This is a genomic window from Corynebacterium sp. LaCa117, assembly GCF_046717765.1.
Lineage (GTDB): Bacteria > Actinomycetota > Actinomycetes > Mycobacteriales > Mycobacteriaceae > Corynebacterium > Corynebacterium kefirresidentii.
In genome coordinates, this window is the sequence record NZ_CP177102.1 from 504787 (window position 1) to 966159 (window position 461373).

The 461373-nt window shown below is 58.3% G+C and carries 444 protein-coding genes, 3 tRNA genes, 1 other RNA gene, 7 pseudogenes and 1 riboswitch (2 of these 456 cut by a window edge); of the genes and pseudogenes, 272 read left to right on the forward strand and 183 right to left on the reverse strand.

Annotated features, from left to right (window positions below; translation table 11 throughout):
• A protein-coding gene (locus ACLI1L_RS02590) for a hypothetical protein (RefSeq protein ID WP_086587816.1) crosses the window boundary here: on the forward strand, positions 1-122 show its final stretch. It extends 634 nt beyond the left edge of the window; only the last 122 of its 756 coding nucleotides appear in the window; its start codon lies off the left edge, out of view; it ends in the stop codon at positions 120-122.
• A gap of 3 nt (positions 123-125) precedes the next feature.
• On the opposite strand, the gene ACLI1L_RS02595 is transcribed toward ACLI1L_RS02590, so the two are convergent.
• Positions 126-497 (reverse strand): DUF5319 domain-containing protein, encoded by a 372-nt coding sequence (locus tag ACLI1L_RS02595; protein WP_005326826.1) that lies wholly within the window; start codon positions 495-497, stop codon positions 126-128.
• A gap of 118 nt (positions 498-615) precedes the next feature.
• Between ACLI1L_RS02595 and guaB the strand changes: the two genes are divergently transcribed.
• Together guaB and ACLI1L_RS02605 are read left to right on the forward strand one after the other, a co-directional pair.
• A complete protein-coding gene (guaB, locus tag ACLI1L_RS02600) occupies positions 616-2136 on the forward strand; it encodes an IMP dehydrogenase (RefSeq protein ID WP_411707972.1) in 1521 nt (506 codons plus the stop codon).
• Between the two features lie 7 nt (positions 2137-2143).
• Positions 2144-3307 carry a GuaB3 family IMP dehydrogenase-related protein gene (locus tag ACLI1L_RS02605; protein ID WP_086587818.1) on the forward strand — a complete coding sequence of 388 codons (1164 nt, stop codon included), beginning with the start codon at positions 2144-2146 and terminating at the stop codon, positions 3305-3307.
• A gap of 103 nt (positions 3308-3410) precedes the next feature.
• Here the strand turns inward: ACLI1L_RS02605 and ACLI1L_RS02610 are convergent, their stop codons facing one another.
• Positions 3411-3782, reverse strand: a complete 372-nt coding sequence (locus ACLI1L_RS02610) for a hypothetical protein (protein ID WP_143339234.1) — start codon at positions 3780-3782, stop codon at positions 3411-3413.
• Between the two features lie 33 nt (positions 3783-3815).
• On the opposite strand from ACLI1L_RS02610, the gene guaA reads away from it, so the two are divergent.
• The gene (gene guaA, locus ACLI1L_RS02615; protein ID WP_208612446.1) at positions 3816-5390 is read left to right on the forward strand and encodes a glutamine-hydrolyzing GMP synthase; all 1575 of its coding nucleotides are present in this window, start codon (positions 3816-3818) and stop codon (positions 5388-5390) included.
• A 65-nt stretch (positions 5391-5455) separates the two neighbouring features.
• On the opposite strand, the gene ACLI1L_RS02620 is transcribed toward guaA, so the two are convergent.
• Together ACLI1L_RS02620 and ACLI1L_RS02625 are read right to left on the reverse strand one after the other, a co-directional pair.
• On the reverse strand, positions 5456-6493 hold the full coding sequence (locus ACLI1L_RS02620) for an HNH endonuclease signature motif containing protein (protein WP_394286081.1): 1038 nt from the start codon (positions 6491-6493) through the stop codon (positions 5456-5458).
• A gap of 137 nt (positions 6494-6630) precedes the next feature.
• On the reverse strand, positions 6631-7050 hold the full coding sequence (locus tag ACLI1L_RS02625; RefSeq protein WP_086587819.1) for a hypothetical protein: 420 nt from the start codon (positions 7048-7050) through the stop codon (positions 6631-6633).
• Positions 7051-7180: 130 nt separating this feature from the next.
• Here ACLI1L_RS02625 and ACLI1L_RS02630 point away from each other — a divergent pair, with 130 nt between their 5' ends.
• Both ACLI1L_RS02630 and ACLI1L_RS02635 read left to right on the forward strand, forming a co-directional pair.
• A complete protein-coding gene (locus tag ACLI1L_RS02630) occupies positions 7181-7777 on the forward strand; it encodes a hypothetical protein (RefSeq protein ID WP_086587820.1) in 597 nt (198 codons plus the stop codon).
• A complete protein-coding gene (locus ACLI1L_RS02635; protein ID WP_086587821.1) occupies positions 7774-9297 on the forward strand; it encodes a Y-family DNA polymerase in 1524 nt (507 codons plus the stop codon). The genes ACLI1L_RS02630 and ACLI1L_RS02635 overlap by 4 nt, the downstream gene beginning before the upstream one ends.
• On the opposite strand, the gene ACLI1L_RS02640 is transcribed toward ACLI1L_RS02635, so the two are convergent.
• A complete protein-coding gene (locus tag ACLI1L_RS02640) occupies positions 9294-9851 on the reverse strand; it encodes a hypothetical protein (protein ID WP_086587822.1) in 558 nt (185 codons plus the stop codon). The genes ACLI1L_RS02635 and ACLI1L_RS02640 overlap by 4 nt on opposite strands.
• A gap of 110 nt (positions 9852-9961) precedes the next feature.
• Between ACLI1L_RS02640 and ACLI1L_RS02645 the strand changes: the two genes are divergently transcribed.
• On the forward strand, positions 9962-10822 hold the full coding sequence (locus ACLI1L_RS02645) for a sucrase ferredoxin (RefSeq protein WP_411707973.1): 861 nt from the start codon (positions 9962-9964) through the stop codon (positions 10820-10822).
• 21 nt (positions 10823-10843) lie between these two features.
• Here the strand turns inward: ACLI1L_RS02645 and ACLI1L_RS02650 are convergent, their stop codons facing one another.
• The 3 genes from ACLI1L_RS02650 to ACLI1L_RS02660 form a co-directional block, all read right to left on the reverse strand.
• On the reverse strand, positions 10844-11524 hold the full coding sequence (locus ACLI1L_RS02650) for a methionine ABC transporter permease (RefSeq protein ID WP_023020640.1): 681 nt from the start codon (positions 11522-11524) through the stop codon (positions 10844-10846).
• Positions 11521-12558: a methionine ABC transporter ATP-binding protein gene (locus tag ACLI1L_RS02655; RefSeq protein ID WP_023020641.1), complete on the reverse strand. Its 1038-nt coding sequence runs from the start codon at positions 12556-12558 to the stop codon at positions 11521-11523. Before ACLI1L_RS02655 ends, ACLI1L_RS02650 begins: the two co-directional genes overlap by 4 nt.
• Before the next feature lie 70 nt (positions 12559-12628).
• Positions 12629-13486: a MetQ/NlpA family ABC transporter substrate-binding protein gene (locus ACLI1L_RS02660; RefSeq protein ID WP_023020642.1), complete on the reverse strand. Its 858-nt coding sequence runs from the start codon at positions 13484-13486 to the stop codon at positions 12629-12631.
• 136 nt (positions 13487-13622) lie between these two features.
• On the opposite strand from ACLI1L_RS02660, the gene ACLI1L_RS02665 reads away from it, so the two are divergent.
• On the forward strand, positions 13623-16742 hold the full coding sequence (locus tag ACLI1L_RS02665; RefSeq protein ID WP_411707974.1) for an error-prone DNA polymerase: 3120 nt from the start codon (positions 13623-13625) through the stop codon (positions 16740-16742).
• On the opposite strand, the gene ACLI1L_RS02670 is transcribed toward ACLI1L_RS02665, so the two are convergent.
• The 4 genes from ACLI1L_RS02670 to ACLI1L_RS02685 are packed head-to-tail and all read right to left on the reverse strand — an operon-like array spanning position 16739 to position 18301.
• Positions 16739-17236, reverse strand: coding sequence for a hypothetical protein (locus ACLI1L_RS02670; protein WP_086587828.1), 498 nt, complete (start codon positions 17234-17236; stop codon positions 16739-16741). The two genes, ACLI1L_RS02665 and ACLI1L_RS02670, sit on opposite strands and share 4 nt — an antisense overlap.
• Positions 17236-17499 (reverse strand): helix-turn-helix transcriptional regulator, encoded by a 264-nt coding sequence (locus ACLI1L_RS02675; RefSeq protein ID WP_005322660.1) that lies wholly within the window; start codon positions 17497-17499, stop codon positions 17236-17238. The genes ACLI1L_RS02670 and ACLI1L_RS02675 overlap by 1 nt, the downstream gene beginning before the upstream one ends.
• Positions 17500-17541: 42 nt before the next feature.
• Positions 17542-17760: a helix-turn-helix domain-containing protein gene (locus ACLI1L_RS02680; protein WP_306726773.1), complete on the reverse strand. Its 219-nt coding sequence runs from the start codon at positions 17758-17760 to the stop codon at positions 17542-17544.
• Entirely contained in the window at positions 17753-18301 is a 549-nt protein-coding gene (locus ACLI1L_RS02685; RefSeq protein WP_411707975.1) for a hypothetical protein, read from the reverse strand. Before ACLI1L_RS02685 ends, ACLI1L_RS02680 begins: the two co-directional genes overlap by 8 nt.
• Positions 18302-18412: 111 nt before the next feature.
• Between ACLI1L_RS02685 and ACLI1L_RS02690 the strand changes: the two genes are divergently transcribed.
• Together ACLI1L_RS02690 and ACLI1L_RS02695 are read left to right on the forward strand one after the other, a co-directional pair.
• On the forward strand, positions 18413-18874 hold the full coding sequence (locus ACLI1L_RS02690) for a PH domain-containing protein (protein ID WP_086587833.1): 462 nt from the start codon (positions 18413-18415) through the stop codon (positions 18872-18874).
• Positions 18871-20196 (forward strand): PH domain-containing protein, encoded by a 1326-nt coding sequence (locus ACLI1L_RS02695; protein WP_086587835.1) that lies wholly within the window; start codon positions 18871-18873, stop codon positions 20194-20196. Before ACLI1L_RS02690 ends, ACLI1L_RS02695 begins: the two co-directional genes overlap by 4 nt.
• On the opposite strand, the gene ACLI1L_RS02700 is transcribed toward ACLI1L_RS02695, so the two are convergent.
• A complete protein-coding gene (locus tag ACLI1L_RS02700) occupies positions 20180-20650 on the reverse strand; it encodes a tRNA (cytidine(34)-2'-O)-methyltransferase (RefSeq protein WP_005322648.1) in 471 nt (156 codons plus the stop codon). The genes ACLI1L_RS02695 and ACLI1L_RS02700 overlap by 17 nt on opposite strands.
• Before the next feature lie 23 nt (positions 20651-20673).
• Here ACLI1L_RS02700 and ACLI1L_RS02705 point away from each other — a divergent pair, with 23 nt between their 5' ends.
• The 3 genes from ACLI1L_RS02705 to ACLI1L_RS02715 all read left to right on the forward strand — a co-directional run bounded on the left by ACLI1L_RS02705 (position 20674) and on the right by ACLI1L_RS02715 (position 22939).
• The gene (locus ACLI1L_RS02705; protein WP_086587837.1) at positions 20674-21522 is read left to right on the forward strand and encodes a bifunctional methylenetetrahydrofolate dehydrogenase/methenyltetrahydrofolate cyclohydrolase; all 849 of its coding nucleotides are present in this window, start codon (positions 20674-20676) and stop codon (positions 21520-21522) included.
• The gene (locus ACLI1L_RS02710; protein ID WP_086587838.1) at positions 21519-21833 is read left to right on the forward strand and encodes a DUF3017 domain-containing protein; all 315 of its coding nucleotides are present in this window, start codon (positions 21519-21521) and stop codon (positions 21831-21833) included. The genes ACLI1L_RS02705 and ACLI1L_RS02710 overlap by 4 nt, the downstream gene beginning before the upstream one ends.
• Before the next feature lie 125 nt (positions 21834-21958).
• Complete coding sequence (locus tag ACLI1L_RS02715; RefSeq protein WP_086587839.1) at positions 21959-22939, forward strand: HNH endonuclease signature motif containing protein; 981 nt, start codon at positions 21959-21961, stop codon at positions 22937-22939.
• A 113-nt stretch (positions 22940-23052) separates the two neighbouring features.
• On the opposite strand, the gene metX is transcribed toward ACLI1L_RS02715, so the two are convergent.
• The 4 genes from metX to ACLI1L_RS02735 all read right to left on the reverse strand — a co-directional run bounded on the left by metX (position 23053) and on the right by ACLI1L_RS02735 (position 27111).
• On the reverse strand, positions 23053-24171 hold the full coding sequence (gene metX / locus ACLI1L_RS02720) for a homoserine O-acetyltransferase MetX (RefSeq protein ID WP_411707976.1): 1119 nt from the start codon (positions 24169-24171) through the stop codon (positions 23053-23055).
• Complete coding sequence (locus ACLI1L_RS02725; protein ID WP_411707977.1) at positions 24168-25484, reverse strand: O-acetylhomoserine/O-acetylserine sulfhydrylase; 1317 nt, start codon at positions 25482-25484, stop codon at positions 24168-24170. The genes metX and ACLI1L_RS02725 overlap by 4 nt, the downstream gene beginning before the upstream one ends.
• Positions 25485-25607: 123 nt before the next feature.
• Entirely contained in the window at positions 25608-25769 is a 162-nt protein-coding gene (locus ACLI1L_RS02730) for a hypothetical protein (protein WP_023020654.1), read from the reverse strand.
• Between the two features lie 37 nt (positions 25770-25806).
• Positions 25807-27111, reverse strand: a complete 1305-nt coding sequence (locus tag ACLI1L_RS02735) for a PLP-dependent aminotransferase family protein (protein WP_411707978.1) — start codon at positions 27109-27111, stop codon at positions 25807-25809.
• An 81-nt stretch (positions 27112-27192) separates the two neighbouring features.
• On the opposite strand from ACLI1L_RS02735, the gene pdxS reads away from it, so the two are divergent.
• Both pdxS and pdxT read left to right on the forward strand, forming a co-directional pair.
• Complete coding sequence (gene pdxS, locus ACLI1L_RS02740; protein ID WP_023020656.1) at positions 27193-28095, forward strand: pyridoxal 5'-phosphate synthase lyase subunit PdxS; 903 nt, start codon at positions 27193-27195, stop codon at positions 28093-28095.
• Positions 28089-28679 carry a pyridoxal 5'-phosphate synthase glutaminase subunit PdxT gene (gene pdxT / locus ACLI1L_RS02745; protein ID WP_086587845.1) on the forward strand — a complete coding sequence of 197 codons (591 nt, stop codon included), beginning with the start codon at positions 28089-28091 and terminating at the stop codon, positions 28677-28679. The genes pdxS and pdxT overlap by 7 nt, the downstream gene beginning before the upstream one ends.
• A gap of 72 nt (positions 28680-28751) precedes the next feature.
• Here pdxT and ACLI1L_RS02750 read toward each other — a convergent pair whose 3' ends face one another.
• Positions 28752-30965, reverse strand: coding sequence for an NADP-dependent isocitrate dehydrogenase (locus ACLI1L_RS02750; protein ID WP_411707979.1), 2214 nt, complete (start codon positions 30963-30965; stop codon positions 28752-28754).
• Between the two features lie 215 nt (positions 30966-31180).
• Here ACLI1L_RS02750 and ACLI1L_RS02755 point away from each other — a divergent pair, with 215 nt between their 5' ends.
• From ACLI1L_RS02755 to ACLI1L_RS02785, 7 genes are all read left to right on the forward strand, one after another.
• Positions 31181-32434 (forward strand): MFS transporter, encoded by a 1254-nt coding sequence (locus ACLI1L_RS02755; protein ID WP_200288216.1) that lies wholly within the window; start codon positions 31181-31183, stop codon positions 32432-32434.
• A 21-nt stretch (positions 32435-32455) separates the two neighbouring features.
• Positions 32456-33373 (forward strand): exodeoxyribonuclease III, encoded by a 918-nt coding sequence (locus ACLI1L_RS02760; RefSeq protein WP_411707980.1) that lies wholly within the window; start codon positions 32456-32458, stop codon positions 33371-33373.
• Positions 33373-34344, forward strand: a complete 972-nt coding sequence (locus ACLI1L_RS02765) for a trimeric intracellular cation channel family protein (protein ID WP_086587851.1) — start codon at positions 33373-33375, stop codon at positions 34342-34344. Before ACLI1L_RS02760 ends, ACLI1L_RS02765 begins: the two co-directional genes overlap by 1 nt.
• Before the next feature lie 51 nt (positions 34345-34395).
• Positions 34396-34587 carry a hypothetical protein gene (locus tag ACLI1L_RS02770; RefSeq protein WP_049383615.1) on the forward strand — a complete coding sequence of 64 codons (192 nt, stop codon included), beginning with the start codon at positions 34396-34398 and terminating at the stop codon, positions 34585-34587.
• A 118-nt stretch (positions 34588-34705) separates the two neighbouring features.
• Positions 34706-35731 (forward strand): tryptophan--tRNA ligase, encoded by a 1026-nt coding sequence (trpS, locus tag ACLI1L_RS02775; RefSeq protein ID WP_411707981.1) that lies wholly within the window; start codon positions 34706-34708, stop codon positions 35729-35731.
• Between the two features lie 102 nt (positions 35732-35833).
• Positions 35834-36913 (forward strand): YhjD/YihY/BrkB family envelope integrity protein, encoded by a 1080-nt coding sequence (locus ACLI1L_RS02780; protein ID WP_411707982.1) that lies wholly within the window; start codon positions 35834-35836, stop codon positions 36911-36913.
• A gap of 55 nt (positions 36914-36968) precedes the next feature.
• A complete protein-coding gene (locus ACLI1L_RS02785; RefSeq protein WP_411707983.1) occupies positions 36969-37901 on the forward strand; it encodes an RDD family protein in 933 nt (310 codons plus the stop codon).
• Here the strand turns inward: ACLI1L_RS02785 and ACLI1L_RS02790 are convergent.
• On the reverse strand, positions 37864-39069 hold the full coding sequence (locus tag ACLI1L_RS02790; protein ID WP_411707984.1) for a D-alanyl-D-alanine carboxypeptidase family protein: 1206 nt from the start codon (positions 39067-39069) through the stop codon (positions 37864-37866). The genes ACLI1L_RS02785 and ACLI1L_RS02790 overlap by 38 nt on opposite strands.
• 39 nt (positions 39070-39108) lie before the next feature.
• Here ACLI1L_RS02790 and ACLI1L_RS02795 point away from each other — a divergent pair, with 39 nt between their 5' ends.
• Genes ACLI1L_RS02795 through ACLI1L_RS02810 form a run of 4 tightly spaced genes read left to right on the forward strand, consistent with a single transcriptional unit; the run spans position 39109 to position 41957 of the window.
• Positions 39109-39999 carry an adenosine deaminase gene (locus ACLI1L_RS02795; RefSeq protein WP_411707985.1) on the forward strand — a complete coding sequence of 297 codons (891 nt, stop codon included), beginning with the start codon at positions 39109-39111 and terminating at the stop codon, positions 39997-39999.
• A 21-nt stretch (positions 40000-40020) separates the two neighbouring features.
• A complete protein-coding gene (locus ACLI1L_RS02800) occupies positions 40021-40698 on the forward strand; it encodes a type 1 glutamine amidotransferase domain-containing protein (protein WP_411707986.1) in 678 nt (225 codons plus the stop codon).
• Entirely contained in the window at positions 40699-41730 is a 1032-nt protein-coding gene (locus tag ACLI1L_RS02805) for an alpha/beta hydrolase (RefSeq protein ID WP_411707987.1), read from the forward strand. It abuts the gene before it with no gap.
• 26 nt (positions 41731-41756) lie between these two features.
• A complete protein-coding gene (locus tag ACLI1L_RS02810) occupies positions 41757-41957 on the forward strand; it encodes a hypothetical protein (protein WP_411707988.1) in 201 nt (66 codons plus the stop codon).
• Between the two features lie 75 nt (positions 41958-42032).
• On the opposite strand, the gene ACLI1L_RS02815 is transcribed toward ACLI1L_RS02810, so the two are convergent.
• The 3 genes from ACLI1L_RS02815 to ACLI1L_RS02825 are packed head-to-tail and all read right to left on the reverse strand — an operon-like array spanning position 42033 to position 44540.
• The gene (locus ACLI1L_RS02815) at positions 42033-43271 is read right to left on the reverse strand and encodes a hypothetical protein (RefSeq protein ID WP_411707989.1); all 1239 of its coding nucleotides are present in this window, start codon (positions 43269-43271) and stop codon (positions 42033-42035) included.
• Positions 43272-43322: 51 nt separating this feature from the next.
• Positions 43323-44261 (reverse strand): C40 family peptidase, encoded by a 939-nt coding sequence (locus ACLI1L_RS02820; RefSeq protein ID WP_411707990.1) that lies wholly within the window; start codon positions 44259-44261, stop codon positions 43323-43325.
• On the reverse strand, positions 44262-44540 hold the full coding sequence (locus tag ACLI1L_RS02825; RefSeq protein WP_411707991.1) for a chemotaxis protein: 279 nt from the start codon (positions 44538-44540) through the stop codon (positions 44262-44264). It lies immediately after the preceding gene.
• A 57-nt stretch (positions 44541-44597) separates the two neighbouring features.
• Here ACLI1L_RS02825 and upp point away from each other — a divergent pair, with 57 nt between their 5' ends.
• The 4 genes from upp to ACLI1L_RS02845 all read left to right on the forward strand — a co-directional run bounded on the left by upp (position 44598) and on the right by ACLI1L_RS02845 (position 48437).
• Positions 44598-45233 (forward strand): uracil phosphoribosyltransferase, encoded by a 636-nt coding sequence (upp, locus tag ACLI1L_RS02830; protein WP_239205855.1) that lies wholly within the window; start codon positions 44598-44600, stop codon positions 45231-45233.
• A 47-nt stretch (positions 45234-45280) separates the two neighbouring features.
• Positions 45281-45655 carry a helix-turn-helix domain-containing protein gene (locus ACLI1L_RS02835; protein WP_411707992.1) on the forward strand — a complete coding sequence of 125 codons (375 nt, stop codon included), beginning with the start codon at positions 45281-45283 and terminating at the stop codon, positions 45653-45655.
• A 93-nt stretch (positions 45656-45748) separates the two neighbouring features.
• Complete coding sequence (locus tag ACLI1L_RS02840) at positions 45749-46939, forward strand: amidohydrolase (protein ID WP_411707993.1); 1191 nt, start codon at positions 45749-45751, stop codon at positions 46937-46939.
• A gap of 70 nt (positions 46940-47009) precedes the next feature.
• Positions 47010-48437: an NAD(P)H-quinone dehydrogenase gene (locus tag ACLI1L_RS02845; RefSeq protein ID WP_086587868.1), complete on the forward strand. Its 1428-nt coding sequence runs from the start codon at positions 47010-47012 to the stop codon at positions 48435-48437.
• A 73-nt stretch (positions 48438-48510) separates the two neighbouring features.
• Here the strand turns inward: ACLI1L_RS02845 and ACLI1L_RS02850 are convergent, their stop codons facing one another.
• On the reverse strand, positions 48511-49824 hold the full coding sequence (locus ACLI1L_RS02850; RefSeq protein ID WP_086587869.1) for a short-chain fatty acyl-CoA regulator family protein: 1314 nt from the start codon (positions 49822-49824) through the stop codon (positions 48511-48513).
• 165 nt (positions 49825-49989) lie between these two features.
• On the opposite strand from ACLI1L_RS02850, the gene prpD reads away from it, so the two are divergent.
• The 3 genes from prpD to ACLI1L_RS02865 are packed head-to-tail and all read left to right on the forward strand — an operon-like array spanning position 49990 to position 53605.
• Complete coding sequence (gene prpD / locus ACLI1L_RS02855; RefSeq protein ID WP_411707994.1) at positions 49990-51501, forward strand: 2-methylcitrate dehydratase PrpD; 1512 nt, start codon at positions 49990-49992, stop codon at positions 51499-51501.
• Positions 51501-52433 (forward strand): methylisocitrate lyase, encoded by a 933-nt coding sequence (gene prpB, locus ACLI1L_RS02860; protein WP_411707995.1) that lies wholly within the window; start codon positions 51501-51503, stop codon positions 52431-52433. The genes prpD and prpB overlap by 1 nt, the downstream gene beginning before the upstream one ends.
• Before the next feature lie 14 nt (positions 52434-52447).
• Positions 52448-53605 carry a bifunctional 2-methylcitrate synthase/citrate synthase gene (locus ACLI1L_RS02865; RefSeq protein WP_411707996.1) on the forward strand — a complete coding sequence of 386 codons (1158 nt, stop codon included), beginning with the start codon at positions 52448-52450 and terminating at the stop codon, positions 53603-53605.
• Between the two features lie 75 nt (positions 53606-53680).
• On the opposite strand, the gene ACLI1L_RS02870 is transcribed toward ACLI1L_RS02865, so the two are convergent.
• From ACLI1L_RS02870 to ACLI1L_RS02880, 3 genes are read right to left on the reverse strand one after another with little or no spacing between them, the layout of a single operon-like run.
• Positions 53681-54364 (reverse strand): transglycosylase, encoded by a 684-nt coding sequence (locus ACLI1L_RS02870; protein WP_411707997.1) that lies wholly within the window; start codon positions 54362-54364, stop codon positions 53681-53683.
• A gap of 1 nt (position 54365) precedes the next feature.
• The gene (locus tag ACLI1L_RS02875; protein WP_411707998.1) at positions 54366-55220 is read right to left on the reverse strand and encodes an ATP-binding cassette domain-containing protein; all 855 of its coding nucleotides are present in this window, start codon (positions 55218-55220) and stop codon (positions 54366-54368) included.
• Positions 55207-55575: a GntR family transcriptional regulator gene (locus ACLI1L_RS02880; protein ID WP_049359605.1), complete on the reverse strand. Its 369-nt coding sequence runs from the start codon at positions 55573-55575 to the stop codon at positions 55207-55209. Before ACLI1L_RS02880 ends, ACLI1L_RS02875 begins: the two co-directional genes overlap by 14 nt.
• 377 nt (positions 55576-55952) lie before the next feature.
• Between ACLI1L_RS02880 and ACLI1L_RS02885 the strand changes: the two genes are divergently transcribed.
• The gene (locus ACLI1L_RS02885; RefSeq protein WP_411707999.1) at positions 55953-59384 is read left to right on the forward strand and encodes a pyruvate carboxylase; all 3432 of its coding nucleotides are present in this window, start codon (positions 55953-55955) and stop codon (positions 59382-59384) included.
• Between the two features lie 175 nt (positions 59385-59559).
• Here the strand turns inward: ACLI1L_RS02885 and ACLI1L_RS02890 are convergent, their stop codons facing one another.
• The 7 genes from ACLI1L_RS02890 to ACLI1L_RS02920 form a co-directional block, all read right to left on the reverse strand.
• Complete coding sequence (locus tag ACLI1L_RS02890; protein ID WP_086587876.1) at positions 59560-60684, reverse strand: DUF1648 domain-containing protein; 1125 nt, start codon at positions 60682-60684, stop codon at positions 59560-59562.
• Entirely contained in the window at positions 60681-61058 is a 378-nt protein-coding gene (locus ACLI1L_RS02895) for a GntR family transcriptional regulator (protein ID WP_411708000.1), read from the reverse strand. The genes ACLI1L_RS02890 and ACLI1L_RS02895 overlap by 4 nt, the downstream gene beginning before the upstream one ends.
• A 142-nt stretch (positions 61059-61200) precedes the next feature.
• On the reverse strand, positions 61201-62223 hold the full coding sequence (locus ACLI1L_RS02900; RefSeq protein WP_411708001.1) for an ABC transporter permease: 1023 nt from the start codon (positions 62221-62223) through the stop codon (positions 61201-61203).
• Positions 62220-62801: an ATP-binding cassette domain-containing protein gene (locus ACLI1L_RS02905; protein WP_411708002.1), complete on the reverse strand. Its 582-nt coding sequence runs from the start codon at positions 62799-62801 to the stop codon at positions 62220-62222. Before ACLI1L_RS02905 ends, ACLI1L_RS02900 begins: the two co-directional genes overlap by 4 nt.
• Before the next feature lie 40 nt (positions 62802-62841).
• A complete protein-coding gene (locus tag ACLI1L_RS02910; protein WP_411708003.1) occupies positions 62842-63285 on the reverse strand; it encodes a hypothetical protein in 444 nt (147 codons plus the stop codon).
• A 22-nt stretch (positions 63286-63307) separates the two neighbouring features.
• A complete protein-coding gene (locus tag ACLI1L_RS02915) occupies positions 63308-65071 on the reverse strand; it encodes an acetyl/propionyl/methylcrotonyl-CoA carboxylase subunit alpha (protein ID WP_411708004.1) in 1764 nt (587 codons plus the stop codon).
• A 154-nt stretch (positions 65072-65225) separates the two neighbouring features.
• Positions 65226-66089, reverse strand: coding sequence for a sulfurtransferase (locus ACLI1L_RS02920; RefSeq protein ID WP_023020692.1), 864 nt, complete (start codon positions 66087-66089; stop codon positions 65226-65228).
• A gap of 246 nt (positions 66090-66335) precedes the next feature.
• Between ACLI1L_RS02920 and ACLI1L_RS02925 the strand changes: the two genes are divergently transcribed.
• Together ACLI1L_RS02925 and ACLI1L_RS02930 are read left to right on the forward strand one after the other, a co-directional pair.
• On the forward strand, positions 66336-67397 hold the full coding sequence (locus tag ACLI1L_RS02925; protein ID WP_023020693.1) for a Cj0069 family protein: 1062 nt from the start codon (positions 66336-66338) through the stop codon (positions 67395-67397).
• An 84-nt stretch (positions 67398-67481) separates the two neighbouring features.
• A complete protein-coding gene (locus tag ACLI1L_RS02930) occupies positions 67482-68405 on the forward strand; it encodes a DUF4282 domain-containing protein (RefSeq protein WP_411708005.1) in 924 nt (307 codons plus the stop codon).
• Positions 68406-68516: 111 nt separating this feature from the next.
• Here the strand turns inward: ACLI1L_RS02930 and ACLI1L_RS02935 are convergent, their stop codons facing one another.
• Genes ACLI1L_RS02935 through ACLI1L_RS02955 form a run of 5 tightly spaced genes read right to left on the reverse strand, consistent with a single transcriptional unit; the run spans position 68517 to position 71986 of the window.
• Complete coding sequence (locus tag ACLI1L_RS02935) at positions 68517-69257, reverse strand: hypothetical protein (protein ID WP_411708006.1); 741 nt, start codon at positions 69255-69257, stop codon at positions 68517-68519.
• Positions 69258-69272: 15 nt separating this feature from the next.
• The gene (locus tag ACLI1L_RS02940) at positions 69273-69689 is read right to left on the reverse strand and encodes a DUF3151 domain-containing protein (protein ID WP_086587889.1); all 417 of its coding nucleotides are present in this window, start codon (positions 69687-69689) and stop codon (positions 69273-69275) included.
• Positions 69690-69720: 31 nt separating this feature from the next.
• Complete coding sequence (locus ACLI1L_RS02945) at positions 69721-70308, reverse strand: Maf family protein (protein WP_086587891.1); 588 nt, start codon at positions 70306-70308, stop codon at positions 69721-69723.
• Complete coding sequence (locus ACLI1L_RS02950) at positions 70308-70517, reverse strand: acyl-CoA carboxylase subunit epsilon (RefSeq protein ID WP_086587893.1); 210 nt, start codon at positions 70515-70517, stop codon at positions 70308-70310. The genes ACLI1L_RS02945 and ACLI1L_RS02950 overlap by 1 nt, the downstream gene beginning before the upstream one ends.
• Positions 70518-70525: 8 nt before the next feature.
• Positions 70526-71986 carry an acyl-CoA carboxylase subunit beta gene (locus ACLI1L_RS02955; RefSeq protein WP_411708007.1) on the reverse strand — a complete coding sequence of 487 codons (1461 nt, stop codon included), beginning with the start codon at positions 71984-71986 and terminating at the stop codon, positions 70526-70528.
• Positions 71987-72336: 350 nt separating this feature from the next.
• On the opposite strand from ACLI1L_RS02955, the gene ACLI1L_RS02960 reads away from it, so the two are divergent.
• The 3 genes from ACLI1L_RS02960 to ACLI1L_RS02970 are packed head-to-tail and all read left to right on the forward strand — an operon-like array spanning position 72337 to position 74791.
• Entirely contained in the window at positions 72337-73605 is a 1269-nt protein-coding gene (locus ACLI1L_RS02960) for a hypothetical protein (RefSeq protein ID WP_086587895.1), read from the forward strand.
• A 32-nt stretch (positions 73606-73637) separates the two neighbouring features.
• Positions 73638-74210, forward strand: coding sequence for a hypothetical protein (locus ACLI1L_RS02965; protein WP_086587897.1), 573 nt, complete (start codon positions 73638-73640; stop codon positions 74208-74210).
• 2 nt (positions 74211-74212) lie between these two features.
• Positions 74213-74791 carry a hypothetical protein gene (locus ACLI1L_RS02970; RefSeq protein ID WP_394286811.1) on the forward strand — a complete coding sequence of 193 codons (579 nt, stop codon included), beginning with the start codon at positions 74213-74215 and terminating at the stop codon, positions 74789-74791.
• Between the two features lie 100 nt (positions 74792-74891).
• Here the strand turns inward: ACLI1L_RS02970 and ACLI1L_RS02975 are convergent, their stop codons facing one another.
• From ACLI1L_RS02975 to ACLI1L_RS02995, 5 genes are all read right to left on the reverse strand, one after another.
• Entirely contained in the window at positions 74892-76382 is a 1491-nt protein-coding gene (locus tag ACLI1L_RS02975; protein WP_411708008.1) for an alpha-amylase family protein, read from the reverse strand.
• 181 nt (positions 76383-76563) lie between these two features.
• Positions 76564-77385 (reverse strand): carbohydrate ABC transporter permease, encoded by an 822-nt coding sequence (locus tag ACLI1L_RS02980; protein WP_023020705.1) that lies wholly within the window; start codon positions 77383-77385, stop codon positions 76564-76566.
• A complete protein-coding gene (locus ACLI1L_RS02985; protein WP_411708009.1) occupies positions 77385-78377 on the reverse strand; it encodes a carbohydrate ABC transporter permease in 993 nt (330 codons plus the stop codon). The genes ACLI1L_RS02980 and ACLI1L_RS02985 overlap by 1 nt, the downstream gene beginning before the upstream one ends.
• A gap of 122 nt (positions 78378-78499) precedes the next feature.
• A complete protein-coding gene (locus tag ACLI1L_RS02990) occupies positions 78500-79750 on the reverse strand; it encodes an ABC transporter substrate-binding protein (RefSeq protein ID WP_411708010.1) in 1251 nt (416 codons plus the stop codon).
• A gap of 161 nt (positions 79751-79911) precedes the next feature.
• Positions 79912-80904 carry an ABC transporter ATP-binding protein gene (locus tag ACLI1L_RS02995; protein WP_411708011.1) on the reverse strand — a complete coding sequence of 331 codons (993 nt, stop codon included), beginning with the start codon at positions 80902-80904 and terminating at the stop codon, positions 79912-79914.
• A 44-nt stretch (positions 80905-80948) separates the two neighbouring features.
• On the opposite strand from ACLI1L_RS02995, the gene ACLI1L_RS03000 reads away from it, so the two are divergent.
• Entirely contained in the window at positions 80949-81833 is an 885-nt protein-coding gene (locus ACLI1L_RS03000; protein WP_411708012.1) for a biotin--[acetyl-CoA-carboxylase] ligase, read from the forward strand.
• 37 nt (positions 81834-81870) lie between these two features.
• Positions 81871-82311, forward strand: a complete 441-nt coding sequence (locus tag ACLI1L_RS03005; RefSeq protein WP_023020710.1) for a hypothetical protein — start codon at positions 81871-81873, stop codon at positions 82309-82311.
• Here the strand turns inward: ACLI1L_RS03005 and budA are convergent.
• Positions 82289-83020, reverse strand: coding sequence for an acetolactate decarboxylase (gene budA / locus ACLI1L_RS03010; RefSeq protein WP_411708013.1), 732 nt, complete (start codon positions 83018-83020; stop codon positions 82289-82291). The genes ACLI1L_RS03005 and budA overlap by 23 nt on opposite strands.
• Before the next feature lie 79 nt (positions 83021-83099).
• Between budA and ACLI1L_RS03015 the strand changes: the two genes are divergently transcribed.
• A complete protein-coding gene (locus tag ACLI1L_RS03015; RefSeq protein WP_411708349.1) occupies positions 83100-84215 on the forward strand; it encodes a 5-(carboxyamino)imidazole ribonucleotide synthase in 1116 nt (371 codons plus the stop codon).
• 24 nt (positions 84216-84239) lie between these two features.
• Positions 84240-84740, forward strand: coding sequence for a 5-(carboxyamino)imidazole ribonucleotide mutase (gene purE, locus ACLI1L_RS03020; RefSeq protein ID WP_005322524.1), 501 nt, complete (start codon positions 84240-84242; stop codon positions 84738-84740).
• 99 nt (positions 84741-84839) lie between these two features.
• Here purE and rbsD read toward each other — a convergent pair whose 3' ends face one another.
• Genes rbsD through ACLI1L_RS03050 form a run of 6 tightly spaced genes read right to left on the reverse strand, consistent with a single transcriptional unit; the run spans position 84840 to position 90507 of the window.
• The gene (rbsD, locus tag ACLI1L_RS03025) at positions 84840-85214 is read right to left on the reverse strand and encodes a D-ribose pyranase (protein WP_086587921.1); all 375 of its coding nucleotides are present in this window, start codon (positions 85212-85214) and stop codon (positions 84840-84842) included.
• Positions 85207-86115, reverse strand: a complete 909-nt coding sequence (locus ACLI1L_RS03030; RefSeq protein WP_411708014.1) for a ribokinase — start codon at positions 86113-86115, stop codon at positions 85207-85209. Before ACLI1L_RS03030 ends, rbsD begins: the two co-directional genes overlap by 8 nt.
• Positions 86112-87026 carry a D-ribose ABC transporter substrate-binding protein gene (locus ACLI1L_RS03035; protein WP_086587925.1) on the reverse strand — a complete coding sequence of 305 codons (915 nt, stop codon included), beginning with the start codon at positions 87024-87026 and terminating at the stop codon, positions 86112-86114. Before ACLI1L_RS03035 ends, ACLI1L_RS03030 begins: the two co-directional genes overlap by 4 nt.
• 12 nt (positions 87027-87038) lie before the next feature.
• Positions 87039-87980, reverse strand: a complete 942-nt coding sequence (locus tag ACLI1L_RS03040) for an ABC transporter permease (protein WP_049359515.1) — start codon at positions 87978-87980, stop codon at positions 87039-87041.
• On the reverse strand, positions 87977-89521 hold the full coding sequence (locus ACLI1L_RS03045) for a sugar ABC transporter ATP-binding protein (RefSeq protein WP_086587929.1): 1545 nt from the start codon (positions 89519-89521) through the stop codon (positions 87977-87979). Before ACLI1L_RS03045 ends, ACLI1L_RS03040 begins: the two co-directional genes overlap by 4 nt.
• Positions 89518-90507, reverse strand: a complete 990-nt coding sequence (locus ACLI1L_RS03050; protein WP_086587931.1) for a LacI family DNA-binding transcriptional regulator — start codon at positions 90505-90507, stop codon at positions 89518-89520. Before ACLI1L_RS03050 ends, ACLI1L_RS03045 begins: the two co-directional genes overlap by 4 nt.
• Before the next feature lie 133 nt (positions 90508-90640).
• Here ACLI1L_RS03050 and ACLI1L_RS03055 point away from each other — a divergent pair, with 133 nt between their 5' ends.
• The 6 genes from ACLI1L_RS03055 to galK all read left to right on the forward strand — a co-directional run bounded on the left by ACLI1L_RS03055 (position 90641) and on the right by galK (position 96380).
• The gene (locus tag ACLI1L_RS03055; RefSeq protein ID WP_167371286.1) at positions 90641-91084 is read left to right on the forward strand and encodes a YdcF family protein; all 444 of its coding nucleotides are present in this window, start codon (positions 90641-90643) and stop codon (positions 91082-91084) included.
• A gap of 196 nt (positions 91085-91280) precedes the next feature.
• On the forward strand, positions 91281-92180 hold the full coding sequence (locus ACLI1L_RS03060; protein ID WP_411708015.1) for an aldose epimerase: 900 nt from the start codon (positions 91281-91283) through the stop codon (positions 92178-92180).
• Positions 92181-92191: 11 nt separating this feature from the next.
• Positions 92192-93841 (forward strand): sodium:solute symporter family protein, encoded by a 1650-nt coding sequence (locus ACLI1L_RS03065; RefSeq protein WP_394286631.1) that lies wholly within the window; start codon positions 92192-92194, stop codon positions 93839-93841.
• Between the two features lie 10 nt (positions 93842-93851).
• Entirely contained in the window at positions 93852-94094 is a 243-nt protein-coding gene (locus ACLI1L_RS03070) for a hypothetical protein (RefSeq protein WP_023020723.1), read from the forward strand.
• Entirely contained in the window at positions 94094-95188 is a 1095-nt protein-coding gene (gene galT / locus ACLI1L_RS03075; protein ID WP_086587939.1) for a galactose-1-phosphate uridylyltransferase, read from the forward strand. Before ACLI1L_RS03070 ends, galT begins: the two co-directional genes overlap by 1 nt.
• On the forward strand, positions 95181-96380 hold the full coding sequence (galK, locus tag ACLI1L_RS03080) for a galactokinase (RefSeq protein ID WP_086587941.1): 1200 nt from the start codon (positions 95181-95183) through the stop codon (positions 96378-96380). The genes galT and galK overlap by 8 nt, the downstream gene beginning before the upstream one ends.
• Positions 96381-96540: 160 nt before the next feature.
• Here the strand turns inward: galK and ACLI1L_RS03085 are convergent, their stop codons facing one another.
• Positions 96541-97584: an RNase H family protein gene (locus ACLI1L_RS03085; RefSeq protein WP_086587943.1), complete on the reverse strand. Its 1044-nt coding sequence runs from the start codon at positions 97582-97584 to the stop codon at positions 96541-96543.
• Between the two features lie 467 nt (positions 97585-98051).
• Here ACLI1L_RS03085 and xerC point away from each other — a divergent pair, with 467 nt between their 5' ends.
• Positions 98052-99305, forward strand: coding sequence for a tyrosine recombinase XerC (xerC, locus tag ACLI1L_RS03090; protein WP_411708016.1), 1254 nt, complete (start codon positions 98052-98054; stop codon positions 99303-99305).
• Here xerC and ACLI1L_RS03095 read toward each other — a convergent pair.
• The gene (locus ACLI1L_RS03095) at positions 99255-99632 is read right to left on the reverse strand and encodes a helix-turn-helix domain-containing protein (protein WP_411708017.1); all 378 of its coding nucleotides are present in this window, start codon (positions 99630-99632) and stop codon (positions 99255-99257) included. The genes xerC and ACLI1L_RS03095 overlap by 51 nt on opposite strands.
• Before the next feature lie 131 nt (positions 99633-99763).
• Here ACLI1L_RS03095 and ACLI1L_RS03100 point away from each other — a divergent pair, with 131 nt between their 5' ends.
• From ACLI1L_RS03100 to ACLI1L_RS03140, 9 genes are all read left to right on the forward strand, one after another.
• Positions 99764-99988 carry a helix-turn-helix domain-containing protein gene (locus tag ACLI1L_RS03100; protein WP_411708018.1) on the forward strand — a complete coding sequence of 75 codons (225 nt, stop codon included), beginning with the start codon at positions 99764-99766 and terminating at the stop codon, positions 99986-99988.
• An 81-nt stretch (positions 99989-100069) separates the two neighbouring features.
• Positions 100070-100660 carry a hypothetical protein gene (locus tag ACLI1L_RS03105; protein ID WP_411708019.1) on the forward strand — a complete coding sequence of 197 codons (591 nt, stop codon included), beginning with the start codon at positions 100070-100072 and terminating at the stop codon, positions 100658-100660.
• A gap of 1 nt (position 100661) precedes the next feature.
• A complete protein-coding gene (locus ACLI1L_RS03110; protein WP_411708020.1) occupies positions 100662-101504 on the forward strand; it encodes an AAA family ATPase in 843 nt (280 codons plus the stop codon).
• A gap of 3 nt (positions 101505-101507) precedes the next feature.
• Positions 101508-101936: a hypothetical protein gene (locus tag ACLI1L_RS03115; protein WP_411708021.1), complete on the forward strand. Its 429-nt coding sequence runs from the start codon at positions 101508-101510 to the stop codon at positions 101934-101936.
• Between the two features lie 23 nt (positions 101937-101959).
• Positions 101960-102298 (forward strand): hypothetical protein, encoded by a 339-nt coding sequence (locus tag ACLI1L_RS03120; RefSeq protein ID WP_411708022.1) that lies wholly within the window; start codon positions 101960-101962, stop codon positions 102296-102298.
• A 148-nt stretch (positions 102299-102446) separates the two neighbouring features.
• Positions 102447-102782: a hypothetical protein gene (locus ACLI1L_RS03125; protein WP_408927018.1), complete on the forward strand. Its 336-nt coding sequence runs from the start codon at positions 102447-102449 to the stop codon at positions 102780-102782.
• A gap of 210 nt (positions 102783-102992) precedes the next feature.
• On the forward strand, positions 102993-103763 hold the full coding sequence (locus tag ACLI1L_RS03130; protein ID WP_411708023.1) for an endonuclease domain-containing protein: 771 nt from the start codon (positions 102993-102995) through the stop codon (positions 103761-103763).
• 188 nt (positions 103764-103951) lie between these two features.
• On the forward strand, positions 103952-105115 hold the full coding sequence (locus tag ACLI1L_RS03135) for an NRAMP family divalent metal transporter (protein ID WP_411708350.1): 1164 nt from the start codon (positions 103952-103954) through the stop codon (positions 105113-105115).
• The gene (locus tag ACLI1L_RS03140) at positions 105106-105885 is read left to right on the forward strand and encodes a putative hydro-lyase (RefSeq protein WP_411708024.1); all 780 of its coding nucleotides are present in this window, start codon (positions 105106-105108) and stop codon (positions 105883-105885) included. The genes ACLI1L_RS03135 and ACLI1L_RS03140 overlap by 10 nt, the downstream gene beginning before the upstream one ends.
• Here ACLI1L_RS03140 and ACLI1L_RS03145 read toward each other — a convergent pair.
• From ACLI1L_RS03145 to ACLI1L_RS03175, 7 genes are all read right to left on the reverse strand, one after another.
• Complete coding sequence (locus ACLI1L_RS03145; RefSeq protein WP_049359486.1) at positions 105882-106502, reverse strand: GntR family transcriptional regulator; 621 nt, start codon at positions 106500-106502, stop codon at positions 105882-105884. The two genes, ACLI1L_RS03140 and ACLI1L_RS03145, sit on opposite strands and share 4 nt — an antisense overlap.
• A 68-nt stretch (positions 106503-106570) precedes the next feature.
• Positions 106571-108352 (reverse strand): acetyl/propionyl/methylcrotonyl-CoA carboxylase subunit alpha, encoded by a 1782-nt coding sequence (locus ACLI1L_RS03150; RefSeq protein ID WP_023020731.1) that lies wholly within the window; start codon positions 108350-108352, stop codon positions 106571-106573.
• Complete coding sequence (locus ACLI1L_RS03155; protein ID WP_411708025.1) at positions 108342-109916, reverse strand: 5-oxoprolinase/urea amidolyase family protein; 1575 nt, start codon at positions 109914-109916, stop codon at positions 108342-108344. The genes ACLI1L_RS03150 and ACLI1L_RS03155 overlap by 11 nt, the downstream gene beginning before the upstream one ends.
• On the reverse strand, positions 109916-110677 hold the full coding sequence (locus ACLI1L_RS03160) for a LamB/YcsF family protein (protein WP_301716076.1): 762 nt from the start codon (positions 110675-110677) through the stop codon (positions 109916-109918). The genes ACLI1L_RS03155 and ACLI1L_RS03160 overlap by 1 nt, the downstream gene beginning before the upstream one ends.
• 211 nt (positions 110678-110888) lie before the next feature.
• The gene (locus ACLI1L_RS03165) at positions 110889-111452 is read right to left on the reverse strand and encodes a CAP domain-containing protein (protein WP_411708026.1); all 564 of its coding nucleotides are present in this window, start codon (positions 111450-111452) and stop codon (positions 110889-110891) included.
• A gap of 349 nt (positions 111453-111801) precedes the next feature.
• Complete coding sequence (locus ACLI1L_RS03170) at positions 111802-113301, reverse strand: integrase core domain-containing protein (RefSeq protein WP_411707371.1); 1500 nt, start codon at positions 113299-113301, stop codon at positions 111802-111804.
• Between the two features lie 513 nt (positions 113302-113814).
• Positions 113815-115713 carry a fructose-specific PTS transporter subunit EIIC gene (locus tag ACLI1L_RS03175; protein ID WP_411708027.1) on the reverse strand — a complete coding sequence of 633 codons (1899 nt, stop codon included), beginning with the start codon at positions 115711-115713 and terminating at the stop codon, positions 113815-113817.
• 103 nt (positions 115714-115816) lie between these two features.
• Between ACLI1L_RS03175 and ACLI1L_RS03180 the strand changes: the two genes are divergently transcribed.
• Complete coding sequence (locus ACLI1L_RS03180; RefSeq protein WP_411708028.1) at positions 115817-116326, forward strand: 2'-5' RNA ligase family protein; 510 nt, start codon at positions 115817-115819, stop codon at positions 116324-116326.
• On the opposite strand, the gene ACLI1L_RS03185 is transcribed toward ACLI1L_RS03180, so the two are convergent.
• Positions 116323-117516: an amidase gene (locus ACLI1L_RS03185; RefSeq protein WP_086587965.1), complete on the reverse strand. Its 1194-nt coding sequence runs from the start codon at positions 117514-117516 to the stop codon at positions 116323-116325. The genes ACLI1L_RS03180 and ACLI1L_RS03185 overlap by 4 nt on opposite strands.
• A 326-nt stretch (positions 117517-117842) precedes the next feature.
• On the opposite strand from ACLI1L_RS03185, the gene ACLI1L_RS03190 reads away from it, so the two are divergent.
• The 3 genes from ACLI1L_RS03190 (at position 117843) to ACLI1L_RS03200 (ending at position 121075) form a co-directional block, all read left to right on the forward strand.
• Positions 117843-119267, forward strand: a complete 1425-nt coding sequence (locus tag ACLI1L_RS03190; protein ID WP_411708029.1) for an MFS transporter — start codon at positions 117843-117845, stop codon at positions 119265-119267.
• A gap of 9 nt (positions 119268-119276) precedes the next feature.
• Positions 119277-120218 (forward strand): nucleoside hydrolase, encoded by a 942-nt coding sequence (locus ACLI1L_RS03195; RefSeq protein ID WP_411708030.1) that lies wholly within the window; start codon positions 119277-119279, stop codon positions 120216-120218.
• A 347-nt stretch (positions 120219-120565) separates the two neighbouring features.
• The gene (locus ACLI1L_RS03200; RefSeq protein WP_411708031.1) at positions 120566-121075 is read left to right on the forward strand and encodes a gluconokinase; all 510 of its coding nucleotides are present in this window, start codon (positions 120566-120568) and stop codon (positions 121073-121075) included.
• Between the two features lie 8 nt (positions 121076-121083).
• Here ACLI1L_RS03200 and ACLI1L_RS03205 read toward each other — a convergent pair whose 3' ends face one another.
• The 4 genes from ACLI1L_RS03205 to ACLI1L_RS03220 form a co-directional block, all read right to left on the reverse strand.
• Positions 121084-122478, reverse strand: coding sequence for a GntP family permease (locus ACLI1L_RS03205; protein ID WP_086587969.1), 1395 nt, complete (start codon positions 122476-122478; stop codon positions 121084-121086).
• Between the two features lie 139 nt (positions 122479-122617).
• Positions 122618-123691: an IS30 family transposase gene (locus ACLI1L_RS03210; protein ID WP_239206889.1), complete on the reverse strand. Its 1074-nt coding sequence runs from the start codon at positions 123689-123691 to the stop codon at positions 122618-122620.
• Between the two features lie 632 nt (positions 123692-124323).
• Positions 124324-124587: a 30S ribosomal protein S20 gene (rpsT, locus tag ACLI1L_RS03215; RefSeq protein ID WP_049361613.1), complete on the reverse strand. Its 264-nt coding sequence runs from the start codon at positions 124585-124587 to the stop codon at positions 124324-124326.
• 227 nt (positions 124588-124814) lie between these two features.
• Positions 124815-125351: a type II toxin-antitoxin system PemK/MazF family toxin gene (locus ACLI1L_RS03220; protein WP_023031165.1), complete on the reverse strand. Its 537-nt coding sequence runs from the start codon at positions 125349-125351 to the stop codon at positions 124815-124817.
• An 18-nt stretch (positions 125352-125369) separates the two neighbouring features.
• On the opposite strand from ACLI1L_RS03220, the gene lepA reads away from it, so the two are divergent.
• The 4 genes from lepA to efeB all read left to right on the forward strand — a co-directional run bounded on the left by lepA (position 125370) and on the right by efeB (position 131892).
• Positions 125370-127220, forward strand: a complete 1851-nt coding sequence (lepA, locus tag ACLI1L_RS03225) for a translation elongation factor 4 (protein ID WP_411708032.1) — start codon at positions 125370-125372, stop codon at positions 127218-127220.
• 260 nt (positions 127221-127480) lie between these two features.
• Positions 127481-129445 (forward strand): phospholipase C, encoded by a 1965-nt coding sequence (locus ACLI1L_RS03230; RefSeq protein WP_411708033.1) that lies wholly within the window; start codon positions 127481-127483, stop codon positions 129443-129445.
• 3 nt (positions 129446-129448) lie between these two features.
• On the forward strand, positions 129449-130612 hold the full coding sequence (locus ACLI1L_RS03235; RefSeq protein ID WP_411708034.1) for an EfeM/EfeO family lipoprotein: 1164 nt from the start codon (positions 129449-129451) through the stop codon (positions 130610-130612).
• Positions 130612-131892 carry an iron uptake transporter deferrochelatase/peroxidase subunit gene (gene efeB / locus ACLI1L_RS03240; RefSeq protein ID WP_086588300.1) on the forward strand — a complete coding sequence of 427 codons (1281 nt, stop codon included), beginning with the start codon at positions 130612-130614 and terminating at the stop codon, positions 131890-131892. Before ACLI1L_RS03235 ends, efeB begins: the two co-directional genes overlap by 1 nt.
• 79 nt (positions 131893-131971) lie before the next feature.
• Here efeB and ACLI1L_RS03245 read toward each other — a convergent pair.
• A pseudogene (locus ACLI1L_RS03245) lies at positions 131972-132616 on the reverse strand (HNH endonuclease signature motif containing protein); the annotation flags it as partial.
• Between the two features lie 62 nt (positions 132617-132678).
• On the opposite strand from ACLI1L_RS03245, the gene ACLI1L_RS03250 reads away from it, so the two are divergent.
• On the forward strand, positions 132679-134232 hold the full coding sequence (locus ACLI1L_RS03250) for a recombinase family protein (protein ID WP_316328552.1): 1554 nt from the start codon (positions 132679-132681) through the stop codon (positions 134230-134232).
• Between the two features lie 620 nt (positions 134233-134852).
• Here the strand turns inward: ACLI1L_RS03250 and ACLI1L_RS03255 are convergent.
• The 3 genes and pseudogenes from ACLI1L_RS03255 to ACLI1L_RS03265 all read right to left on the reverse strand — a co-directional run bounded on the left by ACLI1L_RS03255 (position 134853) and on the right by ACLI1L_RS03265 (position 136766).
• Positions 134853-135563: an IS6 family transposase gene (locus tag ACLI1L_RS03255; RefSeq protein WP_049160553.1), complete on the reverse strand. Its 711-nt coding sequence runs from the start codon at positions 135561-135563 to the stop codon at positions 134853-134855.
• A 49-nt stretch (positions 135564-135612) separates the two neighbouring features.
• Positions 135613-136071: pseudogene (locus ACLI1L_RS03260) on the reverse strand (IS256 family transposase); the annotation flags it as partial.
• Between the two features lie 197 nt (positions 136072-136268).
• The gene (locus ACLI1L_RS03265) at positions 136269-136766 is read right to left on the reverse strand and encodes a hypothetical protein (RefSeq protein WP_316328755.1); all 498 of its coding nucleotides are present in this window, start codon (positions 136764-136766) and stop codon (positions 136269-136271) included.
• 120 nt (positions 136767-136886) lie between these two features.
• On the opposite strand from ACLI1L_RS03265, the gene ACLI1L_RS03270 reads away from it, so the two are divergent.
• From ACLI1L_RS03270 to ACLI1L_RS03305, 8 genes are all read left to right on the forward strand, one after another.
• The gene (locus ACLI1L_RS03270) at positions 136887-138770 is read left to right on the forward strand and encodes an HtaA domain-containing protein (protein WP_411708035.1); all 1884 of its coding nucleotides are present in this window, start codon (positions 136887-136889) and stop codon (positions 138768-138770) included.
• A 10-nt stretch (positions 138771-138780) separates the two neighbouring features.
• The gene (locus tag ACLI1L_RS03275) at positions 138781-139827 is read left to right on the forward strand and encodes a hemin ABC transporter substrate-binding protein (protein ID WP_238800689.1); all 1047 of its coding nucleotides are present in this window, start codon (positions 138781-138783) and stop codon (positions 139825-139827) included.
• A complete protein-coding gene (locus ACLI1L_RS03280; protein WP_396335065.1) occupies positions 139808-140857 on the forward strand; it encodes a FecCD family ABC transporter permease in 1050 nt (349 codons plus the stop codon). The genes ACLI1L_RS03275 and ACLI1L_RS03280 overlap by 20 nt, the downstream gene beginning before the upstream one ends.
• The gene (locus ACLI1L_RS03285) at positions 140857-141633 is read left to right on the forward strand and encodes a heme ABC transporter ATP-binding protein (protein ID WP_316328752.1); all 777 of its coding nucleotides are present in this window, start codon (positions 140857-140859) and stop codon (positions 141631-141633) included. The genes ACLI1L_RS03280 and ACLI1L_RS03285 overlap by 1 nt, the downstream gene beginning before the upstream one ends.
• Before the next feature lie 10 nt (positions 141634-141643).
• Positions 141644-142693, forward strand: a complete 1050-nt coding sequence (locus ACLI1L_RS03290) for an HtaA domain-containing protein (protein ID WP_316328751.1) — start codon at positions 141644-141646, stop codon at positions 142691-142693.
• Positions 142694-142870: 177 nt separating this feature from the next.
• Positions 142871-143512, forward strand: a complete 642-nt coding sequence (locus tag ACLI1L_RS03295; RefSeq protein ID WP_408918517.1) for a heme oxygenase (biliverdin-producing) — start codon at positions 142871-142873, stop codon at positions 143510-143512.
• 86 nt (positions 143513-143598) lie between these two features.
• Positions 143599-144459, forward strand: coding sequence for an HtaA domain-containing protein (locus ACLI1L_RS03300; RefSeq protein WP_316328749.1), 861 nt, complete (start codon positions 143599-143601; stop codon positions 144457-144459).
• A 731-nt stretch (positions 144460-145190) separates the two neighbouring features.
• Positions 145191-146264: an IS30 family transposase gene (locus ACLI1L_RS03305; protein ID WP_411708351.1), complete on the forward strand. Its 1074-nt coding sequence runs from the start codon at positions 145191-145193 to the stop codon at positions 146262-146264.
• A gap of 18 nt (positions 146265-146282) precedes the next feature.
• Here the strand turns inward: ACLI1L_RS03305 and ACLI1L_RS03310 are convergent, their stop codons facing one another.
• Positions 146283-147452 carry an IS1249 family transposase gene (locus ACLI1L_RS03310; protein WP_411708036.1) on the reverse strand — a complete coding sequence of 390 codons (1170 nt, stop codon included), beginning with the start codon at positions 147450-147452 and terminating at the stop codon, positions 146283-146285.
• Between the two features lie 795 nt (positions 147453-148247).
• Here ACLI1L_RS03310 and ACLI1L_RS03315 point away from each other — a divergent pair.
• Together ACLI1L_RS03315 and ACLI1L_RS03320 are read left to right on the forward strand one after the other, a co-directional pair.
• Positions 148248-149558, forward strand: a complete 1311-nt coding sequence (locus ACLI1L_RS03315) for an IS30 family transposase (protein WP_411708037.1) — start codon at positions 148248-148250, stop codon at positions 149556-149558.
• A gap of 412 nt (positions 149559-149970) precedes the next feature.
• Positions 149971-151187 (forward strand): IS3 family transposase gene (locus tag ACLI1L_RS03320; RefSeq protein WP_411708038.1). Its coding sequence is split into 2 segments (ribosomal slippage): positions 149971-150232 and positions 150232-151187, totalling 1218 coding nucleotides; the frame shifts between segments, so codons are not numbered across the junction.
• 152 nt (positions 151188-151339) lie between these two features.
• On the opposite strand, the gene ACLI1L_RS03325 is transcribed toward ACLI1L_RS03320, so the two are convergent.
• Positions 151340-151912, reverse strand: a complete 573-nt coding sequence (locus ACLI1L_RS03325) for an exonuclease domain-containing protein (protein WP_411708039.1) — start codon at positions 151910-151912, stop codon at positions 151340-151342.
• Between ACLI1L_RS03325 and ACLI1L_RS03330 the strand changes: the two genes are divergently transcribed.
• Together ACLI1L_RS03330 and ACLI1L_RS03335 are read left to right on the forward strand one after the other, a co-directional pair.
• Positions 151815-153049, forward strand: a protein-coding gene (locus ACLI1L_RS03330; protein ID WP_167315507.1) for an IS3 family transposase whose coding sequence is annotated in 2 segments (ribosomal slippage) — positions 151815-152103 and positions 152103-153049 — 1236 coding nt in all. Because the reading frame shifts where the segments join, the coding sequence is not laid out codon by codon here. The two genes, ACLI1L_RS03325 and ACLI1L_RS03330, sit on opposite strands and share 98 nt — an antisense overlap.
• Before the next feature lie 395 nt (positions 153050-153444).
• The gene (locus tag ACLI1L_RS03335) at positions 153445-153678 is read left to right on the forward strand and encodes a hypothetical protein (protein WP_070769502.1); all 234 of its coding nucleotides are present in this window, start codon (positions 153445-153447) and stop codon (positions 153676-153678) included.
• A gap of 156 nt (positions 153679-153834) precedes the next feature.
• On the opposite strand, the gene ACLI1L_RS03340 is transcribed toward ACLI1L_RS03335, so the two are convergent.
• The 14 genes and pseudogenes from ACLI1L_RS03340 to ACLI1L_RS03405 form a co-directional block, all read right to left on the reverse strand.
• Positions 153835-155607 (reverse strand): ABC transporter ATP-binding protein, encoded by a 1773-nt coding sequence (locus ACLI1L_RS03340; RefSeq protein ID WP_070769501.1) that lies wholly within the window; start codon positions 155605-155607, stop codon positions 153835-153837.
• Positions 155600-157348: an ABC transporter ATP-binding protein gene (locus ACLI1L_RS03345; RefSeq protein ID WP_150850420.1), complete on the reverse strand. Its 1749-nt coding sequence runs from the start codon at positions 157346-157348 to the stop codon at positions 155600-155602. The genes ACLI1L_RS03340 and ACLI1L_RS03345 overlap by 8 nt, the downstream gene beginning before the upstream one ends.
• Positions 157341-158825, reverse strand: a complete 1485-nt coding sequence (locus ACLI1L_RS03350; RefSeq protein ID WP_070769499.1) for an ABC transporter ATP-binding protein — start codon at positions 158823-158825, stop codon at positions 157341-157343. The genes ACLI1L_RS03345 and ACLI1L_RS03350 overlap by 8 nt, the downstream gene beginning before the upstream one ends.
• Entirely contained in the window at positions 158822-159547 is a 726-nt protein-coding gene (locus tag ACLI1L_RS03355; protein WP_083319254.1) for an energy-coupling factor transporter transmembrane component T family protein, read from the reverse strand. The genes ACLI1L_RS03350 and ACLI1L_RS03355 overlap by 4 nt, the downstream gene beginning before the upstream one ends.
• Entirely contained in the window at positions 159544-160179 is a 636-nt protein-coding gene (locus ACLI1L_RS03360; RefSeq protein ID WP_070769498.1) for an MptD family putative ECF transporter S component, read from the reverse strand. Before ACLI1L_RS03360 ends, ACLI1L_RS03355 begins: the two co-directional genes overlap by 4 nt.
• 971 nt (positions 160180-161150) lie before the next feature.
• Positions 161151-161568, reverse strand: a pseudogene (locus tag ACLI1L_RS03365) (DDE-type integrase/transposase/recombinase).
• A gap of 137 nt (positions 161569-161705) precedes the next feature.
• The gene (locus ACLI1L_RS03370; RefSeq protein WP_246819292.1) at positions 161706-162242 is read right to left on the reverse strand and encodes a hypothetical protein; all 537 of its coding nucleotides are present in this window, start codon (positions 162240-162242) and stop codon (positions 161706-161708) included.
• Complete coding sequence (locus ACLI1L_RS03375; RefSeq protein WP_411708040.1) at positions 162220-163827, reverse strand: relaxase/mobilization nuclease domain-containing protein; 1608 nt, start codon at positions 163825-163827, stop codon at positions 162220-162222. Before ACLI1L_RS03375 ends, ACLI1L_RS03370 begins: the two co-directional genes overlap by 23 nt.
• Complete coding sequence (gene mobC / locus ACLI1L_RS03380; protein ID WP_411708041.1) at positions 163808-164170, reverse strand: plasmid mobilization relaxosome protein MobC; 363 nt, start codon at positions 164168-164170, stop codon at positions 163808-163810. The genes ACLI1L_RS03375 and mobC overlap by 20 nt, the downstream gene beginning before the upstream one ends.
• A gap of 246 nt (positions 164171-164416) precedes the next feature.
• Complete coding sequence (locus ACLI1L_RS03385; protein WP_411708042.1) at positions 164417-164794, reverse strand: hypothetical protein; 378 nt, start codon at positions 164792-164794, stop codon at positions 164417-164419.
• Positions 164791-165285 carry a hypothetical protein gene (locus tag ACLI1L_RS03390; RefSeq protein WP_411708043.1) on the reverse strand — a complete coding sequence of 165 codons (495 nt, stop codon included), beginning with the start codon at positions 165283-165285 and terminating at the stop codon, positions 164791-164793. Before ACLI1L_RS03390 ends, ACLI1L_RS03385 begins: the two co-directional genes overlap by 4 nt.
• 182 nt (positions 165286-165467) lie before the next feature.
• Positions 165468-168578 (reverse strand): hypothetical protein, encoded by a 3111-nt coding sequence (locus ACLI1L_RS03395; RefSeq protein WP_411708044.1) that lies wholly within the window; start codon positions 168576-168578, stop codon positions 165468-165470.
• Positions 168575-168802 carry a helix-turn-helix transcriptional regulator gene (locus ACLI1L_RS03400; protein ID WP_061925845.1) on the reverse strand — a complete coding sequence of 76 codons (228 nt, stop codon included), beginning with the start codon at positions 168800-168802 and terminating at the stop codon, positions 168575-168577. Before ACLI1L_RS03400 ends, ACLI1L_RS03395 begins: the two co-directional genes overlap by 4 nt.
• 141 nt (positions 168803-168943) lie before the next feature.
• The gene (locus ACLI1L_RS03405) at positions 168944-169429 is read right to left on the reverse strand and encodes a hypothetical protein (RefSeq protein WP_141759381.1); all 486 of its coding nucleotides are present in this window, start codon (positions 169427-169429) and stop codon (positions 168944-168946) included.
• A 56-nt stretch (positions 169430-169485) separates the two neighbouring features.
• On the opposite strand from ACLI1L_RS03405, the gene ACLI1L_RS03410 reads away from it, so the two are divergent.
• Positions 169486-170718, forward strand: a complete 1233-nt coding sequence (locus ACLI1L_RS03410) for a tyrosine-type recombinase/integrase (protein WP_408918512.1) — start codon at positions 169486-169488, stop codon at positions 170716-170718.
• 318 nt (positions 170719-171036) lie between these two features.
• The gene (locus tag ACLI1L_RS03415) at positions 171037-171621 is read left to right on the forward strand and encodes an antirestriction protein ArdA (protein ID WP_316327760.1); all 585 of its coding nucleotides are present in this window, start codon (positions 171037-171039) and stop codon (positions 171619-171621) included.
• A 184-nt stretch (positions 171622-171805) separates the two neighbouring features.
• Here ACLI1L_RS03415 and ACLI1L_RS03420 read toward each other — a convergent pair.
• The 5 genes from ACLI1L_RS03420 to ACLI1L_RS03440 all read right to left on the reverse strand — a co-directional run bounded on the left by ACLI1L_RS03420 (position 171806) and on the right by ACLI1L_RS03440 (position 174789).
• A protein-coding gene (locus ACLI1L_RS03420; RefSeq protein WP_167315507.1) for an IS3 family transposase occupies positions 171806-173040 on the reverse strand; the annotation gives its coding sequence in 2 pieces (ribosomal slippage) (positions 171806-172752 and positions 172752-173040; 1236 coding nt in all).
• Positions 173041-173087: 47 nt separating this feature from the next.
• Positions 173088-173435 (reverse strand): hypothetical protein, encoded by a 348-nt coding sequence (locus ACLI1L_RS03425; RefSeq protein WP_411708045.1) that lies wholly within the window; start codon positions 173433-173435, stop codon positions 173088-173090.
• 21 nt (positions 173436-173456) lie between these two features.
• Positions 173457-173912: a hypothetical protein gene (locus tag ACLI1L_RS03430; RefSeq protein WP_316327763.1), complete on the reverse strand. Its 456-nt coding sequence runs from the start codon at positions 173910-173912 to the stop codon at positions 173457-173459.
• Positions 173905-174069: a hypothetical protein gene (locus ACLI1L_RS03435; RefSeq protein WP_269945725.1), complete on the reverse strand. Its 165-nt coding sequence runs from the start codon at positions 174067-174069 to the stop codon at positions 173905-173907. Before ACLI1L_RS03435 ends, ACLI1L_RS03430 begins: the two co-directional genes overlap by 8 nt.
• Positions 174070-174417: 348 nt before the next feature.
• Positions 174418-174789: a hypothetical protein gene (locus tag ACLI1L_RS03440; RefSeq protein WP_411708046.1), complete on the reverse strand. Its 372-nt coding sequence runs from the start codon at positions 174787-174789 to the stop codon at positions 174418-174420.
• Positions 174790-174946: 157 nt separating this feature from the next.
• Between ACLI1L_RS03440 and ACLI1L_RS03445 the strand changes: the two genes are divergently transcribed.
• From ACLI1L_RS03445 to ACLI1L_RS03470, 6 genes are all read left to right on the forward strand, one after another.
• Positions 174947-176323 (forward strand): M20 family metallopeptidase, encoded by a 1377-nt coding sequence (locus ACLI1L_RS03445; protein ID WP_086588301.1) that lies wholly within the window; start codon positions 174947-174949, stop codon positions 176321-176323.
• Between the two features lie 42 nt (positions 176324-176365).
• Entirely contained in the window at positions 176366-177586 is a 1221-nt protein-coding gene (locus tag ACLI1L_RS03450; RefSeq protein WP_086588302.1) for a sensor histidine kinase, read from the forward strand.
• Positions 177583-178194, forward strand: a complete 612-nt coding sequence (locus ACLI1L_RS03455; RefSeq protein ID WP_411708047.1) for a hypothetical protein — start codon at positions 177583-177585, stop codon at positions 178192-178194. Before ACLI1L_RS03450 ends, ACLI1L_RS03455 begins: the two co-directional genes overlap by 4 nt.
• Positions 178191-178856 (forward strand): response regulator transcription factor, encoded by a 666-nt coding sequence (locus ACLI1L_RS03460; protein WP_340439723.1) that lies wholly within the window; start codon positions 178191-178193, stop codon positions 178854-178856. The genes ACLI1L_RS03455 and ACLI1L_RS03460 overlap by 4 nt, the downstream gene beginning before the upstream one ends.
• A 66-nt stretch (positions 178857-178922) precedes the next feature.
• Positions 178923-180134 carry a sensor histidine kinase gene (locus ACLI1L_RS03465; protein WP_411708048.1) on the forward strand — a complete coding sequence of 404 codons (1212 nt, stop codon included), beginning with the start codon at positions 178923-178925 and terminating at the stop codon, positions 180132-180134.
• Complete coding sequence (locus tag ACLI1L_RS03470; protein ID WP_340439725.1) at positions 180131-180784, forward strand: response regulator transcription factor; 654 nt, start codon at positions 180131-180133, stop codon at positions 180782-180784. The genes ACLI1L_RS03465 and ACLI1L_RS03470 overlap by 4 nt, the downstream gene beginning before the upstream one ends.
• Positions 180785-180803: 19 nt before the next feature.
• On the opposite strand, the gene ACLI1L_RS03475 is transcribed toward ACLI1L_RS03470, so the two are convergent.
• Entirely contained in the window at positions 180804-181184 is a 381-nt protein-coding gene (locus ACLI1L_RS03475) for a hypothetical protein (RefSeq protein WP_086588306.1), read from the reverse strand.
• Positions 181185-181579: 395 nt separating this feature from the next.
• Between ACLI1L_RS03475 and ACLI1L_RS03480 the strand changes: the two genes are divergently transcribed.
• On the forward strand, positions 181580-181702 hold the full coding sequence (locus tag ACLI1L_RS03480; protein ID WP_306726794.1) for a hypothetical protein: 123 nt from the start codon (positions 181580-181582) through the stop codon (positions 181700-181702).
• Positions 181703-181705: 3 nt separating this feature from the next.
• Positions 181706-182248 (forward strand): RNA 2',3'-cyclic phosphodiesterase, encoded by a 543-nt coding sequence (thpR, locus tag ACLI1L_RS03485; RefSeq protein WP_411708049.1) that lies wholly within the window; start codon positions 181706-181708, stop codon positions 182246-182248.
• Here thpR and ACLI1L_RS03490 read toward each other — a convergent pair.
• The 6 genes from ACLI1L_RS03490 to ACLI1L_RS03515 all read right to left on the reverse strand — a co-directional run bounded on the left by ACLI1L_RS03490 (position 182245) and on the right by ACLI1L_RS03515 (position 189625).
• Entirely contained in the window at positions 182245-183936 is a 1692-nt protein-coding gene (locus tag ACLI1L_RS03490; protein ID WP_086588308.1) for an FUSC family protein, read from the reverse strand. The genes thpR and ACLI1L_RS03490 overlap by 4 nt on opposite strands.
• Before the next feature lie 67 nt (positions 183937-184003).
• The gene (locus tag ACLI1L_RS03495; RefSeq protein WP_411708052.1) at positions 184004-185458 is read right to left on the reverse strand and encodes an ATP-binding cassette domain-containing protein; all 1455 of its coding nucleotides are present in this window, start codon (positions 185456-185458) and stop codon (positions 184004-184006) included.
• A complete protein-coding gene (locus ACLI1L_RS03500) occupies positions 185455-186276 on the reverse strand; it encodes an ABC transporter permease (protein WP_411708053.1) in 822 nt (273 codons plus the stop codon). The genes ACLI1L_RS03495 and ACLI1L_RS03500 overlap by 4 nt, the downstream gene beginning before the upstream one ends.
• Positions 186276-187244 (reverse strand): ABC transporter permease, encoded by a 969-nt coding sequence (locus ACLI1L_RS03505; RefSeq protein ID WP_005324155.1) that lies wholly within the window; start codon positions 187242-187244, stop codon positions 186276-186278. Before ACLI1L_RS03505 ends, ACLI1L_RS03500 begins: the two co-directional genes overlap by 1 nt.
• Positions 187241-188821 carry an ABC transporter substrate-binding protein gene (locus ACLI1L_RS03510; protein ID WP_411708054.1) on the reverse strand — a complete coding sequence of 527 codons (1581 nt, stop codon included), beginning with the start codon at positions 188819-188821 and terminating at the stop codon, positions 187241-187243. The genes ACLI1L_RS03505 and ACLI1L_RS03510 overlap by 4 nt, the downstream gene beginning before the upstream one ends.
• A gap of 39 nt (positions 188822-188860) precedes the next feature.
• Positions 188861-189625, reverse strand: a complete 765-nt coding sequence (locus ACLI1L_RS03515; protein WP_179386846.1) for a GntR family transcriptional regulator — start codon at positions 189623-189625, stop codon at positions 188861-188863.
• A 200-nt stretch (positions 189626-189825) separates the two neighbouring features.
• Between ACLI1L_RS03515 and ACLI1L_RS03520 the strand changes: the two genes are divergently transcribed.
• Positions 189826-190362 carry a hypothetical protein gene (locus ACLI1L_RS03520; RefSeq protein ID WP_179386845.1) on the forward strand — a complete coding sequence of 179 codons (537 nt, stop codon included), beginning with the start codon at positions 189826-189828 and terminating at the stop codon, positions 190360-190362.
• On the opposite strand, the gene ACLI1L_RS03525 is transcribed toward ACLI1L_RS03520, so the two are convergent.
• From ACLI1L_RS03525 to ACLI1L_RS03540, 4 genes are all read right to left on the reverse strand, one after another.
• Positions 190359-191378, reverse strand: coding sequence for an LLM class flavin-dependent oxidoreductase (locus tag ACLI1L_RS03525; RefSeq protein ID WP_411708055.1), 1020 nt, complete (start codon positions 191376-191378; stop codon positions 190359-190361). The genes ACLI1L_RS03520 and ACLI1L_RS03525 overlap by 4 nt on opposite strands.
• Before the next feature lie 195 nt (positions 191379-191573).
• Positions 191574-192974 carry a branched-chain amino acid transport system II carrier protein gene (gene brnQ, locus ACLI1L_RS03530; protein WP_411708056.1) on the reverse strand — a complete coding sequence of 467 codons (1401 nt, stop codon included), beginning with the start codon at positions 192972-192974 and terminating at the stop codon, positions 191574-191576.
• A 204-nt stretch (positions 192975-193178) separates the two neighbouring features.
• On the reverse strand, positions 193179-194309 hold the full coding sequence (locus tag ACLI1L_RS03535; protein ID WP_411708057.1) for a MalY/PatB family protein: 1131 nt from the start codon (positions 194307-194309) through the stop codon (positions 193179-193181).
• A 52-nt stretch (positions 194310-194361) separates the two neighbouring features.
• A complete protein-coding gene (locus ACLI1L_RS03540; protein ID WP_411708058.1) occupies positions 194362-196272 on the reverse strand; it encodes an ABC transporter ATP-binding protein in 1911 nt (636 codons plus the stop codon).
• 190 nt (positions 196273-196462) lie between these two features.
• On the opposite strand from ACLI1L_RS03540, the gene ACLI1L_RS03545 reads away from it, so the two are divergent.
• Positions 196463-197011 carry a hypothetical protein gene (locus ACLI1L_RS03545; RefSeq protein ID WP_005326421.1) on the forward strand — a complete coding sequence of 183 codons (549 nt, stop codon included), beginning with the start codon at positions 196463-196465 and terminating at the stop codon, positions 197009-197011.
• Complete coding sequence (idi, locus tag ACLI1L_RS03550; RefSeq protein WP_005326422.1) at positions 197008-197544, forward strand: isopentenyl-diphosphate Delta-isomerase; 537 nt, start codon at positions 197008-197010, stop codon at positions 197542-197544. Before ACLI1L_RS03545 ends, idi begins: the two co-directional genes overlap by 4 nt.
• Here the strand turns inward: idi and ACLI1L_RS03555 are convergent, their stop codons facing one another.
• Complete coding sequence (locus tag ACLI1L_RS03555) at positions 197545-198843, reverse strand: alpha/beta fold hydrolase (RefSeq protein ID WP_005326423.1); 1299 nt, start codon at positions 198841-198843, stop codon at positions 197545-197547.
• Positions 198844-198881: 38 nt separating this feature from the next.
• Between ACLI1L_RS03555 and ACLI1L_RS03560 the strand changes: the two genes are divergently transcribed.
• Positions 198882-199097: a hypothetical protein gene (locus tag ACLI1L_RS03560; protein ID WP_005324176.1), complete on the forward strand. Its 216-nt coding sequence runs from the start codon at positions 198882-198884 to the stop codon at positions 199095-199097.
• Positions 199090-199329, forward strand: coding sequence for a hypothetical protein (locus ACLI1L_RS03565; protein ID WP_005324177.1), 240 nt, complete (start codon positions 199090-199092; stop codon positions 199327-199329). The genes ACLI1L_RS03560 and ACLI1L_RS03565 overlap by 8 nt, the downstream gene beginning before the upstream one ends.
• Before the next feature lie 35 nt (positions 199330-199364).
• On the opposite strand, the gene malQ is transcribed toward ACLI1L_RS03565, so the two are convergent.
• Positions 199365-201488: a 4-alpha-glucanotransferase gene (gene malQ / locus ACLI1L_RS03570; RefSeq protein WP_411708059.1), complete on the reverse strand. Its 2124-nt coding sequence runs from the start codon at positions 201486-201488 to the stop codon at positions 199365-199367.
• Positions 201489-201582: 94 nt separating this feature from the next.
• Here malQ and ACLI1L_RS03575 point away from each other — a divergent pair, with 94 nt between their 5' ends.
• From ACLI1L_RS03575 to ACLI1L_RS03585, 3 genes are all read left to right on the forward strand, one after another.
• Positions 201583-203415 carry an AMP-dependent synthetase/ligase gene (locus tag ACLI1L_RS03575; protein WP_005324181.1) on the forward strand — a complete coding sequence of 611 codons (1833 nt, stop codon included), beginning with the start codon at positions 201583-201585 and terminating at the stop codon, positions 203413-203415.
• 252 nt (positions 203416-203667) lie between these two features.
• Positions 203668-204348, forward strand: coding sequence for a hypothetical protein (locus ACLI1L_RS03580; RefSeq protein WP_411708060.1), 681 nt, complete (start codon positions 203668-203670; stop codon positions 204346-204348).
• 344 nt (positions 204349-204692) lie between these two features.
• Positions 204693-206435 carry a hypothetical protein gene (locus ACLI1L_RS03585; protein WP_411708061.1) on the forward strand — a complete coding sequence of 581 codons (1743 nt, stop codon included), beginning with the start codon at positions 204693-204695 and terminating at the stop codon, positions 206433-206435.
• 225 nt (positions 206436-206660) lie between these two features.
• Here ACLI1L_RS03585 and ACLI1L_RS03590 read toward each other — a convergent pair whose 3' ends face one another.
• From ACLI1L_RS03590 to ACLI1L_RS03600, 3 genes are all read right to left on the reverse strand, one after another.
• Positions 206661-207533: a hypothetical protein gene (locus ACLI1L_RS03590; protein ID WP_200435346.1), complete on the reverse strand. Its 873-nt coding sequence runs from the start codon at positions 207531-207533 to the stop codon at positions 206661-206663.
• A 228-nt stretch (positions 207534-207761) separates the two neighbouring features.
• Positions 207762-208820: a CNNM domain-containing protein gene (locus ACLI1L_RS03595; protein WP_005324190.1), complete on the reverse strand. Its 1059-nt coding sequence runs from the start codon at positions 208818-208820 to the stop codon at positions 207762-207764.
• Positions 208820-210214, reverse strand: a complete 1395-nt coding sequence (locus ACLI1L_RS03600; RefSeq protein ID WP_411708062.1) for a hemolysin family protein — start codon at positions 210212-210214, stop codon at positions 208820-208822. The genes ACLI1L_RS03595 and ACLI1L_RS03600 overlap by 1 nt, the downstream gene beginning before the upstream one ends.
• Positions 210215-210361: 147 nt before the next feature.
• Between ACLI1L_RS03600 and hemW the strand changes: the two genes are divergently transcribed.
• From hemW to ACLI1L_RS03645, 9 genes are all read left to right on the forward strand, one after another.
• Complete coding sequence (gene hemW, locus ACLI1L_RS03605; protein WP_411708063.1) at positions 210362-211501, forward strand: radical SAM family heme chaperone HemW; 1140 nt, start codon at positions 210362-210364, stop codon at positions 211499-211501.
• Between the two features lie 109 nt (positions 211502-211610).
• Positions 211611-211889 (forward strand): hypothetical protein, encoded by a 279-nt coding sequence (locus ACLI1L_RS03610; protein WP_232212607.1) that lies wholly within the window; start codon positions 211611-211613, stop codon positions 211887-211889.
• Between the two features lie 10 nt (positions 211890-211899).
• A complete protein-coding gene (hrcA, locus tag ACLI1L_RS03615; protein ID WP_200435348.1) occupies positions 211900-212949 on the forward strand; it encodes a heat-inducible transcriptional repressor HrcA in 1050 nt (349 codons plus the stop codon).
• Between the two features lie 69 nt (positions 212950-213018).
• Positions 213019-214170, forward strand: coding sequence for a molecular chaperone DnaJ (dnaJ, locus tag ACLI1L_RS03620; RefSeq protein ID WP_005326440.1), 1152 nt, complete (start codon positions 213019-213021; stop codon positions 214168-214170).
• Complete coding sequence (locus ACLI1L_RS03625) at positions 214170-214928, forward strand: 16S rRNA (uracil(1498)-N(3))-methyltransferase (protein ID WP_005326442.1); 759 nt, start codon at positions 214170-214172, stop codon at positions 214926-214928. Before dnaJ ends, ACLI1L_RS03625 begins: the two co-directional genes overlap by 1 nt.
• Positions 214929-214951: 23 nt before the next feature.
• On the forward strand, positions 214952-215932 hold the full coding sequence (locus ACLI1L_RS03630; protein WP_005326444.1) for a PhoH family protein: 981 nt from the start codon (positions 214952-214954) through the stop codon (positions 215930-215932).
• Entirely contained in the window at positions 215929-216546 is a 618-nt protein-coding gene (gene ybeY, locus ACLI1L_RS03635) for an rRNA maturation RNase YbeY (RefSeq protein WP_005326445.1), read from the forward strand. Before ACLI1L_RS03630 ends, ybeY begins: the two co-directional genes overlap by 4 nt.
• A gap of 52 nt (positions 216547-216598) precedes the next feature.
• The gene (pdxY, locus tag ACLI1L_RS03640) at positions 216599-217447 is read left to right on the forward strand and encodes a pyridoxal kinase PdxY (RefSeq protein WP_411708064.1); all 849 of its coding nucleotides are present in this window, start codon (positions 216599-216601) and stop codon (positions 217445-217447) included.
• A 276-nt stretch (positions 217448-217723) separates the two neighbouring features.
• Positions 217724-218740: a formamidase gene (locus ACLI1L_RS03645; protein WP_200288784.1), complete on the forward strand. Its 1017-nt coding sequence runs from the start codon at positions 217724-217726 to the stop codon at positions 218738-218740.
• An 84-nt stretch (positions 218741-218824) separates the two neighbouring features.
• Here the strand turns inward: ACLI1L_RS03645 and ACLI1L_RS03650 are convergent, their stop codons facing one another.
• Complete coding sequence (locus ACLI1L_RS03650) at positions 218825-219214, reverse strand: hypothetical protein (protein ID WP_411708065.1); 390 nt, start codon at positions 219212-219214, stop codon at positions 218825-218827.
• Here ACLI1L_RS03650 and ACLI1L_RS03655 point away from each other — a divergent pair.
• From ACLI1L_RS03655 to ACLI1L_RS03670, 4 genes are all read left to right on the forward strand, one after another.
• Complete coding sequence (locus tag ACLI1L_RS03655; RefSeq protein ID WP_411708066.1) at positions 219213-219464, forward strand: hypothetical protein; 252 nt, start codon at positions 219213-219215, stop codon at positions 219462-219464. The genes ACLI1L_RS03650 and ACLI1L_RS03655 overlap by 2 nt on opposite strands.
• A gap of 77 nt (positions 219465-219541) precedes the next feature.
• Positions 219542-220579: a GTPase Era gene (gene era / locus ACLI1L_RS03660; protein ID WP_200288786.1), complete on the forward strand. Its 1038-nt coding sequence runs from the start codon at positions 219542-219544 to the stop codon at positions 220577-220579.
• A gap of 6 nt (positions 220580-220585) precedes the next feature.
• Positions 220586-221302, forward strand: a complete 717-nt coding sequence (recO, locus tag ACLI1L_RS03665; RefSeq protein WP_049361567.1) for a DNA repair protein RecO — start codon at positions 220586-220588, stop codon at positions 221300-221302.
• A gap of 10 nt (positions 221303-221312) precedes the next feature.
• Complete coding sequence (locus tag ACLI1L_RS03670) at positions 221313-222068, forward strand: isoprenyl transferase (protein ID WP_411708067.1); 756 nt, start codon at positions 221313-221315, stop codon at positions 222066-222068.
• Positions 222069-222094: 26 nt separating this feature from the next.
• Here ACLI1L_RS03670 and ACLI1L_RS03675 read toward each other — a convergent pair whose 3' ends face one another.
• Both ACLI1L_RS03675 and ACLI1L_RS03680 read right to left on the reverse strand, forming a co-directional pair.
• Positions 222095-222289 carry a helix-turn-helix transcriptional regulator gene (locus tag ACLI1L_RS03675; protein WP_049361566.1) on the reverse strand — a complete coding sequence of 65 codons (195 nt, stop codon included), beginning with the start codon at positions 222287-222289 and terminating at the stop codon, positions 222095-222097.
• Between the two features lie 3 nt (positions 222290-222292).
• Positions 222293-222784, reverse strand: a complete 492-nt coding sequence (locus tag ACLI1L_RS03680; RefSeq protein ID WP_411708068.1) for a hypothetical protein — start codon at positions 222782-222784, stop codon at positions 222293-222295.
• Between the two features lie 96 nt (positions 222785-222880).
• Between ACLI1L_RS03680 and ACLI1L_RS03685 the strand changes: the two genes are divergently transcribed.
• Positions 222881-223543 (forward strand): lysostaphin resistance A-like protein, encoded by a 663-nt coding sequence (locus ACLI1L_RS03685; RefSeq protein WP_411708069.1) that lies wholly within the window; start codon positions 222881-222883, stop codon positions 223541-223543.
• A gap of 107 nt (positions 223544-223650) precedes the next feature.
• Here the strand turns inward: ACLI1L_RS03685 and ACLI1L_RS03690 are convergent, their stop codons facing one another.
• Both ACLI1L_RS03690 and ACLI1L_RS03695 read right to left on the reverse strand, forming a co-directional pair.
• A complete protein-coding gene (locus ACLI1L_RS03690; RefSeq protein ID WP_049378544.1) occupies positions 223651-224070 on the reverse strand; it encodes a Fur family transcriptional regulator in 420 nt (139 codons plus the stop codon).
• A 70-nt stretch (positions 224071-224140) separates the two neighbouring features.
• Positions 224141-224431, reverse strand: coding sequence for an ArsR/SmtB family transcription factor (locus ACLI1L_RS03695; RefSeq protein WP_086589155.1), 291 nt, complete (start codon positions 224429-224431; stop codon positions 224141-224143).
• A 184-nt stretch (positions 224432-224615) separates the two neighbouring features.
• Between ACLI1L_RS03695 and ACLI1L_RS03700 the strand changes: the two genes are divergently transcribed.
• From ACLI1L_RS03700 to ACLI1L_RS03710, 3 genes are read left to right on the forward strand one after another with little or no spacing between them, the layout of a single operon-like run.
• The gene (locus ACLI1L_RS03700) at positions 224616-225995 is read left to right on the forward strand and encodes a glycine--tRNA ligase (protein WP_411708070.1); all 1380 of its coding nucleotides are present in this window, start codon (positions 224616-224618) and stop codon (positions 225993-225995) included.
• Between the two features lie 2 nt (positions 225996-225997).
• Positions 225998-226507 carry a hypothetical protein gene (locus tag ACLI1L_RS03705; RefSeq protein ID WP_411708071.1) on the forward strand — a complete coding sequence of 170 codons (510 nt, stop codon included), beginning with the start codon at positions 225998-226000 and terminating at the stop codon, positions 226505-226507.
• A complete protein-coding gene (locus ACLI1L_RS03710) occupies positions 226507-226953 on the forward strand; it encodes a hypothetical protein (protein WP_411708072.1) in 447 nt (148 codons plus the stop codon). The genes ACLI1L_RS03705 and ACLI1L_RS03710 overlap by 1 nt, the downstream gene beginning before the upstream one ends.
• 58 nt (positions 226954-227011) lie before the next feature.
• Here ACLI1L_RS03710 and ACLI1L_RS03715 read toward each other — a convergent pair whose 3' ends face one another.
• The gene (locus ACLI1L_RS03715) at positions 227012-229036 is read right to left on the reverse strand and encodes a TPM domain-containing protein (protein WP_411708073.1); all 2025 of its coding nucleotides are present in this window, start codon (positions 229034-229036) and stop codon (positions 227012-227014) included.
• 54 nt (positions 229037-229090) lie between these two features.
• Here ACLI1L_RS03715 and ACLI1L_RS03720 point away from each other — a divergent pair, with 54 nt between their 5' ends.
• From ACLI1L_RS03720 to ACLI1L_RS03745, 6 genes are all read left to right on the forward strand, one after another.
• Positions 229091-229678 (forward strand): YdcF family protein, encoded by a 588-nt coding sequence (locus ACLI1L_RS03720; RefSeq protein WP_086589151.1) that lies wholly within the window; start codon positions 229091-229093, stop codon positions 229676-229678.
• A gap of 202 nt (positions 229679-229880) precedes the next feature.
• Entirely contained in the window at positions 229881-230228 is a 348-nt protein-coding gene (locus ACLI1L_RS03725; RefSeq protein WP_411708352.1) for an ATP-binding cassette domain-containing protein, read from the forward strand.
• 80 nt (positions 230229-230308) lie between these two features.
• On the forward strand, positions 230309-231808 hold the full coding sequence (locus ACLI1L_RS03730) for an integrase core domain-containing protein (protein WP_411707371.1): 1500 nt from the start codon (positions 230309-230311) through the stop codon (positions 231806-231808).
• A gap of 162 nt (positions 231809-231970) precedes the next feature.
• A complete protein-coding gene (locus tag ACLI1L_RS03735; protein WP_411708074.1) occupies positions 231971-232255 on the forward strand; it encodes an ATP-binding cassette domain-containing protein in 285 nt (94 codons plus the stop codon).
• A complete protein-coding gene (locus ACLI1L_RS03740) occupies positions 232252-234015 on the forward strand; it encodes an FtsX-like permease family protein (protein WP_411708075.1) in 1764 nt (587 codons plus the stop codon). Before ACLI1L_RS03735 ends, ACLI1L_RS03740 begins: the two co-directional genes overlap by 4 nt.
• A 50-nt stretch (positions 234016-234065) precedes the next feature.
• Positions 234066-235358: a deoxyguanosinetriphosphate triphosphohydrolase gene (locus tag ACLI1L_RS03745; protein ID WP_411708076.1), complete on the forward strand. Its 1293-nt coding sequence runs from the start codon at positions 234066-234068 to the stop codon at positions 235356-235358.
• Between the two features lie 156 nt (positions 235359-235514).
• On the opposite strand, the gene ACLI1L_RS03750 is transcribed toward ACLI1L_RS03745, so the two are convergent.
• A complete protein-coding gene (locus ACLI1L_RS03750; RefSeq protein WP_411708077.1) occupies positions 235515-235748 on the reverse strand; it encodes a hypothetical protein in 234 nt (77 codons plus the stop codon).
• A 2-nt stretch (positions 235749-235750) separates the two neighbouring features.
• A complete protein-coding gene (locus ACLI1L_RS03755) occupies positions 235751-236212 on the reverse strand; it encodes a ribonuclease domain-containing protein (RefSeq protein ID WP_301715932.1) in 462 nt (153 codons plus the stop codon).
• A gap of 211 nt (positions 236213-236423) precedes the next feature.
• On the opposite strand from ACLI1L_RS03755, the gene dnaG reads away from it, so the two are divergent.
• A complete protein-coding gene (gene dnaG / locus ACLI1L_RS03760; protein ID WP_411708078.1) occupies positions 236424-238346 on the forward strand; it encodes a DNA primase in 1923 nt (640 codons plus the stop codon).
• A gap of 66 nt (positions 238347-238412) precedes the next feature.
• Here dnaG and ACLI1L_RS03765 read toward each other — a convergent pair whose 3' ends face one another.
• Positions 238413-238694, reverse strand: a complete 282-nt coding sequence (locus ACLI1L_RS03765) for a hypothetical protein (RefSeq protein WP_394285827.1) — start codon at positions 238692-238694, stop codon at positions 238413-238415.
• 434 nt (positions 238695-239128) lie between these two features.
• On the opposite strand from ACLI1L_RS03765, the gene ACLI1L_RS03770 reads away from it, so the two are divergent.
• The 3 genes from ACLI1L_RS03770 to ACLI1L_RS03780 all read left to right on the forward strand — a co-directional run bounded on the left by ACLI1L_RS03770 (position 239129) and on the right by ACLI1L_RS03780 (position 242398).
• Positions 239129-240409 carry an acid phosphatase gene (locus tag ACLI1L_RS03770; protein ID WP_411708079.1) on the forward strand — a complete coding sequence of 427 codons (1281 nt, stop codon included), beginning with the start codon at positions 239129-239131 and terminating at the stop codon, positions 240407-240409.
• 103 nt (positions 240410-240512) lie between these two features.
• Positions 240513-241694, forward strand: coding sequence for a non-hydrolyzing UDP-N-acetylglucosamine 2-epimerase (wecB, locus tag ACLI1L_RS03775; protein WP_411708080.1), 1182 nt, complete (start codon positions 240513-240515; stop codon positions 241692-241694).
• Between the two features lie 38 nt (positions 241695-241732).
• Complete coding sequence (locus ACLI1L_RS03780) at positions 241733-242398, forward strand: DUF1707 domain-containing protein (protein ID WP_411708081.1); 666 nt, start codon at positions 241733-241735, stop codon at positions 242396-242398.
• Between the two features lie 358 nt (positions 242399-242756).
• Here the strand turns inward: ACLI1L_RS03780 and ACLI1L_RS03785 are convergent, their stop codons facing one another.
• Complete coding sequence (locus ACLI1L_RS03785) at positions 242757-243467, reverse strand: IS6 family transposase (RefSeq protein WP_049160553.1); 711 nt, start codon at positions 243465-243467, stop codon at positions 242757-242759.
• 41 nt (positions 243468-243508) lie between these two features.
• Here ACLI1L_RS03785 and ACLI1L_RS03790 point away from each other — a divergent pair, with 41 nt between their 5' ends.
• Entirely contained in the window at positions 243509-243709 is a 201-nt protein-coding gene (locus ACLI1L_RS03790; protein ID WP_411708082.1) for a helix-turn-helix domain-containing protein, read from the forward strand.
• Between the two features lie 1203 nt (positions 243710-244912).
• On the opposite strand, the gene ACLI1L_RS03795 is transcribed toward ACLI1L_RS03790, so the two are convergent.
• Positions 244913-245320: a hypothetical protein gene (locus ACLI1L_RS03795; RefSeq protein ID WP_411708083.1), complete on the reverse strand. Its 408-nt coding sequence runs from the start codon at positions 245318-245320 to the stop codon at positions 244913-244915.
• Between the two features lie 155 nt (positions 245321-245475).
• On the opposite strand from ACLI1L_RS03795, the gene ACLI1L_RS03800 reads away from it, so the two are divergent.
• Together ACLI1L_RS03800 and ACLI1L_RS03805 are read left to right on the forward strand one after the other, a co-directional pair.
• Positions 245476-246692, forward strand: a protein-coding gene (locus ACLI1L_RS03800) for an IS3 family transposase (protein WP_411708084.1) whose coding sequence is annotated in 2 segments (ribosomal slippage) — positions 245476-245737 and positions 245737-246692 — 1218 coding nt in all. Because the reading frame shifts where the segments join, the coding sequence is not laid out codon by codon here.
• A gap of 231 nt (positions 246693-246923) precedes the next feature.
• A protein-coding gene (locus ACLI1L_RS03805; protein ID WP_411708085.1) for an IS3 family transposase occupies positions 246924-248140 on the forward strand; the annotation gives its coding sequence in 2 pieces (ribosomal slippage) (positions 246924-247185 and positions 247185-248140; 1218 coding nt in all).
• A gap of 438 nt (positions 248141-248578) precedes the next feature.
• Here ACLI1L_RS03805 and ACLI1L_RS03810 read toward each other — a convergent pair.
• Positions 248579-248866: a hypothetical protein gene (locus ACLI1L_RS03810; protein ID WP_411708086.1), complete on the reverse strand. Its 288-nt coding sequence runs from the start codon at positions 248864-248866 to the stop codon at positions 248579-248581.
• Between ACLI1L_RS03810 and ACLI1L_RS03815 the strand changes: the two genes are divergently transcribed.
• Positions 248843-249553, forward strand: a complete 711-nt coding sequence (locus ACLI1L_RS03815) for an IS6-like element ISCef5 family transposase (RefSeq protein WP_411708087.1) — start codon at positions 248843-248845, stop codon at positions 249551-249553. The genes ACLI1L_RS03810 and ACLI1L_RS03815 overlap by 24 nt on opposite strands.
• Positions 249554-249575: 22 nt before the next feature.
• Here ACLI1L_RS03815 and ACLI1L_RS03820 read toward each other — a convergent pair whose 3' ends face one another.
• The 8 genes from ACLI1L_RS03820 to ACLI1L_RS03855 form a co-directional block, all read right to left on the reverse strand.
• The gene (locus ACLI1L_RS03820; protein WP_411708088.1) at positions 249576-249797 is read right to left on the reverse strand and encodes a hypothetical protein; all 222 of its coding nucleotides are present in this window, start codon (positions 249795-249797) and stop codon (positions 249576-249578) included.
• Positions 249790-250143, reverse strand: a complete 354-nt coding sequence (locus ACLI1L_RS03825) for a hypothetical protein (RefSeq protein ID WP_411708089.1) — start codon at positions 250141-250143, stop codon at positions 249790-249792. The genes ACLI1L_RS03820 and ACLI1L_RS03825 overlap by 8 nt, the downstream gene beginning before the upstream one ends.
• Positions 250140-250370: a helix-turn-helix domain-containing protein gene (locus ACLI1L_RS03830; RefSeq protein WP_039676313.1), complete on the reverse strand. Its 231-nt coding sequence runs from the start codon at positions 250368-250370 to the stop codon at positions 250140-250142. The genes ACLI1L_RS03825 and ACLI1L_RS03830 overlap by 4 nt, the downstream gene beginning before the upstream one ends.
• A gap of 405 nt (positions 250371-250775) precedes the next feature.
• Positions 250776-251876 carry a tyrosine-type recombinase/integrase gene (locus ACLI1L_RS03835; protein WP_411708090.1) on the reverse strand — a complete coding sequence of 367 codons (1101 nt, stop codon included), beginning with the start codon at positions 251874-251876 and terminating at the stop codon, positions 250776-250778.
• Positions 251877-252009: 133 nt separating this feature from the next.
• Positions 252010-252249 carry a KRAB domain-containing protein gene (locus tag ACLI1L_RS03840; protein ID WP_411708091.1) on the reverse strand — a complete coding sequence of 80 codons (240 nt, stop codon included), beginning with the start codon at positions 252247-252249 and terminating at the stop codon, positions 252010-252012.
• 35 nt (positions 252250-252284) lie between these two features.
• Entirely contained in the window at positions 252285-252722 is a 438-nt protein-coding gene (locus tag ACLI1L_RS03845; protein ID WP_411708092.1) for a hypothetical protein, read from the reverse strand.
• Positions 252719-253096 carry an ImmA/IrrE family metallo-endopeptidase gene (locus ACLI1L_RS03850; protein ID WP_411708093.1) on the reverse strand — a complete coding sequence of 126 codons (378 nt, stop codon included), beginning with the start codon at positions 253094-253096 and terminating at the stop codon, positions 252719-252721. The genes ACLI1L_RS03845 and ACLI1L_RS03850 overlap by 4 nt, the downstream gene beginning before the upstream one ends.
• Positions 253089-253583, reverse strand: coding sequence for a hypothetical protein (locus tag ACLI1L_RS03855; protein WP_411708094.1), 495 nt, complete (start codon positions 253581-253583; stop codon positions 253089-253091). Before ACLI1L_RS03855 ends, ACLI1L_RS03850 begins: the two co-directional genes overlap by 8 nt.
• A 388-nt stretch (positions 253584-253971) precedes the next feature.
• Between ACLI1L_RS03855 and ACLI1L_RS03860 the strand changes: the two genes are divergently transcribed.
• Together ACLI1L_RS03860 and ACLI1L_RS03865 are read left to right on the forward strand one after the other, a co-directional pair.
• Complete coding sequence (locus ACLI1L_RS03860; protein ID WP_411707371.1) at positions 253972-255471, forward strand: integrase core domain-containing protein; 1500 nt, start codon at positions 253972-253974, stop codon at positions 255469-255471.
• 116 nt (positions 255472-255587) lie between these two features.
• Complete coding sequence (locus tag ACLI1L_RS03865) at positions 255588-255761, forward strand: helix-turn-helix domain-containing protein (protein WP_411708095.1); 174 nt, start codon at positions 255588-255590, stop codon at positions 255759-255761.
• Positions 255762-255869: 108 nt separating this feature from the next.
• Here ACLI1L_RS03865 and ACLI1L_RS03870 read toward each other — a convergent pair whose 3' ends face one another.
• Positions 255870-256145, reverse strand: coding sequence for a hypothetical protein (locus tag ACLI1L_RS03870; RefSeq protein WP_411708096.1), 276 nt, complete (start codon positions 256143-256145; stop codon positions 255870-255872).
• A gap of 103 nt (positions 256146-256248) precedes the next feature.
• On the opposite strand from ACLI1L_RS03870, the gene ACLI1L_RS03875 reads away from it, so the two are divergent.
• The 49 genes from ACLI1L_RS03875 to ACLI1L_RS04115 all read left to right on the forward strand — a co-directional run bounded on the left by ACLI1L_RS03875 (position 256249) and on the right by ACLI1L_RS04115 (position 294613).
• Positions 256249-256545: a hypothetical protein gene (locus ACLI1L_RS03875; protein WP_411708097.1), complete on the forward strand. Its 297-nt coding sequence runs from the start codon at positions 256249-256251 to the stop codon at positions 256543-256545.
• Between the two features lie 318 nt (positions 256546-256863).
• Positions 256864-257673, forward strand: coding sequence for a ParB N-terminal domain-containing protein (locus tag ACLI1L_RS03880; protein ID WP_411708098.1), 810 nt, complete (start codon positions 256864-256866; stop codon positions 257671-257673).
• A 10-nt stretch (positions 257674-257683) separates the two neighbouring features.
• Complete coding sequence (locus tag ACLI1L_RS03885; protein WP_411708099.1) at positions 257684-258514, forward strand: hypothetical protein; 831 nt, start codon at positions 257684-257686, stop codon at positions 258512-258514.
• Between the two features lie 195 nt (positions 258515-258709).
• Complete coding sequence (locus ACLI1L_RS03890) at positions 258710-258883, forward strand: excisionase family DNA-binding protein (RefSeq protein WP_411708100.1); 174 nt, start codon at positions 258710-258712, stop codon at positions 258881-258883.
• Positions 258884-258994: 111 nt separating this feature from the next.
• A complete protein-coding gene (locus tag ACLI1L_RS03895; RefSeq protein WP_284841791.1) occupies positions 258995-259153 on the forward strand; it encodes a hypothetical protein in 159 nt (52 codons plus the stop codon).
• Positions 259137-259310: a hypothetical protein gene (locus ACLI1L_RS03900; protein WP_411708101.1), complete on the forward strand. Its 174-nt coding sequence runs from the start codon at positions 259137-259139 to the stop codon at positions 259308-259310. The genes ACLI1L_RS03895 and ACLI1L_RS03900 overlap by 17 nt, the downstream gene beginning before the upstream one ends.
• Before the next feature lie 288 nt (positions 259311-259598).
• Positions 259599-260510 carry a YqaJ viral recombinase family protein gene (locus tag ACLI1L_RS03905; protein WP_411708102.1) on the forward strand — a complete coding sequence of 304 codons (912 nt, stop codon included), beginning with the start codon at positions 259599-259601 and terminating at the stop codon, positions 260508-260510.
• Positions 260510-260689 (forward strand): hypothetical protein, encoded by a 180-nt coding sequence (locus ACLI1L_RS03910; RefSeq protein ID WP_411708103.1) that lies wholly within the window; start codon positions 260510-260512, stop codon positions 260687-260689. The genes ACLI1L_RS03905 and ACLI1L_RS03910 overlap by 1 nt, the downstream gene beginning before the upstream one ends.
• The gene (locus ACLI1L_RS03915) at positions 260686-260889 is read left to right on the forward strand and encodes a hypothetical protein (RefSeq protein ID WP_408935950.1); all 204 of its coding nucleotides are present in this window, start codon (positions 260686-260688) and stop codon (positions 260887-260889) included. The genes ACLI1L_RS03910 and ACLI1L_RS03915 overlap by 4 nt, the downstream gene beginning before the upstream one ends.
• Entirely contained in the window at positions 260890-261738 is an 849-nt protein-coding gene (locus ACLI1L_RS03920; RefSeq protein ID WP_411708104.1) for a recombinase RecT, read from the forward strand.
• Positions 261739-262059, forward strand: coding sequence for a hypothetical protein (locus ACLI1L_RS03925; protein WP_411708105.1), 321 nt, complete (start codon positions 261739-261741; stop codon positions 262057-262059).
• On the forward strand, positions 262060-262563 hold the full coding sequence (locus ACLI1L_RS03930; protein WP_411708106.1) for a single-stranded DNA-binding protein: 504 nt from the start codon (positions 262060-262062) through the stop codon (positions 262561-262563).
• A 130-nt stretch (positions 262564-262693) separates the two neighbouring features.
• Entirely contained in the window at positions 262694-262996 is a 303-nt protein-coding gene (locus tag ACLI1L_RS03935) for a hypothetical protein (RefSeq protein WP_411708107.1), read from the forward strand.
• Between the two features lie 143 nt (positions 262997-263139).
• Positions 263140-263739: an NUMOD4 motif-containing HNH endonuclease gene (locus ACLI1L_RS03940; protein WP_411708108.1), complete on the forward strand. Its 600-nt coding sequence runs from the start codon at positions 263140-263142 to the stop codon at positions 263737-263739.
• A gap of 53 nt (positions 263740-263792) precedes the next feature.
• Complete coding sequence (locus ACLI1L_RS03945; protein WP_411708109.1) at positions 263793-264212, forward strand: dUTP diphosphatase; 420 nt, start codon at positions 263793-263795, stop codon at positions 264210-264212.
• A complete protein-coding gene (locus ACLI1L_RS03950) occupies positions 264213-264356 on the forward strand; it encodes a hypothetical protein (protein WP_411708110.1) in 144 nt (47 codons plus the stop codon).
• Between the two features lie 502 nt (positions 264357-264858).
• Entirely contained in the window at positions 264859-265170 is a 312-nt protein-coding gene (locus ACLI1L_RS03955; RefSeq protein ID WP_411708111.1) for a hypothetical protein, read from the forward strand.
• Positions 265167-265571 (forward strand): RusA family crossover junction endodeoxyribonuclease, encoded by a 405-nt coding sequence (locus ACLI1L_RS03960; RefSeq protein ID WP_411708112.1) that lies wholly within the window; start codon positions 265167-265169, stop codon positions 265569-265571. Before ACLI1L_RS03955 ends, ACLI1L_RS03960 begins: the two co-directional genes overlap by 4 nt.
• A 134-nt stretch (positions 265572-265705) precedes the next feature.
• On the forward strand, positions 265706-266221 hold the full coding sequence (locus ACLI1L_RS03965; protein WP_411708113.1) for a hypothetical protein: 516 nt from the start codon (positions 265706-265708) through the stop codon (positions 266219-266221).
• Positions 266214-266558 carry a hypothetical protein gene (locus tag ACLI1L_RS03970; RefSeq protein ID WP_411708114.1) on the forward strand — a complete coding sequence of 115 codons (345 nt, stop codon included), beginning with the start codon at positions 266214-266216 and terminating at the stop codon, positions 266556-266558. Before ACLI1L_RS03965 ends, ACLI1L_RS03970 begins: the two co-directional genes overlap by 8 nt.
• Positions 266559-266640: 82 nt before the next feature.
• Positions 266641-267117, forward strand: coding sequence for a hypothetical protein (locus ACLI1L_RS03975; RefSeq protein WP_411708115.1), 477 nt, complete (start codon positions 266641-266643; stop codon positions 267115-267117).
• Between the two features lie 277 nt (positions 267118-267394).
• A complete protein-coding gene (locus tag ACLI1L_RS03980) occupies positions 267395-267685 on the forward strand; it encodes an HNH endonuclease (protein WP_411708353.1) in 291 nt (96 codons plus the stop codon).
• Between the two features lie 365 nt (positions 267686-268050).
• Positions 268051-268521, forward strand: coding sequence for a hypothetical protein (locus ACLI1L_RS03985; protein ID WP_411708116.1), 471 nt, complete (start codon positions 268051-268053; stop codon positions 268519-268521).
• Positions 268502-268936: a hypothetical protein gene (locus ACLI1L_RS03990; RefSeq protein WP_411708117.1), complete on the forward strand. Its 435-nt coding sequence runs from the start codon at positions 268502-268504 to the stop codon at positions 268934-268936. Before ACLI1L_RS03985 ends, ACLI1L_RS03990 begins: the two co-directional genes overlap by 20 nt.
• 12 nt (positions 268937-268948) lie before the next feature.
• Complete coding sequence (locus ACLI1L_RS03995) at positions 268949-271720, forward strand: LAGLIDADG family homing endonuclease (protein ID WP_411708118.1); 2772 nt, start codon at positions 268949-268951, stop codon at positions 271718-271720.
• Between the two features lie 19 nt (positions 271721-271739).
• Complete coding sequence (locus ACLI1L_RS04000) at positions 271740-273131, forward strand: phage portal protein (RefSeq protein WP_411708119.1); 1392 nt, start codon at positions 271740-271742, stop codon at positions 273129-273131.
• Between the two features lie 21 nt (positions 273132-273152).
• Complete coding sequence (locus tag ACLI1L_RS04005) at positions 273153-274004, forward strand: hypothetical protein (RefSeq protein WP_411708120.1); 852 nt, start codon at positions 273153-273155, stop codon at positions 274002-274004.
• Between the two features lie 118 nt (positions 274005-274122).
• Entirely contained in the window at positions 274123-274671 is a 549-nt protein-coding gene (locus ACLI1L_RS04010; protein ID WP_411708121.1) for a hypothetical protein, read from the forward strand.
• 26 nt (positions 274672-274697) lie between these two features.
• A complete protein-coding gene (locus tag ACLI1L_RS04015) occupies positions 274698-275063 on the forward strand; it encodes a capsid cement protein (RefSeq protein ID WP_411708122.1) in 366 nt (121 codons plus the stop codon).
• A 12-nt stretch (positions 275064-275075) separates the two neighbouring features.
• On the forward strand, positions 275076-275990 hold the full coding sequence (locus ACLI1L_RS04020) for a major capsid protein (protein ID WP_411708123.1): 915 nt from the start codon (positions 275076-275078) through the stop codon (positions 275988-275990).
• A gap of 2 nt (positions 275991-275992) precedes the next feature.
• Positions 275993-276376 (forward strand): Gp19/Gp15/Gp42 family protein, encoded by a 384-nt coding sequence (locus ACLI1L_RS04025; protein ID WP_411708124.1) that lies wholly within the window; start codon positions 275993-275995, stop codon positions 276374-276376.
• On the forward strand, positions 276376-276729 hold the full coding sequence (locus tag ACLI1L_RS04030; protein ID WP_411708125.1) for a hypothetical protein: 354 nt from the start codon (positions 276376-276378) through the stop codon (positions 276727-276729). Before ACLI1L_RS04025 ends, ACLI1L_RS04030 begins: the two co-directional genes overlap by 1 nt.
• A 161-nt stretch (positions 276730-276890) precedes the next feature.
• Complete coding sequence (locus tag ACLI1L_RS04035) at positions 276891-277121, forward strand: hypothetical protein (RefSeq protein ID WP_411708126.1); 231 nt, start codon at positions 276891-276893, stop codon at positions 277119-277121.
• Positions 277121-277477 (forward strand): hypothetical protein, encoded by a 357-nt coding sequence (locus tag ACLI1L_RS04040; RefSeq protein ID WP_411708127.1) that lies wholly within the window; start codon positions 277121-277123, stop codon positions 277475-277477. The genes ACLI1L_RS04035 and ACLI1L_RS04040 overlap by 1 nt, the downstream gene beginning before the upstream one ends.
• 59 nt (positions 277478-277536) lie before the next feature.
• Positions 277537-278178, forward strand: coding sequence for a hypothetical protein (locus tag ACLI1L_RS04045; RefSeq protein WP_411708128.1), 642 nt, complete (start codon positions 277537-277539; stop codon positions 278176-278178).
• 179 nt (positions 278179-278357) lie between these two features.
• Positions 278358-278672, forward strand: coding sequence for a hypothetical protein (locus ACLI1L_RS04050; protein ID WP_411708129.1), 315 nt, complete (start codon positions 278358-278360; stop codon positions 278670-278672).
• A gap of 152 nt (positions 278673-278824) precedes the next feature.
• A complete protein-coding gene (locus tag ACLI1L_RS04055; RefSeq protein ID WP_411708130.1) occupies positions 278825-279115 on the forward strand; it encodes a hypothetical protein in 291 nt (96 codons plus the stop codon).
• Positions 279116-279151: 36 nt separating this feature from the next.
• Positions 279152-285544, forward strand: a complete 6393-nt coding sequence (locus ACLI1L_RS04060; protein WP_411708131.1) for a tape measure protein — start codon at positions 279152-279154, stop codon at positions 285542-285544.
• A 19-nt stretch (positions 285545-285563) separates the two neighbouring features.
• Positions 285564-286334: a hypothetical protein gene (locus ACLI1L_RS04065; protein ID WP_411708132.1), complete on the forward strand. Its 771-nt coding sequence runs from the start codon at positions 285564-285566 to the stop codon at positions 286332-286334.
• The gene (locus ACLI1L_RS04070; protein WP_411708133.1) at positions 286325-287233 is read left to right on the forward strand and encodes a hypothetical protein; all 909 of its coding nucleotides are present in this window, start codon (positions 286325-286327) and stop codon (positions 287231-287233) included. The genes ACLI1L_RS04065 and ACLI1L_RS04070 overlap by 10 nt, the downstream gene beginning before the upstream one ends.
• 51 nt (positions 287234-287284) lie before the next feature.
• Positions 287285-289303 carry a hypothetical protein gene (locus ACLI1L_RS04075; protein ID WP_411708134.1) on the forward strand — a complete coding sequence of 673 codons (2019 nt, stop codon included), beginning with the start codon at positions 287285-287287 and terminating at the stop codon, positions 289301-289303.
• Positions 289303-290667, forward strand: coding sequence for a hypothetical protein (locus ACLI1L_RS04080; protein WP_411708135.1), 1365 nt, complete (start codon positions 289303-289305; stop codon positions 290665-290667). Before ACLI1L_RS04075 ends, ACLI1L_RS04080 begins: the two co-directional genes overlap by 1 nt.
• A 12-nt stretch (positions 290668-290679) precedes the next feature.
• Entirely contained in the window at positions 290680-291231 is a 552-nt protein-coding gene (locus tag ACLI1L_RS04085) for a carbohydrate-binding protein (RefSeq protein ID WP_411708136.1), read from the forward strand.
• Entirely contained in the window at positions 291231-291440 is a 210-nt protein-coding gene (locus ACLI1L_RS04090; protein WP_411708137.1) for a hypothetical protein, read from the forward strand. The genes ACLI1L_RS04085 and ACLI1L_RS04090 overlap by 1 nt, the downstream gene beginning before the upstream one ends.
• On the forward strand, positions 291418-292800 hold the full coding sequence (locus ACLI1L_RS04095; RefSeq protein WP_411708138.1) for a C39 family peptidase: 1383 nt from the start codon (positions 291418-291420) through the stop codon (positions 292798-292800). The genes ACLI1L_RS04090 and ACLI1L_RS04095 overlap by 23 nt, the downstream gene beginning before the upstream one ends.
• A 99-nt stretch (positions 292801-292899) precedes the next feature.
• Positions 292900-293490, forward strand: coding sequence for an NUMOD4 motif-containing HNH endonuclease (locus tag ACLI1L_RS04100; protein ID WP_411708139.1), 591 nt, complete (start codon positions 292900-292902; stop codon positions 293488-293490).
• Entirely contained in the window at positions 293490-293819 is a 330-nt protein-coding gene (locus tag ACLI1L_RS04105) for a hypothetical protein (protein WP_411708140.1), read from the forward strand. Before ACLI1L_RS04100 ends, ACLI1L_RS04105 begins: the two co-directional genes overlap by 1 nt.
• Before the next feature lie 3 nt (positions 293820-293822).
• Positions 293823-294251 (forward strand): hypothetical protein, encoded by a 429-nt coding sequence (locus ACLI1L_RS04110; protein ID WP_411708141.1) that lies wholly within the window; start codon positions 293823-293825, stop codon positions 294249-294251.
• 2 nt (positions 294252-294253) lie between these two features.
• Entirely contained in the window at positions 294254-294613 is a 360-nt protein-coding gene (locus tag ACLI1L_RS04115) for a hypothetical protein (protein WP_411708142.1), read from the forward strand.
• A 183-nt stretch (positions 294614-294796) separates the two neighbouring features.
• On the opposite strand, the gene ACLI1L_RS04120 is transcribed toward ACLI1L_RS04115, so the two are convergent.
• Positions 294797-294869 (reverse strand) — tRNA-Asn (locus tag ACLI1L_RS04120).
• A 174-nt stretch (positions 294870-295043) separates the two neighbouring features.
• Here ACLI1L_RS04120 and ACLI1L_RS04125 point away from each other — a divergent pair.
• On the forward strand, positions 295044-296273 hold the full coding sequence (locus tag ACLI1L_RS04125; protein WP_411708143.1) for a hypothetical protein: 1230 nt from the start codon (positions 295044-295046) through the stop codon (positions 296271-296273).
• Here the strand turns inward: ACLI1L_RS04125 and ACLI1L_RS04130 are convergent.
• Entirely contained in the window at positions 296261-297112 is an 852-nt protein-coding gene (locus tag ACLI1L_RS04130) for a hypothetical protein (protein WP_411708144.1), read from the reverse strand. The two genes, ACLI1L_RS04125 and ACLI1L_RS04130, sit on opposite strands and share 13 nt — an antisense overlap.
• A gap of 212 nt (positions 297113-297324) precedes the next feature.
• On the opposite strand from ACLI1L_RS04130, the gene ACLI1L_RS04135 reads away from it, so the two are divergent.
• The 7 genes and pseudogenes from ACLI1L_RS04135 to ACLI1L_RS04165 all read left to right on the forward strand — a co-directional run.
• A complete protein-coding gene (locus tag ACLI1L_RS04135; protein WP_411708145.1) occupies positions 297325-299115 on the forward strand; it encodes a glycosyltransferase in 1791 nt (596 codons plus the stop codon).
• Positions 299116-299118: 3 nt separating this feature from the next.
• Positions 299119-300333: a glycosyltransferase gene (locus ACLI1L_RS04140; protein ID WP_411708146.1), complete on the forward strand. Its 1215-nt coding sequence runs from the start codon at positions 299119-299121 to the stop codon at positions 300331-300333.
• Positions 300334-300449: 116 nt separating this feature from the next.
• Positions 300450-301748 (forward strand): glycosyltransferase family 4 protein, encoded by a 1299-nt coding sequence (locus ACLI1L_RS04145; protein ID WP_411708147.1) that lies wholly within the window; start codon positions 300450-300452, stop codon positions 301746-301748.
• A gap of 652 nt (positions 301749-302400) precedes the next feature.
• Entirely contained in the window at positions 302401-304488 is a 2088-nt protein-coding gene (locus tag ACLI1L_RS04150; protein WP_288820063.1) for a glycosyltransferase, read from the forward strand.
• A gap of 116 nt (positions 304489-304604) precedes the next feature.
• Positions 304605-305537, forward strand: a complete 933-nt coding sequence (locus ACLI1L_RS04155) for an ABC transporter permease (protein WP_288820062.1) — start codon at positions 304605-304607, stop codon at positions 305535-305537.
• An 11-nt stretch (positions 305538-305548) separates the two neighbouring features.
• Positions 305549-306484 carry an ABC transporter ATP-binding protein gene (locus ACLI1L_RS04160; protein ID WP_408934348.1) on the forward strand — a complete coding sequence of 312 codons (936 nt, stop codon included), beginning with the start codon at positions 305549-305551 and terminating at the stop codon, positions 306482-306484.
• Between the two features lie 436 nt (positions 306485-306920).
• Positions 306921-307517: pseudogene (locus tag ACLI1L_RS04165) on the forward strand (transposase); the annotation flags it as partial.
• On the opposite strand, the pseudogene ACLI1L_RS04170 reads toward ACLI1L_RS04165, so the two are convergent.
• Together ACLI1L_RS04170 and ACLI1L_RS04175 are read right to left on the reverse strand one after the other, a co-directional pair.
• A pseudogene (locus tag ACLI1L_RS04170) lies at positions 307505-308351 on the reverse strand (IS3 family transposase); the annotation flags it as partial. The pseudogenes ACLI1L_RS04165 and ACLI1L_RS04170 overlap by 13 nt on opposite strands.
• A gap of 456 nt (positions 308352-308807) precedes the next feature.
• Positions 308808-309485 carry a glycosyltransferase gene (locus ACLI1L_RS04175; RefSeq protein ID WP_411708148.1) on the reverse strand — a complete coding sequence of 226 codons (678 nt, stop codon included), beginning with the start codon at positions 309483-309485 and terminating at the stop codon, positions 308808-308810.
• Positions 309486-309906: 421 nt separating this feature from the next.
• Here ACLI1L_RS04175 and ACLI1L_RS04180 point away from each other — a divergent pair, with 421 nt between their 5' ends.
• From ACLI1L_RS04180 to ACLI1L_RS04200, 5 genes are all read left to right on the forward strand, one after another.
• On the forward strand, positions 309907-310284 hold the full coding sequence (locus ACLI1L_RS04180) for a hypothetical protein (protein ID WP_316981150.1): 378 nt from the start codon (positions 309907-309909) through the stop codon (positions 310282-310284).
• Positions 310285-310287: 3 nt separating this feature from the next.
• A complete protein-coding gene (locus ACLI1L_RS04185) occupies positions 310288-311856 on the forward strand; it encodes a hypothetical protein (RefSeq protein ID WP_411708149.1) in 1569 nt (522 codons plus the stop codon).
• A gap of 2 nt (positions 311857-311858) precedes the next feature.
• Positions 311859-312410, forward strand: a complete 552-nt coding sequence (locus tag ACLI1L_RS04190; RefSeq protein WP_411708150.1) for a hypothetical protein — start codon at positions 311859-311861, stop codon at positions 312408-312410.
• Between the two features lie 15 nt (positions 312411-312425).
• Positions 312426-316853 (forward strand): glycosyltransferase, encoded by a 4428-nt coding sequence (locus ACLI1L_RS04195; protein WP_411708151.1) that lies wholly within the window; start codon positions 312426-312428, stop codon positions 316851-316853.
• Positions 316854-316997: 144 nt separating this feature from the next.
• Entirely contained in the window at positions 316998-319295 is a 2298-nt protein-coding gene (locus ACLI1L_RS04200) for a heparinase II/III family protein (protein ID WP_411708152.1), read from the forward strand.
• 117 nt (positions 319296-319412) lie between these two features.
• On the opposite strand, the pseudogene ACLI1L_RS04205 reads toward ACLI1L_RS04200, so the two are convergent.
• The 3 genes and pseudogenes from ACLI1L_RS04205 to wecC form a co-directional block, all read right to left on the reverse strand.
• Positions 319413-320025 (reverse strand): annotated as a pseudogene (locus ACLI1L_RS04205) (DDE-type integrase/transposase/recombinase); the annotation flags it as partial.
• Positions 320026-320589: 564 nt separating this feature from the next.
• Entirely contained in the window at positions 320590-320796 is a 207-nt protein-coding gene (locus ACLI1L_RS04210) for a hypothetical protein (protein ID WP_288820121.1), read from the reverse strand.
• Positions 320797-321058: 262 nt separating this feature from the next.
• The gene (wecC, locus tag ACLI1L_RS04215) at positions 321059-322312 is read right to left on the reverse strand and encodes a UDP-N-acetyl-D-mannosamine dehydrogenase (protein WP_411708153.1); all 1254 of its coding nucleotides are present in this window, start codon (positions 322310-322312) and stop codon (positions 321059-321061) included.
• A gap of 1049 nt (positions 322313-323361) precedes the next feature.
• Here wecC and ACLI1L_RS04220 point away from each other — a divergent pair.
• From ACLI1L_RS04220 to ACLI1L_RS04230, 3 genes are all read left to right on the forward strand, one after another.
• A protein-coding gene (locus ACLI1L_RS04220) for an IS3 family transposase (protein WP_411708084.1) occupies positions 323362-324578 on the forward strand; the annotation gives its coding sequence in 2 pieces (ribosomal slippage) (positions 323362-323623 and positions 323623-324578; 1218 coding nt in all).
• A gap of 64 nt (positions 324579-324642) precedes the next feature.
• The gene (locus tag ACLI1L_RS04225) at positions 324643-325068 is read left to right on the forward strand and encodes a hypothetical protein (protein WP_411708154.1); all 426 of its coding nucleotides are present in this window, start codon (positions 324643-324645) and stop codon (positions 325066-325068) included.
• Positions 325069-325364: 296 nt separating this feature from the next.
• Positions 325365-327131 (forward strand): DUF726 domain-containing protein, encoded by a 1767-nt coding sequence (locus ACLI1L_RS04230; RefSeq protein WP_411708155.1) that lies wholly within the window; start codon positions 325365-325367, stop codon positions 327129-327131.
• A 220-nt stretch (positions 327132-327351) separates the two neighbouring features.
• Here the strand turns inward: ACLI1L_RS04230 and ACLI1L_RS04235 are convergent, their stop codons facing one another.
• The 4 genes from ACLI1L_RS04235 to ACLI1L_RS04250 form a co-directional block, all read right to left on the reverse strand.
• Positions 327352-327585 (reverse strand): hypothetical protein, encoded by a 234-nt coding sequence (locus ACLI1L_RS04235; RefSeq protein ID WP_316992147.1) that lies wholly within the window; start codon positions 327583-327585, stop codon positions 327352-327354.
• Positions 327578-328489 (reverse strand): RelA/SpoT domain-containing protein, encoded by a 912-nt coding sequence (locus ACLI1L_RS04240; RefSeq protein WP_411708156.1) that lies wholly within the window; start codon positions 328487-328489, stop codon positions 327578-327580. Before ACLI1L_RS04240 ends, ACLI1L_RS04235 begins: the two co-directional genes overlap by 8 nt.
• A 184-nt stretch (positions 328490-328673) precedes the next feature.
• Positions 328674-329093 carry an organic hydroperoxide resistance protein gene (locus tag ACLI1L_RS04245; protein WP_049358550.1) on the reverse strand — a complete coding sequence of 140 codons (420 nt, stop codon included), beginning with the start codon at positions 329091-329093 and terminating at the stop codon, positions 328674-328676.
• A gap of 54 nt (positions 329094-329147) precedes the next feature.
• Positions 329148-329567, reverse strand: a complete 420-nt coding sequence (locus tag ACLI1L_RS04250) for an organic hydroperoxide resistance protein (protein WP_411708157.1) — start codon at positions 329565-329567, stop codon at positions 329148-329150.
• Positions 329568-329667: 100 nt separating this feature from the next.
• Between ACLI1L_RS04250 and ACLI1L_RS04255 the strand changes: the two genes are divergently transcribed.
• Positions 329668-330150 carry a MarR family winged helix-turn-helix transcriptional regulator gene (locus tag ACLI1L_RS04255; RefSeq protein ID WP_411708158.1) on the forward strand — a complete coding sequence of 161 codons (483 nt, stop codon included), beginning with the start codon at positions 329668-329670 and terminating at the stop codon, positions 330148-330150.
• A gap of 4 nt (positions 330151-330154) precedes the next feature.
• Here ACLI1L_RS04255 and ACLI1L_RS04260 read toward each other — a convergent pair whose 3' ends face one another.
• The 3 genes and pseudogenes from ACLI1L_RS04260 to ACLI1L_RS04270 all read right to left on the reverse strand — a co-directional run bounded on the left by ACLI1L_RS04260 (position 330155) and on the right by ACLI1L_RS04270 (position 332454).
• Positions 330155-330775: a hypothetical protein gene (locus ACLI1L_RS04260; RefSeq protein ID WP_411708159.1), complete on the reverse strand. Its 621-nt coding sequence runs from the start codon at positions 330773-330775 to the stop codon at positions 330155-330157.
• A 37-nt stretch (positions 330776-330812) separates the two neighbouring features.
• Positions 330813-331436, reverse strand: a pseudogene (locus ACLI1L_RS04265) (PTS transporter subunit IIC); the annotation flags it as partial.
• Positions 331437-331440: 4 nt separating this feature from the next.
• Positions 331441-332454, reverse strand: a complete 1014-nt coding sequence (locus ACLI1L_RS04270) for a DUF5067 domain-containing protein (protein ID WP_411708160.1) — start codon at positions 332452-332454, stop codon at positions 331441-331443.
• 112 nt (positions 332455-332566) lie between these two features.
• On the opposite strand from ACLI1L_RS04270, the gene ACLI1L_RS04275 reads away from it, so the two are divergent.
• Positions 332567-332640, forward strand: a tRNA-Ile gene (locus tag ACLI1L_RS04275).
• A 106-nt stretch (positions 332641-332746) separates the two neighbouring features.
• Entirely contained in the window at positions 332747-333802 is a 1056-nt protein-coding gene (locus tag ACLI1L_RS04280) for a trimeric intracellular cation channel family protein (protein WP_200288823.1), read from the forward strand.
• 25 nt (positions 333803-333827) lie between these two features.
• Here the strand turns inward: ACLI1L_RS04280 and ACLI1L_RS04285 are convergent, their stop codons facing one another.
• Complete coding sequence (locus ACLI1L_RS04285) at positions 333828-334355, reverse strand: hypothetical protein (RefSeq protein WP_411708161.1); 528 nt, start codon at positions 334353-334355, stop codon at positions 333828-333830.
• A 140-nt stretch (positions 334356-334495) separates the two neighbouring features.
• Here ACLI1L_RS04285 and ACLI1L_RS04290 point away from each other — a divergent pair, with 140 nt between their 5' ends.
• Both ACLI1L_RS04290 and ACLI1L_RS04295 read left to right on the forward strand, forming a co-directional pair.
• Positions 334496-336109 carry a mechanosensitive ion channel family protein gene (locus ACLI1L_RS04290; protein WP_411708162.1) on the forward strand — a complete coding sequence of 538 codons (1614 nt, stop codon included), beginning with the start codon at positions 334496-334498 and terminating at the stop codon, positions 336107-336109.
• A 143-nt stretch (positions 336110-336252) separates the two neighbouring features.
• Complete coding sequence (locus ACLI1L_RS04295) at positions 336253-337341, forward strand: alkene reductase (protein ID WP_411708163.1); 1089 nt, start codon at positions 336253-336255, stop codon at positions 337339-337341.
• A gap of 145 nt (positions 337342-337486) precedes the next feature.
• Here the strand turns inward: ACLI1L_RS04295 and ACLI1L_RS04300 are convergent, their stop codons facing one another.
• Complete coding sequence (locus ACLI1L_RS04300) at positions 337487-339178, reverse strand: alkaline phosphatase D family protein (RefSeq protein WP_411708164.1); 1692 nt, start codon at positions 339176-339178, stop codon at positions 337487-337489.
• A 156-nt stretch (positions 339179-339334) separates the two neighbouring features.
• On the opposite strand from ACLI1L_RS04300, the gene ACLI1L_RS04305 reads away from it, so the two are divergent.
• Positions 339335-340129 (forward strand): serine hydrolase domain-containing protein, encoded by a 795-nt coding sequence (locus ACLI1L_RS04305; RefSeq protein ID WP_086587336.1) that lies wholly within the window; start codon positions 339335-339337, stop codon positions 340127-340129.
• Positions 340130-340169: 40 nt separating this feature from the next.
• Here the strand turns inward: ACLI1L_RS04305 and ACLI1L_RS04310 are convergent, their stop codons facing one another.
• A complete protein-coding gene (locus ACLI1L_RS04310; RefSeq protein WP_411708165.1) occupies positions 340170-341150 on the reverse strand; it encodes an alpha/beta hydrolase family esterase in 981 nt (326 codons plus the stop codon).
• Positions 341151-341445: 295 nt separating this feature from the next.
• Between ACLI1L_RS04310 and ACLI1L_RS04315 the strand changes: the two genes are divergently transcribed.
• Positions 341446-341856, forward strand: a complete 411-nt coding sequence (locus tag ACLI1L_RS04315; protein ID WP_086587338.1) for a hypothetical protein — start codon at positions 341446-341448, stop codon at positions 341854-341856.
• 82 nt (positions 341857-341938) lie between these two features.
• On the opposite strand, the gene ACLI1L_RS04320 is transcribed toward ACLI1L_RS04315, so the two are convergent.
• Both ACLI1L_RS04320 and ACLI1L_RS04325 read right to left on the reverse strand, forming a co-directional pair.
• Positions 341939-342724, reverse strand: coding sequence for an HAD-IIA family hydrolase (locus ACLI1L_RS04320; protein ID WP_023021126.1), 786 nt, complete (start codon positions 342722-342724; stop codon positions 341939-341941).
• On the reverse strand, positions 342721-343014 hold the full coding sequence (locus ACLI1L_RS04325; protein ID WP_086587339.1) for an acyl carrier protein: 294 nt from the start codon (positions 343012-343014) through the stop codon (positions 342721-342723). The genes ACLI1L_RS04320 and ACLI1L_RS04325 overlap by 4 nt, the downstream gene beginning before the upstream one ends.
• Positions 343015-343041: 27 nt before the next feature.
• Between ACLI1L_RS04325 and ACLI1L_RS04330 the strand changes: the two genes are divergently transcribed.
• The gene (locus tag ACLI1L_RS04330; RefSeq protein ID WP_411708166.1) at positions 343042-344040 is read left to right on the forward strand and encodes an alpha/beta fold hydrolase; all 999 of its coding nucleotides are present in this window, start codon (positions 343042-343044) and stop codon (positions 344038-344040) included.
• Positions 344041-344155: 115 nt separating this feature from the next.
• Here ACLI1L_RS04330 and aceE read toward each other — a convergent pair whose 3' ends face one another.
• A complete protein-coding gene (aceE, locus tag ACLI1L_RS04335; RefSeq protein ID WP_086587341.1) occupies positions 344156-346903 on the reverse strand; it encodes a pyruvate dehydrogenase (acetyl-transferring), homodimeric type in 2748 nt (915 codons plus the stop codon).
• Positions 346904-347241: 338 nt separating this feature from the next.
• Between aceE and ACLI1L_RS04340 the strand changes: the two genes are divergently transcribed.
• Together ACLI1L_RS04340 and ACLI1L_RS04345 are read left to right on the forward strand one after the other, a co-directional pair.
• Positions 347242-347640 (forward strand): DUF3052 domain-containing protein, encoded by a 399-nt coding sequence (locus ACLI1L_RS04340; RefSeq protein ID WP_411708167.1) that lies wholly within the window; start codon positions 347242-347244, stop codon positions 347638-347640.
• A gap of 68 nt (positions 347641-347708) precedes the next feature.
• Positions 347709-347781 (forward strand) — tRNA-Val (locus ACLI1L_RS04345).
• A gap of 221 nt (positions 347782-348002) precedes the next feature.
• On the opposite strand, the gene ACLI1L_RS04350 is transcribed toward ACLI1L_RS04345, so the two are convergent.
• Together ACLI1L_RS04350 and ACLI1L_RS04355 are read right to left on the reverse strand one after the other, a co-directional pair.
• Positions 348003-349007, reverse strand: coding sequence for an SURF1 family protein (locus tag ACLI1L_RS04350; protein WP_411708168.1), 1005 nt, complete (start codon positions 349005-349007; stop codon positions 348003-348005).
• A gap of 10 nt (positions 349008-349017) precedes the next feature.
• On the reverse strand, positions 349018-349509 hold the full coding sequence (locus tag ACLI1L_RS04355) for a low molecular weight protein-tyrosine-phosphatase (RefSeq protein ID WP_411708169.1): 492 nt from the start codon (positions 349507-349509) through the stop codon (positions 349018-349020).
• Between the two features lie 95 nt (positions 349510-349604).
• Between ACLI1L_RS04355 and ACLI1L_RS04360 the strand changes: the two genes are divergently transcribed.
• The 5 genes from ACLI1L_RS04360 (at position 349605) to ACLI1L_RS04380 (ending at position 354479) form a co-directional block, all read left to right on the forward strand.
• Positions 349605-350744, forward strand: coding sequence for a Nif3-like dinuclear metal center hexameric protein (locus ACLI1L_RS04360; RefSeq protein ID WP_411708170.1), 1140 nt, complete (start codon positions 349605-349607; stop codon positions 350742-350744).
• Positions 350745-351461: a zinc ribbon domain-containing protein gene (locus tag ACLI1L_RS04365; RefSeq protein WP_411708171.1), complete on the forward strand. Its 717-nt coding sequence runs from the start codon at positions 350745-350747 to the stop codon at positions 351459-351461.
• Positions 351461-352594 carry a bifunctional RNase H/acid phosphatase gene (locus ACLI1L_RS04370; protein WP_411708172.1) on the forward strand — a complete coding sequence of 378 codons (1134 nt, stop codon included), beginning with the start codon at positions 351461-351463 and terminating at the stop codon, positions 352592-352594. The genes ACLI1L_RS04365 and ACLI1L_RS04370 overlap by 1 nt, the downstream gene beginning before the upstream one ends.
• A gap of 15 nt (positions 352595-352609) precedes the next feature.
• An RNA gene (gene rnpB, locus ACLI1L_RS04375) (RNase P RNA component class A) lies at positions 352610-353059 on the forward strand.
• 25 nt (positions 353060-353084) lie between these two features.
• Positions 353085-354479: a ribonuclease catalytic domain-containing protein gene (locus ACLI1L_RS04380; RefSeq protein ID WP_411708173.1), complete on the forward strand. Its 1395-nt coding sequence runs from the start codon at positions 353085-353087 to the stop codon at positions 354477-354479.
• 12 nt (positions 354480-354491) lie between these two features.
• Here the strand turns inward: ACLI1L_RS04380 and ACLI1L_RS04385 are convergent, their stop codons facing one another.
• Complete coding sequence (locus ACLI1L_RS04385; RefSeq protein ID WP_411708174.1) at positions 354492-355766, reverse strand: galactokinase family protein; 1275 nt, start codon at positions 355764-355766, stop codon at positions 354492-354494.
• Positions 355767-356025: 259 nt separating this feature from the next.
• Between ACLI1L_RS04385 and ACLI1L_RS04390 the strand changes: the two genes are divergently transcribed.
• Entirely contained in the window at positions 356026-356214 is a 189-nt protein-coding gene (locus ACLI1L_RS04390; protein ID WP_086587348.1) for a hypothetical protein, read from the forward strand.
• Positions 356215-356273: 59 nt separating this feature from the next.
• Here ACLI1L_RS04390 and ACLI1L_RS04395 read toward each other — a convergent pair whose 3' ends face one another.
• Together ACLI1L_RS04395 and ACLI1L_RS04400 are read right to left on the reverse strand one after the other, a co-directional pair.
• A complete protein-coding gene (locus ACLI1L_RS04395) occupies positions 356274-358004 on the reverse strand; it encodes a CYTH and CHAD domain-containing protein (RefSeq protein ID WP_086587349.1) in 1731 nt (576 codons plus the stop codon).
• Positions 358005-358139: 135 nt separating this feature from the next.
• Positions 358140-359198 (reverse strand): DUF2786 domain-containing protein, encoded by a 1059-nt coding sequence (locus tag ACLI1L_RS04400; protein ID WP_411708175.1) that lies wholly within the window; start codon positions 359196-359198, stop codon positions 358140-358142.
• A gap of 192 nt (positions 359199-359390) precedes the next feature.
• On the opposite strand from ACLI1L_RS04400, the gene ACLI1L_RS04405 reads away from it, so the two are divergent.
• The 6 genes from ACLI1L_RS04405 to ACLI1L_RS04430 all read left to right on the forward strand — a co-directional run bounded on the left by ACLI1L_RS04405 (position 359391) and on the right by ACLI1L_RS04430 (position 365789).
• Positions 359391-360728, forward strand: coding sequence for a glutamine synthetase family protein (locus ACLI1L_RS04405; protein WP_086587351.1), 1338 nt, complete (start codon positions 359391-359393; stop codon positions 360726-360728).
• A 7-nt stretch (positions 360729-360735) separates the two neighbouring features.
• Complete coding sequence (locus ACLI1L_RS04410) at positions 360736-363807, forward strand: bifunctional [glutamine synthetase] adenylyltransferase/[glutamine synthetase]-adenylyl-L-tyrosine phosphorylase (protein WP_411708176.1); 3072 nt, start codon at positions 360736-360738, stop codon at positions 363805-363807.
• Between the two features lie 97 nt (positions 363808-363904).
• Complete coding sequence (locus ACLI1L_RS04415; protein ID WP_086587353.1) at positions 363905-364249, forward strand: hypothetical protein; 345 nt, start codon at positions 363905-363907, stop codon at positions 364247-364249.
• Entirely contained in the window at positions 364242-364709 is a 468-nt protein-coding gene (locus ACLI1L_RS04420; protein WP_394286290.1) for a hypothetical protein, read from the forward strand. Before ACLI1L_RS04415 ends, ACLI1L_RS04420 begins: the two co-directional genes overlap by 8 nt.
• Positions 364710-364852: 143 nt before the next feature.
• Positions 364853-365071: a hypothetical protein gene (locus ACLI1L_RS04425; protein WP_411708177.1), complete on the forward strand. Its 219-nt coding sequence runs from the start codon at positions 364853-364855 to the stop codon at positions 365069-365071.
• Between the two features lie 10 nt (positions 365072-365081).
• Entirely contained in the window at positions 365082-365789 is a 708-nt protein-coding gene (locus ACLI1L_RS04430) for an AAA family ATPase (RefSeq protein ID WP_394286288.1), read from the forward strand.
• A 14-nt stretch (positions 365790-365803) separates the two neighbouring features.
• Here the strand turns inward: ACLI1L_RS04430 and ACLI1L_RS04435 are convergent, their stop codons facing one another.
• Entirely contained in the window at positions 365804-367111 is a 1308-nt protein-coding gene (locus ACLI1L_RS04435; protein WP_411708178.1) for an MFS transporter, read from the reverse strand.
• Between the two features lie 39 nt (positions 367112-367150).
• Here ACLI1L_RS04435 and thrC point away from each other — a divergent pair, with 39 nt between their 5' ends.
• From thrC to ACLI1L_RS04455, 4 genes are read left to right on the forward strand one after another with little or no spacing between them, the layout of a single operon-like run.
• Positions 367151-368593, forward strand: a complete 1443-nt coding sequence (thrC, locus tag ACLI1L_RS04440) for a threonine synthase (protein ID WP_411708179.1) — start codon at positions 367151-367153, stop codon at positions 368591-368593.
• Positions 368594-368596: 3 nt separating this feature from the next.
• Positions 368597-368743, forward strand: coding sequence for a hypothetical protein (locus ACLI1L_RS04445; RefSeq protein ID WP_023021149.1), 147 nt, complete (start codon positions 368597-368599; stop codon positions 368741-368743).
• Positions 368721-369554 (forward strand): trypsin-like serine protease, encoded by an 834-nt coding sequence (locus tag ACLI1L_RS04450; RefSeq protein WP_411708180.1) that lies wholly within the window; start codon positions 368721-368723, stop codon positions 369552-369554. The genes ACLI1L_RS04445 and ACLI1L_RS04450 overlap by 23 nt, the downstream gene beginning before the upstream one ends.
• Positions 369555-369583: 29 nt before the next feature.
• Entirely contained in the window at positions 369584-370129 is a 546-nt protein-coding gene (locus ACLI1L_RS04455; protein ID WP_411708181.1) for an NUDIX hydrolase, read from the forward strand.
• Here the strand turns inward: ACLI1L_RS04455 and ACLI1L_RS04460 are convergent.
• The 3 genes from ACLI1L_RS04460 to glnA form a co-directional block, all read right to left on the reverse strand.
• Complete coding sequence (locus ACLI1L_RS04460; protein ID WP_086587360.1) at positions 370126-370506, reverse strand: hypothetical protein; 381 nt, start codon at positions 370504-370506, stop codon at positions 370126-370128. The genes ACLI1L_RS04455 and ACLI1L_RS04460 overlap by 4 nt on opposite strands.
• 64 nt (positions 370507-370570) lie before the next feature.
• Positions 370571-371536, reverse strand: coding sequence for a TDT family transporter (locus ACLI1L_RS04465; protein WP_411708182.1), 966 nt, complete (start codon positions 371534-371536; stop codon positions 370571-370573).
• A 241-nt stretch (positions 371537-371777) separates the two neighbouring features.
• Positions 371778-373211: a type I glutamate--ammonia ligase gene (gene glnA, locus ACLI1L_RS04470; protein WP_411708183.1), complete on the reverse strand. Its 1434-nt coding sequence runs from the start codon at positions 373209-373211 to the stop codon at positions 371778-371780.
• Between the two features lie 118 nt (positions 373212-373329).
• Here glnA and ACLI1L_RS04475 point away from each other — a divergent pair, with 118 nt between their 5' ends.
• A complete protein-coding gene (locus ACLI1L_RS04475) occupies positions 373330-373803 on the forward strand; it encodes an RDD family protein (RefSeq protein WP_284835822.1) in 474 nt (157 codons plus the stop codon).
• A 309-nt stretch (positions 373804-374112) separates the two neighbouring features.
• Here the strand turns inward: ACLI1L_RS04475 and ACLI1L_RS04480 are convergent, their stop codons facing one another.
• From ACLI1L_RS04480 to sucB, 7 genes are all read right to left on the reverse strand, one after another.
• Entirely contained in the window at positions 374113-374898 is a 786-nt protein-coding gene (locus tag ACLI1L_RS04480) for a DUF4191 domain-containing protein (protein WP_005327093.1), read from the reverse strand.
• Positions 374899-374979: 81 nt separating this feature from the next.
• A complete protein-coding gene (lipA, locus tag ACLI1L_RS04485; protein WP_005327094.1) occupies positions 374980-376044 on the reverse strand; it encodes a lipoyl synthase in 1065 nt (354 codons plus the stop codon).
• Between the two features lie 120 nt (positions 376045-376164).
• Complete coding sequence (gene lipB, locus ACLI1L_RS04490) at positions 376165-376974, reverse strand: lipoyl(octanoyl) transferase LipB (protein WP_086587364.1); 810 nt, start codon at positions 376972-376974, stop codon at positions 376165-376167.
• An 80-nt stretch (positions 376975-377054) separates the two neighbouring features.
• Positions 377055-377447 (reverse strand): glycine cleavage system protein GcvH, encoded by a 393-nt coding sequence (gcvH, locus tag ACLI1L_RS04495; protein ID WP_023021159.1) that lies wholly within the window; start codon positions 377445-377447, stop codon positions 377055-377057.
• 36 nt (positions 377448-377483) lie between these two features.
• The gene (gcvT, locus tag ACLI1L_RS04500) at positions 377484-378596 is read right to left on the reverse strand and encodes a glycine cleavage system aminomethyltransferase GcvT (protein ID WP_086587365.1); all 1113 of its coding nucleotides are present in this window, start codon (positions 378594-378596) and stop codon (positions 377484-377486) included.
• A 2-nt stretch (positions 378597-378598) separates the two neighbouring features.
• Entirely contained in the window at positions 378599-381442 is a 2844-nt protein-coding gene (gene gcvP, locus ACLI1L_RS04505; protein ID WP_411708184.1) for an aminomethyl-transferring glycine dehydrogenase, read from the reverse strand.
• Between the two features lie 292 nt (positions 381443-381734).
• A complete protein-coding gene (gene sucB, locus ACLI1L_RS04510) occupies positions 381735-383774 on the reverse strand; it encodes a 2-oxoglutarate dehydrogenase, E2 component, dihydrolipoamide succinyltransferase (RefSeq protein ID WP_411708185.1) in 2040 nt (679 codons plus the stop codon).
• Between the two features lie 125 nt (positions 383775-383899).
• Between sucB and ACLI1L_RS04515 the strand changes: the two genes are divergently transcribed.
• On the forward strand, positions 383900-384310 hold the full coding sequence (locus ACLI1L_RS04515) for an oxidoreductase (RefSeq protein WP_411708186.1): 411 nt from the start codon (positions 383900-383902) through the stop codon (positions 384308-384310).
• On the opposite strand, the gene thiC is transcribed toward ACLI1L_RS04515, so the two are convergent.
• The 3 genes from thiC to ACLI1L_RS04530 all read right to left on the reverse strand — a co-directional run bounded on the left by thiC (position 384302) and on the right by ACLI1L_RS04530 (position 388571).
• Positions 384302-386083: a phosphomethylpyrimidine synthase ThiC gene (thiC, locus tag ACLI1L_RS04520; protein ID WP_411708187.1), complete on the reverse strand. Its 1782-nt coding sequence runs from the start codon at positions 386081-386083 to the stop codon at positions 384302-384304. The two genes, ACLI1L_RS04515 and thiC, sit on opposite strands and share 9 nt — an antisense overlap.
• Positions 386082-386192, reverse strand: a riboswitch (TPP riboswitch). It overlaps the preceding gene by 2 nt.
• Positions 386193-386508: 316 nt before the next feature.
• Positions 386509-387045, reverse strand: coding sequence for an isochorismatase family protein (locus ACLI1L_RS04525; RefSeq protein ID WP_411708188.1), 537 nt, complete (start codon positions 387043-387045; stop codon positions 386509-386511).
• A 38-nt stretch (positions 387046-387083) separates the two neighbouring features.
• Positions 387084-388571 (reverse strand): leucyl aminopeptidase, encoded by a 1488-nt coding sequence (locus ACLI1L_RS04530; RefSeq protein ID WP_411708189.1) that lies wholly within the window; start codon positions 388569-388571, stop codon positions 387084-387086.
• Between the two features lie 103 nt (positions 388572-388674).
• Between ACLI1L_RS04530 and ACLI1L_RS04535 the strand changes: the two genes are divergently transcribed.
• Positions 388675-389772, forward strand: coding sequence for a branched-chain amino acid aminotransferase (locus ACLI1L_RS04535; RefSeq protein ID WP_086587716.1), 1098 nt, complete (start codon positions 388675-388677; stop codon positions 389770-389772).
• Positions 389773-389780: 8 nt separating this feature from the next.
• Here the strand turns inward: ACLI1L_RS04535 and ACLI1L_RS04540 are convergent, their stop codons facing one another.
• Both ACLI1L_RS04540 and ACLI1L_RS04545 read right to left on the reverse strand, forming a co-directional pair.
• On the reverse strand, positions 389781-390575 hold the full coding sequence (locus tag ACLI1L_RS04540; protein WP_411708190.1) for a nicotinate-nucleotide--dimethylbenzimidazole phosphoribosyltransferase: 795 nt from the start codon (positions 390573-390575) through the stop codon (positions 389781-389783).
• 12 nt (positions 390576-390587) lie between these two features.
• On the reverse strand, positions 390588-391280 hold the full coding sequence (locus ACLI1L_RS04545; RefSeq protein ID WP_411708191.1) for a DUF3043 domain-containing protein: 693 nt from the start codon (positions 391278-391280) through the stop codon (positions 390588-390590).
• A gap of 141 nt (positions 391281-391421) precedes the next feature.
• Here ACLI1L_RS04545 and ACLI1L_RS04550 point away from each other — a divergent pair, with 141 nt between their 5' ends.
• Positions 391422-391766: a HesB/IscA family protein gene (locus ACLI1L_RS04550; RefSeq protein ID WP_005324455.1), complete on the forward strand. Its 345-nt coding sequence runs from the start codon at positions 391422-391424 to the stop codon at positions 391764-391766.
• 66 nt (positions 391767-391832) lie between these two features.
• On the opposite strand, the gene asnB is transcribed toward ACLI1L_RS04550, so the two are convergent.
• Complete coding sequence (gene asnB / locus ACLI1L_RS04555; protein WP_411708192.1) at positions 391833-393755, reverse strand: asparagine synthase (glutamine-hydrolyzing); 1923 nt, start codon at positions 393753-393755, stop codon at positions 391833-391835.
• A 388-nt stretch (positions 393756-394143) separates the two neighbouring features.
• Between asnB and ACLI1L_RS04560 the strand changes: the two genes are divergently transcribed.
• From ACLI1L_RS04560 to ACLI1L_RS04615, 12 genes are all read left to right on the forward strand, one after another.
• On the forward strand, positions 394144-395217 hold the full coding sequence (locus ACLI1L_RS04560; protein ID WP_049361049.1) for a cytochrome c oxidase subunit II: 1074 nt from the start codon (positions 394144-394146) through the stop codon (positions 395215-395217).
• Positions 395218-395236: 19 nt separating this feature from the next.
• The gene (locus tag ACLI1L_RS04565) at positions 395237-395668 is read left to right on the forward strand and encodes a cytochrome c oxidase subunit 4 (protein ID WP_049361050.1); all 432 of its coding nucleotides are present in this window, start codon (positions 395237-395239) and stop codon (positions 395666-395668) included.
• A 572-nt stretch (positions 395669-396240) separates the two neighbouring features.
• Entirely contained in the window at positions 396241-396825 is a 585-nt protein-coding gene (locus tag ACLI1L_RS04570; RefSeq protein ID WP_193387608.1) for a heme-copper oxidase subunit III, read from the forward strand.
• A 53-nt stretch (positions 396826-396878) separates the two neighbouring features.
• Entirely contained in the window at positions 396879-397766 is an 888-nt protein-coding gene (locus tag ACLI1L_RS04575) for a c-type cytochrome (protein WP_049361051.1), read from the forward strand.
• Positions 397763-398983 (forward strand): ubiquinol-cytochrome c reductase iron-sulfur subunit, encoded by a 1221-nt coding sequence (locus ACLI1L_RS04580; protein ID WP_411708193.1) that lies wholly within the window; start codon positions 397763-397765, stop codon positions 398981-398983. Before ACLI1L_RS04575 ends, ACLI1L_RS04580 begins: the two co-directional genes overlap by 4 nt.
• A complete protein-coding gene (locus tag ACLI1L_RS04585) occupies positions 398983-400605 on the forward strand; it encodes a cytochrome b (protein WP_023021177.1) in 1623 nt (540 codons plus the stop codon). Before ACLI1L_RS04580 ends, ACLI1L_RS04585 begins: the two co-directional genes overlap by 1 nt.
• A 958-nt stretch (positions 400606-401563) precedes the next feature.
• A complete protein-coding gene (locus ACLI1L_RS04590) occupies positions 401564-402193 on the forward strand; it encodes a C40 family peptidase (protein ID WP_049361053.1) in 630 nt (209 codons plus the stop codon).
• A gap of 113 nt (positions 402194-402306) precedes the next feature.
• Positions 402307-403350, forward strand: a complete 1044-nt coding sequence (locus ACLI1L_RS04595; RefSeq protein WP_411708194.1) for an NlpC/P60 family protein — start codon at positions 402307-402309, stop codon at positions 403348-403350.
• A complete protein-coding gene (locus ACLI1L_RS04600) occupies positions 403351-404454 on the forward strand; it encodes a glycosyltransferase family 4 protein (RefSeq protein ID WP_411708195.1) in 1104 nt (367 codons plus the stop codon).
• A 38-nt stretch (positions 404455-404492) separates the two neighbouring features.
• Positions 404493-405425: an ROK family protein gene (locus tag ACLI1L_RS04605; RefSeq protein WP_411708196.1), complete on the forward strand. Its 933-nt coding sequence runs from the start codon at positions 404493-404495 to the stop codon at positions 405423-405425.
• A gap of 23 nt (positions 405426-405448) precedes the next feature.
• Positions 405449-406189, forward strand: a complete 741-nt coding sequence (locus tag ACLI1L_RS04610) for a lysophospholipid acyltransferase family protein (RefSeq protein WP_086587379.1) — start codon at positions 405449-405451, stop codon at positions 406187-406189.
• Between the two features lie 65 nt (positions 406190-406254).
• Entirely contained in the window at positions 406255-407346 is a 1092-nt protein-coding gene (locus ACLI1L_RS04615) for a hypothetical protein (RefSeq protein ID WP_411708197.1), read from the forward strand.
• Here ACLI1L_RS04615 and ACLI1L_RS04620 read toward each other — a convergent pair.
• Positions 407252-408433 carry a glycosyltransferase 87 family protein gene (locus tag ACLI1L_RS04620; RefSeq protein ID WP_086587717.1) on the reverse strand — a complete coding sequence of 394 codons (1182 nt, stop codon included), beginning with the start codon at positions 408431-408433 and terminating at the stop codon, positions 407252-407254. The genes ACLI1L_RS04615 and ACLI1L_RS04620 overlap by 95 nt on opposite strands.
• Positions 408434-408507: 74 nt before the next feature.
• Between ACLI1L_RS04620 and ACLI1L_RS04625 the strand changes: the two genes are divergently transcribed.
• Both ACLI1L_RS04625 and ACLI1L_RS04630 read left to right on the forward strand, forming a co-directional pair.
• Positions 408508-409017, forward strand: coding sequence for a polyadenylate-specific 3'-exoribonuclease AS (locus tag ACLI1L_RS04625; RefSeq protein ID WP_049361060.1), 510 nt, complete (start codon positions 408508-408510; stop codon positions 409015-409017).
• Between the two features lie 44 nt (positions 409018-409061).
• On the forward strand, positions 409062-410450 hold the full coding sequence (locus ACLI1L_RS04630; RefSeq protein WP_023021186.1) for a class II 3-deoxy-7-phosphoheptulonate synthase: 1389 nt from the start codon (positions 409062-409064) through the stop codon (positions 410448-410450).
• Here ACLI1L_RS04630 and ACLI1L_RS04635 read toward each other — a convergent pair.
• Positions 410447-411781 (reverse strand): protein kinase domain-containing protein, encoded by a 1335-nt coding sequence (locus ACLI1L_RS04635; RefSeq protein WP_411708198.1) that lies wholly within the window; start codon positions 411779-411781, stop codon positions 410447-410449. The genes ACLI1L_RS04630 and ACLI1L_RS04635 overlap by 4 nt on opposite strands.
• A gap of 10 nt (positions 411782-411791) precedes the next feature.
• Between ACLI1L_RS04635 and ACLI1L_RS04640 the strand changes: the two genes are divergently transcribed.
• Positions 411792-412196: an Rv2175c family DNA-binding protein gene (locus tag ACLI1L_RS04640; protein WP_023021188.1), complete on the forward strand. Its 405-nt coding sequence runs from the start codon at positions 411792-411794 to the stop codon at positions 412194-412196.
• Here ACLI1L_RS04640 and ACLI1L_RS04645 read toward each other — a convergent pair.
• The 3 genes from ACLI1L_RS04645 to ACLI1L_RS04655 are packed head-to-tail and all read right to left on the reverse strand — an operon-like array spanning position 412165 to position 415348.
• Positions 412165-413655, reverse strand: a complete 1491-nt coding sequence (locus ACLI1L_RS04645; RefSeq protein WP_411708199.1) for an alpha-(1->6)-mannopyranosyltransferase A — start codon at positions 413653-413655, stop codon at positions 412165-412167. The genes ACLI1L_RS04640 and ACLI1L_RS04645 overlap by 32 nt on opposite strands.
• Positions 413656-413663: 8 nt before the next feature.
• Positions 413664-414743: a polyprenyl synthetase family protein gene (locus ACLI1L_RS04650; protein WP_411708354.1), complete on the reverse strand. Its 1080-nt coding sequence runs from the start codon at positions 414741-414743 to the stop codon at positions 413664-413666.
• Between the two features lie 50 nt (positions 414744-414793).
• Positions 414794-415348, reverse strand: coding sequence for a GNAT family N-acetyltransferase (locus ACLI1L_RS04655; protein ID WP_086587384.1), 555 nt, complete (start codon positions 415346-415348; stop codon positions 414794-414796).
• 231 nt (positions 415349-415579) lie between these two features.
• Here ACLI1L_RS04655 and ACLI1L_RS04660 point away from each other — a divergent pair, with 231 nt between their 5' ends.
• The 21 genes from ACLI1L_RS04660 (at position 415580) to ACLI1L_RS04760 (ending at position 437503) form a co-directional block, all read left to right on the forward strand.
• On the forward strand, positions 415580-416011 hold the full coding sequence (locus ACLI1L_RS04660; protein WP_411708200.1) for an SAV_6107 family HEPN domain-containing protein: 432 nt from the start codon (positions 415580-415582) through the stop codon (positions 416009-416011).
• A 109-nt stretch (positions 416012-416120) separates the two neighbouring features.
• Positions 416121-416519, forward strand: a complete 399-nt coding sequence (locus ACLI1L_RS04665; protein ID WP_086587386.1) for a DUF3040 domain-containing protein — start codon at positions 416121-416123, stop codon at positions 416517-416519.
• A 452-nt stretch (positions 416520-416971) separates the two neighbouring features.
• A complete protein-coding gene (gene mraZ / locus ACLI1L_RS04670; RefSeq protein WP_005324499.1) occupies positions 416972-417406 on the forward strand; it encodes a division/cell wall cluster transcriptional repressor MraZ in 435 nt (144 codons plus the stop codon).
• Between the two features lie 158 nt (positions 417407-417564).
• Positions 417565-418605, forward strand: a complete 1041-nt coding sequence (gene rsmH, locus ACLI1L_RS04675; protein ID WP_411708201.1) for a 16S rRNA (cytosine(1402)-N(4))-methyltransferase RsmH — start codon at positions 417565-417567, stop codon at positions 418603-418605.
• On the forward strand, positions 418602-419378 hold the full coding sequence (locus ACLI1L_RS04680) for a hypothetical protein (protein WP_411708202.1): 777 nt from the start codon (positions 418602-418604) through the stop codon (positions 419376-419378). Before rsmH ends, ACLI1L_RS04680 begins: the two co-directional genes overlap by 4 nt.
• Positions 419379-419585: 207 nt before the next feature.
• Positions 419586-421454 (forward strand): peptidoglycan D,D-transpeptidase FtsI family protein, encoded by a 1869-nt coding sequence (locus ACLI1L_RS04685; protein ID WP_411708355.1) that lies wholly within the window; start codon positions 419586-419588, stop codon positions 421452-421454.
• A gap of 9 nt (positions 421455-421463) precedes the next feature.
• On the forward strand, positions 421464-422999 hold the full coding sequence (locus tag ACLI1L_RS04690; RefSeq protein WP_411708203.1) for a UDP-N-acetylmuramoyl-L-alanyl-D-glutamate--2,6-diaminopimelate ligase: 1536 nt from the start codon (positions 421464-421466) through the stop codon (positions 422997-422999).
• A gap of 2 nt (positions 423000-423001) precedes the next feature.
• Entirely contained in the window at positions 423002-424531 is a 1530-nt protein-coding gene (locus ACLI1L_RS04695; RefSeq protein ID WP_411708204.1) for a UDP-N-acetylmuramoyl-tripeptide--D-alanyl-D-alanine ligase, read from the forward strand.
• A 30-nt stretch (positions 424532-424561) separates the two neighbouring features.
• The gene (gene mraY, locus ACLI1L_RS04700) at positions 424562-425668 is read left to right on the forward strand and encodes a phospho-N-acetylmuramoyl-pentapeptide-transferase (RefSeq protein WP_023021199.1); all 1107 of its coding nucleotides are present in this window, start codon (positions 424562-424564) and stop codon (positions 425666-425668) included.
• 41 nt (positions 425669-425709) lie between these two features.
• Positions 425710-427101, forward strand: a complete 1392-nt coding sequence (murD, locus tag ACLI1L_RS04705; RefSeq protein WP_411708205.1) for a UDP-N-acetylmuramoyl-L-alanine--D-glutamate ligase — start codon at positions 425710-425712, stop codon at positions 427099-427101.
• Between the two features lie 28 nt (positions 427102-427129).
• Positions 427130-428530 (forward strand): FtsW/RodA/SpoVE family cell cycle protein, encoded by a 1401-nt coding sequence (locus ACLI1L_RS04710; protein ID WP_023021201.1) that lies wholly within the window; start codon positions 427130-427132, stop codon positions 428528-428530.
• 23 nt (positions 428531-428553) lie between these two features.
• Positions 428554-429654, forward strand: coding sequence for an undecaprenyldiphospho-muramoylpentapeptide beta-N-acetylglucosaminyltransferase (gene murG, locus ACLI1L_RS04715; protein WP_411708206.1), 1101 nt, complete (start codon positions 428554-428556; stop codon positions 429652-429654).
• The gene (murC, locus tag ACLI1L_RS04720; RefSeq protein ID WP_411708207.1) at positions 429655-431118 is read left to right on the forward strand and encodes a UDP-N-acetylmuramate--L-alanine ligase; all 1464 of its coding nucleotides are present in this window, start codon (positions 429655-429657) and stop codon (positions 431116-431118) included.
• Entirely contained in the window at positions 431118-431789 is a 672-nt protein-coding gene (locus ACLI1L_RS04725) for a cell division protein FtsQ/DivIB (RefSeq protein WP_394286087.1), read from the forward strand. The genes murC and ACLI1L_RS04725 overlap by 1 nt, the downstream gene beginning before the upstream one ends.
• A gap of 312 nt (positions 431790-432101) precedes the next feature.
• Positions 432102-433421 carry a cell division protein FtsZ gene (ftsZ, locus tag ACLI1L_RS04730; RefSeq protein WP_086587395.1) on the forward strand — a complete coding sequence of 440 codons (1320 nt, stop codon included), beginning with the start codon at positions 432102-432104 and terminating at the stop codon, positions 433419-433421.
• Positions 433422-433445: 24 nt separating this feature from the next.
• Positions 433446-434177, forward strand: coding sequence for a peptidoglycan editing factor PgeF (gene pgeF, locus ACLI1L_RS04735; protein WP_411708208.1), 732 nt, complete (start codon positions 433446-433448; stop codon positions 434175-434177).
• The gene (locus ACLI1L_RS04740; protein WP_394285905.1) at positions 434177-434875 is read left to right on the forward strand and encodes a YggS family pyridoxal phosphate-dependent enzyme; all 699 of its coding nucleotides are present in this window, start codon (positions 434177-434179) and stop codon (positions 434873-434875) included. Before pgeF ends, ACLI1L_RS04740 begins: the two co-directional genes overlap by 1 nt.
• 104 nt (positions 434876-434979) lie before the next feature.
• Positions 434980-435432, forward strand: coding sequence for a cell division protein SepF (locus ACLI1L_RS04745; protein WP_086587398.1), 453 nt, complete (start codon positions 434980-434982; stop codon positions 435430-435432).
• A gap of 76 nt (positions 435433-435508) precedes the next feature.
• Positions 435509-435802, forward strand: a complete 294-nt coding sequence (locus ACLI1L_RS04750) for a YggT family protein (protein ID WP_023021209.1) — start codon at positions 435509-435511, stop codon at positions 435800-435802.
• 204 nt (positions 435803-436006) lie between these two features.
• Entirely contained in the window at positions 436007-437182 is a 1176-nt protein-coding gene (locus tag ACLI1L_RS04755) for a DivIVA domain-containing protein (protein ID WP_317001146.1), read from the forward strand.
• Between the two features lie 99 nt (positions 437183-437281).
• Positions 437282-437503, forward strand: a complete 222-nt coding sequence (locus ACLI1L_RS04760; RefSeq protein WP_023021211.1) for a hypothetical protein — start codon at positions 437282-437284, stop codon at positions 437501-437503.
• Positions 437504-437552: 49 nt separating this feature from the next.
• Here ACLI1L_RS04760 and ACLI1L_RS04765 read toward each other — a convergent pair whose 3' ends face one another.
• Positions 437553-438554, reverse strand: a complete 1002-nt coding sequence (locus ACLI1L_RS04765) for an HNH endonuclease signature motif containing protein (RefSeq protein ID WP_411708209.1) — start codon at positions 438552-438554, stop codon at positions 437553-437555.
• A gap of 288 nt (positions 438555-438842) precedes the next feature.
• Between ACLI1L_RS04765 and ileS the strand changes: the two genes are divergently transcribed.
• Positions 438843-442013 (forward strand): isoleucine--tRNA ligase, encoded by a 3171-nt coding sequence (gene ileS / locus ACLI1L_RS04770; RefSeq protein WP_411708210.1) that lies wholly within the window; start codon positions 438843-438845, stop codon positions 442011-442013.
• 69 nt (positions 442014-442082) lie between these two features.
• On the opposite strand, the gene ACLI1L_RS04775 is transcribed toward ileS, so the two are convergent.
• From ACLI1L_RS04775 to ACLI1L_RS04800, 6 genes are all read right to left on the reverse strand, one after another.
• Entirely contained in the window at positions 442083-443315 is a 1233-nt protein-coding gene (locus tag ACLI1L_RS04775) for an MFS transporter (protein ID WP_086587403.1), read from the reverse strand.
• Positions 443312-443956: a GntR family transcriptional regulator gene (locus ACLI1L_RS04780; RefSeq protein WP_394285908.1), complete on the reverse strand. Its 645-nt coding sequence runs from the start codon at positions 443954-443956 to the stop codon at positions 443312-443314. Before ACLI1L_RS04780 ends, ACLI1L_RS04775 begins: the two co-directional genes overlap by 4 nt.
• A gap of 65 nt (positions 443957-444021) precedes the next feature.
• Positions 444022-444645: a metallophosphoesterase gene (locus tag ACLI1L_RS04785; protein ID WP_411708211.1), complete on the reverse strand. Its 624-nt coding sequence runs from the start codon at positions 444643-444645 to the stop codon at positions 444022-444024.
• Positions 444635-446299 (reverse strand): ABC transporter permease, encoded by a 1665-nt coding sequence (locus tag ACLI1L_RS04790; RefSeq protein WP_411708212.1) that lies wholly within the window; start codon positions 446297-446299, stop codon positions 444635-444637. The genes ACLI1L_RS04785 and ACLI1L_RS04790 overlap by 11 nt, the downstream gene beginning before the upstream one ends.
• Positions 446300-446302: 3 nt before the next feature.
• Entirely contained in the window at positions 446303-447364 is a 1062-nt protein-coding gene (locus ACLI1L_RS04795; protein ID WP_411708213.1) for an ABC transporter substrate-binding protein, read from the reverse strand.
• Positions 447365-447373: 9 nt separating this feature from the next.
• Entirely contained in the window at positions 447374-448354 is a 981-nt protein-coding gene (locus ACLI1L_RS04800) for an ABC transporter ATP-binding protein (RefSeq protein WP_411708214.1), read from the reverse strand.
• A gap of 157 nt (positions 448355-448511) precedes the next feature.
• Here ACLI1L_RS04800 and ACLI1L_RS04805 point away from each other — a divergent pair, with 157 nt between their 5' ends.
• A complete protein-coding gene (locus tag ACLI1L_RS04805) occupies positions 448512-449900 on the forward strand; it encodes a DNA polymerase IV (protein WP_411708215.1) in 1389 nt (462 codons plus the stop codon).
• Positions 449901-449904: 4 nt separating this feature from the next.
• Here the strand turns inward: ACLI1L_RS04805 and ACLI1L_RS04810 are convergent, their stop codons facing one another.
• Positions 449905-450792 carry an asparaginase gene (locus tag ACLI1L_RS04810; RefSeq protein ID WP_411708216.1) on the reverse strand — a complete coding sequence of 296 codons (888 nt, stop codon included), beginning with the start codon at positions 450790-450792 and terminating at the stop codon, positions 449905-449907.
• Between the two features lie 108 nt (positions 450793-450900).
• On the opposite strand from ACLI1L_RS04810, the gene ACLI1L_RS04815 reads away from it, so the two are divergent.
• Positions 450901-451551: a hypothetical protein gene (locus tag ACLI1L_RS04815; RefSeq protein ID WP_239207534.1), complete on the forward strand. Its 651-nt coding sequence runs from the start codon at positions 450901-450903 to the stop codon at positions 451549-451551.
• On the opposite strand, the gene ACLI1L_RS04820 is transcribed toward ACLI1L_RS04815, so the two are convergent.
• Positions 451552-452493: a hypothetical protein gene (locus tag ACLI1L_RS04820; protein ID WP_411708217.1), complete on the reverse strand. Its 942-nt coding sequence runs from the start codon at positions 452491-452493 to the stop codon at positions 451552-451554.
• 41 nt (positions 452494-452534) lie between these two features.
• On the opposite strand from ACLI1L_RS04820, the gene lspA reads away from it, so the two are divergent.
• Genes lspA through ACLI1L_RS04845 form a run of 5 tightly spaced genes read left to right on the forward strand, consistent with a single transcriptional unit; the run spans position 452535 to position 455844 of the window.
• Positions 452535-453026 carry a signal peptidase II gene (gene lspA, locus ACLI1L_RS04825; protein ID WP_034655419.1) on the forward strand — a complete coding sequence of 164 codons (492 nt, stop codon included), beginning with the start codon at positions 452535-452537 and terminating at the stop codon, positions 453024-453026.
• Positions 453019-453945, forward strand: a complete 927-nt coding sequence (locus ACLI1L_RS04830; RefSeq protein ID WP_086587410.1) for an RluA family pseudouridine synthase — start codon at positions 453019-453021, stop codon at positions 453943-453945. Before lspA ends, ACLI1L_RS04830 begins: the two co-directional genes overlap by 8 nt.
• Positions 453942-454478, forward strand: coding sequence for a hypothetical protein (locus tag ACLI1L_RS04835; protein WP_086587411.1), 537 nt, complete (start codon positions 453942-453944; stop codon positions 454476-454478). Before ACLI1L_RS04830 ends, ACLI1L_RS04835 begins: the two co-directional genes overlap by 4 nt.
• Before the next feature lie 60 nt (positions 454479-454538).
• Entirely contained in the window at positions 454539-455561 is a 1023-nt protein-coding gene (locus tag ACLI1L_RS04840; protein WP_411708218.1) for an HNH endonuclease signature motif containing protein, read from the forward strand.
• A 13-nt stretch (positions 455562-455574) separates the two neighbouring features.
• Positions 455575-455844, forward strand: coding sequence for a permease (locus ACLI1L_RS04845; RefSeq protein WP_086587413.1), 270 nt, complete (start codon positions 455575-455577; stop codon positions 455842-455844).
• Here ACLI1L_RS04845 and rarD read toward each other — a convergent pair.
• Positions 455831-456700: an EamA family transporter RarD gene (rarD, locus tag ACLI1L_RS04850; protein ID WP_411708219.1), complete on the reverse strand. Its 870-nt coding sequence runs from the start codon at positions 456698-456700 to the stop codon at positions 455831-455833. The genes ACLI1L_RS04845 and rarD overlap by 14 nt on opposite strands.
• A gap of 27 nt (positions 456701-456727) precedes the next feature.
• Between rarD and dnaE the strand changes: the two genes are divergently transcribed.
• Positions 456728-460300, forward strand: a complete 3573-nt coding sequence (gene dnaE / locus ACLI1L_RS04855; protein ID WP_411708220.1) for a DNA polymerase III subunit alpha — start codon at positions 456728-456730, stop codon at positions 460298-460300.
• A gap of 73 nt (positions 460301-460373) precedes the next feature.
• Positions 460374-461373, forward strand: the 5' portion of a protein-coding gene (locus tag ACLI1L_RS04860) for a cobalamin-independent methionine synthase II family protein (RefSeq protein ID WP_411708221.1). The gene runs 191 nt beyond the window's last position; the window shows 1000 of its 1191 coding nt (coding positions 1-1000); the start codon lies at positions 460374-460376; the stop codon falls past the right edge of the window.

The window sequence follows — 461373 nt, forward strand, 5'->3', positions numbered from 1 at the left end:
CCGAAACTCAGCACGCCACCGAAACTGTGGTGATCACTGAGCAGGCGCAGCCTAACCCGCAGCCCAACCCCAACGTTGAGGGTGAGCCGACGACCACCATCGAGTTGGGCCAGCAGCAGTAGAAGCTAGCGGCCCTCTAGGCCATCCAAGTATCCCAAGGCATAGTCCCAGGGAACATAGCGGGAGGGATCAGGCTCGGCGCCCGGCTCATGTACCGGCGCTAGCTCCCCTTCGAGCGTGGCGCGCATATTGGCGGCCATAATATCCCACTCATAGAAGTGGTTTTCCTGGCAATCCTCGCACAGGAAGAAGATGCCATCGATGCCGCGCGGGCCGAGGATGGACGCGAATTTCTGCACCAGCGCGAGGTCGTGGATGATGGCGATTCGATCGTCGTCAGTAAGCGGCATGACCTGCTCGTCCTCCTCCAGGAAGGAGGCAGGGTCATTCGGGTCATCGGCGAAAGGATCGCGGGGCATATTGGCGAAGAAGTTCACGCCTGCGAGCCTATTGAACTTACCCTCCCGAGGCAATTTACCCCTGCCCAAATGGTGTCGTCGGCCGGCAAAGCACTACAGTTGTGGTAGCCGCTAAACCTGTTAAGGAGAGACCTCGATGAGCGAGAACCGTATTCATACTGGTGGAGATGACCCGAACAAGGTAGCCCTGCGCGGCCTGACCTTTGACGATGTGCTTCTGTTGCCCGCCGAATCCAATATCGTGCCCTCCGAGGTCGATACCGGCGCGCAGTTTACCCGCAATATTCGCCTCGGCGTCCCGCTTGCCTCGGCCGCCATGGATACCGTGACTGAGGCCCGCATGGCCATTGCCATGGCCCGCCAGGGTGGCATCGGCGTGCTGCACCGCAACCTTTCTACCGAGGATCAGGCCGAGCAGGTAGAAATAGTCAAACGCTCCGAGTCGGGCATGGTCACCGACCCCATCACCGCCTGCCCGGATATGACCATTGGGGAAGTAGACGCGCTGTGCGCCCGCTTCCGTATCTCCGGCCTGCCGGTGGTAGATGAGGACGGCACCTTAGTCGGTATTTGCACCAACCGCGATATGCGCTTCGAGCCTGACTTTGACCGCAAGGTCAGCGAGGTTATGACGGCCATGCCGCTCGTCGTAGCGCGCGAGGGCGTATCCAAGAAGGAAGCCCTCGAACTGCTCTCGGCCAATAAGGTGGAAAAGCTGCCCATCGTCGATGCGGATAATAAGCTCACCGGCCTGATCACCGTCAAGGACTTTGTCAAGACCGAGCAGTATCCCAATGCGTCCAAGGACTCGGCCGGTCGCCTGTTGGTTGCGGCCGGCATCGGTACCGGTGAAGAGTCCTACCAGCGCGCCGCCGCGCTTGTCGACGCCGGCGTGGACGCCCTCGTCGTCGACTCCGCCCACGCCCACAACAACCGCGTGCTGGAAATGGTCTCCCGCGTGCAAAAGGATTTCGGTTCCAAGGTCGATGTCATCGGCGGTAACCTCGCCACCCGCGAGGCCGCGCAGGCGATGATCGATGCCGGCGCCGACGCCATCAAGGTCGGCATCGGCCCGGGCTCCATTTGCACCACCCGCGTCGTCGCCGGCGTGGGCGCGCCGCAGATTACGGCCCTGATGGAGGCCGCCGCAGTAGCTGGCCCGGCCGGTGTGCCGGTTATCGGCGATGGTGGCATGCAGTACTCCGGCGACGTCGCCAAGGCCCTGGCGGCCGGCGCCGATACCGTCATGCTGGGCTCCATGTTTGCCGGCACCACCGAAGCCCCCGGTGACATCGTGGTCTACCAGGGCAAGCAGTACAAGCGCTACCGCGGCATGGGCTCCATGGGCGCCATGCAGGGCCGTGGACTTTCCGGCGAGAAGCGCTCCTATTCCAAGGATCGCTATTTCCAGGCCGACGTCCGCAGCGAGGACAAGCTGGTTCCGGAAGGCGTCGAGGGCCGCGTGCCCTTCCGCGGCGATATCGATGCCATCGTGCACCAGATTATCGGCGGCCTGCGCGCTTCCATGGGCTATACCGGCTCCGCCACCCTGGCCGAGCTGAAGACCAAGCGCTTCGTTCAAATCACCGCCGCGGGCCTAAAGGAATCCCACCCGCACCACCTGCAGCAAATCGCAGAAGCACCAAACTACCGCTAGGAATATCATGCGTGAATACGCCGAAATTGGCATCGGCCGCGAGGCCCGTCGTACCTTCGATCTAGAGCAACTATCCATCGTGCCGCAGCGCCGTACCCGTTCCTCCAAGGACGTGGACACCACCTGGCACATCGACGCCTATACCTTCGACATCCCCTTCGTGTCCCACCCCACTGATGCGCTCGCCACCCCCGAGTTCATCATCGAGATGGGCAAGCAGGGCGGCCTGGGCGTCATTAATGCTGAGGGTTTGTGGGGCCGCCACGAGGACCTCGAGGGCGCTCTAGCTCGCATTTACTCGCAGCCGGGCGATAACTCCATCATTCAGGAGCTGCACGCCGCACCGCTTGACGACGCCCTCCTCACCCAACGCATCTCCCAGGTCCGCGACTCCGGAGTCACCGTCGCTGTGCGTGTTTCTCCGCAAAATGCTCGCGAGATGGCCCCGAAGGTCATCGCGGCCGGTGCCGAGCTGCTGTTTATTCAGGGCACCCTGGTCTCGGCCGAACACGTGGCTACCGGGGGCGAGCCGCTGAACCTCAAGGAGTTCATCGGATCGCTGGATGTGCCGGTCATCGCGGGCGGAGTTACCGACTACACCACCGCGCTGCACCTGATGCGCACCGGCGCGGCCGGCGTTATCGTAGGCGCTGGTGTGACGACCAACGCCGAGACCGTTGGTATTGACCCGGCCATGGCCACCGCGATTGCCGACGCCGCCGCAGCCCGCCGCGATTACCTCGACGAGACTGGCGGCCGCTACGTGCACATTATCGCCGATACCGAGTTTGAAAACTCCGGCAATATTGCCAAGGCTTTTGCTTGTGGCGCCGACAGTGTCGCTCTCGGCCCACTGCTTGCTCAAGCTCGCGAGGCCGGCGGTAAAGGCTGGTACTGGCCCGCCACGGCCGGCCACCCGCGTTTCCCCCGCGGCTTCGTCCAGTTCTCCGGAGCTGATGCTGACTTGGATGTTGATTTCCTCACCGCCGGTACCCCGGCCGAAGCTGCAGAAGAGTCTGACGCTCCTTCGCTTGAAACGGTGTTGCACGGCCCTTCCAGCGAGCCCTTCGGCCGCACCAACTTGGTCGGCGCGCTACGCCGCTCCATGGCAAAGTGCGGCTACACCGACCTGAAGTCCTTCCAGAAGGTCGAGCTCGCCGTCCGCCACTAATCGGCAATCTCGAACGCGGCTGTGCTTTCTTGGCGCAGCCGCGTTTTGTCTTCAAGCTTTCTTTTCCTCTGGAGAGGTAGAGCGTGGCGGAGAAGGAGAGTGGTTAGGAAACCAACTGCCAACCGCCTTCCCTCCTCCATGTGGTCTCGCGCGACATCGGCCGCCATTGTCCTGCATTGTGGGCTGGGCACACGCGTGCTCCCGCAGGATTGAGTTCTACAACCTTCTTTTCCCCCTCCGCACGCAGCACTACCGAATTATGCGCTACTTCTGGGTATCCCATGCGCTCTGCCTGCTGAGTGCCGCATAAGGGAGCCCACTCGTCCCACTCGCTTCCAAAGACTTCCGCGGCCGGAAGTGTCACCTGTTGCGGGCCTTGTTCATCCAGCGCAGACGTCACCTCGGCCGTAGTTGGGGTCGAGTCACAACCGCACAACAACAGGCTCGCGGCGAGCACAATAGCCAAGCGCTTCATAAGCTATCAGTCTAGTGGGTTAGACTATGGGGCGTGACTAAGCCAAATACTACCCCGCGCCCCGTCCTCGTAGTGGACTTTGGCGCTCAGTACGCGCAGCTTATTGCCCGTCGCGTGCGCGAGGCCAAGATTTACTCCGAGGTTGTCCCTCACTCCGCGTCTGTGGAGGAAATCAAAGCTAAAGATCCTGCCGCGCTTATCCTGTCGGGCGGCCCGTCCTCCGTCTATGCTGACGGTGCCCCAGCCCTGAAGCCGGAGCTGCTTGAGCTCGGCATTCCTGTCTTCGGCATCTGTTATGGCTTCCAGGCCATGAACCACGCTCTTGGTGGCACCGTGTCGTCGACTGGCGAGCGTGAGTACGGCCGTACCGATATGAATGTTAAGGGCGGCGTACTTCACGAAGGCCTGGAGGCTACCCACAAGGTGTGGATGTCTCACGGCGATGCCGTATCTGCCGCTCCCGAAGGCTTTGAGGTTACGGCCACCTCGGCCGGTGCTCCGGTTGCAGCAATGGAGTGCCTGGAAAAGAAGATGGCCGGTGTGCAGTACCACCCTGAGGTGCAGCACTCGCCGCACGGCCAGGAAGTGCTTACCCGCTTCCTGACCGAGATTGCCGGCCTAGAGCAGAACTGGACGGCCGATAATATCGCCGAGCAGCTCATTGCCGATGTCCGCGCCCAGGTGGGCGAGGAAGGCCGCGCCATCTGTGCCCTTTCCGGCGGTGTGGACTCTGCTGTGGCGGCCGCACTGGTGCAGCGTGCCATCGGTGATCGCCTCACTTGTGTCTTCGTAGATCACGGCTTGCTGCGTGCCGGCGAGCGTGAGCAGGTGGAAAAGGACTTTGTTGCCTCCACCGGCGCGAAGCTGGTGACTGCGGATGAGCGCGCTGCCTTCCTGGAAAAGCTGGCAGGCGTTAGCGACCCAGAAGCCAAGCGCAAGGCCATCGGCGCGGAGTTTATCCGTTCCTTTGAGCGCGCGGTTGCAGGCGTGCTTGACGACGCCCCCGCAGGCTCCACCGTCGACTACCTCGTCCAGGGAACGCTGTACCCGGACGTTGTCGAGTCTGGCGGCGGCGATGGCACGGCGAATATTAAGTCTCACCACAATGTCGGCGGTTTGCCGGATGACGTGGAGTTCGAACTGGTTGAGCCGTTGCGCCTGCTGTTTAAGGACGAGGTGCGCGCCGTCGGCCGCGAGCTGGGCTTGCCGGAAGAGATCGTTAGCCGTCAGCCATTCCCAGGCCCAGGTTTGGGTATCCGCATTATCGGTGAGGTAACCGAGGAGCGCTTGGAGACGCTGCGTGAGGCGGACCTCATTGCCCGCACCGAGCTGACCAATGCCGGCCTGGATGACCAGATTTGGCAGTGCCCGGTCGTGCTGCTGGCTGATGTCCGTTCCGTTGGTGTGCAAGGTGATGGCCGCACCTACGGTCACCCGATTGTGCTGCGCCCGGTGTCCTCGGAGGACGCCATGACTGCGGACTGGACCCGCTTGCCATACGAGGTACTGGAGAAAATTTCTACCCGCATCACCAATGAGGTGAAGGACGTCAACCGCGTTGTCTTGGACTGCACCTCCAAGCCACCGGGAACCATCGAGTGGGAATAAAACGGCATGCGTAGAAGGCGCTCAGGCTATCTCTGAGCGCCTTTTCGCGCGTTTGAGGAGCGTGTTTATTCACGCGGGGTAAACGGCGGCCGCCACACAATGCGCCCGCCCACCCGCTCGAGGCGGCCGCGCCGGGGCGGAGCGTTGGGGTCATCGTCGTTAACGCCATTATGGTAAGCGCAGCACATGACCAGGTTTTTCATATTCGTCTCCCCACCGTTACTCCACGCCTTGAGGTGGTGGACCTGGGAGAGGTCGGCCGGTTGGTTGCAGCCCGGCCAGGCACAGCGTGGGTTTTCTGCAGCGGCCATGATGCGCTGTTTGTCATTGGCCACGCGCGCTGTGCGGTAGAGGTTGACCGGCCCTTCTTCGGGGTGCACGAGTGTGACGTAGCCGGTTTCTCTATCGCCAGAAAAGCCGACGTCGTTGAGTACGCGCCGCAGATATTCGGTTCCGGTAATGGTGGCGCCATTGGTCAGGTCGAGTTCGATATCGTCGCCATGGCCGTCGCGGATGCGAATGAATTTGTCTAATGGCACGATGGCATTGGTTATCACCTCTGCCCGCGCGGCCGCTGCCTGGTCAAAAAAGATTTTTTCTACCGCCTCGAGCGATTGCTTTCCTGTCGCAGCCAGCGCGGCGTTGAGATCCGCGATGAAACTAGAGGTTCCGGTGATGGCCAGCGTCCAGTAGTCATTGGGGCGTCGGTAAGTGCGCACGCCTGGAGTAACGGTGTTGTCTTTCATCTCGCGCAGGCGCCGGCGAGCATGTTTAAGAATATGGCTCATCGCGCCGGTCATTGCACAGCACTCCGCGCGTAGCTCCCAGGCCTGTTTCTTGCTCGGGGCGCGGTTAACAATGCGCTCTAGGGCGGTGAGCGTGGCGATGGAATGGGCGTTGCGACGGGCGTCGGCAATAGCACGGCGCTGCAGCCGGGTAAATTTGGTGCGGCCAAAGTAGCTCTCACACAAAAGAAGCAGATCGGCCGCGATGGCATCGGGTGCGCCGCGGTCCATAAGCTCGGACCCAGACATGCCCTGGCACCCGGCGATGATGTCCATGCCGGGGCCTAAGGCAGTGAGGTAGGTCTCGAGTGCGTTCATGCCTGCAACGCTACGACGCGCACCTACACCGGCGCACGGCCGGCGCAACCGCTGCGGCCAGTTGTGTGGATAACCCGGCCTACATACCCGAGGCGGGGCGGAAAAGCTGTGGATAACCCCGAAAAGTGTCGTATAGATCAGGCAAACGCGAGCCGTCGCGTGCCATCCACGTGGGGGAAGACGAAAAAGCTCAGGCCAAAGACCACCAGCCATACCAGGCCAGCACCCCACGCGGGCAGGGCCACGATGGGAGCGAGCATCACCATAAGCCACAGAATCATCAGCGGCACGAGCTGTGCGATGCTAGGAACCAGAGTGACATTGCGCTTGGTGGCATAATCGCGCATCGCGTGGCGGTAGGGGTGGGCAAAGACGAGAACGAAGGCCGCCACAAGGCATACGAGCGCTCCAACCAGTGCGGCAAAGATATGTGCGCGGCTGGCCAAAAGCGCCACAGCCGCACCGATGAGGATGGACGAACCCAAACGCACCCATGGCGGAGTGGGAATGGGGGTGGTGTGCTCGCGCATGGCACCGTAGGCAGCGTTGAAGTTCATGCCGCTAAGGCTACCATTCGAACATACACTTGCATGTGTCCGGGTGAGGGTTCATACTATTCGGGTGAATCAAACGAGTGTTCGCCTAGAAAAAGCGGTGGCCGGACTAAGTAGGTCGGACCGTGTGGCGATGCTGCGTACCCGCATGCGTGCTATGGAGCGTGGTCCGGAAGAGGAGCTGGTAGATACGCTTCCTGGCCTGGCACGTCTGCTTCCTGCGGGCGGCTTGGCGCGCCGGCACGTGGTGCACTGTGCTAACTGTCCAGCGCTTGTGGTGGAGCTTATCTGTCACCTCACCGCCCGCGGCGGGTATGTAGGTGTGGTGGGGTGGCCGGATTTGCTACTCGCACAAGTGGCCGAGGAAGGGGCTATTGAACGCGTGGTAACCGTGCCGGATCCGGGCGTGGATTCCTGGATGGTGACAGGGGTATTGGCGGAGGGACTAGACCTAGTCATCCACCATGGGCCACCCGGCGAGGTGAGCCCAACTAAGGCCCGGCCGGTACTGGCGAAGGTGCGCGGCGGGCGTGCGGCGGTGCTGACGGTGGGCACGCGCTTGCCCGGCACGGCGGTGGAGATAGGGGCGCAGGTGAGTGCCTATCGGGGCGTCGGCAAGGGCAGTGGGCGCATTCGCGGCGTGGACATGGACGTGGAGGTTACCTCGAAACAAGCGACCTCGCACGGGGTGCTCACGGTGGGCCAGCGGCGCCGGTTGGAGGCCGTATGAGGGTAGCGGCCGTGTGGTTTCCGGATTGGCCCATCCAGGCCGTCGGCGGGCAGAGCCCTATGGTTATTGCGCGCAATCACACGGTGGCGGTATGTGATAGAGCGGCGCGCCGGGCGGGGGTGCGGCGTGGGATGCGCCTGCGTCAAGCCCAAGCGCTGTGCCCCGAGGCGGCGGTGGTGGAGGCTAACCCGGACCGGGATGGTGCGGCGTTTGCGGAGGTGGCAGCCGGTTTGGATGCGGTGGCGTCCTCGGTGGAGGTGCTGCGCCCCGGCCTGGCCATTGTGGACGCGGGCGCGGCGCTGCGCTACCACGGGGAGAAAGCATTAGAGATGCTTGTCGACGCCTCTTCGTACGCCGGCTTCGATTCCACCCTCGGCGTCGCCGATGAGATTGCTACGGCTGTCATCGCGGCCCGGTACCGTGGCATGGGCGCGGTGGTGCCAGAGGGCGAATCGCGGGATTTTTTGGCCACCCAGCCCATAGGAGTGCTCGCCGCCGATGAGGCCTTGGGCTTTGATGCTGGGTTTGTTGCGCAGCTCGATAAGTTGGGCGTGCGCCGCCTGGGCGACTTAGCTGCACTGCCGTTTAAGCAGGTAGCTACCCGTTTCGGTGAGCCCGGGCGTCGCGCGCACGAACTGGCCCAGGCTCGTGCGGATAGGCGGGTGGCCCCAGAACTGGTACGCCCAGACCTGGCCGTGGAAATGGAAGAGTGCATCGAGCGCGTGGACGCGGCGGCCTTCGCGGCCCGCCAGCTAGCGGCCCGGCTGCATGCTCGTTTGGAGGAAGCCGGCAAGGTGTGCCTGCGGCTGCGCGTGGTGGCGGAGTTTGGCACCGGCGAGGAGTTGGCGCGGGTATGGCGCACGCAGGAAGCGTTGACGGAGCAGGCCACGGCGGACCGCGTGCGTTGGCAGCTCGATGGCTGGCTCACGCGTGCTACTGGTGAGGGCGCGGCCATTCGCCGCCTCGCGCTGGAGCCGGTAGAGGTTGCCGCCCCGTCCGCCACCGGCCTATGGGGCGGGGAGGGATCGCAGGAGCAGGTCAAGCGCGTTATCGCTCGGGTGCAATCGCAGCTGGGGGTTGACCGCGTGCTGCAGCCGCGGGCGGTGGGCGGCCGTGGAGTAGCCGAGCGCATCGAGTACGTGCCTTATGGTGAGCAGCGCGACGCACCGCCACAAGGTGAGTGGCCCGGCCGTATTCCGGCACCCCTGCCTGCGCGTTTGGGCGGTGGGCCTAATCATCCGGCTGCGCGTATCCGGCTTATCGATGCCGCTCGTCGCGAAGTATTTGTCACCGCCGAGGCTCTCCTTTCGGGGGTGCCAGTGGCATTGAGCTGGGGCGCGCATCGCTTCCGCGTGCTGGGCTGGGCCGGTCCCTGGCCGGTGGATACGCAGTGGTGGACTAATACCCCACAGCACGTAGCGCGCCTGCAGGTGGTGGGGCAGGCCGACTATGAAGAGCATCAGCGGGCCTGGCTTTTGGTATGGTCCGGCGGACGCTGGCGGGTGGAGGCGACCTATTAATCGCGAATATCGACTACGAGGCGGGTGGGGTTATCGAGCACCTGCACGGAATAGGGCTTGCGCGAGGTCATGCCGATGACGAATTGGCAGCGGCCCTCGTAGGTACCGCCGTTGACCACCTGGGTGACGACTCCCTCTACGGGGGCATCCACCACGCCGATGCGGGGATCGTCCTTCCCCGCCTCGAAGGGGTAAACCACGCCGTCGATATTGACATTGAGTGCGGTCTCGCCGGAGTGGTCAATAGTCTTGCCAGAACCCTGCTGCGTGGGCGAGTCGGCATAGTCTACGAACCAGCCGGGAGTGCCGCCGCCGTCGAGTTCAAAGACAACGCGTTCAAAACCCTCGTGCTGGCCGATGCGCACGTTGGTCACCGTGAGTTCGGAGGGGGCCTGCGGCCGGAGGGTTTTCATTTCCATATTGGCCTGGCCTAGCGGATTGAGCCGGGAGTTATCCGCAGATGCAGCCATGGTGGTGCGGTCCGTCTCTTGGGCGGCGCAGCCGCTGAGGAAAGCAGCGACGAGAAGCGTTGCGACGAGACGGACTTTCAACATGCCCCCTAGGTTATAGTTTCGGCCGTGAACTGTATAGCCGAGGGGGTATTTCGTAGCCGAATTGTGGCCAAGGGTGTGAGCTGAAAAGCAGAAAGGTTAGGCTTAGGTATATGACCGAGTTCTGTTCAGATATCCAGGTAGAGCCGCTGCCAGGCACGGCGAAGAAGGAATCCGTCTATGTGCTTTTTGAGTGGCCGGGCGGATGGTCGCGAGACGTGCTCGATGGCGATACCTTTGGGCCGGAGCTCACGGCGCAGCTCAAGACCAAGCTGAAGGGCGTGGCGGGGCTGCAGCTTATCCGCCGGCCGGGCCGTGACGGCCGCCAGGTAGGCAAGATGCATCGCTGCTACCTGGTGTGGGCCGAGCAGGGCGTGATGGAACTCGTGCTGCTGACGGGGCCGGAAAAGATCCTCGATCTGGACCTGACCGGGCCTGGCCGCAATGGGGGCGGCGCTTTGGATACGCCGCTGGTGCTGGTGTGCACGCATGCCAAGCGCGATACGTGTTGTGCGGTCAAGGGCCGGCCGCTGGCCGCGGAGCTGGTGGCGGAGTACCCAGATATGGTGTGGGAGACCTCGCACACGAAGGGGCACCGGTTCGCGCCATCGGTCATGCTCATGCCGTGGGGATATTCCTTTGGCCGCGTGAATAAAGAAGCCGCCGCGCAGATGATTGCGGCGGCGGCGAAGGGGAAGTATTTTTACCCGGCGAATCGCGGGCGCGGTATTTTCGGCCCGCGCGGCCAGGTAGCGGAGTTAGCGGTGGCCCGAGCGCTTATCGACGCCGACGAGGAGCTCTCCTACGGCCAACTCACCGCCACAGACGGCGGCGAGGTCAGCCACGTTGACGGCCGGCGCTGGCGCGTGACGCTCGAGGAGCGCGAGGTAGAAGGCGTGGTGTCTTCGTGTGGTGACGCCCCGAAGACGGGCCAAGCCATCGTAGCGACCGGCGTGGAGCCGGTCGCGGGGTAGGGCGGCGTCGGCAAGCGGGGGCTAGCGGCGCATGACCTTGGAGGAGAGCCAGTTGCCGAAGAACTGGGCGGCCTGCACCAGCACGATGATGATGAGCGTGGCCACGACGGTGACTTCCCATTCGAAGGCGCGGTAGCCGTAGACGATGGCAAAGTCGCCCAAGCCGCCGCCGCCGACGTAGCCGGCCATAGCGGACATGTCCACGATGGCGATAAACAGGAAGGTGTAGCCCAAAATCAGTGGGCCGAGAGCCTCCGGGACGATCACGGAGGTAATGATCTTCCACGGCGAGGCACCCATGGAGCGGGCGGCCTCGATAACGCCGGGGTCGATGGACACGAGGTTTTGTTCCACCACGCGGGCTACGGAGAAGGTCGCAGCGATCACCATGACGAAGGTGGCCGGTCCGCGGCCGATGGACCCGCCCATCACTATGACGGTCAGTGGCTGGGCAAAGGCCAGCAAAATGATGAACGGGATGGGGCGGACGAAGTTAACCAGCAGGTTGACAATGAAATAGACGAACCGGTTTTGCAGGATGCCGCCCGTGCGGGTGGTATAGAGCAGCATGCCTAGGCCAAGGCCGAGGATGCCGGAAACGATGAGGGTGGTCGAGACCATGATGAGGGTATCGACGATGGCGTCGGCCAGTGAAGGGCCGAGGCGGTCCCAGTTGGCTTGGGCGAGGGTGGTGACGGTCATCGTGCAATCTCCTCAATCTGGGTGGTGGTAGAAAGCGTGCGGTAGAACTCTTCGATGGCGTTATTGTCGCCGCTGAGCCGTACGGTCAGCTTGCCAAAGGAATGCTGCTGCAGCGTGGTGATGCCGCCGTGGACGACGGCGATGGATACGCCGGCTTCTTTGAGCCGGGCGGCGGCGGTGAAAAAGCCGGATTCCTCGGTGAGGTTGATGGTAAACAGGCGGCCTTCGTGCGCGAGCAGGTCGTCGGTTTCAACGACGTCGGGCTCGTTGCGCAGCGAGGTGGCTACGAACTTGGCGGCCACGGAGGTCTGTGGGTTGGAGAAGACCTCGTAGACGCTGCCTTGTTCCACGACGCGGCCGTTTTCCATCACGGCGACCTTATCGGCGATGGAGCGTACGACTTCCATCTCGTGGGTAATGACCACGATGGTGATGCCAAATTCCTTGTTTACCTGACGCAGTAGGTCGAGGACTTCCTGCGTGGTGGTGGGGTCGAGGGCGGAAGTGGCTTCGTCGGCAAGCAGCAGCGAGGGGTTGGTGGCCAGCGCACGGGCAATGCCGACGCGTTGCTTCTGGCCGCCGGAAAGCTGCTCTGGGTAGCTCTTGCCCTTGTCTCCTAGGCCGACGAAATCCAGCAGCTCTTGCACGCGCTTGGCGCGCTCCTGCTTGCCGACGCCCTGCAGCTGCAGCGGGTATTCAATATTGCCGGCCGCGGTGCGCGAGTTCATCAGGTTGAACTGCTGGAAAATCATGCCGATATTGCGGCGAATGCCGCGCAGCTTCTTCTCGGACATGCCGACGATATTGGTGTCATCAAGCAGGAGCTCTCCCGCAGACGGGGTGTCCAAGCCGTTGATCATGCGTACAAGGGTGGATTTACCGGCGCCGGAGTAGCCAATGATGCCGACAATTTCGCCGGGCTCAATGGTCATGGAGACATGGTCGAGTGCCTTAACTCGCGCCTTTTTCTGTTTAAAGATCTTGGTGATCTCGCGGAACTCGATTCGGGTGCCGCGTTGAGTGGAATCTGCCACGTGTTTGCGTCCTTAGTTAGGAAAGTGCCAAACCCCGCCGGGGGCTCCGGCGGGGCAAAAGCAAGGGTGATTAGTCCAGATCTGCTTCGAGCTTATCTAGGATCTTCTGCAGATCCTCCTGGCTGCGCTCCACCTCGACGGAGGTGCCGGCGGAGTCTTCATCGACGCCCTCCTGGACGGCGTCGGAATGCCATAGCTCGGCAAGCTTCTTGATGTCTTCGTTATCGGCGTCCTCCTCGCGAACGGCGAAGACATTGATGTACGGTTCTGCTTCTTCAGAATTTGGATCGTCTTGGAAGATGGCAGTCTTCGGATCGATGCCGGCGCGCTCCAGGAAGGAGTTATTGATAATCGCCGGGGTGCCCTCGCCGTGCGCGGACGTGGTCTGTGCGGCGTCTACCGGGGTGACCTTGACCTTGGACTTCTTTTCATCAATGTCCAGCGGGGTGGGCTCCAAGTTGTCCTTGTCCTTCAGGGTAAGAAGGCCGGCCTGGACTAGCACGTTAATGGCGCGGGCCTGGTTGGTGGAGTCATTCGGGATGGCGACCTCTTCGCCCTCGATGCCGTCGAGGGAGTCGTGGTCCTTCCAGAACAGCGCCAGTGGCACGATTTCGGTGGCCACGATAGGCACCAGGTTGGTGTCATTGCCGTGGTTGTACTCCGCTAGGAACTTCAGGTGCTGGAAGTTATTGGTATCCAACTCGCCCTGATCCAGAGCCTGGTTTGGGGTGTTGTAATCCGCGAAAGGCTGGATATCAATGTCATAGCCAGCGTTCTTCGCTTCCTGCTCGAACGCTACCCACGCCTTCTTGGCGTCGTCGGTGGTGCCCACCTTGATGGACTTGGAATCATCGGAGGAGCAGGCCACCAAGCTGGTGGAAGCGATAGTTACAGCGGCGGCAGCAGCCACTACGCGACGGATCTGCATGGGGTTCCCCTTCTTGTAGGAGTGGAAATAAATTGACTGTCTAGCAACTTAGCAATCAGCGAACCGCTTTGTCTATTGTCGCCATCACGTCTTACGGGCTTGTATAGAACAATATTTCGATATTACGCTGTGTGGAGTGGAATTTAATGGCGGAAAAGCACTGTCGTGGTCGCGGGTGGAGCGCATCCTCTCTGGCCGCGAATCTGCTGCGCCCGTGCCGGTTAATCATCTTCATAGGCCAGCGGATTCTGCTCAGCGCGGCCATTCCGCTGTCCCCTTTGTGGAGTTGCACGCGGTAAGTTCGTATAGCTTTCTTGACGGCGCTGCTGAGCCGGAAGAGCTGGTTGGCCGGGCTGTGGAGCTGGGGCTCGAGGGGCTGGCCATTGTGGACCGAGATGGCTTTTATGGGCTCATGAAATTCGCTGAAGCCGCTGCTAAAGCGAATCTCCCGGCCGTATATGGCGCGGAGCTATCGCTCGCGGAGGCTCCAGTGACTGTGCTGGCGCGCACCCCAGAAGGCTATCGCCGGCTATCGCGCCTTATTGCGCACGCCCGGATGGAAGCGGGGGAGAAGGATCGGGTGGATTATCCACCACTAGATGAGGTGGCACGCGAGCTGGAGGGGGAGTGCTTCTTCCTGGTGGGGCCGGAAGCGTTAGCAGAAATCGATAACCTGCTCGAAAGAATAAAAATAGACAGCATAGTTCTCGAATATTCGTGCAGCATGTCCCCTGAAGACGCAGATCGGCGCCGTTTCCTCGATAAATACAATAACCTGCGGGCCATCGCAACCGCACGGCCCGCGGCGGCGACCCGCGACCAAGCTCGGCTCGCCGCCGCCAAGCGCGCCTTGGCTCGCCGCGAATCTCTTGCGGTCGCTGCTCCGCACGCCCACCCCATGGGAGCAGGGTGGTTGCGATCCGGCGAGCAGATGGCCCAGCTTTTGCCTGACCGGCCGGAGCTTATTGCGGAAACTGTGCGTCTGGCTCGCGAGTGTTCCTTTACCTGGGATGCGCTTGCCCCGAACCTGCCGCACTTTCCCGTTCCGGAGGGCCATACCGAGATGAGCTGGCTGAAGCATGAGGTCTGGCGCCGTGCCAAGGAGCGTTATGCCTCGCGGCCGGCCGAGATTAGGCAGGCGGCGAAGAAGCAGATTAGGCATGAGTTGGGCGTCATCAAGCAGCTAGGCTTTCCGGGCTACTTCCTAATCGTGTGCGACCTGGTGGATTTTTGCCGGCGTGAGAATATTTTGTGCCAGGGGCGAGGTTCGGCCGCTAACTCCGCCGTGTGCTTCGCGCTGGGCATTACCAACGCCGAGCCTATTTCCGCACAGCTGCTCTTCGAGCGTTTTCTTTCCCCGGACCGCGATGGCCCGCCCGATATTGATATCGATATCGAGTCCGGCCGCCGTGAGGAGGTAATCCAGTATGTCTATCGCACCCACGGCCGTGATCGAGCCGCGCAGGTGGCCAATGTCATTACTTATCGCCGCAAGGGCGCGACCCGCGATGCCGCCCGCGCGCTGGGGTATCCGCAGGGCTCGGCCGATGCGTGGTCGAAAGGAACCTCTGAGCCGCCTGCCGACGTCTCCTTATTGGCCGAGCAATTCCTCGGCCAGCCCCGCCACCTAGGAATCCACTCTGGTGGCATGGTGCTGTGTGACCGACCCATTGCGGACGTAGTCCCCATGGAATGGGCCCGCATGGAAAACCGCTCCGTGCTGCAATGGGATAAGGACGATTGTGCGGCCGCCGGCCTAGTGAAATTCGACCTGCTCGGCCTTGGCATGTTGGAGGCGCTGCACCACATGATCGATGCCGTGCGCGCTACCACCGGCCGCGAGGTGCACTTGTGGGAGCTCGACCTCGCCGAGTCGGAAGTCTATGACATGCTCTGCCGCGCCGATGCGGTGGGCGTCTTCCAAGTGGAATCCCGTGCGCAGCTAGCCACGCTGCCACGCTTGAAGCCGCGCCGTTTCTTTGACCTAGTGGTCGAAGTCGCGCTTATTCGGCCCGGCCCCATCCAAGGCGGGTCCGTGCATCCTTACCTGCGCCGCCGCGATGGCCTAGAAGAGGTCACCTATGACCATCCCGTGCTGGAAAAGTCTCTGGGCAAAACCCTGGGCATCCCGCTCTTCCAAGAGCAGCTGATGCAAATTGCCGTAGACGCGGCAGGTTTTTCCGGCGCCGAGGCTGACGACTTACGCCGCGCCATGGGGTCGAAGCGCTCCCCGGAAAAGATGGCCGCGCTGCGCAGTCGTTTCTATGCCGGTCTACGCGAGACCAATGGCATCGAGGGTGAGTTAGCCGATAAGCTGTGGATCAAAATCGTGGCCTTTGCCGCCTATGGCTTCCCCGAATCGCACTCGCAGTCCTTTGCCTCGTTGGTGTATTTCTCCGCGTGGTTTAAGTATCACTACCCGGCGGAATTCTGCGTGGGCCTGCTGCGCGCGCAGCCGATGGGCTTTTATTCCCCACAGTCGCTCATCCAAGATGCCCGGCGCCACGGTGTGCGGGTGCTGCCGGTGAGTATCAATGATTCTGGTGCGCAGGCCCGGGCGACGAGGTCGGGCGAGATTCGGTTGGGCCTGAACCTCATCAAGGGGCTAGGGGAGTCCGCCGCCGAGCGCGTGGAGGCGGCCGCGCCTTTTGCTAGCGTGTCCGATCTTTCGCGCCGGGCGGATCTCAGCGTGGAGCAGGTGGAAGCGCTGGCCACGGCTGGAGCATTGGAGTGCTTGGGGCTGGATCGTCGTCAAGCGTTGTGGCAGGCCGGAGTTGCCGCCACCGAGCGCGAGGGAATGCTGCCTGGCACTTCCGCGCTGGCTGCACCGCACCTGCCCGGTATGTCCGCTTTCGAGCTTATGGCTACCGACGTCGCCGCCACGGGCGTGACCCATAACCAGCAGCCGATGGAGCTGGTACGTGCCTCGCTTGCCGACGTCCTCCCTGCCTCCCAGCTCCCCCATGTTCCCGATGGCACCCGCGTGCGCATCGCTGGCATCATTACTCACCGCCAGCGCCCGCGCACCGCGTCAGGTCTGACCTTTTTGGGTGTAGAGGATGAAACCGGCCTGATGAATGTGATGGTTTCGCCCGGATTGTGGTCGCGGCACAAGGTTGTGGCCCGCACCGCCCGCGCAATGATCATCCGTGGCATCGTACAAAATGCTACCGGGGCGGTCAGCGTGGTCGCGGACAAGCTCGAACCACTGGACTTTGGCGAATTCCTGTCCCGCGGCTCCCGCGATTTCCGCTAGTTTCCTCCGCTGCGCAGCTCGTCCGCGTTGAGTTTATTGGCCAATTCTTTGGCTACCGCAAATGGAATCCACAGCAGTTGGATGTAGATGAGCTTGGCAAAGAAGATGGCGATATTAGCCCCCGAGGTCGCCTCCTCGGCTGCAACCTGCTCCGTTCCGAGAAAGCGCAGGCCGAATGCGGTGGCGCCGGCGACGAGAAAGAGCACTATAGAAATAACCACTGCGGTCTTAAGTCCTGTGTCGCGGGCGTCGGTATGCAGGCGCAGTTCGTACTCATCCATCTCCGTGGTGGGTACATCGAGGCGATGGATGGACTGCCGGAGCCACGTGGTGCAGATGGTGGCCGCGATACCGGCAATCGGCCATAGCAAGTTAGACAAGCCGAGCGTGAAGAAGTGCAGGGCCGCAGCCACGATGGCCAGGCCGAGGAAAATGTCGCCGGCCAGGACCAGGCGCTTGCGGCGAGAAACGGGGGCGGGAATCGTGTTAGCCATTAGGAATTCTTCCTATAGATTTCAGTGGACATAGGGGCAAATTCCTGGCGGGAAAAGATAGCCTCCACGGGGAGGTCAAAGACCTCGCAGACGCGGAAGGCTAGGTCCAGGCTGGGGGAGTGGTCGCCGCGCTCAAGCGCGCCGACGGTCTGAGGGTTGACGTCGATGGCCTCGGCCAGCTGCGCGCGCGACATGTCCCGTTCGGCGCGCAGCACACGAACCCGGTTATAAATGGGTGCGGAGGGCTTCTTCTTTGGGGACATAAGTCAAAGTATTGCATAAACCCAACACTCTGGCAAGGGTTGCTACTCGACGCTGAAGATATCCCCTGGTTGGCAGTCCAGTGCCACGCACAGCGCTGCCAGGGTGCTAAAGCGTACGGCCTTGGCGCGATTATTCTTCAGAACGGAGAGGTTAACTGGGGTGATGCCCACTTCTTTAGCGAGCGCCGCGCCGGTAATGTTGCGCTCTTGCATAATCCGGTCGAGATGGCAGATTACTTGGGGTTCTTGTGGCTTAGACAAGGCCGTCCACCTCTTCTTCCAGCTTGCAGCCGCGCTTGATGGCGGCCGAGAAGAGCTGCAAGGTGCAGATGAAAAGGTAGGGAAGCGCAAGCTCGCCAAGCGACGTTCCATCCTGGCTGGCCCACCAGTCGATTCCAAGCTGTGAGGAAGCCCAGTTATTGCCTAGGCCTTCGAGCATGAACCGTCCGATAAACCAGACGAGGATGCCAATGGTCATTCCATTTAGGGGGCGGATATTTTTCGTATTAAAAACCTGCCCGCGAAGCATCGGCTTAACCAGGCGATAGGCAAAGAACGCGATGATTAAGATGGCCGCAATCTTGACGACGAGCGCCGCGCTAAGTAGCCACAATGGTCCACCGTCGAGGTTGTGCTTGTTGAGGCCTTCCGGAACGGCCGCGCTCAGTGCGGTGGAAAAGCGGCCGGTGGCAAGATCGCGCAGGTAGGTGGGGCCGAGGATGATGATGGTGAGGAGGGCGAGACCGGCTGCCGCATTAATTTCGCGGCGCTCGGCCTTGGGGGTGGGTTGTGGGGTGGTCATGACAATCCTTTCCGTCGATCCCTTATCGACTTTCGATGTTGTCGTAATTCGATAATATCGATTAACGATAATGTGCGCAAGGGATGGGCCCGATTGATACTGTCAATAGCTATGAGCGAAGAAATGAATCCCGTCTCGCCGCGCCTTGTGACCTCGCGCTATATCCACCACCTGAGCTGGATGTTTCTGCTCGCCGCGGCCGCCGCTGCTGCAGGCTTCTGGTGGACCCCGTGGTGCTACTGGGCGGCCGGCATCTTCGTTGCCCTTTTCTTCTGGCTGCTCTGGCTCATCCCTGCCCAAGTGCGCAATATGGGCTGGCTCGAGACCGACGATGAGCTACTTATCACCCGCGGCAAGCTCTGGTACACCTTCACCGTCGTGCCCTACGGCCGCATCCAATTCGTCGACGTCACCTCCGGGCCCATCGACCGCGCCCTTGGCCTGAAAAAGCTGCAGCTCCACACGGCTTCGGCCAGCACGGATGCCACCATCAAAGGCTTGGAAGCCCCGCTTGCCGACGCCCTCCGCACCCGCCTTGCCCACCAAGCCCGCGAACGGATGAGCGGCCTATGAGCCCCCAACCGAACTTCCGTCGCGTCCACCGCCTTACCCCACTGCTGCGTCTGTGGTCGGTCATTCTGGCCCTCATCGCAGCCTTCGCTCTCAACCTGAACATGGAGGCCCTGCGCGATATCTTCGCCTTTATTACCGGCGAACACCGCGGCGAGGCCTTGCGTGATACCGCCCTTGCCCTCGCCGGTTTCATCGCGGTCTGCGCGGTGGTGTGGCTTGCCTCCGGCCTATGGTGGCGCCGCATGGGCTATCAGCTCGGCGCGGAAGAGCTTTCCCTGCGCCGCGGCCTCTTATCTGTCCAATTGCGCACCGCGCGCTATGACCGCACCCAGGCCGTTGACGTCGTGGAACCCGTCATCGCCCGCCTCTTTCGTCTCGCGGCCGTGCGGGTGGAAACTGCGGGCGGCCAATCTTCTGTCATCGAAATCGCCTACCTCAAAAAGTCCGACGCTGAGGCCCTACGCGATGACATCCTCGCCCGCGTTCACGGCGCTCCCACCTCCCAAACCGAGGCGCCGGCCGAGGAATCGGCTGAAGAACCGGCCGAGGAACCAGCTCTCGTGCCCGAGATCCCCATCGCCCGCTCCCTGATTGCGGCCGCGTTGCGCACGTCCACGCTTTTCCTCGTCGGCTTCCTTATCCTCGTTGTGGTTACGCGGCTGCCGCTCTCGGCCGCGCTGCCCATCCTCGTCGGTGTGCTGCCCACTGCCTGGAACGTGCTCGATTCTTCCTGGCGTTATACCGCCCGCACCGACGGCGAGGTACTCAATATCACCTACGGCCTGGCTGATCGCCGCCGCCAAAGCATTCGCCTCGACCGCATCCACGCCGTACAGATAACCCAGCCGTTCCTCTGGCGGCCCTTGGGCTGGTACGAGGTACGGGTCTCGGTGGCGGGGTATGGGGCGTCGGCAAGCGGGAAGGCTTCTGGTTCCACCCGCATCCTGCCGGTGGGTACCCTCGCCCAAGCCCGGCAATTCCTGCCGGCCGACGCCGCGCCCACCTACGCCTCGCCAGCCCGTGCCAAGTGGGTTTCCCCGCTGGACTACCGCCAACAAACCGTGGCGCTTACCGGCGGCTACGTCATAGTGCGCAACGGCCGGCTCAATCGCCGCGTCAAGGCCATCCACACTTCCCATATCCAGGAGCTGACCTACCGTCGCGGGCCGATTTCCCAGGCGCTCGGCCTAGCCACCGTCGGCCTCGACCTAGTCCAGGGCCCGGTGCGCATGGATGCGCGCAACCTCACGCTTGCCGACGCCACCGCACTCCTTACCCAGCTACGTTCCCGCCAACTGCCGGATTTTAAACCGCCCCGTTAAATCCCAATTGGCGCCACGCCTCAAATACGGCCGTCGACGCCGAATTCGACAGGTTCATTGAGCGCCTCGCCGGCACCATCGGAATGCGCACACGATCCGTCACGCGCGGATGGTTAATATGCTCCTCCGGCAGGCCGGTGGGCTCCGTGCCGAAGAGTAGGACATCGCCTTCTTGGTATTCGATATCCGTAAACCACTTATCCGTATGCGTGGTAAACGCGAAGACGCGTGCGCCCGGCAGCGCGTCCATGCAGGCCTGGAAGTCCTTGTGAATCTGCACATCGGCCAAATCGTGATAATCCAGACCGGCGCGCTTTAAGTGCTTATCGTCGAAATTGAAACCCAGTGGCTCAATCAGGTGCAGGCTCGCGCCCGTCACCGCGGCCGTGCGAATCGCGTTGCCCGTATTAGTAGGGATGACTGGGTTATCAAAGACAATGTGCAGCTGGCTCATGCCTTCAGTCTAGGATGGTGGCTATGAGCGCTACCAAACTAGATGGCACACTGTACCGCGACGAGATTTTTTCCGACCTTGCCCAGCGCGTGTCCGCGCTGAAGGAAAAGGGGATTACCCCTGGCCTGGCGACCGTCCTCGTAGGCGAGGATCCGGGCTCCCAAGCCTATGTGAAGATGAAGCACCGCGACTGCGAAAAGCTTGGCATCAACTCCATCCGCAAGGACCTGCCGGCCGATATCACCCAGGAAGAACTAGAAGCCGTCATCGATGAACTCAACGCCGATGGTGCCTGCACCGGCTACATCGTCCAGCTCCCGCTGCCTAAGCACCTGGATGAAAACGCCATCCTCGAGCGCATTGACCCCGCCAAGGATGCCGATGGCCTGCACCCGGTTAACCTGGGCAAGCTCGTGCTCAACGAGGACGCACCCCTGCCGTGCACCCCGAACGGCTGCCTGCACCTTTTGCGCCGCTTCGGCGTTGAGCTCAACGGTGCCAAGACCGTGGTCATCGGCCGCGGCGTTACCGTTGGCCGCCCCATCGGCCTGATGCTTACCCGCCGCAGCGAGAACTCTACCGTCACCCTGTGCCACACCGGCACCAAGGACTTGGCCGCTGAGACCCGCGAGGCCGATATCGTCATTGCCGCCGCCGGCCAGCCCCACATGCTCACTGCGGACATGATTAAGGAAGGCGCCGCGCTTCTCGACGTCGGAGTTTCCCGCGTCGACGGCAAGCTCACCGGCGACATCCACCCAGATTGTTGGGACAAGGCCGGATACGTTTCCCCGAACCCAGGTGGCGTCGGCCCGCTGACCCGTGCCTTCTTGGTGCGCAATATCGTCGAGCGCGCGGAAAAGTTGGCGTGAATCTAGATAATCCGCACGACGCCGAGCTCGCGCCCTCCCCACTGCCGCCCGCCGCGCAGTGGGCAGCAATCGGCCTCTTCGTGGCCGGCGTGGTCGTCTCCGGCGGCTATGCCGTCTTCGAATACTGGCGGCGAGCCACATTCCTCCTCGGCCTGGCCTTGCTGTGGCTCACCGTGGTCCGACTGACGTGTGATTCCAGTCGCGTCGGCGTGCTGGCCGTACGCTCGCGCCGCTTCGACGCCTGCTTTACCGGCCTGCTCGGCGCCACGATGGCCTTTTTGGCTTTTTCGGTGGACTCGCTCGGCAGCTAGTTATCCACAGGTTTTTGTAGAGCCTTCACCTATGTCGGTCTGAAAGGGTGTGGTTCGGCCGGTTATCCACAGGCTCCGGGCCGCCATCGCGCGCCGATACGCACGGCCGTCTTAGGCTCGGGGCCATGATTTCGAACTACCTGGCTGCCGTGAACTCCCCGATGGTGCTCATCGAGGAGTGCGTTGGGCTGTCGGTAGAAGAGCTCGTCGATAAGGGCTTTAGCGATCGTGAAGCCGCCGAGTTCGCCCGCCTTGCCGATACCTACTTCGGCCGAACCTCCTTTGGCGCCAAACAGCGCGCCGCCCGCCGCACTTCGCTGCCGCTCGACGCGCTGAAAATTATCGAGCACTTCGCACAGAAGATGAAAACTCAGCGGGCGGCCTGGGCGCTGCGCGAGGAACTATGCTCCCTGCGCCTTTCCACCAGCGAGATTGAAAAGCGCGCCCGCCGCCTAGTGCGCGAGGAGCGCACCACCAAGCGCTCCGAAGGCGTGCGCTTGACCCGCCGCCGCGATGACCTGTGGACACTGACAATTACCGCCGAGTCCGAGTTGGTTGCAGAAATTAATAACCACGTCTCCACCGTCGCCGATGCTCGTCGCGTCTTTGCCGAGGGCGCCTCTACTTCCACAATCACCACCAATGTGGTGCTCAACCTGAATGAGATGGTGAAGGTCACCCACGGCGAGGACGTCACCTTGCAGCTGACCAATGGCGCGCAGATATCTGGTGCGGATCTTGTCCGCCGCGCGCTTTCCGACGTCGGCCTTTTCACCCTCATCCACCCCGTCACCGGCCCCGTAAACCTCTATCAATCGCGGCGCTTGGCTACATGGAAGCAACGCCAAATGGCGATGGCAGAAAACCCGGTGTGCCCGTGGCCCGACTGCCACACGCCGGCGGATGAATGCCAGGTCCACCATCTCACCCCGTGGCTGCTCGGTGGGGACACCAATCCCGAAAACCTCACCATCGCGTGCAAATATCACAATGCTGTGAACGACGATGACCCCAATGCGCCGCCGCGCCGTGGCCGGCTCGAGCGCCGCCCCGGCGAAGGCATCGTGTGGCGCCCGCCCTGGGCTACACCGCGCGAAGAGCGCTGAGCCGCGTCTCGCCTCTGCTCGCCCCGTCAATCTATAGTCCCAGCGCAGCGTGCCGCACCGCTTACCGCTAGTGCGCGCTGCGCGGCTTTGGCGATCCCAGACTTGGCGGGTTCTTAAATCGTGTACTCAGTCGGATCGCCGGCCGCAGAATCGATGCGCGGGTCCGGTTGGGAAAGGGTGAGGAAGTTGCGCAGGATGCGATCCATTTGGCGTGATTCTGTAAGAAAAGCGTCGTGGCCTACCGGGGAGACAACCTTCGCCATAGCCAACAGATTTCCCAGATTGCGCGAGATGTGTTCTTGCTGATGGTACGGGTACAAGATATCCGTGTCCACGCCGACGACCATCGTTGGCACCTCGGACGAGCCCAGCGCGCGGTTGAGGCCGCCGCGGCCGCGGCCGATATCGTGGCGGTTGAGCGCCTCGGTGAGGGTGACGTAGGAGCCGGCATCGAAGCGATCGGCCAGCTTGATGCCTTGATAATCCAGGTAGGAGTTAACGGCAAAGCGATTATCGCGGCGGCGGTAAGGCCCGAGCGGGTTCTCGCCGGTCTGTGCCTGAACGCCGAAGCGCTCGTCAATTTCTTGTTCGCCGCGGTAGGTCAGGTGCGCAATGCGACGCGCGGCCGCCAGCCCCTCGCGCGGGCGCTGGGCGGAAGCGTAATAATCGCCGCCGTGCCAGAACGAATCTTGCTCGATGGCCGCGATTTGCGCCGACTGGATGCCAATCTGCCAAGCAGAGGCGCGGGCCGAAACGGCAATGACGCAGGCTGCGTCGAGGAAATCGGGGTGCATCAGTGTCCACTCGAGCGTGCGCGCGCCACCCATTGAGCCGCCGATGACGGCATGCACGTGGGTGATGCCAAGTTCATACAATGCGGCACGCTCGGCCTCAACGAGGTCGCGCACGGAAAGCGCGGGAAAACGTGAACCCCAAGCACGGCCATCGTCTGGGCGCGGAGAAGCCGGGCCGGTAGAGCCTGCGCAGCCGCCCAGTGCATTGGTAGCGATAATGCACCACTTCGTCGTATCCAGCGCCTTGCCAGGGCCCACCAAGTCGGCCCACCACTCGGCCACATTCGAGTCCCCGGTAAGCGCGTGTTCGACCAGGATGACGTTATTGGCGCCATGGGGATCGCCGAGGAGGTGGCCGAAGCGGTGGTAGGCAACGTGGGCGTCGGCAAGCGTGGCGCCGGCTTCGGTGTGAAAATCGCCGATGCTAACTAACTTCATGCCAGTGCGTTAAAGCCCAGCTCGAGGTCCGCGATGATGTCATCGATGTGTTCGATGCCCACGGACAGGCGGATAGTGGATTGGGTAATGCCGGCCGCTGCCAGCGCAGGTTCATCGGATTGCGAGTGCGTGGTGGTCGCCGGATGTACGGCCAGGGAGCGGGTATCGCCGATATTGGCGAGGTTGGAGTGGAGCTTGAGGGCGTCGATAAACGCCCAGGCTTCTTCGCGGCCGCCGTCGATGTCGAAGGAGAGCACGGAGCCCGTGTAGGCGTAGCCGAGCTTTTCCTTGGTGGCCTTATAAGGCGAGGAGTCCAGGCCGGCGTAGTTGACCTTGGTGACCTTGGCGTGGCTTTCTAGGTACTCGGCGACGGCTTGGGCGTTGGCATTGTGCTTTTCGACGCGCAGCCCCACCGTCTCAATTCCATTCAGCGTCAGCCAGGCGTTGAAGGGGGAGATGGCGGCGCCGGTATCGCGCAGCAGGCCGGCGCGGGCCTTGAGCGCGAAGGCTGGGGCGCCGAGGTCGGCGTATTTGAGTCCGTGGTAGGCCTCATCCGGGGTGATGAAATAGGGGAATACGGGCTCGCCGTTGCGGGTGACGGTCCAGTCGAAGGAGCCGCCGTCGATAATCGCGCCGCCGACGGCCGAGCCATTGCCGGTGTAGAACTTGGTGGTGGAGACCACGACGATATCCGCGCCGAGGTCCAGCGGCCGGGCGAGGGCAGCGGTGGCGATGGTGTTATCCACGATGAGCGGGACCTGGTTATTGTGGGCGACCTCGGCGATGGCCGGGATATCAAGGACATCGGCCACGGGGTTGCCGAAGGTCTCGCCATAGAATGCCTTGGTATTTGGCTGAACGGCATCTTGCCAGGAAGCCGGGTCGTCTGGGTCCTCGACGAGGGCGACGTCGATGCCTAGGCGCTTGAGCGTGACGGTAAAGAGGGTGGAGGTGCCGCCGTAGAGGCGCGGGGAAGTCACGATGTGGTCGCCGGCCGAGGCGAGGTTCAAAATGGCCGCGGTTTCGGCGGCCTGGCCGGAAGCGAAGGCTACGGCCGCGACGCCGCCCTCGAGGGAAGCGAGGCGTTCTTCCAGCGCGTCCTGGGTGGGGTTGGTCAGGCGGGTGTAGATGGGGCCGGCGTCGGAAAGATTGAAGCGGTTGGCCGCGTGCTCGGCGTCGTTAAAAACGTAGGAAGTGGTCTGGTAAATCGGCACATTGCGGGCGTTATGGTGCCCGTCGAGGTTTTGGCCTGCGTGTACAGAGCGGGTAGCGAAGGACCAGTTGGAATTGGAGTTATCGTATTTCGTCGTCATGCTTGGCAAGACTAGACCAAGCGGTATGTCTTGCGGACAAAAGCGGGAAAACCCGCTGGCAGCGACGAGAATAAAAATAGACCAAGCGGTCGGTGTGGCGCTTGGTCTGGTGGGGTGTCTTTCTTAGCTGCGGCGGTCGTGCTCCTCGAGCTGATTAGCAATGCGGCTAGTATTCGCGCGGGTGTCATTGCTATTGCGTACGAGCTTGACCACGAGGGCGATAATTCCAGCGAGGATAAGGACGAAAACGAGGATGAGAAGGAGCTCAATCGGACCTAAAGACATCTATTACCTTTCGTTTATAAACGTGGGCTTTATGGTATCACCCCTGTAAAGCGGCCGCGACTGCAGAAAGGCTTTCGCGTAGCTCGGTATCGCTGAGGTGGCCGAAGCCGAGTACAACGCCGTTTTCGGCATCAGCGCCGCCCCAGTAATCGCGCAGTGGGGTGAGTTTGATGCCGCGGGCGGCGGCGCGGGGGACAACGGCCGGATCGCACAGCAAGACCGCGTGGAGGCCACCGTGGATGGGTAGGAGCTGGGCGCCATCGATGGAGCCCAGCGTTTCGGCCACTAGGTTGCGGCGGCGTTTATAGGTGCGGCGCATGCGGCCGGTGTGGCGTCGTAAAGCGCCGCTGGCAAGGTAGTGGGCGAGCGCGGCCTGGGGGATGGAGCCGACGGGTTGGCCGAAGATATCGCGCACACGGTCCACGGCGGGGCGCAAGCGTGGCGGGAGGACGAGGTAACCGCACGCAATCGAGGGGGAAATGACGGAAGAAAAGGTCCCGAGAAGCACGGTGTGTTCTGGGGCGAGTGCGGCCAGGGCAGGCAGCGGCTGGCCGACGTAGCGCAGCTCGGAGTCGAAGTCGTCCTCGATGAGGAGGGCGTCATGTGCGCGGGCCCATTCGACAAGTTCGGCGCGCCGGGCTGCAGGCAGGGAGCCGCCGTAGGGATATTGATGGCTGGGGGTGACGATGAGGGTGTCGAGATCGGCCGCGGGAACGGTGACGCCGTCGGGGCCGGTGGGGATTTCCAGCAGTGTGTGGCCGAGGGCCTGGGGGACCCGGCGCAGGCTGGGGTAGCCGGGGGATTCCACTCCCACGCGTAGCTGTCGGCCAAGAGCACGCAGGAGCACGGAGAGGCCGTCGCGGGCGCCGGCCGTGATGAGGATGCAGGCTGGGTCGACGTTAAGCCCGCGCATATGGCGCAGGTGTGCGGCGACCTCGCGGGGGAGGTCTCCGGAGGGGTCGACGGCCGCAGCGCGCCACGCAGCCCTCCATTCAGGGGTGAGGATTCCCGCGGTGTCGGGCAGTCCGGGCGTCAGTGACACCAGCTCGGGCTCGGCGGCCGGTATGGGGGCCGGCTCCGGGCGCGGGGCGCGGGCGTGGGGGAGTAGCGGGTTGATGACGGTGCCGGAGCCAACCTCGGCCGTAAGGTATCCCTCGGCCGTGAGTTGCTCGTAGGCGGTGACTACGCTGCCTCGGGAAACGCCGAGCTGGGTGGCTAAGGCACGGGTAGAGGGAACGCGCTCGCCGGGCAGGAGGACCCCGTCGGCAACCTGGGCGCGGAGGGCTGCGGCGATTTGCACGGGTAGCGGCCGTGTGTCGGAGGGATCGAGGTGGAGAGGCATTCCCCCATCATAAGTGGTCTAATCCAACACACTGAAAATGGCTCTTGTCTTGTACCAATTGTGTGGGCCACTATGTGACCTATGACTGAACAGGTAAATGAACAAGGGCGCGCCACTACGCGCGTGAAGCGAGGACTAGCCGATATGTTGAAAGGCGGCGTCATCATGGACGTCGTCACGCCGGAGCAGGCGCGCATTGCGGAGGATGCGGGCGCATCGGCAGTTATGGCGCTCGAGCGCGTGCCGGCCGATATCCGTGCGCAGGGCGGCGTGGCCCGCATGTCTGACCCAGAGCTAATTGAGGGCATCGTCGAAGCGGTGGACATCCCGGTCATGGCCAAAGCCCGGATCGGCCACTTTGTGGAGGCGCAGATCCTGGGCGAGCTGGGCGTGGATTTCATCGATGAGTCCGAGGTGCTCAGCCCGGCTGATTACGTCAACCACATCAATAAGTGGGACTTCGACGTGCCGTTCGTATGCGGCGCGACCAACCTGGGGGAGGCGCTGCGCCGCATCACCGAGGGCGCGGCCATGATTCGCTCCAAGGGCGAGGCCGGCACGGGCGATGTCTCGGAGGCCGTGAAGCACCTGCGCACGATTAAGGCCGAGATTGCCCGCCTGCGCCACCTGGATCGCGATGAGCTCTACGTCGCGGCCAAGGAGCTGCAGGCGCCGTACGACCTGGTCGCAGAGGTTGCGGAGACCGGCAAGCTCCCGGTTGTGCTTTTTGTCGCCGGTGGCGTGGCCACGCCTGCCGACGCCGCCCTTGTCCGCCAGATGGGCGCCGAAGGCGTCTTCGTCGGCTCCGGCATCTTCAAGTCCGGCGAGCCCGCCAAGCGTGCGGAGGCCATCGTCAAGGCGGCGACCCTCTACGACCAGCCGGCCGAACTAGCCAAGCTTTCCCGCGGCCTAGGCGAGGCCATGGTGGGCATCAATGTCAACGACGTGCCCGCACCGCACCGCTTGGCCGAGCGCGGATGGTAGCCACCGTTGGGGTGCTGGCGCTGCAGGGCGGCGTCGAGGAGCACCTGCGCATTCTCGATGGGCTCGGTGTTGCTACTCGCAGGGTGCGGGTGCCGCGGGACCTGGAAGGACTGGACGGGCTGGTGATTCCGGGCGGCGAGTCGAGTGTCATCGACAAGCTGGCGCGCAGCTTCGATCTGGCCGAGCCGCTTCGCGACGCCGCAGCTGCAGGCCTGCCGGTGCTCGCGACCTGCGCTGGGCTCATTTACTGCGCCCGCCAGATCGATAACCCCGCGCCGGGGCAGCAGACCCTGGGGCTGCTGGATGTGACCGTGCGCCGCAATGCCTTTGGCAACCAGCGCTTTTCCGAGGAACGTACCGTGCCGGTCGCGATGGGGGAGGACACTCTCGATATTGAGGCGAGCTTTATCCGTGCGCCCATCGTTACCCGCGTTGGCGACGGCGTCGAGATCATCGCGACGGTGCCGAGAGAAGGCGGTGACGCGGTGGTTGGCGTGCGCGAAGGACGCGTGACGGCGCTGAGTTTCCACCCAGAAGAAAATGGCGACGGCCGCGTGCACGCCGCCTGGCTCGATAGCTTCTAAACCCGCGCGCACACTAAAGCCGCCCCGCAGCAAAGCAATGAATGCTGCGGGGCGGCTTTCGCCTGGGAAGACTTACTTCTTCAGGCCGTCGATGATCTCGTTGAACTTAGCAACTGGGCGCATGACGGCAGAGGTCTTCTCGTCATTTGGCCAGTAGTAGCCGCCGAGGTCGGCGGGGTTGCCCTGGGCGTCGACAAGCGCCTGGGCGATCTCGACTGCCTGGGAGGACAGTTGGGAAGCTACGTCCTTGAAGGCGGCGGCGAGATCGGCATCGTCGGTCTGGTTAGCCAGCTCTTCGGCCCAGAAGGTGGCTAGGAAGAAGTGGGAACCGCGGTTGTCGATTTCGCCTACCTTGCGGGACGGGGACTTGCCCTCATTGAGCAGGCGCTCGGTGGCCTTGTCCAAGGTGGCGGCCAGGACGCCGGCCTTCTCGTTGCCGTTGGTTTGCTTTTCGTGGCGGAAGGACTCAGCCAGGGCCAGGAACTCGCCGAGGGAATCCCAGCGTAGGTGGTTTTCTTCTTCTACCTGTTGGACGTGCTTCGGGGCGGAGCCGCCGGCACCGGTTTCGAAGAGGCCGCCGCCGGCCATGAGTGGAACCACAGACAGCATTTTGGCGGAGGTGCCCAGCTCGAGGATGGGGAAGAGGTCCGTGTTGTAGTCACGCAGCACGTTGCCGGTTACAGAGATGGTGTCCTCGCCGCGGCGGATGCGCTCGATGGAGGTCTTGGTAGCGGTTACCGGGTCCTCGATGGAGATGTCCAGGCCCTCGGTGTCGTGGTCCTTAAGGTACTTCTCCACCAGGGACTGGATGTTGCGGTCGTGGCCGCGCTCTGGGTCGAGCCAGAAGATGGTCTTCATGCCGGACAGGCGAGCGCGGTTGACGGCGAGCTTGACCCAGTCCTGGATCGGGGCGTCCTTGGTCTGGCAGGCGCGCCAGATATCGCCTTCCTCCACGTCGTGGGAGATGAGGACCTCACCCTTGGAGTTGCGAACCTCAACAGTGCCCGCGGCCGGGATCTTGAAGGTCTTATTGTGGGAGCCGTACTCCTCGGCCTTCTGCGCCATCAGGCCAACGTTCGGCACGGTACCCATGGTGGTCGGGTCGAAGGCACCATTTTCCTTGCAGTCCTCGATAACAGCCTGGTACACGCCAGCGTAGGAGGAATCCGGAATGACGGCGAGGGTGTCCTGCTCCTCGTCGTTCTTATTCCACATGTGGCCGGAGGTACGGATCATGGCGGGCATGGAGGCGTCAATAATGACGTCGGAAGGCACGTGCAGGTTGGTGATGCCCTTGTGGGAGTTGACCATGGCAAGGTCGGGGCCGTCGGAAAGCGCGGCATCGAAAGCGGCCTTGATTTCTTCCCCATTGTCCAGGTTCTTCAGGCCCTCGTAGATAGCGCCCAAGCCGTTCTCGCCGTTGAGGCCGGCAGCCAGCAGCTCCTCGCCATACTTGTCATATACATCAGCAAAGAAAGCGCGGACGACGTGGCCGAAGAGGATGGGGTCAGAGACCTTCATCATGGTGGCCTTCAGGTGGGTGGAAAAGAGCACGCCCTCTTCCTTGGCGCGCTTGACCTGTGCAATGAGGAACTCATCCAGGGCCTTGGCGGACATGAAGGTGCCGTCGATGACCTCGCCCTTGAGAACCGGCAGCTCCGGCAGTAGGGTCTGCTCGCCGTCGGCGGTCTTAAGGACGATGGACAAGGTGTCCTCGTTTTCCAGGATGACGGACTTTTCATTGTGGCGGAAGTCGTTGTCCGCCATGGTGGCAACGTTGGTCTTGGAGTCCTTGGACCACTCACCCATGCGGTGCGGGTGCTTCTTGACAAAGTTCTTCACGGCCTCCGGTGCGCGGCGGTCGGAGTTGCCCTCACGCAGCACCGGGTTAACAGCGGAGCCCTTGACGGAATCGTAGCGGGCAGCGATGTCCTTTTCTTCCTCGGTGGAAGGATTATCCGGGTAATCAGGCAGGTCGTAGCCGGCAGCCTGCAGCTCGGCGATGGCCTTCTTCAGCTGCACCAGGGAAGCGGAAATATTCGGCAGCTTGATGATATTTGCTTCCGGAGTCTTGGCCATCTTGCCCAGCTCTGCCAGGGCGTCTTCGACCTTCTGCTCTTCGGTCAGGCGCTCTGGGAACTGCGCGGCGATGCGGGCGGCCAGCGAAATATCGCGGGTTTCCACGTCAATGCCAGCAGTGGAAGCGAAGGCCTCCACGATGGGCTTGAGGGAGTAGGTCGCCAGCAGCGGCGCCTCATCGGTACGGGTCCACGTAATCTTTGCCATGATTCTCCTAATTAACGTTGGAAAATTGTTCAAGTGCCCAGAGTACCGATTTTGTGGGCGGCATGTGGGCCAGTTTGCTGATAGTGATCCCCCATTTGCGCCCCTTGAAAAGGGTTGCGTGGCCAGCATCACCCACTGGCTGGCGGGGTGGAGATATTCACGAGCACCCGCTGCAGGCATGCTGCAGATAAACGCGGGGTGTACCCTCACACCCCATGAAAATCATCGACGAGCTAAGCCCGCGCAGCGCCCATGAACCCCGCATTCGGCGTCGTCCGTTGCCTTTGCAAACGGAGATTACCGCTGGTCGCCGCGCTATTGTCATGGTGGCGATGGCGCTTGGTGCCTTTGCCATTGGCACTACGGAGTTCGTGTCGATGGGCCTGCTGCCGCTTATCGCGGATGATTTTGGCATTTCGGAAGAAAACGCCTCAACCCTCATCACCATCTACGCGATGGGCGTGGTGGTCGGCGCCCCGCTGATTGCAGCCTTTACCGGCAAGCTCCCACGCCGTCGCTTGATCCTGCTGCTCATTGGATTCCTCGTGGTGGGAAACCTGCTATCGGTGGTGGCACCGAATTACGCCATCCTCATGGTGGCGCGCTTCATTGCGGGTATGCCGCACGGTGCTTATTTCTCCGTGGCGAACCTTTCGGCCGCATCCATGGCGCCTCCAGGCGGCCGCGGCAAGGCCATGGCCTACGTAGGCATGGGTCTGGCCATCGCCACGGTCATTGGGGTGCCGGCCGCGCAGGCGCTTGGCTCCGCGTTAGGCTGGCAGGCGGCCTACCTTGTGGTTGTGGCGCTGGGCATTATCACCGCCATTGCACTGTTCTTCCTGATGCCGCACATGACGGAGATGAAGCAGACCGATATCCGCACGGAGTTCGGGGCGTTTAAAAACAGCCAGGTGTGGTTCACCGTCATCATGGGTGTGGTGGGCTTTGGCGGCATGTTCTCCGTCTATACCTATATTTCTTGGACCATGACCGAGGTTGCCGGCATGGATCAGAGCCTCATTTGGGTGGTGCTCATGGCCTATGGCATCGGCATGACCATCGGCAATGCCTTCGGCGGCTGGCTGGCGGACCGCAACCTGGAGTTTGGCATCATCTTTGCCTTGGCCTGCCTGATCGTTATTTTGACGGCCTTTTATTTCCTCTCCGGGCACGCCATCCCGGCCACGATTTGCTTTGGCTGCGTGGCATTTATGGGCTCGACTTTGGTGCCTTCTTTGCAGCTGCGGTTGGTGCATGTGGCTGGCGACGCCCAGACTTTGGCCGCCGCGCTCAACCAGTCCGCGTTGAACATTGCGAATGCAGCGGGTGCGACCATTGGCGGCGCCGTTGTGGGTGCCGGCTGGGGCTACTCCGCTCCGGCACTGGCGGGTGCCGGCCTGGCGGCTGCGGGTTGCCTGGTGTGGGCTGCGACGATGTGGGATAAAAAGCGCCTTGCTCGCCATTCATAAACGGACCGATATGCTGGTTGCATGACCCTTACCATCGCGAGCGTTAACGTCAACGGAATCCGCGCTGCGTGTAAGCAGCGCAATGAAAATAATCCCGGCATGAATGCCTGGTTAGAGGCGACTTCGGCCGATATCGTGCTCATGCAAGAGGTGCGCGCTACCCCGCAGCAGGCCGAAAAAGCCTTGGCCCCGGCCCTGGAGGCGGGCTGGCACTTGGCTCTTGCCGACGCCGCCGCAAAGGGCCGCGCCGGCGTGGGCATCTTGTCTCGCACCCCGCTTGCCGACGTCGAAGTGGGCTTCGGCTCCTTTAGCGACGCCGGCCGCTGGATTGCCGCTACCACCCGCGATATTCGCGTCGCTTCTCTGTACCTGCCTTCCGGTGATACGGGTTCGCCGAAATTGGATGAAAAGTACCGCTTCTTGGACGAGTTCCAAGACATTCTGGCGGATAACTCAGCGCGCACGAACCCCGATGGCAGCCCGGCCGAAATGGTGATCGGCGGCGATTGGAATATCTGCCACCGCGCCCAGGACCTGAAGAATAATAAGACCAATGAAAAGAAGGCCGGCCACCTACCCGAAGAGCGCGCCTTCATGGACCACGTCTTTGGGGCGTTCCCGGATGATGAGCCGCAGGAAAAGAAGAACCTGGGGCAGTGGCAGGGCGTTGTCGACTACGCCGGCGGCGAGCCGTGGGCCCCAACCACAGAGCCACAGTGGTTCGACGTGGCCCGTCGCCTCCATCCGGACGAAGACGGCCCCTATACCTGGTGGACCTACCGCGGCCAGGCCTTTAATAACAACGCTGGGTGGCGCATCGATTATCAGGCGGCTACCCGTCCGATGCTGGAGCGCGCGCAGCGCACCTGGGTGGAAAAGGCCCCCACCGTGGAGCAGCGCTGGTCCGACCATTCCCCACTAGTGGTGGAGTACAGCTGATGACGCCACTATTTAGCGTCCTTTATGTAGTCGGCATTACGGCCGAGTCCATGACTGCCGCATTATCCGCTGGACGCCAAAAGCTTGACCTTTTTGGTGTCACCATGATCGCCTCCATGACGGCGCTAGGCGGCGGCACGGTGCGCGATATGATCCTCGATGACCCTCCATTTACCTGGGTAGAACACCCCATTTATCTGGTGATTGTCATCGTGGCAGCAGTGGTGACGGTGGGCATGTCCTTCCTTATGCACTACTTCCGGCATCTCTTCCTCATCTTGGATGCCCTAGGGCTCGCGGTCTTTTCGGTGCTGGGCACCCAAATCGCAGTCCACTTGGGCCACGGGTTCATTATCGCCTCGGTGTCTGCGGTGATTTCCGGCGTCTTTGGCGGCGTGCTGCGTGACCTGCTTTCAGATCGCATTCCGCTGGTCTTTTCCGGCGAATTCTACGCCGCTATTTCGGTGCTCGCCGCGGCGTTATTTATGGCGCTGTACCACGGTGGTCTAGCCGAAGAACCGGCTGCGATCATCACCGCCTCCGTGTGCTTTATTGCCCGCTTGGCCGCGATCTACTTCAAGAAGGGTCTGCCCGTCTTCGAATATCGCGATGCCGAACAGCAGATGGACCCGCGCCTGCGGTTGTCCGCGCGCATCGTGCGCGATGGCGCCCGCAAAGCCAAGCGCAAGGCAGGCGCGGCCACGCGATACGCCAGCCCCATCACGCGTCCGTTGACTAGGCCTTTAAGCCGCCCGTTTAAGAACAAGACACGAGCTTTTTCTACTGCGGCAGAGGGGGCGGACTACGACGATATTTCCAGCAACCGCATCGCGCGCCGTCCGAAGCAACAATCGATTACCCGGCCGAGTGGCCGGCACTCGCCAGGGGCGAGGGGAGTAAACGTGGAGCAGCAGTGGAGCTTTAATAAGGGGGACGTCGGCAAGCGCAAGGCGCCCAAACACAAGCAGTAGTGCTACTATGGGTAGGTCAAAAAATTCAGTAATCTGCAACGGAGAAAGTTCATGGCTCGCGCAATTATTTCTTTCGTCCTCGGCGCTGTAATCCTCGGCCTGAGCATCTGGTGGTGGACCGTTGTTGGTCCGTCCTTCGCTTTCCTCGGCCCCATCGTGCTCATGGGCGTAGGTGGCGCGCTGATGGTTTCCGGTTGGGCCATCCTGATGGACGTGGTCAGCCCCACCTCTCGCAAGATTTAAAATCTTTGCGTCGCATTCCCTCTGCCCTGTGGGTGGGGGGAATTTTTCGATCCGGGAGGGACACTGCTGGGGAAGGATGTGGACCGCGCGCCGGAGCTAGGGGGTAGGATAAAGCACCATGACTGCAGACAATTCCACCGTTTCCCGCGTCCTGTCCGGAATCCAACCCACCGCTGATTCCTATCACCTGGGTAATTACCTGGGAGCGCTCAAGCAGTGGATTGACCTGCAGGACGGCTATGATGCCTTCTACTTCATCCCTGACCTGCACGCGATAACCGTAGAGCAAAATCCCGAGGAGCTGCGCAACCGCACCATCGCGGGCGCCGCCCAGCTTATTGCCCTAGGCATTGACCCGGACAAGTCCACGCTCTTTGTCCAGTCGCACGTGCCCGCCCACGCGGAGTTGACCTGGGTCTTTCAGTGCCTGACCGGCTTTGGTGAGGCCTCCCGGATGACTCAGTTCAAGGACAAATCCGCCAAGCAGGGCTCGGATCGCACCTCGGTGGGCCTATTTACCTACCCGATCCTCATGGCCTCCGATATCTTGCTCTACTCGCCGGATTATGTGCCGGTGGGTGAAGACCAGCGCCAGCACCTCGAGCTAACCCGCAACCTAGCCGAGCGCTTCAACAATAAGTACGGCGAGACCTTCAAGGTACCGGAGCCGTTCATCCCGGAGGGTGCGGCAAAGATCTATGACCTGCAAGAGCCGACCTCCAAAATGTCTAAGTCCGGCGCCAACCCCAAGGGTTTGGTCAATCTCTTGGACGCACCGAAGACCTCGGCCAAGCGCATCAAGTCCGCCGTGACGGATGACTTGGGTTCGGTGGCCTTTGACCGCGACAACCAGCCAGGTGTGTCCAACCTGCTGGTTATCCAGTCTGCACTCACCGGTGAATCCATCGATTCCTTGGTGGAAAAGTACGCCGGCCAAGGCTACGGCCACCTCAAGGTCGATACCGCCGACGCGCTGCAGGAATTTACCACCCCGCTCAAGGCACGCTATGACGAGTTGATGGCAGACCGCGGCGAGCTCGAGCGCATCCTAGCCAAGGGCGCAGAGACGGCGCAAGAGATTGCCCAGCCGCTTGTCGATGCCGTCTATGAAAAGGTCGGCTTCCTTCCTCGCCTGCACAAGTAGTCGGCGGCTGCTTCCCCCATGCACCACCCCACAAAGGGACAAGTGGGCATTTGCCAGTTACTCTAGGTGGGATAAAAACTGTGCGAGCAAGAAGGGAAGCACGTGCCTACCACCACGCAATCCTCCTCGAAGAAGACGGACCACTACGGCATCGAACGCGCCAATGCCGACGATCCCGGTGCGGTAGATAAGATCCGCGCCAAGTCCGGATTCGTTGACCACCTCATGCGCATGAATGAGCGCTACGGTGCCGAAGGCGGCAACCAATTTGCCGCCGGCATCACCTATTACTCGGTGCTATCCATCTTCCCGCTCGCGATGCTGATCGTGGCTACCGTTGCCGCCGTCTTGGCCAACCGCGAGGACTTGCTCAATGATCTGCAATCCCAGATCACCAGTTCCCTCGATGGCGATATGGGCGATACGGTCAACGAGATCCTCGATACCGCCATTGAACAGCGCCGCGCCATGTTCGGCATCGGTGGTTTGACCACCCTGTGGTCCGGCCTGGGCTGGATGAATAACCTGCGCATCGGTATCTCGGCCATGTGGGGAATCGATGCCAACGAGGGCGGTTCCTTCTTGAAGAAGAAGTTGTCTGACCTAGTGGGCCTCATTGGCCTTATCCTGGCGTTCCTCATCGCCTTTGGCGTGACCGCCGCCGGTTCCTCCGGACTTACCCAGAAGATCTTTGAGTGGGTAGGAATCGAGTCCTTCCCGGGCATGGACTTGGTGATTTTCTTTGTCGGCTTGGCTGTGGGCCTATTGGCTAACTTCATCGTCATGTGGTGGCTGATTATGATCCTGCCGCGTACCAAGGTGCCGAAGAAGTCCGGCCTTATCGGCGCGGCCATTGGTGCGGTGGCTTTTGAGGTGCTCAAGCAGCTGTCCACGCTGATCATGTCCTCTGCTACCGGTAGCCCTGCCGGCGCGGTCTTTGGCCCGGTCATCGTGCTCATGGTGGTTATGTACCTAATCTGGCGCGTGGTGCTCTACATCTCCGCATGGACCGCCACCACCGCCGAGTCCCTGAAGTACGCTCACCCGCCGGTCCCGGAGCCGGCCGTTATTCGCGTCCGCAACGAGGTCAAGGAAGGCGCGCCTGCTGGTGCGACCTTCGGCATCGGTGCCGCTATAGGCGCTGCGGCCGTGGGCGCATGGAGCTTGTTGCGCCGTAAGTAAATCTCCTCCTTAGGGGTGAGGACGCAGCGGTCCTTTAGCTTTAGGATGAATCATTATGAACGCCAATGACATCGCCCCGAATCTTTATGAAGAATGGGGACTAGACCGCCGCGATAGCGAGCGGGAACTCTTAGTCTTACTGGAGTCCAAGGATTTATCGCTAGAGCAGCACGGCCAAGACATTGAAGATCCGCGGCGCGCGCAGCTGCGCATCGCTGCCAGCGTCTTGGGCTCTGCTGCCAAGCGGGCGGAATACGATAAGGCGTGCGCGGCGGGGGTGCGCCCCACGTGGGGAGACCTAGGGCAGCTGGGCGCGGTAGGGCAGTGGAACCCGCGGCCACAGCAAGCCCAGCAGCAGGCTCAGTCCTTTCAGCCCGGTCAGGCGGCGGCGCCAGGCCGTCATGCTAAGCAAGAACCACGATTTGCGCAGACCGCGAGCCCCTACGGGTCGCCCTATTCGCGCAATCCCTTTGACCCGCAGCACAATCCATTCCCGCCGGCAACGGCGAACGCGGCCGTCCCCGCACCGCTGCTACAACACCCAGCGCCTGAAATTAGCCAGCGCGCCGGTCAAGATGCGCGCATCGGCATGGCCATCTTGGACCTATTCTTTTTCTCACTCATCAGCGGTAGCTTCGGCGTCGCGCTGCTCTCCGGCGGTGTGGATGAGCTTTCGACGTTTATTGGCGGCGCCATTCTCTTGCTGCTCTATGTTTTGGGCACCGAGTGTTGGCTCGGCGCCAGCCCAGCCAAGCTGCTGATGGGCTACACGGTGCGCGATGTCGACACCAAAGAGCGGCTTAGCCTCACCCAGTCCGCTAAGCGCCAGTGGTGGCGCCTAGTCAATATCGTGCCGGGCCCCGGTACGGTCGCCAGCTGGGTGGGCGCCGGCGTGCATACCTTCACCATTTCGGAGAAGAATAACCGCCGCGGCACCCACGATGAGTGGGCTAACGCCGAAGTAGTGAAAAGGCACCCACGCACATAGCGAGCAGCGCCACGGCGCCGCCGATAACCCAGCCGAGCCAGCCCTGCACCCCGTCCAAGGAGGAGTTCACTGATTGCGCCTGGGTATCGGGCGCCGGCGTTGCTGCAGGGGACGCAGGGGAGTCGGCGTCGGAATGGGCGTCGGCAAGCAACTGCCCTACACCATCACCGGGATGCACCTTATAGGCCTCGTGCAGTAGCTTCTGGGCCTGCTCCCACGCGCGCGGGCCGTGCTCCACGGTGGTATCGAGCAGCACCGCTTGCAGCCGCCGGCCATGGCGGTCAAGCGCGCCGACGAAGGTATGGTGCGCGTCATCGGTAAAGCCCGTCTTGCCACCAATGCCATCCGGATCGTTGAGGAAGAGCCCGTTATCGTTGCCTAATTGGTAACCATCAAGGTCACCCCAGCCGGGGAACTCCACGGATTCCGTATCCACAATCCGCGCGAAGGTCGGGTTATGGAAAGCCGCGCGGTAAATGCGGGAAATATCCTCGGCCGAGGTAGACATGCCCGGGGCATCGAGCCCGGAGTAGCTGGCCGCGTAAGTGGAATTCGTGCCGATCTCGGCCGCCTTGTCATTGACCTTGCGCAATGTGGCTTCGTCCCCGCCCAATTCCTGTGCCAAGGCGTGCGCGGCATCGTTGCCAGAGGCCATGAGCAGGCCCTGCAAAAGCTGTTCCACTGTGTACGTGCCGCCTGGGCCGATGCCCACCGCTGAGCCATCAATCTGTGCCGATTCTTCGCCCACCTCGACCTTCTGGTGTAGGTCCAGCTCGTCGATGACCACCAGCGCCAGCAGCGCCTTGATGATGGAGGCTGGCCGGTAGCGGCCGTTAGGGTCCTTCATTGCGATGATTTCGCCGGAATCGATATCGGAGACCATCCAGGCCGCGGCCACCACATCTTTATCCACCTTGAACCCGTCGGGCAGGGTGGTGCCGCAGGCCTCATTGCTATCCACCGGCGGCAGCGGGGTGGGAGAAGCCTGCCCAGGAGCGAGGCGCTCCGAGGTAGTGGTGGCCTTTTCCGGGCGCTTGGCGTGCGGGCACTTATCGGTATTCGGGGCGGCGGTGCGTGTGGTGGTTGGAGCGGTCGGCGTTTCCGCCAGTGCTAGCGGCGGGCCGCTCGCCAGCACCGCGGCGAGAGAACAAGCGAGAATTCTTTTCATGACATGACACATCTTAGGCCCGTGCCTACGATGGGACGCATGCATGACGCGCCTTTGATTAGCCCTGAAAACAAGGACTCCGCCGCCGACGTGGTGGCCAAGCTTCCTAAGGTCTCCCTCTTTGAGACCATTACCTCCACGGCCGCTACGCCGGAGGAGCTTACCGCGACCATCCGTGAGCGCTACGAGGCCTTGGCCGCAGACGGCGTGGTCTACGCGGAATTGCACCTGGATCCAGCAGCGATTGGCTTAGACGCTGCCACGGTCGTCGAAGCCGCCGGTGCAGCCCGCATTCCTTCCCTCGACTCCCGCATCGTTCTGGCCGGCACGGCCCCTGAGGCAGCAGTGCCTGACGACGCCCCCGTGGTGGGCTACAACCTGCCGCAGGACCAGGCGAGCGCGGCCGCGGACTTCCGCGCCGCTTACCTGCCTACCCAGATTCACGTGGGCGAGGACTTCACAGAAGTAGAACGTGCCGCCCAGGCGGGCGTGAATCGCCTTATCCACCCGGTGAATATGATCGATGACTTCACTGCGAATATCGAAGGCATCGTGCCCGGTAAGGCCTCTGGCTACATCCGCGACCGCCTTATTCCCCTAGTCTTTACCCCACTGGAGGAGACCGAGGAGCTGACCGACCACCCACTGCCACTGCTGCAGCAGCTGGGCTTTACCTGCACCATTTCCTCGGGCGAGACCACTTTGACCAAGCAGTTCCTCGCGCTGAGTGAGACCTTTGGCTATGGGCTGGAGGAATTTTTCGATCTCACCGTCAAAGCAGTGGAGAATTCCTTCGCTGACCAGGAATTACGGCAGCATCTGCTAGAAACGGTTATCCTGCCAGCATACGAGGAACTATCTGATCCGGAGCTTGCTGGACCGGACACGGAGGAATCCCTCGCTGATGCGGCAGACGCCGCTGAAGAATAAAAACGATTAGAGGAGATTTAGATGACTTCTGTACTTTTTGTGGTTACCGCCGCTGAGGAATGGACCCTGGCCGATGGCACCAAGCGCCCCACCGGTTATTGGGCCGAGGAGCTTATTGCCCCGCACCGCGTCTTCCAGGGCGCGGGCTGGGATATCCACTTTGCTACTCCGGGTGCGAAGGCTCCCGTGGTAGATGAGTACAGCCTGGAGGTACTGCCCGATAACGTGCGCATGGCGCAGGAAAATTACCTCGCAGAATTGGGCGTAGCGCTGGAAAACCCAATGAATCTGGCTGAGGTTAATGAGGAAGATTATGACCTCATCTTCTACCCGGGAGGCCACGGTCCGATGGAGGATCTGGCCTATGACCAGGATTCCGCTAAGCTCCTGCAGGCGCGTATGGATTCCGGCCGCGCGCTCGGCCTCGTTTGCCACGCCCCGGCCGCGCTATTGGCCTTGGATAACGAGAATTGGCCGTTCAAGGGCTACAAGATGACTGCTTTCAGCAATGCAGAGGAAGGCGAGGAGATGGTCGCCGCCGCTAAGTGGGCCTTGGAGACTCGCCTGCGCGAGCTCGGCGCGGATTACCAGGAGACCGATCCGATGTCCCCGAACGTCATCGTGGATCGCAACCTGTACACCGGCCAGAACCCGGCTTCCTCTGAGCCGCTGGCACAGCGTATCCTGCGCGATTTCTAAATGCGCGTTTCGCGAGTCCTCAAGGCCGGGGCAGCCCTGACCGGTGTTGTCGGGGTAGCGGGCATGGCGGCGTATGCGCTCAGCCGCCGGCCGTACCTGCGCGAGGTGGCACCGGGCCTGCGCAGCCCGGTTCTGTACCTGCCAATGCATCTGCTTGCCGACGCCACCTTTGCCCGCGCCAGCCGCTTCTTCGCCACCATCGACTTTTCTCGGCCGATCCGGCATGCGGTGGATATTACGGAATTTTCCGCCTCCTTCGATGGCCACGCTTTCAGCGCCCGCGTACTTACCCCACGCGGCGCTACCGCAGGGGCAGCCGCATCCGGGCCGCGCCCCGTGGTGGTGTGGACGCACGGCGGCGGCCATCTCATCGGTGGGCCTGCTATGTATGACCCGCAGAATGCTCGTATGGCGGCCGAGCTGGGCGCCATCGTGGTAGCCCCGCGCTACCACAAGTCCACCGAGGAGCCATTCCCAGCCGACCTCGATGAGTGCTATGCCGCGCTGCGGTGGGTGCAAGAACACGCCGATAAGCTGGGCGGGGATACCTCGCGCATCGCTGTCGCCGGCGATAGCGCAGGCGGCGGCCTCGCGGCAGGCCTGGTCCAGCGCGCCTTCGACGAGGGCCACCCGGTCCGCGCCCTCGGCTTGGTCTATCCCATGCTCGATCACCGCACCACGGATAAAACCGGTGCGGTGGGCCAGTTCATTTGGACGGCCGGTTCGAACCGCGGCGCGTGGTCCATGTACCTGGGAAACGATCACCTGGATGTTGACCTGCCGCCCTATGCTTCGCCGGCCACGCGAGCCGATCTCTCCGGCCTCCCGTCGACCTGGATCGGAGTCGGTGGCATTGACCTTTTCTGCGATGAATCCGTCGCCTTTGCTCGAGCCCTCGACGCCGCCGGCGTGGAAACCACCCTCGACGTGTGGACCGGTGCCTACCACGGGTTTGACCAGATTAAACCCAAGGCCCCGCAATCGCGTGAGCTTATCGACGCCCTCATTGATCACCTCCGCCGTCACCTTTAGAGTCACATACTGAGGGAGGTCAAGCGATGAACTACAACACGCACGTGTCGTGGGTCGTATTCTTCGTCAGCGCTATTGTGCTCGGCCTGATACTGGGCGGGGTCTTTGGATTAGGAACCTTTGCCCGGTCCGTGGTCGGACTCGGCCTGTTTATCGTGTGGCTGCTTTTCGATAAATACATGCGCGACCGGAGCCGACGCCAAGAAAAAGAAGAACGGGGCCACTAAACGCAGAAAGCCGCCCCTTCTCCTCCCATCTGCTGTGCGGTGGGGAAGAAGCAAGGCGGCACAGAACGTGCGGGTTTAGAACTTGGAGAAGCGCTTGATGAGCATGTCTTCCAAGCCCTTCCACGACTCGGCGTGCTCGGTATAAGGCTTGGAGGGGACATAGCCGGCGTGCTCGGTGGAGCCGAGCATATAGCCCAAGTAGTCCTGCAGGCGGGGGTTGGCCAGCATATAGGAGTTAATGGAATCGTCGCCGGCCCAGTCAGCGGCATCGGCGCATACTTCGTAGCAGCGTGCCATCTGATCAGAATCGACGGCCTCTGGGCCCTTTTCGATATCGCGCACAATGCCATTGAAAGAGTACTGGTTATCCGGGTGGACCTGTACCTCCAATTCGCCGGCGTTGGCAGCGGAGACAACCTCTTCCCAGGTGGATACGCGGGCTAGGTCGTGGTCATCGTTGTCCATGATCCAGCGCACCAAGGTCTTCGGGGAATCGAAGGTGAAGATCTCGCCCCACTTGCCCAAGAAGATGGGCTTGCCATCCAGGTAGGTGCGCAGGGTGTAAACGGACTTGGATTGCGCGGTGATCTTGATGGGATCGATGCCGGCGGCGGCCCACGGGGAATTATCGTACGGGTCGGCTGCCTCGGCGGCGGCCTTGCGCTTTTCTTCGGCTTCCTTAGCCGCAGCGGCGGAGGCGGCGGCAGCAGAAGAGATGCGCTCCTCGGCATCGGAAACCTTGGCCGCATCAAAGTCATCGCTGGAGACTACGCGAACGTGCTTGTCCAGGTCCTCGATGACCGCCTTCCAATTGCCGGCGATGACGTGGCCCACGCCGGACCACTCGCTCATGCCCTGCTCGCCGGAGTAATGGTCGGCGCCACGGGAGACATTGCGCAGGATGGAGTGGGAAGCGAAGAAGATGGTGGTGTGTTCTGCACCGGCGACGTCAGCAAGCGCGGAGGCAATCTCCAGGTTGCGGGCCACGGTGGAGACGTTCTGGTGGCTCGGGCGACCAGCTAGCGCCACCGGCATGCCGATGAGGTCATACTCATCGCGCTCGGCTGGGGTAACGCGGTCCGCATCGCGGCCGGCAAACTGGTCCCAGTGCGGGTGGTCCAGCAAATCATGCTTAGTGCCAGACTCCACGAAGCACAGCAGCTCGGCGGGTGAGTTAAAGGCTAGGACGGCCTCGTCATCGCCCAGAAAGGCCTGCCACTCGGAGCCATGTTGGCGCCACTTGGGTGCCCAGAGGGTATAAAAATCGCCCTCGGTCAGCGAGAGCTTTACAGGTACAATTGCGCGGGTGCTCATGGCGTTTTAGTCTACCCAACGCCCTAAGCAGCGCGCGAGGCCGCACCGGCCTTAGGCCGTGGGCCGCCAAAAGCCTTTGAATTGCATACCCATATTTGTGGTGCGCAGCGGGTTGGTTTGCACCGGGTCTCCGGCCTCCACGATTTCGCCATTGCCGGAATACATTGCCACGTGCCCATCCCATACCACCAGGTCACCGGGCTGCAATTGATCCGCGCTGACCTGCTGACCGATGGCTTGCTGGTCCGCAGTGCGCGGTAACTCCACCCCGGCCTGGGAGTAGGCCCATTGGGTAAGTCCCGAACAATCAAACCCGCCGTTTCCGGTACCTCCCCATACATAGGGCTGGCCCACTTGGCTCTTTGCGGCGGCGACGGCAGCCTGACCGGCGGCCGAACCACCTTCGGCCGCGGGCTCTGGTGTGGGCGAGGGAGAGTGCGCCTCGTGTGCCGTAGCGTCGGCTCCAGCGCCTGCCGCAGGTTGCTCCGGAAGGGTAGTGGGATGTGGGGAGCTGGTGGGGTGCGCGGGGGCGTCGGCAAGCGCGGAGCGTACTGGCCGCTGCGCCACCGGTTGTAAAGATTGAGCGGCCGCGCTGAGATCACCCATCAAGCGCTGCACGCGAGCAGTGGCCATGCCCAGGTGCTGGGAGATAAGCGCGCGCAGCTTGGCCATGGCGGCGGCACGCGTGGACGGATCCAGCGAAAGGAGACCCAGCGCGGTGGGAAGTCCCTGGCGCAGCAATTGTGTCGCGATGCCCACCAGATCCCGGATGGTGCCTGTCACTAAAGTGCGGGCCTGGCCGAGCGCAGCCGAGATGGCTTCCTTATCGAGGTCGATGTTTTTCGCTGACTCGAGTAAAGGAGCGGGATTGCCGTGGGCGATGGCTGCCAAAGGCGCGGCGGCTGAAAGGTCAGGCACGCGGGGAAGCTCTACCTCCGGAAGCTGCGCCGGTTGCATGGTGGCGATCTGCTTGAGCGCGGTATCGAGCATCTACATCGCCGCCCCAAGATGCTGGCCTAGCGCGGCATCGGTATCTTCAGCCTCGCGCGACATGTGGAAACCGGAGTGGGCTACCTGCCCCATATCGTTGCGCAGCACGCTCATGCGCGCGCCCACATTATCGAGCGCGGCATGCACGGCCTCATTAAAAGCAGTGAAGGCGGAATCTTCAGGCAAAACAGGGTGGGGCGGATTCTCCCCTTGGGACTGGGCATGCAGGTCGCGGGCGAGGTGGCGGGCATAGTCGGTATCAATCGTGAAAGGTCTCATGTCCTATTGGACTGCCCAATGGCCCATTTGGTTCCCAAAAAGTTTAAAGTGGTGGTCATGGACATCCACGTAGTAGACCACCCGCTTGCCGCCGCCCGCCTGACGCTTATGCGCGATGCGCGCAGCGATAACTCCGCCTTCCGCGCCGCTTTAAAAGACTTGGGCGCCATGCTCGTGTACGAAGCATCCCGCGACCTTGCCGTGGAGAACTTCGACTGCGCCACCCCGGTTTCTACCGCACAAGGCACCCGCCTGCAGGACCCTCCTATCATCGTGCCGATCATCCGCGCCGGGCTGGGCATGGTGGATCCGGCCCTGTCCATGATTCCGGATGCACAGGTCGGTTTTATCGGCATGGCCCGCAATGAAGAGACGCACGAACCGGTGCCGTACCTGGAAGCACTGCCGGAAGATCTCACCGGCCGCACTGTGTTTGTGGTGGATCCGATGCTGGCTACCGGTGGTTCTCTGCTGCACGCATTGCGCCTACTTGCTGACCGCGGCGCCACCGATATCACCGCCATTTGCATGGTCTCGGCACAACCGGGCGTGGATGCGCTGGCCGAATCCGGCCTGCCGGTACGTTTGGTTACCGCCGCCATCGATCCTTCCCTGAATGAAGAGGCTTATATTGTGCCGGGATTGGGCGATGCTGGCGACCGCCTCTACGGCCCGCGCAATATCGACCTTTAAGGTAGTGTTCTCCCTGGAAAGGCGACCGCACTTTCCAGGGGGAGTATATGAGTTTCATTAATTTAATGTGGTCGAGTTATGGCCACGGATTTTCACAGCAATTGCGGCGCGTGCGGAAACGTAGGGGGATTTCGCAACAGGCGCTCGCGGAGATTTCTGGGGTCTCCCGCAGCCAAATTTCCAATTTGGAGCGCAATGAAAATGGCGTGCACGCCATGGCGGATCCGCAACTTTCTACGGTATATAAGCTGGCCCTAGCCCTAGAGATCCCGCCGGCGGTATTGCTGCCAGCCGGTGGGGACGTGGTGGAAGGGCACTTAGCTGATTCCGCGGTGGCGGCCGCCGAGGATGTCGCGCCCTTCCCACAAGGCTATGTGGATCAGCGTCGGTTTGCCGCTACGTGGAACGGGGCCTTGACCTAGCGCACCCCGTATCACCACCTGAGTTACTGAACCGCATGGTCTAGTTGTAGACTTTGCACCCAGACGTATTTCATCGACAGGGAAGGCACGCGGATGATCTCGGAATTCATCAACGAGTGGTTCAATGCCCACCGTGCGGAGGTCATCGCGTGGCGGCGCCATATCCACCGCCACCCGGAAACCGCGAACCAAGAGGTAGGAACCACCAACTTTCTCGCCTCAATCCTGCAGGACTACGGTCTGGTGCCCCAGCGTTTCCCACAGACCGGCCTCATGGTAGACATTGGCCCCGATACGGAATTAGGCCGATTAGCTTTCCGTGCGGATATTGATGCCCTGCCAGTTACCGAGGTCACCGGCCTGGAATATACCTCTGAGGTGCCCGGCAAGATGCATGCTTGCGGCCACGATGTACACACCACCGTGGCCCTCGGCTTGGCCTGCGCGTTGGCGGATTTTCAGCGCGTCCACGACCTGCCGCTGGGAATTCGCGTCATCTTCCAACCCGCCGAAGAAGTATGGGTCGGCGGTGCGACCGACGTTATTGAATGGGGTGCGTTGGAAGGCGTGCATTCCATTTTTGCCATCCACGCCGAGCCCAAGCTGCGCGTAGGCCGAATTGGCATTCGCGCCGGGGCGATAACCTCCGCTACTGACGTAGTGGAGCTCAATATCAAGGGTCCGGGCGGTCATACCTCCCGTCCGCACCTGTCCGCCGACGTCGTCTATGCTCTAGGCAAGGTCATCACCGAACTGCCCGCGCTGCTCTCGCGCCGCGTTGACCCGCGCACCGGCACCGTTTTGGTCTTTGGCCAGGTCAATTCCGGCTACGCACCCAACGCTATTCCGGAGACGGGCAGTTTGACCGGCACCATGCGCACGGCCGATATTGGCATCTGGCGCGATATGCAAAGCCTCTTTACCGAACTGGTGGATCAAATCCTCGCGCCGGTAGGCGTAGAACATGAGCTGACCTATAACCGCGGCGTACCGCCGGTGCTTAACGACGACGTCGCAACCGCCCTGCTTGCCTCCGCGGCCCAATCCATCGACCCGCAGGCCGTGGTCCAAGCCCCGCAGTCCTCCGGTGGCGAAGACTTTTCCTGGTACCTGGAAAAGGTCCCCGGTTCCATGGCGCGGCTGGGCTGCTGGTCCGGCGAAGGCGAGCAGCATGATCTGCACATGGGCGATCTTATCGTGGACGAGCGGGCCATCGGTGTGGGCATTAAACTCTTCGGCGCCGTGGTTGAACAGTTCATAGGGGAGAACGCGGAGACAGACTAACGCGCTGAAAGGTTCTACACGTTAAACTCGTAATCGACTTTTAAAGTGGAGCCGATAAAGGAGCAAGTGCGTGTTGAACCAGACCAAGCGAATCGTCATCATCGGCGGCGGCCCAGCCGGCTATGAGGCTGCGTTGGCAGGTGCGAAATATGGTGCAGAAATCACCATTATTGAAGACCAAGGCATGGGCGGCAACAGCGTTATCTTGGACTGTGTTCCTTCCAAGTCCTTCATCGCTGGCGCTAATATCAAGACCGACCTGCGCCGCGCCGAAGATATGGAACTTAACCAGGGCATTGGCCAGGCCCACCTTTCCTTGACCGCACTGAATAAGCGCGTGCAGGATCTGGCAAGCAAGCAGTCCTCCGATATCCGCGCCACCGTGGAGTCCCTGGGCGCACGCGTTATCGATGGCCGCGGCTACTTCCCAGAGGATCAGGAAGCCGATGCCTTCGGTGGTCACAAGGTCACCGCCGTCTTTAACGAGGATGGCCACGAAGAAACCATCAACGCAGATCTCGTCTTGGTAGCTACCGGCGCCACCCCTCGTATTCTCCCTGGCGCTCAGCCGGATGGTGAGCGCATCCTTACCTGGCAGCAGGTCTATAACCTCACCGAGCTGCCGGAGCACCTCATCGTCGTCGGTTCCGGCGTCACCGGTGCCGAGTTCGTCTCTGCCTTTGCGGAGCTCGGCGTTAAGGTCACCATGGTTGCCTCCCGCGACCGCATTTTGCCGCATGACGACGCCGACGCGGCCGACGTCCTCGAGACCGTGCTGAGCGAGCGCGGCGTTGAGCTGGAAAAGAACTGCCGCGTGGAAACCGTTAACCGCACCGAGGACGGCAATGTGCTGGTGACCACTCAAGACGGCCGCGAAATTACCGGTTCCCATGTCATCATGTCTATCGGCTCCATCCCGAATACCAAGGACTTGAAGCTGGAGAACGTTGGCGTGGAAACCGCCAAGTCTGGCCACATTCAGGTTGACCGCGTCTCCCGCACTAATATCGCGGGCATCTACGCAGCGGGTGACTGCTCTGACCTTTTCCCGCTGGCTTCCGTCGCCGCAATGCAGGGCCGCGTAGCCATGTATCACGCCCTCGGTGAGGGTGTGTCCCCTCTGCGCCTAAAGACCGTGGCTAACGCCGTCTTTACTCGCCCAGAGATTGCCGCTGTAGGCTTCACCCAAGCAGAAATCGAGGCCGGTGAAGTCGCCGCCCGCACCATCACCATGCCGCTAAAGACCAACCCGCGCGCCAAGATGCGCTCGCTCCAGCACGGCTTTGTCAAGCTCTTCTGCCGCGCGACCTCCGGCCGCGTTATCGGTGGCGTCATCGTTGCGCCGACCGCCTCCGAGCTCATCCTGCCCATCGCCATGGCCGTGACCAATCAGCTCACCGTGAACCAGCTGGCCGATTCCTTCGCCGTTTACCCGTCTCTGTCTGGCACCATTACCGAGGCTGCGCGACGCCTCGTGGCTCACGACGATTTGGAGTAAAGTTTCTTTCGGTTCCTTTCTTTTGCGCCCGCCCTTGGTAACCAGCCTAGGGTGGGCGCTTTTGCATGCGTTGCTAAAAGGTGGAGTAGGAATGCTCGGCGGTGCGATTGAGTGAAACCTGGATGGGGCGATCTGCTTGCGGAAGGGCGCGCTGGGGACAATGCTCACGCGGACAAGCGGTACAACCAGGGCCGATTGGGGTGGCAGCGGATACGTCTAGATTGAGCGCATCGGCGTAGACAATGCGGTCAGCCTCAGAGATATCGCATCCTAAACCCACGGCGAATTCCTTGCGTGGGGTGCCCCAGGATTTTGCGGTTCCTTGCACAAAGCGGCCTATCCACAGGTAGGCATGGCCATCCGGCATGGCTGCTACCTGGCGGGTGATGCGGTTGGGTGTTTCAAAGGCGCGGTGGACTACCCACAGCGGGCAAGAGCCACCTGAGCGGGCGAAGTGGAAGGCGGTGGAGGATTGGCGCTTGGAGATATTTCCGGCGCGGTCAGTGCGGATGAAGGAAAAGGGCACGCCGTTAAGGCCCGGGCGCTGGAGGGTAGCCAGGCGTTGCGCGGTGGTTTCGAAACCGGTGCCAAAGTAGTTGCACAAAAGGTCGATATCGTAGCGGGTTTCCTCAGCCATCGAGAGGAACGGTTGATAGGGCATGGTGACCGCAGCAGCGAAGTATTGCGCGAGACCTAAAGTAGCTAATTCTTGGGCTTCGCCTGCCGGGAGTTCGGATACGAGGTTATCGCAGACATCGCGGTAGGCAAGCAGGCAATATTGGAGCGCCATTTCAAAGACTAGCTGGGCTTCGGAGAGGCCGTCGCGAAGCGCAAGCTCCCGGGTGTCAGGGTTGAAACTGCGGCGTGGGCCCGGCCGGGAAAAGCGGACGGTAACGCCGAGGTCTTCGTGCATGTGGGAAGCTAGGCGGCCACGGCGAAGCACCCGGTCACCGAGCTGGCCGGCGAGCTCTTCTGCCAGCACATCGAGCTCGTGAATGTAGTTATGGGCGTCGTAGAAAAAGTCACGCACGAGCTCAAAGGGGGAGCGCTCGCGCGCCGGAGCGCGGCTGGCGACATCGACGAAGCGGGGCATGAGTTCTGGAAAGCGTGAGGCGAGGTCGGCCAAGGAGTCTTCGGTTGCCTCGGGAAAGATCCGGCGCAGGTCGGTGATGGTGCGTGCATCGCGGTCGTTCGCAAAATAGCCGGGGTCCAGGTTGAAACGCTGGGCTAGTTGCATAAGCACGGTGACGGTAAGCGGGCGCTGATCGTTTTCGAGCTGGTTGAGGTAGCTGGTAGACAGCCCCAATTGTTTGGCCATCGCTACCTGTGTGAGTCCCCGTTGTTTGCGCAGTGCATGGATTCGTGCCCCCGCGTAATGCTTGGTCATCGGTTGCTGTGCCGCCTTTCGCCGCTATGAGCAGTAGAAACCACAAACTTTGCAGATTCCATTGACTCATTCCGCTAGATTACACACACCATACTTATAGCGCGGGACACATTCAAGCATTTAGTGTGAGCTGCAACGCATCGCAGAGTGAAGGAGGACCACCTAGTGAAAAACCACGAGGTAAGAACCCATAAATCCGCCGAGGATTTCCCTTATGAGGAGCACTTGGCGTACAAGGTGGCAGAAGTAGCCGCGGATCTCGTAGAGGTTCCCGCCGAGACCACCGACATGATCATCAACCGCATCATTGATAATGCGGCCGTGGCCATGGCTTCCGTGGCACGCGGTCCCGTAACCTCCGCCCGCGTCATGGCCCAGGCGCACCCGGTAAATAAGGGAGGGGCCACGGTATTTGGCGTGGATGGCACTTACTCGGCCGAATGGGCCGCGCTTGCCAACGGCACCGCAGTCCGCGAGCTGGATTATCACGATACTTTCCTGGCCGCCGAATACTCGCACCCCGGGGATAATATCCCACCGCTGCTTGCTACCGCCCAGCATAAGGGGCTGAGCGGCCGAGACCTTATCCGGGGCATCGCTACCGGCTACGAAATCCAGGTCAACCTGGTGAAAGGCATGTGCCTGCACGAGCACAAGATTGACCACGTGGCGCACCTTGGCCCTTCTGTAGCCGCCGGTATCGGCACCATGCTTGAACTAGATAAGGACACCATCTACCAGGCGGTGGGCCAGGCACTGCACACCACTACCGCCACCCGGCAATCCCGTAAGGGGCTGATTTCTTCTTGGAAGGCCTACGCCCCAGCCTTCGCGGGAAAGATGGCCATTGAAGCCGTTGACCGGGCGATGCGCGGAGAAGGTGCGCCGGCGCCCATCTGGGAAGGCGAGGATGGATTCATCGCGTGGATGCTGCATTCGCCGGAGCGCACCTACACGGTCCCCTTGCCAGAACCTGGCGAGGAAAAGCGCGCCATCTTGGATACCTATACCAAGGAACACTCGGCTGAATACCAGGCCCAAGCGCCCATCGATATGGCCTTTGCGCTAAAGAAAACTCTGTCGGAAAAGGGCCTGCAGACTGCGGACATCGAGTCCATTGTTCTGCACACCTCGCACCATACGCACTATGTCATCGGTACCGGTGCCAACGATCCACAAAAGATGGATCCCTCTGCTTCTCGCGAGACGCTGGATCACTCCATCATGTACATCTTTGCCGTAGCCCTCGAGGATGGCGAGTGGGACCACGAGGCTTCCTATGCGCCCGAGCGCGCCAATCGCCCGGAGACCATCGAGCTGTGGCACAAGATTTCCACTGTTGAAGACCCCGAGTGGACCCGCCGCTATCACTCAAACGACCTGTCTGAAAAGGCCTTCGGCGGCAAGGCGGTAATCACCTTCAAAGATGGCACCGTGGTAGAAGATGAGCGCGCAGTTGCTGATGCCCACCCGCTGGGCGCGCGTCCTTTTGCCCGCGAGCAGTACATAGAGAAATTCACCAAGCTTGCGGCCGGCATCGTGGACGAGACCGAACAAGAACGTTTCCTCAATGCCGTCCAGAACTTGGAAAACCTCACTGACCTGACCGAACTCAACGTTCGGGTGACTGATGCTCATGTGGCCAGCGCGCCTAAGAAACCGGAAGGAATCTTCTAATGGCAGGACTATTTGGCTCTTTAAAAACTGCCGCGGAAAAGCGCCAGCACTTCCGCGCTGACCTTGAATCCGGCACCATTACCCGTCTGCCGGGCGCGTTCAATCCCCTGACCGCGCGTCTAATCCAAGATATTGGTGGTTTCGGCGGCGTCTATGTCTCCGGTGCGGTACTGGCTAATGATTTGGGCCTTCCCGATATTGGCCTGACCACCTTGACCGAGGTAGCGCAGCGCTCCGGGCAGATTGCTCGTGCGACGGATTTGCCCGTGCTTGTCGACGCCGACACTGGCTTCGGCGAACCCATGTCCGCCGCCCGCACCATCGCCGCACTCGAGGACGCTGGTCTTGCCGGCTGCCACCTTGAGGACCAAGTTAACCCGAAGCGCTGCGGGCATCTCGACGGCAAAGAAGTGGTGGACAAAGACATCATGGTCCGCCGCATTAGCGCCGCGGTCAACGAGCGGCGCGACCCGAATTTCATTATCTGCGCCCGCACCGACGCCGCAGGAGTAAACGGCATCGATGATGCCATCGACCGTGCCAAGGCTTATGCCGATGCCGGAGCAGACCTCATTTTCACCGAGGCTTTGTACCGTCCGGAAGACTTTGAGAAATTCCGCGCCGCGGTGGATACCCCACTGCTGGCAAATATGACCGAGTTCGGCAAAACCGAGCTGCTTTCGGCGCAACAGCTAGAAGACCTCGGCTATAACGCGGTTATTTGGCCCGTTTCCTCTTTCCGCGTGGCTATGGGGGCGACCGAAGACTTCCTGCGCGATGTGCAGGAAACCGGGATTCAAACCGATTGGCTTGAGCGCATGCAACACCGCTCCCGCCTTTATGAACTGGTGCGCTACGAGGAATACAACGACTTCGATAAATCCGTATTCACCTACTCCAAAGACACCTACCAGCCCACTTTTGAAAGCTAAGGAGATTTCCCACCATGTCTGATAAGAACCACACCCCCGAAATCCGCAAGGGCCTATACGGCGTCGTCGTCGATGAAACTGCCGTTTCCAAGGTCGTTCCCGAGACCAACTCATTGACTTACCGCGGCTATCCCGTCCAAGAGCTGGCTCGCTACTGCTCCTTTGAGGAAGTGGCCTACCTGCTGTGGAACGGCAAACTACCAGGCCAAGAATCGCTTATCCGATTCTCCGCCCGCGAGAAAGCCCTGCGCCACCTAGAGCGCCACGTCATCGACCTCATCATGTCCATGCCGCTATCGTGCCACCCGATGGATGTACTGCGTACCGCCATTTCCTATATCGGTTCCCAAGACCCAGAAGAATACACCAAGGATTCCGAGCATATCCGCCGCACCGCGCTGGAGCTTATGGCCAAGATTCCCACCATCATTGCGCTTGATATCCGGTGCCGCCGCGGCGAAGGCTACATCCAGCCCTCTCGCAAGAAGGGCTTTGCGGAAAACTTCCTCTGGATGGTCTTCGGTCATGAGGAAGGCTCCCCAGCTACCAACCGCGCCGATATCGAGGCCTTTGATAAGTCCCTCATCCTCTATGCGGAGCACTCCTTTAACGCCTCCACCTTCGCAGCCCGCGTGGTGACCTCGACCATGTCCGATACTTATTCCGCCATCGTCGCGGCCATCGGCGCGCTCAAGGGGCCCCTGCATGGCGGTGCCAACGAGGCCGTGATGAAAAACTTCCTGGAGATTGCCGATCCTGCCAAGGCAGAAGAGTGGACCAAAAACAAGCTGGCTAACAAGGAATTGGTCATGGGATTTGGTCACCGCGTCTACAAAAACGGCGACTCCCGCGTGCCAACAATGGAGGCAGCGTTTAAGGAGCTGGCCGAACAGCACGACCAGACCCAGTGGGTTGAGATGTATGACATCATGGCCAAGACGATGGAGGAAAACACCTCCATCAAGATCAAACCGAACCTCGACTTCCCTGCTGGACCTGCCTATCACATCCTGGGCTTTGACATTGAATTCTTCACGCCAATCTTTGTCATGGCTCGCATCACCGGTTGGACTGCGCACATCGTAGAGCAGAACGAGAATAACTCGCTTATCCGCCCGCTATCCGCCTATAACGGCGAGGAGCAGCGTTCGGTCCCGCCGAAGTCCTTCTAAAACTCACAAGCTCCCCCTCCTCCAGAGACAATTTTCATTCTTGGGGTGGGGGAGCAGCCGTTTTCCATGGATAGTCTAAGGCTGGACTCGCCGCGCTAACTGATGCATCACCAGTGAGAAGGCGATGACAGTCAAAGCCGAGTAGAAGAATAAACCCGGCCAAGGGGCGCCGATTTGGACAGTCCCCAGGCTATCAATAAGAGTTCCTAGAAGAAGTGCTGCTGCCAAAAGACCGATAAGCACGCCAACAATAAGCAAGAACCGAGTGAACAGAGAACGTTGTTTGGCGCTACTGACCACTAAGCCGATGAACGTGCCGAGGTATCCGGTAAGGAGGTGGCCACAAACAAAGCTTCCCAAGGTCGCGACTTGAGCGAAAAGTGGCCTGAGCCCGGAATTGCCAGGAAGGATAGCCCACGACGAGTACATGTCCACGCCGGCGCGTAGCGCGACATAATAGGCCAGCCAAGCAATGGCGCCGAATACGAACGCAGCGAGCCAGAGCGTCGCGTGCATGCTAAGCAGCCACTGTCGTGGGCGCATTCCCAGGCCACGAAGGGCCCGGTATTCAGTTGCGGTGAAGGCGCAGTAGAGGCCCCAAATGAATACGGCGAGAATTCCCCAGCCAGCAGGGTTAGCGCTAATCGTTGTTGGGTCGGCGGGCAGGAAATAAGGCACGCTCCACAGCAATGCGACGATAATGCAAACGGCAATAAGGGTCTTTGTGGCGTTGAGATTAAAGGTCTTCAGCAGGGACATTTTAGGACTCCTCTTGTGGGGTGCGAGCGGATTCATGAGCGTGGGAAACAAGGGAATCAATGAGCTGGCCGTCGTCGAGGTGGGAAACAGTGACGTGGGCGGCAGCTGCGGTATCAGCTGGAAATGGTACTGGGGACCAGGCATGAACCTTGGCGGTGGAGCCTAGGGAGGATTGGTGGAGGGGGAGGGCGTCGGCAAGTGCGAGGGCTTGCTCAACGTCTTTTGCGCTGCCGGTGAGCACGGGGTAGTGCGGCCGTTGGGATTCCAGGTCGATGGGCCCGTCGACCGTGCCGTCGTGTACGGTAATGACCTGGTCAACCAAACCTACGAGGTCTTCCGCGCGGTGCGAAGAAAGTACGAGCAGCCAATCCGGGGTGGCCGCGGCATGGGCGATGATGAGCTCTCGCAGGCGCGTACGAGTCGGTGCGTCCAGGCCGTTGAAAGGCTCATCGAGGAGAGTGACCGGGGTGCGCGCTGCCAGGGCAGTGGCACAGGCAACCAGCTGTCGCTGGCCGGTGCTGAGAGAGCGATTCTTGCTGCGCTTGTCGACGCCCAAACTATCCAAAAGCTCCTCCGCATACCCCACGTCGAATCCCTCTCGTACGTGCGCTGCGGCCCGCAGGTGCTGGACCACAGTAGAACCGGAAAGCAAGATATCGGCGCCGGTGCGCGCGATCGCCACCGACGAGGCGTCGATGCTGCCCTTGGTAGGCAGGAACCCCGCTACCGCACGCAAGAGCGTGGTCTTGCCGGCGCCATTGGGGCCGATTAACCCGTACATGCCGGCGTTGAGATCGAGGTGCGGCACGTGCAGGCGGTGCTTGCAAGTAACGTTCTGCAACTTAAGGTGCGTCATGATGGTCTCCTTCGGCTTCGATGAGGTCAGCGATGTCGCTGGCGCTTAATCCCAATGCGGCCCCTTCTTTCAGGAGGGGAACGATGAAGTCTTCCCTGAGTGATTCTTGGCGTTGATGGCGAACCTTCTCGCGCGCGCCTTCGCGTACAAACATGCCCAAGCCGCGGCGCTTTTCTAGCAGCCCTTCCTCGAAGAGGACGGTGAGAGCCTTGGCAGAGGTAGTCGGATTGACGGAGTGGAATGCGGAAAGCTCGTTGGTGCTGGGGGCGCGTTCGCCCTCTGGCAGCTCGCCGCTGATAATCATGTCCCTGATTCCTCCTGCCAGTTGCTGGTAAATAGGCCGGGTGTCACTCATACTGCGGCCCCTCTGATTCGTGGCATATGATTCCCTTTCCAGTGTATGGGTTAACCACCTATGTGGGTAACCATATAACGAAAGGTGCCCGCGGTCAACGGTAGGAGTGATATGGGATGGAGCTGCCGTGTAAAAGCGGGTGTCCCCGTTGTGTAAGTTGTTGAATCAAAAATTTGCAACATTTACAGAATCGCTAACCTTGTTATTACTGGTCGGGCTGCAGAAATCTCTCGGGTGCCGCTCCGGTGCTGGTAAATGTGGCGAATTAGGCGTCAAAAAGGGCAGACATTTGAGGAGTGGCCCTCTAGACTGAGATGCGGATCACCCAACAGGAGGCGTTGCACTGCGACGTCTTCCGAGCTGAAAGGAACACAGAAGTGGCTAATCCCGCGCTTCCATCGTTCAAAAAGATTCTGGTAGCCAACCGCGGCGAAATCGCCGTGCGTGCATTCCGCGCTGCCTTTGAAACTGGGGCAAAGACCGTCGCGGTCTACCCTCGTGAAGACCGTAACTCCTTCCATCGTGCGTTTGCGGATGAGGCCGTCCGTATTGGTACCGAGGGGCAGCCGGTAAAGGCTTATCTCGATATCGATGAAATCATTCGCGCCGCGAAGAAGGCGGAAGCGGATGCTATTTACCCCGGCTATGGTTTCCTTTCGGAGCGCGCGGATCTTGCTCGTGCCTGTGAGGACAATGGAATTAAGTTCATTGGCCCGACCCCATCCACGCTGGATTTGACTGGTGATAAGGCTGCAGCGGTAAGCGCGGCGAAGGAAGCTGGGCTGCCGACGTTGCAGGACTCGGAGCCATCGACGGACGTCGATAAGCTGGTGGAATACTCCAAGGATTTCAATTTCCCCGTATTCGTTAAGGCCGTTGCCGGTGGCGGCGGGCGCGGAATGCGCTTTGTAGAATCCGAAGATCAATTGCGCGAGAAGGCTGCCGAGGCCTCCCGCGAAGCGGAAGCCGCTTTCGGCGATGGCAGCGTCTACCTTGAAACCGCAGTAATCAAGCCACAGCACATCGAGGTGCAGATTCTGGCTGATAGCCAAGGTAACGTCATTCACCTTTTTGAACGTGACTGCTCCGTCCAGCGCCGCCACCAGAAGGTAGTGGAAATCGCCCCGGCGCCGACGCTAGACCCAGAGCTGCGTGACCGCATCTGCCAGGATGCGGTGAAGTTCTGTGAACACATCAACTATGAGGGCGCGGGCACCGTGGAATTCCTCGTGGATGAGCGCGGCAACCACGTCTTTATCGAGATGAACCCGCGTGTGCAGGTGGAGCACACCGTGACCGAGGAAATCACCGGCGTCGACATCGTGAAGGCACAGATGAATATCGCGGCCGGTGCCTCGCTGGAGGATATTCACCTCGCCCAAGACAAGATTTCCATCACCGGGTCTGCCCTGCAGTGCCGCATTACCACTGAAGATCCGAATAATGGGTTCCGCCCGGATACCGGTACTCTGACCGCGTATCGTTCGCCGGGCGGCGCTGGCGTGCGTTTGGACGGTGCAACTTCTGTGGGTGCAGAGGTCTCGCCGAACTTTGACTCTTTGCTGGTAAAGATGACCTGCCGCGGCGTCAATTTCGAGCAGGCCGTGCAGCGTGCCCAGCGCGCGCTCAACGAGTTCCACGTCTCCGGTGTGGCCACCAATATCGGCTTTTTGCGCGCCCTGCTGCGCGAGCCGGACTTCACTCAGACCCGTGTGGACACCGGCTTCATCAACGCGCACCCGCACCTCCTCAAGGCACCGCCCGCCGTCGATGAGTCTGGTCGAATCCTCGAGTACATTGCGGAGACCACCGTTAATAAACCCAACGGCGAGCGCCCGACGGCACTTCGTCCCTTTGACAAGCTCCCCGAGCTGGACTCTTCTGAGCCGCTACCGCGCGGTTCCCGCGACGATCTGCTCGAGTTTGGGCCACAGAAGTGGGCAGAAAAGATCCGTAAGCAGCACGCACTCATGGTTACGGATACCACCTTCCGCGATGCCCACCAGTCCCTGCTGGCCACCCGCGTGCGTAGTACCGCCTTGGTTTCTGCGGCCGAGGCCGTTGCGCGCATGACCCCGAATCTCTTCTCCGTGGAGGCTTGGGGTGGTGCGACTTATGACGTCGCCATGCGCTTCCTCCACGAGGACCCCTGGGTACGCCTAGACATGCTGCGCGAGGCTATGCCGAACCAAAATATCCAGATGCTCCTGCGCGGCCGCAATACCGTGGGCTATACCCCATACCCAGATTCGGTCTGCCGCGGCTTCGTCCAAGAAGCAGCCAAGTCGGGCGTTGATGTCTTCCGCATCTTCGACGCACTTAACGACGTCTCCCAGATGCGCCCCGCCATCGAGGCCGTTCTCGAGACCAATACCACCGTTGCTGAGGTGGCCATGGCGTACTCCGGCGACCTTTCCTCACCGAAGGAGAACCTGTACACGCTGGATTACTACCTCAAGCTGGCCGAGCAGATTGTGGAGTCCGGCGCCCATATCCTCGCCATCAAGGATATGGCGGGTCTGCTTCGCCCTGAGGCGGCTTCCAAGCTAGTCATGGCACTGCGCAAGGAATTTGACCTGCCGGTGCACGTGCACACGCACGACACCGCCGGTGGCCAGATGGCTACTTACTATGCGGCTGCGCTCTCCGGTGCCGACATTGTCGACGGCGCCTCCGCACCACTGGCAGGAACCACCTCGCAGCCATCGCTGTCGGCGCTTATTGCGGCCTTCTCCCAATCCAATCGGGATACCGGCATTGACTTGCAGGCAGTTTCCGATCTCGAGCCGTACTGGGAGGCCGTGCGCCAGCTCTACGCCCCGTTCGAGAACGGCATCCCTGGCCCGACCGGTCGCGTGTACAAACACGAGATTCCGGGCGGTCAGCTCTCCAACCTGCGTGCCCAAGCCGTTGCTCTTGGCTTGGCGGATCGCTTCGAGGTCATCGAGGACACCTATGCAGCGGTCAATGAGATGCTGGGGCGTCCGACCAAGGTCACTCCGTCTTCCAAGGTGGTGGGCGATCTTGCCCTGCACCTTGTGGGCGCGGGCGTCGATCCTGCAGACTTCGCCGCTAATCCGATGAAGTTCGATATCCCGGACTCGGTCAACCAGTTCCTCCGCGGCCAGCTCGGTACCCCTCCTGGTGGTTGGCCGGAACTGCGCGATAAGGTGCTCGACGGTCGCGAGGCGACCGGCGCCCAAATCAGCGAAGTTCCTGCTGAGGAGCAGCCGCACCTCGAGTCCGATAATTCGGATGAACGCCGTGCCAGCTTGAACCGCCTGCTCTTCCCCAAGCAGTTCGAGGAGTTCAACGAGTTCCGCCGTAAGTACGGCAATACCGAGGCGCTGACGGATACCACCTTCTTCTACGGTCTGACTGAAGGCGAAGAAAAGGTAGTCCACTACTTCCCAGAAGGCTCCACTGATCGCGCCGATCTCAAGCAGGTCGTGGTGCGTCTCGACGCCGTGGGTGAGCCGGATGAAAAGGGCATGCGTAACGTCGTTCTCAATGTCAACGGTCAGATTCGCCCGATGAAGGTTCGCGATGAGAACGCCGAGTCCACCGTCGCCACCGTAGAAAAGGCCGACCCCTCCAACGAGGGCCACGTCGCTGCACCATTCGCTGGCGTGGTTAATCCGACCGCCAAGCCTGGCGACGAGGTAAAGGTCGGCGACCAAATCGCCGTCATTGAGGCAATGAAGATGGAAGCTTCCATCTCCGCCACCAAGGATGGCGTGGTCGAACGCGTGGCCATTGGCCAGGCCACCAAGGTTGAAGGCGGCGACCTCATTGCCGTAATCAACTAGTCTGCACACTCAAGCGCCCCGCTTCCTTTGAGTAATCTCTAGGGAGCGGGGCGCTGTGGTGTCTAGCTGTGCTAAAAATCAACGATTTCGCCCATCCAAATGACCAAAACCGTCGACGAAACCGTTGGTTTAGATGGACGAAATCGTTGATTCGCGATGATATCGGAGGCTTGTCTTAGTCTAAGATAGCGGGCAATGCTAAAGAACCAACCAAGATGAGTGCTACGAGGCTGAGAAAGACTTTGGCCTGCCACCGGGCATAATTGAAGGACATTCCCGTACCGAAGCGCTTGTCTACCAGTACCGCCGGATCATCCGGGTTGTAATACATCACACCCCATTTATAGAGGTGGTCATTGTCCGGTGATTCTTTGTCTTCATCAGCGAAGTGAACACCGCGCAATTGTTCGGATAACCGGGATTGCTTGTAGAGAAGAAATACAACTAGACCGATGCTGCCACCAATGGTGAGAATCAACATTGTGATGATCGCGGCGCTGTGGAAGCGTTGATAGTGCGGGATAGGGCCGGTTACCTGTATGAAGGCCATCCCGGCGCTGATGAGCAGAGTAAGTACTCCCATTCCAGTGTTCGTGACAGCGAGGTTGGCTTCGTTACGCAGCCGCGCTTTAATGTTGCGCTCAGAGCGTGGGGATACCTCACTATGCGCGATAAAAGAGCAGATAATCGCAAATAGGCCCAGCAATGCTAAAGCGGCGAAAGAGGAGAAAAACACGCTCCCAATTGTTTTGTCGCTCCAATTGTCGGCTTCCATGGAGCCATTCCAGTGCACGGGAACGGGGTCAGGAATATCGGACCAGTGGGAAGCGACGATGATTACACCGGCCGCGATGCACAACAGGGAAGAGAGCATGGTTACCCATGGAAAAGTCGGCGTAGGGAAGCCGTCGAAGTTGGGCGTGCCAATGGATTTGTGGGAAACACGGGCAGCGATGGTGGTTTCCACCTCGTCGAACCAGCCGCCCGCTTTTTTAGCGGCGATGATGCGGCGGCGCTGGGATAGATAAGCCCACATGCCACCGAGCGCTACCACGAGGGAAGGTACGGCGGCTAATAGCGGTAGTTTCCAGGCAAAGAGGGACAGGACCGTCGCCGCAATGCCACAGGTCCACGTTCGTACCTTGAATCCGGCAAGGGCGGAGGTAACGGCAGGATCGGAAAGATAAGCCTTGGGTACGCGGACGCCGAGCGGTGTGCCAGGTGAGGCCAGGGAGGGCGTTTGGGCCATAATCCAAGTGATAGCAAGGGTGGTGGCGGCCATTAAAAGTGTGAAAATCATGACGATACTTCCAGGTCATTAAGGGTGGAGCTGAGTCGAGCGTGTAGCTCATCTGGGCTAAAGCCTTGTGCGCGGGCGAGTGCGACTACGCGGCTTAATTGCTCTTCTAGTTGTTTTTCTTGTGCGGCGGTGCGAGCACCAGGCCTGACGATGGATCCGGAGCGGCCGGCGGTTTCTACGAGGCCCTCGGAAACCAAGAGGTCGTAGGCCTTCTTTACGGTGGCGGGGTTAATGCCTATATCTTTGGCAACGCGGCGGACGGGATCTAGCTTGTCGCCATCGGAAAGCTGTCCGTGAGCGATAGCCAAAACGATTTCATCGTGAATTTGTTGAAATACGGGGACGTCAGATTCGGGGTTAAGGGTAATGAACATCTGTCACCTCCAATCTCTTTTCTGTATTACTTATAGTAACACAATCTGTATTGCTAGTTGTAATACAAAATGAGATCCCAAAGAAACCCCAGGTATGTGTGACTTAAAGCAGTGACATACCTGGGGTGTTGGGGCAGGGAGACTAGAGGAAAAGGGCTACTGCGATGGCAGCAATACCGTAGCTCCCGCGCATAAAGTAACCGAAGACTTCGGGAGAGAAGGACGCGCCGAAGCCGCCGGTATCGATGATATTCATGGTGGTAACGCGTGCGGGACGGGAGCGCTTAAAGGCGGCGTAGCTAAGCCCCAAACAACATGCTGCGAGCGTGAACAGGGACAGCTTCCACACAGTGGCGATGAAGGCGGTGCCAAGAACGGCAGCACCTGCGGTGGCAGCCAGCGGCAGCCCCCAGTCGGGCCAGGCACCATCGACGATGCGGCCGAAGGAGGCGGCGCGGCCGGTAGCAGCGCCGACAATGGTCCAAGCGGCAGCGAATCCAATAAGGGCAAGGCTGCCGAGCTGCGGGGCAAGCGCTAGGGTCAGCCCCATGACGGCGACCGCACCGAGGGGGATGTACCACCGGCGATACAGGCGCCGAGCAAAGAGGAGACTGAGCGAAGCCGTGGTATGCGAGCGCGGGTGCAGGCGGGCGGATTGGGAGGCGATGGCATCGGCAGAAACCTCAGAATCCAGTAGCCCAAAGGAGGACGAGCCGATGGCACGGGTACGGCCCGCGCGGAGGAGCGAGGCGAGATCGAAGGACCGCCAGCCGATGAGAAACCGCAGAAGCGGCAGGGTTATCGCCGCATAGAGCGGAAGATGCAGTGACGTGCACAGGGCGAGGCCAAGGAGGCTTATGCCGGCGAGCTGCGCAATAGACAGCTTATCGACGCCCCGCATGCGCCCCCGCGGCCTATCCGCATAGACCCAACGCCCGAGCGAAAGGCTGCGCAGCGGATAGAGCGCCTCGAGGAGAACGATGAGGGCGAGCGAGCCGAACCCGGCACCAATGGTCGCGGTTGCGGGCAGAGCAGCGGCGGTGCGCTGTGCTAGCGAGGGCAGAAGCGCTGCAGCATTGTGCCAGGCGTAGACGCTGACGCTCGCGATAAGTGCCGCGATGAAGGCGTAATAGATGACTGAGGAGGCTGTGGAGAGAAGTTTCATGATATCTCCACCACCTCGTCGCAGGCATCGAAGATGACTGGAGAATGGGAAGCGAGTACAACGCAGCGGCCATCGGCTGCGAGGTGGCGTAGCTCCTCGGCCAAGAAGGCAATCCAGGTGTGGTCGAGGTGGCGCTCGGGTTCGTCGATAAGCAGGGCTTTGGCCGGCTGATAGAGCTGGGCCGCGAGGTAGACGCGCTGGCGCTGGCCCGAAGAAAGATCGCTGACCGCAGAGTTCAGGATGGCTTGGTCGAGGGCCCAGAGCTCATGGATCTCGGTAAAGTCCACGCCGGTCCGGCGGGATAGCACACTAAAGTGCTCACCCACGGTGAGATCGGGGAGAAAGACTGGGTCCCCGACGGAGATAATGGAACCGGCCGCCGCCGCGCTACCGGGCGCGGCGCCGTCGATGGAAACGGTGCCCTCCAGCGGGGAAAGCTCGCCGCCTAAAGTCTGCAGCAGCGTAGATTTGCCCGAACCGTTGGGACCTTTTAGGCCGTATACGCGACCGACATCAAAGCTGCGATTGAGGTGCCCTAGGGCAGTGGCATGTCCGTAGTCTGCATCTATTGTCAACATCGTTGCCAGGTTAGCAGACAGGCGGCTGGACCAAGCGGGGCTAAAAGCGGCGGAAGAATTTACCTGGGGCAAGCTCCTCGAAGCCAGGCAGGGGCTTGGCCGAAGAGATACCGGGGGCGGTCTGTTCTGCCGCGAGGTCGACGGCGTTGCTAATGAGCAAGATGCGGGCGGCTGGATCGTCGGTGGCGACGACGAGCTCGGGGATGTCTTCGGGATCGAAGGGGGTGAGCCAGGCGGCATCGTCAAGCGGGTGGGCTAAGGGATCGCCCAAGAAAGCTGGGCCCTTTTTGGCGGCGGGGTAATAGCGCAAAAGCGCGGCGCCGCGGGGAGCAATGGTGGGATCCTCATTCGCGGACATGGGCAAGGCGAGGACACCGCCGTCCACGATGGGGGACCACTCAGAGATATAAGAAGGGAAGAGGCCCGCGAGATAGTCGCGATCCTCTTCCTTGGCCAAGCGCACGCCGAGGGAAGAAGCAGTCATTCTTCCAGGCTAGCGGTGCGTGCTATTTGATTTCCAGTAGCACGCTTCCCTTGGTGGTAGAAGCGCCTGCTTCTACTGCTAGACCGGTAACGGTGCCGGCCTTATGGGCCTTGACAGGGTTTTCCATCTTCATGGCCTCGAGAACGAGGAGGACCTCGCCTTCGGCGATCTCTTGGCCTTCTTCCACGTTGACTTTGATGACCGTGCCCTGCATTGGGGAGGTAACTGCATCGCCGGAAACGGCGGCCTTGGCACCGGAGCCCTTGCGCTTTTTCTTTTTCCGTGGGGCGCCGTTGATACCGAAGGACGCGGGGAGGGCTACCTCAATGCGGCGGCCGTCGATTTCTACGGTGTGTATCTGGGAAGGCTCTGCTTCGGTGGCTTCGGCATCAGTGGAATCATCGTGGACGGGTAGCTGGTTATCCCATTCCTCCTCGATCCACTTGGTGTAGACACCGAAGTTGCCGTCTTCTGCGGTGAAGGCTGGGTCAGCAACGATAGCCTGGTCAAACGGGATAACGGTGGGCAGGCCTTCAACCGTGTACTCGGATAGGGCGCGGGCGGAGCGACGCAGTGCGGTCTCGCGGTCTGGCCCCCAGACGATGAGCTTGGCCAGCATGGAATCGAACTGTCCACCAATGACGGACCCCTGGACGACGCCGGAATCTACGCGCACGCCCGGACCAGCTGGCTCGGAGTACTTCACGATGGTGCCAGGAGCCGGCATAAAGTTCGCCGCGGCATCCTCACCGTTGATGCGGAACTCGAAGGCATGGCCACGCGGGCTGGGGTCTTCCTTCAGCGAGAGCTCGTGGCCCTCAGCAATGCGGAATTGTTCGCGTACGAGGTCGAGGCCGGTGGTTTCCTCGGATACGGGGTGCTCGACCTGCAGGCGAGTATTGACCTCAAGGAAGGAAATGAGGCCATCGGCGCCCACCAGGTACTCAACGGTGCCGGCACCGTAGTAGCCGGCCTCGCGGCAGATGCGCTTGGCGGACTCGTGAATGGAGGCGCGCTGCTCATCGGTGAGGAAAGGCGCGGGGGCTTCTTCCACCAGCTTTTGGAAGCGGCGCTGCAGGGAGCAATCGCGCGTGCCGACGACGACCACATTGCCGTGCTTATCCGCCAGCACCTGAGCCTCGACGTGGCGGGCGCGGTCCAGATAGCGCTCCACGAAGCACTCGCCGCGACCGAAGGCGGAGGTAGCCTCGCGGGTAGCAGATTCAAAGAGCTCGGGGATTTCCTCTGCAGAGTAGGCCACCTTCATGCCGCGACCGCCGCCGCCAAAGGCCGCCTTGATGGCAACGGGAAGGCCGTATTCCATGGCGAAAGACTGCACCTCATCGGCACCGGCTACCGGATCCTTAGTACCCGGGGCCATAGGGGCCTCGGCGCGCTCGGCGATGTGTCGCGCGGTGACTTTATCGCCCAAGTTGCGGATGGACTCAGGAGAGGGGCCAATCCAGGTCAAACCGGCGTCAATGACGGCTTGGGCAAAGTCGGCGTTTTCGGATAGGAAACCGTAGCCGGGGTGAATGGCATCTGCGCCGGATTTATCTGCGGCGTCCAAAATCTTGTCAAAGACGAGGTAGGACTCGGCAGAAGTGGTGCCCCCGAGTGCAAAGGCTTCGTCGGCAAGCGAGGCGAAAGGTGCCTGGGCGTCTGGCTCGGCGTAGACGGCGACGGAAGCAATGCCAGCGTCGCGGGCCGCGCGGATCACGCGAACGGCGATCTCACCGCGGTTCGCTACGAGAACCTTTGAGATCTTTTTGGTTTCTACTGCCACGGCAGCAACCTCCTGAACACATTAGGTTGAATACGCAATCTATTCTTGCACACAAAAGCATGAGTTAATTTTCACGCACGCAAGGGGGACATTTTTGAACAAAAATAAACCCACATCCAGTGTGGACATGGGCTTATACGGCTAAACCGAAAAACTAACGCTCAATCGGCATTTTCACCATATTGCCCCACTCAGACCACGAACCATCGTAGACCTGCGCCTTTGTGAATCCCAAAAGATGCGTGAGTACAAACCACGTATGCGCGGCTTGGGCACCCACGTGGGAATAGAGGATTGTGGCAGATTCAGGCTCCAACATTCCGTAATTGACCTGAAGCTCTTCGGCCGAGCGGAAGCAGGAGTTGGGGTAGGTGGAACGATCCCACTCGAGGTTGATCGCGCTAGGGATATGGCCGTGGCGCATGGTGGTGCCGTAGGCGGAATCGCCATTGGGATCGTGTTCGGTGGCCTCGCCCGCAAACTCTTCTGGGCTGCGGGTGTCCACGAGCGTGCCTTCGGTCTCGCGCACCTGATCTACGAAGGCGCGCAGCATAGAGTCATCGCGGCTTACTTCGGGATATTCGGATGCGGGGAAGTCTGGAACCATGAAAGAGGTATCGCGTTCCTCGGCCATCCACGCATTGCGGCCGCCATCGAGCAGGCGAACGTCCTTGTGCCCGAAGAGGGTAAATACCCACAGAGCGTAGGCAGCCCACCAATTGGACTTGTCGCCGTAAAGAACAATCGTATCGTCGGCGTTAATGCCCTTTTCTCGCATTAGGGAAGTGAATTCTTCTCCGTCGATGAAATCACGGGTAAGTGGGCTAAGTAGTTCCGTGCGGAAGTTAATGCGGGTGGCAGTGGGGATATGGCCAATGTCATAGAGGAGCGAGTCTTCATCCACCTCAATAACGCGCAGGCCTTTGATGCCTAGGCGTGCGGACAGCCACGGTGCAGACACGAGGCGCTCGGGGTGTGCGTATTCCTGAAATGGGGGATAGGGATCAACGTCAGCCACTGTCCGCCTGCCTTTCCTATAAGGGTTAATAATTCGCTCCCACCACTTTAACCCGATTTTTCCCGTGATGATCACTTGGGACCATTCCTGTGGGGTGGGATACAGGATTCGGCCGGGGAAGGCGAGCGGCGGCCGGCGGGGTTAAAGGGAGGGGGCAGTTGGGCGCGCGGAGGAAGAAGAGCTGGGATAAACTCGGGATATGGTGCGACAACGTGCTATGAACACCACCTATGAAGGGAACTGCAAGTGCACAAGGCAATTGTTGTATTTGAGGTAGAAGGCGGCTCGGATAAAGGCGCAGATGGCCACCGCAAGGACACCATGCCAATCGTCAATGCGATCAAGGAACAAGGCTGGGAGGCAGAGGTAATCTACTTCCATCCGGACAAGTCTGAAGAGATCTACACTCAGGTTTCTGAAAACTTTGATGCCTATATCTCCCGCGTCAACCCCGGCAATATCCCCGGCGGTGAGAAGGGCTACTTCGAATTGCTGAGCAAGCTGGCAGATGCCGGCCTGGTAGGTATGTCCACTCCGGCGGACATGATGGCCTATGGCGCCAAGGACGCACTGGTTAAGCTCAATGACACCCCGCTGGTGCCGGACGATACTGCGGCGTACTACGAGGTGGAAGAGCTGCATAATACCTTCCCCACCTCCTTGTCCTATGGCGAGCGCGTGCTCAAGCAAAACCGCGGTTCCACGGGTGAAGGCATCTGGCGCGTGCGCCTCGCGGACCAGGATCTTGCCCAGTCCGTTGAACCGGGGACCGCACTTCCGCTCGATACCGCTTTGAAGTGCACCGAGGCAGTGGATAACCAGACCCATGACTACAAGCTGGGTGCTTTCATGGACTTCTGCGACCAGTACATTGTGGGTGATAACGGCATGCTGGTGGATATGCGCTTTATGCCGCGCATTGTAGAGGGCGAAATCCGCATCCTGCTCGTGGGCAATGAGCCGGTATTTATCGTGCACAAGAAGCCGGCGGAGGGCGGCGATAACTTCTCCGCTACGCTCTTCTCCGGTGCCAAGTACACCTACGATAAGCCGGAATCGTGGCCGGAGCTGCTGGAGATGTTCGATAAGGCGCGGCCCGTTATCGCAGAGAAGCTCGGCGATACCAAGGATGTTCCGCTGATTTGGACAGCGGATTTCATGCTTGACGACGCCCCAGATGGCACCGACACGTACGTCCTCGGCGAGATAAACTGCTCCTGCGTTGGCTTCACTTCTGAGCTGGACATGGGCATCCAGGAAAAGGTTGCCGCCGAGGCAATTCGACGCGTTCAGGACGCGAACGCCTAGCGCTAGCTGTATCCTGCCAAGTAGCCCCACGGGACACCGTGGGGCATTTTCCTACCATCCCTAAAACATTTTGAGGACCGCATAATGGCTGATAATGACTTCAATTCCGACGGTTTTCCGAAGGATTTTTCCCCGCGCGATTTTTCCGAAACTCCGCACCACCGCGCTGGGGATGCTGCGAAAAACGCTGAGGGAGCCAGCGCTGCCGAGGTGGATGAGACCAAGGAGTTTGGCTCTTTCGATGTAGATGAAACGAAGTCATTTGGTCACACTGATAAGTTTGGTGATTCTGGAAACTCGCGGGATCTTTCCTCTCAGAAGCCAGTCGAGGAGGACAGTTCGACTGCTTCTGCGACATCTCCAAGTACCGGCAACTCCGATTTCTGGGCCACGCAGTCTTCCGCCGCAGGTCAGGGCGCTGCCTCCCGTGCGCATAACCCATTCACGGATTCGGCATCAACGGACGCTGCTGCGAACGGCAACCAATTCGGTTCCGTCCAGTCCACGAACGAGCAACCGGCTTTTGGCGGTTACGCTCAACAGCAGAGCACGGGCCAAGGATTCGGAGAGTTCCCTTCGGTTAGCGCTGCTCCTGCCGATTCTGACCAAGATCTGGGTAATAAGAACAGTCGCATGAGCGGTGCTCTCAAGGGCTTGGCCGAAAAGGACGGCCTATTGGGCGGGCTCTTTGAGTTCGAGTTTAAGCACTTCCTGACCCTCACCCATGTGAAGGAGATCTATAAGGTCGCCATGATTCTTGGTGGAATCATGTGGATTCTGCACCTTCTCGGTGCCTTCTTATTCGCTACCGGCATGGGCATTTATGGCATCCAGGAGGACTCCGCGTCCGCCATCTTCGGAAGCATTTTTGCCTTCATCTTCCTGGCGGTCCTGAGCACTGTCATCTACTACGCAATCATGGTTGCCATCAGGCTATTCCTGGAAGCCATGGTGGCGAACGTGCGCATTGCGCAAAACACCGGCGACATCCTGGACAAGATGGACTAGCACCGTCATGAGCTGATTGCTCAATTAAGCGAGCAACGACGAGCGCCCCAGCGAAATTCCGCTGGGGCGCATTGTATTGCAGGCCCAGGCGATTAAATGCCGGCCTAAAAGTTAGTCGTAGGTGCCCAGCTGGTAACTGGGAAGATCAACCCACATCTTGTTGAATTCCTCGACTTCACCAGAAATTGGTTCAATGGTGTCGCCTTGTGCCTGTAGGCGCACGGTGTGGTGCGCGGTAATGCCCTCCGCGGTGGAGCGACTGCGCTCTCCCCAGGTGAAATCGACTTGGTTGTCGGAGACTTGGGTGATGCTCTCCACCTTGTCGAAGACAGACATGTCCTTGGCCGGGAGGCCGTTGACATAGAGGGCTAGCCCATCAGCAATAGAGGCGCCGGTGCCTGCTGGGCCTTCCACGTCGCCCATTGAACCGCGGAAAATAATCCAGCTAATCGTCGCGCAGGGGTCGTAGGAGTTCTCGATATCGCCGATCCAAAAGTTGAAATCGCTGCCATCGTCAGCGGGCATGCGCCCAGGCGCGGTGCCAGAGGCATAGACCGTGCGCGGATCGTTGGGCAGTTCTGCGCATTCGCGGTCTTTGCCCTTTTCCTGCTGTTGCGTGGTTGTCTCATCGGCCTCGTCGGTGGAGTCCGACGGGGAGGGAGCTGCGGCGGAAGCCGCATCGTCGCCTCCGGACGCTTCAGTCTCGGCCGGCGCTTGGCTGGAAAAGACTGGCTGTTCGGAGGAAGAAGAATCCTCTTGGGAACTGCAGGCGCTAAGCGCTAGTGGCAGGGAGGTGGCAAGTAGTAGGGCGGCAGAGAATCGCCGCAAGCGGCGAGGTGGCACGACAGGCATGGCGGCTCTCCAGGTCTAGTCGAGGAGGGTGGCGACGCTGTCTGGGTCGGCGTCGGAAAGCATTTGGCGAATGCGGTCGTACTCATCGTCCTCGCCGATGGCCTTGGCGGCATGGCCGAGGGCGGCGATGGCGCGCAGCACGCCCTGGTTCGGCTCGTGGGAGAAGGGGACAGGGCCCCAGCCCTTCCACCCATTCCCGCGCAGGCGGTCCAGGCTACGGTGGTAGCCCGTGCGCGCGTAGGCATAGGCGGTGATGTAAGCAGACGGCTCAGAGCCCTCCTGCTGGTTGAGTTCCTGCTCCGCTAGGAGCGCCCACAGCAGCGGGGAATCGGGGTGGGCAACAATGCCGGCGGCGAGATCCGAGGTGGAGTCCGCACCGGGATCGGCTGGCAGCTCAATGGGTTTTGGGGCAAGCATGTCTTTCATTTCCATGCCACCCCACTGTAGCGACGCCGGCGCGCAGCTACCAGAAATCGGAGACGTTAAGGTCAAAAGAATAAAGCGCGCGGCGCACCACCGGCAGGGAAAGCCCAATAACAGAGGAAGGATCGCCTTCGATGCGGTCAATGAACCAGCCGCCCATTGCCTCCAAGGTAAAAGCACCGGCGCACTGGAGCGGCTCACCGGATCGGGCGTACGCTGCGATATCGGTATCGCTGGCAGGGGCAAAGTGAACCGTGGTGGTAGATGTTTCCACATGGCGCCTATCGCCAAAGATGAGGCAGTGGCCGGTAAGCAGTTCGGCCGTGCGGCCGGCTTGTTGGTGCCAGCGTTCGATGGTGGCTTCCTCGGTATGCGGTTTGCCTTGTAACTCGCCGCCGAGCAACAGCATAGAATCGCCGCCGATGACGGGCTCGGTGGGGTAACGCTCGGCCACCTTTTCGGCCTTGGCTGTCGCTAGGGCCGCCACGATGTCGGCCGGTGGGTGGCCTTCGAGTGAGGCTTCAAGGGAGCGTTCATCAATGTCGGCCGGTTCCAAGACAGGTTCTACGCCCGCGCCGCGCAAGATGGACGCACGCGAGGGCGATTGGGAGGCGAGGATGAGCCGCATTAGAAGTACCGCACTGTATGGAAAGCGGAGGGATTATAAATGCGCTGGGACCCAAAGCGCTCGAAGCGCTCAGCCGGGTTGCCCCATTCATTGCGTTCGCCGGTAGCCCCCGAGTGCTTTGCGCTCATCTGCGCCAACACCGTGCGCAGGGCCGCGAGCTCGTCTTTAGTGGGATTGCCCTTTACTACCTTGATTTCAGGCGTAGACATCTCGCCTCCTAAACGGTTCCGTGCTTCTTGGGTACCTGGGCCACGGCCTTGCGCTCTAGCAGGCGCAGGCCTTCTACCAGGTAGTGGCGGGTAGCGGAAGGCTCGATGACATTATCAGCCAGCCCGCGTTCCGCAGCGGCATACGGGTGCAAGAAGAGCTCATCCATCTCTTCTTCCTTTTCCTCTGAGCCATAAATGGCCAGGGAAGCCTGGGAGGCTTGGGTGACGGCAATTTCTGCGGTGGGCCACGCGTAGACCAGGTCCGCCCCCAGGTCCTTTGCACCCATAAATACGTAGGCCGGGCCAATAGCCTTGCGGGTAATCACCGTGAGCTTGCCGACGCTCGCTTCGGCCTGCGCATAGGCAAACTTCGATGCCCTGCGAAGCAGGCCGGCCTTTTCCTCTTCCGGGGTGGGCACAAAGCCTGGGGAGTCCACGAATTCCACGATAGGGGTGTTGAAGGCATCGCACGTGCGCACGAAGCGCGCGGCCTTTTCTGCGGCGGCGGAATCCAGTGCGCCAGCCAGCGCTAGCGGCTGGTTGGCAACGATTCCGACGGCTCGGCCATCGATGTAGGCAAAGCCGGTGACGATATTTTGTGCCGCTTCTGCAGAGAGTTCGAAGAAGGACCCCTCATCGACTACAGCCTTGATGACATCGTTGATGTCATAGGCCTGCGCGGCAGTATCCGGGATAACGCTATTTAAATCAAAGTCCTTAACCGTGCCGACCTCAACACGCGGCGCCTCGGCGCGATTATTGGCCGGAAGGTAAGCCAGAACGTCACGCACGAGGGCCAGGGCTTGCTTGTCATCGCTGGCCACCAGGTGTGCAGTACCGGACTCCGCGTGGGCTGCGGCACCACCGAAGGTCTCTGGCTCCGCGCCAGCCACGTGGCTGGCGGCTTGGTGGAGGGCGGTGCCTTGGGTGACTACGAGGACATCGGCAAACGTGGGCGCGAAAGCAGCGATACCGCTGGTATTGCCCGCGATTACAGAAATCTGCGGAATGAGGCCCGAGGCTTGGGAGACTCGCGCCATAAGGCGGGCATATCCGGCCATGGTGACGATGCCTTCTTGTACGCGCGGCCCGGTCGATTCATAAATGCCGATAATGGGCACGCCGGTCTTGATGGCGAGGTCATAAATCTTGGTGAGCTTTTCGGCATAAACCTCACCCATCGTTCCATCGAAGATTTCTCCGTCCTGGCTAAAGACGCATACGCGGCGGCCATCGATGGTGCCGTAGCCGGTAACCACGCCATCTGTATAGGGGCGGTCATGCTCGCGGCCGAAGTCGGTGGAACGGTGGCGGGCCAGCGCGTCCGTTTCCACAAAGGAGCCCTTATCGAGCAGCTGCGTCACGCGGGTGCGGGCGGCCGGCTCGCCTTCTCCCAGCGGTGCGCGGGACTCGGCAAGCTTGGCGTCCAGGTCCTCGATCTTGCCGGCGGTGGTTTTCAGGTCAGTCATAAGCCCCCACACTACTAGCGCACCCCGGTCAATGCGGAATGAAAGGTTGCGGGGGCGAGGTGTGAAAATCGATTGTGTGGCACATGCCACCGCAACGCGGGCTGAGCGTTAAACCTGGGAATTTCTTGAATAGCGCCTCACCCGCTTACCCTATTGTGGGGGTGGTGTCCAGTGTAAACATTTTAAGGTGCTGGGCAGGTGAGCGCCCATTATCGCACCTCAAGAGAGGTAAAAAGATGGGAAAACTTTTCATTCAACTATTGATGTGAGTCCTGTAATCCCTTATTATTACCTGAGTCTTCATGAATGTTTCCCCTGAGTTTTAACGATCTATTAAGGACGGTCTTCTGGTGATTAAAAAGGGACTGCGCTTGCTCGCACCGCTCGCCGTAGCGGCTCTCTTCACGCCAGTGGCACACGCGGGAGATATTCCCCCGATGCCGCAGGCATATCCCATTTCCAACCTCTATAAGAGCTGCAGTGCCGCTGGCGACAATGCCGAGCGCGAATGGCGCTTTGCAGAAACCGGCCGCCGCTACATGAGCGATGGCACCCTGCAGTTCAAAAACACCACCAATCAAGAAGTGCCCTACACCGCCGAGGTAGAAACCGGTACCAATCACGAGATTGATGCCAATTCTAAGGCCAAGCTGCCTTCTGGTTGGGACACCACCGCCAAGTCCGATATTGGTCTGAAGATGACCAATGGTTGGCGCGATAAAGAAACCTTCGGCCCAGTGAAGCTGAAGCCGGGTGAGTCCTTCCGCGTCGAGTACGGCGTCATCGAAAAGGACTTCATCTCCATGTTCGTGGGCTGCAATGATGACCGCCTGGAAAACATCCCGGGTGCCAACGTCATCCGCGGTAAGGGCCCGGCCGAGCGCTACGCCTTTGCCTACATCATTAAGGCAGATGGCTCCGTGTCCGATCTGGCCATGGAAATTCCTTCCCGCTCTCCGGGGGCAAACTCCAAGCCGATCGAGGGCAACTACACCTCCGTATCCGGCCCGAGCCTAGAAAAGATTGCCGATCCTAAAAAGGATGAGATCATGCAGCCGGCCGCAGATCTGCAGCGCGATCCATCCTGGCCAAAGGAAGGCGATAAGTGTGAAGCCGGCGATACCTCCTGGTACCCGCTGGACATCACCGCTGTAAAGCCGACCTACCGCAAGGCCGGCTACTCCACCGACTTCCTCAACTGGTCCAAGGGCGATTATGAATTCGCCCCAGTGACTGACTTCGTCGTTGGCGCCGAGCACGCCCCGTACACCAACTGGCAGGGCAACCGCGGCGATATTCCGAAGGGCTGGCTGGAGTCCGTCGGTGCCGTAAAGCGCGCCTACATGCCGGTCGGCACCGAGCTCAAGCACGTAGACCTCAAGCCGGGCGAGCGCGTGCGCGTGGAGTATGGCACCACCATGACCCGCATCAACTACCGCGAGGTTCACTGCGGCAAGAGCGGAAACTACGACCTCACCTCTAACTACAAGCAGACCTCCGCCCCGAGTGGGTTCTGGGCAGAGGCCAAGATCACCGATAAGGCCGGCAACACCCGCACCGAGGACGTCACTCCGGACGAATTCCGCGACCTGCCGGTTCCGACCCAGACCATCTACTAAACCCCACCACACCTACACAAGGAGAAAGTTCCATGTTCAAGTCCAAGATTGCTTCTACCACCGCGGCTCTCGCCGTTGCCTCCGGCCTCTTCTTCGCTCCGGCAGCTAACGCCCTGCCACAGCGCGACCTAGGCCCAGCTAACCCGACCACCATCGGCGAGCGCTGCTCCAACCCAGGTGACACCGGCCAGACCGTAAAGATCAAGCGCACCTATTTTGATGGCTCCGCCGGTTCCTGGACTGTGTCCAACTACAACGATGAGCCATTGCCTGTCACCCGTTCTATCAAGGAGACCAAGACAAAGACTTGGAACGTTTCCGCAGGCGTTGACTTCAAGTTGATGGATCTCATCAACTTCACCTTCTCTTCCAGCTACACCGATAGCCAGTCCTACGAGGTAGGCGAGCAGGTTGGTCCGTACAACATTGCTCCGGGCAAGACTGCCGTGCTGCGCGCCGGTTGGGTTGTTTCTGATTTCGAAGGTCAGAAGACCGTGTGTGGCTCCGACCACAAGTGGCAGGCTAATGGCGGCACCTTCACGGCTTCTCTGCCGAAGGAACGCCACGTCGAGGTTTCCACTCGTGACAACAACGATTGGGGCTAATCGTGAGCAAGACGTCCATCGCTAGCGTCCTCGCGGCGCTGAGCCTGGTGGCCGCTCCTGTTGCCCACGCCGCTGATTTCGGTGGGGACTTCGAGCTGCCCCAGCGCTGGAACGACGATTATAAGCCGGGAACGCATTGCTCGACGCCAGGTGAAAACGGCACCTACGTCACGGCAAAGCGCCGCTGGTTCAAGCAGACCGACGCCACGAGCGTGGCTAATCGCAATGCCAAGGAAGTGCCGGTCAAGCACACCGTCACCAAGGCCCGCACCCAGACCATCGAGGTCTCCGGCTCCGTTGAGGGTACCGGTGATCTGGCCAAGGTGTTGACCAAGACCTATGGCTTCAACTACGTCAGTGAGCAGCACTGGAAGCTGAACCAGGTGGTTGGTCCGTACACTCTGCCGGCGAATTCGCAAGGCAAGCTGGTGTGGGGCTTTACCATGCTCGACACCGACGGTCAGGACGTGCGCTGCAACTCTGACCAACAGTGGGAAGCCCAGGGCAAGCCTTACTCGGCCTCTGTGCCGGAAGCACGCTACTCCGAGCTGCGCTTGGAAGACGCCCCTGAGTGGAACTAATCCGCGCCATAAACGAAGCGCCCCGCCAGTCCTTTCAGACTGACGGGGCGCTTTTCTATCTGTTAGGTTCTTGTGGAAGCTTGAGCCGAGGGGCAGGAGATTAGGCCGGTAGCCAAGCATAGCCATAGGGGCCGAGCTCCACCGGGCCGAGATCGATGGAACGATCGCTGAAGTTGTGCAAGCACAGCAGATCGCCGCGCTGGTAGCCAAGAACGGCTTCCTCACCCGTCTCGACCGGCTCGCACGGAGCGGTGCCGAGATCCGGATGGGCATGGCGCTGGGCGATCATGGAGCGGACGGTGTTGAGCAACGAGGCGGCGTCCTCAACTTGGGCGGCCACAGACGTTCCGCCTACAACCGGCAGCCGGGATGGTGCGTTGATGCTGAAACCGGCGTGCTCGGAATCGTCCCACTGCATTGGGGTGCGCACCGCATAGCGGTCCGGAAGTGTCGTGTCATCGAGCATGCCAATCTCATCGCCGTAGTAGATAAACGGTGCACCCGGCAGGGTCATCAGCAGTGAAAACATCAATTCCACCTTGCGGCGGTCGCCGTTCATCAGTGGCATAAGCCTGCGGGCAATACCCACGTGCGCGCGCATACTGTCCTCTGGCAGGTACGCCTGGTACATCAGATCTCGCACGGTATCGTCCACCATTTCCAAGGTGAGCTCATCGTGGTTGCGCAAGAAGGTGCCCCACTGGCACCCATCCGGTAGGGAAGGCAGTTCGTCGAGGATGGAGTAGACCGGGGTGGCGTCGCCAAGCGCCAAAGCCTGATACAACCGCGGCATGACCGGGAAGTTGAAGACCATGTGGAAGCGTTCGCCCTGGCCGTAGAATTGCATGGTTTCGGCCGGCGGCTGGTTGGCCTCCGCTATGAGCACGGCATCCGGGTAGTGCGCGTCCATGAAGGAGCGAATCTTTTCCACAAACTCGATGGTCTCCGGCAGGGATTCGCCGCCTACACCATCGCGCTCAAAGAGATAAGCAATAGCATCGAGGCGCAGGCCGTCTAGGCCCTTATCCATCCAGAAGGACAAAATTTTGAAAACTTCCTCCTGCACGGCCGGGTTATCGTAGTTCAAATCCGGCTGGTGGGAATAAAAGCGGTGGAAGTAGTACTGGCCGCGCTTGTCATCCCAGGTCCAGTTGGAAGTTTCCACGTCAGTGAAAATGACGCGGATTTCGGGGTAGCGCTCGGGGTCATCGCCCCAGACATAGAAATCGCCATAGGGGCCCGTGGGATCCGTGCGGGAAGCCTGGAACCATGGGTGATCGGAGCTGGTGTGGTTGAGCGCCAAGTCCGTCATGATGCGCATGTCACGGCGGTGCAGCTCCGCAATGAGCTCTTCAAAATCCTCCATCGTGCCATAATCTGGGTGGATGGAATAGTAGTCCGCGATATCGTAGCCATCATCGCGCAAGGGGCTGGCATAAAACGGCGACAGCCACAGGCAGTCCACGCCTAGCCATTGCAGGTAGTCCAGCTTATCGATGACCCCGCGCAGCGTTCCTACCTCCTTATCGCCATCGGCCTTAAACGAGCCGACGAGGGCCTGGTAGAAGACGGCATTGTGGTACCAGCTCATGAAAGGTCCTTTCTTTTGGCCCGCCAGGTTAGGTAGGTAAGAAGGCACAGTACTCCGGCCACGAGACCGGGCCAGATGGCGGGGGAGTCTTGAAAGAGGTTGATGATGGCTTGAATAACCGCGAGGATGCTGAAGAAACCAAGGAAGCCCAGCGCGGTATCCCACAGCATGGCCCGGCGCATTAGGCCTTGACACCACCTGCGGTCAGGCCTGCGACGATGCGGTGCTGGAAGATGAGCACCATGATGACCAGTGGGATGGTAACCAGCGCGCCAGCGGCCATGGTCGCGGCATAGGGGTACTCAAAGGCGGAGGGGCCGGAGAAGCGCGCAATGGCCACGGTCACCGGCTCGGTATCGGTGGTGGAGAGCTGCTTGGCCAGCATGAACTCATTCCACGTGGTGATAAAGGCGATGATTGCGGTGGTAAACAGCGCTGGCGCCGCCAGTGGCAATAGCACCAAACGGAAAGCTTGAGAACGCGAGGCGCCATCTACCCGGGCTGCTTCTTCCAGTTCCCAGGGAAGCTGGCGGAAGAAGCTCAGTAGCGTATAGACCGTGAGCGGAAGCGCGAAAGAAATATTAGGGATGATCATCGCGCGGTAGGTGCCAATCCATTCCAGGTTGCCAAAGAGCTGGAAGAGCGGGGTGACCAAGGCAATGGCCGGGAACATGGAGGCAGCCAGAATAATGCCGGTCACGATTCCCTTGCCCGGAAAGTCATAGCGCGAGAGCGCATAGGCGGTAAAGACGCCGATGAGCACGGCCACCGCGGTGGTAATCAGTGAGATGAGAAGCGAGTTACCGAGCGCGGCAAGGAAGTCATTTCCCTTATCGGTAGCCAAGGCATCGCGGAAATTATCCAGCGTGACATGGGTAGGCCATGGCGTGGTATCGAAGGTGAATCGCTGATCCCGCAGCGCGGTTACCAGCATCCAGTAGAAGGGAGCGAGGCCCCAGAACATGATGAAAATGATGCCGGCGAAGTGTCCGAATTTACGCATTATTTAGCTGCCTTCCTGCCGGAGACATCCGCACCGAGGAAGCGGATGAGGATAAAGGCGACGACGAAGATAAGAAGGAAAATGAGGGTGGAGAGCGCGGAGGCGGAATTGAAGTTGCCCTGGCGCATATCCTCCACCACCAGCTGGGAGATGGTCGCGGTGGGGGAGTTGGAAGAGCTAGAAATCATGATGACCGGCAGGTCATACATGCGCAGTGCGTCCAGGGTGCGGAAGAGTACGGCCACCATGAGCGCCGGGCGCACCAGCGGGAGGGTGATGCGGAAGAACGTTTGGATACGATTAGCGCCGTCCACGCGTGCGGCATCGTAGACGTCCTTAGGAATCATCTGCAGGCCCGCCAGGATAAGCAGTGCCATAAACGGGGCGGTCTTCCACACATCCGCGATGATGACGGCCAGGCGGGCGTAGAACGGGTCCGTGGTCCAAGCGATATGGGCGCCAAGTAAAGAGTTGACGATGCCATCAGGGGCGAACATGAACTGCCATAGCTTGGCCGTGACTGCCGTTGGAATAGCCCAAGGGATGAGCACCGCCGCACGAACTAGGCCACGGCCGCGGTAGTCACCATTCATGATGAGCGCCATCACCATGCCGAGAATAGTCTCGAGCAGCACGGTAACGATGGTGAAAAAGAGCGTGATCTTGACCGCTGGCCAAAAATCCGTGGCAATAACGCCCGGTGGGCAGGTCGAAATCTGACCAGTGCCGGAAACGCATCGGTTATTGATCCAGTACAAGTAATTTTCCAGCCCGGCAAAACCGCCTTCCTCAAAAAGTCCCGTCTGCGGGTTGAGGTGCCTATTGCCTTGGAAGGACAGGAAGATGGCGCGGATGATGGGGTAGCCGATGATGACGGCGAGCACGATGAGCGCCGGAGCAATCAGCCCGGCCACGCGCCCATAATTCTTGCGGTGGGGCTTGGGTGCACTTGTCGACGCCCCCTTGGACGCAGTCGGCGAAGCTATAGCCACGCTGGTCCGCCTTTCTGTTAAAGAAATGCTGTCTATTGGCTAGATTCTATCCCTAATAGGGGAGTGAAAACCACAAAGGGTGAGGCGGCGGTATGTCCGCCTACCTCACCCGGATTGGGCGTTTAGCCCTGGGAAGCCGATTCGATGGCCGCCTTCATATCGGCGGTGGCATCATCGACCGACTTGTCATCCGTCAATGCGGCATAGGCATTGTCCTGGATGGCCTTAGAAATTGCCGAGTAGAACGGGGAAACCGGGCGCGGTGCCGCGTTCTCTAGGGACTCCTTGAGAGCCGGCAGGTATGGGAACTCCTGCTGTAGCTGCGGGTCATCGTAGATGGAGGCCAAGACTGGTGGGAAGGACTGCTCCGCGAAGGACTTCTGGTTGTCCTCGTTGATGATGAACTTCATAAAGTCGAGCGCAGTGCCCTTATTCTTGGAGTTGATATTGATGCCGTTGTTGTAGCCGCCCAGCGTGGAAACGCCTACGCCGTCCTTGCCCAGTGGGGCCTGGACCTCGACGTCGACGCCGGCATCAACCGCATTGGAGTACATATATGGCCAGTTCACGGCGAAGGCTGTCTTTCCTTCGGTGAAGGCCATATTGGTTTCTTCTTCGGTGGCGGCGGTGGAGTCCTTGGAGATGGTCTTATCCTTGTATGCATCTACCATGGCCTGCAGGCCGTCCTTGGCTTCCTTGGAATCCACGGTGACATTGCCGTCCTTATCCAAGACAGAGCCGCCCCAGCCTTCCATGAAGTCAGCGGTATTGAGCGCAAGGCCTTCATACTGCTTGAGCTGGGTGGTCAGGCAGTTCTTGCCGTCTTCCAGCGCCTTACACGCAGATTTGAGATCTGCGAACTTCTCGGGCGTCTTATCCGCGAGCTTGGTATTGCGGAAAAGCAGCTGGCCATTGGTGTTTTGCGGCAGCGCGTAGAGCACGTCGTTATAGGTGGCGGACTCTACGGTGGCCGGCAGTAGCTCGTCCGTATTGGTTTCAAAATCACCATTGAGCGGCTGGAGCCACTGGTTGGCAGCGAACTCCGCGGTCCACACGACGTCCAGTGCCATGACATCGTAGTCATCGCTGCCCGCCTGCAGGGACTGCACGAGGGTCTCGCGCTGGGCGTCAGCCTCGCCGGCCAGCTCCTTGAGCGTGACCTTCTCGTCTGGGTGCTGCTCGTTCCACTTTTCGATGATGGGGGTCACCTTGTCCGTGTCATTTTTGCCCATGGCAAAAGTGATGGGGCCGTGCGCATCCGCCCCGCCTTCGGAGGAACCGCCCGTAGCGGAATCGGAGGAGGACGAAGAGCAGCCGGCCAGAGCCAGAACTGCAGTAGTCGCAACGGTGGTGCGAAGCAGGAATCTCTTCATGGAATTCACCTTTCGGAAAACTTTCGGTTCTTTAAACCTAAAATACGGAAACCGGAAGGTGGATAATTTTGACCTATTTAACTCTAAATGGGGGTAGTAAAGGGGCAGCGGGCGGTTGGACTACGTACCTGCGGCACTGTGGCCCAGTGTCCTCCGCGGGGCTAATCCTGTGAGATACGGCGCCCCGTTTCCGGGTCAAAGCGGAGTGCTTCGCGCGGGTTGAATGTCAGTACGACATCTTCGCCGCGCTGTGGTGGGGTACCTTCGGCGCGAGCAACAAAGCGGTTTTCGCCCACGGTGACGTAGACATAGGACTCGGCGCCCAGCTCTTCCACAATGTCCACCACACCCTGAAAACCCACTGGACCCTTGTTGATAAACATCTTTTCTGGGCGTACACCTACGCGGCCGCCGTTGTAGTCAAAGATATTCATGGCGGGCGAGCCGATGAAACCGGCGACGAATTCGTTTGCGGGGGCGTGATAAAGCTCGCGCGGCGGAGCCACTTGCTGCAGCTCGCCGTCCTTGAGCACCGCCACACGGTCACCCATGGTCATCGCCTCTACCTGGTCGTGGGTGACGTATATCGTCGTCGTACCCAGTCGCTGCTGCAGGCTGGCCAACTCGGCGCGGGTCTGAACGCGCAGCTTGGCATCCAGGTTGGATAGTGGCTCATCCATGAGGAAGGCCTTCGGCTCGCGCACAATGGCGCGGCCCATGGCCACGCGCTGGCGCTGGCCACCGGAAAGGTCCTTGGGCTTTCGCTTGAGATAATCGGTCAGACCGAGTGTCTCCGCAGCTGCGTGCACCTTGGCCTTGATTTCGGCCTTGGGCAACTTCGCCAGCTTCAAAGCAAAGCCCATGTTTTGTTCTACTGTCAGGTGTGGGTAAAGCGCATAATTCTGAAAGACCATGGCGATATCGCGATCGCCTGGCTCTAAGTTGGTCACGTCCTTGCCATCAATGGTGATGCGGCCGCTGGATGTTGGTTCCAGGCCTGCCAGTGCGCGTAGCGTTGTGGACTTGCCGCAGCCCGATGGGCCAACGAGGACCAAAAACTCGCCGTCCGCGATTTCGAGGTCCAAGTCCTTTACCGTGGGCGCGCTCGCGCCGGGGTAGGTGATGTTGACCTTTTCAAAAGTGACCTTTGCCATGCGCAACACACTAGCACCATTGGTGGCCGGTATCCTTAAAGCTTATGACTGCACTTGATTTGGAACGCATTCGCACCGCATTGGCCGATGATTTCACCACCATCGATTTCGTGGAAAAGACCGGCTCCACCAATACCGACTTGATGCAGGCCACCAACGTTGCGGATGGCACCGTGCTGCTTGCCGACGAACAACTTTCCGGCAAGGGCCGCCTCGGCCGCTCCTGGACCGCGCCGGCCGGTTCGCAAGTCATTTTCTCTGTGCTTTTGCTGCCGGAATCCCTCGATCACTTGGGCACCCTACCTCTGGCCGCGGGCTTGGCGGTCACCGATTCCATCGAGGGCACCGTGCTCAAGTGGCCGAATGATGTGCATATCGACGGCAATAAGCTGTGCGGCATCCTCGCTGAGGCCGGACCCGTGGGCCAGGCTTTCAAGGCCGCGCCAAAGACCGAGCTCACCAAGGTGGAAGTGGGCAAGGCTGAACTTAATAAGGCTGAGGTCAACAAGGCGGAAGTAAATAAAGCCGAAGTCAATAAGGCGGAGCTCAATAAAGCCGTAGGCGGTGCCGCGCCCTCTGCGCGCGTCGTCGTAGGCATGGGCATCAATGTCACCTTGACCCGCGAGGAGCTGCCGATTGAAAAGGCCACCTCGCTCGCGCTCGAAGGCCGCGATACCGACCGCACCGAGCTGGCCATTACCGTGCTCAAGAACCTACGCCGCCGCATTGTGCAGTGGGAGAACCAAGACCCGCAGCTCCTGCGCGATTACCGTGCGGTGTGTTCCTCACTGGGACAACAGGTGCGCCTAGAAACTCCATCCGGCGATGTTATTGGGCACGTGGATGAAATCGGCGAGGACGGCCGCATCATGGTCGCTGGTGAGTACTATTCCGCGGGCGATGTCACGCACTTGCGACCACAGCAATAGACCACCACAGTAGGCACGCGAGGTAGCATCCATAGCTATGGGATTAATGAAGATGGGCCAAGGCGAGATCAAGCGCGCAGATGTCTCCGCGCCGTTTCGCGCATTGATTTTCCCTTTTCTTGAGCTCATCCTCATTACCGGTCTGCTGTGGATTGCCATCGGTTGGTGCGATGTCCAAGCGGTAGACCCGATGCTGCGCAATGGACTGGTCGCGGTGTGGGCGCTGTTGGGAATCTGGCGCTTTGTCATCCCGCTTTATAAGGCTCGCCGCAAGCGCTTCATAGTGACCAATAGGCGCGTCATCGCGCGCGAGGGGCGCACTATCGATTCCATTCCTCTGCAGGATATTCGCGGCGCCCGCAAGCGCCGGGGCGGGGTGTCCCTAGCCATTCACGGCTGGGACCGCGCCATGTATTTCCCTAATGTGGCTAAGCCCAAGCGCGTGGCTGAGATTATTAATGATCGCCCTTGGTTTTAACCTCAGTGGTGTGCAGCTGGCTATCCAGGTCCTCCGGCGAGAGGTTGGCGCGGCTAAATTCCTGCGTCAGCGGCAGGCGCAGCTCTAAATCAGAGGCGGGGCAGAGCTCGATGGTCGCCTTATCTAATACGTAGTCCAATACGTGCCCACCGGAGGTGCGTGCGGCGTCGATAAAGTGCACGTGACAGCCTGGCACCGAAATTCCTTTTTCATAAACGGGGGTGCGGAAGCCGCCGATGACTCCTTCGACGTTCTGAAAGTGCAGCTCTTTATCTCCGCCGACGGCCTCTGACATCGGTGGGTAGGGCTTTTCCTGCTTGACCACCGTGCGGGTGGTGACCTCTTTGAAGGTGCCTGCGATACGCACCGCATACATGTAATTAGCGGAAGGCTCAAGCTTGTCAATGAACGCCGAGAGTTGATCGCGGCGCAAGCCCGTGGGTGCATCAGCAGTAATACGGGGCACAAAATTCGTGGCAACCGCATAGGGGGTGCGCTGATCTAGGTCTGCAATTCGCGCGGAGCCATCGCCCCGCAGTTGGTAGCAGGTGCCATCCAAGATAATCATCTCACCGTCGAGCCCATCGAAGGTGCCCAGGCCAAAATTTCCCTTACCCAGCAGCTCTGAAATGGTCATTTCGCCGTCATAAATGCCATCAAGCAAAGCGGTCATGAGTGAATTTTGGAAGATGGTATGACGAGTGAACATAGTATCCAGGCTAGTATTGGGGGACGTGAGTGACTTAAAGCCTATTGTAACTGTTTGTGGCGACGGCCAGCTGGCTCGGATGATGCAGCCGGCCGCCGCGGAACTCGATGTTCACCTGCGGATTTTGGCCAGCAAGCCGGATTCCTCCGCGGCGCAGGTCACCCCGGACGTGGTCCTAGGGGACTACACCTCCTTGGAGGAGCTGCGTGGCGTGGCCGAGGGCGCGGATGCCATTACTTTCGAGCACGAGCATGTGCCCAATGAACACTCCGCCGCGCTTATCGACGCCGGATTTAACGTCCAACCTCAGCCCACCGCCCTCATCTATGCGCAGGACAAGCTAAAGATGCGCGAAAAGCTCGCCGCATTTGGTGCCCCCGTGCCACGCTTTGCTGCGATCGACTCGGTGGCCGATGCCCGCGCCTTTTTCGACGCCGTCGATGGCCGCGTGTGCCTCAAGGCCCGTCGCGGTGGCTATGACGGCAAGGGCGTGTGGTTCCCCACCGCCGATAATTGCTTTGAGCTGGTCTCCGAGCTGCTCGAGGCCGGTACCCCTCTCATGGCTGAGGAAAAGGTGGACCTAACCCGCGAGCTTTCCATCCTCGTTGCCCGCCGCCCCTCCGGTGAGGCCAAGGTGTGGCCGATTACCCAATCCCGCCAGGAAAACGGCATCTGTGCCGAGGCCATCGCGCCCGCCCCCGGCCTTACCCCGGAACTTTCCCAGCGCGCTTCCGAGCTGGGACTATCTATTGCCGAGTCCTTGGGCGTGACCGGCGTGCTCGCCGTAGAACTCTTCGCCTTTGACGGTCCCGACGGCGAGGATATCTCCGTTAACGAACTGGCCATGCGTCCGCATAACACCGGTCACTGGACTCAGGACGGCTGTGTTACCTCCCAGTTTGAGCAGCACCTGCGCGCCGTGCTCGACCTCCCGCTAGGTGCGGTCGATGCGCTTGCCCCCGTTACCGTCATGGCCAATGTCTTGGGAGCCGACGAAGATCCTGCCATGCCCATGCCGGAGCGCGTTCGTGAAGTAATGAAGCGTTACCCGCAGGCCAAGATTCACCTCTACGGCAAAGACCACCGCCCTGGCCGCAAGATTGGCCACGTCAACGTCACCGGTGAGGACACCGACGAGACCCTGACCATCGCCCGCCAGGCAGCGCACTTTCTCGTGCACGCCGAATGGGCTTAAATTCCTGCCTGTAGAAAGGACATTATGCAACCGCACGTAGGCATCATCATGGGCTCCGATTCCGATTGGCCCACCGTTGAACCCGCCGCTCAGGTCCTCGCAGACTTTGGCATCCCCTTCGAAGTTGGCGTGGTCAGCGCTCACCGCACCCCAGAAAAGATGCTCGCATATGCGAAAGAAGCCCATACCCGCGGCCTGAAAGCGATCATCGCCTGTGCCGGTGGCGCCGCGCACTTGCCCGGCATGGTTGCAGCCGCCACGCCGCTGCCAGTCATCGGCATCCCGCGCGCATTGAAGGATCTCGATGGCCTCGACTCCCTTCTTTCCATCGTGCAGATGCCTAGCGGCGTGCCGGTCGCCACCGTTTCCATCGGCGGTGCAAAAAACGCCGGCCTGCTTGCTGCGCGCATTCTCGGCGCAGGTGACCCCGCCATCCAGGACAAGATGGTGGATTACCAAAAGCAGATGGCCGAAGAGGTCGAGCAGAAGGATAAGAACCTGCGCGACAAACTGCTGGGAGAGTAGCTCTTAGGAAAAGAAGTAAATAAAACAAGCACGTTTTGCCACAACCGCGGAGGTTTCGGCAAAGCGTGCTTGTCTTCTGCGCGGTGACGTCGACGAACGCTAGAAGGGCACGCCGGAGCGCAAAATGACATTGGCAAACGGCGTGGTGGAACCGGTGCGCACGACAAAGGAGGCGCGGGCAACTTCGCGTTTGAGGTCGTCATGGGAGACCTCGGTGAGGGGTACTGCGGGAAGCAAGGAACGCACCTCGGGCGGGGTGGAATCGGCGATGGTGGCGGCTTCGACTACGACTTCGTCGAGGAGGGCGGCCAGCGTATCGGCAAAGGTGGGGATGCCGAAGGTAAGCGTGAGGTCGATGACTGGAACATCGTGAGGAATGGGCAGGCCGCAATCAGCGATGACAAAGGTATCAGTGTGGCCAAGGCGCGCAACGGCACCGGCGAGCGCGGGATTAAGAAGACCGGACTTACGCATTGGTGACCTCCGGCAAAGTGGATGCGGTCGTGGGGTAGGAGGGCTGCGCGCCGTTACCGGTGGCGGCGAAGGCGCCGACGCAGGCGGCGAATGTAGCGGCATCGACAAGCGAGGCCCCGGTGAGGAGCTGGGCGCAGAAAGCACCAGCAAAGGCATCGCCGGCGCCGGTGGTATCCACGGCGGTCACGCGTGGGGTGGGGATATTCGTGCCGCTATCCGGGGTAGCAACGTAGGCGCCGTGGGCGCCAAGGGTCAGCACGACGGAACGGAAGCCTGCCTCTACCAGGCGGTGGGCGAGCTCGCGCGGGGCGCCGTCTGCAGGTAGGCCGAGTTGGTCCAAGATGAGCCCCGCCTCGTGCTCGTTGGCGAGTAGGGGATCAGCCTGCAGAAGCGAGTCACGGTCGACCTTGACCACAGGCGCGAGGTTGACCACCACACGGCCCTGGGCCGCTTCCACGGCGGCTTGGAAACCAGAGGCAGGGATCTCGCCTTGGAGGAGCACCACGTCGGCATCGGCGATGGTGGAGGAGCGGGCGGTGACAAAGGGGGCGTCGACAAGCGCATTGGCACCGGGGGAGATGACGATGGTGTTCTCGCCATCCGCCGAGACGGTAATGACGGCGAGGCCCGTATTGGTATCGGCCTGCTCTACAGCGCCCAGATCGATTCCGGAGGTGCGCATATAGTACATGGCGGGCTCGGCATAGGGATCGGAGCCCACCGCGCCCACAAAGGCCACGTTGGCACCCAGCTGCGCCGCCGCTACTGCCTGGTTAGCGCCCTTTCCTCCGGCCAAGATCTCGCCGCCGGAGCCCAGCAGGGTCTCGCCGGGCTGCGGGTGGCGCTCGGCGTGGACGATGAGATCGGCATTGATGGATCCGACGACGGTTAGCTTGCTCATTGGAAATCCTCTACATTGTCGCGGGTGACGGTGATGACCTCGACGGGGACGTTCTTCTCCGCCGTGCCACCGTGCAGGAGCGCTGCGGCTTGTTCGATGGCGCGGGCACCGAGCTCTGCTGGCTGCTGGGCGATGGTAGCTTCCAGCTTGCCATCTTTGACTGCCTTGAGGCCATCGAAGGTGCCGTCAAAAGCCACCACCTTGACCTCATTACCGGCGCGCGAGCCCAAGGCTTCGACCGCGCCGAGCGCCATTTCATCGTTCTCTGCAAAGATGGCCTTGATATTAGGGTTGGCTTGCAGCAGGTTGGTGGCGACGTTGAGACCCTCCGTACGGTCAAAATTCGCCGATTGCTTGCCGACGACCCGAATACCCCCGTACTTCGCAATCTGCTCTTCAAAACCTTTGCCGCGCTCGCGCGAGGCGGAGGTACCGGCGGTGCCCTGCAGGATAAGTATTTCTCCCTTTTCCCCGATGGAGTGGGCGAGGGTATCCGCCGCCTGTGCGCCGCCGGCGACATTATCGGAGGCCACCATGGAATCCAGTTCTACGCCGTTGACGTCGCGGTCCACGCCGATAACCGGCACGCCGTCATCCTTGATGCCGCGCACGGCCGGGGCCACGGCATCGGAATCGGTGGGGTTGACCACGACGACCTTGGCTCCCATCGACGTGGCATTGCCCAGTTGATTGACCTGTTGGGCGGGGTCATCGGAGGCGTCCTGGATATCCAGCGGAACGCCGAGCTCCTTGGCCTTATCTTGTGCGCCGTGGCGCAGCTCAACGAAGAAGGGGTTGGTCTGTGTCGATAGCGCTAGCGTGATGCGGTTGCGGTCTTCTTCCGAACGATTGCACGAGGCAAGACCAAGCGCGAGAGCCGGCACGAGAAGGGTGGCGATGAGCTTTTTCATGGTGGGCGCTCCTTAATTAGCCGTCTTATTGCGGATGACGTCGAAGCCGACGGCCAGCGCAATGACCAAACCAATGACAATCTGCTGCCAGAACGAGGAGACATTGAGCAGATTCAGACCGTTGCGGATAACGGCCAAAAGAATTGCGCCGACCAGAGTGCCGGTGGCCTTGCCTTGCCCGCCGGAAAGCGAGGCGCCGCCGATAACGACGGCCGCGATGGCATCCAATTCGTAGCCGGTGCCGGCCTGCGGCTGTGCAGATTCGAGGCGGCCTGCCATGACCATGCCGGCCCAGGCGGCAAAGAAACCGGAGAGTGCGAAGACAGCGATCTGGATGCGCTTGACCGGCAGGCCCGAGAGACGGGCGGCCTCCAGGTTGCCGCCGATGGCGTACATGGAACGGCCAAGTACCGTGCGCTCTAGGATGAACCAGCACATGAGCCCGGCGATGACCATCATGATGATTGGCACTGGGAAGCCCGCGATATCGCCGCCAAAGGCGTTGACGGCTGGGGCGGTTTCAATGGGCGAGCCCTGGGAGATGACCAGGGTAAGTCCGCGGGCGATGGACATCATGGCCAGCGTTGCGATGAAGGACGGAATCTTGCCCCACGCGGTGGCCATGCCGCAGATGGCGCCGGCCAGCGCGCCTACGATAAGGCCGATGAGCAACGTGAGCCAGCCAGGTAGGCCAGCGGTGGAGAACATATAGGCCGAGACCATGGCACCGAGCGCGGCGACCGAACCTACCGAAAGGTCGATGCCAGCGGTGACAATCACAAAGGTCATGCCGAAGGCCAAGATCGCCACCGTGGCGGCCTGGATGCCGATATTGAGCAGGTTCGCCACGGTAAGGAAGTACGGGGTAGCGATAAACAGCGCGATGCACAGGGCAATGAGGCCAACGAGAGCGCCATTATTCATGGCCCAGTTAACTACTCTATTTTTGGTCATGCTTCATCCTTGGGGTTGGCGCCGGCAGGTGCGGCAGCAGTGGCGGAAGTAGCGGAGGTCACATTGGATACGGCGAAGGCCATGACCTCGTCTTGGGTGGAGTCCTTGGGTAGTTGGCCGGCGAGTTGTCCACCGGACATGACGAGGATGCGATCGGACATGCCGAGCACCTCGGGTAAATCGGAGGAGGCCATGAGCACGGCGCCACCGGCTGCGGTGACCTCATTAATGATGTTGTAGATCTCCACCTTGGCACCGACGTCGACGCCGCGGGTGGGCTCATCGAGCAGGAGGACTTTGGAGCCGGCGAGCACCCAGCGGCCGAAGACGGCCTTTTGTTGGTTGCCACCGGATAAGTTCCGGATGGGCTGCGAGAGATCAGCCATGCGGATGCGCAGCTTTTCCGCTACCGCACCGGCGCGGCGGCGTTGGCCGCTGCGGTCTGCAAGCCCTGCCTTGGCAGTGGGGTAGAGGGTAGCAAACCCCAGGTTATCGCCCACGGAGGCGTCAAGGACGAGCGCCTGGGACTTGCGGTCTTCCGGGATATGGCCCACGCCGGCTCGGATGGCGGCGCGTATATCGCCGCTGCGCAGCTGCGTGCCGCCAACGCGGATGGAGCCGGAATCGTAAGGATCGGCGCCTGCGATGGCGCGAATGACCTCGGTACGGCCGGCCCCCACGAGTCCGGCTAGGCCGACGACTTCGCCGGCATGGACGGAGAAGGTGACGTCGTGAAAGGCGCCGTCGGAAGTCAGCTCGGAGACTTCTAGTAGGGCCTCGCCGTGTTCAGGGGGAACCTTGCGCGGGTATTGATTTTCAATCTCGCGGCCGACCATGAGCCGGACCAGCTCGTCTTCGTCCGTATCGGCAGGGACTTCGGCAATGAAAGAACCATCGCGCAGCACGCTAATGGTCTCTGCAATTCGCGCTAGTTCCTCCAAGTGATGGCTGATAAAAATCATGGCCACGCCCTTGGCCTTGAGCTCCTCAAGCACGGCAAAGAGGGCATCGACCTCCTTACCGGTGAGCGCGGCCGTGGGCTCATCCAGGATAAGAATTCGCGCGTTCATGGACAGCGCCTTGGCGATTTCTACGAGCTGCTGCTTGGCGACGCCGAGCTCACCCACCGGCATATCCAGGTCCACGTCCAAGCCGATGAGATGCAGCGCGGCTTGGGCCTGTGTCTTGAGGTGTTTGTGGTTGACCAACCCGAAGCGGCGCGGGGTGCGCCCGAGCATGATGTTCTCGGCCACCGACATGGTGGGAACGAGGTTGAGCTCTTGGTGGATGGTGGCGATGCCCAGCGCCTCGGAGGCATTGGTGTCTGGGATTTTAACCTCTGCGCCATCCACCACAATGCGGCCGGAATCTGGTTGGTGGACGCCGGCAATCATCTTGATGAGCGTGGATTTTCCGGCGCCGTTTTCACCCAGCAAGGCTTGGACCTGACCCCGGCGGACGGTGAGATCCACGCCTTTAATGACTTCCACCTGGCCAAAGGATTTGGTGACGTTTTCTAGGCGCAATACGTGGTCACTCATGGCGTGGCCTCATCGAGGTGGTGGGCGGTGGACATGCGTGGGATGTAGCGGGTGTCTAGCACTTCGCCTTCTGGCTGGCGCTTTTCGTTAATGGCCGCGATGAGCTTAGCCGTGGCGGTCTCGCCCATCCGTGCAACATCCTGGTCCACTACCGAAATGGGGGAGGGCTGAAAGCGCAGGTAGATAAAATCATCGAAGCCCACGAGCGCGATCTCTTCTCCGATGCGCTTACCCGCATTATGGCAGGCCTCTAGTGCACCGGCAGTCATCATGGAATCGCCGGCAATAAGCGCGGTGACGCCCTCCTGCAGGAGCGCGATAGCGCCCTTATAACCTTCGCGGTGGCGGTAGCTGCCGTGGTGGATGTGGGTAGGCATCCCACGCGTGGCGGCCTTGAATGCTTCGAGTCGCTGCCGGCCGGTGGAGGTTTCCTGCGGGCCGGACAGGTAGCCGATATGCGTGTGCCCCTTCTCCTTGAGCTGTTCCACGGCCTGTTCGATTCCCTTGTGCGGATCTGATAGCACCGCGGGAATCTGGCCCAGGGTCCGGTCAATGAGCACGAGCGGCCGGTAGGTGCGCGCCTGCTCGAGCGCTTCTTCGGCACCTTCGAGCGGTACGGCGATAATTCCGTCCACCTGGCGTTCCATGAGGGCATCGAGGGCCTTGACTAGCCGCTGTGGTTCCTCGCCGCAACTGGTAATCATTGTGGCTAGACCCTGTTTATCGGCGGCCTCTTCAACGGCTGCCGCCATCGCTGCGAAATAGGCATTATCCAGGCTGGGGATGACTAGGCCGATGGCATTCGACCGGGAGCTACGCAAGGCGCGGGCCTGGGCGTTGGGCCTATAGTTCAGCTTGACGGCCGTGTCCTTGACGCGTTGGCGCGTGGATTCAGAGATAGCAGGGTTGCCCGAGAGTGAGCGGGACGCGGTAGAAATGGATACTCCAGCAGCAGCGGCCACGTCTTTAAGGGTGGTTCCGGCCATGCTGACCTCCTTGGGTTTTAAGGCATATGAGCCATCGTCTGGCCCTACGGGGTGCAATCGATTGCATGCTCGAGTTAAACCTAAGACCTTTTCTATCTTTCTGTCAAGGTGTGGCGAGTCTATGCTGGTATCCATGTCTGACCCGCTCCTCGTGTTGGGTTCCCGCGTGACCCACGGCTACCCCGGCGCTATGTTGCGTTCGCGTCTGGATAAAGCGCTGGCCCTTTATCATGGCCAGCAGATTATTGTCTCTGGTCGCGGCGAGGCAGGTCCGATGGCCACTTATCTTATTGAGCGCGGCGTACCTGCTGAGCGAGTAGTGGTGGAGCCAGACGCTACGAGCACCAATGAGAACTTGGAAAATGCTCACCGCTTGGTCCCGGACGCTGTCTTGCAGGTGGTGACCAATGATTTCCATGTCCTACGCACGGCCCTGTGGGCCTGGCATCTTGGCATCGCCGTGCACCTTTATCCTGCGCGGACCCCGTGGCGCTTGATGCCGCGCAATTACCTGCGCGAAGTTCTGGCCACCCCGCACTCTGCGGCGCGAATAGCGTGGCGGCGGATTCGCGGATAGCGCTTCTCTTTATGAGGCAGCCCCCTATCTGTCCGCGGGCCTCCAGCCCCGAAAGAGGTTAACAAGCGGTTAACTCTAGGTCCGTAACCTGCTGAAACTGTGGGTATTCGCTGGTGGTTATGCAAACGATTGACCGGCGCTTTGCCGTGCTCCTAGGCTAAATCCAACGAAAGTTATAGCCAGAAAGGTCTTTGTTATGACCAGTGGAGGAGCGGCTGGCTCTGACGCTGAATACCCCAGCGTCGCCATTTCTTATGGCGATTACGCGGCCGAGATTGCTCTGTTCGGCGGTGCAATCAAGGCGTTGACCTATCGCGGTGCGCCCTTGGTAGAAAGCTACGACGGTAAACCACCACTCATGGCCGGTGTAGTGCTGGCGCCGTGGCCCAATCGCACCGAAGATGGCTGGTTTGAATGGCAGGGGAGCGCCCACCAGCTAGAAATTACGGAACCGGAGCGCAATAACGCCATCCACGGCTTCGCGGTGGATTGGTGGCGAATGAAGGAACGCACAGAAAGCCGAGTGATCCTCGCCTTTGACATCGAGCCGCGGCACGGTTGGCCATGGGCCATTCAGCTGGAGGCTACCTATGCTCTCGATGAGCAAGGATTGCACCACCAACTCACCGCCCGCACCGCAGACCCCGGCGAGGTTCCCTTTGCCTATGGCCTCCACCTCTACCTTTCCCCACAGGGAGCTGGGGCGGAGGAAGCGGTGCTGAGCGTGGACGTCGGCAAGCGCCACGTGCTAGACACGCGCAACCTGCCCACGGGCAAGACGGAGCAGGTGCGCATTGTCAACCAACCCATCGCCGAGGTGGATTGGGACGATTGCTTCCACGGTGAAGGGCCGCTGACGGCCATATATGCAGCCGGTGGAAAAGGCGTGCGGCTGGAGATGGGCGAGGGCCTGAACTGGGTGCAGATGTTTACCCCAACCAACTTCCCGCGGGAACAAGGCCCAGGCAAGGCGCTTGCGGTAGAGCCCATGAGCGCGCCGCCGAATGCGCTGCGTAGCGGGGAAGACCTCGCGCGCTTGAGTGCTCAAAATCCACAGACTTATACGCTGCTGCTGGCAGCAGAAAATAATAACTAGAAAGGTCAGCCATGGAGACTGCTGAATCCGTATTGAGGCTCGATGCCTCTTGGGTGGATTACTTATTGGTAGCCATCTACTTCCTCTTCGTTCTAGGTATCGGCTGGGCCGCCAAGGCCAGGGTGTCCAGTTCCATCGACTTCTTCCTCTCCGGTCGAGGCTTGCCCGCCTGGGTGACCGGACTGGCCTTCGTCTCGGCCAACCTAGGCGCGGTAGAAATCATCGGTATGTCCGCCAATGGCGTGGAGTATGGCTTCCAAACCATGCACTACTTCTGGATCGGTGCCATCCCCGCCATGGTCTTTTTGGGCATTGTGATGATGCCGTTCTACTACGGCTCCAAGGTGCGCTCAGTGCCGGAATTTATGCGCAAACGTTTTGGCAATGCCGCGCACTTGGTCAACGCGATTTCTTTTGCCGTAGCCCAGCTGCTCATTGCAGGAGTGAACCTGTACCTGCTGGCCACCATCGTAGAAGCCCTATTGGGCTGGCAGATGTGGGTATCGCTCTTGGTCGCCGGGTTTATAGTGCTGTCCTATATCACCCTGGGTGGCCTTTCGGCCGCCATCTATAACGAGGTGCTGCAGTTCTTCGTCATTATCGCCGCGCTTGCCCCACTAACCATTATTGGGTTGAACCGCGTGGGCGGCTGGAGCGGGCTAAAAGACGCCGTGGCCAATGACTCTCACTTCCACACCTGGCCGGGCACGGACATCTCCGGCTTCGAAAACCCGGTGTGGTCCGTCATCGGCATCGTCCTAGGCCTAGGCTTCGTGCTCTCCTTCGGCTACTGGACCACTAACTTCGTAGAAGTCCAGCGCGCCATGGCCTCGGATTCTATTTCCGCGGCCCGCAAGACCCCGATCATCGGCGCCTTCCCCAAGATGTTCGTACCTTTCCTGGTGGTTATTCCGGGCATGGTTGCTTCCGTGTCCGTGGCTGACTTGATGGAGGAGCGCGCCGAGCCGAACGACGCCATCCTGCTGCTCATGCGCGACCTGCTGCCCAATGGCCTATTGGGTGTGGCGATCGCCGGTCTCTTGGCGTCGTTCATGGCCGGCATGGCCGCCAATATCTCGGCCTTTAATACCGTCATTTCCTATGACATCTGGCAGACCTACGTGGTCAAGGACCGCGAGGATGACTACTACTTGAAGTTCGGACGCATCGCTACGGTTATCGCCACCGCTATTGCCATCTTCACCGCGCTTTTGGCGCAAAACTTTGGCAATATCATGGACTACCTGCAGACCCTCTTTGGCTTCTTCAATGCGCCGCTCTTTGCCACCTTCATCTTGGGTATGTTCTGGAAGCGCATGACCCCACACGCTGGTTGGTCCGGACTGGTGGCCGGTACTGGTTCCGCCATCGTTTTCTGGTACGTCGCTTCTTTCACGGACATGATTAATCTTCCAGGCCAGGGCACCGCCTTCGTCGCGGCCGGCGTGGCCTTCGCCGTGGATATCGTGGTCTCCATCGTGGTCACCCTATTTACCCAGCCCAAGCCGGATAGCGAGCTGGTTGGCTTCGTCTCTTCCGTGACCCCCAAAGACCACTTTGAGGACTACACCGAAAAGTCCTTGCCGTGGTACCAACAGACCGTCCCACTGGGCATTATCTGCCTAGTTATGGCCGTAGCACTCAACGTCATCTTTGCCTAAGGAGCCCAACATGTCTGAGAAAAAGCGCGCGGGCGCGTTCGACCTGCGCAACGTCATCGCCGCACTCCTCGGCCTCTACGGCCTCATCTTGCTCGGCTGCTATTTCTTCCTTGACCCAGGCATTAACCCAGATACCGGGCAGGCCAAAAACGTCAGCGATAACCTATGGGCAAGCCTTGCTTTGCTGGCCGTGGCCGCCGCCTTTGTGCTGTGGGCGCGCCTGAAGCCCATCACCATCCCAGGAGAAGACTAATGGTTGAGATTACCTCCGCCACGCTTGCCGACGGCCGCGAAATCCTTTACTTCGACGACCAACCCCACCCTGACCGCGTGCTCGTTGATTCCCGCGATATCCCTACCGTCGCCCCTGCTTCCGAGATGCGCCGGGATCCCCTGACAGGAGACTGGGTGGCCTTTGCCGCCCACCGCATGAACCGCACCTTCCTGCCACCGGCCAATGAGAACCCGCTAGCGCCCACGCGCGAAGGCCAGCTGCCCACGGAGATCCCCAGCCCTAGCTATGACGTGGTGGTCTTTGAAAACCGCTTTCCGTCTTTTGCTACCGCGGCCGACATCGAGCACCCCGAGGAGGATAACCTGCTTGGCATGGTGCCGCGCCTTCCTGCGCGCGCCCGCTGTGAGGTGGTCTGTTTTACCGAAGATCCCGCCCTTTCTTTCAAGGATTTGCCCGAATCCCGCATTCGCACCGTTATTGAGGCGTGGGCTCATCGCACCGCCGCGTTGTCCCAGATTGACGGTGTGCAGCAGGTTTTCCCCTTTGAAAACCGCGGTGAAGAAATCGGCGTGACCCTCCAGCACCCGCACGGCCAGATTTATTCCTATCCATTCCTCTCGCCGCGCCTGCGCTCCATCGTGGATTCCGCCCGGGCCTACGACGGCGACCTCTTTCAAGATCTCCTCGATCGGGAGCGCGCCGCCGGCACCCGCATCATTGCCGAGACCGAGCACTTCACCGTCTTCGTTCCCGCCGCCGCCAAATGGCCGCTGGAAGCCATGGTTCTGCCTAACTCCGAGGTCCCTGACTTCGCTGCACTTACCGACGCCCAACGTGCCGACCTCGCACCCTTGCTTAAGAAGCTGTACTCCGCGGTGGACCGCTTCTTTGATGGCGTGGACAAGACCCCCTATATCGCCGGCTGGACCCAGGCACCGGTGGACAAGGCACTGCGCCCAGGCATCCGCATGCACCTGCAGCTCTTTTCGCTTATGCGATCGCCCGGCCGCATGAAATACCTCGCCGGTTCCGAGTCCTCGCAGGCCGTGTGGATCAATGACACGACCCCGGAGCGCATTGCCGCCCGCTTCAAGGAGATCTGGGATGCTTAACTGGATTGAGACCCGTACCGATGAGGAGCTCGCTGCCGCTGCGCGCAGCCTATTCGCCACTGTCTTTCCTGACACCCCAGCACCGGCCGGGGTCTGGGCCGCACCCGGCCGCGTGAACCTCATCGGCGAGCATATCGATTACGCTGGCGGCGCCTCCATTCCTTTCGCGCTGGAGCAAAATACCGCCGTTGCTGTCGCGCCTCGCAGTGATGGGCTTATCCGCATAGCTTCCGAATTCGACGGTTCCATCGCCCATGCGGAGGTTTCGCTCGCCGATGTTCGTCCGGGCCACCCCGCCGATTGGTCCGGCTACGTTGCCGGCACCGTGTGGGCCGCCACCGCGGCGGGCACGCTGTCATGCACAGGCCTCGATATCGCCATCGTCTCCGACGTCCCCGTCGGCTCTGGCCTGTCTAGCTCTGCCGCCCTCGAGTGCTCCACGGCCGTGGCCGCGTATGAGCTCGCGCACGGGCATGCTCCCGATGACGCTGCTCGCGGTGAGCTGGCGCAAGCCTGTATCCGCGCCGAAAACGAGGTGGTCGGTGCCTCTACTGGTGGCTTGGACCAAAACGCCAGTCTCTTTGGCCAGCGCGGTAAGGCCCTCTTTTTGGATTTTTCCACCGGCGCCGTCGAGCGCGTGCCTTTCAATATCGAGGCCCAAGACATGGTGCTGCTCATCGCGGACACCAATGCCCCGCACACGCTTTCCGACGGCCAATACGCCTCCCGCCGCGGCATCATCGACGCCGTCCAATCTGCCGCCGGTTACTCCATCCGCGAGATCTCGAATGCCGTGGACTTTGCCGCCACCGTCAATCCCGCCGAGGCGGAACTCTATCGCCGCCGCGTGCACCACGTGGTGGAAGAAACCAACCGGACCCTAGATGCCGCTACCGCGCTGGCATCTTCCGATCTAGATACATTCCGGCGTCTTATGCGCGAGAGCCACATCTCTCTGCGCGACCTTTATGAGGTCACCACTCCGGAGCTCGACTCCGCTTTTACCGCGGCCGGCGAGCTGGGCGCTCGCATGACCGGTGGTGGTTTCGGCGGCGCGGTTATCGCGCTCATCCCGCACTCCTCCGTCGAGTCCACCGCGCAGGCCATTCATGATGCTGCGGTTTCGCGCGGCTTTCCGGAACCTACCTTCTTGGTTGCGCGTCCGGGAGATGGCGCCCGCCGCCTCGCCTAACTCCGCGGCCCGGCTCGGCTTAGCCGCGACCCTCCCAGTGCGCCTCTTGTCGTTGGGTCCATACTGATCAGGCTGATCTGAAGGCCGGGCCGCCTCAGATCGGCCTTAACTCCCTCAATTCGGCCTGATCAGATCAGCCCCAAAGCCCTAAGCGTTCGGGTCACAACGCCAAGAGAGCTTTCTGGATCCCCTCGCGCAGAGTCTCGCGAGACTGCTTCATCGGATGCGCAATCGCGCGCAACCCCATGTACGCAATCTGGTCGGCCGCCCGATTCAGCGGATCACCCGCATGCCCAAGTACACGGCGAATGTCGACCTCGCATTGGCCTTGGATATCGCCCCAAGCTTGCTGGAATCGGGACCGCGCACCCGAAGACACCCCTCGCCACGTGCGCCCCGGCCGCGATGCTTTAGAGCCGCGCTTATGCACAATCTGCTCGACCGCCTCCAAAGCGGCTACGGAATCGGACTCAATAACCGCCTTGCGCGCACCCACCTTGAGCAGGTATTTCAGCGCGAGCGTCAGTGCTTCGAGCTCGAGCTCATCCGTGCTCGCCTTGGTTTCTCGAGTTCGTAACCGGTAGTCGCCGTTGCCCGCAACGAAGCACATCGACCCCTTGAATACGGTATCCGAGGAAGCGTCGGTGGCTATGCGAACCACGTCGCCCTTGGACCATGAGGAGGCGCGCGAGAAGTTCGGCCACCAGTGTGCTTTCGGCGTCTCTACCTGTGCCGCTTGCTTCTTTTTCGGTGCCTCACCCATCTTGCGCGCCTTCCGTGCGGTAAGGCCGGCTTGTTTTCGGCGCACGGAGCTCGCGCTCTTCGAAGCCCTATTTTCTTCCGCAAAGCTTCCCGTCACCGTGAAACCGTCTGCCGTGAGTGCCGCTCGCAACGCATTCTGCCTGCGACCAGTGACAATCCACACCCGTCCGTCGAGTCCCTTGAGTGCGCGTTTGACCTCCCGTACGGCGATATCGACGATATCGCCCTTCTTCGTCTGGCCGCGGCGCACAAAACGCGTCTGCTTAGTATTGACTGCGATGACCCAGCCTTCGATGGTGCCGTTGGGGGCGGAATCCCAGCGCTCGTCCCAGAGCGCGACCGCAACATGGATTGGTGCCGAGACCATGTCCGAGGTGATCTTGCGGGTACCGTAGGTGCGCGATTGCGTACCGGTAAGTTCTGAGAGCTCGATGGGTTCCATTATCTCTAGTAAAGCACGGTTAACCGCGCTGCTGAATTATCCCCCCACACCACCGCATTGAACTACTTCCCCTTAGGTCGAATGTGACCGAGCCGATCTGAGCACAACCCGCCCTCAACTCAGCCTCAACGCTCTCAATTCGGCCCGATCACCTTGGACCTAAAGTTCCGCCTCTCACTTAAGATCCTCGGAAATTCACCTTCCTGAGCCCCATGACGCGTGTTCCGCCCCTCCAGCAGTGAAGATGAAACCATGATTACAGATCACTTCATCAACCTTCGTTACGCCGGAGCCGAAAGTCCGCACCCCGTAAGGTTGCTTCTTACCTTGTACCAGTACAGGGATAATTTTCAAGACTGGTCATTTTCTTAGCAGCTTGGAAACTGTACTATAGTGTTCGTTCCAGTACAGGGTGGCAGCTACCAATACAGCTACCACCACACAGCTACCAAGGCAGCTACACAACCATGAAACCAGTAAAAGACCTCAAGCTAGGCTCCATTTATCAAACCAAAAATGGGCGCTGGCGCGCCGCAATCACCGTAGGGTGGGACGGACAAGGACGCCAAGTACGCCGCACTGTCTCAGCAAAGACCGAAGCGGAGTGTATTCGCCGCCGAAACGAGTTGTATCTACAACTAAAAAAGGGTGAAAGCAGCCCACAAAAAATAACCGTCGAAACATTTACCAAAAAATGGCTAGACTCCACAGCCTTTGAAATGTACGCCCCGCAAACCCTCAGAGGTGTCAAAGGGCAGTGCCGAAAGTACATAATCCCCACGCTAGGAAAATACGCGCTGAAAGATGTTGGAGCAGACGAGGTACGAGAGTTAATATCTGCCGTTCGTAACGCCGGATGCGGAGATCGTTACACTCAGCAGAACTACTCAACCTTTTCTGTGATTATGAGGGATGCCGTTAGACGTGGACTTATTGAGCGTAACCCTTGCTCGATGGTGGATCGGCCGCGTGCTGTTCGAAATACGAGAACTGCACTCACTGCCGATCAGGCGCGGCATTTGATTATTCATTCTGCCAAGGCTGGGGATACGTTGGCTTCAATGTGGGCATCGTATCTTCTTTTGGGTGCTCGAAATGGTGAGCTATTAGGCCTTACTCGTAGTCGTGTGTCATTGGTGCCGGGTATGGCGCAGATTGATTTGTCGTGGGCGGCGACTAGATTACCTTGGCGGCATGGACCAAAATGTAAGTGCGCGGTGGGGGCTGAGGCAAGGCGGTGTAATGATCGGGAGGTGGCGGTGCCTCCGGCGTTTGAATGGTATGAGATTAGGGGAGCGCTTGCGTGGACGCGCCCTAAGACTGAGAAGTCACGCCGTATTATTCCGGTTCCTGCGCCGTTAGATGAGGTTTTGCGGCGGCATATAGCAGAGACTCCACAGAATGAGTGGGACTTGATGTGGCTTTCGAGTAGTGGGCTTCCACTTCGGCATAAGCGTGTCTTGATAAGGTGGCGAGCGGCGTTAAAGGATGCTGGTTTGCCTATTGTGGATTTACATACGGCTAGGCATACTGCGGCGACGCTTTTACGTGAGTGTGGCGTGGGGCCGGAGGTTATCGCGTCGATTCTTGGGCATTCTAAGATTGATACCACTTTTGGGTATGTGCATGTGAATGCGGCGCAGACTCAGCAGGCTATGAGTAATTATTCCTCATTCCTCGGTTTGCCTAGCGGCTATGGTGAGGCCCCGGATAAAGGCTAGTGCTTCTCGTTGTAGGTGGGGTGGGAGGCGTTTGGCTTCGGTGGTTATTTCGTCGCTGAGGTTGGTGGGGGTTGCGGTTTCTAGTCCTGCGGCTTCGAAAATTTGGTTGACGGGGAGGTTTACGCCTTGGGCTGCTTTGGCTAGGGCTTCTGGGGTGGCGGTGACGCGGATTTTTTGGCCGTTGCGGATGTTGATTCCGGTTTCGAGGCGTCGCCACCAGGATTCTGATAGGCCGGAGCGGCGGGCGGCTTCTGCTTTGGATAGGCCGTTGTGTTCGCGTGCTCGTTGGAGTAGTTGGCCGGGGAGCCATTGGTCGGGGGTTGTCATGGGGTTAGATTATCAAGTTCGTTGTTTGGTGGGGGATTTTACAAACCGTAGTACCGTATAGTACAGTTTAGTACAGGGTTAGGAAATGGCCCCGCCCTGCAAGGCGAACCACCAGTCAGAAAGGAAACCCCTTGGCTATCTACATTAAAGGCCACCCCGAGGGGCTGCTAGACCTCAAGGAGGCACAGCAGTATCTCGGAGGAATTGGGCGTACTACCGTGTACTCGTACATGAACCGCCCAGCCAGCGAAAACCGACTAATCAAAGCATCCCGCCCCGGCCGGAAGCTCCTATTCACCCGCCGCGACCTTGACACATTCATCGAAATGGAGCAGGCACTAGCCGCCGCAGCCTAAGCGCATAAGAAAAGCCCCCACGGCGCTGCAACACCATAAATGTGGAGGCTTGCACCAGTCAGAAAGGAAACTGAAAACCTGATGCCTACTCAGAATAACACCCCCGACCATGTAAAGGCGAACGGTCTTGACCTCGCCCAGCGCGTAGTACTCCAATCCGCCGTACTCGGCAAACTGTACGAAATGCACAAGGAAGAGAAGCGGGAGCTGGAAAAGCAACTCGCACCCGGCGATAAGCGCACCGTCACCAATAATCAGGGCGTGAAGCTCGGCACCGCCTCCATGAGCCAACCGAATAAGAAAGCGGTATGCACCGACCATTCAGTGTTGCTGGCAATGGCGGACGATCACGGCCTAGAAATCATCGACGCGCTTCCCACCCCAGAAGATTCGCGCTACCAAGAAATCATTGACCTGCTTTTCGAGGTGCGCCCCGACCTGTTGGATTCCAGCATTTCCCGCGAGGATGAAAAGCACCTCGCAAACCATGTGCTCAAGGAGTGGCAGATTAAGGGCGACCTCGCGCCCGGCTGGGAAATCAAAGACAGCTCAGCCCCACGCATGACTATCCGCAAGGGCACCGACGAGGTGGCTAAGGCCGCTATTGAGCACATGATCACCAGCGCATCTAACTCGCTGGCCGAAATTACGGACGGAAAGGAAACCAAGTAAAATGCGAGAATTTAAGACCCGTAAACCAAGCGGCCGCGCCTCGTTCCCACTCATGCTCCTAGCTGGCCAGGAGGGCACCGGCAAGACGTGGGCGGCAGTTGAAGCGACCGCTATGGAGTCCGTAGACCGAGCTTTCTTCATTGAAGTTGGGGAATCTCAAGCCGATGCTTATGGTGCTGTGCCGGGCGCTGATTTTGAAATCATCGAGCACGACGGCACCATCCGTAATATCCGTGAGGCATTGCAGTGGGCGGCAGCTCAGGAGCCAGCGGAGGGGAAGTTCAACCTGCTGATTATTGACTCCATGACTCAGATCTGGCAGTTGTTGCAAGATAACGGTCAGCAGGAAGCAAACCGTCGCGCCCGCCGTAAAGGCAAGCCGGTTCCAGAAGATGGGGTACGGCTGAGCATGGACTTGTGGAACCAGATTAAGGACGTGTGGAACGGAATCTTGCACCAGTGCCGACAGTTCCACGGCCCGGTGCTACTCACCTCCCGCTTAGAGCTAGTCACCGCTATGGACGATAAGGGTAACCCGACTCGCGACAAGCAGTGGAAGATTCAGGCGGAGAAGAACCTGCCCTATAACTGTCAAGTGGTGTTGCAGGCCGTCGCGTGGGTTGCGGGCGTGATTCCTGTCTACCTTGCAGACGCGCCGGAATGGACGGTACTGCTCGTGGGCGGTATCGGATTCTTCGTCACCACCCTCACCAACCGGCTCACCGTTGATGGTGTCACCCCAAGCATGGCACCACGCCTAGCAGACCAAGCAGCCCGAGCAGAAACCACCAACAGCCCCGCGAGCTTGCCGGTCTACACAGGCCCCACCACAGCGGGGGAGTGAGCCGTGGATTGGGAAAGGTTTAAGCGCCGCGCCTCCCGCTGGCTCGTCTCAGACGCTGCTGGGTTGATGATTCTGGGCAGTATTTCCATCGCTCGCGGCATGTCTTATACGCCGCTGCTAGTAAACCCGGATAGGCGACCGACGCACTTCATGGAAAGCGTGCTTGACCCGCCCTCGTGGGCGGTGGTGTGGCTTCTCATGGGGGCGCTGTGCGTGTGCGCTGCTAAGTGGCACAAGCTGGTTCCCGCCGCCGTCGGGGCCGTCGTGGGCCTGCATTCCATGTGGGCATTGAGCTTCATTTTCGCCACGATTCTCGGCGACCTGCCCCGCGCTTGGGTGTCCTCCCTCGGCTACATCGGCATCGCAACCATGACCCTCTACGCATACGGACGCGGCCAGACCGGTGAGCTGAAAATCGTAGACGGGAGGTGACGATGATGCCCGTAGACGGGCCATTGGCTACCATCATCGTCGCCATAATCGGCGTGGCCGGAACCGTGATTGGTAGTGTGCTGACCGAGAAGAACCAGAAGAAAAAAGCCGAGCTGGAAACCCGAGGCCCCGAGTGGGAATCATTTACCAAGTCAATCCGTGAGTGGACGAACGAACAGCTAGAAGCCCGCGACAAGTCGATTGCGGAAATGCGCGGCGAGATTGCGGAACTACGCGACAAACTGGAGGTGTGGAAAAGCCGGTATTTCATCGCCGTGAATCACATCCGCCAGTGGCGACTGCGCCACCCGGAAAGCGTCGCCGACATGCCCATACCTAACGAGCTGGAAAACGATTTTTAGGTGGGTTCTCATTATTGTCAGTGTGACAAAAAGACCCCACCCTAATACGTGTAGGGATGGGGCCTTTTGGGGTGAAAGTATCAGTAGCAGTGCAATAATAACACGATTAATACTACTTAATTAACTGGGAAGCCCTATAATAATAAGCATGAAAAAGACAACCCTCACTCTCCTCCTCACCGCATCCCTACTCACTCTCACCGGATGCTTCACCCCAGAAGATTCAATCCTCGACTGGACAGCAAGCGAAGCCCGCGACAAATGCCACGAACGGGTTGCCGATAAACTGAAGTCTCCATCCACGGCTGAGTTTGAAGACGATTCTGAATACACCACCGAAAAGGAAATGGACGGAACCGTGTGGCGTATAAGGGGGCACGTTGATTCTCAGAACGATTTTGGGGGTGTCGTTCGCTCGGAGTGGAGCTGCGCGCTACAGCCCCGTGAGGATGATTCGCCCATCGTGAGCGTGCGGGTGCGGTAGCTACCACCACAGCTACCACGTGCTGAGTACACGTTGAATACAGGCCCACCCCGGCCAGATATTTGCGCAGGTGGTGGGCTGTTTTTGTATTGTTTTCAGGCGGTATTGGTGGCGTAGTGCCTGAAGTCCGCACACTTAGCCCTCCAGTGCGGTGAGCTCACCCAGATAGCGCCCTGGGTCGCCGTTCCCACGGCCATCTGGAGGCAATGGGTGCGCCATAAACAACAATTCGCCAAAGTAGTCGCTGCCGGGTGGAGCACCCACCGCGCCGTCCTCATCAGTAAATCGGCCGCGCGGCTGTGGGGAATGTGGGTAATTTCCAGGAAAGGGGAGGAGGTGGAGTTAGCGGTGCCTTCGGGAAGCGTTCCCCCACGCAGGCTCACCGCGAAGGGCTATCGGTACCGCCGGGTAAAGTCCCTCCAGGAATCCACGGTGACGGTAGCAGGTGTGCGCACCACGCATCCCGCCCGCACCTGCCTCGAAATCGCCCGGCTACACGGCTTCCCAGATGGCCTGGTAGCTACCGATTCTGCTCTCAGGCAACACGGCGTCACCACCTATGACTTGCGCGAAGAACTGGCAAGAATGCAGCGCACTAGGGGACAAGCAGCCATGCGTAAGGTTATCGAGCACGCGTATGGCGGATCGGAATCGCCCTATGAGTCCTATCTGCGAGCCCTCATTATCGAGCGTTTCCCGCAGGTGAAAATTGAGCCGCAGAAACCGCTGCTCGGGAAGTATCGGGCGGATCTCTGTCTCGATGGCTGGCTGGTGGTCGAGGTCGATGGCGATGCCAAATATGACGGTACCTACGGCAAGGAGCCCGTCCACGTGGTCAAGCAACAGATAAAAAGGCAGCGAGCGCTAGAAAACCGCGGATACGTGGTGCTGCGCTTTGGTTCCAGCGAGGTGAAAGCGTCGGACGAGGCATTGCGGATAATCGCTAGCCACTTGGGAAAACGCGGCAGGAAAGTAGCCTAGATCACCCCCGCACCACCCCACAAAGCATAAAAGTTGTTGAACAAAAGGCATAGCAACCCTTAAGATGATGCGCATCACAAATTTAATGCGACCTGCATCACGAAAGGTGAAATCTAGTGAGTGCTGAGACATCACACGCCACTCCGGCGCGGGCGGAGGATAAGACCCCGCCAAAGGGCCTCGGCGCCATGGCCGGTGCCATGTTCCTCATGGCCACCTCCGCCATCGGTCCGGGATTTTTGACCCAGACCTCGGTCTTTACCGTGCAGATGGGGGCTTCTTTCGCGTTTGCGATTATGCTGTCCATCCTCGTTGACATTGCCATCCAGCTCAATGTGTGGCGAGTGCTGTGTGTAAGTGGCATGCGCGCAAATACCTTGGGCAATACAGTACTTCCTGGCTTGGGCTGGGTTCTTGCCGTATTCGTCTTTATCGGCGGCGCGGTCTTCAATATTGGCAATATCGCCGGTTCGGGCCTCGGTGTCAACGCGATGCTGGGCATCGATGCGCGCATCGGCGGCGTCATCGCCGCAGCTATCGCCGTCTTTATCTTCCTCTCCCGCAAAGCCGGCATGGCACTTGACCGCCTTGTTGCTGTCCTCGGTGCGGTCATGATCCTGCTCATGCTCTACGTCGCGGTGGTCAGCCAACCACCGGTGGGCGAGGCGCTAAAGAATACCGTCGCGCCAGGCGAGATTGACTTCTTCGTTATTACCACCATCATCGGTGGCACCGTGGGCGGCTATATCACTTTTGCCGGCGCGCACCGACTCATTGATTCTGGCCACACCGGCGTGGAAAACGTCAAGAACATTACCTATACCTCGGTCAGCGGCATCGTGGTCACCGGCATCATGCGCATGCTCCTCTTCTTGGCGGTGCTCGGCGTGGTAGCTACTGGGGTGGCGCTCTCCGATGACAACACCGCGGCCGATGCGTTCTACCATGCCGCCGGCGAGTTCGGCCTGCGGGCCTTCGGCGTAGTCCTCTTCGCTGCCGGCTTGTCCTCTGTTATCGGTGCGGCCTATACCTCGGTGTCCTTTGTGACCTCCCAGGAGACCTCGACGCGCACCCGCAATATCCTCACCATCATCTTCATTGTGGTGTGCACGGTGGTCTTCGTGGCCATTAACTCCGCTCCGCAGAAGCTGCTCATCTTCGCTGGTGCCATCAACGGCCTTATCCTGCCCATTGGCTTTGCCCTCGTGATGTGGGTGGCCTGGCGCCGCCGCGACCTTTTGCATGGCTATAAGTACCCCAAGTGGCTTCTGGTCATTGGCGCCTTGGCGTGGATACTGACCATCTTTATCGGTTTCAAGGCCTTTTCCGGCATTACCGAACTATGGGCTTAATGCGGACCCCGGAGCAGGTGCGCGAGTATGCGCGCACCCATGAAATGGCCACCACCGCTGGGCATGCCCGTGGCTTTATACAGGCTAACTTGTTAGCCGTGCCGGAGGAATATGCCTTCGATTTCTTGCTTTTTGCCCAGCGCAATCCCAAGCCGTGCCCAATTGTGGGCGTGCTAGAGGCGGGGCAGTACACCTCCGAGCTACTTCCAGGTGGAGATATCCGCACCGATATCCCCGCCTACCGCATCTTTGAAAACGGTGAGCACAGTGCCACGCTTGGCGACGCCACCTCGTACTACACCCCAGACATGGTCAGCTTCCTTATCGGCTGCTCCTTTACCTTTGAAACTGCCCTGCAGGATAACGGCATAGAGGTCGCGCACATTGCCCAGCAGCGCAATGTTCCGATGTTCAAGACCTCGATTCCTACCACCCCGGCCGGGGTCTTTTCCGGACCCATGGTGGTGTCCATGCGGCCTATCCCGGCCGCGCAGGTCTCCGATGCCGTGCGCATTACCTCCCGCTACCCTTCGGTTCATGGCGCCCCAGTGCACGTAGGTGACCCAGCGGCCATCGGCATTGCGGATCTCTCGTGTCCAGACTTTGGCGAGCCGGTAGAAGTACCAGACGGCTGCCTACCGGTCTTTTGGGCCTGTGGTGTCACCCCACAAGCCATCGTGATGGAATCCAAGCCGCGCCTGGCTATCACGCACGCGCCGGGGCAAATGTTGGTGACAAATGCCCGCGATCAAGAGTTTCTCATTCCTTAATCCTCGAGCACGGCGAGGATCTTGCCGCACGTATTCATAAGGCTGTCATGCGCAAGCGTGGCAGCCTCATCGCGTTTTCCATCTGCGATGAGCGTGGCCAAGGTGATATTTCCTTGAATATGGTCCGCATGTAGTTGCGGGTAGCGCGGGATGGCCAAGAGGAAGGTAAGCCGCATGCGGGCGAGTAGATTATCCATCTGCTCATTTAGAGTGGGGGAGCCAAGCGCGGCCACCAGCGTGCGGTGGAAGCGCTGATTGATGGCGGAGACTTCCTGGTGCTCGCCGCGCGCCGCATAGTCGAAGGCAGAAGAAGTGAGGGTGACGAGTGAGGGGGCGTCGGCAAAAGCGCCCCAACGTACCGCGGCCGGTTCGATGGCTGCGCGGGCGGCGAAGAGATCACGGATATAGTCTGCATCTGGCATTGCGAGGAAGACACCCCGGTTAGGGATGCGCTCGACAATGCGCTCCGCGGCGAGCCTGGTGAAGGACTCACGCAGGGTATTGCGCGAGCAATTGAAGCGTTCGGCTGCCTTGACCTCGCTGAGACGCTCGCCGGGCTGGAATTCGCCTGCGGAAATGGCCTCGCGCAACGCGGAGGCGACAGACTGGGAAAGCATGCTCACAACTGTACTAAAACGTTGTGCAACTCACATTGAATATGGGGTGCGCAACCACTACACGAGCATTAATCGATGGTCGCAATAACCTTCGAGGAATCCAGACGGTCTCCCTCAGCAGCCAAGAGCTTGATAGTGCCGCCGCGCGGCGCCTTAATAGCAGATTCCATTTTCATGGCCTCTACGGTGGCGATGGCGTCACCTTCGGCTACGGTATCGCCGTCTGCAACATTCCAAGCCACGAGGTTGGCCTCGAATGGGGAGGTGACTGCGTTGTCATCGGTGGACTGCGCACCAGCCGAAGACGGTGCCGTGGATGCAGAGCCGCCGGCCGAGGCGGCGCCTGGTGCGGCAAGGAAGTCTACTGGAACGCCAACGTTGACCAGCTTGCCATCGATCTCCACGGCAACATTGCGGCGCTGGGTGTAGATGGCTTCGACCTTTTCCACCTGGTTGGCGGCAGAAGGGCGGTAGTTGTGGTCAACCCAGTCAGTAAAGACACCAATCTCGGAAGCCCCCGCGGCAGCGGCATCTTCTGCCGGGGCAGCGGTACCGATGAGCGCAGGCTCGTCCATCATGTCTCGGTGGAACGGCAGCACGGTGCGCACGCCGGTGACGGTGAATTCGCGCAGGGCAAAGCGGGCGCGGGCCAAGGCGATCTCGCGGGTCGGGCCCCACACCACCAGCTTGGCGATCAGGGAGTCATAGTACGGCGGGATGATCGAGCCAGAGCGTACCGCGGAATCCACGCGGATGCCCGGGCCGGTCGGCGGCTCGAAGGAGACAATGGTGCCAGGGCACGGAGCGAAGCCATTGAGGATGTCTTCGGCATTGATGCGGAACTCAAAAGCATGGCCGTGGGATTGTGGATCCTCATCGAAGGACAGCGGCTCGCCGGCCGCGATGCGGAATTGCTCAGCGATGATATCGGTACCGGTGACCGCCTCGGTAACGGGATGCTCGACCTGGACTCGGGTATTGACCTCGAGGAAGGATATAGTGCCGTCTTCGGAGACGATGTACTCGACAGTGCCGGCACCGACATAGCCCACCTTGGCGCAAATGGAGCGGGCGCCTTCGATGATGCCGTTGCGTTGGGCGTCGGAAAGCGCGGGTGCTGGGGCTTCCTCAATGAGCTTTTGGAAGCGGCGCTGGGTGGAGCAATCGCGGGTGCCGAGCACGCGGACGTTGCCGTGCGTATCGGCCAGCACCTGGGCCTCGACGTGGCGCGGGTGGGTGAGGAACTTTTCTACGTAGCACTCCGCACGGCCGAAAGCCTCCATGGCCTCGCGTCCGGCGGAGTTAAACGCGCCCTCGATTTCTTCCATATTGTCCACGACCTTCAAGCCACGTCCGCCGCCACCATAAGCGGCCTTAATGGCAATGGGCAGGCCGTGTTCCTCGGCAAAGGTGCGGGCTTCTTGCCAATCATCGATGGGATCAGAAGTACCAGGTGCCAGTGGTGCGCCGACCTCTTCGGCCACGCGGCGGGCAGCAATCTTGTCACCGAGTAACTCAATATGCTCGGGCGAAGGGCCAATCCAGATCATTCCGGCTTCAGTCACCGTGCGGGCAAAGTCGGCGTTTTCGGACAAAAAGCCATAGCCTGGGTGAATAGCATCAGCGCCGGCACGCACCGCGATATCGAGCAGCGCGGGTACGTTCATGTAGGTATCGGCAGCCGTATTGCCTGGCAGCGCATAAGCTTCATCTGCTACCTGGGTATGCAAAGCACCCGCATCTGCTTCGGAGTAAATGGCGATGGACTTAATGCCTAGGTCGCGGGCGACGCGGGCGATACGCACGGCAATTTCGCCGCGATTAGCAATGAGGACGGTTTTAATCTGCATTCTGTTCTCCAGTGTTCAAGGCTTGAGGTGCTACGAGTTCAAAGTTCACGCGTGCGCCGGGCGGCAGCTGCGCGGCAATATCAATATCTTCTTCCAGCACGGTGGCGATGACGGGGTAACCGCCGGTCACAGCGTGATCGCGCAGGAAGACTACGGGTTTGCCATTGGGCGGGATTTGGATGGATCCGGCGACCATGCCCTCGGACGGAAGTTCGCCGTCTTTAACACGTTCAATCGGCTCTTCACCATCCAGGCGCAGGCCCACGCGGTTGGAATCTGAGGTGACGGTCCATTCAGTATCCAGGAAGGCGGAGACATTATCGCCAAACCAGTCATCGCGGGGTCCGAGCACGCAGCGCAAGGTAGCGCGAGTCTTGCCATCGGAGCTTTCGCGTACTCGTAGTGGGTTGGAAAGCTGGGCATCGGTCATGCCGGTCGAGCGCGGTAGAACGCCGATGACATCTCCCGTAGTAACGGGGTCCGGGCCGAGGCCAGACAGGACGTCGGTAGCCGCAGAACCGAGCTCGGATTCGGCGATGATGCCGCCGCGGATAGCCACGTAATTGCGCATGCCTACCGTTGCGGGATCCACCGTGACGGTTTGCCCGGCCGTGACCAGCACGGGGCGGGCGAGGTGAACCGGCATCTCACCAAGGCGGACACGGGCGGTCGCACCGGTGACGCAAATGACGGTATCGGTGAGCGCGTGGAGCTTAATGCCGCCAATATTTTCCAGCACGGTTGCTCCGCGCGGGTTGCCCACGGCCACATTGGCGGTCGCGGCGGCGGCGCGGTCGGCGGCACCGGATGGAGTCACGCCAAGGTCGCCCACGCCGGGGCGGCCCAAGTCTTGATAAAGAGTGAGCAGGCCGGCGTCGATTACCTCCATGCGCGGCAGGCGGGCAGGAGCGCGTTTAGAGCGCGCCGAGTGATCGACGAGCTCCGGTAGCTTATCCACGCTGCGGTAGCGCACGCGGTCGCCCGGCTGCACCAAGGCTGGCGGGTTGGCATTGGAATCCCACATCGGCGTATTGGTGGTGCCCAGCAGCTGCCAGCCACCCGGGGAGACGCGTGGGTAAACTGCGGAAAACTCGCCCGCAATGCCTACGGCACCGGCCGGTACTGCGGTACGGGGGCTGGACCGGCGGGGCACCGCGCGCGCCTGGGAGGGGTCCGACGGCGCGCAGTAGGTAAATCCCGGGGCAAAGCCACCAAAGGCCGCGGTCCACTCGGTGGAGGTATGCCAACTAATGAGCGCTTCGCGCGAGAGGCCAAGCAGGTCTGCGGCCTCATCGACATCTTCTCCGTCATAGAGCACATCGATTTCTACCGTGCGCGCCTCTGCGGTCGCGGCTGTGGCAGGGGAAAAGTGTTGCAAAAATTCCGCCGCATCGCGCGCCGAATCGGGTGCCTCAAAGGTCAGCAGCAGGGTAGTGGCGGCCGCGATGCAGTCCACCTGATTCTTCAAAGGCTTGGCAGAAAGCGCAGCATGCCAGTCCATGACTTGGTTTAATCCCTCCAAGTCAATGAGCAATGCGCGAGTGCCCACAAAATTAATGTTCATTAGATGAAGCTCCGAATCTCGATACCCTCAGCCCGCAGGCGCTCCACTACGCCGCGTAGCAGCTTCACCGCGCCGGGCGAATCACCGTGGGTACATACGGATTGCGCATCTACCTCAAGCTTCGTGCCATCCACGGCCGTAATCGAACCGGTTTGCGCTACCTCCAGTACTCGCTGCACCACCTCATCGGCACTGCCTAGCACCGCATTGGCTTCCTTGCGCGAGACAAGCGTGCCATCGGGGTTGTAATTGCGGTCCGCAAAGGCCTCACGGATGACGGTGAGCCCGCTTTGCTTGGCGACGTCCACTGCTACGCCCCCAGGCAGCAACATTACCGGCAAGTCACCAAAGGCCTTGATGCCCTTGATGACGCCTTCTGCCTGTGCCTTATCCTTCACGATCGCGTTATACATTGCGCCGTGCGGCTTCACATAAGAGACCGTGGTGCCATTGGCGCGAGCCAAAGCATCAAGTGCGCCGATTTGATAAGTCACCTCATCGGCGAGTTCGTTCGGGTTGTAATCAATAAAGCGGCGACCGAAGCCTGCGGCGTCGTTATAACCCACGTGCGCGCCTACGGTCACGCCGGCCTCTGCGGCTGCCTTAAGCGTGCCGGCAATAGAGTGTGGGTCACCCGCATGGAACCCGGTGGCCACGTTTGCTGAGGACACCATCTCCAGCATCGCCGCGTCATCTGCGACCGGGTTGCCTGCAGTGGTCTCTCCCAAATCCGCATTGAGATCGATATGGAGCGCGGACATTCAACACCGTCCTTAAGATTGTTGAACAATTCGAATGGGCTTAAGTGTAACCCTCGACACTGCCATTTGTGAAGCTGATTACGTTTGCACTACCCGCGTGTACACCCCCACCCGTATACGGGAAACCGCCCCGTCTCGGAGAAGGGATCCGAGACGGGGCGGCATAGCTCGCTAGAGTCCAAGAGTCCCTAGGCTCTAGCTTTATAAATCTTTAGCGTCCGTAGTTCTGGACGGCGTAGAGCTTGCCTTCAGAGTTGATGGCAACGCCAACGCCGATGGTCTTGGCGCGTGGGTCCAGCATGATCTTGCGGTGGCCCGGGGACTCGTACCAGAGCTTTACTAGCAGCGCATCGGAGTAGTCGCTCCATGCCTGCAGCACGTTCTCACCGCCGGCCGGGATATTGGCTGGGTAGTAGTTCCAGTGCTGCGGGCGGTGGCTGAGCTTATCGGCGCGAACCAGCTGATTGGCCCAATCCTGGGCTAGGCCATTGAGCGCACCGTTGGCGCGAACCGGGCGCAAGCCGTGTGCCTTGCGGTAGTCGTTGGTGTAGTTGATGATGTTCTGGACGCGGCTGGAAGCTGGAGCGACCGGTTTTGCAGCGGCAGCCGGAGCAGCGGGAAGATTGGCGGAAGGTACCGGAAGGTTCACGCCACCGAAGCTACTCAAGGAGCTCGATGCCTCTGCAGGAGCTACGCCAACGCTGAGGGCGACGGCTGCTGCAAGCGCAGGAGCGACGAATTTCTTGGCAGAGAAGTGAACTTTGGGGGTAAACATAAGCGGTGCCTTTCTGCTGGAACCTAGCGGGTATCACAAGGGTGGGAATCGCGGAATGTTCACGGCGAATCTCCGTTCCTCTTCACTTAAAATTTAATCAATTACCACGGGGTAAAAGCCAACTGACCAGCAATTATTAGGATTCCTAAAGATGATTTGCCGGAAAACTAATTACTTCTTAGTTATTTCTCGATTTGAGCTAGGAATGTTATGTCCATGGACTTTTTGGACACGGAGTCCAGTAACTTTTTGGGCTAGGAGTCCAATGACTTTTTGGACGTGGAGTCTCCCTGCTTTTTGGGCAGGGAGTCTTTGGTGTTTTTGGACAGTCTCTAGCTCGTCTTACCGGTTATGGTTTCTTTCGTCTCGACGGGCGCGGACGCGACAGGATTGGTTTGATCTCTGGTGGTCGGCGGTGCCACATTCCTTCGACATGCCCGATGTTGATCTGTCCGCCGGCTGGACGCTCAAGTAGCTTGATGGGCAGTGGGAATGAAAACAGTGCTTCACCATCATGATCAGTGAAGAACTCAGCGGTGTCATCGGTAACGTGGCTGTATATGAGCCGGTTTTTAAACCGGAGTCCTACATAGAATCCATAGCCCAGGATGCGCACCACTCCGCTTTTGTTGATCCACAGTGTGTCGGGGATACCCCAGGCGTTGCTTGACTGGGCGGATAGACCGTCTACGGTGGGACTGACGGTAGGAGATGATTCTTGCTGGATTGGTTCGTTATCGTCATCGATGGTTGTGGGAGAAGCTGCAACTTCTCCCACAACCGGCGCCATCGCCTCTTTAACCCCATTCTCGATACGATGCTCGTGGTGTATCGCGCTTTCTGAGTGTGTATCCCGGTATGACTTCACAATCTTGGCCCACAGCATATCCGGGTCAATGGGTTGTGTTGGGGATTGAGCGTGGGCGAAGTGCTCACGGGCTTGGGCTGGAGTGATGTGCATTTTGCCGACTAACAGGCCTTGATGGCGGCGCCTGGTGTTGTAAAACTCGCGGTAGTCGTCCAACAGCTGTTGGACGTGCTGAAGTGTCGTAGGTTGGCGTGCATCGAGAAACTTGGTCATGGTTTGATGCGAGCGTTCATCTTTGCCTTGGGTTTGCGGGCCAAAACCTGCAATGGACCAGATACCTTGGGCGGCGAGCCAGCGCTCGGTATCGGACAATCGGCCCCGGTGATAGGTGGCAAAAGCTTCACCGTTATCGGTCAAAAGTTCCTGCGGGCGACCATACGTTTCTATTGCTGCGGCCAAGGTAGTGCGAGCATCGAATCCGTTTTCTTTGGCGGCGAAGGCTTGTGAGCCCAGATCAAACCGGCTGGCATCATCAACCAGCTGGTAGATAGTGATCTGGGTATGTGGAGTGTCAAAGAGTCGGTAGACAAACCCGTCGAGTTGCCACAGCTCATCGACCTTATCGCGTGCCCAGAGTTTATAGCTTTTACGAGGACGTTTACGGGCATTGGCCTCAGCAACACCAGCTTCGTGGAGCCAAAGCGCAATCGTAGACCGTGCCGGTGGGTGCTCTAAACCAAGGTCATCAATGAGGTAGTAATAGATTGACCACGGGCCATAGTCACGTCCCTGGGCCTTGAGCACTGATCGAGCTGTGATGACTTTCTGACGAAGGTGATCATCGTAGATTCTGGCTGGGGAATGCGGGGCGGTGGAGTCAGGCAGGATGCCTGCACGGCCGCGTTGTTCAACGCGGCGTTTGATGTTGGCATAGGTTTGGCGAGATACGCCAATATCCTTGCAGAATTGGGTGACGGTTCGTCCGTCTCTTACTGGGTCGAAGTCCGCTATTTTCTTGCGGAGATGGGTTGAAATAGCCATCTTGGTATTCCAACCCACCGACTGTCCAAAAAGTCTTGAGACATCACGACAAGGAAGTCTTTGGACTCCGTGACCAAAAACTATCTGGACTCCCCGTCCAAAAATCCATTAGACTCCGTGTCCAAAAACTCCATAGACATCACAGATTTGAGCTAGGAAACCCCTAAATTCCCTCAGTGACGGCGTTGAACGCCTCGCCCCACGGGGGTAATTTTCAATCTATATCTCAGGTTCCCGGAAAAATGAGGTTGATTTAAGGTATATGGGCCTAGTTTTAAGCCAGCCACCGGCGAAACTGGCCGGTTTCTTGCTAGAGCCTGTGAAGAACCTTGTGGTTTCTGGTTGTTATAAGATTTATGAGATTCCACCATGTCGGCACATAGTCTCGCCTGAGCCTCTTAGGCGCATTGCCCCGTTCGTGGGGGCAGCAGAATCGCGGTATCTTCGCGCTGTTTAGGCATAAAAAGAGCGCTCAGCGGAGAAATCGCTGAGCGCTCGCAAAAGTAAGGCTTTTTAAGCCTGGTTGGTCGCGGCCGTCTTGTTAGTAGAGGGGGCGGGCGAAAGGGCCGAGGAAATGATGTCGGCGGCTTCCTTCCGGTTCCGTGCTCCGTGGAGTTGGGCGCGGAAGTCTTCCTTCATGATGTTGCGGGCGAGCTTGGATAATAGCTTGAGGTGCTGCTTTCCGGCATCGTCGGGAACGGCGATAAGGAAGGCGAGGGTGGTTGGGTCCTCGCCCTCGGCCCACGTGACACCCTGAGGCAGGCGGGCGAAGGCAAGGGTGGGTACCTTTACCCCGGCAGACCGCGCGTGCGGAATGGCTACGCCGTGTCCCACACCGGTGGAACGGGTAGATTCGCGCTGCATTGCGGCGCTAGCGACCGCTTCCGCATCGGACATGCGCGGAGAGGTGAGCTTCACTAGGGAACGAATGACCTCTTCGCTGGAAGAGCCCAAGTCCTTATCCAGACTGATCGTGTCCACGGCTACCAGCGGCTTATCCTTGCGCTGCGTCAACCCCACTAGCAGGAGGATAAGGCCCGCGCAGACCGCGATGCCGGCGAGCATGGCGATAAAGAAACCTACGACATTGTCTACGGCGCCGAGCACCGCGACGATTGGCCCGCCGTGCATTACGTGGTCTTGCGCGCCAAATGCTCCGGCAAGTGCACCGGCTACGGCACCACCAGCAACATTGGCGGGAATAACTTGCAATGGGCGTGCGGCAGCGAGCGGAATAGCGCCCTCAGTAATGCCGAAGAATCCCATGAACAATGCCGCGATGCCGGCATCACTTTCCGCTTTGTTAAACCAGCGGCGACGCAGAAGCGTCGCTACGCCCACGGCAAGAGGTGGCACAGCAATGGCGCAGGCCGCCATGCCCATCGGCGCCGCGTTGCCGGCCGCGATCATGCCGCCGCCAAAGAGGAAGGCTGTCTTATTGAAGGGGCCACCCATGTCGAAGGCAATCATGGCGCCAAGGATGAGGCCCAACACGATGACGGAGGATCCCTGCATGCCGGCGAGGTACTCAGTCATTGCTTCGAAAGCAGCCGAGACAGGTGCGCCAATGAGCAAAATAAAGATAAGCCCCACGATGAGGGTGGTGAAAATCGGGATGACAATGATGGGCCAGATCGGTGCAATGAATTTGTGCACTGGAATCTTCTTAATGGCCAGGGCCACATAACCAGACAAGATACCGGTGACAATGCCGCCCAAGAAGCCGGCGCCCGTTTCAGACCCATACAGGGATCCGGTAGTGGCGATGAGGCCGGTGATAAGGCCAGGCGCAAGGCCCGGTCGGTCCGCGATGCCCACTGCGATGTAGCCGGAGAGAACTGGAACCATCAGTGAAAACGCCAGAGCGCCGAGTTCATTGACCGTGTTCCAGAAGCTATCTTCTGGAATCGCCATGCCCTCAGGCGTTGGGGTGCCACCGATAGAGAGGGCTACCGCAATGAGCAAACCGCCGGTAACCACGAACGGGATCATGTGTGAGACGCCGTTCATCAGCGCTTTGTACAAGGTCTGGCCAATACTATTTTTGCGGGGCGCTTCTTCTTCCTGGCTGTCTGTAGATCCTTCCCAGCGCGCAGCGCTTAAGGACCTGCTTAGTAGTTCCTTTGGGTGTTTGATGGCCTCGTCCACGCCGGTGGCCTCGAGGCGTTTGCCATGGAAGCGGTCTTTGGAAATTACAGTATCGGCACCAATGACAATGGCATCGGCGTCTTCGATATCTTGCTTGCTAAAGGCTCCTTCGACGCCGATAGAACCGTGAGTTTCAATCTTGATGCGGTAGCCCAGTTCTTGGGCTGCGGCCTCGAGGTTCTCGGCCGCCATATAGGTATGCGCGATGCCCGTCGGACACGCCGTGATGGCGAGGATGAGGGGTGATGACTCTGAAGTGCTCATGAGTCTTATTAAACGGCAAACGTTTGCGTTGGCACAATAGGGGATTGTCGTCTTATGCGCCGGTACGCTGGAAGCACCCGAGCACAGAAAAGGACGCCACGCCGTGAGTAAAGCATCGCCGGATAATATCTTGCTCTACCTGCCGCAAAAGCAGGAGGACCAAGTACGCGAAATTTTTGCCGGCCTCGCCCAGCGCGGCTTTCCCGTCCAGCATCAACGCCCGCACATTACTGTGACCTTTTCACCGCACATGCAGCCAGAGGTCGTGGAGTTAGCGGCGCAGCTGCTGCCGCCTGTCATACCGGCAGATTTCCGGCGGGTAGGAAACGTCATTTTCGGCACCAAGCGCAAGCAGACGGTGGCTTGGCTGCTTGAAACGACCGACGAGCTAGAAATTGCCGCGCGAAAAATCAGTGCCGCCAATCCGGACGGGCGCGGGCCCCGGTGGACCCCGCATCTGACCATGGGGTTGCGCCTGCCGCGCGAAGAGGTTCCTGGCTATATCCACGCAATGGATGAGCTCACCTCATCGCATTTCAAGGAGCTTAGCGCCGTAGAAGCTGCTTATTGGCGGCCGCGCACGCAGGAAAAGACAGTACTGGCCGAGGCCTAGAGCAGGGCCTGCAGAGCGCTGGCAACGCGCAGCACGGTTAGGTCCTCGCCCGGCTTGCCGACGACCTGCACCGCATCACCCACGCCCTTTTCCTCTTCGCCGCGCAGCGGAACCGTAATCGCCGGCCATCCAAGCACATTGAAAGGCTCGGTCCAGCGCCGCAGGCTCGCGGCCGATTCCGCGGTATTCTCCGTGGTGATATCGGACCACTTGAGGGGGCCGGAATCGAGGGTAGGGGTGAGGATAATGGGGGCGTCGCTAAGCAGGGCAAGAGCCTTTTCGCGCAGCTCTTTCACGCCCTGCGCAGCCGCGTCATAATCTTCCTGGCTGATATTTTCTCCGCCCAGCACTCGCTGCAAAATGACATCCTGGTACCTTTCGCGCTGGTTCAGCAATGGCCGGTGGACATCATAGACCTCTTTTAAGCGCATCGGCTCGTAGAGCTCGGCCGTGGCGGCGATGGTGTCTTCCAAGTCCACGCCCTCGGTGAGCTTAAAGTCCGAGTGATCTAGCGCCGCCAAAAGATGTGCGAAGCGCTCTCCCTTGGCCTTGAGTGCCGTGACATCAAGAGCAGAAACATCCTGCGCCGCGGCCGGTTTCTCATCTGCGGTAGCAATAAAGGCCTGCTCAATGAGGTCAATTGAGCTGGCAAAGAATCCAATGCAATCAAAGCTCGGGGCGAAGGGGAAAACACCTTCTACCGGAATGAGCCCGAAGGTGGGTTTGAACCCCAGCACGCCCTGGCAAGCAGCAGGCACTCGCACCGAGCCGGCGCTATCAGAGCCCACCGTAAGCTGCAGCGCGCCGCAAGCCACCAAAGCGGCAGAACCAGAGCTAGAACCACCGCCGCAGATTTCGGGATCGCGAGGGTTGATAACGCGACCGTAGGCCGAGGCATCGCCCAAAATGCCATAGGAAAATTCCTGCAGGTTCGCCTTCGCTACCGGCAGCGCACCCTTCGCCGTCAAACGCTGCACCACTGGTGCATCCTTGACCGGTGCGCGCCCAACTTTGACCTTGGTGCCGCAGGTAGTCGACACCCCAGCAACATCCACGATGTCCTTGAACGCTACCGGCTGTCCCATGAGCGAGGGCGATTCATCCACCACGTGCTCATCAAACGGGATGACGGTAATCACCGCGTTAAAATCCTGCTGGGCTCGGTGCAGGCGATCAGAAAGTGTAGCCATAACGGAAGCTAAGTCCTTTCAACGTCGGCGTCCTCTGCTGTTTACTATGTATTAGAAGAATGCAGATGTTACTACCGTACATCAGGAATCGATGAACAATTTCCCGTTTCTAGGCAAGGCACTGATTCGGCTGTGTGTTGGGACGTCGGCAAGCGAAGGCTGAGCCTCTACTGTCGGTTACGGTTACTAAAAGACTGCTTCAAGCCATTACTTGTGCACAGTAGGCAATTGCGACAAGGGCCGCGACCGAAGAAGATATCTGACTAGTAAAAATTGGCCAAAACTTGGTCTAGTAGTTTGCCGCACGGTTGATCTAAATTAAAGCCATGACTTCCACCACCTCTGAGCCCCCAAAGCTCCAGCCCAGCTCCTATATCCCGTTGATGTTCGCACTGCTTACGGCGGTGTTTGCGTTCCAGCTCAATGCGTCGATGCTCTCGCCCGCCTTGGCGACGATGGAAGACGAGTTGGGAGCTACCACGGCGCAGATCGGCCTGACGCAAACGGCATTCTTTACGGCCGCGGCACTGTTCTCACTATTCCTGCCGCGCTGGGGTGACCTCATCGGGCGCAGGAAGGTCCTCGTTGGCATGATGGCGGTTGCTGCGCTGGGCTGCGTGGTATCGGCTATTGCGCCGAACGTCGCTGTGTTGCTTATTGGCCGCATCATTCAAGGCGTAGCAGGGCCTACGGTTCCGCTGTGCCTGATTATGCTGCGCCAGCAAGTGCTCAATGAACAGCAGTACGCCCTGTTGCTGGGTATTGTGACCTCGGTAAACGGTGGTATTGCCGGCGTGGATGCGCTGGCCGGCGGCTGGCTGGCAGGCAACTTTGGCTACCGCTCGGTCTTTTGGACCATGGCAGTACTGTGCGCCATTGCAGTAGTAGCGGTGCAGGTATTTACCAAGGAGTCCACGGCTACCGAAACCCCGCGCATGGATTGGGCGGGTGTTCTACCTCTGGCGGTGGCGCTGGGTTGCGTTCTCACCGCGTTCAACGAAGCCGGCAAGCTTGCCGAGGCCAATTGGTTCCTCGTCATCATCCTTCTCCTCATCGGCGCCGCCGGCTTCTGGGCCTTCTGGAATGTGGAGAAGAAGGTCGCCGACCCGCTCGTACCGGTGGCCTACCTCAAACAACGCCGCACGTGGGCGCTGCTTTCTACCACTCTGCTCACCATGACCGGTGTCTTTGCCGTAATGAATGGCCTTATCCCCAATCTTGGCCAGGATGCAGATGCCGGCGCCGGAATTTCTGCCAGCGCCATTTCTTGGGTCACCCTTACCCCATACGCCCTCGCTGGCCTAGTCTTCGGCCCGATTGCCGGTTGGATGGCCTCCAAGCTGGGCTATAAGTACGTCTTGCAAACCGGCCTCCTAGGCACCGTTGTCGGCCTGATTATCTCCATTTTCGTGGTGGGCGTTCCGAACGCGTGGACCCTGCTTTTCGTCTCCATCTTCTTGGGCGTAACCTACGCGGGCATTGCCAATATCATGCTCAATGGCTTAGGCATTGTGCTTTCGCCGGCCGATAATCAAGGCTATCTGCCCGGCATGAACGCCGGCGCCTTTAACCTGGGCGCGGGCCTGTCCTTTGCAGTGTTGTTCGCGGTTTCCGGGTCTTTCGAGCATGGCTACCGCGCGGGCATGATCGCCGGCGTCATCATCCTGCTTTCAGCCCTAGCTTTGTCCTTCCGCATTCCACGCCCCGAGTCTATTGATGACACCGTGGCAGCCGTCAACGCCCGAAAGTAGGCTCCTGACATGACGCGAAAAATTATTCTGGACTGCGACCCCGGCCACGATGACGCGGTGGCCCTGCTCCTAGCCATGGGCAACCCCACCATCGACCTGCTGGGCATTACCACCGTAGGAGGAAACCAGACCTTGGATAAGGTCTCCCATAATGCCCTGGTGGTCAAGGAAATCGCTGGTCACCCGGAGATTCCGGTCTATTCCGGCTGCGACCGCCCACTCGTGCGCCCCGTCGAGGTCGCCGAGGCCATCCACGGCTCCACCGGCATGGACGTGGAAGGTGTCCAACTTCCGGAACCAAGCACCGCGCTTGCCGACGCCCACGCCATCGACTTCATCATCGACACCATCATGTTCCACGAGCCCGGCACCATCACCTTGGTGCCGACCGGCCCGCTTACCAATATCGCGATGGCCGCGCGCAAGGAGCCGCGCATCGTCGAGCGCGTCAAGGAAGTAGTCCTCATGGGCGGCGGCTACCACGAGGGCAATTGGTCCCCCGTCGCCGAGTTCAATATCAAGATCGATCCTGAGGCCGCCCACATCGTCTTTGAAGAGCCTTGGCCTGTGACCATGGTGGGCCTCGACCTCACGCACCAGGCGCTTGCCACCCCGGAGGTCGAAGCCGAGATCAAGGCTCTGGGTACCCCGGTCTCGGAGTTCGTCGTCGGCCTTTTCGGCTTCTTCCGCAAGGCCTACCAGGCCAACCAGGGCTTTGATAACCCACCGGTCCACGACCCGTGCACCATCGCCTATCTCATCGATCCGAATATCGTCCAGATCCGTAAAGCACCCGTCCACGTCGAGCTTGCCGGCGCCCTTACCACTGGCATGACCGTCACCGATCTCCGCGAGCCTGCCGACGCCTCCTGCCACACCCAAGTCGCCACCACCCTCGACCACGCCGGCTTCTGGCGGCTGGTTACCGACGCTCTCAAAAACCTCGCCTAGGCCACCTTTACCCCGCGCGCCAGCCAACTTTCAGCCACGTTATCGCCCCTTAACCCTCAGTTGGGGGCCATAGGCTGCTTTCCTTGGCAGAGGCTCCCAACGGATGATTTATGCGAAATCATGTAGTCGCTGAACCAATTCAGCTATTGAACCATCCTTAATTTTCTGGTGGAAGTTATTTCTGCCGAGATTCGTGGTTACCTTGATGTGCTTCGTCCAAACATCTAGGCCTTGGTCGCAATGACACAGATCGCACCGGTTGTGCCAGGGATGAGAACGGCGCAAAATAGGTCAGCGCTGGGGTTCAGCCTAAACTCGAAGGTAAAACCCCAACCCTAGGAGCCACCATGAAGCAGCACCCTTTCCGCCACGTCGTTGTCATGGGAGTATCTGGCTCGGGCAAGACAACGGTGGGGGAAGCGCTCTCGCCGCTGGTTGGGCTGGAGTATCGCGATGGTGATGATATGCACCCGCAGGCCAATATCGACAAGATGGCGGCGGGAACTCCGCTCAATGATGCGGACCGAGAGCCGTGGCTGAAACAGATTGGTCAGTGGTTGGCGGATAGGCCGGAAGGCGCGATGGTGGGTTGTAGCGCGTTGAAGCGGAAATACCGGGATTTGATTCGCGAGTATTGCCCGGGCGTGGTGTTTGTCCACGTGCACGGGGACTTTGACGTGCTGTATGAACGCATGCAGCATCGGCCGGGACACTTTATGCCGGCATCGCTCTTGCAATCGCAGTTCGATACCTTGGAGCCGCTGGAAAATGACGAAACCGGCCGGGTCTTTGATGTGACACGGCCGGCGTCGGAAATTGCGGGCGATGCCGCAGCATGGATTAAAGCGGGTGCTTAAAGCCGGCCCTAGAAGGCAGCTGCGGCGCCGTACATGACCAGTACTAGAGCGAAGCCGATAACAGAGATGAGCACCTGGTTGACAGTCCAGGTCTTAAGCGTGGTCATGGTGTCCATGCCCATCAGGCGGCCGACGAGCCAGAATCCGGAGTCATTGACATGGGAGCCAAAGACGGAACCGGCGGCGGTTGCAACAACGATAAGAGCGAGCTGTAGTTCGTTGAAGCCACCAGCTTCCACGGCTGGGACCATGAGGGCGGCGGCCGTAGTTAGCGCAACGGTCGCCGAGCCCTGGGCCAGGCGCAGTGCTACGGCGATGAGGTAGCACGCCAGGATGACGGGGATGCCGAGGCCGGAAAGAGAATCAGCAAGCGCATCGCCAATCCCGGAGGTACGCAACACGCCACCGAACATGCCGCCGGCACCGGTGATAAGCACGACCGAGCAGATGGGGCCGAGGGAGGAATCGACAAGCTTTTCCAACGCGGTCTTTTCTACGCCACGGCGCAGGCCCAAGACCACGAGCGCGACGAGGACGGTAATCAGCAGGGCAATGGGGGTCTGGCCCAGCATGACAAAGAACCGTACCCACGCGGCGTCGGCGTCGATGGTACCATAGGACGCCAAAGCATTGAGACCGGTGTTAAAGAAGATGAGCACCATCGGGATGAGCAGGATGGAAATCACCGTGGCGGCCGAGGCGGGTTTGTGAGGTTGCTCGTCCTCCGCGAGGAGAGGACCGGCGATGGCATCGGTTACCTTGATGGGAAATTTCTTACCGGAGAGCAGTCCAAAGCGGTAGCCGGAGATATACCAGGTGGGCAGGGCTAGGATGAGTCCGACTAAAAGAACGAGACCCATATCGGCACCGTAGAATTCGCTGGCTGCAACGGGGCCCGGGTGCGGCGGCAGGTAGACGTGCATGACCGAGAATGCGCCGGCTGCCGGCAGACCGAAGGCAAGGACAGGGCCATTCAAGCGGCGAGCGACGGCGAAGATAACCGGCAGCATCACAATCAGGCCGGCATCGAAGAAAATGGGAAAGCCCATAATGAGCGACGCTAGGCCGAGCGCTAGGGGTGCTTTAGATTCGCCGAAGCGACGGACCATGGCGTCGGCAAGCGATTTAGCGCCACCGGAAGCCTCCACCAGCCGTCCGATCATGGCGCCCAAGCCGACGAGCAGTGCCACCGACCCTAGGGTGGAGCTAAAGCTCTCTGTCATGGTGGGCACGATTCCGTCGAGGGGAATGCCCGCAGCCAGCGCAGTGAGTGCCGAGACCACCAGTAGCGTGAGGAAGGCGTGGAGCTTGAAATAGATGACCAACACCAAGATTACGGCGATGGCTGCCACCGCAATGCCCAGCAGCGGGCCGGTCGACAGGGTGGGTTCCCACGTATCCATGGGCGGACTCCTTTTCTAATGCAAACCTTTGAATAACGGCAACGTTAGCAGTAGGCCTGTGTGCCGCCTAAAACAATCGGTTAAATGCGACCTACCCAACACGTAGCCGGGCAGATTCTAGTGGTCGTGGAAACACTTCCTATGTTTCGGTTGAGTTTATCAGTGCGGCCATTTTCTCGGCTGGTGTTTGAAAGCCCAGGGTTTTGCGGGGTCGGCGGTTGAGTTGCATGGCGACGAATTCTAGGTCCGCTGCACTATGGACGTTGAGGTCTGTCCCTTTAGGGAAGTACTGTCTTAGTAGTCCATTGGTGTTTTCATTGGTGCCTCGCTGCCACGGCGAACCAGGATCGCAGAAAAACACGGGACAGTTTGTAGCTACAGAAAAGGCCTTATGGCAGGCCATTTCACTTCCCTGATCCCAGGTAAGTGATCCTTTGAGATGATCTGGCAAGGTAGCAATCGCTTTTGTAAGTGCTTCATTTACTTCGGTAGCACTATGCCCATTCGGTAAATGCAGCAAGATGACATAGCGCGTGGTTCGCTCTACTAGCGTTCCAATTGCGGACTTATTACCCGCGCCTAGAATGAGGTCGCCTTCCCAATGACCTGGTACTGCCCGGTCGTCTACTTCTGCTGGGCGGTCGGAAATCATCACCATAGGGTCAACAAACCGCTTGCGGGCACTGCGCGTGCCACGAGGTCGACGTTGGGCGTGACCGCGACGCAGTGCAGCAGCGACTTCCTTTTTCAACTCGCCTTTAGCCTGGAAATACAAAGACTGATAAATCGTTTCAGGACACACGTACATAGTCTCATCACCGGGATAGCAGCTGCGCAACCTCCCAGAAATCTGCTCTGGCGAGTACCTATCTTTCACCATCGCCCAGACCACCGTGCGCAAACGTGGATTGGCATCAATCTTGCGCTTTTTCGGTCTAAACCTACGCAACACCGATTTACGGTGCGCATACGTGGGAAGATACACCCCAAATTCATCCCGGTTGCGTTTAAGCTCCTTGCTGATAGTGCCAGCAGAGCGGGCAAGACGCCGAGCTATCTCACGTACGCCTTTGCCTTGCCGGTCAAGATCAAAGATGAGCTCGCGCTCTTCTACCGACAAGTAGCGCGAAGAAATACGCCTATCGATACGCTGTTGCGGAATAACCTGGACTGGAACTGCTTGGCGACCATCAACGTACTCAATTACCTGCATAAGCCTGTTATACAGCGCCACATCCGGGCCAGCCGGGACAAAAGGCACACGCCCGGTAGAAAGCTTAATGACACCTTTGTCTATATCAGCAGCATTACGCGGATGAATGCCACAGGCTAAAGCTGCATCTTTGCGCCCTAAAGCATTCGCACGCAGTTGCAGATAGCTACATCGGCCAGTTGTTGCCGCAGCTTTGCGGCCATATGGATTGCGCTTCCACAAACCAAGCTCAATACCGATGCGGTACACCGGAGAAGAGCCTATAGAAAGCTGGCGCGCAATATCCATCGGTGCCACACCTTCCAGCCACAGGCGAGCTATTTCCTGACTGTCATCCGAGCTAGTAGTCCTGCGGCGCTTGCGCGGCAAGTCCAACTCACCAGCAAGCCGATACGCCACCGAACGCGCTAAACCAACCACCCCAGCAGCCGCCCGTATTGAACTACCAGCCCGAACCAACGACGCAAACCGCGCCACAACAACAGAATCCGGAACCCATTTCGACTCCACACAATCACCTAACCCATGTCAGGTGTTTCCACGACCACTAGAAATCAAGTCGGGTCTAGGCTAAGAAAATCCCCCGGTGCGCTCCGTAGAGTGCGACCGGGGGATTGTCAGTGCAATGGCTCTTAGTCCATCTTGTTGAACGCGGAAGCCATGCCGGACTTCTTGTTGGCTGCAGTGTTGCGGTGGAAGACACCCTTGGACACGGACTTGTCCAGGGCGCGGGATGCCACGCGCAGCTGCTTTTCAGCAGCAGCCTTGTCGCCAGCGGTAACGGCCTCGCGGAACTTGCGGATCTCGGTACGGACGGCGGAGCGAACGCTCTTGTTGCGCTGGCGTGCCTTCTCGTTGGTGATAACGCGCTTCTGCTTGGACTTGATATTTGCCATGGAAAATACCTCTTAGTAATCGAAAGTGATTGACATAGAAACCGACCTACTCGGACTACTCCCGCGGCCAGCAATCGCTGGCGCGCTCGGCGCTGGTATTCGAAGAGCGAACCCAAGGTCCTGCCCGCCCCGACCAACGCGCCCGGCAAGTAAGTAACCAACATACAATAGCAGTACCGAACCCGACCTGCCAAAACTCTCAGCATGGCCGCCGTCTGTGCGACTGGTTAGGCCCAGTGGTAGCGCGCGCGTAACCTATTCGCGATTCTTTCGAACCGGCGTTCGGGAAAAAGTGTGCCTTGTCGGCGCACCTGCTCTTCGGAAACCTCCAGCAAGCGGTCGAGGCGCACCCAGCAATCGCACCCGGATTCGTCCCACTCGCCGGCGCCGATTTCCAGCCAGGCGTCGTCAAGCGCATGCTTCGGGTTGGGGGAGATAAGCAAACCCATCACCGTGGTGCGCGTGCGGCCGACAACCAGGATGGCTCGCTCACGTGGCGGGGCCTGCTTGCCTTCGGCCGGGGCCCATACCCAGACCACCTCGCCGGAATCAGCCTGGCCATCCATATCGGGGGAGAAAAATATGGAGCGGGGGTGAGAGGCGGTGGCCTCGACCCGGATATCAGCGGCCTTACGCGGCTCGTGGAACTCGTCCGACCTATCCAGCCCCAACCGGGAATTAATGCGGGTCAGGCCGGTGTCTATGGGCTCGCGCTCGCTGATTCCCAGCGCTTGGCGCAGTCGGGTGAGCATGGCGCTTTTCATGTCGACTATTGTAGACGTATGTCTGAAAACTTTGCGGCCACGACGTTTACGGATCCCGCCCGAATCCGAAACTTCTGCATTATTGCTCACATCGACCACGGCAAGTCGACGCTGGCGGACCGCATCCTGCAGCTATCCAAGGTGGTTGCGGAGCGCGATATGCGTGACCAGTTCCTCGATAATATGGACATTGAGCGCGAGCGCGGCATCACCATTAAGGCGCAGAACGTACGCCTGCCCTGGGTACCCCAGTCCGGTCCGGACGAAGGGGAGCAGATCGTCCTCCAGATGATCGATACCCCCGGCCACGTGGACTTTACCTACGAGGTCTCCCGCGCCCTCGAGGCGTGTGAGGGCGCCATCCTGCTTGTCGACGCCGCCCAGGGCATCGAAGCCCAAACCCTTGCCAACCTCTACCTGGCGATGGAAAACGACCTGGAAATCATCCCGGTCCTCAATAAGATCGACCTGCCGGCCGCCGACCCGGAAAAATACGCGCTGGAAATCGCCAATATCATTGGCTGCGAGCCGGAAGAGGTCCTGCGCGTATCCGGCAAGACCGGCGAGGGTGTGGTCGAGCTGCTGGACAAGGTCTGTGAGCTGGTGCCGCCGCCGTCCTCCGAGTTCGACGCGGATGCGCCGGCCCGCGCCATGATTTTTGACTCCGTCTATGACACCTACCGCGGCGTTGTCACCTATATCCGCATGGTCGATGGCAAACTCACCCCGCGCCAGAAGGTCACCATGATGTCGACCAACGCTAACCACGAGCTGCTCGAAATCGGCATCGTGTCCCCCACGATGCAAAAGTGTGAGGGCTTGGGCCCCGGCGAGGTGGGCTACCTGATTACCGGCGTAAAGGACGTGCGCGAGACCAAGGTGGGAGATACCGTCACCTGGTCCAACGGCGGCGCTGAGACTCCGCTTAAAGGCTATAAGGACCCGGACCCGATGGTCTACTCCGGCCTTTTCCCCATCTCCCAGGCTGATTTCCCGGACCTGCGCGATGCTTTGGAAAAGCTGCAGCTTAACGACGCCTCCTTGACCTTCGAGCCCGAAACCTCCGTCGCCCTGGGCTTTGGTTTCCGCTGCGGGTTCTTGGGCCTATTGCATATGGAAATTACCCGCGACCGCTTGGAGCGCGAGTTCGGCCTCGATCTGATTTCTACCGCGCCGTCGGTGACCTACCGCGTGGTGGCCGAAGACGGCGAAGAAAAGTGGGTTCACAACCCGTCCGACTGGCCGGAAGGAAAGCTTAACGAGGTCTACGAGCCAGTGGTGAAGATGACCGTCGTCGTGCCCGAGCAATTCGTCGGCCCCACCATGGAGCTCTGCCAGTCCAAGCGCGGCCAGATGGGAGGCATGGATTACCTCTCCGAGGACCGCGTAGAGCTGCGCTACACCATGCCGCTGGGTGAAATCATCTTCGATTTCTTCGATATGCTCAAGTCCCGTACAAAGGGCTACGCCTCGCTGAACTACGAGGAGGCCGGCGAGCAGCTCGCGGACTTGGTCAAGGTCGATATCCTGCTCAACGGCGACCCGGTCGACGCCTTCTCCGCCATCGTCCACCGTGATTCCGCCCAGTGGTACGGCAACAAGATGACCAAGAAGCTCAAGGAGCTCATCCCGCGCCAGCAGTTCGAGGTGCCGGTGCAGGCGGCCATTGGTTCGAAGATCATTGCCCGCGAGAACATCCGGGCCATGCGCAAGGACGTGCTGGCCAAGTGCTACGGCGGCGATATCTCCCGTAAGCGCAAGCTGTTGGAGAAGCAGAAGGCCGGTAAGAAGCGCATGAAGACGCTGGGCTCCGTCTCGGTGCCGCAGGAGGCTTTCGTGGCTGCGCTGTCTACCGACGCCGACGATTAACCCCGTACCCCCTATTGGCAAAGTGGAGCCGAATAGATTCTTAACATTTCGTTAACGGCTCCCGGGGTGTGGCCGGCAAAAGTTCAAAGTGAGCTGCTTCTATAGGGCGTCCCCACGGCCGGGGACGCCCTTTTAATCTAGTTGCAGTCGGTGTTTTGGCGGCGTTAAATTTCGATTCGAAAGCGACCGATGACTCGCCTGGTGAGCCACAGCCACTTTCGACCTGCCCCCGCAAATTCTTGACCAAGGTTGGATTTTTAATGAAGCTTCGCTCTCGCGCTGTGGCCCTTTGCGCCGCCGCAGCCGCCACTACGTCCCTTGTCCCCGGCGTTGCCCAGGCAGCCACCACGACCCCAATTGAACACGTCGTTGTCATTTACTCGGAGAATATTTCCTTCGACCACTACTTTGGAACCTACCCAAACGCCGTGAATAAGGACGGCGAAAAGCTGCAGGGCAGCGACAAGGACGCCCCAAAGTTTACCGCCAAGAAGGACACCCCTAAGGCGAAAAACCTCGAAAATGATGGCGTAATGGGGGACAAGAACCCCAACTCCGTCAAGCCTTTCCGCATCGGGCCAGACCATGCAGTAACTACGGACCAGAACCACCACTACGGCGATGAGCAGGCCGCATATAACGGCGGCAAGATGGACAAGTTCCCGGAGACTGTATCCACCGACATCGATAAGTCTTCCAACGGCTATTATGCCGTTCCAGGCATGACTATGGGCTATTACGACGGCAATACCGTCACCGGAATGTGGAACTACGCGCAAAACTTTGCGATGAACGACAATAGTTACTCCACTATCTTCGGCCCATCCACCCCAGGCGCGCTGAATCTAATTTCCGGAACCGTGGCCGGCGGGACCATGCATGACCCAGCCACGGGCGAGCAGAAGAAGATCGAACCTGGCAAGAACCACGCCCTCGCTGGGGTATCCGAAGATGGCAAGACCGCCACTGTTGTCGGCGACCCAGATCCGCTTTACGACGACTGCTCGAATAACTCTTCCGCCGGCACCAACCAGGTCACCGCGATGCACTCCAAGAACATCGGTGACCAGCTCAATGACAAGGACGTCACTTGGGGCTGGTTCCAAGGCGGCTTCCGGCCAACCGAGGAAGCTACAGACGACGCTCGCGCACGCTGCGGCGCCTCCCACACCACGCTGACCGGCCAGAACCAGACGGACTATAATCCGCACCACCAGCCGTTCCAGTACTACGCTTCCACCGCGAATCCGCACCACTTGGCGCCGTCGAGCGATGACATGATCGGCAAGACTGACCGCGCCAACCACCAGTACGATCTGCAGGACTTCGATACCGCTCTGGAGCAGGGCAACCTGCCGGCCGTGTCCTTCCTGAAGGCTGCCAACTACCAAGACGGACACGCCGGTTACTCCAACCCGCTAGACGAGCAGGCCTTCATCACCCATTACATCAATGAGCTGCAAAATTCCCCAGAGTGGGATTCCACCGCGGTCGTTATCGCCTACGATGACTCCGATGGCTGGTACGACCACAAGGCCCCAGAAATCCGCAATGGTTCCAATGACCCGCATCAGGACAAGGAAATCTGCACCGCCGCCGCAGCAAAGGTAGGCGTTGCCGGCGGAAAGGACGGCCAGTGCGGGCCGGGTACCCGCCAGCCTTTGATGGTTATCTCGCCATACGCGAAGACTAACCACATCGACTCCACTTACACCGAGCAGACTTCCGTCACCAAGTTCATTCAGGACAATTGGGGACTCGGTCGCCTAGGGGGCATTGCCTTTGACGAGCGCGCCGGCGAGCTCAACAACATGTTTGACTTCAACGCCGCCCACAAGGCCCCGAAGCTTTTCTTGAACGAGACCGACGGTACCGTGGCCAAGGACTACGCCTCCATTGAAAAGGTGGATAATTCCTCCCGCGCCGGCACCAACCTCAAGGACGTCGTCGAGGGCATGGACGACCCCAAGGTCACCGAACAGGGCGTTCCCAACATCTCCAAGCTGCACCAAGATGCGAAGCCACAGCCAGGTGCGAATAAGCCCGATGATTCGAGCTCCAGTTCTTCCGCTGGTTCTTCTAAGGGCGGTATCATTGCGGCTATCCTTACGGCTCTGGGCGTCGGCGCAGGGGTTGTCGCTTGGTACATGAATGGCCACCCCGGCCTAGACCTGAAGAAGCTGCAAGATTTTAAGCTCCCGCCATTGCCCAACCTTCCGTTTTAATCAATGAAGACCTTCCATTTTGCCACCGCCACGGTGCTTGCCATCGCGGCCATAGCTCCTACTGCCGTCGCCCAAAGCTCCTTGAGCTCTCTCGGTTCTAGCTCGTCTAGCTCGCGAGACTCGCGGCCGGCGGCGTCGACAAGCACAAGCGCGAAGCCGAAAGAACCACAGCTGAATGTGCGCGACGTGTATTCATGTCCTACGCCGGAGAAGGTACAGGGGCAGGCATCGTGGAAGGTCTATAACACCTCGGGGCTTGCGCTCACCGTCTACGTGGCAGATGATGCGGGCAACGCCTACCAGGTCCTCGAGCGCGTGGGCACCCCAGCCAAGCGCGCCTGGGCCCCGAAACTGCAGGACGGCACATACCACCTCACCTGCGTTTTCCACAATGATTCGGCCGTGAAATCTGATGATTTTGCGGTCACCGGTTCCACCATCACCGATGCTCCCAAGATGGTCCCCATTACTGACCGCGAGGTCGCGGCCGTGGCCATTCAGCAAGCGGCCAGGCAGAAAAAGCGTGTGCCCGAGTTGCAGAAGAAAGCCCACGCTCTTGCTGAAGCCACCTCGAAAGATCGCCGCGCTGCCCAAGCGGCCTACCTTGACTACCTCGAGACCTACCGATCCTTCGACGATTCCAGCGAGATGTGGCCGGGGCCCGGCTTGGAGGGGTACATGGACGTCGAAAAGCTGCTGTGGTCCAAGCGCCCCGTCAAGGATGCGGCGAAGCCTGCCCGCGCGCTTGCCGACGCCGTCGATAAAACCGCCCGCGCCCTCGATACCTCCCATTTCGCCATTCCCGCCCCCGACTACGGGTTGCGCACCCATGAAGTAATGGAGGAATTCGAGCGCTTCGACATGCGCGGCGAACGCGATTTCGGCGCCCATGCCCTGCCCACCGCGCTGCGGGGCGACGTTATTTCAACCCGGCTGACGTTGGATGCCGTCCGCTCCCTTGTCGAGGGCCGTGGGCTCGATACCTCGCCCATCTATGAGCAGCTGGATGAGCTTGACAAGCTCGCCACGAAGTTCGATGAAAAATATGACACCGCTTTTAATAAGTGGTCCCAGAAGGACCGGATGCGTGTGCAGTCCGCCGTCGCGCGTGCCAATGAACTGCTTGCCCCTGTCGCCACGATGACCGTAGTTAGAAGGATGGATTAGTGCCCTGCCCGTTTGATTTTTCCCGCCGCTCGTTCCTCTCTGGGCTCGCGGCCACCGCCGCGCTTTCTGGCTCGGCAGCGGCTGCCAATGCGCAGTCCAGTCTCGCGGGTTCTTCCTTTGGTTCCTCTAAGCGAAGCGAAGGCGCTGCTGACCATGCTTCTCCATCGCCGCGCACCGAGGCAGACGCTCCGCTCGAACTTCCTTTCCACGGCGAGCACCAGCAGGGGATCGTGACCCCAGCGCAAAAGTATTCCGAGGTCGTCGCCCTCGATGTACAGTTCACCGAGAAATCGCGCTTAGAGAAGTTGCTTCGCACCGTGACTGAGCGTGCCCGCATTCTCACCTCCGGCGGCGCTACTGCGGCCGATGGCATTGCCTATCCCGCCGGCGATTCCGGGGAGCTAGGACCTAAGCTTCCCACCGATAGTTTGTCCATTACCCTCGCCGTGGGCAATTCGCTTTTCGACGACCGCTTCGGCCTTAAACCCCACAAACCCGCCCACCTAAGTTCCATGCAGGCCTTCGCCGATGACACGTTGGAGGAGGAGCTATGCCACGGCGACCTTGCTCTGCAGATTTGCGCCGACCAGCACGATACCGTCATTCACGCGCTGCGCGATATCTTGCGGCACACCCGTGGAGATGTGGCCGTGCGCTGGCGCCAAAACGGTTATATGAATGAACCGCGGCCGTCTGGCACCCAGCGCAACCACCTTGGGTTTAAAGACGGCATCGTTAATCCAGCCGAAAAGGATCAGGACAAGCTGGTCTGGGCCGGTACGGATGAGCCGGACTGGGCCGCCGGCGGCAGCTATATGGTGGTTCGCCTCATCGCTATGTATACGGAATTCTGGGATCGCATCTCCATTGCTGAGCAGGAGCAAATCTTCGGCCGCGACCGTGCAACCGGTGGCCCGCTTTCCGGTGGCGACGAATATGCCGAGCCCAACTATCTCGATGACGCAACCGGTGACGTCATCCCCACCGACGCGCATATTCGCCTGGCGAATCCGCGCACGCCAGAAACCGCGGACCAGCTCATGCTGCGCCGCGCCTATAACTACGACAATGGCGTGCGCGATAACGGCACCCTCGATGTCGGACTCGTCTTTATCTGCTTCCAGCAGGACTTGGAGCGTCAGTTCATCACGGTGCAAAAGCGCCTCGAAGGTGAACCCCTAGCGGACTATATCCGACCCTATGGTGGTGGCTATTTTTATGCTTTGCCCGGCGTCGCTGATGACTCCGACTTTTTCGGCCGCTCCCTCCTTCAAGCCTAGAAATGCTTCACCGACTCGCACTGTGCGGGAAAGCCGTGTGATCTGGGAAGCGTCCGCCCAAAAAATGAGGGCAGGGTCTTCAGCTTGAATTGGCCCACGGCGGAACCCAGACTATTCGGCCCCGCCGCCGCGCTAACCGGCCGCGCACCGGCGGGGCGTTCGGGTCGTCGTCATTGACGCCGTTGTGGTACGGACACGCCACACTGAGATTCGCCATATTGGTCTCGCCGCCGTGTTTCCACGCCCGCAGATGATGAATCTGGCACTTATCAGCCGGATAATTGCACTCGGCCCACGGGCACGTGGGGTTTTCCGCGCCCGCCATCAGCCGCTGCTTATCCGAGGCATGCCGCGAGGTGCGATACAGGTTCACCGGCCCCTCATAGGGGTGGACGAGCGTGACAAGTCCGCAGTCGGCAAGGCGCTTTTCCACCAGTTTGGCGCCGCTGATTTCGGCCCCATTGGTCAACCGCAGCGTAATTTCCTCGCCTCCACCGTCGAGGATTTCATCTAATTCATCGAGCTGGATGATGATATTCGTCATCGCGGCAGGGCGCGCCGTAGCTCCGCCGCGGAAGAAAATATTCTCCACGGAATCCAAGGGTTTCTCTTCACTGATGCTGGCGTGCAGGTCAGCGATGAAATCGGAATCACCGGTAATCGAAAGCGTCGACGGCCCGCCCTTGCGCCGCGTCATCCGCACCCCCTTCTCCGGTAAGATGGGGTACAAAGACACATCAGAAAAGGCACATTTTGTGCGCAACATCACAAGATTGGATGGTTAAAATGACGCGAAAAGCAGTGATGTACCTAAGGATTAGCCTCGATGCAGAAAACAACGGCCTCGGTATTGAGCGTCAGCGGGAGGACTGCATGGCGCTTATTGAACGGGAAGGGTGGGAGTTAGTAGATGAATATGTCGACAACTCGGTGAGCGCAAGTAAGGAACACGTAACGCGCCGTGAGTACAACCGCATGGAGGAAGACTACGAAGCGGGTCGCTTTAACACTATTGTTTGCTATAACCTCGACAGGCTTACCCGACAACCTATGCAGATGGAGCAATGGTTAGGGCGGGCTAAATATGCGAATCTGCACCTAGCAACGTGCAACGGCGAACTTGACTTGAGCAATGATGACGGCCGATTTTTGTCGCGTCTTATGGGTGCGTTTACCAGTAAAGAAGTTGAGCGCAAGTCTGAGCGGCAAAAGCGCGCAATACTTCAGAAGGCGCAAAAAGGAGGCCGCCCCAGCGGGGCCGCGCCCTATGGCTATGACAATGACTACAAAGTTATAGAGGATAGGGCTAAGACGGTGCGCGGTATCTACAGGGCTATACAGGCAGGGGTGTCTATGGCTGATATCGTGCGCGCACTCAATGGCGAAGCGGGTAGAGATGAAGAGGTGCCGTGGCTTGCCCCGTGTACACCGCCCGGGATACTGATATGGCAACAGCGCAATGAAAAGCGCGCAGAGCGTGATATGGAGCTGCTACCGAAGCCGAAGCAGACCAAGTGGACACATCATATGGTTCTAAGAGTTGGATCTAATCCAACCTATGCCGGGTACCGGGTACATATGCCCGAAGACACGAAGAAGAGGCCAGAGCATAGGGGTGCCGGGTCTGATACGGCACCGGGTAAAAGGATGCATATTGCCCGTGATGCCGACGGCGAGCGTGTCACCGGGTTCTGGGAACCTATTGTGGATAAGAGTTTGTGGTGGTCTGTCTCTGATATCTTGTGCGACCCCAAGCGTGATAAGAGGAGGCATAACCGAAGCGGGCGGGCCGGACTAGGTTCGGGTCTTTATATCTGCGGCGAATGCGGCCACCATATGACCACATTAGGTCTGAGGTACCGGTGCAGGCAATGTGGGATCTCCCGCACCCGCGAGCCTATAGACCGATTGGTCTGTACGGTTGTAGATGAGATTCTATCTCGCGAAGACGTGGTGGAGGCGCTGGTAGCAAGGAAGGAGCCGACGGAAGAATCGAAGGCTATAGAGCAGCAGATAAAGGACCTAGAGGCCAGGATTAAGGGTGCTGAGTCTGACTTCGATGAAGATTTAATCACCGCACGGGACCTAAAGCGCAAGCGTGATAAGGCTCAGGCTGCTATCGACGGTCTGCGCCGGCAACAGGTTAAGATGCTGCCAGAGGCAACGCAATCGGTGTTAACAGGGATGCAAGACCCAGCGGCGGGATTTAGGGACAGTTCGCTGGTGACAAAGCGGGCAATCATAGACGCGCTCATGGAGGTTCGACTCTACAAAGCGGTAGTAGGGCGCAAGCGGTTCGACCCGAAGACGGTGGGAATCGAGTGGAAGGTAGACGCCTAGAAAGCGGGGAAGGGTAAGCGGTTCGCCCACAAGGGTGAGGCATCGGGCAAAGCACCTTAAACCACCTTGTCTAATCCGTGTCTAGATTAGTGCCAATATGTTTCTAGGCACAGTTAAGGGGTGAAGATGTGATTATAAGTGGTTGGCTATCATAATTATGGGTGGATACGTTCAATAATCGCGTGAAATCACGACTTAACATGTGAACTCACACGATTTCACACAATGTTTGTGAAGGTGTTTCCCAGGTAGGCGGGTAGGAAAAGGCCATTTCACACGTTTACACGATTTTCAACAAAACTTTTTATATAGCCGTATGTAGCTATGCGGTACCACCTATATAGAGGTAGCTGCTTTATGCTCTTATATCTCAATACTGGAAAACATGTGAAATGTGTGGAATAGGGGATAATAGCAGGTCAGAGGATAAATTACGAATGTGAAGTGGTGTGTGAAATCATCTAAACTCGTGTGAAGTTCACACAATTTGGTGAACAGGGGTATGGTCTGCCTTTTTCGCGTCTTCGGGGCATGTCGTTTCTGGTGCTGTTGCAAAGTTGGGCGGAGAGCCGAGACGACCCAGTTTCTCATTTCCTGATGGCCGCTGCGTGCCGGCGTTCTCAGGCCGTCTCGAAGACCCGGTTGACGATCACCGCGTCCGGATTGGGGTGCCCATAAGCAAACATCGTGCCCTGACCTTTCCGTAATGAATGCATCGCTTCCATCCCTTTCAACGTCCGGTAGGCGGAAATTCGGTTTTTGAACGCCCCCTTCGGTCCCAGGATTCTTTTAAGTCGGCCATGATCTCCCTCGAGAACGTTGTTCAGGTATTTCACCTGCCGGTGCTCCACCATCTGAGGGCAGATTCCCTCCGCCTTCAGCTCGGATATTGCCTTGGCCAGAGCTGGTGCCTTGTCGGTGTTGATGACCCGCGGGGACCCGGCTGTCGTATTCGATCGCAGCGTCTTGGCCAGGAAACGCTTGGCCGCAGCCACATTCCGTTTTGGTGAGAGGTAGAAGTCTAAGGTCTGCCCACCGGCGGTAATAGCCCGGTAGAGATAGCACCACGTGCCGCCGACCCGGATATAGGTCTCATCCACCCGCCAGGACTGGGCCTGCCAGTCGGGTACCTGCCGGTACCAGCGAGTGCGCTTATCCAGCTCAGGGGCGTATTTCTGCACCCAGCGGTAGATCGTGGTGTGATCGACTGGCACACCCCGCTCGGTCATCATTTCTTCGAGGTCGCGGTAGCTCACGCCGTAGCGGCAGTACCACCGCACCGCCCACAGGATGATGTCACGGGGGAAATGCCGACCGGAGAAGATGCCCATGGCTCTGATTATTTCACGCCGGTCTTTCTACTGCCCCAACTTTGCAACAGCACCCTTTAATCGCGGTGAGTGCGCCTTGTCCGCCGTCGAGGACGACGCAGAGTGGTTCGGCGATTTTGCGAAGTAGCTGCGTGTATGCGTGGGCTGTTTCGTGTTTGGTCCAGTGCCACGCAATGACGTGGTCGCGGCTGGCTGCCACAAGTAGGCAGCCAGCCGCGGTGTAGGTGCCGTCGATGAAGATCTGATCGTAGACGCGCTGCGGGGCACCGTCGTTGGGGATGTCGATGAGCCAAAACGGTTCGAATCGGCGATCAAGTGTCCAACGACTCACCCTTTGTTGCCCGGCGAGTTCAGACAACGTTGCTGTGGAGGTGACATAAGAGACGAAGGCTTTAAAGTTGCGGGCCTGCGTGAGATCGGTGCGAGTTCGTGTCGTGGAGCTGCCGCAGTTCGGGTCTTTGCACCGCCACCTGGTTGTGCCTTTGGATGTGGTTCCGTTTTTCTTCATTTGCCCAGCACATACCGGGCATCGTGGTCTGTTTTTACTCACCCGGAAAGCACACCAACCCCCGGCTAGCACATGCGGGTGCCATTCCGATGGATTGAACACGAAACGCGCGGATATAAGCACCAAGACCTTATATCCGCCCGATTTACCCAACCTGAGCAGCAAGATCACTGTAACTCAGACACACTTTTTGCTACTTAACCCGCCAGGGAGCTTTGGGGCGCTGGGGTAGCTAACGCGTCTTGCTTTGCGCGTGCAGACCGCGCGCGGCGGCGCTGCAGGGTGGGGAGGAACCACGTTGCGATGGCCGCGATGACAGCAATAATGCCCGCGCTCCACGCGAGGTATTTCACGGGGGTAAACCACCACGCCAGGGCCGCGACTACTGCGATGAGGATCCATACGACGGGCACGAGGAAGCTGGGTTGTTCGGCCCACGGTTCCCGTGGGAATCGGCTACGGGCCTCTGCGCGGATGCGGCGTGGCGTTTTACGGGCAAGTACCAAGGAACAGGCGACCACGAAGGCCAAGCCGATACCGGCGATGAGCAGGTTGCCGCTTACGCCGCCGAACATAAATACGCCGACGGAAAGAGCTAAGGACAAGCGTTCACCGAACGTGAGTGGGAAGTTCTGTGTGGGATCCACATCTGGATAGATGCTGGTGAAGATGTCTTTGCGGGGGTCGTTTTGCATTCTTTGCTTCTTGTAGGGGTGGTTTATTGACAATCAGAAGGAGTTAGGTAAGGATACACTTACCTAACTAATGCAAGCGTAGCCTATTTCATTTCTAGACACGAAAACAAGGTTCTCAATATGATTGGAAAACTGTGGAAGCCGGCGTTCGGCAGCATCGTCGCCGCATTTCTCGTCGCGGCATTCGCCCCACTTTTGTCATCTGCTCCAGTGGCCCACGCAGATGAATCCTGCACATGGAAGTGGGGCATCAAGCAATCATTCCGTAGCTACGTCAAGGGCAATATCGCCCACGGTGGATGGGGTGCCAATGGCATTGGCTTTACAGGCGACGAACAGGGCGATGGTGCGTTCGTCTTTGCCCCAGGAAAGCCCGATGCGTCTGGTGGAAACGTCACGATTCCGTTCAATGGAACGCTGAGCTTTACCGGCCACGATGGGGTCTTGGACATGACGATGTCGGACTTCAAGGTCAAGGCCTCTGGAAAGCAAGCACAGATTTCCGTGGACTACGTCTCCTATGAGATGAACCGCCAAGACCTCAGCCGCGGTAAAAAGATCCAAGGCAATGATGAGGTAATCGCCACCATTAATCTGGCCAACCCCGTCGAAGATGGTGCCGGGAAGGTTGATTTGTCTGGATCTACCGCTCTGACTTCCGGCGGGGCCAAGCTATTTACCGGCTTCTACCAGCCGGGCGAAGCCTTAGATCCGTCCTCCGGCAGCATTGCGCTCGACGGCTCGTGCGTTGGATCCGGTTCTGGCTCCGGTTCCGGTGGGGAGCGCCCATTGACCTCCATTACGGGTTCCTTCACGGGCTTTAACAAGGAAGCTATGGACATCCTGTCTGAAACCAATGACACGATGAACGGGATTACTACGTTTATGGGCAATACCCAGGCGTTCCTGGATGAGTTGGAGTCTTTCAATAACCGGGGTGGATCGAACTCGAATTCGGGTGGCTCTACTTCGGGTACGTCGAACTCCACTGGAGGAAACTCGGCTTCTACTAACTCTGCATCGAAAAATTCATCACCGAGCAACTCTGGTTCGCGTGGAGGCGGCGGTGCCTCAGGTGCTGGCAAAACAGCGGCTTCTGGTCCTGCGCACTCTGGATCTGCGAGCTCTGGCGCCCCGATCTCAGGTAATTCGGGCGAGGGAGGATCTGGCGGGGACGGTGCCGTCTGTGAGGCTACTGGTGTTGCTCAAGCCACCGCTCAGTGGGGTTTAAAGAAATCCTTCCAGTCCTATATCACCGGATCCATTGCCCAGGGCCGATGGGATCTCTCTGGTGTTGGCTATGACAATGGGCGTTTCCAATTCACGGGCAACTCCGGTGCCGTAAAAGATGGCGCGGGCTCCGTGCAATATGGCGGAAGCATGCAGTTCACCGGGCACCACGGCAAGCTGGACCTCAACATCGCCAACCTGGAAATCACCTTTAACGGCAATTCTGGCGAGCTTATCGCTGACGTGCGCTCTTCCAATATGGAAGGGAAGAAGAAAGACTTTGGACGCACTGTTATTGGCACCTTGAACTTTAAATCCCTCGACATCGGCACGGACACCGTGTCCGGTGAAGCTGCGGTATCGCTTTCTGAAGCCGGTTCCCAGGCACTCGCTGAGTTCTATGAACCAGGCACCCAGCTGGACCCGTTGAGCTTCCACGCCACCTTGGGCGGAAGCGCTGATTGCGGCGCCGTATCAGGTGGTGGAGGCTCTAGCTCCGGTTCTGGATCCGGCGGATCCGGTGGATCTAGCGCAGGCGGAAACGGAAAGGGAACCCCTAGTTCCAAGGGCGGCGCTCATGCCGGGGCCGGGGATCCAGTGCTAGCCGGTGACTCGGGGCAGGGATACGAGGACGGATCGAACAAATTCCAGGTCAAGTCCGCGACGTCTCCCGGCGGGAGCCTAGATAATCCGACCGCCTATCTACTGCTCTTCATCGTCGGATTGATCATCGCCGGTGGCTCTACCAGCCGGCTTGTCATGAACAACTCTTAGAAAGATTGCCGTGAAACTCGTTCTTCGTTTCCTCGTACCATTCCTGTGCATCTTCAGTCTTACCGCGTGCGGTGTGCAGGGAAGCTATACCGATCAGCTACCGGATCCCGCTGATCTCTCGGATCCCAGGTCTTTTGAAGGTGTCAGTGACGTCAAAGGTTTTGACGAAATCGAACCGGTTACTGATAAGGCAGAGCCGGCGCTTCCGGTGGAGCTTACCGATGCCGATGGTAACGACGTTACCGTCACCGATGCCTCCCGCATCCTGGCTTTGGATATCTATGGCACCTACACCAATACCCTTAGCGGCTTGGGGCTTGCGGATAATATCGTCGGTCGCACAGTTTCTTCTACCGAGCCCAACCTGGCGGATCTCCCGGTGGTGACCGAAGGTGGCCACAACATCAACGTGGAGGCGGTGCTGGAGCTGCAGCCGACGCTCGTCATTGCAGACCATTCCATTGGCCCGCGCGATGCCATCGATCAAATCCGCGCGGCGGGTGTCACCACCGTGGTGATGGAACCTGAGCGCACGATCGATTCGGTGGGTGAGGACATCACCACGCTTGGCGATGCCCTCGGCCTGCCCGATGAAGCACGCGAGCTGGCGGATCGTTCCACCAAGGAAATCGACGAGGCAAAGGAAGCCATCAAGAAGTTGGTTCCCGATGATCCAATGCGCATGGCGTTCCTTTACGCACGCGGAAACGGTGGCGTCTTCTTCATCATGGGTGATGGTACCGGTGCGCAAGATCTGATTGAAGGCATTGGCGGTGTGGATCTGGCTGCAGAAAACAACCTTTCCTATGCGGAACCCGCTAATGCTGAGGCGCTGGCGCGCATCAATCCAGAGGTGATCATCATGATGACCAATGGCCTGGAATCCACCGGCGGAATTGACGGCTTGCTGGAGCGGCCCGGCGTTGCTCAAACCACCGCCGGCCAAAAGAAGCGCATCGTGACCATTCCGGACGGCCAGTCGTTGGCATTTGGTCCCATGACTGGGCAAACGCTGGTGAAGCTAGCAAAGGCTGTGTATGACCCGGACAATGAGTAAAGACCCGGACACCTTCGCGCGCCGACGCACGCAGCGCACTCGGGTATTCGTACTGCTGGGGATCCTCATCGTTGTCGCGGCGATCATCTCCGTCGTGCTGGGGCAATACTATGTACCGCTGTCTGATCTCTTTCCCATTTTGGCAGCTGGCCACGGGGAGGATTCCTTGACCGCAAGCGTGGTGTGGGACATCCGCCTACCGCGTTTGGTCTTGGGGCTCGTGGTGGGCGCGGCCTTGGGCGTTGCCGGCACGCTGATGCAGGCGGTATTTGCCAACCCCTTGGCAGAACCCTCCATTATTGGCGTTACCTCCGGCGCGGGCGTTGGTTCGGCCGTGATCATCGTCTTTAATATCGAGTTCTTCGGTACCTTTACCGTTCCCGCTGCGGCCTTCCTGACCGCGCTGCTGGTTACCTTCATTATCTATCAGCTTGCGCGCCACAACGGACGGGTGGCCGTGGTGCACCTGATTCTCACCGGCGTCGCCATCAATGCGGTATGCAACGCCATTATCTCTTTCATGGTGTACCTAGCGCCGACCGCCAACCGTGAAGCGATCATCTTCTGGCAGATGGGCTCCCTCAACGGCTCACAGTGGAAACACCTGTGGGCGGTACTGCCCATCGTGATGGTTGGTCTCGCAGTGGCCTTGCGCCTGGGTAAGCAGTTAGACGTCCTCGCGCTCGGCGAGCGCGCCGCCGCGCATACCGGTGTGAACGTGCCGCGGCTGCGCATCGTGGCGATCGTGGCATCGGCAGTGTTGACTGCAGCGGCCGTTTCCTTCGCCGGCCTCATTGGCTTTGTGGGACTTATCGTTCCCCACCTGCTGCGCAGCATCGTCGGACCAGAAAACCGCATCCTGCTGCCGGCTTCCGCCCTTGGCGGTGCTGTGCTCATTGGTTTCGCTGACGTGGCAGCGCGCACGATGATTCCTTTTGCGGATCTTCCCATCGGCATTTTCACCGCGCTGGTGGGCGGTCCCACGTTCTTCATCCTGCTACGGCGCATGATGCGCAAAGGAGTGCACTGATGATAAACGTCAAAGACTTAACTGTTCGCGTGGGGGAGCACACCCTGGTGGACCAAGTGTCCTTTACCGCCCAAGCGGGCGAAGTTACCGGGCTTATCGGCCCGAACGGCGCCGGTAAATCCACCGTACTTGCCGCCGTCGCCGGAGACTTCGACTATTCTGGCGAGATCACCGTGGGTGGGCTATCGCCCAAGGCGCCAGCGCGAGAGCTCGCGCGCACGCGTGCGGTGATGCTCCAGGACGTCTCGGTGTCCTTCGAATTCCTCGTCCGCGATGTCGTTGCGATGGGGCGCCGCCCGTGGGAAGGAACTGCCTACGCAGACCTTGACGATGACTTTATTGACGCCGCCCTCGATACCGCCGGCGTCGCGCACTTAGCAGGCCGAGACATCAGCACGCTGTCTGGCGGTGAGCGCGCCCGCGCGGCCTTCGCACGTGTGCTTGCCCAAAATACCCCGGTTATCTTGCTCGATGAGCCAACGGCCGCGCTGGATATCCGGCACCAAGAACAACTGTTGGGCTCAGTAAAAGCCCTTGCCCGCGAGGCAGGCGTCGCCGTCCTCGTGGTGCTGCATGACCTCAATGCGGCAGCAGCATATTGTGATCATCTCGTATGCCTGGCGTGCGGGGGATTAGCAGCCCAAGGGCGCGTAGATGAGGTCTTTACCAGTCCTACCTTGTCTCAAGTGTATGGCTGGCCGATATCCGTCGAGGGGCTGCGGGTACACCCGCAGCGTGCAACGCCCACCATCAACCCACTCTTCTCACACAAATAGGAGGATTTCCATGTTTAAGAAAGTAGTGGTCACCGCTCTCGCGGCGACCGCACTCACCGTGCCACACGCTTCTGCGGAAGAAACCTGCACCATCGAATCCGGTTCTTTGAACTGGGGAATTAAGTACTCGTGGCGTTCCTACCTCAAAACCGGTTTCGCTGCTGGTGATTGGTCCACTAGTGGCCCAGTGACGCAAACCGGTGATCCTAAGGGGAAGGATTTCTCTTTCGGCTTCGAGGTCGATCCTGAAACCTCTACGATAACGGTGGATGAGGAGGGCAATGTGGTGTCGTCCAATATCGAAAGCAAAGACTCCTCGATTACGTTCACCGGTCACCACGGCGCTCTACATTCCACGGTTGTGGCACCTTTCATCAAGACCTCCGGTAATAAAGCCCATCTCGGTTCCGGCTACGAGGTCTATCACGTAGAGGGTAAGAATATGCTTCAATACACCGAGGACGACCACATCGACGCCAATAAGCGCACCGGGGATGGGATCTTTGGCCACGGCACGGCGCAATGGACCAAGGAGGGCGATACACTCACCCTTTCCGCCAGCGATGTGCGGTACAAGGAGCAGCAGGGAACAAGAGATGGAAAAGTCGAGGGCGTAGACCAACTTTTCATGGGCATGTATAGCTCGGAGAACAAGCCTGAGCTTGATGACGCCCACCTAACCCTCAAGGTTTCCTCTGGTTGTGGCCAGAAGAAGGAAGAAATGCCGCAGGATCAGGAAAAGCCGCAGAATGAGCCTGCTCCGGAGCCGCCGGTAGCTTCGCCGGAAAAGGAAGAGAAGCCACAGAGTCAGCCACCAGCGACCTCGCAGACCCCGGCACCGCCGAAGAAGCCGGAGACCCCAAAGAGTCCTGAATCTTCGGAGTCTAAGAAGCCGGGAACTGATAAGCCAGAGAAGGACACTCCCTCCGGTTCTAGCTTTGCCAAGGTGTGGAACTACATCTTGGGCGTAGCAACCATTGGCAGCATGTTTGCCATTCTTGGGCAGGCCTTTATAAAGTCAGGCGCCCTTGAGAGCGTTCGTGCTCTTCTCCACCGGTAATAGGGGTTAGCTAAGTGCGCCGTGCCGGCAGCCGCATCCTAATACCGTGAGCACTGCTGGCGGGGGTGGGGAGTTAGTTCTTTTGGTTGATTTCTCCCCACAAGCCTTGTAAATAAGGATTGCCTAACCTTACTTTTATATCTAGAGATTAGGTAAGCATTACTTTGGAGGAAGTCAGTGACTGTGACACTCAAGAAACCATTATCCGTCGCATTGCGCGAGGAGACCGCCCACGCTCACGAGAACGCGGAGGGTTCTGCGTTTATGCAGCGGCTCATGTCGGGCCAGCTGAGCGCTGAGGCCGCAGCCGATTTGAGCGGCCAGCTGTGGTTTGTTTATGAGGCTCTGGAGCATGCAGTCCGCAGTGTGGCGCATACTCCAATCGCCGGTGCGGTGGCTGATCCCCGCCTTGAGCGGCGCTTCGCTCTGGAGGCGGATTTGGCGACGCTCGTCGGTAGCGACTGGCGCGAAAAGATCCGAATCCTGCCGGCCACGGCATCTTACGTTGCCCGCCTAGAAGAGGTATCCGGCAGTGCGGCAGAAGTGGTAGCCCACCACTATGTTCGGTATCTCGGTGATATCTCCGGCGGCCAGGTGATTGCCGCGCGCCTCGGCACGCTTTATGACATCGAACCGGATGCACTGAACTTTTATGACTTCAGTGCCATCGGCAAGATTCCGCCGTACCGCAAGGGCTATCGCGAACGCCTAGACAGTCTCATGCTGACTGCGGAGCAGCGCGAGGCATTGCTCTCGGAGGCGCAGCGCGCATTCGCTTTCAACTCGGGAATCTTCGCCGAGCTTGATAAGCGCCACTGATTTACTTTTTCTAATTTTCCAATTAAGGTAAGGCTAGCCTAATATTTTAGGCGAAGCTTCACCACTGCTCTCAAGAGGAGAAATTCATGAAAACAACATCCGTCATCGCCGTTGGAGCGGTTGCACTCGGCGCCGTCACCGCACCGGTAGCCTCTGCCGATGAGGCTCCGGCCGATGTCCCCGCCGTGGAATCCGGCCAATTGAACTGGCCCATCAAGGAATCCTTCATTCACCACGTGGACACCAACCCGCTTGCCAAAGGCATAATCAATACCACCGACGGCGCGGAGAAGGTAGGAAAGGACTTCACCTTCCCAGTCGATGCGGCCTACACCACACTGGATGCTGAGGGAAACGGCACTATTGGCACTCAGGGATCCGTGCAGATTCAAGGCTATCCAGGCTTCGGCCCTAATGGTTCCTACGGCGTCGATCTCACATTCTCGGATATCAAGGTAGAAGTAGCAGGCCAAAACGCCACCATCACCGCAGATTATAAACTTACGGGCGCCTCGGGCCCGCTTAAGAACAAGCCGGTTGAATTGTCTGGCGATGACGCCGCAATCTCTACCTTCACGCTTACTGAGCCCTTGGTGCCGGAAACCGGCAAGTCCTACGCCACAACTGATGCCCCCACCTCGCTGACCCAGACGGGCTCCGACATTTTCTTGGGCAAGTACCCGGTGGGGCAGCCGCTTGACGATGCCAACTCTGATCTCACCGTGGCATTCGACGGTGCCTCCGAAAACGCTGAACCATCTGACCATGGGGCCCCAGAAAAGAAGCCTTCGGGCGACAACGCTGCAGCCGATGGCTCTTCTTTCCACAGTTCTTCGTTCGGCAAACTAGGCGAGACCATCGCTGCTGTTGTCGAGCGGGTAAAGAAAATTAGCGCCTTCTTCTCTGACCTCGTTCTTCCCGGCCTGAGTTTGTCGAAGTACGTTTAAACAGCGAGCGTTCTCTCGCAGCAGAATTATCTACGCCGCTCCGCCGTGGCCACCCGATCGAGTCCTTGACTGCATCGGGGGTTAAGTAGCAGAATGTGTGTCCGTTCGGCGTGTTGCGGGGCGGGTACACGGTTAGTTACTTCATGGGGTCTTTTCTGATTCCTATCGAGTGCTTGATTTCTAGCGGTCGTGGAAACACCTGACATGGGTTGGGTGATTGTGTGGAGTCGAAATGGGTTCCGGATTCTGTTGTTGTGGCGCGGTTTGCGTCGTTGGTTCGGGCTGGTAGTTCAATACGGGCGGCTGCTGGGGTGGTTGGTTTAGCGCGTTCGGTGGCGTATCGGCTTGCTGGTGAGTTGGACTTGCCGCGCAAGCGCCGCAGGCGTATTAGCTCGGCTGACAGTCAGAAAATAGCTCGCCTGTGGCTTGAAGGTGTGGCACCAATGGATATTGCGCGCCAGCTTTCTATAGGCTCTACTCCGGTATATCGAATCGGTATTGAGCTTGGTTTGTGGAAACGCAATCCGTACGGCCGCAAAGCTGCGGCAACAACTCGCCGGTGTAGTTATCTGCAACTGCGTGTAAATGCTTTAGGACGCAAAGATGCCGCTTTAGCCTGTGGCATTCATCCGCGTAATGCTGCTGATATAGACAAAGGCGTCATTAAGCTTTCCACCGGGCGTGTGCCTTTTGTCCCGGATGGCCCGGATGTGGCGCTGTATAACAGGCTTATGCAGGTACTCGAGTACGTTGATGGTCGCCAAGCAGTTCCAGTCCAGGTTATTTCCCAACAGCGTATCGATAGGCGTATTTCTTCGCGCTATCTATCGATAGAAGAGCGCGAGCTCATCTTTGATCTTGACCGGCAAGGCAAAGGTGTACGTGAGATAGCTCGGCGTCTTCAGCGCTCTGCTGGAACTATCAGCAAGGAACTTAAACGCAACCGGGATGAGTTTGGGGTATATCTTCCCACGTATGCGCACCGTAAATCGGTGTTGCGTAGGTTTAGACCGAAAAAGCGCAAGATTGATACCAATCCACGCTTGCGTGAGGTGGTCTGGGCGATGGTGAAAGATAGGTACTCGCCAGAGCAGATTTCTGGGAGGTTGCGCAGCTGCTATCCCGGTGATGAGACTATGTACGTGTGTCCTGAAACGATTTATCAGTCTTTGTATTTCCAGGCTAAAGGCGAGTTGAAAAAGGAAGTCGCTGCTGCACTGCGTCGCGGTCACGCCCAACGTCGACCTCGTGGCACGCGCAGTGCCCGCAAGCGGTTTGTTGACCCTATGGTGATGATTTCCGACCGCCCAGCAGAAGTAGACGACCGGGCAGTACCAGGTCATTGGGAAGGCGACCTCATTCTAGGCGCGGGTAATAAGTCCGCAATTGGAACGCTAGTAGAGCGAACCACGCGCTATGTCATCTTGCTGCATTTACCGAATGGGCATAGTGCTACCGAAGTAAATGAAGCACTTACAAAAGCGATTGCTACCTTGCCAGATCATCTCAAAGGATCACTTACCTGGGATCAGGGAAGTGAAATGGCCTGCCATAAGGCCTTTTCTGTAGCTACAAACTGTCCCGTGTTTTTCTGCGATCCTGGTTCGCCGTGGCAGCGAGGCACCAATGAAAACACCAATGGACTACTAAGACAGTACTTCCCTAAAGGGACAGACCTCAACGTCCATAGTGCAGCGGACCTAGAATTCGTCGCCATGCAACTCAACCGCCGACCCCGCAAAACCCTGGGCTTTCAAACACCAGCCGAGAAAATGGCCGCACTGATAAACTCAACCGAAACATAGGAAGTGTTTCCACGACCACTAGAATCCGCCGTGTTCGTACTCGGTTGGGATAGCGTTGTCGTAGAAGGCTGGTCGGCCTGTTTCTTGGTCGGCTTTGTTGTGGTCTTCTTCGGCAAGATCGTTGACTTTGGCGAGTTGATCTTGGCCATAATTGCACTGCCTGGCGATTTTTAGCGGATCGTCAGGCAGTTGCTTTTTGGTGTGGAGGTACCACTCGAGCATTTTTCGTTGGCGTTCCCCAGACCTGCCTCGGTGCGCATCGGCGATGCGTTTGAGCTGGGCGTTTATGCCGCCTTCAAGACTGTTTGTCGTTGAAGCCCAGCGGTTAGGATCAAGCGCATTCGGTGGTGGCTTAAGGTAAGTAAACAGCCAATTGTTGCGCGAGAGGTGCAGCAGTGAGTTGTAGGCTTTGCGTACCCGCATGTGAGTCCATTCCCACTGGTTATTGGGCGTTCGGCGTTCTTTTGGCACGGGTGTTTTCTCGTTGAGGAATGTTTTGAATACCTGACCGAAGTCGTGCAGACGTAGCGTCCACTCCCGTGCCTGTTCGAGCGTGGTGACACGGGTTAGTTTCAGCGCCAGTGCGTAGATGGTTTTGCCGGCGTCGGTGCGCGGCCGTGAGGTGGTGTAGCGGCGGATGACGCGTTGTGCATGGACGAGACAACGCTGAATCATCTCGTTTGGCCAGCAGGCTTTAATCGCGGTGAGTGCGCCTTGTCCGCCGTCGAGGACGACGCAGAGTGGTTCGGCGATTTTGCGAAGTAGCTGCGTGTATGCGTGGGCTGTTTCGTGTTTGGTCCAGTGCCACGCAATGACGTGGTCGCGGCTGGCTGCCACAAGTAGGCAGCCAGCCGCGGTGTAGGTGCCGTCGATGAAGATCTGATCGTAGACGCGCTGCGGGGCACCGTCGTTGGGGATGTCGATGAGCCAAAACGGTTCGAATCGGCGATCAAGTGTCCAACGACTCACCCTTTGTTGCCCGGCGAGTTCAGACAACGTTGCTGTGGAGGTGACATAAGAGACGAAGGCTTTAAAGTTGCGGGCCTGCGTGAGATCGGTGCGAGTTCGTGTCGTGGAGCTGCCGCAGTTCGGGTCTTTGCACCGCCACCTGGTTGTGCCTTTGGATGTGGTTCCGTTTTTCTTCATTTGCCCAGCACATACCGGGCATCGTGGTCTGTTTTTACTCACCCGGAAAGCACACCAACCCCCGACTAGCACATGCGGGTGCCATTCCGATGGATTGAACACGAAACGCGCGGATATAAGCACCAAGACCTTATATCCGCCCGATTTACCCAACCTGAGCAGCAAGATCACTGTAACTCAGACACACTTTTTGCTACTTAACCCTAAAGAGCACGTCCTGGGACTCAAATCGGGACTTTAGCGATGGCATTTTGTCACTTAAGCCGGTTTGGAAGTGATGCTGTCCTGCTGTGGAAGCTTAAAAATAAACGAAGGATCCTTGCTTCCACAGCAGGACAGCATAACCACTCCGGCGCCATCGAAGAACGCAGGAACAAAGACAAAGTTAATAGAGCGCGAAGATGGCAACCAGCTAGTTAGCATTAGTGATGGAGAGGCCCCTTTGGAACTTTCTTTTGAGCTCTCAGATTCCTTTCTTGAAAAGCTTCCAAGCGGACACATTCTAGTACGTCCAGCAGAAGGTGAGGCACCTAGCGCATACATTGAACCTGCCTGGGCCAAAGACGTCTTTGCGAACGTAGTGACGGAGCCTTGCAGCTCGTGGGTGCAACCTCACCGCAAGAATGGTTAGGCCAGATAGAATTCGGGGCGACGACCATGCTTGTGCAGAGAGTTGGAAAGGAAACGGCCTTGAGGGGGTTGTTTCTGTTGAGTCAACTACTGAAAGAAGGAAGTACAATAATTTTAGTCGATGCCCACTTGTTGGGGAAAAAGGGGGATGAATGGACGGGCGGGCTCAGGTGGTGAATGCATCTATACAGCTAGGAGGTTGTGTAGATGTCAGGTGACAAGAAGCTACGTGAGCAGTTTGTGGAGGCGTATCTGCATGATGCGCGTCCGATGCCATTGATCCTGAAGGAGTTGGGCGTCTCGAAGGTTCAGGCGAGGGCATGGCGCCAAAGCGAGGGGCTTAACCGTGCTCGGCGTCAGCGGAGTTTGGTTGACAAGCAGTATCAACACGTTGTTGCTTTGGTTGAAAGCGGCCGGTCTGTGCTCAGCGCAGTTAAAGAGGTCGGGTTCCCTCAGCGGTTGGCCTATAGCTACCTTGCCCAGGACGGGTTTGAGCTCGTCCAAGGCAACCGTGGTGGAACCGCACAACACGAGCGGGATCGCATCGCTAAAGCTTTACAGCTTGTTGATGCTGGCAAAAGCTATAAACAGGCCGGTCAGGTAGTTGATCGCAGTGATGCCACGGTTAAAGCGTGGCATCATAATCGCATGTCTGGGCGTTTGATACTCAATGATCATCCCACTGAATCCGAATCGAAGGTAGGACGCGGAAAGCGTCTTATCCGCCATGACCGAATAGAGATAGCCTACCTGCTGAAACAGGGCCATACTCACCGTGAGATTGCAGCCCAGCTGGGCCGCAACCAGTCGACGATTAGCAGGGAAATCGCCCGTGGGATGACTGAGCATGGCTACGATGCCCTCGTAGCTCAAAAGCGGGCTGTGGACCGCTTAGCCAGGCCTAAACCCCGCAAACTCGATACCAACCCGCAGCTGCGTGCCTTGGTCATCGAGGGATTGAACACGAAGTGGTCACCTGAGCAGATTTCGAACTATCTTGCCCGCTGCTTCGGTAAAGGTGGGGATATGTCAATTAGCCATGAAACCATCTACCAAGCTCTCTACATCCAAGCCAAAGGCGCTTTACGCCAGGAATTGAAGGTAGAAAAAGCGCTGCGTTCTGGGCGGACCGGACGAAAACCACAATCACGCCTGCCAGCCCGCGGTAATCGAAGCTGGATTGGTGAAGACTATCGCATCAGCAAGCGCCCTGCCAGCGTTGAAGACCGCGCTGTTCCAGGACACTGGGAAGGCGATCTCATCATCGGACAAGGAGGAAGCACTGCACTCGTGACCTGTGTGGAACGCAGTACTCGCTACACCATGATCCGCAAACTAGATGTTCATGATTCCGCCACAACTGTCGACAAGTTAATCGAGATGTTCACCGGCAAAATACGCAACATCACCAAAACGCTGACCTGGGACCAAGGCGTAGAACTAGCCCAAGTCGACAAGCTGAGCATCGCACGTGGACTAGCAGTTTACTTCTGCGATCCGCACTCGCCGTGGCAGTGACCTACCAACGAAAACACCAACGGGCTAGTCAGAGACTTCCTACCTAAAGGAAGCGACTTTAGTACTCTGACCGACAAGGATGTCCAACATATTCAAGACCTTCTCAACGGGCGCCCTAGAAAAGTCCTCGACTGGTATAAACCCGAAGAGAAGATACAAGAACTATTCAAGTGATGCATCCACCACTTGAAACCGCCCTGTTTGGTGGCAACCAAATCTATTGATTTGGGCGGCAGCCCAACGAGCCGCAAGGCGAGGCGGGTGCAAGAACCGCAACCCGTATTTGATAGTTGTGTTGGTTGATCGGCTAATGATGGTAGATCAGCGCACACATCAGATCCGCTATATGTCTTGAGGTTACCCTCGTTTAGTGGACACCCTATTGGTACGGATCTTGTGTCCGTAGGAGAGGATGTTCATTGTGAGTTCGTCAAGGAAGAAGTACACCCCGGAGTACCGGCGTGAAGCCGCGAACCTGGTAATCGAGTCAGAGCGCCCGATTGCTCATGTGGCTAAGGAAATTGGCGTATCAGCCACAATTTTAGGCAGGTGGGTCAAACTCGAGCGTGAGCGCCGAGGAGCATCCGATGGGATGAGCGAGGCCGATCTTCGTGCTGAGAATGCTCGTCTGCGCCGTGAACTGGCAGAAGCCAAGATGGATAACGAGTTTTTGTCAAAAGCGACAGCCTTCTTCGCCGCAAAGCAACGCGAGCCGAAAAGTTCGAATTGATGCGGCAGGAGAAGGCGAACTTCAGCATCAAACGTATGGCACGGCTTTTAAAAGTGTCTCGGTCTGGATACTACAAATGGGCTGATACGCAGCAGAAGCGGCTATCCGGCGAAGATTATCGTGCAGCATTCTACGACGATGTCGATCGTAAGATTCATCAGATTTGGTCGGACTCCGATGAGGTTTATGGTGCTCCGCGGGTCACCGCAGAACTTACCGAGCGCTACCACATTGCGCTTAACCGTAAGACTGTGGCTAAACGGATGCGCATGATGGGCATTGAAGGGATTTCACCGCGTGCCTTTGTCCCGGTGACTACGATTCAAGCCAAGCGTAAGTCCACGCTTCCTGACCTGGTCAAGCGCATGTTTGATACTGGTGAGCTCAACCGAGTGTGGATGTCAGATATTACCTACCTGCGCACTGCTGAAGGCTGGTTGTATCTGTGTGCAGTCCGCGATGGTCATTCCCGCAGGGTGCTGGGCTGGGCTATGGATAGCGTTCAAGATACATACCTGGTCGAACGGGCCCTGCAGATGGCGCATACGCTGCGCGGTGACGTTCCTGATGGACTGGTGTTTCACGCTGACCGCGGAACCCAATTCACCAGCGAGAAGCTCTGGGAAGTTTGCCGCAACCTGGGCATTGCTCAGTCCGTGGGGCGTACCGGCGTGTGCTTCGATAACGCGATGGCCGAGTCATTCTGGTCGACGCTTAAAACCGAATTCTACGACCGTAAGCGCTGGGCAACCCGTGATGCCGCACGCAAGGCCGTTGCCTACTGGATTGAAGTCGTCTACAACCGTCGGCGCCGGCACTCCGCACTCGGAATGGTTAGCCCCGTCGACTTTGAGAGCCGCATTGGTCTAACCACCAGCATAAAAGAAATAGCTGCCTAACCACTAGGTAGCTCCACTACGTGTCCACGATTTGCGGGCAACCCCAGTCTTGCCATATGGCGGGACATATGTTATAGCGTATGTTCCGCCATATACTAAAGCATATGTCCACCCGCATGGACTGCCATGGTTGGTGTGTGCTGGTGAGTGCTCTATATTTCGCGGGGGAGCAGTGGGGCGGCGTGGCTTACCCGCCAGGTGTTGGTGGCGCGGAATGCTTGACCTTGGCGCAAAATCTTGCGTCCAATTTCGCCGCGTTTGAACCCGAACAGGGAGTGGAGCATGTTCACCGTGGCGGTCGCATCGGCTACTGCCGCGTGCGCGTCCGGATTGTCCAGTCCCAGGCGGTCAAGGAGTGCGGGCAGGTTGTAGGGGCCACGGTCAAGCATTTGCTTGGCAAGGTCAATGGTGTCAATGAACGGAAAGAACTCGTCCTCGCCCTCATCATCGTCGACGCCGGACATACGGTCAAACTCAGCAACTATCATTTTCGAGTCAAACGGGGCGTTGTGGGCAAATAGCTGCATACCGTCGATGTAGCTAGTGAAGCCCCCATACACATCATTAAACGTGGGAGTGAAGTGTCCCAGGTTTTGTTCCGTCTGAGTAGATGGGAAAATCTGGAATATGCCAAGAAAATTTGACCAGGATGCGAAGGACCGTGTGGTCCGTCTTGTAGAGGACCGTATCTTGGCGGAAAATATGTCGATGCAAGCCGCGTGCAAGGCAGTAGCTCCAAAGTTGGGGGTTTCATGGCACACGGCTCGTCAGTGGACCCAGCAGGCCCGTCGTGCGGGAAGCATCCCAGAACCTGTGCCTGAAGACTTGGCCGCGGAAAACGCGAGGCTACGCCGTGAAAATCAAGAGCTACGCGACACCAATGAGCTACTGAAGGCTGCCTCGGCTTTTTTCGCGTCGGAACTCGACCCAAAACGTCGGAAATGATCCGGTTCATCGATGAGTATCGGGATCGTTTCTCCATCGAGTTCATTTGCGAGACGTTAAACACCCACCGTGTTGGCGGTTTCATCACGTCCCGTGGATACCGCCAATCAAAAGCCCGTGGTATGAGTGCCCGCAGTCTTCGTGACGCTGCTCTAGTCGCGCACATCGCCGAGGTCCATGAAGAAAATTTTGGCGTCTACGGCATCCGTAAGATGTGGCATACTCTGCGCCGTGAAGGAATCGACATTGGCCGTGAGCAGACCGCACGCCTGATGCGTCTTGCTGGAGTCAGAGGCAAAGGTAAAGGTAAGTCTCCTATTACTACCCGCAAGCCGAAGGGACCAGATCTGCGTCCTGATTTAGTTAATCGCAAGTTCAACGCCCCGGCACCGGCCCGATTGTGGGTGGCCGATATTACTTATGTGCGCACTAGAAAAGGATTCGTGTACACCGCTTTTGTTACCGACGTGTTCTCCCGAAGGATCGTCGGGTGGGCACTATCTGATTCAATGCGTACCGAGGCGCTGCCGCTGCAGGCGCTTAATCAGGCGATTGTCAGCGCGAAGGAAACAACGGGGCTGATTCATCATTCAGATCATGGCTCACAGTACGTCAGCATTGTCTACAACGAACGGCTGGCTGAGTATGGAATTGCTGCCTCTACCGGGACAGTAGGAGATTCCTATGACAATGCTTTGGCCGAAAACGTCAACGGTTCCTACAAAAATGAGCTGATTCATCGGCGGTCGTGGGACAGCGTGGTTGACGTGGAGATCGCGACGTTTGAATGGGTTAATTGGTGGAACGAGGTACGGCTTCACCAAAGTCTCGGCTATCGCACGCCAGCTGAGGTTGAGTCAGAGTTTTGGGAAACCAACCCGGCCCAAGAAATAATGGAAATCAAGGCAAATGCCTAGGAACAAAACCCGGGACACTTCACTCATTCAGCTTCTTTGGCTGGACCTGATTCGAAAACGCGGCTATTTCACCGGTTCCGCTAGGGCTCGCGATCTCGGCCGTGGGCTTCGCGCTTTTTATCAGGTCGGAAGAGCACCGCGAGCGGGGTCACCGCTCGGCGCTGTTGTATCTTGAATTGTTTTTCTTATTCCACGTTCTCGTGGGGCAATATCACCGCTGGTGCGGTAGCAATCGGCGAGTTTGCCATCATCTTCGTGTTGCCGCTGTACCTGATTAATACTTTGGACCTCTGCACGACGTGGTCTGGCCTGGTGCTGGCAGCCATGGCAATCGGTGCATTCTTCTCCGTTGCATCAGCCCTCATGTCGCGGCACGGTACGGGGCGTCTGGCACCGTGCTCATTGGGCTCGGCTTGGAAGCCGTCGGCGTCCTTAGCTTCGTCCTGCTTATGGGGCCGGATACGAATGATTGGATCATCGCCGCGCCGCTGACCCTGTACGGCTTGGGCCTGGGGTTCGCCTCCGCGCAGCTGACCGGCACGATGCTGCGGGATATTCCCGTCGATGACTCCGAGCAAGCCTCCGCAACGCAAACCACCGTGCGCCTGGGGCAGTGGTGTAGGCCTTAAGCGAAGGCATGGCCAACGCCGCGCAGTGGTCGCTCGTAGCCGCTACCGCATTCTTCGCTCTGAGCCTTGTCGGTGCACTTAGGGTGCTCCGTGCTGCGGGGGGAGAGGGGGAGAGAAGGGAGTCCCCCGCAAACAATGCCGATCTCGGTGCCCGCGTTAATCGCGTCCCGAACTGATTTTCCACCCGCTTGCTGCTTTGCGTTGCTGCCAGAAGTGACGGTAGATACCGGGGACATCGGAAAGCTCAGAATGCGTGCCCAGCTGGCTGACTTGCCCGTGTTCATCCAAGACTACGATTTGATCAGCAGATTTGATTGTATCCAGCTTATGGGCGATGACAATAAAAGTAGATTGCTCCCGTAGCTCGTCCATCGCAGCAAGAATGTTTGCCTCATTTTCTGCATCGAGCGCGGAAGTTGCTTCATCAAAGAGGACAATCGGCGCTTGTTTGAGCAGCGCACGAGCAACAGATACGCGCTGGCGCTCGCCGCCGGACAGAAGCCGCCCGCCTTCACCAACAGGAGTATGCCACCCTAGGCGGTTGGCAATAGAAGTCACGCCTGAAAGATCAGCTGCGCGGAAGACTTCCTCATCGGAGGCGTCGGGACGACCAACGCGGATATTAGCGATTAACGAGTCGTCGAAGAGGTAGACGTCCTGAAAGACCATGGACAGTCTGGACATTAACTGTTCGGTTCCAAGCTCGCGGATATCTACGCCGTCAACCATGACCGCCCCGGAATCTACATCCCAGAATCGTGAAATAAGGCGCGCAATTGTGGTCTTTCCGGAGCCAGAAGGACCGACAATGGCGGTAACGGTGCCCGGTTGGGCGTGGAAGGCGACATCGACCAATACCGGCTTATCTACGTACCCAAACGTGACATCGCGCAGCTCAACACTGCCCGAACCGTCTCCTGTGCGCGGAGTAGTGGGTTCTGGCAGGGAAGGGGCATCGGTGATGAGCTCGGTTTCTGCGAGTGCGATACGGCCTGCGTCTAAACCGACGAAACAAGAGCCCAGCTGCTCAAGCGTGCGGGTAAACCTCAAGCTGATTCCGATGATCGCAATTGTTTCTAGTGGCGATAGGGTGCCTTCAACGGCAAGATCCGCGGAGACCATAATGAGAGCCACGATGAAGATCTGTACTACTATGCCGTTGAGTAGCAAAGCTAATGTGGATACCCATAGCTCGCGTATCCGTGCTCTATGATCGATTTCTAGTGCTTGCTCAAGTGGCGCAAACCCTTGTGATTTTCCCGCCGCGCGCAAGGCCGGCTGGCGGTTAGCAAATTCTACGATGCGCTGGGAGAGCTCTTTACTCGGCCCGAGTGCGCGGTTCGATGCTTTCTCACGAATCCATGCAGCCAACTGCATCACCACGAGCGCCAATGGTGCGATGATTAGAAAGACCAATCCCAACCGCGGATTCCAGAAACACGCTCCAACCAACAGGGTCATAAGTGCTGCACCATCGCGGTACACCATGCCTTGAGTATGTGCAAGAGTCTCGGCCGCCACCATAAAACGATCTGAGACGAGACGAGATAGCCCGCCGGTATTAGCCGGTATGAACCAGCCGAGCGGTAGCGTTGCCAATTTATCGCCCACAGTCGTGTGCGCGGTTCGGATGAAATCCAAGGCCGTGTGGTAAGAGGCCATGGTTGCGAAAAATCGTAGCGCAAAAGCTACGAGCGCAATTGCCAAAAGCGTCCACATCCATGGTGCGATCGTCGTATCCCCATCGAGTGCCTTTGTAAGTGGCACGAGCGTGAGAACGGCGAGGCCGTCAAGCACGCCAACGATAAGCGATAGACAAGCATGCCTTTTATTGAGCTTATGACCTACAGGACTTTGCAGCTTTTTGACACTGCGAGTAAGTAACGGATCACGAAGCCGCGAACTAGCAGGCGTGGTGGCATTAGACATGAGAATTATCCTTCACAGGCTTGAGGCGGATTATTTGGTCTGCGCCTTGGATGGACTCTGGCTTGTGGGCGATGACTAAGACGGTCTTGTCTCTGACGAGTGTGGCTAGAGCTGCTTGAATTTCTGCTTCGCAGTCAGGATCAGTTGCCGCAGTAGCTTCATCCAGGATCAAGATTGGGGCATTGGTAATAATTGCCCGGGCAATAGAAATGCGTTGCTGTTGTCCACCGGATAAAGAGATGTCCTCACCAACAACGGTGTCGAGCCCAGCCGGTAAAGCGCGAATATCAGCAGCTATGTGCGCGGCCTCTGCTGCTTGCCAGATCTCTTCATCACGAGCTTCTGGGCGTGCAAGGCGAATGTTTTCCCGAATACTCATTCGCAGTAAGTGAGGATCTTGTAAGACGAAAGCCACAGTGCGGTACAAACTGTCGAAAGTGAGATCACGGATATCCACGTTGTTGATAGTGATTGTGCCCGAATCTGGATCCTGGAAACGCGCCAGCATCGTTGCTGCTGTGGATTTGCCAGACCCGGAGGGGCCAATCAATGCCGTGACAGTGCCTGCGTTTAATTGCGCAGAAAAGTCTTGGAGGACTGGTGTGTCTGGGGCGTAGCTAAAGCTGACCTTATGGAACTCCACCTCCATGTCTTCACTACTGGCATCGAGGCTCTTTTGGCCTTCTTTCACGTGGGAAATTGTCATGACTTCATCAAGGCGCAACGCCGCATTGCCAGCGAGCTGGTAAGACCACATCATGCGGCCGACGGTTTGAATCGTGCCCGGGATCACCAGGGCAATCAATGTTGTGGCGATGACTTCAGCAACCGTGACATAGTCCCCGGCTATTAGCAGAGAACCGACTCCTACATTGATAAGGATGAGCACGGGAACCGCCACCACGGATTCTGAAACTGCGCTAACACGCAGAAGTGGACGTACCCACTCGTAATAGAATTCCGCGAATTTTTGGGCAGCTTCGCGGTACCGCGCGTGAGCTTTACCAACGGTGCCGAAAGCCTTGACGACGGAAATACCTTCGGAGAACTCCACTGCAGTGGCAGAAACCTCTCCAAGATAATCGTCCATTTCCGCAGTTTTTGTGCCCATATCTTTCATTGAATACGCCTGGATTGCTAGGAAAATGGGCACAGTGGCAATAGAAAGTAGGCCAAGGCGCCAATCCAAGATAAAGGCATAAACTAGAAGCGCAAGAGGCGTGAAGATTGCGGCAACTTGCTCTACAGGAGCATGGGCTGTCAGGGTGTGCAGAGTTAGCGTATCGTCCTCGACGGCTTTGCGGACTTTGCCGGAATTAGTCTGGCTAAACCAAGACAGCGGTGCTTTCGCAATAGCGGTAATAATTCGGCGCCGGTTGATCCCCACCAGCTTTGCATCAGCGAAGTGGGTGATCGCAAGGGCAAGGAAATAGAAGAATAGCTGGCCCAAAAATGCTGCAAGCAGCCATTTCACAATGGACGCGACGTCATCAGTATTGCCGTCGATTAGAGCATTTCCCAGTGCCACCAACGCGACGTAGGGTGCTACGGCGAGTACCGAGGATATAAGCGCGAGAAACTGTGCGAAGTAGATGGTTGTTTGCACTGGGGCCAGTAGCTTTTTTAGAGCGACCTGGCCGGCTTTTTGTTTTGCGCGAGCCTCTTCTTCCGGTGACGCATCGTGTGATTCTGGTGCGTGGGTTCCGCTTGATTCTGTGGAACTTTGTTTTACCTCAGACATTTCTTTCTCGATTCTTATTGATTTCCGTCATATCGATGATTCTGGTGACTGATTCTTGGATGAATTCGTGGTCATGGGTGATAACGATGACCACTGCGCCGCTTGCTGCAAGAGATCGAAGCAGCGCAGAGATGGATTGCAGTTGGCGCCAGCCCACTCCAGAGGTAGGTTCATCGAAGATGTAGACCTCTGCTTGCTCGGCTTGGGCTGAAGCTATGGCTAAGCGTTGCCGTTGCCCACCGGACAGAGACTGCGGATGCCGTTGGTCCATCTCTTCCAGATCGAGGCGATGGAGAATCTCGTTGACATCGATGTGGTCCCGCTTCTTCTTTGCCAGTCCGAGCGTGACCTCTTCTTCGGTGGTGGCAGCGAATAGCTGGCGGCCAACATCCTGCATCACCATGTACGCGCTGCGCCTCCGAGCTGCTGCTCCTACTCGTTTGCTGTTCAAACGGAGACTACCGCCGCGTTTGGGAGAAGCAAGACCACAAATGATCCTGGCGAGGGTGGTTTTGCCAACACCGTTGGGCCCAATCAAGGCGGTGACTTCGCCGCTGGGGAAAAATGCGTGGTCAATGTTGAGCACCTCATGCGTGCCATAAGAAAAACGGATATCGCTTAACTCGAGTCCGCTCCGCTGGGGATCGGCGTTTTCGGGCGTGGGTGGTTCGGGCACGCTCGCGGGGAGTGGAACGTGGTGTAAGCTGCGTAGCCCCAATTGTTTGCGTTCGGGTTCGTCTAAGGCATAAAACTCTTGGGCGTGGAAACTGCGCGCTATTTTTCCCTGAGTCAAGTAAATAACTTGGTCAGCGATATCTTTTAAGAAAAAGAGACGGTGATCAGCGATAATGATCGTTGTGCCTAATTCCTTCAAGCGGTGTAGCACGCGTGCAAGAATATCGATGCTTTCCATGGAGAGATTGGACGTGGGTTCATCGAGAAGCACGAGGCTGCCCGGGTACACAAGCGCGCATGCGCATGCCACGGTTTGTAACTGCCCACCGGATAATTCTTTGAATCGCCGGCCCCGAAGATCGTTAATGCCTAGCAACTCGACCGCTGATTGAATCCTCGACTCAATTTCTGTGGGATCCACACCAAGGTTTTCTAGCCCGAAGGCCAATTCTGCATTGACGCTTTCAGTGAAAAACTGCGTCCGTGGATTCTGGAATACTGAGGCGCTGAACTCGATGGCGCGGGACAGCGGTTCCTGCGCAGGGTTAAAATCCTGGCCATCCTTTATAATAGTGATAGTGCCTAGTAGCTCTCCTGGATTGAAATGGGGGATGAGTCCGTTGATCAACTTGAGTACCGTGGACTTTCCCGATCCGGAATCACCGGTAATCAGTAGACACTGTCCTGGAGAGACAGAAAAAGACACATCAGATACACCTTGAATGCCTGGCCGAGCGCCCAATGGATATGTAAAAGAAACGTTATGGGCGTTTACACTGGTTGCGACACTGCGTTCGTTCATAAGTGGACCTCCGTGGGAAGCCAGACAGAGGCAACAACGAGGCCCAACCCAGCTATTGCAGTTGCATCGACAAGCTTGAAGGAAAGATCAGCGGTGGTGGTTGGGCGTGCGGGTCCTCCCAATCCGCGGACAAGAGCAGAGGCAGCGAGCTCATCACTAGCGCGGACGACGGCGCCTAACAAGGGGATGATCAACATCGCGGACGATTGTGTGGGCTGTGTGAACCAGCTTTTTACTCCAGGCTGGAGACCCCGAAGGACCATGGCATCGCGGATGGCTTTGGCTTCTGCCACGATGATCGGCAAAACACGCAGAAATACGGCCGGTGGAATGGTGGCCCAGCCTGGTAAACGCAGGTCCCGCAGTGCTGAGGTCAACGTGGATGGTGTGAGAATGAGCAAGCCGAATGCGCCGATGGACATGCTGATGACAAAACGGCTTAGCCACGAAAAAATTGCCGCCGAAAAAGCGAAAAATGTGGAGCCAGGAAGCTGTAATAGGCCCCAATACCCTAGATAGGATAATGCAAAAGCGCACAGGCAAATAAGACCATAGTGTGGCTTTACTGTAGCTAGTGCGATGGAGCTGAAGGCGATAGAAATCAGCAGTGTCGGTAGGTGGCCGTGGCTGAGAGCTACCGCATTGATTACTAGAACAGAAAGCAGCACGGTCCGTGGATCGATCGAAGATCGACGAAGCACGCCCTGTTTTTGCAGGCTCACAGGAGACCAGCGCTTTCAAAGTGTTTGCGGCTGACGCGAACTCCGACCTTTCCTCCGATAAAGCCGACGATGAGCGCACAAATGGCCAGTATTCCAATGGTCCATGGCTGGAAGATATCCGACATAGCATCGGCGTATTCTTGGCCCATTTGGTCTGCGATATCGACGTAGTATGAGTCCGTATCCAGAATTAGCGGGATAAAAGGCAAAGGAACCCAGGCACAGAAGACGCCATAGGCAATAGGGAAGGACTTGGCAATCCCGAGGTGGCTTTTTGTGATAATCAAATCCGCGATAAACCCAAGAATTATGCTTCCCAGCAAGGTCCAGAAGTAGTGCCCGGTGAGCATGAATGCTAATCCGTTAATACCGCCGACAAGGGTGAAAGCGCCCATTTTGGGCGTGCGGGCGGCATAAAGCGCTAGCACGATTCCATTTGCGATTGCCGCGATGAACCAGCCAATGAACATGAATTGTGGTCCTGCGAATCCAACCATCCCGGTTACAAAAGTGATTACAAAGTAAAGCGCAGCAAAGATGCCAGCGTTGATGAGATCTCTGGTGTTTAAACGTGCCGTCGACCCACTGGATGAGCTTGTATTCCGTGCGGGCGTAGAGGACTGTTGGGTCATGGTAAACCTCGATTCATGAACAGTAGGGAAAGTAAGGCTTACCTAAAAGGTGTAATACTGTTTGTAAGGTATTTCTAGTTTTGATCTGAAGATTCACCCTTAATGGGGGCGAATGTAGATAAGCGGACATCAAACCAGAGCACGACTACTGAGGTTACCCTTGTTTAGTGGACACACTATTTGGTGAATAGGGTAGGAGATCTCCCCTCAGTTAGCCGTTGTTTAGTCGAATCACCGTTAGCGGTTTGAGCCTTTAATACTCCTTTTTTGGTTGGCATTGTATTCGATTCGTTATCGGTATAGAAGGAAGTAAGGAAATGACTGGTTTAGGTTGAGCTAGCTTTCAATAGCAACCAAATCTATTGATTTGGGCGGCAGCCCAACGAGTCGCAAGGCGAGGCGGGAGCATAAACAGTAACCCGTAGTGAACGGTTTTGTTGGTTGATCGGCTGGGGGTATAGATCTACAGGGATATAGTTATAAGCCACCTGGGAAAATAGGTAAACCCGCAGGTAAACCCCTGTGGATAACTAGCAAGATGATGGTAGATCAGCGCAGCCTGACCTGGTCTTTTAATTTGTGATGGTAGATCAGCGCAAAGTGCTTTCAGGTAAAAAGAAAGCGCGCCGGAGGGCGCTAGTCTTCTGTGTTCTGTCTAGTCGAGTTCTGGACGAGACGGCCGCTGTCGGACTGAGGTGACTGTCTTGATCAACGTGGCAGCGGCCAGTATTGGAGGTAATTCCAGCGTTAGGCCACACACAGAATGTCATGAATGGCCTTCTTGATTTCGTTGCGTAAGTTTCTTCGCTCTACCGCAGTAGTCGATTTTTTGTCGAAAAGTTGTCGGCGATCATATCCCAGGTGAAGCTGTAGGCTTCGCGATTGTTTTTAGCGGTGCTGTTGCAAAGTTGGGTGGAGAACCGCGAACACTCCTTTCTTCGTCGCCTGGCCAGCATTATGGTCCAGCCTGCTTAGATATTCTGGAAGACCCGGTTGACGATCACCGCGTCCGGGTTCGGTTGCTTGTTGGCAAACATCGCGTCTTGCCCTTTCCGCAATGAGTGCATCGCCTCTATCCCTTTCAACGTCCGATATACAGATGTCCGGTTCTTAAACGCGCCTTTCGACCCGAGGATCCGCTTCAGCCGACCATGGTCGCCTTCCAGGATGTTGTTGAGGTATTTCACCTGCCGGTACCACCGTGTTTGCTTGTCCAGCTCAAGGGTGTATTTCTGGACCCAGCGGCAGATCGTGGTGTGATCGACTGGCACGCCCCGCTCGGTCATCATTTCCTCCAGAGCGCGGTAGCTCACCCCGTAGCGGCAGTACCACCGCACCGCCCACAGAATGATGCCACGAGGGGAAATGACAACCGGAGAAGACACCCATGGCTGTGACTATTTCACGTCGCCCTTCCTACTACCCCAACTTTGCAACAGCGCCAGAGAGAGCATAAAAGAAGCGTAGCGGTTAACCGCTACGCTGTGTTGTGGGGATTTTTACTTTTTACGGTGCACGTGTTCTAGTTAGTGGTTCGTTTCTTTCCTCGGGTGATTGCGACGGTATTCCTCGACTAAGTGAGCAATACCCGGCGCAGCCTGAGACAACATCCAGCCCATAAGCCCTACGACAAGCCCTATAACGAGAAGGGTGAGAGCCAACCAGCCCAGTGTTGGGCCAATACCGCTGGCCTCCTGGACGTGACCCCACAAGGCAGACACGCCGTCGGGTATGCCGAGCATACTCAGTAGCCCCTTCCCCAAGGCTCCAACGGCAACGAGCGCGATAGCAACGACGAGGACACTGGCTGCAATCCACGAGGCAGACTGGCAGGCCTTAATAAAGTTCGTGTTCGATTTTTCCATGTCGTCGTTATACTGCTTGCGTTCTGCGCGTATCTCCTCCAGCAGCTTTTCGTTGGCCTCCTTCTCCTGGAGCAGAGCGTTGCGAGCCTTCTTAGAGGCTTTTGCTGCCTCGCGCAGGCTTTCAGACTCTTTCGACATTGCCTCAGATACAGCCACCTCTACCAGCGGTTCCAGGCTAGAAGTCAGGCTCGAAGTCATCTGAGCATTCAGGCTCTGGGCTACTGCTTGGCTGGAATCCTTGTCGAGATGGATGGGGCTTTCGGCTGCTTTGAGCACCAGTCGTTGCATCCTTGTCAGGCGCGACATCTGCTCGCTTATCTCGATTAGATACCCTTTCACACCCTCCAGGCCGTTGGGCAGATCCTCGATATTCTTGATCAGACCCGTGATCATCTGCTGCACTTCCATCATCGTTACTTGGAAGTGACTGCTGCTCACGTAGTTCTTGTTTGCGGCGAGATTGCTTTTTACGTTCCTTAATTCGCTTTCCGCTTGCGTCAACCTCGTCGAGAAGTCGCTGGGCAGAGAATTGAGAATGTCCCCTGTATCCTCCGGCAGACTCTTCAGTTTCTCCTGCAGCGTCTTGATAGCCTTCTCCGCCTTGTCCAGGCGCGGGCTGAGAACCTTCAAGACGTTTTCCATCTTGCCCTTCGCCGCTGCTTGGGCTAACTCCGTCATCTGGGTCACTGAGACCATGATTTAATACCTCCTGGGTGTAATAGTTTTCCTCCTCGTCATCGAGAAGGCTGGAGCCGTATTTCGCCTCCAGGTCATCATCAGTTGAATTGGCTTGAAGTGCTGCAAGCTGCCGCGCAAGAAGGGCTGCTTGAGCCTCGTTAACGCGCTCGGTCACGCCCTCTAGCGAGTAGCTGCGGCCCAATTTTGAGCCAGCTTTAGCTGCCTTACGCTTTCGAGTACGCCCGGCCTTCGTGGTGTTCGTGAAGTAGGCATCCTCGCCGTCATCGCCGACCAGGGCCACGGTCAACGACTCGCCTTCAGCCTTTGAATTGGGCTGCACTTTTAGAGACAGGTTGTAATCGCCAGCAACCTCTATCGCCTTCTCCAGTGGGTCGCCAGCATCGGCCACCCGTTCATCCGCGCACAGTTCATCCATGCGCTTACGCGCGAAATCCGCCCACGTGCTTGCAGTCAACTCATCTACTGTCAAGCCCGTCGAGTCTGTGGACTTGCCCTCCTTGCGTGCCCTGCGCTCGGCAGGAAGTAGCGATATTTCTGGCTCACGTTCTAAGACACGCATCCCCAAATCGCGCATCAACTCGTCGTTGATATTGCGCAACTTGTACCAGTTACGCATGTCCCTCGGCGCAGCCTTTTTCGTTCGAGTGTCATGGTTGGCAAAGACAATATGGTTATGGACGCAGCCGCTTTTACTGTCGGTGTGCGTGGCAACGGTAAACGGAACTCCCGTGTCCCGCGTAAGCCGCATCGCCAACTCAGAGCCTGCTGCATTAGCCCGAGCTACATCCGCTGGATCGTCTTTATCTAGCTCGTCTCTAGCCCACGATTGGATATAGATAATTGCTTCATCAGTGCGCTGAGCCGGAGCATAACGCCCCATTTCTTCCACACTGGCTTCCATGAAGTCCACACCTGACCAACGGCCTGACGTAGCCTGTGGCGACAACGATTCAGCGCCTGGTTGAACCGTGCATAAAGCATCAGCGCGCACCTCGCCCTTGCGGGCACCCTCTGCCGTGCCGTAGACGGCGTAGACCGTTGCCGCGCGGATGTTCTGACTGTAATTAATCTTGATTGTGGACAAAGTTCTTCACCTCCCTGCGGAGAGAAGTGACTTCCTCAGCGATGCTTTCTACAGACTCAGACACAGGTGCAACACCGTCGATATTCGCGCGCCGCGCCACCTGGTTCAGATTGACACCAATCCGACGCAGTTGATCGTTCATCTCGTCCAGGCGGCGCAACGTATCCGGGGCCAAACGCTTCTGCGTTAGTACACTCTCTTCCTCTGCGAGGACGTAGAGAGCTTCCCGGAACACGACGGCTTTTTGCACCCCTGAAACCCGTGCGACCTCCTCGACAAATCGGTCTAAATCCTTATCGAGGCGCACGGTGGTGCGCGAATATGTCGAGAACTTGTCTCGCATATCCACCTCCTACATGTCGTGCTTACTGTGGCAGGGTGGCCCCGACTGCTGATGCAGCCAGGGCCACAGTCTGTTTGTGAGGGTCACGCTTCTCCGGTGTCGGCCCCCTGAATCTGCGGGGCAGATTCAGGCGTACTCGCCACCGTCAAAGACGGCCCTCACAAACAGGCGGCCAGCAAGCCACTCGGGCACCTCCGGTGCCTCGTGGCGCTGGCGAGGGAGATTCTCTCCCTCGACCCTCTGGCCCTACGCTTGCGGGCCATTCTGGCCCGCGTGCTTCGGGCCTGCGGGGTATTCCTCTGACTCTGTAGAGTCCTCGGAATCGACTTTGAAGCCTTCATCGGCTCCTTCGTCCGCCCCGCGAGGTGCGCCCTCGTGTCCCTCGGACGCTTCACGGGAGGGGGCCTCCCGTATACCGATTTCTGCGAACAGTTCCCTTACGGAACCGCCGCGAAATTTGGACCACTTGCTTGAAGGCTCATAAGCGCAGGCGTAGAGAACTTCGCCTAATTGACGCTTAAACTCCTCAACCTTCTTGGCTTCTTCGGCTTCTTTTTGCTCCCGCTCCTGGCGGAGAGCTTCAATCTTTTTTACCGACGAAGCGGTCTGAGACTTCGTAATCATAGTTCTGGTTCCCATCCTTTACTGGTGTCTTTTGCTTCTGGTTCATTCTGGAAAAGAGAGGCAAATCGAGGGTCTTTAACCCGGACAACACGAAGCTTTTCCACCGGCGTGTTGCCACCTTGCTTCTGCGTTTCCAGCTGAGACTGAACGCGCTCACGCTCCTTTTCGCGCTCTTTTCTATCGCGTTCATCAAGAGCTTGCTCCAGCCGATCAATTTCGACTTGGGTCCTTTCCCTCTCCGCTCTAAGCTGCTCCAAAGTCACTTCTTCCTTCGGTGCGTGCTTGGCGAAATCGTCGATAATCTCCTGGACTCGGTTGGAACGACGGATAATATCGGCGCGGTCTAGACCAACCAAACCGGCGATAAGCCCCTTCGCAGACTCCTCCGCTGCGTACCTGCTCTCCTCCATTTCCGCGCCTGTTTTAGCTCCACTGCGCGGCGCTCGGGGAGCGCTCGGCATCCGTGGTGCTCGGGGCGATTGTGGCTCCATGCCTTCCTCCTTATCTTGGGTTGCGGTGTATTGGTGCCATCGGGAACTCGGTCTAAGCACCCGATGGTTCAAGACTTAGCTGGGGTGCTGTTGCTTGCATGGTTAGCGTCTCTGTGACGATAAAAGTGCCTATAGGAGGGCCGCGAGAAAGCTTCATACCAAACCGACTAGGGGGAGGGGTGCTAGACATAGCCATCACCGCGATTCAGCTCATCGGCAAAGGCACGAACAGCATCCATATCGGCATCGCATAGCACCGTCGAACGCCGAACCTTCTTGCTCATGTGATCCCACTGCGCCCGGGTGAATTCACCCATCCCCAAAGAGGACAACCAACCCACCTTCTGAGCCACGGAAACGCGAACAGCCAAACGGTCAACGACGACAAGACCAGCCTTATGCGCGGCAACGAGTTCGGTGAGTAGGGCACTGTCAGCCGTACGGATACGACGACCCCGAGCAGACTCAAAACGCTTAAACCAGGTCTCCCAATCATGACCCGTGCGCAGACACCCAGTAGGACGGTCAACACCTGTGGTCCCATACCGAACCAACTGCATGTGACCAGCGATCCCACGTGCATGTTTATAGTCGTCGACTGAGTCCCACGCGCAAGTGTCGAACCCCGCCATTTCGTTGCCGTCAATCACATCAACCCGGAGCGTGCCACGTAGAGGCTGCCGTTTTAGGTCAAAGTCCACCGTTGAGACCTCAGGCGTGCGATCCACCGGGTGGAAGTCCAACCGGTTTACGGACCGCGACAACTCCCGAAATGTTGGGAAAGACGTGTAGGGGTTAGGTATCTTTCCCAGGAGTGAAAGAGCGGTATCGCGAAACCAGCGACGCTCCGCGACGGTCCCACGTTCAACCTCCTCAGGAACTTTCAACCCAGCCTTAGCGAGCACACCGTGTTCCAGTAAGGACACATTGCCACGCGTCGAGAAATTCACTAGATCGTCCTGGTAGTGCTTGATCTCCCAGACCGTCGGATCACCTACCAACGCACGACGGGCGGCACGGAACACATTCGCGATGCCAAAGCAATCAAAGTGCTCAATCTCTTCAACAGGCGTGATGAAGCCGTCAGTCGTGACAGACAGAATCGGAATCGTATTGGCCATCGCCAGAAGGAGAGCGCGAACAAGCGACGTTGTCATCGACGCGTGATAGGGAGAGGTTACGGACGACCCACCAATAGACTCCATCTCCTCAGCCCATGCACCCCACCCGTTACGCTCGGAGACGTCCTGAGCCAGCTTCCCGTAGACCGAGTTTGTCGCAACTTTGACAGTCTGCTCTTCCAGCGACCCCTTGCCGAAGATCTTCTTCGCAGTCGCACGATCTTCAACCATCTGTCGGAGGGCGAAGCGCAGTGATCGGGACGGAGTACTACCAGAATGCATACGCAACCTCATGCGATAGCCAATCTGAACACGCACCGTCGCCCCCAGCTTCAACGCAAGGTACAACTCAGGCCCAGCGCACCAAGCACCATGAAACCCGTCGTACCCCCCAACATCGTCACCTTGCGCGGCTCCAGCACCGGCAGACGTTCGTGGATACAACACGCAGTCACCGACGACCACCGGCAAGCAAGGCGCAACAACATCATCCGGGAACTTCCAACTCACGTAGGCAACCAACGGGGTAATGGGACCTAACGGAAAGTCGTCCAGCGTAAGTACCCGGTCCTTCACAACCTCCTCGATACAACCGCCCACATAATCCACATCAATCACCGATGCCATCGCAGATGGATACGCAGATTGAATATCGTGATCGAAGGTCGGGTAAGGATGATGACCAGGAGACAGACAACTGTTCCAGCCACCGTGAAACGCCATTTTCCACGCAGTGTGGGATTGATTGGCATCGCCGTCCACGGGTACCAACTCTCGTGTGGTGTAATACGAAAGATGGTCATGGTCTAAAAACGGTTCAGGGTCCGTCAACCGCACGAGACCACGAAAGTTGATGAGGAAGTCCTTCACCACCTTGTCGCCCATGTAACGCATGATTCCGTCGCGGACAGCACTGGCACCCGCACCCGAAAGGGTGACAGGCGGAACGATGTTGAGACCCCACAGCATCGCCAGATACTCAACAACGATGACCGCGTCATTCACCCCATATTCGAGGAACGTCGTCAGATCGTCACGACGCATTGAGGTCATATTCTCGATTGAGGAACCAACATCAAGCTTGGGAACACCGCAAACATCGCCAAGAGCAGCGAGACTCTTATGACCGGGTGCAGCCTGACACATCGTGTCACGAACGGTCACAGAGAACGGTAACCAGCGATAGCTGTTGGAGCCTTTGCCAGACTTGCGCATGAAGCGGGCAGGTTGCAGCGAAACTAAGCCCCCCGAAGCAGAGGTCACACGACGGAGGATGTCATAATGTTTTTCCCCACCATTGCGCTGCTCGGGAGGGCGGCGAAAAGCGGTCAGATCGGCGTTGCCGAAATGACACGCCAGGACGACGGCAATGCGAGCCTTGAACGCCGCATCTCGCGTGGCGGAGTAGTCAAATTTCCCCAGAGGGTTGAGTTTCCTTACATCGCGGACGAGCACGCCACGAGGATCGATAGGCTCCCGAGAGGGTGACAGGACATGCAGACCGGCTGCAAGACTGACGATGTAGAGAGCATCCTCAAGGTAGATGCGATCACCCGCCAGAGGCAACACGACCACCTGTACGAGAACACCATCATCGAGAGCATCAGTACAGGCGAACTGATAGCTATCGATGACGCGCTTAGCGGGGTCATCTTCGCGGTAGGTGAACTCAGTATCAAACCCGATCACTTGAGCCCGGCGACCGCCACTACCCATCGACCTCACAGTTGGTAGCTGGCCGAAACTCTTAACATCGACACCGGCATCAACCCCTGCAACCGCAGCGGCTTCCACCGCTGCTGCTGCTGCGGAGTCACGGTGGCCGGAGTCACGATGGCCGGACTCTCCGGTCCGGCCATTCTGCCTCTCCCCTAGGGGTTTTTGGCCTGAATTGACATTAGGGTCTTGACCAGCAGGAACGTCCGCAGAACAGCCCGAAATCGTGGCTAAGGTCTCGGAGACCTTAGCCACAGATCGAGGTTCACGACGTACCAAAACAGTGAAGTACGACGGGGCAGAACGCCCAGGAACGTCGACGGAAGTGTCGACGAGGCGTGACTGCCACTCGGTGCCATTCACGCCAAGCTCGATGAGTTCATGCTCGTGACGCACCGTGTCGGGCGCGTCCTTGGGGGAGATCTCTATGCTCCACGCCTCGTTCGCTGTCGTCATGGCTTCTCACCACCGACAACATGCTCATCTAGCCACGCCTCAATATCAGCGATTCTGTAGACGACGAGGTTGGCACCCACGCTGGCGTATTTGGGCCCTTTGCCCTGAACACGCCAGTTGTTGAGAGTTTGAGGGGCAATTCCGATCAGGGATGCCGCTACCGAACTTTTAACCGCAATAGGCTCGGCATGATCGACCAGTTTTAAATTAGAAACGCCTTTCAAGGTTTGCTCCAGACATGCTGAAAGGGCCCCGGCCTAGCGGTTATCCGCTTTGGGGGCCTGCATATCCGAGTTGCAAACCTTGGGCTCTTATTCTACCCGGTGCCTCGGTGGCCAACCGTCGCAGGTACGGCTGATTATATTTTAGCCTACTTGTGAGGGAAAATCAAAGACCGGCGGAAACATCGTAGCCACGACACTGTCCGGTACAGGGTCGATAAGATCCATCGTCAGTCCTTCACCTGCGGCGAAGCGTCGTCCTGCGTTAGGCCGATAAAAGGTGAACGGCAACGTTCGATCAGCTTCGTTCTCCAGAAACTCGAGTCGTGCCTGGAGGTGTTTGCGGACAGCGTGCAGACGCGGGTGTCGCTTCTGACGACCTTTCGTATCATTTTTCACAATGGGGTCCAGATACCTTAGTTCACGAGCTACCGCGCGGATTTCACAGTAGGTTTCAAGGGCGGTAAGCAAGAGCTGTGTGACCTCCTCGCGGGAAAGTGGGGGAGTGAACAATTCGCGAGCGTCAACATAAAGCGGGTGATTATCGTCAACCAACGTGCACAACACTTCCTGGCGTCTGCGCGCGACGTCATCGGTAGACCAAATTGGAAGACGTTCTGAAGGATCCATACCAGCAATGATAACAAATTCGAACCTATTGCAAAAGTGGGTCTATAGTGGTGTGTATGTCCAAGCAAATACGTGCCGCCAGAACGAAACTAAGCCTTGGGGAAGATTCCATCGACCGCGTCGTTGATGCTTTACCGCCGCGAGGTCCATACGAAGCGAAAATCACGGTCCGACTATGGGACGGAACGACTTACCGCCCGACAATCCGGGCAAGGACAAAGGGGGAATTCCGGCGAATTGCCGTCGAGAAGCGGGACAGCAAGCTCAACTCGACGTCGACCAATTGGGATAAGAGCAAGAACTTCTCGGCGTTCATTACCGACGTCTCTAAGCCGGCCATCCGGGCGGCACGTCTGCGACCGAACACGCGCGCCCGGTATGAGCTCGCATTAAAGCAGGCCGAAGCACAGCTAGGAAAACACGCCATTGGCGAAGCTGTGAAATTCCGAACTCTCGAACACGCATTGCAGGCCATCGCCACCGCAAACGGGTCGGAATCTGCACGGCAGGCCCGCACCGTCGTGAGCAAGTACATTCTGGATCAGCTCATCCGCGAGGGTGTTATCGACCACAACCCGTTACGCGGAATCAGCATCGACCTCGGCGAGGTCAAGAAGGGCAATAAACCACAAGGTGGTCACGCCCTGACGAACGCCCAATACGACGCCGTTGTAGACCATCTCATTGCACGCGATACCGCCAGACCGTTACCACCGGGCACGGACAGACGAGCAAGCTCCATCGCAAAACATGACAACGTGGTCGCGCTGGCACTACTACAAGCGGGGACGGGACTTCGCATCTCCGAGGCACTGGCAGCGACGAGGCATTCTGTAAAAGTCGCTAATGGGCAGATCGCTATCAGCATTACATCTGAGCAATCCAAAACGCACAGAGGCCGTTCTATCCCGTTCCTGGACAAGCGTGTCGAAAAGTTCTGGTTAAACCGGCTCGACGGACTAGAAACGACCGATCCACTGATCCCTTCGCCAGGAGACAAGAAGGCGCACTGGCGCACCGACAACGCCGTGAAAGCGTCAGCGGCTCTGTTTAAAGATGTTGGCGCGCAGCTCCAGGACAACCACATCGCTTTAATGAGATCCCATGACTGGCGCACGGTGCTCAATAACCGGGCCATCGCGCGAGGGGTACCCGCCCAGGTGCGTGCAGCCTACTTCGGGCATGACGTCGACGTGAACGCGCGCAACTACACGGATTGGACTGATGTAGACGCTATGCGGGGCGCCTTGAATCTCGGTGAAGAAAGTGGGACTCAAAACGGGACTTAAGAGTCGGTAATCCGCGGTAAAGACCAGTAGGCGCCAGTATACTGATACCTCTCTAAACAGCAGTTAAAAGGGCAATAACTGCAGGTGGCTCGAACATGAGGGTGAGAACCCAGAGGTCGTAGGTTCGAATCCAGCCCCCGCTACCAACTTCCGTCCCCTACCAGGGAATGAACTGTTCCCCATTTGTTGGATGGAGAAATCAAGTGTCATCTAGTAGAGAGCGGTGAGTGCAGGGGTATTTTTTATGTCCTCACACCGGGTAGCGACCCGGTGCGGAGTTAGTGGTGGCAAGTCAGTCACTAACAAGGAGGACCGAACATGTTCACCCAACGAGAAGCACCCGATACAGTTCTAGAGCGCGAGCCTGGCGCGCTTGTCATGTGCGAGCACTGCTACACCGTCGACGGTATCGACAAAGGGCGATTTATTAAAGTATCTGAATGGGAAGGTGTTCCGACCGCTAAAGACGTGCATGAGTGGAATGGATATCCCATGACAGATAGGTGTAGGGGCGCGATAATATTCCGTTCCTATGGTGTGCCAGAAGGCTATTCAATTGAGCCGGTAAACGTTGAAGCATGGACTGCTGCATATGAGCAGATCGGCTACACACTATGGCCCGCCTTTTGTCGCTGGGCTGAAGATGGTGTTGTTGTTGAAGATATGGACAACGTCCCCGATGTTGCCACTTTTGAAGAACAGTTCTGCGGATGGTGGCCGAGCTTTTATGAGTACGCGCTAAATCTCGCCGAAGACACTGGATTGATGGAGGATACTGACCCCGACTCTCCGTTACGGACCTACTTTGACTGGGACTCCTGGGTGAGTGACCTAGCTTACGATTACACCGTCACCGCTACCGACGCCCGCGAGGGTGGAGTATTTATCTATCGCAATTTCTAACACTCAAGACCCCCGTTGCTGCTTATGCAGTAGCGGGGTTCATTTTTTTTACCATACAGCGACTAGATACTGACCAAGCGAGGTCAGTCCCTCAAAGCCACCTACGGGTGGTTTATTTTTTTGACCCACCACGAGGTGACAAGAGTGCCACCGGGGTGGGACTGAAGTGTCCCGGGTTTTGTTCCTAGGCATTTGCCTTGATTTCCATTATTTCTTGGGCCGGGTTGGTTTCCCAAAACTCTGACTCAACCTCAGCTGGCGTGCGATAGCCGAGACTTTGGTGAAGCCGTACCTCGTTCCACCAATTAACCCATTCAAACGTCGCGATCTCCACGTCAACCACGCTGTCCCACGACCGCCGATGAATCAGCTCATTTTTGTAGGAACCGTTGACGTTTTCGGCCAAAGCATTGTCATAGGAATCTCCTACTGTCCCGGTAGAGGCAGCAATTCCATACTCAGCCAGCCGTTCGTTGTAGACAATGCTGACGTACTGTGAGCCATGATCTGAATGATGAATCAGCCCCGTTGTTTCCTTCGCGCTGACAATCGCCTGATTAAGCGCCTGCAGCGGCAGCGCCTCGGTACGCATTGAATCAGATAGTGCCCACCCGACGATCCTTCGGGAGAACACGTCGGTAACAAAAGCGGTGTACACGAATCCTTTTCTAGTGCGCACATAAGTAATATCGGCCACCCACAATCGGGCCGGTGCCGGGGCGTTGAACTTGCGATTAACTAAATCAGGACGCAGATCTGGTCCCTTCGGCTTGCGGGTAGTAATAGGAGACTTACCTTTACCTTTGCCTCTGACTCCAGCAAGACGCATCAGGCGTGCGGTCTGCTCACGGCCAATGTCGATTCCTTCACGGCGCAGAGTATGCCACATCTTACGGATGCCGTAGACGCCAAAATTTTCTTCATGGACCTCGGCGATGTGCGCGACTAGAGCAGCGTCACGAAGACTGCGGGCACTCATACCACGGGCTTTTGATTGGCGGTATCCACGGGACGTGATGAAACCGCCAACACGGTGGGTGTTTAACGTCTCGCAAATGAACTCGATGGAGAAACGATCCCGATACTCATCGATGAACCGGATCATTTCCGACGTTTTGGGTCGAGTTCCGACGCGAAAAAAGCCGAGGCAGCCTTCAGTAGCTCATTGGTGTCGCGTAGCTCTTGATTTTCACGGCGTAGCCTCGCGTTTTCCGCGGCCAAGTCTTCAGGCACAGGTTCTGGGATGCTTCCCGCACGACGGGCCTGCTGGGTCCACTGACGAGCCGTGTGCCATGAAACCCCCAACTTTGGAGCTACTGCCTTGCACGCGGCTTGCATCGACATATTTTCCGCCAAGATACGGTCCTCTACAAGACGGACCACACGGTCCTTCGCATCCTGGTCAAATTTTCTTGGCATATTCCAGATTTTCCCATCTACTCAGACGGAACAAAACCTGGGACACTTCAGGTTTCAGCATCTAGTTTGTTGCCCCAGTTCAAGTCTCGGGTGATGATGATAGATACCCTGTTATCTTCTACGGGGGCTATGACCACGTTTATGTTCGTCGTAGAGGGATGGAGGTACTCGATGCCGGTGGCTACGACAATTCCCAAATTTTCTACGCGGTGGGCAACATAACGGGCAGTCATTTTGCACCCCACAATGTGCGGGAAAATGTCCGGCGTGGTTTTGGCGAGGTCTTTTATGAGCTCGTTGTATTCTGGGTTACTAGATTCGGTCTCTACCTTGACACCATCAACTTCACAGTAGGTAACTTTCGCCTCTTTGGTCTTTTGGTTAAGGGTGAACATGATGTATGAATATCCTTTCGATTAGTAGTTCTCACTTCGGGTAGTAGTCGCATCTCCTATGGCGAGTGCTTTATCTATCAGCTCGTCTAGGTCCTGCAACTCTAGATTTTGTGTTACGCGCCACATAATGAAGTCCATTCCGTCGCGCTCTTGCTCGTGCTTGTCACGATGGTCAAGTATCTTTTCCGCGTAGACAGCATGAATACGCGTCAGTATCTCCTGAGACATATCCTCGGCTGATTTATCGCAAAAGCCCTCTTCGTCTACTAGTTGAAGGGCGGCGGCGTTAACAAGAATCGACGTTGGGCGAAGAAGAGGAGGAGACCGGGTGTGGTCAACCGCTGCGGTCTTTGAAGACTTGGTCTTTGTCGAAGACTTAGACTTCTTCACGTCTTCAAGTTCCGCTAGGGTGTCGAGGACCTTGTCCGTATCAACACCATTGGTGACATAGATAGAAGACAGAATCTCGTTATCCATTACGGACCTCCTTGGCATTGAGGGCCTCGGTGACACTGTCAAGTTGCTTAGCGCTAAAGCGCGGGGCGCGGCGTACAACTTCGTCTACATAAGCGCGTACATCATCATTAGCCTTCGCTAATGTTCTGCGCTCCCTCTCTTTCAATTGAGTGGTCATAAAAAATCCTTTAAGAATTACGTCCGGTACTGGACTCAAAAACAAAATGCATATTATAAATACAGGTCCGAGTTTATGCACTCGATTACGGGTACTTTATTTCTTTGCTGCACTTTCAATATAACCAGACTATGAGGGAGTGCGCAAGGGCTTATAGAGGCTGCGTGCGCTATGTTTTTATATGACATTTAGGTACCCTGTTACATTCTGGGTAATGACCTGAAACCATAAGATTTAGCCTAAAACCGTCGTAAATAGCATTTGTGCCGGTGACGCGATGTTTATGCAGGATAGGAATGCTATGCATTATTTAACAGTGTTGGACCCTGTTATAATCCGTGATGTTCCCTAATGCACTTTCTTGGGCTGCCGCGGCGGATACATTTCCTTCAACCGCGTGCGGGCAAGATGCTCCACATCCTGGTCGGTCGCGCATAATTCAGCGCGCAGCGCCCACGCATCCCGCTTGGATTTGGTGCGGGAGACGTACTTTTCAATGAGTTTCAACGTGGCCAGGCAATGCGTGGTGGCCCGGCACGAGCGCTGCCGGCGGGTGAAGGAGGTGGGGCCAAAGTAGACGTCGGCAAGCGCGAGCAGGCTACGGGCTTCCTGCCGGGGCAGGCCCAGCCGACGCAGATCCGCCTCGCGCACGCCGGAGACCTCGCCGAGAAGCTCCATCGGCGAGGCAAGTTGGCGGGCGTAGTCCTGCAAGCGGGTCATGCCCGTGAGCATAAGACACCCCGCAAGACCGGGGTAGCCCACCCGAGCCAGCCTGTGGATAACTCGCCTCTCCCGTCACACCAACCCCGAACCCACCCGGCAGCCTGTGGATAACCTGCGGTACCCTCGAATGCGAAAGCGAGAAAAGGAGCTCCCCATGACTGACCCGACCAAGCGAATCCGTCCCACCACCCCCGGACGCCTGGCAGCCCCACGCCAGGCCCAGCAGCTGCCGCCCCTGCCGGTTACTCGGGCGCGCATTGGCGAGCAGATGGCCACCGAGGTCTTCCAGGAAATGGGCGAGGAGATGCTCGAGGAACTGCAGAACTTCCGCCGCGATCTGCACCGCAACCCCGAAATCGGCCTGGATCTGCCGCGCACGCAAAAAAAGGTCTTGGAAGCGCTCGAAGGCCTGCCTCTGGAGATTCACGTGGGCCAGGATCTGAGCTCAGTGGTGGCCGTGTTGCGCGGCGGCCAGCGCGGCGAGCGGCCGGTGTCGGTGCTTTTGCGCGCGGACATGGACGCCCTCGAGGTACGCGAGCAGACCGGCAGCCCGTTTGCCTCGACGAATGGGTATATGCACGCCTGCGGCCACGATCTGCATACCGCCGGACTGGTGGGCGCAGCGCGGATTCTGTGCGAGCATCGCGAGGAGCTGCACGGCGATGTCACCTTTATGTTCCAGCCCGGCGAGGAGGGGCCAGGCGGCGCGCTGCCGATGATTGAGGAAGGCGTGCTTGACGCCGCTGGCCGACGTCCCATTGCCGCCTACGGCCTCCACGTTGGCCCGCAGGACCGCGGCACGTTCCACTATGTGCCCGGCCCGATGATGGCTAGCTCGTCCAACCTGACCATTACGGTGCTGGGCAAGGGCGGGCACGGCTCCCGCCCGCACGATGCTATTGACCCGGTGGCGGCGCTGGCGGAGATCCAAATGTCGCTGCAGACCGCGCTGACCCGCCGCTTCGATGCGCTCGAGCCCATCGTTATTACCGTGACCAACCTGTGGGCGGGCGATGGCGCGTATAACGCCATTCCGGAACGCGCGGCCTTGGGTGCGACGGTGCGCGTGCTGCGCGATGAGAAGATCGACGCCGTGCGGCAGATGATCACGGAGGTCTCCAGCTCCGTCGCTGCTTCGCACCGGTGCACCGCACAGGTGGATTTCGAGGTCTTGTACCCCACCACCAAGACGAATCCGCGGGAAAATCAGTTCGCTGCTACCTTGTGGAGCCAGATGTTTGGCACCGAAAACGTCCAGCCATTCGATGCCCCGATGATGGCCTCCGAAGACTTCGGCTACGTCCTCGCGCAAGTGCCGGGCACGTTTATGTGGATGGGCACGGCCAATCCAGACAAGCCCGAAAATGAGCGCGAGTGGAACCACTCTCCGATGATGCGTTTCGATGACTCGGTGCTGGGAATGCAGTCCGCGGCGCTGGCGGCCGTGGCGTTTGAGCGCTTGGCCACCGAAAACGAGCATCCGTCCGCGCAGACGAAGGCCATGCGCGATGCGGCCGGGGTGCAAAAATAATTCATCCCTAGGGATTATGGCCGCCGGTTTAAGCTTTAGGCCATGATCAGAACGAAGTGGAGCACGGCGGGAATTGTTGCCGCTTGTGCGGTGGCGAATTGGCTCATCGGCGTAGTGCTGATGAGCATGGATATCGAGGAGTATTCGCCGCCGTTTGAGGAGTACGGGCCCTATATCTGTACCGGTTTTGCGGTGGGCGTGGTGACGATTATCGCCCTGCCCTTTGCGTTAGAGCACCAGCCGCGCGAGCTTTCCGACGTCGACTATGCCGGCTCCACCCGTAGCTTCATCGCTGGCTGTATCGTGCTGCTGGGGTCGAGCTCCTATTTTGGTGCGGCTAGTGGAGTCGTGGCTTTCATTTCCATGGTCTCGCGCCGTTCGACCTCGCGCTCGGTGGCCGCAGTGGCGTGCTTCGTGGCGGCGTTTGCGATTGATGCGTTCTTCAACCCCTATATGGCCTGGGACGATATCGGATGGGTTGGTGCCATCTTCGTTGTGGTCGTGATGGTCGCGGGGTTATTGGTAGGCCAAAAGCGTGGCAATCTGCGCGAAAAGCGGTGGCGGGTGGAACAACAAGCCCGGATGAATCGCGAAGAGATGCGTGCCAAGGTAGAACGCGCGCGGCAAGAGGAGCGCGAGAATATCGCGCGGGACATGCACGATACGCTCTCGCATCGGCTAAGCCTCGTGGCCATTCATGCGGGTGCGCTGAGCTATCCGCGTGAAGGCGTGCCGGCCGAGTTCACAGACGCAGCGCGCACCATCCGCGCGGAGGCCCAGAACGCGGTAGAAGATTTGCGCACCGTCCTAAGCGCCTTGCGTGAAGATCTTTCCCAGGATCCGCGCACCACCTTAGAAGAGCTAGTCGCGAGCGTGCAGGAGGCCGGCACGCAGGTGACCGTGACCTACGCGGACGGTGCCAGCCCGGATGTTTTTACTGGGTTGTCCACGATGGCGCAGCACGCCGTGCACCGCGCAGTACAGGAAGGCCTGACCAATGCGCGCAAGCACGCCGCTGGCCAGCCGGTGAGCATCACGGTGCGCGAGGTGGCCGGTGAGGTGGGCGTCGAGATGCGCAACCCGCTCCCAGTGGCTAAGACCGAGGAGCGCGCAGGTAGCGGCGTCAGAGGCTACGGGCTGGTGGGCCTGCGCGAGCGCGTGGAGCTATCCGGCGGGCGCATGAATATCCACGTCGGCGAAGAAGGCGAGGAATTTCGCTGGAGCATCCTGCTACCACTGGCGCATAAGGAGGCCGCGCAATGAGCGAGATGAGTTGGCAACTGCGCCATCCCGACTACGGGCTTATGCGCATTGACCTAGAAGAAACCAAGACCCGCGAGGGCTGGACAGGAAAATACTTAGATTCTAAGCGCAGCCTTTTTACCTCCACGGTCAACGGCACTACGCGCAAGCTCAGCTACACCGATACCGATGACTCGGCCTTTAGCGTGGAATTCCTGCGCGGAAATAGCGATGATAATGCGCCCGAAGACGCAGATCGCATCGAGCTGGTGGAGCGCCGTGGCTATATCGTGCCACAGTTTCGCGGGCAGGGAGCGAGGGTGATGTTTGCGGCGGTGGGGAAGGTGGACGTCGATAAGCGCCTGCATCAGGTGAACTTATGGACGTTGCTTTTGCAGACTGCGCTGACATTCATAGCGGCCACACTAGTTATCGACTTTTTCCCCAAATTCTTCGAAAAGATAAACGAGATTCTCGTGCCCTCGTTCCTCAACGGCGTAGTGGCAGGCCATGCCACTATAGTGCCGGTAGCGCTGGCGATTCTTGTGGCGCTTACAGTGGCGTATACGCCCGTCGCGTCGCAGCTCTGGCGCGCGCGATGGAATCAACCAGTGGGAAAGGAAGCATGATGGCCGATGCCCTGCGTGTAGTGCTCGTTGACGACGAGGATCTAGTCCGCAGCGGGCTGCGCCTGTTGCTGTCTCATGCGCCCGATATCGAGGTCGTGGCCGAGGCGAGCAATGGCCGGGACGCGGTGGCTACCGTCCTCGATTCGCAGCCCGATGTGGTGTTAATGGATATCCGCATGCCGGTTATGGATGGCATCGCGGCCGTGGAGAAGATTCTGTCGGTCCACGCCGTGCCGATAATCATGCTTACGGCCTTTGATACCGATTCCTTTATCCTGCGAGCCCTGCGCGCCGGGGCGGCCGGGTTCTTGCTCAAGTCAACGCCGCCGGAATCGCTCATGGCGGCCGTGCGTGCGGCCGCAGCGGGGCAACCGCTGTTGAGCCCGCAGGTCGTCGACAAGCTGGTAGGCATGCAAAGCCGCGCGCTTTCCGACGCCCATTCACACCACACCCGCACCGCTCGAACCCGGCTTTCCACTTTGAGCTCGCGCGAGCGGGAAATCGCCGGGCTGGTAGCCCAAGGCTTGAATAATCAAGACATCGCCGACCAACTGGTGGTGTCCATGGCGACGGTGAAATCGCATATGCAGCATATTTTGAAAAAGATCGGCGGTACCAGCCGCGTGCACATCGCCATTATGGTCTTAGAGGCGCGCGGCTAACGCCGGAGAATCCTCCCTGCGGGGGATACCGCGCCGCCGGCGGGTCGACTTAGACTGGTGCGCGTTATGAAGTTATTCCGAAAATCCGACGAGATGCTCCAGCGCCCGCTTTGGCAAAAGCTACTCATCGCTGCGGTGGCATTGATCGGCGATTTTATGGTCGTCGCCGTCCGCCTAAGTTCTTCCGAAGCACCGGAAGATCGGATAGTGTTCTTTTTCGTGGCGACGATAGGCACCTGGATCCTATTGCCCTTTGCCCTGCGCCACGCCGCAGCGGAGCGGGACCCGCGTAGCACCCAGCCTGGCCCGCGCAGCGCGTTGGTAGCCGCAACCATTATTTCGGCGACGGTGTCGATTGCTCGGTTCCGGCCTTCGGTAATGATGGCGGCGTTTTCGGCGGCCTCGCGCCGCAGCCGGTGGTGGATGGCGACGGTATGTGCGGCCATGTTGGTCTCGGAGTTGGTTACTATGGATCTATCTCGAAGCGAAGATCATAGTGCGCCCGGGAAGCTGGGATTTTTACTTGCCCACATCCTCCCAGCAGTAGTGGTTTTAGTGGTCGGGTTGGTTCGCTCGAACCAAAAAGAGCGCACGATTGCGCTGCAGGCGCAGGCGGAGCTCACGCACGAGGAAATGGCCACGCGGGAGAATTTTGCGCGGCAGGAAGAACGCGACCGGATTGCGCGGGATATGCACGATACGCTCTCGCATCGGCTGAGCATGATTGCGGTCTACGCCGGCGGGTTGGCCTACCGCAAGGACCTAGATCCGGAAGAGACGCGGAAATCCGCGCGTACGATTCGCGATGAAGCCGAGGCCGCCGTGGGGGATCTGCGTGAGGCGTTGCACTCGCTGCGCAGCGAGGGGCGCATCGATCCGCGCGAGGGCGTGGAATCGCTGGTGGAGCGTTCCCGCCAGGCGGGCATGGACGTGGAAGTGTGCTACCAGGCGGGCGCAGGGCCGCAATCGCTGGAGGAGCTGAGCACCATGGCCGGCCACGCACTCAACCGCGCAGTCCAGGAGGGCCTAACCAACGCCCGCAAGCACGCGCCGGGCCAGCCGGTTACCATCACCATCGCCACGCTTGCCGACGCCCTGTCTATCACCATGTCTAACCCCACCGCCCAGACTGGGGAAAAGGCAGGCGTGCACAGTGGTGGGTACGGGATCGTCGGCATGCGCGAGCGCGCTAGTGTGGTGGGCGGATCGCTACAGGTAAACGATGAGGAAGATAGGTTCTCGTGGACTCTGCGCCTGCCGAGGAAGGAAGAAAAGTGAGTGAAATTCGGGTGGTGCTCGTCGACGATGAGCCGCTGCTGCGCCACGGGCTGCGCGTGATCTTGGAAGGCGCGCCGGGCATTAGCGTCATTGGCGAGGCCGGCAACGGCAAGGAAGGAGTGGAGCTCATCCTGGCCGAGGAGCCGGACGTGGTGCTGATGGATATCCGCATGCCGGTTATGGACGGCATCGAGGCGACGGCGCAGCTGCACTCGCTCGCCGGCGCGCGCGATATCCCGGTGGTGATGCTCACCGCCTTTGATACCGACGAGTTCATCCTGCACGCCCTGCGCGCTGGGGCGGTGGGCTTTTTGTTGAAGACGACGGCGCCGGAGGCGCTGGTGGCGTCGGTAAGAGCGGCGGCCCAAGGCCAGCAACAGCTCAGCCCGAAGGTGCTAGAAAACCTGGTGGGGCTGGCGGCCACGCCGCCGCAGCCGGAACAAGAGATGATTCAACCCAGCGGGCTGGCCGAGCTGAGCGAGCGCGAAAATGAAATCGCCCAGCTGGTGGCCCAAGGCCTAAGCAACGCCGAGATTGCCGAGCAGCTTTTTATCTCGCTGACCACGGTCAAGACGCACATGAAGCACATCCTGGCCAAGATCGATGGCACCAACCGGGTCCACATCGCGATTGCGGTGCTCGGCGGTTAGGCGTGGCTGGGCTGGGCCGCTAGGGCCGGCGGAAAATGGCGGAGGCTAGGCCCACCAGCGCGATGACGCCGACGATAAGGGAGGCCACCGGCCAGTACTGCGGGAAGTACTTGAGCGTGTAGCCGAATACTTGGCCGTCATCGAACTGCTGCCATAGCGCGAAGGGCATCCACCACAGCTTGGTTAGCGTGAGGATCGCGCCCACCAGGCCGGTGGCAACCCGCGCGCCACCGCGCAGGAAGAAGCTCGCCGCAACCAGCAGTACGCCCGCAATGGTCAGGGCGAATAGGAGGGGAGTTTCGGTGCCCAGCGGAGAGCCGCGCAGCAGGAACTCGTGGTCGATTGCGTGTTGCTCGATGAGGGTATATCCATCGAGTACTACGTCGTCTGGGATTCCCATAGGTTAATTCTCCTTAGTTGTGCCCGGAGCGGCTGGGGCGCCTGAGGTGGCATAGGGGAAGGCCGACGGAAACGCGGAAATCTGCCACCCTAGAACCGGGTTGTACGTCAATTATAGACAATTCTGTCTTAGGTGTCGTAGGCTGAAGTCCTTAACTCGAAACAAGGAGAAATATCTAGTCATTGACTTTGATTGCACCCAGGCCACCGAATCCATTCCGCAGTGGGCGGCCGATGAGGGCCACGAGATTCGTGATTTCCATCGCTCGGGCGATGCGGGCTGGCAGGTCACGGTAGTCAAGGGCGGCTAATTACATCATTGTCAGCTACTATGTGAAGGCAGAAGAATCGCGCGTGATTCTTCTGCCTCCTTTGTGGTTTGAAAGAAGTTATCTCATGCCCGAGTTTGATGATAATTCCACCGCCGTTGCGGATATTTTGCATGCCTTCGCCGTCTTTGAACGCGAGGAAGAACACCTGGTGGACGCGGAAATGCGCCTTAACGTGTATGCCAGCTAGACCATGATTCGCGTCTTTTCCGCGCTGCTGCCCTCAGCCGCCGCGCGCGAGCATATGGTACATACGCTTAGGCCCATCCATGCGGCAACCACCAACGAGTTGCGCTGGACGGATCCGGATAATTGGCATGTGACCATGGCCTTTTATGGCGACCAGCCCAATGATGCCGCGGCTGTGCGCGAGCACCTCGCCCACGCGGTGGCTGGGCGCTCGGCGTTGGATGTGCATGTGAGCGGAGCGGGAAGTTTTGAGCAGCGCACCCTGTGGTTGGGCGTCGGTGGCCAGGCGCGGGGTGTGCGGGAGTTGATGGCGGATTGCCAGCTTGGCGATGTCCCCTTTAATCACCACCGCCCCCACCTCACCGTCGCGCGTGCCGGCCGGCGTATCCGTGATCCGTGGGTACTGGGCGATGTCGTGCGTGCGTTATCGGTGTACCGAGGACCGGACTTTTGCGCGGACCGGGTATGCCTTTTGCAATCGCACCTGGGCGAGGGCCGCGGCGGCGGGCCGCGCTACGAGGTATTAGAGGAATATCCCTTGTTCTAGGCGGCGCGGGCGGCACGGATTTCCCGCACGAGGGCGTCGAGCTCCTCGCGGGTGGCGGTGCGGTCTGGGTGAGTGGTGCAAAAGTCTAAAAGGAAGTAGCCGGCGTGCTGCAGCGCGATGTGGCGGGCCCAGAATTGGCGCACGGCTTCTGGGTTATCGGCGGCGAGCGATTGGATGGCGCGGCGCTCGGAAAGCAGCTCGTACTGTAGGTCACGGCGTGCGGACAACACGGAATCCGGGGTATTGACAAAGAGCAGTCCGAGCAGGGTAGCCATGGATTCCATCGCGCGGACCTGCAGGCGAGCCTGATTGCGTACCGGGGCACTGCGCTGCCATAGCCATAGCACCGCGGTGGCGATGAGGATGGACAAGAGGATCTCGCCGCAGCGAGCTTGAATGGTGGGCAACAGGGGGCGGGTAGCTGAGTTGCCCATGAGAAGAGCGAGCGGGGTGGAGAAGATAACGCAGATGGCGTAGTTCTTCGCCACGAAGATTTCGGCACAGAATTGGCAGGCAGCCAACGCCAGCAGCAACGTCCAGCCATTAATACCGAAGTAGTGAAGGATGGAAAATAGCAGCACGCCCACTACAGAGCCGAGCATGCGGTGGATGCCGCGGACGGTGCCCGGCACATGGTCGGGTCCCCATTGCAGCATGAGGAAGGCTGAGACCACGCCCCAGTCCGGCCGGTCGAAGCCGAGGCTAAGGCCCACGAGCACGGTAATGATCGCCGAAAGAACCACCTTTTGGGTAGTGACCATGGCATGCGAATCCCGCACCGCGGCGCGGTAAAGCCGGTACCTGCCTGTGGGCCGGGTGTGGGGGATAGCGGTGCGATTCGGGTCGACGTCGGTGACATGATCGGTAAGCTGATCCGAATCGGCGCCGAGGTCAAGGGCGCGGTTATGTGCCACGATGGTGTGCTGGGCTGCAAGGGTGCGCTCTACTAGGTGGGCTCCTTGGGAGTCGATGATGCGGCCACCGCGGATAATGTGGGCGTCGGAAAGCGCCTGCCATGCAGCAAAAAGTGCGGTTTGTGCTTGGTGGTGGCGGGCGAGTGAATCATCCTGTCCGGCCTGGAAGGCAGACGCGGCCTTTTCCAGGCTGGATACGGCGCGGCGCTCAGGGCCGTGCGGGTCAAAAAGGGCCGGGGCCATGCCGAGGACCACGCTGGCCACCATGCCCGTCAGCGCCCAAAAGAGCAGCTGGCCCACGGTGACATCGGTGCGGGCGAGCATGACCGAGCCGCCGCCGACCATGACGAGGAAGAAGGTGCCCGGTGGCGGCAGGCGCAGCGCATTTTGGGCAAAGCCACAACCGGCGGCCAATGCCGTGGAGTAGAGGCCTGCGAGTAGGAGCCACCAATGGCCGTGGCCGGGCGCAAAGATAACATGGCCTACCAACACGCCGACGGCGGCGACGGTAATGAGCGCGGTGCCGGCGGTGAGCATGACGCGCGGGCGGGTGCGATAGGGGTGTCCCTCGCCAAAGATGACGGTAAACGCGCCGGTGGAAATGAGCAGGATAGCGTAGTCGTGGCCGGTAAGCAGCGCAATGGCGCCGGGCAGGAGAATCGCCAATCCCGCGCGCAGTGCACCAGGCCAGCGCACCGAGGCGCTATTAAACGCGGTGAGTAGCTGGGTGGTGCTGGGACGCTGCGGGAGGGGATAGTCAAGCTGGGCGGCCACGGAGCAGCAGGATCCTTTCTAAGTGGAGTTATCTGACCCGACTACCTTACGCCCACCAATACCCGCTTTACATCTCGGCGGCCGCGATAAGCCGGCGCGTGTAGTCCGTGCTGGGAGAGGACCATATGGCCTCGGTAGGGCCGTGCTCGATGAGCCGGCCGCGGTCGAGGACGGCGACGCTATCGCAGAGGTGGCGTACCACCGCAAGGTCGTGGGTGACAAAGAGCAAGGTAAGCCCTCGCTTGTCGATGATCTCTGCCAGTAGCTCCAAAACCTGCGCGCGCACGGACATATCGAGGGCCGAGACTGCTTCATCGGCCAGCAGGATATCTGGCTCGCCGCACAGCGCGCGGGCAATGGAAATGCGCTGGCGCTGGCCACCAGAAAACTCGTGCGGGAAGCGGTCGAGGCTATCGGCCGGAAGCCCGACCTCTGCAAGCACGGCCGCGGCGCGGGAGCGCTTTTCGGCTTTGTTCGGGTTGCCCGGCATGGCCTCTGCGATGGATTTCCAGATCTTTAGCCGTGGGTTAAGCGAGCCCTGCGGGTCTTGGAAGACCATCTGCACCTGGCCGCTGACGGTGACCTCGCCGCTTGTCGGCTGGTCGAGTCCGGCAATGAGCTTGAGCAGGCTGGTCTTTCCCGATCCGGAGCCACCCACAATGCCGAGGCGCTCGCCGTGGTGCACGCGCAAGTCGATGCAGTCGAGTGCGGCGTGGGTGCCGTGCACCTTGCTAACCCCTTCGAGCGTGACGAGGGAATCTTCCGCTGCGGCCGGCGCAAGGCTCATCTCCGGTGGCTGTGAGGAGGCGATGAGCTCGCGGGTATAGGGATGCTCGGGCTGGGCAAGAATCCGCTCGGTAGGGCCAGACTCCACCACTGCGCCGTGGTGCATTACCACAACGCGGGGACACATGCGGCGGATGACTCCCAAGTCATGGGTGATGAAGATCAGCGCGATGCCGCGAGCCTTGGTCACGCGCTCGATGACGCGCAATACGCCATCTTGCGTGGTGGCATCCAGCGCGGTGGTTGGCTCATCGCAGATGAGCAGATCGGGGTGGCCGGCCATGGCCATGGCAATGAGCACGCGCTGGCGCTGGCCGCCGGAGAGCTGGTGTGGGAAGCGGGAGGCAATGTCGGCGGCCAGGTCCACCTCTTCGAGAGCGGTTGCGGCATCGCGCACCCCGGCGTGGGCCAGCTGCTTGCCCACGCGCATAAGCGGATCCAGCGCGCTCATCGGTTCTTGGAAGACCATGGCCATGGTCTTCCCGCGCAACGGGCGGATACGGGCATCGCGTGCGCCTATCACCTCGTGGCCATCTACTGTGACGGAGCCGCTCGCGCGTACCCCATCGGGCAAAAGCCCCATGATGGACAGCGCAGTGAGCGATTTGCCGGAGCCGGATTCACCAATAATGCCGAGCCTTTCGCCGGCCGCGAGCTCGACGTTAATGGGGCCTAGCAGGGCAGTGGTGGACCCGGTGGCGGTAACCGTCAGGTCATCTACGTGGAGCAGGCTCATCGCGCGGATCCTTTCAGGCGGGGATCGAGGAGGTCACGGAGGGCGTCGCCAAGCAGGTTAAAGCCCAGCACCGTTGCTGCAATGGCCAGGCCGGGCCAGAAGGCCTGCAGGGGAGCGGTGCCCAGAAGCGACTGGGAATCTTGCAGCATCCGGCCCCAAGAGGCTGCCGGCGGGGCAGTGCCCAGGCCGAGGTAGGACAGGCCGGCTTCGGCCAGGATGGCAAGGGCGAAATAGACGGAGGCCTGCACGATGAGCAGCCCGGTGAGGTTGGGAAGGATATGGCGCAGCGCCACCTTCCAACCCGGCACCGCGGAAATGCGCGCGGAGGAAATAAAGTCCTGCGTGATAACCTGCAGCGTGCCTGAACGCGCCACGCGGGCGAAGGAGGGAATGCCGGCGATGCCGATGGCAACCATGGCAGTCAGCGTCGAAGGGCCCCACACCGCGCCGGCAATAATCGCCAACAACAGCGCGGGGAAGGCAAGCAACAGATCCGCGCCGCGCATCACCAGGGCATCTACCCATGTGCCGCGGCGCATGCCGGCCAGGATGCCCAAGGGCACGCCCACGAGGGCGGCGATGCCCACCGCCACCAGACCGACAAAGACCGTAATCTGGGCGCCCGCCATGATGCGGGAGGCGGTATCGCGCCCAAAGCGGTCCGTACCCAGGAGGTGCTCGGCGCTGGGACCGGCAAGGCGCACATCCGGGTGCGCCAGCGTCGGGTCATAGGGGGTCCACACCAGCGAAAGTAGCGCCACCAGCACCGTGGCGGCAACGAGGAAGGCGCCCAGCCAGCCAGAAAAACGCAGCTCCATTATTTCTCACCTGCCGTGATGCGCGGATCGATGAATCGGTAGGCCACATCCGTTAAGGCATTAACCACCAAGGCGAAGGCGACGAGCAGCATGACCAGGGTTTGCACCGTAGTCAGATCGCGCACCGATACCGCATCCAACAGCATGGAACCAATACCGGGGATGACAAAGACGGATTCGATCACCACCGCACCCACGACCATCGTGGTCAGCTGCACACCGGCCACGGTAAGCACCGGCAGCGCCGCATTGCGCAGGCCATGGCGCTTGAGCGCCTCCCACGGGGACTGGCCGAGCGCACGGGCGGTGCGGATATAGTCTTGATGCAGCACATCAAGCACCGCCGAGCGCACATAGCGCGTCAGCATCGCACCTTGCACTACGGCCAGCGCAATGACCGGCAAAATAAGGTGGCGGATAAACTCGCCCGCGCCTTGGTTCGGCGGCACCCACCCATTGGCCGGCAGCCAGCCCAGATGGACGGCAAAGATGGCCACCAGAATGATGCCGAGGAGGAAGCTTGGCACCGCAATGCCCAGCTGCGTGCCGGCCGACACCACATCCGCGCCGCGGCTACGGTTGCGCAGCGCCAGCCACATGCCCACCGGGATAGCCCCGGCCAGCGCCAGCAGCATCGCCAGGCCAATGAGGATGAGCGTGACCTGGGCGCGGTCCAATACCAGCGGCGTAATATCCTGCTGCGAGGACAAAGACTGCCCAAAATTGCCGGTAAATAGGCCTTTTACCCACTCCCAATACTGCGTAAGCAGCGGGCGGTCCAGCCCCAGCTCGGAGCTCAGCTTGCCGACGGCCTCTTCGGTCGCATTCACCCCCAGCGCCACCCGCGCCGGGTTGCCCGGTACCGCGCGCATGAGCGCGAAGATGATGAGAGAAGCTACAAAGAGCGTCAACGCGAAGCGCAGCAGCGGGCGCACGATGGCGCGCCCCGTGGTGCGAAGGGAACTCATCGGGCCTCCTTTTCGGTGTTTTCTGCGGCGGTGGTTTTGGCGCCCGCGTCCGCGTCGGCAGAGGTCAGGTCGCGCAGGATGAGCGCGTCAGTGACCTGATCCGGATGCAGTCCGCTCACGCCGGCGCGGGTGAGCACGATATTGGGCATATTCATGAGCGTCAGCGCGCCCGCATCCGCCATGATTTGGTCCACGGCCTGCGCCATGAGCTTGGGGTAGTCCTTCTCGGGGGCGGAATCGGCTTGGGCCAAAAGCTCGCGGGTGCGTGGGGAATCGTAATTGAGGTAATAATCCGGATCGCCGAACAAGGTGGGCACATCGCGCGGCTCCACGTGGGAGATGAGCGACATCTGATAGTCCTTGGCGCCCATGACCTGGCCCAACCACACGGCCGGGAACTCGGCGGAGTCCAGTGTCACCTTAAAACCAACTTCGGTAAGTTGCGAGTACAACAGCTCGGCGACGGTCTGGGCGTAGGGCAGCGTCGGCGTAGTTAGCGTAATTTCGGCGCCTTCCGCGCCGGCCTCCGTGAGCAGCTGGCGGGCCTTGTCTGGGTCGTAGTCGTAGTAGTGCTTGTCCTCGAACCACGGATCCGTAGGCGGGATCGGCGCGCCGCCGGTGTCTTTAGCCATCCCATTCCACAAAATGTCATTGGCCGCCGAGCGGTCCACGGCATAGGCCACGGCCTGGCGCACCCGTGGATCGTCGAAAGGCGCGCGGGCATTATTCATGGACAACAGCACCTCACCATTGGTGGTGCCGACCTCGGTAGCGATGCCCTCTTTGACGTCATCAAGAAGCTCCGGGTTCTGCACGCCCCAGACCACGTCCACGCCGCCGGCCTGCAGCGCATTGACCGAGGAGATGGTATCCGGGAAATAGCGCACCGTGACATCCTGTGCGGCGGGCTTTCCCCAATAACCGTCGCGAACGTGCAGCTCTACGAATTCCGAGGGGGCAAAGCGGGACACCTCATAGGGGCCAGTACCCACCGGTTGGGCAGCGAGGTTATCCATGCCGTGTGGCGTCATCATCGCGCCGGTGGCCGTTCCCATGGACCACAGCCAGCCATTGGAGGGCTGCTTGAGGTGTACTTTTAGCGTGTGATCCTCGGTTGCGGTGACCTTGTCTACCGGATCCATGGCGGCGGCGATTCCGTTGGTCCATTTCTCGCGCACGTAGTTAATGGAAAAGGCGGCGGTCTCAGCGTTAAAGGCATCGCCGTTGGAAAAGGTGACGCCCTCGCGCAGGTGGAAAGTATAGGTACGGGCATCGTCACTAATATCCCACGAAGTGGCAAGTCCTGGGGTAATGGAGCCGTCTTCATCGATGCGCACGAGGGTCTCGTAGACGTTATCCATAAGCACTGCGGGAATGGCGGCGCCACCGGTGGTGGTGAAATCCAGCGAGGTGGCGGCCGATGTAGAGGCCACGGTGAGGGCAGAAGGTGCGGTGTCGCTGCCTGCCTGGGTGGTATCAACCACCGCGGTATGGCCCGCGGAACATGCCGATAGTGTTCCTACAGCGGCCGCCATGGCGAGACTGCCCAGCGCCCTACTGGCGCAAAATCTTCTCATAGAAAGTAGGGTAGCCGGTGGGTATAGCTGCCGTGAAACTTATGCAAAATTTCCAGGTGTGGGGATAACTTCTAGGGGTGAAACGCCCCCGCGCACGCTATTCATCGCCAGCTTCATGCGGTCCGCTCGGTAGAGATAGACCGCCAATTCCACCGGCTCGCCGGAGTGGTTGGAAATCTCCATCTGCAGCCGCCACAGCGGGGTACCCGTAGCCACGCCAAGCGCTTCAGCGTCCTCCGCATTGGCTTCTTCCAACGTGAGTTCGCGGCGCACATTATCAAAGTCCACGCCGCAATCGCGCAGGTGCGCATGAATGGATCCGGCATCTGCATCGAAGTCCAGGATGTGCTTTCCCACCACCATGGGGAAATACATGCGCTCGATGGCAATGGGGTGGTCTTCGGTATAGCGTACGCGGTGGACAAAGACGACATTTTGTTCTGGGTCTACGCGCAGAAAGCGGGTGATGTCTCGCGGCGCGCGGCGGCGAGCCAGCCACAGGGTGTGCTGCTGCGGATCCACGTCATATTCGCTCAGCCAGCTGGAAATGGAGTAAATCGATTCAAAAAGCTCTGCCTGGGTCGAGGCCAAAACGGTGGAGCGGCGCCCGCGGCCTGAGGACACTAGCCCTTCGGCCCGCAAAGCCGCAACGGCTTGGCGCACGGGTCCGCGGGAGGAAGAAAACTTCTCGCACAAATCTGCTTCACTAGGCAGGAAATCGCCTGGTTGCAGCACGCCGGAGCTGATCTGTTCTCGCAGGTAATAAGCGATCTTCTGATGCTGCTGTTTATCGCGTGGGCTCATTCAACCTTTGTCCTTAGTTTCTCCGGGGCCTTTCCCAGCGGAGCGAAACACAGTAATGCTATTCCATTTTGCAAAGGCGCGCTAATGCAACAGCGTCACGGAGAAACAACGCGTTGCCCGGGTAAAGGCGTTCAAATAATAAGTCACGCGCCGTCCGACCAGCACCGAGATGCTAGGCGAGCACGCTAGGCTATGTGACCGTGGACGAGAGCACCGAAACGATTGAAGTACGCGCGGCTAGCGGCAGCGCGCGCCTGGGCAAGGCGATAGCGGTGGCGGTCATCATCGCCGTCGCGCTGCTGGTTATCGGTGGGGTGCTTATTTACTCGGCGTTGCAGGAACCGGCCGATTCGCGCCTGCATTCCGTTTATCTCATTGCCGCGCTCATGCCCCTAGGCGGGGCGCTGTGCGCCATGCTGGCGGTGGTGGCCTCCGGGCGGCGCCGGGCACGTCCGGTGCTGCGGATCGGCGAGGAGATTTCCTTGCCCCACCAGCGGACCAGTTTCGCCGCCTCTGAGCTAGAGCGCGTGCAGTTCTATTCGCTCGGGCCGGATCAGAATTTCCTTGCCCTGATTCCAGGCGGGGTGCGCGTTTCTACCTTGGACGAGGCCCAACGGTATTCGGCCCGCCTGCCGGAGCAGGCGAACCTGGGCCCGCGGGAACTCGAGGGAAAGCTCCGGGAGCGGTTCCCCGGCGTTCCCATTGACCACTTGGGCCAGGTGCGGGCCGAAGACTAGCTCGGGGTGCCGGCTACGCGTGCCGGATCGAGCTGCCAGCCCTGCGCGAGCAGCTGCATATTCTTGATTACTTCTTCGTGCGAGCTGGACTGCAGAGAGACCATGAGCTCATCGGCCTTGGCGTGCTCTTGGAAGGTATCGAGGTAGGCGGCCACCTCATCGGCGGTGCCGACGGCGGAGTACTTCAACATGTCGAGGATCTGCTGGCCCTGGTACGAGCTGATGATCTGCTCTACCTGCTCGTCGGTGAGGTGCTTGCCGCGGCCGGCGAAGGCCTTGACGCGATTGAAGCACACGCGCTCGTATTCTTCCTGTGCCTCTTGGGTGGTATCGGCGGCAGTGACGTTGACGCCGGCAATGACATAGGGCTTGCTAAAGCGCTCGGAAGGCTGGAAGTGCTCGCGGTAGTAGGTGGTGGCCTGCTCGAGGTGCTGCGGGGCGAAGTGGGAGGCAAAGGCATAAGGCAGACCGAGCTTGGCGGCCAGCGAGGCGCCGAACATGGACGAGCCCAAAATATAGATAGGCACGTTGGTATTCGCGCCTGGAATGGCGCTGACTCCAGGGATATAGGACTTGCCCTCGAGGTAGGAGTTGAGCTCCTTGACGTCCTCGGGGAAGCGCTCGGCAGAGTGGGCGTCGCGGCGCAGCGCGCGGCCCAGGGTATTCATGTCCGTGCCGGGGGCGCGGCCCACGCCCAAGTCAATGCGCTCGGGGTACATTTCCTCCAAGGTGCCGAATTGCTCGGCGATGACATAAGGGGAGTGGTTGGGCAGCATCACGCCGCCGGAGCCCAAGCGGATGCGCTCGGTCTTCGCACCGATGTGGGCGATGAGCACGGCCGGGGAAGAGGACATGATGGACTTCATATTGTGGTGCTCGGTGTACCACATGCGGGAGTAGCCCAGTTTCTCTGCTTCCTGTGCCAATTGCACGGAGCGGGCGATGGACTGTGCTGGAGTTTCGCCCTCATAGATGGTGCAGAAGTCCAAGACGGAAAGATGCGCGCGTTCGGTCACGGTGGAGGGCCTTCCTTTGCTTCGGTAGGTGCTCTATAAGTTCTCTCCTTCCAACGGTACGCGCCGCTCGACTATTCCGGTCGGGGGCGATACGGCAGTGTGGAGTGGAGAACGGTAGGCACACAGAAAACTCCCCTCCGCCTCGGCGCTGCGATGCAGTGCGGAGAGGGAGGGGAGTGAAGCAGGAGAAGGGTACTAAGCCCCGGCGAGGGCCTCAGCCTCGGCCGGTTCTTCCGCTTGTCGGTTGGCGGCGGCGTGCTTCTCGCCGGCCTTGGTGGCGATATCGACAGCGAGGCCGATAACTGCCGCGATAGCGGTAGGAACAATCCAGCCCAAGTCCACGGACTGGCCGGGCGCCAGGCTCAAGATGGGATCGAGTGCATCGGCGCCCCAGCCCTGTGCGGCGATGACGGACAGAGCCGACCACAGCACCGATACCCACAGCGCCAGGCGGTAGGTCCAGTAAAAGACGACGGACTTCTTCACCATCGGCTGGATCAGGGTGAGGGCGATAAGGGAGATGGCCGGTGGGTACAAGAAGGTGATGAACGGAACCGCGATGGACAGCACCGTATCCAGGCCCTGGAAGGCAAAGAGGATGGATAGCGCGGTAAACAGGCACGCCCACACGTGGTACTTGACCTTGGGCATGAGCATCTCGAAGAAGGCCGACGTGGAGGTGATAAGGCCCACCGCGGTGGTCATGCAGGCCAGAATGACGATGGCAGAGAAGACGGCCTGGCCGATGGTGCCCATGGTGAGATTGGCGGCGTCGGCAAGCAGGGGCGCTCCCGACTCATAGGACTGGCCATTAGGAATGGTTTGGCCTACCCAAGCCAGACCGAGGTAGATGGCGGCCAATAGGCCGCCGGCCACAAGTGCGGCGGTGATAGTGCCGTTAACCAGGGACTTCTTGGTCTTAAAGCCCTTGGAGCGCAAAGAGCCGACAATCACGATGGAAAAGGCCAAGCCGGCAATCGCGTCCATGGTGTTATAGCCCTCGAACAGGCCGGTGACCATGGGGGAAGAAGAGTAATCCTCAGTAGGGGCCTGGGGATCGCGACCGTTGCTAAAAGCGGCCAAAGTGATAAGGACGATCAGCAGCGCTACTAGGGCTGGGGTAAGGAACTTGCCCAAGGTATCGATGATGGTGTTTGGGCTCCAGGCCAGCACTAAAGCGATAAGGAAGAAGATGATATTGAAGATGCCATTGGCCATCGTTCCTTCCCAGCCCAGAAGCGGGGTGATGGCGGTTTCCATAGAAACGGCGCCGGTACGCGGCAGGGCGTAGAAAGCACCGATGGCCAGGTAGGCCATCACGGAAAAGACCAGGCCGAAGAGGGCGCCGCCGTTAGAGCTCAGGTCGCGCACGGAGCGGCCAGAAATGGCAACGGCAACAATAGCTAGGACCGGAAGGAGCACGCCGGCGGCAAGAAAGCCGAGGACGGCGGGCCAAAAGTTGGTGCCGGCCGAAACGCCCACCATGGGCGGGAAGATGAGGTTGCCGGCGCCGAAGAACATCGAAAACAGCATCAGCGACGCAATTACGATGGTGGCGCCGGGCTTAGAGGTGCTTGACGCAACTGGGGTAGCCATTGTGGCTCCTTAATTTTCCATGTACAGCTAGAATGCGAGGAAGCTTTCCCATTCCGCCGAGGGTGGTGGCGGAGGCGGGGTGCCTCTTCGCGGTCCGAGGTGGCGGGTCACGCCTGTTCGTGTAATGAGACATTACCGCCCACATGGTGAGAAATCAAAGCGTGGGGGTGACGCAGAATACATGGTGGCTCCAGCTGGGCGGGCCTAATCGAGGTCTGCGAAGGCGCGTTCCATTCGGTCGAGCGCTTCCTCCAAGATTTCGCGCGAGGTAGAAAAGTTCAACCGCGCATGGCCCGGCCCGCCAGTGCCGAAGGTATCGCCCTCATTGAGCGCCACCTTGGCATTCTCGCGCAGCCACTTGGCCGGCTGCGGATTGCCACCGATGGCGGTATCGGCAAAGTCCAACCACAGCAGGTAGGTGGCATCCGGTTTGCTGGTCTTGAGGCCGGGGATGCGCTTGGGCAGCTCCTCCACTAACCAATCTCGGGTCTCGCGCAGGTAGGCCACCTCCTCATCGAGGAAGTCGCCGCACTCGCGGTAGGCGGTCTCCGCGGCCAACACGCCCAAGGTGCCCGTGCCATCCTTGGCCACGCCAGAAAGGCAGTTCCAGGTTTGAACATCGGCCGCGTTGGAGAAAATCATCTGGGCGCACTTGAGCCCGGCGGTATTAAAGGCCTTGGACGTAGCGGTGACCGTGATGGTGCGCTCCGCGGCCGCCGCGCCGAGCGAGGCTACCGGGATATGCCGGCCCTCATAGACCAGCGGGGCATGGATTTCATCGGCCAAGATGCGCGCGTCATACTTTTCCGCCAGTTCTACCAGGCCGGTGAGGTAGTCCTCGTCCAAGACGCAGCCGAGCGGATTATAGGGATTGGCCAGCAAAATAGAGCCCGCGCCCGCTTGGAAGGCGCGCTCAATATCGTCGAGCTCCAAGCTGGTCTCGATCTTCTCGCGGCCCGCAGTGCGTGGTAGCTCCAAAAGCGGTGGGTAGGAGGGAACCGGCACGATCACAGGGGAGTCCTTGCGGGTGAAGTACTGCACACCGAGCAACAGGCCGCGCACCACATCGCCGATCCAGAAAATATGGTCGGAGTTGGGGCGCCAGCCGTAGCGCGTGTCATAAAAATCAGCCACAGCCTCGCGCAGCCCCGAGGCCTTGGGCGCTGGGGTATAGCCAAAGGTTTCCTTATCCACCAAGTCTTCCAGCGCCTTCTTTACGGCGGGTGCGGTGGGGAAATCGGACTCCGCGATCCACAACGGCAGGACGTCTTCCTCGAAGACGGTCCACTTGCGGGTTCCGCGGGCTTGCAACTCTTCTAGGCTAGGAAACTCCATGGCCATAACCATAACGCGAAGCCCGCGGCCACCCCAGCGCTTTTATGCGCTTTTATTCATCTGCCTTGTCGGCCCACCGGGAGTCCTCCTCCTCGTCTTCGGATTCGGAGGCAGGGCCGGAGACAAAGCCATACTTCTTCAACCGGCGGCGGTCCGCGGCCGAGGTGGATTGGGTGAGCTTGAGTAGCTCGGCATAAATGCCACCGGATTGCGCCAGTTCGGCCGGCGAGCCCATCTCATCAATACGGCCGCGATCCAGGGTGATGATGGTATCCACATCCGCAATGGTGGACAGGCGGTGGGCAATAATGAGCGTGGTGCGGTCCTTCATCAGCTCATCCAGGCCGGCCTGCACGGCGCGCTCGGACTTGGTATCCAGCGCCGAAGTAGCCTCATCCAGTACCAGGATGGGCGCGTCCTTGAGCATGGCGCGAGCCACAGAGACGCGCTGCTTTTGCCCGCCGGATAGCTTGAGGCCGCGTTCGCCAATGACAGTGTCATAGCCCTCCGGGAAGGCTTGGATGAACTCACGGGCATTTGCCCGCTTGGCGACGTCCACGATTTCCTCTTCCGTGGCACCCGGCTTGCCATAAGCGATGTTCTCGCGAATGGTGCCGGAAAAGAGGTAGGACTCCTGGAAGACCACGCCCACTGAGGCGCGCAGGCGCGAGGCGGTGAGATCGTCTACTCGGTGCCCCAGTACATCCAGGTGTCCGGCCGAGGGATGGTAAAGGCCTAGCAAGAGGTTGACCAACGTGGACTTGCCGCCGCCGGACTCGCCCACGAGCGCCACCTTGTGGCCCTCAGAGGCGGCGAAGGAAATATCCTCCACCACGGGCTTGCCCTCCTCGTAGGCGAAGGAGACGTGATCAAAGGAGAAGACCGGCGCGCCGGGTGTGGGCTCCAGCGGGCTGACCGGGGTGAGGTCGAGCTGCGGGGTATGCGAACCGGTGGTGGCCGCAACCAGCTCGCGCGGGGCGGTGGGCTCGAGCTCTTCTTCCATGACCTTGAAGTAGTCCTTGGAACCGGCGATGGCGCGCTGGGCGGTATCGACAATCCAGCTCATCATAAAGACCGGCTGCTTTGCGCTCGAAACCATCTGCAGCAGCATGACCATATCGCCCAAGGAGAAATGCCCCTCGAGCGTGCGCCAGAAGATAACGCCGTAAATGCCGAGGAAGATAACCGCCATGGCTAGGCCACGGAAGGTATCCATCATGTGCCACCAGCGCGACTGTGGCTTGGTGGTATCGACCACGGTGCGGTAGCGCTGGGCAAAGTGGGAGAGTTCGCGGGTTTCGCTCACGAAGGACTTGGCCACCTTGACCTGGCCGATGACCTCCGCGAAGCGGCCGTTGGCGACGTCAATATTTTCGTTTTTGACCGCCTCAAACTTCTGCCAGCGCTTTGAGGTGAGCGCGGTAAGCCACATATAGACCGGAAAGAGTAGCGCGAGCAGGATGGCCAGCGGCCAGTAATACCACGCGGTAATGGCCAGCACCGCGAGGGTCTGGATGATCATCGTGAAGAAGTTATTGGCAAAGGACTGCACGAACTGCGTGATATTGGCAATCGAGCGATCCAGCCGGGCGATGATCGTGCCGGTGACCTGGTTATCGTAATAGCCCTGTGGGAGGGCCAGCAGCTTGGCAAAGTAGCGCGTGGACAAAATCTCGCGCAGGCGCGAGACCATGACATCGCCGATGTAGCCGCCGATATTGCGGAAGAGGGCATTGGCGGCGTCGGCAAGAAAAAGCGCCACTGCCAGCAACAGCACCGTGCGCAGCGCATCGCCCAGTGGGGCGTCGTTCTGCAGGGCGTCCACGATGGTATCGGTGGCTTCGCGCGTCAAAAACGGCGAGACCAGTGCAACGACCGCCGTTATCGTGGCGGTCAGCAGCACGCCTAGATAGTAGGGCCACAGGGCAGAGGCACTGCGGGTAATGCGCAAAATGGAATTCATAAGTAGACCACACTCACTTCGAAACGGCGGTTAGTGCGCGGAATTAGGGAAAAGGAGGGAGAGATTTAAGCGACTGCCCAGTATGCCACATGCGGCGTTAACGAGCGTAAATACTTAAGTTCAGGGTGGTTTAGGCTAAGGTACTTGTGCAGAAATACAACAATCTTCGCGTGCAAAGGATCCATCCACGGTGAAAATTTCCCACACACTCGGCGCGGGCGTAGTCAGCGTACTCGCCGTGACCCTGACCGGATGTAGCGTTCTCCAGCCGGAAGAAACCGGGCTGGGGGACCATATCACCGTCTCCAGCTCCGAAGAGGCCCCGTACGAGGCCAAGGACACCGACGATAAGGAAGTCACCTCTAATCTGGGCGAGCCGGTAGAGGATAAGGGCCTTGGTGTGAGCTGGGAGTTGCAGGGTGTGTATACCGATAGCAACACCGGTGGCACCGTAGTGACCATTCTGCTCAAGAATAAAAACGATGTGCCCCTGCCTGTCGACGCCTTTGAGGACCCCACCCTGGAGCGTGCCGACGGCAACGGCGGCTGGGCCAAGATCAACTCCTTGCCCTATGACAAGGAATCTGCCCCAGACGTGGAGCCCCCGGGACTCGATCTCCCGCTGGGTGCAGGCGCTTCGGTCAACCTGCAGTACCGCTTTGACGTGACGCCTGGCAACCTGTGGAATGCGCGCTTGCACATTGGCAACGTGACCTGGGTAGGAGACCTTAATCTATGACGGAACTTGTAGTCTTGGCCTCTGCCGCGGGTAAACCCATCGGCACCGCTCCCAAGGCCGAAGTTCATACCACTGATACCCCGCTGCACTTCGCCTTTTCTGCCTGGTTGACCTGCGGTGGCAAGGTGCTGGTCACCCGCCGCGCCCTGAGCAAGCGCACCTGGCCCGGCGTGTGGACCAATGCCTTTTGCGGCCACCCCGCACCCGGCGAGGAGACCGCGGATGCGGTGCTGCGCCGCGCTTCCTTTGAGCTGGGCATTGCGCCGGCGGATCTGTCCGCCCCGCGGCTTATTCTGCCGGACTTTTCCTATCGCGCGGTGGATTCCTCCGGCACGGTAGAAAATGAAATCTGCCCGGTATATACCGTTGAGCTTGCTGCCGACGCCGCCTGGGAGCCCAATCCCGACGAGGTCGATTGTTTCCAATGGGTCGAGCCGGCACGGCTCTTCGCCGCCGCTGATGCCATGCCCGGTGTCTTTAGCCCGTGGATGATTGATGAGCTAGCGGACGAAAAGCTGCGTGCTGCGCTGTAATTAAAGCTCGTCGTCGTTGTAGAAGGCGGCGGCCACGTAGTCCAAGGTGGCATAGGCTAGGCGGCGCTCGCCCGTATCCAGGTCAAATTCCAGCACCTGGTGGTCATCGCCGTAGCGGGGGAATCCGGGCTCGCCCGTGGTGGCATAGTGGCGCAACCACTCGTTGAGCTCACCGGCGGGAGCGTTGTTCGCCTCCTCGCCTCCGCTGCCGCCAAAGAGCGGGTTCAACTCGGCGCAGTGCACCGCGGGCGAATCAGAGCGGGTAAATTCCATCATCCAGGTCGGTCCCGGAGCATATTCGGCTACCTGGGCTGTCCAGCGGCGCACGGCGGCATCACCGATGAGGCGGCCCATCGGCCGCTGCGGATCGACGTAGTGCGCCAATTGCTGCCACTGCTTGAAGCGCCCCTGCGAAATCCCAAACTTGGGTGAAAAGTAGCTGGTAATAAAGCCCGCCAGCGCCATCTTGTCAATGCGCTGGGCCGCAGGCATGTTGTAGAACTCATCGCGGGTAGACGTCACCACGATAGGGATATCCGCCAATTCTTCGGCGCGCAGTGGTGCGGGGCCCAAGGCAACGTCGAAGCGGTACTTCTTGCGGAATTTGGCATAGCCCTTGGCCAGTGATTCAGGATCCATCTTTTCCAGCGCCTGGCGCGTGACCGGCACGCCTAGGGCCCGGCGCAGGTCGGTGATGCGATGCTCAAAACGGTCGCGCGGGAATGCCGGCGAGAGCGCCAGCACGCGGCGGAAACCGCCCCGGAAGTGATCGCGGCGTGCGAGCCACAAGCTCATCGCTGCCCCAGCGGATTGGCCTACCAAGGTGATATTGGTCTTATCGCCGCCAAAGGCCTCGATATTGTCCTGTAGCCACTCCAAGGCCAAGAGGCAATCATCGATGCCGCGGTAGCGGTCCGCCTCGTCGCCGTCGAAGCGCGCGAAGCCAGCCAAGCCCACCCGGTAACCCACGTTGACCTGGATTACCCCGTGGCGGGCATTCTTTTCCCCCGACAGGCGTGGATCCTCGTGCGAGCCGTGCTCAAAGCGGCCGCCGTGAATAAAGACCACGACGGGGCACTCGGCGGCGTCGGCAGGCGCGGTAATGCTCAGCGCAATGTCATTTGGGCGCGGCTCGCGGGCATCCTGATCAAAGGCGCCATCCAGCGGCTCGGCAGGCGAGTAGGGGCTGGGGATGGTGCTATAGCGCACCGAGTGGAAGTAGTGCAGGCCATCGCGGCGCACGCCGGTGATCCGGCCGGAGGCGGTGGTGACGGTAACGGGAATCTGGGCGCTCGACATGTCAGCCAGATTACCGCGAGCAAGTAGGATAAGTAGCCATGGAGTGGTTGACGAGCTTGGGCAGCACGCTATCGCAATTGTTGGTGCAGGCGCCCGTGTGGATTCAAATGGTCATCGTGGTGGCCATCGCCGTGCCGCTCATGGTGGTCATAGCGTGGTGCCTGATGTGGGCGGTTGACCGCGTGGCCAATCGGGCCGCCGGAGTGATTTCCCAGCAGCGCAGCCGCAGCACTAAGGTAGACCATCATGGCTGAGGAAAATAACGAGCGCGCGCGGCAGGAGCGCGCCGAGCTGCGCGCTAACCCCCGCGAGGGCCTTTGGGACCCCGAAGCCAAGCGCGCCGGCCAGTCTTCCGCCCCGGCAACTAAGCCCGGCGCCCAGCCGGCAAAGCGCAAGCGCGCCCTGCCCAAATCCCGCGTCTCTCTCACACTGTGGACGATGATCGCGCTGGTCATCGTCGTTGCCCTCATCGGCCTGTGGACCTAGACGCGCCCACTGCGCGCAGAGGCTTAGGCCCAGCGCTAGTCCTTCCTGCTGGTGGCTGCTAAGCGCTGGAAGAATTCCAATCCGGGAAGATCCTCGATAAGCAGGGCAGTGCCGTTGGTATCGCATAGCGGCACGCACCAATTGGGATAAAGCTCGTGCGTGGTGCCCGGCTGATTCTGCGCACGTACATCGCCCACCATGTCCACCAAGCTGGTGCAGGCAAGTGCTGAAGGCGTGCCCGCAATATAGCGGTGCAGCGCCACAGAAATGTCTTCCTCCGCGCCGCGGGAGGCGCGCTCGGCCGGATCCACTAGGTAATCGCGCTGCGGCAAGAGGCCTCGGTCCGCTACCGCGCCCAATACGCGGGCCTGCCACTCAATGTCATCGCGCTGCTCGTCCTCCACCGAGCGGGTCAGCACGCCTAAGCGCGCGCGGAGGGAAATATGATCGCCGCGCAGGTACGCCAAGGTCGGCGGCAGATCGTGGGTATTGACCGAGGACAGCGCCAGCTGGCGATACTTGTCCTGCGGCAGCGGGGAGTAGTCATCATCGTCGCGCTCAAACCACACGATGGAGGTACCCAGCACCGCCTTCTGCGCGAGCACGTCTTGTACCCACGGCTCGACGGTGCCGAGGTCCTCACCGATGACCACCGCACCGGCGCGCTGCGCCTCTAGCGCCAAGATGCCCACCATGGCCTCAAAATCATAGGAGACATAGGTGCCCGTCAGCGGGCTGGCCATGCGCGGGATCCAATACAGACGGAAAAGCCCTAAGATGTGGTCCACGCGCACCCCGCCGGCATGGCGCAGCACGGTGGAGAGCATCTCGCGCCACGGGGCATAGCCCGCGGCGGCCAGGCGCTGCGGGTGCCACGGCGGCTGCGACCAATCCTGGCCCTGCTGGTTATAGTCATCCGGCGGGGCACCCACCGAGCACTGCGGCGCCAAATACTCAGTGAGGTTCACGGCATCGGCGCCGCCCGGGTGCACACCCACGGCAAGATCAGTCACCAGGCCCAGGCGCATGCCGGCATCGAGCGCGCGCTGCTGCGCGGCGGCCAGCTGCTCATCGCACAGGAACTGCAGCCAGGAATAAAAGCGCGTGAGCGTGTCCATGTCCAGGCCTTCGGCATGGCGCTGGCCCGACTGTGCGGCGGCGTCTTGTTGCGCACACCAATATGCGAAATCGCGCAGGCCGCGGCCTTCCTCGCGGGCGTAGCGCACGAAGGCCTCTTCGCGCTCCGGGGAGGGCTGGTAGTTAAAGAGCTCGCGCAGCACCTGCAGCTTGGCCTCAAAAATGGTGTCGCGGTCAATCTCCTCGGCGCTGCGATTGCGCTGGCGAAACTCCTCGGCCAGCTCGCGCACATCATCCTGCAGGTCCTCCGGCAGGAGCTTGAGCTCCGGGATGGATTCGATGTGCAGGTAGAGCGGGTTGATAAAGCGCCGCGTGGTGGGCAGGTACGGCGAGTCCTCCACCGGCGGAAGCGGCTCGGCCGCATGCAGCGGGTTGACCAGCAAGAAATCCGCGTGCGGGGCCAACGTTTCTGCCAACTGCCCCAAATCCTGGAAATCGCCGATGCCCCAGGAGGATTCCGAGCGCACCGAATACAGCTGCGCCATCACGCCACTGATTGGGCGCTCCACAAACTCATCGGCCGTGGAAAGTCGCGCCGGGGTGATAATCAGCGGGCAGGCATGCTTGCCGATGCCCCCGGACTCCAACACCAGCTCGTGGTACCCCATGGGCAGATCGCCGGGGATGTGGAAGCTCGCCTCGCCCCACAGGGTGCCATCAACGTCAGCATCCGGGGCGTCATTGGGGTCTTGGTAGACCTCGCGGGTGCCTCCTTCCTCCAGCTCAATGTGTACGTTGGCGGCATCGCCCGCGTGCACGTGGACCACGAACCCGCGTTCCTGACCCTGGGGCGCGACAACGCAGTGGGGTAGGGGCTGGGAGGAGCGGTCCAGGTAGTCGTCGTAAAGCAGCTGCGTTAGCGCCGCATCGTCCGGATTGTCATCGATGGCCACGCCCAAAGCGCGCAGGGTATAGGTAATAGTGTCTTCAGCGACGTGGACGGGGAAACCAGACTGGGAGGTATAGCTGGTGGCCACGCCGTGGCGCTGAGCGAGTTCTTCAAGCAAGTCGCGGGTAGTCACAGGCCACATTGTGCCACGGGGACAACGCGCCTGCTGGGAAACAGATTGGTACAGTAGGCGGAGATTAATAATTAGCTGTTCGAAAGGACACCGCGTGACCCTGCAAGAAGTGCATACCCCGGCGCAATTTACTATCGAGCCGGGCGAAACCTGCCTGACCGCCCTCATGGACACCGCGAAGAAGCGCCCTCACGGCGTCATGTTCACCCGCCCGGCTAACTACGAGTGGGTCAACGTCACGGGCAAAGAATTCATCGATGAGGTCTTTGAAGTAGCCCAGGGACTTATCGCCCTAGGCGTGCAGCAGGGGGACCGCGTCGCCCTCATCTCTGCCACCCGCTATGAGTGGTCCCTGCTGGACTTTGCCATCTGGGCCGCGGGTGCCGCCTCCGTGCCGGTCTACCCGTCCTCATCCGCCTCCCAGGTGCGCTGGATCATCGAGGACTCCGGCGCCGTGCTCGCCATTACGGAAACCCGCGAACACTCCGAGCTGGTCGAAAACCTGGTGCTGCAAGAAGACGGCGAACCCAACCTCAAGGGCTCCCCATCGCAGCTGCGTCGCGTGCTGGAGATCAACTCCTCCGCCATCGATACCTTGAAGTTCGAGGGCCGCGGCGTGGCCGCCGACGAGGTCTACGCCCGCATTAAGGCCACCTCCACCGATGACCTGGCCTCCCTGGTCTATACCTCGGGCACCACCGGTCGCCCCAAGGGCTGCATCCTGACCCACCGCAATTGGCTGGCCCAGACCCGTGGCCTGTGCACCAACCCGATTGGCATCTTCGCCGTGCCGGGCAGCCACACCCTGACCTTCCTGCCGCTGGCCCACGTCTTTGCCCGCGCGGTATCCATTGCGGTGGCCATGCGCGGCGCCTCCCAGAATCACTGGTCCGACTTTTCCACCATCTCCATCGAATTCGCTCGCTCCCGCCCGAATGTCATTTTGGGCGTGCCGCGCGTCTTTGAAAAGGTGCGCAACTCTGCCGCCGCTAAGGCGGCCGATTCCGGTATCAAGACCCTGCTCTTTGAGCAGTCCGAGAAGGTAGCCATCGAGTACTCCAAGGCTTTGGATAAGCCGGAGGGCCCGGACCGCCTCCTGAAGGCCAAGCACAAGGTCTTTGACAAGCTGGTGTACTCCACCATCCGCAATGGCGTGGGTGGCAACGTGAACTACTGCATTACCGGTGGCTCGGCCATGGGCCATGACCTGCTGCACTGGTACCGCGGTATCGGCATCCCGGTCTATGAGGGCTACGGCCTGACCGAGGTCGCCGCCGCGGCCGCAGTGGACTTTGTGGATCAGTCCATCGGCACCGTTGGACCGCCGATGGGTGGCGTGACCTTCCGCATCAACGAGGAAGGCGAAATCTGCATCAAGGGCGATATCGTCTTCCACGGTTACTGGAATAATCCGGAAGCCACGGCCGAGGCCCTTGAAGATGGCTGGTACAACACCGGCGACTTGGGCGAGATTGATGAGGACGGCAAGCTCGTTATCACCGGCCGCAAGAAGGACCTCATTGTCACGGCCGGCGGCAAGAATGTCTCGCCCGGCCCGATGGAGGATATCTTGCGCGGGCACCCGCTTATCTCCCAGGCCATGGTGGTAGGCGATGGCAAGCCCTTCGTCGGCGTGCTGCTGACCCTGGATCCGGACATTTTGAAGCGCTGGAAGCTGGACCACAACATTCCGGAGAATCGCTCCATGCGCGAGCTGGCTACCGATCCGACCCTGCGCGCGGAGCTGCAGGATGCCATCAACCAGGTCAATGCCACCGTCTCCCACGCGGAGGGGATTAAGAAGTTCTACATCCTCGAATCTGACCTTACCGAGGAAGAAAACGAGCTGACCCCCACCATGAAGGTCAAGCGTAACGTGGTTTCGCAGCGCTATGCCGCGGCCATCGAGCACCTGTACAAGCGCTAGTCCGCGCGACGGGTACACCCGAGGGAATTCCCTCGGGTGTTTCTTTTTGCCCTGCTTGCCGACGCCCCCTTCTGCAGCTCACCCCACCATCCTCACCCCAGTGCGGGCGAACCTGCCATAAACCTGTGAATGGCTTCGGAGTGTCGCGCGCTCGCGGCGGCGGATCTCGCATAAAGTCGTGAGGCGTTACAGCAAACCTCAACCTCTACTAGAGGTTAGAAATGGGACCGTGGAAGGAGTGGCTCGAAGCCAATGCACAAAATCGCCGCCGAGCTGCGCCACCGCGAGCTTACGCAAGAGATTTACAATATCGGCGACGAAGTCGCAGAGTACCTCGAGCACCTCATTGAAGCCATCGAGGATTGGGACGAAGAGCTGTGCATGGATTGCCTAGCTGAGCTGGGCGATATCGTCGAAGATGCCCGCGTTGACTCCGGCCGTTGTGTAGGCGAGCTGATGGGCCTGCGCCAAGCCCTTGTCTCCGGCGTGCGCTCGGGTACCATTTCCGCCGCTTCTTCCGGCGTGAACGACGTGGAAGAGCCGGAACAACTGACCCCGCGCCTGCTGGATGAGCGATTCCCCATCTCTAAGCCCATCGTGGTACACGAGCTGGCCGAGTCCCTGCGCTCTCGCACCCAGACCGTGGCGGATTACCTCCGCGAGGTAGTCGAGTACGTGCTCGCGCAAACCGACGCCGTGGCCCGCAACCTCGACATGGTCTCGCTGCCGCACTTGTATAAGCGCACCGGCGAGTCCGCCCTCATTGCGGTCCAAGCGTGGAAGCACACGGTGCTGGATACCCACCCGGCCTATGTCCGCACGATGCGCGGGCATAAACCACCGCAGTTCTTAGAAGAGCGCGCCCGCGTTGCCGCAGTGGTGGAAAAGGTCCGCGCTAAGCGCGAGGCGGCCCGCCGGGCTACAACTGCATAAACCCCATAGACTTCCTTGTTTCACGCAAGGGGATGTTCACGGCCACCGAGATTCCCTCTCTCGGTGGCCGTTGAAGTTTTCTGCGCTAGGGCGCCCCGATTCGGGGAAGCAGTTAGGGAAATTTTAGGTTAACAGCCGTTCCATATAATTTCTGTTATGCCTGTTCAGTGGGTTGGGTTGTGTATCCAGCGGTATTGTTGCTGGATCAACCTTAAAATCTAAGTAGAAAATACTCTCAACGCGCTGTAGGGTAATTCCCGTCCAAGCGAACGCCGTGACCTAGCAGCATCCACACGCGGCGCGCGCAATCACATTCTTTAACCACATCTACAGGGAGTTAAACCATGGGCGCACGCCGAACTTCTCGCCTCATTGCCAGCGCAGTGGCCGTAGCCACCTTCTCTTCCATCACTGTTGTGCCTAACGCCGTCGCCGCCGACGACACCACCTTTGTCGAGGAAAAGACCACCGACGATACCGTTAGCCTCAACGGGATCGAATTCGATGAGAACGGCAAGCTGCTCGAGGAAAACAACGCCGGCGATAAGGCGATGGAAGAACTCGACGCAGAAGAAGACGCCGCCGAGTCCATCACCCCGTACGCAGTAGACGGCGCGGAGGAGACCGCCGAGGCTCCGGCTTCCGAGGAGTCTGCAAAGCCAACCACCCTCGAGGAACTCGCACAGACTGAGGCCTCCAACGGCGACGTCAACGTCAAGGTGGTCAAGGATGAGCAGAAGGACAAGCTTGTTTGTGAGGTCACTGATGCCCCTGACAAGGAAGGCAACATGCTCGACCTTAAGCTTGCGCTGGCTAAGGCCTTCTACGATGGCGGCGAAAAGATCCTCAAGACCGTCTGGGAGATCATCCCGGTTGTCGGCGACCTCGTTCCGGCTGATTTCATCGATAAGATTTCCGGTAAGACCTGGGACGGCATTGCCAAGCTGGTCAAGGAAGGCGAGAAGGACAAGACCGTTACCTGGGATCTCTCCCGCGCCCAGGGTATGGCCATCGGCCGTATCGATAACGCCGATGCCGACGTTGATATGAACAACCCGGATGGTGCTAAGAAGACCGTCTCCGGCCTGCTTAAGTTCGCCGACGGCGCCTTTGGCAAGGGCACCAAGGTTATCTTGAAGCTCTTTAATGCAGCCGTTACCATCGCCGGCCTGGTTCCAGGTGCGAGCGTCGCCGGCGACCTGAAGCTGAGCAAGGACCAGCAGAAGAGCATCGAAGACTCCCTGAACAACATCTCCACCGCAGCTTCCGATCTCGCAGCCGTGAACGCCCCAGCCGGCCAGCTGTGCTCCGATATGCTCAACGGCAAGAAGACCAAGGACCAGCCTGCCGAGGAGAACCCTTCCGAGGAGCCTTCTTCTGAGGAGACCACTTCCGAGGCTCCGGCTTCTGAGGATGCTATCTCTGAGGAGACCACCCCGTCTGAGTCCGCAGAAGAGACCTCCACCGAGGAGACCTCCGCTGAAGAAACGGCCACCGAAGAGCCGACCTCCGCAGAAGAAACTTCCGCTGAAGAGCCGACCTCTGAGGAATCCACCGAACCTTCCACTACCGAAGCTGCGGTTGTTCCGGGCAAAGACGGCCAGGACGGTAAGGACGGCCAGGATGGCGTAGACGGTAAGGATGGCCAGGATGGCCGCGACGGTCGCGATGGCCGTGACGGTCGTGACGGTAAGGATGGCGAGAACGGCCGCGATGGACGCGATGGTCGCGACGGCGAAGATGGCCAAGACGGTAAGGACGGCCGCGACGGCGAAGATGGCCGAGACGGACGTGATGGCCGAGACGGTCGCGACGGCGAAGATGGCCAAGACGGTAAGGACGGCCGCGACGGCGAAGATGGCCGAGACGGACGTGATGGCCGAGACGGTCGCGACGGACGTGACGGCCGCGATGGCATCAACGGTAAGGACGGCAAGGACGCAGACATGTCTTCCGTCGCAGGGTTCTCCTTCCTGGCTGCGCTCGTAGGCGGCGGCACGGTGCTGGGCATCCTGTCCACCATTGACTACCTCTACACCCACGGCATGCTGCCGAAGAACAGCGTCCCATGGCGCATCAACCAGTAAGACCTTCCTGTTGAGGCATTAGCTGGAAGTAGTAGAGCCTCCGCGAGCATGCGCTCGCGGAGGCTTTTTCTTATTGCGGGCGAAGTCTCGGTGGGTTCTCTTGCAAGGCATTCGCCATTACCCGCCCTTCGCGCTCACCGGCGCAGCCGACTCCGCGGCGAAAGCACCGCTGGTGAGCGCGAAGGGCGGCGGGGTAGAGGATGGCGGGAGGCAGGAAGCGTGGACTTAGGCAGAACGCGCGGCCTCTTGTCTGGCGGAGATGGTGGAAATGAGGTCGGTCAGGAAACGAGTGGGGTGGTCGATGAGCTGCCGCGGGGTGTAGCAGAGGACGGTGAAGCCGGCCTCGCGCAGACGTCGGTGGCGCTCACGCTGATGGGGAAGTGCCTTCGCAGGGATGATGTCGATGAGGTAGGCGCTGTTGATGCATAGGGCGGTTGTGATGCCAGGCAGCGCGGTGAACGGCGCCTCGAAGAACATGGGCCAGGGGAAATCGGCCTCAATGAGGAGGGCGCGGGCGAAAGACTCGTAAGGAGAGCGGGAAAGGGAAGAGGCGTGGTGGATTACGGCGCGGACGATGCGGCTATTGCGCACCCGGCCCATGCGGGCGAACTCTTCCTTGAGGTCTTCTCGGCTCAGGCCGGAGCGCAAAGCCGAGTCGGCGGCGATGAGGCCGTCGGTGAAGCCGTGGTAGCGGGCGACGTCGATAACCGCGCGGGCCTTGGAAACGCAGCGGGTGCCGTCCACGAGGATGGGCTCGGGAAGTAAAGCCTTGCGGTAGATGCGCTCGGGATGGCGGCGGTCCTTGTGGGGAAGCGTATTGGTGGGAAGGGCCATTTCAATCTTTTCCTCGGCCGTGGCGATGACCCACAGCCCGTGGACGCGGGCGGCGGACTTGGAGATGAGCACCGCGGTATAGGCGCTGCGGGCGGCGGCGATGGCGCGCAGGCGCAGCTGGGAGGGGAAGTCGAGGCAATGGTAGTGATCGCGCCGGACCGCGATGCGCGGTGCGAGTTTGAGGTAGGTGCCGTTTTTCAGGTCGGTCCAGAAGGTGGGGTGGTTGGCGCGGATGGAGTCGATATTGGTCAGTGGTGGTGTCATGCCTCCTAGGAAAGGGCACGCTGCCGGCCGGCGCGAGGAGGTGGCGGCCGGGCCTGTGGATAACAAGGCCGCAGGGAAAAGCGAGTGAGCGAAGTGGCGGGTGGGAAAGTTTCGGCCACAGTTATCCACAGTCGGGAGCAACATCCCTTGCGCGTGGGTGCAAAAACGGCAACGCCCGCGCCGGCCACAATGAAGCGGGCACGGGCGCGGGCGAGGTCGCGGCAGGAACTAGACGGCCGGGGGAGGGGTGACCTTGTCTAGCTGCTCGGTAATCTGCGGCCATAGTTGGCCCATAATGTCGTCCCAAGTGAGGATCCACACGGCGTTGTCTTTATCGGCCTTGCCCACCATGACGAGCTGTTCATTGCGCGCACGCATGTGGTCCAGTGTCTTTTGCACGGTGGTGGAAGAAGACACGGACAGGGCAGGGCGGGAGAACTCGAGTACCGGAGTTTCCGGCTCGGCCAGCAGGGTATCGCGCACGTGGACCACGCGCGGGACTCGGGAGTCCTTAGGGAAGACCAGCACGCGCATGATGTTCTTGCGCACAACGAGGTCTTGGAGGTCTTCCACGGTGGCGTCGGAAGGCAGGGGCACTACCTCAGAGCCATGCTCGCGGGCCATGGCACCCACGGTGGAGTTTTCCAACTCGATGACATCGGAAATCTGGTTGGCGGACTCATCGTCCAACGCACCGGTCTCGCGGGAGTGCTCGACCAAGGTGCGCAGGGTTTCGGCGTCGTATCCGGCCGCACCGGCGCGGTCGACGGGCTCTTCGCCGGCCAGGGACACCATTTTGTTGGCCATGACGTTGATCCACTTCAGCAGCGGGCGGAAGATCCACACGAAGCCACGTGCGGGGACCGCGATGAACTGCAGGGCGGTCTCCGGGTGGGTAATCGCCCAGGACTTCGGCGCCATCTCACCGAGTACGAGGTGGAGGAAGGTGACGATGAAGAGGGCGAGGAGGAAACTGACGACGTCGGCAATGCCCAGCGGCAGGCCCGCGGCCTCCAGCGGCGCCATGAGCAGGTGGTGCACCCAGGGCTTGGTTACAGCACCGAGCACAAAGGTGGCGGCGGTAATGCCCAGCTGCGCGCCGGCGAGCATGATGGTCAGCTCATTGAGCGAGCGCAGGCCGGCGCGGGCGGTGCGGGAGTTTTCCGCATCCTCTTCCAAACGGTTGCGGCGAGCGCCCATCAAGGAGAACTCGATAATCACAAAGAAGCCGGAAGCGGCGATGATGAGCAGGGTAACAAGGAGGTTAAACCACCAAGATTCGGTCATTATGCATCCTCCTTCTCATCGTCATCATCGGAGTGGTCGGAGTAATCCTCCACCAGCTCGATGGCAAGGACGGACGGCACGTGGCGGTCCACCTCTTGCACCCGCAGGCGGATGGAGCGAACGGGCGCCTCATCGTGGTCCACCCAGTCATCGGGCTCGGCTTCGAGCTGGATGGTGTGTTCCTCGCCTACCTCGGGCAGCGCACCGGAGTGGGCGATGATGAGGCCGGCGACGGTCTCGAAGTCGCCCTCAGGCAGGTCGTGGCCGATGGCGCGCTCGATTTCATCAATGGGCGTATCGCCATCTACCACCCAGTGGGAATCGTCCTGCTCCGTGATTTCCTCGGTCTCTTCGATATCGTGCTCATCGGTGACATCGCCCAAGATTTCCTCGGCCAAGTCCTCCATGGTCACGATGCCTACGAAGCCGCCGTATTCATCGATGACGCAGGCCATCTTTTGCTCGCTATCGCGCAGTTCTTCCACGACATCTGGTAGCGGCATCAGCTCGGGTACCACGACGGGGTCCTGCATGATGCTGGTCGCCTTGGTGGCGGGGGGAAGGTCGCTTCCCAGGACGTCGATAAGATGCACCACGCCCACCGGGTTATGTTCGTCATCGATGATGGGGTAGCGGGTGTGCTCGGACGACATCATCTCGCGAACCTCACCAAGGGTGGTGTCTGGGTCAATGACGTCCACGCGGGAGCGCGGGATCATGGCATGCTCTACGTCGTGCTCAGGGAAATCCAGCAGGCGGTCGAGCACCATATAAGTATTCTCATCCAGATCGCCGGCCTCATGGGAGGAATCCACGATGGATTCCAAGTCATCGGCGGTGGCGGAGGAGTCCACGTCTTCTACTGGCTCGATGCCAAAAACCTTGAGGATGGCATTGGAAGAGTACTCAAAGAAGTGGATGAGCCAGCCGAATAGCTGCAGGTAAAGCTGCGTGGAGGAGGCCAGCCAGCGCGCCGTCTTCATAGGGGCGGCGATGGTGTAGTTCTTGGGGAAAAGCTCCGCGAAGAGCATGGTTGCAATCGTGGAGATGAAAAGCGCCAGGATGGTGCCCACGGTGATAGACACCGCGGTCGGCACACCAACGCCGCCGAGCAGGACGCCCAGTCCTTGGCCCACAAGCGGCTCGGCCACATAGCCGATGAGCAGGCCGGTAATAGTAATGCCGAGCTGCGCGCCGGAGAGCATGAAGGAGGTCTGCTGGGTAATAGCCAGCGCGCGCTGCGCCGTCTTATCCCCCTCAGCAGCCTGGGACCGCAGCTGTGTGCGATCCACGGACATAAAAGAAAATTCCTGGGCCACGAAGTATGCATTCGCGACGATGATGAGGCCGATGACTGCAAATCCGGCCAGGATCATCAAAATAGCCGATAACATGATTTACTCCCCACCGCCTAGAAGGAGGTAGGGACATCGACTGGGAGGTTCCACTGAGGGTGCCTTTCTACTTGGGAAGATGCAAACATACTACATGCTTAACCCCCCTTTCGGCCATTTTGTTCCCGCCCTATTAGGGTTTTATCCATGACTGAACCCTTCGGGCTGTATATCCACGTTCCTTTCTGCGCCACTCGTTGCGGGTATTGCGATTTCAACACCTATACCCCAGGAGAGCTCGGCAGCCCGCGCGATCTCACCGGGCCTTACCTGGATGCCTTGGACCGCGAGCTGGAGTTGGCGGCCGCGCGCGTAGGCCGCTCGGCCGAGACCGTCTTCATTGGCGGCGGCACGCCTTCTTTGCTGGGCGGGCAGGGGCTGACCCGGATCCTTAACACCGTCCGCTCCACCTTCGGCTTGGCGCCCGGAGCGGAGGTCACCACCGAATCCAACCCGGAGTCCACCTCGCCGGAGTATTTCGCCCAGCTTGCCGACGCCGGCTATACCCGCATCAGCCTCGGCATGCAGTCCGCTTCCCCCGGTGTTCTCCAAGTCCTAGAACGCGCCCACACCCCTGGACGCGCCTTCGCCGCCGCTCGCGAGGCTCGCGCCGCCGGCTTCGAGCACGTCAACCTGGACATGATTTATGGCACGCCCACCGAAACGGATGACAATGTGCGCGAAACGCTAGACCGCGTGCTGGAGACCGGTGTGGACCACGTCAGCGCTTACTCGCTCATCGTCGAAGACGGCACCCGCATGGCTCGCAAGGTCAACAAAGGCATCTTGCCCGCTCCTGATGAGGACGTGCTGGCCCGGCGCTACGAGATGATTTCTTCCACCCTCGAGGCGGAAGGTTTTGAGTGGTACGAGGTCTCCAATTGGTCCAAGCCCGGTGGCGAGTGCGAGCACAACCGCATCTACTGGGTAGATGGCAATTGGTGGGGCGCAGGCCCCGGCGCCCACTCGCACTTAGGCAACGAGCGCTTCTTTAACGTCAAGCATCCTTCGCGCTATATCGACGCCCTTGGCCGCGGCGAGCTGCCCATAAAGGAAACCGAAGCGCTCACTGAGGCCGACCGCCACATGGAAAAGGTTATGCTTGGCCTGCGCCTGCGCGAGGGTATCCCGGAGGCCTGGCTTGATGTCCACGCCGCCCCCGCCCTCGAGCGCTTTATCGGCCGCGGCCTGCTCGAGCGCGCCGACGATCGCGTACGCATCACCAAGCCCGGCCGCCTGCTAGCCGATGGCATCATCACCGATCTCCTCGTCGCCGAAGAAACCTAATCCTCGTTCCCAGACCTTTAGACTTAGTCCAGTAGAAACCAAACCAGTTAGTTTTGACTCAGTCGATGAGAAACCTGTTAGTCCGCCATTTTCTTGTTAGTCTTTTGCCGTGACTGGCGGACTGGTTCCTTCAGGCGCAAGCTTCTTCCAAGCTCGCTGGGATCGAGCTACGCCAGCTGAAAGAGACTATCTCAGTGCCATGGCAGCCTTAGGCGATGGTTCAGCGGAAACGAAAGAAATCGGTGAACGTCTGGGGAAGGATAATAAAGCTCTTGGTCCGGTGCGGGCTAAGCTCATAAACAAAGGTCTCATTTATTCCCCTGAACACGGCAAAGTCCGATACACCGTGCCGAATTTCAAAGAATTTATCATTCGCCGAAGCGAATAGGAGCGCCATAGTGTCTACCTCAACCGATGCCCGCCGCAAGGAAGTCCTGCGCGCCATCGTGGCGGACTATATTGCCTCCCAAGAGCCCGTTGGCTCTAAGTCGCTCTTGGAGCGCTACCAATTGGGCGTCTCCTCGGCCACCATCCGCAACGACATGGCCGTGCTCGAATCCCAAGGCCTTATCTCCCAGCAGCACGCCAGCTCCGGCCGCGTGCCCACCCAACAGGGCTACCGCCACTTTGTCGACTCGTTGCATGAGGTCAAGCCGCTTTCGGCCCCAGAGCGCCGCGCCATGCTCAACTTCTTGGAAGACGGCGTCGACTTGGAGGATGTGCTGCGCCGCTCGGTGCAGCTACTGGCGCAGGTGACGAAGCAGGCGGCCGTCGTCCAGCTGCCCAATCTCAAGGTCTCGCGCGTCAAGCACTGCGAGGTCGTGGCGCTGTCCCCGGTGCGCCTGCTGCTGGTGCTCATCACCGATAACGGCCGCGTGGACCAGCGCAATGTGGAGCTCGATGAAATCATCGACCAGGACCAGACCTTCCGCCTGCGCGACATCGTCAATAGCGCGCTGGTGGGCAAGACGCTTAGCGACGCCTCCGTGGAGCTCGCCCACCTCGTCGATGACGCCCCCTTGGATATCCGCCACCATGTGCTCAAGGTGGCCACCACGCTCATCGAGACCCTGGTGGAGCAGCCCTCCGACCGGCTGATTATGGCCGGCGCCTCCAATCTCACGCGCGTGGCGCGCGAGTTTCCAGAAGGTTTACCCAAGATTATTGAGGCGCTAGAGGAACAGGTCGTCGTCCTCAAGCTGCTCGCCCGCGTGCCCGATTTGGGCAACGTCTCCGTGGTTATCGGTGAGGAAAACGAGGAAGACCAGCTGCGCCAAGCCTCCGTGGTGGCCACGGGCTACGGACTGGGCACGGGCGATGAGGTGGCCACGCTGGGCGGCCTTGGCGTGGTGGGGCCTACCTTTATGGATTACTCGGGAACAATTTCTAAGGTCTCTGCCGTTGCACGGTATGTGAGCGAAATTTTGGCCGGCGAGCAGTGCGAGTAAACTGGCTGGCCGCGCATTATTTTTTCAAGTTAACCCCAACAAGACGAATTAGAAGGAATATCTCTTACAGTGGCTCGTGACTATTACGGCATCCTCGGTGTTGATAAAAACGCAACTGACCAGGAGATTAAAAAGGCCTACCGCAAAATGGCCCGCAAGTATCACCCGGATCTGAACCCGGATGATGACGCTGCCGCGGAAAAGTTCCGCGATGCCGCGCTGGCCCAGGAGGTCCTGCTGGATCCGCAAAAGCGCCAGATCGTGGACATGGGCGGCGACCCCATGGAGCAGGGTGGCGGCGGTGCCGGCGCCGGTGGCTTTGGCGGCTTCGGTGGCGGCGGCCTCGGCGATATCTTCGCCGAGTTCTTCGGCGGCGGTGCCGGCGGTTCCCGCGGCCCGAAGTCCCGCGTCCAGCCGGGCAACGATGCCCTGCTGCGCACCCGCATCACCCTTGAGGAGGCCTACACCGGCCTGAAGAAGAAGGTCACCGTGGATACCGCCGTGCTGTGCGATAGCTGTGGCGGTACCGGCTCCGAGTCCAAGGCCAAGCCGGTTACCTGTGATAACTGCAATGGCATGGGTGAAATCCAGGAGATGCAGCGCAGCTTCTTGGGCAACGTCATGACCACCCGTCCGTGCCCGAAGTGCCAGGGCTTTGGCGAGGTCATTACCGATCCGTGCAACCACTGCGCCGGCGATGGCCGCGTGAAGAAGCGCCGCGATCTCACCGTGAATATCCCGGCCGGCATCAATGATGGCATGCGCATCCGCATGGCCTCCCAGGGCGAGGTCGGCCACGGCGGCGGCCCAGCCGGCGACCTCTACGTCGAGGTCCACACGGAGGAGCACCCCGTCTTCCAGCGCAACGCCGATGACCTGAACCTCACCGTGCGCGTGCCGATGATTGATGCCGCCTTGGGCACCAACTTCACCATCGACCAGCTCAATGGCGAAGAGCTCACCATCGACATCGAGCCGGGCACCCAGCCGGGCGAGTCCATCAAGGTCGATGGTGCCGGCATGCCGCGCCTGCGCACCGATGGCTATGGCAACCTCTTTGCCCACGTGGACGTCGTTGTGCCGAAGGACCTGGACCGCAAGACCCGCGAGTCCCTGGAGAAGATCCGCAACTCCCGCGACGAGGGCGCGCGCGTGCGCACCACCGGCGACGGCCAAGAGGAATCCTTCTTCAGCCGCATCCGCGATAAGTTCCGCCGCTAATGTCCCTGCCCGTCTTCATCCACCCGGATCTTTCCGCCGCGCGCACCGGCGAGGCCTTTAGCTTTTCCGGCCCGGAGGCCCGCCATGCCGTGACGGTCAAGCGCATGGGGGAGGGCGAGCGCCTCGAGCTTATCGACGGCACCGGTACCCGCCTCACCCTCACCATCACCGCCACCTCGGGCAAGGACTCTTTGGAGGGCACGGTCGACTCCATCGACACCGCGCCCGAGCCCACGCCGCGCGTAACCGTGGTGCAGGCCATCCCGAAGTCCGAACGCGCCGAGCTCGCCGTGGATCTCGCCACCCAAGCCGGCGCCGATGAGATCATCGCCTGGCAGGCGGATCGCTGCGTGGCTAAATGGGACGGTAAGAAGGCGCCGAAGGCGGTGGCCAAATGGCAGGCGGCCGCCGATTCCGCGGCCAAGCAATCCCGCCGCGCCCGCATCCCGCAGGTGCGCGGCCCGCTGACCACCCCGCAGCTCGTTCAAGAGCTCACCGGTCGCCGCGACGGCGCTTCCTCCAACGCACCCACAGTGCTCGTATTGCACGAAGAGGCTACCGCCTCCATCAAAGACGTGCCGCTCACAGAGGACGTCGTCCTGCTCGTTGGCCCCGAGGGCGGCATTGGCGACGCCGAGCTCGATCGCCTCAAAGAAGCCGGCGCCACACCCATCAAGCTCGGCCCGGAAGTGCTGCGCACGGCGAGTGCGGCAATGGTGGCGCTGGCGGCAATCGGCATGCGCACCGAGCGTTGGTAGGCGGCGCTGGTAGCCTAAAGCACGTGCCTATCATCACGAAGAAATGTGAGCTAGATTCCGCCTACGTCAGCAGCGTGCTGGGTAGTGCGGACGATAACCTGCGCGTGCTCAATAACCGCCTGGATGCGGACCTTTTTGCCCGCGGCAATGTCGTTACCGTCACCGGTCCCGATTATGAGGTGGCCCGTGCCGCCAAGATCCTCGATGAGCTCGAGGCCATCGCCCGCCGCGGCCACGCCGTGTCCACCGATACGGTCAAGCACACCATGGACATGGTGGCCGTGGAGGCGCCGCAGTCGGTATCGGCGGCGCTGGCGGCGGACATCGTTAAGCGCCGCGGCAAGGCCGTCCGCCCGAAGACGGTGGGCCAGTCTGAATACGTGCAGGCCATCGACGATAATACGGTGGTCTTTGGTATCGGCCCGGCAGGTTCCGGCAAGACCTACTTGGCGGTAGCCAAGGCCGTGCAGGCGCTGCAGACCAAGCAGGTCTCGCGCATCATTCTCACTCGTCCGGCCGTGGAAGCAGGGGAGAAGCTCGGCTTTTTGCCGGGCACGCTCAATGACAAGATTGATCCGTACCTGCGCCCGCTTTATGACGCCCTGCGGGACATGCTCGACCCAGAAATGATTCCGAAGCTCATGGAGGCCGGCATCATCGAGGTCGCCCCGCTGGCCTATATGCGCGGCCGCACGTTGAACGATGCCTTTGTCATCCTTGATGAGGCCCAAAACACCACGCCGGCGCAGATGAAGATGTTCCTCACCCGTCTGGGCTTTGGTTCCAAGATTGTGGTCACCGGCGATATCTCGCAGGTAGACCTTCCACACGGCCAGGTCTCGGGCCTGCGCATCGTGCGCCGCATCCTACGCAACGTGGATGATATCCACTTCGCGGACCTGGGCTCCAAGGACGTGGTGCGCCACCAGCTGGTCGGGCGCATCGTCAATGCGTACGAGACCTTTGATAATAAGAAAGCCGCTGAATACGAGGGAATGGAATGAGTATCGAGTTTCTCAATGAATCCGGCTTCGAAGGCGTCAACGAGGAGATGCTGATTGACGTCGCCTCTTATGCCTTCGGCGCGATGGACATCAACCCCGATGCCGAGTGCACAATCACCTGCGTGGATTTGAAGACCATTGAGGATCTCCACGTGCGCTGGATGGATCTGGAAGGCCCCACCGATGTCATGAGCTTCCCCATGGATGAGCTCACCCCTGGCGCCATCGCCGGTGGCGGCCGCCCCGATGCCGCCGACCCGGGCCCGGCCATGCTGGGCGATATCGTCCTGTGCCCCGAGTTTGCCCTGCGCCAGGCGGAGGCCGCCGGCCACTCCCTAGGCCACGAGCTGGCCCTGCTTACCGTCCATGGTTGCCTGCACCTGCTGGGCTATGACCACTCCACCCCGGCCGAGGAGAAGGAAATGTTTGGCCGCCAAAACGAGCTGCTCGCGGATTGGTACGACGACGCAGCCGAGCGCGGCGTTTCCTATCAGCCCAAGCCTTCTGGCCCGAAGGCTTTTCCTGACGCTGCCGAGCGCGCCAACCTAGACAAGCAGGTTCCCGGCGGCGGAATCCCTGCGGTGGGCGAGCCACAAGATCGCCCCGAGGAATAATTTTTGTCTTTTCCTTGGTGAGCGCGCGGGCAGCGTAGCACAATGGGTAGCTATGACTATCCTTTCCATCCAGTCCCACGTCACCTACGGCCACGTTGGCAACTCCGCGGCCGTCTTTCCCCTGCAGCGCGCCGGCCATGAGGTATGGCCGGTCCACACGGTGAATTTCTCTAACCACACCGGCTACGGCGACTGGGGCGGACCGATGATTCCAGCCAGCGACGTTACCTCCATCATCGATGGCATTGAAAAGCGCGGCGCCTTCCCGCAGATCGACGCCATCCTTTCGGGCTACCAGGGCGGCGCCGACATTGCCGACGCCATCGTGGAAACCGTCCGCCGCATCAAGGCTGCCAACCCCAAAGCCCTCTACGCCTGCGACCCTGTAATGGGCAATGCCAAGTCCGGCTGCTTCGTCTCCGATGAGATCCCGCCGCTTTTGCGCGACCGCGTCGTGCCCGTCGCCGATATCATCACCCCCAACCAGTTTGAGCTGGGCTACCTCACCGATTCCGAGGTCGGCACACTTGATCAGACCCTCGCCGCAGTAAAGAAGGCGCAGGAAATCGGACCGAAGACCGTGCTGGTTACCTCCGTTAAGCGCCCTGAGACCCCTGAAGACCAGGTGGAGATGCTTGCCGTCGACGGCGACCGCGCCTTCCTCGTGTCCACGCCTCTATTGCCGTTTAAGCGCAATGGTTCCGGCGACGTCACCGCCGCCTTGTTTACCGGCCACTACACCGAGACCAGCGACGTCAAGGAGTCCCTGCGCCGCACCGCCTCCTCCGTCTATGACCTGCTGGAAAACACCTACGAGGCCGAGACTGCCGAGCTTCAACTCATCCAGTCCCAAGATGTATTCGCCCACCCGCGCATGCAGTTCCACGCAGAGGAGCTTTAGGCCTGGCCAATCGCAGCGGAGAGCCCATTGTTGCGAACCCTATCCAGTGAGAGGTTAGGTTGCCTAGCGCAGCACTGCGGCGTAATGCCACGCTAGGTCAACCCTGAAATGGCCGAGCTGAGGATGCAGCCTCAGCTCGGCTTTCTTTATCTTCTCCTTGTTTTACTTCCTGAGTCTCTCATATGAGACACCCACTCCCACCCAAAAGTGGTATGGGGCACCCTTCTCTATTAATATGGCGGCAGTCACGTTCTCATCGAGTAGAAAGAGCTCACCATGTCTAGTACCGGAAGTATCAGCGCCTCTCCCGACGGCCTGTTGATGGCCCTCATTCAGTACCCCGTCCCCGTGGTTAATACCCCGGAGGACGTCCAAGCCAGCGTGGATGAAATCTGCCGCATGGTTGCCTCCACCAAGGCGGGCTACCCAGACCTCGATCTCATTGTCTTCCCGGAATATTCTTCCTCCGGTCTCAACACCAAGATTTGGTCCTATGATGAATTCCTCATTGGTCTCGATGATCCCAAGGTAGATCAGTTCAAGCAGGCGTGTAAGGAAAATGACGTTTGGGGCGTTTTCTCCATCATGGAGCCCAACCATGAGGAAGGAAAGCCGCCATTTAATACCGCGATCATTATCAACTCCGATGGTGAGATTGCTCTGCACTACCGCAAGCTCCAGCCATGGACTCCAATTGAGCCTTGGTACCCGGGTGATTTGGGCATGCCGGTATGTGACGGCCCCAAGGGCTCCAAGCTTGCCGTGAACATTTGCCACGACGGCATGTTCCCCGAGCTGGCACGCGAGGCTGCTTATAAGGGCGCCAATGTCTATATCCGCATTTCTGGCTACTCCACGCAGACCCAGGATCAGTGGATCATGACCAATAAGACCAATGCCTTCCAGAACCTCATGTTCACCGCTTCGGTCAATCTCGCTGGCTATGACAACACCTTCTACTACTTCGGTGAAGGCAATGTCTGCAATTACGACGGCCACATGATTTCTGAGGGCCACCGCAATCCTGGCGAAATCGTCACCGCCGAAATCTTCCCTGAGCTGGCCGATAAGGCACGCATCAACTGGGGACTTGAAAACAACATCTTCAACCTGGGCAACCGCGGCTACGTTGGCTACCCCGGCGGCAAGACTGAAAACTATCTGACCTGGGTCGAGGACCTGGCCAAGGGCGAATACAAGCTCCCGTGGGCTGACGACGTCCGCATCAAGGACGGCTGGAAGTACTACCCGGACGGCCCGCAGCTTGGACCTCTGCCGGACGAGTTTAAGTAAGAGCCGCTAAAACACGCCTAAGCCCTGCACCCGTTTCGATGGGTGCAGGGCGTTGTCATTGGTTAGTGCCTTATCTTCCTGTTCTTAATACTCGTAGCCTTCAACCGTGCCCGTATCAGAATCGGTTGGAGCATCTGTAGCTGCGTCAGACTCTGGCACGTATCCCGCATCTACGTCGCTGTAGTCATCAAAAGAGTCTGAATCTGAAGGCGGAAGACCTCCATTGCACAGATCGGCCCATTCCTCGGGGTACTTATACCGGCCGTCTAGACTGCCGCACACTCCTTCTGCGCGTGCAGATCGGCGGTGAGCGGGTGTGTCACACAGCTCCGTGGGCCTTTGCGTGCCGTCAGAAAATGTACCGAGGATGGTCAGGTTTCCCGGATCGCAATACAGCAACTCCGGCTCCGCAGCTGCAGCCTCGGCCTGGGTCTCTGGCTCTGCAGCAACGCTATGTGCAGGTTCTTCAGGCATGCTCTCTTCGCTGCTGCTGGTGGCGGCAGAAGAGGCCGTACTCGAAGAACTGGTGGCGGACGAAGAAGAGGTCGTCGCAGAGGTAGTGCTCGTCTCTGCTGATGGCTCGGAATCGGGTGAGGAGCAGGCGGAGAGGAAGAGGGTAAGAGCAGCGCCAAAAATGAGCGCAGGAGAGGTGCGGGACATGAAGGAGCCTTTCGGGGAGGCAGCACGGTTTGTGCTGGGGAGAAGAGGTTTCTCCATAGATTAATCCTATTCTGTGCCGCTGGTAGAAATTGGCCGTGAACTAATCGGAGATTTTGGCTCTGTGGGCTATTATTGCGGGTAATGAGTTCTGATTTTGATGCACAGTTTGATGCGGCATTCGAGGGTCTTCCGGAAGACCCCGATGATGCCGTGCCGGAAGGCGCCGAGAATGCGGCCGCCCCGCTTGATTATTCGCAGTACACCGACACCCCGGAAGGATTCCGTTCCGGCTTCGTGTCCTTTGTCGGCCGCCCGAATACCGGTAAATCGACGCTGACCAATGCCCTGGTAGGTCAGAAGATTGCGATTACGGCCGACCAGCCGGAGACCACCCGCCACACCATCCGTGGCTTGGTGCACCGCGAAGACGCCCAAGTTATCGTCGTGGATACGCCGGGCCTGCACCGTCCGCGCACCCTGTTGGGTGAGCGCCTCAATGAGGTAGTCAAGGATACCTACGCCGATGTGGATGTCATTGGCCTGACCATCCCGGCCGATGAAAAGATTGGCCCGGGTGACCGCTGGATCCTGGACAACGTGCGCTCCATTGCGCCGAAGACGCCGATCATCGGCATCGTCACCAAGCTGGATAAGGCCAGCAAAGACCAGGTAGGCGCACAGCTTTTGGCCCTGCACGAGCTACTTTCCCAAGATGACCCGAATGCGGTAGTCATCCCGGTGTCCTCCAAGGAAGGTGTACAGCTCGATGAGCTCGTGCAGGTCATCGTGGATCACCTGCCAGAAGGCCCGAAGTTTTACCCGGATGATCACATCACCGATGAGGGCCAGGAAAAGCGCATCGAGGAACTCATTCGTGAGGCTGCATTATCCGGCTTGAAGGCGGAGCTGCCGCACTCGGTGGCGGTGCAGGTGGATGAGATGTTGCCCTCGCGCACCCGTGAGGGCGTGCTGGATATCCACGCCATTTTGTATCTGGAGCGGCCTGGCCAAAAGCGCATTATCGAAGGCAAGGATGGCCTGCGCTTCCGCCGCATTGTGGGCAATGCCCGCAAGGAAATCATCGAGTTGCTGGGCCAGAACGTTTACCTAGACTTGCGCATTAAAGTGCTGAAAAACTGGCAGTCAGACCCGAAGTCGCTGGGCAGGCTCGGGTTTTAAACCACTATGCGCGAGAACTATCGTGACCGCGCAGTGGTCATCCGCACCTATGATTTTGGCGAGGCCGATCGCGTCATTGTCCTGCTCACCCGCGATCACGGCCTCGTGCGTGCGGTGGCCAAGGGCGTGCGCCGCGCGAAGTCCCGCTTTGGCTCGCGCCTGCAGCTCTTCGTCAACCTCGATGTCCAGCTGTATGTGGGCAAAAATCTAGCCACCATTTCCCAGGCGGATACGGTGGATTACTTTGGCGCGCGCCTAATCGAGGACTATGAGCGCTACACGGCCGCGTGCGCGGTATTGGAATCGGCAGAGCGGCTTGCGTTTGCCGACGCCGCCCACGACCCCTACCTCTACGAATCCGTCACCGCGACCTTGGAGCGGCTGCAAACCGCGGACCCAACCATGACTCTGGATGCCTTCTTGCTGCAGGCGATGGCGCATGCCGGTTGGGCACCGAGCCTTTTCAACTGTGCTCAATGCAACCGTCCCGGCCCGCACCACGCCTTTCATCCGGCAGTCGGCGGGGCGGCGTGCCACGAATGCCGGCCTCCGGGTGCCGCGGAGGTGGATCCGGAAACGCTGCATCACCTGTGGCTTTTAGCGCATAACTACCCGACGAATCCCACGAATGCCCAAAAGCAGGAGGGGCATCGGCTAGCGCGGGCGCACCTGCAGTGGCATATGGAGCGCAATGTTTCCGCATTGCAGGTTATGGAGCAGTAGAATATAGCCCGTGATTACGCCAGACCCGAACCGCACTTTGACCCCACCGAATATTCCGGATGAGTTCATGCCCCGCCACATTGCGCTGGTTATGGACGGTAATGGCCGCTGGGCCCAGGAAAAAGGCATGAAGCGCACCGAGGGACATAGGCGCGGCGAAGCCGTGCTTCTTGACGTCGTCGATGCCTGCCTTGCCGCCGGCGTTCCTTACCTTTCTGCCTACGCGTTCTCCACCGAGAATTGGCGCCGCAGCCCCGAGGAGGTCCGCTTCCTTATGGGCTTTAACCGCGATGTGCTGCGCCGCCAGCGTGAGTGGCTCAATGAGCGCGGCGTGCGCGTGGTGTGGGCTGGGCGCCGCCCGCGCCTATGGCGCTCAGTGATTAAGGAGCTTGAGGCTGCCCAAGAGCTGACCAAAGATAACACCAAGATGACCTTGGCCATGTGCGTGAACTACGGCGGTAGGGCAGAGCTGGTGGATGGTTTCCGGGACATCGCCAAGCAGGTTGCAGCCGGCGAGCTCAACCCGCGCGATATTAGGGAAGAAACCATAGCCCAGCATCTCTATGACCCGGGCATGCCGGATGTGGATCTTTTCCTGCGCCCCTCCGGTGAGAAGCGCACCTCTAACTTCCTGCTGTGGCAGTCGGCTTATGCGGAGATGATTTACCAGGATAAGCTCTTCCCAGATTTCACCCCGGAGGATCTCTTTGCCGCCATCGAGGAATACGCGCGGCGCGACCGCCGTTTCGGTGGCGTCAAGAAGTAAAAGCCAAGCGGCGAAGCGGTGTGCGTTTATATCCTGGGGATAAAGATATCCTCGATGCGGCAGGAAAAGTGGCGCGCGATCTGAAATGCGAGGGGGAGCGAAGGATCGTAGCGCCCTTTTTCAATACTGATTATCGTTTGGCGCGATACGCCTAGCTCGGTGGCCAATCCTTGCTGCGAGAGGCCTCGGCTTTCGCGAATTTCTTTAAGCCGGTTGTCCATGGCTTAACTCGCTGCCCGCTTGTGGGCGAAGTAGCTAATGCCAAAGGTTCCGGTGACAAAGATTCCCAGGATCATCGTGAGCAGGGTGCCGGAAACCTGAAACTCCCAAAAAGAAGAGACGACGCCTAGGCCACCAATTCCAAAGAGCATGGCGTGCAGGGTGTTTTCGGAGGCTTGCGAATACCAATGGGATTCGATGGAATTTTCCGGATCGGGTGTTGCCCCACGGATGGTGTCCCGATCCACCATGAATCCCCAGCTAGCCGCCGTAGCTACAGGAAATAGGCACAGTGCGTACACGGCAAACGCTAGTAGCGGTGAATCATCGTGTACGAATGCGGCTACGATGGCACCGGCGGCTGCAGCGAGGCTCGCGCCAGCCGCAACGGATAGTGTGAGGAGTTTGGTTTGGGTGCCACCAAACTTGGGGCGGCCAAAGCGGGTGGTCTGCAAGGAAGCCTCCTGTAACCAGTGGTTGTAAAGTGTGCTTGACATCCATCGTATGTTAAGCGTCCTTTACTGTAAAGGCTGCTTTACCTTTCGGGCTCAATTCATTCTTGAGGATGAGTGGAGGCCTTTTAGGGTAGGGGCATGGCAGAAGACGACATCAAGCTAAAAGGCGCATTTATCGGAATAGTGGCCATTATTGCCATGGATGTTCTATTGGTAGTGACAGTTTTTGTCATGATGAAGGCCGGCTTGGCTACGCGTGGGTTGGGTACGGTTATGCCCGTTGCGCTTGCGCTTTCAGTGGTGGTGCCGACGGCGGCATTGGTGTATTACCTCAAGCGGCGGAGAATTAGTCTCGGCCTTGTTCCCTTGGGTCGACGTGGTTGGCACTTACTGTGGCAGGCGCCCCTTGTGATTCTGGCGGCTGGGGCAGCTGCTGCGATGGTGGGGCCACTATTGGGGTTATCGCCATCGGAAAATGCATCCGCAGCTGATGGGCGCGGTGTGATGGTTGTCGTTTCTTTGGCTTGCTACCTTTTACTGGCACCGCTGGTGGAAGAAATTGTGTTTCGCCGCCTGCTGATGGGGTACTTGGATCGGAGCGTCCCAGCGTTTGCCAGCGTGGTCCTCAGCTCGCTGTTATTTGGTGTTGCCCATATTGCGCCGCCGGTGATGGTGTATGCGACTTTTCTAGGAATGGGGTGCGCCCTAGTAACTCGTTTTCACAATTCGCTGCGTGCAGGCTTTATTGTGCACTTGGTCAATAATGTGGTCGTGCAGTTGATTGCGGTCTCGGCGCTATAGCCGTGGCGTGTAACGCGCTGCCACTGTGCGTGACAAAAGAAAACCTCAGGCTCCGGGGTGGAGACTGAGGCTAGGGGGAGTGGCTTCGCTAGGCGGAGCGAGGATGCCTACGCGGAGGCGGCGCAGTCGCTGCAGATGCCAAAGACCTCGGCATCGTGGCCGGTGAGCTCGAAGCCATAGTCCTTCGCTACGGAGGTGGCCCACTTTTCAATCGGGCCGCCGTCGATCTCCTCGGTGCGGCCACACTTGGTGCATACCAAGTGGTGGTGATGGGCATCGGTCTCGCAGTGGCGGTAGAGGGTTTCGCCATTGGGCATGTGGAGCGCGTCCACTGCGTCGATATCAGTCAGGGACTGCAGGGTGCGGTACACGGTGGTCAGGCCCACCTTCTCCTCGCGCTCTTGAAGCTCGTGGTAGATCTCCTTAGCGGAGGAGAATTTCTCCATTTCCCGGAGCACCTCGACGACTGCGGTGCGCTGCTTGGTATTGCGCGCGCCTAGTTTGGGAATACTGTCGTGTAAAGCCATGCTCTTAACATTATCAATAGTTTTTCAACAACTGCACAGTCAGGCGGCTTTATATGCAGGAGGGGAGGGGCTAGGAGGCGATCCTGGCGGCGTCGGCAAGCAGGTCCAAAACGCGCGGCGCAATGAGCGAGTAGGTTACCTCGCGGCCGCTGCGCTCGGAGTCCACGATGCCTGCCTGCTTGAGCACGCGCAGGTGCTGGCTGATAAGGGGCTGGGACTTGCCGGTGGCCTTGACCAGCTCATGGACAAAGTGATCGCGCTCGGCCAAGCGGGAGATGATTGCGATGCGTAGGGGCGAATCGAGGGCAGCGATAACGCCGGCAGCCGCAGAAGTATTTGGGGCCTTGTAAGTGGTCGTCATAGGGAATGTCACCTTCAATTAAATACCTATTACCTGTCGGGTATCCTTATATTACCCGATACTTGCAATACGTTGTATTTATTTCAGATTAAATTCATGCCCCAATCCCACCGCCGAGAAGCGCTACGGGTTAGACTGAACGAGATTGTCAAGACTGTCCCCTACCAGAGGAGTCCGAAAACTAATGGCATCCGTCATCGATACCGTTGTAAACCTGTGTAAGCGCCGCGGCTTGGTCTACCAGGCAGGTGAAATTTACGGCGGTTCCCGCTCCGCGTGGGACTACGGCCCTCTTGGTGTAGAGCTCAAGGAAAACATCAAGCGCCAGTGGTGGCGCCACATGGTGCAGTCCCGCGCAGACGTCGTGGGCGTAGATACCTCCGTCATCCAGCCGCGTCAGGTCTGGGTATCCTCCGGTCACGTCGAGGTCTTTTCTGACCCGCTGGTGGAATCCCGCCACACCGGCAAGCGTTACCGCGCGGACGACCTGATTGAGGCCTACGAGGAAAAGCATGGTCACGAGCCAGAAAACGGCCTGGCAGATATCAATGACCCGGAGACTGGCCAGCCGGGTGACTGGACCGAACCGAAGGCCTTCTCCGGCCTGCTTAAGACCTTCCTGGGCCCGGTGGACGATGAGCAGGGCCTGCACTACCTGCGCCCGGAGACCGCACAGGGCATCTTCGTTAACTTCAAGAATGTGATGACCTCGTCGCGCATGAAGCCGCCGTTTGGCATCGCGAATATCGGCAAGTCTTTCCGCAACGAGATCACCCCGGGCAACTTCATTTTCCGTACCCGCGAGTTCGAGCAGATGGAGATGGAGTTCTTCGTTAAGCCGGGCGAGGACGAAGAGTGGCACCAGTACTGGATTGATGACCGCTACAACTGGTACGTGGACCTGGGCATCAAGGAAGAAAACCTGCGCCTGTACGAGCACCCGAAGGAAAAGCTCTCCCACTACTCCAAGCGCACCGTGGACGTGGAGTACGCCTTTGGCTTCAAGGGCTCCAAGTGGGGCGAGCTGGAAGGCGTGGCCAACCGCACGGACTATGACCTGTCCGTTCACGCCAAGGGCTCGGGCGAGGACCTGTCCTACTACGACCAGGCCAATGACGAGCGCTGGATTCCGTACGTCATCGAGCCGGCCGCCGGCCTGGGCCGTTCTATGATGGCCTTCCTGGTGGATGCCTACGACGAGGAAGAGGCTCCGAACGCCAAGGGCGGCACCGATAAGCGCGTGGTCCTGCGCTTGGACCGCCGCCTGGCACCGATCAAGGTGGCCGTACTGCCGCTGTCCAAGAAGGAAGAGCTTTCCGAGCCGGCCCGCAAGCTGGCCGATAAGCTGCGCGCACACTGGAACGTGGACTTTGACGTCTCCGGTGCTATCGGCCGCCGCTACCGCCGCCAGGATGAGATCGGTACCCCGTTCTGCGTCACCTTCGACTTCGACACCCTCGATGATGATGCCGTGACCGTGCGAGAGCGCGACACCATGGAGCAAGAGCGCGTGAAGCTCGAGGACCTCGAGGCATACCTCGCCTCCCGCCTGATTGGGTGCTAGGAATGCATTACACCAGCTGGGATCGCTCTGACCGCGCAAAACCCGTGCTCTTGGCCGAGGATGGTCCGGAGCAGCTCGGTGTATTCTCGGAGCATTCCGCGGAGGTGGACGGGCATTTCTGGCGCACCGAGGTCAGTGATCTAGGCGCCTCTGCCACGCTTGCCGATGGCTCCATCTACCGCCTCGCCGGCCGCCTCGGCCGCGATAAGCGCCTAGAGGCATCGCTCAACGGCCGCACTTTTCACTTCGTTAATGAAAATAGCGGCGACTGGATCATCGATGATGTCGATGATGAAAAGGTAGGGCAGTTCTCCGCGCGAAACTCCGGCGTGCGCAAGTCCATCCTCGAATTCGAGCACGATGCCGAAGGACTCACCACAGCCGAGATCGCCGGTTTGAGCTGGTTTACCCGCGTCATCCTGGACGCTAATACCCAAGGCAAAGCCTGGGCGTGGATCATCACCTTGGTCCTCGCTTCCATCGTGGCCCTCGTCGCGCTTTTCATCTTCTAATGACTGTGCAGTGGACTTGGCGCGCGGACGTGCTCACCAACGCCATGGGGGAGCAACTGGCTTCCGTGCGCGATGGTGTGCTCACCACCGCGGGCGGGGAGCGCCTTTCCTTAGAATCCTCGCTGGATTCTTCCTCCCCGCGCTTTTTCTTGCGCGCGCAGACCGCGGCGGGCGCGGGCGAGGATTTCTCGGTCTCCCAGGCCGGGATTACCATCACCCGCCTGCGTGCGGCCTGCGGGGAGCGCGAGTACCTGCTAGAACGCCGCAACCCTTTCCGCCGCGAGCGCCGCATCGTAGCTCGCCGCTCGGGCGCCGAGGTCGCCAGCACCGCCCCAGCCGGAAACGGGCTGCAGGTGAGGGTGGGCGAGCTGCCCGAGCTCGACGCCATATTCTTGAGCTACGCCTGCGCGCTTCTCGACGCCACCCCGCGCACCCTGCGCACCTAGCCCCGCGCCACCAACGAAGGTGCCACCCACGGGGTGAGACGGGGCGGTCTTTGCTCGGCTAGAAGGAGCCGCCGCGGAAGCCGCCTCCGTCGCCTCCGCCGAAGTCTCCGCCGCCAAAGCTGCCCCCACCGAAGCCACCGCCTCCGAAACCGCCACCGAAGCCGCGGCCGCCGCCGAGCATTTGGCCAAGGACCATACCGGTAACGATATTGCCGGCGGCATTGCCCATTTGCTGGCGCTGCTGGCGGCGACGGTGCTCGTCAATGTCATCCTTGGCGCGCTGCAGCGCTGCCTGGGCCGCGGCTACCGCTTCTCGGGAGGACTGCAGGGCGGCGCGGATATCGCTGCGCTCGGTGTGGAGGGCTTGGGCGTGGAGACGTTTGGCGTCGGCAAGCGCGGTGCGTGCGCCCGAGCCGATGATGCGCCCGCGGGAGGAGATGAGGTCCTCCGCGGCCTGAATATTGGATTCCGCCACGGAAATCTGCTGGCGGAAGAGATCAAGTTGGCGCGCGTGGGTGGAGGTCTTTTCCCGCACGCGGTCAAGCGCCTCATCCAGCTGCGTGTCAATAGAAGTAAGCGCGGTGTGCTGGCCTAGCGGATCCTGCTGGCCGTGGGCTTTGGCCTCAGTGACTGCGGTGCCGGCGCGGCCGAGCAGTTCCTCGAGCGCGTTCCAATCCGCAGTGGTTCCCTGGGCCTTGCCTTGGCGCTCGAGCTCGCGAGCCTCGTCGATTTCGCCTTCGACCTCGGCAATGAGGGACTCGAGGTTAGCGCGGGCGGTGGCGATATTCTCCTCGGCGTTTTCCACGCCAGAAATTAGGCGATCCGTCATCGCGCAGGCATGTTCACTATCGCGGATGAGCCCCACCAGCGGGCCCTGCTGACCGGCCGGCTGGGCCTGGACCCCGCGGGCCTTTTCTAGCAGCTTTTCTGCCTCATCAAGCGAAGCGGCGGCAAGCTCCGGGTTATCGGCAATGGAGGACAAAACGTGTTCGTCATAGTTGCCTTTCAACCGGGCTAACGTGGATTCGGCCTCCGGTAGGCGGGCGCGCAGGCCCACGGTGCGCTGGGTGAGCTCGTCCAGTTTTTCATCGGAGTGGATAAGCAGGTCGCGCATCTGGGCAAATTCCGCGGCCTGGGCATCCAGGGCATCATCGGCCTGACCACAGGAAGAGACGATGTCCACGAGCATCTGGCGGCGTTCGGCTGGGGACTCCGGAACGGCGTCATCGAGGTGCTGGCGTAGGTGGAAGGCCTTTTGCAGGGTAGAAGTGGAGTGGTTCATGGCCTTGGTAAACGGGCGCACGCGCTCTGGACCAAACTCCGAAAGCGCGATATTGAGCTCCTCCTTGCCGCGGCGGATGGACTCATCGGTAGAGACCAGCTCTTCCTGCGCCAGCTGCTCCAAGGTCTCTAGTGACAAACGGTTGAGTTGATCGGTATCGCCCGGGGCGATTTCGCGGGCCGACTCGAGTGTTTGCGCCTTATTCTTCTTAGTATTGCGGCGGGAGTAGTACATGATGCCGCCACCTGCGGCGACGATGGCGGCCGCGCCGCCGCCCAGCCACGCTAGGCCGGAAGAATCGGAAGAGTTGGAGCTGCTGGTGTTGCCCAGGGCGGCGTCGGCAAGCGCGAGGGCGGAAGCACCGTACTCATCGCTGGTCAGCTTGTCATAGGCGGCGTCATACATCTGGTCGAGCCGGCCCTTGGGCCAATCTTTGCCCGTCTGCACGCCCATTTTGCGGTCATCGACGGACAGGACATACACCGCAGAGTTTTCCCCCTTGTCCTTGACCACTTGGGCGGCATAGCTTTCCGGATCCGTATCTAGCTTATTGGTGATGTAAACAAAGAGTACCCGGTGCTCGTCCTTTTGCAGCTGGCCAATCTTTTCTCTCAGCTCGGCCTTTTCTTGGGTGCTTAAAACGCCCGCGTCATCGGTAACCTTCTCCTTAAGGGGGGCCGTACCGGTGCCCTGCGCCACGGTGGTGGTTTCAGCGGCAAAGGCAGAGCCCGCACCGATGGAGGTGCAGCCCAAGATGAAAGCGGCGATGGCCGCGCGGCCCAAACGTGCACTCAAATTCATGCCCACCACTTTACCGGCTCCGCTTAGCTCTTCGACGGGTAGTGTAATGGGGCAGTGAAGTACGTAATTGTTTTAGGCACCGCCCAATATGACGGCCGGCCCTCCCGCATCCTTGCCGGACGCCTGCGCCATGCCGGGGAGCTAGCCACCGCCGAGGGCCTGGAAGTTATTACCGTGGGCGGCAAGCTACCCGGCGATAGGTTTACCGAGGCCGGCGTCGGCCGCACCTTCCTGCGCGAGCACTACCCGCACCTGACCGTCCACGCGGTGGAGCAGGGGCTAGATACCCGCAGCTCCCTGAAAGCGGCCAAAGAAGCCTTCGCGCTTTCCGACGCAACCATCATCACCGATCCCCTCCACCGCCTGCGCACCGCACTCATCGCCCGCCAGGAAGGACTAAAAGCCACCGTATCCGGCACGCCGTATTACCCAGCCGCACGCTTTTCCACACCCTGGTGGCGCTACCTTGCCCACGAAACCGGTGGCGTGGCCTACGCGCTGGTAGCAGGACTTTTGCCCCCGCGCGGTGCCGCCGCACTGCGCAATGGGTTCTACCGCGTGGAGCAGCTCCTGCGCCCGAATCAAAAGCTGCGGCATCAGACGATTGAGCAGGAAGATAGGGATTCTTTTCCCCGGCGATAAGAAGCATCGCATGATATTTTTTAAGCTGCCGATACATTTCTAGGGAAAAAGGGTTTCTTTTCCGTTAAATCTGGAAATAACACCGAGCCATGTCGGCCAGCGCTGAAATGCTACGAAGACTCAGGAGGAAAGCGTGTTAAAACTGGAGAACCTGTCTGTAAAGCTAAGCAGGAAAAGTAGCCCGCTATTCTCTATCGACTCTGTGCATGAGCCAGGTACCCTCACTTGGATTCGAGGCGCCTCTGGGTCCGGCAAATCCACACTGCTTCGCGTTATCTCTGGACTCCAGAAGCCAACATCAGGAACCGTCAGTATTTTCGGACATGATTTATGGAGCTCTTCTGCTCGAAATAGAGATAGGCTTCGAGCTAAATCGATGGGAATAGTGTTTCAAGATTCCGGCGTAGTGCCCTGTTTGACAATCGACGAAAACCTTTCCTTCGCACAAGGGCTAAGCGGAGCCACTGCGGACTCGGACGCTAATAGTGTGATGTCTATGGAGTTTTTGGACACGGAGTCTAATGGATTTTTGGACGGGGAGTCCAGATAGTTTTTGGTCACGGAGTCCAAAGACTTCCTTGTCGTGATGTCTCAAGACTTTTTGGACAGTCGGTGGGTTGGAATACCAAGATGGCTATTTCAACCCATCTCCGCAAGAAAATAGCGGACTTCGACCCAGTAAGAGACGGACGAACCGTCACCCAATTCTGCAAGGATATTGGCGTATCTCGCCAAACCTATGCCAACATCAAACGCCGCGTTGAACAACGCGGCCGTGCAGGCATCCTGCCTGACTCCACCGCCCCGCATTCCCCAGCCAGAATCTACGATGATCACCTTCGTCAGAAAGTCATCACAGCTCGATCAGTGCTCAAGGCCCAGGGACGTGACTATGGCCCGTGGTCAATCTATTACTACCTCATTGATGACCTTGGTTTAGAGCACCCACCGGCACGGTCTACGATTGCGCTTTGGCTCCACGAAGCTGGTGTTGCTGAGGCCAATGCCCGTAAACGTCCTCGTAAAAGCTATAAACTCTGGGCACGCGATAAGGTCGATGAGCTGTGGCAACTCGACGGGTTTGTCTACCGACTCTTTGACACTCCACATACCCAGATCACTATCTACCAGCTGGTTGATGATGCCAGCCGGTTTGATCTGGGCTCACAAGCCTTCGCCGCCAAAGAAAACGGATTCGATGCTCGCACTACCTTGGCCGCAGCAATAGAAACGTATGGTCGCCCGCAGGAACTTTTGACCGATAACGGTGAAGCTTTTGCCACCTATCACCGGGGCCGATTGTCCGATACCGAGCGCTGGCTCGCCGCCCAAGGTATCTGGTCCATTGCAGGTTTTGGCCCGCAAACCCAAGGCAAAGATGAACGCTCGCATCAAACCATGACCAAGTTTCTCGATGCACGCCAACCTACGACACTTCAGCACGTCCAACAGCTGTTGGACGACTACCGCGAGTTTTACAACACCAGGCGCCGCCATCAAGGCCTGTTAGTCGGCAAAATGCACATCACTCCAGCCCAAGCCCGTGAGCACTTCGCCCACGCTCAATCCCCAACACAACCCATTGACCCGGATATGCTGTGGGCCAAGATTGTGAAGTCATACCGGGATACACACTCAGAAAGCGCGATACACCACGAGCATCGTATCGAGAATGGGGTTAAAGAGGCGATGGCGCCGGTTGTGGGAGAAGTTGCAGCTTCTCCCACAACCATCGATGACGATAACGAACCAATCCAGCAAGAATCATCTCCTACCGTCAGTCCCACCGTAGACGGTCTATCCGCCCAGTCAAGCAACGCCTGGGGTATCCCCGACACACTGTGGATCAACAAAAGCGGAGTGGTGCGCATCCTGGGCTATGGATTCTATGTAGGACTCCGGTTTAAAAACCGGCTCATATACAGCCACGTTACCGATGACACCGCTGAGTTCTTCACTGATCATGATGGTGAAGCACTGTTTTCATTCCCACTGCCCATCAAGCTACTTGAGCGTCCAGCCGGCGGACAGATCAACATCGGGCATGTCGAAGGAATGTGGCACCGCCGACCACCAGAGATCAAACCAATCCTGTCGCGTCCGCGCCCGTCGAGACGAAAGAAACCATAACCGGTAAGACGAGCTAGAGACTGTCCAAAAACACCAAAGACTCCCTGCCCAAAAAGCAGGGAGACTCCACGTCCAAAAAGTCATTGGACTCCTAGCCCAAAAAGTTACTGGACTCCGTGTCCAAAAAGTCCATGGACATAACACTCGGACGCTAATAGCTCTTTGCTAGCTCAACTCAATATGAGTGAATACGGAGCCTCTCTACCGCACGAGCTTTCAGGGGGACAACGCCAACGCGCGGCCATAGCAACGGCAATGTCTAAAAAGCCCCAACTCATTTTCGCAGACGAACCAACGAGTGCATTGGATGAGGACAACACATATTCAGTGTTGCGATATCTGCATAATTACATAGTAAGAAACCACGCAATCGCCTTGGTAGTTTCCCACGATGACCGTTTAGCGCAGTTTTGTGATCAGGTTTTGGAAATCGGGGTAAACCAATGAATTTTCGCGCTGTGGAAGCGAAGATCCGTAAGAGCACTTTTGTGGAGAGTATCCCGTTACTAGCTACCTCGTTTGTGCTCTTCTTCTTTGTCTGTCTGTTAGTCTCCACAGTAGCGGCGGACAAGGTAGCCGAATCTATGTCAATGGGGCTGATGTATTCAGCTATCATATCCACCATTCCCTTTGCTTTGGCACTCAAATATTGCTTTAGGCATGTGGTGGAGGGGAGGCGCCACCACTATGAGGCGCTTCGTTTATTTGGGTTAACATTAAAACGAATTCGCCGAGTGCTATTCCTTGAGCTACTTACGGTTTATTTTTTCTTTTCAATAGTTAGCGCAGTTCTGGTTCCAGTGCTGATGAAGCCAATCTTCCTGGTTCTGTATTCGGGTTTTGGCATTGATCTTCCTCAAGGACTCCCCTCACCACTACTCGTCGCTGTGATCTCATGGTGCGCTATCGTTTGTCTGAGCTTCGTTCCTTTCCAACAGGAAACGAGAGTTTTGGAGGATTTGAGCCAAGGCCCAACTCGCATAGATCCAACTCCAAGGAATCCGCGGGCTGCAGAACTCCTTCGATATCCGCTGGGGATAGCAGCCTGTGTTGTATTGCTAGTGGGATTTGTGGCGATGCCCCAGGCGGATCCATCTAGTAGTTGGCCGTTTATTTTCGTCTACTGCGTGCCCTTCTTGGTGAGTGCTGCCTCTGTATTTGTCTACGCGGTTGTCTTATATTCCACCGAATACCTCTCCCTCAAGTTTGGGGGATGGAATCCTCCGATTTTGGGAGTCCGATATGCGCGATCTTTTATCGCCACCACCATATTGCGGGTCTCTTGTATTTTTATCTTGTTTCCCATTATTCCTTTTATTGCGAATGATTCGGCACTCTACTCAGCAAGGGAAGAATTAGCTGACAATGTGAAGAACGTGTATGTAGGGTCGCCGCAGGATGGACAAACTATCAGCACATCCACTGCCCAAAACATTTGTCAGGATCACGCCGCAGATTGCCTAGGAGTTCTTAGCTGGGTGCCTGCTGACCAAGACTCGGAAGAGCTCCAACCTTCCACCATGGAAGAAGGCGCTGTCTTTGCGCTGGTAGAAGATCGGGACGGAACAGTAAGTTCCTTGGTTAATGACCGAGAGGTAGTTGAGACGGAACCCCGATCGCCGTTTGACCAAACGTGGATGCGGCCATGGGATAAAACCTTTAATTCTGAAGCCGATCCTTCTTGGGGAACGGGCGAAAGGCAAGACGAAGGTTATGCTGTAGCCATTTTTTCGAAGCAAGTGGAATTGAGCGACAGTCAAGAGATGGAGGTTGTAGGCGCTCAGCAATGGGCAGAAAACCTACCTTCAACGTTGCTTTATGGTCCAAACGGTACCGGTACAAGCGAATTTATTCCGTTGTTCGCCTACGTGATTGTTGGGGGAGCAGTTCTCATCTTCGGCCTGGCCTTAGCACAACAAGGTCGGCTTATCCGCTTCACTAAAACCATTTGGGAACAAGGCGTCTCAGTTGCTGAAGCGCACAGGAACAGGAAATTGGCTAATTGTTTGCCTTCGGCTTTTGCTCTGGCCTTATCGCTAGGATCAGCCGCTCTACTGGGCACATATATGCATTCTTATATAGCGCATAAACTTGTACTGCACTTTCCGGCTGTTCCGTTTGGACTCATACTTTTCTTGGTGGTGGTTGTGGGCTTGGCAGCGGTGGGCAGCAACTTTGTGAAAGGCCCGCGGCCTGCTAAAAACTAGGCGGCCACGTTGCTCACCCAAAAGGCCAGTTCACGGAATAAACTTGGGGCGTGTCCTATTCTTATTCCACGCCCGACTTCGCCCGCTTGGCCGATGAAAAGCCGAAGGGCTCAGCCTTCCATTCCGTGGAAGAACATCGCGGCGTCTTTGCCCGCGACCGCGCCCGTGTGCTGCACTCGGCAGCCCTGCGGCGCTTGGCCGATAAAACTCAGGTCGTCGGTCCGCGCGATGGCGATACTCCACGCACCCGCCTGACCCACTCCCTGGAGGTGGGCCAAATTGCGCGGAGCATCGGTGCTGGACTCGGACTCGACCCTGACCTATGCGATATGGCGGGGCTTACCCATGACATCGGCCACCCACCCTATGGGCACAATGGCGAAAATGCGCTCAACGAGGTTGCCCTCAACGGCTTTGAAGGCAACGCGCAGACCCTGCGCATCCTCACTCGCCTAGAACCCAAGGTCATCGTGGACGATGCCAGCGGCGTGCCGCAAAGCTTCGGCCTCAACCTCACCCGCGCCGCCCTCGACGGTGCCTGCAAATACCCCTGGACCAAGACCAATCCCGATGGCAGCACCAACCGCAAATACGGCGCCTATGACGAGGACGCGGGTCTGCTCGAGTGGCTGCGCGAGGGCCATAGCGATAATCGAAAATGCATCGAAGCCCAGGTCATGGACTGGTCCGATGACATCGCCTACTCCGTGCATGACGTGGAAGACGGCATTATTTCCCGGCGCATCTCCCTTAATGTGCTCTGGGATCTAGTTGAGCTAGCCCAGCTGGCAGAAAAGGGCGCTAAGGCCTTTGGCGGCACGGCCGACGAGCTTTTAGAGGCGGCTGATAGCCTGCGCAACTTAAGCGTCATCAATGCCGTCGGCGATTTTGATTACTCCTTGCGCGACTATGCCAACCTGAAGAAGATGACCTCTGAGCTCGTGGGCCGTTATGTCGGCGCGACCGTCGGCGCCACCAGCGAGGCCAATGCCGAGCTCATCGCCTCCAATACCCTTGGCCGCATGCATGGCGACCTCGTTGTGCCCAAGCAAGCCGAGGCCGAGGTCAAGCTGCTTAAAACCATCGCGGTCCTCTACGTCATGGACGAGCCCGCCCACCTTGCCCGCCAGGACCGTCAACGCGAGCGCATCTACCGCGTCTACGATTACCTCGTCGCCGGCGCCCCTGGTTCTTTGGATGCCACCTTTCGGCTGTGGTGGGAGCAAGCCGAAACCGACGCCGCCCGCGACCGCGCCATCATCGACCAAATTGCGTCTATGACCGAATCGCGCCTCGAGCGCCTGGCCCGCCGGAGTGCGGAGCTGTCTGGGTTCCTCAGCTAAACCTGGCTTACCCACCACCGCGCTAGAGTTAGGTCGAGACTCATCAGGCCGATCTGAGCGCGAAAAGGCCGAATTGAGAGCTCAAAACCCTCAATTCGGCCTCATATCTATGGACCTAACGCCTCAGCTCCCGCTCCAGCCCCAGGGCCCGAGTCGCTAGCGCACCAACGCGACACCTTGGTCCTCGAGCACGCTAGCTACCGCCGCTAGGTCCTCGCCTTCGATATCCATATTGGAGGCAACGATGACGCTGGTGCGCTGCTCGCGTAGGAAATCCGCTAGGTCATCGAGGTTGCGCGGGCCGCAGTCTTCGCAGCCGCGGGTGCGGCCGAGTGCGTTAAAGAAGTCCGCGCGAGTGCGGATGCGTTCAGTGATGAGGATGCGTCGCATGATTACTCCTCTGCGTCCGGGATAGAACAGAAGCTTTCATAGTGGTCATCGGTGTAGTACCACACGTCTGGGTCGGTCTCGCTGCCGCCACCGGTGATGATGCGGCGGGCACCGCGGTTGTGGCTGCCTGGGGTTTCTACCGTGTATTCGCGGTAGTAATTCTTGTCCTGCTGAGGCAGCCGGCCCTCGTAATTGCCAAAGCGGGCGTTGTCATTATCCGGGTAGTCGTAGGGGCCACCGGCCAAGATATCGTCCGCGGTGTCTTTGGCCTCGGCGGGTAGGGAAGACATCGTGCAGGTATCGGCGTCGCCAGTCGCGGCCGCTTGTGTCGACTCAGAAGTGGAGGAAGCAGCGGAATCACCATCGCCGCCGAGGTCGAAACCGAAATAGCTTGCTACGACGACAAGCGCAAGGCCACCGAGGGCAACAGGGAGCGATTTCTTGGACGCTTTGGACTTGGGCATACCTTTATTGTTGCAGGTGCGGCGCTAAAAGTGGAAATCGGCCCGAGACAATGGTGAGGTCAAAAATTGCCCCGTCACGGGGGTAGGTAACAGTATGTGGAAAGCACCCCAACAGAGGGTAATTTGCGTCCAAACTGTGAACCCTGTTCAACGTCACCATCCTGCCCTAGGCAGTTAAGCGTTCCCACCGCGCGCGGGGTAGTCTGTACGCATGGCAAAAGGCAGAATTCCGGACAGCGACATCCAAGCTATCCGTGAACGCGCGCCTTTAGAAGAGATCGTCGGCGAGTACGTGCAGCTCAAGCCCGCCGGGCACGATTCCCTCAAGGGCCTTAGCCCTTTCAAGGATGAAAAGACCCCGTCTTTTCACGTGCGCCCGCAGCGCGGCTACTACCACTGCTTTTCCACCGGCAAGGGTGGCGATGTATTCAGCTTCCTGATGGAAATGGAGCAGGTCTCCTTCCCAGAAGCCGTTGAAGCAGTAGCGCAGAAGATCGGCTATCACATCAACTACCAGGGCGGTTCTACGGGCGCGCGCAATGAGAAGCCGGGCACGCGGCAGCGCCTCATCGCTGCCAATAAGGCCGCCCACGAGTTTTACCGCCAGCAGTTGGAGACCCCACAAGCGGCTACAGCTCGCGATTTCCTGCTGGATCGCGGCTTTTCCCGCGAGGTCATCTATGACTTCGAGTGCGGCTATGCCCCAGAGGGATGGGATACGGCCACCAAGCACCTGCTGCGCCTAGGCTTTTCTTTTGAAGAACTAGAGGCAGCTGGCATTTCCAAGATAGGCAAGCGTGGTCCCATCGACCGCTTCCATCGTCGCTTGCTGTGGCCGATTAAGGACCTTTCCGGCAACGTCATTGGCTTTGGTGCGCGCAAGCTTTTCGACGACGACAAGCTCGGCAAGTACATGAACACCTCTGAGACCATGCTCTACCGCAAGTCCAAGGTGCTCTTTGGCCTCGATTTGGCCAAGCGCAATATCGCCGAAAACCACCAGGCCGTAGTGGTGGAAGGCTACACGGATGTCATGGCTATGTATGCCGCAGGCGTCAAGACCGCAGTTGCTTCCTGTGGCACCGCCTTTGGCGGCGAGCACCTCCAAGTGCTGCGCCGGCTCATGCTGGATGATTCCTACTTCAATGGCGAGCTCATTTATACCTTCGACGGCGATGAGGCAGGGCAGAAGGCCGCCATGCGCGCCTTTGACGGCGAGCAAAAGTTCACCGGTCAGTCCTTTGTCTCCGTAGCGCCCGACGGCATGGATCCGTGTGATCTGCGCCTGCAGAAAGGCGACGCCGCCGTGCGCGAGCTCATCGCGGACCGCATCCCCATGTTCGAGTTCGTTATCCAGTCCGTCATCGCGGAATACAGCATTGACAGCGCCGAGGGGCGTTTGCAGGCCCTGCGCCGCGCGGTACCCGTGGTCGCACAGATCCGTGATCAACCTTTGCAGCGTGAATATGCCCGCCGTCTAGCAGGTTGGGTGGGCTGGCCGGATCCGGAAGAGGTTCTCCGACAGGTCCGCGCGGAGGCACGCAAACCCAAAAAGGCCGAAAAGCCCACCATTCGTCGTTTCGACAATGCGAAGCAGCAGCCGGCGCAGCAGGACGTGCCGATGATCCATCCGCCGAGCCCGAAGGAGACCCACCTGTGGCCCCAGCGCGAGGCCCTCAAGCTGGCCTTGCAGATGCCGCAGGTGGCAGGTTCCTATTTCGATGGCATTACTGCCGACGCCTATACCAACGACGCCTACCGCCTCGTCCGGGAAGCCATTTCTACTGTGGGTGGCGCAGCTCAGGGCGCCACCATGCCGGCCGTGGAGTGGATCGCCGCGGTGGCCGGCGAAATGCAGGACCTTACCGGCCGCAACTTTGTCTCGGAGCTTGCCGTAGAGGCCATTTTGCCCACCGACGTCGGCCCCGAAAAATACGCCGACTCCGTGCTCTCCCGATTGCAAGAGACGGTGGTGGGCGACCAAATCGCCCAGCTGAAGGCTCGTCTTGGCCGCATGCGTCCCTCCGATGATGAAGCTAGCTATAACTCGCTTTTTGCTGACCTCGTCGCTCTGGAACAGGCCCGCCGCGAGCTCAATGACCGCGCCTTCCGCGGCACGCCTCCCCAAGGCTAAAAATATCCCCTTGCGATGCCACCGATGCAGGCGCGCAGCAAGGGGAGGGAAGAGGCTTAAACCAATCTAGTCCTCATCGGGTTCATAAATGCGGTCCACGTTGTCTACCTGGGAACCGCGCAGCCGGCCTTTGCCCTTGCGCTTGGAAGATAGATCGCGAACCTCGCGCATGCGCGGTTCCGGGTCCAAGCGATTGGCTACTGCCTTGCGTGCAGAAGTGACGGCGGACTTGGTCACGGGGGAGTTGACGGCCTTCTCGTAGGCGCCCTTGATCTGGTGGTAGCGCTTGCGGCCTGCTTTGGTGCCAAAAACGTATCCTGCTGCGGCGCCGAAGACGAATTGGATCATTATTTAGCGTGTCCCCTTATTCCAGTACGAGTAAAAGTTCTCCACTAGCCTACCGTGAAGGCCCGTCGCTCGCTGCTAGCCACCGTTAAGGGGTACAGCTCGTCTTGCTGTAGAAAATCTCTTTTCATTACCGGGAATACGCGCTAATTTAAAGAGGTGGCAATAAATACGCGTAGGGATTCGGCCGCGGCCTCAGCAGTAGCGCTGGCCGCGCTAGTTACCGCGAGCATTTCCGCGGAATCGAGTAGCCAGCACGCAGAGGCTGCGACTGCGCATGAAGCCTCAGCGTGGTCCGAGGATTACTAGATAGAACCGGGGGAAGGTTCACTCACCGCCCCAGCTTTGTGCACGCGGGTTTAGCGTCACGTTCACCTAGTTGTAACTTTAGCTAGATATTATGCGTGGGAATTCGTTACTAGTTAAAGGTTTCCACGTTGAACTATCGGAATAATCTCCGCCCGGCAGTTCGCGCACTCGCCTTGTGCGCGGCCGCCGGACTGACCATAACGCTGACACCGGCTGCCAGCGCCGCCCTCCCCGTGGCCGTACCGCAGCTCCGCGAGCCTGTTACCCAGCAGGCCACCGGCGCTCCTCCGGTACAGCATCCCGGAGCACCGGTTCCGGAGCCATTTAGCACGGATCATATTGCAGGGTTTCAATCCGATGTTTCCTCGTATCAATTCGGCAACTACTGGCAGGTAGTCCAGCTCTTTGACCACATTAAGACCCAGCCAGACATCCGCCAGGAAAATATGGATAAGGCCGTGGCCATTAATAACGCCGCGGCAGGGGACCAAGCCCTTATTCAGCGAGCGCAGTCCGACGCCAAGGCCAGCTCTACTAGCGTGCTCAACGCGGTGTCTGATGCCATGGGCAAGAATCTTGGCGAGGCCTTCCGTGCTTCGCTTGCCGAGCACCGCCTGCCCAAAACCGAGTACCTCCTGGGCAATGGGTACGCCGCTCGTGCAGGTGGGCTAGCCAATTCCACCATGTCAGAGAAGTACTACTTCAACTATCAGCGCCCTTACCAGCGCGCGCCGCAGGCGATTAAGCGCTATGACGACGGTTCCAAGGATCTTTATCCCACCTCGCCAGCCTTCCCTTCGGGCCACACCAATCAGGCAACGTGGATCACCACGCTGATGGCTTTCATGCTGCCAGAGGTAGGCCCACAACTCATGCTGCGCGGCGCTGAGGCCGGCAACCACCGGGTGGTCCTCGGTGTGCATTACCCATTGGATGTCATCGGTGGGCGAATGACCGGCCAGGCCGCCGCAGCAGACCGCCTCAACGACAAGCGCATGCGCCATGCCCTATGGGAAGCCTCGATGGAAGTGCGCCAAGAAATCAAGTGGCGCACCGGTAAGTCGGTTGAGGAACTTGCGGCCCAGGATAGGGCAGAGGGTACCGACTATCGGTCCACGGAGGATGCGGTAGAACAATACTCCACATTCATGGACTATGACTTCGCCCCGCGCTACCGCACCGACGCCCCGATGGTCGTCCCGCAGGCCGCTCCAGTGCTGCTAGCAGCGTCCCACCCAGAACTAACCTGGGATCAGCGCGCCGAGGTGCTCCGCCAGACTGCCCGCCCAGCCGGCAACCCATTGGACTGGCAAGCAGAGGGAGGCTCGTGGCAACGCCTCGATCTAGCCCGCGCCATGGCGGCCAAGGTGACCATCGCCCCAGACGGCGGCGTGAGCGTCAGCGGGTAGCAGGTTCTAAACCCTAAGTAGCCCTAAAACCTGAGCGGGGGTACAGGTCTCCCGTACATGGTTCAATGAAGAAGTATCTCCATCACTCTAAAGGAAGAGAATAATGACTAAGCCCAAAATCATGACCATTTACGGCACCCGACCGGAGGCCATCAAGGTCGCCCCTGTGATCAAGGCGCTGGATAATGATGAGCGCTTCGAATCCATCCCGGTTTCTACGGGCCAGCACAAAGAGATGCTGGAGCAGGTCAACACCATGTTTGGCATTACCCCGAAGCATGATTTGGGGCTTATGAAGCCGGGCCAGGGACTCAATGAAATTGTATCCCGCGCCATTGCTGGATTGGACTCCATTATTGAGGAAGAAAACCCGGACGTCATCATCTCCCAGGGCGATACCTCCACCGCTATGGCTGCAGCGCTCGCCGGTTTCCACCGCGGGGTAAAGATCGTTCACCTCGAAGCCGGTTTGCGTACCGGCGATATCCATTCGCCGTTCCCAGAAGAAGCTAACCGTAAGCTCATCGGCCAGGTAGCCGAGCTGCACCTGGCTCCAACCGCAGGCTCGATGGAGAACCTGCGTCGTGAGAATGTGCGTTCCAAGGACATCGTGGTCACCGGTAATACCGTCATTGACGCTCTGCTGGAAGCAGCATCGTGGGATACGAAGTTCGCGGACCCTGCCCTGCAGGAAGTCGCAGACTCCGATAAACGCCTCGTGGTGGTTACGACCCACCGCCGCGAGAACCTTGAGGCGATGAAGGAAATTGGTGGGGCAGTTAAGGACTTGGCAGAAGCCTACCCTGAGATTAACTTCGCACTGCCGCTGCACCTCAACCCCAAGGTGCGCCAGGCTGTTCTGCCAGAGGTCGAGCACCTGCCGAATATCATCATCACGGATCCGCTGCCTTATGACCAGTTCACGCAGCTACAAAACCGTGCCACCATCATCCTGACTGACTCCGGCGGAGTCCAGGAGGAGGCACCAGCATTGGGCAAGCCGGTGCTAGTCATGCGCCAGAACACTGAGCGCCCCGAAGCTGTTGTCGCCGGCACGGTTAAGCTGGTGGGCACTAATCGCGAGCTCATTGTGGCAGAGGCAAAGCTTTTGCTTTCCGACGCCGCCGCATTCGACGCCATGGCCAACGCCGTCAACCCTTATGGCGATGGTAAGGGCGCGCAGCGCGCTATTGCGGCTATCGCAGAGTTGACCGGGGTAGGCGAGCGCGTAGAAGATTTTCTGCCGGAGGTCGATTCCTCTAAGGGGCCCCAAGGCGAGGAATAACTCGCACGCCTGCCGGAGAAAGCGGATATACTAAAGGTATGAAACCGCTGGATATCCGCTGTAACCACCAGGAACGCACGAAGGCTGCAGACATCTTAGGAGATGCGCTTTCGGCAGGGCAGATTGACCTCGATGATTTTGAAAAGCGTTCGGCCGCCTGCGTAAATGCAACGACCCGCACTGAGCTCATCGAACCGCTGGCTGACCTAGTAGAGGACCCAGAAGTTCTCCTATTCGGGCAGGAACGAAAACTCGCAAAGGCCTATGCGGGCCAGCAAGAATCTAAAGCCATCGCCAAGGTGGAGCAGGCCATCCGCCAGGTGCAGCCGAGCGTGCAGGAGACCCGCTCTCTTGCGGTGGGGATTTTCGGCGGGTCCACTGTCAGCGGTGGGGCAGTAGCTCGTTCCCTGACAGCCCTCGGCTTTTTCGGCGGCGTGGACATTGATCTCACGGGTGTTGCCTTGCACAGTCGTACTACCACCATCGAAGCGGTGGGCGTCTTTGGTGGCGTCGATGTTTATATCCCCGAAGGCTTCCGCGTCCACGTCAGCGGCATTGGCCTTTTTGGCGGGCATGACCTCAAGGTAGAAAACGGCGCCATCCACCCGAATGATCTGCCAGTGGACGCGCCAGAAATCAACGTCAATTGCTATAGCCTCTTCGGCGGCGTAGACGTTCACGTGGGGCGCCGATACGGTGGTTAAAGAGGACGATAGGAGCTCGAGGGAAGTATCTTGATTAGGGCTTGGCCTCAGACGCGGTCACAGCACTGTTCCGGACCCACAAGGAGCAATTAAACTGCTCGGTGCGCTCTACACATCGAGAAGCCGGTCTAGCGCGGGGACAATGGTACAGCCACTCGCGCCGGGGGTTAGCCGCACGGGACCGCTGCCTCCTGCAAGGCAGCAGGGTGTACCAAGGCACATGGGCTTCCGGCTTCAACTGGGAAAGGCCTGAAGCCGAGATCTACAGGGCATTCTGTAAGGTGCTGTTGCAAAGTTGGGCGGAGAGCCGAGACGACCCAGTTTCTCATTTCCTGATGGCCGCTGCGTGCCGGCGTTCTCAGGCCGTCTCGAAGACCCGGTTGACGATCACCGCGTCCGGATTGGGGTGCCCATAAGCAAACATCGTGCCCTGACCTTTCCGTAATGAATGCATCGCTTCCATCCCTTTCAACGTCCGGTAGGCGGAAATTCGGTTTTTGAACGCCCCCTTCGGTCCCAGGATTCTTTTAAGTCGGCCATGATCTCCCTCGAGAACGTTGTTCAGGTATTTCACCTGCCGGTGCTCCACCATCTGAGGGCAGATTCCCTCCGCCTTCAGCTCGGATATTGCCTTGGCCAGAGCTGGTGCCTTGTCGGTGTTGATGACCCGCGGGGACCCGGCTGTCGTATTCGATCGCAGCGTCTTGGCCAGGAAACGCTTGGCCGCAGCCACATTCCGTTTTGGTGAGAGGTAGAAGTCTAAGGTCTGCCCACCGGCGGTAATAGCCCGGTAGAGATAGCACCACGTGCCGCCGACCCGGATATAGGTCTCATCCACCCGCCAGGACTGGGCCTGCCAGTCGGGTACCTGCCGGTACCAGCGAGTGCGCTTATCCAGCTCAGGGGCGTATTTCTGCACCCAGCGGTAGATCGTGGTGTGATCGACTGGCACACCCCGCTCGGTCATCATTTCTTCGAGGTCGCGGTAGCTCACGCCGTAGCGGCAGTACCACCGCACCGCCCACAGGATGATGTCACGGGGGAAATGCCGACCGGAGAAGATGCCCATGGCTCTGATTATTTCACGCCGGTCTTTCTACTGCCCCAACTTTGCAACAGCACCAGGAAAAAGGGCTATCACAAGAAAGTCTTGCTCACCTTTCAGGACTACATCGGACATATGTCAGCTCAATTGAGCGAGGAGAGCGGAATCTCTCAGTGCTTAATTTGCTCACCCTGACAACGGTTCTAGAAGTAGATGCAGCCACAATCATCGCTAACCTCAAGCGGGCACCGAAAAATAACATCTAGACCATATGCGGGCTCCATCCCGGGCGATAAAACCTAATTCGCTTCCCCGAGGAGGAAATCGAGCACTAACAGATATTCTTCAAGGCAGAAATTGCCGGCTTCGTAGAAGTAGGAATCTTCTCCTGGTATCTATATTTGCTGGAGCAAGACGTGTCTGTTAGCCACCGCTAGTTGGCGACGATAGTGACGTTTTCCTCAGGGGACTCTAGGTAATCCCACATGAGTAGGTGCTGTAGAGCGCGGTTATAGCGATGGAGCGGGGTATGGTCCGGATAGGTCTACCAAAAAGTAGCAGGTTCAAGGTCTTGATGTCGGACTGAATGTCAGCTTTAGTGCGCTTAGCGGCGTTTGGGGCGCAAGGCGAGTAATGAGGGATTGTGATGGGTTGTTTGGTGGCAACCAAATCTATTGATTTGGGCGGCAGCCCAACGAGCCGCAAGGCGAGGCGGGAGCATAAACCGTAACCCGTACTGAACGGTTTTGTTGGTTGATCGGCTGGGGATATAGATCTACAGGAATATAGTTATAAGCCACCTGGGAAAATAGGTAAACCAGCAGGTAAACCCCTGTGGATAACTAGAAAGATGATGGTAGATCAGCGCAGTCTGAGCTGGGCTTTTAATTTGTGATGGTAGATCAGCGCAAGCTGTTTTGGGGCAAAAAGAAAGCGCCCCGGAGGGCGCTAGTCTTCTGTGTTCGCTTTAGTCGAGTTCGGGGCGAGGTGGCTTCTGTTGAATTGATGGGGCGGTTTTAGTGACTGTCGCACCGTTCGTGTCTGCTGTAATGCCGGCGTTGGGCCATGCGGTAGTGAGCTCAAGAATGGATTTCTTTATTTCATTACAGAAGTTTCTTCGTGCGTACCAGAGAGCCTCCTGCCGCTGCAACAGCTAGCGTAGCTACTAGCGCGGGAAAATACACATCCTGTGTGAGTAAAAAATCATGTACAAAGATTGCGATGCTAAAGCAGAGTCCAATCCACATTGTGAATAAACCAAACCGGCGTATTCCCCGTTGCTGAGCTTTTCGATCTAATCTTTGTCTCTCTGGAAGGAGAACAAGCAGCAAGGCACCAATGACTGCGATTCCAATACTCAAAGGAAGTTGGCGAAAAAACGCGAAAACACATGTTAGTGCTGACACTATTATGCCGAGTTCTATTCGAGTGACGTGCATGATCTCTTTTCCAAAATTAAGCACTTGCTTTTAGCACTGGCTGCCCACAAGAGCGAAGAAAGCATCGACTCCATAAGCCCAAATAGCGGCGGCTAGTGCTGCCCCTGCAGGTCCCTCGGCTGCGATTATTCCCGCTGCTGCTGTCCAACCGACATGATGAATTATTCCTACTGCCCAAAGTAGCATCGCACAAGGCACCGAGGACCAATTAAAATATGGAGTAACAACAGGTTTTCCCTGTTCCGAATTTCCTCGCGTATTTGGAATCTTAAATGCTTGTTCATTGTTGTTTTCATCGATTACGGTCGCTGTGCCTGCAGCTTTATCAACCGTGACTTGATATTGATGATCTGGGGTCGATACTTGGAATTGACTTCCTGAAAGCCTTTGAATCTTAGAGCCTTCGGAAAATAAAGTATCTTCAGAATTCTTGGGCACAGATTGATGCTTTGACTAAGCTGTCATAGGAGCCGGTGTCGCGTGAGCCTCTACGCCGGTAAAACTAAGGAGTGCGGCAACCAAAAATGCCACGGTGAGGTTACCCTCGTTTAGTGGACACCCTATTTGTACGGATCCTGTGTCCGTAGGAGAGGATGTTCATTGTGAGTCAACAGCGCAAGAAGTACACGCCGGAGTACCGGCGTGAAGCCGCGAACTTGGTAATCGAGTCAGAGCGCCCGATCGCTCATGTGGCTAAGGAGATTGGCGTCTCCGCCGGGCTTTTAGGCCGGTGGGTCAAACTCGAGCGTGAACGCCGAGGGGCCTCGGATGGGATGAGTGAGGCGGATCTTCGTGCTGAGAATGCTCGTCTGCGCCGTGAGTTGGCGGAAGCCAAGATGGATAATGAGTTTTTGTCAAAAGCGACAGCCTTCTTCGCCGCGAAGCAACGCGAGCAGAAAAGTTCGAATTGATGCAGCAGGAGAAGGCAAACTACAGCATCAAACGCATGGCACGGCTATTAAAAGTGTCTCGGTCTGGATACTACAAATGGGCTGATACGCAGCAGAAACGACTATCCGGAAAAGATAATCGTGCAACATTTTACGATGACGTTGACCGCAAGATTCATCAGATCTGGAAAGACTCCGATGAGGTTTATGGTGCTCCCCGGATCACCGCAGAACTTACCGAGCGTTACCGGATCACCCTGAATCGCAAGACTGTGGCTAAGCGGATGCGCATGATGGGCATTGAAGGGATTTCACCGCGTGCCTTTGTCCCGGTGACAACGATTCAAGCTAAGCGTCAGTCGAGTCTTCCTGACCTGGTCAAGCGCGTGTTTGATACTGGTGATCTCAACCGAGTGTGGATGTCGGATATTACCTACCTACGCACCAGCGAGGGATGGTTGTACTTGTGTGCGGTCCGCGACGGCCATTCCCGCAGGGTGCTGGGCTGGGCGATGGATAGCGTTCAAGATACATGCCTGGTCGAACGGGCCCTGCGGATGGCATATACACTGCGCGGTGACGTTCCTGATGGGCTGGTGTTCCACGCTGACCGCGGAACGCAATTTACCAGCGAGAAGCTCTGGGAAGTCTGCCATAACCTGGGCATTGCTCAGTCTGTGGGGCGTACTGGTGTGTGCTTTGATAACGCGATGGCTGAGTCGTTCTGGTCGACGCTTAAAACCGAGTTCTACGACCGTAAGCGTTGGCCTACCCGCGATGCTGCGCGCAAGGCCGTTGCCTACTGGATGGAAGTCGTTTACAACCGTCGGCGCCGGCACTCTGCACTAGGGATGGTCAGTCCCGTCGACTTCGAAAACCACATTGGTCTAACCACCAGTAGAAAAGAAATAGCTGCCTAAGCACTAGGTAGCCCCACTACGTGTCCACGAATTGCGGTCAACCCCAACGGTTTTTCTCATTGTTTTCCTTTCTAAAGGTGGTGTCCACAAACATTTTTGATTTTAGATCTAGTTAGGAAAGATAAGAAGAGAGCAAACTTACAATGTGATAATGAACTAAATTCAGAGTTTTGAGGTTACCCTCGTTTAGTGGACACCCTATTTGTACGGATCCTGTGTCCGTAGGAGAGGATGTTCATTGTGAGTCAACAGCGCAAGAAGTACACGCCGGAGTACCGGCGTGAAGCCGCGAACCTTGTAATCGAGTCAGAGCGCCCGATCGCTCATGTGGCTAAGGAGATTGGCGTCTCCGCCGGGCTTTTAGGCCGGTGGGTCAAACTCGAGCGTGAACGCCGAGGGGCCTCGGATGGGATGAGTGAGGCGGATCTTCGTGCTGAGAATGCTCGTCTGCGCCGTGAGTTGGCGGAAGCCAAGATGGATAATGAGTTTTTGTCAAAAGCGACAGCCTTCTTCGCCGCGAAGCAACGCGAGCAGAAAAGTTCGAATTGATGCAGCAGGAGAAGGCAAACTACAGCATCAAACGCATGGCACGGCTATTAAAAGTGTCTCGGTCTGGATACTACAAATGGGCTGATACGCAGCAGAAACGACTATCCGGAAAAGATAATCGTGCAACATTTTACGATGACGTTGACCGCAAGATTCATCAGATCTGGAAAGACTCCGATGAGGTTTATGGTGCTCCCCGGATCACCGCAGAACTTACCGAGCGTTACCGGATCACCCTGAATCGCAAGACTGTGGCTAAGCGGATGCGCATGATGGGCATTGAAGGGATTTCACCGCGTGCCTTTGTCCCGGTGACAACGATTCAATCCAAGCGTAAGTCAGCTCTTCCTGACCTGGTCAAGCGCATGTTTGATACTGGTGAGCTCAACCGAGTGTGGATGTCGGATATTACCTACCTACGCACCAGCGAGGGATGGTTGTACTTGTGTGCGGTCCGCGACGGCCATTCCCGCAGGGTGCTGGGATGGGCAATGGATAGCGTTCAAGATACATGCCTGGTCGAACGGGCCCTGCGGATGGCACATACACTGCGCGGTGACGTTCCTAATGGGCTGGTGTTCCACGCTGACCGCGGAACGCAATTTACCAGCGAGAAGCTCTGGGAAGTCTGCCATAACCTGGGCATTGCTCAGTCTGTGGGGCGTACTGGTGTGTGCTTTGATAACGCGATGGCTGAGTCGTTCTGGTCGACGCTTAAAACCGAGTTCTACGACCGCAAGCGTTGGCCTACCCGCGATGCTGCGCGCAAGGCCGTTGCCTACTGGATGGAAGTCGTTTACAACCGTCGGCGCCGGCACTCTGCACTAGGGATGGTCAGTCCCGTCGACTTCGAAAACCACATTGGTCTAACCACCAGTAGAAAAGAAATAGCTGCCTAAGCACTAGGTAGCCCCACTACGTGTCCACGAATTGCGGTCAACCCCAGTTTTTACACTGTTGAGTTGCCAGTTACTGAGAGCTGTTTATTTGGGTGAGTACTTTTAGGTTTTAAGTAGGGAAGTTTCATATCACGGGTGGGGCGTTTGGTGGCAACCAAATCTATTGATTTGGGCGGCAGCCCAACGAGCCGCCAGGCGAGGCGGGAGCCTAAACCATAACCCACAAGATGACGTTTTGTTGGTTGATCGGCTGGGGATATAGATCTACAGGGATATAGTTATAAGCCACCTGGGAAAATAGAGAAACCCGCAGGTAAACCCCTGTGGGTAACTAGCCCTTTAACGGTAAATATGCGCAGCCGTAACGGTAAATATGCGCAGCTTGCTTTTGGGGTAAAAAGAAAGCGCCCTGGAGGGCGCTAGTCTTCCGCATTCGGTTTAATCGAGTTCGGGGCGCGGTGGCTTCTGCTGAACTGATGGAGCAGTCCTCGTGACTGTCACTCCGTCCGTGTTGGCTTCAATGCCTGCTTCTGGCCACAGGGAAGAAATTTCGGCTATTGATTTCTTTATCTCAGTTCTAAAGTGGGCCAAATCGTTTGATGTCTTCAATTCTTTGGTGGCGAAGTTGGCGGCGATCATATCCCAGGTGGTGCTGTTGCAAAGTTCGGGCGACAGGAAGACCTGCGTGAAATAATCACAGCCATGGGCATCTTCTCCGGTCGTCATTTCCCCCGTGAAATCATCCTGTGGGCGGTCCGGTGGTACTGCCGCTACGGGCTCAGCTACCGCGATCTGGAAGAAATGATGACCGAACGCGGCGTACCGGTCGATCACAGCACCATCTACCGCTGGGTCCAGAAATATGCTCCTGAGCTGGACAAGCAGACCCGGTGGTACCGACAAGTCCCGGATTGGCAGGCCCGGTCCTGGCGGGTGGACGAGACCTATATCCGGGTCGGGGGAAAGTGGTGCTACCTCTATCGGGCCATCACCGCGGGCGGGCATACCCTGGATTTTTACCTGTCCCCAAAGCGTAACGTCGCCGCAGCGAAGCGTTTCCTGGCCAAGACCCTGAGGTCGAACACGATAACCGGGTTCCCGCGGGTGATCAACACCGATAAAGCACCCTCCCTGGCCAGGGCAATCGCCGAGTTGAGGTCAGAGGGAATCTGCCCGCAGACCGTGGAACACCGGCAGGTGAAATACCTCAATAACGTCATTGAAGGAGATCATGGGCGGCTGAAACGGATCCTCGGACCGAAGGGGGCGTTCAAAAACCAGACCTCGGCGTACCGGACGTTGAAAGGGATGGAAGCGATGCACTCATTACGGAAAGGCCAGGGCGCGATGTTTGCCTACGGGCAACCGAACCCGGATGCGGTGATCGTCAGCCGGGTGTTCGAGGCTGCCTGAGAACGCCGACCCGCAGCGAGCATCAGAGGATGAAGACTGGGTCGTCACGGCTCTCCGCCTGAAGTTTGCAACAGCACCCATCGTCGTAACTCTTAAACTCAGTATCAAAGCCAAGATCGAGGCGCACCTCATCGCCAGCCATCGCGCGAACGCTAGGCAGATCACCGAACTCGACAGTCGCGGAATCAGCAGCGCCAGCAGAGCCGGTTCCAGATTGACTGACCGGACGTGTCCGGTCAGTCAATCCGCCCGCCCGTAGGGGTATATTGGCCGGATTCTGTTCGAACAGTTTGACCTGCGGGTTTGCGGTCAATGTTCGAATACCCTACGTCATCACTCATTTGAGTGATGACGAGATTCGCGTCACTTTCACCCTCGCGCCAAGCATCAACACGGTGCAAAACGGCGGCCAGATCGGTCAAATCCCCGCGTTGATCTGACGCGAAATCGACCAACGTTACAGACCAGCCGAGCGCATCGTTTTCAATCTGCTGATACCGCTGCAAGACACCATCAGATAGACTGGAGGGTTGAACTGCGATGTTCCAGTCCTCGTTGCAACTACCAGCGGGGGCTGTTCCCATGCTCATTGGGCATCACCCGCCACGGAGACGGAGTCGCCGTAAATTACCCGTGCTAGCTCAAGGGCGGAAATACGCAGCGTTTTACCATTGCCGCGCGAGCCAGGGACAGCCTGCAGCTCACCACGTGAGAGCATCCTATCGAGTGTGCGACGGGACACACCAGCACGTTCACAGAACTCACCTGCGGTATACGTGCGCAGGAGATCGTTCCTATCCAAAACGATTTCTGACATGCGAGAACCTCGAAGAAGTTAGTTATCCTTCGAGGCCTCACCACGCACCACGCATCTCAGCGTCTAGCGGCACAAGGCTTACTGTTCTGACAGTAGAGACCCAGACGGCCAGTTAATCACCAACGCGACAACATCACGCTGTTAACGTCTGCAAGCCGATTACCCCTGTTGAAGTCTTGGGCGAATTTTCGTATGTCATCAGTGTACCGACAGTGCCGATCAATGTCAATGGTGAACGGCGAGAATCAACCTTCGAACCATCAAGTAGCACGTTTGTAGCACGCAATACAACGATGACACTCGGAACAAGTAAAAAACCCACCGTTACCAGTGGGTTTGTGTTGCTCCTCCAACTGGGCTCGAACCAGTGACCTAAACGCCATTTAACCTGCATAAACACCCTTATTAAGCCCCTGCCCACGACAATCCCACGACATTTGAAATCTTTTCCTCCACAGCACTACCCACCGCCTCCAGGTCCTCATCGAAGAGCTCCGCGTAGGTGTCTAATGTCATCGCAGCCGAAGAATGCCCGAGTTGTCTTTGCACAACCTTCACATTCGCCCCGGCGGAAATCATCAACCCTGCCGCCACGTGCCTAAGCCCGTGTGGGGTGACTCGCGGGAAATCCGGGTACTTATCCATGCAGCGGTCTAGCGCGTTGTAGTACCACTTGCCATGCGTTGGTGGTTTCATTGGTGTGCCGTCACGACGCGGCCACAACAACTCGTCTGGGCCTTTGCCTTCCATCACTGGGACTAGCATCCGCATTACGGACACGGGTACGGACACTTCCCGCACCTCATGGGTTTTAGGTGTTCCGATAATGACTTCACTGCCCACGGTGACTGCGTTTCGCTCGATGTTGATGCGGTTCCGTAGCACGTTCACGTCTCGTACCCTGAGTGCTGCTGCTTCACCCCACCTAAGGCCCACGGTGCCAAGAAGCCACACCAGTTCCTTATAGCGGGTGCATTCACCCACAAGCAGGCTTAGTTGCTCCGCCGTCAGGTACACCTTCCTGGCCGCACCCTTACGTGGTAGTTTCACACCTCGCGCTGGGTTCTCACGCACCGCCTTATCCATTACTGCGAGGTCAAGAATCTGCGCCAGCACCGCATGAGCTTGCCTGACTAGCGATGCTGACCTACCCAGGCTAGATACCCACGCCTGAACCTCCGAAGGTTTAATGCCGGCCACCTGCCGCCCGCCCCACTTTGGTTCCACGTGGTTGCGCCAGACTGCTAGCATGTCATGTCGTGTTTTAGGTTTCAGGTGGGTGAGGTTTGCTTCCCACGGTATGGCGACTTCTCCGACGGTGACTTTGCCAGCATTGGGGTCTATCCAGTCGCCGGTGCGTATGGTGGTGGCGTTTTTATCCGCCCAGGCTTGGGCCTCATTCTTGGTTCGGAATCCCTGCTTAGTCTTGTTCTTCCCGGCCGGGTCGCGGTATTGTACGCGCCACGCCCGACCTTTAGCTGTCTTGTACGGCTTAATGCTTGCCACTATGCTTTCTCCTTGTTAGCCAGGGCTGAAAGAACGCCCCGGGCGACAACTCCAAACCCGCTTGGGTTTGCGATTCCTAATCCCGCCCTTGGTGCTGCACTTCCACATGTCGAGCGCCAGGGGCGGGTTTGTCTTATTCGTCCGTATCGTAGGCGTAGTTCTGCGCCAGGTTCTGAACGTTGTCCAGCATCACGTGCTGGCACAGCTTTCTTTGCTTAAGCTCTTGCCACTCTTCCTCGGTGACTGAGCCTTCTTCTTTCGCCCACCGCTTGTGCAGACGGTTTTCCAGTCGGGTTGTCTTGTTCTGGTAGGCGATGAGTTCCTTGTTCCGCTTTTCGTGTTGGGCCATGATTTCGTCGTTATTGCGAATCATGCTGCTGTCCTTTCGTTTTAGAAGGGGTGGTGTGGTTAGCGGGGAGATTTATCTACTTCCACGGTCGAATCTTCAATATCACCGGTATCGACCACGATGGTGCAGGCGTAATACTGGCGGACTGGAGTGCCGTAACCGTTTGGGAAATCCACTTCACCGTACGCCCGATATGTGCGAGGAATCTCGGTTATTGAGTCGGTCGACCAGATGTCTATTTCTTCCGGAAAGCTGACCCCACCCGGATATTTGGCATGTTCAATTACCTTTTCTCGACACTCTTCTAGCGCAGCTCTGTCGTCTTCCTTCTCGCTGACCTTTAAGATTCCCCAGATTGTCGCGGCGAACAAAGCAAGGATGGCGAGGAATATCGCTACCCAAAACCGCCAACGCTTATAGAGTGGTTTCTTCGGCTTCCCCGCGGCCGGAGCCGACGGGTGAGGGGGCTGTTGGGAGTAGGGGGATTGATTGGTCATGCTGCTTGTCTTTCGTAGAGAGATTGCCAGGTTTTTAGGACTTTGACCGTGACGCCTAGTTCGTGGGCTAGGACGTTGGGGTGTGGTCCGTAGATTGCTTCTGTGGTGGCGTAGTCTGCCGGGTTGATGAGGAGGCGGGCTGCGAACCTGTCGGCGCGTATTTCGTGGGCGCCGTGGTGGCCGGGCGGGTCACCATAATGCGCGTGGCCCAGCTCGTGGGCGAGAGAGCACAGGGTGGTTACATCGTCCATGCCTATCTGCACAGTGATTGCGTTCTGTGCGGGAACCCACGCCGCCTTTGGCCCGCCGCGGTGCCACCGGATTCGGTAGCCCCGCCGCTGCGCCACATCAATGAGGGCATCAGAGTTAATCAATCAAATCCTCACCTCGTCTCTCACGCTCGGCCTGCTCATTAGGTGACGAATCAGCGGCGTACTCGCCCGGGGCGTAATCAAACTCGCGGACAACACCATCATCGTCATCATGCAGTGAAGCAGACGGGCCGGACACGGGGGCACCCGCACGACGAGAAGCCAGCTCGTCTATCTCATTGGCGCGGGTAGCAGGGTTGAGCCGGCGTGCCAGCTCTATAGCTAGTTCTCCCTCATCGGCTGTAGACACGAGGGCCCCGTCGGAGTCGAGGAAATCAAGCACCTCTTGGTAGGGGATATACCCCAATTCGACTAAGGCGAGGGGGCGGTTGATTCCTAGTACCTCGCAGAGTGTGAGTAGGTCGTCTACTGGAAGCCCCTCGTTGAGACGTTTGTTGGCGGTCTTTCGGGTGACCTGGAGTACGTCTGCGATTCCTTGGTCTGTGATTCGGACATGCGATGTTTCGCTTAGCCACTGCTTGATATCCATGACTGTAACCCTAACACAGTGAGTAAAAAGTTACACACTGAATGGGTAATAACGTGCCCAAATGGTAATTCGCATTCCCCCATTCGTGTAATTACACTTGCCAGTTACTGGTGTGATGTGTAAATTGAGTTACACACCGACCGGATGAAAGGAGGAAATGGGAATGTTTCTACTCTCTCTAGACGAAATCGACCGAGTGAAGCGACTTCATCACATTACGTCCACCACGGGACTAGCTGAAAAGTGTGATGTCTATGGAGTTTTTGGACACGGAGTCTAATGGATTTTTGGACGGGGAGTCCAGATAGTTTTTGGTCACGGAGTCCAAAGACTTCCTTGTCGTGATGTCTCAAGACTTTTTGGACAGTCGGTGGGTTGGAATACCAAGATGGCTATTTCAACCCATCTCCGCAAGAAAATAGCGGACTTCGACCCAGTAAGAGACGGACGAACCGTCACCCAATTCTGCAAGGATATTGGCGTATCTCGCCAAACCTATGCCAACATCAAACGCCGCGTTGAACAACGCGGCCGTGCAGGCATCCTGCCTGACTCCACCGCCCCGCATTCCCCAGCCAGAATCTACGATGATCACCTTCGTCAGAAAGTCATCACAGCTCGATCAGTGCTCAAGGCCCAGGGACGTGACTATGGCCCGTGGTCAATCTATTACTACCTCATTGATGACCTTGGTTTAGAGCACCCACCGGCACGGTCTACGATTGCGCTTTGGCTCCACGAAGCTGGTGTTGCTGAGGCCAATGCCCGTAAACGTCCTCGTAAAAGCTATAAACTCTGGGCACGCGATAAGGTCGATGAGCTGTGGCAACTCGACGGGTTTGTCTACCGACTCTTTGACACTCCACATACCCAGATCACTATCTACCAGCTGGTTGATGATGCCAGCCGGTTTGATCTGGGCTCACAAGCCTTCGCCGCCAAAGAAAACGGATTCGATGCTCGCACTACCTTGGCCGCAGCAATAGAAACGTATGGTCGCCCGCAGGAACTTTTGACCGATAACGGTGAAGCTTTTGCCACCTATCACCGGGGCCGATTGTCCGATACCGAGCGCTGGCTCGCCGCCCAAGGTATCTGGTCCATTGCAGGTTTTGGCCCGCAAACCCAAGGCAAAGATGAACGCTCGCATCAAACCATGACCAAGTTTCTCGATGCACGCCAACCTACGACACTTCAGCACGTCCAACAGCTGTTGGACGACTACCGCGAGTTTTACAACACCAGGCGCCGCCATCAAGGCCTGTTAGTCGGCAAAATGCACATCACTCCAGCCCAAGCCCGTGAGCACTTCGCCCACGCTCAATCCCCAACACAACCCATTGACCCGGATATGCTGTGGGCCAAGATTGTGAAGTCATACCGGGATACACACTCAGAAAGCGCGATACACCACGAGCATCGTATCGAGAATGGGGTTAAAGAGGCGATGGCGCCGGTTGTGGGAGAAGTTGCAGCTTCTCCCACAACCATCGATGACGATAACGAACCAATCCAGCAAGAATCATCTCCTACCGTCAGTCCCACCGTAGACGGTCTATCCGCCCAGTCAAGCAACGCCTGGGGTATCCCCGACACACTGTGGATCAACAAAAGCGGAGTGGTGCGCATCCTGGGCTATGGATTCTATGTAGGACTCCGGTTTAAAAACCGGCTCATATACAGCCACGTTACCGATGACACCGCTGAGTTCTTCACTGATCATGATGGTGAAGCACTGTTTTCATTCCCACTGCCCATCAAGCTACTTGAGCGTCCAGCCGGCGGACAGATCAACATCGGGCATGTCGAAGGAATGTGGCACCGCCGACCACCAGAGATCAAACCAATCCTGTCGCGTCCGCGCCCGTCGAGACGAAAGAAACCATAACCGGTAAGACGAGCTAGAGACTGTCCAAAAACACCAAAGACTCCCTGCCCAAAAAGCAGGGAGACTCCACGTCCAAAAAGTCATTGGACTCCTAGCCCAAAAAGTTACTGGACTCCGTGTCCAAAAAGTCCATGGACATAACAGGACTAGCTGAAAAGACCAACCTAAACCGCAAGACCTGGACTACCGCGATAAACACTCGCAAACCCACGGTCTCCGTCCTAGAAGCGCTAGCAACACTCGGAGCTAACCCCTCCAAAATCCTCGTTGCAGAAGAACTAGCCGCATAAGAAAAGGAAAGCTCATGTCACAGGAAAACAGGGAAACCTCCGGCGCTGCAACGCCAGAGGCAACCTTCAAGGCCCAGATGGACGATCTGATTGTCGCTCAAGAGGAATTTAATCGAGCTTTCTCTCAATGTCGACAATCCGAGCCTCTAACACCCCAAGGGCATACTGCATCTGATTTAGGGCTTGAAAAATCAGCACTCGGTCATCGCTTGCGGCAGTGGCTGGAGATAGCCGTTCAGCGAGGGCTTCGATTTGCTCGGATACGGAAGTCGAAAACTTCCGAGTAACAGACAGTTCTTCCGGTAGAGAATCAGCACCATTCGCGAATGTTGCTGCCACGCCTTTTATCGAAGCTCTCAGGGTTTTGAACTCGTCATTCATCATTTTTCACCTCACTTTCCAGGGCTAGTTGCCCCGAATTAAGTGAAGCACATAAAAACCCCGCACGAGGGCGGGGCAGCAAAGAAACTAATTAGGAGTTTAGCACATGGAAACCACGCACCCTGCGGAGGCCGCGTACATGGCCGCGATTCGCGCCGGGACGGATTGGTATTCGGCGGCGGATAAAGCAGTAGCCGAATTAGCGAAGACGCGCCGGCCGTTTACGGCTGATGATGTTCGCGCCGCCTGCGGCATGGAACCGGATAGCCCAAACGCGTGGGGTGGCCTGTTCCGTTACTGGAAATGCCGGGGTCTTATCCACCATGTGGGGTTTACCCGGTCGCGTGGGAAAGCGCGTAACGCCTCCGTCGTGGGCGTATGGCAAGGAAACGACATCGCCTAACTAGCAGACACAGGGGTGCAAGTCCCCTGATAGGCACTAGGCCGCCGTAAACCCAGCCCGGAACGGTAGGCCACGTTGTATCGAGAACTGAATTAGTGGATCAGCGCCACCAGCCCTTGTGGTGCCTGTGTTGACGGTGTAGCGACCTCGCACGGGCGTAAATGGTGGCGCGCATATAAATACCAGGCCTGAATGGACAAATCACAATTCTTTTACACCTACAACAGGGGCAAAGGAATGTGCTTACAAAAGACTCCGGGGTTCGACTCCCCGGCAGGCCACGAAATCAAAACCAGATTTCAGAAAAGGAGAAAAGATATGGCCGACATTGTTAGGTACCAGGTCATGCCGCCACTGTCGGCGGAAGAATACCAAGAACTATACGAAGACATCAAAGCTAACGGCGTGATGGTCCCCATCGTGGTGGATGAAAATGAAGTCATCGTTGATGGACACCACCGGGCGAAAATTGCAGCGGAGCTGGGCATCCCATGCCCTGAGGAAATGATTGCGGGTAAAAGCGAATCTGAGAAACGCAATATGGCGTTCACTCTCAATTTGAAACGCCGTCACCTTAACCGAGAACAGCGCCGCGCTTTGATTGCGGAATCGCTCAAGGCAGACCCACAGCTCAGCAATCTTGAACATTCTCGCAGGACCGGAGCGAGTGACAAGACTGTTGCATCTGTCAGAAGTGATCTTGAGTCTCATTCGGAAATTCCGAATGACATCCCGCGAATTAATTCTCGCGGCCAGGAGCGCCCATCGAGCTACGAGCGTTCTGCGTCTCAGCCGCGCCGGGAACCTGTGGAACCTGAACCAGCGGCACCGGAACAAACGGAGTCGGCAGAAGAACCCATCGGGAACATCATCAATTCCGATGACCTCGCAGAGCTAAACCAACCGGTTGAGAAGCCGGAACCGCACAAGACGGAGCCACGCGCCGAGGCAATTACCTCACAGTTCACATCCGCTATCGCAGACCTGAACCGCGTACTCAACAAGTTCGACCGCATCACCCGCGATAAGAACTTCCCCCGAAACAAAGAAAAGGTCGCTGCCATGCACCGCAGCGACCTAATCCGAGCAATCGACGAACTCCAAACCATCGTCGATAACACCAACTGAAAGGAATCAGATGTTCATCTCCAATACTATCAAAACCGAGATTGTCACCGTAACCCCAGAACTCGCAGGAGAGCTTCTTCAGCAAAACACCGGGAACCGAAAAGTCTCCAAAGCCAATTACGGGAAAGTTCTTGAAGCAATGAGTTCCGGTGAATGGGTTCTCAACGGCGAAGCCATCAAAATCGCCCGTGACGGACGTATCCTCGACGGGCAGCACCGGCTTATGGTCGCCGCGGAAAATGACCTCACATTCACAACACTTGTTATCTACGGCTTACCACCGGAAACCCAGGACACGATGGATACTGGAAAATCCCGAACAGCTGCGGATGTGTTGTCGATCAATGGGTACACATCGTCTGCTCAGCTCGCAGCAATTGTTACTGGCATTATCCGAAAGGAACGTTGGGGTCTACGCGCCGCTACATATCGGGGCGCGTCTGCTTACCAGATTACGGCTAAGCAAGTTCTTTCTAGGTTAGAGGCAGAGCCAAGTCTTGCCCAGCTTGTGCAGATCGCTTCGAAGATGAAGAAGGCCGGCCTTAGCGGAAAGGTCGCGGGAATCCTCTACTACGTATTTTCCGGGATTGACCAGGAGGATGCAGATTTCTTCTTCGAAAAGTTAGAGACTGGGGAGGGGCTTCATCGTGGTAATCCCATCTTGGTGTTGCGGGAGACTTTGATTCGTTTAAGGGCTTCTACAAAGGGGCAGGCGGATACCGGCTACGCCGCGGCTTTGACTATTAAGGCCTGGAATAAATTCCGGGCGGGCGAAGATGTTGCAGTGATTCGATTCACTCCGGGTGGCGCTAACCCAGAACGTTTCCCTGAGCCGATTTAGCGCTACTAGATGCCGCCCCGGTGCGAGGCCGGGGAGCGCACTAGGGGTGGGTGTGGCGCTTGACTTGGCGTCGTAAGTGAAGGTGTTGGCGCCCGCCACTAGCCCACGCCTGCACCCAACCCCAATACATGAAATTAGCCCCGTATGCACTGCGACTGTGTACGGGGCCTTAGACCTGGAAAGGAAAAGGTCACTATGGACACTACCACGTGGCTGCTGACTGATGAGGCAGCTGAATACATGAGGATGGACCGCGATTCGGTCTACGAGTACTTGCAGCGCAAAGAACTACGCGGTGTGAAAGTTGGCCGGAGGTGGCGTGTGCGCCGCGAATGGTGCGACGCCTTTTTGATGGGGGAGACCGTATGAACTGGCTAATCAACCTGTTCCGGCGGAGTCGGAAGCCCCGCACTATCACGTTCACGATGACTTGGAGATAACAGGATGCGTCAAATTACGCACGAAGAAGCAAAAACCCACATGACTGATATTGAAACCCGCCTGAAAACCATCTACCAACTGGCGCATCTGCCGGAGAAGACACGTCGGCAGATTCTCACGCTTGCTGGCGGCGCAAACAACGTTGCCGGCCAGATTGCTGCACATGAAAGGAAAGTCCGCAATGCAACCCACAAATAGCCGCCCGGAGCGCCGCGAACCAACCCACAAGGAACTGGCCTACTGGCAGGACGTTGCCGCGAAGCGCGTACGCCTGTGCTGGGCTACCGGCATCTTCGGCGTCATGGTTGGTTTCCTGTTCCACCTCGTGATTTCGGTGCCACCAGTATGGCTTTAGAGAAAGGAATTTACGACACGTACCACCCCATTTATCAGAACGGTGAGTGGTGGGTGGATGTGGGCGATAGGTGGAGGGCGTTTCCTACCGCTGATAGTGCCCGCAGGTTTATTAAGCACGCCGCCCAGATGCCGGATAGATGCCTCTATTACCAGTGTTTGCGTGAGGGTAAGGACATGTCGGGCATGGGGGTTGGTTTCCGGTTCTGTGAACACCATGCGAAGAACGCGAAGCGAATTTTGGCGAAGTCTAATTCAGGGACAGTGATTTTCAGGGGAGTGAACTAGTTTGAAGACATTCAAGCCAGAGAATAATGATGCGTGGTTTGAGTTTCGGCGGCAGCACTTGACCTCCACGGAGGTCGCGTCGCTGCATAGGAACAGAACCGCCCGTAATTGGCAGGAACTACGCCAGCAGAAAGAATCCGGGGAGCGTTGGGGAGGCAACCAGTTCACCGAATGGGGAACCGCCCGCGAACCTATGTTGGCCCCGTTGTTTGCCGATGTTGATAGTCGCTTGGAATATAACGAGGACCCGCAGACCATCATCATCAACGAGGGTGATGGGCGGCTGTGTGGCACCCCGGACTTGTTCAGTGAGGATGGGGAGGTGATTGGTGAGATTAAGACCGCTAAGCACCAATTCACCGGAGGCCGATTCCATGATTGGTGCCCTGATGGGTACTACCTGCAAGTGCAGGCAAACATGTGGCATTCGGGAGCCGAGGCGTGCGTGCTTTTGGTGGAGTACTACAAGGAGCAGGACGGCGAGTTCAGCCCCGTGGAGTACGAGCACAAGGTAATCCACTACGACCCCAAGGTAGTGGAGGACATGCAGGCAACCGCCGCCGAGTGGTTCGCATGGCTCGATGGTGAAACCCCCGCATGGATGGGTGAGGTCACCAGCCTAGAAGACGCCGACGAAGTAGAAGAACTAGTTGCGCAGTTAGCGGACGCAGAAGAAAAAGCCGCCAGCTGGTCAGACTTGGTGAAGAAATACAAGAAAGACCTCCAAGAAAAGCTAGGCGACTCCTACGCGGGCACGCACGCCGGCTACAAGGTGAGCGTGTCCACCACCAAGGACACCACAACGTTCGACTCGAAGGCGTTTAAGACCGCCCACCCGGACCTCTACTCCGAGTTCAACACCAAAACCCGCCGTGGCTCCACACGCCTACGACTCACAAAGGTGGTCAACTAATGCCCCTATTCGCACCAGAACCCGCATACATCAACAAGCAGGAAAAGAAACGCGCACTCAACCAACTCGAATCCTATGTCCTCGATTGGACACGAGACCACGGAGAACACTGGTCCAAGCTGCGCGACCTTTGCCACCAGATTGAAACCACCATCGAACAGGAACGACAACAACTATGAGCAAGCCAAGCGACATGCCGTATCGCCGTTTAGAGGTTGCACGAACCGCAACAGACGCCAACTACGCAGCGTTGACCGCATTCGCAGACCAAGCAATCTACCTCATCCAACACTTCACCGAACACGGCCACGACCTAGAAACAGCCGTCGCCCTCACCGAAATCACCCTCGACCGATTCGACGACGAAAGGAACATCTAAATGACCAACGAAATCGCGAAATTCAACGAGCAGGAAATGACGCTGATTGAGCAGCTAGGGTACAAGCAAATCCCGGCCAATCACCTGAAAATGTTCTTCGCCCGCGCCGAAGCGTTGGGCCTGAACCCGCAAGACCCGTCGCAAATCGCCCTCATTGAGCGCAAGACGAAGAACGGTAAGACCTACACCCTCCAAGTCGGTATCGGCGGAGCACGTCGAACAGCTCGACGTATAGCAAAGCAGGAGGGTGGAACCTACCGCGAAGGCGACTGGATGTACAAGGGAATCGACCAGTCCACCGGGCAGGAGACAGAATGGCGCGACACGTGGAACGTGACCCGCATGGGGTACCCGGAGTTCGCCAAGGTCATTGTGTACCGAGACGGTGAACCATTCCCGCATGTAGTTACTTGGGATGAGTCCAAGCAAACCTGGGGCCGGGAAGGAAACCTAACGCCTATGTGGGATGCGAAGCCAACCTTCATGCTGGGAAAGAACGCCGCCGCTGGTGCCTTCCGAAAGGCATTCCCCGACGAACTAGGTGATGTGTACTTCGATTCCGAGAGCTTTGTGGATACGTCCGAACCTATTCGACAGCAGGCTACTCGTCAGGATGTGGCGCGGCAGGCCCTTGCCGCCCCGGCGCCGAAGAAGAAGCAGGAACCAGAACCGGAGCCGGTGGGGGAGGATGACGACCAGTTTGTGCGGGACGTAAAGAACGCTTTGGCAGAGCTCACCAGCGCGGAAGAAGTAACCAACTTCATGCAAGAAATACGCCAAGACGGAGACGTTCCCCAAGCAGTCCTCGACCTCGGACGCACCCGCTGGAACGAACTACAGGAGCAGTAAATGAGCATCAAGTTTGTGCGCTCCCTACCACCACGTGGCGGGCGGGACACCATGAACCCCGACCGGGCCAACGAGTTGTTGGACGAAATGCTGGCAAACAACGGCATGTGGGCAGAAGTACCCATAACCCACCTCTACCCCGACATTAATAATCTGCCGCAAGACAGGCTCAGGGGCCGCGCCCGTAGCTTCGCAGACCGAATCCGGCAAGGCACCGTCCCCGTATTCAACGAATACCCCTGCGAAGCCGTATCCCGCGGCTCCAACGTGTATATGCGCGCCAACCTCAACAAACGACAACTCAAAGAAATGGAACTCTAAATGGCAGGCGAAACCCCAATCACTATCGTCGGAAACATCGTCGCCGACCCCGAGCTGCGCTTCACCCCGGCAGGTGCCGCTGTGTGCAAATTCCGTGTTGCGTCCACTCCGAAGCGGTATAACTCGCAGACGAATCAGTGGGAGGACGGCGAAGCGCTGTTTCTTACGTGCAATGCTTGGAAACATCTGGCGGAGAACACGTCAGACTCTTTAGCTAAGGGCATGCGCGTCATCGTGACCGGCCGCTTGAAGCAGCGTTCCTTTCAGACCCGTGAGGGTGATAACCGTACTGTATTCGAGATTGACGTAGATGAAGTTGGACCGTCGTTACGCTTCTCTACCGCCCAGGTAAACCGCAATCCACGGGAGGGTGGCGGCGGACAGCAGCAACCCAACCAGGCCCAGCAGTCGTGGGATAACGCCGCCCAGCAGGGGCAGACCGCCACCAGCGGCGCATGGTCCCAGCCGGCGCAGACAGGCCAAGACCAGACACCGCCATTCTGAGGTAAATAATGACCACATTGATCGACCTACTATCCGCCTACGCCTACGCCCCAGACGGCGGTGTGGCAGACCCTAATCACCCCGTGTACGCGATTCTGTGGGCGCTGAAATTAGTCGCCGGGAGCTAGACATGGAATACATCATTCAAGCATTTGCTTTTGTCTTTTCTTTAGTAATTGCTTTCGCCAGTGTGGTCTCAATAATTCTTGGGGGAGAAACTGTAATCGACTACCCCAACAATAAAAGGGGCTGGGCATTTGTCGGTGGTGGGGTAATCGGGCTAATCCTGTTTCTCTCAATAATCCTTTATGCTACTTCGGCGAGCGAAGATAATAGTGAGCATTGTGGCCCTGGTACTGAATATCGCGAATCGCGCCACTACAACCCATCGACGCGGAGTGCTCACACTGATTGGTGGTGTGAGGCCAAGTGAGAATAGGCGGCATGTTTGCGGGCTATTCCGGCCTAGAAAAATGTCATTTGACCTGCTATAATAGGTAAATGAAAGCGGCCCCGTAGGTGCTGGTAACACCACACGGGGCCTAACCACAATGTCACTGTCAAGGAGTGAACATCATGGCTGAACCCCAGCATACCCATAGCCAACCTGAAATCTGGAAACCCATCCCCAACTATGAGGGACTATACGAGGTAAGCAACTACGGACGAGTTAAGTCCTGCGCCCGAGAAATCAGGTACATAAATAGATTTGGGACTGAGACTAAAAATCCTATTCGAGGCCGAATTTTGGCCGGCCGCACAGGCTCAAACGGTTATCAGTATGTTGACCTTTGGAAAAGAAACAAAGGAGAGCTGCGGGCAGTTCACTCCTTGGTTCTAGAAGCCTTCATCGGCCCTAGGCCAGAAGGATACGTGTGTTGCCATAAAGACGACGTAAGGACAAACAACTACGTCGGCAACCTTCGTTGGGGAACATACTCAGACAACGCCATTGACAAAATAAAAAATGGCAGGGACAGGAACTCAAACAAAAAACATTGTAAACGTGGTCATCCGCTTGTATCCCCCAACTTAGTCCCCTCGAAATTAAAAGTTGGTTCCCGTGACTGCCTTGCCTGCAACAAAGCGCGAAGTTACGTGAATTACCACAAGGAACTGAAACCCAAGTTTGAAGAGTTTGCAGACGCATACTTTTTAAAAATCTCCGAAGCCTAAACACTCAGCAAGCCCCGCTTTATGCGGGGTTCTTCTTTTATGTAAGGAACTCAATGCTTTATTACTCATTGGATAAGGACGCGCATCAGCCCCGGTTTGCTTATGAAGGTGATGCTGGCATGGACCTCGCCCTATCCCACGACCTGACAGTGCCTGTAGGGGCGCATCGTATGGGGACCACGGGAGTCCATGTGGCTATACCGTCCGGCCATGTAGGGATGCTGTTTGTGCGTTCCAGTACTGGAATCAAACGGAAACTCGTTCTGAGCAATGGCACCGGCATTATTGACCAGGGTTTCAGGGGTGCCATCAAAATCAGTCTTCACAACACCGGCACCACAGGCCAACGAATCAAAGCCGGCCAATACATCGCACAACTCGTAGTAATCCCCATCACCCCCAACGAAATCGCCGAAGTACCCCAACTCCCACCCAGCGAACGCGGCACCAACGCCATCGGAAGCAGCAACTAAATGCCCACCCATCAGCAGCGTGAGGACATGCGGGCGTGGCTCGAAGCTAACGACCTGTACTGCGCACAACCCACATTCCTCGACGCACTCATCCACCTATTCCAATCCATAGAGAAAGGAGGAAACAACGATGCCGAAGGATAGTCGGCTGTATGCGAACATTACCCATGATTTCTTTGAATCCCCGAAGATTATGGTCCTGTCTGACAGGGCGAAATTGGGGCTGCTGGAGATGATCTTATGGTCGTGCCGAATGCAGACCGATGGGGTGATTGACCGCCGTGTAGCAAGTGCTAAGCATTTGCTAGACGTTTGCCAGGAGTTGCTAGACAACGACCCCGAAACACCGTCCCTTATGGAGCTTGAAAACGGTGATTTTCTCATCCATGACTTCACAGAACACCAAACAACAAGGGCCGAAATTGAGGCAATTAGGGAGAAAAGACGGGCCGCAGGACGCGCCGGAGGACTAGCTAAAAGTAAGGCACACGCTGCGAAAAGTAGCAAACGCCTAGCAAGTGCTACAGCAAGTGCTAAGCACGGTGCTAAGCAAACCGCTAGCAAACCCGTAGCAAAAGGGGTAGCAAACTCTAGCAAGAAGAAGAATAAGAAGGGGGGAGGGGAACAGGCCGAAAACACCGCCAATGTGGACACCAAAACCGCCCCAACGACCCCCACCCCTGAAAGTCTCGACGAGTTGGCCGCGGCTCACGCCGCCCGGCCCCTCGCCGTAAACGGAGTCTGCCAAAAGCACCCCCTCGGAAACCTCACCCACGAACCGTGCTGGGGATGCGCCGACGCCAAGAAGCAACGCGCCCAAGCCGAAGCCGAAGAAAAACAATCCCGCCGCGACGCCATTGACGCCTGCACCCTATGCGATGACAACGGCATGTACTACGCCAATGGCACCGCCCGCCGATGCAACCACCAACAGCCACGCGAGGAGCCACCATTTTGACCAACACCATCACATTCCGAGTAGACGGAGACCCGGCGCCCAAGGGTTCCAAACGGCACGTGGGTAACGGCAGGCTCATTGAATCCTCAAAGAAACTTCCCGCCTGGATGCGAGCCGTCACACAAGAAGCCGCCAAAAACAGGCCCAGCAGCCCCATAGACGGCCCCACAACCGTCCTCATGGACTTCTACCTACCCCGGCCAAAACGACCCCGCTATGACACTCCTGCGGTCAAACCGGACGCCGATAAGTTGGCCCGCTCAATTCTTGATGGCTTAGAAGCCGGCGGCATCCTCAAAAACGACTCCCGCGTAACCCACCTCGAAGCCACCAAACACTACGCCACCAACACAACCCCACCCGGCGCCCACATCACCATCACATGGAAGGACACCAAATGATTTACCCCTGGCCCTACGACGACACCAACGAACCCAACCCAGACGAACAAGAAGAACAAGAAGACGACTCCTGGAAAGACCGCGCCTACGACCTCTGGGCAGACCGCTAATGAACACCAACACGAGGAGAACCAATGACTAGAGAGATTAGCGACCAGCTAAGTGAAGCTATCAACCAGTCCTCATTCGGAACCGACGACGTAAAGCAAGCCCGCCAGTCCGTCACCGCAGAGGAAATCGCAACGCTACAGCGCAAACTCGCGCAGAAACGAGAAACCACAATGACCACAAACGAACCAAACCTCCCACCCAGCCCCGACACCCGCCGATTCACCCACAACGGATACCAATGCGCAGTGCTCATGGGGCCAATGACCATCAACGGCTACATCGCCCTCCCAGACGGGCACCCGTGGCTGGACTGCCCAGACTCACTGGAAGTCCACCCCGACATCGACGTTCACGGTGGAATCACCTACCGCGAAGGCAACACCATCGGATTCGACACCAACCACCTTGGAGACGGCCAACACCCCGAGGCCCCACACGGTTACCCGTCCCGCTTCACCGGCCACGTCTGGGAATGGGATGAAGTCGAAGCAGAAACCCGCCGCCTAGCAGACCAAGCAAAGGACACCACCAATGACTAACCCAACCCGCCAAGAAATCCTCGACGCGCACGAAGAACTAGAGAAGCTGTGCAATCGCTTGCCTGGAACCCGCCGCGCCAAAATGACCATCCTCGCCGCTCTACCGCCTAAGCCACAACCCACTATGGCCGAGGTCGAATGGGACGCTGATAAGCACCGCTTCGCGGAAGCGGAGAACCCCGACCACGGGGAAGTAATCATGCTTAACGTGTCCCAGATTTCTGGGAAAGTGAGAATCTTCTTCAACCAATATGGAGAGTTCTATCTGGGTTACGCGTCGCCCGAAAATCTCACCCCTACTGGTCGCCGCTACACACTCACGGAGGTACAGGAATGAGTACCACGCCCCGCACCCACTAACCCCGTACGCCACACAGGCCCCGCACAACCGCGGGGTCTTTCGCTTTTCAGGAGAAAGCATGACCAACGAGTTTGAACTCCGCGACACCGCACGCGAACTCAAAGCTCATTACCTGCAACTACAATCCCTCAAACACACCACCCCCAACCCACCAGAAGTAAAAACCCGCAACAGCATCAAAGGCCTAGGCCCCAAGACCCCAGGCAACTGGCTATGGGTAAACCGCTATGTGGAGATGGAACAAAACCTCCGGGAACTCGCCCTTAATGCTTTCGGTATCGACGGCATCAACATCCGCATACACGACGGAGACCTATCAGCCCCCCGCCTCTGCCACCTCATCGCCTACCACGCACAACCACTATCAGAACTCACATGGGCCAGCGACCTACAACAAGAACTAGAAGACCAGGCCCACACCATCAACCGCTGGTGCAACCCGCCCGAACACGGCCAAGCACTACTCAAGTCAGCGCGAGTGAAACGTCACCTCGTCGGTAAGTACTTACCACCACTTGACAAAGAGACTAAATAAAATGATATGATTGCGCTGTAGAAAGAGCCCGCCCACGAGCGGGCTTTTGTCGTTTTCACAAGCCTTATCGCCTAGCTCAACAATCTATTCACCAGGACAGAATTAGACCTTCCGAATCGAGCGTAGGCCACCGGCTCACGACCGGAATAAGGCGCCAAGTCTTGTCGCCTGACTCACCGACCTACTTAATGCGGACACTTTTTAGTAGAACTGACCACCTGAGATGCAGGCCGCCAGCTCACGACTGGAACAAGGCACAAAGAAAAAAGGGGGAGTGATGGTGTGGACAAACATCACCAAGCACGTACCCACCGCAACCAGGCGCCGCATACTCAACCGCGACGCACACACCTGCCTCAACTGCGGGCACCACGACCTCACAGATACAACTCTTGAAATCGACCACATAGACAATCGTCGCGGCCCCAACTACAACACTGACACCAACCTGCAAATACTCTGCCGCCCATGCCACCGCGCTAAAACCCAAAGGGAGATGAAGCGGGGTAAAGAACGGAAACGTGCCCGCCGCTATCTGCCTCGGACGCCGCACCCCGGGTTGAGCTAAGATTGGAAGTTGAAAAAATATTTGGGGTGGGGGAGGGCCCGAAACTTTTTGAGCCCGAGGCCTCAGACGGCATAGGGTAAATGGCTGTGTACGGGTTGGGGAATTTGCCCTCGTCATTTAGGGGTGGCCTTAGATGCGGCTATGAGGGCGTGTGTCAGCCGTTCGCCGTATAGGGCTACTTTGTTGGTCTGAAGCCCGTGTTCGTTTCCTAGGTGTAGCGGTTGGTTTACGGTGCTCTACCTGTGACAAAAGCCTGTTCAGGCGGTATAATTGCAGGTGTGAAGTGTTTGAATTGTGGGCGCGATGTGCCGCAGAAATCAAAGGGCCCGGCGCGACGTACGTGCTCGGCCCGCTGTCGGCAGGCGGTGTCTCGTAAGCGTCGCCGCCAACCCGTCCCTGCGGTGATGATTGATGCTCCTCGGTGGGTACGTGCGGACGGGAAACGTCCTATCACTCCCACTGGCACGCCGGCATCGTCTACCAATCCCAGCACCTGGTGTTCGTTCGACGAGGTGCAGCGCGGCGCGGGAGATGGCTTCGGCGTCATGCTCGGCGGCGGTCTCGGATGCTACGACCTGGATAACGCGCTTGAGGATGGTGTTGTGAAACCGTGGGCGCTTGAGGTTATCAAGGCAATCGCGGAGCCGATTATCTACGTGGAGAGTTCTGTTAGCGGCCGTGGGCTGCACGTGTTCATAGAGTTGGCGGAACAAGGGGGGACGCGCCGGAGCGTGGGGGACGGCAGCGTTGAGAAGTATTCGTATGGCCGGTTCATTCGATGCGGTGAGCCGACGAGCTTAAAGGAAGTGATGAGTAATGCCCGGTCCACCACCTAAGCGGAGCGACCAACGGCGTCGTCGTAATAAGCCTGATGAGTCACAGCCGAAGCTGACTGTTGTTAAGGACGATGCGCCGCGTCCTGTTGTGAAGGCGCCGCGGGTGTCTCCGTCGTGGCATCCGCTGATGAAGGACTGGTTCCGCTCACTCAAGGAATCGCGGCAGGCGATGTTTTATGAGCCGTCAGATTGGCAGACCGCCCGTCTACTGGCCGAGGTTATGAGCCAGGAACTGAACAATGGCGAGGGTGTTAAAGCGTCGATGCTTGCTGAGTTTAATCGTGCTGCGGCGTCGTTGATGACGACGGAGGGGGAGCGGCGTCGTCTGCGTGTTGAGCTCCAGGCCGCTGATGGCGCTGTGGTTGATGATGAGTCTTCTTCGGTGATGTCTCATTACAAGGAGCTGTTTATGTAGGAGGTGGCCTGTATGGGTGATGTTGCTCCGCAGGAGCGGCTGGCGACGTTGCCCGAAGGGCTACCGAAGTTCACGCTGGGCTACGAGGCTTTGGCGTGGGCCGCGAAGTACCTGCGCCACCCGAATGGTATTCGGGCGGGTAAGGCATGGCAGTTCACTCGCGAGCAGGCACGCTACGTCCTGTGGTTCTACGCACTGGATGAGAATGGCCGTTGGCTTTTTCACCATGGGGCGCGCCGCTTGGCGAAAGGCTCCGGCAAGTCCCCGTTCGCTGCAGTCATGGCACTGATTGAGCTTTTAGCACCCGTACGGTTCGACCATTGGGACCCGGATGTGCCTGGCGGCGTGTCCGGTAAGCCGGTGTCGATGCCGTGGGTGCAGATTGCTGCGGTTTCTCTGGACCAGCCTTTGGCACTCGATACTCCAGTCCGTACCGTAGACGGTTGGAAGACGGTCGACACTGTTGGTATCGGCGATTACGTATTCGGTTCGGACGGTGAACCGGTTGAGGTACGTCGAAAGACGGAAGTGTTTTATGGCCGAGATTGCTACGAGCTGGAGTTCGACTCCGGCGAGAAGATTGTTGCCGATTCCGGCCATGGGTGGACTATCGAAAAGACCAATGGTCACGGAGACAAATGGGAGTCTGTAACTCTCACGACTGAGCAGATTGCTCAGCTCAAGAGTTCTAAGCGAGTCACTGTTCGGATTCCTGCAGTGTCAGCAAATTTCCCGGTACGTGAGCTTCCACTTGACCCTTGGCGACTTGGATTTTGGCTCGGCGATGGAGCTTCTAAGTCGGGAGTCCATGCCATTGATTGGCGGCATAAGGAGGAGTTAGAGGAGATATACCGTCCATTGCTGAATGACTGGGAAGATCTCCGTTTTGACTTCGATAGAGGATTTACTGGCCGCATGAACGTGAAGCGCCGGGATGGTATTTGCCCTCGGGGCCACGACTACGTGAATGACCTCAACAACCGCTATTCACAAAAGGGCAATCCGGCTTGCCGGAAGTGTGTTGCTTGGCCTCGAGCTGGGTACGCTGACCCGAAGCTACTCTCTATGCGGGAGCTGCTTAGGGAAGTTGGGGTTCTGCACCGCAAGCACATCCCCGATGTTTACCTAACTGCAAGCTATGAGCAGCGCATGTCGCTTCTGCAGGGGTTAATCGACTCTGACGGCGGGATTGACCGTACTCATCGTGCTTATTTCGTTAATACGAATCGCCATTTGATTGACGGTATCGAAGACTTGCTGAGCTCGTTGGGATTCAAGTGGACCGAGCAGAAGAACGAATCCACTAAATCGTGGAAGGTCTCGTTTAAGCCGCGTGCGGGCGAGCCTGTGGCGCGTTTCGCTTACAAGGTCGCTCGTATGCCGAAGGTTGACGAACCGCGACAGTACAGCAAGTACCATCGGGTTGTTTCCGTGAAGAAAGTTGAGTCGGTCCCTGTTAGGTGTATCGGCATCGATAACGACGACCATCTTTTCCAGGCTGGTCGACGGGGTATTTTGACCCATAATACAGAGAATACGATGCGCATGGTGCGCGCTATGGCGTCGCCTGCGAACGCGCCGGCGCTGCACCGCGACTACAGCCTGGACGTGGGTAAGACCCAGATTTTCGTGCAGCCGGAAGGCAAGCTCGAAGTCATTACCTCATCGGCAGCAACCGCAGAAGGTGCGGAGTCAACGTTCGTTATTGGTGACGAGTTGGAGCATTGGACCCCGTCGAATGGTGGGGCAGAATTGCACGCGACTTTGATGGATAACTTGTCGAAGTCTGGTTCTCGTATGTTGGAGACGTTGAATGCGTGGAAGCCGGGCATTAACTCGGCGGGAGAGTCCACGTTTAATGACTGGGTTTTGCAGGAGACTGGCCGGTCTAAGAACGAGTCGCGGATTCTTTACGATGCGCGTCAAGCCCCGCACGATACCGAGCTGGGGGATGCTGATTCGCTACGTTCTGCACTTGAGTGGGTGTATGCGGATTGCCCTTGGTCGGATATTGACGCGATTATGACTCGTATCTGGTCCCCGTCGGCGCAGGTGGATGATTCGAAGCGTAAGTATTTGAATTGGCCGGTAGCCTCGTCTGATTCGTGGTGCGACCCGCAGGATTGGGCGCAAATGGCGCGGCCAGATATTGATGTCGCGCCGGGCGAGGACATCGTAATGTTTTTTGACGGTTCGCTGTCGAATGACCACACCGCGCTTATTGGGTGCCGTATGGACGATGGTCATATTTTCACTATTGGGGTGTGGCAGCCGAAAGCAGCCGACCCGGACGATAAGCCGATGGTCGATGTGCAGGCTGTTGATGACCGCGTTGATTTTGCGTTCGCTACTTGGAATGTCATCGGTTTTTACGCCGATGTGCGCGAGTGGGAGTCGTTCACAAAGGTGGCGTGGCCGGAGCGTTACCGCGACCGGTTGGAGTTGTGGGCGACTTCGCGGGGTGCGCAGCAGCCGGAGCCTATTGCTTGGGATATGCGCGGTAAGGACTTTCAGTTCACTACGGCTGCGGAGCTCGCGGAGGCGGAAGTCATGCAGCACTCGTTCACGCATGACGGTAACCCGTTGTTGACGGAGCATGTGTTGAATGCTCGCCGGCATGAGGGCCGGTACGGCATCACGGTGCGTAAGGAGTCGCGGAAGTCGGCGAAGAAGATTGACGCTTGTGTGTGCATGATTGGTGCGCGCATGGTGTGGCGCTTGGCGAGGGAGCGCGGCGGGGTGTCGAAGAAGAAGCAGCGGACTGGGAAAGCATTTTTCATTTGATTAGTGGGAGGAGGCCGTGGTGCTAAGGCGTGATAAAGCAGAGCATGCGGTGCGTGAATTATTGTCCACGCACGTGGCCGAGCGCAGGATTTTCGACAATATCCATCAGTACATGGTGCCGTGGGATAGTGCGACGGCTACAGCTCGTGTTGGGGCTACGGTGCATTCTAAGAACCGTGAGCAACATGCTGAGTTAGCGCGCATGTCTGTCGCACCGTTCGTGGCCCTGGTGGTGGATACGTATTCGCAGTCGCTGAAGGTGGATGGTTTCTATTCCGCCGAGGGGGAGCAGGCGGATGCGTGGACGTGGTGGCAGCGGAATAAGATGTCAGCCCGTCAGACTGGGTTGCATCGTGCGGCACTGACTTATGGTACGTCGTATGCTTCGGTGCTTCCGGCTGCTGATAATGCTTTGCGGATTGGTGTGCATTCGCCGCGGCGTATGGTGACCTTCTATTCCGACTCACTGGGGCTTCCAGGGGTGCCGTCGTCGGATGAGTACCCGATGCTGGCGCTTGAAATCGGCGACCGGTACATGCGCATGTTCGATGAGGAGCATGTGTATTGGTTCGGTATTGAGCATGCGCCGCAGAAAGTAGGGGATTGGCTTGATAGGACCTATTACTCCCCGACGAACCTCGTGTTTCAGGAAGCCCGTCCGCACAATATGGGCGCGGTGCCTATCGTTCGATACCAGGACCGCATGCTTACTGATGGTGAAGAGCGCCGCGGCATTGTGGAGCACCTACTCGGTTTGCAAGACCGCATTAACCGCACGAATTATGAGCAGGGAGTAGCGCAGCATTTTGCCGCGTTTAAGCAGCGCTATGTGATTGGTTGGGTGCCGGAGAATGAGATGGAGGCTTTCCGCCAGTCAGTGGCTGATACGCAGTTCTTTGATGACCCTGATGTGAAGGTAGGGCAGTACGACGAGACGGACTTGTCGCGCTATATTGAGTCGCGGCAGGCGTCGGTGCGTGATTTCGCGGCGCTGGCGCAGGTTCCCGCCCAGTCGTTGGGAGCGAATGCGATTAGCAACATTTCGGCCGACGGCCTGGCAGCACTTGAAACGTCGAAGGATAGGCAGGCGGCGGAGATTCAAACTTCGCTTGGAGAGTCGCACGAGCAACTGTTGCGTTTATGCTCGCATGCTTCTGGTGATGAGGACGGCGCCGCAGACTTTGAGGCGGAAGTGACGTGGGAGGAAACTTCGTCGCGTTCGTTCGCGCAGACCGTGGACGGTTTGGGCAAGCTGTCGACCATGCTGGGCATCCCGCCGGAGGAATTGTGGTCGGATATTCCTGGGTGGACAAAGGAGCGTGTGGAGCGTGCCCGCTCAACCGCACGTACATCGAACCTGTTTAGTGGTATCGCTGATGCTGGCGACGCAGCGGAAGGGCTGCAGCTTTAATTACTGTGAGGTGGTGAGGGGATGCCGCTGGCGCATGTTCGCAACAACGATGATTCGCTAGCGGTCGACATCAGCCGCCTAGTGAATAAAGCTCTGGCTACCTACGGTGTTCCGGTCACTGTGGAGCAAGTAGAGGAGCTGGTGGATATTTTGTATCCGCGGGTTATTCGCATGCGGCGCGTATCGTGGCGCACCCACGTGGTGGAGCTTGGCCGCCAGGCCGCAGCCGTCGGCGTGGAAATAAAGCCCGAAGCCATACGGCCCTACCCGCGGAAAGCCCTGTTTGATGCCATCGCGGACGTATCGCGCCTATCCCCGGACTCGTCGAAACTACACGTGATGATGTTGGATGAGGAGTCTAAAAAGCGTGTTATGCAAGCCGTGAGCCCTGATTTTTCCAACCGTATGGATTCGGCAGTTAAGGCGCGTGTCGCTGGTGAACTTGGCCGGCGTTTGTCGCGCCATGTTGTGGATGCGGGGCGTAGTGCGGTGGCGGATGCAGCACATAACGGCACGGCACGGTTTAAGTCTGGGCTCCCTGCCCGTGCCGGGTATGCGCGGGTTTTATCCGGGCGTGAGTCATGCGCATTTTGTGCCATGCTGGCCTCTCGAGGGGCGGTGTATTCCGAAGATACTGTCATTCGCCGTCGGGATGGGCGCAGGTACCACGATGGCTGCGATTGCATCCCAGTGCTCGTAGTTGATGGCAAACCATGGGAAGGGCAAAAGGAAGCAGATGCCCTGTATGCGCACTGGCGTGAGCAGACATGGGCGGACGGCAAGCCGTCTCCTGCGCAGTTTAGAAAGTGGACTGAGTTTATTTCTTCCGGTGGTTTGAGCACCACTGATTATTCGCCGTTTGGCGGAAAGTAGCGCTACCAAGGTTGGCGATGTTGGGGTTCAATTCCCCTTTAGCGCACCACCCCCACACCACATTGGTTGGTGGCGGGGGCTTTTTCATGCCCAACCCAGATAACCCAGGAGGTTACCGATGGCAGAAGAAACTACCGCCACCACCGACGACCAGAATGCCGCCGAGGTGGCAAACGAGGATAAGGCCCCGGAGGCCGACAACTCGAAACCGGAACGCAGCGCAGAGTCCTACCAGCAGGAGCTAGAAAAGCTCCGCAAGGAAAGCGCCCGCTACCGCACCGAGCGCAACGAACTACGTGCCGATGCGGAAAAGTACCGCGAGATTCAAGACGCGGAAAAGACGGAACTGCAACGCGCCCAAGAAGCCCTGGAGGCCGAGCGCACCAAGTCCAACCAGTTCCAAGTGGAATTGGCCCGTTCCAAGGCCCTATCCAAGTACGGAATCTCGGAGGAGAACGCCGACCTGCTGGGAAGCGACCCGGAGAAGTTCGACGATAACGCAAAGCGCTTAGGCGAGTTGCAGGCGCAGGCCGCGAAGCGAGCCACACCGCCGTCTGACTATCCAGTCGAAAATCTCAAGCCGGGTGCTTCCTCGCGGGAGGATGCGCCGGACTATTCGTTCCCTGCGTCGTGGCCGGTTAACGGCAAGTTTGCACAACATAACTAATTCCCATTCAAGGAGGGATTTTTGTAATGTCCACTGTTGTTCATTACACCCCCGCCCAGAATCCGACTGTGAAGGCGCAGGCGGACCTGAAGGCGGGTACTTTCGTACAGCTCGCTGGCGACATTGATGGCCGCAACCCCGTTGCCAAGCCCGCTGGTGCCGGTGCCCTAGTTTTCGGCGTGCCTGCCACCGACGTAGCTAAAGATGGCTACGTCATGGTGTACCGCGCAGGCCACATCGTTGAAGTTGAGTCTAATGGCGCTATCGCCGCCGGCGACCCGGTAGCCGCTGCAGCGTCCGGCAAGGCCACCAAGGCCGCGGAAGCCGCCCCGGTGGTAGGTATCGCCGTGTCTGCCGCTGCTAATAACCGCGTCATTGTGGCGCTAAAGTAAGGAGAAAGAAAGATGGCTGATTTCACTTTCCCACTTTCCCCAGCCCGCGTTAACGACGAGGGCACTATCACCACGTCCATGCTGGTGCAGGAACCAACCCGCTTGTCTAGCTACGTGGCGGAACTGACACAGGCAAACCTGGTTTCCCAGTTCCTGTTCACCTCTACCGCGGCAAACGGTGGCGCCATCATGTACGACCGCCTCGAAGCCAACATGGCCACTGCTGCGGAAAAGCCGGGTGTTATTGCCCCTGGTGCGGAGTTCCCAGCGTTCTCCACCGCGCAGGGTAAGCCGGTAGTCGACCCGGTCGTAAAGACCGGTGGTCACTACGACCTGACTCGCGAGGCAGAAAAGCGCAACGACCCAATCATCTTGCAGCGTGGAGCCAACCGTGTGGCCAATACGATGGTCAAGGACATTGATGACCGTGCCTTCCAGGTTATCGACGGCGTCATCTCCACCATGGATAATGGCCTGAAGTTGGAGTCTTCTGGTTGGGCCGCCGCCGGTAAGGTCACCGCATCCAATAAGACTGCGCTGACTGGTGAGGGCAAGCTCATTGATGATATTGAGGAAGCCAAGCTCAAGATTGAGGAAACCAACCTTGGCTACATGCCAGACACCCTCGTTCTGAAGCCACGCGACGCGAAGAACCTTCGCGCTATTCTCGGCGTCGACAAGTGGCAGCAGATTCTGTCCACCCTCGGCATCACCCTCTACGTATCCAACACCAACTCCCTAAAGGAAGGCGAAGGCCTGCTGCTGCAGCGCGGCGCGGTCGGTGTCATGGGTGTTGAGGACCCGATCTCCACCGACAATGAGTACATCAAGGGCCGCCAGGTGACTCGCTTCTACACCTGGGCGACGATGGCGTTTGGTGTTACTGACCCGTTGTCTGTGGTGAAGCTTTCCGGTTTGGAGCAGTAGTCATGGCGGCGTTTGCAACTAGCGACGAGCTGCGCGCACGGTGGTCGCTTGCCCCCGAGGGGGACCAGGCGAACGCCGTACTTGAAGATGCGTCCGTGTGGCTGCAGGCCATGTACGACCTGCCGGATAATCCATCAGAAAAGCTCGCTGCTGTTCTGCGGATTATTGTGTGCTCGATGGCGAAGCGTGCTTTGCAGTCAGAGAACACTGACCACATGGAGTCACTGTCACAAACCGCTGGTGCTTTTTCTCAGTCGTCGTCGTTTCGCAATAGTGAGGGCAACCTGTTCCTTACAAAGGCGGAGCGGGAAATGCTGGATAAAGCGCTCGACGATGAGTTGAACCGTGCCCGCGGTATGCGAACCGTTGAGGCGGTGAGCTGGTAATGGCTTTGGATGTTCCACTGCGGTATTCCGTGGTGCGTATTCGTCGTGAGCAGGTAGGAACAGTTGATGAGCTTGGCAACGATGTTGTCGAAGATGTGGAATCCTCCGCGCCAGTCATGGTTGCTGGGTGGGCGATGCCGCAAACTGACGAGCCGAAGCTCGCAGGGCATGAGCGACGCACTGTGAAAATCGAGATGTACGCCCCTACGGGGGAGTTTCTCGTAGGAGATGCGGTGCGCCTACCCGAGCGGAAGGACGTTCTCGAAGTCGTGGGCGAACCCGAAAACTACGAGCGCAACCCCTTCGGGTGGGCACCTGGATTAGAGGTGGTGAACCTTGCAGGCATCGAATAGCTGGCTACTCATCGAACGGTCAGATGGAAACATCGACAAAGTTCAAACCTCATCCCTGTCTTTCGACGGCGGCTCGCTCATCTGCTTCGCAGACGAAGCACAGACCAAAGTGAAAGCCGCGTATAGCCCCGTCGGCTGGGCTAATGTGAGGTGGTGTAGCCGTGACGAAATACCAGCCCAATAAAGCCGGCCTACAGGAACTCCTTCGCGGTAGCGCCGCTAAGCAACTTGTAGTGCAACATGGTGAGGACATTGCGGGGCGCGCTGGGGACGGATTCGTACTTTCCACCCAGCAAGGACGGTCTCGTTTCCGCGGCATCGTTTATGCGGATACGTGGTCAGCCAAGTGGCGGGAAGGGCGAGAAAACGTGCTAGTGAGGGTGCTTGGCTAATGGGTATTTCAACACAGGCAATTGCCGTCAAGTTATTAGGCGATGCACTTGGGGTGCGCGTGTCAACGCGTATGCCCGACCCGGAGCCGAAGCAGTTTGTCATCGTCTCCCGAATTGGTGGTGGCGCTGATACATGGTCGACGAAGGCACCGCGCTTCCTCGTGGAGTGCTACGCCCATAGCGAAGTAGCCGCGGAGAAACTAGCCGATGATGCATGGGACGCATGGCGAGGATTCCGCAGTAACCAAGTTACTTGGGCTTCTGTGGACAACAATCTCACTCGTTATGACGACCCCGACAGTCGGTTCTCTCGATTCCAGTTCACCGCCCAACTGCAACTTAAGCGCACCCAATAGGTGCAGCTGAACCTTTTCTTTCAGGCCCGGTCCAACGATTCTGAAAGGAAACCTGACACATGGCTGTCAACATCAATAACGCATTCGTTGGTGCTCCCCCAATTGACGGCGGCGTGTACTTCAACGCCCCACTGGGCACTAAGCTGCCGACCTCTGCGACTGAAAAGCTCGATAAAGCATTCAAGGACCACGGCGCGGTCGGCGAGGATGGCTTCAACGTTAACCCGGCTCGCGAGTCTTCCACTGAGAAGATGTTCGGCGGTGAGGACTGGGTAGACCTCCAGACCTCCTACACCGAAACTGTCACCCTCACCTTCCTCGAGGAAGATAACGAGGCAGTCATCAAGTCCCTTTTCGGCGCCGACAACGTGGAGACTAAGAACGCCACGAACTCTGAGGGTAAGAAGACCACCATCTACCACACCTCGGAGCGTCTGCCGATTCAGTCTCACGTGCTCAAGGCCGTGTACGGCGAAAAGGCAAAGACCTACGTCATCGAGCGTGGCCGAATCACCACCGTCGAAAAGACCGCGGATGTTCACTCCGCGTCCACCAAGTACAACGTGACGATTACCGCGTTTAAGGGCACTGACCCAGAGCGTAATTACGCATACGTCACCGAGTACCGCGACGACGGAACCCCGGCAGACGCCGAAACCGCAACCCCGAACACTTCGGGCGTCGCGGGCGCTGCAGCGTAGCAACCTCCCCTGGGCGGAGCAGCAGGGGTTAAACAATCCTGCTCCCACTTCTCACCCGGCAAAACCATTGAGGGAAAACAATTCCCTTTGGACCGGGCCTGCCCTCAACATTTGCCGGGTGGGCTCAAACTTTAGGCCCGGTCCCTAACAACCCAACATTCGAAAGGCTTGGTCCACCCATGGCTCTCACCGTTTCCACCAGCTTCGACAACATCGAAGTCATCATCCCCGCCGCAACCGGCAACAAGACCGTAACCCTGTCCCTCCCACCGCTGGACTGCTTCGACCCTAAGACCGTCGAAGAAATCGAAACCAGCCTTGCGGACGACCCCAAGGTAGGCAAGAACCCCACCGAGGCACTGCGATTCCTACTGACCTACTTCGCTACGAATAAGGCACAGAAGGAAGCTATCGCTGGTTTGAACGGACGCCAGATTAACGAGATTGACAAGTACTGGCAGGAAGAGTCTGGAATCACTGTGGGGGAATCCTAGCCCTCCACCGCTTCCTCACATCCCGCGAAGGTCTGCTTGACGCGGTAAGAGCAGACCTTTTCACCGCTGGCTGGTCTTTCTCCCAACTCGGCCGCACATTCACCTGGAGTGACCTAAAAGCATTCCTACGCTCACTTCCCGCAACATCCAACGTGCATAAGCTGCTGAATCCCGAGTCTGCAGAGCTCGCAGAATGGTCGACTCCGCAAGTCAAGATGTTGGCCGCGGCACATGACTCTCTGCTTCGCACCTATCTCATGGCACATGGTGTTGACGTAGAGAATCTACCTCCGCATGGCCTGTGGTACGCGATAGTTTCTTCTTTCACGGAAGATGGCGCGGATTCGCCGGGGGAAAAAGAGACCGAGGAGAAAAAGACGCCGCCACGGTTAAAGACCAGCGCGGATATTCGTGCGGCTGTGAGGGCTACCGAAAAGAACTAACCCGTGTACCCCCCCTTTGAAAGGTAGGCATCGCTCATGGCCGAGCTCGGCGTCGGATACATCAGTATCGTCCCAGAAGTCTCCAAAATCTCCCCCGGCATTGCAAAGGCCCTGGGTGCTGCTGAGCCACAGGTCGAAAAGTCCGGCGACTCTATGGGCAGCAAACTTTCTTCCGGTATCAGCCGGAAGCTCAAAGCTTCTGCCATCGGTATCGGTACCGCCGCCGGCGGTTCAATTGCCGCTGGCCTAACAAAGGGCTTCGGCCGCCTGAAGGCTATTGAGGGCGCCGAGGCGAAGCTCAAGGGCCTGGGCAACAGCGCCGAAACTGTATCCGGCGTGATGGACAATGCGCTGGCTGCTGTAAAAGGCACGGCTCACGGACTGGGGGAAGCCGCGTCTGTGTCTGCACAGATGGTGGCTGCTGGAATTAAGCCGGGCAAGGAGCTTGAGCAGACGCTTACCACCGTAGGTGATACAGCTGCGATTGCTGGCCGCTCCATGGAGGACATGGGTCTAATCTTCGGTTCGGTCGCAGCCCGCGGCAAGCTCCAGGGTGATGACATGCTACAGCTCATGTCTGCTGGTATTCCGGTGCTGCAGCTCCTAGCAGACCAGCTTGGTGTTACCTCCGCTGAAGTCTCGGACATGGTCTCAAACGGCGAGGTAGATTTCGCTACCTTTGAGAAGGCCATGCGTGAAGGTATGGGTGGTGCCGCCCAAGACATGGGTAACACTTTCTCCGGCGCGCTTGCCAACATGGGAGCCGCAGCCGGACGTGTCGGCGCTACCACGCTCAAGCCATTTTTCGGCCTAGCTAAGGACGGATTCGGTGCCGTAACTGTTGCTCTCGACGGGCTGAACGACCGTCTAGGCCCAGTGATGGAGGACTTCGGGAACTGGATTCAAAACCGCGGCGTGCCCGCGGTTAAAGAGTTCGGTAGTTCCCTCGCCGCATTGGGACAGTCTGCCGAGGCGCAGACCATGCTGCAACAGACCAAGAACGCTTTCACACAGATGTGGGAAGCTGGCCAAAAGCTGGCTCCGGCTATCGGGAGTATTATTAGCTCTCTGGGGCAGGCGTCTGCAGCCCTAGGCGTGAGCACCTGGACTGTATTCGTCAGCCTGCTGCAGGCCGCTGGCAGCGCGATTGAAGCCCTAGCTGGGCCACTGCAAACAGTTACCGGATTCCTGGAACAACATCCAGGTCTCGTTACCGCCGCAGTTGCCGCTTGGGCGGGGTTCAAAACCGTTCCTACTATCTTTGACAAGATAAACGGCGTTGTTCAGCCCCATGTCGATTCACTCAAGACGATGGGGCAGGGCGTGAAGGATATTCGCGCCTACTATGCCGACACCGGACGCGAGATTAGCCGCTTCGACGCCGCGGTACAGTACGCGGGTACGTCGACTAATAAGACGATGCAGTCGATGGCGCAAGCCTATACTCAGGCTTCAGTTCCTCTGAAGGATTTGGCGTCTAGCTATCGTGTAATGGGGCAGTCCGCGTCGGAAAATGCCCTTAAGGCTGGTAACTCGTTTACCTCGATGGACTATATGATGCAGAGCGCGGGGCGTTCTGTACAGGCATCTGTTACCAGCATGGCGGGCACGATTAGCGGTGTTGGTGCCGCAGCGTTCTCGGGGCTGAAGTCTGGTGTGACCAACGTGGTTAACGCGTTGGGTGGCCCTCTCGCTGTTGGTATTGGTGCAACAGTTGCGTTGTATGCGAATACGCAGCACGCTGCGGCCGCGTTGGAGGCGGCGCAGAACGCCATGGCGCAGGCGACTCGCGAGTCTGCTGTTGCTCAGCAAGAATTGCGCGCCCAGCTGGCCGGTACAACTGGCGAACTGGACGACCAGGCGCTGGCTTCCGCCGCCAAGGTCGCGAAGGCGGAATTCTCCGAGCTCATTGAAATGGGCGGCCGCGATTTTGGCATTGTTGAAAAGCTCAACATGGCCACAGTTTCGGTCGACAATTTCATGAACAAGATTCCTCTCATGGCCAGTGAGGAACAGAAGGCTCGAGCGGCTTCAACAACTCATAATAAGGAGCTGAAGGAGTCTTACGACGCTCTATCAGAGGCGGCTGAGAAGTCGAATATCCCGATGGAGGCGCTTAGCGAAGTTGTTGCTAAGGGTGGGCCTGAGTACCAGAAGCTGATTTCGTCGCTGCGTGAGTCTGGCAATGCAGGTAATGCCGCTGCTGACCAGCTGGAGGGCGCTCGCGCTAAGGTTGAGGGGCTTGTTGAGTCCGCGCAGCGTGTCGACCCGGCTGCGGCGCAGGCTGCCCACGGCATTGAGGTTCTCGCTGACGCGGGTTCCTCTGCCGAGGAGAAGCTGACCGCGCTTGAGACGGTGCTGCAGGCTATGGGGCTTGCTCCGAAGGACGCTGAGAAGGCCATGATGGATGCCGCAGATGCGGTAGACAAGTTGGTCGAGTCCACCCAGAGCCTTGAGGTTCCGGCGAACGAGATGGGTGCCGCACTGTTCAATGCAGACGGTTCTCTCGAAGTTACGAACGATTCTGCTCGTCAGCTTTATGAGCAGATGACTACTCTGCATGACCAGATGGTCAACGTCGCTGTTAACGGCGGTGACGTGCAGGGGACGTTTGATAATCAGATTTCTCCGGCGCTCGACGTGCTGGCGGAGAAGTTTGGACTGTCGAAAGAGCAGGTTGCGTCGCTGCGTGAGCAGTTTGGTCTCATGCCTGAAGAGATTCAGACTGTCGTCAACGTCAACAGTGAGGGCGTGTCGTCGGAGCTCGCGTCCATTTACGCGGCGATGTACGACCTAGAAGAGGGCCAGACTATTGAGGTTCCTCTCGCTAGTGATGAAGCTATGGCCGTGCTCGACGAACTCCACATTAAGGCGGAGGATCTTGGCAACGGCAACATGGAGATCACCGCGACCACCGATGAAGCGGAGGAAGCGCTTTCTCACATAACGCAGCTGATGTCCGAGGTTGGCGAAACTGACATTTCGCCAGAAGTGTTTATGGACACCACCCAGCTTGAGGTGTCCGCTGGTGAAGCGAAGGGGATTCTCGATGCCCTTGATATTGAGAATCCGTCGCCGCAGGCACAGCTGATTATCGACAATCTCCTAAACGGCAAGGGTATTGCCCAGGGTGAGTTGGACGCGTTGGGTGCGATGTCGCCCACGCCGAAGGCTGACCTGAATAAGAAGCTGCTGGATAATGGTGTGTCCTTATCCAACAGGGCGCTAGACCAGCTGGGGGTTAAGAAGACCACTCCGACGATTGATGTCAATAACCGCCCTGCGGCTAATGGCATCGAAGCTGTCAAGGGCTGGCTTGCTGGCATCAAGGACAAGGTCGTCAATATTTTCACGCACCGGCATGACAATGCTGCCGATGGTCTGGTGAATTACGGTGCTGCACAGCGGTTTATGGCTGCTGGCGGCGCGCAGCGTATGTCTCAGCAGCCGGCTCAAATTCAACCTGGCGGGCGGTGGCTGACCTGGGCTGAAGATGAGACGCAGGGTGAATCGTTTATCCCGCATGCTCCGTCGAAGCGTAAGCGGTCGACGCAGATTCTGGCGGAGACTGCTGGAATCTTCGGCCTGGGCTTGGTGGACGCTGGCGGCAACCAGATTCGCCGCGACGGCTCGTCTGTAGCCCCCACCTCTGTCACCCACATGGCAGACGGCGGAGTTAGCGCCCATGACGTGCTGAAATTCGTCAAGGGCGAAACCGTTGATGGTAAGCGTGCTCCACGTTCGTTAGAAGGCGCGAGCTACGTGTGGGGTGGCGGACTACTCGGAAGCTGGGGTGACTGCTCCGGCTCCATGTCAGGCATTGGCGCTTTCATTGCTGGTTGGCCGCTTGCCGGGCGCAAGTTTGCCACCGGCAACGAGGGGCAAGTCCTATCCCAGATGGGTGCTAAGAATGGCCTAGGTAGCGGCGCCCGCATGGCATTCGGCTGGTTCAACGGCGGCCCATGGGGCGGCCACACAGCCGGAACCTTATTCTTCGGTGACGGCAAGCGCATCAACCTAGAAATGGGCGGTGGACGCGGCAACGGCCAGATCGGCGGCGCCGCAGCCGGTGCTGACAATGGCCAGTTCACCAACCGCGCCTACCTTCCCCTTGATGGTGGTGTTGACATCGGATTCAGCGATGTTGACGGCACCTACGATAAGGGCGGTCCGCTAGAGGGCATTTCTTCTACGTCCACCAGTGGGTATACGACCAAGAGTGGTAAGTCTGTTTCCTGGGGTAAAGCCCAGGAATACTACGACATGGCGCTCGAGTTCCAGAAGCGGACGCGAGTCCACGACCGCGGCGGAATTATGAAAGATGGCCGCATCGCCATCAACATGTCCGGCCGGGATGAGCGCATCCTCAACCCAATGGAAACAGTGGCCTACGAACGGTCGCTTGATGTATTGCCAAAGTTCGCGGCGTCGTTTAACTCCGCGGTCAACCAGTTCGTCAAGGGTGCCGATGGTGCCCAGTACCAGGCCGTTAAGTACGGCCGAAACTTTGGCGGCGACTATCTCGCTAGTGCGGAGATAGTCCAGGACGCCGAGCAAGGCCTACTGGATACCCGGCGTGCTATCGCCGCTGAAAACGACGATGTGGCACAGCGCGAAAAGGAGCTGGCCGAAGCTAAACGCGAGCTCGCAGAAGCAGAAAAGGAAGGTGGTGGACTTTCCAAGGAACAGAAGCGAAAGCTTGCTGATGCTGAGGAGAATCTGAACAAAGCTCGACGCGAAGGCAAGCCCGACAAGATTGCCGACGCGGAAAAGAAACTTGCCCGCGCCCGCGAAGACGCAGACGATGCTCTGGAGAAGTCTAAGAACAAGAACGCCAAGGCGGTTAAGTCTGCACAGGATAAGGTCAACAAGGCGGAAGACGCTCTTGGCGAAGCGCGTGAGAAAACCGCAGACCAGTCGGACCGGCTTATTGCTGCGGAGCGCGCTGTGGCAGCATCGCGCTACAAGGCCGCGGGCGACATGGCGGAGTCTATTTTCGAGTCTGCATCCAAGGGCTTTATCTCTATTTCGAATTTCTTCGATGAGATGGAGCGTCTTGCAGGCATTGTGGAGCGTACTCGTCAAGAGGTCTCCAAGATGGAAATGCAGCAGCAGACCAATGCCATTGAGCGTTTGCGTTCTTTGGCGGAGCTGCAGTTGCGTGAGCAGGATGTGGCGCGGGCGAGGGCTCGCGGTGCATTGTCTGTTGCTGAAGCTGAGGCAGACCTTGAGGACGCCCGCGACGCCGCCGCTCGAATGGGGTCGACCTCCATTGAGGCAATGTCTGGTGCGATGGACCGCTTCCGCCGTACCGGTATTTTCGCTGTTGAGGAAGTCTCTGAGTCGGTAATTGAGAACTCTGCGGAGGTTAAGGCCGCGGAGTGGGGCGTTAAGGTAGCTCGCGCCCAGGCCGCGCTGGATGAGTTTGAAGCAACGCGTCAGCAGGCGTTGGCGCAGCTCGATGTTGCTCAGGCAACTCTGACTCAGACGGCTGCGGCAAAGATGCTGACTTTGCAGACCCAGCAGCTGCAGGCTCAGGCCGCGCAGTTGTATGGAATGACCGCTAATCAGGCCTCGGGTGCTGCCCGTGGCTTCGGCGGTGTAGGCAAGGTCACTGGTGGTATTGGCAAGCTCATTGGCGGCATTCTCGCCGGCGTTGCTGGTTTCGCGGCTGGTGGCCCGCTGGGTGCGTTGGCTGGTGCTGGTCTAGCCCTCGGTGGGCTCAAGGACACTGTTCAGGGCAGCATTGACATTCATCAGAACAAAAAGGAGATGGGCGAGGCCTGGAAGAACCTTGATGGTGGTTCCAAGGCCGGCATCATTCTTGGTTCTGCTGGTGGTGCAGCTTTGGGTGTCGCCGGTGGTGCTTTGTCCGGCCAGTATGGCACGGAGATGGCTACCGCTGGTGCTGACTTGGGCGCCCAGTTTACCGAGGCAACGATTGGTTCTCTGCAGTACGCAGTGGCTGGGAAGATTGACAAGTTGCAGCGCGAGTCGGAGGACCAGACGGCTGCCTTGCAGCGGCAGACGGACCGCGACCAGCTCGCTCTGGACATGCTCAAGGCTCAGAATGAAGTCGATTACATCACCAAGAAGGATGTTCTGGAGTCGAATCTTGAGTATGCGAAGCTGCAGCAAGACCTGGCTAAGGCCCAGAATGAGGGTGTGATTAAGGCGCTGCAGGATGCGTCGAAGGTGGAGCAGGAGCGAGCTTCGCAGGCACACGTGGAGCAGATGGGAATCATCAGCGACACGAACAAGCACCTGCAAGAGCTCGTCACGTTGACCCGGAATGATACGGGTGCGAATACGGAGACAGGTAAGCAGCTTGCCGCCGCAGTGGGTGGCATTAACAAGCTGTTGCTGTCTTTGTCGGCGCGTCCGTTGTCGACTGCTGACGGTAATCGCTTTGCGGAATCCAGGATTTAGGAATATGGGAGGTTTGTAGGTGAATCGGTACAAGATTCGGTACTACTCGCCGGAGGGGCACGAGTGGGTGCTCATGGGTGATGAGTGGCTGGCTGGTATTAAGTCCGGTGGCGTGGATGGCCTGGTGGGTGATGGTGATGATGTCACGATCGCTCGCGTGGGCGATGTTGGCCAGTCGCTTGATTCCTTTCAGCCTAAGCCGATGACTGGCACGTTGACTGTGTTTGTTCGTGGTGATGATGCTGCGGATGTTGATTCGGTGTGGGCGGAGTTTCGTTCTGGGTTCTCACGTACGAAGCTGGGCACGTTAGTGGTGGAGTCGCCTTCGCAGGTTCTTTCTGCTGGGGTTCGGTTGTCTGGGCCTATTCCTGCGCCGGATGAGGACCCTACGTCTGGTGGTCTTGTACGTGATGTGCAGGTGCCGCTAGTGGCGGATCGGTGTGGGTGGTGGACGGATTGGCAGTCCGCCACGGGTGACGTCACAGTGACGAATTGGGGAGACCTTACTGTATGGCCACAAATCAGGTGGAATGGGTCTCTCGGCACTGTAATTCTTCCTTCCGGGGCGAAACTTACCCTACCGAGGGGCACAGGAGAGCGAATTGTGTCGCTATCCATGTCTCAGGCCGGATTCGTCACCGATAAGGACGGTGCACCGGATTTTAAGCTTCGGGAACAGATGCGTGGCGCGTACCCGGAGGGTGTTCCTGCAGGGGAGAAGCGCACCTACCAAGTACCGCGAGGTGCCACGCTTGAGTGGCAGATAGGAGTGCTTGACCCATGGCGGTAGATTGGGATTCTTACCGACTCCACCGCGCCCAGGTGGTAGCCGACCAGGGGCAGTACGTTGGCCTGCTGGATGAGAACTGCGAGCCACTGATGGACTGCCCACCAGTGGTGACCATGACAGCACCACAAACCAAGAATGCGCCGACGTCTTTGCGGATGCAGTTGTCGGTGCGCGCTTTGGATGGCAGTGTGCATCCTATTTGCGATGAGCTCGTAGCTCAGGGGCTTTCCTCGGCGCGTGGTTCGTGGCTTGACTTGGACGCGGAGGGCAAGGCTCTGACCACTTCGCTTGACGCTAGTCGTTACGTACTTGTGGAACGTGAGGATGTGCGCCGTGTTTACCAAGTCACGCACGTTGCCGCAGAAGCTGGCTGTGAGCTCCCATCAATGATTGAGATTAATGGCGTTGATTTGCTGAAAAAGCTGGCCCTCGTGCCTTGCTTTTCTGCCCCCACAACCGTAGCTGGAAAGTGGACGACATTCACTCGAGACTGGGCAGGTCCCGAGAACGTAGGCGTCATGTTCTCCAAGCCGCGTGACCTGCAGGATTTCAAACTGGTCACGGTGGCCGATGGTGTCACTGTCGACGGGGAAGCCGAGTCGGTGATTCGCCGGCTGGTGTCCGAGTCGCTGGAAGCCACGTGGAAGGCGATGGGGCCGGAGGTAGTGGAATCTCCGCCGATGGTGGTCGACCCCACCCCATCAGGAGTGAAATCGCCCTACATTCTAATCCGCCCCACTGACCGCCCAGTCTTGGAGGAGGTCTCCGCGCAGGCCATAGCGTCAGGTGTTGCATTGAACGTTGAGTTGTGGCTGCCGGGTGATGCGCCCGTGGCGGGATTGGGCCTGGTGAGCCCGACGATGGTGGTGCGCGTACAGCAAACTTTGGAGGTGGAGTAGGTGTCGGTTAAAGACCACGTAGTTCTGTCATCTGATGGTGGAAGCGTGACCATGGGACGCCGTTTGGCGTTCTACTCGTACGGCAAGTTCGATGTGGTCATCCCTGACGGGCGCGAGCAACAGGTTGATGAAGACCGTATTCAGAATGGCTACATTGCCCGTAACCCTGGGCAGCAGATGGGCCGGTTTGATTTCGGGTTTATCCGCCAGGACGCCACTATCAACCTTGAGGCGCAAACTTCTGACCTTGAGCTGGCGATTGATTCTACGGAGAAGCGCTCCGAGGGTGATGTGTATGTGGAGCGGGATATTTCTCGCGCCGGGATGAATGGGTTCGAGCTGGGGCGGGATTTCGGCTTGGACGATATCGTGAGTTATCGGGTGTGGGGGAATTACCTACGGTTGCCGGTGACTGCTGGTGATTTGGAATCGTCAGTGGATGGTGGGCTGCGTGGCGTGCGTGTGCATGTGGGTGGTCAGGTGGCGTCGGATAGTGAGGCTCGGCGGCGGGCGAATAATGAGATTTTGGGGCAGATTGAGAATGAGAAGCGGCAGCGTTTGCGGCAGGTGAATGCGGAGTCACGGGCCCGCACTGCTGCGATTTCTGCTGAGTCGCGGCGTTCTGATGCGTATGCGGATGCGGCTGTTTCGGGTGTGGAGTCTCGGTTGTCGCGTGATTTTGAGGCGTCGTATGAGCGTTATTCTAAGGCGCTGACGCAGCTTGGTGATACGTGGCGGCAGGAGTTGAAGAATGGTCTGTCGGCGGAGCAGCAGGCGCGTGTGGAGGCGCTGCGCCAGGAGCAGTTAGCAAGGGAGAAGGCTGGCACGGATTTGCGCGGCCAGTTGGAGAAGACGCTTGATGATGCTGTGGCGAGGGAGCGTAAGGCTCGTGAATCTGCGATTTCCTCGGAGTCTTCGGCCCGTCAGCAGGCGATTTCTGCGGAGGCGCAGGCTCGTGCCCTGGCGGATTCTGAGGAGGCTCGTGCCCGCCAAAAAGCTATTAGTGACCTGTCCCAGTCTTTCACGACGGATTTGCAGGCTTATGGTGAGCTGGTAAAAGAGGCGAAGAATTATGTTGACCCTGCCACGCAGCGGGTGGTGAATTTCTGGTCTAAGGAGAATCAGAACAATTTCAACAAGGCTGTTCAGCTCACACTTGCCGCCCAGTCCGCCTACAACGACATCAACAACATTAAATGGGTGTCTAATGATGCGTGGCAGGCCCAGCAAGAAAAAATCAACGAGGCGCGTTCAAAGTTTGAGGCGCAGCAGCTACAAATCAACGCCCAGAACGAGGAATTTAGGCGGCTCACTGAACAGCTAGACGCACAGCAAAACGAGCAGATTGAGCAGCTTACCGCCGTGCAGCAGCAAATGGCGGAAGAATCCCAAGGACAGATCCGTGAGCTGATGGCAACCCCAGCCGGAACATCAGACCCGAACGTCAGAGTTCAAAAGCAATCCAGCGGGGCCGGTTGGGAGTTCATCATCACCGAAATGGTGGGTGGCAGCATGTTCAATATTCAGTGGTTCAACTCTATTGGTTCCACGACGACAGGGGGCACAGAATTAGCTCCATCCCGAAGCGTTGTGAGCACTCTTGCGACAAGCTCTACTGGTTATAAGATTCAAGCTAATCCGGATCACGCCCTTGTTTTTGTTCGCTGGGCTGCGGCGACGAAGAAGCAGGTTTCTGTTAATAAGTCTGGTGGGGGCTGGGATATTAGCCGTAGTTCGTGGACGTATGTGATGTCTGCTGATACGCCGTCTAAGACTGTGAAGAATGTGTCGTTGCGTTTGAAGGTGACGTGGCAGGCTGCGACGCATGACGATAATTACGGTATTCGTATTCGTGCTGGTGACCGTATTTTGAAGAAGTACAACATGACTGGGTTGGGTCCGGCGACGGCTTTTGGTGATGGTGAGCGGTGGATGTCTGTGATGGTGTCTAATGTGACGGTGTATGCGGGGGAAACGATAAAGGTGGATGTGTTTTCGACAGCAACGTTGTCGGCGGGGCGTCGTGTGAAGAGTGCGGAGCTTACTGGTACGTGGATTGAGGAGGTCTAATGCCTACTGTTAAGGGTAATTTGTTGTTTGTGTCGTCTCGTGCGGCGCAGGTTAGTGAGGTGTGGTTGCGTGCTCGTGAGGTGCGTACTCACTTGGAGGGTGTGGTCACGACGGGGAATGACCGCTTCCCGGTGGATGGTGGGGAGGTGTCGTTTACTGCGGTGTCAGGGCCGGCGGTGTTGGCCCTTATTTCGCAGGGCCGCGCTGTGGACACTATCCCCATCCTCGTAGGCGACGCTAGTACGCAAACGCTGCGGCAGGTCGTGAGCGCCGCCAAAATCGCAGACGATGCCACACAACGCGAAATTGAGAAACTCGCCGCCCAAGCCGTACAACTGGTGGACTCGTCAGTAGCGAACGCGAAGAAAGCCCAGGACGGTGCTACCCGTGCTGAGACGGCGGCGGGTAATGCGAAGCAGTCTGAGACTAATGCTGAGGATGCTGCCCGTAGGGCTAGTAATTCCTCTTGGTCAGCTAATCAGATTGCGGGGTTTTTGTCCCAAGCGGAGCAGCGTACGGAGAAGTCTGCTAGTGCTGCCGCTGCGTCCGCGTCACAGGCGGCGGGTAGTGCCACGAGCGCTAAGCAGGATGCTGACCGCGCCGCAAACATCGCCAACAGTACCTCGTGGTCTGGGGACAAGCTCACCGTCAACGGCAAAACCAGCCCATCGCTTACAGGCCCTAAAGGCGATAGGGGTACTTCTGGAGCTTCCACGTGGGATGCCGTAACCGGCAAGCCCACCAGCTTCCCGCCATCGTCGCACACTCACAAAATGGCGGACATTTCAGACCTGCCAGAGGTGGGTTTCTCCGAGGGGAAGATAGCGAAATACGCCAGCGGCGGCGTACTCATAGTAAGGGACAATGGGTCTCAAAATACCGCCACATCCCGCCTGTATGTGGACAGAGCTGTCGGGGAGAAAGCAGACAAGAGCTACGTGGATACTGCCCTGTCTAGTAAGGCCGCGCAGGTGGACGTGTTGGCACTACAGCAGAAACTTGCAAGACTAACGGCACCTGTCACGGTGTTTCAAGGCTCACACGATTTGAGCAAGGGCAAAATTGTTATCGTTACGCCCCGCATGTACGGCACGGTAACTATCAACATTAGTCAAGCCACCCCGGGCACTAATGGCGGTCTAGTGCAGCCCTGCATTTTTAACTACCTCGGCACCCGCTACAAGGGAAGTATGGACGGATGGTGGACAACTACAAGCGGCGCAGGCACTGCCTACAAGTACCTAACCGACACGGAAAACGGGCAGAAGATCACACTAGACCCTGGCTACTACATCGAGGGGATCGAAATCCACCCGTGGGATACCGGCGCGACCACCATCACGAAAATCACCGTCCAAAACTAAAGGAGAACCACCATGGAAGAACTGCAGCAACAAGTACAAGCACTCGACGCCCAAAGTTGGCAAACGTTCCTCAACTGGATAGTCGAAGACGAACACGAACGCCGCCAAGCCCAAACCGCCATCGAGCAGGCCCAGGCGGAAATCATTACTGAGCTACAAGACGCAGGCAAACTGGAAAAGCCAGAAGCCGCGACCAAAGAGCAAGCCAAGGAGGACGCGGCACGGGTGCCGGAATGGCGCGACCCAGGCACCACGCATTCGCTTATGTATCACTATGGTGATGTTGTCCGCTACCAGGGCAAGCTCGTACGCTCCACCCACAAGGGTCTGAATCACTGGGTTCCAGGCACATTGGGCTTTGACGGGCGTATCGGGGAGGACATCACCCCCAAGACTCAATCCGAGAAGCCGACGAGCGGTACTGCCGCATGGAAGCCGGGCCTCAGCGTCAAGGTGGGTGAGAAGTACACCTACAACGGTGCCACCTACCAGGTAATCCAGCCGCATACTACTCAGGCTGGTTGGGAGCCGTCCGGCGTCCCGGCATTGTGGAAGAAGCTGTGATGAGTACGTGGGAGCCGGGCATGTTCGTGATGCACGGGATGGAGTACGAGCACGACGGCAAGCATTATCGCGCCCGCTACGGCCACACCGCCCTGCCTGAATACCCACCCGACAAAACCCCAGACCTATTCGACCCCATCAGCGAAAAGCCGGTGGGGTCTTCGCATATCCAAAGGAGAATGGATTATGGATGCGCAGACACTCCGTGAGGTCATGGGCAGCACTCTGCCTGATGGTGGATATACGCGCCTCATCAAGGGGTTTAATAATGCGATGCGGGCCGCGAATATCACTACTGTTAAGCGTGCTGCTATGTGGTGTGCGCAGCTCGGCCATGAGTCTGTAGGTCTGCTCTACATGCGGGAGATTGCTAGCGGTGCGGAGTACGAGGGGCGTGGCGACCTTGGCAACGTTTACCCCGGCGACGGGGTGCGCTTCGCAGGACGTGGCCCTATTCAGCTGACCGGGCGGAATAACTACCGTGCTTTCACCCGCTGGGCACGCGCCAAGGGGCATTCGGATATTGACTTCGAAGCCCACCCGGAAAAGCTCGAAGAACCTCACTGGGGTTTTCTCGCCGCAACCTATTACTGGACGGCGGCGCGCCCGCAGCTCAACGCCCTGGCCGACGCGGGCGACCTAGAGGGAGCAACACGAGCTATTAACGGCGGCCTCAACGGCTTGTCGGATCGCCGCGCCCGCTACCAACGCGCTCTGACATTTGGGGCACGCCTACTACCCGATGGAGGTAAACCAACCGTGGAAAAAGTACTCGACTACGAGCGCGACCAAGTACGCCAGGACACTTACTACAATTGCGGCCCGGCCAGCTCGCAGACCGTGATTAGGTCAAAGACCGGCAAACTCATCTCGGAAGCCGACCTCGGCGCACAACTGGGAACAGACACCGGCGGCACCGACTGGATCGGGCTCATCGCCCCGGTACTCAATAAGTACATGCCAGGCGCGGGATACAAAGTGCGCGAAATGCCTAACGATCCGCCAAGCGCAGCGCAAAAGCAGCAGCTGTGGGAAGACATCACCGGCTCGATCAATGGCGGGCATGGCGTGGTAGCAAACATTGTTGCCCCGCCGTCGAACTACCCGCGTGCGGTAGCCCCGTCGACCATTAGTCCCGCCTACGGCGGCGGAACGGTGTATCACTACATCGCAATCATGGGCTATGGCGAAGACGGAGGCGGGCGCCGCTACTGGGTAGCAGACAGCGGGTTCAGCCCATACGGCTATTGGATTAGCCACGAGCAGCTAGCAAGCCTAATCCCACCAAAGGGCTACGCGTACGCCGCACCAGTAAAAGCAGCACAACATGAGGAAGCAGGAGACATGCTTACTACAAAGTTTTTCACCGACTGGATTAGCGGCTACCTTGGGCCGCAGATTGACGCTATCCAAGAAATCTGGCGGCAGCTACGAGGCCCGGGCGGCAAGGGCTGGCCGCAATTAGGGCAGGACAGTCAAGGCCGCAACCTAACCCTTGTCGATGCCGTGGCAAGTATTCGCCACCAACTCGTGGAGATTGAAAAGAAGGTGGACAGACTCTCTAAATAACCATCTTGACCTGCTATAATGGTAAATAAGAACGGCCCGTATAGGTGCTACCAACACCGACACGGGCCTAACCACAATGACACGATAGGAGCGTGCATTATGGCTGCCAATCAGCCTACCCTTTTTGATGCCGAAATCTGGAAACCCATCCCCAACTATGAGGGCTTATACGAAGTTTCAAATTTCGGAAATGTGAGAAGCCTAGACCGAGTGATAGTCGGTTCAGATGGTGTCCCTCAAAGGTTTAAAGGTCAGACAATGCCACCGCGTAGCAACGGGAGCCATTTTAGCGTCAAGCTCAGGTCAGGTCACCAGAAGCGCGAAGTTTGGTATGTGCATCGTTTAGTTTTGGCAGCCTTTGTTGGGCCATGTCCAGAAGGTATGGAGGTGCGCCACCTGGACGGGAACCCAGCAAATAACAGTCTCGAAAACTTGAAATACGGAACGGTGAGTGAGAACAGATTTGATTCTGTACGTCACGGAACGCACGTAGAAACCCGTAAGACGCATTGCCCTAGAGGTCATATTTTGGCAGAGCCAAATCTAGTGAGATGGGCGAAAAGGAATGGGCATCGGAATTGCTTAGCCTGTTCGCGTGCGCATGCATACGTAAACCGGCATGAACTAACCGAGGAAGAGAAAGTGAAGGTCTTTGAAATGTACTACAAGAAGATTATGGAGGAACGCTAATGGCACGCCACTACACCAATCCCGCACCAAAGCCCCGCGCCGTCATCGGCACCCCATGGTGGATACGCCTAGCCGTGTACGTCGTGGTCGCCGCCGTAGGCTTGGCCCTCGTTGCCTTCGGCATCGTCAGCCCTGACGAGGTGGACGGCTGGCTCGGCCAAACCGGCGGATTAGCCGCACTCATTGGTGGTTTCCTCGCCGCCGTGAATACGGGCCGTGAATCTGATGAAGCCCCAGTAGGTGTAGTCATCGAGCAGCCCGCCACACCAGAGCCAGACGCGCCTGCCACTTTGCCGGTCTACACTGGGCCAACCACAGCAGGGGAGTGAGCCGTGGACTGGGAAAGATTTAAGCGCCGCTCTGCACGGTGGCTCGTGTCTGATGCTGCCGGGCTGATGATTCTCGGCAGTCTCTCCATCGCTCGCGGCATGTCCTACACGCCGCTACTAGTGGACCCGGAGCGCAAGCCGACGCATTTTATGGAGAGTGTGCTTAACCCGCCCTCGTGGGCGGTGGTGTGGCTTCTCATGGGATTGCTGTGCGTGTGCGCTGCCAGGTGGCACAAGCTGGTTCCCGCTGCCGTCGGGGCCGTCGTGGGCCTGCATTCCATGTGGGCATTGAGCTTCATTTTCGCCACGATTCTCGGCGACCTGCCCCGCGCTTGGGTATCCTCCCTCGGCTACATCGGCATCGCCGCCATGACCCTCTACGCCTACGGACGCGACCAGACCAGTGAGCTGAAAATCGTAGACGGGAGGTGACGATGATGCCCGTAGACGGGCCATTGGCTACCATCATCGTCGCCATAATCGGCGTGGCCGGAACCGTGATTGGTAGCGTGCTGACCGAGAAGAACCAGAAGAAGAAAGCGGAATTAGAGACTCGCGGCCCTGAGTGGGAATCATTTACCAAGTCAATCCGTGAGTGGACGAATGAGCAGCTGGAAGCCCGCGACAAGTCCATTGCGGAGATGCGGGGCGAAATTGCGGAGCTGCGCGACAAGTTGGAGGTGTGGAAAAGTCGGTACTTTATCGCGGTGAACCATATTCGCCAGTGGCGGCTAAAGCACCCGGAAAGCGTCGCCGACATGCCCATACCCGACGAGTTAGAGAATGATTTTTAGACTGACCCTCACCCCTAGCGGGGTGGGGGTCTTTTCGTCGTTTTAGGGCCCAAAACGGCCATGCAATTCCGCTGCATTTGTGACAGGAAACCACCGGAAACCACGGGAAACCACGGTATAGCCTAAAACGCAGAAACCCCCTCCCACCAGCGTTTTTACTGGTAGAAGGGGGTAAATTATCTGCTCCTCCAACTGGGCTCGAACCAGTGACCCTTCGATTAACAGTCGAATGCTCTGCCAACTGAGCTATGGAGGAATAAGATCGTCGTTTTGAGAGGTGCTATGCGCTAACCGCTCTGTGCGACGTTTAGTAACTATATTAGTGGGGTGCGTTCAAGGCAAATCGCCAGGTGATCGCCTATTAATCTTCGTTTTAAAGCCTTCGAAATGTCGTGCACGGAAAGCAGAGAAATCTAGCTAATCTAGGGTTATGCCTAGTGAAATTTGCTTCGAGCCGTTGCGTTGGGATTCAAAAGCCATCGTGCTGCGGACGAACCTGACGTATCGCAAGTCTGTATCAGGGCGTTTGATGCGGGCGGTCCGGTCGCGCCTGCCGGAGCGACGTCTGGATGTGCATTTTCGCTTTAGCAGGCCATTAGAAGTCAGTGGGGATGCACTCGCATTGGCAGCCTCCACTTTGTGCGGAGCGGCGTTTGATCGGATTAAGTTTGTATTTCCGGTTGCATCGGGAACTCAACAAGCAATCGAAGCCTGGACTAAATCGGAGGTTGAGGCTCAATCGCACGTGGGGACTAGCGAACCCTCCCTGAGGGATGTTGGCCAGTCAGAGTTGCGTAACAAGGTGATCCTGAATTTTTCAGGTGGTTTCGATTCACTGGCCTCCCGCTATCTTTTGCCCGCAAACCACCAGCTGGTCTCCCTTGATTTCGGGGGACGGTTTGCGCGGGAACGACAGTTCTTCAAGAAGTTTGACCCATTGGTCATCGAAACGAACATTACAGAGACCCCGCTACGTAAAAACTCCTGGTCCTTTTTGGGCTTGGGAAGTATTTTGGCCGCCGACTCTTTGAACGCGGCCTATTGCTCGTTTGGTGCCATTTTGGAATCGACACGACTGCAACGAAACACTCCCTATGAACGCAATTCCACCTTCCCTCCGTTTGCGGCAGCTGGTCTGAGAAATGCGCCAGTGGCGCAGGGGCTATCGGAAGTCGGAACAGTCAGGGTCTTGGAACACTTCGCGCCAGAACTTATCGCGGAATCTTTTAGTTCTTTGGCGGGGCCGAGAGAGGAAAAACAGGTGCGAAAGTGGGCTCTTGTGGAGGCGTTTCGTACTTTCGAAGGTCTAGACAGAGAGCCATTACCGACGCCGGTTCATCCCGAAAAGCCTCAGTACAAGGTAGGCCAAAGGTTTGTTGTTGACTTAAGTGCGCTCACCGTTGCCTGGCTTGGGCGACCAGACCTTGCAACCTGCATGGTGAGCGGCGCTGAAAACAAGCTACTGCCAGCAGCGCGTGAACTGGACTTGGGATTCATGCTTCGCGCCGATAAGCGCCTTTATCGCAACTATCCAGCTCCGCTCATGGCGCGACTTGAGGAACAACTACGTGCGGCGGGCATTGAACGGTATACGCCGAAAGACGAAGAAGCCTGTGAAGACGTTCGTCAGTTTGTTCTCGGTCTTGCTCAAAGCGAGTAAGTAGTCGAGAACTCATCGTCGGCGAAGAACTCCTCCCATTCACCGTTTACAGCGATAGCAAAGTCGATTACGCCTTTGAGGACGTACAGTGGTGGAGAAGCGTGTCCATCGCCCCAATCGCCAACAAGGAATCGTCGACGTTCGGCGGAATCTTCCGTGGCTTGAGCCCAGGGGGCTAGGTGGTGGCTGTTATGGAACTCATCCTTCTCGTTGGTGAGATAAGCGACGTAGTTAGGAAACGACTTCGCGTAAAGGGGCACCAGATCTGTTGTCGCGAGGGCATTAGAAATATCGTCACTCTTCCAGACTCTTTGTGCGTATTGCTTAACAGCGGCTTCGTGATATTCGGCGATGTTTGTTTGCGGGTTCGATACCACTGCCAAAGAATTAGGGAATTGGTACGAATAATACAAAGCTGCAAAGCCACCGGCTGAGGAGCCGTAAAAGATTAGGTTCGATGCATCGAGATCCTTTTGCACTTTTTGAAGGATTGCCACTAGCTTTGCTTGGAATTTACAGTCATTATCTCCTGTAAACCAGCCAATTCCGCAGCCGCGTTCGAGCATGGGATCGGAAACAAACACGATGTTTGCCTCCGATCCTTCAGTAAGGCGCTCGCCAGTAAACAGCGGGAGGGACGTCTGTGATAGGTCTGCTGCCGCATGAAATACGACCAGAGTAGTAGCGGCATTGCGATCCTGAATATGCAGCTCTAATAGCGTCTGTCCACAATCGATCACATTAATTCCGCTACGGACGGGCTCGTCGAGGAATGCGTCGAAATTTCGATGCAATACGACGTTGGCTGAGTAGCGTGAATAATTCCTTACGAAAGCCATGTCACGAATCTTAGTGCACACCTCTTTGCAGAAGGGCTATGGTTAACAGGGCCTATCTTGACGAGAATTGAGGTAACACAGGCACCATGAACGTTAAGCAGCTGCGTACCGCCTTTTGGCACTTTCGGCACGGTGGCTTAGGCCAACTGAATCGATACCTCGAGCTTGAGGAGCGTAAGCGATTGGAGTCCTCAGAGAACGAGGAGGACCGCGTGGCACTTCAGAATGTTGTGCGCAGCGAGCGTCGGGGACTTGATCCGCTCGCTTTTCCCGAATACACGGTAGATGCCCGCCGAGAGAAGCCCTTCGAGGCTGTGACCGTGGGAGTTATTCTTGATGATTTCTCTCATTTGGCGTGGGGAAATGAATTCAGCACCGTAGATTTGCAGCCCCAGAAGTGGCGCGAGCAAGTCGAAACTGGAATCGATCTTTTGCTTGTCGAGTCGGCTTGGCAGGGAAATAGTGGTGCTTGGCGGTATCAAGTTGTCGGCAGCCAAGCTCCCTCGGAGGAGCTTCAAGAACTAGTTGCAGAATGCCGTAGGCGCGCAATCCCGACGGTGTTCTGGAATAAGGAAGATCCTGTTCATTTTGATGACTTTATTGCGTCAGCGAGGCTGTTTGATTTCGTCTTCACCACAGATGCAGACAGCGTAGAAAAATATCGAGAAGAAATTCCAGATTCTTATGTCGATGTTATTCCTTTTGCGGTACAGCCTGCTATTCATAGTCCTATCCGCGACGGTGATCGTACGAAATATGGGCGCGGTTCCGTATGCTTTGCTGGCACCTATTTCCGCGAAAAGTTTCCTGAGCGCGGAGAGGCACAACGGCTTATCCTGAGTGCTGGAGCCGAGGCGTGCGAAAACCTCAATAGCTCCCTGACTATCTACTCCCGCAACGAAGACGTCGATGAAAAATATCAGTTTCCGGCGCCCTTGACGGATTGGGTGGTCGGTGCATTGCCTTATTCCAAGATGCTGTCGGCATATCGCGCTTTCAAGGTATTTTTAAACGTCAATACCGTTACTGACAGTACAACGATGTTTTCGCGTCGTGTTTTAGAGATCGCAGCCTGTGGTGGTCAGGTAATTAGTACTCCCGCGCAGGGCATCGATTCTTTTTTCCCGCATCAGGAAATTACCACCGTCAATGATACACAGCATGCTGCAGCCGTCATCGAAAGCGCGGTGCGTTCTGACCTGGCTCGTGCTAAGCAAGTTCATCGAGCGCAGCGAGTCATTTGGGATGCACACACATATACGCATCGAGCCGCCAAGATTCTCAAGGCAGTGGGAATTATGGCGGATACTCGTGTAGTTGGTTCTGTTTCTGCAAGTGTCATCATCTCGACTAACCGGCCTGAACGCCTTGCCGGAGCATTAGAGCAAGCGCTTGGGCAAAGCGAGGTGGATTACGAAGTATTGGTACTCACGCATGGTTTCCACGCGGAGGACGTAGTGGACGTAGATGGCTATGGCGCCGTACGCTTCTTTTATGCGCCTGCGACTGAGTCTTTGGGGTCATGTCTAAACCAGCTTGTCTCGCATGCGCACGGCGACATTGTCGCGAAGATGGACGACGATGATATTTACGGGCCGTACTACCTGCACGATCAAATTAACGCACTGCGGTTTTCCGGAGCGGATATCGTTGGCAAACAAGCTGCTTATCTCTACCTCGAGTCGACGAACGAATTTGTCTTGCGCAAGGAGTGGAATGAACACTCCTGGGTAGATCTCGTCCTTGGAGCTACGCTGACCGGATGGAAATCAGTATTTGAAGCTCACCCGTTTGCGGAGTTGGGTAAGGGCGAAGATACGCAGTTCTTGCGGGATGTCCAGGAGTCTGGTGGTCGGATCTATTCGGCCGATCGCTTCAATTACATCCAATACCGAGGTAAAGGCGCTCATACTTGGGACATTAACGACGACGCGTTGAAGCGCAGCGGGCGTGTCGTTAGCTACGGCTGTCACGCGGACCACGTGTTGGTGGGAAAGGAATAAAACGTGTTTTTTATCGGCCGCACTCGGTTCAGCCAATGTTTGCCAGAAACTAACTCGTGGCATCTTTCGGCAGGTGAAGACAGCGTTAATGCCTATAAGAAGAAGCTCTATGATCCTGAACGTCTGCGTACGCGTGAGAAACTCTTTACTGAGTTAACTTTGGCATCTCTTAGTGATGCTCGTGTCCAAGCTGGGATCGATTTGATTCATGTGGTGTCCTATTCGGAATCGCTACCTAAACGTTTTAAGAAAGGACTGCACGAAGCGGCTGAGCGTTTCCCCTTCGTTTATTTGGATGAGCAGCCTGACGGTAATTGGGGCTGCAGTTTAGATGAGATTGCACAGCAGCATGTGGCTGTAGGGGAGACGTACGGACGCTATCGAATTGATGATGACGACGTCGTGGCCCGAGACTATTTCAATAACGTGGCGCCTTATATCGCTGAGCCATTTGCCGGAATGGTAGTCAGCCTTCCACTCGGAATCGAAGCAATTTATGATTCCGAGGAGATCTCATTTTTACGCGTTTCCCATTGGCCGATGTACTCGCTCGGATTGCTCGACGTTTGCCGTCGCAGCGAAGACGGTCGGTTGATTGAGCCTCGAAGCGGGGCACATAACATGGCGGACCGGCGAGGGCCGGTCATTCTGGATTCGCGTGCTCTGAGCTATGTGCGTTTGAATCACGTCGGGCAAGATAGCGGATTGCGTACCGGCGGAGAACAATCCATGTCGGAAATTATGAACTCTTTGGCCCGGTTGCCGGAGGTTAGCGATTTAGACTTTGTGGAGCAGCAATTCCCGCATGTGGCGGCGATAATGCAGCAAGGAGAATGGCAGGTCATCCAAGGGGAATCTCGGCGCGTTGTTTTGCCATATAGTCTGGAAATTCCCGTTCCTTTACGCAAAGTTCGATTGGTAGTGGAACATGATTTTTCCGCTCGATCGGCCTCACGGGCTGCTGTCGTGTCCTTAGACCTGCGGGATGAAAATGGAAACGCGATTCCACGTGACTTACGCATTAAAGGCATTGGTAATTCTCGCTGGAAAATCATTGGCCACTATTGCTATCTGGAGTCGGTTCCTGGACTTTCGACCACGAATATTGATTTCTTCTTGCCTGAAGGAGTACGGCTTCACGGGCTGAAATTTCTGCCATTTGGTGCGCACAGCATCCCTTTTAAGGTCCACAGTGTCGCCCTCATCAAAGAAAGATAGAAGAGCGCTCCGTGAGTTTAGGAAAGCTAGTAGACCGTCGTAATCGCGTACCGTCAGTAGCGGCTCTGATATACTCGAGCGAGTTTCGAGTGCCGCAAATATAACAATGGAGCGAGGTGGGAATCATTAAGATCCTAGTTCTCTCCCAGTATTGGTTACCTGAAAACGGTGTACCTCAGCGGCGATGGGCGTGGTTGACTCGAATCTTGCAACGCAATGGTCATGAAGTGGTGGTTGTCTGCCCGCCAGCTCATTATGAGCGTTCAGTTTCCATACGCGAATGGTTGCAATCGGCGCGACCGTGGAACCGCTTTAATCTTGAAAAAGGACCCAACGAGGAGACGGTTGTTCGAACTGGGTACTTCCCAGTTGGGCGTTCTTTGAGCAGTCGTATTCTCAACCAGGCCGCAGTAGCATTGTCGATGATGGTGTTTCCAGTTCGTATTCCTAAAGAACTAAAACACTATTCTCCTGATTTGGTTATCGGCACAGTCCCAGCTTTGCCTACCTCGGTGGTGACTCGCGCAATTGCGAAGAAGTACCGAAAGCCTTATGTCATCGATCTTCGTGATGCGTGGCCTGCGCTCTTAAATGTCAGCGATGATTGGAATTCGGCCACTGGCGCACCTTCACTGCGAGAACGAATCGCCCGTCACGGATTCTTACAGTCGTTGTCTTGGCTTACTGAACAGGCAATGAATCGTGTGTTGAAGAAGGCTGACGGAATCATCACGACTTCGGAAAAGCTCGAAGAATGGCTCCGCATCGAGCACGACTCTTCGACGCAGTCGATGACAACGATCCGCAATGTGTTTCCTCCGCGCACGACCTATAAAAAACGAGGCGTACAGGAGGACACCCAACCGCTGCGTGTCCTTTACGCGGGGACGCTCGGCCGCGCCCAAAAACTCGGAAATGCTCTTGAAGCTGCCCGTTTGGCACAAGATACTGGAGTGCCAGTAAAGCTCAGGTTTGTCGGCGATGGGGCTGCATGGAATGAGTTGCACGATCTAGCCGAGAAGCTCGGCGTGGACGTGGAGTTTAGACACCGCGCCGCAGCAGAGGATCTTGAAGAACACTATGAATGGGCGGATACGGCACTTGTTCATTTGGCAAGGTGGGAGCCGCTTACCCGTACCATTCCTTCAAAGACCTATGAGCTTATGAGCATAGGATTGCATATCTCTGCTGCAGTGGAGGGCGAGTGCGCGGACCTAATTGAGGACTTGGACGCGGGCCACGTTGTTACTCCTGAAGCGCCGGAGGAGCTTGCTGAACTGTGGGCTCACTTATCGGCCGAGCGCTCCCTGCTAAATACAAACAGGGCAGGGAAGAACTGGGTAAAAAATGAGCGCGATGAAGTCGTTCCACAACGGCTACTTGACTTTATCGCTGGCATCGTAAGCGAGGACTAATGCGCATTTGTTCAATGAGAGAAGCCGAGGTTATACCTACAGGACAACACGTATGGCTCCTCAAATTCGATGACTCACTCGCAGTCCACTTAGGGGCAATCGGAAGCGAAGTGAGTGTACTTTCTTCCCCAAATGATATTCCACATTCACCCAAACGGGGAGACCGGCTTCTCGTCCTAGGCTCTGGCCCTTCGAGTATTGACGGCCATCCTATTGATGGGGCCACGGAGACGGTCGAAAGATGGCTAAGCACTAGCGGCGTGGATGCGTATTGGCTCTTGCCCGCCGCAGGGCTCGCAACTGTTGGCATCTTAAATGCCGCCCTCGCACGAGAAGATTCCCTCGTCATTTATGGTGCGTCTCGAGCAGGAGACTGCGTATGGCTCAAACTGGAAAAACACACTACATGCTCTGAAGACTTGGCAGATACACGCGAAGAAATTCTCTCTCGGTCGCTACAGTTGTTCCACTCTCCTTTCGGAGAGCAGCAAACTAGTGCCTGCCAGGGCAGGGGCACTGCGAACCAAGCAGATGCGCTCCCGAGCATTAGAAGTCAGCTCATCTTGAAGATTGCCCCTCTGGCCAAGCCACTCAAGCAACGTCTGCCAAAGCAGGTCGTGGTTACGCTGTACAAGATTCTGGAGAAAATTCGATGACCCGTACACCAGGGATCAGTCTGATTCTTCCTTCCTATAATAATTCCGAAACCCTTGCTCGGAGCCTCGAATCCGTTGCGGCGCAGACCTTGTCTGATGCACTCATTGAGCTTATCGTCGTGCTAAATGGCGCAGCCGATCGTTCGCGCACCATCGTGGAGAGCTTTCGGGCAGCGCATCCTGAAATTGAAGTTGTGTGCGTAGTTTCCAAGCGCAATGGGGCGGGTCGGGCCCGCAACCTCGGTCTGACACTCGCGTCCCGTACGTATGTAACTTTCCTCGACGATGATGATGCGCTGGAGTCGCAGTATTTAGAGCGAGCTTGGTCTGCGTGTGGACCTGCGGCCATTGCGGTTGTAGGAATTCAAGACGTCGATTCGGACGGTACCGCTCTTGCTTCAAATTCTTTGGATGCTCGAATCATGGGGCTGCGAGGAAAGACTGTCCCTCTACACGCTGCTCCGTGGTTGCTGGGGTTTAATGCTTCGAAAGTGTTTCCCATCGAGGTTGCCACTCGTTTGCGTTTTGCAGAAGATCTTCGGTCAGGGGAAGATGTCGTCTTCTTTGCCCAGTTCCTTGACTTTCCTGCACTCACATTCCGGATTCCTTCGGACCTTAACGGTGCTCGCTATCTCCGCACGATGACTCCGAATTCGGTGTCTCGCCAAAAAATCGACTTTGACTTTGCGGTGCGGCAAAGGCTCGAATGTATTTCTAGGATTCGAGCGGCGGCCCATCCTTATGACCAATCTCCCACGACTGTAGCGCGCAATGCGCTTGTTGACGCCCAGTTTTCGTTTGTCAGAGACTATCTGACGCGCTTTCCGGAGCACACTGGCGATGCGATCAAGCTGGCGACTGAGCTTGGGGTATCTGGACTTCCTTGGGCTGGGTTGCGCGCGGAAGCTGCATCCCGTGTCGTGTTCTCTTATTGCTTCCCGCCGTTTTCAGATACTGCCGGCAATGTTGCTTCAAAGCGAATTCGTGAGCAAGGCGAGCTCGTTGATGTCTTCTCTGCCAACATGTCCAAGGTAAGAAGCATTGACTCCAGCTCGTTGTTGATGGTGGAGCAATTCGTTGGGCATCGCGAAGTCCTAGACGTCACGCCGTCGTTTAGCAATTGGTTTTTGATTTGCTCGTTCGCCACTCACGCAGCTCGTCGTGCTTCTAAGCTTTCGCGAAAGCAGGGTGGCTATCAATCAATGTATTCCCGGTCGATGTGGTCGGGCTCCCATGTCGCAGGCGTTTTGTTTAAGCTTCGGCATCCGTCCGTTACTTGGGAAGCAGAGTTTTCAGATCCCATGCGCCTTGACGCGCAAGGGCAGCAGCGCAAGGGAAAGATCTCTCCGCATCCCGTAACCATGAGGTTGCGACGACTGGTCTCACGCGCTGGAATTGATACGCAATCGCTAGATTCGCATTTTGCTTTGACTGAAGCTGCAACGTTCATCGCTGCCGATACCTTGGTCTTTACCAATGAAGTACAGCGAGAACTGATGTTGGCACCGTATCCACAACACCTGAGAGAGCAATTCTTCTCTAAGTCGACGGTCTTGGCTCAATCGCAGCCCGATTCCGGCTTGTACGAACTTGTGCAGTCGGAATATAAGATAGAGGAGCACCGCGTACATGTGGGATACTTCGGATCCTTCTATGAAAATCGCGGTGTTGGTGACGTTGTGAAGGCGATCACAGCTCTACCTGAAGACCTCCGTCAGGTAGTTCGTCTGCATATCTTTTGTCCGAATCCAGAGAAAGCGCAGGCACAGCTCTGGGCATTAGGGGCACCAGAGCAAGTAATAGTCAATGCGGCTTTGCCGTACTTGGAATTCCTAAACCTTGCACAGAAATTCGACGCTCTACTTGTTAACGACACTGATGTATCAGGCACTGATTTTGCGGTAAATCCGTTCTTGCCTTCGAAGTTTGCAGATTATTCGGGCGCCGGAGTTCCAATTTGGGGAATTCTTACTAAAGACTCGCCGCTTTCGAAGCAACAGATGCGTTATCGCTCAGGAGCCGGTGACTTTTCCTCGGTCGTTAGTGCGCTGCGAACCATCATCGAAACGGGGATGAGTCAATAATGCTTGCGGTTAGGCCTAAGCTAACCCTTCGCGGGTATCATCTTAAGAGTTCTATCAAGTGCGAGCACGGATCGTGCATAGTTGACCCCTACAACGAACGAAAGGATTGGTGACGAATGAAGCTCAACCTATCCAATTCGCAGCGTTCGCGTCAGGCCGAAACCCAGCAGCGAATTAAAGATATCGAGAATCACGACGGCCCAGTAATTATCGTTGATAAGGGGCGACTGACACCGCTTCAGACGCGTCCATCGCTGAAAGACTATGTGCTCCAGCTATGGGAGCGCCGACATTTTATCTGGGCAGATGCTCGTTCAAAGGCGCTTCGTACGACGCGTGATTATCGTTTGTGGAAGCTTTGGCTAGTTATCAACCCATTGCTTAACGTTGTCTTTTACGGCTTTTTGTTCGGTGTCCTCTTCAAGACATCACGCGGTGTGCCTAACTTTGTTGGCTACTTATTTATTGGCACTACTTTTATGCCAATGATGTCGGGCCTGCTGTCTCAAGGCACAAGTTTGCTTCCCTCAAATCGGGCTATGATCCGTGCATTCAACTTTCCAACAGCTTCGTTGGCGTTTTCGCAAACGCTTCGTTCAGCAATCGATAACCTGATTCCTGCTGCTGTTTCGATTGTCGTCGCATTGCTACTCCAATGGCATACGGTGCCTTCTTGGAAAGTGATTTTCGTTGTTCCGTTGTTCTTAATGATCCACATTTTCGGTTGTGGTCTTTTGATGATCGGAGCTCGTGTGTGCGCTCAGATACCTGATGTTAAAGCAGTAGTGCCATTGGTTACGCAAGCTTGGTTCTTCTTGTCAGGCGTCATGTTTACGCTCGACCGTTTCGATCACATACCAACAGTGAAACAAATTATGAGTCATAATCCGGCGTATGAGTTCCTAAGCGCAGTACGTAACGTCGCTATCTACGACACCATACCGTCCCTTAGCGAGTGGGGCTCGCTGTGCGCCTGGACCTTTGGACTATTTGCAGTTGGGTTCCTGTTCTTCTGGCAGGCCGAAGACCGATACGTCCGATTGACCTAGGAAGGCACCTCGTGGATATCAATTACATTGAAGACGCCAACGTTGTTGTTAATCGGGTAAGCAAGCGATACGTGATTTCGCAATCGCGTTCGGATGATGCCTCTGTTGTGCGTACACGCAAACAAGACCAAGTCGTCGATGCTTTGGTGGATGCTTCTCTGGTGGTAAAACCGGGCGAATCTGTTGGCATTATTGGCCTAAACGGTTCGGGTAAATCTACGCTCCTTTCAATCATCGCGGGTGGCCAAGCCCCGACTTCCGGACAGGTGCTTACTTCGTCTACGCCAACGCTGATGGGGGTGGCTCCTGCACTGCAGGGGGGCCTTACCGGTGCACAGAATATTTACGTCGGGTGTCTGGCTCTGGGAATGACCCCGGAGGAGGCTAAAGCGCAGATTCCCCTTATTGCCGAATGGACGGAGCTCGGGGATGCGATTAATCGTCCAAAGTCAACCTATTCGTCGGGTATGGGCGCGCGCCTTGCTTTTGCAATTTCTACGGCGATTAAGCCTGAGATTCTTCTCATCGACGAAGCACTCTCAACCGGTGATGCTGCCTTCGCGGCCAAGGCATCCAAACGCATGAATGATCTCCTTGATCGCGCCGGTAACCTTTTCCTGGTGTCTCACTCAATCGCCGAGATTGAAAAGAACTGCCAACGTTGTGTGTGGATAAGCAAGGGCCACATCATCGCTGACGGTCCGACGACCGAAGTTGCTCCTAAGTACCATGAATGGGCCCGTCTTATGGGTAAGCCTGACAAGACTCCCGGCATTGAATATTTGCGCGAGGTAACAGACGCTTATGTTCCGCCGGTCATCTGCGTTGAGGAGAATAAACAACCGGGCAATGCGGCGCCGAGCGGTCCTTCCAAGAAAACCGGGAAACACCGGAAGCCTGCGCATCGCCAGGCGCGGCAACCGTTCTTCAAATTTTGGGGTAGCTAGATGCGCTCTGATAGCGCCCCGGCTTTCTACGAATAGATTGAGGCTGACGCGAACTAGGAAGCGTCTAGAACACATTCACTGGCAACTAAGGGGAGCTGTAGCGAAGGGTTAGCGAATAGGCGAAACTTAAGGAACGACTTGGAGCACTGAACTAGTCCAAATTAAGTCGTTGATACCCAACGGCCTTCAATGGCAAAGCTATATAATTGGAGACATTTGGTATTCCTGTTAAATCAAAGGCGAAACTGTGCTCCAAACGTGTAATGAAGTGCCCCAGGTTTTGTTCCGTTTGAGTAGATGGGAAAATCTGGAGGTTGCGTCCGTTAGCGTGGTGTACGAGTTAGTTCCTGTGATGGGCCCCGCGGACAAATAGGGCGACCATCATGGGTACTTTTCAAATCAACTTCTACCTATCCTCGAAAAGACGACACCCATAATGGCCGCTGGCCCTAAATCTATTGGCCCGACCGCGTATCTCGAAGAGCTACTCACCCAAGCATCATCCGATCTGATGCGTCAGATGCTCGGTGATTTCATCAACCAAATTCTATCTGCCCAAGCCGATACTGTCTGCGGCGCTGACCAGGGCACCAGCAGCGACAACCGCGTCAACCACCGCAACGGCTACCACCACCGACTACTGGATACACGGGTCGGCACCGTCGATATGGCTATCCCGAAAATACGCCACGGTTCCTTCTTGTCTGACTAGCTGTTAGAACGACGCACCCGTACCGAACGTTCCTTAACCACCGTGATCGCCACGTGCTATTTAAAGGCTGTGTCTACCCGCAGGATGAACGACCTAGTCGCCATCCTCTGCATCACGAACTTTTCGAAGTCACAAGTCAGTGAGATGGCCAAAGACTTGGATTCGATGGTGGAGGATTTGTGCCCCCGGCCACTGGATTCCGGCCCGTACTACTACCTCTCGTGCGACGCGCTGACGATGAAAGTCCGGGAAGTCGGACGCGTGGTCACAACGAGTGTGCTGCTAGCAACCGGTGTCAACAATGATGGCTACCGAGAACTGTGAAGCGTCCTGGGTTTAGTTCCGTTTCTTTTACTACTCGTATTGACGGGCTGGGTGAGAGGGTACTCGATTTCTACTTCCTGCGGGGTGGGAAAGTCCAATGCTTCGTGAATGCGCTTGGTGTTCTACCAATGCACTTACCGCTAGGTCGCCAACTCAACTTCCCGCACTGACGTCCACAGGACGTGAGGGTAGATGAGTTCAGCTTTGTAGAGTCCATTGACGGTCTCCGCCAATGCGTTGTCATAGCAGTCGCCGACTGTTCCCGCACTCGAGCGAACTTCATACTCAGCTAAGGCCGTTGAATATTTCAACGACACGTACCGACTGCCCCGTTCACTATGGGGAATCAACTGATTGCCATGGATTCTTCCAGCAGTGGTTAAAACGTGCTCTCAAGCCTCCATCGGCAGCGCATCAGTGCGCAGCGTAGAGCACGTAGCAACACCAACAATTTTCCGACTGAAGACACGGACTACAAATGCGGTATAGGCGAATCCCGACGAAGTGCGAACTTAGGTAATATCGGCAACCCAAATCCTGCCCGGTGCGTGCTCACGAAAGTTTTGCTGCACCAGGTCCGGGCGACAATCAGGTGTTTTGGACTTAGCGTTGTTACCGGGTCTCGTCCACGTTTGCGGCCGGAAACACCTGCTAGCTTCATCAACCGGGCAGTCTTATCGCGGCCAATATGAAAGCCTTCGCGGTTGATAGCGTGCCACTTTTTCGAATACCGTAGACCAAAAAATTCTCCGCATGTACATGCCGAACCTCTGGAATGAGCAGGCTATCGCTTAACTCTCTCGCACTTGGCATACGTTGAGGAGCTCGCCGACCATGTTTTCAGGCGCGCTGTAGTAAGCAGGACTCCAAGCGGACCATTTCAATGATCTGATGGACCGCCTTCTCCTTAAACTCGACGGAATACTTTCTGGGCATAGTGCCTAATCCTTCCTTACTTGAGGTAGGAACTAAAAACAGGACGCTTCACGTTGTGCTATGCGGAACCTTGGCAAGTAGAGGTAAGGTGAGCGGCGTTGGCCGCGTAAGACTAACTGCGAGTGCATTGATGAATAGCATCAAAACATTTTCTTGGGGCTGGCCAAAATGGTTAGTGCTATGCTCGGACGTGATTTAAGCTCAATCCGAAAGTTTCCACTTGAGAATAGGAGAGGATTTTCGCATCGCTCATTTGCCAGGTTTGCGACGTTTTGACGTCGCGTCGGCGAGCGGCAATGTAATTGAACCTAACCGGTGAAAATATGGAGTATCCCGCTTTGGCTGCTCGTCTCAGCAAATCACTGTCTTCGTTTTTGACAATTCTCCAATTTTCAAGCTCTTAAGAACCTGGGACTTGCAAAACAGTGTAGCGTCGGCGACAAAGTGGTACCAAGTCAGCTCTTTCTGCGGCCAGCGCAGCGACAGGGCATCTGCGCCTTCAAGGTAAAAATAAATGGCTGCCTTACCCAGGATTAATTCCGCACGATCGCGATATGTATGCTCGGGCCAAATCTTGCGTTGCGCGCGGTGTAAGACCCGGTCACTGATAGCCGGCGACATGAGGAGAGCCTTGATGAGGGGCTTTACTTTTTCCTTCGGATCAATAGAAAATACTTCATTAGGCGCAAAATGGTTATCGATCGCCTGACTACGTGTCGTCACTACCGGTGTGCCGCAGGCGATTAACTCGAAACGCCTTCTAGCGCACATGGTAGGACTCTGAGTGACCGAATTTACATTGAGAAAGTTCTTGTAATCTTTGTAGACGGAGAGCCTTTGCGAGTAGGGGAGAGATCCGACAACGCGATTTTTTAGGGTGCCAGGGAATTGGTACTTGGCGTCACCGCCGTCATGTAGGGAATAAATGTCGAAGACATAGCCATTCTCTCTCTGGGGCTCATTCGTAGCACCCAACAACGAGTTCAAAGGTACTAAGCGTCCTGGACGCCAGCCTTCGCTTCTCAACATTTTTCAACCCTCGTCGCTCCAAGCTGACAGCATTGTTCGGCATGATCCCGGTGGCCCGGGTGGCCTTATCGTTGTAATGAAGTTGCTTCTCGGTGTCGCGGTGGCTTAGATGCGAGTTGGCGAAACGGTTTAGCTTTTGGACGAATGGTACTGGCATCTGTGATACAGTCTCATCAGATCTCGACTGTGGCACATCAGCGTCGCGGGTTATTGGGATTTGAGGCTTGGATGGCGATACTCAGCTTTCCGACGCGCAAGTATGTAGGCGACTGTCTTGCTTGTCTGGACTTCGCCGGAATATAACTGGTGACAAGACAAAAGAGGAAGTAAAATTCGAACGGAGTGAGATCGCGTGGGTTTCATCCCGTTTGCCGAGACGTCGATGGTGTAGTATTCGCTGCAAAACTATAAGGAATAATTGGTGGAAAAGAAGATATATATCGTTGCTCTTTTTTTAACTGTGGGATTTGCTTGTTTAGGGGCGACGTTTGGTCTTTTTGGCGCAGCCAATTGGGCATTTCTTTTTTGTGGACTCGCGATTGCCCTAATCCCGGTCGTTTCTCATTTGCGAATGCGCCGGATGCTGAATGCGATGCGTCGTCTTAGGGGCAATGGAGGGCATATTGCTGACGACCATTTGAAATCTCTGGAGACAAGTGTTTCGAAGTTGAGCCAGAGGGTTGAGACTGTTTCAGCGGCGCTTTCCAATAGCGAAGTTGGTCAGCTCGCGCGCCTTGCTAATGAGATCCGTAGGGAGTCTCGGATGATACGGCTCAGGACCGAAAGTCTACAACGATAGCTAATGAACAATACCTTTACTTCCCTCAGCGAGGCAGTAAAAGCCTTTAGTGATCGGTATGAGATGTTTTCGTTACCCTCAATATCCTCACAGGACGAAGCACTTTTATCGACTTGCGATTTTGTGTCTTTACTAAATCGAAAAATAGAGACGGCGGACACTCGTAGTGATGTCCAACAACTTGAGGGATACAAGATTCAGGCGGTACGATGGCTGAAGGACTGGATGGCTGCGCATCCCGAAGACCGCCAAAGACTTTCCGACATTGTACAAGGCAGAGTGGATGAGGGATTCCCGTGGGACGTAGTGCGTCCACCGTCGACAGCACTCGCCATGTTATACAATTTTTCTCCCTTCCAGGACACAGGCGCGACAGTTGCCTCAAAGCGGCTTCGCGATTTTACAAGATCATTCGATGTAATCGCTTGTTCCTTTTTAAATAAGAAGAAGATCGATTCAACGATTGAGGCTATCGCGGAACCTTACGTTAATTCGAAGTACTTTTTGCCTTTGAATCCTTCTTGGGCGTCTTGGGAGGCTTTCCAAGCTTTTGTGGCGCATTCAAACCGTGCCGCAAATAGTCTCTTGGCGGATGGCCGTAAATATGATTTCGTTTATTCGCGGGCGATGTGGGCACCGTCGATTTATGCGGGCGCATGGTTCAAAATGAAGCATCCTGAGATTGCATGGGTTGCCGAGTTTTCGGATCCGCTTTCGTTGGATGTGGAGGGACTCTCTCGTGGGGGCGAGATTCCTCGCGATGCCTTCAGCGCTACGTTAATGCAGGAAATTCAAAGTTCCTTCGCTGATGTTATGCCGGAAGACCTAAACATCTTTTCGCTGGCAGAGTATTTGGTTTATGCACTCGCAGACGAGATTATCTTTACCAACGACAATCAGCGAGCTACGATGCTTGAGCATGTCGTTGATCCGCGAGCGCGGGCTCGTATCGAAGAAGTTTCGAGCGTTTCCAACCACCCGACTCTTCCGCGTAACTACTACCTCCGAGAAGATAGTAATTACGAAGTTGACGATGACGCTCTTAACCTAGGATATTTTGGCGAATTTTACTCCAGTCGCGGAATTACTGAGGTCACCGCGGCAATTAGATCTTTGCCCGAGACGATTCAGCGCAGAGTTAGACTGCATGTTTTTACTAATTATATACCAGCTTTTGACGGGGCTCGCCGGCCCCGCAACTTTTCACAAGCGCAGTTCGACGACTTGGTCAATCGAGCCTTGGAGGGCGTGGGGGCGACGGGAATCGAACATTTGGTTCGTTTGAACGCTTCGCTCCCTTATCTCACATTTCTCGCGACAACAGAGAAACTTGATTACCTCATCGTAAACGACGCGCGGTCGGGTGAGCATCACACTGTCAACCCCTACCTTCCCTCTAAATGGAGTGACTATGCTGGTAGCTCCGCCGAGACCTGGGCTTTTGTCGAAACTGGTTCTATTTTGTCAACCAAACCTGCGACTGTGAAAACACCTGTTGGAGATGTCTCACGAGCGCGAGAGGACCTCTGGACAATGGTAGTGCGTAAATTCCCCGAACTGGAGGATCGCTAGAGATGGTTGATACTAACGAGCAGTCTGTTCACTTTATCTTGGACAAGGTGGGCAGGAGTTCGACTCCGGACGTTCCAACCTCGCCCTTCGGACTGACATTAGGACAGCTTATTGGCGACGCAGCCTTCGCTAAAAAGCACGGCACAGTTCTATTCCTTGGGGGAAATGATCTCCGGGGTTTTCTTAATGAACGAGTCGAGACTCGGCCTGCGGTGCCGGGCCTTTTGGGGGAGCAGTCCGACGATGCTCGGTTTTCCCATCTGATCATTGACACTGCGGCTTTTGCCGCTGGCCCATGGCTGGGCAGTGACTCGGGCGCATTTCGAGAGCTAAGCGAAGAAATTTTTGAAGCCGGTCGCGTTTTCCGCGCAACCGGCCGCATCGTGATTCTTCTACGTCGGCCTGATTTTAGCCCTGGCGAGGCGTTCGCGCGTATTGAATCTACTGCAACGTGTACTTTTGATAATATTCCGGGGGTTGACTTTGAGGAGGGCGCTCGGCAATCGAAGCTCTGGATCAGTCTTCAAGATTTTGTTAAGAGCCAAAAGGGCTAACGAGAGACGATAAAAATGACGAATACTCATAAACTTCTGCAAGTTTTACTCGCATTCGACTTTTTGCCGGAACAGGATCCGACTGCCGAGACGTGGTCGTTAGCCCTCGCTAGCAAGCTCATCGACGACGGCTGTGAAGTTACGTATTTGGCGAGGGAAACAACTGAGTCCGCATTTCACAAGGAAATGGCGGAGTTGGGTGTTTCTGTGATTCTTGCGCAAACCGGTAATGAACCCGACTCTACGGATGAATTTGGTGTATTACCGCGTTATCGAGCTCGCCAGCTGATTCGCCTTGCGCGCGAAACTGCGCCGGATGTTGTCATTGTCCAAGGCGAAGCCTTTGCATTCCAGGTTTCCGCCAGTGATAAATGCCCAAAGAATTTGTGGGCGATTGTTGAAGATTCTCCGGCGAGAGGTCGGGTTAGCACTTTTGATGCTACGCGGCTGAAAACCATCTGTGCGAAGGCGCGAGTTCTCTTAGCTTCTGACGAAAGAAGCCGAGCACGAATCGAGGCTTCATGCCGTGAGGCGATTTCTAAGACGCGTCTCTTGCCCCGTTTTTATCTGGCCAAACGACGCCATGCAACGACCAAGCGCTTACCGAGTGGTCCTCCGACTTATGTTGTTGATTCATTGATTTTCAACCAAGCAGATTTGAAAATCGATTTTTCGGAATATTCACGTTTGGCCCGTGGTGAGCGTCAGATTCCCCGTTTGCTGCTTTGCGGCTTCGACGCTTCAAAAGGGGCAATCGAAACCGCATCTGTAGAACGGAGTGGAATTCTCGACGTCCCAGGCTTAATCGTAGATTCGAGGAATGTACAGAACTCAGATTTCGTTACCGCAGGTAGTATGCTGGTTGTCCCGGAGGGCTTAGCATCGAATTTAAGCGCAATTTTAGAACAAGTTGCGGATTCGAATTCTCTCAAACTTCTTGAGTTCGACTCTCAGAATCCACAATTTGACGGTTCTGAATTCGTGGGACGCCTTGTTACTGAACGCGGCTCAAACGGTCAGTCTTCGTTTCTGGAGCATTTTTTAGCTGACCTTCCTAACTACGCTACGCATCCTCCTCATGAAAATCGATTAAAAATTGTGCTCGCAGGTGCAGACTTCAAATTCGCAGGTGATCTAACAAATCTGTTGGTCCAGCGTGAGGATGTCGAGCTACGCTTGGACGTGTTCGAAAGCAATTCGAGTCCACAACCTGCGAAGTCCGTACCATTTCTCCGATGGGCGGATGTGATTATCGCAGAGTTTGCATCTTTCAATGCAATTTGGTATTCCCAAAATAAACTTCCCCATCAGAAGTTGATTGTGCGCCTTCACGGTTATGAGTTGCTGTCCGAGTGGATAGATAAGCTCGAAATCAACCGCGTCGACCGGATCGTCGTAGCATCGAATTTTTATCGCAAAAAGGCACTTGAAATGAAGGGTTGGCCTAGCGATAAAGTCGTTGTGATTCCCAATAGCGTGAATCCCGCAGACATGGATCGACGAAAGTTTGAGGATTCGCGTTTTCACCTCGGTCTCGTTGGTATCGTTCCAATTCTGAAACGTCCAGACCGAGCACTAGATCTGCTGGAGAAGTTGGTCGCCGTTGATGAGCGCTATGTACTTCATATCAAGGGCCATTCTCCCTGGAATTACACGTGGGAATGGAAGAAGTCGGCTCATCAAGATGCGTATCGTGCATTCTACAAGGAATTAGGAGAGAGAAAACTTCTCGCAAACGTTTCGTTCGAACCTTTCTCACCTGACGTGGGCAATTGGTTGAGGAAAATTGGCTGGATCCTCTCTCCTTCGTATAGAGAAACCTTCCATATGGCGGCAGTCGAAGGCGGAATTTCAGGAGCTATTCCAATTGCCTGGGAGCGCGACGGTTCGATCGACATAATTGGTGAAGAATACAATGTCTGTTCGACTGATGAAGCCTTCTCACGAATAATGACCAGTAATTATTCTCATGAGACATTCGTTAGAGAGTCCGCAAAAGCTAAGGCGGCAATGAGGCGATATTCATTGGAAATTGTCCGTGATTTGTGGCTTGAGGAAGTATTCGATGTTGAAGCTAGTGAATTGTCGGTGCGCCGCCCTGCTGCGGCACAAAATCAAGCGTTGTCGTACGCGGAACAACAGCTTTATAAGGACGTCTCCGAAGAACTTAGGCGTGGAGATACTGAAGGAGCCCTTTCGCAGCTTGACGAAGGCATAAAGTTAACAGTTGGGAAATCCGGAGCTCTCAAGGACCTAGAGCTGTATGTTCGAGGATTAGCCGCTGCGGATGAAATGCGGCTGAACCATTATATTTGCGATACCGAAAGCACAGCGTTTACCAGTCCCTTGGTTGTGCAGGTAAAGGGCGATAGGCAGGAGTGGCCGCATGTCGGCGGTTTTGATCAATTGGTTATTGATGTCGAGCTCCCACTCCATTTAAGGACGACGGAATTCCTGGATTTGGTTAGTAATGATATTCAACATGACTATGCAATTGACCAAGTCTCGACTGACAAGAACCTTCGTTTTGATCGATGGGTTCAATTTGTAAAAGCAACCTTGATTAGTCATGTTTTGGAAACTGGTGCTGACTCTTTGTTGTCCGTCGGTGGCTGGGAAGTAGCTTTTGCGAGTTCGCTCGCAGCGGATCAGTTGGGCTTGCCGTTCGTCTGGATCCCAGATGAGAGGTCGCTAAGCTTGTTGAATGATCGAATTTCTGATAGTAAATTTAACGATGCCGAGTATGAGCTGGCCCTTAGTACTTGGCGTCGCGCCGACGCAAGAATTGCTCTGACACCGGGCTCCGCGGTCGATGCCCGCGTGATGAGATTGTTTGACATCGGGTTGCAAGACCTTTCCGATCTGAAAGTGGACAAACGGTTTCTCGAATTGGATAGAATGGCGCCCTTGATTGAGAGTGCGATTGCTGGAAATCAGAGCAGCAAAGAAAATTCGCTAGATTTACATTTTCGTTTGAGCGAGTTGACGGTCGCGGTAATAGGTAGCGAGGATTTTGTCAATCGGCTTCGTTCATTGGTTGGCCGAGTAATCGAAATGCCAATCACCGATTACTTTGAGGCGATCGACGCTTTTGTCGACGTATTAATTGTCGATACAGCGGCAAATGATAATGGGCCTTGGCAGAACCGAGTTCAGTTCAATAAGGATCAAGGTCGCTATCCGATTACAAAAATCCTAGATCACGGACGCAAGCTGGGGATACCGAGCGTTTTGATCGATCGCGGCGAACACACTTTGTCACCGAAATTCTTCGCTGCGGCCAGAAAAGCGGATTGTGTCTCCCTCACATGGCTTCCAGCACTGCCTACTTTGCTAGAACTAAATCCTTCCGTCAACAGTTCCGCGTTTATTTGGCAGGAATCAGCTGAGTTCGAATTTAATTTAAGGACGATGCTGCGGTGTATGGGGATTCCTGTCGAGCAGCCTGCGATTCCTAATGGTCTTGGTATGAGGCATGAGGTCGATTTGCATGAAGAGGAAATTGAGCTAAGTTCGCTGCACGCAGTAAACGCCGTAGAGTCATCTATTTATGACGAAAAAGTGTCGGTCATCCTTGCAACCTATCAAGGGGAACTTACGATACAAAAAATGCTCGATAGCATAGGTGCCCAAACGCTTCCAGAACGTCTGATTCAACTGATCGTAATTGAAAACGGAAACGAATCCAATACCAGATCAATTGTTGAGGAATTTGCCTCAGAACATCCCGACCTTGATGTGTCGTACATGTTTGAAAAAAGAGCAAGCGTTGGCAACGCGAGAAACGTTGGAATAAGGGCTGCGACGGGCAAATATATAACGTTTGTTGACGATGACGATTACCTGGAGCCAGACTATCTTCTGTCTATGTGGTTGTCTGCATCTGATGAATCCGTTGTAATTGGCCTATTAGCTGACGAATCGCTCCGCGGAGAGCGGGAGATTAATACACCGAACAACAATCGAGTCGCAGCTCTCAAGGGAGGCCGTCAGCCTCTTCGAAATCGATCCGGATTGCTGGGATTAAATGCATGCAAGCTAATACCTTCCAAATATGCCAAACGAATCAAGTATGAAGATTCTTTGGTATCGGGAGAGGATACTGTTTTCATGAGTCAACTTTTGGAGTTTGAAGACCTCACTCTAGTTCCGTGCGCTCCGATGGCGGGCTCAATGTATGTGCGACGTATGAGCGACAACTCCGTCTCTCGCCAACCCGAGTCATTTGACTTTTGCGTAACGCAACGTATTGCAGTTATTAATTGCCTGATTGAAACCCGTAATCGAATTCACAAGAAAAACGCTGGAGCGATTAATTATCTGATTGATAATCAGGCTAGCTTTATCCGCAAATATTATTCTTCCAACCCTTCCCGACAGCGCGAGGTGAAAGATTTCATCTCCTCAAACTGCATTGACAGAAAGGTCGTACGGCTTGGTTGAGGGTCTGGCGCCTGCGCTGCACTTTGCGCTGTTACGTTATGTTGGCCTCCGCTTGTCGGGTACTAGGCGATAGTTGTTCCAAAACGCCTATAAGTTATTGGGTATCGATTATAATATCGACCCTAAAAGTTCAAATGATTTGAATTGACCTCCATTTCGGCAAGAAGCCATTCATTCTACGCTCCATACGCGAATACCTCAGCTGACCTGAAGGGCGGTGTAGTGCGTGTAGGTTTGCCAACTGGCGAGAGCTTCGAGTTTGTGCCTGGAGACACAGTTCCGTGGGATGACGTTGAAGCGGGGCTTTCGGTATCCGGAAGACTGTATTTACATGGAGGGCAGTTTTTGGGGTTTGTGGCCCCTCGGCTGTCCTCGGAGTCGTGGAGTCCAGTTCTTGAAAGTTATGCAGGCTGGATTGGTTCAGCTAAGATTCGCAGGAAAAATGTGAGTAATCCTTCATGGGATCACGCTACTTCCATGCGGATTGAAACATTCGCGATGCTTCTTCTGGATAGGTATGTTCCCGACGATGTTATTCGAGCAGTCACGGGACTTGTGGCTGAAGATATTGAGTGGGCGAGCGATGTTTCCAACATTCCGCTGAATAATCACGGGATGTTTGTCGTTCGTTCACTTTTATTCGCGAAAATGCAGTTAGTTGAAGGCGGCGCGTTTCAGCATCTTGGCACCAATGACTTTTCCAGAAGTATAGACAAAGCTATCTCTGATCGTCTACCTGCCATATTGGATTATGTATATGGCGATGACGGTTGGTGCGGTGAGAACTCTCCAATGTACGACCGAGTTTGGATAAATTTGCTGCGGGGGCTAACGAATACGTTTACTCCAGAGCTTACTGATATCGGGGTTTTCAACAAAGTTCGGTGGATTCTTGAAGCATCAGATGAATCTTCTCGATATCTGATTTTGAAGAACAAACGTTACGTCCCTCGCGGAGACACTCCTAGGCAGCTCACTAGACTGGCCCCGCAACTTGGGACGGCATTTAGCCAGCGAGTAGGTACATGGGTCTATTCCTCTCAGAATCTCTATTTGTTAGCTACTTGTGGCTACTCATCAGTGACTCATAAACATCCTGACGATACGCAGCTTTATCTAGCCTACAAGGGCATTGATTTCTTTATTGACGGAGGTTTTCACAGCTACAACTACGAAGATCCTCGGGTCCGAGCATTGCGTACCTACGCAGCACATTCTGTTCTTTCCATAGAAAGCGCTAGCCGGGTTCCGTCTTGGGAAGCTTACAAATCTTCTAAACCTGCGGCTCTTCCCTCGATGCCCGAAGCTAGTGACAGTCACGTCAAAATGAGAAACATAATCAGCGGAGTAACACTTGATCGTCGAGTGGAGGTGTCACCCCATGACTCGGTTGTAGTTGAAGATTCTTGGTCAGGGGTCGCTGGAGATGTCGTCGTGTCGCGCTATTTGTTACCGAATAATTGCGAATGGTCTATATCAGGGAGGACTCTTTTATTGACTCGATTGGGGGTCCAACTGAAGGTTGTTTTTGATTCTGATGTAGAGATCAAGGAGATTCGTGGTGAGCGACAGGAACCATATCGTGGATGGTACTCGACAAATGCGAATCAATTAATCGAAGGAATATGTTTAGAGATATTTCCCCGCCCATCTGAGGCCGGATCTCTGAAGTATACGATCCACGCTTCTGAAGGGGATCTTCGACAAAACAAGAAGACAGAGGGCCCGTCCTTGGACGAGCTGGTTGAGTATGCGAGTTCCTTTCAACGCGCGTCCGATCGTGAAATCGCAAATCAACCAACAGTTGTCTATGGACTTGACGAGCGGAGTTTAACCGTCGCGGCCGTTCTAAAAGCTCGCGGTTTACTTAAAGGATTAGTTTCCAATGAGTCCAAGTTCGTAGGAATGCGAATCTTTGGTTGCGAAGTCAAGGATTCTAGTGAGCATATCAATGAACGTGTTCTTGCTGGAACTAGTAATCTGGATGGTCAGGGTGGAGTTCCTGAGGAGGTAATTCGAGAAGCGAATGCCGTTCAACTCTACCGGGCTAGCCGCTCATTGTTTCTACTCGGGCTTGTTGAAAGATCAAAATTTCTCGATAACGAACTTTATCGACGGTTCAACTGCAAAATCCCAGGTTCTGCCGAGATAGGCCCCGGATTCCAACTCGGAGATGGCGGTATTGGAGTTGTCATTCATGCGAACTCAATCATTGGAAAAAACGTGACCGTAGCACAAAATGTGACGCTCGGTGGTCGTAATCGAAGATTGGGAGCTCCAGTGGTAGGAGACAATGTATATTTTGGTGCCAATTCGGTATTCCTTGGAGGTACCATTGGGAACAATTGTATTGTTGGCGCGGGATCGGTTGTGTTAGAACCTGTTGAGTCGAATTCGGTAGTAGCGGGAAATCCCGCGCATTTGATCCGTAAGAGGTCGTAGGAGCATATTTCGATGAAATACGACTCTGGCAGTTTTCGGCGTGACTTCTAAAATCATATGCCAAGAGGGTGTCGGAAGCTTTGTGATTGAGGATTAAACCTCATACACAAAGCTTCCGACACCCTCCGCCAATGCGTTGTCATAGCAGTCGCCGACTGTTCCCGCACTCGAGCGAACTTCATACTCAGCTAAGGCCGTTGAATATTTCAACGACACGTACCGACTGCCCCGTTCACTATGGGGAATCAACTGATTGCCATGGATTCTTCCAGCAGTGGTTAAAACGTGCTCTCAAGCCTCCATCGGCAGCGCATCAGTGCGCAGCGTAGAGCACGTAGCAACACCAACAATTTTCCGACTGAAGACACGGACTACAAATGCGGTATAGGCGAATCCCGACGAAGTGCGAACTTAGGTAATATCGGCAACCCAAATCCTGCCCGGTGCGTGCTCACGAAAGTTTTGCTGCACCAGGTCCGGGCGACAATCAGGTGTTTTGGACTTAGCGTTGTTACCGGGTCTCGTCCACGTTTGCGGCCGGAAACACCTGCTAGCTTCATCAACCGGGCAGTCTTATCGCGGCCAATATGAAAGCCTTCGCGGTTGATAGCGTGCCACTTTTTCGAATACCGTAGACCAAAAAATTCTCCGCATGTACATGCCGAACCTCTGGAATGAGCAGGCTATCGCTTAACTCTCTCGCACTTGGCATACGTTGAGGAGCTCGCCGACCATGTTTTCAGGCGCGCTGTAGTAAGCAGGACTCCAAGCGGACCATTTCAATGATCTGATGGACCGCCTTCTCCTTAAACTCGACGGAATACTTTCTGGGCATAGTGCCTAATCCTTCCTTACTTGAGGTAGGAACTAAAAACAGGACGCTTCATCCGAACAGGTTCTGGGCACACATCAAGCGGGCCACTTTTTGCGATTGATCCGCTTGGCAGGGGTGTAGCACCGTCGCGACGTGTGGGGTTGTTGAGTTCGGCAGTGATGCGACGAGCGCCCCAGGCGCCGTTTTCAGCGTCGAAAATAGTCTGGATTTAAGCGGCCACCACAGCGCCATCTACAAGGCGCTGACGACGACGTGGAGCCGAAGTCTTCCACGTGTAGTACGAAGACCGGTTAAGGTTTAGAACTTCGCACATCCGCTTAACCGCGTAGTCGGGGATATGGTCACAGGCGAACTGGAAGCGGATCGCCAGGTCGTCTCTTCCGCAAAATACTTCGCGGCCTTGCGCAGAATTTCACGCTCTTCACGAAGCCGTTTGTTTTCGCGCTCTAGCTGGCGAATTCACTCCGCATAAGCAAGCTTACCTGCTGCTGACGAGCCTGCACCTTTAGCGGCAACGTTGGTACCAAACTGCTTGTACCAATATCCCAGGGTCGCGCGATTGCTCCCGAGCACTTCTGCGACTTTGCGCATCGAAGCATCTGGCCTCGCCTCGAGCATCGCGACGGCGTCGCGCTCGAACTGTTCCGTGTAAACCTTACGCGGCATGGTGGTAGATTACCTTCCTCCCCAACCACAATGGCTGGAATACAGGGGTGTCTACCTAACGGGGTCAGGTCCAAGTTCGACGGATTAAGCATCAATCAACGCTGACGCGAACTGCTACTCTGAATATTCCTAAAAATGTCCGCATCCCCTTTTGCTACTTAGCCCAACATACGTGAAGAAAAGAAGTGGTCCACGCACGAAGTACGCGGACCGTGGTCGGACCAAGCGCCCCAGTAGAAGTAACCCTAATGAAAGGACTCGGCTATTTCCATAATCCCTTGGTATCGATGATTTCCTTGCCTTCGAGCTTCGTCTTGTCGAACTCCTTGAATTCCTTGTGGTCCACGAGGAGGACTACGACGTCAGCTTCTGCAATTGCATCGTTGTATTCCTTGAGCTGGACGTTATCGAATCCCTTAAGCCGCTTTGGCAACTCTGAAACATTCGGCTCAATGGCGAAGACGGTTTTGTCTTCGAGTTCCTCAGCGAGATCAACCGCAATATTCAGCGCCGGCGACTCGCGTAGGTCGTCGATATCTGCCTTGAATGCCAGACCGAAGACAGCAACCTTGGAAGCGTTGGACTCTGCCACAGCCTCCTTGACCTTCTGCTTAACCCATTCCGGCTTACCGTCGTTTACCTTGCGGGCGGTGTGGATCAGCTTCGAGTTCTCCGGGTCAGCGGCGACGATGAACCACGGATCAACTGCAATGCAGTGGCCGCCGACGCCAGGGCCTGGTTGCAGGATGTTCACGCGAGGGTGGTGGTTTGCAAGGTTAATGAGCTCCCAGACGTCGATGCCCAGATTGTCACTGATGAGGGAGAGCTCGTTGGCGAACGCGATGTTGACGTCGCGGAAGGAGTTCTCCGTAAGTTTTGCCATTTCGGCGGTGACGTCGTTAGTTGGCAGAAGCTCCCCCTTGCAGAAGGTTGCGTATATCTCGGTTGCGCGGCGGGTGGCCTCTGTAGTTTGGCCGCCGATAATACGGTCATTCGTGCGCAATTCTTCCATTGCGTACCCAGGGAGGATACGCTCAGGGCAGTGCGCGAAATATATAACTGGCTTGTCATCAGGATTCTCGGCACCATCAGCAACGAGGTCAGTGCGAAGTTCGAGAATGCGTTCAGCCATCTTTGCAGTGGTCTGCGGTGGGGAAGTCGACTCGAGCACAATGAGCTCATCGCCTTCAAGCTGAGGTGCAATTGCCTCTGCGGCCGAGTAGATGAACTTCATGTCAACGTCATAAGAATCCGTGAACGGGGTTGGAACCGCGATGATGTAAGCATCGGCGTGAACCTGCTCAGTGGTAGCGCGGAAGCGACCGGAAGAAAGTGCCTTATTCAATTCTTCCTGGAGACCTGGCTCGACGATAGTCACTTCACCGCGGTTGATTTTCTCCACGTTTGCGGCATTGACGTCCACTCCGGTTACGTCTACACCGGAGTTTGCCATCACAACAGCCGTTGGAAGGCCGATGTAGCCAAGTCCGACGAATGCAACTTTTTGTTTGGTCATTTTGGGGTTCCTAACCTACCTACGTACAGTTTTGAAACCGAGTCCCATGTGGAAGAAACGGCTAACAGGAAGAACTTAGCACTTTTTATGCGTCTTGTTTTGCTTTAGGGAGAAAATGAGGTGACAAGCGCGCGGAAATGTTAGGTGCCTTGTGTCACTGGGTTAATTCGGCTTAAACAATGCCTTAAGGTGGGGGGATCCGTCATGACCTCGGCAACCCAGCCGGTTTCATTCCGGCCAGTGTTGAATTTGGTCTCCGCCACCCGAAGTATGACCCTGCATTGTTCCGTGACTTGGAAGCGATTATGGAAAAGTACCGGCCGGAGTTGGGCTAACGATTAGTATCGAATCACTGAATCATTTGAGCTGCAGCACATTTAATCGAACTTTTGTACCTGGCAGACACGTCCTAGGATCGTCTGCAAGGTTCGACGCAAAAAGGTGAATTGGCTCGAGTGAAGGCGCGGAAGCGCGGGCAATCTCGATTTCAGGATTGGGGTAGAGCGGTGAGCAGAGGGCGTCGCCAAGCGCCCGCCCCTTTTAGCCCAGTCCGAACGAACTCCTGCAGCATTACTGTCTTCGGTGAGACGGTGCCGTAGCGCTCGTGTGGGAAGCGGTGGGGTGGTGTCCGAGTGTTCAGTGGCATGGATGCCTTGCTGAAGTTGTGAATTTCCGATTCATCGACGTTGGTCTGCTCCACGCGGGGGTGGGGTGGTTAGGTGGGGCGTCGGCAAGCAAGGCGGGGGCAGAGGACTCGCTAGTGAGCAGGGCGAAGGCGGGAGCGCCTGCGTGGTGCGGTCAAAGTGGAGGCCGGACACGCTAAAGGGACGGCAGCCTACTGGTCGCAAGGCTACAAGCATCACAAGTGGTCGGTCTTAAACGTTGTCCTTGGTTGCGGCGCTTGTGCGCATCCGTATGTCGTTTCGTTTCATGCCTTAGCTCAGCAGACGCTGGTAGCGTTTGAATTACATACCGTAACCAGTATCCACTGAGGTTACCCTCGTTTAGTGGACACCCTATTTGTACGGATCCTGTGTCCGTAGGAGAGGATGTTCATTGTGAGTCAACAGCGCAAGAAGTACACGCCGGAGTACCGGCGTGAAGCCGCGAACTTGGTAATCGAGTCAGAGCGCCCGATCGCTCATGTGGCTAAGGAGATTGGCGTCTCCGCCGGGCTTTTAGGCCGGTGGGTCAAACTCGAGCGTGAACGCCGAGGGGCCTCGGATGGGATGAGTGAGGCGGATCTTCGTGCTGAGAATGCTCGTCTGCGCCGTGAGTTGGCGGAAGCCAAGATGGATAATGAGTTTTTGTCAAAAGCGACAGCCTTCTTCGCCGCGAAGCAACGCGAGCAGAAAAGTTCGAATTGATGCAGCAGGAGAAGGCAAACTACAGCATCAAACGCATGGCACGGCTATTAAAAGTGTCTCGGTCTGGATACTACAAATGGGCTGATACGCAGCAGAAACGACTATCCGGAAAAGATAATCGTGCAACATTTTACGATGACGTTGACCGCAAGATTCATCAGATCTGGAAAGACTCCGATGAGGTTTATGGTGCTCCCCGGATCACCGCAGAACTTACCGAGCGTTACCGGATCACCCTGAATCGCAAGACTGTGGCTAAGCGGATGCGCATGATGGGCATTGAAGGGATTTCACCGCGTGCCTTTGTCCCGGTGACAACGATTCAAGCTAAGCGTCAGTCGAGTCTTCCTGACCTGGTCAAGCGCGTGTTTGATACTGGTGATCTCAACCGAGTGTGGATGTCGGATATTACCTACCTACGCACCAGCGAGGGATGGTTGTACTTGTGTGCGGTCCGCGACGGCCATTCCCGCAGGGTGCTGGGCTGGGCGATGGATAGCGTTCAAGATACATGCCTGGTCGAACGGGCCCTGCGGATGGCATATACACTGCGCGGTGACGTTCCTGATGGGCTGGTGTTCCACGCTGACCGCGGAACGCAATTTACCAGCGAGAAGCTCTGGGAAGTCTGCCATAACCTGGGCATTGCTCAGTCTGTGGGGCGTACTGGTGTGTGCTTTGATAACGCGATGGCTGAGTCGTTCTGGTCGACGCTTAAAACCGAGTTCTACGACCGTAAGCGTTGGCCTACCCGCGATGCTGCGCGCAAGGCCGTTGCCTACTGGATGGAAGTCGTTTACAACCGTCGGCGCCGGCACTCTGCACTAGGGATGGTCAGTCCCGTCGACTTCGAAAACCACATTGGTCTAACCACCAGTAGAAAAGAAATAGCTGCCTAAGCACTAGGTAGCCCCACTACGTGTCCACGAATTGCGGTCAACCCCACCACAGGAGGTCATATCCATGGACACGGATATTCTCTATCTGCTCTTTTGCGCCGGGTCAGTGCTGGTCATGGTGCTCTTCTGGACCTACTACATCAAGTGTGAGCGGAAGGAACCCAGATCGGAAGAGTGGTACGACTCAAGCGATTCGGAAGGCGGAGCAAAGGATGGCCCCCTTTTCTTTTATCCTTACGGCTCGTTATTTTTTGGTGTACTAGGTATCGCAGGGTTGGTCGATAGTTTAAACCCTCCCGAGTTTGTCTTCACGGTGCTGAAGGTTCCGCTCATGGTAGCTCTCGGCATCGGGCTCATTGGATGCACAGGTGCGTTCGGGATTCCGCTTCCGTGGCCGTTTGTTCCGAAGTGGGTTGTCGGCATCCGCAAAGCAAAGCGTGCTCGAAAGCGCGAGCGCAGGCAAGCCAGAAAAAGGGAAAGGGAAGAATAGGTCTGCCAGCATGTGAATTGATTCTAGGACGTTCTGGTGCAATCAGTATCGGCTCTGAAGAGCAATTCGGGGCCAAGGGGGTGCGTTTCTGCCCAGGTGAGACTACGAGATCACATAGCTGCGTGCAGCGAATCCGCTGTGGTGACGGGCGCTTGCCATGAGCTTTCCTCATTCCTGGCGGAAAGTCGAGGTGTGGGGAAGATGGGGCGTCGGCAAGCGGCTCTAAGGCGCTGTATGTTGAAGGATTGGTATAAAATCTAAATATTCCTTAATCCTTTACTGAAATGCTACGCGCCATGGCCAAGAAGAACTCCATTGAGTCTGCCGCAATTTCGTTCAACTCTGAGGATGATGGCTCTTTTTCCTGCGAGCTGCGTTCCAATCTTGGGCGGGTTGTACGTGTTGCGCGGCATGGTGATGTCCAGTCGCCGGAGGTAGAGGGTGATGCGGAGCTTACTGGATCGCCGGCTATAGTTGATGCGCTGTGGCTTGCCGCGGTGGGGCAGAAGGAGTCGGATGATGTGGAAGCGCAACTTCCGTCTGTCGTGGCTGCGGTCCAGGAAGACTTCAATTTCAATAACGAGTTTATTAGCCCAGATGATCAAAGAGACTTCACCGCTAAGGCGGTAAAGCGCGCAGTCAAGCGCCACGAGGGAGAGGTCCAAGAGCTGAGGGAGCAAGCCATTGCTTCCGCAAAGTTGGCCACGACTTTGGCCGAACTCATGGACACGCTAAGCGGCGAGACCGAGGAAGGCTGGTGCTCTCGTTGCTTGACCAAATCTACCCACAGGAAATCCACCTCTAAATCGCTGTATGTATGCGAGAGCTGTGGCTCGGCGACGTCCCACTGCACCGTGCCCCAGTGCGATAACTTCGCCGCTGCTGGCCTGGGCCTAGTGGCTCTGCCGACCGTGTGTGCAGAACACCTTCACCAAGTCCCTGATTTTGAGCGCCTCGACCATCGCATTGCTGACCTCACCCAGTGGCGCGAGCTGCGCGAATTTAAGGCGGCCAATGTTGGTCGCGCAGCCAAGCTTGCTGCTGTTGGTGCCGGCGCTCTAGTTCTCGGAGTTGCCGGTGGATGGGTTGCTGCACCGATGGTAGGCAGCGCTTATGGAACCACGGTTCTTGGGCTATCTGGTGCTGCTGCCCACAATGCTGGCTTAGCAGCGCTCGGCTTCGGCTCCTTGGCTTCTGGCGGTTTAGGTATGGCTGGCGGCAGCATGGTCGTTGCCGCTGCTGGTGGACTGCTCGGCTCCGCATACGGAGTGAAAGCGCTTAACTCCTATATTGGCGAGGATGACTCCTTTGATATTCAGTGCGTCCGCAAGGGGAGCGGCACGCCCGTTCTCATCGCACGTGGTTTTACCACTGAGAAGAAGCTGGATTGGCGTACCGAAGTTAAATCGGTTGAAGCCGCGTATCCCGATTCCCCGATTTACCTTGTGACGTGGGGCAGCAAGGAAATGCGGGAGCTTGCTGGTTTCTTAGCTCCAGGCGCTGGTTTCGCGGGCGGCGCCGTGCTGAAAGGTATGGTCAAGCATGCTGGTAAGAAGTTGGCTAAAAAGGCAACGCCTGCCGGTCTGGCGCTAGGTGTTGTGGACCTGGTCAAGAACCCATGGACGGTTGCAGTTAACCGTGCTAATAAGACTGCCTTGGCTCTCGCCGCAATTATCCAGCGCTCCAACCTAGAGTCTGTGGTACTCGTAGGACATAGCTTGGGTGGCCGCGTCATGCTCAACCTCGCTACTGCACTTGCGGGCGCTGCCGGAACTGAAAACGAGGTCCGGGTCGAAGCCGTGCATCTTCTAGGTGCGGCCATTGGCCAAGATGCGAAGTGGGATTCTGCAGGTGAATTCTTATCTGGCGTCGTCCATAATTACCATTCCCACAATGACCGGGTCCTCGGGCACCTATATCCTGCCGCGATGGGTGGCAGGAAGGCGATCGGTTTTGAGGGCTTGGACGCGCCGTTTGCCGTTAACCACGATGTCAGTGATGCGGTTAAGGCGCATTCTGCTTATTACGAGAATGTGGAGCTAGCTCGCGCCGTTCAAGAGTAGGCGGCGGGCCGCTGCCTACCCCGCTACCGGCAACCTCGACCCCAATGCGATGCTCCATACTCGGTGCAGTGTGGTGGCGGAGATGAGGATGTCGGCGGGGCCTCGAGCGTTGCGATGCCACCCCCGATGAGGATGGTGGCAACGAGCAGGAGGGGAATGCGCGTTGCGGTGGTACCAGCGATGTAGAGGGCTTGGTGGGGGAGGCTGGCGGAGTGAGGGCCTACGCAGCCCCGATTGCATCGTCGGCGATGTGAACCTCTCCCATGAAGTACCGGGAATGGGACTTTTTCAGGGACTCCAAAGACGGGGCAGAGATGTGGGCGACCTCGGTGTCGGGATCGCTGACCTCGGCTTCGCGGAGGAGACGTTCCTTCACAGCGTGAGCAGAGTTGGGATATTGCTTGATGTAGGATTCGCCGGATTTGCGCTTGTAAATGATGATGAAATCAGTCATAATTCCGCCCTTTTCCATATGGATACCGTGACAGTATATCTTGCGTCTGCCTCAGGATTTTCAATGAACCAATATTGGTTTCCGCGGTGTTGGCCAAAGTTTCTTCGTAACGGGCCATTGTCTGGAAAATCTTAGCTCGTTCCCTGTGTACTAGCGGATCGACCGGAATGGCGCGTGTGGGTGTGTTTATTGCTTGCAAATTTATTTGAGCGGCATTAAACCCCTTTTCTAGATGAGCTTCTGAAACGTAGAAGCTTTCTGAAAGTCCAAGTAGATTGGCCAGCGTTGCTCGAAGGTAGGGGTCGCTGGGCTGATAGTCATCTTCGTATCGAATGCGTCTACCCGTAAGGTCCGCCAATTTCTCGAATGTATTGGCCCATTCAGCTTGAAGTTGGGTGCGCAGTTGGACTTCCACCCGTCCTGCGGTTGTGCTGGTGAGCCAGACGTGCACTGCTCGATATCCCCGTTGGGGATCGGTGAGGTAATTCCTGATCTGTGCAGTTGCGTGAGCCTGTTCGGCTAAAGACTTTATCGTGGAAGCGATCCTGAGCAGGGTCGAGTGGGTAGCTCCTATGTCGAATCTGACACCAGCGAAATCCTGCATCGTCGATAGCCTGGCCCCTCGGTTAATCTTATCGGCTATCGATGACTTGGTCTTTACTCGGGAAGATTGTGCAATTTCAAACGGTCCTTGTCCGTCCCGCTCTTGAGAAGCTATGGCAAAGGAAACAAGATCAAGTGTTTGGGCCTTTAGCCATTCGTACCAAGCGATGATCTCTCCGTGGCTGTCTGGTGGTGAGCTTCGCTTTCCTGCGTAAAATTCTCCCAGCCTGTCAACCTGGGATTTTGAGAAGGGGCGGCTACTACAAAGGTACTTGGTGAACGTGTACGATTCCTGACTCACTTTCCATCCTCAGCAAAGCTTCTCGGTCTTATTTCGCGTAGGAATGAAGCTACCAAGGAACCTGGCCCTAGTCAGCGCAGTGCTCTCTAAATGGTGTCGTTTGGCAATTCATTGACTGCGGAAACAGCTAAACCCCTCACCACAGCAATGCTGTAGCAAGGGGCTAAAAGGCTAGGTGTCAGGATTAGTCCTGCGCAACACCAACATTGACTTCGATGTTGCCGCGGGTGGCCTTGGAGTAAGGGCACATCTGGTGCGCGGCGTCGGCAAGCTCTTGTGCCTTGGCGTCCTCAACGCCTGGGATAGTGACCTCGAGGTCCACGCCGAGGAAGAAGCCCTCGTCGTTCTTGCCCAGCTTAACGCGAGCGCCGACGGAGGAGTTCTCCACGTCAACACCCTTGTCCTTAGCCACTGCCTTCAACGCGGAGTGGTAGCAGGCGGCATAACCGGCAGCGAAAAGTTGCTCAGGGTTAGCACCCTCACCGCTGCCGCCCATTTCCTTTGGGGCGGTCATGGTGAAATCCAGATCGGAATCCTTAACTACAGCGCGGCCGTCGCGGCCTGCTCCGGTGGAGAGTGCTTCGGTGGTGTATACGGCGTCCATAATGACTCCTTTTCTATCGGGTCTTTGTACGTCCGCCGATTGTACGCAAGAATTCTAGTCCTCGACGACGTTGACGGTGACCTCAATATTGCTCCGGGTGGCATTGGAGTAGGGGCAGACCTGGTGGGCGGCGTCGGCAAGCTTTTGGGCGGTGTCTTTGTCTTGAGCTGGGATGGAAACCTCCAGGTCCACTGCGAGCTGGAAGCCTTCGCCCTGCTTTCCGATGCCCACTCGTGCCCCCACCGCAGAGTCACCCAGCTCGACCTTCTGGTTGCGCGCCACGGCCTGCAGAGCGGAGTGGAAGCAAGCGGCGTAGCCGGCGGCAAAAAGCTGCTCCGGGTTGGCGCCTTCGCCGCTGCCGCCCATTTCCTTCGGGATGGCAAGGGTGAAGTCGAGGTCAGAGTCCTTGACGGTGGCGTGGCCGTTGCGGCCTGCTCCGGTGGCGAGGGCCTCGGTGGTGTACATGGCGTCCATGATTGCTCCTTTCGATTTCACAATCCGGTTTCAACATCCACTTTTGATTGTACACCATTAAATTGTGGGCAATGTTTTCTTGGCGTCTATACTTTTGGCTATGAATGACGCGCCCACTGATTACCTTTCTCTCGATAGTCAGCTGTGCTTCTCGATTTACCGTGCGAGTAGGGCGGTAGTGCGTTCCTATCGGCCACTCCTCGATGAGCTGGGGCTGACCTATCCCCAGTACTTGGTCATGTTGGTGCTGTGGGAGGCCGACGAACCGGTGCCACTTAAATTCATTGATTCCCGCCTAGGTTTGGATAGCGGCACGCTCACTCCGCTGCTTAAGCGCCTAGAAAAGCAGGGGTTTGTGGAGCGGCGCCGTGATCCCGCCGACGAGCGCCGCACCCTCGCTAGTCTCACCGCCGACGGCGACGCCCTGCGCTCCCGCGCCGAGTGCATCCCCGAAGCAATGGTCGAAGCCTATGAGAAGTTAGGCCTCGACCTAGTGGAATTTAAAGAGTCTCTCGATATCCTTGCCGCTACTCCCATCGATGTGGAGCTACCGTGGCCGTCCGAAGAAGACTTTGTGAGGTAGGGGCTTAGTTCGTGGTGGCAACGCGCTTAGTCCACACGCTTCTATCTGCGGTTTCGAATGAGGCGCGAACCGTATTATCTCCGGGCTTTTCGCACGTTAAGTTTCTCTGATCGCTGCCCATGTGGCAGTCCAAGTTATAAGACTGCTTGGTCACCGGACTTCTGGCGGTGATATCGGCGTGGTATGTCGCTGTCACCGTGGGGCTTTTTGAGCGCCGGGTATAGCTGGCCTGCATCGCGGCGTCAAAGACCGCGGCGGCGAATTCGCAGGAAGTCGCATCGCCGGCGTCGATGGAATCGCCTGATGAAGATGTACCGCAGTAGCCGCCAATCTGGCCTACATGGATGTTGTGGTTTCCACCAGCCGGTGGGGCAGGCTGCTCCGGCTCTGCTACTTCGGTGACAGTCTCGGTACGGCGGGACTCCGTCTTCTCTTTCTTCTCTTTGGCGCTGGTCTTCTTTTCGGCTTCATCAGCCGCGGAGTTATTGTCCTGCGCGGTAGCGAAGGCTGGCTCTTCTGCTGGGGCGGAATCAGAGCTGGAGTCTGAACCGGAGCCGCAGGCGCTTAGCGCAAGACCGGTAGTGAGGAGGACGGACGCGAGAGGGAATAGGGAAGGGCGCTGCATAGGGATACTGTAGCGCCCTTCGGGGCGTGGCGCGCGGCTAGTGATCTATGCGTGCAGGTGGAACGGGCGCACCTTCTGGCGGAAGCACCTTCGGATACTTCCTGGCTGTCCCGGAGGAAGTGGCCGCGCCGGTTGCACCGCTGGTTGCGGCGGCATCGGCGTTGCTGATGGGGGAAGGACGGTGGGGAGTGGGGTCCCAGTGGGCGTCGACAAGCTTGCGCTGGCACACCCACCCCAAGGCCAAAATGGCCAGCGCGATGAGGGCGATGAAGACGAGGCCCAGGGCGCCATCGGCATGGATGGACCAGCCCAGCAGCAGGCCGAGCCAGCCAAAGTCAGCATCACCAAAAGTGGTATTCGCGGAGCCGAAGGAACCCAAGACACCGAGGAGGAATGCCGGCAGGAAAGTAATGATGAGGCCGTTGACAAAGGCGCCTAATGCGGCACCGCGCCGCCCACCGGTGGCATTGCCGTAAACGCCTGCTGCACCGCCGGTGAAGAAGTGCGGCACCAAACCAGGCAGAATCAGCGCAATGCCAAAGGCTGGATTGAGCCAGGTGGAAAGGACTGCAAGGCCGACAAGTCCGCCGAGGAAGGAGGAAATGAACCCAATGAGAACTGCGTTCTGGGCATAGGGAAAGACGATGGGCGCATCCACTGCGGAACTAAACGGAATGAGTATCTTTGTCTTTTTTCTTGGGCAACTCCGGGCTCGAGTCTTCGTCCGTTGGCGCGGGATCCATCGGGGTAGATTCCTCCAGTTTGTAGGTCTGCGAGCCTACTTCTTCCTCGCCGTATTTTTCCCTAGCTACCAGTTCTACTGGGGTGGTGAGGTCATCAAGCTCGAAGGCGGCGGAACTCTTGACCGTGCCGCCCTTTTTGATTTTGTCCAACATGTTGTCAGTATCGATGTATTCGCTAAAACCGGTTTTGAGCTCATTGACGGAGTTCTCGTCGTTATCCTGGATTGCGGTGAACATGGAGGAGAAATCCGCAGTCCGCAGCTCCTTGTCTGTCTTATTGGTCATCTCGTAGTCAAAGACAAGGATGGGCTTATCGCCAATCCGGTTTCCAGGGGAGCCCGGATCGATAACGTGGTGTCCGGTGATCTTGACAGTGGCGGTGGGGAGCTCCAAAACATCGTCTTTGAAAGAGCGGGTGGCATCGGTGTTTTGGAGCTCATTTTTGGTTTCGGGCTCGTCACTAATTTTCTTTAACGCGACGTCTAGTCGGGCACTGTCCGTGTTGAATGTGAATTTAAGCTGATCGTCTTCGAGCTTGAAGTCCAGGCTATCTGGCATCAGGCGATCGGATACGGGACTCACGCCGCCGACGTCCTTCTTGGATGCTACCGTTTCGCCCTTGGCGGCCTTGGCAGCGTCAAAGGTTCCAATCCACAGTGGTTCATCATTGTCGGAGCTGTAATCCCACTCCACGGTGATGACCTCTTCGGTCACACTAGCGGTGAAGGTGGATGTGTGCTCACCTTTACCTATTTTTTGTTCCCAGGTGCCAATGACATCCTTGGCTTCTTCGTTGGAGCTGGCGCCACTTTTGGAGCCTTGGTTGTTAGAGGAGTGCTCGTCGGAGTTAATGGAGGAGGACTGGTCCGAGTCGGCGGAGCAGGCGGAAAGGGCAAGGGCAGCGGCGATAAGGATATAGGGTGTGATGTGGCGCATAATTTACTTATACCGCACGGGGTTGGCATGCGCTCGGCAAATTGGTCTTTGGCCGCTCTTTGACTAATCTTTTCAGGGCAGAGAGTCGCCCTGTTGGGCGTGCAATCTGCGTGGGGCTATAGCTCAGTCGGTTAGAGCTACGGACTCATAATCCGTTGGTCGCGGGTTCGAGCCCCGCTGGCCCCACGGTGATAGGGAGGCGTCGGCAAGCAGTGCCGGCGCCTCCTTGTGCTTAACTGCGCATATGGGTGTGCTGATTGCGCAGGCGCGGGCGGTGAAGTCTAATAACCATATGGTTGAAGTAGATCCGCTCATTGAATCTCTCTACCGCTGGTCCGATATCAGTGGTGTACTGCTGATGGGAATTATCGGTGGCACTATGGCGCGCAAGCGCGGTTACGATATCATCGGCTTTTTCTTCATCGCGATGTTTTCTTCCCTAGGCGGCGGCATGGTGCGCGACGTGCTCATTAACCGTGGCACCGTGGCAGCAATGAGCCAGCCGGAATACCTCTACTTGGCCTTTACCGGTGCGCTGATCGCTCGCTTTGTTTACTTCAAAGGCAAGACCTGGGATTATCTGCAGGCGCATGGCGACGCCGTCGTTTCCGGCCTGTGGGCCGCCACCGGCGCGGTGAAGGCCATTACCTACGGCCTGCCGCTTATTCCCTGCATCATGATGGGCGTGTTTACAGCCACGGGTGGATCGATGATTCGTGACATCGTGATGGGGCGCGAACCGAGCGTCTTTGGTGATAACCAGCCAACAGTCATTCCGGCCGTGGCTTGTGCGATTATTGTGCTGGTAGGCCACCATTTCGACATGATGGCGGTGGGCATGATCATTGGGCCTTTGGTCTCCATCTTCTTGGCGCTGCTGGGCATTTGGGCTGGGTGGCGCGTGCCGGCCTACCAGGATTGGGCACCTATTAATGACACCGCCGCACAGGTGAAGGTCCTAGCGAAAAAGGCCGAGAATAAAAGCCGTGCAGTGGGGCGTCGCCTCGAGCCGCACCGGCTGCGTTCCTGGCGTCACCGCCAGATGGAGGCAGCGCTGCAGCGGCGCATTGAAAAGGAAGTGCGCTCTGGTAAGCGGCGCAAAGAAGCTGCGGCGGAGGCCAGCGAATTTCTGGAGTCCTTCGAATCCGATGTGGATCAGCTCAGCGCAGTGGTAGCAGAAGGCGAGGACACGGACTTCGGCGTGGACCTCACCGGTGATTCCTATAACGAAGAGGAACAATCCTCCCACGAGGAATCCCAGCGCCTCTTGGATGCCATTTTGGAAGATGACAAGCTTACGGATGAACTCATTGATCGCCTCATGAAGCGCTATGACTCCCGCGACTAGCCCCGCGGTTCTTTAGTGCGGCGGCTTAGCGCCCAACCGCGCCGCAAACCTGCGGGTCCGTGATATAGCCTTGCTCGCAGCCATATTGGGTCTGGATTTCTCCGGAGCTCTTATTCCGGTTGCCGTTGGCATCGTTGCCATAGCCGCACAGGTAGGCCGGACATTCCGCACTCGGCCCATTGGGCGCTTGTACCGGCGGTTGAGCGTTTGACTCCTTGCACAACGCGGCAAACTCCACCCAGGTGCCGTCCGCGCATTGATACTGCGCGGTGTTTTCCTGCGGCTGGTTTTCGGTAGCCGGTTGCACGGCTTCCTGATTTTCTGTTTGCGGTTCGGCGTGCTGCGCGGCCTCTGTAGTTGCTACTTCCGTGGTCGTTTTTTCTGTGGATGTTTCCTCAGTGCTGGATTCTGTAGAGCTCGTTTCAGAGGCCGTCTCCGTAACGGTTTCTTTCACCGTGGAAATGGTGGTGGCGGTTTCGTCGCTGCCGCCGCAACCGGTGGCAAAAGGGCTAGGGAAAAGAAGGGAATAAGGAATGATTTCTTCATGCCCCATACCGTAGCCAAACAAGGCGGTGGGTGCAGGAGTTTGTGCAGGGCATACGGGAATTAGAGGCAGTGTTAGGGGGAGTGTTTGCATGGTGGCTGGCAGTGAACTGGCATCCAGTTTTCAGCTCCGCGGCCTACGGTAGAGGCATGAACCTGAAGTATTACTTCTACGAGCTGTGGAGCATCTTCGTTGACCACGGCTTACCTCTTATCGCGCTGCTGCTCATAGGCATTTTGATCCCGCGCATCGGCAGGCTGGCGATCCGCATTATGGAACGCCGCCTCGATGAAGAGGAAGAGGCTACCAAGGCCCGTCTGGCGCTGACCGGTGCGCTGGTCTACATCGTGCAGGCCATCGCGTACTTCCTCATCATTTGGGCCGCGCTGACCAATATTGGCGTGCCCGCGGTAGGCGCGGCGGTGCCGGCAACGATAGTCTCGGCCGCCGTGGGCTTTGGTGCGCAGTCCATCATTGCGGATTTCCTCTCCGGCTTTTTCATCCTTTCGGAAAAGCAATTCGGTGTAGGCGATTACGTCAGCTTTGATGGCGTGACCGATGTGGAAGGCACCGTGGTGATGCTGACTTTGCGCACCACCAAGGTGCGCACTCCCACCGGCGAGCTGGTCACCGTGCCCAATAGTTCTGCCGGTGCGGTAACGAACTATTCCCAGGAATGGTCGCGCGCCGTGGTCAACTTCGACGTGCCCGTGCAAGAAGGCGAGACCTTACCGGAGATCACGCGCCGCGTGCGCACCATTTCTGAGCAGGCTATCCAAGAGCCATCCATCGCCGTGGATGTCAACGGTGAGCTTGAGGTGCTGCCAGCCACGCAGCTGGTTGCCCCGCAGGCCGCCGGCCAATCGTGGCACGTGACCTATCGCGTACTGGTCACCGTTAACCCGGCCCGCCAATGGGCGGTGGAACGCGCTATCCGCTCGGCGCTGCTCTCGGAGTTCTGGGACCACTACAACGTGGCCGATCTCGATGAACTGCAGCGCCCGCTGACCCCACCGCAGGGAAATACCGCGGCTCAGGAATCCGTAAAGGATGCTTCCACCGCAGGGGAGGGGTCCCACCCTGAGACGAAGGTGGAGCGCAGTGCCACCACCGCGGACGCTGAGGTGGATGGCCCGGATAGCGACGGCCCCGGAAAACCCGCGCTGTCTGATGCGGACGACCAAGAACCAGAGCCCTCCCAGGGCATCTGGCGTGGCTTGGAGGCCAATAGCAAGTTCCAAAAGATCGCCACATTCGGTGGCCGAGTCCGCGCCTCCACCACGGGCCTTGTCCTCGCGCTGCTTGTCGTCGGTGCCTTGGCCTTGGCCTCGAGCAATCCCGAAAACGCGGACGCGGGCTGGCTCTCGCCCGAGCACTGGCGCGACAGCGGCAAGGAAACCTCCTCCTCGCAGCTTTCCGACGCCCCCTCAACCCAACCCACCCCTGAAACCACCGAGACCGGTACGCGGTCCGAACCAACGGAAGATAGTGCCGCTCCCACGGAGACCGACTACCCCCAGGGCACTAATGACGCTGGCGCGACTGATACGCCTGCCGGCGGCAGGCAGGGAACAGGCGCTACTGGTAATGCTTCCCCGGCCCCTAGCGCTGCCAATGGAGCAGACAACGCGGGGACAGATTCCGGGAACGGGACCGGCTCCGGCGCGGCACCCACTGCGGGAGGCGATGCCGGCGACGGCGCCCAAGCTTCCGGAACCGCCGACAGCACGGGCACAGAGATTCCGGTAGAGCCGCGTCAGTAGGACGTGCCCTCTATTTCGACTACTGCTTCCTATTGTGGTTGGCAAGGACGGCAGAAACGCTCATGTCATTGCCATTGACGTGCAGGAATGATTTTGTGTGGCAAAGATGAAATAGTGCGAGCTAGCTGCGCGTTGCACCTAGCATGACTTCACTATTTGAACCTCTGGAACTTGGCCGATACACGATAGATAATCGCGTGACCATGGCGGCACTGACCCGCCAGCGCGCAGGCGAAAGCGGCATACCTACCGAGCTGCACCAGAAGTACTACTCGCAGCGTGCCACGGCCGGTCTGGTCGTCACGGAGGGAACCTTCCCGGCGTGGACCAACCGCGCATTCCCGGGCCAGGCAGGCATTGCTACCGAGGAACAGGCAGAAGGCTGGCGTGCAGTGGCAGACCGAGTCCATGAGGCCGGCGGCACTTTGTTCATGCAGATCATGCACGGTGGCCGCACCAGCCACCCAGATCTGATCGATGGTGCGGACCCGGAGGCCCCTAGCTCTTTCGATTGGGGCGGAACCGTGCGTGGCTTTTCCGGCAAGATGGCAGCGCCGGTCCCGCGCGAGCTGAAGAAGCAAGAGCTGCCGCGCATCGTGGAGGAATTCCGCCAGGGTGCGCGCCGGGCAATTGACGCCGGCGTCGACGGCGTGGAAATCCACAACGCGAATGGCTACCTGCTGCATGAGTTCATGGCGGCTTCGTCCAATAAACGCGAGGATGAATTCGGCGGCAGCCCGGAAAATCGCTGGCGCCTGCCGGAGATGGTCATCCGCGCCGTGGCGGAGGAAATCGGCGCCGACCGCGTAGGCGTGCGATTCTCGCCGGCGCACAATGTGCAGGGTGTTATCGAAGATGACCAGGACGATATGATGGCCACCTACGGCGGACTGCTCGATGCCCTGGCACCGCTGAACCTGGCCTACGTATCCCTGCTACACGGCGAGCCGGAAAGCGAGCTCATCGCCACGCTGGCACAAAAGGCCCGCGCAAATGGCGTGACCAAGGTGCTGATGAATGATGGCTTCCCCACGGTGACTTCCAAGGAAGATGCGCAGCGTGAAATCGAGCTGGACTACGTGGATGCCGCAGTGGTGGGCCGCCAGCTCATCGCCAACCCGGACCTAGTGCGCCGCTGGCGTGAGGGCTTGGAGCTCAACGAGCCGGATCAGGATACGTTCTACCTGGGCGGCGAGCGCGGCTACATCGATTATGAATATGCCGCGGACTAGGGAAGAATCCGCGGCATAAAGGGGGCCGAGAGGCATCAGAGTGATAGGTAGTGAAATTCCCCAGAGAGGGTCTTTCACTATGCCTATCGAAGGTATACTACCCGTTCGTTAACGCCAAGTGCCTGTCATGTGACAGAACTTACATTTACTTGGTGTAGCCCTCGCCTGGGCGCCAGGTCATGGTCACGGCTTCGCGCACCGGGGACTTAGCGGTCAGCAGGTTATCCACGCGCAGCCAGTGCATTTCTGCGGAATCCGGGCGCACGGTCACAAAACTATAGCCGTGGTGATCCAAGTCCACGTGGCGGGTGTGCGGGTTGGCCCCCAGCAGGTAACGCTCAGCCAGCTTGGAAAGCTCGTTTCCTTCCGGCAGCTTAAGCTGCTCGTTAACATTCGGCGCAGAAACGGAGGCGCAGACCATCTCGGCGCCAAAGATGCGGCCATCCTTGCTGATATTGTGCGCCCACTCGGAGTGGATATCTCCGGTGACGAAGAGAGTGTGGGCATCGTGCTTGGAAAGGGCGTCGATAAGCAGGCGGCGCTCTGCAGAGTAGCCATCCCACTGGTCACCATTGACCGGAATGCCGGTGATATTGGAAGACAGTGAAGAAGAAACCGGCTTGGTCTTGTCATCCTTTTGCAGGGTAGCCAGGTTCATGGGGGAGAACATGACGGAATTGCCCAGCATATTCCACTTCGCAGAAGAGGTCTCAATCTTATTGAGCAGCCAATTGTATTGCTCGGATCCGAGCATCGTGCGGCCTTCTGCGGCCATCTTGTGCGGACCAAAGCGCACCTGCTCATCGCGGTAGGTGCGCAGGTCCATCATGGTCAGCTCTACCAGGTCACCAAAAGTCAGGCTGCGATAGAGGTGGCCTTGCTCAGACGGATTGGTTACGCGCACCGGCATCCACTCGAAGTAGGCCTGCATTGCGGCCTTGCGGCGGTCGAGGAAGGCACCCTCCTTGCCTTCGGTGTGGTTTTCGGCGCCCTCGCGCCAATTATCGTTGGCCACCTCGTGGTCATCCCACACCACAACCCACGGCAGCGCACCGTGTGCGGCCTGCAGGTTTTCATCGGTGCGGTAGCGGCCGAAGCGAATCCGGTAATCCTCTAGCGAGATAATCTCGTGCGCCGGGTGGTGCAGGCGCACCGGGCCATCGCCGGCGTACTCGCGCTGCGGGTATTCGTAGATATAATCGCCCAGGAAAATCATATAATCCAGCTGGTCAGCGCGGCCGCGCTGGGCAATATCGCCATAGGCGTTAAAGAAGCCGGACTCCCAGTTTGCACAGCTAGCCACACCGAAGGTGAGCTCTTCCGGGGAGGCGCTCAGCGCCGGGGCAGTCTTGGTGCGACCAATGGGCGAGTACTTATCCTGCGCCTTAAAGCGGTAAAAGTACACGGTCTCCGGCTCTAGGCCGTGCGGATCCACGTGCACGGTGTGGTCCTGGTTGGCATCGGTGGTCACTTCGCCCTTCTTGACGATGTCCCCAAAACCCTCATCCTTGGCAATTTCCCACTCCACCCGGGTGGCCTCACCCAAGCCGGATCCCGGCATGGCATCGGCATCCGGGGTCACGCGGGTCCACAAAATGACCGAATCTGGAATAGGATCGCCCGAGGCCACACCGTGGAGGAAGGGGCGCTCACCCAGCTTGGGCTCGACCATGTGCTGCTCCACGCGCGGGGAGAGGCTGCTTTGTGCATTAGCAGAGTTGGCGGCGGCGGTGGACAAAGCGATAGCGGCGCCGGCGGTGCCGGTAGTCTGCAGGAAGCGGCGGCGATTGACGTTTCCGCGCGCACTAGCGGGCTGATTCTGAGAATTATTAGGCATGACTTAAAGCTTTGTCATGTTTGTCGCCTGTGCAAGCGATTCGAGGCCAATTCCATAAAGAGTTCTTTTTGTCTTAACTGGAGGTTAACTTCCCTAGCTCTCGCTCGGCCCTAGAGTGTGGGCCTTGGGAGGGCTTGGCTCAGTAGGCTGTAGGGCATGAGTGAATTTAGCCAAATAAGCCAGTGGCCCGCGGATACGGTGGCCGGTGCTTTGCTGCACCGCGGCGAGGTCATAGAAACGGTAGGAGATACCGCCCGCGAGTTTCCGGTGGCATCCGTGACCAAGCTGGTCGCGGCCTATGGCGTGATGCTGGCCGTGGAAGAAGGTGCCGTGGAATTGGGGCAACCGGCCGGTCCGGAAGGTTCGACCTTGGAACACCTGCTTGCACACGCCTCTGGCATTTCCTTTGACTCCCGGGAGCCGCAGAAGCCGGTAGGCGAACGCCGCATCTATTCCTCGGCCGGTTATGAGTGGGCCGCAGATACCGTGGCTGATGCCACGGGCATGGACTTTGCCGAGTACCTACGCGAGGGCGTACTTACCCCGTTGGGCATGGATTCCACTCGTCTCGAAGGCTCGGCCGGCCACGGCTTGGTCTCCACGGTGAAAGATTTGGCGGCCTTTGCCGCGGAAGTCCAGGACCCGCAGCTGCTGCACCCATCCACCGTGGCCGATATGCGCTGCGTCCATTTCGGTGGCCTGCGCGGCATCGTTCCGGGCTACGGCAGCTTTAAAGACTGCACCTGGGGCCTTGGCTTTGAAATTCACGGCGACAAAGACCACTGGATGGGCGCCCTGCCTACCGACGCCGTCGGTCACTTCGGCATGTCCGGCACCTACCTCTGGGTGGCCGGCGAGTATGCCATGGTTGCGCTCACAGACCGTGACTTTGGCGAATGGTGCAAGCCACTCTGGCACGATACGAATACCGCCATCTGGAACTCCTTGTAGGCGGCCGGCCTAGCCGCGCGAGCGCGGCTAGACTCAGACGCTAATGCTCGCGGAAGAAATCCAGTACGCGCTCGGTGGCGGACGGATTAAACGGGAACCACGTGTGCTCGCCGTCATTGACCCGATCGAGCTCCGTATAACCCGCGCAGCCATCGAAGATATAGGGATCGTAGCCCGCGCCAAAACCTTGGCGCGGGTGATTCACATCGATGCAACCATTGCGCTCGCCGACGGTGCGGAAAGCCGCCTGTGCGGAAAGGTAGCGCCCACCGTGACCGTTCGAGCCGATGGCCGGGCCACCATAAGGTGCGGTGGCATCGCGGGTGCCGTGGATGAACAAGGTGTCTACGGCGCCGTGGCAATTTTCAAAGATCGGCTGGTAGTTTGCGGAGGCGACGACTGCGATGGCGTCGAAAAGCGTAGGCTCTTGGCAGGCCACGGACAGCGCCATTCCGCCGCCATTGGACAAGCCGGTACCGTATACGCTGTGGATGCGGTAGTCGCGTTTTAGCTCAGTGGTAATGGCTTTGACCATGGCCACGTCCTCGCCGCGCCGGGTGGAAGCGTACTTGGGTCCTTCCCAGGCTAGCTGCCCGTTGTGTCCCACCTTGGCGCGGGGATAGACGATGATGGCGCTGCCATCGCTCTCTTCGGCTAGGTTCATATAGCTCTTGGTAAAAGCGACGTCATTTCCCATCCCGCCGAAACCAAAAATCACATCGTAGCTACGCTGTGGGTCGAAATTCTTGGGCACCTGCACCAAGTAACTGCGAGTGCCAAACCCCGGGACAGAAATTTCCCGCCATTCTTCCTTGGCCGATTCCGATGGGGCCGGGGCGGGGGCTGGGGTGCCGTTGTGGGGCGAGGATTCAAGCGCCTTGCCGATGGCGGAGGAAAGCTCCCCCATCGCCGGGGAGGAAGACAGGGAATTTAGCGAGGATTGGGCGCTCGCAGCCGGGGACATCGCTCCAGCGGCCAAGGCGGCTGCTGCAAGCGAAATCAAAGCCTTTTTCATATGCATGAGCTGGGATTCTACTGCCATGTGCAGGGCGGGTCTACTCACTAGGAAGAAAACCACAATATTCACATTTTTAACTCAGGATTCACCTGCAACTTTAGCCTCAGTCTGTACCTGGGGTTGAGGTTTAGCGAACGGGGGTTGAAGCGAAAGTTGAGGGTTGTAGGGGGAGGTGTGACGCAGGAAAATTGTGTGCAGACGCATCAGACAGTTCGTTGGGGAAGACGAAGCTCGTCTTGCATCGCGCCGGGCCGGCAGGCCTCGTGCGGTGGTGATCTATGTCGAGGGAGAATCGGCTATGAATACGTGCGTTAACCCTGCGCCGGTTGAACAGCCGGCCTCCACCTCCGCGTGGCCCTCCGTCAACGGTGGTGCCACCGTGGTTACCGGTGTGCTCAAGATTTCCGGGATGCCGCGCTCGCTGCGCTCGGAGATTGAACGCGCCATGGATCGGTGCATCCGTACCGAGTCGGAATTTATCATTCCGGGTGATGACCCACTGACCGCTCAGTGGTGCACTCGCTGGTTCCGGGATGGGCTTTCTGTCGCGGCGCTTGCTCGAGGCGGCAAAGCCTGTGCCCACTCAGGCAGCGGTATTGGCTGCCACCAGGTGCTGACCGGCACCCGCGAAGAGCTAGATGCGCTGGACTGCGTCGTGCGCTACCTTGCGCAGCGCCACGGCTTTACTGCTGCCGTGCGCCTGCCGTAGAAAGCACAGGGAGGGTGGACCAACAGCTGCTGGTCCACCCTCCCTTTTCCTTCTGCCATAAGTAGGGCCGGTTGAGGGCGGCCTATTCCTCCTCTGCGAAGGGATCAAAGATTTTGTCCGGCAGTTCGGCCACAGATTTCAGCACGGCAGAAGGGCGGTAGGGGTAGCGAGAAATCTCTCGGTCATCGGAGATGCCGGAGCGCACCAAAACTGTGCGCATGCCGGCCTCGAGTCCGGCCTTAACGTCTGTATCCATGCGGTCACCAATCATCACCGTGTGCTCCGAGTGAGCGCCGATATGATTGAGCGCCGAGCGCATCATGACCGGGTTGGGCTTGCCCACGTAATAAGGCTCGCGGTTGGTGGCGGCGGTAATCAGTGCAGCCACGGCGCCGGTGGCCGGCAATACTCCTTCTGGGGCAGGGCCGGTGACATCTGGGTTGGTGGCGATAAAACGAGCACCATTGCGGATGAGGTTAATCGCGTTCGTGATGGCCTCAAAAGAATAGGTGCGGGTCTCACCAAGCACCACAAAATCAGGGTCATCGTTGGTAAGGATCCACCCAGCTTCGTGCATGGCGGTGGTAAGGCCGGATTCACCCACCACATAGGCCTTGCTCGAGCTTACCTGGCTGGAAAGAAAATTCGCGGTGGCGGTGGCGGAGGTCCAGATGCGCTCTGCCGGAATATCCAAGCCGGTGTTGCGCAGGCGGGCAGAAAGATCCCGTGGAGTAGACATGGAGTTATTGGTCAGCACCATGTACTCGATGTCATTATCCTTGAGAGCTTGGATAAATTTATCGGCGCCAGGGATCATCTCGCCTTCTTTGATGAGTACGCCGTCCATATCGGATAGATAAGAAATCATTGGTGGTCCTCCACATACTCGGCAATATCGCCGATGGTTTCGCAGTTGAGCATCGTTTCCTCAGAAAAACGCACCTGGAAGGCCTCTTCCGCACGTACGGTCAGCTCCACTAGATCTAGCGATTCGACGCCAATATCCTTCAGCCGCGTATCCCGGCTCAGATCTTCCTCGGTACCGGTGACCTTGTTTATGAGCGCGAGGAGCTGGCCGAGGGTATCGCGCTCTGGCTCCTTTTCCGGCGCGCTCGCGTTGAACTTTGCCTGTAATTGGGCGCTGAGGTCGTTTGCCATGCCCACCAGTCTAGTATTGATCCCGTTATGGCATTGAGAAAACGTTCTTCCGTTGTGGCGCGTAGTTGGCTCAAGCGCCTGCGCCCCTCGCACCGCGCCGAGCTAGAAAAACTCTATGGCGGATTGCATGATCCCTCCACCGAGCCGGGCCTTACCCAGGTCAGCGCTTCCGGCACTGTGGAACACGATGGTTTAGATATTGCCTGGTACGAGGTGGGGCGCGAAGACGCGCCGGTAACCGTGGTCTTCATTCACGGCTATTGCCTATCCGCGGAAGCCTATTATGACCAGGCCAATTATCTCCGCGGTCGCAATGCGCGTGCACTCTTGGTGGACCTGCGCGGGCACGGGCAGTCCTCCACGGTCGACCCGGAAGAGTGCACCGTTGACGCGGCTGCCGACGACGTCCTAGCCGTCATCCGCGAGCGCGCTCCCCGCGGCAACCTAGTCATCGTCGGCCATTCCTTGGGCGGCATGGTTGCCTTAAACCTTATCCGCCGTGCTCCAGTGGAGGTTTATGAGCGCATCAAGGGCGCACTGCTGATTTCTACTTCGATGCGTCGCTTTGCAGCAAAGGGAGTAGCGCAGATCCTGCAGTCGAAATCTCTGCATGCGCTCTACCGCTTGTGTCTGCGCCTGCCTGGTCGCGTCGATAGCGCGCGCTTTGAGGCCGCCCGCTTCATTGCGCCACTTTTTGCTGCGACCTTGGCGGGCTTTCCCCAGATGGAGAAGCTGCAATTTCACGTTGCCATGCTTCTCGATACCCCTTTGGCCTCCTACTCCGGCTTCTTCGACGACCTTTTGGAACACGCCGAATACGGCGCCGCTCCATGGCTGGCGAAGCTCAAGGGCGAGGTAGTAGTCGGAACCGCCGATATTGTCACCCCGCGTTCACAATCCGAGGTGCTCTGTAAGCATTGGCCCGCCGCCAACCTGCAGACAGTGGATGGCTCCGGACACATGGTGATACTCGAAGACCCCGAGGCTATCTCCGCGGCCCTTGGCCGCGTCCTTGATGCGATATAGACGGGCCGGATGCATAGGCCCGTTTGCTGGGCACGCAAAAGGCGCCGCGGCGGGGAAGCCGGCGGCGCCTTTCTTGTAGCGCGTGGCGCGGGTCTAGCCCGCGCCGAGGATGAGATTAGTCTTCGATGTGGGTGGTCACGGTCGGATCATCGAGCTTGAGATCCTTGGCTGCCTTCTCCACAACGGAGCGCTCAATCTTGCCCTCGCGAGCCAAGCCATCGAGCACTGCGACGACGATGGACTCGGCGTCGATGTTGAAGTAGCGGCGTGCGCCCTCGCGCGTATCGGAGAAGCCGAAGCCGTCCGCGCCCAGGGTGATGTAGGTGCCTGGGACGTATGGGCGGATTTGCTCCTGCAGCTCGGTGGTGAAGTCAGAGACACCCACGAACGGACCCTCGTAGCCCTTGAGCTGGGAGGTAGCAAAAGCCTCGCTCGGCTCCTCGCCCTTGCGCAGGGCTTCCTTGTTGCGGCGGGCGCCGTCGCGGGCCAGCTCGTTCCAGGAGGTGACGGAGAAGATGGAGGCCTTGACATCGAAGTCGTCGGCAAGCATCTGCTGTGCGCGCAGCGCCTCGTGCACGCCTACACCGGAAGCCAAGATATTGGCAGCAATGGAGCCGCCCTCTGCGGTATTGAAGTGGTAGATGCCCTTGTGCAGGCCCTCCACGTCCAAATCCTCCGGCTCGGCCGGCTGGTGTACCGGCTCGTTGTAGACGGTGAGGTAGTACATGATGGCCTCGTTGTCCTTGCCATACATGCGCTCAATACCGCGGGAAACCAAGTGGGCAACCTCGTAGCCGAAGGCCGGGTCATAAGAAACCACGGCCGGGTTGGTCGCAGCCAAGACAGGGGAGTGGCCGTCCATGTGCTGCAGGCCCTCACCGGTCAGGGTGGTGCGGCCGGCGGTTGCGCCAATGATGAAGCCGCGGCCCATCTGGTCGCCGGCTGCCCAGAAGGCATCGCCGGTGCGCTGGAAGCCGAACATCGAGTAGAAGATGTAGAGCGGAATCATGGCCTCGCCCTGGGTAGCGTAGGACGTTGCCGCAGCGGTAAAGGAGGCAGCGGCGCCGGCCTCAGAAATACCCTCGTGCATAATTTGGCCATCGGTGGCCTCGCGGTAGGAGAGCATCAGGTCATGGTCAACCGGCACGTAGTTCTGGCCGCGGGGGTTCCAAATCTTCATGGTCGGGAACCAGGAGTCCATACCAAAGGTGCGGGCCTCGTCCGGAATGATCGGCACGACGCGCTTGCCCAGCTCCTTGTTGCGCATGATCTCTTTGAAGGTGCGCACCAAGGCCATGGTGGTGGCTACTTCCTGCTTGCCAGAGCCCTTGCGTACAGAGCGCAGCTTGTCCAGTGCTGGTGCCTCGAGTGGGGTGAAGTCCTCGCGGCGCTCCGGCAGGAAGCCGCCGAGCTCTTTACGACGCTCCAGCATGTACTTGATCTCCGGGGAGTCCTTGCCTGGGTGGTAGTACGGAGGCAGGTACGGATCCTTTTCCAGCTCCGCATCGGAGAAAGGAATTTCCTGCTTATCGCGGAAGCGCTTCAGATCATCCAGGGTCAGCTTCTTCATCTGGTGGGTAGCGTTGCGGCCCTCGAAATTGTGACCCAAGCCGTAGCCCTTAATGGTGTGCGCCAGGATGACGGTTGGCTTGCCGGTGCCCTTGTTCTCCAGCGCGCGAGCGTAAGCGGCGTAGACCTTGCGGTAATCGTGGCCGCCGCGGCGCAGTGCCCAAATCTCATCATCGGACATATCCTCTACCAGCTTGGCCGTGCGCTCATCGCGGCCGAAGAAGTGCTCGCGCACATAGGCGCCATCGTTGGCCTTGAAGGTCTGGTAGTCACCGTCAGAGGTGGTGTTCATGACGTTGACCAAGGCACCTTCGGTGTCCTTTTCCAGCAGCTTATCCCAGCCGCGACCCCAAATGACCTTGATGACCTCCCAGCCGGCACCGCGGAAGAAGGACTCCAGCTCCTGAATGATCTGGGTATTACCGCGAACCGGGCCATCGAGACGCTGCAGGTTGCAGTTGACCACGAAGGTGAGGTTATCCAGCTCGTAGAGCGACGCGATCTGCAGCAGGCCACGAGATTCTGGCTCATCCATCTCGCCATCGCCCAAGAATGCCCAGACGTGCTGCTTGGAGGTGTCCTTGATGCCGCGAGTCTCCAGGTACTTATTAAAGCGTGCCTGGTAGATAGCGTTAATGGGGCCCAAGCCCATGGACACGGTGGGGAATTCCCAGAACCATGGCATCAGGCGTGGGTGCGGGTAGGACGGCAGTCCCTCGCCCTCGCCGCGGGATACCTCCTGGCGGAAGCTATCAAGGTCCTTTTCAGTCAGGCGGCCTTCCATGAAAGCACGTGCGTACATGCCCGGTGAGGCATGGCCTTGGAAAAAGACTTGGTCGCCGCCCGAGGGGTCATCCTTGCCCTTGAAGAAGTGGTTCAAGCCCACCTCATAAAGCGGGGCAGCACCCGCGTAGGTAGAGATGTGGCCGCCTACGCCAATGCCTGGGCGCTGTGCACGGTGCACCATGATGGCCGCATTCCAGCGGATCCAGCGGCGGTAGCGCTTTTCCAGTTCCTCGTCACCAGGAAACTCTGGCTCCATGGAGGTTGGGATGGTGTTGACGAAGTCCGTGGACGTCAACGAAGGCAGTTCAACGCGCTTAGCGGTAGCGCGCTCGAGCAGGCGCAGCATCAGGTAGCGTGCGCGCTCCGGATCGGAGTGGTCCAGCAGACCATCGAGGGAGTCCATCCACTCGCGGGTCTCTTCTGGATCATTATCGTGAAGATACGATGCAACGCCGTCGCGGATGAGCGGGAAGTTGGAGTCGCCCTTGGTGGCGTCCTTCTCGGCCATTTAAACCTCCTGTATAAGGGTCTGCACAGTTTGCTTACTAGGATACGCGCTCACAGATCCACAATGGTTGTGAAGCCCGACTTAAGGGGACGTGCGGTACGTTACATCGCCATAACCAGTATCTTTGCCGGGTTTATTGGGGCAAAAGAGGGTAGTTTGCAAACTCTGTGGAACTGGGCGGAGTGACGGGAGGGCCTGCAAAATGGGGGAATTGTGCCCCTTAGGCGGGTAAAAGGGGCCGGTGGGCGTTAAAATGCTTCTATTAAGCCGCGATTCGCTCGCCAAATGTGGAGAGATCTGCGGACTAGACATTCACTGATTTAGGAAGGAAATGCATAGTGGCTGACGCTGCAGTCAAGCTCGGAATCAAGGAAGGGCAAATCGCCCTGGAGCTTGGTTGGGACGAGGATTGTGACACCACAATCTCTGAATCGATCGAGGCCGTGCTCGGCGATGATTTCTTGGAAGAAGAAAATGACGAGCTGTGCGATGTAGTCCTTCTTTGGTGGCGCGACGAGGATGGCGACCTTGTGGATGGACTCGTTGACGCGAGCCGTCCGCTGGCCGATAACGGTGCGGTCTGGCTGCTTACCCCGGGTGCCGGAAAGCCTGGCACCGTAGAGCCAGGGCTCATCTCTGAGTCCGCTCAGCTGGCCGGCTTGGTGCAGACCAAGGCAGAGCGCCTAGGCGAGTGGCAAGGCTCTTGCTTGGTGCAGCGCGGCTACACCAAGAAGTAGGGCACTACCTGCCGATTTGTGTTGCTCTAGCAACCTGCGCTACTGTTTCTAACAGCGCAAGAGCGCATGCGGCTTTAGCTCAGCTGGAAGAGCAATTGGTTTACACCCAATAGGTCGGGGGTTCGATCCCCTCAGGCCGCACAACACAGACCGCCTCTCGGATTGATTTCCGGGAGGCGGTCTTTTCCGTATGCATGGGCACGGGCTAGCCCGGGAGGGGCTCAAGGCTTAAGGCGCCTGTGGGCCAACTTTCGGCCACGTTGTGCATGGCGGTTGGGGAAGTAGCCCTATTAGCGTGGCTGCTTCTTAGGCTCCGGCTAAGCACTCAGGCCCTTCGGCCACGGCTGCGGGGTGTAGAGAGCTTAGTAGCGCTCGCGGCGGCGCTTATTCAGCTTGGCGTAGTGATCTGGTTTGGAGTCGCCGTAGCGGGAGCGATTGCGGCGGCTGGCAGCGTGCGAGGAAGACGCGGCGGGAACGGCCGGGGAGTCGTCGTTCGCGGCTGCATGCTTGCTGGGTGCGGGGGCAGCGCCGGCCGTTGGTTCTGCGGGCGTGTGGTCCGCGGCGGAGGCGTCACTAGAGGCAGGCTCGGAGGGGGTAGAGGCATCGGCGTCGAGGGCGGAGAGGGCCTCTTCCTCTTCGCGCAGGCGGCGGTGCTCACGGATTTCGGACCACACGAAATAGCCCAAACCCAGCGGGGCCATGATGCCAAAGGCAATCCATTGGTAGCCATAAGAGAGGTGGTTGCCGCGGTCGAGCTGCGGGATGGGCATGGGGTTGAGCACGCCGGGCTGGTCCGCGGAAAGTTGGACGTAGTCGTGGGCCAAGGGGGCGTCGATAAGCGAGGCAATTTGCTCCGTATGGATGGAATAGACCTGCTGGTAGCCCTCCTGCTTAATGGGGGCGGACTGGTGCTGAGCCTCGTCGGCGCGGATCATGCCGGTCAAAGTCGTTTCGCCAGAAGGGGCGGCGGGAATATCCGGCACAGCGTTGGCCTCGCCGGCCTTGACCCAGCCGCGGTTAACCAGGATGGTCAGCCCGGAATCGGTACGGAAGGGGACCAAGGACTGGTAAGACGGGCCAGACTCGGCCGGGCGCAGGCGCAGCAGCACCTCATCCTGGGGCAGGTAGCGGCCGTGCAAGGTGGCGCGGGACCACTCATCGTTCTTGATAGCGCCGTGGTCATCCACGAGGTCTTCTACCGGCTGGGGGTCAGCCTCGTAGGCGTGAGTGATGAGCTCGTTGCGTTCCACAATGTCATCGTCCTTGCCCAGCTGCCACGGGGCGAGGACGGTAAAAGCGAGGTAGGAAAAGGCCACGACGAACAGCAGCAGTAGAACCCAACCCGGCTTAAGGAACGTCTTTAGCATGGGGCCTAGTTTAGTCGTGGTGAGCGCGAATCCAATCCAGCAGGCCAGGCACGGCGGCCTCGATATTGTTGCGGGTGGTCTCGAAATCGGCGGCGGAACCATAGTATGGGTCTGCCACGTCCGCGTCCTCCGGGGAGTTGGGGTCGAAGCTGCGCATCAAGCGGATCTTGTCTGGGTCGATGCCGCGCTCAATGAGAGCTGTGCGGTGGCCCTTATCCATGGCGATGAAGAGATCAGCGTCCATGTGCTCGGGTCCCAGCTTGGCCGCCCGGTGGGAACCACCATCGTGGCCGCCGCGGCGCAGTTCGGCAACTGCGCGTTCGTCCGCGCCCTGGCCCACATGCCAGCCGCCCAGACCGCAGGAATCTACGGTGGCGACGAGGTCTAGCATGTCCTTTTCCATTTCATCGCGCGCGATGATTTCTGCCATGGGGGAGCGGCAGATATTTCCGGTGCAAACAAAGACGAGGTAGAGGCCGGAGCGGGCAGCGGATTCGGTCATGCGGAAAACCCCTTCGCGCGAATAGTACTGTGGTGCGGAAGATAGGATATAGCAGTAGTAACTATTCCATGAAACGAGCATAAAGGAGTACCTCCATGTCCGCTGTGAGCGTGGGCGATGTCCGCCGCGTACTCGATGAGGCCTACCCGCCGCACCTGGCGGAAAAGTGGGATGCCGTGGGGCTTATCTGCGGTGATCCGACCGCGGAGGTCAAGCGCGTGGCTTTTGCCCTGGATTGCACCCAGGCGGTAGCGGAGCAGGCGGTAGAACTAGGCGCGGATATGCTCGTGGTCCACCATCCATTGCTCTTGCGCGGGGTGGAGTCCGTGGCGGCCGATACGCCCAAGGGCAAGGTCGTACACACGCTGTTGAGCAATGGCGTTGCCCTTTTTGCGGCCCATACCAATGCCGATAAGGCGCGACCGGGCGTCAACGATAAGCTCGCAGAGCTCGTGGGCATCACCCCCGGCCGGCCCATCGTACCGGAGACTCAAGGCGTAGATAAATGGGGCGTGCACGTGCCGGTTGCCGCGGCCGAGGAGGTAAAGCAGGCGCTTTTCGACGCCGGCGCGGGCCACATCGGTGCCTACTCTCACTGCTCTTTCGATATCGCGGGCACGGGCCAATTCCAGCCGGAGGAGGGAGCAGACCCGGCGGAGGGAGAAATTGGCGCCCTGCACCGCGGCGAGGAAATCCGCGTCGAGTTCGTCGCCCCGGCCGCGCTTCGCCCCGCCTTGTTACAAGCTTTGCACGCCGCGCACCCTTATGAAGTACCGGCCTATGACATTACGGAAACCGCCGGCCACCAAGACTTGGATAAGGCGCTCGGCCTCGGACGCGTAGGAGAGCTGCCACAGGAGATGACCCTGCGCGAATTTACCCAGCAGGTGGCTAACGCCTTGCCGGAGACCGCCTGGGGCATCCGCGCCGCCGGGGATCCGGAACAAAAGGTGCGCACCGTAGCGGTTTCTTCCGGTTCGGGAGATTCCTTTCTCTCCGCGGCCGCGAAGCTGGGCGTAGACGTGTATGTCACGTCGGATCTGCGCCACCACCCGGTGGATGAGCACCTGCGCGCCGGCGGCCCGGCCGTCATCGATACCGCCCACTGGGCCAGCGAATTTCCGTGGACGGCCCAGGCGCGCGATATCGTAGAGAATGCTTTAGAACTGGATACGGAAATTATCAGCCTGCGCACCGACCCGTGGACTATCTCTGCGCACCCAAAGGAGTCATAAGTGAAATTATCGCAAGAACTACAGCCGGTACTGCTGGAGCTGGCCAACCTAGAACGCTCGCAGGGCCATGGCGCAAAGAAGGAAATCCCGGAGCAAGCCGAGTATGACAAGGCTAAAGAAGAACACAAGCGCCTACTGGATGCTTCCGGCTCCGCGCAGATGGCCGTCGATGACATGGAGACCGAAATCCTGCGCATCCAGGCCGATGAGCGCAAGCTGCGCCAGCGCGAGCGCGATGATAAGCGCCAGCTAGGCGCTGCCGTAGATCCAGAAGCGCGCAAGGACCTAGAGCACGATCTCTACGCCGCCAAGTCCCGCATTGCAGACCTCATGAGCGAGCTGCAAGAGGCCCATAATGAGGTGCACGCGCTGCGTTCTAACCTGGACGTACACGGTGCGCGCGTTTCTGATTCAGAGCGCAAGCTGGAAAAGCTGCGTCGCGCGGCCGAGGCGGCACAGGAGGCGGCCGCCAACCAAGAGGACCCGGCCGTGCGCATCGGCGAGCTGCGCCAACAGCTGCCTGACGGAGTGCTGAGCGAGTACGATACCCAGCGTGAGGAAAACGGTGTGGGTGCCGCCCAGTTCAAGGCCAACCGCGCTTGTGGTGGCTGCTTCATTGTCCTGCCGCCGGCGGAGCAAAACGCGGTGCGCAATGCCCCGGCCGATGAATTGCCGCAGTGCGGCGATTGCGGCTCCTACCTGGTGCGCTTGGTCTAATGAAGGTCATTATCTACGCCGATGGCGGCTCCCGCGGCAACCCTGGAGTGGCCGGTTCCGGCACTGTTATTTATGACGGCAGCGGGCAGCGCATCCTGCGCGAAATCGTCTACGTGGTAGGCACCAAGTCCACCAATAACGTCGCTGAGTACAACGGCTTATTGCGTGGCCTGGAAGCCGCCACCCAGATGGGCGCTACCGAAGTGGAGTTCTACATGGACTCCAAGCTGGTGGTGGAGCAAATCAACGGCCGCTGGAAGATCAAGCACCCGGACATGCAGAAGCTGGCCCTGCGCGCCCGCGACTACATCAACGGCTTTTCTTCCTTCAGCTTGGACTGGGTGCCGCGCGCCAAGAATAAGGTGGCAGACGCCCTATCCAATGACGCCATGGACGCCGCGGCCGCCGGACATCCCGAGGGCATCGTTTCCGGTGAAGAAGATGCCGCCGAACCGGCACAGGTTACGGAACACGACACCACCGCGCCGCATCCCACCGATTGGCTAGGCGACCGCGGACCTACCACTCGCTTTATCCTGCTGCGCCACGGGCAGACGGACATGTCGGCCGCTAAGCAGTACTCTGGGCGCGCCAACCCGGGGCTTACGCAGCTCGGACAAAAGCAGGCGCTGGCCGCAGCCCAAGCGCTTGCCGACGCCGACTTTGATGCCATTGTCTGCTCACCCCTGCGCCGCTGCCAAGAAACAGCGGCGGCCGTGGCCAATGGCCGCGATATCGAGGTAGAGACCGTAGAAGGACTCATCGAGGTGGACTTCGGCGCATGGGAAGGCAAGACTACCGCCGAGGCCCACCAGCGCGATCCGGAACTGCATGAGGAATGGCTGCACGACGCGAGCGTCGCCTGTCCGGGCGGGGAATCGCTGCAGGCGGTCAACCGCCGCGTGCGCACTACCCGCAAGGAGCTACAAGAGCGCTTTGCGGGCAAAACCGTGCTGGTAGTAAGCCACGTCAACCCGATTAAGTCCTTTATCCGCCAGGCGCTTGATGCTGGGCCGGCTACCTTTGGTCATCTCTTTTTAGACCTGGCTGCCATATCCCAGGTGGAATTCTGGGAAGGAGGCTCTATGGTGCATGGATTTAACGATGTGGGCCACCTGGAGGGCCTGCGCTAGAATAAGGAACGCGAATGAGCCGGCCGGGTGATCGCGTCGCTGCAAACGGGTAGCCAAGTGCTGCCACGTGGGCGCCGAGGAAAGTCCGGACTCCGTAGAGCACGGTGGTTGCTAACGGCAACCCGGGGAAACCCGCGGGCAAGTGCAACAGAAAGTAGACCGCCTTGTGTCTCCACTTGGGCTTCGGCCCAATGTGGAACAACAAGGTAAGGGTGAAACGGTGCGTTAAGAGCGCACCAGCACCGTCAGTGATGGCGGTGGCTGGGTAAACCCCACCGGGAGCAAGGCATCACGGCCCCGCCACGTTGCGGGGCCCGATCAGGCGTTTTAAGGCTGCTCGCTCGAGCCTGAAGGTAGCTGCTGGAACCAACTGGCAACGGTTGGTCTAGATGGATGTTCACCGCGCGGTGCTCCCTTGGGAGTGCCGCGATTAGACAGAATCCGGCTTATAGGCCGACTCATTCGCCCCAAGACGTTTATGGTGGTGGGCATGAAGCTCTACGCCGCCCCGCTCGATTTCCGCGCCATCGCCGCAGAATTTTCGGTAGCCACCGATTTCCCAGCCGAGGTCACCGACCAAGCCGCTCGCGCGCAGGACCGCTATGCCGATTCGCGCCGCGACGCCCGCGATATTCCCTTCGTGACCCTCGATCCGGCCGGTTCCATGGACTTGGATCAGGCGGTTTATATTGAACGACGCGAGCGCGGATACCGCGTCTTTTATGCCATTGCGGATGTCGCCGCCTTTATTGAGCCCGGCAGCGAGCTGGAGCGCGAGTCCTTCCGCCGCGGCCAGACTATTTATCTTCCCGATGCACCAGCTCGCCTGCACCCGCCCGAGCTTTCCGAGGACCGTGCCTCACTGCTGCCTGAAACCGATAAACCGGCCGTGCTGTGGACCTTTGATTTAGATGACGCCGGTGAGGTGGAGTCTTTCCACGTCGAGCGCGCGCTCATCTACTCCCAGGCCCGCCTGGACTATGAGGGCGCGCACGCGGACTTGGCGGCCGGTAGCCTGCACCCATCCATTGCATTGCTGCCGGAGGTGGGACGATTGCGCCAGGAGTCCTCCCTGCGCCGTGAGGCCATTTCCTTGCGCCTGCCCTCTCAGCGCGTGGTGGAAAATTCTGATGGCACTTTTGAGCTCATTATCGAGCCTCGCTATGAGGTCATGGACTATAACTCGGAGATCTCTCTGCTTGCCGGCATGTGCGCGGGACGCCTCATGCAGGAAGCGGGCGTGGGTTTTCTGCGTACTTTGCCCGCTGCCGAACCGGAGCACGAGCGCCAATTTCGCGCCGAGGCCCAAGCCCTAGGCTTTGCGCTTGGCGATGCCCCCATTCCCCAGTTCCTCCTCACCGTCGACGCCGATTCCCCACGCGGCATGGCGGTCATGCGCGAGGCCCAAAGCCTCCTGCGAGGCGCCGATTATGCGTGGCTAGGAGAACAGGAAGCGCAGGTGCATGCCGGGATAGGCGGCTACTATGCACACGTGACCGCGCCGCTGCGACGCCTTTCCGATAGGTTCGCCACCGAGGTTTGTCTAGCCCTCTGCGGCGACTACGAGATTCCCGGCTGGGTGGGGGAGCGCGCAACGAAGGTCATTGGCGCAATGCGTTCTACCTCGCAGCTTGCCTCCCAAGTGGATAAGGCCTGCCTCAACCTCACCGAGGCCACCGTGCTGCGCCCTTGGCTCGGCACCAATTTCCCGGCCATCGTTGTCAGCGGCGATCCGAAGCGGGACAAAGGTCGGATTTTTGTTCCGGAGCCACCCGTCTTCGCCCACTCTGTAGGTGCGCCTGAAACCGGCAGCGAAACCACCGTCTCGCTGGTGACAGCGGATACCGATTCGCGCGAGGTACTCTTTGCGTGGCCTGCTGACTAGCTGGTGAGGCTACTAGTTTTCGCCGCGTGCGGCCTCGCCCGGCTGCAATTCGACTACGAGCAGGCCATCGTCTGCCAGGTCGGCCGCAAAATTATGCGCGCTTTTCGCCGGCACGTAGGCAATGACTGCGTTCGATGTACCCGCGTGCGCCGAACGCCCCGCTACGGCACCGCGGACCGTGACTAGCTCGGCGAGTTTTTCTGCCGAGTCCAAGCCGTAGATATTGGCAAGGGAGGACTGTGATTGCAAAAAGATGGGGAAGAGCTCCGCGCCGCGATGCGAGCGCAGGAAGCGGGTGAACTTTTCTACTCGCTGGGTTTCTTCCTCATAAAAGGCCATCCACTCCGTAGCGGCGCTGATGCTCGGGTGGCCCTCCTCGCCGTAGACCTTGTGGACGGCCTTGAGCCAATCAAGGACGCGCTGTTGGGCGTCTGGAAGCAAGCGCAGCGAATCGGTGCCAAAGGAATGGCAGGCATCATCAATAAAGCGCTGCCGCTGGCGGATATCGGCGATGGCCTTTTCTTCCTGCGCGGAAAAATCTTCCGGCACCGCCACCGCGAAGGCAGCTATCTCGCGACCTACAAGGTGCGGTGCGTGGGTGACAGAACCATCGGCATAATCCATGATGCATACGCCCTCACCCGTGCTGCGCAGAGCCGCGCTATGGCGGGCACGCAAAGGCGGCCGCGCACCAAAGGTAGTAACGGCCTGGGTGCATACATCTGCCACCCGAGCCCTTAGCGGCGCATCCAGGTCCGCATCAGCCCCCATGAGTGCCAGCGCTACCGCGACGTCCGCAGCGGCATCCGCACCCAAACCCGCACCTTCCGGAATATCGGAGGCGATGGTGATATCCGCGCCGGCTGTCTCACGAGAGAGCAACTGGCGGTTAATCATCGTGTGGACAATGCCACCCACGCGGGCAGCCAGCCCTCCCTCTGGAGCCGGCGGAATGATTGGCTGGCCCTCTGCATCCGTGGTGGGTTGTTGCGCTGTTGCCAGCTCTGCGAGCGCTTGCAGGCTTATCGAATCATGGGCAGGCTCACCTTCTGCCGGGTGGAAATGTACCGTTACCACGCCATCGGTGCGCGAGCTTACTGCCGCAGCGGCGCGTAGCTTGTCCACGCACATGGCAACAATGCCGCCGAAGTGGTCAATGTGTTCACCAATAAGGGACCACGTTGCCGGCGCGCTGGCGATATGCGTTGGAGCGCTGCCCGTGAGATCAGTATGTGCTTGGGCGGCGCGCTCGGCTACAGGCTCTGCAGGCGTTGACCACAGTGGCATGGGTGCTAAAGCTCCTTTTCCAGGTTCTGGGACCAGTAGTCTTCGTTGCCACTCGCACGCGGCGGTGCGCTTAAAGCAACGAATGCCCGCCACCTTTTGGTGCGGCGGCGGGGAATACGACATGGAATCGTATAAAAGAAATGTGCTGCCCCACATTCTAGCGGGCATCGCTTAGACGGCGTGGGTAGTGTGGACACAAACCATACCAGCGGCAGCGATCAGCCGGTGCCGCTGGCGCTACGACTGAGAGGATAGTTTTATGAGCGATGCAGACCAGAAGTGGTTCTTCGATCCATCCACCAAGGAAGTCAGCCAAGGCAAGACCTCTGGCTGGGAAAACCGAATGGGCCCGTACGACACCCGTGAAGAAGCAGAAAACGCTATCGAGATTGCCCACGCCCGCAACGATGCGGCAGATGCCGCAGACAAAGAAGATGACTGGAAGTAAATAACCTCCAGCCATCTTTTTCTACGCCGTGTTTCCCGGTAACTGCCCGGGAAGCGCGGCTACTTTAGTTTCTTACGCAGCGGCTTAAACGCTGCCTTGATGTCCTTGAAAGACTCGGCGTAATCATCCAGCGCCTTCAGCCCGATGGTGCGCTCGCGTTGATAGAGCAGGCCATAGCCAAAGGTATTTTCCCCACGGCGGCGAGCGGAATCTGCCAGTTCGAGCAGCTTATCACGCGAGGTCACGGAATCTTGGAAATCACCGAGCACCGACTGCATCTGCTTGCAGGCCTTATAGAGACGCTTGGTCTTAAGGTTGGTGGCAGAACCAGCTGCTTCTGCTGCATAACGCAGCTTCTTTGCAGCCTTACGCATATCGTGGAAATAGTCCTCGCGCTCGTGCAGGGACAGCTCCGGGTTATCCCAATTCTCTACGGCCTTCTTATGGCGCTTGACCAGCTTGTTATAGGCCTTTTCAAGGTGCTGCGCCATCACAGTGTCCATGTCCGCGGACTTGTCCTTGGACTTCTTTTCTGGCTTCTTTTTGGCCTTCTCTGCAGCAGCCGCGTTATCCTCGCGGGACTCGGAAGAAGCAGCGCCTTCCTCCGTAGAGGACTGTTCTTCCGTCTGCTCCGCATCATCATTTACCGGAGCGGATTCCTGTTGCTTATCGGCCGTTGGCGGATCCGCGAGCAAGCGGTCGAGCGACTCTAGCAGCTCGAGGTAACGCTCGGAATCAAGGGCGGCGATAACGCGACGGTGCGCACGGCGGTAGGCGGTGCCCATATCCTGCGCAATGTGCTCGCGGGTGGAATCATCCAAGGTGTCAGAATCTTCGGACTCCAACAGCTTCTGCCAGCGCTCTTCAACAACCTCCGCATCGCGAGCAACGCCCAAAATGCCAGCGAGCTCCTTCAGATCGGCTTCAATTTTTTCGATTTCTGGTCCGACCACGATGCCATGGAAGGTCTGAAGGTGGCTGCGTAGCTCGCGGGTAGCTACACGCATCTGATGCACCGAGTCCCACTCATCGCGGCGAACACGTGGATCATAATCAACCAGCTTGTCGCGGTTAGCTTGCAGTGCGGTGATCACGGCGGCGGCAGGGGAATCCGGGTCCACGTCCGGCGATACTAGGGCAGGGGGAAGCGGGGCGTTGGCATAAGAATCACCCAAGGCCGATTTCAGCTTGGATGGGGAAGAAGATACGCGTGCACCGGCACCGATGAGAAGAGAGGTAGCACGGCGAATGAACTGCGTTCCTTCCTCGGTACCAGGTAGCTCACCTGCGAGCTCTACTTCCCATTCGCGCCACGACTGTTGCTCGCCGCCGGGAAGGAAGGAAAAGGCGGTGACGTGGTCATCGCAAAACTCTGCCACTGGCTTATTATCGGCATCTGCCAAGACCATCTCGGTGCGCTTGTTGTCTACCTGAGCAATTGGGGTGAGCTCGTTGTGGCGGACAATGGAGCGAACCTGATGGAGCAGCTCGCTAGGAACTTCATAGCGGCCATCGACAGGCTCTCCCAATTCTGCGTGGATTTCGGTGCGGCCAGCCTCGCTAGGGATCTTGATATGCCAGCCATCATCATTGCCACCGGTGCGGCGGCGGAGGGTGACCTTAGCGTGGGTGAGGCGGAGGTCTTCAGTGTCGTAGTAGATGGCCGAAAGAGCGTGGTGGCGCGTGTCTGCGACGTGGTCAACTCCCTCAAGGCGGGTCAGTTCAGGGAGCTGAGTGGACTCGGCTACGGAGAATTTCGCTTCAACTTCGAGAAAAGACTGTGTAGACATTCACGTACCTTCTACTTTCTAGACCTAATCAATCTCATCGGTGATCTTACCTGTAATGACCTCATTGCGGTGCCATACTCTGCCCCCGTTCGCTAGCAGGGAACGGGGGCCAAGAACCGTATCAAACAGGGGAAATTACCGTGTAATTTCTGGAACTGAACCGAGCCCTGAGGCGTCGCCTCCCAAGTGAGATTTATCGGCAGCGGCAATGCCATCGTTGATGCCGTGCAGACTGTTCATTGATAGCGACATCTCAGTGAGATTGGGAAAGAGGCGGTTGCGGGTATCGATGGCGTGATCGGTGCGTGCTTGCAAAGCGGGAAGGGTTTGGGTGGCTATAGCCTCTGCATGGTGAGAGCAATACTGAGACTCACGCAGGTTTTCAGCAATTCCGTCCTCATTAGCTTGGGTGAGCAATTCACCGATACGGGCGGCATAGGACAGGCGGAAGCTGCGGCGATATGCGGCAGTGGAATTGGTAGCGCGGGCGATTTCCGCGCCATCGCCGTTACGCATAAACCAGTCGCATTGGCGGTTGAGGGAGGCAAAGAGGTCGGCGCAATGGGCGGCGTCGGCAGGAGCACCAATCACACAGGCTAGGCCTCTGTCATGGATGAGGAGCGTGGTGCATCCATTGGCGTCAGAGATGGTGCTGAGCAGGGAAGCCTGGTGCTTGATATAGGGCGGGTGGATGTGCACGCGGTGGGAAATGAGATTGGGGAGCTCGGAAGTAAGCAGATCCTCGATGCGATACTTCTGTTGCAGGGACTGCGCCTTAGAAATCAGAACCTCGGCCTCGTCTTCAAAACTGGTGGACTCAGCCTTGCGTAAAAGGCCTAGGACCTTTGCGCGAATTTTGCGTTGTTTATCGCTAAGCCCGTCTTCTCGCAAGGATTCACCAGTGGCCAAAAGTTCAGTATCGCGCAGCCGAGGCAGGTGGATGAGCTCTTTCATAATGGCGCGCAGCTTATCGCGCGGAATGAAATTTTCGTCCGGCGGTGCCATTTGCAGCCAGGCCTTGCGTAAGGCAGGGGAGGTAATTCGTGCCGGCACATGGGGGCTAGCACGGTAGATAATGGGGTAAGCATGCGGGCCTAAGATGTGCTCTAAATCCGCCGGTGCCCAACCATGTTGCGCGGCGGTGATGAGGCGTTCGATTACGTGAGTAGAAAGGTCATCGCAGTGGGTGGTCATAAAACTTCGTCCTTTAAGAGGTGTACGTGTGTTCGCTTGCTTCCTCAGCAAAGCATGCACCTCAGTTGGCACATGAAGGAAAAGCCCCCGCTTGATACCCCCTAGATACTCTTGCGACCTGCGCATTTTACCCTGGAAAAACTGTCGCATGAACTGCACATCCCTCGGAGGTGAGCCGGTAAGGTCTAAGGCATGAATAGCCAACACGAATTTGTCCTGCGAACCGTTGAGGAACGTGATATCCGCTTTATCCGCCTGTGGTTTACGGATATTTTGGGCGCCCTTAAATCCGTGGTCATGAGCCCATCCGAGCTAGAATCGGCCTTTGAAGAAGGTGTTGGCTTCGATGGTTCTTCCGTGGAAGGGTTCTCCCGTATCTCTGAGTCTGACACCATTGCGCTGCCAGATCCCTCCACCTTCCAGATTCTGCCCTTTGATATGGATGAGCCGGACCTGCAATCGGCCCGCATGTTCTGCGATATCGCGCAGCCGGACGGCCAGCCCTCCATGGTGGATCCGCGCCATATCCTGCGCCGCCAGGTCACCGAGGCCGCCAATGATGGATTTACCTGCATGGCCTCACCAGAAATCGAGTTCTACCTTTTTGAGCGTGGCCGCGAACTCACGGACTTGGTGCCGACCGATAATGGTGGTTATTTCGACCAGGCTACGCATGATACCGCCCCGCTTTTCCGTAGGAAGGCGATGCTGGCGCTGGAATCACTGGGAATTGCCACGGAGTTTAGCCATCACGAAACCGCACCGGGGCAGCAAGAAATTGATCTGCGCCATGCAGACGTGCTGACCATGGCTGATAGCATCATGACTTTCCGGCACGTAATCAAACAGGTGGCAACCAACTCAAACGTGCGCGCCACCTTCATGCCCAAGCCTTTCGAGCATCTGCCAGGCTCTGGCATGCACACCCACTTGAGCCTTTTTGAAGGCCAATCTAATGCCTTCCACGATCCGGACGATGAATTTTCCTTGTCGCAGACTGGCCGACAGTTCATCGCCGGAATCCTGGAACACTCCACGGAGATGTCCGCCATTGTTAATCAGTGGACAAATTCCTATAAGCGCCTGATGTTTGGCAACGAGGCACCGGGTTCAGCAACCTGGGGCGTGTCTAATCGCTCTGCGTTGGTCCGCGTGCCCACCTACCGGCTTACTAAGGAAGATTCCCGCCGGGTAGAAATTCGTTCTATTGATGCCTCCATGAACCCGTACTTGGGTTATGCGGTGCTCTTGGCAGCTGGTCTGCGAGGCATCCGGGAAGGCTACGAACTCGATGATCCAGCTGAGGACGATGTCCACCAGCTCACCCGCCGCGAACGCCGGGCAATGGGATATAAGGATCTGCCCACCAGCCTGGACCAAGCATTGCGCGAGTTTGAAAAATCCGAGTTCATGGCGGAGGTGTTGGGCGAGCACGTCTTTGAGTTCTTCCTGCGCTCCAAGTGGGATGAGTGGCATCGCTATCAGAGCCAGATCACCACCTTTGAGCTGCGCAATAACCTGAATTTCTAGGAGAATAATGCGTCCTGCTGCTGTGCCTTCACCGGCCACGCTTGGCCTTACCCACCCGCATGCTGCTTCGGATATTGAGCAGCTGGGCTGGAATAATCCAGAATCGGTCAATCTTTTGTGGACCCTTGCGGCCGTGGGGGATCCAGACTTGGCCCTCAACAATCTGATCCGCATTTATGAGCAAGTCCCAGAGCTCGATGAGGCTGTGCGCACCAATGAAACGGTGCGCGTGCGCCTTTTTGCCCTGCTGGGTGCTTCGACCGCCTTTGGCGATCACCTCGCGGCAAACCCTGAGTTGTGGCGAGAACTAGAAAAGCCCCTCCCGCAGCCCGAAGAGATGCTGCAGAGCCTGCTCGGCGCCGTCGACGCCCGGCCCGCGGAATTTGCTCAGGATAGTGATCGGCCCGATCCGGCGCGAGAGGATCTTGGCGCGCCGGGCACCTACCGCGCCGGCGAGGGAGAGCATAAGCAGGCGCTGCGCACGACCTACCGCACGTTAATGATGCGCATTGCCGCCTGCGATGTGGCCGGTACCTTCCATGCACGCAAGGGCCAGACCACACCCCAGCCGGAGGTAGGATTCCGCCAGATTACGGCGCTGACCACCGCGCTTGCCGACGCCGCCTTAACCGCCTCCCTCGCCTGCGCTGTGCGCACCATCTACGGGGACGAGCCTGTAGACGCGCAACTAGCAGTCATGGCGATGGGAAAGTGCGGTGCGGGGGAGCTGAACTATATCTCTGATGTGGACGTCATTTTCGTCGGCAGTGAGGCAACCCCACGGGCCATGCGCCTGGCGGCGGAGTTCAATCGCATTGGCTCCACCACCTTCTTCGAAGTAGATGCGAACTTACGCCCGGAAGGAAAATCGGGTGCTTTGGTGCGCACTTTGGAATCACACGTTGCCTACTACAAGCGGTGGGCGGAGACTTGGGAATTCCAGGCGCTCCTGAAAGCGCGCGCGATGACCGGTTACCTACCACTGGGCCAGGACTATCTGGATCAGATCCGCCCGATGGTGTGGACGGCCTCCCAGCGCGAGTCCTTTGTGGAAGACGTCCAGGCCATGCGCCGCCGCGTGCTGGCTAATGTTCCTGCAGAACTAAAGCATCGCGAGCTGAAGCTGGGCGTGGGTGGCCTGCGTGATATTGAATTTGCAGTCCAGCTCTTGCAATTGGTGCACGGGCGTTCCGATGAAACGCTGCGCGCATTATCCACAGTGGATGCGCTGGAGGCATTGGTTTCGGCAGGGTATGTCGGCCGTGAGGACGGCACCCAGCTCATTGAAGCCTATGAGTTTTTACGCTTGCTTGAGCACCGATTGCAATTGGAGCGCTTCCGGCGAACGCACACGCTGCCGGATAGTGATGATGAAGACGGGATGAAGTGGCTGGCGCGCATCGCCGGCTTTTATCCGCAGGGCACTCAATCTGCAGCCGAGCGCATGCTGTCGCACCTGCGCCGGATTCGCCTGCGCATCTCCGAGCTGCATTCGCGCCTGTTTTACCGGCCACTTCTTAATTCTGTGGTCACCATGTCCGCCGATGAGCTGAAGCTCTCGCCCGAGGCCGCCAAGCTGCAGCTGGCCGCGTTGGGTTATAACCATCCAGACCGCGCCTTTGAGCACCTGACTTCCCTGGCGGCAGGAACCTCACGCAAAGCACGCATCCAGGCGATTTTGCTGCCCACCTTGATGGAATGGCTTTCCGATACAGCAGACCCAGACATGGGCCTGCTGAACTATCGCAAACTCTCCGAGGCCGCGAACGATAGGTCGTGGTTCTTGCGCATGCTGCGCGATGAAGGAATTGTGGGCCAGCGGCTCATGCACATCCTGGGCACGTCACCGTTTACCTCGGATCTGATTATTAGCGCGCCGGATTCGTTAAAGCAGCTTTCTGACGGTGCCACTGGCCCCAAGCTGCTGGAAACCAAGCCCGACCAGGTCTCCAAAGCACTGGTTAATTCCAGCAAGCGCCACGCCGACCCGGATAAAGCGGTGGCGGTGGCTCGCTCGCTGCGCCGGGTAGAGCTTGCCCGCATTGCTAGTGCGGATTTGCTGGGCTTTATGCCGGTCAAGCAGGTGTGTTATGAGCTATCTACCGTTTGGGATGCCGTGCTGGAAGCTGCCCTTCGCGCCGAGGTGCGGGCATGGCGCCTAGCCAACGAGGATGCGGAGCCACCAGCGCGCATTGCCGTCATTGGCATGGGCCGGCTGGGAGGCATGGAGCTGGGCTTCGGTTCAGATGCGGACGTGCTCGTGGTAGCAGAACCCGCCGAACAGGATGCTGACTCTGATGCGGAAGGGGAGGCAGTGAAGTGGGCCATCGGGATCGTCGATAAGCTCCGGCGCCGCTTGTCTAAGCCCTCGGGAGACCCGCCACTGGATGTCGACTTAGGCCTGCGTCCCGAAGGCCGCTCCGGTGCGGTGGCGCGCACTATCTCCTCCTATGAGCGTTACTACCGCGAATGGGGCGAGTCCTGGGAGCTACAGGCTTTGTTGCGCGCGGCCTTCGTTGCTGGGGATAAAGAGGTAGGCGAGCGCTTTATATCCATGGTGGATAACTTCCGCTATCCAGAAGGCGGCGCCAGCGCATCTACCATTCGCGATATTCGGCGCATGAAGGCACGTGTGGACAATGAGCGCCTACCGCGCGGCGCGGACCGCAATACTCACACCAAGCTTGGTCGCGGTGCGCTAACCGATATTGAATGGACCGTTCAGCTACTGACGATGATGCATGCCCACGAGTACGCCGAGCTCCATGATCCGTCTACGCTGCGCGTGCTTGATGCTTTGGAAGAAACCGCTATCCTTTCCGCCGGGCAGGTATCTGACCTGCGCGAAGCCTGGCTTATGGCTACCGACGCCCGCAATGCGCTAGTGCTTGTGCGCGGCAAGCGCGTGGACCAACTGCCTGGACCTGGCCCGCAGCTGGCCCAAGTAGCCGGTGCCGCCGGATGGGCACCGGAAGATAACCAGGAGTTTTTGGAACACTATTTGAAACTAACCCGGCATGCCCGCAAGGTAGTCGATGAAGTCTTTTGGGGCGAGGAGGAATCCTTCGAGCATTCTTAGAGTTGCCCTTGAAAATCCCCGGTGTGAGCACTGCGGCCTTACTTTTTGCACTGCCGGACTCTAGAGTGGGATGGGAAAGAGGAAGGACTGGCTAGTTATGTCTTTTAAGCTGCAACTTGATGTGGATAACGCTACGGTAGGCGAGCTATCCGCATTGCTTTCCGCTGCGCGTGCCGCGGGCGTGCGCGACGGCGACGCCCTCCACCTTGATGGCACCACAGTGACCATTGAGGTCTCCACACCCCGGGAACAAAAGCCCACACCGCCGAGCCCAGAATCAGCGCCGCAAAATTCCCGCCAAACCCCTCGCTCATGGGGCCGCGCCGACCGCATAGGGGAGGCCACCATTCGCTCCATCATTGATGCCCTCAATGATCGTGGCGAGAACCCGCGCGGCAATGACTACGGTTCTTTTAGCGATGGCGCTGGTTTCCATGGCTAAAATCAGTGGGGTACACCGCCGCAAACTCATCTATCTATGGGTCTTTGTGGCCGTGGCCGTCATCGTGGCCATCGCAGTAGGGGTATGGGCAACCAACCGCGACAATCCACCCAAAGGGACAAAGACTGTGGGCGAGGCCGTGGCCGGTGGCGTAGTCCAAGAAGACGTTCCTGCGCAGGTCAATGGTGCCATTAAGGACGATGATTCCACCGATGCTAACCGGGTGACCTCCCTAGCTAAGGCATTGGGCATTCCCCTAAAATCCGTCCCGCGAGATATTACCCAGACCGAAAACGGTAAGTCTGATGTGCGCGTGTACCTTGAGCGCGAGCTGAGCAGTGCAGTGGAAGCCGGTGACATCAGCGAATCCGATGAAAAAGCGGTTCTCGTAGCTTTTGAGAGGGGCCTTGTTATGCCGGCTAGTGATGGGATCGTGGCGGAAAGCTACCCGGCAAACTAGCCGGGCTTAACTGCGAACTGGGGATGAAAATTCAGGCAACCCGCAGCCGGGCGGCATGGCCTTGGCAGTAACTCTTCCTAAGGTAAAACATCACAAATCGGTAACGAGCAGGGTGCTCGGTGCCGAAGCCTTTGGAGGAGACTATGACTTTCAAGACCACGCTATCGACCGCGGTGGGAGTAATCGCCGCCATCGCCATCCCCATCACCGGTGGGGTAGGAGTGGCCTATGCCGTCAATACCGTGCCGGCCGATACCATCGCCCAATCACTTCCCACTGGTGAACTGGCCGGCCACCTGAAAAACTTTGGTGCGGAAGCTACACGTGAAGACGCGCTGCGCATATTGGATGAGCTGAATTAGTCTAGAGGCCATGCTGATTGATGCCCTAAGCCTGAAATTTAAGCCCGATGACTACAGGGCAAAGCTGCCGGTATTCGATTACTTGGCCGACCTAGGAAGCTTTAAGCTGCGGAGCCCGGTAACCGTCTTCGTGGGGGAAAACGGCATTGGTAAATCTAGTTTGCTCGCCGGCGTGGCCAGTGATTTGGGCTGCTCTCCCGAAGGCGGACGGATGGACGATCCCGATGAAATCGTTCCCCGCAGCCCCATTCGCTGCGTCACGGATAAAGTCATCCAACGCGCCTATTTCCTACGCGCTGAAAAACACGAGCATCTAATTGCACGCGGAGATTCATCGGACGAACGGGCAGGACGCTCCACCTTGTCCCAGAATGTAGATTTATCTCGCCGCTCGCACGGACAATCCGTCTTCGACATGCTCTATGAGCACATCAATGGCCAAGGCGTATATGTCCTTGATGAGCCAGAATCGGGACTTTCCGTTATCCGGCAGCTGGCCCTAGTGGGGGAAATAGCCCAAGCGGTTGACCGCGGCGCGCAGATAATCATCGCCACGCACTCGCCAATTCTTTTGGCCTGCCCGGGGGCAGACATTGTGGAACTAAACGATACTGGCTTTGAACGCATCGCCTTCGATGAGGCGGAAGCCGTGGCGGCTACCCGTGAGCTTTTAGCGGATCCTGAAGGAACCATCCGCTTTATTGTCAACCCCGAGTAACCAAGCTCTGGCCTTTAAGAAACCTCCACGATGGTGACAGAAGGCCCATCCTCGCCAGCGCGGCGCCGCAGGAAGTGGGTGACTACCACACCAATCATGCCGACCACCCACACGGCTAGCACCGCAGCGGAGGCCGCAGTGAAATCCGCCATGGAGTAGTTAGGGGCAGCAGAGGAATGGTCCAACACCATGCCGAAGAGCTGAGCGCCCAGCATGCCGGAGGTAAACCCGCCCATATTGCCCAGGCCCGTAGCAGTGGCCACCACAGATCGATCCATGCGCTCGCGCACGATATCGAAGCCATAGTTAGCCGTCGGCGTGCAGAGCGCGGTAACGAAGGACACCACCAAAATCGCGGCCAAACCACTGTCGGTGCCGAAGGTAAAGAAAATGAGCCAGGTCAGAACGTGGACTACTACAAAACCCAGGCTGAGCCACGGGCGAATATGCTGTGCACGGGAAGAAATCTTGCCGTGCAATGGGCCGACAAGGACCAAAAATACCGCCAACAAGGTAAGCACCAGGCTGGACTTCGCCTTGGATAGCTCCATTCCTTGGGTCATCATTGGCATTCCCCAGAGCATGACAAAGACGATGAGCGGGAGCATACCGATGTAGTGAATGAAGTAGGCCTGCCATGCCACTGGGGAGCGGAATACCTTTTTCAGGCGCGCCGGGATGCTGGTGGCCTGAGAGTTGGGCGGTTCTTTTTCCGTAGGGATAATGCCCAGCTTTTCCGGTGAATCTGCCACCGCCACAATCGCGGCGATGGCCACGAGAATGCCCACCGCACCAAGGGTAACGAAGGCGGCGGTCCAGCCGGCTGCGCCCAGCAACCACAAGAAAGGCACTGCGGAGATGAACTGGCCCATTTGCCCGAGCGACGAGGTCACCTGGGTAAACATTGGCGTGCGGTGCAGCGGGAACCAATAGGGAAGGATGCGCATCACGGAGAGAAACGCCGTGGCATCGCCCGCGCCAATAAGTATGCGGGCAGCGATGGCTACGCCGTAGCTGGTGGTAAAACCCAGCACTACCTGGCCGATGCCCATGATGACGGCGCCGACTACCAGGAGTAGGCGTGGGCCAAACTTATCGATCAATATGCCGGTAGGAATTTGGGCTAGGGCATACACGCCCAGCTGCACGGAGGTAAAAACAGCGATACGGCCGGCGTCAACATCGAAGCGCTCAATAGCGTCCAGGCCGGCAACGCCAAAAGAGGTACGGCCAGTAATCGCTACGAGGTAGACCGCCATGGCGGCCACCCAAATGCCTAAAGCTTGAGTGGTAATGACTTCTCTCGGATTCGGCTGCGACATGGCTGATACCTTACGCCTTAACTACTAAGATTCTTTTGTGTGAAGTATATTTCGACCCGCGATACCGCCCGTCAGCCCGCATCTTTTACGGATATTCTCCTTGGCGGGCTCGCTCCCGATGGAGGTTTGTACCTGCCAGAGAGCTACCCGCAGTTGGATTTCGCCACTTTAAATTCATGGCGCACGCTCCTTGCGGATGAAGGCTATGCGGCACTCGCGGCCGAGGTGCTCAAGCTTTTCATTGACGATATTCCAGCGCAAGATATCGAGGATATCGCCGCCCGGGCCTATACCAGCCCCAAGTTTGCAAACCCGGAGATCGTCCCCGTTACCGAACTGGGAGAGGGCCTTTTTATCGGGCACCTTTCTGAAGGACCCACTGCGGCATTTAAAGATATGGCCATGCAGCTTTTGGGGGAGCTTTTTGAATATGAGCTCGCCCGCCGCGGCGAGACGCTGAATATTTTGGGCGCCACCTCCGGTGATACGGGCTCTTCAGCAGAGTATGCGATGCGAGGTCGCCAGGGCATTCGCGTTTTTATGCTCACCCCGGCCGGCCGCATGACGGCCTTCCAGCAGGCACAGATGTTTGGCCTGGATGACCCGAATATCTTCAATATCGCCCTTGATGGCGTCTTTGATGATTGCCAGGATGTGGTCAAGGCGGTCTCGGGAGATGCCGACTTTAAGTCCACCTACCGTATCGGTGCGGTCAATTCCATTAACTGGGCGCGGCTTATGGCCCAGGTGGTCTACTACATCTCCTGCTGGCTGAAGGTCACCGACAATGCCGAGCAGAAGGTTTCCTTCAGCGTTCCTACCGGCAACTTTGGCGATATCTGCGCCGGCCATATCGCCCGCCAGATGGGGCTTCCCATCGATCGCCTCATCGTGGCTACCAATGAAAATGACGTGCTAGATGAGTTTTTCCGTACCGGAAACTACCGCCCGCGTGCTGCGGCAGAGACCATGGCTACGTCTTCGCCGTCGATGGATATCTCGCGTGCCTCTAATTTTGAGCGGTTTGTGTTCGATTTGCTCGGCCGCGATGCAGCCCAAGCCGCGGAGCTTTTTGGCACGAAGGTCAAAGAGGGCGGTTTCAGCCTCAACCAAGAGAAGGTCGTCGCCGCCGGTCAAGAGTACGGATTCCTATCTGGCTCCTCCACCCACGCCGATCGCCTCGCCACCATTAAGGACGTGCACGAGCGTTTCAACTACCTGGTGGATCCGCACACAGCCGATGGCATTAAGGTCGCCTGCGGCGCGCAGCGCGAAGGCGTGGAGACGCCCATCGTATGCTTGGAGACTGCACTGCCGGTGAAGTTTGCAGAGACCATCACAGAGGCCATTGGCTCTGCCCCCGAGCCGCCTGAGCGTTTTGCTGGCATTCTCGATACCGAGCGGCATGTTAAGGACTTGCCCAATGATGCTGCGGTGGTCAAGGATTACATCACCACGTCGATTCAGAAAACGGAGGTTTAGCTAATGGCCTTAGAAAATTTTGCCGGCCCGGAACACTACACCGAGTTTGACCCAGAAAAGTTCATCCGCGATCTCAAGGCCCAGGCGGAGATGGCTAAGGATGAGGATGCTAAGGACGACGCCGGGGATGCGGGCGCGGATAGCAACTAGCGTTGGTGCAGTCTGCACGGCCGTGCTCCTCGCGGCCTGCAGCCCGATTCGGGGTGGGGAAGAACCAAGTTTTTCTGCCCTGTCTTATAAAAACCTCATTCCTAATGAGGCCTATTCTCCGGCCGTGGCGCCGATCGCGCCGGGTACGGCTCTTGAGCTCTCCGGCGATGACCCGCAGCCAGGCGCTTATTTCCAGTACCACTCTTGTACGGCGGCATGGTCATTTACGCTTGCCGACGCCCGCACTATCGCCGTTACCGCCGGCCATTGCGGCAAACCTCACGATAAGGTCTGGGCTGGCTCTGCCGACGGTGAGTTCAAATACCCCGCCGAGCCCATTGGTGAGGTCATTTATTCTGATATCTACGCCGAAAAGAGTTATGACCTCGACGTAGCTTTTATCGAAATCACCGGCAGTGCTGATTACTATGTCCCCGGGGAGGTGGACAATACCGTCGCCACCTCGCTGGCTCATCTGCCGCAGAAGGTGTGCAAGCTGGGCGTGGTTACTAATGAGACGTGTGGATCGCTATCCCATGATGCGGAAATTGCGCAGCTCACCTGGCAGGACCGCCAGTGGGATTCGCTTGCTGCACGGGCACACGTGTGCAGTACCAATGGCGATTCGGGCGGGCCGGTCTATGGCGAGGTAGAAGGCAAACAGACCATCGTGGGCGTGGTCTCCGGAACGACGCAATCCCTCGAAGAAGGGCGCTCCTGCGAGAACACACAGACGGATATGGAGCTGACTTTCACCTTGGCTACCGATATTCAACGGCTTGCCAAGAAGGTTCTAGGCCCGATGGCCTAGATCGGCGGCACTGGTCTACCCTAGGTGGCATGCCGACTCCAGATTTCATTGTTCAGCTGCGCGAAAAGATTGGTCACGATCAGATCTTCGTGCCGGCCTGTAGCGCCATTATCCTCCGCGATGTACCCGCAGACGCCGCATTGTGGGAGGTTCCTTCCGTGCTCCTAGTCAAGCGCTCCGATAATGGTGTGTGGACACCGGTGGAAGGAATCTGTGAGCCGGGCGAGGAAATTACCACCACTGCGCTGCGAGAGGTCAAAGAAGAAGTCGGACTCGAGGCCAAGGTGGAAGCGCTTTTGGGCATAGGGCAAACCGGCCCAGTGACCTATCCCAATGGCGATGAGTGCACCTTCATGGGAACGGCGCTGCGAGTGTCGGTAGCGGATGGCGCAGAGCCGGTCCTCAGTGATGAAGAAAATACCGAGGCGGATTGGTTCTCGGTGGCGAAGCTTCCTGATAGCGTTTCGCGCCGCCACCGCCTCATGATTGCTGACGCGGTAGCTCAGATGAAACATCCCCGCGGCTTTGTTCCACGTATGGGCTGGATGAAGCGCAGCGAGCAACCAGGGCTTTAGGTCGGCTTTGTTGCGGCGTCGGCAAGCAGCTTGCACAGATGCTGCGGATTGCGGGCGGCGATAAGCTCTTGTGCAATGCAGTCGCGCGCAGTGGCGATGTCTTCTTTATCGCCGCAGGCAATCACCGCAGTATTGATGGTGATGAGGACCTTGCCCTGTCGCGCCAACTCATAGAAAAACGGGCAATCATCTGCACTCCAGCGCCATGCTGTGGCGTAGAAGTCCCGTGCGCCTTGGCCCAGCCACGACGTCTCCAAGAGCAGGTGCTCGCCGTAGAGATAGATGCCGTTTCGCTGCACGCCGGCGAGTACCTGTCTTACTGCAGTCAGATCCGCGCGCTCCCAAGGGATGAAGGTGATGGGGCTGGAGCTATGCATCAGCGGCGACCGGTGCGGCGCTTCCCACCTTCAAAGCTGGCGTCTCGCATAGCGGTTGCTCCTTTTATTGGCCTGTAGTGATAAGTGGCTCTTCAGGGCCTGTTTCCTTTTTGCCTTCCCATACCCAGCTCAGGAAGCGGGTGGAGCACAGCATCCAGTGTGCGGTGAGGAGAACCGGGATGGTGAGCGCAATGGCGTCGATAAGCTCGGAGCCATTGACCAATGCCAGCTGGTGGCCGCCCATGCTGACGGTTCCCGGCGGGAAGGTGCACGACCACCAGGCAGGGGAGTAGGGGACCCACCGAGCTACGTTGGGATAGAAGGTAAACATCGCGTAGATGGATAGCGGAATGGCGATGATGAGGGCAGTCAGGCCGTAATAAATGGATACCGGGCCGGGGAAAAGAATCTGCATTGCCGTGGTGGACTGGCCTACCACGCCTAGTGGTACCCACGCGGTGGCTGATTTACCGCCAGTAAAATCCACCTGCCCGTGCCATGCGGCCCAGTACACGCGAGCGAAGGTCGGCACCGCCGTTGCCAGGGACATGAAGAAAAATATCGTGCCCATTACGTGGTAGAACTGGCCGTAATCGTGAGCCAGCCAACCAGAAACCGAGGCCGAAATCATGGGGCCAACCAGTGGCAGGCCCCAGGTGAACTTCGGCTCGCCATCAAAGCGCGTGAGCTGGATAGCCCACGTGATAACCGTAATTGGGCCACCGATCCAAAAGCCGACGAGGCGGAAAGTAGGAATGTCTGTGAGCCCGGAAAGCGCGGCGCCGAGCGCCAAGATTCCGATGAAAAACATCGACCATTCCGCCATCGTGGTGCGCTCGAAGCTGGGATGGCGGTAGCGCAAGAAACCCGCGGTGAGGACGACAAAGATGACGCAAGCAATGGCGGCAAAAATGCCAGCCAGGACCATCATGCCTTCTTCCACGAGTAGGCGCGAAACGATGGAGGTGCCCATGAGGCTGCCTCCCCACGCGGGGCCAGGGGCTGGGAGTTGGCGGAATCTATCAGTCACACCCACATGTTAATTTCTTTCGGTAGGGTTATCAGAATTTTGCTCTCGTTTGGGCTGGTGAGAACTCTCGCTAAGTATGGATTTAGGGGCGGGGGTCAAGCCTAGATCATCTTGTGGCATCGATCGCATCTCGCGGGGTCGGCTTAGAAAAAGCAAGTCCCGAGACCCACTGAAGGTCTCGGGGCTGAGCTTTGTAGGCGCGTGCCCTTTCGTCCCCTATAGGACGTTGGCTAGCGCAGCTTTAACAGTCGAAATACATCTCGAATTCCTGCGGGGTCGGGCGCAGGCGAACGGGGTTAATCTCGTTCTCGTACTTGTAGTTGATGTAGGTCTCGATGAGGTCCTCGGTGAAAACATCGCCTTCGGTGAGGAAGTCCATGTCCTCCTGCAGGGCCTTGAGGGAAGCCTCAAGAGAGGTCGGTGCCTGCGGGATGGACTCAGCCTCTGCAGGCGGCAGCTCGTAGAGGTCCTTATCTACCGGAGCGTGTGGCTCGATGCGGTTCTTTACGCCGTCGATGCCGGCCATCATCATGGCGGCAAAGCCCAAGTACGGGTTGCCGGATGGGTCCGGAGCGCGGAATTCGATGCGCTTAGCCTTCGGGTTGGAACCGGTAATCGGGATACGGATTGCAGCGGAGCGATTGCGCTGGGAGTAGACCAGGTTAATCGGAGCCTCGAAGCCCGGCACCAGGCGGTGGTAGGAGTTCAGCGTCGGGTTGGTGAACGCAAGCACAGCACCAGCGTGGTGGAGGATACCGCCAATATAGTAGCGGGCGATATCGGAAAGACCTGCGTAGCCAGCCTCGTCGTGGAAGAGAGGCTTGCCGTCCTTCCACAGGGACATGTGGGCGTGCATGCCGGAACCATTATCGCCAGCCAACGGCTTGGGCATGAAGGTGGCGGTCTTGCCCCACTGCGCTGCGGTCTGCTTGACCACGTACTTGAAGGTCTGAATGTCATCGCCCGCGTGCAACATGGAATTGAAGCGGTAGTTGATTTCGTTCTGGCCGGCGCCCACCTCGTGGTGGAAGCGCTCGATGTGGAAGCCTACCTTTTGCAGGTTTTCCACCATGGCGTCGCGTACCTCACCATGCTTGTCATACGGCGCGGTGGGGAAGTAGCCGCCCTTCATGCGCGTCTTGTAGCCGGTGTTCGGAGCGCCGTCAAAGTTGGTTTCGCTATCGCGGTTCCACCAGCCTTCATCGGAATCAACCTCGTAGAAACCGTGCTCGACATCGGTGCTAAAGCGCACGGAGTCAAAGAGATAGAACTCGGCCTCAGCGCCAAAGTTGCAGGTATCGGCGATGCCGGTGGACTGCAGGTACTCTTCCGCCTTGCGCGCGATGTTGCGCGGGTCGCGGGAGAACGGTTCAAAGGTAAATGGGTCGTGGACGAAGAACTTGATATTCAGGGTCTTGGCCGTGCGGAACGGATCAATATGCGCGGTGGCTGGATCCGGCAGCAGGGTCATATCGGACTCATCGATGGTGGTGAATCCGCGGATAGAGGAGCCGTCGAAAGCGAGGCCGCTTTCGGCATCTTCTACGGTGAACTCTTCTGCTGGGATGGAAAAGTGGTGCTCGGTGCCTGGGACGTCCGTAAAGCGGATATCGACGAACTTTACGTCCTCGTCCTGAATAAATTGGACGATGTCCTGCACTGTCTCGAAAGACACGTTTGTCTCCTCGTTGTTGACCGGTGAATTGTCTCTCTATAGCCTACTAGGTTCTCGCCTTAGGCATCGCGATTCCCCTCGTTTCACATCTCACTTTCCGCCCGCTAGATTGGTGAGCATGGCAGATAAGCGTACGTGGCTCGACGGCCCAAATATTCCGGGCGAATACGATGATATGGAAGGCCCCGGTCGCTGGCCGGGAGAAAAGCTGGGTCTTCCGGAGTCCGGACCGGGGTCACTAGCTTCCGTTGGCCGCCGCGCCGGCGCTGTGGCGATTGACTGGATCGTGTGCATGCTCATTGCCAATTTGATCCACATGTTTACTACGGAACTCGGTGGTGTGGCCTTCTTGGGCTACGCGCTGTGGGTAGTCATGGGAATCGCATGTGGTTGGCTTTTCGCTCGCACACCCGGCATGTTGCTTTTAGGCATGGGTGTTGCCCGGCTTGACGTTCCCGGTGCCCGCGTGGGCTTGTGGCGCGCGGCGTTGCGCACCGTGCTGACCGGAGTGCTTTTTCCGGCGGCCATGGTAGACGCTGATGGCCGCGGCATGCACGATCGCGCCACCGGCACCATTGTTATTCGTTCCTAAGTTTTTCCGCTGCGCTCCCATTAGGGTTGCTCTTTGTTAAGATACCCGTCACGGTGGTCGATATAGCGGCAGGAGAAGTGGCACGATTATGCGGATAAAGGTCTTGGCCATAATTGGGGTGGTCTTAATAGCAATCTCGGTGGGTATTGGCTGGCCTTATTGGATCACGCAGGGCTTAGCTATTGTGGTCTTAGTGCTGCTTATTATGGCCAGAATGGAAAAGTAGTCTCGGCTGCTAAACCCCACGGGTTTGGGATATAGGAAAATCCCTGCCGCACCACGTACGGTGCGGCAGGGATTTTTTAGCGCTTATTTGTTTTTCTTGCGCTGCTGGGCGCGGCGCATGCGGCGGTTCATGCCGGCCATGTTCTGGGCCTGGTGGGGAACCGGGCCCTTGGGCATGCCCGGGGTGGTACCCGGCATGGAATCCATGGCTTCGATGCGGCGGATGTTTTCATAGGTCTCGTTCTTATTGAAGTTGCGTGGCAGCTTCATGACCTTATTGCGCAGCTTGGATACGGGAACCTCGTCCTCGCCGTTGCCTACGAAGATCTCGTAGACGGGAACGCCGCCGGCGATCTTGTCTACACGCTTCTTAAGCTGGTTCAAGGTGGGGCGTACGCGATTCTTATTGCCCTCGCAAACGAAGATGACGCCGGCGTTGCCGATGACGCGGTGGATAAGATCCTGCTGGCGGGTGGCGGCCACACCGGTCTTTACGGACCACACGATGCCCACGGTATTACGGAGCTGCTGCTCCAGCGCCCAGCCGGCAGCGCCCGGCTGGTCTTCCACGCGCTTGTACATATCGCGCTCAAGGCGGCGGGTGAAGAGGAACATAGCGAGCAGCGCGCCGATGCCCAAACCGAGGATGAGCATGAACCATTCGCCGCCAAAAAGCATGCCAATGAGGAAGAAGAGCAAGCCCATGCCCAGGAAGGCACCCAGCATGATGGGGATAAGCGCCTTATCCTGCTTGCGCTGCATATTGAATGCTTGCCACATCTGGGACCAGGTTTGCTTACGCTGCTGGCGCTTGGCCGCGCGTTCTTGCTTCTTTGCAGCCTTTAGTGCTGCCTTGTCATCTTTCGCCATGGCTCCTACTTTAAAGGTCAACGGGCATAAATGTTAAAACGGCCCACGCGAAAAGCGCAGGCCGTTATGAAAACGTTCGGTTTAGCGGATGGTGGCCGCCGCCGAATTTGCATTAGCCGGGGTCTTGGCCATGCGGGTGGTCACTGGAGTCTCTTCCGAGGGGCCGTACTTCTCCAGCAGGGTGGAGGCCTCTTGGGCGGTAGCCCCCTGGGAGGTCTCCGCCAAGTGCTTGAGGTTCTCCGGCAGCTCGAAGCCGCGCTTTTCCATGGCCTGCACGTAGAGGCGGCCGGCGCGGTAAGAAGAACGCACCAGCGGGCCGGACATGACGCCGCCGAAGCCGAGTTCCTTAGCCAGCTTGGAGTGGGCCACGAATTCCTCCGGGCGCACCCAGCGCTCAATCGGGTGGAAGCGCGGGCCGGGGCGCAGGTACTGAGTGATCGTGATGATATCGCAGCCAGCAGAACGCAGGTCACGCAATGCTTCCTCGACCTCGTCCTCGGTCTCGCCCATGCCCAAAATCAGGTTGGACTTGGTAATGAGGCCATAATCATGTGCCTGGCGGATGACGTCCAAGGAGCGCTCGTAGCGGAAGGCCGGGCGGATGCGCTTAAAGATGCGCGGCACGGTCTCCAGGTTGTGCGCGAAGACCTCCGGCTTGGCCTCGAAGACCTCCTCCAGCAGGTCCGGTTTGCCAGAGAAATCCGGGGTGAGGTTTTCCACGCCGGTGTGGGGGTTAAGCTCGTGAATCTTGCGCACGACCTCGGCGTAGAGCCATGCACCCTCATCGGGGAGATCATCGCGGGTAACACCGGTAATGGTGGTGTAGTTAAGGTCCATTTCCCGGATATTCTCGGCTACGCGGCGCGGTTCATCGCGGTCTAGTTCTTCCGGCTTGCCGGTGGCAATATCGCAGAAGTCGCAGCGGCGGGTGCACTTATCGCCACCGATGAGGAAGGTAGCCTCGCGGGATTCCCAGCACTCGTGGATATTCGGGCAACCTGCCTCCTGACACACGGTGTGCAGGGAGGCCCCAGCCACGCGGGACTTCATGTCCTCATAGCCCGGGCCAGTGCGAACCTGGTTGCGGATCCAGCGTGGCTTTTGTTCGATGGGTGACTCCGCATTCTTCTTTTCAATGCGGAGCATCTTGCGTCCTTCAGGCTTAACAGTCACAAAACTCACTTTATCGGTTGATGGTGGTGATGGCTAATAGCTCTTCTAGGTATAAGTCGCCGCGGTCACATCCTATTCCGCGCCAACCCCAAACTAGGGTTCTTGCCGCGCTTGCCGACGCCTCTCCCGTGCCCTTTCATTCGCTAACTTTGTGGGATCCGGGGCGGAGCCAAAGGTGTGGTCGGCAACGATGAGGCGGCCCGAAAGGGCGTCGTCAAGCGCCTGCAACAGCGGTTGGGTGGCATCTTCGAGGCTGACCTCGTGGCCGAGTTCTAGGGACAAGGTAGTCACGTCGGCGTCATCGATGCCACAAGCCACGATGTGGTCGTAGTATTCCAGCGTATTGCAGCAGTTAAGCGCAAGACCGTGCATGGTCACCCCGCGGGTAATGCGGATTCCAAGAGCGGCAATCTTGCGGTCACGCTTCGGGGCGGCCGGATCCTTGGCTTCGGTAGTGGAAGGAACCCACACGCCCGAGCGGCCATCGATGCGCCCGGCGGTGGTCACCCCCATCTGGCGTACCGTTTGGATGGTGGCTTCCTCGAGGCGGCGGACGTAGTCGACGACGTCGACGGGCTCGGCCAATTTGATAATGGGGTAGATGACCAGCTGGCCTTCGCCATGCCAGGTGATGCGCCCGCCACGGTCAACGGTGATAACGGGCAGGCCGTTATCTGGCATATCTTCCGGTTGGGTGCGCTTGCCGGCGGTATAGATATTGGGGTGTTCGACTACGAGCACCACATCGTCTTGTTCCCCCTTGGCGCGCGCGGCTGCTACCTCGGCCTGGTAGTCCCAGGCCTCCTGGTAGTCCATCCGGCCCAAGAAACGGACCTCTAATGGATTATCGGAGGCGCGGATAGAGCGCTCGGCGGGGAAGAAAGGATCGCGTGGTGCAGTCATAGACTCAAAGTTTCCTCTGGTGCGGCGGGCAAAGCAAAGCGGGAGGGTGCGCGTGGCACACCCTCCCGCGTGGGGTCGAATTAATCTAGGCCGTTGGCGGATGCATAAGCGGCAGCATCCATGAGCTCGCCGGCCTCATCAACCTCAACCTCGAAGAGCCAGCCTTCGCCGAACGGGTCGTTGTTGATGACAGCGTAGTCATCGTGCACATCCTCGTTAACGGCCTTTACGGTGCCGGTGACAGGGGAGTAGAGGTCAGAGACGGACTTCGTGGATTCGACCTCGCCACAAGACTCGCCGGCGGTAACGGTATCGCCTACCTCCGGCAGTTCGGCGAAGACGACCTCACCGAGGCGGTCAGCAGCCACGGAAGTAATGCCGATGCGCACGGTAGCGCCAGCAACGGCATCGGCGGCAGCGTTGACCCACTCGTGGTCTTCGGAGTAGGAAAAATCTTGAGGAAGGTTAGCCATGGTGATGTAGTCCTTTCGGGCTGGTTGAAAAGATGCTTACTTATCGCGCTTATAGAACGGCAACGCGGTTACTTCAAAAGGATAGCGCTTACCGCGAATCTCCACCTCTACAGCGGAGCCGGGCTCGAGGTTCGCGCCGGTATTCAGCAGCGCGATGGCCACTGGGTGTCCCAGAGTGGGGGAAGGCTGGCCGGAGGTGACCGTGCCTACCTTCTCATCGCCCACGAAAACCTCGGCACCGGCACGCGCTGCGCGGCGCTGCTCGGAGGTGAGACCGGTGATCGCTACCTGCGGGCCTTCTGCAGCGCGCTGGCGGATGACCTCGGAGCCGACGAAATCGGCCTCCTTCTTGGCAAAGGCACGGGCCATGCCCGCCTCTATCGGGGTGATGTCGCGGGAGAGCTCGTTGCCGTAAAGCGGCATGCCGGCCTCGAGGCGTAAGGAATCGCGGGCGGCGAGGCCGCACGGCTTGAGGTCGTATTCTGCACCGGCCTTGAGCAGCTCTTCCCACAGCTGCGCGGCATCGGAGTTGTACACAATGAGCTCGAAGCCATCCTCACCGGTGTAGCCGGTGCGCGCGATGATGGCGAAGGTGCGCGCCACCTTACCCATGGTGGCGGCGTAATAGCCGAGGTTATAGACCTCGTCCTGCTTATTGTCTTCCACCAACGGAACGAGGATTTCTGCGGCCTTAGGCCCCTGGACGGCGATCATGGCCACGTCACGGGACTCGTTCTTCAAAGTGACATCGAAGCCCTCGGCGCGCTTGTTGAGCTCGTCCCACACGGTATCGGCGTTGCCTGCATTCGGGACGACGAGGAATTTATCTTCCTCAAAGCGGTAGGTAATGAGGTCATCGATGATGCCGCCGTCTTCGGCGGTGATCATGGAGTACTTGGCCTTGCCCACCTTGAGGGGCTCAAAGTTGGAGATGAAGGAATAGGACAAGAACTTGCCGGCGTCGGCGCCGTTGACCCAGATTTCGCCCATATGAGACAGGTCAAAGAGACCGGCGCTGTTGCGTACAGCGCGGTGCTCGTCTAGCTCGTTCTGGTACTTCAGCGGCATGTTCCATGGGCCGAAGGCCGTAAAGGTGGCGCCGAGTTTCTCGTGTTCGGCATTGAGCGGGGAGGTAAGTAGTTCGGTCATGTTTATTCCTCAGAATCGTCGATATCGAATGCTTCCGGCGGCGGGCAGCTGCAGACCAAATTGCGATCACCATAGGCCTCGTCGATGCGGCGCACCGGCGGGAAGTACTTGTAGCTGTGGCGCAGGGATTTCACTGGCCAAGCGGCCTTTTCTCGGCTGAAGACAAAGTCCCACGTATCGGCGCTAACGGACTCCGCGGTAAACGGAGCATGGTGGATGACGGAGCCTTCGTAGGACACCTGGCCGTCGATGATTTCCTGGATCTCGGCGCGGATGGTGCGCATTGCCTCGATGAAACGATCCAGCTCGCCCAAGTCCTCGGACTCGGTGGGCTCCACCATGAGGGTGCCGGCCACCGGGAAAGCCAGGGTCGGGGCGTGGAAGCCAAAGTCTACGAGGCGCTTGGCGACGTCCGCGGCGGTGACCCCAGAGGCGTCGGTAAGCGCGCGCAGATCCAGGATGCATTCATGGGCCACTAAGCCAGCATTGCCGGTGTAGAGCACAGGGAAGGAATCTTCCAGGGACTTGGCCAGGTAATTTGCGCCCAAAATTGCGTGCGCGGAGGCTTGAGCAAGTCCCTGCGCGCCGCTCATAGCTAGGTATGCCCAGGAAATCGGCAGCACACCGGCCGAGCCGTACTTGGTACTGGTAATCGGCACGCCTTGCCCAACCGGGGTAGCAGTGGTTGCATCCAGCAGCGGATCCGCGGCATTGGTGGGCAGGAACGGGATAAGGTGCTCGGCCACTGCTACTGGACCCACGCCTGGGCCGCCACCGCCATGCGGAATGGTAAAGGTCTTGTGCAGGTTGAGGTGGGACACATCGCCGCCGAACTGCCCTGGGCGGGCCCAGCCGGTCAGCGCGTTCATATTCGCACCGTCAATGTAGACCTGGCCGCCCACCGCGTGAACCTTATCGCAAACATCGCGAACCTCTGGGTCAAAGACGCCGTGGGTGGACGGGTAGGTCACCATGATACCGGCGATGTGGTTGCCATGCTTGGCAATCTTTTCATCCAAATCCGCCAGATCAATAGAGCCGTCGTCCGCGGTCTTTACCACCACAACGCGCAGGTTAGCCAGCGTAGCCGAGGCCGCGTTTGTGCCATGCGCGGAAGCCGGGATGAGTACTACATCGCGCTCGTTATCGCCATTGGCTACGTGGTAGCGGCGGATGGCCAAAAGGCCGGCCAACTCTCCCTGGGATCCGGCGTTGGGCTGGATAGAGACCTTGGCATATCCGGTGATCTCGGCCAACCAACCTTCAATCTCCTCGACCAATGCGCGCCAGCCGGCGGTTGTCTCTTCCGGGGCGTAGGGGTGGATGCCAGCAAACTCCGGCCAGGAAATCGGCTCCATGGCGGCGGTGGGGTTGAGCTTCATGGTGCAAGACCCCAGCGGGATCATGGTGCGGTCAAGCGCCAAGTCCTTATCTGCCAGCTTGCGCAGGTAGCGCAACATCTGGGTTTCAGAGTGGATGCGGTTGAAGACCTCGTGCTGGAGCGGTTCCTGGCTGCGCTGCAGGCTCTTAGGCAGGTCGAAGTCAGCCTCAGTCGCCTCAGCGCCGAAGGCTTGGGCGAGCTTGGCGACGTCCTCCTTAGTCGCCGACTCACCGAAGGACACCGATACCTTGTCCTCGCCGATCGCGCGCACGAGGTATCCCTCCTTCTGGAGGTTTTCCTTGATGCTGGTGGCATCCACGCCGACGACGGTGACAGTATCGAAGAAGTCTTCAGATACCAGCTGCTTTCCGGCATCCTTGACGGATTGGGCGAAGCTGGAGGCAAGCCCATGCACGCGCTGTGCGATAGCCTTGAGGCCTTGCGGACCGTGGTAGACGGCGTACATGGAGGCGACATTAGCCAGCAAAGCCTGCGCAGTACAGATATTAGAGGTGGCGCGCTCGCGGCGAATGTGCTGCTCGCGAGTCTGCAGTGCCAAGCGGTAGGCTGGGCGACCATCCGCGTCCTTAGAAACACCGACGATGCGGCCAGGCATCTGCCGCTTGAGTTTTTCCGTAACCGCCATATAAGCGGCGTGCGGGCCACCGAAGAAGAGCGGCACGCCGAAGCGCTGGGAGGAACCGAGCACGATATCGGCGCCCAGCGAGCCAGGGCCTTCCAAGAGGAGCAGGGAAAGCGGGTCGGTGACCACAGCGGCTAGCGCGCCGCGGGTATGCAGCTCCTCGATGAGGGAAGAGGGATCAAAGATATCGCCCTCGGTGCCGGTGTAGGCAATGACGGCGCCAATGAGGTCCTCGCCCACGAGGCCTTCGCGCAGGTCGACGATTTCCACCTCGAGGTCAATCGCGCGGGCACGCTCCGCGGCGACGGTAAGCACCTGCGGGTGCAGGCGGGAATCGAGCACTACACGGCGGCCCTTCTTTACCGCACGGGACATCAGGCCCACGGCCTCAGCCGCAGCAGAAGCCTCATCCAAGAGAGAGGCATTCGCAATCGGTAGTCCAGTGAGGGATTCAATCATGGTCTGGAAATTCAGCAGCGCTTCCAGACGCCCCTGGGAAATCTCCGGCTGGTACGGCGTATAAGCGGTATACCAACCAGCATCTTCTAGTAGACCGCGGCGGATGACCGCTGGGGTGAGGGTATCTGAAAAGCCCTGACCATAGAAAGGCTTGAGCACAGTGTTCTGGTTGGCGTACTCCCGCAACGTAGCCTGTGCTTCATCTTCCGAGAGTGCCTCAGGAAGCTGAGGCAATTCTGCGGCGCGGATCTGGGAGGGAATGGCGGCATCGACCAGCGCGTCCACGCTGTCGTAGCCTACCTTCGCAAGCATGGTGGCCTGCTCCGTAGAATCCGGCCCTAGGTGGCGGGAGATGAATTCCATGTCAGTGAGACTCCTTAGTGGGGGACAATGGCTATAACCGCCCTAATTATATGTTTAATAATGGGTGAGCCGATCCCCCTTGAGAAACTTTTATGCACCGCATCACTTTCTAAGGTGGCTCCTAAGGCGCTCACCACGGGCTTAGAGGGATCACCCGCGAAAAGCCTCGAATAAAACGGGATGGATGGTTCAGCTAAAGGTGGATCTATCACCCCCACTTGGCACCCCAGACATGGCAAAAGCCTTCCAGCCCCGCGGTGGGGCTGGAAGGCTTTAAGCGGCGATAGAACCTTTAGACTTCGAGGTCTGCCTGGAAGTCCGCGGTCTGCAGGCGATCCTTGATGGTGGTGATGAAGCGGCCTGCGTCCGCACCGTCAACCACCTGGTGATCGTAGGTGAATGGCAGGTAGCACATCTGGCGGATGGCGATGGCGTCCTGGCCGTTTTCGTTGACAACCACCGGACGCTTCTCAATGGCTGCAGTACCCAGAATACCGGCCTGTGGCGGAACCAAGATCGGGGTATCGAGCATGGCGCCCTCGGAACCGATGTTGGTCACGGTGAAGGTAGCACCGGTCAGATCGTTCGGCTTCAGCTTGTTATTGCGGGCCTTATCAGCCAGCTCCGCAATCTGCTGCGCGATCTGCGGCAGGGTCATGTCCTGTGCCTTGTGGATGACCGGGGTGAGCAGACCCTTCGGAGTATCAACAGCGATAGCGATGTTGACGTCCGCGTGGTAGGTCATCTCCTTGGTTTCTGGGTTATAAGACGCATTGACGTTCGGGTGGGAGACTAGGGCCTCAGCGGTAGCCTTCACGATGAATGGCAGGAAGGACAGGTTGGCACCGTGCTTGTCGATGAATGCCTGCTTGTTCTTCTTGCGCATATCCCAGATGGCAGTCATGTCGACTTCCTGCACGTGGGTAAGCTGTGCGGAAATCTGCAGCGCCTCTACCATCTTGGAGGCGGTGATTTCGCGAATGCGGTTAACCTTCTGGGTGGTGCCGATAAGCTCCTGCTTGGCCGGATCCACAGACTTAGTGGACCAACGAGCGCGTGGGGAGTTATCAGACTGTGCACCGGACTTGGCAGGTGCGTCTCCCTCGCCAGCGGCAGCAAGCACGTCCTGCTTACGGATACGGCCGCCGACGCCGGTGCCCTCAACGTTGTTGAGGTCTACGCCGTGCTTATCAGCCAGCTTGCGTACCAGTGGGGTGACATAAGGAACGTTGTCGCCGTTGTTGACCTTCGCGGAGGTGTTGAGAGAAGAATCCTGCTGGGTTTCCTTCTTGTCCTCTGCCTTTGGCTCCGGCTTCTTGTCTTCCTCTGCCTTCGGCTCTTCTTTCTTTTCTTCCTTTTCTTCGGCCTGTGGTTCTGGCTTGGAGTCGGAGGAGGATGCGGTGGCGTTTTCGTCACCGATGCGGGCGATGACTGCGCCTACCTCGATGGTGTCATCTTCGTCGGCGAGGATTTCTACCAGGGTGCCTGCTACTGGGGATGGAATTTCGGTGTCGACCTTGTCGGTGGAGACCTCGAGCAAAGGCTCGTCTACTTCGACGGTGTCGCCGACGGACTTGAGCCACTGGGTGATGGTGCCTTCGGTGACGGACTCGCCAAGTTCTGGCATTTCCACGTCGGAAGCATCGCCGGAGCCGCCATTAGAGGAGTCAGCCTTCGGCTCTTCTTTCTTTTCTTCCTTTTCTTCGGCCTGTGGTTCTGGCTTGGAGTCGGAGGAGGATGCGGTGGCGTTTTCGTCACCGATGCGGGCGATGACTGCGCCTACCTCGATGGTGTCATCTTCGTCGGCGAGGATTTCTACCAGGGTGCCTGCTACTGGGGATGGAATTTCGGTGTCGACCTTGTCGGTGGAGACCTCGAGCAAAGGCTCGTCTACTTCGACGGTGTCGCCGACGGACTTGAGCCACTGGGTGATGGTGCCTTCGGTGACGGACTCGCCAAGTTCTGGCATTTCCACGTCGGAAGCATCGCCGGAGCCGCCATTAGAGGAGTCAGCCTTTGGCTCTTCCTGAGCTTCTTCTGCTTCTTCCTCGCCCTTGTCAGCGGAGGAGTCGTTGGATGCGGAGCCTGCCTCATCCTCGTCACCGATGATGGCAATGACCTCGCCAACCTCGATGGTGTCATCCTCGTCAGCCTTAATTTCAATAATGGTGCCGGCTACGGGGGAGGGGATTTCGGTGTCGACCTTATCGGTGGAGACCTCGAGCAAAGGCTCGTCTACTTCGACGGTGTCGCCGACGGACTTGAGCCACTGGGTGATGGTGCCTTCGGTTACGGATTCGCCCAGCTCGGGCATCTCAACGGAGTTCGCCATGAGTTATAAGACTCCTCGAAAGTTGGAAGTGTTCTATCGCTACCCGACAATCTTACAGTGTGATGCTCACCCTCGTGCAGATGTGGGGTTAGTAACTACCCTCCTTCCGGGTAAGCTAGGGAGTTATGTTCAACCCCTTCCGCCGCAACAAGTCCAGATCGTCACTGCGACCACCCCGCGGACCGGGGGAGACCATCCGCCCGGAAGACGCGCAGGATTTGCAACAGTGGGCCGCCGGAAGAATGTATGTAGAGGCCTTTGTGGAGCCGGAAACAGTAGTCAACGAGATGTCGGTTGTCGTTGTCGATGAAAACGGCGAGTTCATCCGCCGTCGCATCGGCGGGCCAAAGGGGATCGACGCGGTGGCCGCATTATTGAGCTGCGATATTTATGACGTGGAAGAAACCGGCTACCCGCAGCGCATGCGTGAACGCATGGAGCGAAACCGCATTCTGCGTAAAAGGGAAGAACAAAGAAAACGCCGCGCCCGGTTCGAGCGCGGCGAGAACCCCGATACGGGGACTGAATTAAGCTAGATCGCTCTCTTCACGTAGGTAGACCTGGGAGCCGCGGCGGCGGAATTCGGCAGACTTTTCTTGCATGCCTTTCTCCGGTGCAGTGCCGTCGACGGCTTCGCGGACTTGCTCACCTAGCGTGGGCATGCCTAGCTCGGCCATCTGCCCGCCAAACATATCCCGAATGTCTTGGCTGATGCGCATAGAGCAGAACTTGGGGCCACACATGGAACAAAAGTGGGCGGTCTTTGCTGGCTCGGCAGGCAAGGTTTCGTCATGGTAAGCCTGCGCGGTTTCCGGATCGAGGGAAAGCGCAAACTGATCATTCCAGCGGAATTCAAAGCGGGCCTTGCTCATCGCGTCATCCCAGGCACGGGCGCCAGGATGACCTTTGGCCACGTCCGCGGAGTGCGCGGCAATCTTATAGGTAATGACACCAGTTTTTACGTCATCTCGGTTGGGGAGGCCTAGGTGCTCTTTCGGAGTCACGTAGCACAGCATCGCCGTGCCACCCATAGCGATATGGGCGGCGCCGATAGCAGAAGTGATGTGGTCATAGCCGGGAGCGATATCGGTAACTAGCGGGCCGAGAGTATAAAAGGGCGCGTCAGAGGCCCAATCCTGCTCGAGCTCGTTATTTTCTTGAATCATGTTGAGCGGGACATGCCCAGGGCCTTCCACCATGACTTGGACGTCATACTCCCAAGCCCGGCGGGTAAGTTCACCAATCGTCTTAAGCTCAGCGAACTGGGCTGCGTCGTTCGCATCGGCTAGGCTGCCGGGACGCAGGCCGTCGCCAAGCGAAAATGCAACATCGTATTGCGCAAAAATCTCGCATAACTCATCAAAGTGCTCGTAAAGGAAAGATTCTTTGTGGTGGGCCAAGCACCAGCCCGCCATAATCGAGCCGCCGCGGCTTACAATGCCAGTCACGCGATTGCTAGCTAAAGGCACATAGGCCAAAAGCACACCAGCGTGAATCGTCATATAGTCCACGCCCTGCTCGCATTGCTCGATGACGGTATCACGGAAGATCTCCCACGTGAGGTCCTCCGCTACGCCATTGACCTTTTCCAATGCTTGGTAAATCGGGACGGTGCCGATGGGAACCGGGGAGTTGCGCAAGATCCACTCACGGGTGGTGTGGATGTCGTCACCCGTAGACAAGTCCATGACGGTATCCGCACCCCATTGGGTAGCCCAGCGCAGTTTGGATACTTCCTCATCGATGGAGGAGGTTACCGCTGAGTTGCCGATATTGGCGTTAATCTTGGTAAGGAATTTGCGGCCAATGATCATGGGCTCGGACTCGGGGTGGTTGACATTATTGGGAATAATCGCGCGGCCGCGAGCGACCTCCTGACGTACGAATTCCGCATCGCAATGCTCGCGCAGAGCTACAAATTCCATTTCTCGGGTAATAGTTCCCTGGCGGGCATAATGCATCTGCGTAACGCGTTGGCCTGCCTTCGCCTTAAGCGGCAGGCGCTTAGAGCCCTTCCATTCTTGGGAGGCAGCACCGCGGCGCTGTGCGGCGCGGCCGTCATCAGCGAGCTCTCGGTTGCGGCCTTGGTATTCTTCGGTATCCGCGCGTTTTTGAATCCACTCGGTGCGCAACGCTGGAAGCCCCTGCTCCGGTGCGCATTCGGGACCACGCGTGCGGTAAACGCGGAAGGGCTCGTTAGGGGCATGAGGGGAATCGTCCAAGTGGATTTCGGTCTCTGGGACTTCTAAACCGTTGTGTCGAATAGGGGAATAGGAATGCTTGGGGTGGTTTTCTGGGGTAGCCGTCATAGCAGGCTCTCCTCTCTTCCTTCGTAGGTATTAACCAAACAGGTTCGAACGGTAGATACGCAGCTGTAGCGCACTCTCAGCCCGTGCTCGGGCACCCGTGGGGACGCAGATCACCGTATAACAATCGCTTCACCCAGCGCAGGGTTTTCCGCATGTGGTCTAGGCCTAGCGATGCGTAGTGGGAGGGTGAAGGAATGTGGTTGCTAGGTCAACAGGAAACTTTCAGGATCTTTCCACCCGTATCCAATATCGGTAACCCATACTAAATTTATGCGTTTGAGAGAGCGCATGCGAGAGAGATAGAGAGAACCCCTCATGTTTCCAGAGGGCGGCTGTTTTAGCCGATACATGGAAACACCTTGTAGAGAGACGCCTGCGGCCCTCGGACCACTTTCGGTTCGAGGGCCGCAGGCGTTTTCTTTTGCCTAGCAGATCGTGGCGCCGGCAGCGGCTAACTCTTGCAGCGCCGCCTCACCGCGAGATTCATCTACCGGGGAGCAATAGTCACGCAGAACGCGGACGGCAAAGCCCTCCTTAAGGGCATCAGTAGCGGTGGCACGAACGCAATGATCGGTGGCAATGCCCACGATGTCTACGGCATCGATGTGGTGCTCGCGCAACCAGTCAGCAAGCAGGGTGCCGTTAGCAGCACCCTCAAATCCGGAATAGGCGGCGGTGTATTCACCCTTGCGGAAGTAGGCTTGGGCCGGCCCGATAGCCTCATGCATGGCCGCTCCGTGGGATTCGGCCACACAGTGCACGGGCCAAGAATCAACAAAATCCGGGCTCTGGGAAAAGTGAGAGCCCGGATCTATATGCCAATCCTGCGTGGCTACGACGGTGTCATAGTCCTGTTGCAGAGTCGCGATTTTGGCGGCGACTTCATTGCCTCGTTCGGTGCCTAAGGCACCGCCGGGGCAAAAGTCATATTGAACGTCAACGATAATCAGAGCAGGCTTCATGCCTTTAGGAGTTTAATCGCATAAAGCCTGCTGTGGTGCTACTTTAATTCAGCAATTTCGCGCAGTGCTGCTACCACCGTGCGGGTGGGTACGCCGGTGCCCATCTTTGGGGTGTAGCCATAAGCGCCAGTGGTGTTGAAGGAAGGGCCGGCCACATCGATATGGGCCCATTCGATGCCTTCGCCCACGAAGTGCTGGAGGTACGTTGCAGCATATTCCATGCCGCCTTCACGCTTGGCGTTGATGTTTCGGATATCGGCGCTGGCGGATTTTACCGATTCCTCGTGTTCCTCCAGTAGCGGCATGGCCCAAGCCTTTTCGCCCACCTCGCGGCCGATTTCGGCCATGCGGTCACGGAATTCCTCGGAGCCCATAACGCCGGCGGTCCGCTCACCTAGAGCAACCATCTGGGCGCCGGTGAGAGTAGCCGTTTCAATGAGGTAGTCCGGGTTGTCCTCGCTGGCGCGCGCAATGGCATCAGCAAGTACGAGGCGACCTTCCGCATCGGTGTTGAGCACCTCGGAGGTAATGCCGCCGTAGTGGGTGATGACGTCACCTGGGCGGGTGGCATCGCTGCCCGGCATGTTTTCTGCCAGTGGCAGGGTAGCGGTGATACCCACCTTGAGGTTCAGCTTTGCCGCAGCAATGATGGCAGCGGCCATCGCGGCGGAACCGCCCATATCGGAAATCATGTCCCACATCTTGGCGCCTGGCTTCAAGGAAATGCCGCCGGTATCAAAGGTAATGCCCTTGCCCACCAGCGCGACGTGGCGCTTGGCCTTCTTCGGGCGCCAGCTCAAGCGGACCAAACGCGGCGGACGTGCAGAGCCACGGCCGACCGCCAGAATGCCGCCAAAGCCCTGCTTTTCGAGGGCCTTTTCATCCAAGACCTCTACCTCAAGGCCCGCCTCTGCTGCTTGGGCGGAAAGGAAAGCGGCGTAGCTTTCTGGGTAGAGCAGGTTGGATGGAGTATTGACCAGATCGCGGGCGAGAAGAACGGATTCAGCGGTAATCTTCGCGTTTTCAAATTCCTCTTGGGCTGACTTCTCGGCCACTACGGTAAAGGTGGTGGGGGCCGTAGCTGATTCGCTGCGTAGGCCGGAGTACTTATAGCCGCCGAGGATGATGCCTTCTACCACTGGGGCGATGCCAAAATCGCCCAGAGAGGTAGCTACCTGTTCAATCTTGTTAATGGAGCGGGCGGCCTGGCCTGCAGCGCGGCGCAGCGTTTCATCGTCTACTTCTTCTGCTACGCCCAATCCCACGGCGATGATGGAGGCTACGCCAGCCTTAGCCGGAGCCGGTACACGCGTGACCTCGCCGGCCGTACCGGAAGCCCCTACGGCCACCAGTGCCTCGTAGGTGGAGTGCAGTGCGGCAGCCCCTAGCAACTCGGTGCCCGGCAGTTCTAGCCCGCCTTCGCCCTCGAACGCAGCAATTAGTAGTGCGTCCGCCTTCTTTGGAACCTTCTTTCCCAGCTTTAGCTTGGGAAATTGACCGCGTGCGGGCAATTCGTTTTGTGCCATAGTGTCCTCCTTTATAAAAAGGCTTATCAATCTTCCCTCTACTGTACCGCGCAGCGGTGAACTTATTCCTGCTTCGCTATAGATAAAGGGGTAGATTGTGGGCATGCTTGATTACACGATTACTCGGACCGATAACCCCACGTCTGCGGAGGAATTGAGCGAAATTCTCGCCAACCCCGGCTTTGGCAAGCACTTTACGGACCACATGGTCACCATTGATTGGACCGAAGAAAAGGGCTGGCACGATGCTCAGGTAAGACCGTACGGGCCGATGACAATGGAACCGGCCAGCAACGTATTCCACTACGGGCAGGCAATCTTTGAAGGCATCAAGGCCTATCGTCAGCCCGATGATTCCATTGCCACCTTCCGCCCCGACCATAATGCCCAGCGGTTTATCAACTCTGCTGAACGCTTGGCTATGCCGGAGCTGCCGCAGGAGGAGTTTATTGAGTCTTTGCGCCAGTTGGTGGAAGTAGATAAGGACTGGGTACCGGAAGCCGGTGGAGAAGCGGCGTTGTATCTGCGTCCCTTTATGATCTCCACCGAGGTTTCCTTGGGGGTTCACCCGGCCAAGTCCTACCGCTACGTGCTTATAGCCTCCCCGGCGGGTTCCTACTTCAGCGGTGGCATCAAACCGGTATCCGTCTGGTTGTCCACCGACTACGTGCGCGCAGCGCCCGGCGGCACCGGCGCGGCCAAGTTTGCGGGCAACTATGCGGGCTCGCTATTGGCCCAGGCCCAGGCGGATGAAAAGGGCTGTGACCAGGTGGTCTGGTTGGACGCTATTGAACGCCGCTACATCGAAGAAATGGGCGGGATGAACCTCATGTTTGTCTATGGCTCCGGCGAGAATGTGGAGATTGTTACCCCAGAACTATCCGGTTCCTTGCTGCCTGGCATTACCCGTGAATCCTTGCTGCAAGTAGCCCAAGACCTGGGCTACAAGGTCACCGAACGCCGCATTACGGCCGAGGAATGGCAGCGCGATGCAGAATCCGGCGCAATGTCGGAAGCCTTTGCCTGCGGTACTGCCGCGGTTATCACCCCGGTGGGCCACGTGCTGGGCGATTCCGCCGATTTCCAGGTCAATGGCAATGAAGCAGGCGGGATCACCATGACCTTGCGCGAGCGCCTAACCGGAATTCAGCGCGGTGCCGTGGAAGATACCCATGGCTGGTTGCATACCCTAGTGAAATAGGCGGCGGCTTAGACGTCTGCGGCGATCTCGACTCCGGTAAGTAGCATCGGCAGCGCCGCTAGGGCGCCGAGGGTGGGCTCCGGCTCCATTGCCAGTCGGTGCAGTGGCTGGAGGCCCAGTTTTCTTAGCGCCAGATCGTGGGCAGGAGCGGTGGAAAGGGTAGTGGCAAAGAGCCACTCTTTCACCCCAGGGTTATCGCGCTCGGCAAGGAGGGCAGCGGTGGCGGTCAAGGGGGCATCGATAAGCAAGGGCGTGCGACGCTCCGCGGCTCGCGTAATGAGCCCCACCGCAGCGGCCAGCACTGCAGACTGGCAGGAGGCTACGAGCTCCATGCCCTCGAGGTTGCGGGCGCGGAACATAGCATCTCGAATGGCAGAGACCTCTCGCTTCCAGTCTTCCACGCTGGGCTGCTTGCCGACGATCACTACCGGCTCCGTCTGCGTCATCGTCGCCATGACCACGGCGGGGACGCGGGCGCTTTCCACGCCGCCGGGAATCAGTAGGTCCGCACCGGCATCAATTTCCGCATCTGCGGTAGCGGCTCCCAAGTCATATGCCTGGGATAGATCCGTCACCGTGACTACATTCAGTCCGGCCCCGGCCCGACGCGCAGCGGTCTCGGGAGCCGGTAGATGGGGCTCCTGCTCAGCAAAGACGATGGCTCGTATACGCTGCGGCTCCTGAGCGGGGGCGCTGCCTTGGCAGGCGGCTAGCCATTGGGCGGCTTCGGTCAGGCGCCCATAAGGCGCGAGCTGTGCTTCGAGTGCGGTACGTGCCTGAGAATCGGGCTGCGGAATGGCCATGAGCACATCTCCTTAAACGTCAGCGCCGAGCTCCACGCGGGGGCGTGGGATGCGCCACTTGCGGGGCTGGCTGGCGCGAGAATATGCATAAAAGCCCAGGCTAAAGCCGGCTTCAGTGGTGCCAGGGAACTTGTTACGCACGGCATTATTGCAGCGGCGGGCCAAGATGACGCCCTCGATGGCAAAGATAATGAGGATAACCATCGCCACCGCGTTAATGACCGTCGCGATGCTTGGTACCGCGTAAGTCAAGAACATGACCACGATGAGAACTAGGGCCATTGGCATAACCCAATTGCTCAAGCTGCGGCGCGCATCTACCCAATCGCGCACATAGGCGCGTTCTGCGCCCTGATCGCGAGCGGGAAGGAAGCGCGGATCACCGTCAGCCATGCGGGCCTGCTGCTCACGGTTGGCCTGCTGGCGCTCTTGGCGCTCCTTTTTCTTATATTCCTTCCACTCGTCCTTGCTCATGGACTTCTTCATGTCCTTGCGGTGCTGGTAACGCTGTGCTTCGGACATGCCATGGGGATCGCGCTTTACACCGCGCGCGATCTCTTGCTCGGAGCGCTTTGGCGTAGGACGACCCTTCGGTGGGGTATAGCCCTTGCGCTGGGGCTCTTTCTGAACTTCTTCCTGCGCCTTGTCCTGCGCAGGAGCGGGCTCAGTGGAGGTCTTGTCATCTTTTTGCCACGGGAATTTCACGCTCCTCACACTACAAGGTTTAGGCGCGAATAGGGGAATAGGCCCGGCCCAGATGGTGTTGTAGGTATGGGCTACCTTTTCCCACCTGAACTAACCGGGTAGGGTAGTGGCAACGAATCCAATACTTATTGAGGAGAAGTGATGACCGCTCCAGCTTCCGCAACCGGCGTCATTCTGACTGAAGCAGCAGCCGCTAAGGCAAAGGCGCTGCTTGATCAGGAAGGCCGCGACGATCTCTCCCTGCGCATTGCCGTTCAGCCTGGCGGCTGCGCTGGCCTCCGCTACCAGCTTTACTTTGATGATCGCACCTTGGATGGTGACAAGGTCGACCAGGTAGGCGGCGTAAACCTCGTCGTGGACAAGATGTCCGTTCCTTACCTGACCGGTGCCAAGATTGACTTCGCTGACACCATCGAGTCCCAGGGTTTTACCATCGATAACCCGAATGCCACCGGTTCTTGCGCCTGTGGCGATTCCTTCAACTAAAAAGAAGGACAGCAAAGAGGGTGGGTGCCGATGGCACCCACCCTCTTGTGTATGTGTGGAAGGCTCTTAGAGCTTGACTGGATAGTCGCGCTGCTCGATCTGCGGATCGATGCGCTTTTCCACAAAGATGCCGTGCCAAATCATAAAGGACAGTACGGTCCACAGACGGCGGGAGTGGTCGGAGACGCCGTCGCGGTGCTCCTTGAGCATCTCGAGAACTTCCTTCTTATTGAAGATGTCCTCGGTCTGGGATTCGTTGATGGTGTCTTGGGCCCAGCCGTAGAGCTCGTCGCCGGCCAACCAGTGGCGCATCGGCACGGGGAAGCCCAGCTTCTTGCGGTGCAGAACGTGGGCCGGAACGATCTGCTCCATTGCCTTGCGCAGTGCGTACTTGGTGGTGCCGTGGGAAATCTTCAGGTCATAAGGGATGGACTCGGCTACCTTGAAGACTTCCTTGTCCAAGAAGGGCACGCGAAGCTCAAGCGAGTTGGCCATATTGATCTTATCGGCCTTGACCAAGATGTCACCGCGCATCCAGGTAAAGAGGTCCAGGTGCTGCATGCGTGCGACCGGGTCAAAGCCCTCGGACTGGGCGTAGATGGGAGCGGTTACCTCGCGGTGGTCCCATTCGCGCTTCGCCCACGGAATAACCCGCTGCATCTGCTCAAAATTGAAGGAACGTGCGTTGCCATAGTAGCGCTCTTCCATGGTCATCGAGCCACGGTTGAGCAAAGACTTGCCCTTCATGCCTTCTGGCAGCACCTGGGAGAGCTTGCCCAACCCGCGGCGCAGTGGGGAAGGGATCTTCTCAAAGGGGGCGAGGGACAGTGGCTCCTTATAGATGGTGTAACCACCAAAGAGCTCGTCCGCACCCTCACCGGAAAGAACAACCTTGACGTGCTTGCGGGCTTCTTGGGCCACGAAATACAGCGGCACCAGCGAAGGGTCAGCTACCGGATTGTCCAGGTACCACATGATCTTCGGGATGGACTCGGCATACTCCTCCGGGGAGACAATCTTGACGATGTGCTCCACGCCAATAGCTTCCGCGGACTCTGCCGCGACATCGACCTCAGAGTAGCCCTCGCGCTCGAAGCCGGTGGTGAAAGTCAGCAGATCAGGGTTGTGGCGCTTAGCCAGGGTGGCAATAGCGGTGGAGTCAATGCCGCCCGACAAGAAGGAGCCTACGGTGACGTCGGCGCGCATGTGCTTAGCGACGGAATCCTCCAGCGCCTCCGCAATCCGGTTAAAGAGTTGCTGCTCTTCACCTTGATTTACCTGTTGAACAGGGAAGCGGGGCTTGAAGTAGCGCTCGGAGACAACCTCTTCGCCTGGACGAAGGGTAACAGTGCAGCCGGATTCCACGCGGCGGATATTCGCGTGGAGGGACTCGGGCTCCGGGACGTATTGCAGGTCGACGTAATGCTCAATGGCGCGACGGTCAAGGTTGAGCTCTAGACCAATCTCGTCTGCCATTTCCAGAATGCACTTCATCTCGGAGGCAAAGACAGTGCCAGCGTCGGTGGTGGCGTAGTACAGCGGCTTGATGCCGAATTGGTCGCGGGCAGCAAACATCGTCTTAGTGTGGGTGTCCCAGATGACGATGCCGAACATGCCGCGCAGGTGGTTGACCACGTCCTTGCCCCAGTGGTGGTAGCCCACCACGATAGGCTCACCATCGCCTTCGGTATGGAAGGTATAGCCGAGGCCCCTGAGCTCTTCCCGTAGTTCTACGTAGTTGTAGATTTCGCCGTTGAAGGTCATGGCGTAGCGGTCGGGCTGATCCTCCGGGCCCCAGCGAAGGGGCTGGTGGGAGTGTTCTAGGTCAATGATGGACAGGCGATTGAAGCCAAAGGCAGCATCGCCGTCGTGCCAGGTGCCTGCCGCATCTGGGCCGCGGTGGCGCATGCAAGGCAGGGAACGTTCTAGCGCGTCAACGTACTTATCTACGTCGCCCGTGGCGGCGAGCATGCCAAGAAGTCCGCACATGTAAAGATTGCTCCTTAATATAAGCGTCTATTGCTAGTCACCCACTTTACGGCTCGAGAGGTGCAAACTAGAACACGCCACGGCTTAAGGAAAGCTGTTGGCTGCCTTGGAAATAGCTTCCCCGATAGGGTGCGAACTTTCGGTTGATGTATCCCCGGGCAAGCTGTGAATTGACACACATGGCCGTGTTGGAACCTTAGGGTCCGGTTGGAACATTGTGCAGGTGGGGCGGTAACCTACAAGAAGGAGAATATGAAATGAGTGCACTAGGTGCCCTTTTATGCCTTTAAACAGGCTGGGAATCTGGCAATTTTCCTCTATTCTGATTGGGTAAGAGTGCTCTGTGAGTATTCGAGAAGTTTTGTGTGGACAGAAAGGCAGAACACACGTGGGACAGCGTAATAAGCGCACCTTTGCCCGCAAGGCGGGCGTAGCTGGCGCACTTGCCCTGGGTGGACTCGCTCTGGCAGGTTGTGACGTTCAGGCGCCAACTGCTGTAGAGAACCTCCTAGGATTCGGTTGGCCAAAGGGTATTACCCCTGAGGCAGAGGCCATGTACAACTTCTGGATTTGGGTCTGGGTTGCTGCGTGGATCGTTGGTTTTATTATGTGGGGCCTGTTCCTCACCGCTATCTTCCGCTGGAGCGCGAAGAAGGCGAAGAAGGATGGCAAGGGCGAGTTCCCGCGCCAGATTCAGTACAACGTACCGCTTGAGATGGTTCTGACCATCGTTCCGATCCTCATCATCATGGGCCTGTTCTTCTTTACCGTTCAGACCCAGCAGAAGGTTACCGCCTTGGATAAGGATCCGAAGGTCGTCGTCGACGTCACCGCTTTCCAGTGGAACTGGAAGTTCGGTTACGCGGAGAACCACGTTAACGGTGAGAACTACGACGGTGCTGATAAGGAACGTCAGGCCGAGGCAGAAAAGTCTGCTCACGACCCAGAGGGTATCGATAACCCGAACCCAATCCACGGCAAGTCCATGGGCGACCTTTCCTACCTGAACTACAACAAGATTGAGACCGTCGGTACTACCGAAGAGGTTCCGGTTCTGGTTCTTCCTTCCGATACCGCGATTGAATTCCGTCTCGCTTCTGGCGACGTATCCCACGCATTCTGGGTACCGGAGTTCCTGTTTAAGCGCGACGTCTACGCACACCCAGAGGCAAACGCTCAGGAGCGTAGCTTCCAGGTGGAAAAGATTGAGAAGCAGGGCGCATTCGTTGGTCGCTGTGCCGAGATGTGCGGTACCTATCACTCGATGATGAACTTCGAAATCCGCGTTGTATCCCCAGAGGACTTCAACAAGTACATGAAGTTCCGCGAGAACAATCCGGAAGCTACCAACGCCGAGGCTCTCAAGGAAATCGGTCAGGACCCATACGCGGTTACCACCCACCCGTTCTCCGGCGAGCGTGACACCGCTAATGGTGACAACTTCGTCAACACGGCGGCATAAGAGATAAGGACACAACACAATGCGTGCAACATCGAAAGTCTTTTACTCAATCGCGACCTACCTTCTTGTCTCGCTGATTGTCTACATCTTCGGCGTTACCTTCGTTAAGGACGACGGCTATCTGTACGGTGCCGAGTGGGTTGGCATCGTGGGTATGTTCCTTGCCTTCCTGCTGTGCATGATGCTCGGTGCTTACCTGCACTTCACCGATAACCGCAGCGACGTCTTGCCAGAGGATTGGGAAGAGGCAGAGACCGAGGACGCGGCTGGCATCCTAGGCTTCTTCTCTCCAGGTTCCATCTGGCCGCTGGCTATGACCGGTGCTATCGCCCTCCTTGGCCTGGGTATCATCTTCCTCTACTTCTGGTTGATCGCTCTCGGCGCTGTTTGCCTGATTGCAGCATGTACCGGTCTTTCCCTGCAGTACGGTCTGCCAAAGGAAAAGCACTAGTTCTTCACTCTGAAGAAATCCCCGCCTAAAACTTCTCCGCCCTCCTAGCTATGGAAGCTAGGAGGGCTTTGGCGATCGGTTGTCGGATTTTCCGCGAAAAAGTTCCCTAGATTCCAAAAAACTTTTAGGAGGTGGGGTAGTGGCCGCACATCCAACAAGGAAGTTGCCTGACTGTCTGTGCTATTCGGCCACGTAGAGGCATCTTTTCGCGGGGGTCGACCGAAAGTTGTAGACCTGCGGGTTTGGGGTGGTGGGTGGGTGTGATTTATCTCTCCGGAAAGTATCAATCTCGCATACTTGTTAATGCATCTACAGGTCAGAATTTCTGAGGTGGGGGCGCTAGGGAGTTTCTAAGCGTGGGGCGTCGTGTGTTGTCACCTGCATCGATGGGGCGTCGTAAAGCAGGGCAAAAAGTTCCCGGCGGAAAAAATAAAAATATCGCGGGGAACTGGCTGAACGTCTGCTGGCTAAAGTATCAAAAATGAATAGTGATAACGGGGGGAATCGAGGTGACTTTGCCGCCCAGAACAGCCATAATGGCCTCTGTGACGAGCGTAGTTTCTAACCAAGGTATGACAGCACCACGTGCTGCCTCACTGAACCGACCAAATATGGTCAGTGTGGGCACCATCGTGTTCCTGTCTCAGGAATTGATGTTCTTTGCCGGACTGTTCGCGATGTGGTTCACCTCGCGAGCAAACGGTCAAGAAGGCGACTGGGCGGAGCACACCGCCCATATCAACCTGCCCATGGGTTTCCTCATTACGGCAGTGCTGATTACTTCTTCTGTGACCTCTCAGTTCGGCGTGTTTGCCGCAGAAAGGGGTGACGTTTACAAGCTTCGACTCTGGTACACCGTGACGCTGGTACTGGGCGTTGTGTTCCTGTGCATCATGGCATTCGAGTGGACCGAGTTGATTCACGCAGGTGTGACTGTGCAGTCCAGCGTCTTCGGTTCGGTGTTCTACATCATCACCGGCTTCCACGCTGCGCACGTGACCGCAGGTCTGATTTCTTTTGCAATCATCCTGGCGCGCGTTGCTAAGTCCAAGTTCACGCCGGCGCAGGCGACCGCCGCAATGGCAGTGTCTTACTACTGGCACTTCGTTGACGTTGTGTGGATCGGCGTCTTCACCGTTATTTACTTGGTCCAGTAGAACTGGCCACTATCCCCAAACAGTCCTCCCGTGTTCGAGTTATCTAAAGGAAAATGATGGATAACAATTCGCAGTCCGTGGCAGTGGAGCAGACCACTGCGGCGGCTAAGAAGACCCGCCGTCGCCGCAAGGCGAAGCGCACCATCGCCGGTGGCTTCGCTTTGGCGATTGGCCTGTCCGGTGCGGGCGTCTTGGCTTCTGCCTTGACCCCAGACGCACAGGTCGCCACGGCGGAAAAAGATGACCAAGCCCTCGTTCAGGAGGGCAAGGACATCTATGACACCGCTTGTATCACATGCCACGGTGCCAATCTGCAGGGCATCGAAGGCCGCGGTCCGTCCCTCGTTGGCATCGGCGCTGGTTCCGTGTACTTCCAGGTGCACTCTGGCCGTATGCCAATGATGTCTAACGATGCGCAGGCAGAGCGCAAGGCTCCGCGTTATACCGAGCAGCAGACTCTGGCATTGGCTGCATACGTAGCAGCCAATGGTGGCGGCGCAGACATCGTTTACAACGATGACGGAAGCGTTGCCCAGGAATCCCTGCGTGGTGCTAACTACAACGGCGAAATCCAAGCAGAAGACGTAGCGAAGGGTTCTGAGCTCTTCCGCATGAACTGTGCATCTTGCCACAACTTCACCGGCCAGGGTGGCGCGCTGTCCTCCGGTAAGTTCGCTCCTGAGCTTGCCCCGGCAAGCGAGCAGGAGATTTACCAGGCAATGCTAACCGGCCCGCAGAACATGCCTAAGTTCTCCGACCGCCAGCTGACTGCAGACGAGAAGAAGGACATCATTGCCTACCTCAAGTCTGCAAAGGAAACTCCTTCCCCAGCAGGTTGGGACCTTGGTAGCCTCGGCCCCGTAGCAGAAGGCCTGGCAATGTGGATTATCGGCATTAGCGCCCTGTGCGCCGCCGCTATGTGGATTGGATCGCGCTCATGAGCAATGTAAAGAAGAATTACACTAATGCTGAGCTCGATAAGATGAGCAACGATGAACTCGCTGCTCTAGGTACCGAGCTCGATGATGTCACCGTCGCGTTCCGCAAGGAGCGCTTCCCGGTTGAAGGTGACCCGGCTGAAAAGCGTGCGGGCCGCAACGTCGCCATCTGGCTTTTCCTGTCTGTCATCGGCGGGCTGGGATTCCTCGGCGTTTACCTGTTCTGGCCGTGGCAGTACAAGCAGCTAGGGGAGGAGGGTCACATTTGGCACACCCTCTACACTCCTTTGCTGGGTATTACCGCCGCACTCGCAATTTGTGCGTTGGGTATCGCCATTGTTCAGTACGTTAAAAAGATCCTCCCAGAGGAGATTTCCGTACAGCGTCGCCATGACGGCCCTTCCGAAGAGGTTGACCGTCGTACCCTGACCGCGCTGCTGAACGATTCTTGGAAGACTTCCACTCTTGGTCGCCGTAAGACCGTTCTGGGTCTGCTGGGCGGAGCCGGCGTTCTGTTCGGCTTGACTGTGATTGCACCGCTGGGCGGCGCAATCAAGAACCCATGGAAGGTTCGCCACAACCTGAACTACGCCGGTGACGGAACTCTGTGGACCTCCGGCTGGACCCTTCATAATGAAGGTGTCAAGCTTTACCTGGCCCGCGACACCGGTACCATCGCTGAGAAGCACTCCGGTGAAACCGGCGAGCACTACAGCACTAAGGGCGTTACCCGCTTGGTTCGCGTGCGCCCGGAGGATCTGGCAGCAGGCGGTATGGAGACCGTCTTCCCGCTGGCAGAAGAAGACGTCAACGATGGCGACAAGTACGATGCCGAGCGCGATGTCTACGAGCACCACATGCACTCAATTCACGGCAACCGCAACGCCGTGATGTTGATCCGACTGCGTCACAACGATGCGCAGAAGGCCATCGAGCGCGAAGGTCAAGAAGACTTCCACCACGGCGACTACTACGCCTACTCCAAGATCTGTACTCACATCGGTTGCCCGACCTCTCTCTATGAGGCTCAGACCAACCGAATCCTGTGTCCATGCCACCAGTCGCAGTTCGACGCTTTGCACTACGGCAAGCCGGTCTTCGGTCCGGCAGCCCGTGCACTGCCACAGCTGCCTATCACGGTGGACGACGAGGGCTACCTCGTTGCACAGGGCAACTTCATTGAGCCTGTCGGCCCGGCATTCTGGGAGCGTAAGTCATAATGAGCAATAAACTCGCCCAAATGGGCAACAATATGGATGAGCGTTATAGCGCCGCCGGTGTGCTGAGGACTCAGCTGAACAAGGTCTTCCCGACCCACTGGTCCTTCATGCTCGGTGAGATGGCGCTGTACAGCTTCATCATTCTTGTACTGACCGGTATCTACTTGGCGTTGTTCTTCGACCCTTCCATTACGAAGGTCATTTACGACGGCACCTACGCACCGTTGAACGGTGTGGAAATGTCTCGCGCTTACGCCACTGCGCTGGACATCTCTTTTGAGGTTCGTGGCGGTCTGTTTGTGCGCCAGATGCACCACTGGGCAGCCCTGCTGTTCATGATGTCCATGGTGGCTCACATGCTCCGCATCTTCTTCACCGGCGCATTCCGCCGTCCGCGTGAAGCAAACTGGATCATCGGCTGCGCACTCATCCTCCTGGGCATGATTGAGGGCTTCCTTGGTTACTCCCTGCCGGATGACCTGCTTTCCGGTGTTGGTCTGCGAATCATGTCCGCCATCATCCTCGGCCTGCCTATTATCGGCACTTGGCTGCACTGGGCAATCTTCAGCGGTGACTTCCCGTCTGACCTGATGCTGGACCGTTTCTACATCCTGCACGTTCTGGTCATTCCGGGTATCATCCTCGGCCTCATTGCTGCCCACCTGATTATGGTTTGGTTCCAGAAGCACACCCAGTTCCCGGGACCGGGCCGTGCCGAGAACAACGTCGTTGGTGTCCGCATTATGCCGGTCTTTGCTACCAAGGCAATTGGCATGGGCATGATGGTCGCCGGCGTACTTGCTCTGATGTCTGGTCTGCTGACCATCAACGCCATCTGGACGCTTGGACCATACAACCCGTCCCAGGTCTCCGCCGGTTCTCAGCCGGATATCTACATGCTGTGGACTGATGGTGTTGCCCGTGTCATGCCAGCTTGGGAGCTCTACATTGGCAACTACACCATTCCTTCCGCGTTCTGGGTTGCTCTGCTGTGTGGTCTGATGGTCGTGCTGCTAATGGCATACCCATTCTTGGAGAAGAAGTTCACCGGTGACGATGCACACCACAACCTATTGCAGCGTCCGCGCGATGTTCCTACCCGTTCCGCTATCGGCGCAGCTGCCATCGTATTCTTCTTGCTGGTCACGCTGTCCGGTGGTAACGACCACGTAGCGCACTTCTTCCAGATTTCGCTCAACGCGATGACCTGGGTTGGTCGTATCGGCTTGATTATCTTGCCTCCGATTGCATACTTCATGACCTACCGCATCTGCGTTGGTCTGCAGCGCTCCGACCGTGAGGTTCTGGAGCACGGTATCGAGACCGGTGTTATCAAGCAGATGCCGAATGGTGCCTTCATTGAGGTTCACCAGCCGCTCGGCCCGGTTGATGCCGATGGTCACCCAGTTCCCCTCGAGTACGCAGGTGCTCAGGTTCCAAAGCAGCTCAACCAGCTCGGTTTGGCGGATTCCGAGACTCAGGGCACCTTTAGCCCTGACGATGAGGCGCTCATGCACCGCGTCCATGAAATCCACTCGGATAACCACGATGAGGAAGCGGAGATGTTCCGTCGTCTCAACGAGGCTAACCGCCGCGAGGACGAGGAAAACGGCCGCATCTAAGCCCTTTTCCTGAGGATTACTCGAAACACGCTCATAGACCCACCCTGCTCCTGCTGAAGGAGCAAGGGTGGGTTTTGCGTTTTGCTGGGCCAGTACTTCTCTAGGGGCTGTTGTTTTGAGGTGTAATCCCGAAGCGCAGAAAGAGTACTGGAATGGAGCCCCTGCGCGGTGGGCGGCCTTGGAGCATTGAGGAGCAATGTTTAGACGATAAACGCGTGAGGAGGCCATGGAGTGCCTTGGCAGGCGTTCATAGCCGGGGTTGTTGTTTTCGTTTGGCGTTGTTCCTACGGGCAGTCAGGCTTCGATGCTGCTTCTAGTAGGGGCTTTCTCAAGTTCCTTGTAATAACGCCCTATTTTCTAGTCTCGCGGTGACCTTCACTATAAAAATCTGTACGCGGCGAGAGGCCGATACTGCTCGGCGATGTAGGGAGATGCGACTGCCGTGAAGGGCCTACTTTGCGGTGGAGTAGGAGGGGTCAACTTACGGCTAGATAGGGCCATCAAAGGCGTTAGTGGCTAAAGTCACAAATTAGAACTTGCTTAATTGTTGAGTGTCTGCTTTGCGAACGTGCTGCTTTGAGGAGATGTGGTCTGAGCTTCGATATTTATGCAGGTAGTGGGTTTATAAGTTCTGTTAGCGGTGGACTTATTTCCTTCTATGGGCGATAAGTCTCGTCTAGGTCAAGGGAAGGTAACGAAGCGATAACAAAGCGAAATTGGGTAGAGCGAATGGACATCGGTTGTAATGATTTCGTAACCTATTTGAGACATTGAGTTACCGCCCGAAAAGGTGCTCAATCTAAACAGAAGAATTACAGCGCCGCATCTGGCTCCTCCTACTGAGGGGCCGAGCGGAGGAAATCCTAAAGGAACGGATTTCCAACGAACGCTAGTCCCCCAGGGTCAGAGCTTCTCTTAGTAGAGAAGTAGGCGCGCAGGAAGATTTGGAGTTTTTCTCATGGCACAGCACCGTCGTCAGGGCATTAAGAACACCCGTCGAATCGCATCTACCGCAGCACTGGCTGCGACCGCAGCTGTCGTTGCGCCAGGCGTAGCACAGGCGGCAGAGGTCGTCGTACCTAATACTGACTACCGCTTCGAGGTAGCAGGTCTGGAAAACGTCCCGAACATTGACCAGGTCCCGAACATTGACCGCTACGTTCCGTCTTTGGGCCAGGTTTCTCACCAGCAGAACACCAACTACGCAGCCGCCGGCCACAAGCAGGCAGCTCCGGCACAGCAGACCGTTGGTCAGAAGGCGCTGGCAGCAGCCCGCTCCGTTATCGGCTCCCCGTACGTTTACGGCGCTGCAGGCCCGAACGCCTTCGATTGCTCCGGCCTGACCAGTTGGGCATACGCTCAGGCTGGCAAGCAGATTCCGCGTACCTCTCAGGCACAGGCCTCCGCTGGTACTCCGGTACCGCTGGATCAGCTGCAGCCGGGTGACATTATCGCTTACTACGGTGGTGCTTCCCACGTCGGCATCTACACCGGCCACGGCACCATCATTGACGCTTTGAACTCCGGTGTTCCGGTTCAGGAGCGCGACATGAACTACATGCCGATTCACTCCGCTGTCCGCTTCTAATATCTAGCGGATAGAGCCCTCCCTTCCGTGGGAGGGCTTTGTTGTGCATTAGGGGGTAAAACCCGCTATAGTTAATGCGATTTTAAAATTCTTCTTAGTCTGAGGGTCCTTACGTGTCTAAACGAGTACTTCCCGTAGCTGCAATCGTGGCAGCTCTTGCTGTGTCGTCGGTTTCTGGGATTTCGCAGGTAGTTGCGCAGGAAGCGGTGCCGCAACAGGAAAACGCCCCGGAAGATATGGACGCGTTGGTGGAGCGCGTTGGCGAGGTTGCGCGCAAGGTTTCCGCCAAGAATGAAGAAGTAAAAGAGCTAGAAATCAAGCTCGAGGAAAAACAGGCGGAAGTCTCTGATTCTGAGAGCGCAGCCGCTGAGGCGCAAACTCGGGCGGATGAGGCGAAGGGTGACGTGAACGCGCAGCAGAGCCGCGTCGATGACCTCGCTCAGTCGCGCTACCGCGGCGATTCTCGCTCCGCTGTATCGGGGGCGCTGGCTGCAGAAAATCCTGCCGATGCAGTTGAGCGCATGGGTTACCTCGGCGCGCTTTCCCGCCAAGCGCAGCGCACCCTTGATGCAAAGGCGAGCGCCGCTTCGACGGCGGAGGGAGAAAAGCACAAGGCTGCTGACGCCGCTACTAAGGTACGCGAGGAAAAGAAGGCGCTAGAAGAGCAGCGCGAGAAGCTCCTCAAGGAAAAGGAGGAGCTGGAAAAGCAGCAAGAGGACATCGAGAAGCAGGTAGACGCCCTCGATGAGCAACAGCGCCAGGCCTGGGAAGGGCAGTTCGGCGGTACCGATAAGCCTGATATGGATTTGGGCGAGGTTGCTGATGGTGCCGCTTCCGCTGCTCTGTCGAAGCTGGGTGCACCTTATGGCTGGGGCGCTGCAGGCCCAGATCAATTTGACTGCTCTGGGCTGATGTTCTGGGCGTACCAGCAGATCGGCAAGTCCATTCCACGTACGTCGCAGGCCCAGATTGCAGGCGGTACCTCGGTACCGCTGGAGGACCTACAGCCGGGCGATATTGTGGGTTATTACCCTGGTGTCACCCACGTTGGTATGTACATCGGTAATGGGCAGGTGGTCCATGCCTCTACCTATGGCGTGCCTGTTCAGGTGGTGCCGTTGAAGTCCATGCCGATTACCGGAACGGCGCGGTACTAAGTGGCCCGCGTTCTGCTGGTAACCAATGATTTTCCGCCCAAGATCGGCGGGATTCAGTCTTACCTCCGGGATTTTTTAGCAACCTTAGATCCACGCGACGTCGTGGTATTTGCCTCGACTCAGGAGTCGCCGGCGGAATTCGACGCCGCGGTGGACTACAAGGTTATCCGTTGGCCTCGCCGAGTGATGCTGCCGACGCCGGCCACAGTGCGCCGCATGCAGGAGATTATCCGCGCCGAGGGCATTGACATCGTGTGGTTCGGTGCAGCTGCGCCCCTTGCCTTGATGGGCAAGGCCGCTAAAGAGGCAGGAGCCACCCGTGTGGTTGCTACAACCCACGGACACGAGGTGGGGTGGTCGATGCTGCCCGTCGCCAGGCAGTGCCTGCGCCGCATTGGTAATCACGCCGACGTCATTACTTATATCTCTGAATACACCCTGCGTCGGTTGCGCCGAGCATTTGGGCCGAATCCGCGGTGGGAGCATTTGCCTTCCGGCGTGAGTGTAGAAGGACTTTTCCCGGCCACACCGGAGCAACGTGCAGCTGCAAAGGCTGAGTTCGGTGTCAGCGGGCCGACTATCGTGTGCATATCGCGGTTCGTACCCCGCAAAGGCCAAGATCAGCTCCTACGCGCCATGCCCTTAGTACGCGAAGAATTCCCCGATGCACAGCTACTTCTTATCGGGCGCGGGCGCTATCGCCGGGTCTTAGAAGAACTGGCGGATATCTACTGCCCGGATGCAGTGATTCAAGAAGCAGAAAGCATTGAGACTGCCTTGCACGCGGCGGATATCTTTGCCATGCCGGCGCGCACTCGCGGCGGTGGTCTGGATGTTGAGGGCTTGGGCATTGTCTACTTGGAGGCCCAAGCGTGCGGCCTGCCGGTTATTGCCGGAAACTCCGGCGGAGCACCGGAGACAGTGACGGAGGATACCGGTGTCGTCGTCAATGGCGCATCGGTGCAGGAACTGGCAGAGGCAGTAAAGTCTCTTTTGGCGAATCCACAGCGTAGGCTCAGCATGGGGCAGGCGGGGCGTCGCCATGTAGAAGCTCAGTGGACCTGGCGGATTATGGGTCAGCGATTGCGTCGTCTGATGTCCTGATGTGACCCTAACCAGGTTGTCGGTATATTCTGTTATGCATGCTTAAGAACAACTCCGCCGATCTCACTATCGGCTTTGACGTCGGTGGCACCAACGTGCGCGGTGGAGTGATCACGCGGGAGGGGGAAATTCTCGCGAGCCGTACGGTTCCCACTTCTATGGACGCCGAGCAGCTGGAAACGGACATTGTGGGTATCGTCGAGGAGCTGCGCGCTGAATATGCGGTGGATGCGGTTGGCCTCGCATTGGCGGGATTCCTGGATCCTTCGTGCCAAGTAGTGCGCTTTGCCCCGCATCTTCCATGGCGGCAAGCCCACGTGCAGGAATCGCTTTCGCGCAAGCTAGACATGCACGTGCGCTTGGAGCATGATGCAAATTCTGCTGCGTGGGGAGAATGGCGCTTTGGTGCTGGTCGTGGCGCGGAAGATTGGGTCTTTTTCGCAGTGGGAACCGGAATCGGCGCCACGCTGATGACGCATGACACCATTTACCGCGGTGCGTTCGGCACCGCACCAGAGTTTGGGCATATCGTGGTGTCTCCTAATGGGCGGCAGTGCTCGTGTGGCAAGCGTGGCTGTTTGGAGCGTTATGCCTCCGGGACTGCCTTGCCGGATACCTGCGCCGATCTGCGTGAACATTATGAGACTTCGTTGCCGGCGGAGCCTACAGGTAAAGAAATTACCCAGGCAGCGCGTAGGGGAGACCCGCTTGCTGTAGCGGTGATGGAAGACTTCAGCCGGTGGCTAGGCCAAGGCCTGTCCATTGTGGCCGATGTCCTCGATCCAGAGCTCATAGTGCTTGGCGGCGGCGTATCTCAAGACGCGGACTTGTACCTCGAAGGGGCCACCAAAGCCATGGGGCAAGATATTGTCGGGGCAGGGCATCGCCCCCTCGCACGTGTTGCCACCGCGGAATTGGGGTCTGCAGCGGGTATGATTGGCGTAGCCGATTTGGCCCGCAGCGGCCGTTAGAACGAACAAAGGACGACCTGGCGATGAAAAACAAGTGGTACTGGGCATTTAAGTACATATTCTTCGGACCTGTCCTGCGCGTATGGAATCGCCCGTGGACCGAGGGAATTGAAAAGATCCCAGCGGAAGGTCCCGCGATTTTGGTCTCGAATCACCAAGCTGTGATGGATTCTTTCTTCTTTCCTTTGGTATGCCCTCGCCAGATTACCTTTCCAGCTAAGTCGGAATATTTCACCACCCCTGGGTTCGTTGGTAGCTTGCAGAAGTGGTTTTTTACTTCGGTAGGCCAAGTCCCCATCGAGCGCGATAGTGAAGACGCTGGCGATGCCATTGTGCAAACCGCAGAAAGCATCTTGTCCCGCGGGGACCTTTTCGGTATTTACCCGGAAGGCACCCGCTCTCCGGATGGTCGCGTTTATAAGGGCCGCACCGGCATGGCGCGCATTGCGATGGAGACTAACCAGCCTGTTTTCCCCATTGCGATGATCAATTCGCGCAAAGCGAATCCCATTGGCTCGTGGATTCCTCGCCCCTTCAAGGTCGGCGTGCGGGTAGGGGACGCCATCTGGCCGCATGAGTGGGCCAAAGAGCGCGGGATGAATCCGAATGAGCATGAGACAATCCGCGCCTTTACAGATTTTGTGATGCGCAATTTGGCCGAGATGAGCGATAAGCCTTATGTTGATGTGTACGCCTCCGATGTGAAGGCTTCACTCAAAGCTGGCCATGGTTACCCCGCCGGCGCAGAATACAAGGGGAGGTAATCACTATTCCCAAGGCCCGCTTAGCTTGGCCAGATACCGCTAAAGGCGTATCCATTATTGGCGTCGTGCTACTGCACGTCACGCTGGTAGTTCCAGAAGGTGAGCTAACGTGGTTGGCTGCCCTAAACGTATGGCTGGACCCGCTCCGCCTACCCTTGTTCTTTCTCGTATCCGGCTATTTCTCTACCAAGATTTTTCGCTATTCTTTTAGCGAGCTATTTACTCGACGCCTGTGGTTTTTCCTCGTTCCCTATACGGTGTGGATGACCGTTGAACTATGGACCAAGCGCATCGAGTATCACTGGGTTTTCGGTGATCCCTATCTCCAGGTTACTGAGCTACTGTATAACCTGCTTTTGGGGCACACGATGGCTTGGTTTATTCACTCGCTCATTTTGTTCAATATATTTTTGTGGGCCGTGCGCAAGCTGCCAGCGTGGGCGGGCATAGGACTAAGTTTTGCACCGCTGCTTTTTATAGCCTGGCAGGACCACTATTTTTTCATCGGCAAGGCAATTATGTTCTTGCCCATTTTCGTGGGGGCGGCCTATTTGCGTGGGTCAATTACGCGGTTTGCCGACGCCGCCGAAGCACCCTTCAAGGCCAACTTCCGCACAGGCTCGCTATGGGTATATTGCGTGGCCATCATTAGCTACATTGCGGGCCTGTCCCTCCGCCAAACCTGGAATGCTATCGAAGGTGACGTAGCTATCCAGTGGCCACTGCCGGGCGGTGACATCCTCAGCCGGGGCGATTTAGATCTCTTGATTCGCTTTGCAGAGCAAACGCTCGAAACCCCAGCGGGTATCGTCGGTGCGGTCATCATCAGCCATATTCCGGCGCTTTCCACCTTCGTAAAGTTTGTCGGCCGGCACACGTTGCCCATTTACTTGGCCCACCCCATCGGCATGACGGTGGGATTCGGGTTCTTCATGGCCCACCGTGACTATGCGGTGAGCCTGGCCGGTGCGTGGCCCATGGAAAATACTTGGTTCTGGATTGGAGCCTGCTTTTTCTATTCGGCAGCGGCGTCGGTGGCACTTTGGGCGCTGGGCAAGGTACCTATCCTTGGGTGGACGCTGGTTCCACCGCGGATTGATAAGCGTCGGCCCGTCGTAGAGCCAATGGTAGCGAACAAAGAACCAGCAGAGCAGTAACGATGGCGTAGTCATTACCCACGATGTGCTGCCACCAGACCCAGCCTAGCTCTTGGTCATTGGCATGAGGCACGAGCCAGTGCCCGCGAGCCAGAAGCGCCAGCCACGTTAGTGCGGCAAGCCCCCAGTGGCGCCGGGCTACCAGAAGCACTCCCGCCAAAACGAGCCAGGTAAAGTGGTGCGACCACGACACCGGCGAGCACAGCAGCGAAACTGATGCGGCCAGAAGCATGAGAACTGCTTGGTTCTCCTGAGAGAGACGCTCCATGGTAAACCAGACGAGGGCAATGACGAGGAGAACAGCTACGAGCCATAGCTTTTCGGCGTGTTCTGGGGCTAGGCGGCTGAAGAATCCGCGCAGAGATTGGTTGGAGCTATAGGCAAGGCCGCCAATGCGGTTGGAATCGCGCAACGTATCGCTCCAGTACTGGATGGAGCTATGCGGATTGCAAGCAAAAGCAAGAAGACCCGCGGCTAGGAAGGAGCCTAGCGCGCTGAAAAATGCGCGCCATTCCCTGCGGACAAAAAATACGGCGAGGAATACTGCGGGGGTGAGCTTGATAGCCATTGCAATACCAGTCAGCACGCCGCGGCCACGGCTGGGGCTAAGCCAGAGGATATCCACCACCACAAGTGCGGTCAGCAAGATATTGACCTGCCCGAAGCTAAAGGTCTCCGTGATCGGCTCAGTAAGCATTGCAGCCAAAAGCGCCCAACCTGCCCAGCCAGGGCAGCGCAAAGCACGCAGAACGAGGGCTACGCAGCCCCAAAGCGCAACAAAGGAAGCGATAGATATGAGGATGCTTGCGGCGGTGAGGGGAATCCAGCTCAATGGGACAAAAAGCAGCGCCGCAAACGGCGGGTAGGTAAAGGGGAGAGAGACATCGCGATTGCTGCCGACTAGATAGTCCTTGGCATATAAGTCGCTGCCAAAGCCGGCGCCGCCTTCGCGGTAAACATCGAGGTCAATGTGGTAGTAGGTGGAGAAATGGCCGGAGAAAAGCTCCGGAATATCAATCAGCCACCAAAGGGCCACGAGGGCAGATAGGTACAAGGGAAATGCAGTAAACCACACAGATTTCTTCACGCCAGAAGTGTACAACCGTCTCTTTAAGGGGCCAATTTACCGCCCCGGATAAGGCGACGCTAGGCTTGGGAGACGTGCGCTACTTCTATGACACCGAATTTATCGAAGATGGACAGACCATTGAATTGGTCTCCATCGGCATCGTCGGTGAGAATGGCAGCGAGTACTACGCTGTGTCTACGGATTTTGATCCGGCAAAGGCCAATTCTTGGGTAAAAGATAATGTATTAGCCAAGTTGCCCAGCCCCCGGGATCCAGTGTGGAAGCCTTTAGAGACCATTCGCACGGAGGTCTTTGAATTCCTGACCCAAAGTTCCACTCCGGTAGAGCTGTGGGCGTGGGTGGGGGCCTACGATCACGTGGTTTTGGCGCAGTTGTGGGGAGATATGGCCGGGCTGCCTAGGCGGATGCCGCGCTATACCCGCGAGCTCAAGCAGTACTGGGAGTTTGCAGGGCGCCCAAGCCTGCCCGCCGTGCCAAAGGGCAACCATGATGCGCTTGTCGACGCCCGCCATAACCTCGCCAAGTTCCGTGCCTGCGCCCAAGTGCTTCCGCTCTCTAAGGGCAATAGAATCAATATCTAGAATTTAACTAACGCGCTATAGGTCCTTAATGGTTAAATAGCAGTGTGAGTTGGACAGTAGATATTCCGCAAGGCGTTCTCCCGGACCTTCCACCATTGCCTGAGGGCATCGAGGAAGTCTTCCAAGACGTCATCAAGCGTGATGCAAAGCAGCAGCCAAGCTGGGATCCCTCCCAGGCTAATAACGTGCGCAAAATTCTCGAATCCGTGCCTCCTATCGTGGTTGCGCCCGAGATTGAAGCGCTCAAGAAGAAGCTGGCAGACGTTGCCCTAGGCAAGGCTTTTTTGCTGCAAGGCGGCGACTGTGCAGAAACGTTTGAGTCAAATACCGAGCCGCATATCCGTGGCAATGTGAAAACGCTGCTGCAGATGGCCGTGGTGTTGACCTATGGTGCCTCGGTTCCCGTGGTGAAACTGGGCCGCATCGCCGGCCAGTACGCCAAGCCGCGTTCCTCTGATACGGATTCCAACGGTCTGTTGAACTACCGCGGTGACATTGTCAATGGCGTGGAGCCGAGCGAGGAGGCTCGCCGTCACGACCCCGCCCGCATGATCCGCGCCTACGCAAACTCTTCGGCGGCAATGAACCTGGTACGTTCGCTAACCTCGTCTGGGACTGCGGATCTCTACCGCCTGCATGAGTGGAACCGTGAGTTCGTGCGTAAATCTCGCGCTGGTGCTCGCTACCAGGACCTGGCCCGTGAGATCGAAAACGGTCTGAACTTTATGAATGCCTGCGGCGTGCACGATGACACCTTGCGCTCTGCCGATATCTACTGCTCGCACGAAGCATTGCTGAAGGACTACGAGCGCTCCATGCTGCGCTTGGGCTTGGATAATAACGGCGATACCAAGCTCTACGATCTTTCGGCCCACCAAGTATGGATTGGTGAGCGCACTCGTGGTATCGAGGATTTCCACGTGAATTTTGCGGCGATGATTGGCAACCCAGTGGGCATCAAGCTGGGGCCAGGGGTAACCCCGGAGCAGGCCGTGGAGTACGCGGAAAGGCTTGACCCGAACCGTGAACCTGGTCGCCTGACCATGATTTCGCGCATGGGCCACGATAAGGTCCGCAGCGTTCTACCTGCCATCGTGAAGGCAGTGGAAGACTCAGGCCACAAGGTGGTTTGGCAGTCCGATCCGATGCACGGCAATACCTTCACCGCATCCAACGGTTATAAGACTCGCCACTTTGACAAGATTGTGGACGAGGTCCAAGGCTTCTTTGAGGTCCACCGTGAACTGGGCACCCATCCGGGTGGCGTGCACCTCGAGTTCACCGGTGAAGACGTCACCGAGTGCCTAGGCGGTGCCGAGGACATCACCGACGTGGACCTGCCGGGCCGCTATGAGTCTGCCGTAGATCCGCGCTTGAATACACAGCAATCGCTAGAGCTGTCCTTCCTCATTGCGGAGATGCTGCGTAACTAAATCCACAGGTTCGGCGTCATGCCATAAAGCGAAGAACCGAACCACCACCCGCCGATCGCCACCGCGCCAACAGCAATCGCTACCACTAGTAGGAAAAGAACTAGTGAAAGCGGATTGCGGTTGGTCAGCGGACGCTCGGCGGGTTCTTCTTGTGCGCTGTGGACCGGTTGCTCAGGGACAGACGCCGGCACCGGTGGTGGCGCAGATGCGGCTGCCGGGGCAAACGGTTCGAGGGGGGACTCGGCCGTGGAATATGGCTGCGGCTGCGGCTGCGGCCCTGGAGCGGCCCCCGCCTGAGGCATATCCAGTTTTGTTTCAAAACTAAGGCGCTGCGGCGGGATGACTTCTGTCGGGCCACCGTCAAGATGTTCCGTTTCGTCCTGCGAGATGCTGCGGGTGGGCTCAAAGATTTCGGTGGCTCCTGTGCCAGAAAAATCCGTAGGAGCCTGTGCCGTGCGCGCCGCGGCAGCGTTTCTCGGCACGGGGATGGTCACGTCCGGGAGATCGAGCTCTCGGCAGACATCATCGAGCGCTTCAAGAAACTCGCCGGCGTCGGAGAAGCGCTCACGGGGATCACGGGCGGTGGCGGTGGCCACGAGGGCGTCGACAAGCTTGGGCACACCAGAGATACGCGACGACGGCGCGGGGACGTCGGAATTTAAGCGGGCCGTGGCATGCGCCATGGGAGTATCGCCAGAAAAGGGAACGGTGCCGGTAAGAAGCTCGAAGAGGACGATACCGGCTGAATATACATCTGAGGCCGGGGTAATTTCCTCACCTGTTACTTGCTCTGGCGCAAGGTAGGACACGGTGCCCACAATCATGTTTGTCGTGGCTTCGGCATTGGTGGCGCGCACCAGCCCAAAATCGCCCACCTTTACTCGGTGGTGGGAGGTAATAAGCACATTATCGGGTTTGATGTCGCGGTGGATGAGCCCGGTGGAATGCATCTCCTCTAGGCCGCGGAGAACATTGCGCAGGGTAGAGGTGGCCGCCTGCACCGGGAAGGGGCCGCCTTCGGCCAGAAGCTCGCGCAGCGTACCACCGTCGATGAGTTCCATGATGAGGTAGATGGGTTCACCATCGGCCGAAAAGTCGTGAATAGCCACGAGGTTGGGATGCTGCAAACGGGCCATGGCGCGGGCCTCGCGCGAAAAGCGCTTGATAAAGACTGGGTCATCGGAATAGCGCTCGTCCATGACCTTGGCCGCGACCGCTCGCCCAAGCCGCATGTCCACGCAGCGATAGACGGTAGACATGCCACCGCGGGCAATGGGGCGATCGATGCGGTAACGGTTTTCCAGCACGTCACCAATTTCCAACCTAGTCATGCTTCCCAGTATGGCTGATCCTCTAGCCCGCGTTAAAGTAGAGAACGTGACTAATGCAGAAAAATCCCTAGATACCTTGCTCGCTAACGAAGAACTGCTCAGCATGCAGCAAGTAGCAGAAAAGCTAGACCTGCCCATTACGCGCGCCTATGACTTGCTGCAGGACCGAAAGTTCATCGCCTGGGATTCCCCAGAAGGAAAGCGGGTGCCGCTGGCCTTCTTCAATGACAAAGGTGTCATCGCCAAGCATGTGACCGCGGCGATTACCGTATTGACCGACGGCGGCTATAAGGACACCGAAATCTTCAAGCACCTCTTTACTGAGGATGATTCACTGCCGGGCCGCCCCATCGATGCCCTGCATGGTCACCTCGCCCGCGAGGTTATCCGGCGTGCTCAGGCTGCCGCTTTTTAGGCACGCCTTCAAATATCCACTGAATGGCAAACCATGCCACCACGATCATCCCGATGACCCAGAACCAGTTGTAGAGCTGGTGATTACCATCGCCGGAGAAAGAGACGCCGATAAACAGGGCCACGCCGGAGGCGAATTTAATAAGCCATAATGGCGGCCGGAAGGTGCCCATCAGGGTAAAGATGGAGGCGTAATACCACGGCAAGGTCACGGCATTGAAGATAAAGGCGACCTGGTAGGCGGCCGCGGTGCCCATGACAGCGTCGCGGTCGTCCTTGCGGTATAGCCACCACACCGCCACCAGTCCGATGAGCATGCAGGCCATTGCGATACTGCGCAAGACAGCCAGGATGGCGTTATAGGAAGCATCCGGCATAAAGATTTGCACGGCGGGGAAGATTACATCAGTGGCTAGGGTTGGCCCCGCAAGCGGGTTGATCACCTTGGAATTGCCGCTTACCTGAGACAACCAGCCCCAAGACGTTCCCGAAATCCATGTGATGAGGGCTACCGCAGCGATGATTTCTACCAGCGCAATAAGGCCAGAAAGCACAAAGACGGATAGGGATCGCCACTTGCTAGAGCCTTTGGGCGCGTAGTAGTGAAGCATCATCCATACAATGAAAGGTGCCGCAATGACGGCAGTGGCCTTCATCGCCACTGCAGTGCCTACGAGGAGGAGGGCGGCGTGGAAATGCCTGTTCAAAGCTGCTAGCAGCCCGATAGATACGAGACCCACCATGAGAGATTCATTGTGCATGCCGCCGATGAGGTGCAAGATAATGACTGGGTTTGCCACGCCGAGCCACAAAGCTACCGCCGGATCAGCGCCGAGTTTCGAAGCGATGCGGGGGATAGACCAAGCGATGGTGATAAAACCTAATAGGGAAAGAACCTTATACGCGGCGACACCTGCGGTGACGTTGTCACCCACCAAGCCAGTGACCAATTCACCTATCCATAAATGAAGGGGGCCATAGGGCGTGGTGGTATTGCGCCAGTCCTGGGAAACCTCAAGAAGGAAGGGGCCTGGATTGACAGCAGCACCTTCGGTATAAGGATCGAAGCCGTCGCGGACCATTGCGCCCTGCATGAGATAGGAATAAACATCGCGCGAAGCCAGGGGACCGGCAAATACAAGGGGAGTGACCCAGGCAAAGAGGATGCGCTGGATATCGCGTAAGCCGCCCTTGGGGCGAGGGTTAGTAAGCTGCGGGCGAATAATGGTGCGCCCAGCGAGTACCCAAGCCGCAGCTAAGAGGAAAATGCCCACCCAGTACAGCGCAAGACCGAGATTGCGCCCGTGACCATAAGACAAGAAGCCAATATTTAGCGCCTCGAGGAGCCCGCCGCGGTTCCGGGTAGCGCCGCCGGAGAATGAGGCAAACAGCAAAATACAGGATGCCGATAACCCCAGTGGTAGCGCGCGCGGAATGGGAAAGGAGTACGTCTTTGACACGGTAAAACCTACTTGTGGCGAGCCGTGGCCTTGATTGCCAACTGCTCTAGGGTTTCGGTTACCGCGGGATCTACTCGTGCGGCGCGCAGGTGCTGCAAACCGGATTGCGTCAGTGCTTCGATGCGGCGCTCAATCTCTTCCGGTGCGCCCGAATCAGCGATAATCTGCGCTAAGCGCGATAGCTCCTGGGGATCTGAGGTGTGACCGATGAGCTTGCGTAGGGTGGCCGCAGCCTGCGGGTCGGATTCATCCGCGCGACGAAGCGCTAGCGCCAAAAGCTCGGTGCGTTTTCCTTCGCGCAGATCATCACCGGCAGGTTTGCCGGTTACGGCGGGATCGCCAAAGACACCCAATTGATCGTCGCGCAACTGGTAGGCAATGCCGATATCTTGCCCGTAGCCGCGGAAGGCTGCGATAAGTTCTTCGCTAGCACCGGCAATCGAGGCACCCAAGTGCAATGGGCGTTCAATGGTATAGGCGGCCGTTTTATAGCGGTTGACGGAATTGGCAAGCTCTACGGATTCAGAACCGGCCGCCTCCAAAGAGATATCTAAAAGTTGTCCGCCAATGACTTCAGTTCGCATGCCGCGCCACGCGCTGCGAGCTCGGTGTAAAGCTGCCGCACTAAGACCGGAGTCCTGGAACATGTCCTCCGCATACACCAGCGCTAGATCGCCGACCAAGATTGCTACGGACGTGCCAAAAAATTCTGGGTCCCCCAAGTATCCCGACTCGCGGTGCAGCTTTTCGACGCCTCGGTGCACCGTAGGATTGCCGCGCCGGGTATTTGAAGCATCGATAATGTCGTCATGAATGAGCGCACATGCCTGGATAAATTCCAGGGAGGCGGACGCGCGGAGCATGGCCTCCGGGTCTTCTTCTCCGCGACCAGCAGCGAGGTAGCCTGCCCAGGCATAGGTGGGGCGCACCCGCTTGCCGCCGTCAAGCACGAAGGATTCCAAAAAGCTCACGGCCTTAGTTACAGGGGCACCAATTGCGGCCCCCTGCTCTCGGCGTTGATCAAGAAAGGTAGCGAGTTCTTCGCGTACCGCACCGGGAATGTCCGCCAGCTCAGGAATATTTTGCATAGTCACATCCCACACGATACCGCCTAGAGCACATAAGAAATAACAGGGGTTTACAGCGGCAGCCTAGCGCCCAAGATGGCAAAAGGGCGGGCATCGGCGGGGTAGAGGTGATTACGGAGGACATCGAAAAAACCGGCGGACCTATAGAGGCGGAAGGCACCGTTGTCCTCGTTTGGTACTTCAGGCGTGGACAATAGGGCATAACGCGCCGGGGCATTCCATAACAATCCCCCTAAGAGCTTTTTACCCAGGCCGTGTCCCTGGTATTGCGGCAATACGTGGATCTCCGCCAATTCGTAGTAGTTGCGTACGATGTCCCACTGCTCTTCAGTGGGACCGCCTTGCAAACGTAGCCCGCGACGAAGCTCAGCGTCCCACCAGCTATCCGGAGAACCTAGAAACCCATAGGACACCCCAACGATGCCGTCGTCCTGGGTGGCTATCTGCGCGCTGAATCCAGGGCGCGTCAAGTCACGTCGCCAGCTGGAGATGCGGCTGTGCACGATGGCGGGGTTGTAGTTCATTGCCTCGATATGGATTTCAACCAATTGAGGGGCCAGTAAGGAAAACTCCGGCGGGGTTAGGCGGCGAATTTCAAAGCTCACAGTATCTATGACACCAGAAGTCTGGCCCAGAGGCGGACAGTGGGGCGAACTCTGTCTTTCGGACGCGGTGTTAAAAAGTCGAACAATCGGCCTTATAGAACCTTGTGCGCAGGTTATACCCTTGTCTAATTCGAACAGGTGCACTATTCTTAAGGGTGAAATGTCCGGCGGCTTCCTTAGGGTCAATGGGCAAAACCAACGACGTTATTTATTTAGTTAAGGACAAAGGCAATGGCACAGATTATTTCGGCAACGCGTACCCGTTCTAATGGCCGGGCGGGCGGCAAGCGAGCGCGGTTCCTCTTTCAGGCTCGAGAATTATTGGATGCCGCACGCGGTTATGCGGCTGAGGGGAGGTTCGATCAAGCTTTAGAGGTGGCGTACCAATCGGCCCTTCGCACCGCGGGGGCGCGGGTAGCTGCATCGGCGGTGGCTCGACGTCGCCGCCTCCCCTCTAGCGCATGGGACCGGCTAGCGCTCGTAGGTGTGGAGGAAAAGTGGTGGGCTGAATCTTTTAAGGGCTATTCGCGTACCCGCGCTCGCGTAGCATCGGGCTTGGATGAAGTCCCGGGCGAGGATTTTGTCTACGGTCTTATGCAGCGTGCTGCACAGTTCTTGGATGAAAGTGAGTTAGAGACTTCTTTTGGCTCTTTTGCTGCGTAGTCACTGCGTGGGGGCGCTCACTACCTTTTAGGGAACATACTGATTATTCTGGGCGTTAGTATAAGTAGAACTATTGCCGCCCGAAGCCCAATCCCTAGTTGGAGGAACAGTGTCTCTTTCTGAACAGGAGCAGCGTACGCTCCGTGAAATTGAGGAATCGTTACTTGCTGATGATCCTAAGTTTGGCGCTTCCGTTTCTGAGCCTGCGTCGTTCGGTGGCTCTGGCGGCGCGGTAACCCTGCGTGGTGTAGCACTCGTTGTTGTCGGTCTATGCATGCTCATTGGCGGTGTTGCCCTCGCGCAACAGAGTCTGTGGTTTATTGCGCTTTCCATTGCGGGCTTTTTAGTGATGTTTGCCGCTGGTGTGTGGATGCTGCGCGGTGATGGCTCCGGCTATTCGGTGAAGAAGCGTGATTCTGGTGCCCGTGCAAAGAAGTCTGCCGCCCGTAGGGGCGGAGTCAGCGATAAGCTGGAGGAAAACTTCCGCCGCCGTTTTGAGGGGCGTTAGCGCTTCTCATTTTCAAGCTCACCCCGGTCGACCTAGTAAAGGTTGACCGGGGATTTTTTGTATCCAACCAAAAATCCCCACTTTGCCCCACCGGAGAAGCATTCGGTGGGCTGTTGTGGGGCAGCTTTCCCGTTAGCCCAGTCAAAACGCCTCGATAACACAGGATATGGGGGAGGTGAAGGAATCGGGGCGCATTATATTGGTGTTACGGGTGGGGTGTAAGGGGTGGCTGTAATGGGCTGTCAAGGCCTTTTAGGGGATTTCTTCCCACCGAAAAAACTGCTATCTAGCTGCAGAAAATTGTGGGCTAACTGAAGGACACGCGATAATAAGTGGGTTAGGTGGGGGAAAGTGGGGTAGAGTGGGGCGCAGCGGAGGAAAGAGGGGCTTCAACGTCTCGATTCTGAAGTGAGAGAATCCGGAGTTTTCGAGTAAGGAAGGTGGATACCGGGATGTTTCTCGGAACCTACACTCCGAAGCTCGATGACAAAGGACGTCTTACGCTTCCGGCAAAGTTTCGCGATGAACTCGCGGGTGGCCTTATGGTCACCAAGGGGCAGGACCACTCGTTGGCCGTGTACCCACGGGAGGAGTTTGCGGCACGAGCACGGAAGGCAGCGGCGGTTTCTCGAACCAACCCAGAAGCACGCGCTTTCATTCGCAACTTGGCAGCAAGTGCGGACGAACAGCGACCGGACGGGCATGGTCGAATCACGTTGTCCGCGGGGCATCGGGAGTACGCGAACCTGTCCAAGGAATGCGTTGTGGTTGGCTCTGTGGACTTTCTCGAAATTTGGGACGCGGCCGCGTGGGCCGAGTACCAGTCGCAAACTGAAGATGCTTATTCGGCCGCAGATGCCGATGACGTACTGGCGGGCTTGCTCTAAGCCTGCACAAGAGTGCGTGTAAGGACTCTGTCCGAGGCGGATGATTCTGGTGTACTTCCCCGATATCAGAAACCTGCCTCGGACAGGGCCCTATACGCACTCGCATGCTTTCCACCACTGGAAGTCCGAGATTCGAAGAAAGGGGGTTGCGGGGAGACATGGCTATTGAAAACCTAAATTATGACGTGGCTGATAATCACGGCCATGTGCCTGTCATGCGCGAGCGCATGGCCGATCTCCTGCGCCCCCAAGTAGAAGCGGCGGGGGATAAAGCCGTGCTTGTTGATGCCACCTTGGGCGCCGGCGGCCACACCCGCTATTTTCTAGAAGCTTTCCCCAACGTCCGGGTGATTGGCGTAGACCGCGATCGGCAGGCGTTGCGCAACGCAACCGAACGTTTAGCGCCTTATGGCGATCGCTTTATCGGCGTCAACGCTCGCTTTGATGAGTTGGGCAGTGCCATTGCGGAAGGCGAGGGCTATAACTTTGATCTGGCCCGCAGCGTTGGCCTTGCCGGAGCCCTCTTTGACCTTGGCGTTTCTTCAATGCAGCTCGATCAGGCGGATCGCGGATTCGCGTACAAGACGGATGCACCGCTGGATATGCGTATGGATCCCTCGCAGGGGATTACTGCGGCGGATGTGCTCAATACCTATTCGCACGGTGATTTGGCTCGGATCCTCAAGACCTATGGCGATGAGCGTTTTGCCGGGAAAATTGCCTCGGCTGTACTGAAGGAGCGCGATAAGGAGCCTTTTACTAACTCCGCGCGCTTAGTTGAGCTGCTTTACGACGCCATTCCGGCCGCGACCCGGCGTACAGGGGGACACCCCGCGAAGCGCACCTTTCAAGCCTTGCGCGTCGAGGTCAATCGCGAGTTGGAGGCTATCGAAAATGTGCTGCCGGTTATTACCCAAGCACTATCGGTAGGCGGCCGTGCCGTATTCATGAGCTACCAGTCCTTGGAAGACCGCATCGTGAAGGCGGCCTTTAAAGAATTGACCACGTCTACAACTCCGGCCGGACTGCCAATGGACCTTCCTGGCACCGCGCCGAAGTTCACAATCGTGACGCGAGGCGCGGAAAAGGCCTCCGAAGAGGAGATTGCGGAAAATTCCCGGGCCGCGTCGGTGCGTGTTCGTGCCATCGAAAGGCTCGAGGGAATGCCAGAATTTCTACCGCCGGGAGGCAGGCCATGAGCACAATCCCACGTCGAAACCACCTAAAGACTGACAGCCGCGACAGAGAGGCCACTCGCACCATGGGCGCCAGCCGAGACTTCACCACCGGAATCGATACCGGAGCCCCGACGGCGCTGCGTGAGCGTCCCAGCACGAAGCGTGCCCCGAGCCGCACCCGGGTGCCGCACCGCAGCCGCAGCACGAACCGCCTGGGATCGAAGCAGGTTGTTAGCTTCCGCGGCCGGCAGCTGCAGCCGCAGACTAAGAAGAGCGGGCTGTTTGCCCGCCTGTCTGTCATCGCGCTTACGCTTCTCATCGTCGGCGTAGCTGTGGCAATGTGGCTGTCCGGTTTGTCTACCAAGCAAACCTTTGCCATCCAGCAGCTCACCGTTCAGGATTCCCAACTGGATAACCAGATTGAAACCCTCAACCGTGATGCAGAAAATCTCAGCTCTTCTGCGGACATTGCGCGCCGTGCGGATGAGATGGGCATGGCCATTCCTAAGCAGCCAGGTATTGCGGAAGTCGGCGGCGATGGAAAGATCGTCGATAAGCGCGAAGGCACCCCGGATACGGAAAAGCTTATTGACGTCAACGGAGAACCTATCCGCCCCGGCCAGGCTTCCAGTGACCCGAAGGATACTGAAGGCCTCTCGGATTCCTTAAACGCCGTGCCGCAAGGCCAACAGCGCACCACCCGCGGCGGTGATGACGGGAATACCGGCGCCGCGCAGGACAACGCGCGCCCCAACCTTCCCGCACGTGCGCCGTACGCCAGCCGCGCCGAGTAGCCGGAGTAGCTAGGGAAGAATATTCGGTGAAAATGATGATGCTCGCGCGTGGTGGCGCGGGCATTCTGACTTTTGTAGGGCACAATCAATACACGCAAGAAATTGTGGCGGAAATAGGGAAGGTGACATTGGACTGTGACTACGCCAAGTAGGGCTAGGCGCCGCCCGCGCCGCACCACCAGCTCCGCGGTGCCGCAAAAGAAGCTGATGCGCAAGCGTCTGCGCATTATCGTCTCCGTGGTGCTCGTGGCGATGGTTGTCCTAGTCGGCCGCCTAGCCTGGGTGCAGCTCGTATGGGGTCCGGACCTTTCCGCCAAGGCCGTAACCCAGCGCGAGCGCGTCTATATTGAGCCAGCCCGTAGGGGAGAGATTTTAGACCGCGACGGCCAGCGCTTGGCTTATACGATGAAGTCTCGGTCCTTGACCGTCTCACCTACTCGTCTGCGCGATGAGCTAAAAGACAAGGCCGAAATCGAGGCCCAGAATGACGGCTCGACTGAGGGCATGGACGATAAGAAGCTCGAAAGCTTCCTCAACCAGAAAATGGAGGAGACCCTCAAAGACATGGCGGAGGGAATCCCGAAGATGATTGAGGATTCGGGAGCTTCGACCTCCAAGGTGGAAAAGGAAGACATTCTTAATAAGCTCAAGGCCGATACCCAATACGAGGTATTGGTGCGCAATGTCGATCCGGATGTAGCCGTAGAGATTTCCAATAAGTACCACGGAGTGGCAGCGGACCGGCAAGACATTCGCCAGTACCCCAATGGCGCTATTGGGGAAAATGTCGTGGGCAAGGTATCCATGGATGGCCATGGCCAATTTGGCTTCGAGGCCGCGCGCGATACGGAACTAACCGGCATTGACGGCCAATCAACCGAGGACGTATCCGCGGATGGCCAGGTTATCCCGGGCACGCTCCGTGATGTCGTTGACACCGTTGATGGCCGCGATGTCACCCTCACCCTCGATCTGGATCTGCAGACTTATGTGCAGCAAAAGCTGGAGAAGGCCAAGGCCAACTCCAAGGCTTCTGGCGCGGAGGCTGTGGTCCTTGATGCTGCGACTGGCCAGGTCCTCGCCATGGCCAATACCGATACCGTAGATCCCAACAAGAATATTGAGGATCAGCTCGATGAGGGCAAAGACTTTGAAAACCACAGCGTCTCGCACCCCTACGAGCCAGGCTCTGTAGCCAAGGTGGTTACCGCTGCCGCGGCATTGCAAGAGGGAGTGACCACCCCGGACGAGGTGCACCAGGTTCCGGGATCCATCGATATGGCGGGTGTGACCGTTAACGATGCGTGGCAGCACGGCACCGAGCCCTACACAACGACCGGCATCTTTGGTAAATCCTCCAACGTGGGCACCTTGATGCTTGCCGATAAATTGGGCCAAGAAAAATACGCGAAGTACTTGGAAAAGTTTGGTTTGGGTAATACCACCGGCGTAGAGCTACCGAATGAATCTGCCGGTAGCGTGCCGGACCTGGAGCAATGGTCCGGCGGCACCTTCGCCAACCTGCCCATTGGTCAGGGCCAGTCCTGGACCACCTTGCAGATGGCGAGCGTGTACCAAACATTGGCAAATGGCGGCGAGCGCATCGAGCCGCGCATCATTGATTCTGAGAAGGGGCCAGACGGCAAGGAAGAAAAGCTGGAGGAGCCGAAAAAGACCCAGGTGATAAGCCCTGAAACCGCCAAGACAACGGTGGATATGTTCCGGGCCGTCTTCCAAGACGATGACGCTGGCCTGCAAAATGGCACGGCCGGTAATGCGCAACTCAAGGGTTATCAGCTCTCTGGCAAGACTGGTACAGCTCAAAAGGTCGATCCGAATACCGGGGCCTATTCGAACTCCGCCTATTGGATCACCTTTGCCGGTATCGCACCGGCCGATGATCCGCGCTTCGTCGTTGCCGTCATGTTGGATGAACCCAAATCCGGTGTGGAGGACAATGGAGGCGGCGGCCAATCGGCGGCGCCGATTTTCCGAGACATCGCCTCCTGGCTGCTCAACCGTGACAATATTCCGACTTCGAAACCAGCACCGCGGCTGACCCTGCGGGCACAATAGGAGCTTAGTATGACCGTTTCATTGGATACTCTCGCCCAGCTTTCTGGCGGGCGCGTCATTGGTGATGCCTCCGTGGAGGTCTCCGCGTGCGGGCTGGATTCTTCCCGTCTGCCTGAGGGCGCGCTCTTTGCCGCCCTGCCGGGTACCCGTGCACACGGCGCGCAGTTCGCCCGCGATACTAAGGCTGCGGCTGTGCTTACCGACGCCGACGGACTCGACCTGCTCAGCCAGGCCCAAGAGACCCGCCCCATTGTGGTGGTGGACGATATTCGTGCCGTGCTCGGTCCGATTTCCGCTGAAATTTATGGCCACCCCACCCGGGAACTGACGGTCATTGGCGTCACCGGTACCTCCGGCAAAACCACCACGAGCTACCTGCTTGAAGCTGGCCTGCTCCATGCTGGGCATTCCGTGGGGCTTATCGGTACCACCGGTACTCGTATTAACCGCACTCCGGTTCCTACCTCGCTTACTACTCCCGAGGCACCTACCTTGCAAGAGCTATTCGCGCGCATGAAAAGCGAGGGCGTCACCCACGTGGTGATGGAGGTATCTTCGCATGCACTGGAGTTGGGGCGTGTTCGCGGAACCCGGTTTGCCGTGGGCGGGTTTACGAATTTAAGCCAGGATCACCTGGATTTTCACCCCACCATGGAGGACTACTTCGAAGCTAAGGCCAAGCTCTTTGCTGGGGAACAGGCGGCCGAGCAGGCTGTAATCTGCCTCGATGATGAGTGGGGCGGGCGCATGCGCGGCGTCGCCGAGAGCGCTGGCCACCCCGTAACCACGGTGGCCACTCAGGGGGCTGCGGCCACGATTTCTGCGCACCAAACCGCCACCGAGGCTACTGGCGCCCAAAAGGTCGCCTTGAACTATGACGGTGCCGATTTCTCCTTCCGGCTGCCGCTGCCTGGCGAGTTCAATATCGCCAATGCCTGTTTGGCGCTTGGGATGGCCGTAGCGGTAGGAGAGGATCCGGCGGCGTTCCTCTCGGGCGTGGAAAAGGTCGCCGTTCCCGGCCGTATGGAGCGCATCGACCGCGGCCAAGACTTCGTGGCCGTGGTGGACTATGCCCATAAGCCGGCAGCTATCGCCGCGGTGCTTGATACTCTGCGCGGCCAACTAGAAGGAACCAAGGGGCGCGTCGGCATCGTCGTCGGCGCCGGCGGAGACCGTGATAGCTCAAAACGCCCCATCATGGGCGCTGCCGCGGCCACCCGCGCTGACCTAACTGTGGTCACCGATGACAACCCACGCTCAGAGGATCCCGCCACTATTCGTGCTGCGGTGATGGACGGCGCACGCGAAGCCGCGCCCCAGGGCGATATTCGTGAGGTAGGTTCTCGTGCCCGTGCCATCGATGAAGTCGTTGACTGGGCCGAGCCAGGCGATGCCGTCATTGTCGTCGGCAAGGGCCACGAGGTGGGCCAACTTGTTAACGGGAAAACCTTGCACTTTGATGACCGCGAAGAAATGGCACGCGCCATCGAGGAGAAACTGGCCGGAACCCTACAGCGCGATACCCTTAGGGATGCGAAGGAGTAGTCATGATTCCACTTTCTATTGCCGATATTGCCGAAATCACCGGGGGCAGCCTCGATTGCGTTTCCGACCCAGACCAGCGCGTTACCGGGTTCATCGAATTCGATTCCCGGAAGGTAACCAAAGGTGGGTTGTTTCTTGCCCTGCCCGGCGCCCGAGTGGACGGCCACGACTATGCGGAAAAGGCCATTGAGCAGGGCGCAGTAGCGGTGCTGGCTGCGCGGCCGGTCGGCGTTCCGGCGGTCGTCGTCAAGCCTCAAGGCCGCGTTACCGGTGATGCTGCGAACGCAGATATCTATGCTCACGACGAGGACGGCTCCGCCGCTGCGGTTGTCCAGGCGCTGTCCGATATTGCCAGGGAAGTCACCCGCCGCCTGACCGCGGAGCAGGGCCTAGAGATAGTCGGTGTGACCGGCTCAGCCGGAAAGACCTCCACCAAGGACCTGCTGGCCACTATTTTCCGCGCAGAGGGCGATACCGTTGCCCCTCCTGGTTCCTTTAATAACGAGGTCGGTCTGCCCTATACCGCTTTGCGCTGTGATGAGCACACTCGCTTCCTTGTTGCCGAAATGTCTGCCCGCGGAATTGGCCATATCCGCCATCTGACATCTATTACCGCACCCACCGTGGGCGTAGTGCTCAACGTGGGCACCGCTCACCTAGGCGAGTTTGGCTCGCGTGAAAACATCGCCCAGGCCAAAGGCGAGCTTGTGGAGGCCCTGCCCTCGGCCGCTGAGGGCGGGGTCGCTGTGCTCAATGCCGATGATCCCTTTGTCGCCGGCATGGCACCGCGCACCTCAGCAAAGGTCGTTTACTACTCGGCAAATAAGCCGCCGGCTGCCGACGCCCAGTACTACGCCAGCGAAATCCAGCTCGATGATGTGGCCCGCCCCTCGTTCGTGCTGCATGCGCCGGGCACTGACCCGCTTCCAGTAAAACTGCAGGTCTTTGGCCGGCACCAAGTATCCAATGCTTTGGCAGCGGCGGCCGCAGCCATTGAATCCGGCATGGACCCGCAGGTGGTAGCCAGCGCGCTATCGGGGCACCAAAATGCCTCCGAACACCGCATGGACGTGCGCACCCGCCGCGATGGAGTCACCACCATCGATGACTCCTACAATGCCAATCCCGATTCCATGCACGCGGCGATTGCCGCGCTGGCCTATACCTCAGCCGCTCGTCCGGATGCCCGTGCCATCGCCGTGCTCGGTGAGATGGGAGAACTCGGCGGGGAAGCGGTGGCTGCCCACCGTGCATTGGGCGAGGTCCTTTCCAAATACCACGTTGGCTACCTCGTGGCCGTGGGAGATAACGAGAATATGAGGGCGATGGTCGAGGCCGCACGGGCGCAGGGTATAAATACTACTATCAGCCCGGATGTTGACACCGCTGCGGCGGCGGTCGAAAACATCATTAGGGTAGCGCCTGCCGGCATTGAAGACTGGGCGGAGCGCGAGGCCAAAGACGTTGTCCTCATCAAATCATCGAATGCCCAGCGCCTGTGGCGCGTGGCAGAAAAGCTCAATCGCCGTTAGTCCTCAGTACAAGGAGAAAGACCTCTAGCAATGACTCAGATCATTATCGCGGGCATCCTCAGCTTCCTCGTCGCGATTTTTACCACTCCCATGTTGGTCCGCTATTTTTCCGGCGTAGGCAAGGGGCAGGAAATCCGCGAGGACGGGCCACAGCTGCACCTACGCAAGCGCGGCACCCCAACCATGGGCGGACTGGCGATTTTGCTCGCCATCACTGTGGCCTACCTTGTGGTGGGCATTTACGCCCGCGTGACGGGCAACGGTGGCTTTAGCCCCTCCGGTCTCTTGGTCTACTTCCTCACCATGGGCTTGGGCGGACTGGGCTTTGCCGATGACTTCATCAAGCTGTTTAAAAAGCGTAACCTCGGCCTCAATAAGACCGCCAAGCTGGTAGGTCAACTAGCCGTCGCGCTTATCTTCGGCATCTTGGCACTGCAGTTCCCAGATGCACACGGTTTGACCCCAGCGTCTACAAACCTGTCCTTCGTCCGCGATTTTGACACCTTCGATATCGCCGTGGGCGGCGCCATTATCGGCACCATCGTTTTCTTGGTCTTTCTTTATCTACTCATCGCGGCGTGGTCGAATGCCGTAAACCTCACCGACGGCCTCGACGGCTTGGCCGCCGGCACTACTGCGATGGTCATGGGAGCCTACGCACTCATTTCCTTCTGGCAGTTCCGCAACTCTTGCGCTGTGTCGCCTGCGGCGGGGTGCTATGAGGTCCGTGACCCACTCGACCTCGCCGTGCTGGCTGCAGCTGGCCTGGGCGGTTGCTTGGGCTTTTTGTGGTGGAATGCCGCACCGGCGAAAATCTTTATGGGCGATACCGGCTCGCTCGCTCTCGGTGGTCTCGTCGCTGGCCTGTCCGTGACCACCCGTACCGAGCTGCTCATGATCATCATCGGCGCCATCTTCGTTATTGAGACGGTCTCCGTGGTTATCCAGATCATCGTCTTCCGCAGCACCGGAAAGCGCTTTTTCCGCATGGCGCCCATCCACCACCACTTTGAAAACGGTGGCTGGGCAGAGACCGCCGTGGTCACCCGCTTTTGGTTGCTCAGCGCCATGGCCGCCATTGCCGGCGTATGCATCTTTTATGGTGACTGGCTGTCCGCGGTCGGTTTTAGTTCTTAAGACTCACGCCTTCTAGCTTTATCGAGGAAAGAGGAAAACAGATGACCGAGTTGCCATCCTCCTTGCGCGGTCGCGTGCTCGTGGCTGGGGCGGGAGTATCCGGGCGCGGTTGCGTCGCTATGCTCACCAGACTCGGCGTGGATACTACCGTGGCAGATTCCAACGAAGCTGCTCTAGAGGCGTTGGCGGAGGACTACGGCGTAGCTACGGTTTCCGTTGACTCCGCCGCCCAAAGCGAGTTTGACCTCGTGATTACCTCGCCCGGCTGGCGTCCCGATTCGCCTTTGTTGGTTGCTTTTCAGAACGCTGGGGTAGAGGTGATCGGCGATGTGGAGCTTGCCTATCGCTTGGACCGATCCGGCGTCTTCGGGGCACCGCGCACCTGGCTAGTGGTCACCGGAACCAACGGCAAAACCACCACCACCGGAATGTTGGCCCAGATTATGCAGGCCGATGCCGAGCGCACCGGCAAGCGCGCACTGGCGGTGGGCAATATTGGCGTTTCGCTTTTCGACGCCCTCACCGCCACCCCTCGCGTCGACGTCCTTTGTGCCGAGCTTTCTTCTTTCCAGCTGCACTGGTCTAGCCAGTTGCGCCCAGATGTGGGCGTGCTGTTGAACTTGGCAGAAGACCACCTCGATTGGCATGGCTCGTTCGACGCTTATGCGCAGGCCAAAGCCAAGGTGCTCGACGGCCAGGCCGCCGTCGTGGGTAAGGACGATGCCGCGGCGGTGCGCTACGCCGAGAATACAGCTAATCTATACGGCTTTACCGCCGCTGAACCTGCAGAGGGAGAGGTGGGAGTAAGCGCCGGCCGCCTTGTCTCCCGGCTCACCCAGGAGCGGGAGGACCTCGCTTCCGCCGAGGGTATCGAGCCCGCTGGCTTGGCAGGAGTCTTGGACGCTGCGGCCGCAGCAAGCGTCGCGCGCTTGGCAGGCGCTAGCCCGCGCTCCATCGCGCAGGGGCTGGCAGCGTATACCGTCGCCGGGCACCGTGGCGCTGTGATTCATGAGTATTCCGGCATCAGTTTCATCGATAACTCCAAGGCCACCAACCCACACGCAGCGGATGCGGCGCTAAAAGGGCTCAATTCCGTTGTATGGATTGCCGGCGGGCAGTTGAAGGGGGCGGAGGTAGACGGGCTCGTCGCCAAGCACGCCGCCCAGATCAAGGCCGCGGTAGTTCTCGGCGCGGATAGGCAAGAAATCGCCCAGGCACTGGCCGAACACGCACCACATGCACCGGTAGACGTTATCGAAAGCAACGAGCCTGCCGCGGCCATGAATGCAGCGGTGGATGCTGCACTGCAACACGCCGAAGCCGGGGATACCGTCCTTTTGGCACCGGCTGCGGCATCGTTGGATATGTATACCGGCATGGCTCAACGCGGTGACTTCTTTGCCGCAGCCGCGCGGGAGCTCACCCGCGACTAGAGCTAGATATTGAAGATCAGGAGAACATATGACGGCCACCTCCCAGCAGCGCCCGCGCTCCAAGAGCTTTGGCGACCGCGTTCGTGAGCTGCGCGAGCAAGCCCGCCAGCAGGCCGGCCTGGATTATCAGCTGTTGCGCTTTATCATTTTCACGCTCGTGGGCATTGGTGTGCTCATGGTCTTTTCCTCTTCAATGGCCACGTCATTGACCGAGGACGGCGGCGTGTGGAACCAGGCGCTACGGCAGTGCGTCATGGTGTTTTTTGGTCTCCTTGCCTTTTGGCTGGGCCTGCAGGTCTCGCCACATACGTTGCGCAAATGCGTGCCGTGGATTGTGGGCCTTTCTATTATTTTGCTCATTGCGGTGCTTATCCCCGGTGTAGGCACCGGCCGTGAAGAGGTGGGTTCGCAGTCGTGGATTTACCTCGGTCCGTTTTCCTTGCAGCCTTCGGAACTCGCGCGCATTGCCGTAGGCATGTTTGGTGCGAGCGTCCTGGCTGACAAGGAACACAAATCCATGAAGCTTTCTGACCCCTTCATGATGTATTCCTTTATTTCTGCAGGAATGTTTTTGCTTATCGTCGGTCAAGGGGACATGGGCATGGCGTTGTCCTTCGCCATCGTGGTGGTCTTTACCCTCATTTTCGCCGGCGTTGACTGGAGAGTCCCCGCAACGATTGGCGTTGCCGCGGTCTTGGGGTTGATCGGGATTTTCTTGAAAGGTGGTTTCCGCTCGAATCGCTTCCACACCTATTTCGACGCCTTGTTGGGCAATATCTCCGATACTCAAGGCACTGGTTTCCAGTCTTACCAGGGCTTCCTCTCGCTTGCCGACGGCGGCTTCTGGGGCGTTGGCATCGGCCAATCCCGCGCCAAGTGGTTCTACCTGCCAGAGGCGAAGAATGACTTTATTTACGCCATCGTGGGCGAGGAGCTTGGCTGGTGGGGCGGCGCGCTCGTTATCTTCCTCTTTGCCGCTTTAGGGTATGTGGGCCTGCGCACCGCGATGCGGGCACAGAATCAGTTCCAATCTTTGCTCGCCGCCTCGTTGACCATCGGTGTGGTTACCCAGGCCTTCGTCAATATTGGCTATGTCATTGGCCTGTTGCCAGTGACCGGTATTCAGCTGCCCATGATCTCCGCCGGCGGTACCGCGGCGATTATCACCATCGGTTCGATGGGCGTGCTGTGCAATGTAGCGCGCCACGAGCCGATGCAGATTTCCGCAATGCAGAACTTTGGCCGCCCGTTTTTTGATCGCCTCTTTTTCATCGGCGAGCCGCAGCCGGTATCTAAGCCGAAAAAGAAGCAGCGGGGGCGTCACGCCCGCCCGCAGGAGCCGCGCTCCCGTGTGCGCGAAGAGCAATTTGGTCGCCCGGTGACTGGAAGCGGCCGCCGCTATCCGCGCGCCGAGCGCCGCTATCGATAGGTGGCGCTGGTAGCCTTTAGGCTATGAATTCCACGCCTATTTCCGTCGTCATTGCTGGTGGCGGCACTGCCGGACACATTGAACCCGCCCTTGCCGTGGGCGAAGCTTTGCGTGAGCGCCACGGCGCTCGCATCACCGCTCTCGGTACCGAAAAGGGCCTTGAGCGCGATATCATTCCCGCCCGAGGCGTGGACCTTAAACTGATTACCCCCGTGCCGATTCCGCGCAAAATCAACGCGCAGCTTTTCAAGCTACCGTTTAACCTCTCCCGCGCGGTGAGGGAGGCCAAGCAGGTACTCAAGGACGTCGAAGCAGACGTTGTCTTTGGCACCGGCGGCTACGTGGCCGGCCCAGCCTATATTGCTGCGCGTTCCCTCGGGATTCCGTTCTACGTTTTGGAAACCAATGCCTTAGCCGGAATCGCCAATAAACTCGGCGTGAAAATGGGCGGCATCGGCCTCAACGCCCACCCAGAGTCCGGAATGTCGGGTGAGGTCGTGGGCATCCCCGTGCGCCCGAGCTTGGCGGAGGACCCGGACGGGACCCTTGCTGCAGGCGCGCGCACCAAGTGGAACTTGGCCGAGCTCCCCACCGTCCTCATTACCGGCGGCTCCCAAGGCGCAGCCAGCATCAACCGCGCGGTTGCTGGGGCAGTGGAAGACCTAGCCAAGGACTTTCAGCTCCTGCATGCTTATGGCAAGAAGAATGACGAGCCCGCAGCACATCCGAACTACGCTGCTTTGCCGTATATCGAGGATATGGGCTCGGCCCTTGCGGTAGCCGATCTCGTCGTATGCCGCTCCGGTGCTATGACCGTTGCCGAAGTATCTGCCGCAGGGCTGCCAGCGATTTACGTGCCGTTGCCGCATGGTAACGGTGAACAAGCGCTCAATTCCCGTGAAGTGGTCGAGGCGGGCGCTGCCATCCAGATTCCCGATGCGGAGCTGACCCCTGAGCGTCTTATCTCTGAGGTGCGCGGCATTCTCGATGACCCTAAACGTCTAGCATCAATGACGCATGCCGCCGCCCATGCCAGCGCCGGCGACGTGGCCAATACCATCGCAGACCGCATCGCTGCCCGCGTGTCCGAGGCTGAAACCGCCGCCGGAAGGAAGGAAAAGTAAATGACTGATCCCGCACACTACGATCTCCGCCGCGTTCACCTTATCGGCATTGGTGGCTCTGGCATGTCGGGGCTGGCGCGAATTCTTGCTACGCGCGGCGCCGTGGTTACCGGTTCCGATGTAAAAGACTCCACCCCGGTGGAGGTGCTGCGCACCATGGGCGCGAAGGTCGCCATCGGGCACGCTGCCGAAAACCTGCGCCTATCGGGTGAACTGCCGACCGTCGTGGTGACTTCCTTCGCTGCCATTCCGCAAGACAATCCGGAGCTAGTAGCCGCGCAGGAAAACGATATCCCCGTCATCCGCCGCTCCGATTTGCTCGCCGCATTGATGGAAGGCCACAAGCAGGTATTGCTAGCCGGCACGCACGGCAAAACGTCCACTACGTCGATGACCGTGAGTGCGATGCAACACGCAGGTCTCGATCCTTCCTTTGCCATCGGCGGCCAGCTCAATCGCGCGGGCACCAACGCCCACGGCGGCACCGGTGAGGCCTTTGTCGCCGAGGCGGATGAATCCGATGCCTCCCTGCTGCGCTACAGCCCCGATGTTGCGGTGCTTACGACCATCGAGCCCGATCACCTCGACTTCTTCCACAGCGAGGAGGCTTACTTCAAGGTCTTCGATGACTTTGCTAGCCTGGTCACCCCAGATACCGGCTATCTTGTTGTCTGCGCCGAGGATGAGCACGCCGCCCAAGCAGGCGAGCGTGCGCAGGAGCGCGGTATCAACGTCGTGGCCTATGGCACAGCGGACAAGTCTTTTACCTCTACCGTGCCGCTGGCCGCTGAGCTGGAACGCGAGGAGACCACCGCTGAGGGGATGGACACCACCGTAAAGGTTAACCTTCCTGGCATCTCTGAAACTGTGCGCTACGAGCTGCAGATCCCGGGACACCACATGGTGCTTAACTCGATGGGCGCCTTGTTGGCTGGTGTGCTCTCCGGTGGCGCCCCGGCTGCCATTGCTGAGGGATTGGCTGATTTTAGCGGTGTGCGCCGGCGCTTTGAGTACCGGGGGAGCGTCGACAAGCAGGGCAAGCCCGTGCGCGTCTTTGATGACTATGCGCACCATCCCACCGAGGTTGCTGCAGTTCTGCGCGCCGCCCGGGCAAAGGTTGAGGCCGAAGGCCACGGCGGGCGTGTCATCGCCTGCTTCCAGCCGCACCTGTACTCGCGCACCATGGAATTTGACGCCGAGTTTGCCCAAGCGCTCTCGCTTGCCGACGCCGCCGTAGTCCTCGACATTTACGGCGCGCGCGAACAACCCGTGGAGGGAATTACCTCCCGCATCATTACCGATAAGATGCCAAGCGACATGCAGGTCGTCTTCGAACCAGATTTTTCTGCCGCTGCCCGCGACGTTGTTTCGCTCGTAGAACCTGGCGATGTCGTGTTAACCATCGGTGCTGGCTCGGTAACTATGGTCGCGGCAGAAATTCTCGATGAATTGCGGGCGAGCTAGTGCGCGTATCCACCAAGCTCATTGCCGGGATCAGTGCAGCTGTCGTTGTCGTAGCCTTGATCATTGCCGCCGTAGTATGGACGGTGCCCATCTTAAAGGTCCGCCATTTTCAGGTGGAAGGTACCCAGCAGCTTGATGCCGCGCAGGTAGAGGAGGCCGCTGGGGTTGCCGAAGGAGAAAACCTCCTGCGCGTAGATGCTGGCAAGGCAGCCTCCGGTGTTGCTGGATTGGAGTGGGTTGATTCGGTAACTGTCTCGCGCGATTTTCCCTCCACCTTGACTATCAATGTGGACGAACACAAGGCTGTGGCTTTTGTAAAGCGCGATAATAAGCCTTTCCTGATTGATGATAAGGGCGAGGAATTTACCTCCGCGGAGCCTCCCGCCGGCGCGGTTGAAGTCACTGGTTCTGTTGATAGCGGCTCCCGCCAAACCCAAGACGCGGTGCGCGCGATCGCTGCGTTATCGGATGATGTGCGCAACCAAGTAGGAACCCTTGATGTGGCCGATGAATACTCGCTCATCTTTACCACTAAGGATGGCCGCCGCGTCTTTTGGGGCGCGAGCGACTCCAATGATGATGACAAGGCGCGTGCCTTTGCCACCGTGTTGAAGATGGAAGGTCGCGAGTGGAATATTTCCAACCCTGAGTTGGTCACCACCCGCGGATAGGGGACGGGTGCCCCCCGTACGCATTTTTTTACCCTTCTGTGGCCCCTGCAGCGCCGCTTAAGCGCGTGCGCTGCAGGGGCCTTTTTCTCTGGCACCAATGTGGGGCGGATGGTGCGGGTGTGACTAACAAAACCGCAGGTGAACAACCCTAAAGTGCAACTTGAGGGTCTCGACACGCGCAAAATGTGCGTGAAAATTACACGGCTGTCGTTAAAGATGGAAAGGAACGCGATTCGCCTTCGGCGGACCGCATTACATTCCTCGTTTAATGCACGTGCAGACTTAAAGTAGCGAAAGGTGAGACCAACTCACATGATCTCTTCCAATAACAATCTCGCGGATATCAAGGTCGTCGGCGTCGGCGGTGGCGGCGTCAACGCCGTCAACCGCATGATCGAAGAAGGCCTCAAGGGCGTTCAGTTCGTCGCCATCAACACTGACTCTCAGGCCCTCATCTTCTCTGATGCCGATACCAAGCTGGACATCGGCCGCGAGGCCACCCGTGGCCTCGGTGCCGGCGCTAACCCTGAGGTGGGCAAGACCTCCGCAGAAGATCACAAGTCCGAAATTGAAGACGCCCTGCAGGGGTCCGATATGGTCTTCGTGACTGCCGGCGAAGGCGGCGGTACCGGTACCGGTGCCGCTCCGGTTGTAGCATCCATCGCGAAGAAGATGGGTGCGCTGACCGTGGGTGTTGTCACCCGCCCATTCAAGTTCGAGGGAGCACGCCGTACCCGCCAGGCTATGGCCGGCATCGAAGAGCTGCGTGAGGTATGCGACACGCTTATCGTTATCCCGAACGACCGCCTGATGCAGCTCGGTGGGGAAGAGCTTTCCATTGTCGAGGCTTTCCGCGCCGCCGATGAGGTGCTGCACAATGGTGTGCAGGGTATTACCAATCTGATCACCATCCCCGGCATGATCAACGTCGACTTTGCCGACGTCCGCTCCGTCATGTCCGACGCCGGCTCTGCCCTGATGGGCATCGGGTCTGCCCGCGGCGATAATCGCGCCATGACCGCTGCCGAGCAGGCCATTAATTCCCCGCTATTGGAATCGACGATGGAAGGCGCCAAGGGCGTGCTGTTGTCCATCGCCGGCGGCTCCGACCTTGGCCTGCACGAGGTTAATGCCGCGGCTTCCATGGTGGAGGAGCGCGCTGACGAAGACGTCAACCTCATCTTCGGTACCATCATCGATGACACCTTGGGTGATGAAATCCGTATCACCATCATTGCCACCGGCTTTGACGCCGAGGCCAATATGACCCAGGCTGCTCCACAACCGCAGAAGCAGCAGGAACAGCGCAAGCCGGGGTCCCTTTTTGATAATCGCCAGCGCGCGGCCGCAGAGCCCGTCACCCCGGCTCCGGCACAGCCTGGTGTGGCCGAGCCGGTACAAGATGACTACTCCCCGCGCCACTCCTACGAGCCGCGTGCCGGCCAGGAGCGGGAGCGCTACACCCCAGAGCGCCCTGCCGAGGAGCGCCGCCCAGAATCTACCGGTCTGTTCACCAACTCTGACCGTTTCTCCCGCGAGGAGCGTCGCGATGACTACCGTCTGTCTCGCCCATCCCAGCGCCGCGATGATGATGGCGACGACGATCTGGACGTGCCTTCCTTCATGCGCTAAGCGCAAAGCGCTACGCTGGTGTGCATGCCAGTAAACGAGGAACATCGCACCAAACGCCCCGTCCGCATGGTCTTTACCAGCCGTGCCGGCGGGGCGTCTGCTATTCCATATGACTCTTTTAACCTAGGGCACCATGTCGGCGATGACCCCGCCGCGGTTGTCGCAAACCGCGACCGCTTAAAGCGCGTGACCGGCGTGGACGATATCGTGTGGATGGAACAACTACACACCAATACAGTCACCGTTATCGATGGTCCACAGGATGAACCTGTGCCAGCCACCGACGCGATTGTCACCACGCAGCGCCGCCTTGGGCTGGGAGTCCTTGTTGCAGATTGCACGCCGGTTCTGCTTGTCGACGTCGCCGCTGGTGTCATCGCCGCCGCCCACGCTGGCCGCTTGGGCGCCCGCAACGGCATCATCGTCAATACCGTGCGCGAAATGGAGAAACTCGGCGCTCAGCCCGAGCGCATCCAGGTGGTTATGGGACCAGCTGCCTCCGGCAAAAACTACGAGGTGCCGAAAGAGATGGCTGAGGATGTGGAACGTCGGCTGCCCGGTTCGCAGACGCGGACGTCGAAAGGAACCTGGGGAATTGACGTTCGCGCAGGTTTGATCCGCCAGCTCATGGGCCTCGGCATCACCGCGATTGAATCCGATCCGCGCTGCACAATTGAAGACGAAGACTTCTTTTCCTATCGCCGCGAAGGCACGACCGGCCGCCAGGCCGGGCTGATCTGGTTGGAGGCTAACTAATGGCAGACCGTAAAGCACAGCTTCGAGAAAATCTCGCCGCTACTCGAGCCGAAATTGAACGGCTATCTGCACAAGCAGACCGCAAGCCCCCGCAGCTACTGCCGGTGACGAAGTTTCATCCAGCTGCGGATATCGCCCTACTGGCTGAACTCGGGGTTAGTGACGTTGCCGAAAATCGGGAGCAAGAAGCTCGCGCCAAAGCGGCTGAACTGCCACAGCTGCGCTTCCATATGATCGGCCAGATCCAGACCAAAAAGGCCAATCACGTGGCTCGTTGGGCGGCCAGCGTTCATTCGCTTGATTCCCTCAAACTCGCCCAAGCTTTGGAACGGGGCGTCGCCTCGGCAAAGGAACGAGGGGAACGCGAGAGCGACCTGCCGGTCTTTGTCCAAGTGTCTGCCGATGGCGATGACGCTCGCGGAGGCGTTTCTCGCCACGCGCTCGACGAGCTCGTCGAAGCAGTAGAAGGAAGTGAACACCTCGACTTCGCTGGCCTCATGGTAGTCCCGCCCCTCGACGCCGATGCGGGCGAGGTCTTTCGCGGTGTGCGCGATGAGGTCGACCGGCTATCTGCCGCGTTGAAGCGCCCGCTGAAATTGTCTGCTGGAATGAGCGCGGACATGGCCGAAGCAATTGCTGCGGGCAGCGATATCGTGCGTGTCGGAACCAGTATCATGGGGCCGCGGCCAGTAGGTTGAAAGCATTGCAAAAGCGCATTTCACAGCGTGAATCACATGAGTCACACTAGACACATTTTGCGCGTTTAGACTTGTACAAATTTAGGTCAGAGGGAGACCCAAAAATGTCATTCATTGATAAGACGAAGGATTTCTTCGGGCTGGGCCCGGTGGACATCGAAGAAGACGATGCCTACTACAGCGAGGAGCCGCGTTATTCCGAAAATGCCTCCTCCGCCTACGCCCCGCGCCGTGCTCCGCAGTCTTATGAGACTGCTCCGGTGAAAGAAGAGTTTGTGCCGACCATCGTGGCTATTTCGCTGACGTCTTTCAATGACGCCGCCAAGGTGGGCGAGCCTTTCCGCGACGGCGACGCAGTGGTCTTTGAACTTACCGACGCCGACAAGGCCACCGCAAAGCGCTTCATCGACTTCGCTGCCGGTCTCTGCTTCGGCTTGGAAGGGCGCATGCTTAACCTCACCAAGGGATTGGATACCGAGCGCAAGGTCTTTTCTATCGTGCCGAAGTCTGCGGACATCGCTAGGCACGAGCTCGAGCGCGCCGCTGGCCTGCGCTAAAGCAGTAAGTTTTTCTTGACCCCCGTGGGGTGCCGATTGGGCACCTGCGGGGGTCTATTAGATAGGCTCGGTTATTGTGACACAACTCGGAATTATTCTTATCCTGCTCGTGCGGATTTATACGTGGGTTCTCATCGCTCGCATCATCATTGAGATGATTCAATCCTTCTCGCGGCAGTTTAACCCGCCACGTTGGTTTATGGTTGTGGCGGAGCCACTGTTTGTAATTACGGATCCGCCGGTAAAGGCGCTGCGCCGTTTGATCCCGCCGCTCCAGATGGGCGGGGTGGCCCTCGACGTATCGGTGCTCGTGCTATTTATTTTGCTTTCGATACTTACACGAATCTTGCAAATCGTATTTTTCGGTTAGCGCCCCCGTCGCCTCGCAACCTGTGGTAAACGTTGAGACTCGGCGGGGCGTCGATTATTGTGGTCGTTTGGTTACGATAAATCGCGATAACCCGTATTATGAACCACATGTACCTTTGTGGGGAAGGTTTAGTTAGACCTGAACCGCAGCTCCTAAGGCCCTGGAACCTCCGGGGTTGTATCAACCTGAAGGGGAAGAGAAGACATGCCACTGTCACCAGCTGATGTTCACAACGTCGCGTTCAGCAAGCCGCCCATTGGCAAGCGCGGCTACAACGAAGACGAGGTGGATCAGTTCCTCGACCTCGTAGAGGATGCGCTTGCCCAGCTGCAGGATGAGAACGAAGATCTACAGGCACAGGTCAGCGATCTCAATTCTCAGGCCAAGGCGGGCGCTGGCGCCGGTGCTGCTGGTACCGCAACGGCAGCCTCCGCTCGTACCGATGAGGCTGCACTGCGCAAGGAGATTGAGGCCAAGCTGCGCGCCGAGTACGAAACCAAGCTGGCGGACTCCAAGTCCGAGCTGTCCCGTGCTAAGGAAGAAACCAAGAAGGCACGCGAGCAGGTAAAGGCAGCCCAAGCTGAGGCTTCCAAGGCACAGGAGACCGGCTCTGCCGCCGCTTCCGCTTCTGCAGACCTGAAGGCCGCCCGCGATGAGGCAGCACAGGCAAAGAGGGAAGCTGAGGCAGCTCGTGCGGAGGCTGCGCAGGCAAAGAAGGACCTTGAGGCTTCCAAGAAGGAAAATGATGAGCTGAAGAAGTCCGCTTCCGCAGCTGGTTCTTCCAAGGCCGGCGTTGCAGCTGCAGGCCTTGCAGGCGCTGGTGCAGCTCAGACTGCAGATGGTCTGGCTACCCCAGAAACCCACATGCAGGCCGCTCGCGTTCTGGGTCTGGCACAGGAGATGGCAGACCGCCTGACCTCCGAGGCTCGTGCGGAGTCCGAGTCCATGCTGTCGGAGGCACGCACCGCCGCCGAGAAGCAGCTGACCGACGCAGACTCTCGTTCCAAGGCGCAGCTTGCCGACGCCCAGAAGAAGTACGATGCCCAGCTGCAGGACGCGGATTCCCGCTCCAAGAAGCTGGTGTCTGACGCCGAGGCTAAGGCAAAGCAGACCGAGTCCGATGCGTCCTCCCGTGCTGAGGCACAAATCCGTCAGGCTGAGGAGAAGGCTGCTTCCTTGCAGGCCGATGCTGAGCGCAAGCACACCGAGGTTATGAACACGGTCAAGCAGCAGCAGACCGCACTGGAGGCTCGTATCTCCGAGCTGCGCACCTTCGAACGCGAGTACCGCACTCGCCTGAAGACCCTGCTCGAGTCTCAGCTGGAAGAGCTGGCTACTCGCGGCACCGCCGCACCGAACGGCGAAGCTGGCAATAACTAAGCCACCGCGTTCTCTTTAGCGTCCCCGCCACCGCCGCGGGGGCGCTATTGTTGTTTTAGACCGTCGTGCCCTATCCCGCCCTGACCGAAAGGAACCATCGTGCTTGTTGCCGCCTTAGTTCTCGCCCTCGTGGCATTCGTAGCCTTGGTCAATTTCGTCATCTCGGGTGCCGACTGGTCGCTGTATATCGTCTTCGCTGCCGCTGGCCTCGGTCTGGTGTGCTTTATTCTGGATTGGGCGCATAAGCATCGCAGCGATAAAGCCCGGGCAGCACAACACCTTGAGCAAGATTCCTTGCGCGAGGCTTTACGCGAGAACTAAAATGGCACGCCAAAAAGGCGCTCGAGGCGCCTTATTTCGCGGTCTTGTCTTAGCAGTCAGGGGGCTGCCACCGAATCTGTCCATTCGTGCGGCTAAGTCGCCCGCGTAGCGGTGGGGCATTGGGATCGTCATCGTTGGCTCCATTGTGGTAGGCGCAGGCTGTGGATAAGTTTGCGATATTGGTCAATCCACCGTGTAGCCAGGGTTCTAAATGGTGAATTTGGCATTCGTCGGCGGGCTTAGCGCACCGCGGCCACGGGCACACAGGATTTTCTGCACCCGCCATCAATCGCTGCTTAGCATTGGCGAAGCGCTCCGTGCGATACAGGTTTACCGCGCCTTCGTAGGGGCTGACTAGCGTGATGAGTCCATGTTCCTTTAACGTGCGGCGCAAGTATTGCGCACCCGAAAGCGTTGCCCCGTTTGTCATCTGCAGGGTGATTTCCTCACCGTCACCGTTGACGATGCGTACGTAATCTTCCAGCCGCACGATGACATTGGTTACTACGGTGCTCCGTTGCGCGCTATCGTCCCCGAAGAAGGTATCTTCCACCACATCTAGCGGCTTTTTATTCTGGTTTTCTACCGCTGCGTGCAAATCCGCGATAAACGAAGACGAGCCATCGATCGCAAGCGTCCACGGAGCATCTTTGCGTCGGATGATGCGCACGCCCGGTTTCACAGTGCGCTTTTTCTTCGGGACTTTGGACTGAGCCAGCTTCTCCAGCGCCCCTGCTGTGGCCTTGGTGGTGCAGAGTTGTTCGCGGAGAACCCAGGCGTCGAAAAGCGTAGGCATTTTCCGCGCATACTTTTCTATGATGGATAAGGCAACAATGGAATGCCCATTGTGCTGGGCGCCTTCGATAGCGCGGCGACGTTTCCCCGTGAACTTGGTCGAGCCGCAGTATGCTTCCTTTAACAAGGCCAGCTCGCGGGCAGTCTTTTCGGCAGCGCCCCGCGCACAGAGGTCGTCCTCAGACATGCCTGCGCACCCAAGGACGATGTCCATCCCAGGTGCCATGGCTGCGAGGTAAGTATCTAGCGCGTTCACGACTCACAATTTATTGCCCCGCGCAAGCCCCCACAAGGGAAAATTTTTAGCCTGTGGATAACTTATTGTGCACGAAGATTCTGGGGCGCTATACTTTGTGCTACATGCAGTGATCCGGCCATCACCGGGGAGCAATTCAGAAGAACAGCCAGTGCGGCCTAGTAGAACTGAACGGGTGGGACCGTCAACTCCTTCACCGAAACGAAGCGGAGCCTTCTGGCTCAAGCAGGGTGGTACCGCGAGCCTGACAGGCGCGTCCCTGCACCGAGTGATGAGTGAAGGATTGTAATGGCGAAAAAGATTTACCCCAAGGTTGATATGACCGGAGGCTCAAGTCGCTTCCCGGATATGGAGGAGGAAGTTCAGAAGTACTGGAAGCAGGATGATACCTTCCAGGCTTCGCTAGAAAAGACAAAGGATTGCCCAGAATACATCTTCTATGATGGCCCTCCCTTTGCTAATGGTTTGCCGCACTATGGTCACCTGTTGACCGGTTATGTAAAAGATATCGTTCCGCGCTATCGCACCATGGCAGGCAACTACGTGCCTCGTGTCTTCGGCTGGGATACCCACGGTCTGCCCGCCGAGCTGGAAGCGGAAAAGCAGCTGGGTATTACTGATAAAGCGCAGATCGAGGACATGGGCTTGGAAAAGTTCAATGAATACTGCGCTAAGTCCGTGTTGGAATACACCGATGAGTGGGAAGATTACGTCAACCGCCAGGCCCGCTGGGTGGATTTTGATAACGGCTACAAGACCATGGACATCAACTACATGGAATCGGTCATGTGGGCGTTCAAGGAGCTTTATGACAAAGGCCTGATCTACAAGGGATTCCGCGTCCTTCCTTACTCTTGGGCAGAGCATACTTCTCTATCCAACCAGGAGACCCGACTGGATGATTCCTATAAGATGCGCCAGGATCCGACCCTGACGGTTACCTTCCCTGTGGAGGGCGCTCGTGAGGGAAGCGCGGCAGAAAAGACGCTGGCGGAGCACCCCGCGATTGCCGACGCCTCCTTTCTCGCCTGGACCACCACCCCCTGGACCTTGCCTTCTAATGAGGCTTTGGCGGTTCACCCGCAGGTTACCTACGTGCTCTTTAAAGCCACCGAGGGTGATTTCGCTGGCCGTACCTTCATCATGGCGGAAAACCTGCTGGCTACCTTGGAAAAGGAACTAGGTGAGGCCGAGGTACTGGAGACCTTTACCGGCGCGCAGCTCGAGGGCTTTACCTATGAGCCGATCTTTGGTTTTTTCCCGGATTTGCGCAATGCATATCAAGTATTGGTTGCTGATTACGTCACCACCGAGGATGGCACCGGCGTGGTTCACCAGGCTCCGGCGTTTGGTGAAGACGATATGAATACCACTAACCAGTACGATATCGAGCTGGTTATCCCAGTGGACGAGGACGGCAAGTTCACCTCGCAGGTACCGCCGTATGAGGGACAGCTGGTTTTTGATGCCAATAAGGGCATCATCAAGGACTTGAAGGCTGCTGGGCGAGTGGTGCGGCACGTGACCATCGAACACTCCTACCCGCATTCGTGGCGCTCGGGTGAGCCGCTTATCTACATGGCTCTGCCAGCTTGGTTCGTGAAGGTAACCGAGTTCCGCGATCGCATGGTGGAGCTCAACCACAATGAGATCGAGTGGCTGCCGGAGCACATTCGGGACGGTCAGTTTGGCAAGTGGCTCGAGGGTGCGCGCGACTGGAATATCTCGCGTACGCGCTACTGGGGTGCGCCTATCCCGGTGTGGATGTCCGATGATGACAATTACCCACGCATGGATGTCTACGGCTCCTTGGATGAGCTGGAGCGTGACTTCGGCGTCCGCCCGGAGTCCCTGCACCGCCCGCACATCGACGAGTTGGTGCGCCCGAATCCGGACGATCCGACCGGCAAGTCTATGATGCGCCGCGTGCCGGACGTATTGGACTGCTGGTTCGAGTCCGGCTCGATGCCGTTCGCGCAGAAGCACTACCCCTTCGAGAATAAAGAGTGGTTTGAAACCCACTCGCCGTCTGACTTCATCGTGGAGTACTCCGGTCAAACGCGTGGCTGGTTCTATGTGATGCACGCGTTGTCCACCGCGCTGTTTGATCGTCCGGCGTATAAGAAGGTCGTAGCCCACGGCATCGTGCTAGGCAACGATGGCCTCAAGATGTCCAAGTCCAAGGGCAATTATCCAAACGTCAATGAAGTCTTTGACCGCGACGGTTCGGATGCCATGCGCTGGTTCCTGATGTCTTCGCCTATCCTGCGCGGTGGCAACCTCATCGTGACCGAGCAGGGCATCCGCGAGGGCGTGCGCCAGGCTATTTTGCCTATTTGGAACGCCTATACGTTCCTGCAGCTCTACGCGGAAAAGGAAGCCAAGTTCGACACCAGCTCCACGCATGTTTTGGACCGCTATATCTTGGCCAAGACCCACGATGTCGTGGCCAATGTAGACGCAGCGCTTGCCGATACCGATATCGCTACGGCAACCGAAGAGGTGCGCCTGTTCGCAGACGTTTTGACCAACTGGTACGTACGTCGCTCGCGCGAGCGTTTCTGGGAAGGCGAAGATGCCCACCCTGAGGCTTTCAATACCTTGTACACCGTGTTGGAAACCGTGACTCGCGTGGTCGCGCCACTTTTGCCGCACGTGGCGGAAGTTATCTACCGCGGGCTAACCGGCGAGCGTTCCGTCCACTTGGCGGATTTCCCGCAGGCCGCGGATTACCCAGCCGATGCAGATCTGGTGTCTGCGATGGATGCGACCCGTGCGGTGGCCTCGGCGGCATCGTCGGTGCGCAAGGCCAATAAACTGCGCAACCGGTTGCCGCTGCCGAAGCTGACGGTGGCTCTTGAAAGGGCACAGCGTTTGGCGGACTTTGCCGATATCATTCGCGACGAGGTCAACGTTAAGGAAGTTGAGCTTACCGATGACGTCGATTCGGTGGGCACCTTCCAGGTAGTCTGCAACGCCAAGGTCGCTGGTCCGCGCCTGGGTAAGGACGTGCAGCGCGCCATCAAGAACCTCAAGGCGGGCAACTATGAGCGCCGCGGCGATGAGGTAGTAGTTGACGGCGATATCGTGCTTGGTCCGGATGAGTACACCGAGCGCCTGCAGGCGGCGAACCCGAAGTCGACCGCGCGTATCGAAGGCCTCGACGGCCTTGTGGTACTCGATACCCAGGTGACCGAAGAGCTCGAGGCCGAAGGCTGGGCGGCGGACGTTATCCGTGGCCTCCAGGATGCCCGCAAGGCTTCTGGGTTCGAGGTCTCGGATCGCATCGCGGCCGTACTTTCCGTACCGGAGGAGAAAAAGGCATGGGCCGAGCGTCACGCCGACCATATCGCCGGTGAAGTGCTCGCGACCGATTTCCAAGTGACCACCGAGGCGCTCGATGGTGCCGACGCGCATGAGGTGGTGAAGGGGGTTAGCGCTACCGTCGTCAAGCAGTAGCGCGCTAGCTGCCACCTAAAAATAATTGCCCAGCCGGCGTGGCTGGGCAATTTTTATGAGTGCGAGGATTTAACGGACTGGGCCGGGCAGGTGAGCGCGCCAGCCGAGGACCGCGTTAACTAGGCAGCACAGTGCAAGCACGGCGCCAATGAGGAATAGGGTGGTAAAGCCGAGCAGCGGGGCGAGCGCGCTGAAGGCCATGGGGATAAAGAATCCGGTGTAGGACACCGAGTAGTACACGGCGGTGAGGCCAGCGAGTTCTTCAGGGCGGGCGATGCGCTGGACCTCAGAGAGACCGGCGACAAGGGCCAGGCCGTAGCCCGCGCCCATGACGGCCGCGCCGGCGATACCCAACGGCAGCGAGCGGGTACTAGAGGCAACCGCACCGAGGATGGTGCCTACGGTGATAACTCCCATTGCTACAGCGGAAGCGCGAGCGGACCGGCTGGTGTCAATGATCTTGCCGAGCATTTGGACACCAACGCCGCAGCCCAAGGTGATAACAGTCATGAGGCCGGAGAAAGCAATGGGTGCTTCACTGGCAGACTTAGACAAAAGTTGGGGCAAGAGCGCATAGGCGGCGCCAGCGCAGCCGAAGACCCACGGTGCGACCGGCAGGACAATGCGCACGAAGCGGCGGTGCGCTGCGGAGGGAATGTGCAGCATGCGCAGCATGTCGCGGATGCTTAAGTCAAGGAAGGTGTCTTTTACCGTAGCGCCCCGCGGCGGGCGGGTTTCCGGGGTCTTCATCAGCCAGATGGCGGTGGCGACGGTGAGGAGGATGTGCAGGATATACGCCAAGTGGGTGGGCCACGGGCCCCATTGGGCCAGTACCGATGCGAGGCCGGCGCCGATGAGGAAGCCTAAGGTCAGGCACATGGAGGCGTGGCGCGGGCCGGCAGCTGGATCGCCGCCGGCGCGGGTGATGAGCTCTGCCACCCATGTGGAGCCGACCGCCATGACGATGCCCAAAGCCAAGCCGCACATGATGCGGCCCACGGCGATGACGAGCGGCTCGTTCGGCGCGATGGATAAAAGGAAAGAACCCAACAGTGACAGCGGCGCGGCAGGCAGCATCGTGGGGCGGCGGCCGATGTAGTCCGAAAGCGGGCCAGAAATCAGCAACGCCGGCACGATGCCGAGCACATAGGCGGCCAAGAGACCATTGACGGTGACCTGCGAGAAGTGCGACTCTTCGCGGTACATAACTAGGAGAGGGGTGAACTCATTGCCACCCCACGCGACAGCGACCATGCTGCCAGCGACGGGAAACCATGAGTGTTTGGCAAACTTTTCGGTCATAGTTGATTCCTCGAGTTGGTTAGGTGGGTGTCCAATGCGGAAAGGTAGGCGTCGAGGTCGCCGGTGCGGAGGGCATCGGCAAGCGTGCGGTGCTGATCCACGAAGGTGCGGGCGCGGGCTACGTTGCGGCCAATGGCCGTAGCGGTAAAACGCTGCTGGCGTTCGCGCAGCTGGTGTCCCAGCCCAGCCAGCAGGGTATTGGCACCGCCATCCATGATGATCTGGTGGAAACGCGCATCAAGATGCGTATAGGCATGCAGGTCTGCGCCATCCAACGCAGTGTCTTGTTCCGCGATGGTCGCGTCTAGCTGATCCGCGATGTCCGCGCGCTCGGCGTCAGGCATAGCGCAGATTTTCTCAGCGCAGTGCCTATCTACGAGCAAGCGTGCTTCATAGACCTCGCGAATTTCCTGCGGGCTGATCGGCACGATGAGCGCACCCCGCCTGGGGTAGAGCTGTAGAAAGCCTTCGACCTCTAGGCGCAGGAAAGCCTCGTGCATTGGGGTGCGGCTAATTCCCATTTCGGTAGCCAGGGAGGCCTCGGAAAGCATCTGCGAGGGCTCGAAGGAGCCGTCGATGATCTTCTCTTTGACGAACTCATAGGCGCGCTCCGCGGCGGGCTGCATTCGTTCATTGGACATGCATCCATCTTGCATGCAAGCTTGCATGCAAGCAAGCGCACAAGGGTGCTTTGTGGGGAACGAATCTAGGCATGCAAACGTGTGACGTGGCACGTATCGGGGTCGAAGAGTAAGCCGTGGCCCATGCCGACCCAGCCGATGAAGGGGGCGTCGGCAAGCGTATGCGGGGTGTGGACGTGCCCAAGGATCCAGGCATCGGCCTCGCAGGCCTGTAGCTCAGCCACGGAAAGCGGCAGGCAGTTGCCTTTGGAAAACTCACCGGTGACGGAAGAATGTAGGAGGCCGAGGACGGGGCCGTTGCTGCGGCGGGGAGGAAGCTGGAGGCGGCGCGGGTCCGGATCGGTGGCCACCGCTGCGGTTAGGACCGTGGTGTTTCCTATGGGAAAGGTATGCACCTGCGTGCCGTGGACTGTGACCTCGGGCGGGAAGTCCAGGTTGTGGTGGGTATCGTGGTTGCCGGAAATGAAGTGGACTTCGCTGAACAGAGTGACAGCATGGGCCATAACGGTGCGGGCCTGAGGCACAAACTCGGCCGAGTTAGCGTTGCGGTCAATGATATCGCCCAAGCACACGCACGCTGTGGCCCCTCTATTGGCGGCAACCTCGAGTGCCTGCAGGGCCCAGTCTAAGCCGGGGGCGCCCGCGCGGCCTAGGTGCAGATCGGCAAAGACAAAAATGCTAGCGGGCATGTGCGGCCTTTCGGTTTTGCCACCACGTGATAGTTACCAAGACAATTGTGGACGTTCCGACACCGATGAGCGTCATAGCCATGGCCTCGGCACGGTGTCCTTGATCGAATTGGTTCATAATCCACGGAGCCAAGAGGTTGACCTGGCTGGGGCGAATGAGCGAGGACATGACTAGCTCGCGGATTCCTACGAAGAAAGCGAGGAGCCAGCCAGCGAAGATGCCGGGAGCAAGCAAGGGCAGGGTAATGCGCCCAAAAGTTTGCAGAGTTGTGGAACCCGAAATCGCAGCGGCCTCGTACATGGTGGGGGAGATGGACTCGGCTGAAGTCTTGATATTTTGAATGGTCATTGGCAAAAAGAGCACCGTAAAAGCCATGACCAGCATGCCCATCGTGCCGTAGGGCGACCAAGGCAGCCAAGGAGAGTTCCAAAGCAAAATAAAGCCAATGGCCAGCACAATGCCCGGCACGGTATCGGGGGCGACGGCCAAGAAATCGCTCAGCTTTGCGCCTATGAAGCTTTGGCGGCGGGTGAGCACCGTGACGAGGACACCTAGTGCTACGGCAACGGTGGCGCCAAGGGCACCCAAGCCGATGGAGCGAATCAGCGCTTCCTGTGCGGTGGGCATCTGCACAACGATGGAGAAGTAATCGAAGGTGAGGTTATTGAGCGTAGGTGGGGCCGAGCGCAGGATGGTCATCGCGGACAAAGTGATGGAAAGATAGGGAATGACCACCGCGGCCAAGAGGATGACTGCGGTAATGAGTGCGCCGAGGATAGAGCCGACTGGGCTGAGGCGGATGAGCACGGGGCGGCTTACACGTCCGCCGCCGGTGAGATCGTGGCGCGAAATCCACTGTTGGAATGCCCACGCAGCCACGCCAATGGCAAAGAGAACCGAAGAGGACGCGGCGGCGCTGGAAAAGTCGAGGGGGTCGATGGTGACGTCTTCATAAATAGAGGAGACGAGCACCTTGTATCCGATAGCATTGCCCAGCGTAACTGGGGTGCCAAACTCGCCGGCGGCCTTGATGAAGATGATGAGTGCACCAAGGGAATAGGGCCCAATAACATTCGGGGCGATGATGCGCACGGCCTGTTGCCAGCGGCTCGCGCCGGCTACCTGGGCCATCTCCAACGTTGACGCTGGAATGCAATTTAGGCAGGTGCGCAGGATGAGATATAAGAAAGGGAAAAGCTCCGCGGCCATGATGAAGGCCATGCCCCACACCGAGTAAATGACATCGTGGGCGAGTATGCCGGCGCCGTGGCCGAGAAGCATCTCTGCGACACCACCGCGGCGGGTGAAATCCATCCACGCCATTGCCGCCGCAAAGGGCGGGGTCATAAACGGGATCATGACGGCGATCTCGATCCAGTTGGCCGAGCTAAAGCGCGTCCACGCACGTAGAAAAGCGAGCGGGGCGGCCATGAGCGTGGCAAAAGCCACGACCAGCACGGACAGCAAGATGGTATTGCCAAGGATGCGCAGCATGCCCGGTTGGACAACGCTGCCTAGGGCTGAGGGCTCATCGTGGTAGCCCACGGCCGCGTTGACCAACACGGAAGCCAGTGGTGCGGCCACGAGGACGAGCAAGATGAGAAGGACCCCGTATATCCCAAGGCGACGTCGGGGAGTGGTGGTGGAGCTCATTGGTTACTTCAAATAGCGCTTGGCAAAGGTTTCCTTGATGTCCTTGGACTGAGAAACCAGGCCATCGAGGTCATCGTTGAGGGTCTTAATCTCATCCAGCTTCGGGCCATTCTTTGGAGCGATGTCCTTATTGGCCGGAATCATGTTCTTGGAGGCGGAGATTTCTTGTGCCTCTTCGGAGAACATGAAGTCCACGAAGGCCTCTGCGGCTTCCTTGTTATCGGAGGACTTCAGGATCATGACTGGGCGCGGGGTGACCGTGGTACCGGAAGTAGGGATGGCGACCTCGAGCGGCTCACCCTTTTCCTGCGCGGAGTATGCGGAGTAGTCAACGCCGCCGAGGACGATGCCACGGGAACCGGAGGTGACCTGGTCGAGCGCTGGGCCATTGGCACCTTGGACGATCATGCCGTTGTCAAAGAGCTTGTCAAAGAGGTCCCAGGTCTTCTCCTCGCCCCATTGGTCCACCATGGCCGCGATGAGGTCGGCTGCGGTACCGGATTCGCGCGGGTCCGGCATGATGATTTGGTCTTTGTACTTCTCATCGGTGAGGTCCTCCCAGTCTTTCGGGGCCTCGTCCACGACGTTGGTGTTGGTTACCAGTGCTAGAGCCGAACCGTCGCGGCCGGTAAACGTGCCGCTTTCCGACGCCCACTTTGACTCAATCTTGTCCGCTCCCTCCGGCGTGTACTTTTCAAGGGCGCCGGACTTGTCCTGCTTGCTAGCTGCCGCCCACGAGGCGAGGTAGACGACGTCAGCCTGCGGGTTTGCCTCCTCTGCCTTGAGCTTGGCGGTGATCTTTCCGGTGGTGTCGGCAAAAACATTGACGTGGACGTCGGTCTTTTCTTCGAAGGCCTCCACGAGGGCGTCGGTGAGACCCTGTGGGTTAGCGGAGTAGTAATCCACCTCGCCGGATAGACCTTCAGGCGCCTTCCACTTCTCAGCAGAAGAGGTGGACTCGTCGGTGGCGGTTTCGGTGCTGTCCTCAACGGACCCGCAACCGGTCAAGGCGAGTGCTCCAGCAGCTGTGGTAGCGATAGCGGCAGTAAACTTTTTGGTGAACATGTGTGGCTCCTATGCAGAAAGAGAAGATGGATAGTTGAGGTGGACGGTCTCGCCGCGAGCGATGCGGCGCGGTGAATATGCCACCCACGGCTCCTCGGCCCCGGGAACATTGCAGCGCAACTCGTAGCGCCCACCGATGTAGTGAGCGCCAAGAACCTGCGCCTCGACCCGGCGCGGGGAGGCGCCGGTGTCCTCCTCCGCAGTGGTGACGGTGAGATTTTCTGGACGTACGCTGGGTAGCTGTGGGTGGCGGTTCATGGTACCTACGAAGCCAGCGATGAAATCGGTGGCCGGCTGTTCGTAAAGGGTGACTGGATCCGCGAATTGTTCGATATGGCCCTGATTCATAACCACGACGCGATCCGACATGGCAAGTGCCTCGGCTTGGTCGTGCGTGACGTAGATGACCGTCAGCCCCAGCTCCTGTGCCAGCTGGGTGAGCTCTGCGCGGATTTGCACGCGCAGCGCGGCGTCGAGGGCGGACAGCGGCTCATCCATAAGCAGGACATCTGGATTAGAAACCAACGCGCGGGCGATGGCAACGCGCTGCTGTTGGCCACCGGAAAGCTGGTTCGGCCGCGCCTTCGCTTTGGAAGCGATCCCCACCATGTCCATGCAGGCGCGGACCTTCTCAGCCCGCTGGCCTGCCGCCACCTTATTGCCTGGGGTGGTCAGCGGAAACTCGATGTTCTTTTCCACCGTCATGTGTGGCCACAGTGCGAGGTCCTGGAAGACCATCGAAAGCCGGCGCTTATTGACGGCTACGTTGGTTCGTGGGCCAAATACCTCCATCTCTCCGAAGGAGATGGTTCCCGCGTCAGGCGTTTCTAATCCGGCTATGCAACGCAGCAGGGTGGACTTGCCGCAGCCGGAAGGTCCGAGAATAGAGACGAATTCACCGCGGTTGATGCTCAGATCGGTCTCGTGGAGGCCCGTATTATCGGCGAATTCGCGCTTAACGCCGCGCAAGATGACGTGGGGTGAGTCCATAATCAGCGAAATACTTTCTTCAAGAAATAACCTCAAAAAGATAAGGCCGTAATATTGCATGTGGGTGACGTGGAGATGGAAGGGAATTAAAGCTTTAATTAACGGCACGCAAACACCCAGGAGTGCATGTAGAGGTACGCCTATTAGACTGGGCCGCATGCAACGCTGGGTTTTACATATCGACATGGACGCGTTTTTCGCCTCCGTCGAGCAGCTGACCCGGCCTACGCTGCGGGGGCGTCCGGTTTTGGTGGGCGGAACCAGCGGACGCGGCGTGGTGGCAGGCGCCTCCTACGAGGCGCGCGTGTACGGTGCGCATTCGGCCATGCCGATGTACCGCGCGCAGCAGCTCGTTGGGCTCCGCGCGGTGGTGGTGCAGCCGCGCCGGGTGGTCTATTCCGCTGCCTCGCGCCGGGTATTCGACATCATCGCGCAACACGTGGAAGTCATCGAGCAACTTTCCATCGACGAGGCCTTTATGGAGCCCGCCGCCCTGCAAGGCGCGAGCGCGGATGAGGTCAAGCGCTGGGCGGATGAATTGCGTGCGCTCATCCGTAAGGAGACGGGGCTGCCGTGCTCCATCGGTGCGGGTTCGGGAAAGCAATTTGCCAAGATTGGCTCAGGCGAGGCGAAACCCGATGGCACCTTCGTCATCCCGGCCGAGCGCCAGCTTGAGATGTTGCACCCGCTTGCGGTGAACAAGCTATGGGGAGTCGGCCCAGTGACCGGCGCGAAGCTGAATTCCATTGGGGTGGAAACCATTGGACAGCTCGCGGCGATGACGCGCAAGGAAGTGGAGATTTCTATCGGCAGCGTGGTAGGTCTGCAGCTGTGGCAGCTGGCCCGCGGCATCGATGACCGCGAAGTGGCGCCGCGCGCTATTTCTAAGCAGATTTCTACCGAGCACACCTACCCGAAGGATCTGCTAACCGTCCCGGAGGTCGATGCAGCTATAGCCCGCGCGGCGGAGGGCGCACACCGCCGGCTGCTTAAGGATGGGCGTGGCGCACGCACCGTGACGGTGAAGTTGCGCATGGCGGACTTTCACATCGAGTCGCGCTCAACTACCTTGCCGTACGCGACTGACGACGCCGCCGTGCTCACCGCCGCCGCCTTCAAGCTCGCCCGCTATCCCGATGAGCTCGGGCCCATTCGCCTAGTGGGGGTGAGCTATTCCGGGCTAGAAACTGCCCGCCAGGACGTGCTCTTCCCGGAATTGGATCGCGAGATTGTGCGCCCCGCGCCGGCGGATACGGATTATGAAACCGGGGTGAGTGACGACGTTGCGCCGCCAGTACCGACGCCGACAGTGACGGTGGAAGAAGAAACCGATAACCAGTGGCACGCAACGCAAGACGTATTCCACCCCGAATACGGCCACGGCTGGATTCAGGGCGCCGGGCATGGGGTAGTGAGCGTGCGCTTTGAAACCCGTGCCACGGGACCCGGCCGTACCAAGTCATTCGCGGCCGATGACCCCGCGCTTGTGCCGGCGGATCCGCTCGACTCGCTTGATTGGCAGGATTGGCTCACTGCCGAAGACTAAGCATTTACTGTCGGAATAGCTCAGCTGGGTCGGTGCCGGTGGCCAGTGCCGCTGCCAGCAGGATTCGCGCCTGGCTCGGGCGGAAAGACCCGGCGTTAATAGCGCCCAGTTTCCCAAGGCTCGCGCCACCGCCGTCGCCGCCGTAGGCCAGCGCTGTTGGGCCGTAGGGCGTGCGGGTAGAAATGACGACGGGGAGGCCGGCGCGGAGGGCGTCGGCAAGCGCGCGGCCCATGTCCTCGCCCATATTGCCCGAGCCCATGGCCTCGATAATGAGGCCGCTGGCAGGGGAGTCGGCGGCGGCATCAACCAGCAGGCGGCCAGCTCCCGGATAGGCTGGGATGATCTCCACCGGGTGCGGCGCCAGCGGGGCTGGAGCTAGGCGCGGCGTAGTGCCTGGGACTCCTAAGGATTCAAACCCGCTCAGGTCACTGGTGTGTCGCTTGCGCGCACCGCGCGCCGGAATGGTCGCTCCCCCAAAGCAGATAAACACCCCGGCGCGCCCGCTGGCTGCAAGATCGCGGGCATCGCGCAGGTTGCTAGGGCCGTCCGCCGCGGGGTGATCGTAGGAACGCTGCGCACCCGTGAGCACGATGGGCTTTGCACCGCTACAGAAAATCTCCAGTGCCAACGCGGTCTCTTCCATCGAGTCGGTGCCATGGGTGATGATTACACCGTCGATGTCCTCCCGCGACGTTTGGGCGTTAACCACCGCGATGAGCTCATCGAGGTCCGCCAAAGTGATAGAGGAGGAGTCGAGCTGCCGAAATTCCACTACTTCGGCGTCGATATTTGCGGCTAGGGTCGCGCCGGAGACAGTGGGAACAAGGGAACCATCGGCTGTGGTGGTACACGCTATTGTGCCGCCGGTGGCGATCAAAGCAATTCGGGTCATGTATCTAAGGTTAAAGAAATCTGCGTCCACGCGGCGGGCGCAATCCGGAAAAGGGTGGTGCAGCTGTAAACTGATGGGAGTTTGGAACCCACACGTGAGGAGTTAGAAGTGAAATTCCGCAAGTTTAGCGCCGCGTGCCTCGCACTGACCGCGGCTACCGCCCTGGCCGCCTGCTCTTCCGACGATGAGCAGGACAATTCCGCGGCCGCCAACACCGAGGCACAGGAATCCGCTTCCTCGGACGGCGATTCCGCCGCCCCCGCGCTGCCGTCCCCGGCCGACCTAAACGCAATTTTGGCCAAGGCCACCGACCCCAATGCCTCCGAGCAAGAAAAGACCTCCACCGTGCAAGGCGGCGAGACCGCGCCGGAAATCTTTGACACCATGGCAAAATCCAAGGCGGAATCCGGCGCTGAATTCGAGGTCGTTGATCCTGTACTGCCGGGCTATGACCCGCAGTCCGTGCTTACCACCGTGAACTTCACCACCGCTGACGGCCAGCAGCAGACCGCGGAACAGGTGGAGTTTGTGTATGAAAATGGCACCTGGAAGCTTTCCAAGGCTTGGGCTTGCACGCTTATCCAAAACACGGTGCCGCCTGAGCAGGTTCCAGAAATGTGTGCGGACACTGGCGCCGGTGCCTCCGCACCTGCCCCGGCTCCGGCCGAGGGCGACGGTGCACCCGCGGAAGGCGATGCCCCCGCTGCCGGTGCCGAGCAGGCCCCGGCAGAGGCTCCTGTAGAAGCCCCGGCCGAGTAACTAGGAAAAGTTCAGCTCCGTCAGGCTCGACTGCACCACGCGCAGCTCCGAGCCGGTGGCACCATAAATGACCTTAGTGTCGAAAGACACGTCACCGTCTACGGGCAGCGGCTTGCTCAAATCCACCGTGATGCTGCCCTTGGATTTGGTGCTGGAATCTAAAACCTTGAGCTCTTTGTTCTCCAGCTCCGTGCCTTGGGCCTGGCCTTCAAAGGACAGTGCGCCTAGCGAGGGCCGCTGTTCTACCTCTACGTTTAGTTTCACTCGGTCGCCATCGATGGAATCGACCGTATAGCGCGTGGTCTGCAGCAGGGTAGACTCGCCGGTCACGCGCGAATCCACCGACCAGCTCGCGCCCTTGCCCACCTCCTCGGTAGGGAAAACTACGGGTAGGGCCGTCAGCTTCATAATCGCCTGTTCGACGGAGCCGCGGGCATCATCCGTGGCATTCTGGGGCGCAGCTAAGCGCAGTGAATTCATCTGGCCGGTGTCCTGGCCACGCCAACCAAATTGGAATCCCTCCGCCGAGGAGACGTCTGTATCTCCGGTAGATTCTGGAGTTCCGGCCGTGACGAAGGCATTGCGGCTGGCTGGTAGCTGGTCTTCGACGTCCTCGCTGGCCTTTTCTACTTTGGCCGATAGCGGCAGGGTAGTAGTGGTGGAATCGACGTCGGCGGCCTGAAACTTCTCAGCTGCGGACTTTTTGAGCAGGTCCTGCGCAAAGCCCTCGGTAACGCGGTAGTTTAGGTCCTGCGTGGAGTCGATATCGCGGTATTCCAGGAGTTTTTTCTCTCCGGTTCCGGGATTATCCACGGTGACGCGCGGGGCGTCGATAGTCAGGCCTACGGGTTGTTCCACCGCCGGGCCTGGCTTTTCAGAGGAACACGCCGTAAGCGCTACGGCGGCTGTGGTCAGGGCTGCAAAAACTTTGACTCGAAACACGCTTACCAAAATACCGGACGCTCCCGTTTAGAATAGACCGGGTGAGTCAAAAACGAAGGAGCAAGACAGGACTTATCGCCGCAGTAGTCATTGCCGTGGCGCTGGTGGATCAAGCCGTGAAGCAGGTAATGCTCTCCATCCTTAACGAGGGCGAACCCCTGCCGGTGATTGGGGACTGGTTCCGGTTTACGCTGCTTTTTAATCCTGGTGCCGCCTTTTCCATGGGCGGGGAGGGATCTACGTGGCTGTTTACTACCATCCAATTGGTCTTTGTGCTCGGCGTGGCCGTAGCCGCCCCGCGCATTACCCACTCCGGTCAGGCAGTAGGCCTAGCGCTCATTGCTGGCGGTGCGCTGGGTAATTTTGCCGACCGCATCTTCCGCGCCCCCGGCTTCTGGTTCGGGCACGTGGTGGACTATATTTCGGTTGGCTCTTTCGCCGTATTCAATATCGCAGATGCGGCTATCACCTGCGGAGTGGTGCTTTTCATTATCACCATGGTGCTGGAGGAAAGGAAGGCCGAGCATGAATAGGCAGATGCGCAGCTTCCCCATCCCCGAAGGGCTAGAAGGCATGCGTGCCGACGCCGCCCTGGCCAAGCTCCTTGGCCTCTCCCGCAGCGCCACCGCGCAGCTATGTGCCGAAGGCAGCGTCACCATCGATTCCCAAGAATTGGGCAAATCCGAGCGTTTGACCTCCGGCAACGTGGTTTCCGTGCTTTTACCGGAGCCAGAAAAGCCGCTGCTGCCCCGCGAGGAGCTCGTCGAAGGCATGGACGTGCTCTACAGCGATGCCGATATCATCTGCGTGCATAAGCCGGTGGGCGTCGCCGCGCATCCGAGCGTGGGGTGGGACGGGCCAACGGTCATCGGTGGGCTGCGCGCAGCCGGCTATACGGTAGCTTCTTCCGGTCCGACTGAGCGCCAGGGAATCGTGCACCGCCTCGATGTGGGTACGTCTGGGGTGATGGTCGTGGCCTCTTCGGAGCGTGCTTACTCCGCGCTCAAGCATGCCTTTAAGTACCGCAGCGTGAAAAAGACCTACCACGCCGTGGTCCAAGGCCTGCCAGATCCCATCGAGGGCACCATCGATGCCCCCATCGGCCGCCATCCCAAGTCCGGCTGGAAATTCGCCGTGCTTGATGACGGCAAAGCGGCCGTTACCCACTACAGCCTTATCGAGGCCTTCCGCGAGGCCAGCCTCATCGAAGTGCACCTGGAGACTGGCCGCACCCACCAAATCCGCGTCCACATGTCTGCCACCGGGCACCCGTGCGTGGGCGATCCCATGTACGGCTCCGATCCGAACCTGGCCAAGCGCCTTGGACTCGAGCGGCAGTGGCTCCACGCGGTAAAACTCGGCTTTACCCACCCCGGCACCAGCAAATGGTTTGAGATTCAGGCGCCTTATCCAGCCGACCTCGACCATGCCTTGGAGGTGCTGCGGGGATGAAGGAGGTCTACCGGCGGCGTCGGCTAGCGGCGTTGGCGGTGCTCGCGGTGCTTGTGCTGGTGGCGCTGGCGCTTTTCGGCGCGTTGGGGACCCAGGCTTCTTCGCAGGTGCAGGGAGACCAGCTGGGCCCCGATGGGGAATCGCGCGCGGAGTATATTGCGCGCGTGGCGGGCAGCGACATTCCCGATGAGCCTGCCTACGCCCTGGTTACCTTCGACGATGATCTACCGCCCGTAGCCGCCGCGGCCGCAGTTGCAGCGGCCCCGCGCATGGATGCCATCCTCATTGGCTCCACCGCCCCCATCGACGTCCCCGAACCGAGCGCTGGTGAGGACCGTGCCGCCGTCATCCAGCGCGCCTTCGACCGCATCGATGCTTCCTATGGGCAGCGGCCCAGCGCGGTAAGCGCAGTTGTGGTGTGGGGATCGGGCGCCCAGCTTGCCGACGTCGCCTCCACCCCCTCCGTTGCCGCCGTCGAACCCGCGCCTGCCGACGCCGCCTGGGGCAGCTTCGCCATCCGCCCTCCCAGCTAATTTCGCCTTCTATGCTCCCGCAGCGCGCAGTGCCCATGCAGCGCTTTTAGCATCAGGGGCATGGAACATATTCGGGCCTATATCGCGGCACTGAACTCGGCAATGGATATCCTCGCCGAGGCCGCCGCCGTTTCTGCTACCGACCTTGCCGCCGCCGGCATGCCCGATGCCGCCGCGGAATCTATTGCGCAGCTCGCACAGGTCTATTTCGGGCCCACACGCTTTCGCCGCCGCCAACGGCGTGCGGTAGCCGGGGCTCAGCGCAATCGGCATTCGTTGCCGACGCTGGAGATTATTGAGAAACATGCGCGACGTGCGCCCACCCAAGCTCGCGCCTGGGCCCTGCGCGCCGAGCTTGCCCATATCTCTTGTGATACGCGGGAGATGGAAAAGCTCGCCCGTGCAAAGCTGCGCAAGTTGCGTGCGCCAAGTGAACCCAAGCCGGGCGTGCGGCTGCGGCGCCGCGCCGCTGGAAAGCCGTGGACGCTGTCTATCACCGGTCCTTCCGCGCTCATTGCGGAACTTCACCAGCATGCCGGCTCGCTTGCCGACGTCGCCTCTTTCTTCCGCACCGGCGCCTCTACCTCTACCGTGCGCACTAATGTTGTGGTGCCACTAGATCAATTGGTCGGCGTGGCCCATGGCAGTGATGATGTGGTGCTGACCATGACCAACGGCGCGCAGATAACCGGTGCCGAATTGGCTCAGCGCGCGCTGGCAGAGGAGGGGTTTGTCACCCTGCTGCATCCCGTGGAAGGTCCGGTGAACCTGTACCGCATGCGCCGCGGGGCGACCTGGAAGCAGTTTATGATGGCTGCGGCGGAAAACCCCACCTGCCCGGTCAAGGGCTGCCACAAGCCTGCCGATGAGTGCCAAGTCCACCACATATTCAGCTGGGCCGGCGGCGGGTGGACGAACGCGAAGAACCTCACCACCGCCTGCGCCTATCACAATGGCCGCAACGATGACCACCGCACCGGCCCGCCGCGCAACGGCCGCTTCGAGCGCACGGCCCGCGGCGTGCGCTGGGTCAACCCCTGGGAAGAGCCCCCGCCGGATCTGGTTGACACTAGCCCTACTTAGGTAGGCTAGACTTATGTTCTCGCAGCAGCCTTTTTCGCAGTGGATGCCCAACTACAAGTTTGCTTATATCGCCGCCTGGGTTTCGGCGGTGGTCTCCGGCATCGCACTGCTTATTGGCCTCGTTTCCGGCGGCACCCCGATGACGCTGGTGTTTTCGGGGATCGTGTGTGCCTATGGCATCTTCCTTATCGCAGTGATGCCCCGCTGGGCGCTGAAAGCGGAGGAAGAACAGGCCGCACGACGCCGTGCTCGCGCTGCCCGCGAGGAACTCAAGCGCTCCTAGCCATGCGCACTAGGTCGACCACGTAGATTGCTACGGCTAAGCCGATGATGCCGAAACCGATCCAGCGGTGGGTCGAAAAGTGCTCGTGGGTGACGAAAAGCGCCCATAGCATTTGCATGATGGGGGTGAGGTATTGGAGCATGCCGATTGTCGATAAGCGTAGCGTCCGCGCGCCCTCTGCAAAGCAGAGAAGCGGCAGCGCGGTGATTAAGCCGGCGCTTACCAAAAGCAGCGCGTGGCCGGTGCCTTCGCTCGCGAAGGTGCCTTGGCCGCTACTTTCTAGCCACAGGATGTAGCCCACCGCTAGTGGCGACATCACGAGCGCTTCCGCTGCCACCGAGACGGCCGAGGATACCCGCACTTGCTTTTTGAGCAGCCCATAAATCCCGAAGCTGAAGGCCAATAACAGCGAAATATATGGCGCCTGGCCAGTAAAGAATGTCAAATACAGCACCGCGATGGCCGCAACTCCCACCGCGCCGGCCTGCCACGGCCGCAGCCGCTCTTTCAAAAACACCATGCCGAGGGCAACTGATACGAGGGGATTGATGAAGTATCCCAGCGCCGCATCGGCTACGTGGTTGCTATTAATCGCCACCACGTAGGTGCCCCAATTAGCCGTGATGAATACTCCCGCGGCCGCGAGCCATCCCCACGTGCGCTTGTCCATGCGCACTAACTCGCGCCATCGGCCGGCGAGGCACAATAATCCCGTGACCAACACCGCGGTCCACAGCACGCGGTGGGCCAGGATTTCTAAAGGCGATGCCGGCAACAAGAGAGGGAAGAACGCGGGGAAAAATCCCCACATGATGTAGGCGACCAGCGTGTAGAGCATCACAAAATAATAGCCCATTTTGACCGCCCCGCTATGATGAGCCGCATGGCCAAAAACTCCTCCTTCGTCCACCTGCACAACCACACCGAGTTTTCCATGCTGGACGGCATGGCCAAGGTCGATATGCTGGCAGACGAGGTGGTCCGCCAGAAAATGCCGGCCGTAGGCATGACCGACCACGGCAATATGTACGGCTCCGATGCCTTCTACCGCCGCATGACCGGTGCCGGCATCAAGCCCATCATCGGCATCGAGGCGTATATGGCACCGGAGTCTCGTTTCAATAAAAAGCGCGTGCTATGGGGCACACCGGACCAAAAGCGCGACGATGTCTCCGCTTCCGGCGCCTACCTCCACCAGACAATGATTGCGGAAAACGCCACCGGCCTGCGCAACCTTTTTACCCTGTCCTCGTTGGCCTCCTATGAGGGCCAGCTGGGCAAGTGGCCGCGCATGGATGCTGAGCTCATCGCGGAGCATGCTGACGGCATCATTGCCACCACCGGCTGTCCTTCGGGCGACGTCCAGACCCGCCTGCGCCTCGGCCAGTTCAATGAGGCGCTTGAGGCTGCGGCCATGTGGCAAGACATCTACGGCAAAGATAACTTCTTTTTGGAGTTGATGGACCATGGGCTGGACATCGAAAAGCGCACGCGCGATGGCCTATTAGAGATCGGCCGCAAGCTGGACCTGCCGCCGCTGGTGACCAACGACTGCCACTACGTTTTGGAATCCCAGGCGCCGGCGCACGAGGCGATGTTGTGCGTGCAGACCGGCAAGACCTTTATGGACCCTGATCGCTTCAAGTTCGGCGGCACCGGCTACTACATTAAATCGGCCGCGCAGATGCGCGAGACTTGGGACGATATGATTCCAGATGGCTGCGATAACACGCTGTGGATTGCCGAGCGTGTACAAGACTACGGCGAGATTTGGGAAGAACACACCCACGATCGCATGCCTATTGCCGACGTCCCCGAGGGCCACACCCCAACTTCCTGGCTCACCCACGAGGTTATGGAGGGCCTGGAAGCGCGCTTCCCCGGCCAGGATGTTCCGGAGGAATACATTGAACGCGCGAAGTATGAGATTTCCGTCATTGAGATGAAGGGATACCCGTCCTACTTCCTGATCGTGGCCGAGCTCATTAAGCACGCGCGCTCGGTGGGCATTCGTGTAGGGCCAGGCCGTGGTTCGGCGGCCGGCGCGCTTGTCGCTTACGCACTGACCATTACCAATATCGACCCCCTGGAACATGATCTCCTTTTCGAGCGATTCTTGAATCCCGAGCGCCCGTCCGCTCCCGATATCGATATCGACTTCGATGACCGCCGCCGCGGCGAAATGATTACCTATGCGGCCGAGCGCTGGGGTGAAGACAAGGTGGCGCAGGTGATTACCTTCGGCACGGTGAAGACCAAGCAGGCCATTAAGGACTCGGCCAAGGTGCACTTTGGCCAGCCCGGCTTCCAGATGGCCGACCGCATCAACGGCGCGCTGCCGCCGGCGATCATGGCCAAGGACATTCCGCTTAAGGGCATCACGGACCCGGACCACGAGCGCTACTCCGAGGCTGCCGAGGTCCGCCAGATGGTGGAATCCGACCCGGATGTGAAAAAGATTTATGACACGGCGCGGGGCTTGGAGGGCGTCGTCAGGCAGGCGGGCGTGCACGCCTGTGCGGTGATTATGGCTTCGGTCCGGCTCATGGACCACATTCCTATGTGGAAGCGCCCGGCCGACGGCGCTTATATCACCGGCTGGGATTACCCGGCGTGCGAGGCCATCGGTCTGCTGAAGATGGACTTTTTGGGCCTGCGCAACCTCACCGTTATCGGCGATGCGATCGAAAACATCAAGCGCAACCGCGGCGAAGAAATCCACTTGGAGCAGCTGCATGCCGACGACCCCAAAGTCTCCAAGGTCTATGACCTGCTCTCGCGCGGCGATACGCTGGGCGTCTTCCAGCTCGACTCCGGCGGTATGCAAGAGCTGCTCAAACGCATGAAGCCAACCGGCTTTAAAGATATTGTGGCATCCCTTGCGCTCTACCGCCCCGGCCCGATGGGCGTCAACGCCCACTGGGACTATGCGGATCGTAAAAACGGCCGGAAGGAAATCACCCCGATTCACCCGGAGCTGGAAGAGCCCCTGAAGGAAATCCTGGATGAGACCTACGGCCTCATCGTCTACCAGGAGCAGATCATGCGTATCTCGCAGAAGGTCGCCAACTACACGGCCGGTGAGGCGGATGGCTTCCGTAAGGCGATGGGTAAGAAAAAGCCCGAGGTGCTCGCTCAGCAGTACGACAAGTTCTGGGGCGGCATGCAAGAAAACGGCTATTCAAAGTCCGCCATGGATGCGCTTTGGGGCACCATCGAGCCCTTCGCGTCCTACGCGTTTAATAAGTCCCACGCCGCGGGCTATGGCCTGGTGTCTTTCTGGACGGCCTACCTCAAGGCCTACTACGCACCGGAATACATGGCCGCGCTGTTGACCTCGGTGGGCGATAAGAAAGACAAGTCCGCCATCTACCTTTCGGACTGCCGCCACCTGGGGATTAAGGTGCTCCCGCCTTCCGTCAACGAGTCCGAAGAAGACTTCCAGGCGGTGGGAGAGGATATCCGCTTCGGCATGGGCGCTATCCGCAACGTCGGCTCGGAAGTGGTGGAATCCATCATTAAGTCGCGCCACGACAAGGGCGCGTTTACCTCGTTTGGTGACTACCTGGACAAGATCGAGCTGACCGCCTGCACCAAGCGCGTAACAGAAGCGCTCATCAAGGCCGGTGCCTTTGATGACTTGAACCACCCGCGCAAGGGTCTCATGCTCATTCATGAAGACGCGGTGGATGCGGTGCAAACCACCAAGAAGGCCGCTGATAAGGGCCAGTTCGATCTTTTCGCCGGAATCGGCGGAGGAGAAGATAACGAGGTCGCCAATGCCTTTGCCATGGATATCCCAGAAGATGAGTGGGACCGAAAGCACGAGCTTGCCCTCGAACGCGAGATGCTTGGCTTGTACGTGTCCGGCCACCCGCTCGATGGCTTCGAAGAGGCGCTGGCCGCGCAAACGGATACCCCGCTGACTAAGATCCTCAACGATGAGGTGCGCAACGGCCAAGAGCTCATCATCGGTGGCATCATCTCGGGCGTGGACCGCCGGTTCTCCAAGCGCGATGGCTCCCCATGGGCCATTGTCACGGTGGAAGACCACAACGGCGCACAGGTGGAAATCTTGGTATTCAACAAGGTCTACTCTCTCGTCGCCCCGCAGATTGTGGAGGACAACATCATCTTGGCGCGCGTGAACGTCAAGATTCGCGATGAGCGGCGTTCCCTGTTCTGCTCCGATATTCGCGTTCCGGACCTCGGCCCGGGCGGGGGTGCGGGCCTGCCGCTGCGCCTGACTATGCGCACGGACCAGTGCACTATGGAAAATATTGCCCGGCTCAAGCAGGTTCTGCTCAAAAACCAGGGCGAGTCGGACGTGTATCTCGAGCTTGTCGACGGTTCCGAGTCCACCACCATGATCCTCGGCGACCACCTGCGCGTGGAACGCTCCGGCAACCTCATGGGCGATCTCAAAGCCACCATGGGCGCGGGCATCTTAGGCTGAATCTAATTTCGGTGGCCGGCTACCCCCTCCACTAATATAGACAGCACAGTCTATTTTTGATGGAGGAAACCTGATGGTTGCTAAGATTCGCACCACCCATGTCGGCTCGCTGCCGCGCACCCCGGAGCTCCTGGAAGCCAACCTGAAGCGCGGGGAGCTGCCGGCCGCGGAGTTCCAGGGGATTTTGGAGGCTGCGGTGGCGGACGTCGTCAAGCGGCAGCTCGATCTGGGCCTCGATATCATTAACGAGGGTGAATACGGCCATATCACCTCGGGTGCTGTGGACTATGGTGCATGGTGGAATTACTCATTTAGCCGCCTGGGCGGGCTGACGATGACGGATACCGACCGCTGGGAATCGGCTGAGGTAGTGCGCTCCAAACCAGGGGAGCCGCGGCTGACGTCGTTTATTGATCGCCGCGACCGCGCGCTGTTCTCCGAGGCCTACAACGACCCGGATTCTGGCATCTTCACCGGTCGCGCCAAGGTGGCAAACCCAGAATTTACCGGCCCGGTAACCTACATCGGACAAGATGAGGTCGCCGCCGATGTCCGCATGCTTGCCGACGCCCTACCCTCCGGCACCCCAGGCTTCATCGCCGCCCTTTCCCCCGGTTCGGCCGCGCGCCTTAACAACCGTTACTACGACGATGAGCACCAGCTGCTTGCCGACGTCGGCCGAGCCATGCGCACCGAGTACCAAGCCATCACCGATGCCGGACTCACCGTGCAATTCGACGCACCTGACCTGGCCGAGGCATGGGACCAAATCAACCCGGAGCCGTCGGTGGAAGACTTCCGCGGATTCATTTGCGAGCGCATTGACGTCCTCAATGATTCCATCGCCGGCCTGCCCAAGGAACAAACGCGCCTGCATATCTGCTGGGGCTCCTGGCACGGCCCGCACGTTACCGACGTGCCCTTTGCGGATATCGTCGAGGAAATCCTGCGCGCCGAGGTCGGCGGATTCTCCTTTGAGGCCGCTTCGCCGCGCCACGCGCATGAGTGGCGCGTCTGGCAGGACCACGCATTGCCGGAGGACACCGTGATTTATCCCGGTGTGGTTTCGCACT

Coding starts and splice junctions, on each gene's coding strand:
- guaB (WP_411707972.1), top strand. CDS start 616: ATGAGCGAGAACCGTATTCATACTGGTGGAGATGACCCGAACAAGGTA.
- ACLI1L_RS02605 (WP_086587818.1), top strand. CDS start 2,144: ATGCGTGAATACGCCGAAATTGGCATCGGCCGCGAGGCCCGTCGTACC.
- ACLI1L_RS02610 (WP_143339234.1), bottom strand. CDS start 3,782: ATGAAGCGCTTGGCTATTGTGCTCGCCGCGAGCCTGTTGTTGTGCGGT.
- ACLI1L_RS02620 (WP_394286081.1), bottom strand. CDS start 6,493: ATGAACGCACTCGAGACCTACCTCACTGCCTTAGGCCCCGGCATGGAC.
- ACLI1L_RS02625 (WP_086587819.1), bottom strand. CDS start 7,050: ATGAACTTCAACGCTGCCTACGGTGCCATGCGCGAGCACACCACCCCC.
- ACLI1L_RS02630 (WP_086587820.1), top strand. CDS start 7,181: ATGCTGCGTACCCGCATGCGTGCTATGGAGCGTGGTCCGGAAGAGGAG.
- ACLI1L_RS02635 (WP_086587821.1), top strand. CDS start 7,774: ATGAGGGTAGCGGCCGTGTGGTTTCCGGATTGGCCCATCCAGGCCGTC.
- ACLI1L_RS02640 (WP_086587822.1), bottom strand. CDS start 9,851: ATGTTGAAAGTCCGTCTCGTCGCAACGCTTCTCGTCGCTGCTTTCCTC.
- ACLI1L_RS02645 (WP_411707973.1), top strand. CDS start 9,962: ATGACCGAGTTCTGTTCAGATATCCAGGTAGAGCCGCTGCCAGGCACG.
- ACLI1L_RS02650 (WP_023020640.1), bottom strand. CDS start 11,524: ATGACCGTCACCACCCTCGCCCAAGCCAACTGGGACCGCCTCGGCCCT.
- ACLI1L_RS02660 (WP_023020642.1), bottom strand. CDS start 13,486: ATGCAGATCCGTCGCGTAGTGGCTGCTGCCGCCGCTGTAACTATCGCT.
- ACLI1L_RS02670 (WP_086587828.1), bottom strand. CDS start 17,236: ATGGCTAACACGATTCCCGCCCCCGTTTCTCGCCGCAAGCGCCTGGTC.
- ACLI1L_RS02675 (WP_005322660.1), bottom strand. CDS start 17,499: ATGTCCCCAAAGAAGAAGCCCTCCGCACCCATTTATAACCGGGTTCGT.
- ACLI1L_RS02685 (WP_411707975.1), bottom strand. CDS start 18,301: ATGACCACCCCACAACCCACCCCCAAGGCCGAGCGCCGCGAAATTAAT.
- ACLI1L_RS02690 (WP_086587833.1), top strand. CDS start 18,413: ATGAGCGAAGAAATGAATCCCGTCTCGCCGCGCCTTGTGACCTCGCGC.
- ACLI1L_RS02695 (WP_086587835.1), top strand. CDS start 18,871: ATGAGCCCCCAACCGAACTTCCGTCGCGTCCACCGCCTTACCCCACTG.
- ACLI1L_RS02700 (WP_005322648.1), bottom strand. CDS start 20,650: ATGAGCCAGCTGCACATTGTCTTTGATAACCCAGTCATCCCTACTAAT.
- ACLI1L_RS02705 (WP_086587837.1), top strand. CDS start 20,674: ATGAGCGCTACCAAACTAGATGGCACACTGTACCGCGACGAGATTTTT.
- ACLI1L_RS02715 (WP_086587839.1), top strand. CDS start 21,959: ATGATTTCGAACTACCTGGCTGCCGTGAACTCCCCGATGGTGCTCATC.
- metX (WP_411707976.1), bottom strand. CDS start 24,171: ATGAAGTTAGTTAGCATCGGCGATTTTCACACCGAAGCCGGCGCCACG.
- ACLI1L_RS02725 (WP_411707977.1), bottom strand. CDS start 25,484: ATGACGACGAAATACGATAACTCCAATTCCAACTGGTCCTTCGCTACC.
- ACLI1L_RS02730 (WP_023020654.1), bottom strand. CDS start 25,769: ATGTCTTTAGGTCCGATTGAGCTCCTTCTCATCCTCGTTTTCGTCCTT.
- ACLI1L_RS02735 (WP_411707978.1), bottom strand. CDS start 27,111: ATGCCTCTCCACCTCGATCCCTCCGACACACGGCCGCTACCCGTGCAA.
- pdxS (WP_023020656.1), top strand. CDS start 27,193: ATGACTGAACAGGTAAATGAACAAGGGCGCGCCACTACGCGCGTGAAG.
- pdxT (WP_086587845.1), top strand. CDS start 28,089: ATGGTAGCCACCGTTGGGGTGCTGGCGCTGCAGGGCGGCGTCGAGGAG.
- ACLI1L_RS02750 (WP_411707979.1), bottom strand. CDS start 30,965: ATGGCAAAGATTACGTGGACCCGTACCGATGAGGCGCCGCTGCTGGCG.
- ACLI1L_RS02755 (WP_200288216.1), top strand. CDS start 31,181: ATGAAAATCATCGACGAGCTAAGCCCGCGCAGCGCCCATGAACCCCGC.
- ACLI1L_RS02760 (WP_411707980.1), top strand. CDS start 32,456: ATGACCCTTACCATCGCGAGCGTTAACGTCAACGGAATCCGCGCTGCG.
- ACLI1L_RS02765 (WP_086587851.1), top strand. CDS start 33,373: ATGACGCCACTATTTAGCGTCCTTTATGTAGTCGGCATTACGGCCGAG.
- ACLI1L_RS02770 (WP_049383615.1), top strand. CDS start 34,396: ATGGCTCGCGCAATTATTTCTTTCGTCCTCGGCGCTGTAATCCTCGGC.
- trpS (WP_411707981.1), top strand. CDS start 34,706: ATGACTGCAGACAATTCCACCGTTTCCCGCGTCCTGTCCGGAATCCAA.
- ACLI1L_RS02785 (WP_411707983.1), top strand. CDS start 36,969: ATGAACGCCAATGACATCGCCCCGAATCTTTATGAAGAATGGGGACTA.
- ACLI1L_RS02790 (WP_411707984.1), bottom strand. CDS start 39,069: ATGAAAAGAATTCTCGCTTGTTCTCTCGCCGCGGTGCTGGCGAGCGGC.
- ACLI1L_RS02795 (WP_411707985.1), top strand. CDS start 39,109: ATGCATGACGCGCCTTTGATTAGCCCTGAAAACAAGGACTCCGCCGCC.
- ACLI1L_RS02800 (WP_411707986.1), top strand. CDS start 40,021: ATGACTTCTGTACTTTTTGTGGTTACCGCCGCTGAGGAATGGACCCTG.
- ACLI1L_RS02805 (WP_411707987.1), top strand. CDS start 40,699: ATGCGCGTTTCGCGAGTCCTCAAGGCCGGGGCAGCCCTGACCGGTGTT.
- ACLI1L_RS02810 (WP_411707988.1), top strand. CDS start 41,757: ATGAACTACAACACGCACGTGTCGTGGGTCGTATTCTTCGTCAGCGCT.
- ACLI1L_RS02815 (WP_411707989.1), bottom strand. CDS start 43,271: ATGAGCACCCGCGCAATTGTACCTGTAAAGCTCTCGCTGACCGAGGGC.
- ACLI1L_RS02820 (WP_411707990.1), bottom strand. CDS start 44,261: ATGCTCGATACCGCGCTCAAGCAGATCGCCACCATGCAACCGGCGCAG.
- ACLI1L_RS02825 (WP_411707991.1), bottom strand. CDS start 44,540: ATGAGACCTTTCACGATTGATACCGACTATGCCCGCCACCTCGCCCGC.
- upp (WP_239205855.1), top strand. CDS start 44,598: ATGGACATCCACGTAGTAGACCACCCGCTTGCCGCCGCCCGCCTGACG.
- ACLI1L_RS02835 (WP_411707992.1), top strand. CDS start 45,281: ATGAGTTTCATTAATTTAATGTGGTCGAGTTATGGCCACGGATTTTCA.
- ACLI1L_RS02840 (WP_411707993.1), top strand. CDS start 45,749: ATGATCTCGGAATTCATCAACGAGTGGTTCAATGCCCACCGTGCGGAG.
- ACLI1L_RS02850 (WP_086587869.1), bottom strand. CDS start 49,824: ATGACCAAGCATTACGCGGGGGCACGAATCCATGCACTGCGCAAACAA.
- prpB (WP_411707995.1), top strand. CDS start 51,501: ATGGCAGGACTATTTGGCTCTTTAAAAACTGCCGCGGAAAAGCGCCAG.
- ACLI1L_RS02865 (WP_411707996.1), top strand. CDS start 52,448: ATGTCTGATAAGAACCACACCCCCGAAATCCGCAAGGGCCTATACGGC.
- ACLI1L_RS02870 (WP_411707997.1), bottom strand. CDS start 54,364: ATGTCCCTGCTGAAGACCTTTAATCTCAACGCCACAAAGACCCTTATT.
- ACLI1L_RS02875 (WP_411707998.1), bottom strand. CDS start 55,220: ATGACGCACCTTAAGTTGCAGAACGTTACTTGCAAGCACCGCCTGCAC.
- ACLI1L_RS02880 (WP_049359605.1), bottom strand. CDS start 55,575: ATGAGTGACACCCGGCCTATTTACCAGCAACTGGCAGGAGGAATCAGG.
- ACLI1L_RS02890 (WP_086587876.1), bottom strand. CDS start 60,684: ATGATTTTCACACTTTTAATGGCCGCCACCACCCTTGCTATCACTTGG.
- ACLI1L_RS02895 (WP_411708000.1), bottom strand. CDS start 61,058: ATGTTCATTACCCTTAACCCCGAATCTGACGTCCCCGTATTTCAACAA.
- ACLI1L_RS02900 (WP_411708001.1), bottom strand. CDS start 62,223: ATGAAACTTCTCTCCACAGCCTCCTCAGTCATCTATTACGCCTTCATC.
- ACLI1L_RS02905 (WP_411708002.1), bottom strand. CDS start 62,801: ATGTTGACAATAGATGCAGACTACGGACATGCCACTGCCCTAGGGCAC.
- ACLI1L_RS02910 (WP_411708003.1), bottom strand. CDS start 63,285: ATGACTGCTTCTTCCCTCGGCGTGCGCTTGGCCAAGGAAGAGGATCGC.
- ACLI1L_RS02930 (WP_411708005.1), top strand. CDS start 67,482: ATGGCTGATAATGACTTCAATTCCGACGGTTTTCCGAAGGATTTTTCC.
- ACLI1L_RS02935 (WP_411708006.1), bottom strand. CDS start 69,257: ATGCCTGTCGTGCCACCTCGCCGCTTGCGGCGATTCTCTGCCGCCCTA.
- ACLI1L_RS02940 (WP_086587889.1), bottom strand. CDS start 69,689: ATGGAAATGAAAGACATGCTTGCCCCAAAACCCATTGAGCTGCCAGCC.
- ACLI1L_RS02945 (WP_086587891.1), bottom strand. CDS start 70,308: ATGCGGCTCATCCTCGCCTCCCAATCGCCCTCGCGTGCGTCCATCTTG.
- ACLI1L_RS02950 (WP_086587893.1), bottom strand. CDS start 70,517: ATGTCTACGCCTGAAATCAAGGTAGTAAAGGGCAATCCCACTAAAGAC.
- ACLI1L_RS02955 (WP_411708007.1), bottom strand. CDS start 71,986: ATGACTGACCTGAAAACCACCGCCGGCAAGATCGAGGACCTGGACGCC.
- ACLI1L_RS02965 (WP_086587897.1), top strand. CDS start 73,638: ATGTTCAAGTCCAAGATTGCTTCTACCACCGCGGCTCTCGCCGTTGCC.
- ACLI1L_RS02975 (WP_411708008.1), bottom strand. CDS start 76,382: ATGAGCTGGTACCACAATGCCGTCTTCTACCAGGCCCTCGTCGGCTCG.
- ACLI1L_RS02980 (WP_023020705.1), bottom strand. CDS start 77,385: ATGCGTAAATTCGGACACTTCGCCGGCATCATTTTCATCATGTTCTGG.
- ACLI1L_RS02990 (WP_411708010.1), bottom strand. CDS start 79,750: ATGAAGAGATTCCTGCTTCGCACCACCGTTGCGACTACTGCAGTTCTG.
- ACLI1L_RS02995 (WP_411708011.1), bottom strand. CDS start 80,904: ATGGCAAAGGTCACTTTTGAAAAGGTCAACATCACCTACCCCGGCGCG.
- ACLI1L_RS03000 (WP_411708012.1), top strand. CDS start 80,949: ATGACTGCACTTGATTTGGAACGCATTCGCACCGCATTGGCCGATGAT.
- ACLI1L_RS03005 (WP_023020710.1), top strand. CDS start 81,871: ATGGGATTAATGAAGATGGGCCAAGGCGAGATCAAGCGCGCAGATGTC.
- budA (WP_411708013.1), bottom strand. CDS start 83,020: ATGTTCACTCGTCATACCATCTTCCAAAATTCACTCATGACCGCTTTG.
- ACLI1L_RS03015 (WP_411708349.1), top strand. CDS start 83,100: ATGATGCAGCCGGCCGCCGCGGAACTCGATGTTCACCTGCGGATTTTG.
- purE (WP_005322524.1), top strand. CDS start 84,240: ATGCAACCGCACGTAGGCATCATCATGGGCTCCGATTCCGATTGGCCC.
- rbsD (WP_086587921.1), bottom strand. CDS start 85,214: ATGCGTAAGTCCGGTCTTCTTAATCCCGCGCTCGCCGGTGCCGTTGCG.
- ACLI1L_RS03030 (WP_411708014.1), bottom strand. CDS start 86,115: ATGAGCAAGCTAACCGTCGTCGGATCCATCAATGCCGATCTCATCGTC.
- ACLI1L_RS03035 (WP_086587925.1), bottom strand. CDS start 87,026: ATGAAAAAGCTCATCGCCACCCTTCTCGTGCCGGCTCTCGCGCTTGGT.
- ACLI1L_RS03040 (WP_049359515.1), bottom strand. CDS start 87,980: ATGACCAAAAATAGAGTAGTTAACTGGGCCATGAATAATGGCGCTCTC.
- ACLI1L_RS03045 (WP_086587929.1), bottom strand. CDS start 89,521: ATGAGTGACCACGTATTGCGCCTAGAAAACGTCACCAAATCCTTTGGC.
- ACLI1L_RS03050 (WP_086587931.1), bottom strand. CDS start 90,507: ATGGCCGGAACCACCCTTAAAGACGTGGCCGCTGCTGCTGGAGTATCC.
- ACLI1L_RS03055 (WP_167371286.1), top strand. CDS start 90,641: ATGTCTGACCCGCTCCTCGTGTTGGGTTCCCGCGTGACCCACGGCTAC.
- ACLI1L_RS03060 (WP_411708015.1), top strand. CDS start 91,281: ATGACCAGTGGAGGAGCGGCTGGCTCTGACGCTGAATACCCCAGCGTC.
- ACLI1L_RS03065 (WP_394286631.1), top strand. CDS start 92,192: ATGGAGACTGCTGAATCCGTATTGAGGCTCGATGCCTCTTGGGTGGAT.
- ACLI1L_RS03070 (WP_023020723.1), top strand. CDS start 93,852: ATGTCTGAGAAAAAGCGCGCGGGCGCGTTCGACCTGCGCAACGTCATC.
- galT (WP_086587939.1), top strand. CDS start 94,094: ATGGTTGAGATTACCTCCGCCACGCTTGCCGACGGCCGCGAAATCCTT.
- galK (WP_086587941.1), top strand. CDS start 95,181: ATGCTTAACTGGATTGAGACCCGTACCGATGAGGAGCTCGCTGCCGCT.
- ACLI1L_RS03085 (WP_086587943.1), bottom strand. CDS start 97,584: ATGGAACCCATCGAGCTCTCAGAACTTACCGGTACGCAATCGCGCACC.
- xerC (WP_411708016.1), top strand. CDS start 98,052: ATGAAACCAGTAAAAGACCTCAAGCTAGGCTCCATTTATCAAACCAAA.
- ACLI1L_RS03095 (WP_411708017.1), bottom strand. CDS start 99,632: ATGACAACCCCCGACCAATGGCTCCCCGGCCAACTACTCCAACGAGCA.
- ACLI1L_RS03105 (WP_411708019.1), top strand. CDS start 100,070: ATGCCTACTCAGAATAACACCCCCGACCATGTAAAGGCGAACGGTCTT.
- ACLI1L_RS03110 (WP_411708020.1), top strand. CDS start 100,662: ATGCGAGAATTTAAGACCCGTAAACCAAGCGGCCGCGCCTCGTTCCCA.
- ACLI1L_RS03125 (WP_408927018.1), top strand. CDS start 102,447: ATGAAAAAGACAACCCTCACTCTCCTCCTCACCGCATCCCTACTCACT.
- ACLI1L_RS03135 (WP_411708350.1), top strand. CDS start 103,952: ATGGCCGGTGCCATGTTCCTCATGGCCACCTCCGCCATCGGTCCGGGA.
- ACLI1L_RS03140 (WP_411708024.1), top strand. CDS start 105,106: ATGGGCTTAATGCGGACCCCGGAGCAGGTGCGCGAGTATGCGCGCACC.
- ACLI1L_RS03145 (WP_049359486.1), bottom strand. CDS start 106,502: ATGCTTTCCCAGTCTGTCGCCTCCGCGTTGCGCGAGGCCATTTCCGCA.
- ACLI1L_RS03150 (WP_023020731.1), bottom strand. CDS start 108,352: ATGCAGATTAAAACCGTCCTCATTGCTAATCGCGGCGAAATTGCCGTG.
- ACLI1L_RS03155 (WP_411708025.1), bottom strand. CDS start 109,916: ATGAACATTAATTTTGTGGGCACTCGCGCATTGCTCATTGACTTGGAG.
- ACLI1L_RS03160 (WP_301716076.1), bottom strand. CDS start 110,677: ATGTCCGCGCTCCATATCGATCTCAATGCGGATTTGGGAGAGACCACT.
- ACLI1L_RS03165 (WP_411708026.1), bottom strand. CDS start 111,452: ATGTTTACCCCCAAAGTTCACTTCTCTGCCAAGAAATTCGTCGCTCCT.
- ACLI1L_RS03170 (WP_411707371.1), bottom strand. CDS start 113,301: ATGGCTATTTCAACCCATCTCCGCAAGAAAATAGCGGACTTCGACCCA.
- ACLI1L_RS03175 (WP_411708027.1), bottom strand. CDS start 115,713: ATGAGCACTTCAGAGTCATCACCCCTCATCCTCGCCATCACGGCGTGT.
- ACLI1L_RS03185 (WP_086587965.1), bottom strand. CDS start 117,516: ATGGCTACACTTTCTGATCGCCTGCACCGAGCCCAGCAGGATTTTAAC.
- ACLI1L_RS03190 (WP_411708029.1), top strand. CDS start 117,843: ATGACTTCCACCACCTCTGAGCCCCCAAAGCTCCAGCCCAGCTCCTAT.
- ACLI1L_RS03195 (WP_411708030.1), top strand. CDS start 119,277: ATGACGCGAAAAATTATTCTGGACTGCGACCCCGGCCACGATGACGCG.
- ACLI1L_RS03200 (WP_411708031.1), top strand. CDS start 120,566: ATGAAGCAGCACCCTTTCCGCCACGTCGTTGTCATGGGAGTATCTGGC.
- ACLI1L_RS03205 (WP_086587969.1), bottom strand. CDS start 122,478: ATGGATACGTGGGAACCCACCCTGTCGACCGGCCCGCTGCTGGGCATT.
- ACLI1L_RS03210 (WP_239206889.1), bottom strand. CDS start 123,691: ATGCAGGTAATTGAGTACGTTGATGGTCGCCAAGCAGTTCCAGTCCAG.
- rpsT (WP_049361613.1), bottom strand. CDS start 124,587: ATGGCAAATATCAAGTCCAAGCAGAAGCGCGTTATCACCAACGAGAAG.
- ACLI1L_RS03220 (WP_023031165.1), bottom strand. CDS start 125,351: ATGAAAAGCGCCATGCTCACCCGACTGCGCCAAGCGCTGGGAATCAGC.
- lepA (WP_411708032.1), top strand. CDS start 125,370: ATGTCTGAAAACTTTGCGGCCACGACGTTTACGGATCCCGCCCGAATC.
- ACLI1L_RS03230 (WP_411708033.1), top strand. CDS start 127,481: ATGAAGCTTCGCTCTCGCGCTGTGGCCCTTTGCGCCGCCGCAGCCGCC.
- ACLI1L_RS03235 (WP_411708034.1), top strand. CDS start 129,449: ATGAAGACCTTCCATTTTGCCACCGCCACGGTGCTTGCCATCGCGGCC.
- ACLI1L_RS03250 (WP_316328552.1), top strand. CDS start 132,679: ATGACGCGAAAAGCAGTGATGTACCTAAGGATTAGCCTCGATGCAGAA.
- ACLI1L_RS03255 (WP_049160553.1), bottom strand. CDS start 135,563: ATGGGCATCTTCTCCGGTCGGCATTTCCCCCGTGACATCATCCTGTGG.
- ACLI1L_RS03265 (WP_316328755.1), bottom strand. CDS start 136,766: ATGCAAAACGACCCCCGCAAAGACATCTTCACCAGCATCTATCCAGAT.
- ACLI1L_RS03270 (WP_411708035.1), top strand. CDS start 136,887: ATGATTGGAAAACTGTGGAAGCCGGCGTTCGGCAGCATCGTCGCCGCA.
- ACLI1L_RS03280 (WP_396335065.1), top strand. CDS start 139,808: ATGACCCGGACAATGAGTAAAGACCCGGACACCTTCGCGCGCCGACGC.
- ACLI1L_RS03285 (WP_316328752.1), top strand. CDS start 140,857: ATGATAAACGTCAAAGACTTAACTGTTCGCGTGGGGGAGCACACCCTG.
- ACLI1L_RS03290 (WP_316328751.1), top strand. CDS start 141,644: ATGTTTAAGAAAGTAGTGGTCACCGCTCTCGCGGCGACCGCACTCACC.
- ACLI1L_RS03300 (WP_316328749.1), top strand. CDS start 143,599: ATGAAAACAACATCCGTCATCGCCGTTGGAGCGGTTGCACTCGGCGCC.
- ACLI1L_RS03305 (WP_411708351.1), top strand. CDS start 145,191: ATGCAGGTACTCGAGTACGTTGATGGTCGCCAAGCAGTTCCAGTCCAG.
- ACLI1L_RS03315 (WP_411708037.1), top strand. CDS start 148,248: ATGTCAGGTGACAAGAAGCTACGTGAGCAGTTTGTGGAGGCGTATCTG.
- ACLI1L_RS03340 (WP_070769501.1), bottom strand. CDS start 155,607: ATGTCTAATGCCACCACGCCTGCTAGTTCGCGGCTTCGTGATCCGTTA.
- ACLI1L_RS03345 (WP_150850420.1), bottom strand. CDS start 157,348: ATGTCTGAGGTAAAACAAAGTTCCACAGAATCAAGCGGAACCCACGCA.
- ACLI1L_RS03350 (WP_070769499.1), bottom strand. CDS start 158,825: ATGAACGAACGCAGTGTCGCAACCAGTGTAAACGCCCATAACGTTTCT.
- ACLI1L_RS03360 (WP_070769498.1), bottom strand. CDS start 160,179: ATGACCCAACAGTCCTCTACGCCCGCACGGAATACAAGCTCATCCAGT.
- ACLI1L_RS03370 (WP_246819292.1), bottom strand. CDS start 162,242: ATGACTTCGAGCCTGACTTCTAGCCTGGAACCGCTGGTAGAGGTGGCT.
- mobC (WP_411708041.1), bottom strand. CDS start 164,170: ATGCGAGACAAGTTCTCGACATATTCGCGCACCACCGTGCGCCTCGAT.
- ACLI1L_RS03385 (WP_411708042.1), bottom strand. CDS start 164,794: ATGATTACGAAGTCTCAGACCGCTTCGTCGGTAAAAAAGATTGAAGCT.
- ACLI1L_RS03390 (WP_411708043.1), bottom strand. CDS start 165,285: ATGGAGCCACAATCGCCCCGAGCACCACGGATGCCGAGCGCTCCCCGA.
- ACLI1L_RS03395 (WP_411708044.1), bottom strand. CDS start 168,578: ATGACGACAGCGAACGAGGCGTGGAGCATAGAGATCTCCCCCAAGGAC.
- ACLI1L_RS03405 (WP_141759381.1), bottom strand. CDS start 169,429: ATGGATCCTTCAGAACGTCTTCCAATTTGGTCTACCGATGACGTCGCG.
- ACLI1L_RS03410 (WP_408918512.1), top strand. CDS start 169,486: ATGTCCAAGCAAATACGTGCCGCCAGAACGAAACTAAGCCTTGGGGAA.
- ACLI1L_RS03415 (WP_316327760.1), top strand. CDS start 171,037: ATGTTCACCCAACGAGAAGCACCCGATACAGTTCTAGAGCGCGAGCCT.
- ACLI1L_RS03425 (WP_411708045.1), bottom strand. CDS start 173,435: ATGTTCACCCTTAACCAAAAGACCAAAGAGGCGAAAGTTACCTACTGT.
- ACLI1L_RS03430 (WP_316327763.1), bottom strand. CDS start 173,912: ATGGATAACGAGATTCTGTCTTCTATCTATGTCACCAATGGTGTTGAT.
- ACLI1L_RS03435 (WP_269945725.1), bottom strand. CDS start 174,069: ATGACCACTCAATTGAAAGAGAGGGAGCGCAGAACATTAGCGAAGGCT.
- ACLI1L_RS03440 (WP_411708046.1), bottom strand. CDS start 174,789: ATGACCCGCTTGCAGGACTACGCCCGCCAACTTGCCTCGCCGATGGAG.
- ACLI1L_RS03445 (WP_086588301.1), top strand. CDS start 174,947: ATGACTGACCCGACCAAGCGAATCCGTCCCACCACCCCCGGACGCCTG.
- ACLI1L_RS03450 (WP_086588302.1), top strand. CDS start 176,366: ATGATCAGAACGAAGTGGAGCACGGCGGGAATTGTTGCCGCTTGTGCG.
- ACLI1L_RS03455 (WP_411708047.1), top strand. CDS start 177,583: ATGAGCGAGATGAGTTGGCAACTGCGCCATCCCGACTACGGGCTTATG.
- ACLI1L_RS03460 (WP_340439723.1), top strand. CDS start 178,191: ATGATGGCCGATGCCCTGCGTGTAGTGCTCGTTGACGACGAGGATCTA.
- ACLI1L_RS03465 (WP_411708048.1), top strand. CDS start 178,923: ATGAAGTTATTCCGAAAATCCGACGAGATGCTCCAGCGCCCGCTTTGG.
- ACLI1L_RS03475 (WP_086588306.1), bottom strand. CDS start 181,184: ATGGGAATCCCAGACGACGTAGTACTCGATGGATATACCCTCATCGAG.
- ACLI1L_RS03480 (WP_306726794.1), top strand. CDS start 181,580: ATGCCCGAGTTTGATGATAATTCCACCGCCGTTGCGGATATTTTGCAT.
- thpR (WP_411708049.1), top strand. CDS start 181,706: ATGATTCGCGTCTTTTCCGCGCTGCTGCCCTCAGCCGCCGCGCGCGAG.
- ACLI1L_RS03495 (WP_411708052.1), bottom strand. CDS start 185,458: ATGAGCCTGCTCCACGTAGATGACCTGACGGTTACCGCCACCGGGTCC.
- ACLI1L_RS03500 (WP_411708053.1), bottom strand. CDS start 186,276: ATGGAGCTGCGTTTTTCTGGCTGGCTGGGCGCCTTCCTCGTTGCCGCC.
- ACLI1L_RS03505 (WP_005324155.1), bottom strand. CDS start 187,244: ATGAGTTCCCTTCGCACCACGGGGCGCGCCATCGTGCGCCCGCTGCTG.
- ACLI1L_RS03510 (WP_411708054.1), bottom strand. CDS start 188,821: ATGAGAAGATTTTGCGCCAGTAGGGCGCTGGGCAGTCTCGCCATGGCG.
- ACLI1L_RS03515 (WP_179386846.1), bottom strand. CDS start 189,625: ATGAGCCCACGCGATAAACAGCAGCATCAGAAGATCGCTTATTACCTG.
- brnQ (WP_411708056.1), bottom strand. CDS start 192,974: ATGGCTACCCCAGTTGCGTCAAGCACCTCTAAGCCCGGCGCCACCATC.
- ACLI1L_RS03535 (WP_411708057.1), bottom strand. CDS start 194,309: ATGGAGTTTCCTAGCCTAGAAGAGTTGCAAGCCCGCGGAACCCGCAAG.
- ACLI1L_RS03540 (WP_411708058.1), bottom strand. CDS start 196,272: ATGAATTCCATTTTGCGCATTACCCGCAGTGCCTCTGCCCTGTGGCCC.
- idi (WP_005326422.1), top strand. CDS start 197,008: ATGACGGAACTTGTAGTCTTGGCCTCTGCCGCGGGTAAACCCATCGGC.
- ACLI1L_RS03555 (WP_005326423.1), bottom strand. CDS start 198,843: ATGTCGAGCGCCCAGATTCCCGTTACCGTCACCACCGCCTCCGGCCGG.
- ACLI1L_RS03560 (WP_005324176.1), top strand. CDS start 198,882: ATGGAGTGGTTGACGAGCTTGGGCAGCACGCTATCGCAATTGTTGGTG.
- ACLI1L_RS03565 (WP_005324177.1), top strand. CDS start 199,090: ATGGCTGAGGAAAATAACGAGCGCGCGCGGCAGGAGCGCGCCGAGCTG.
- ACLI1L_RS03580 (WP_411708060.1), top strand. CDS start 203,668: ATGCACAAAATCGCCGCCGAGCTGCGCCACCGCGAGCTTACGCAAGAG.
- ACLI1L_RS03585 (WP_411708061.1), top strand. CDS start 204,693: ATGGGCGCACGCCGAACTTCTCGCCTCATTGCCAGCGCAGTGGCCGTA.
- ACLI1L_RS03590 (WP_200435346.1), bottom strand. CDS start 207,533: ATGACACCACCACTGACCAATATCGACTCCATCCGCGCCAACCACCCC.
- ACLI1L_RS03595 (WP_005324190.1), bottom strand. CDS start 208,820: ATGACCGAATCTTGGTGGTTTAACCTCCTTGTTACCCTGCTCATCATC.
- ACLI1L_RS03600 (WP_411708062.1), bottom strand. CDS start 210,214: ATGTTATCGGCTATTTTGATGATCCTGGCCGGATTTGCAGTCATCGGC.
- hemW (WP_411708063.1), top strand. CDS start 210,362: ATGACTGAACCCTTCGGGCTGTATATCCACGTTCCTTTCTGCGCCACT.
- ACLI1L_RS03625 (WP_005326442.1), top strand. CDS start 214,170: ATGTCCCTGCCCGTCTTCATCCACCCGGATCTTTCCGCCGCGCGCACC.
- ybeY (WP_005326445.1), top strand. CDS start 215,929: ATGAGTATCGAGTTTCTCAATGAATCCGGCTTCGAAGGCGTCAACGAG.
- pdxY (WP_411708064.1), top strand. CDS start 216,599: ATGACTATCCTTTCCATCCAGTCCCACGTCACCTACGGCCACGTTGGC.
- ACLI1L_RS03645 (WP_200288784.1), top strand. CDS start 217,724: ATGTCTAGTACCGGAAGTATCAGCGCCTCTCCCGACGGCCTGTTGATG.
- ACLI1L_RS03655 (WP_411708066.1), top strand. CDS start 219,213: ATGCTCTCTTCGCTGCTGCTGGTGGCGGCAGAAGAGGCCGTACTCGAA.
- ACLI1L_RS03650 (WP_411708065.1), bottom strand. CDS start 219,214: ATGCCTGAAGAACCTGCACATAGCGTTGCTGCAGAGCCAGAGACCCAG.
- era (WP_200288786.1), top strand. CDS start 219,542: ATGAGTTCTGATTTTGATGCACAGTTTGATGCGGCATTCGAGGGTCTT.
- recO (WP_049361567.1), top strand. CDS start 220,586: ATGCGCGAGAACTATCGTGACCGCGCAGTGGTCATCCGCACCTATGAT.
- ACLI1L_RS03675 (WP_049361566.1), bottom strand. CDS start 222,289: ATGGACAACCGGCTTAAAGAAATTCGCGAAAGCCGAGGCCTCTCGCAG.
- ACLI1L_RS03680 (WP_411708068.1), bottom strand. CDS start 222,784: ATGTCAAGCACACTTTACAACCACTGGTTACAGGAGGCTTCCTTGCAG.
- ACLI1L_RS03685 (WP_411708069.1), top strand. CDS start 222,881: ATGGCAGAAGACGACATCAAGCTAAAAGGCGCATTTATCGGAATAGTG.
- ACLI1L_RS03690 (WP_049378544.1), bottom strand. CDS start 224,070: ATGGCTTTACACGACAGTATTCCCAAACTAGGCGCGCGCAATACCAAG.
- ACLI1L_RS03695 (WP_086589155.1), bottom strand. CDS start 224,431: ATGACGACCACTTACAAGGCCCCAAATACTTCTGCGGCTGCCGGCGTT.
- ACLI1L_RS03700 (WP_411708070.1), top strand. CDS start 224,616: ATGGCATCCGTCATCGATACCGTTGTAAACCTGTGTAAGCGCCGCGGC.
- ACLI1L_RS03705 (WP_411708071.1), top strand. CDS start 225,998: ATGCATTACACCAGCTGGGATCGCTCTGACCGCGCAAAACCCGTGCTC.
- ACLI1L_RS03710 (WP_411708072.1), top strand. CDS start 226,507: ATGACTGTGCAGTGGACTTGGCGCGCGGACGTGCTCACCAACGCCATG.
- ACLI1L_RS03715 (WP_411708073.1), bottom strand. CDS start 229,036: ATGAATTTGAGTGCACGTTTGGGCCGCGCGGCCATCGCCGCTTTCATC.
- ACLI1L_RS03730 (WP_411707371.1), top strand. CDS start 230,309: ATGGCTATTTCAACCCATCTCCGCAAGAAAATAGCGGACTTCGACCCA.
- ACLI1L_RS03740 (WP_411708075.1), top strand. CDS start 232,252: ATGAATTTTCGCGCTGTGGAAGCGAAGATCCGTAAGAGCACTTTTGTG.
- ACLI1L_RS03750 (WP_411708077.1), bottom strand. CDS start 235,748: ATGCGACGCATCCTCATCACTGAACGCATCCGCACTCGCGCGGACTTC.
- ACLI1L_RS03755 (WP_301715932.1), bottom strand. CDS start 236,212: ATGCCCAAGTCCAAAGCGTCCAAGAAATCGCTCCCTGTTGCCCTCGGT.
- dnaG (WP_411708078.1), top strand. CDS start 236,424: ATGGCAAAAGGCAGAATTCCGGACAGCGACATCCAAGCTATCCGTGAA.
- ACLI1L_RS03765 (WP_394285827.1), bottom strand. CDS start 238,694: ATGATCCAATTCGTCTTCGGCGCCGCAGCAGGATACGTTTTTGGCACC.
- wecB (WP_411708080.1), top strand. CDS start 240,513: ATGACTAAGCCCAAAATCATGACCATTTACGGCACCCGACCGGAGGCC.
- ACLI1L_RS03780 (WP_411708081.1), top strand. CDS start 241,733: ATGAAACCGCTGGATATCCGCTGTAACCACCAGGAACGCACGAAGGCT.
- ACLI1L_RS03785 (WP_049160553.1), bottom strand. CDS start 243,467: ATGGGCATCTTCTCCGGTCGGCATTTCCCCCGTGACATCATCCTGTGG.
- ACLI1L_RS03815 (WP_411708087.1), top strand. CDS start 248,843: ATGGGCATCTTCTCCGGTCGTCATTTCCCCCGTGAAATCATCCTGTGG.
- ACLI1L_RS03810 (WP_411708086.1), bottom strand. CDS start 248,866: ATGACGACCGGAGAAGATGCCCATGGCTGTGATTATTTCACGCAGGTC.
- ACLI1L_RS03825 (WP_411708089.1), bottom strand. CDS start 250,143: ATGAGCATGGGAACAGCCCCCGCTGGTAGTTGCAACGAGGACTGGAAC.
- ACLI1L_RS03830 (WP_039676313.1), bottom strand. CDS start 250,370: ATGTCAGAAATCGTTTTGGATAGGAACGATCTCCTGCGCACGTATACC.
- ACLI1L_RS03840 (WP_411708091.1), bottom strand. CDS start 252,249: ATGATTCGCAATAACGACGAAATCATGGCCCAACACGAAAAGCGGAAC.
- ACLI1L_RS03845 (WP_411708092.1), bottom strand. CDS start 252,722: ATGACCAATCAATCCCCCTACTCCCAACAGCCCCCTCACCCGTCGGCT.
- ACLI1L_RS03855 (WP_411708094.1), bottom strand. CDS start 253,583: ATGGATATCAAGCAGTGGCTAAGCGAAACATCGCATGTCCGAATCACA.
- ACLI1L_RS03860 (WP_411707371.1), top strand. CDS start 253,972: ATGGCTATTTCAACCCATCTCCGCAAGAAAATAGCGGACTTCGACCCA.
- ACLI1L_RS03870 (WP_411708096.1), bottom strand. CDS start 256,145: ATGATGAATGACGAGTTCAAAACCCTGAGAGCTTCGATAAAAGGCGTG.
- ACLI1L_RS03875 (WP_411708097.1), top strand. CDS start 256,249: ATGGAAACCACGCACCCTGCGGAGGCCGCGTACATGGCCGCGATTCGC.
- ACLI1L_RS03880 (WP_411708098.1), top strand. CDS start 256,864: ATGGCCGACATTGTTAGGTACCAGGTCATGCCGCCACTGTCGGCGGAA.
- ACLI1L_RS03885 (WP_411708099.1), top strand. CDS start 257,684: ATGTTCATCTCCAATACTATCAAAACCGAGATTGTCACCGTAACCCCA.
- ACLI1L_RS03890 (WP_411708100.1), top strand. CDS start 258,710: ATGGACACTACCACGTGGCTGCTGACTGATGAGGCAGCTGAATACATG.
- ACLI1L_RS03895 (WP_284841791.1), top strand. CDS start 258,995: ATGACTGATATTGAAACCCGCCTGAAAACCATCTACCAACTGGCGCAT.
- ACLI1L_RS03900 (WP_411708101.1), top strand. CDS start 259,137: ATGCAACCCACAAATAGCCGCCCGGAGCGCCGCGAACCAACCCACAAG.
- ACLI1L_RS03910 (WP_411708103.1), top strand. CDS start 260,510: ATGCCCCTATTCGCACCAGAACCCGCATACATCAACAAGCAGGAAAAG.
- ACLI1L_RS03915 (WP_408935950.1), top strand. CDS start 260,686: ATGAGCAAGCCAAGCGACATGCCGTATCGCCGTTTAGAGGTTGCACGA.
- ACLI1L_RS03920 (WP_411708104.1), top strand. CDS start 260,890: ATGACCAACGAAATCGCGAAATTCAACGAGCAGGAAATGACGCTGATT.
- ACLI1L_RS03925 (WP_411708105.1), top strand. CDS start 261,739: ATGAGCATCAAGTTTGTGCGCTCCCTACCACCACGTGGCGGGCGGGAC.
- ACLI1L_RS03930 (WP_411708106.1), top strand. CDS start 262,060: ATGGCAGGCGAAACCCCAATCACTATCGTCGGAAACATCGTCGCCGAC.
- ACLI1L_RS03935 (WP_411708107.1), top strand. CDS start 262,694: ATGGAATACATCATTCAAGCATTTGCTTTTGTCTTTTCTTTAGTAATT.
- ACLI1L_RS03940 (WP_411708108.1), top strand. CDS start 263,140: ATGGCTGAACCCCAGCATACCCATAGCCAACCTGAAATCTGGAAACCC.
- ACLI1L_RS03945 (WP_411708109.1), top strand. CDS start 263,793: ATGCTTTATTACTCATTGGATAAGGACGCGCATCAGCCCCGGTTTGCT.
- ACLI1L_RS03950 (WP_411708110.1), top strand. CDS start 264,213: ATGCCCACCCATCAGCAGCGTGAGGACATGCGGGCGTGGCTCGAAGCT.
- ACLI1L_RS03965 (WP_411708113.1), top strand. CDS start 265,706: ATGACTAGAGAGATTAGCGACCAGCTAAGTGAAGCTATCAACCAGTCC.
- ACLI1L_RS03970 (WP_411708114.1), top strand. CDS start 266,214: ATGACTAACCCAACCCGCCAAGAAATCCTCGACGCGCACGAAGAACTA.
- ACLI1L_RS03975 (WP_411708115.1), top strand. CDS start 266,641: ATGACCAACGAGTTTGAACTCCGCGACACCGCACGCGAACTCAAAGCT.
- ACLI1L_RS03980 (WP_411708353.1), top strand. CDS start 267,395: ATGGTGTGGACAAACATCACCAAGCACGTACCCACCGCAACCAGGCGC.
- ACLI1L_RS03990 (WP_411708117.1), top strand. CDS start 268,502: ATGCCCGGTCCACCACCTAAGCGGAGCGACCAACGGCGTCGTCGTAAT.
- ACLI1L_RS03995 (WP_411708118.1), top strand. CDS start 268,949: ATGGGTGATGTTGCTCCGCAGGAGCGGCTGGCGACGTTGCCCGAAGGG.
- ACLI1L_RS04005 (WP_411708120.1), top strand. CDS start 273,153: ATGCCGCTGGCGCATGTTCGCAACAACGATGATTCGCTAGCGGTCGAC.
- ACLI1L_RS04010 (WP_411708121.1), top strand. CDS start 274,123: ATGGCAGAAGAAACTACCGCCACCACCGACGACCAGAATGCCGCCGAG.
- ACLI1L_RS04015 (WP_411708122.1), top strand. CDS start 274,698: ATGTCCACTGTTGTTCATTACACCCCCGCCCAGAATCCGACTGTGAAG.
- ACLI1L_RS04020 (WP_411708123.1), top strand. CDS start 275,076: ATGGCTGATTTCACTTTCCCACTTTCCCCAGCCCGCGTTAACGACGAG.
- ACLI1L_RS04025 (WP_411708124.1), top strand. CDS start 275,993: ATGGCGGCGTTTGCAACTAGCGACGAGCTGCGCGCACGGTGGTCGCTT.
- ACLI1L_RS04030 (WP_411708125.1), top strand. CDS start 276,376: ATGGCTTTGGATGTTCCACTGCGGTATTCCGTGGTGCGTATTCGTCGT.
- ACLI1L_RS04040 (WP_411708127.1), top strand. CDS start 277,121: ATGGGTATTTCAACACAGGCAATTGCCGTCAAGTTATTAGGCGATGCA.
- ACLI1L_RS04045 (WP_411708128.1), top strand. CDS start 277,537: ATGGCTGTCAACATCAATAACGCATTCGTTGGTGCTCCCCCAATTGAC.
- ACLI1L_RS04050 (WP_411708129.1), top strand. CDS start 278,358: ATGGCTCTCACCGTTTCCACCAGCTTCGACAACATCGAAGTCATCATC.
- ACLI1L_RS04060 (WP_411708131.1), top strand. CDS start 279,152: ATGGCCGAGCTCGGCGTCGGATACATCAGTATCGTCCCAGAAGTCTCC.
- ACLI1L_RS04070 (WP_411708133.1), top strand. CDS start 286,325: ATGGCGGTAGATTGGGATTCTTACCGACTCCACCGCGCCCAGGTGGTA.
- ACLI1L_RS04075 (WP_411708134.1), top strand. CDS start 287,285: ATGGGACGCCGTTTGGCGTTCTACTCGTACGGCAAGTTCGATGTGGTC.
- ACLI1L_RS04080 (WP_411708135.1), top strand. CDS start 289,303: ATGCCTACTGTTAAGGGTAATTTGTTGTTTGTGTCGTCTCGTGCGGCG.
- ACLI1L_RS04085 (WP_411708136.1), top strand. CDS start 290,680: ATGGAAGAACTGCAGCAACAAGTACAAGCACTCGACGCCCAAAGTTGG.
- ACLI1L_RS04090 (WP_411708137.1), top strand. CDS start 291,231: ATGAGTACGTGGGAGCCGGGCATGTTCGTGATGCACGGGATGGAGTAC.
- ACLI1L_RS04095 (WP_411708138.1), top strand. CDS start 291,418: ATGGATGCGCAGACACTCCGTGAGGTCATGGGCAGCACTCTGCCTGAT.
- ACLI1L_RS04100 (WP_411708139.1), top strand. CDS start 292,900: ATGGCTGCCAATCAGCCTACCCTTTTTGATGCCGAAATCTGGAAACCC.
- ACLI1L_RS04105 (WP_411708140.1), top strand. CDS start 293,490: ATGGCACGCCACTACACCAATCCCGCACCAAAGCCCCGCGCCGTCATC.
- ACLI1L_RS04115 (WP_411708142.1), top strand. CDS start 294,254: ATGATGCCCGTAGACGGGCCATTGGCTACCATCATCGTCGCCATAATC.
- ACLI1L_RS04125 (WP_411708143.1), top strand. CDS start 295,044: ATGCCTAGTGAAATTTGCTTCGAGCCGTTGCGTTGGGATTCAAAAGCC.
- ACLI1L_RS04130 (WP_411708144.1), bottom strand. CDS start 297,112: ATGGCTTTCGTAAGGAATTATTCACGCTACTCAGCCAACGTCGTATTG.
- ACLI1L_RS04150 (WP_288820063.1), top strand. CDS start 302,401: ATGACCCGTACACCAGGGATCAGTCTGATTCTTCCTTCCTATAATAAT.
- ACLI1L_RS04155 (WP_288820062.1), top strand. CDS start 304,605: ATGAAGCTCAACCTATCCAATTCGCAGCGTTCGCGTCAGGCCGAAACC.
- ACLI1L_RS04175 (WP_411708148.1), bottom strand. CDS start 309,485: ATGTTGAGAAGCGAAGGCTGGCGTCCAGGACGCTTAGTACCTTTGAAC.
- ACLI1L_RS04185 (WP_411708149.1), top strand. CDS start 310,288: ATGAACAATACCTTTACTTCCCTCAGCGAGGCAGTAAAAGCCTTTAGT.
- ACLI1L_RS04190 (WP_411708150.1), top strand. CDS start 311,859: ATGGTTGATACTAACGAGCAGTCTGTTCACTTTATCTTGGACAAGGTG.
- ACLI1L_RS04195 (WP_411708151.1), top strand. CDS start 312,426: ATGACGAATACTCATAAACTTCTGCAAGTTTTACTCGCATTCGACTTT.
- ACLI1L_RS04210 (WP_288820121.1), bottom strand. CDS start 320,796: ATGCCGCGTAAGGTTTACACGGAACAGTTCGAGCGCGACGCCGTCGCG.
- wecC (WP_411708153.1), bottom strand. CDS start 322,312: ATGACCAAACAAAAAGTTGCATTCGTCGGACTTGGCTACATCGGCCTT.
- ACLI1L_RS04225 (WP_411708154.1), top strand. CDS start 324,643: ATGGACACGGATATTCTCTATCTGCTCTTTTGCGCCGGGTCAGTGCTG.
- ACLI1L_RS04230 (WP_411708155.1), top strand. CDS start 325,365: ATGGCCAAGAAGAACTCCATTGAGTCTGCCGCAATTTCGTTCAACTCT.
- ACLI1L_RS04235 (WP_316992147.1), bottom strand. CDS start 327,585: ATGACTGATTTCATCATCATTTACAAGCGCAAATCCGGCGAATCCTAC.
- ACLI1L_RS04245 (WP_049358550.1), bottom strand. CDS start 329,093: ATGGACGCCGTATACACCACCGAAGCACTCTCCACCGGAGCAGGCCGC.
- ACLI1L_RS04250 (WP_411708157.1), bottom strand. CDS start 329,567: ATGGACGCCATGTACACCACCGAGGCCCTCGCCACCGGAGCAGGCCGC.
- ACLI1L_RS04255 (WP_411708158.1), top strand. CDS start 329,668: ATGAATGACGCGCCCACTGATTACCTTTCTCTCGATAGTCAGCTGTGC.
- ACLI1L_RS04260 (WP_411708159.1), bottom strand. CDS start 330,775: ATGCAGCGCCCTTCCCTATTCCCTCTCGCGTCCGTCCTCCTCACTACC.
- ACLI1L_RS04270 (WP_411708160.1), bottom strand. CDS start 332,454: ATGCGCCACATCACACCCTATATCCTTATCGCCGCTGCCCTTGCCCTT.
- ACLI1L_RS04280 (WP_200288823.1), top strand. CDS start 332,747: ATGGTTGAAGTAGATCCGCTCATTGAATCTCTCTACCGCTGGTCCGAT.
- ACLI1L_RS04285 (WP_411708161.1), bottom strand. CDS start 334,355: ATGGGGCATGAAGAAATCATTCCTTATTCCCTTCTTTTCCCTAGCCCT.
- ACLI1L_RS04290 (WP_411708162.1), top strand. CDS start 334,496: ATGAACCTGAAGTATTACTTCTACGAGCTGTGGAGCATCTTCGTTGAC.
- ACLI1L_RS04295 (WP_411708163.1), top strand. CDS start 336,253: ATGACTTCACTATTTGAACCTCTGGAACTTGGCCGATACACGATAGAT.
- ACLI1L_RS04300 (WP_411708164.1), bottom strand. CDS start 339,178: ATGCCTAATAATTCTCAGAATCAGCCCGCTAGTGCGCGCGGAAACGTC.
- ACLI1L_RS04305 (WP_086587336.1), top strand. CDS start 339,335: ATGAGTGAATTTAGCCAAATAAGCCAGTGGCCCGCGGATACGGTGGCC.
- ACLI1L_RS04310 (WP_411708165.1), bottom strand. CDS start 341,150: ATGCATATGAAAAAGGCTTTGATTTCGCTTGCAGCAGCCGCCTTGGCC.
- ACLI1L_RS04315 (WP_086587338.1), top strand. CDS start 341,446: ATGAATACGTGCGTTAACCCTGCGCCGGTTGAACAGCCGGCCTCCACC.
- ACLI1L_RS04320 (WP_023021126.1), bottom strand. CDS start 342,724: ATGATTTCTTATCTATCCGATATGGACGGCGTACTCATCAAAGAAGGC.
- ACLI1L_RS04325 (WP_086587339.1), bottom strand. CDS start 343,014: ATGGCAAACGACCTCAGCGCCCAATTACAGGCAAAGTTCAACGCGAGC.
- ACLI1L_RS04330 (WP_411708166.1), top strand. CDS start 343,042: ATGGCATTGAGAAAACGTTCTTCCGTTGTGGCGCGTAGTTGGCTCAAG.
- aceE (WP_086587341.1), bottom strand. CDS start 346,903: ATGGCCGAGAAGGACGCCACCAAGGGCGACTCCAACTTCCCGCTCATC.
- ACLI1L_RS04350 (WP_411708168.1), bottom strand. CDS start 349,007: ATGCTAAAGACGTTCCTTAAGCCGGGTTGGGTTCTACTGCTGCTGTTC.
- ACLI1L_RS04355 (WP_411708169.1), bottom strand. CDS start 349,509: ATGACCGAATCCGCTGCCCGCTCCGGCCTCTACCTCGTCTTTGTTTGC.
- ACLI1L_RS04360 (WP_411708170.1), top strand. CDS start 349,605: ATGTCCGCTGTGAGCGTGGGCGATGTCCGCCGCGTACTCGATGAGGCC.
- ACLI1L_RS04370 (WP_411708172.1), top strand. CDS start 351,461: ATGAAGGTCATTATCTACGCCGATGGCGGCTCCCGCGGCAACCCTGGA.
- ACLI1L_RS04380 (WP_411708173.1), top strand. CDS start 353,085: ATGAAGCTCTACGCCGCCCCGCTCGATTTCCGCGCCATCGCCGCAGAA.
- ACLI1L_RS04385 (WP_411708174.1), bottom strand. CDS start 355,766: ATGCCACTGTGGTCAACGCCTGCAGAGCCTGTAGCCGAGCGCGCCGCC.
- ACLI1L_RS04390 (WP_086587348.1), top strand. CDS start 356,026: ATGAGCGATGCAGACCAGAAGTGGTTCTTCGATCCATCCACCAAGGAA.
- ACLI1L_RS04395 (WP_086587349.1), bottom strand. CDS start 358,004: ATGTCTACACAGTCTTTTCTCGAAGTTGAAGCGAAATTCTCCGTAGCC.
- ACLI1L_RS04400 (WP_411708175.1), bottom strand. CDS start 359,198: ATGACCACCCACTGCGATGACCTTTCTACTCACGTAATCGAACGCCTC.
- ACLI1L_RS04405 (WP_086587351.1), top strand. CDS start 359,391: ATGAATAGCCAACACGAATTTGTCCTGCGAACCGTTGAGGAACGTGAT.
- ACLI1L_RS04410 (WP_411708176.1), top strand. CDS start 360,736: ATGCGTCCTGCTGCTGTGCCTTCACCGGCCACGCTTGGCCTTACCCAC.
- ACLI1L_RS04415 (WP_086587353.1), top strand. CDS start 363,905: ATGTCTTTTAAGCTGCAACTTGATGTGGATAACGCTACGGTAGGCGAG.
- ACLI1L_RS04420 (WP_394286290.1), top strand. CDS start 364,242: ATGGCTAAAATCAGTGGGGTACACCGCCGCAAACTCATCTATCTATGG.
- ACLI1L_RS04425 (WP_411708177.1), top strand. CDS start 364,853: ATGACTTTCAAGACCACGCTATCGACCGCGGTGGGAGTAATCGCCGCC.
- ACLI1L_RS04430 (WP_394286288.1), top strand. CDS start 365,082: ATGCTGATTGATGCCCTAAGCCTGAAATTTAAGCCCGATGACTACAGG.
- ACLI1L_RS04435 (WP_411708178.1), bottom strand. CDS start 367,111: ATGTCGCAGCCGAATCCGAGAGAAGTCATTACCACTCAAGCTTTAGGC.
- ACLI1L_RS04445 (WP_023021149.1), top strand. CDS start 368,597: ATGGCCTTAGAAAATTTTGCCGGCCCGGAACACTACACCGAGTTTGAC.
- ACLI1L_RS04450 (WP_411708180.1), top strand. CDS start 368,721: ATGCGGGCGCGGATAGCAACTAGCGTTGGTGCAGTCTGCACGGCCGTG.
- ACLI1L_RS04455 (WP_411708181.1), top strand. CDS start 369,584: ATGCCGACTCCAGATTTCATTGTTCAGCTGCGCGAAAAGATTGGTCAC.
- ACLI1L_RS04460 (WP_086587360.1), bottom strand. CDS start 370,506: ATGCATAGCTCCAGCCCCATCACCTTCATCCCTTGGGAGCGCGCGGAT.
- ACLI1L_RS04475 (WP_284835822.1), top strand. CDS start 373,330: ATGGCAGATAAGCGTACGTGGCTCGACGGCCCAAATATTCCGGGCGAA.
- ACLI1L_RS04480 (WP_005327093.1), bottom strand. CDS start 374,898: ATGGCGAAAGATGACAAGGCAGCACTAAAGGCTGCAAAGAAGCAAGAA.
- lipA (WP_005327094.1), bottom strand. CDS start 376,044: ATGCTCCGCATTGAAAAGAAGAATGCGGAGTCACCCATCGAACAAAAG.
- lipB (WP_086587364.1), bottom strand. CDS start 376,974: ATGACTGCACCACGCGATCCTTTCTTCCCCGCCGAGCGCTCTATCCGC.
- gcvH (WP_023021159.1), bottom strand. CDS start 377,447: ATGGCTAACCTTCCTCAAGATTTTTCCTACTCCGAAGACCACGAGTGG.
- gcvT (WP_086587365.1), bottom strand. CDS start 378,596: ATGACCGAACTACTTACCTCCCCGCTCAATGCCGAACACGAGAAACTC.
- gcvP (WP_411708184.1), bottom strand. CDS start 381,442: ATGGAATTCATCTCCCGCCACCTAGGGCCGGATTCTACGGAGCAGGCC.
- sucB (WP_411708185.1), bottom strand. CDS start 383,774: ATGGCGAACTCCGTTGAGATGCCCGAGCTGGGCGAATCCGTAACCGAA.
- ACLI1L_RS04515 (WP_411708186.1), top strand. CDS start 383,900: ATGTTCAACCCCTTCCGCCGCAACAAGTCCAGATCGTCACTGCGACCA.
- thiC (WP_411708187.1), bottom strand. CDS start 386,083: ATGACGGCTACCCCAGAAAACCACCCCAAGCATTCCTATTCCCCTATT.
- ACLI1L_RS04525 (WP_411708188.1), bottom strand. CDS start 387,045: ATGAAGCCTGCTCTGATTATCGTTGACGTTCAATATGACTTTTGCCCC.
- ACLI1L_RS04530 (WP_411708189.1), bottom strand. CDS start 388,571: ATGGCACAAAACGAATTGCCCGCACGCGGTCAATTTCCCAAGCTAAAG.
- ACLI1L_RS04535 (WP_086587716.1), top strand. CDS start 388,675: ATGCTTGATTACACGATTACTCGGACCGATAACCCCACGTCTGCGGAG.
- ACLI1L_RS04540 (WP_411708190.1), bottom strand. CDS start 390,575: ATGGCCATTCCGCAGCCCGATTCTCAGGCACGTACCGCACTCGAAGCA.
- ACLI1L_RS04550 (WP_005324455.1), top strand. CDS start 391,422: ATGACCGCTCCAGCTTCCGCAACCGGCGTCATTCTGACTGAAGCAGCA.
- asnB (WP_411708192.1), bottom strand. CDS start 393,755: ATGTGCGGACTTCTTGGCATGCTCGCCGCCACGGGCGACGTAGATAAG.
- ACLI1L_RS04565 (WP_049361050.1), top strand. CDS start 395,237: ATGCGTGCAACATCGAAAGTCTTTTACTCAATCGCGACCTACCTTCTT.
- ACLI1L_RS04570 (WP_193387608.1), top strand. CDS start 396,241: ATGACAGCACCACGTGCTGCCTCACTGAACCGACCAAATATGGTCAGT.
- ACLI1L_RS04575 (WP_049361051.1), top strand. CDS start 396,879: ATGATGGATAACAATTCGCAGTCCGTGGCAGTGGAGCAGACCACTGCG.
- ACLI1L_RS04580 (WP_411708193.1), top strand. CDS start 397,763: ATGAGCAATGTAAAGAAGAATTACACTAATGCTGAGCTCGATAAGATG.
- ACLI1L_RS04585 (WP_023021177.1), top strand. CDS start 398,983: ATGAGCAATAAACTCGCCCAAATGGGCAACAATATGGATGAGCGTTAT.
- ACLI1L_RS04590 (WP_049361053.1), top strand. CDS start 401,564: ATGGCACAGCACCGTCGTCAGGGCATTAAGAACACCCGTCGAATCGCA.
- ACLI1L_RS04605 (WP_411708196.1), top strand. CDS start 404,493: ATGCTTAAGAACAACTCCGCCGATCTCACTATCGGCTTTGACGTCGGT.
- ACLI1L_RS04610 (WP_086587379.1), top strand. CDS start 405,449: ATGAAAAACAAGTGGTACTGGGCATTTAAGTACATATTCTTCGGACCT.
- ACLI1L_RS04635 (WP_411708198.1), bottom strand. CDS start 411,781: ATGACTAGGTTGGAAATTGGTGACGTGCTGGAAAACCGTTACCGCATC.
- ACLI1L_RS04640 (WP_023021188.1), top strand. CDS start 411,792: ATGGCTGATCCTCTAGCCCGCGTTAAAGTAGAGAACGTGACTAATGCA.
- ACLI1L_RS04650 (WP_411708354.1), bottom strand. CDS start 414,743: ATGCAAAATATTCCTGAGCTGGCGGACATTCCCGGTGCGGTACGCGAA.
- ACLI1L_RS04660 (WP_411708200.1), top strand. CDS start 415,580: ATGGCACAGATTATTTCGGCAACGCGTACCCGTTCTAATGGCCGGGCG.
- mraZ (WP_005324499.1), top strand. CDS start 416,972: ATGTTTCTCGGAACCTACACTCCGAAGCTCGATGACAAAGGACGTCTT.
- rsmH (WP_411708201.1), top strand. CDS start 417,565: ATGGCTATTGAAAACCTAAATTATGACGTGGCTGATAATCACGGCCAT.
- ACLI1L_RS04680 (WP_411708202.1), top strand. CDS start 418,602: ATGAGCACAATCCCACGTCGAAACCACCTAAAGACTGACAGCCGCGAC.
- ACLI1L_RS04685 (WP_411708355.1), top strand. CDS start 419,586: ATGCGCAAGCGTCTGCGCATTATCGTCTCCGTGGTGCTCGTGGCGATG.
- ACLI1L_RS04690 (WP_411708203.1), top strand. CDS start 421,464: ATGACCGTTTCATTGGATACTCTCGCCCAGCTTTCTGGCGGGCGCGTC.
- ACLI1L_RS04695 (WP_411708204.1), top strand. CDS start 423,002: ATGATTCCACTTTCTATTGCCGATATTGCCGAAATCACCGGGGGCAGC.
- mraY (WP_023021199.1), top strand. CDS start 424,562: ATGACTCAGATCATTATCGCGGGCATCCTCAGCTTCCTCGTCGCGATT.
- murD (WP_411708205.1), top strand. CDS start 425,710: ATGACCGAGTTGCCATCCTCCTTGCGCGGTCGCGTGCTCGTGGCTGGG.
- ACLI1L_RS04710 (WP_023021201.1), top strand. CDS start 427,130: ATGACGGCCACCTCCCAGCAGCGCCCGCGCTCCAAGAGCTTTGGCGAC.
- murG (WP_411708206.1), top strand. CDS start 428,554: ATGAATTCCACGCCTATTTCCGTCGTCATTGCTGGTGGCGGCACTGCC.
- murC (WP_411708207.1), top strand. CDS start 429,655: ATGACTGATCCCGCACACTACGATCTCCGCCGCGTTCACCTTATCGGC.
- ftsZ (WP_086587395.1), top strand. CDS start 432,102: ATGATCTCTTCCAATAACAATCTCGCGGATATCAAGGTCGTCGGCGTC.
- pgeF (WP_411708208.1), top strand. CDS start 433,446: ATGCCAGTAAACGAGGAACATCGCACCAAACGCCCCGTCCGCATGGTC.
- ACLI1L_RS04740 (WP_394285905.1), top strand. CDS start 434,177: ATGGCAGACCGTAAAGCACAGCTTCGAGAAAATCTCGCCGCTACTCGA.
- ACLI1L_RS04745 (WP_086587398.1), top strand. CDS start 434,980: ATGTCATTCATTGATAAGACGAAGGATTTCTTCGGGCTGGGCCCGGTG.
- ACLI1L_RS04755 (WP_317001146.1), top strand. CDS start 436,007: ATGCCACTGTCACCAGCTGATGTTCACAACGTCGCGTTCAGCAAGCCG.
- ileS (WP_411708210.1), top strand. CDS start 438,843: ATGGCGAAAAAGATTTACCCCAAGGTTGATATGACCGGAGGCTCAAGT.
- ACLI1L_RS04775 (WP_086587403.1), bottom strand. CDS start 443,315: ATGACCGAAAAGTTTGCCAAACACTCATGGTTTCCCGTCGCTGGCAGC.
- ACLI1L_RS04780 (WP_394285908.1), bottom strand. CDS start 443,956: ATGTCCAATGAACGAATGCAGCCCGCCGCGGAGCGCGCCTATGAGTTC.
- ACLI1L_RS04785 (WP_411708211.1), bottom strand. CDS start 444,645: ATGCCCGCTAGCATTTTTGTCTTTGCCGATCTGCACCTAGGCCGCGCG.
- ACLI1L_RS04790 (WP_411708212.1), bottom strand. CDS start 446,299: ATGAGCTCCACCACCACTCCCCGACGTCGCCTTGGGATATACGGGGTC.
- ACLI1L_RS04795 (WP_411708213.1), bottom strand. CDS start 447,364: ATGTTCACCAAAAAGTTTACTGCCGCTATCGCTACCACAGCTGCTGGA.
- ACLI1L_RS04800 (WP_411708214.1), bottom strand. CDS start 448,354: ATGGACTCACCCCACGTCATCTTGCGCGGCGTTAAGCGCGAATTCGCC.
- ACLI1L_RS04805 (WP_411708215.1), top strand. CDS start 448,512: ATGCAACGCTGGGTTTTACATATCGACATGGACGCGTTTTTCGCCTCC.
- ACLI1L_RS04810 (WP_411708216.1), bottom strand. CDS start 450,792: ATGACCCGAATTGCTTTGATCGCCACCGGCGGCACAATAGCGTGTACC.
- ACLI1L_RS04830 (WP_086587410.1), top strand. CDS start 453,019: ATGAATAGGCAGATGCGCAGCTTCCCCATCCCCGAAGGGCTAGAAGGC.
- ACLI1L_RS04835 (WP_086587411.1), top strand. CDS start 453,942: ATGAAGGAGGTCTACCGGCGGCGTCGGCTAGCGGCGTTGGCGGTGCTC.
- ACLI1L_RS04840 (WP_411708218.1), top strand. CDS start 454,539: ATGGAACATATTCGGGCCTATATCGCGGCACTGAACTCGGCAATGGAT.
- ACLI1L_RS04845 (WP_086587413.1), top strand. CDS start 455,575: ATGTTCTCGCAGCAGCCTTTTTCGCAGTGGATGCCCAACTACAAGTTT.
- rarD (WP_411708219.1), bottom strand. CDS start 456,700: ATGGGCTATTATTTTGTGATGCTCTACACGCTGGTCGCCTACATCATG.
- dnaE (WP_411708220.1), top strand. CDS start 456,728: ATGGCCAAAAACTCCTCCTTCGTCCACCTGCACAACCACACCGAGTTT.